Below are 461,373 nucleotides of genomic sequence, written 5' to 3'. Positions count from 1 at the left end.
CACAAAGCCGGCGCAGGCGTCTTCATACACCATATCGGGACTGATCCAGCCGGTGTGCCGCTTGGCCTCACGCAGGGCCTTGATCTGCCATTGCTGGATGCGCCTGCGGAAATGCAGCCGTTCCGCATCATTCGCAAATGGCTCCAGCGGCCAGATCCCCACCAGTGTCTGGTACAGCATGATCTCATCAATGCGGTCCGGACCGCCCCGGCCTGCCGCGTGGTTATGGGCAAACCACTCATGCACCTGCCGTTCCCATTCCCCGGGCATGGCGCTCAGCACCGCAAGGCGCGCGCGGACATCTTCCCCGCGTTTGTGGTCATGGGTCGCACCCGCCAGCAGCGCATGGGGAAACCGCGCCTGCCGCGACAGGCAACACGCGTGGAAGGCTGCGACCGGCAGGCCCAGTACTGCGGGGTCCGATCCCACTTCATTGCGCGACACCAGGCGGCCGTAACGGTAGAATGCCGTATCCTCCAGCGATTTGGCCGCCAACGGCGCGGTCAGGTGTTCAAACGCCTGCTGCGCGCGCCGCACGACGGGCGGCGGCGCCTGTTCGGGACAGGCCGACAGCAGGCGCGTGATGTCCCCCACCACCATGGCCTGATCCCCGGTCGTGGTGCGGCATGCCGCTGTCTTCGCCATATCCAGCACCATGCTGTCCGCCCCATGCTCCTGCACGGCCTCATCGCCAAAATAGGTGCGGTAAGGACGAAACTGCAGCAGCAGGCATTCCAGCACGGGCCGCAGGTCCTGTGCCGCCCATGATCCGTCCCCGTCCGGCATGCAATGCCGCAGCAGGGTGGCCAGATGGCTGAATTCCGCGGAAAAGACATGTTCCAGCAGATAGGTGCGCGCCGCCCGCACGATCTGGCCAAGGGGTCTGGCATCGGGACCGCACCCGGCCCATAGCCGGTCCAGCACCCCGGCTCCATGGGCGTCATGCAGCACGGCGGATACCTGATCCATGAAGTCATAGCCGGTGGTGCCATCAACCGGCCATGCGGTGGGGAGGCTTTCCCCCCCGATCAGGATTTTTTCAACATAGACCGCCCCACCGGGCAATGCGTCCTCTGGCCGGTCGGGTGTCAGGGCATCCAGCCGGGCGCGCAGGCGCTGGCAATAGATCGCGGGCGCGCCCAGTCCGTCGATATGGTCCACGCGCAGACCATCAACCAGTCCGCGCCGGTACAGGGAAAAAACATAGCCATGCACGGCGTCGAACACTTCTTCACGTTCGACACACAGGCTGACAAGGCCGGTAATATCAAAAAACCGCCGCCAGTTCAGACGCAACGCCCCATCACGCCACCACGCCAGTTGCCACGCCTGCCCCGCCAGCACGCCCGTCAGGCACGCGCGGCCCGACAGGTTCGTGCCATCATGCATCATGGCGATACGGGCCATGGCCACCCTGCCCGCATCAGTTGTCCCCCATTGCCGCAGCCTGCCCACCGCTGCATCCGCCTCCGGCCCCGGGCCTGCGCGCATGGCCACGGTGGTAAAGGCCGCAAGCAGTTCCCCCGGCGCATCGACACGCGCCAGAAGGGATGCATACCCAGTGGGACACAGCGGAAAGCGGTGGTCATGGTGATGGATGAAAAACAGCCCGCTGTCGTCATCATGACGCAACGCCAGCATGCCTGCTTCCAGCGCGTCATCAAACGGCCGGTCAAGGAAGGGCAGCATGACGCGCCCGTGGATATCGGGATCCGGCACGTCCCAGTCGATGTCGAACCAGTTGGCATGCGGCGATGCCCGCCCCCATGTCAGCACATCCATCCACCATGGGTTATGTCCGTCCGCCGCCATGTGGTTGGGCACGATATCGACAATCAGCCCCATGCCATGGGCATGCAGCCGTGCGGCCAGTCGCGCCAGCGCCGCCTCATCTCCCACAACAGGATCAATCCGGTCATAGCAGATCGTGTCATAGCCATGCGTGGAGCCGGGGCGTGCGGCAGATAGTGGCGAGGCATAAAGATGGCTGATGCCCAGCCGCGCAAGCTGCGGCACAAGGGCCGTCGCGCCATCCAGCGTCATGCCGCCCCGGAACTGCAGGCGGTACGTCGCCCGCACCGATGGTGCGCCATGACCGCTGTTCATGACGACCGTCCCGTCCGCAGGCGGCCGAAACGCCGGCGCGCATCCACACCGGACAGCAGGGTCGCGGTCATGCCCGGATACCGCCTGCACCAGTTGGGGTGGCCGGTCGTGGTGCCGGGCAGGTTGGGCTGTTCATTCAGGCCCAGCAGATCCTCTATCGGAATGACAGCCAGCGGGCATGCCGCGCGGCCAACGAAGCCTATGGCTTCATCCACCACCTTTACGGCACCATCGGCAGTAGCGGGTGGTTTTTCCGCAGGCGGCTTCCTGCGCGCGGCCGGGTCGGGTGGCTGCGTGCCACGTTGCCCCACCATCGCCGCCCACAGTGCGGTGCGGTCATTCTCGCGCTCGTCATTCAGGGTGACGCCATCCACGCCCGGAGCCATCTGACCCAGCTTCACGCGCCAGTCGATATCAGTTCCCTGCCACCAGCCCGCCACGGTAGGCAGGTCGTGCGTCGTTGTCATGGCAGTCGCGCCGGGTGACCACGTGCCCGGCGGTTTGAAGGCCCCCTGTGGCGTACGTTCGAAAAACAGCACGTTCATGCCCATGATACCGTGTTTCTGCGCCATGGTACGAAAGGCGGAGGTGACCGTGCCCAGATCCTCGCCAATCACGATGGCATTGGCGCGCGTCGCCTCCAGCGCCACAAGCCGCATGAGGTCACGTACCGGAAAGGACAGGTAAGCCCCTTCAGCCGATGTCCCCCCCTGCGGTATGACCCATAACCGTTCCAGCGCCATGACGTGGTCAATGCGCAGCCCGCCCCCGTGGGCCAGCCCCGCGCGCACCGTTTCGATAAAGGCGCGGTAGCCCCCCGCCTGCAGCCCGGCGGGGGAAAAGGTGGTCAGTCCCCAGTCCTGCCCCACCGGGCTGAGGGCATCGGGCGGCGCACCGATGGACGCACCCACCAGGAATTCCTGCTGCCGCGCCCAGCATTCGCTGCCGGTAGGGTCAACACCCACAGCCATATCAGCCACCAGGCCAATGCGCATGCCGGCCGCGCGCGCGGCACCGCATGCCTGTTCCATGCTTTTGGCGGCCAGCCACTGCACGAACACATGAAAGCTGACGTCATGGGCGAATTCATGGGCGAAACGCGCGACCTCCGGGCTGTCGGGGTGACGCATTGCCAGCGGCCACTGCCGCCAGTCCCCGCCGCGTCCGCCACGGGTGGTGAAATAGGCATGCAGGGTTTCAAATATGGCATGCTGCTGCAATGCCGTCCCACATGCCTTGCGGAATTGGGCCAGTTCGGCAGGGGGATTTGGCACGATCCGTTCATCATACAGCCGCCGCAGCAGTTCATAACGCCGGGCAGCGGCCTGTGGCCAGTCGATCAGGGGCGCATCCTCCAGTATCCTGACCGTATCGACATAGGCCCTGCCATTCCGCAGTCCCGCCGCCTGCACCGTCGCGGTATCAAACACCGCCAGTGGATCCGCCAGCAGGACATTGAGAAACAGACGCGTGGAAGGCGAATACGGGCTGTACTGCTCCATGCGCGCGGCAAACATGGCATGGACCGGGCTTATGGCCAGCGCATCCGCCCCCCGCGCCGCTGCAAGACGTGCAAGCGTCGCCACCGCGCCAAGATGGCCCATGCCGCCATCGCCGGGCGTGCGCAGACTGTAAACCTGCGCGCCCAGCCCCCATGGCCGGTCTGGCCCCGCCCCATCCATCCGCGTGCCAACGGTGGGACAGGTCAGCGGGGCCACCGCAAGGGTTGTGACATGCAGGCCGATGGACAGGCGGTGATACCCGCATAACCGCAATGGCGGCAGCGCGGGCCGCCCGCGTATGCGGCGCAATGGCCCCTCCACCACATCCCCGCTTTCCATCTCAAGGCGGAAATGGGTCGCCTGCGTATTGTCAGGCAGGGTCAGCGGGGTGACCTGCCCTTCCACCGTCACCACCATGGGCGGCAGGCCGCCCGTGCTGCCGGGCAGGCCATGCCCCTCCAGCACGGCCAGCAGCCGGCGCACGCTTTCGTTGGAAACACGGTGGATCTGCCCCGCCGCGTCACGCCAGCGCATGCTCAGCCCGGCATGACGGGCGCGATCGACAAGATCACGGTTATTCATCGGGCACCTCGGCAAGACAGACCATGACGGCACAGGCAGGCAGAACGTCTGAAATCCCGTCGGTTTCCAACATGGGCTGGGCATACAGGCACTGCCCCCGTGGCGCATCGGGCATAGGAACGGATGCAGACCCCAGATTGAGCGCAATGGCCAGCACCGTGCCATCCCCCATGCGCCACCGCGCCACCACCGCCTTTGGCCCGATCACCTGCGCCCCCATGGCGCGGGCGCCCGCCAGGCGGGGCACGATCCAGCGATGCCGCAGGGCCAGCAGGTCATGGATGGACGCGCCCCACGCCACATGCTCCGGCGCATCACGTTCCGCGTCGTGCAACAGCGACGCCGTAAAGGTTTCCGGCGCATTGGGGTCGGGGATGGTGTCGCGCATCGTCTCGGACGCAAAATGTGAAAACGCCGCAAATTCCTTCCGTCGCCCATCACGCACGATCCGGCCCAGACCGGGCGTATGGCTGGTGAAGAACAGGAAAGGCTGGCGTGATCCCCATTCCTCTCCCATGAACAGCATGGGGATCTGCGGGCACAGCAGCACAAGCCCGTAAGCCGCGCGTAACGCCGGTTCCGAAGCAAGGACGTTCAGCCGTTCGCCCAGTGCCCGGTTGCCGATCTGGTCATGATTCTGCAGGAAAATAATGAACCGGTCGGACGGCAGGTCGCCACTGGGGCTGCCACGCGGTTTATGGGTAACAGGCGATATTTCCCCCTGAAAGGCAAAGCCTTCCGCCAGCACGCGCGCAAGGGCGGCTATGGGGTCGGGGGTAAAATTGGCGTAATATCCTTCATCTTCCCCCGTCAGCAGGACATGCAGGGCGTTGTGGGCATCATCATTCCACTGGGCACGATAGCCCGCGCGCAGCAGGCCCGCGTCATTATTCTCGTTTTCCACGATCAGGTGGACATGTCGCCCCGGTTCGGTCCGGGTGCGGATGCGCGCGGGCAGTTCACACAGCCAGTTACGTTCGGCAATGGCCTGCACTGCATCAAACCGCAATCCGTCAAAACGGAATTCCATCAGCCAGTACAGCGCATTATCTTCAAAAAATGTCCGAACGGCTGGTTGCCGGAAATCAATGGCCGCGCCCCATGGTGTGGACAGGTCAGCACGGAAAAATGGTGCGGCATAAGACGCCAGGTAATTCCCGTCCGGCCCGAAATGGTTGTACACCACGTCCAGAAACACCATAAGCCCATGCCCATGCGCCGCATCGACCAGCGCCTTGAGATCATCTGGATGGCCATAGGCGGATTCCGGGGCATAGGGCAGCACGCCGTCATAGCCCCAGTTCCGTCCCCCCGGTATTTCCGACAGGGGCATGAGTTCGATGGCCGTTACCCCAAGGGCTGCAATACGGGGCAGTTCGCGCACCACACCAGCGTATCCGCCCAGCAGTCCGACATGCAGTTCATATATCACCGCATCATGCCATGGCCGCCCGGACCAGCGCGGATATTGCCAGTCATAGGCGCCGGGATCGATCACCACGCTCGGCCCATGCACGTCATCGGGCTGGTAGCACGACGCGGGATCTGGCACTGCAAGGTCAGGGGCGACACGATAGCGGTAGCGTGCACCGGGGCCGCAGGGAAAGACGCATTCGTACCATCCTCCCTTGCGCCGCGACATCGGGGCCGGGGCATGGCCTTCCACCTCCAGCGCGACCGTGTCGCATGACGGTGCCCACAGGCGAAAACGCGTATGCCCGCCATCAACCACCGTCGCCCCGGCGTGGCGGGGGTGCTGGAAATAGCGGTTCATGGCGTGTCCTCCGCATCTGGTGCGACTGACAGCAGCACCAGACCGTGTGCGGGCACGACAACATCGTGCGCTGCTTCATCCAGCGCCGTTTCCGGCTGTTCGGGCCGGGTGGTGTCCAGCAGCAGCGTCCATCGTCCCGCCGGTCCCGGCAGCACGGCGCGGATGTCATCACCACCGGGGTTAAGCAGCATGTAAGTTATGTCCACGCGGTCAGCTTCCGTACTGGCGCGCCGCACGCCCAGCAGGTGAAAGGCTTCCTCGCCCCACTGTTCCTGCCCCATGGGGGAACCGTCCCGGCGGAACCAGCCGATATCGGGCAGGTCGGGCAGTGGATGGTGCCGCCCGTGCATATAACGCGTGGCCCGTAGCGAGGCATGCCCCCGCCGCAGCGCCGCAAGCCGGGCCACGAACCCGATCATGACCTGCCCCGCCGGTGTTTCCGCACGGCTCCAGTCCAGCCAGCTTATATCGTTATCCTGACAGTAGGCGTTGTTGTTGCCCTCCTGCGTCTGGTTGAACTCATCACCCGCCAGCAGCATGGGCGTGCCGTGGGACAGCATGAGGGTCGCCATCATCGCGCGCTGTATGCGCCCGCGCAGGTTGATGATGCCGGGATCGTCGCTTTGCCCTTCCACGCCCCAGTTGGCGCTGTAGTTCTCGGCGTGGCCATCCTGTCCGTTTTCCTTGTTGGCCTCGTTATGCCGGCCTGCATAACTGACCACATCTTCCAGCGTGAATCCGTCATGCGTGGTCAGGATGTTGATCGAACTCCACGGCCTGCGTCCCCGCTTGTCCAGCAGGTCGCCCGACCCTGCGATACGGGCCGCCATTTCGCCCTGCTGCATCGCATCCCCCCGCCAGAACCGGCGCGTGGTATCGCGGAAACGATCATTCCATTCGGCAAAGCCGGGCGGGAAATTGCCAAACTGGTACCCACCCGGCCCCGGATCCCATGGTTCGGCAATCATCTTGCGTTTGGACAGGACAGGGTCCTGTATGATTGCATCGAAAAACCCCGATCCCGGGTCAAATCCATACGGCTCGCGCCCCAGCACCGGGGCAAGGTCGAAACGGAAGCCGTCGATATGGAATTCATTCGCCCAGTACCGCAGGGAATCCAGCACCATCTGCAATACGCGCGGGTGTGACAGGTTGAGTGTATTGCCGCACCCGGTATCGTTTATCAGGTGGCGTTCATTCCCCGGCACAAGACGGTAATAGGTGGCGTTGTCCAGCCCCCGGTAACATAGGGTCGGCCCCAGTTCGCTGCCTTCGCAGGTATGGTTGTAGACAACATCCATCACAACCTCGATCCCCGCCTTGTGCAGCCTGCGGACTGCGGCGCGCAGTTCATGCGGCGAACCGTTGGCAAGGTAGCCTGCATACGGCACGAAAAACGCCAGCGTATTGTATCCCCAGTAATTGGTCAGCCCGCGTTCCAGCAGATAGCGTTCGGGGGCGAAGCACTGGATGGGCAGCAGTTCGATGGTGGTGACGCCCAACCGGTGCAGGTGCGCGATCATTTCCGGCGCGCCAAGCGCCTGAAACGTACCGGGCTGGGGATTGCGCTCCATTTCCCGACGCATGGTCAACCCCTTTACATGGGCTTCCATGATGACGGTACGGTCCCATGGCACGCGGGGCAGGACGTCGTCCTCCCATTCATACGCGTCATTTTCCACCACGCAGCGCGGCATGTAGGGCGCGCTGTCGCGCCGGTCGAACGACAGGTCGGCACGTGGTGAATGCAGGCGATAGCCAAACTGCATGTCCGACCATGAAATCGGGCCGGTCAGGCGACGGGCATACGGGTCGATCAGCAGCTTGTGCGGATTGAACCGATGCCCGTTTACCGGGTCATATGGCCCGAAGGCGCGAAAGCCGTACAGCAGCCCCGGTTCCGCATCCGGCAGGTAGCCGTGCCAGACTTCATCGGTGTATTCAGGCAATTGGAAGCGTGCGATCTCGCGCCGGTCGCGCGGGTCAAACAGGCACAGGTCGATCCGTTGCGCATTGGCGGAAAACACCGCGAAATTGACACCCATGCCATCCCAGTGCGCGCCAAGGCGCGTAGGCGTGCCGGGCATGAGCGAGGAGGGAAAACGCGTCATGATCCATCCCCCGCCGGATGAAGGTAAAGGGCGGCCAGCGGCGGCAGTGTCAGAACGCACGAACACGGGTGGCCGTGGGCCGCGTGATCCGTCGCCATGGCGTATCCCCCGTTGCCCACCCCGCTGCCACCATATTCGGTAGCGTCGGAATTGAGGCATTCGCGCCATGCCCCGCCCACCGGCACGCCCACACGATAGTCATGGCGCACGACCGGCGTCATGTTGAGCACGACAAGGACCGGCACATGGCCGGGGGCAAAACGCAGCCATGCAAGGACCGTATTGGCCGTATCATCACCGATGACCCACGCGAATCCCGTGGGGTCGCAGTCCCGCGCATGGAGTGCAGGCAACGTGCGGTACATGTGGTTGAGGTCGGTCACGATCCGCAGCGTGCCGGACTTGAACGGATCAGTCAGGATATGCCATTCCGGCTGGCCATCATGCGACCACTCGCCTTCCTGCGCGAATTCCATACCCATGAAAACCAGCTTCTTGCCCGGATGCGCCCACATGAAGGCAAGGAACAGCCGCATGTTGGCGTGGCGCTGCCAGTTGTCTCCGGGCATGCGCGACAGCAGTGATCCCTTGCCGTGCGTGACCTCGTCATGCGACAGGCACAGGATGAACCGCTCGCTGAAGGCATAATGCAGCCCGAACAGGATTTCCGGCAGGTGATAACCCCGCCATAACGGATCACGGGCGAAGAACCGCAGGCTGTCATGCATCCAGCCCATGTTCCATTTGTATGAAAACCCCAGCCCGCCGTGTTCCACCGGCCGGGTAACGCCGGGCCACGCGGTTGATTCCTCCGCCACAGTAATGGCGTCGGGAATGGTGTCGCGCACGGCCTGGTTCAGCTGCCGCAGGAAGGCCACGGCCTCCAGGTTTTCGCGGCCGCCATGTATGTTGGGTATCCATTCCCCATCCCTGCGGCTGTAATCACGGTACAGCATGGACGCCACCGCATCGACCCGCAGCCCGTCGATATGGAAGCGTTCCAGCCACATCAGCGCACTGGCGATCAGGAAGCCGCGTACCTCATGCCGGCCAAGATTGTAGATATGGGTGTTCCAGTCCCGGTGCACCCCTTCGCGCGGGTCCTGGTGTTCATACAGTGCGCAGCCATCAAAATTGACCAGACCATGGACGTCATTTGGAAAATGGGCCGGCACCCAGTCCAGTATCACGCCAATGCCCGCGCTGTGGCAGGCATCAACAAAAGCCGCGAAATCCGCTGGCGTCCCGTGGCGTGCGGACGGTGCAAACAGCCCCAGTGGCTGGTACCCCCACGATCCGCCAAACGGGTATTCCATCACGGGCATGAGTTCCACATGCGTAAAACCCGCCTCCATCACATAAGGGATCAGTTCCGCCGCCAGTTCACGCCATGTCATGATGCGGTCTGGATCACCCTGTGGCCTGCGCCATGAGGGAACATGCAGTTCGTATATGGTGATGGGCGCATCCTCCGCCTGCCGTGCCGTGCGCTGTTCCATCCAGTCGTGGTCCCGCCATGCAAAGGGCGCGGGGGAAGCAATGACGGACGCGGTGGCGGGGGGGCGTTCGGCAAAGCGGGCGAAGGGGTCGGCCTTCTGTGGCAGGATATGGCCTTCGCGCGTCATGATCTCGAACTTGTACCGCTCACCCGGACCAAGGCCGGGAATGAACAGTTCCCATACTCCCGCCCCGTGGCGCAGGCGCATGGGGTGACGCCTGCCGTCCCAGAAATTGAAATCCCCGATGACCGAAACCCGCCGCGCATTGGGCGCCCATACGGCAAAGCGCACACCCGCCGTCCCGCCCACCACCATGGGCTGCGCACCCATGACACGGTCAAGATGTGGATGCCGCCCTTCGGAAAACAGGCGCAGGTCCGCCTCATCCACCAGCAGGCCGAAGGCGTAGGGATCGTCCGTTTCCTCCACCGCGTCGGCCCACTGGATTTTCAGGTGATAGCGCGCACTCGCGGGGATCGTGCCGATATGCAGCCCGGTTTCCCCCATGCGCCGCATGGGTCGTTCCATGACCCCCGCACGGGGACGTTCGACCACCAGGCGCACACGGGCCGCGTCATGATATAAAACGCGGATGACATCGACCTTGCCCATATTATGTCGGCCAAGGATGGAAAACGGGTCGGGGCTGCGTCCATGCACCAGGTCATCAACGCCTTTGGGAAGGGAATAGTGGGCTGCATCGTGCCTGATCCTCATGCCTTGGCCTTATATTATTGTATTTATGTAATGACGCCGTCGAACAGCTGTGGCCGTGCCCCGGTTATGGCGCGGCCAGTGGACGGGACAGGCGGGGCGGTCGCCGGGCAATGGTACGCCTGCGGCCTTCACGCAGGCTCATGCCCATATCCGCCCCACCAGGCAGGCAGATCACATTGGAGCGCGCAGGTGCGGACAGGTCCATGCCCAGCACTTCGGCAAACAGCATGACGTAATGCGCGGCCTTGTCATTCCATGACACGTCATACCCTGCGCCATTGTGCTGAAGCTGGCGCCATGCCGCCCGGTTACGACGGTAAAGGGCACGCGCGCGGTTAACGCCGGCGACAAGTGTTTCCCCATCCACAGGTGCAAACAGGAATCCCGTTGCCCCACCTCGCGCCAGTGCCGCCGGGTTGGCATCTACGATGGTATCCGCCAGTCCCCCCACCCGCGATGCAATCGGTACGGCCCCGTAACGTAGCGCCCCAAGCTGGGTCAGCCCGCAGGGTTCAAAGCGCGAAGGGATAAGCAGCGCGTCCACGGCTGCGGGCACGCGGTGGCCCAGTACCTCACTATACCCGATATGGCATGCGAACCGGCCGGGGAACCGCCGGTTCAGGGTGACAAGATCGCGTTCAATATCCCGGTCCCCTTCCCCCACTACAATGATCTGGGTATTGCCCGCCAGCAGGCGGTCCGTGACATCAGCCAGCAGATCGATGCCCTTCTGCGCAGTCAGGCGGCTGACAATGCCGACCACAAAGGCATTCGGGTCAGCCCATAGGCCGAACTGCGCCTGTAGGTCACGCTTGTTGGGCACGCGCCCGCTCATGTCCCCCACCACGTAGGGAAAATGTACCGCCGGATCGCTGGCAGGGTTCCAGATGTCGGTGTTGATTCCGTTCAGGATGCCTTCCAGCCTGTCGCCGCGATGACGCAGCAGGCCGTCCAGTCCCATACCACCCTCAGGCGTCTGGATTTCCTGCGCATAGCTGGGGGAAACGGTGGTGATCCGGTCGGAATAGTACAGCCCGGCCTTGAGGAAGCTGATCGCGCCATAGCATTCGCACCCTTCGACCGAGAACGCTTCGGGTGGCAGGCCGAACTGCGTCAGGCAGGTCGCAGGAAAACGCCCCTGAAACGCAAGGTTGTGGATGGTCTGGACCACTGGCGTGCGGGACGTTCCCATCGCGATGCTGTCATGATGCAGGTACGCCGCCACAAGCCCGGCCTGCCAGTCATGCGCCTGCACGATATCGGGACGGTACTGGTCAATGTGGCCCTGCGCGATATTGGCGGCCATGCGCGACAGGACCGCAAAACGGATGCCGTTATCAGGCCAGTCCTGCCCATCGGGGCACATATAGGGGTTGCCTGGACGGTCAAACAGGTCGGGTGCGTCCAGGATCAGCAGGTCCAGCCCCGCGACGGTTGCGGACCATAATGTGACCGCATGTCCCAGCAGGCTGTCCATATGGGCCGCCACCCGCCGTTCGCGCGCTGCCGCCATGACCGCAGGATACCCCGGCAGCAGCGTCGTGACCATGACACCATAGGGGGCAAGCGCTGCAGGCAGCGAACCTGCCACATCCCCCAGCCCCCCCGTCTTGACGAAGGGAAACATCTCTGCCGTGACGGACAGCAGCCGGATTGGGGAAAAGAAGGTGGTAACCGCACGGACCATCGGCCTGTTTCCTTGCAGGGGGAAAAACCGGTCATATTTTCTGGTTCTAGGACAGTTAACGGGGCATGGACTGCATGGTCTCACCAACACGGTTATGTGATCGTGTATCTGCGTTCCATTACTTATGAATATTTTTCAGAATTCAGGAGTATAATGAAAATGGCAATTATGTGACGGCATTCCTGAATATAGTCCGGCCATTATTATTTCACCGCGCAGGGACCGCACCTATTTCTGCCATGTGATGAATGCGGCTTCCAGCGGAATGGACGCATCGGGGTGAAAGCCCACGACCCGTGGCGTATAATCCGTGGCGGCACGCGCGGCATCCACTTCCGCACTGTAGGTCAGTTGCCCGTCCGCCACGCCCGCCACCAGTGTCATCAGAACGATGACCGGCGTCCCGGCGGTCCCATCGGCGTAAAGCTGCACCTGCACCATGTCCGGCGTAATCGATCCCAGATGTACCCCGACACTGATACGCCAGCGGTCCGCCACGCGTGCAGCCTGCAGCGCGCCAAAGCGTATTTCATGCCACCGTGCCGCCAGTGCCTGCTGCCAGCGCCCGATGGCCGCCGCTTTCGCCCCACCATCGGCCAGACGCGCGCGGTAGGCGGCAGTGGCCGGCAGGTAGAACCGCTGCGTATAGTCGCGCACTGCCCGGTTAGCCGAAAAACGCGGGGTCAGCCGGGCCATGCTTTCACGCATGACCGCAACCCATCCCTGCGCAATTCCGGCCCCGTCTCGCTGATAGAACAGGGGGACAATTTCGTTTTCCAGCAGGGTGTACAGGCAATCCGCATCATGCGCGTCACGCTGGGGACCTTCGCCATGATCCATGCCATCCCCGATGACCCAGCCGACATCCGGCGCGCCCGCTTCGGCCCACCATCCATCGGGTTCGGACACGTTCAGGCCACCGTTGACCAGTACCTTCATACCGCTGGTACCGCATGCTTCCCACGGGCGCAGGGGCGTATTGACCCACAGGTCCACCCCTTCCACCAGCCGCCGGGCGATGGACATGTCATAATCAACCAGGAACGTTACATGGCCACGCAGGTCGGGCCGCCGGATGAAATCCATCCACCGCGTAATCAAGGCCTGCCCTGCCATGTCCTGCGGATGCGCCTTGCCCGCGACCACCAGTTGCACGGGGTGGTCCGCACCGGTCAGGATGCGGGCCAGCCTGTCGGGATCATGCAGCAGCAGGTCAGGACGTTTGTAGGCAGCAAAGCGGCGTGCGAAACCGATGGTCAGGACATCCGGATCGAACCCCGGCGGCGGCATGCCGCAATCATGCTGCCCACCCGTGAAGCATGAACGCGCGCTGTGCTGTCCTGTGATGAACCCGACCAACGCCGCACGGGCCTGCGTGCGGGTATGCCACAGATCATGGGCGGGGATGGCGCGGATGCCATGCTCCACCTCATCCAGAGTGCCAAGCCAGCGGTCCTTGCCCGCGGCACTGGTCCACAATGCATCGGCGGCGGCGCTGTCCCACGTGGGTACATGCACCCCGTTGGTGACATGGGATACCGGCACCTGAACCTGTGGCCAGCGGGGGAACAGCGGGTTGAACAGGCTGCGGCTGACCTGTTCATGCAGGCGGCTGACGGCATTGACCGCGCAACTGACACGCAGCGCCAGCCAGGCCATGTTGAAGGCGGTATCAGGGGATGCGCCATCGCCCTGCCCCAGCACAAGAATCTCGGCAATGTCGGTACGCAGGTCATGCCGGGCGTAAAAGTCCAGATGCCGCCGGACCAGTTCCGGGGCGAAGCGGTCAAATCCCGCAGGCACTGCGGTATGGGTGGTAAAGACCGTGCCCGCGCGCGCAATGGTCAGGGCATGGGCAAACGGAATGCCAAGGTCTTCCATCAGGCCACATGCACGTTCAAGGGCTGCAAAGGCGGCATGGCCTTCGTTTAGATGACAGACATCGGGCCGCAGCCCCAGCACACGCAGCAGGCGCCATCCCCCGATGCCCAGCACCAGTTCCTGACGCAGGCGCAGGGTATCGTCCCCACCATAAAGCTGGGTTGTAATACAGCGGATATCAGGGGGATTATCGGGATCATTGGTATCCAGAAGGTAAAGTGCCGTCCGCCCCACCCGTGCGCGCCATGCGCGTAGCCAGACCTGCCCCGTTGCAATCCGGAACGGCACGCGCAGCCGGTCGCCATTGCCATCGCATACCGGGGAAAGCGGCAGCTGGGCGGGATCATTGATGGGATACAGGGCTTCCTGCTGCCCGGTGGCGGAAAAACCCTGCCGAAAATATCCCTGCGCATAAAGCAGTCCCACGGCCACGACCGGCACGCCAAGGTCGCTGGCGGCCTTCAGCTGGTCCCCTGCCACATTGCCCAGGCCGCCGGAATAGATGGGCAGGGCCTCATCCAGCATGTATTCCATGCTGAAATAGGCAATGGTGGGTGACGGGGTACGGGTGCAGACCTGCGTAAACCATGCCGGTTTTTTCTGGCTCCCGGCATGAGCCTGAGCCAGTTGCGCCAGCATGTCACGAAAATCCGGCGTTGCCAGCAGGCGGCGCAGGTGGCTGCGCGGCGTGTTGAGCAACACGGTCCACGCATTATGCGTATGGTCCCATATATCGGGTGCAAGCTGGCGCCACAGCCGGTCCGTGGCATGATTCCATGTCCAGTGCAGGTCCAGCGCCAGATCGATCACGGCCTGTTCATCACCGGTGCTGCATGGTGGCGTCATATCGCTCATGGCGCTACATTCCTGCTGGGATCGGGAACATGTATGGCAGACGCCCGTCATTACATGGCCTGCAGGCAACGCACCCTGAACGGGGCAGTTGCACGAAGCCTGCCACGCGGCATTGACGGTTCAATGCACATGCGCGCTTTATGGACAAAAGGCGGCGAGGCGGGATCAATCATCCTGCTGAGCTTCGCCCGTACCCGCACATGCGGAATACACCGGGCGCGACAGGCTCCATCCCCTACCCCACCGGACAGAAGGAAGAAATACCGTGACATGGGTTCCTGATATACAGCGATATGCACATGCCCCATTTCGCCGCTGCGGCCATTCGGGTATTGACCTGCCCCCCATATCACTCGGGCTATGGCATAATTTTGGTGGGGAAGATGTGTTCGAAACCGGGCGCGCGGTCATTCGCCGGGCGTTTGACCGCGGGGTCACGCATTTTGACCTGGCGAACAATTATGGCCCGCCCTACGGATCGGCCGAGGAAAATTTCGGCAGGATCCTGAAACATGACCTTGCCGCGTATCGTGATGAACTGCTCATTTCATCCAAGGCCGGATGGGATATGTGGCCCGGCCCTTACGGGGCTGGCGGGTCGCGTAAGTATATCCTTGCCTCCGCCGAACAGAGCCTGAAACGGATGGGGCTGGATTACGTGGATATTTTCTATTCACACCGTCCCACCCCCGATGTCCCGCTGGAAGAAACGGTCGGGGCGCTTGTGCAACTGGTCCGTCAGGGCAAGGCGCTGTATGTTGGCATTTCATCCTACAGCCCCGAACGCACCCGCGAAGCCGCCGGACTGCTGCGTGCCGAGGGCGTGCCGCTGCTGATCCACCAGCCGTCCTATTCCCTGCTGAACCGCTGGGTCGAGGTATCCCTGCTGGACACGCTGGCGGAACTGGGCGTGGGCTGTATTGCATTTTCTCCGCTGGCACAGGGACTGCTGACGAACAAATACCTCAATGGCGTACCGGAAGGGTCGCGTGCCATGGCGGGTTCTTCCTTCAATCCCGATATGCTGAGCGAGGAAAACCTGAACCATGTCCGCGCGCTGAACGATATCGCCGCAAAACGCGGTCAGAGCCTGGCACAGATGTCCATTGCGTGGGTGCTGCGTGACCCGCGCGTGACTTCCGCCCTGATCGGGGCACGCAATGTAGCGCAACTGGACAATTCTCTGGATGCGCTGGGCAACCTGTCCTTCAGCACGGAAGAACTTGCCCTGATCGACCAGTATGCACGTGATGGTAAAATCGACCTGTGGCGTGCGGTCAGCACGCTGTAGGGCATGCCTGTTGAAAAATAAAAGTCCGGATGCCGCATTTTTTTGAAAGGCGGCGTTTTCTGCAGCTTTTGAAAAAATCTTCCCCAGGAGCTTCTTTATAGTTCATGGGATTTATTAAACGAATGCCGATCCTTATGGACCGGCATTCGGGTCATGCGTGTTTCCGTGTTCATGACGGCATGTCAGAATTTGGGCAGCGGAATCTGCGGAAAGAACCAGCATACCATTGCGATCAGCGTGACGAAGAATACGACCATGCAACCGACAATAAAACCATGCCGTTTCTGCTCGGGCGTTGTGAAGGGCGGGGCGTGAGTGGGATCAACAGGGGCACGTCCATCCCGCGGATTTCCGTTTGATGAATACTTCATTGGAACCATCCTTTACCGGATATCCGGCTTCAACAGCATGCATTGCGGAAAGTTGCACCCGGCAGGGTAGTGCGGAATCACCATTGTGCGAAAAAAACAGCATGACATGGACACGGTGCCCCCGTCCCCTATTGCGGAAGTGACCTTGCCGCCTGCAGGTGGTTTTCAAGTGTTGGCAGGGTATTGGCTGCCCATGTCTTCAGGGCGGCGTTTTCGCCATTTTCAGCATAGCGGCGGAACAGGGACACGGCATCCTCGTGTGCTGACACCTGATCACTTCTGTACTGTAGTGCAAAATCGCGTCCATGCAGGGTCTTGAGCTTGTCCAGTTCGTCCTGATGGGTTTCATCCAATGCGGTCGGCTGCTGTATCTGCACGCTGTCACTATGGAGAAGATCCTGCAGGGCGGCGGATGTTTTCTTGTGGTCCGCGATCATTCTTGTCGCGAAATCCGTCAGGGCGGTATCATGGCTGTGCAATGCCAGTTCACTGGACTGGATTTCATACATGTCACTGATCGTCGCGATCTTGACAAAATCCTCCGTACGCGGGGCGACACCCATAAGGGAATTGATTCCCGTTTTTTCCGGTATGGACTGCGCCACGGCGGGAACGGACATGCATACAGCCAACCCCAGCATTGCCATCATGCTTTTCTTCATTGGGATTACTCCAGATATTTGAAAAACAGACCTGTTCCATGCTGCCAGGCCATCATCACAACGAACGGACGCATGACCCCTGCCCCCGTTCATCCACGATCCGGGTCAGATCGTCATGCCGGGCGCACAGGGCGGGCTGCCAACCGCATCAGCAGTTCCAGCCAGACTGACCATCTGCCCGAAAAACACGGAAGCCGTACAGGCCCCGCACGCATGTTCAGGTTTTTACGTATGCGCGGACGTTGTCATGCAGGCATCCTTCTGCCCGGCCTTCGCCGTGCGCTGCGGGTTTTCATAAAAATTACCCGGATTGTGCGTAGCGCCACCGCAAGTGCCGACAGAAGCCATGGTAATGATACTGGTGCGTTCGTGCAGGTTGATGCGATAAACCATGATCGTTCACCTTTCCCGGTTTTCGAGATTACAACCGCATATGGGATCCTTGTTTTTCCCCTTGCTCCGGTAGGTCTGTAGTGGGGAAGCAATCCTGAAGATACGCGCTGTGAACAGGTAAACGGGGCAGGATGCAGGCGGTTCCGGCCCTGCCGTACAAAATAAAAAAATAATATTCCCTTACGCATTCATGAATTATGTATCGAATTCACAATATAAAATTCACTGGCAATAACCTGTCCGCATCTTGAAATCGTTGCATACCAGTCGCATGTGAAAAAAATCATGACTGTGCGAGCGCGCGCCCGTGCAGGGTGCCATCTCATTTCCATACGATATGCCGGACCGTAAACTGCCCCCCTTACAGGAATGACGGAAGCCGTCCATGCAACATCTGTCACGCTTTGCCTTTGCCTGCGCCAGTGTCATGCTGATGCTGCTTGCGCTGCTGCTGCTGACATTCGGGATGATCGGCCTTCTGTCCGCTTTGGGCCATTCGTGGCATGCAGGCCGGAATGCCATATTACAGGCCATAAGCTATGTCGTTATTGCGGTCGCAGTGTTCGACGTGGCAAAATATTTTGTCGAAGAAGAAGTTATCCAGACAAGTGGCAAGAAAAGCCTGGGCGAAGCCCGCGCCAGCCTGACCAAGTTCATTACCACCATTATCATTGCGGTGTTCATAGAAGGACTGGTGGGTGTATTTGAAACCAATACCAGCGAACCTGCCGATATACTGTATCCTGCCAGCCTGCTGGTAGTGGCGACACTGATTGTCGTGTCCCTTGGCGTATTCCAGCGCATGAGCGTGGATGCCGAACGCGAAAAGAAAAAAGTCGGTGGAGATGAATGACCTCCACCGAACCGGATCCCGCGGCATGCGCGGGATCTGGCAGTCAGTCGCTTATTTCTTCGCCGGGGCCTGCTTCTGCCCCTGATCGGGAACGGCAGTTTCAGCAAAGTCTTCGGAAACGAATACCAGATTGTCAATAATCTGCTGCAGGGCTGCCGATGCCTCCTGAGGGTGACGGGCTTCGGTAAAGACGGTGGCACGGTTCACCGCACCCAGCGTCTGGTCCAGCGGCGTGATCGCCATGATGAAATCGGCATCTTCCGCGACAACCTGCAGCGTCTGCGCCGCCTGCTGGGTGTTGCCTGCCTTCAACTGGGTATTGGCGGTGGAAATGGCCGTCTTCTTTTCCAGTGCCAGCGTTTCGCTACCAATGACTTCACCACCAACCGGCACCCATGCCACCGGCGTCGTACCCACGACATGCCCGTTGGCTGCGGGATGCTGCGGGGCAGGCTGAAGGCTGTTTTCAGCTGCAATGAACTTGCTGTTCGCCTTACCTGCAGCGGTCAGGCGCTTTGTCGCGTCGTACAATGCGGGAATGGCAGCGTCGGTCTGGCCCCCGTCAAGGATCTGCTTCGCATTCAGGATATCAGCCATCGCGCGCTGTCCATCAGCGGACAGATGATTGAACGCACGGGTTACCTTGTATTTTTCCCAGTCCGTACGCAGCGATGCCGCATGCGCACCAAACGGTGCTGCAACCAGTCCGGTCACGACGGCCAGTGAAGTAATAAGACGCATGGTTTTCCTTTTCAGTAAACATATCAGGTCACTAATCAGCCTTGTCGCTGATTTCACCGGGTATTGTTACAAAAAATTGCTCAATGGTCCACGCTTATTCCGCGTTCCGGCGTGGTTGCCGCCCTGTCGCGGCTTATGCAATGATCGCTTCCGGACAGAACAGAGGAAACTTTCATGTTTACCCATATCGTAATCGGTTCGAACGATATTGAAGCCTCGAAAAAATTCTATGACAGCACCTTTGAAGCCCTTGATGTGCCGCCGTCAGAAATCAATGCCAAGGGCCGACTGGTTTACGCCGATCGCACCGGCCGCCTGGTCGTGACCAAACCCGTCAATGGCCAGCCCGCAACCGCAGCAAATGGCGGGACAATCGGTCTGCACGCCCGTTCGGAAGATGCGGTGCGCAAATGGCACGCGGCAGGCGTGGCCAATGGTGGCGTGACGTGTGAAAACCCGCCGGGCATCCGCCACCATGAATCCGGTGATCTGTTCCTTGCCTATCTGCGTGATCCGGCTGGCAACAAACTGTGCGCCATGTATCGCGTCCCGCCAGCATAAAGAAACGACACAGCTATTGCTGTATCAGGGGAACGATCACCGTCACGCGACGTATGTTCGTGATACCCCTGATAATACGTGCCCCTGCTTGCGCCTATGATACCGAGATGCAGGGGATACACCATGCTGCAGGCGAAGCGCATACGGATCGAACATTCCCGCACGGTGCAGATACAGGGTCATGTCACAACACGATCCAGCGTTTTGGCAGAACGACAAAACCCACGGTCTTGTCGGAGCGCCTGACGATTTTGACAATCCATTGACCGGATTGTGCAAGGTCCGCGCGCCAGGGATGGCACAGCCGCTTTCTCCGTGGCATCAGTGGAGCGATCAGGACCCGTTCCGTATCATGCAGGTCACTTGCATATTCCAGATCACCGCATCAATACTGCGCATGAGTGATTTCTCATTACAGGCCAACATGATCTCATCAGGTTGTTGCAAACCCGTGAATCGTCACCGGCTGAAATCACTCAATTCATTTTCGGCCAGGCCACAAGCAATATTTTTAATGATTTTTCTAACAATAGATGATAATATATGAACCAAACATGTAATACCTGCCAACATATATAAATAATCCATACTTTCCGGTTTTTTACAGGAGAATTTGATAGAAATATGGCCGAAAATACGACGATCTGAAGGAAAATATTTTCTTTCTGGTCAAGGCCGATTTTATATACACAATAATACTAAAATACTTATATTTTTTATTGATTTTATAATATAAAAAAAGAATTATTGATAAATTGCAGCATATAGAAAATGCGGACCAGCAATCCATTTCAACTCACAATATACTGAACATTGTCACATGCCGACGGGTCAGCTCGCGCCGTGAAACCGAAGGTACCTGAAAACCTGCTCAGGAAATATCCTGAAATCATAAAAAGTTTTTTTTGGTGAAGATTCTTCATAATATTGAAGAAAATACCGCCTTAAACAAAGATGACATCCTGAAACTTGTACTGTCCTTTAAAAAACATCCCTAAGAAAAATCCATCGGCCTGGAACCAGCAATTCAGAAAAAAACGGAATATGCCAGATTTCAGGGCACCCTTTGAGCCTGTCATCATCAAAGACAATCCGGACGCTTTCAATTTCCACGCCACCCGATGGCATGGTACACGCGGGCGGATGTGATAACCGCTGGCAGGCGGGAACCGGAGTTATGCCGCACTCTATCATGCCCCTTCTTCTGCTCTGGCTGGATGGCTTTGGATATACTACCCTGTCTTCCGGCCTGTATTCTTTGCGGAAGAATGAATAATGACGGCATATCGGCGTATCCTGCCTGTCCTGCTGATATTATTGGAGACAATAGGATGGGATCATCCCGGCAGAGCGCATGGTCTGCCTGCCCCTCCCGTCATAACCGATGCGACAGGATCAACCTGCGCGGCGTTGCATGCGCAGCCGGATGTGCGGATATCACTGCTGTTCGGCCTGAACCGTCCCCATAGCGGACGCGTTACGAAACGGGAATGGAATGCCTTCCTGCGCGATACGGTGGCACCACGCTTTCCCACCGGACTGTCCGTGTTGCGAGTAGAAGGACAATGGCAGGACCGCGAAAGCGGGCAGATCGGGCGTGAACCCGGCCGGATTGTATGGATCGTAACCTCGCCCGCCCCCGATCTGGCTGACCGCCTTGACGCCATCCGCCAGATTTACCGCACCCGTTTCCAGCAGCAGGCCGTGGGCGTGGTCATTACGGCAGGCTGTGACGCCTTCTGACAGCCCGCCGGAATAACAGGGTCAGATACCGCCGGAAATTGGCAGATTGACACCGGTCATGTAGCTGGAATCGTCACTGAACAGAAACGCCACCACACCGGGGATTTCGTTGATGTTGCCATAACGGCGCATGGGAATGCTGCTGATCATCTGCTGCGCCACTTCCTTGGGATTGGTGGAAAAATACTGGCTGCCCGCCTTTGCCTGCAGTTCTACCTGCCGGTCCCACATGAAACCCGGTCCCATGAAGGCAGGGCTTATGGCATTGACGCGGATGTTATAGGGGGCAAGGTCTTTGGCCGCGACCTCGGTCAGGCCAATGATAGCGAATTTGGATGCCCCATAGGCCGCCATGTTGGGCGGTCCCTGCACGCCCGCCATGCTGGCCGTATTGACAATCCGGCCGAATTTGCGCGCGACCATATGTGTTGAAACATGTCTGAGCACGTGGAACGCACCAACCACGTTGATCTGCATGACACGGGCGAAATCAGCCTCCGGATAATCCTGCACCGGGGCAAAGGCCCCCTGATAGCCCGCATTATTGAACAGGAAATCAATCTGACCCAGTTCCGCCACCACGGTTTCGACCGTCTGGCGGACCTGTTCGCTGTCCGTCACATCACAGGTATAGATGTTGATACGTACTTCATGTTCAAGCAGCGTGGCACGTGCCTGTTCCAGCTTGGCCGCATCAACATCCAGCAGCGCCAGATCGGCACCCTGACGGGCCAGACGGGTTGCCGTCGCAAGGCCGATATTACCGGCAGCACCCGTTACGACGGCCACTTTTCCTGAAAATGGAAGGGGAACACCAGACATATATATTTCCTTGATGACAAAAGGTCCGGATTACAGAAAGAAGACAACATACCCGTCCTGCCCCAGCGGGGGCGGATGTTGCAACGGCTTTATACGCCAGCGGGTTCAACGTGCCCCTGCTACAGGAAAATGTGAACGGAACCTGTCATGGCGTCGGCCAGCATAAAACCACATGCAATCAGGGCTGGGACTGGATCTGGCAGGTATGATCCTGCAATTCCTCCCCGGATGCACGGTCACCATGCACAAGGTCGACATGGTCATCAAGCATTACAAAACCCGGTTTTCCATCAGCCTGCCTGATACCCGCGATCACCAGTGTATGCCGCCCCATTTCCCGCGTGGGATCGGCCATGTCCCGCGCCAGCAGCGCAAAAGGCCGCACACCCGACAGGTCAGGCGCACTGAGCAGCCGGGCACGATAGGCATGGCCATACAGCGGCAGGGTGGTCCAGCCCGGACCAAGATGCGGCACCGCCTGACGCAGTGCAGCCCTGACATCGGGGCGGATGCAATCGACATGAATATGCAGCTGGTTCTGGCTGCGACCATAGACCGAATTTATGGCCAGGGACATGTCCTCCGCCGGCAGGGAATGGGACAGCCTGTGATTGACCCGCACCGTCTGCTGCCATGCATAGGCAAAGTAATCCGGCGCATCCCCACGCGTAATGGTGGGATCTTCCATACCCGTTATACGCTGCGTCGGGATCAGCAGGTACTGTCCGATCCCGACACGGTCCTTCAGCACGGCGTAACCGGCATGCGGGTCGGTTTTCTCACACGGACCAGCACCCGCATGCGGCACGCACTGCTCATGCACGATATGCCACAACACATCCGGGGAATGCGAACCGGCCACCATACGGCCACAGACCAGTCCCCCCACCAGCAGGCCCGCGACCCATAGCATCCTGTTCATGCCGCAATACCTGCCCCTCAATACGCCTGCTGACGCTCCCACCGCCTGACCAGTGGGAGCAGCAGGGCGAAGACCAGGGTGGCAAGCGCCGCAAGGCCGGTCAGGGACCGGAACAGATCACCGTAAATCCCCAGTGTCCGCGCGGCATCCATGCTGGCCGGGGCGGATGTATCGACAGCCGCCATGTTGGCGACAAGACTGCCGACATACATGGCAAACCCGATCAGCACATAATAACACCCCACCATGAAGGCACTGATGCGCGCGGGCACATAACGGGCGATTGCTGCAAGGCCAAGGCCGCTGATCATCAGTTCCCCCAGTGAAAGCGGGCCATACCCCACCAGCATCACCCATGGTGAGACAAGGGGCGATGCCGACAGGGCCACACTACCCCACCATATCAGGAACGACAGGGTCACACACCCGAAACCGATGATGAATTTGACCGCGATGCCCATGTTTATATGCCGTCGTCCCAACGCGGCATACGCAGCGACCAGCATCGGGGTGCCCGACATGATCCATAACGGATTGAAGCCCTGAAACTGCCCCGCTGAAAGCGAAAACAGATGCATGCTCCCCAGCATGAAATCCTTGCCGACATTGCGCAGGGCGAAGAGGGTGAGCGATGTCACCATCTGCTGGTAGAAAACGAAATACAGCGCTACTTCGAACGTCAGCAGATACATGATCTTCAGCCCGGGCCGCTCCGCGGCGGCCGCCCGCCTGTACACCATGACCCACGCCAGCAGGATCAGAATACCGGATACAACGACAAGTCCCCCCTGAATGGACGTGGAGGCAAAAACACGCGCAGCCAGTTCAACCGCAGCCCCCATTCCCACGACAACCGCCAGCACGCGCCATACCGGCACGGGACGGAAATCCGGGTCCGTACCGATATGGACCAGACGCGCACGGCGCAGGAAATAACAGCCCGTTCCCAGCCCAAGCCCTGCGGCGCAGGACACGAATGCTGCCCCCCAGCCGTAGGCCTGCTGCAACCAGGGGGTCAGGAACAGGGAAAAGGTCGAACCGACATTGATGGCCATGTAATAGAGCGTAAAGGCCACATCCAGCTTCTCGTCCTGCCCCCGGTATATGATGTTCACCATGTTGCACGAATTGGGCTTGAACAGGCCGTTGCCGACAACAATGACACCCATGGCCAGATAGAGGGCGCGCGCACTGCCCCCCATTTCCCCCAGCAGCAGATACCCCACGGCAAGGACAATGCCACCGGCCACCATCGTGCGCCGCGATCCCGTGACCCGGTCCCCCAGCCACCCGCCCACAACCGGCGCGGCGTAGGTCAGGGCGGAAAAGCTGCCCCACAGCATATTGGCCTGCGTATCGCGTAGACCCAGCTTCTGGACCATGTACAGCAGCAGGATCGCCTGCATGCCGTAAAAACCGAACCGTTCCCATGTTTCCATGGCCAGTACGACGCCAAACGCTGCGGAACGGTCCGTACGAGACGATATGGCGTCAGGATCATGCATCCGGACCGGCCTTAAAGGACTGTTTCAACAACAAACCATTGATAAAAAATCATAAAGACTTCCTGAATTGCCACTTTTTTCAAAAAGACTTTCTCATGATGGGCAGGACACTACACGGGAGTGATTCCAAGGGACCGTTTGAAAAATCATCTCATGACATTACCTTAAAATTGAAAGAGATTTTTTGGTGAAGCTTTTTCCAGAAGCTTAAGCGAACGCCGCCTCTCTGGAACGGAAGCGGCACCCAAAAAAATTTTATTGTTTTTGTTCAATAAGTTGTTTTGCATAAAGTCTTCAGGGCAGCACAGGCAGCCAGACGGCGGAAGGGTGAACAGGATCATGATAGATGTCCTGTGTCGCCGTCACATAATCCTGTGGACACGCCTGCAGGATATTGGGCACGAATTTCTGCGGGTTACGATCATATAGCGGGAACAGGCTGGACTGGATCTGGACCATGATCCGGTGCCCCGGCTGAAATACATGGTTGATGACCGGCAGGGTAAAACGGTAACGCTCCACCTGACCGGGAATAATGGCCGCAGGATGCGCGAAGTCATGGCGGTAGCGCCCACGGAATATGTCCATTGACACCGGCAGTTCATATCCACCCATTTCGGGACGGTCGGCAGTGGTGGGCGGGTTGACGTCAATCACCTTTACCACCCAGTCCGCATCCGACCCGGTGGTTGCGGCATACAGGTCCGCCACCGGCACGCCACTGACCCGGACAGGCGTGGTCAGGACCGGGGTTTCGTAGGTCAGGACATCGGGGCGGCTTTCAGCCGATCGCTGGTCCTGCACCAGCCATGTCTTCCACCGGTCCCCATCGGTTGCAAAGGAAAAGGGCCGGGCAAGGAATGGCACCGGATGCTGCGGGTCGGACACATAACTATCAGCTGCCTGCGCGCCCTGTCCGGGCTTATGGGTGGACAGGCCATGATCCGCCTGCACGAACAGGGGCTGGAGCGGGTGCGGGCACTGCCCGTCACAGGCCTGTGGCCAGTGATCGATATAATCCCACCGGTTCTGCCCGGTATTGTACAGGATGGCCTGCGGCAGGTGGACTGCGGGCGCGTTGGTGCGCAGGTACTGGTCAAAGAACGGACGCAGCACCTCATGGCGGAACTGTGATGCCGTATCCCCATCCCATTGCAATGGTCCCAGCGATGACCCGTCGTAATTGACCTGGCTATGCCGCCACGGTCCCATGACAATGACATTGGGAACCGTGGGGTGGGTGGCCTGCACCGACTGCCATGCGTGGATCGCCCCCCACATGTCTTCCTGATCCCACAGCCCTTCTACCCATAATGTCGGGATGGTCAGCCTGTGGCGCGCCAGAAGCTGGTCAAGGGCCTGCTGCTGCCAGAACGCATCATAGTCCGGGTGGGCCAGCATGCGTTGCCACCACGGGAACTGGTCCAGCCCCGCATCATGTGCGAACTGCTCCGCCGACCCGGCGGACAGGAAATTGCTGTAATCGTCCTGACCGACGCGCGGGATGGCATGGCCTTCGCCACGTTCGGACATCTGTTCGGTAAAATAATCAAGGCTGCCCTGACGGAACGCTCCGTAATGGTACCAGTCATCGCCCATCCAGCCATCGATCATGGGGCTTTCGGGGGCGGTGACCTTCAGCGCGGGATGCGGGTCCAGCAGGGCCATGACCACCGTAAACCCTTCGTAGGAGGAGCCGAGCATCCCCACCCGCCCATTACCCTGCGGCACATTATGGACCAGCCATTCTATGGTGTCCCATGCATCCGTCGTCTCGTCCGTGCGGGTCGGGTTCAGCGGGCCACGGGGGGGACGGGTCATGACATAGTCCCCTTCCGATCCATATTTTCCGCGAATGTCCTGAAACACGCGGATGTACCCCGCCTCGACAAAGGCATCATCGCCCTGAGGCAGGATGGAACGGATGTCAGGCGCGTCCGTAATACGGTTCAGCCGTTCGGATGCATGGTAGGGCGTGCGGGTCAGCAGCAGGGGCGCGTTTGTAGCATCACGCGGAATGACGATGACCGTGTGCAGTTTCACGCCATCGCGCATCGGGATCATGACATCGCGCTTGATATAATTGCGTGCGCTGGTGGGAAAGGCCACATGGACGGGGATATCGCTGCCGGTCTGCACGCTCAGCCCGGATGGGTTGGCCGCCTGCGAGGCGGCGGTGCCCGCGTCCCGGGATGCATGGGCCTGTCCGGCCAGCGTGCCCGACGCCATGGAGGCAAGCATGATCGCAAGGGAGGGTACATGCCGCCAGGAAAGTCGTTTCACGTCGATTCCACTCCACTACCGCCACGCGCGGTCCTGTTTGTTGCTGTTTGATAACAATAAATGAGGACCGAAACCGTTGTAAACACACACAATGACGGGAATACGTGACTGACGGCTGCCATCAGGCATTCATCAGGGCCAGCCCCTCCGCAACCGAGACGAATTCATTACCCATATCCACGCGCTCCGCACCGAAACGCCGGTTGAACAGGTCACGCACGGCAGGCACGAACGACGTGCCCCCCGTCAGGAAGACGCGGTCAATGGCCGTGGCAGGCAACGCCGCGCGTTCCAGCGCCAGCCCCACCGCATCATCGAACTGCTTCAGGTCGGGCGCGATCCAGCCCTCGAATTCAGCACGCGTGATTTCGCGGTTTATATGCACGTCACGGTGGTCGTAGCGCAGCACCGTGCGGTCCGTGGTGGACAGTTCCCGCTTTGCCGCCCCCACCGCGCGGTACAGCGCCTGCCCCTGCTGTTCATCAATGATGTTCATCAGGGCATGGAGCCTGTCGGGTTCGGACGCAGTGCGGGCCACATCCGCGATATTGCGTAGCGTCCGGGGGGTGCGCATCAGCGCCAGCCGGTGCCACCGCCCAAGGCTTGCATACCATTCGGCCGGCACCGGCAGCGGTTGCCCGCCCATGACACGATAGGTGGCATGACGGCCCAGTTCCGGCGCAATGACGTTGTCAATGATACGGTAATCGAACTGGTCCCCCGCGATGCCAACACCGGCATAGCCCAGGGGGGTGGCGCCACGCAGGTTGGCCGGGTCAAAGCGCAGGATGGAAAAGTCACTGGTGCCGCCGCCAAAATCGCCCACCAGCACGGTAGCGGGGGCATCCAGCCGACGGGCAAAATGCCAGCCAGCGGCTTCGGGCTCCAGCGCCACGTCAACATGCTGGAAGCCCGCCGCACGGAAGCTGTCACGCAGGCGCTGTTCACCAAACGCATCATCGGGCCGTTCACCCGCGAAATGCACGGGCCGGCCAACTGTTGCGGTGACATCGGCGGGGTCAATGCCAATCGTGCGCATGAGACATGTCAGGAAGCTTGAGATCAGCATTTCCAGCGTCATGACCTGCCCCATGAGCCGGGTCTGGCGGAAGGATGCCTGTGCCAGATAGGACTTCATGGACATGATCAGCCGACTGTCGGCCGGATCTTCCAGATAGGCGTCAATAGCCGCTGCCCCGATTGCCTCCTGCAGGGATGACCGTCCTGGCATCCCTTCCTCACGCCACAGGCACAGCAGTGACCGGCATGTTGCGGAAGGAGGATGATGGGGAAAGGAAAAACGCGCAGGAGTGGGCCGCCCCTGCTCATCCAGCACGACCACGACGGTGTTGGTCGTACCGAAATCTATACCGAGCCGCACGCTCCGGTTGGATCCGATCGAAGACATACCGCCTCAATAGGCATGTGTCTGCCGCATGTCCATCCACCGGGTCATGTTTTGCAGGCCCCGCCCCGATCAGGAACCGGACGGACGCCCCGTAATGAGCCAGAGCATGAGTGCCGGCAGAAAAAAATACAGCCCCGTGGCCGCCACCAGCCATGGCATGAGGAACACCACATCCGTATGCAGCACGAAACGGCATATCAGGTTCGCGATCCCCAGCATCGCAACGACGCACACGAATGCGCCCGCGTTCATCAGCAGTGTCCGGTCCCCGTTAATCTGCCGGAGTTTCTGTTCCATCATATGACCTTATCCTTTCACCACCCATGAACCATGTCCCGCACAGGAAATGCCCGCCTGCTGTACCCCAGGACCGCGCATGATGGAAGCCGGCCACGCCCGACCGGGCTGCCGCTGCCTGACACGCGCTGCCACAGCAAGCCGGAAGAAACATGGTGGAACGGTCTCCATGCTTCCTTCCCCGGGCATCATGGTGGCGGAAGGAAAGATTTTCCATTTCCATCCATATTTTTGTTGCTTATTGATAACGATAAGGTACCCCTGTCTGCCTGTGTCATATTGGCCACGAAGGAAACTGCTGCACATGACGCGTTCCTCGCCAGCCACATCCATCAGGTCCGCTGCATTGCACCGTTCCCGACATGCCCGGCGGGCTGGCAGCTTTCAGGGCCAGATTGCTGAAGTGGACCTGCGGATGCTGCGTGTATTCCGCACGGTGGCCCAGCGCGGGGGATTCGCCGCTGCAGAAATTGCCCTGGGCAAAAGCAAGTCCTCGATCAGTGTCGATATCTCCGCTCTGGAACACCGCCTGAATGTCAGGCTGTGCCAGCGTGGCCGTGACGGCTTCGCACTGACGGCGCAGGGCCGGTTGGTGCTGGACGCCATGGAACAGTTGCAGGCCAGCATCAATGCGTTCCAGCAGCGCATCAATGCAATCCGTGGCGTACTGACCGGACGTTTCTGCCTGTATGTCACCGACAATACGCAGGTTCATGGCGAAACGGCCATCGTGCGCGCCATCGAAACCTTTACGACCCGCCACAGGGGAGTTTTCATGGATGTGCGGTCCGCTTCAACCCGGGAGGTGGAATGCGCGATACTGAACGGACAGGCTGCAGCAGGTATCGCCCTCTATCCCCATGCCAGCCCGCATGACAGGAACACGGTTCTGTTTACCGAACGCCTGAACCTGTATTGCGGGGCGCGCCATCCCCTGTTCACCCTGGCGGAAACCGACATAACGCTGGATGTCCTGGCCGCGCAACAGATGATAGAAGTGTCAGATGTCGCCAGTTCGCCCGGTTGGGACAGAATTCGCACGCGCATGACCTTTTCAGCCGCGGCGGAAAATGTGGACGCGCGCGTACTGCTGATCCGGACGGGAAATTATATCGGCTTCCTGCCCGAACCATTCGCCCGGCCACTGGTTGCCGCCGGGGCGCTGCGACAGATCCTGTTTGATGACCTGCACCTGACCACCACCTTTCATTTCCTGGACCGCTCCGTCCCTGAAACGAACCTGATGGTCGAGACCTTTCGCTCCATACTCGAAAATGAATGCTGACATCGCGATGTACCCTGTCCGCATGACTGTCCCGGCGGGAGCCACGTGACCATGACGTTCTCCCGCCTGCGTACATTCTTCCTGCACTGCCTGCCTGTCATGCTGGGCCTGTTTACCCTTTCGCCATCCGGCGCCAGAGCTACCGACCAGCCCGGGTTCATGCATGACGATACACTGACAATATGCGTCAACCCCACTCTGCCGCCCATGATATTCGTTGCAGGCGCGGATGCATCGACCACGTCGGGGGTGGATATTGACCTGGCACAGGCACTGGCCCGTTACTGGCATGCCCGTTTGGTCGTGACACCAATGGATTTTGTCGGCCTGTTTCCCAGCCTGGCGGCCCAGCGCTGCGGCATGGTCATAAGCGGTATCATCAAGCTGCCGGAACGCGAGAAGAATTTCGATGCCGTTTCCTATTTCGATACGGCGCTTGCCATCGTGGCGCGGGCAGGCACGACCGCCATTTCATCCATGGCTGACCTGTCGGGCAAAACGGTCGCGATCCAGACCGGAACAAGTTACGCCGTCCGTATCGAACGCGAGAACGAACGACTGATCGCCGCCGGGCGGCCACCCATCATCATCCAGCAGTATCCGACGGAAGACCAGGTGGTGCAGCAACTCCTGATCGGACGCGTCTTCGCTTTCGCCAGCCAGGATGTGGAACTTTATTACCGGCAGAAGCAGTTGCATGGCAAAGTCAACATCATCCTGACACCGGATTATCCGGAATACCGCCACTTTGGGATCTATATCCGCCAGAACGCCGCTGACCGCGAAAAACTCGCCACCGCCATGGCGGCGCTACAGGCAGATGGCACCATCACGGCCATAAAGAAAAAATGGGCTATAAGCGATAATGGCAAAACCGCCTTTACGCAGAATGCACAGCCACCTGCGTTCCGCTGGGATACGTTCTTTGCCGCGTTACGGTCCGGTACCTTCATAAAGGGCGCATGCATTACACTCAGCATAGCCATGCTATCCCATCTGGTAGCCATCCTGATCGCCATTCCCATGGCCATTGCCCTTAACGGTTCCAATTCCATTACAAGGCAGATATTGCGTATTTATGTATCGGTCTTCCGGGGCGCGCCGACCCTGCTGCAACTTCTGTTCATATGGAATGCCCTGCCGCAGTTCCTGCCGATTTTTCGTGAGGAATGGTTTACTCCCTTCCTTGCCACCTGGCTGGCGCTGTCGATCAATGAATCCGCCTATCAGGTTGAAATCAACCGCGCGGCCCTGAGCGCCGTGGACAAAGGGCAGGAACACGCGGCAGACGCGCTGGGCATGAACCGCCGGCAGGTTTATTTCCACGTTATTTTCCCGCAGGCGCTCAGAATTGCGCTGCCGCCTACAATCAACGAATTCATTAACCTGATCAAGACAACATCCCTTGCATCGGTCATTTCATTACAGGAACTTCTGGCCGTAACGCAGGTGCAGGTTGCCCGCACTTTTGAATTTACCGAATATTATGCCGTTGCCCTGGTCTATTATCTGGCGATGGTCTTTTTCTTCCTTTTTATCCAGAAACGGGTTGAACGACGCTTTTCATGGGCAGACCGGCAGATGGCGTCCGCCAATGATACCCCCCCCCCGCAGATAGATTAACCTGTTCATGAACAAGGTTATTTAAAATATAACAAGAGTCTTCTTGAAACAACCAGTTCAGAAAAACACCATGCATCAGGGGCACTCATCTGTACAAGCCATGCATCCGGATCATACAATGATGACCAGAACCGTACCTGAAACGTATAACTTATCTACAAGGCGACATGGTAACGGAGAGAAAATATTGACGGTACAGCGCGCAAAACCATCCCACGAAAACCGTGGTGCGTGGTGCATACAGGGATCCGCTCAGTTCAGGCCGATGATGGAACAATTGTGCTTTTGCCCCGACTTCATGGGCCAGAACACTTTCTGAAACGCAAGCAGTCATCCGTTCCATGCCTGCTATCGCAGCATGCCACCTGCCTTTTCTGATATATATATATATGTTTTCTATCTATGCAGGCGCGGTTTAAAGTATTCATGATATCTTATGAAAGCAGATAGCGGCCTTCCTTCATGGTGGTCGCTTACTGCAGATCCTCTTGGCCCATGCAGAAATATCCATAATCGCGGGAGAGAATACCGGACATGAAGACACGTTTAAAATCATCCGCTCCTGCCACGGCGCATACTGTCCCACCCGCGTTTGTTACAGCGCCAGTAATGGACAGGCTGGCCGCGCGTTTTGCAAAAAGGGCGGCGCAATATGACAAAAGCGGGAATCTACCACTCCAGAACCTGGCAGACCTGCGAAAGGCTGGCCTTCTTGCCTGCGCCATTCCCACCGCATATGGCGGGGATGGCGCAGGCCTGCAGGAAATCGTGCATATTACAGATCGTATTGCACAGGCTGACCCTTCCACTGCACTGATCCTTGCCATGCATTACCTGCACACGGTGTCGTTCGCCCTGTCACCGTTATGGCAAGAACCCCTTCGTTCGGCACTCTTCAGGTCCATTGAGCAAAAAGGCGCCCTGATGAACGGCCTGCGGGTCGAACCGGAACTGGGCACACCCGCACGCGGCGGCCTGCCCGCAACCACCGTGGTCAGGAAAAACGGCGTCTATTGTCTTTCCGGTGCCAAGATTTTTTCAACAGGATCATACGCGCTGACCTGGGCACTGGTATGGGCCAGAACAGATGAGGAGAATCCGCGTGTTGGCTGGGTGCTCGTACCGATTCACCTGCCCGGCGTAAAAATTGAAAAAAGCTGGGACCATATCGGCATGCGGGCCACCGGTAGCCATACCGTCGTGTTTGATAATGTGGCGTTGCCGGAAGATCATCTCGCAGGTCTGACGGACCCAGCTTATATGCCCGATTACGCAGCACGACTTGGCGTCTGGCATGCAGTGACGGTCGGTGCGTTATATAATGGCATTGCGAAGGCCGCGCGGGCGTGGTTCACTGGATATCTTCATGACCGCGTGCCCGCCAATCTGGGCCGCCCCCTGTCTACCCTGCCCCGTTTCCAGTCACTGGTCGGGGAAATCGATGCCCTTCTGCTGACGAACAGTGCGCTTGTGGACCGTGCCGTTGAACAGGACCGGGAAGGGATTTTCGATGGCGTAAATGCTGACCTGACCAAATATATTACAACGGAAAATGCCATTACCGTCGTGGAAAAGGCCCTGGCTGCAATCGGCAATCCCGGCCTGAGCCGGCATCAGCCACTGGAACGGCATTACCGCAACGTATTGTGCGGCCGGGTTCATACCCCGCAGGGGGACAGTGTCCTGCTGCATGCGGGCCGAAAGGCCTTAGGTTAAATCAGATCACACACGGACGGGGCAGACAGGACAGCAATGGCCGCGTTTACAAACGTGGCGTTGCAGGTAACGGGGCCGGCGTTCTCCCAACGCGGACTCCGCCCGTCAGTGAATGTCATCACGCAATACCTATGGCACGTGCCACATGCCGCCCTTCATATACGACGGATCTAGACAGGTTTTTCCGGCTCAACGATCAGGCCACGCAAGACCATGCGCACACTCGGGTCACCCCACAGCTTCATGCCTTCCGCCACCGTATGGGCCGAAACCACGATCCGCGCCAGCACGGCATTGCCAACATCAATCAGCAGGGAAGCCAGCAGGGCAATATCCACATCGTCCCCGATACGCCCCATATTGCGATACCGGGTCAGTATGCGGATGTACTGCTTGTAGATCAGGGTATCCAGCCTGCGCGCCGTGCGGTAAGCGGCAGACTGGTCATCGAGCAGTTTGGCGGTCAGGATGATTTTCCATGAATCCCGGCCAAGGAAGCGTAGCGCCTGCTCGGCCAGCATGTTTTCGAACGCGATGATGCCCGCCACCGGATCATCCGGCAGCGCACGCATGAACCGGCGGCGTTCGGGAAGGGCGGCTTCCAGATGCCGAAGAATAATACTGAGGAAAATATTATTCTTTGTTTCAAAATAGTTATAGACCGTAGCCGAAGCAACAGACGCTTCCACGGCAATGGCTTCGATCTTGGTTGATTCATAGCCCTGTGTCTGGAACAGCAGTTCAGCTGCATCCAGAACTTCGGACTCTTTATGATTTCTTGAGGAGCGGGGTGGCGTGGTCAAACCGGCTGGTCCATCTGATAGCAGGCTGTGCGCACGTATCCATCACTGACTGACAGGTACGGGCGACTGCCGTAATTCTTCGTCAAGGCCATTTTCCTGCGACAAACCCCATTTATCAAGAAGTTCTTTGTAATTTCCATTCAGGACAAGTTCACGCAGGCCGCTGCGGATCTGTTCCGCCAGTTCCGTGCTGCCCTTATGGAGCCCAATTCCGAATTTCTGTGGGAAAATCAGCCCTTCCATTGCCGTAATCCGTCCCTTTTCACGTCGCGTCACATATTGGGTGACAATGCTGTCAACCATCATCGCCTGCACCCGCCCTTCATAAAGCTGGATCATGGCGTCGGAGTCATTTTCCGCGGGATAGAACCTGATGTCGTTCCCGCTGCAGTTTTCCGCGCTCCATTGCTGGATCTGCGCGGGCTGGCTGGTGGTCCTGTTGGCCGCGACGTATTTGCCGCACAGGTCGCGCTGGGTGCGGAAAATCGCCGCATCGCGCGTCGGCACGAGAAAACGCGAGCCTTCACGCAGGTAATCCACGAAGTCCACGGATTCCCGCCGCACCGCATTGTCGATCATGCCATTGAAGAACAGATCCACCCGCCCGGTCTGGACGGCAGGCAGCAGTTCTTCAAAACTGATTTCATGAAACGTCAGCGCCCAGCCATTCTGCCGGGCAAGCGCGGTGGCAAGGTCAATATCAAAGCCTTCCAGTTGCCCCGTCTCCGGGTCTCGCATGTCGAGCGGCGGATAGCTGGGATAAACACCGATCACCACCTGCCGGGGCGCTGCTGTGGCCATGACCGGCCACAGCAGCACGGGCAGAAGGGCCCGGATCACCCCAAATGCACGATCACGATACCGCAAGGGCTTTTTCCTGCTGTTCGTAATACCGTGCGATCTCCTCCCCTGTTGTAATCCATACGTCGTTGCAACTGACAGTATATTGCAGGAATTCGCGCAACAGCCGGAAGCGCATCGGCCGGCCGCTTACCTGCGGATGGAACACGGTTGTCACAAGGTCGCCCCATGCGCGGGTTTCATCAAGGTCATCGCGCCACATCGACAGCACATGCTCCTTGGGAAAGATCGAGCGCGGGCTGAAACGGTTCGCAAGCCCGTGCATCCAGTCATCGTAACTGGTGGTCTGGGGCAGTTCGATCAGGCCGGGCGATCCGTCCTTCATCACGTGCCGGTAAGGACGCACATCATCAAACCAGGAACTGGTATAGAGGAAATTACGCTCCTTCAGGCTCTGGCACAGTTCGGCCGATGCTTCCCCGATGGGCGCACGATAACCCACAGGCACCACGCCCAGCCGCCTTTTAAGCACTTCCAGCCCGTAATCCAGTTCCTCCAGCATATGATCGGCGCCGGGTTCGGGAATGAGATGATGATAGCCGTGATGCCCGATTTCATGACCATCAGCCAGCACCGCCTCGGCCATGGCGGGATGGGCTTCCACCGCCCAGCCGGTGATGAAAAACGTGGCCTTCAGCCCCATTTCCCGTAAAAGCCCGAGGATGACGGGTGTGCCCACCCGTGCCTCGAACCCGCCGAAGGACATGGTGACAAGGCGGTCGGCATGGGACGGGTCCTTGCCGGTCCAGGCACTTTCCGCATCAATATCGAACGACAGGAACATGGCGGCCCGGTTCCCTTCGGGCCAGGGGTAGCGCAGGGCGGGCGGTGCCTGGTTGGGCGGCGTCAGCGGGACGTTGCGATAGCGTTCATAGGTTGCGGACATCTTGTATGAATTCCTGTAATTTCAGTTGGTCTGTGCGCGTGCGCCCAGCGTGGAGGCCAGGAAATCAGCCGCCCGTGGGTGCGATGGCGCGGAAAAAAACTGTGCGGACGGGGCATCTTCCGCGATGACCCCGTGATCCATGAACACGACCCGGCTTGCGACCTCACGCGCAAAACCCATTTCATGGGTCACGACGATCATGCTCATGCCGGTTGCGGCAACCTGTTTCATGACCGCCAGCACGCGGCCTACGGATTCCGGGTCAAGCGCACTGGTCGGTTCGTCAAACAGCATGACCTTGGGCTTCATGGCCAAGGCCCGGGCGATGGCGACACGCTGCTGCTGGCCACCGGACAGCTGGGCCGGATAATGGTCCATCCGTTCCCCCAGTCCCACCCATTCCAGCAGGCGACAGGCCTCCCTGCGCGCTTCCGCCGGCGGGACAGACAGGACATGGAGAGGGCCTTCCATCACGTTCTGCACCGCCGTCATGTGTGAAAACAGATTGAATTTCTGAAAGACCATACCGGTCTTGAGACGCTGGCGCGCGATCTGGCGCTCCGACAGGCGGTAAAAGCGTCCGCCCTTTGCTGCAGCAATCCCCATCAGTTCGCCATCCACGACCACACTGCCGCCCTGATAACGCTCAAGCTGGGCGATGCAGCGCAGGAGCGTGGTCTTGCCCGATCCCGATCCGCCCAGCACGCACATCACATCCCCCTGGTTCAGGGTGCACGACACCCCTTTCAGAATGGATGTGCTGCCGTACGACTTGCGCAGGTTCCTGACCTCAAGGATGGGTGACGCTGGTATTGCTGCGATATCTGTGGCAGTCATCCCGACCATCCCCTGTTGATACGTTTTTCAAGAAAATACTGCACAGGCATCAGAACGGTCACAATCGTCAGATACCAGAACCCGGTCACAAGCAGCAGTTCGATCACCCGGGCATTGGCGTAATAGATGTTCTGCGCACTATGCAGTATTTCCGGATACTGGATCATGCTTGAAAGTGATGTAAGCTTGATCATGCTGATGAACTCGTTCCCCAGCGGTGGAATGACCACCCGCAGGGCCTGCGGCAGGATGACCCGGCGCAGCGCCAGCAGACGTGTCATGCCGATCATGCAGCAGGCTTCATATTGTCCCCTGTCCACACTGGTCAGACCGGAACGCATGATTTCGGTGATGTAGGCCCCCTGATTCAGCCCCAGACCAAGCAGCGCGGACAGGAACGGCGTCATAAGCTGCACTGTCTGGACCGAACCGTAACCGGGTATCCATATATGCGGGAACACCAGCGCCAGATTGAACCACAAAAGCAGTTGCAGGATGACCGGCGTCCCCCGGAACAGCCAGACATAACCGGCCGCCACCGTTTTCCAGACCGGGTTGCCTGACTGCTGCACGATGGCAAAGGTCAGGCCGATCACGATACCCAGCATCATGGCGGATATGGCCATGAGCAACGTTGCGGCCACACCCTGCATTATGGTGCGGACCATCAGGAAATGGCTTACATACTTCCACTCGATATCGGAAACGGCAAAGGCATGGATCAGCCACGCCACGAATGCCAGTACGACCACAAGCGACACGACCATATGGTAACGGCCCCGTTCTATGATCGTGCTGTGATCGTCGAGTTGTATTTCAGCAGACATGTCTCACCTGTGCGGACTATGAGGGAATGACTGTATTGGCTTCCAGGTGCCATTTTCGAAGAAGGCTCTGATACTTCCCATCCTTTTTCATCTGTTCGAAATCGGCCCTGATATTGTCAAACAGCGCGCTGTCATGTCGCATGGCAATCGCAAGACAGGCGTGGCTGATGGGGGGCAGAAACCGGCGGAACAGCGAATGGGCATTATCAAGAAAATATCCGACCGTTTCCTCCCCTTGCACGGCGGCCTGCACCCTGCCCTCACGCAGTTCCAGACGGGCCATGGCGGAATTCTCGGTCCCCACCACCGTGATGTCAGGCAGATGGGCGGCCGTACAGACACGTGCGCTCCATGCCTGCAGGATCCGGGCGAAATCGGTACCACGCGCAGCGGATACCGTCCCGCCGCACAGGTCGGTGTCCCGTGTGAACGGACTGCTGCCCGACACCAGCAACTGGGCGCCGGACTGCAGGTAATCAATGAAGCGGAGAACACCCCGCCGACCAGGCGTGTCGTTCAGACCACTGATGATGATGTCAATCCGCCCTGAACCGACATCAACCATCAACTGGGGAAAGGACGCTTCGCGTATTTCCACCGGACGCCCCATCTGCCTTCCCAGCGCATAGGCGAAATCGACATCGAAGCCCTGAAGTTCACCCGTTTCGGGCGCATGGAATTCCATGGGTGGATAAACGGGGTTGATCCCCACGACCAGAGGCGCCGGCGGCGCCCCGTATCCGGCGGTCATGGCCGACAGGGACAGCATGATGCCCCCTGCGGCAAGAACGGACATGAAGGCAGTCCATGCGGATCGGGGCAGGCGACGGCGTAAGCGCATTTATACTCCTGTCCTAATAGGAAGCGGAGATGGTACCGAAGAAGGAACGCGGCGCGCCGATGCTGAAGGACTGGTAATCACCCTGCATCGGATTTCCGTTGTCCCCCATCGTTCCGATATAGGTTGAATTGAACAGGTTATAGACGTTGAAACCAACGGACAGCGTGCTGAGCGGGCCGACACGGTCGAAGTTGTAACGCGCCCCCATTGACGCCAGCCAGTAGGACGGAACATGCAGCGTGTTCATGTAGTCAAACGGGCGGCTGGACATGTAGGATGCATCAAAATGCACTTCCGCACCGCGATAGGCATAGGCAAGCTGCGTTTTATACATGAAGGAAGGATAGTTGACGATCTTCTTCCCCCTGGTGTGATAGGTCGTGCCGCCATCGGACACATCCGATCCGTACCAGCCATGATTATAGCTGAAGCTGTTGTAGAAACTCAGCCCCTTGACCGGGCGTAGGGTCGCCCCCACGTCCACGCCGTTCATGTGGACACTGCCCACGTTGGCGACCGAATCCGTCGGGTTGACAATATTACCCGATGCGATCGTCTGCAGGCGGTTGAAGAAATCAGTATGGTAGAAGCTGACAGACGCAGACAGTTTCTTCGCCTGATAACGGTAGCCGACCATATAGGTCCAGTCGGTTTCCGGCTTGATCACCTTCTTCATTTCATTGAACGTCTGCAGGTTGGTTACACCCCAGACACTGCCCAGGCCATAACCACCATCAGCATAAGTACGCAGGTTCTTGGCAATATCGAAATAGAGTTCGCTATGCCGGTCGAGATGGTAATCAACATTGAAATGCGGCAGGAACCCGTCTGATGCATTCAGGCTGCCCTGCGCCAGTGCCGCCTCGCCCGTATTGTTCGCCACCTGTGATCCACGGGTGGTGGACGTCATGGCCTTGAACCCGACAGACGCCACCAGGTTGGGCTTGATGTAATACTGGTCCTCCACATAGCCCATGAAGGTATTGGTGTTGAAATCGAAGGCCCACATGCGATCAAACGCAGCGCCCAGATGGTTGGGATCCGGCACGCCCTGCCCCAGCAGCGGGGCTTCATACAATGTCTGGCTTATGGCGTTGCGGTAGTATTCGTACCAGATCCCGGCCTTGAGTACATTGTGCCCCATGTGCCAGTTCATACCGGACGTAAACCCGTAACGCATGAGCCAGGGACGCTTGATCTGTTCGGACAATGGCGCCCCGTTAGGCGAGGCATGGAAGGGGTTGGTGAACACCCCCATCGCCTTCTGGCCATGACCATACAGCGTCGTGTCCCATGACAGGTGGTTTGTCATGTTCAGCTTGAGTTTCGTGTACGCTAGGTAATCATTCCAGACACGCCCCACGTCATAATATGCAACGTCCTTGGGATCGTTCGTCTTGTCCTGACCCAGCGTGTATTTCCCCGCCGCCGCGTTATAGGCGTTGGTATAATTGGGATAGTAGTTATCAAGCCGGGTACCATACACCTTCAGGAAATTGAAACTGAGATCCTGATAATCAACCGGCTGCACAAGGTTGTTCCAGTCAAAGAAGAACGACAGTTCGCTGTTGTTCTTCAGCGGCTGGACAAGCTTGGCATTGACGTTCTGTTCAAACTGGTATCCCGCGCCCTTCCACTTGTCCGTGTCATTACGGACATAGGATACGTAAAACCGGGTGCCCGTCCTGTTCAGGTTGCCACTGTCAACCCGGACAAACGTATGGTACGCATTCCAGCTGCCGAAGGACTGCGAAACACGTGCCCCGGCCTTCTGCAGGGGATTGGATGAAACCATGGAGATCTGGCCGCCCAGGTTGGTCGTCCCTGGCGCGTCCACAGCACCCGCACCCTGCGAGATATCCATGCTCGCAATATTTTCCGGCGCGATCGCAGCCTGAGATTTCAGGCCGTTATAGGTAAAATATCCCTGATCGCCCAGCGGAACCCCATCAAGGGTAAAGCCCATCTGGTCCTGCACGAAGCCACGGGCGTACAGCGTGGAAGACCACGTATCCACCCCCAGCGCATCAGACGACGTGAACTGAACGCCGGGCAACTGGGCAAGCATCTTGACCGCACTCGTGCCCGGCACGAATTTGTCCATCATGGCGCGGCTGACCACTTCACTCGTACCGTGTGACTGGGTGCGGGCGGTGGACATGACACGCAACTGTTCCGGCACCTGTGGCGGTGCGGCACCCGCACCGTGCCGCACCGTGTGGGCGCCTGCCCGCGGCGCTGCCGAAACACCATGACGCTGCCCTGAATCGGGAGCGGCCCGGGAAGATTCGGTCGCCCCCTTTGCGGAATCAACGTATGGAACGCAACATACAATGAAAATCCCGAGACATCGGCTACGTCTCATTACATGCCTCCTGACGGATGATTGTAAGGTTTTTGGAATTGATTACTTTTTATTTCTGCATCTGACTGTTTTAGGCACCAGAACATGACGGACCGCACCGGGCACGCGACCACGCGAAACACCACGGGCAGATGCCTGCGCCCTGAACTGGTCTGGAAAAATCAGTCTGCAATCTGATTTCCCCATGTTCCCGGCACTCTCTCCAATAATTGGAATGATATCGAAACGATATGAACGGCACTTCATCCCGACAGTTATGATACCCACGCACTATTTATTTCTTTGTAGTAATGTTATTTCACCCTGCCGTCCGACCCTGTGGAACGTAACTCTTATGTCGGCCCACCCCGCAGCAGGAGAATTGATACTGAATCACAGGTTAGAATCCCTGCTTGAAATAACATAGAACTTTTAAGATCCCTGCTTCCGGGACATTTCTGACATACCGGATAATTAGCAACGTAAACGGAATGAATCGGCCCTGTCCAGACTTTTTGGTGTCAACTCCAAGTTTTTCTTGCGTCGGCTCCAAGGCGCTATAAGATGACATCATGACCGAAGCAGCCGTCATGTTTTTGCTGCATCCGGGATTAATTACTTACATTCAATAATATAAATGGGTCATGCGCGATATGAATGCGATCACAGAAGGCGAATGGCGTTATAACCAGCTGATCAAGCTGTTCCCCTCGGAAGCGGAACCCGCATTCGAGGATACAACACAGCAGGAAGCCGTATGGGGCCAGAAATGGGGATGTAATAACGACGTCGGGCGCCTGCGCATGGTCATGATGCACCGCCCCGGTGACGAAGTGAACATTGTTGATACGTCGAAACGTATGGAAAACAATGCTTTTGGCGATGTCGAAGCAGGCTGGTACTGGCGTGGCGATACAGGCCCGGACCTTGCGGCCATGCAGGCGCAGCACGACAGTTACGTCGCCACCCTGCGTGGGGAGGGCGTGGAGGTTGTCTATCTCGACTCCATCGCGCCGGGCCGTATGAAATCCTGCTTTACCCGGGATTCGCTTATTGCGGTAAAGGGGGGGGCCATTGTCACCCGCATGGGCCCAAAAATCCGCCGCGGTGAAGAACGCCCCGTTACCCAGACACTGGCCCGTATGGGGTGCCCGATCCTGCGGACGATTTCAGGCAATGGTGTTGCCGAAGGCGGCAGCTTTGCATGGCTGAACCCCACGACCGCAGTCATCGGGATTTCCTCGCGCACCACGGAATCCGGAGCCGACCAGATCGAGGAAGTCCTGCGTACGCAGGGTGTAGAACTACTGCGCATTCAACTGACCGGTTACAGGCTTCATATCGATGGCGTGTTTGTCATGCTCGCCCCGGACCTTGCCATCGCCAATATTGCCCTGCTGCCTTACTGGTTCCTTGAAAAGCTTGGTGAACTGGGAATTCACGTCATCGAAGTCGGTTATGAGGATGATGTATCGATCATCAACTGCCTGGCAATCGCCCCCGGCCGTGTCGTGATGCCCGAAGGCGTGTCCGAAAAAACACGCAAGGCGCTGATTGGTGCCGGGGTCGATATCATTCCGGTCAAGTATGACAAGATGATATCGGGTGGTGGCGGCCTGCACTGCTCGACCGGTCCCCTGATCCGCGATGATATCTGAGGAGAGCGGGATAATGTGGAACGACGAATTTTCCGATGCGCAGCGTTGCGCGCTCGACTGGCTGAATGAACGGCAGGCGGCATTTTCCAAAGATCACAAGACAATATGGGATTTTCAGGAACCGTCATGGCGCGAATACCGCTCCAGCCGCTGGTATGTCGAACGCCTGCGCAGCGAAGGGTTCACAGTGGAGGAAGGTACGGCCGGAATGCCGACCGCCTTCCGTGCGGAATGGCGTAACGGAGACGGTCCGGTACTGGCGGGCTACGCTGAATACGACGCGGTGCCGGGACAGTCGCAGGGAGCCGTTCCCTATCAGCAGCCGCGGAAGGGGACAAGCAGGCTGGCGGCGGGCCATACCGACCCGCATTCCGCACTGGGTATCGGTGCCCTGGCCGGTTTCCTTGCCACGAAACGGGCCATGGAAGCGCATTCCATTCCCGGCACGCTCGTCTTCTTTGGCGAACCGGCGGAAAAGATGTGCGGTTCAAAGCCGGTGCATGCCGCGCACGGCTATTATGACGGGCTGGATGCCGCCATCAGCTTCCATCCCCATTCCTTTCCCGCACTGACGAATGGATGTTTCTGGGAAACGACAAGCGCACCTTACTGGAGCCGCATCTACACATTCGAATGCCCCGATCCCGAAACATGGCAGGCGGATATTTCATCGGGTGAAATCACGCATATCCATGCCATTGCACGCGCGCCCGGCGCAATCGATGCGGTCTGCCTGATGTACACCAATTCCAAGATGATGAAGGAATCCATCCTGCCGCATACCGGTAGCTGGACCATCAACGAATTCATCCCGATTGCCGGTCAGGCCACGGCGGACAATTTTGCCCCCGGAATCGGGCAGATTCAGTATTCAATGCGCGCGCCTTCGCTGGATATGTGCCATTCGGCCTTTGAAATCCTTGACCGCAATGCCGACAGTATCGCGGCGATGACGCATTGCACCGTCAAAAAGGAATGGATCACCAAGACCCGTCCCGGTCTGCCCAACCATGTCATGGCGGAAACCACTTTCGCGAATTTCAAAAGACTGGGCGCACCACAATGGGGTGAGGACGCGGTGCGATTTGCCCAGGACGTTCACAAGACCCTCGGCCTGCCCGAGACCACAGAACCCCTGCTGCCCAACATGATGAAGCTGACATCACCACAGGAAGCCGAGGCCGCCTTCCGTGAACAGCTGCCGCCATGGCAGAAGCATTACGCGGCGGATGACTACGTGGATTATACATGGCACGCGCCAACGGTCCGCCTGTATGTCGCCCGCCCCACCCTGCACCACCCCGAAGCGCCCGGCTACCGCTATCCTGCATGGGCGCGCCACGCTATGGCCGGTTATACCGCGTGCATCGACCCGATGTGGAGCCGCGCCTCCCAGGTCATCACCACCACGCTGCTCGACCTGCTGACAAAGCCTGCGGTGCTGGAAGCGGCACAGGCCGAATTCCGTGAGCGGACCGGTGGCGGGGTGGGCGGATCACGCTGGATTGCGCCGCTGCTACCCAAAGATTTCAGGGCGCCAGTTGATTACCACTGGCCTGAATACGTGGAAACGCCCCGCGGCAGTGAATGGTCCATGGGCAATGTGCGCGATTGATCGGACGCAAAGGAGTTCAGGATCATGACCCCGGTTGACATGTCCACCCCTGGGGCCCCGACGCCACAGGATATCGCCACTGCAACGCAGCGCCTGAGGGAGGACCTGGCGCTTGCCTATCGCCTGTTCGCCCATCTGGACATGACCGATACGGTCTATACGCACCTGTCCGTGCGTCTGCCCGGGCCGGGGCACCGCTTCCTGGTCAATCCGTATGGCTATCTGTTTGAGGAGATTACGGCCAGTTCCCTTGTCGAGGTGGATGCCCGGGGCCAGCCTGCGCAGCCTACCACCATGCCGGTCAACCCCGCAGGCTTTGTCATCCATTCGGCAGTACATGGCAGGCGGCCCGATGCCGCCTGCGTCATGCACACCCATACCCTTGCCGGGATGGCGATTGCGGCCCAGCAGGGAGGGCTGCTGCCGATCAACCAGATCAGCATGGAATTCTACAATGCGGTGGCAGTGCATGAATATGAAGGGATCGCGGAAGACCGCAACCTGAGCGAGCGGGAACGTCTTGTCCGCGACCTGGGTGATCACAAGGTCATGATCCTGAAAAATCATGGCCTGCTCAGTGTCGGGCGAACCATCGCGGAAGCATTCTACTACATGTATTACCTGGAACAGGCATGCCGTATCCAGCTTGCCGCGCAATCTGGCGGCCAACCGCTTTCCATTCCTTCGCCGCAGATGCTTGCGCATGTGCGCAGCCAGTTTTCCACGGGGGCGGACAAGGGCGAGATGCTGTGGAACGCCCTGCGCCGCAAGATGCAGAGAGAACAGCCGGATTATATGACCTGACCCCCACACCGTGGTGAAGCCTGCTGGCGGAGAAAAACCTTATGTCGCTTCAGTTGATCAACAAGCCGCCCCCGTGGCCGGGCGGCGCACGCTGCGCGGTGTGCATGTGCTTTGATTTTGACGCCGAAAGCCTGCTGCACCTGTTTTACGGGGCGGATGCGGGCCGCCATGTCAGCGCCGCGTCCGAACTGCGTTTTGGCGCAACGGTTGGGGTGCCGCGCATTGTCAATATCTGGAAGCATTTCGGCATCCGGCAGACAATGTATGTGCCGGGCTGGTGTGTGGAAGAATACCCGCATGCCATATCCCTGCTGGTCGAAAACGGGCATGAGATCGGCCATCATGGCTGGCTGCATGAACGCGTCAACCAGCATTCCCCTGTTGACGAGCGCCGGATCCTTGAAAAGGGCATGCGCGCGATCGAGAAAGCAACAGGCCGGGCGCCTGCGGGCTACCGCAATCCATCGGGCGCGTTTTCCGAATACACGCTCGACCTTCTTGTTGAACATGGCTTCAGCTACGATGCGTCACTGTATGGGGATGATGTGCCATACATGCTGAAGGGCAAGGCGGGTTCACTGATCGAACTGCCTTCCACCCATGCGCTGGATGACTGGCCACAATATGTACACACCAGGGCCTTCAGGATGGCCCAGACAATCCGCGCGCCTGCAGAAGCCATGGCCGTATTCCGTGCAGAATTCGATGCGGCCTGGCAGTATGGCGGCCTGTGGTCGGCAATATGGCACCCGTTTGTATCGGGCCGGCTGTCGCGCGCGGCGGAAATTGTAAAACTGCTGGATTACATGCACGAAAAAGGCGACGTCTGGTTTGCGCCGATGGAAGATATCGCAGCCCATATCTCCACGCTGGTGGCCAGCGGCACATGGATACCGCATGAAGAGCAGATCCCGCGCTGGATCGGGGGCGTCCCCCCCCTTTCCATTCCCGTGCGCTAGAGAAAGGGGCTGGCATGAACAGGACATGGATCATGACCATTCTCCCGGCGATCATGATCGCGTATGTTCTGTTCATCCATTATTACAGAAACGGTCCGGTAGCCATTACGGGGGAAAACCCGATTGTCGTGGCCGTCAACACGGGAAATCCGCCAATGGAATTCCGTGACCCGGAAACAACGCAGCTGCAGGGATTCGATATTGATCTGGCCGCCGCGATTGGCCGGGTTTCGGCGCGACCGGTCACATGGGTTGACAGTACTTTTGAACAACTGATCCCGACCCTGCTGTCGGGGCGGGCCGACATGATCATCAGCGGCTTTTACGACATTCCCGCCCGGCACGTCCTGTTTGACTTCATTCCCTATCTTACCACCGGATCACAGTTTTATACTTCTGCCGAACATGATGACATCCATACGCTGACCGACCTGTGTGGCAGGACCGTCACGACCATTCAGGGCACCAGTTTTGCCGAACAGGCTGCACGCTGGAGCGCCAGAAACTGTGAAGCCCATGGAAAACCCGCCATAAAGGTCATGTGGGATTCAGATCTTGGCCAGCAGTTGAGCAACCTGCGTGAAGGACGTTCAAGCGCGGCCCTGCATGGGCAGGAAGTTGTCGCGTTTATTGTCGGACTGAGAGGCGGCGGCCATTTCCGTCCCATTGCCGCCCCCATCAACCAGACGAATATTGTAGCGGCCTTCAGGAAGGGGGACGTACAGAACGAAACCCTGTTTTCAGAAGCGCTGGCCCGAATACGCCAAAGTAATGATTTCATGAATCTTGCTGAAAAATGGAATCTTTCCAATAGTATAAAGCAATAACACGAAAAACCGGAACATATGACGACATGTCAGGAACGGGTGTTCCATAACCAGACACACCCGGTCCCGCAGCATCCGGAAATATAGATAACAACAGGAAAATACATGAATCAGGACATGATGCCCACGGGCGTAAACCTTGGTATTGATGGCCCATCGCTGCTGGCTGACATTGCCGAAACCGCAGCCTTTGGCGGCACGGCAAAAGGTGGCATCTGCCGTCTGGCCCTTGGCGCGGAAGACCGCCAGGTCCGCGACTGGCTGGGGACGCAGGCGGCTGCACTGGGCGGCGTGCTTACGGTTGATTCCATGGGCAACCAGTTCATCCACCTGCCTGGTTCCGATCCCGCCCTGCCCCCGCTTGTCATGGGCAGCCACCTTGATACGCAGCCGACCGGCGGAAAATATGATGGCATTTATGGTGTGCTGGCCGGCCTGTCGGCCCTGCGCGCGCTGCAGCGCAGCGGCTACCGGATGCGGCACCCGGTCGAACTGGTCAACTGGACGAACGAGGAAGGATCACGTTTCGCGCCCGCCATGATGTCATCCGGCGTATTTACCGGTGCCTTCACCCAGGCACAGGCTTACGGAACGCAGGATGCACGGGGAACAACCTTCGGACAGGCACTGGAAGAAATCGGCTACAGGGGCGCGGAACCCTGTGGCCAGCACCCAGTCCGGGCCTATTTTGAACTGCATATCGAACAGGGTCCTATCCTTAAAAAGGAAGGCATAACCATTGGCGCGGTCACCGGCGTGCAGGCCATGCGCTGGTTTGACCTGCGGTTGAGTGGTCAGGAAGCGCATGCCGGCACGACACCACGCGCCATGCGTCGCGATGCGCTGCTTGCCGCAGCCCATGTCATGATCATGATCGACGAAATCGCGCAGTCTTATGGTGCGGACACACGGGCGACCGTGGGTGTCATACAGGTGCAGCCCGGCAGTACCAATGTGGTGCCGGGCGAAGTCCAGATGTCGCTGGACCTGCGCCACCCCGATGATGACGTGATTGCCGCCGTGGAAGAGCGCATACGCACAGAAGCCGCACGGCAGGCGGAACAGCAGGGCGTTACGTTGTCAATGAAACGGATCTGGGATTCCCCGGCCGTGCATTTTGATCCCGACTGCGTGGAAATGGTGCGCAGGGCCGCCAGCCTGACGGGACAGAGCTACCGTGACATCGTATCGGGCGCGGGCCATGACGCCGCCCATATGGGGCATATCTGTCCCACTGCCATGATCTTTATCCCCTGCCGCGATGGGCTGAGCCATAATGAAGCGGAACATGCGGAAGCAGGCGACATCGTGGCCGGGGCCAATGTGCTGCTGCACGCCATCATGGCGGCCGATGCACATTTTGACCCTGCATAAATCAGGTAACCGACCATATTGCTGTAACAGTCCCCCATAAGGATGGCTGTTACAGCAACCTTATGCTTTCCCGCTGCCGGATGCCCGGCAATCAGACCCTGCCGCCATCAGAACCTGTTCAGACCGTCTCGGACGACGGGCAGGAAACCGGCAGGATCCGGGGGAAAGTGGGACAGGCAAGCGACTGACCGGGCATGAGATTGTCCCCCCTGACCGGTGGGGCGATATCGCTTTTGATTTCAACATAATGGGCATCATCACCGGCCCAGCAGGTCGAAAGCACACGCCGTGACCGGCTGGGGGCCGGATTACCGGGGGCGGCATGCAGCGTCCTGCAATGGAACACCAGACAGTCCCCCGGTTCCATCGCCCAACGCAGGATATCGTAATCCCCTGGCGTGGCGTCGATATCGGGCAGCGGGGGACGTCCATCCCGGTCGCCGCGAAATTTGCTGGTGGGGTCAAAGGGCACGGCCTCGAACAACTGGCCCCAGCGGTGCGAACCCTTCACGAATTCAAGCGATGTTTCAAGCGGCACCGTATCAAATGGCATCCAGATCGTAAGCGCCTGCGTCCCTCCCACACACCAGTAAGACTGGTCCTGGTGCCAGGGTGTACGTTTGGACGTACCGGCTTCCTTTATCAGCAGGAAGTCATGATAGAAGGTGACAGTACGGGAATGCATAAGACTGCCAGACACGGCAGCAAGCGGCCCCGTGCGCATGAATTCCTCAAAGACCGGGACACGCTGCCAGACCAGAACATCACCGAAAAACAGCCCTGCCTCACCAGAGTTTTCAAACCGGAAATGGTTAGGCCCTGCCACCCGTATCGCCGCGGGCAGGGCATCTGTCAGTCTTGCAATCCATTGTGGTGAGATCACCTGCCGCAGGCAGACGACGCCATCACGATCAAAATCCTGTCGGGTGGACGCGTTTACATATTCGGACTGGATCATACCTGTCATCACCCTCTCCAAGTATTGCGCATCCCGCCATGGGCATATGCTTCTGCCTGTCATTCCGATATCATAATATAACACCTGGGTAATGGATTCATGTTTGCGATATCCGCAAGTACACTTTTGGTTTAATCAAACCGTTTTCCCAGTCAGCCCTGCACCAGACAGACCGTGCGGGGACAGCGAAGTCGCATTCAGTCCGCAACAGGCCCTTCGTCCTCCTCATCAGGTTCCAGCGGTTCGACCAGCCCGTCCTTGTCAGGATCGATCGGTTCGTCCTCATCATGGTCCGGGCAACGTTTTTCCGGCGGGTCCAGTGGTTCTTTCTCATCGGGTTCACCGTGACCGGGATCCTGTCCGGGTTCATGGACTGGCGATGGCGGAACCGGGGACGGCCGGGTCGGCATGGCATTCCATGCATTTTCCGTTACCTGTCTGCTGAACATGGCACCTCTCCGTAAATGGTTCCCCCTGCAACGGGTGCCATGAAAACAGGTTGCCGCACTGCCGGGGATATTTTCGGAATACGGGACAGGCCGCGTGGGCCAGCAAATGACCTGACCTCCCGACCATGCCATTTGCCTGCCCGTTCACGATCCCGCGTTACGGTGCCAATGATGGCAGGCAATTGCCGCAGCGTGGCGTGGATAAGGCCGGGACAGATCCACACCGGGTTCTCCGACACGCTTACCGCACGTCGTCCAGCCTGTCGGAAAACGGGGATTTCCGTATTTTTACGGGTTATATGCAAAAATATGGCGCCTCGATATCACCAAAGAAGCTTGTGCTTATTGAAAATTACACATAAACAATCGTATCCACCATCGGTAATTCACTTAGTTTTTTGGTATAATTTGAACGTAAAACGGGCGGGAACGCATAGACAGGCGCCCTTACCCCCATACAGGACAGCATGCACTGCCTGCCCCGCAACCATCGAACCATGAAGCCCCACCATGCACCTGCCTGAATCGATCAACCTGCTTTATGTGCTGTCTGGCCTTGGGGTCGGCTTTCTTGTCGGCATGACCGGCGTAGGGGGCGGGTCGCTCATGACCCCGCTGCTCATATTGCTGTTCAAGGTGCATCCGCAATCAGCCGTGGGTACTGACCTGCTGTATGCAGCCCTGACCAAGACGGTGGGCACACTGGTACATGGCCGCAGCCAGTCGGTGGAATGGCGTGTGGTGGGACGACTGGCGCTGGGCAGCATACCGGCTACCGTGCTGACGATCGCAGCCCTCCACTGGGCGGGCAGCCCTTCGGCGCAGGTGACACATGTGATTTCCGTGGCCCTGGGCATAGCACTGCTGATTACCGCCCCCAGCGTGCTGTTCCGCCACCGGCTGCAGATACTGTCGCGGCAGAAGGCCGGAAGCGTTTCCTCCGCCATGACTGGCCATCTCACCACGCTGCTGGGCGCGGTGCTGGGGGTCATGGTCACGTTGTCTTCCGTCGGCGCAGGGGCCATTGGCATGGCAGCGCTGATCTTTCTCTATCCCTCGCTGGAAATCCGTCGGCTGGTCGGCTCCGACATCGCCCATGCCGTGCCGCTCACGGCCATTGCGGGCATGGGGCACTGGTGGATCGGGGATATTGATGTCCCGCTGCTGACCTCGCTGCTGTGCGGGTCCGTGCCGGGCATCATACTGGGCAGCCTGTGCATCGGGCTTGTTCCCGACCGGGTGCAGCGGATCATACTGGCGGCGATTCTTGTCACCGTCGGGCTGAAGGTCATCTGACGACACACGCCCCGCACGGGTACCAGCCAGCACCTTGCGCTCCCGGCGCCATCCGTTACCCTACCGCAACCATGACAGGCGGAAGGCAGGGAAATGGCATACGGAAAGCTGATGGTCATCCTGACCTGTGCAGGCTGCTGCGCGATAGACGGGGCGCAGGCAGTTCCAGTTCCAACCGCGATGGACATGCGACGGGTCTTTACCCCCCAGCCCCTGCCGGACCCGCCCAACCGCTACAATTCGGGTTCTGGCCTACCGGGACCGGATTACTGGCAGAACCGGGCAGATTACGTCATCCATGCCCATATCGACACGCCGACCCACGCCCTGTCTGGCGAAGAAACGCTGATCTATACCAACAACAGCCCCGACAGCCTTGATACGCTATGGCTGCAACTTGACCAGAACATCTATCGTCCCCATTCCCGCGCAGGCTTCGCCAACCCCGAACGCCACCCCAATACGACCGACGGCATGGAGATCGATTCAGTTGCCATCGTGCATCATGGGCATGAAACCCCGCTTCGGCCACGCATATCCGATACCCGTATGCAGCTTGCACTGCCCGGCGCGCCGTTGTCCCATGGGCAGAAGGTCCAGATCCGCATCCGCTGGCATTACATCATTCCCGGTCCATGGGGCGGCCGAACAGCGGTGACCCCCGCCAGAGATGGCGAAATATATGAAATCGCGCAGTGGTACCCCCGCATGTGCGTTTATGACAGCCATCGCGGCTGGGACACGCTGCCCTATCTGGGGCAGGAGTTCTATCTTGAATACGGCAATTTTGATTATAGCGTCACGGTGCCGTGGAATTTCACGGTTGTCGGTTCAGGCGCGCTGCTCAATCCGGCGCAGGTCCTGACCCGCACCGAACGTGCCCGTCTGGCGCAGGCAGCCCGCAGCGACCGGACCGTAATGATCCGTACAGAACACGACGTAACGGACCCCACAAGCCACGTGGCCCGCATGGGGGAAAAGACGTGGCGTTTTTACATGGAAAATACGCGTGATGTTTCCTTCGCCGCATCTCCCGCCTTTTTATGGGATGCGGCGCGCATCGACCTGCCGCCGGTACGTCCCGCCCCCGGCATGAAGCCTGTGCCCCGTCTGGCCATGTCGGTTTACCCGCGTGAAGGCATTGGCCCGCAGGCATGGGACCGGTCCACCGAATATGTCAGACATGCCATCGAATATTTTTCCCGCCAGTGGTTTTCCTACCCATGGCCCAATGCCATCAATGTGGGTGGCCACGGGGCGGGCATGGAGTATCCCGGCATTGTCTTTGACGGCTGGGAAGACCGGAACGATACGCTGTTCTGGATCACCACGCATGAACTGGGCCATGGCTGGTTTCCCATGATCGTGGGTAGTAATGAACGGCGTGATGCTTTTATGGATGAAGGGTTCAATACCTTTATTGACGCCTATGCATCGCAACATTTCAACCATGGGGAATATGCCCCCAAGCGTGACGCCGAATTCGCGCCCCTGACCGGCAGACCCGCCGATGACATCATCCCGGTGCTGAAAGATCCGCAGGCGCCTACCCTTATGACACCAGCGGAACTGGTACCGGAAAAATACCGTCATCCGGTCACGTATTTCAAAAGTGCCTATGGGCTTGTGCTGCTGCGTGAACAGATACTGGGGCCGGAGCGCTTCGATACCGCCTTCCGCCGTTATATTCAGGCATGGGCATACCATCACCCCACCCCATCGGATTTTTTCCGGTTGATGGAAAGTGAAGCGGGTGAAGATCTGGGATGGTTCTGGCGTGGCTGGTATTTTGAAAATGACTGGCCGGATTATGCCCTGTCACGCCTGTCCTATATCAATAATGACGCCCGTCAGGGCACGCAGGTCAGCATAAAGGCCAAAGGCAGGCTTATGCTGCCCGTAACGCTAAGGCTGGCCTATAGTGATGGCACGCATGCGGATCAGGTTATCCCGCCGGAAAGCTGGCACCTGGCGGACAATATTACTGTTGCCTTCCCTGGTGGCCCGACAGTCGACAGAGCCATTCTTGATCCCGAACATGTCCTGCCCGACCCGGACCGCAGCGATAACATACGCCTTATGAAATCAAGGTAACTTACGCATGGGACATGCATCACGGCACAGCATTATGCTGCCTTGGCAGACTGTTTAAAAAAGCTTTTCATAAATAAAATTTCATGAATGCTGTTTTTTAAAGGCGGCATTTACGGGAAGTTTTCTGAAAAAGCGTTATCATGAAGTTGTTCATGAGCTGCTGGCTGTTCAAGCAGTTTCCTGACAGGTCCGTCCCGACTGCGTCATGGGCCTGCAACAGCAACATTACACCATAAAAAGGTATATGTGACATATCATATCATTACAAATATATATGCTAATACAGCAATCATCCCATCCCTGCCCTACAGATGATATTCATCCAGAAGGGTCACATGCTGCATAAGGGGAAATGGCCTGACCGCATGGATAAGGCAACCGTTCCACATGACCATAACCGGCAGGGAATGCAATATTTCATCTGTCATTACATATGAGGGGTATTTTTCCTTCGCTACAAATGCAAACACCCAGCCTGTGAATAGGCTGGGTGTTTGCGATTATATAACGTATCCGTGATGCTTATGCATCGGTGCCCTTCTTGCGGCGCGCACGGGTCGTCTTACGCGCGGGCTTCGCCGGGGCTTCCGCCGCAACTTCGGGTTCCGGCTCAACCACAACTTTACGACCCAGGCCAATCTTCTGTGCAAGGGACGAACGATGCGCGGCGTAATTGGGCGCTGTCATCGGATAGTTGGCAGGCAGACCCCATTTTTCACGATACTGCTCCGGGGTCATGCCATATGCCGTCTGCAGATGACGCTTGAGCATCTTCAGCTTCTTGCCGTCTTCCAGGCAGATTACATAATCAGGAAATACTGATTTCTTGATCGGCACGGCCGGCTGCAGCGGGGCAGGTTCAACCACCTTTTCGGCGCCAAGCCCCTTCAGCGCGGTATAAACCGTTTCGATCAGGGTGGGGATCTGCTCAATGCCAACGGTATTATGATTGGTATGCGCAGCCACGATCTCTGTCGTCATGGATACCAGTTCGGTATGCGGGAGATCTTTATTATCCAATGTCTGAATCTTTCCTCTGTAGATTGCCGTCCGGGGACATATCTGCCCTATCAGTAATAATCATGCGTCTATTATGCAACCACAATAAAGCCTTTTGATGCGTATTTTTTATATCACCCCCATTACAGAGACATACGCCGCAATGCCTGCATAGGTCACATATCCGCATGCCTTCTGCGTTCCAACAGACATGATGGCGCAATAATAGCCCTGTCCATTATCGCATCCATGGATCATATGCAATTTTTTGTTTGAAAATTTGAAAAAACATCATCTCAAATTCTTAATTTACTGATTTTCGTTAATGAATTTTCACTATTTTATAAACACGTCATATAAAATACACGACCTGTTCATTGATCATATTTACCAAAAAAAACAGACACCAAACAAAATCAAATTTTACAAACAAAAAATAAACAGACCAGACCGAAGCCACAAAGTTAAGTCATTTAATTTCATTTTTATTTAGATATGAATTCTATACCAAAATTTTTTATATAAGTTTATGATATTATTTTTTCATACGGCTGATTACATGCTTATGATCAAAAAAAACGATATGCCAACAAAATATGATTTTTTGTCATTACATATTGCAGCAAATACATATGTTCATATTTTCCATGACATACGCCATGTATCCATCAGTATGATCCTGCCTGCATGGCATGAATTATATGGACTGTATCCCGTGCGTACCTGCATCATAATACATGCTGTCATTCCCTTATTGCAGAACTGAGCCATCATCCTGCTGTCATTACATCCCTTCGCGCAACACGCGTCAAAGTTGTGCATATGATACCCTGCATACCTGCACGCGCTGTCCAGATCGGTACGATATGCTGACCAGTCCCCTCCCTGATTACCAGACTGTATCAGTCAGGTCATGCAGCATATATTATATTTTAACGCCAGCATGGTGATATCGCAGGAAGAAACAGAATACAGCGGAATGGCATCATCCCGGCCTGCTTTTTTCATTCCTGTTCCATAGACAACAGGACGGTCAGCCCAGCCCATCCACCATAATATGCGGCAGTCCCCGGCTACATGTTTCCACACGGGCAACAATGTCATAGGTCTGACGCAATGTATCCGGCGTAATGACATCATGCGGGGAACCAGCCGCGATAATCTTACCGTCCCGCAGGATCACATCGTAATCCATCATGCGCACGGCAATATTCAGGTCATGCAGCACCATGACCGTCACGATGTTGCGCCGTTCCGTCTCGCGCCGCAGCACGTCCATCACGGCAAACTGATGATGCAGGTCGAGCGCGCTGAGCGGCTCATCAAGCAACAGGGCATCAGGATGCCGCCCCAAAGCCTGCGCCAGCCCCACAAGCTGACGCTGTCCGCCCGATAGTTCATCCATATACCGCATGGCCAGGTCGGCGATGCCGAATATGTCCAGCATACGCAGCGCCGCGTCGATTTCATCCCCACCCGTGATCCCGGGCAATGCGCCAGTGGCGTTCTGGGCAGCCAGCAGCGATTCCAGCACCTGCAGATGCACCGTGGCCGGCAGGGTCTGGGGCAGATACAGGCAGCGTCGCGTCCGCTGTGCCAGCGACATGCGCGAAAGCACGTCCGACCCCAGCATGACCTGACCCGTCGCCTCCCCAAGTCCCGCCAGGGCGCGCAGCAGGGTGGACTTGCCACTGCCATTGGGACCAAGCAGGGCGGATACCTTTCCTGTGGGGAACGGACCTACCGTCAGGTCATCCAGAACGGTGCGCTGACCATACCTTACGGTTACGTGTTCCGCGAACAGGCCGTTCATCATGAAAGCCCCTGCCTGCGCAGGACAATGGCAAGGAAGAACGGAATACCAACCAGCGCCGTCACGATCCCGGTCGGGATCACCACGCCAGGCATGATATTGCGCGCGGCTACCGAAGACAGCGACATGACCAGCGCACCAACAAACATGCTACCAGGCAGGTAGAAACGATGATCCTCCCCCAGCAGGCGGCGGGCGATGTGGGGTGCCACCAGCCCGACAAACCCGATCGTCCCCACGAAGGACACCGCCAGCGCCGACAGGATGCTGACCCGCAGCAACGCGCCCCGCCGCACGCGCGGCACATCCACCCCAAGACTGGCGGCGCGTTCCTCCCCCATACGCAGCACGGTCAGTTTCCAGGCCGCACGAAAGGAAAGCGGCGCCACCACCACGCAGGCCGCCGCCAGCAGTCCCAGCTTGGGCCATGTTGCCCGCGTCAGGCTGCCCATGGTCCAGAACACCAGATCCTGCAGCGCGTCCTCATTGGCAACAAACTGCAGCAGGGACACCAGGGCATGGAACGCGAACACCAGAGCGATGCCAAACAGCACAACAGTACCGGTCCCCGCATTGCGCCTGCGTGACACCATGTCCAGCAGCAGAACGGAACCAATGGCGAAGACAAAGGCATCGGCCGACACCACCCATGCATCCGGCACGCCGGGCAGACGCCATTGCAGGATAATGGCCAGTGACGCGCCAAATGCCGCCGCGGCCGAAACCCCCAGCGTAAACGGACTAGCCAGCGGATTGGCCAGCACGGTCTGCATTTCCGCGCCCGCCAGCCCGAGTGCTGCCCCCACGCATACGGCCATGAGCGCGTATGGCAGGCGGATCTGCCAGACAATGACACTCTGCCCGGCAGAAACATCATGCGGATGCAGCAAGGTGCGGATCAGCGCGTCCACCGACAGGCCGGACGGCCCAAGGCAGAAATCCAGCACGACCGATGCTACGATACATAAGGCAATGACCGCCAGAATCCCCGCACGCCGCCGCAGCAGCATGCGATAGGAACCGCGCACCTGCCGGGCATAAGCCGACAGGTCGGGGGAAATGGCGTGGGAAGCGGTTACGGGTGCATCATTATGGACGCGCATTGATCCAGAAGGTCCCTTCCTGCCTGACCGGGAGAAAGCGGTCATAAAGTTCCTTCTGCGTCGCATCGGGGTCCAGATCGGCGAACAGGTCGGGATGGAACCATTTCGCCATGACCTCGACCGCAAGGATATTGTATGGCGAGTCATAGAAGGAATGCCAGATCCCGTAATCATGCCCGGTCGTGACCGCGCGCAGGCTGGAAATGCCCGACCGCTCCGTCACGCGCAGCAGGGAAGCACGTGCGACATCGGGCGTGACCTCAGCCCCCATGCGCAGGCCCGGCCCGCTGGCCTTCGGCCCCTTGGTGCCGTCGGCTATATATATGTCCGGGTCAGCGGAAATGACCTTTTCCAGGTCAATGTCCCCGATATATCCCGGCAGCAGGGGGGCTGCGATGTTCTGGCCACCGGCCGCCGTAATGAACGCCCCCATATTACCCTTGCCCGCCGTATGGCAGCAGCTTTCGCGCATGGCGGCCAGCATTTCGATAAAGACCCGTGGCCGCTGCGCTTCCGGCAGCGACGCCACCCGGTCGGTCACATGCCTCAGATGCGACTGGTAAAAGGACAGGTATTCCGCGGCTTCGCGTTCACGATGCAGCACCCGGCCCAGTATCTGCATGGATGTGACAGTGTCATGCAGCGGATCGGCACGGAAATCGACAAAGACAACCGGTACGTGCGCGCTTTCCAGTTGCGAAACCAGTTCGCTCGCCGCCCCCGGCCCATGGCCGGACACTGTCAGGATCGCAAGGTCGGGGTGCAGGTCCAGCACGCGTTCGGGACTGACCGTATCTGCCGTGGTCTTGCCGATCAGCGCCACATTGGCCGCCTGCGGAAAGGTTGCGACGTATTGATCGTAACTCTGGGTATCCGCACCACGGAATTCACCCTGCCAGCCTACGATCCGGTCAAACAGATGCTGTTTTTCCAGTGGAGCAAGGGCATAAATCAGCCGCCCTTCCCCCAGAATGATGCGATGGACACTGGCCGGAACATCCACCTTGCGGCCGGCAAGGTCGGTCACGGTTTCAGCCCGTGCCGCAGGTTGCCCCGCAGCCAGGCCCATGACCGTCACCACCCCGCATGCCAGCAGACGCCAGTTATCCAGTATCCGTCCCATCACCTTACTCCGGCCTGTGTAATCATACCCCTGGAAAAATCATTTCTGGGGATAGGCAAAATTGAACTTCTCGGTAAACGGTTTCCAGAATCCCGGCGTACCTGTTTCCTTGTCCACATGATGCAGGAAGCCGCTCTGTTCAGGTGAGGAATAGGTCAGCACGACCGTATAGCGGCCCGGACCATCCATCTGCACGTTATCGGCATAATGCGGGCCGTCCTTGGCGGTCATGAAATGCATCGTGCCTTCAGCCTTCCACGGCGTGCCGTCCTTTGTCAGCGAATAGCCGATCGTAAGATACGGCACCCATGCCCCGTCGGGGTAACCCCATACGTTATCCGCGGTGGCGTGGACGTCGGTTTCAAGATGGATGGTGTCCGGCTTGGTATTGTCGGTCATGCCAGCAGGCATGGGGTCCACCATGATGCCCGTCAGGTAACTGGAAGCGATTTCCATGTCATGCGCCTGAACGGGTCCGCCGATGGGATATTCACGCGCCTGCGCCGCCGTTACGCCAACAGGCAGGGCCGCGATGGCCAGCGCCAGTATAGAACACTTTTTCTTCATGATGACTGTTTCCATATATCTGAACATTAGGTCATGGTTCCTGTTTTATTTTTAACTTTCAGTAATCCCGTGACCAGATTACAGATCCCCTTCCGGCTGATTTCACAAATCTGATAATGATAATTGTTATCACTGTCAACGGATGGTATGTGCTGTGCGATACACACGGAGACTACCTGCCATGATCAGCCATCCCCTCGCGTTTATGCGATTGCCCTATGCGGTCCTGATCGCAATGGACAGCCGGATGCTGCACTTCTGGCTGCAGCCGGTCCATTACCTGATCCGCATCGCGCACATCGTCAGCATGGCCATGTTTTTCGGGATGGACATGCTGTTTGACCTGGGCATCCTCAATTCACGCATGGCGACGCGACTGGCTCCCGCCGCGCAACTGATGATGCGTCCACTGCACATCACCTTTGCCATCGCTATGGTTACGGGTGTCGTGCTGTTCTTTTACGACCCGGTGCATATTGGCAGCCGGGCGTACCTGACACCCAAGCTGCTGCTGATCACGCTGGCAATGCTGAATGCCATGTGGTGCCATCGCTCTGTTTACCTGTCTGTACTGCGGGGCAATCCGGTTGTTGCACTACGTGGCCGGGTCGGAGCAAGTATTTCGCTGTGTCTGTGGACGGGTGTGATGATCATGTCGTGCCTGAATAGTGAAGGTGTACCAAAAGTTTTCCTGCGCTAATGGCAGTGTTGCAAAATATGCATGAAACCTGTGATTGACGGCTTTGCGACAAAATGTAATTGAGAGTCATTCTTATTGATACTGATTCTTAGTTGCGGCGGACAGCATGACCTTCTCCCATTCACGACACATGTTAAAGGGATCGAGCTTTTTCGTTCCCGCCCTTTCCTTCGGCGCTGTCCGACGACGCATGCGTATGGGATCATGTATCGCATGTGTCGGACTTGCCCTCCCCGCAACAGGCTTCGCACAGGTCCAGACACAGATTGAGGAAGACCGCGCCCGCCTTGGCAATTCCACCCCCCTGATCCAGCAGATCGACCCGGCCACCGTGCGCGATTCAGAACGCGCGCAGGCCGATGCGGAAGAAAAGGCCGCGGTTGCGGCTGGGGGTGACGACAAACTCGACACCAGCGGCAACCTGCTGGGCAACATGTGGGGCGCGCGGCCGTGGCTGTACAAGCATGGCATCAGCTTCGACATTCAGGAAGTCGATGAGGTCTGGGGCAATGGCACCGGCGGGTCAGCCTCGGGCAATGATGGCGCGGCCGGTTCGGGCACCGGCCCCGCCTATGACGGCGTCACCATGCCAACCCTTACCATTGATACCGAAAAGCTGTTCGGCCTGAAGGGTGGCCTGTTCAATGTCAGCGCGCTGCAGACGCGCGGGCGCTCGATCTCGCAGGATCATCTGGCCAACTTCAACCCGGTCAGCGGCTTCGAGGCCGACCGCTCCACCCGTCTGTTCGAGCTGTGGTACCAGCAGTCCTTCCTGAAGGGCAAACTGGACGTGAAGATCGGCCAGCAGGACCTTGATACCGAATTCCTGATCAGCGATTACGCCTCGCTTTACCTCAACGCCAATTTCGGCTGGCCCATGGCGCCCTCGGTCAACCTGTATGGGGGCGGGCCGTCATGGCCGCTGTCATCCCCCGCCATCCGCATCCGCTACCGCCCCAGCGAGAAGTTCACCTTCATGTTCGCGGCGGCCGACGACAACCCGCCGGGCAACCGCTACAACTCCCTGCCCATCCAGCAGGCGACCGGTTCCATCAGCGGGTACAATTCCGACCCCACCAGCCAGACCACCAATGGCGCCAATGGCACGAACTTCAACATGGGCACCGGCGCGCTGCTGATCACCGAACTGCAGTATGCGCTCAACCCACAGCCTGCCGACATGTCCAATGTGACAAAAAATCCCGGCCTGCCAGGCGTGTACAAGCTGGGCGGGTATTACGATACGGCGAAGTTTGCCGATTACCGTTACAACCAGCGTGGTGGCTCACTCGGTGCGGCCACGCTGAATGCCAGCAGCACGCAGTCCGAACTGACCCCGCGCTGGGACCGGGGCAACTGGATGGTTTATGGCATCATTGACCAGATGATCTGGCGGCCTTCGCTCAGATCCGCGCGTTCAGTCGGGGTATTCGTGCGCGCCACGGGCAATGGCGGCGACCGCAACATGATCAGCTTCGCCATCGACGCAGGCCTGAACCTGAAGGCCCCGTTCAGGGGGCGGGACAACGACACGATCGGCCTGGGCTGGGGCATTGGCCGCGCCAGTTCGGGACAGCGCCAGTTCGACCGCGACAGCAATTCCCTTGTCCAGGGGAACGAGAACCATCTTGAACTGACCTATCAGGCACAGGTCACGCCGTGGATGGTGATGCAGCCCGATTTCCAGTACGTATGGAACCCATCCGGTGGCGTGGCCGACTGGAGCGGCAACCGACGGGTGGGAAACGAAGCCATTTTTGGCCTGCACAGCAGCCTTACATTCTGAACACCGGGCCGTTTTCACGCTCTGGCACGCACTACGCCATATACACGCCCGCACCATATGCCGGATGCAGTCCGTATCCTGCATATGGTGTGGTGCTCCCTACCCCCATCAGGGGGTCATAAATATTACTTATCAAAATATCATAACAAACGATTGGACCGGCCTGTCCCGCCGCCGCCATGTTCCGCCACGGCAAAGCCCGCATGGGCAATGCGCATCCTGACCATGATGTAAAAGGCTGAATGAAATGGGGGCACAGACCGCAACTTTACCCCTGCCTGAACGCATTACCAGCGTGCTGATGCATCAAGTAAGGCGCGTTTCATGGATTTATGCGCCAACCCTGCCAGACCTGGCGTTCGCGGTACGGACATCGTTTGCCGCCATCATATCGCTATTGATTGCGATGTGGATGGAACTGGACAGCCCGCAATGGGCCCCCCTGACCGTATGGGTCGTGGCGCAGTCCTCACGCGGGGAAAGCCTGTCCAAGGCGCGCTGGCGCATTTTCGGCACCTTGGTGGGCAGTGTTGCGGCCATTACCCTGATGGCGGCCTTTCCACAGGCGCCAGGGCTGTTTTTCACCTGCCTGTCGCTATGGATCGGACTGTGCTGCGCACTGGCGACGCTGCTTGACCAGTACCGGGCGTACGGACTGGTGCTGACGGGGTTTACATCCGCCATCATCGCCACGGGGGCCATTGCACAACCCGATGATGTTTTTGCCATAAGTGTCGCGCGCAGCAGCTACATCATACTGGGTGTGCTGTGCGAAGCGGTACTGGCGGTCCTGTTCATGCCCCGTATGGTGGAACGTGCCCGCCAGCAGCTTCTCGACCGGTTGGCCGATACATTCCGCGCCACCTGCACCACCATCATCCGGCATCCCGGCGCACAGGCCGGGCCGGAACAGCAGGCCATTACCGGCACCCTGCTGAAACGGATCGTAACGTTCAGCGGACAGATCGAATTCAGCGCGCTGGAGCTGGGACCGCGCAACCATGTGGGCGACCATGCCCGGCGTGCGCTGGCGGGTATGCTGGTCATGCTGGCGCAGGCGCGTGCGCTGCAGATCCTGTATCCCCGCATGACCGCGCCGCCACGCATGGACGGCGCACCGCCCGAACAGGCACTTGCGGCATGGCTGCAGGATAATGCGCCCAGACCTGCCACCGATACGGCAGACAACCCGGAATGGCGGCCGGTGACCACGGCACTGCTGTCCGAAGCCACGCGGGTCAGTAATGAAATAACCGCCTGCACCACTGTGCCACGTGGGGACCGGTTCCGCTTCAGCCTGACATCCCGTCGCCATATGCGTGAAGCCATCAACAACGGCCTGCGCGCGGCGGCCGCAATCATGGGGGCGTGCCTTGTATGGGAAATCACTGCATGGCACCACGGCCCCGCATTCATTTCCTTCGTCGCCCTGATTTATGGCCTGATGGCAACACGCGAAAACCCGCTGGTCGCCACCACGCCGTTCCTGAAAGGGGGCCTGTGGTGCGCGGCCACGGCAGCGGTCCTTGCACTATGGGTCATTCCGGCCATTACCGCGCCGGAAATCCTGCTGATGGTCCTGCTGGTGCCCATGACGGTGGGGGGGCTTGCCGCCCGCAGGCCCCAGCTTGCGGGCTACGCGTTTTCATTCAACATGTTCCTGCCGGTGTTGATCGGACCGATCAATCAGGGACGGTTTGATGAAATCTCGTTCCTGAACAATACCATGGCGTTCCTGGCCAGTATCATTTTCGTGCTCCTGACCTACCGGCTGGTCGTGCCTTTCCGCATGGATGTGCATGTCCGCCGGACGGAGACATGGGTCAGCCTGCGCCTGCGGCACCTGGCGCGGATGGACACCCGCACGGATGCGCCCGCCTGGCTGGCCAGCTGTGCCTCCAGCCTTGTACGTATTCTGTTTCAGGCCAACGCCCTGCCCCCACCCGTACTGGGGGCCTGTGTTGCGCGACAGATCATGTCCATGACGGTGGGCATCTATATCATCCGCCTGCGTGAACTGGTCCGCGAAGGCCAGCTATCCAAACGTGCAGAACGGATCGTAACCCTGTTCCTGGCGCGATGGGACAGGGGGCAGGCCGCATCCATGACCCCGTACATACTGGCATGGACCCGCCATGAACAGGCGCGCGCCACAACCCCGCAGGCCAGGGCGCAGATGGCGGAAGTGCTGGCGTGCCTGCATATCATTACTGCCGGCCTGCATGAAAATCCGGATGTCATGGCGTAAAAGGTGACAAAATATTTCGTATCGGATATGCCCTGAATATCAGACTGACCTATATGTAAAAAAGGATGACATCCATGCGCAAGATCGCTCTTCTGGGTGCCGTTGCGGCCATCACATGCGCCACGACTGCCCATGCCGAACCCGGTGGCTGCCTGAAATACGGCGCCGTTGGTGCAGTTGGCGGGCATGTCGCAAACCACCACACGGTACTGGGTGCTGCCGCCGGTTGCGTGACGGGCATGTACAAGCGCCACGAATACCGCAAGGAAGCCAAGGCAAAGGCCGCCCTGTATGATCAGGAGCATCCTGGCGCCAAGGGCAACTATAAAGCCAAGGCAACGGCGTATGATGTCGAACATTCGACAACACCGGGCAAGATGACACCCGATACCCCGGCCGCAGGCACAGCACCGGCCGCCGCCGCGCAGTAATCACGCCTGTCACGCAGGCAGTCGGCATGTCCGCTGCCTGCGGTTGCCCATCGGTATGGAAACGGGCATCCTGCGCCCATGTCACGGTTACGTGATATTTCCTTCCCGATAACAAGGTCCAGGGTCAGACATGCGTGCAATCCTATTCCTGTTCCGCTCAACGATGGCTGTCGTTGTGCCGGGGGCTATTGCATGGTGGCTGGCCGGGCCGTTTTTCCATATCCCGGTGCTGGGCATCGGCCTGGCGGTGGAAGCCGTGGTGTTCTGGGTCTGCGGCCTTTTATATACCGAGGATTATCCCCATCACATGATGACCTTCGCCGGGATGACCGTTGTGCTGGGATTGCTGAGCATCACGGTCATGCTGCCCTTCGCCCGCCAGTTTGTCATGCTGCATGGGGTGTAATGCGGGACGCCTGCATTACAGAACATACGATAAACAAAATATTTTCTTCATTAATCTGATTTCAGGAAAACTATTATCCGCAAGTGAAGTTAATCCGGTGTGGATCTCGTGACACCACAACGTCTCCCAATCCCTAAACTCGGCGTCCCGCTTCGGCGGGGCGTCCTTTTTTTATCCGCCATGTCCTGCCGCCTCACGTCACCCTGCGTAAAGCCATGAATAGCGGGCATGACTGATAGCCTCTCCTTTCTCCCTTCATACCCCCGCCGGGGATATGTATGCGCGCGACAGTGGGATAGGCTGCCGGAAACGGGATTAATCAGGGAATACCCATGAAAAAAAGACTGCTGGCCGCGATATTCTGCCTGTCCATGCCTGCAGGGTCCGCATTTGCGACGGATGGCACGACGCCGTTCCTGGCAAACTGCAGCGTATGCCACCAGGCCAATGCACAGGGCGTGCCGGGACAGTTTCCGCCACTGGCCGGACGGGTGGACAGGATTGCCAGCACGCCGGAAGGCAGGCAGTACATCGTGGGCGTTGCGCTGAATGGCCTGATGGGGCCAATCACGGCGGGAGGTAATGCCTATAGCGGGTTCATGCCATCGTTCAAGATGCTGCCTGATGACCAGATCGCCGCCATCCTGAACCATGTGGCGGGTCTGCCGGGCGGCACGGATGCCACGATTTTCAGCGTCGATGACGTGGTTGCGGGACGGAAGAAATCCGCCACGCCCACCGGCATGGTGGAAAGGCGCAAGGCACTTGAGGCACAGCACCCGCTACCCTGATAGACCCGAAATCCAGCGACCATTATCATATGGGAAAATAATCAGATGACCACCAGCAGTCAGACCGTAACCGAATAATGAAAAAGGGGGAGCCACAGCCTGTCCCCCTTTTCTTCCCTGTCTGTCACCACATAACGTGGCACGATGGTGCCGAATACGGCATTACCGACCCGACGCGCGTACGGCCGTGACCTCGATTTCAACCAGCCAACCCGGATTGCCCAGATGGGCTACGCCAAAAGCGGAACGGACCGGCAGGTTCGGCTGCTTCGCCGTGCCAAAGAACTGGGTATAGGCCTTCATCATCCCGTTAAAATCCAGCTTACCCAGTTTCGGGTCCTCAACCATATAAACATGCATCTGGACCACATCGCCCAGACCCAGCCCCAGCTTTTTCAGTTCGCCCTGAATGGATTCCAGCGCGGCACGGGTCTGTGTCTGTGTATCGCCATAAGCTGCGGTGGTATGCGGATCGGCTTTCTTATCCTGTACCGGAGCGCCCTGACCGCTTAGATAGATTGTCGAAGCCCCGGCCGGTACCTCGATCACGGTGGAAATGGGGAAATCCTTTTCCGGGTGACGTACGATGCCATCCGCCGCATGCGCGGGCAGCGCAGTCCCCACACCGGTCATGAGCGCAAGTGCGGCAAGGATCGTTTTCATACAGGACATCAATATATCTCCTTGGGCGGTATGGCTGGCCGCTGGGGCGTTACCTCGGCCGGAGTCACGGGATCCGTATAATTATTGCCAAAATGCGTGCGGATATAGGCCACGACATTGGCAATCTGCTGGTCCGTCAGCATTTCCGAAAACCATGGCATGCCGCCATACCCGTTCATGATGACATAGATCGGATAGGCGCTGACCTGCAGCTTGGCATTACCAGCCAGCGCCGGGAACTGCGCGCCTGCCCCCACGGCCCCTTTGCCATCGGGCATGTGACAACTCTGGCAGACGTGGTGGTACACGTCTTCCCCCGTCGCCATGGGCTGGACGGCGCCTTCAAACGCGCTGGCACTATCGGCATGTGCTGTTCCAAACGGGGCCAGCAGCGGCAGGACGAGCAGGGTGGAAAGGAGTGCGATCCTGCGCATCAGCTGGCTCCCTGTGCCCGTTTATGCAGTTGGGTTACGGCATCCAGCGCAGACAGAATGGCCCCTTCCTGCCAGCACCCGACATAGGATGCGTGCTCACCCGCCAGCACGATGCGGTTATCCATCGTACACAGCGTCCTGTAATGGGTCTTGCGGGCCTGCTCGCTCCACATGGAACAGCAGCCCATTGCCCACGGCACGCGGCTCCATGCCAGGCTGACACCGTTTGAAAACTCCTTGCGGTATGTGCCGGGGTGGAGGACCTCACCTTGTGCCAGCGCCTGTTCCAGCCGGGCCTCGGGCGTCATGCCTGCAAAGTCAAAGGCAGCGGGGCCAAACATGTATCCCCCCAGCAGCACTGCCGGACCACGGGAAAAATAGCCATGGCTGGGATATGAAATCTGGCTGATCGGCTGGTCGGTATAGCTTATACCGCCGTAAATCTGGTCATCTTCTTCCCAGAAGCGGCGCCTGAACTCCATCCCCATCTTGACCGAGGATGCATAGGGCACAGCCATGATTGCGGCCTTCATCGGCGCGCTGACCTGTACATCCAGCTGTGACAGGATGGACAGCGGAATGGTGCATACGCAGTAATCAGCCTGTGCCTGCCGCACCACGCCGCCATGGTTCATATCATTATACATGACCCTTACGCCATGATCGTCCTGCTGTATGGATGTCACCTTGCAGTTCAGGGTAATCAGGTCATGCACCTGCCGGCTGAAGCCCTTTCCGATCATGTCCATGCCGCCTACGGGCTGGAACATGGTTGTCTGCATTTCAAGGCGTTCGTGGAAGGCCATCCATGTCCATAGTCCTGAGCGCATGACATCCTTGCGGGCAAACGGGTCCGACGGGACCGGTGCGCCTTCGATCCCGCCGCCCTGCGGCCGGATATAGCCACGGCGCTGGGAACTGGTATCGCCCTTGCGGTATGCCAGATCGGGGTCAAGGGCGCCCCACTGTTCCATGGCGGTGCGCAGGTGTTCGCGTTCATCCACGCCCACCACGTCATCCAGCTTGTGCTGATCGATCGCCTTGCCCAGCAATTCAGCCGTAAAACCGGTGAAGTCGCTGGAGAATTCACGGTAGCGGACCGGCTTGCCATCAAACGCGGTGGAGGAATGAAGCCATGAATTATGGTTCAGTTCCACAAACGGTTCCAGTTCCACCCCGAATTCACGGCAATAATGCAGCAGGCCCTGATGATGATAGGGAATGCGCCACGGACCAGGATTGATGTAATTGCCCGACGCGAAGCCGACCTTCTGCACAGCCCCGCCCAGTTCGGTTACCGTGTCACCGCCACGCAGGCTGATATTGCGCCCCCCGCTACGTCCCTGGAATTCCAGGACCTGCACCGCGTACCCGGCCTTGCGCAGTTCATAGGCGGACAGCATGCCGGCCAGTCCCGCACCCAGCACCAGCACGCGCGTCCCACGTTTCGCACCCGACAGGACCGGAGGAGCCGTGAAATCCGTCCCCTGCGCATGCCCCATGGCAGTCATGGCCTGATACAGTGCCGCACTACCGGCAAGCGTGCCGATCCGGGTCAGGAGTTGTCTGCGCGTGGGGGCCTTGTGCGGATGGGGGTCTGTCATCAATCAATCCCAAGCAATCAACGAAAACAATAGGCTATCTTAACAGCCTTTTCCGGCTGCACCATGTCCCGTCCGGAACAATCCCGGTTCGAAATGCAATGTGTTTATGTCATACAATACAAAGTATATTTTAAAAATATAATTTATCTTGATATTTTATATTATATTTTTTTATTTTTTATACAGTTAATATATAAATAATTAATGTTTTTTCACAACCGGAACGTTCTATCTTATTCGTTTGCCCGGGATGTGAAATATCAAATCTCTAAAGTAACGTTTGTAATTTCATGTCCCTGTTTTACAGCGCTCGGGAACCCAACCCGCATCCATGCATTGGCATGCCGTTCATGACCGGAAAAGGGTAAGCCATATTTTAATATCCTCGCCCATACCGCGGTGACATGATTTGTCATAATTCATCCATCATGAAACGGAAAAACCGGCATGGCGCACGACAACGCAAACGCCAATCCCGCCCCGCTGGGGCTTATGGGGTTTGGCATGACCACCGTTCTGCTCAACCTGCACAATGCCCAGATCGTGCCAATGGGATCGGCCATCCTGGCCATGGGGCTGGTCTTTGGCGGTATCACGCAGTTCATCGCGGGGATACTGGAATACGGCAACCGCAATACGTTCGGCATGACAGCTTTCATGGCCTATGGGGCATTCTGGATTTCGCTGGCTGTATTGCTATTCCTGCCACGCTGGGGCCTGGCGCCTGAATCCTCCCCGGCGCTGCTGGGCGGTTACATGTGGGTATGGGCGCTGTTTACGGCCGTTATGGCAGTGGGGTCGCTAGCGGCGTCACGCATGCATCAGGTCGTATTCTTCAGCCTGACGCTGCTGTTTGTCCTGCTTGGCTGTGCGGAAGTCTCCGGCCGCGCCGTGCTTGGCATTATTGCGGGGTATGAAGGGCTGATCTGTGGCCTGAGCGCGATATATCTGGCTGCCAGTGAGATTTTTGAAGCCCAGTTCGGCCACGCCATCCTGCCGGTCGGATGGCCGCGCACCCCAACCGATACCCCGCGCAGGGATGATCTTGTCGTTCATATTTCCTGAACAACGACCAGATTTTACCTGCCAGAAGCCATGCCTGCCCGCTCGCGCTCCAGCAGCCACTGTTTGCGCCCGACACCCCAGCGATACCCTGACAGGTTGCCGTCACTGCGTATGACACGATGGCAGGGTATGACCACCGCCAGCCTGTTCGCGGCACATGCCCCGGCCACGGCACGCACGGCCCCCGGCCTGCCGATCCGTGCCGCCAGTTCTGTATAGGTCGTGGTAGTCCCGCACGGGATGGCGCGCAGGGCCTGCCATACCTGCTGCTGGAACGATGTGCCCTGTATGGTCAGCTTCAGGTCAGTCGGTGCCCAGGGTGTATCAATACATGCCTGCACCGCAGCAAGGGTACGATCCGCCATTTCGCCATGCACTGGATGGATACCCGGAAAGCTGTCCAGCGCCGTATGGTGAAGGGCTTCAGGATCATCCCCCAGCATGATGGCGGCAATGCCCCCTTCCCCCATCGCAACCATCACTGCCCCGAGGGCGGACTGGCCCATGATAAATTGGGTAGCCGTAGCGGTTGGCAATTGTGATTTCATGACCGGGATATCCCCTGTGGGTGCACGACCCTATCGCATGCGCTGCCACAGATACAACAGGGATGAGATGCCTGACGCCGACCCGATCTGGCCGGTACGGGAGCCGTTCCATGCAGGGCATCCCGCAAATCATAAAGATTTTTCAGGAAACGCCGCCTTTTGAAGAAAGGCAGCGCCAAAAAGATCTTTATTTATCAATCATTTTTTCAACGGTCCTTTAACGCAGGATACCGGTATGTCCGATGGAATACCGTCCCGGCTGCGGCCAGACGGTCAGGCCATGTGGTTCCAGCCCGACAGGGATGCTGCGGGTCGCACCCGTGGTGGTGTCGATGGCGTAGACAACATCATCAAACCGACCGGACAGCCACAGCGTTTTGCCGTCATTGCTGACATTGCCCATATCGGGGCTGCCGCCACCGGGAATGGGCCAGTTGGCCACGACCCTGTCCGTTGCGAAATCAATCACGCTGACCCCGCCGGCCTTGCTGTGTGGCGCGCCATGGATCTTGTGCGACCCGCGATTGGCTACGTACATCTTTGTGCCATCACGGCTGGGATACAGACCATGCGTGCCAATGCCGGTGGGAATGAAACCCGTTTCACGGAAAGAGTCGCCATCGATCACGAACACACCATCCGCATGCATGTCCGCCACATAGAATTTATGGCCGTCCGGCGCGGTCAGGATATCCTGCGGCATGCCGCCACGCGACAGCTTCATGTACCCGATCAGCGTACGGTTGACGGTATCGACCTTGGCCAGGTAGCCGCCAAATTCACAGGTGAAAATGGCATAGCGTCCATCAATGGAAAAATCGGCGTGGTTGACACCCTTGCATTCCGGGACCGATACCGAACCCTGCATTTCCATCGTATGCGGATCACGGAAATCAAGCCGTTGACGTGCCTCGGCCACCGTAATGGCGGATTTGCCATCGGGGGTGAAATACATGTTGTACGGATCATCCACCGCCACATTGGGCAATGGTTGCGTGGTGCGCGGGTCGATGGGCGTCAGGCTGCCATTGGTCGTGCCTTCGGCATTGTTGGTGACCCACAACGTGCGCAGGTCCCATGACGGAACGACATGCTGCGGGCTTTTGCCCACCTTGAAACGCGCCACGACCTTGTACGTCTGCGGGTCGATCACATACACATTGTTCGACCGCAGGTTGGGCACGTAAATGCGCGGCGGATCCTGCGCCACCTCGGGGTTGAGGTTCCCGGCCCGGGTTTCGGTATAGATATTGGCCGGGTCCACCACAGGCGGCATTCCGGGAATGGTATCCACGGCCTGCGCAAGCGCGCTGCCACCCGGCAGCAGGAGCATGCCCAGTCCCAGAACCGGCAGCTTTTTCTTTTGTATCATAGTGTGATCCTGTTCCTTGCGGCCCCTATAGCACGCCGTGTGGCTGGTGCAATCAGTGCGGATTCTGTCCTGTTGGATCGTGTTGCATGGCCGCCACGGCCGCCGCCACCTGCATGTTGGCCCCCACCTGACCCAGCGCCGCACTGGCCTGTCGGGGGTCGCCGCCGTACACGCCCTGCGCTGCGGTGGGCAGGGGCGCTGCCCGCAGGGCCTGCGTGCGCACAAGGTCAGGGTCCAGCGCCAGCGTGAGCGACGTATCGGACAGATCGGCATGCATGCCGACCTCCGCCGCGTGGCCATGCTGGCGCAGCCAGGTGGAATAGGCACCGGGCACCACGTCATAATAATTCGCGACATACAGCACATGCGCGCCCTGCCCCTGCCAGCGCCGGTTGAGTGTATCCGCCACCGCGCGCAGGTCCTTCTGGTAGCCGCCGTGGTCGCCAATCAGCACCACGCGCCTGAACCCCTGCACCCGGAAGCTTTCCGCCGCGTCCGACAGCAATGCACGGAAGGTTGCAGGCGTAATGCTGATCGTGCCGGAAAAACGCATGTGGGACGTGCGCGGCGACGTGCCGCCTTCGGGCACATACGCCACCACGGGCGCGACAAGGGCGTGCCCGGCATCACGCGCGATGCGGCGTGCAAGGACCATGGCGCGCACGTCGTGCTTGCCTACCGCGATATAGGGGCCACTCTGTTCCGTGCCGCCGACGGGTAGGATGATGGTGGTATCGCCCGCATGGATGGCGTCACGGATTTCGGTCCATGTCAGATCCGCGAAATCAACCGTATCGGGCGTGGCCGCGCACGTGGGCGTGCTGCCATACAGCGCCAGCGCCAGCGAAAGCCCGGACAGGAAACCAGAGAACATACGCATGAACGGCAGCCACCCCACAATGACGCGTGATACACGCCGTTCCTGTGCCCTGTACACGGGCAATTGGCAACCGTCATGCAGAAGGTGAATGAAACCCCGCCCGTTCATACCCGTTGGAAAAGCCAGATCTTCCCCCCATCCCTGTTTTTTCCACATTCACCTGCACGGATATGTACGCACGCCATGGTAAAGACATCCCATAACCCCACATCCTCCACCACGCATACCGGCGCGGGTGGCGAAACCCACCAGACGGCAGGGGGCGATACCCCCGTCATGACCACCCAGCAGGGTGTCGCGGTATCGGATGACCAGAATACCCTGCGCGCGGGTGCCGGTGGACCGGCGTTGATGGAGGATTTCCATTTCCGGGAAAAAATCTTCCATTTCGACCATGAACGCATTCCCGAACGCGTGGTCCACGCTCGCGGTTATGGCGCGCATGGCTATTTCGAACTGACCGACAGCCTGAGCGATGTCTGCAAGGCCGATATTTTCGGCAATGTGGGCGAGCGCACGCCCGCCTTTGTCCGGTTTTCCACGGTCGCGGGCAACAAGGGATCAGCGGACGTGGTGCGCGACGTGCGCGGCTTTGCCGTTAAACTGTATACAAAACAGGGCAACTGGGACCTTGTGGGCAATAACATCCCCGTATTTTTCATACAGGACGCCATCAAGTTCCCTGATTTCGTCCATGCGGCCAAACAGGAACCGGATCGCGACTTTCCACAGGCACAGACGGCGCATGACAATTTCTGGGATTTCGTATCGCTGTCGCCCGAAGCCACGCACATGGTCTGCTGGGCCATGTCCGACCGCGCCATCCCCCGCTCGTTCCGCTTCATGGAAGGGTTCGGGGTGCATACTTTCCGGCTTATCAATGACGAAGGTCATTCGACCTACGTCAAATTCCACTGGAAGCCGAAGCTGGGACTGCAGTCGGTCGTGTGGAACGAGGCACTGAAGATCAACGGGGCTGACCCCGATTTCCACCGCCGCGACCTGTGGCAGGCCATAAACAGCGGTAATTTCCCGGAGTGGGAACTGGGCGTGCAGTTGTTTGACGATGACTTTGCCGACAGTTTTGACTTTGACATCCTGGATCCCACCAAGCTGATCCCCGAGGAACTGGTGCCTGTCCGTCGCGTCGGCCGCCTGGTGCTGGACCGCATGCCGGACAATTTCTTTGCCGAAACCGAGCAGGTTGCCTTCTGCACCCAGAATGTCGTGCCCGGCATCGACTTCACCAATGACCCGCTGCTGCAGGGGCGCAATTTTTCCTACCTCGATACCCAGACCAAGCGCCTTGGCGGCCCCAACTTCACGCATATCCCCATAAACGCGCCCAAATGTCCGTTCCACAATTTCCAGCAGGACGGGCACATGGCCATGCACAATCCGAAGGGCCGGGCCAATTACGAACCCAATTCGTGGTCCCAGCCCACCGGCGGCCCGCGTGAAAGCGTGAATGGCTACCGCTCTTACCCCGATACGATATCGGGCCAGAAGGTCCGCCAGCGTTCGGAAAGCTTTGCCGACCATTACAGCCAGGCCCGCCAGTTCTTCATCAGCCAGACCCCGGTGGAACAGACGCATATCCGCGATGCATTCGTATTTGAACTGAGCAAGGTGGAAACCCCCGCCATCCGTGCCCGCATGATCAGCCACCTGCTGCATGTCGATCAGGGTCTGGCCGAAGGGGTGGCGAAAGGACTGGGCCTGTCGCCCCTGCCCGCACCGGCACAGGCCGCTCGGCCTGTGGTGGAAGGACTGCAGCCGTCGCCCGCGCTGAGCATCCTGAAAAACGGACCGGACAGCTTTGCCGGTCGTAAACTGGGCATTGTCGTAACAAACGGGGTTGATGCCGCCCTGCTGGCGGCCCTACGCAACGCGGCCGAGGACGCGGGCGCCACGGTCGAACTGATCGCTCCCACCGTAGGCGGCGTGAGGGACAGCGCGGGCCATGACCTGATCGCGCAGCAGAAGATCAATGGCGGTCCATCCGTGCTGTATGATGCCGTGGCCCTGCTGCCCACGGTCGAGGGAGCCAATGTGCTGCGTCACGAAGCCACCATGCGCGACTTCATTTCCGACGCTTTCGCGCATGCCAAGTTCATCGCACATAACGACGCCGCCGAAATCGTGCTGGCGGCGGCAGGACTGCACCCCAAGGCGCGCGACAGGGGCGTGATCGCCATACACAGTGCGCAGGATGCGGCCAGTTTCATCCAGACCTGCGCAGCACTGCGGCTGTGGGAACGTGAAGGCCACGTCCACGCTGTCTGACCCCTTGCGTCCGGCTACCCCCCGCCCCCACAATAAAGGGGTAGCCGGACGGACCCAGCCCGGCGTTGCGACAGGCAGGAACCACGACCATGACCGATGCCCCGGCAGCCAACCGGCCCCATGTCTCCATCACGTACTGCACGCAGTGCAACTGGCTGCTGCGGGCGGGATGGATGGCGCAGGAACTGCTGTCCACCTTCGGGCAGGATCTGGGCAGCGTGACCCTGATCCCTGGCAGTGGCGGGCATTTTGAAATCATGGTTGATGGCCGCAGCGTGTGGGAACGCAGGCGTGATGGGGGATTTCCGGGGCCAAAGGAACTGAAGCAGCGTGTACGCGACATCATCGCCCCCGACCGGGACATGGGCCATATCGACCGTAAAAAAACCGGGCCGGATAAGCCTGCGGGCACATTGTAACGCCCCCCTGCCCACACCATAATAACGGGTATGATCACATCATACGCCCCCACCGCCATGCATGGCGCAAACACCCACGATATCCGGCAGGAGGTGGCGCGCCTGCGCAGGCTTGCAACATTGCTTGATGCGGCCTTCCGCATTCCCGGCACGAAGGCGCGCTGGGGACTGGATACGCTGATCGGGCTGCTGCCCGTGGGCGGGACGGCGATCATGCTCGTGCCCTCGCTCTACATCGTGTGGAAAAGCTGGCATCTGGGAGTGGGGCGGCCCGTGCTTGTGCGCATGACGGGCAATATCATGGTGGAAGCGGCGGCAGACCTTGTGCCGGTGCTGGGAGACGTGTTTGACACCGCATTCAAGGCCAATCTGCGCAATGTTGCCCTGCTGGAACAGCATTTCGGCCTGACCGTGCCCCGGACGCCGTGACCATGACGGGCCTGCCCGCCCTTGCGCGCATGGCCCGATATAATACACAACATGACATGATCCGTTTTTCCCCGCGCCAGATCCCCGCCCCCCATGTCCGCCACGCCTGACCATACGCTGGCGCTCGCGCTAGACCTGCTGCGGCGGGGGCAGTTCGCCCATGCCCGCGCCATTCTGGAAGACTGCCCGGCCTCCCCGCGCGTCGAAATCCTGCTGGCGCATGCCCATGCGGGATGTAACCGCGTGCAGGAAGCTGCCCGCCTGCTGTGCCGTCAGGCCGTGGCCAATCCCGGCGCGCGCCATCCAGCTTACGATATGCTGGCCCTGCTGCTGCCACATGACCGGGTGGACGAAGCCGAAGCCGTCCTGCGCGCGGTCCGCCAGCGTGCGCGGCAGGACATTCGCACGCATGACATGCTGGGGGAACTGCTGCTGCAACGCGGCCGCACGGCGGAAGCACAGGAAATTCTCGCCGACGGGCTGAGCCTGTCCCCCGCGCAACTGAGTACCGGCAACCTCATGGCCGTATGCCTGATGGAACAGGGGGAATTCGCCGCCGCGCACGACCTGTTGCATTACATCCTGAAACATCATCCCGACAGTGCCATGACACAGGCCAACCTTGCACACCTGCTGGGGGCATGGAATAGGCTGGATGCGGCGTTGCAGGCCCATTCCCGCGCACTGGCGCTGCGCCCCGATGATGCACGCCTGCGCATGAACCATGCACTGACGCTGCTGAAAAACGGCAGCATGGCCGAAGGCTGGGCTGAATATGAATGGCGACGCAGGATGCCCGGCCGCCAGCGCCTGCCCGAACAGTCTATGCTGCCTGTCCTGTCGCCGGATGCCAGCCTGCATGGCCGGTCCATCCTGATTACCCGCGAAGGGGGACTGGGGGACATGCTGATGATGCTGCGCTTCGTGCCAGTGCTGGCGGGCATGGGGGCACGGGTCAGCATACAGGCCCCCGAGACGCTGCATGGCCTGATCCGGCGCATGGGGGGGGTACGGCGCGTGTTCAGTGAACGGGTGTCCCTGCCGCCACATGACTGGCATTGCCCCTTCCTCAGCCTGCCACACGTGCTTCGTAACACAGCCGGTCATGCCGGATTGGACGTTCCCTACCTGCGCCCCAGCCCCGAACTGGTGCGGCAGTGGGCACCGTTCCTGCCCATGGGCACGGACCTGCGCGTGGGACTGGTCTGGGGTGGGGCCAGCCGACCGGATGTTCCCGCAGCCCACGCCATGGATCGCCGCCGGTCGATCCCGCTACGCAAACTGGCACCGCTGGCCGGTATGCCCGGTATAAGTCTGGTCAGTCTGCAAAAGGGCACTTATGCCCGGCAGATGCATGACATGCCTGCGGGCATGCGCCTGTATGATCCGATGGAAAGCGTGCGCGACATGGATGACACGGCAGCCCTGATCGCGGGGCTGGATGTTGTGGTGTCGGTTGATACATCGGTGGCCCACCTGGCGGGCGCCATGGGGTGTCCCGTTATCCTGCTGGACCGGTTCGACAACTGCTGGCGCTGGCTTTCGGGTCGGACGGACAGCCCGTGGTATCCGACCCTGCGCATCATACGCCAGATCCATGCCGGAAAATGGGAAGACGTGGTCCACCGGTTATGCAGCATGCTGGCCAAGCGTGATTTTCCGCCTGCACGCACGCCGGACGATGTGCATGGCCAGTCATGAATAACGCCGTGGATGCCTCTCGTATAATCTGAAGAGGCGTTGAGCCTGCAGATCATAAAAAATTTTCAGGAAACGCCGCCTTTTAATTTAAAGACGGCACCCGAATACCCTGTTTATCCTGAAAACAGCTCCTTATTCCACAACCGTAGGAAAACGCCCGGCAAAGGCGATTTCCGCCAGTGGCCTGCGGGCAGAAGGTGCTTCCCGCGCACGCAGGGATTCAGGCAGGCTGGCGGCGTCTCCCTGCCGCCCGATGACGATGGCCGCGTTCAGGGCGTAATCATCGGGCAGTTCCAGACCGGAACGTGCCTGTCTGTGGTCAAACCCGCTAATGGGATGGGCTGCCCAGCCGGCCTTGCTCAACTGGAGTTGCACCAGAACCGATGCCGCACCCGCATCGAATGAATGGGTGGGCGCGGGCACGGGTTCGGCCGCACCACCGCCTGTCACGGTATGGGACGCGATATAGACCAGCGCCGATGCATTCTGCGCCCATGCATGGTTGAACGGAATCAGCCACGACAGGAAACGTTCCCAGTCCGGAGTGTCCCTGCGGGCGTAAATGAAACGCCACGGCTGCGCGTTATAGGCGGATGGTGCCCACCGTCCGGCATCAAGGAAGGACAGCAGTTCCCCTTCTCCGATCGGGGCGGGCGTGAAGGCGCGCGGAGACCAGCGATCAAGGATCAGCCGGTCCACGGGGGTGTCGGATACGCGATCAGGGGCTTTGGTCATGTCAGGCCTGTATGGTTGAAAAGGGAAAGGATGGAAGCATGCCAGCGCTCCTAATCATCATGCACACCCAGCGCGTCCAGCAATACGCCACGCAGATGGATGAAACCCGGATCGGCATGATGTCGCGGCCGGTCAAGGGGAATGGCCAGATCGGTGCGGATACGACCATGGTGCAGCACAATGGCGCGGTCCGCCAGCAGCAGGGCTTCATCCACATCATGCGTGACCAGCAGCACCGCGCAGGCATGGCGTGCCCATAACCGCGCCACCAGCCGCTGCATCTTCAGCCGCGCCAGCGCATCAAGGGCGGCGAAAGGTTCATCCAGCATAAGGAAGGCAGGCCTGCGCACCAGCGCACGCGCCAGTGCGGCGCGCTGTGCCTCCCCACCCGACAGGGTCAGCGGCCACGCATCAACGCGGTGGCCCAGCCCGACTTCCTCCAGCACCGCAAGCGCCCGATCGCGCCGGTCAGCCCCAGCCTGCCCCAGCACGACATTTTCCCACACCCGCTTCCACGGCAGCAGGCGCCCATCCTGAAACACGACCGAAACCGCGTCAGGACGGAAAAGCGTGCCTTCATGCACCGGGTCAAGACCAGCCAGCGTACGCAGCAGGGTGGACTTGCCCGAACCACTATGGCCCAGCAACGCCACGAATTCTCCCGGCGCGATGGTCAGGTCAAGTCCGTCCAGCACCGCAGGCCCGTGCCCGAATCGCCGTGTCAGGCCATGAACGGCCACACCGCCATCACGGGGTGCTATCGCATCATGCATCCTATCCGTCATGAATACCGCGTTCATGCCGCCTGCCCCCGCCGGTGCGATGGTCGCCATGACAGGAATGTACGCTCCATCAACCTCACGATCTGGTCCGATACAAGACCCAGCAGGCCATAGATCACCAGCCCCACCATGATGATATCCGTCCGCATGAAATCCTGTGCTTCCATCATCATATGCCCGATCCCGCTTTCGGCATTCACCTGTTCCGCCACCACCAGCATGAGCCACGACATACCCACCGCGAAACGCAACCCAACCAGCAGGTCTGGCAGCGCACCGGGCAGGATGACGTCGCGTATGGTCCGCACACGCGACAGACCCAGCGTGCGGGTCATTTCCAGTAAGCGGGGATCAATCGAACGGATGCCCTTGTGCAGGTTGAGATAGATGGGAAAGGTCGCCCCCAGTGCGACAAGGGCGATCTTGGGCGTCTCCCCGATACCGAACCACAGGATGAACAGCGGCACCATGGCAAGCGCAGGCAGCGTGCGCAGGATCTGCAGCGGGGCATCGACAATATCCTCCCCCAGTCGCGACAGGCCCGACACCAGCGCAAACCCCACCCCCAGCGCCACGGCAATCAAAAGGCCGGTGGCCGCGCGGGCAAGCGAGACACCAAGGTTCGCCCCCAGCGTGCCATCGCGCAGCAGGCTCCACCCCGTCATGATCACCTGAACGGGTGATGCCACCAGCCGGGTGGAGACAATTCCCATCGAACACGTCCCCTGCCACAGCAGCACCAGAATGACCGGCGAGGCATAACGCAGCAGGCCCCGTGCCGCCACATTGCGGAACATGGCGCGCCCGGCAGGCCACGGGACGGACGCGGACGGAATGACATTGGCGGGCATACGCGCCGATCCTTCATGCAACAGGCGTGCAAAACAGCTTCACCCAATTCCCGCACTATGAAGGAAAATATGATTAACACAACTGTTTTTGTATTTATTTAAAATTATATGATATTTACGTGCTTTATAATTCAACAAAAAATATCGTTTTATATGTCTGCTCCCTTTTCCCTGACGCCGGAGAAAAGGGAGGACAGACATATGTTCAGCCCTGATAAATACGCCCCGGCGGCAGCAGTTTCCCGGGATTGAGGATGTGGTGGGGGTCCATGGTGTTCTTCAGCGCGCGCATGACGCTCAATGTGCCATCGCCATGTTCGGTTTCCAGAAATTCCAGCTTGCCCATGCCCACGCCATGTTCCCCGCTGCACGATCCCCCCAACGCCAGCGCGCGGAACACGATTTTCCGGTCCAGGTCCAGTGCGCGCGCATAACCCTGAGGCGTATGATCCGTAATGATCAGGGCATGGAAATTACCATCCCCCACATGGCCCAGCAGGGGCACGCGCAGGCCGGAACGGGCAATATCTTCGCGCACACCGGCAATCAGTTCCCCCAGACGGGAAATGGGCACGATGCAGTCGGTGGAAATGACGCGCGCGGTCGGTTCGATCGCCTTCGCTGCCCAGAATGCGTCATGCCGGGCTTTCCACAGCCGCGTGCGGTCTTCCGCCGTATCCGCCCAAGCAAAGGACAGGCCGTTATTGGACAGGGCAATCGCCTCGGTCTGGGTCACCTGTTCGGCCACCGCTGCCGGTGCGCCTGCGAATTCAAAGAACAGCGTGGTCAGCGGTTCATACCCGCTCAGACCGGAATAGCGGATGGAGGCCGCCATCTGCACGTCATCCAGCAGTTCAACGCGGCTTATGGGTATACCGCACTGGATGATTTCAATGGCCGTCTGCACGGCATCGTTCAGGTTGGCAAACTGGCAGACGGCAGCGGAAATGGTTTCAGGCCGCCCGTGCAGGCGCAACTGTACCTCGGTTATGATACCCAGCGTGCCTTCCGACCCGATGAACAGGGATGTCAGGTCATACCCGGTGGAGGACTTGCGCACGCGGCCGCCCGTACGGACGACCTCCCCCGTCGCCAGCACAACGGTCAACCCAAGAACATTTTCCTTCATCGTGCCGTATCGCACCGCTGCCGTGCCCGATGCCCGGGTGGCGCACATGCCGCCCAGCGTGGCTTCGCCGCCTGGATCGACCGGGAAGAACAGGCCCGTATCACGGATCTGCGCATTCAGGGCCTGACGGGTCAGGCCCGCCTGCACGCGGCAGTCCAGGTCCTCCGCATTGAGTTCCACGATGTCCGTCATGCCCGAAAGGTCAAGGCTTATGGCATGTTCTGCCGGGGTTACGTGTCCTTCCACCGATGTCCCGGCGCCAAAGGCCACGACAGGCACCCGGTGGGCATGACAGGCCCGCAGCACGGCTGCGACATCATCCGTCGCTTCCGCAAATACCACGGCGGCAGGCAGGCGTGCGGCATCCATGGCCTCGCCATGGCTGTGGGCTTCCAGCACGGAAGGAGACGTGCTGATCCGCACCCCCATGCCATTTTCACGCAAGGTAGCCAGCACACTGTCAAGACGCTCAGCGGGAGAAGAAAGGCAATCAGTCATTCAGGAAAACCATCCGGTCTGGAAACAGCACAATGGCATTGTCATAACACATGCGTCCGTGACCATGCCAACCGGCGCGACCGCTTCACGGGCTCCGCACGACAGGGTGGAAAAACCGCCCTGTCCACTACAACACGCGCACCCTGTATTACCATCATGAACAGATCGCTGCAGCCGATCCCGGGAACGGGGTTTCTGACGCAGAAATTTTCTACTGGACAGAAATATACTGTCATTTCCGCCCCTTGGGGCCGATATTAAAAAACTTTACAGGCTTTTGAAACGATGCCGCGCAATACAGTCAAAATTTTTTCAGTACATATTGCCGTCACCCGCAGGCAGCAAGGCGACGGCAGGTATGGTTTTCAGTCAAACGTTTTTCCACGCGGCCGTATGATCGGAAGTATATTGCCAGTTACGGCATAATACACACGTTCTGAAATATTCGTGGCATGGTCGCCAATACGCTCAAGGTTCTTGGCAATGAACAGCAGATGGGCGCATGGGCCAATATTGCGCGGGTCTTCCATCATGTAGGTTACCAGTTCACGGAACAGGGAGACATACAGTTCATCCACAGCCGTGTCCGAATGCCAGACAATACGCGCCAGTTCCGGGTCACGCTGGTCCATCGCATCAATGGTGCGCCGCAGGTTTTCCTGCACCAGACGCCCCATGCTGTGCAATCCCGTCAGCGAAATAGGACATGACAGCAGTTCGTTACGCATGGCGCGGCGCGCGATGGAAGCGGCGCAATCCCCGATACGTTCAAGATCACCCGAGATTTTCAGCGCAACCACGACCTCCCGCAGATCGCCCGCCATGGGTGCGCGCAGCGCCAGCAGGCGAATGACCAGCGCCTCGGTCTCGCGTTCCAGTTCATCAACCTGCGGATCCATTTCGGGCGCGTCCAGGGCCGCGTCCTCATCATGTTCGACCACGGCGGTAATGGCCTGCGCCACCTGCCGTTCCACCAGGCCACCCATCTTGTTCACCAGCGAACGGAGCTGTTCCAGTTCCTGTTCATAGCTCTGGACAGTATGTACGGATTCATGTGGCATTATTACTGCTTTCGCTCTCAGCCGAAGCGGCCGGTAATATAATCCTGGGTACGCTTGGCATGGGGGGCGGTGAACATCTTGTCCGCCGTGTCCACCTCCACCAGTTCGCCCATATAGAAAAACGCGACACGGTCCGCGCATCGTGCCGCCTGCTGCAGGTTATGCGTGACGATGGCGATGGAGAATTCCTGTTTCAGTTCATCCAGCAGTTCCTCGATACGCGCGGTGGAAATCGGATCGAGCGCACTCGTTGGTTCATCCAGCAGGATGACCTCGGGCCGTGTCGCAATGGTGCGCGCGATGCACAGGCGCTGCTGCTGCCCGCCCGACAGGGCGGCGGCAGAAGCATTGAGCCGGTCCTTGACCTCGTTCCACAGCGCCACGCGCCGCAGCACGCCTTCGACGCGCTGGTCCATGTCCGTGCGCGACAGGCGTTCATGCAGCCGTACGCCAAAGGCGATGTTGTCATAAATGGACATGGGAAACGGCGTGGGTTTCTGGAACACCATGCCAATGCGCGAACGCAGCACGTTCACATCCAGACCGGGGGAGAGGATATTGCGCCCGTCAAACAGTACTTCCCCCGTCGCGCGCTGACCGGGATAGAGGTCATACATGCGGTTGAGAATACGCAGCAGCGTTGATTTGCCACAGCCCGACGGCCCGATCATGCCCGTGACCTGATGGACCGGGAAATCAAGCGAGATCTCCTTCAGCGCATGATTGCTGCCGTACCAGAAATTCAGGTTGCGTATCGCCAGCGCCGGCAGGATCGTGTCGCGGCCCGTCGTGTCATCCATGATGATTTTGTTCATTGTTGTGCAGATCCGTTACGCGTTAGCCACCAGCGGGCGAGGATGTTCGTTGCAAGCACCGCGACAGTAATCAGCAATGCCCCGGTCCATGCCATCTGCACCCAGTCATCATAGGCCGAACCGGCGTACTGGTAGATCGTAACCGGCAGGCTGGCCATTGGTGCGTTGAGGTTGGTGGACCAGTTCAGATTGCCAAGGGAGGTAAAAAGCAGGGGCGCCGTCTCACCCGATATCCGTGCCAGTGCCAGCAGGATACCGGTCATGATGCCGCCACGTGCCGAACGCAGGCAGACATTCAGGATCACCCGCCAGCCCGGCGCACCCAGCGCATAGGCAGCTTCACGCATGGCACGGGGGACGAGGCGCAGCATATCCTCGGTCGTACGGACAACGATGGGAATGAACAGGACCGCCAGCGCCAGCGTGCCCGCCATGCCCGAAAAATGCCCAGCCGGTTCCACGATGATCAGGTAGATGAACAGCCCGACCAGAATGGATGGCACCGACAGCAGCATGTCGGATACGAACCGGACCAAGGATACAATCCGCCCATCCTGACTGAATTCCGAAAGATAGATCCCCGCCATCATGCCGATCGGCGTGCCGATCAGGGCGGCAAGGCCGGTCTGTTCGCAACTGCCGATAATGGCGTTCGCCAGACCGCCGCCCGTGCCGGGGGCTGCCGTGCTGTGCAGGAACGTCGGCAGCGACAGCCCCCCTGCCCCACGCGTTATCAGTGTCCATAAAATCGAGAACAGCAGGAACAGTACGACAACCGTCGCCATGTTGCACAGCAGGCTGACAAACCGTTCAACCAGCCTGCGCCGTACGGCCTGCGCACCGCCGCGCTGCCACCCACCGGCATCAGTGGATTGTGATTGGGGAGCCGACATCATGGACTTCCTCAATTTGACGTGCCGCGCTGCAGGAAGATGCGCGAACAGGCCAGGGTAATGAATGAAATGATCATAAGGATCGCCCCAAGGGCCAGCAGGGCGGACAGTTTCAGGCTGCCTGCCGAACTTTCGGGAAATTCCAGCGCGATCAGCGATGCAATGGTATTGCCTGGCGCAAACAGCGACCAGCCCATGCGGTTGCTGTTGCCAATGACGAAGGTTACGGCCATCGTCTCACCCAATGCACGCCCGGTGCCCAGCATGATGCCGCCCATGACCGCCTGCCGCGACCACGGCAGCACCACCTGGCGCATCACTTCCCACCGTGTGGCACCAAGGCCAAAGGCACTTTCCTTCAGCACGGCGGGAATGGAGACGAATACGTCCGTCATGACCGAACAGATGAAGGGTGTAATCATGATCGCAAGGATCAGCCCGCCACTCAGCAGCCCGGTGCCATAGGGCGCGCCACGGAACAGCAGGCCGATACCGGGCACGTGGCCCAGGTAATGCGTGACCACGGGTTCAATGTAATGGGCCATGAACGGCACCACGATGAAAAAACCCCACATGCCAAATATGATGGAGGGCACGGCAGCCAGAAGCTGCACGGCGGTTTCAATAAACCGCGCCAGCGCGGGGGGCGCCATTTCCACCAGCCAGAAAGCCACGCCAAATGCAAACGGCACGGCAAAGACAAGGGCGATCAGGGTCGTGACCAGAGTGCCAAAAATTGAAGTCGCGGCACCAAAATGGTTTGAAATCGGGTTCCATGCCGTGCTGGTGATGAAGCCGGGACCAAAGGCGGAAAATGCCCGCCATCCCCCACTGACCAGCACAATGACAATGCCGGCCATGACCAGCAGGATGAACCATCCGGCCAGCCGGGCGATCATGCCAAAAACCAGATCGCCAAACCGCCCGCGCGCATTCGTATCCATTGCGACACCATCGCGGGCCGTAATGGTGGATGGAAGTTCCATCATGTAATTCCTGATGTGTATGACACAACAGCAGCACTAGGCCCCCATGGCACACTGTTGCAATAATAACCTGATCTGTTTTGTATGAAGTTTTTATGACACCAGGAATTACATGAACCCCGCATGTATATTTTCACGTGTCATAGAAAGTTCATCTATTTCTGGTTGCCCGCGCATCTGAACTACTGCATAGCACCCGCATCGGGATGACGTTGATATACCATCCCCAAAAGGAAAACAGGCAGGAAGCAGCCTTATGTTTGAATCCAGCGTTATCGAAATCGATGGCATCTTTGTTGGCATCGTTTTTCACAACGGTCCCGATGAACCCTATAAATTCCGGGCCATGCATGAACGCGTAACGCAGATGGACGGGGACATCCTGCCCACGTTCGAAGCCGCCGTGGCACAGGCTCGCACCCGGTTCCGGCTGGGTCGCACCAAGGCCCCGCGCGCCATGGAAACCACGCGCCTGCGGGCCTGAAAACCCCGACCACCCTACATGGGGTGCTGGCAGCACGCCTGTAATTCAGGTCAGAATATGAATATTATATTAAAACGCTACAGTACATCTTATATTTTAATTTGTTTTTATTTATGGTGCGCATAACAGTAACTTACTGGTGTATTGTTTCATGCTCCACTTCGCGCCATATTCGGCTTTTTCCATCATAGCACTGGTCATATGCTTTGCGCTTGTCTGCATCTTTGAATTCGTAAACGGCTTCCATGATACGGCCAATGCCGTCGCGACCGTCATCTATACCAGATCACTCAAACCCCGCACCGCCGTCATCTGGTCGGGGTGCATGAATTTTGTCGGCGTGCTGCTGGGCGGGATCAGCGTGGCCTACGGGCTGGTTGAACTGCTACCTGCGGACGTCCTTTCCCCCCCCAACGGCGACCCGGCCGTGCCGATGCTGATTTCGCTGTTTGGCACGGCACTGGCATGGAACCTGTTTACATGGTGGTTCGGGATACCGAACTCCAGTTCCCACTGCGTCATTGGCGCGTTGATCGGGATCGCCATCGGGGATGCCCTGCTGCATACACGCGACCTGGGTAACAGCGTTGACTGGTCACAGATCTGGAAAATCCTGCGCGCTCTGGCCATTTCTCCCCTGCTGGGGCTGATTGGCGCGGGTGGGCTGTATTTCATTATCAAGCACCTTGTCCATGATCCCGAACTGTACCAGCCGCCGCAGGGTGACAGGCCGACACGTGGCTGGGTCCGTGGCCTGCTTATCCTGACCTGCACCGGCGTCAGCTTTTCCCACGGCAGCAATGACGGACAGAAAAGCATTGGCCTGATCATGCTGACCATTATCGGCATTCTGCCGGCAACCTTTGCCCTGGCCCCTGACAGCGCGCCGCATATTCCCCATATCGCGGAATATGCCACCAGTGCGGCACCGCTGATTGAACAGTATGACCATGACGGCCTGCGTGATGAAGCCATTGCCGCAGTGGGCCGTCTGTCCCGGACCAGGGCGGATGATGTTGTCCCCTCCGTCCTGCGGGCGGACATGTATGAAGTCGTCGCCGGCCTGAAAGCCGTGTCAGCCAATCCTGCCGCCTCGACCCACGAACGGGCACAGGCCAAGGTGCTGGGCAACCAGATGCGCCCGGTGGTGGAATACGCACCGTGGTGGGTGCGCCTGCTCAGCGCGCTGTGCCTGGGTATTGGCACCATGATCGGTTACAAGCGGATCGTGCATACGCTGGGTGAAAAGATCGGCAATACGCACCTGACGCCAGCGCAGGGAGCTTCAGCCGAACTGGTCGGCGCGGGCCTGATCGCAACCGCAGGCTATACCGGCCTGCCGGTCAGCACGACACATATCATTACTGCCGGTATCGCGGGCACCATGCTGGGGTCCGGTTCGGGTATCAATCGTGGCATGCTGGTCAAGATTGCACTGGCATGGGTATGCACCCTGCCAGTCACCATCACGATCGCAGCCGGGCTGTTCTATATCCTCAATGCCTGATCCTGCCTGACATCGGCAAAAAAGAACCGGGGCTGCATGGTATGCAGTCCCGGTTTTTTACATCAGCAACAGGAAAAAAACCTGTAATCCTTCACAACATTTCCATAAAATTTTCTGGGGCCAGTTGGGAATTACCGTGAATTGATGATTGCGGCGGCGAGATGGTTCATGGCTGCAAATGATCTGTCTGCCTTGTCGCTCCGCATGGCGATGCGCTTGAGCGCCTTGAGCCTGCAGAAGAAGTTCTCAATGAGATGGCACGCTTTGAACAGGGCCCCAACGAACGGGCGTCTGTCGAGACGGTTCGAGCGCTGGGGAATGACCACGCAGGCGCCTTGCGCGCGGATGGCATACACGATCCAGTGAACATCAAGCGCCCTGTCAGCAGGAAGCCTCCTGAAATCCGTCGGTTGGAGACGGGGCGCAACCCCGACCGTGTCGTAATGCTGGCCGGGAATGAGGGTAAAGCGGAGCAGATTACCCAGGGCATCAGTCATGGCGATGATCTTCGTTGACCATCCCGTTACACTGCGTCTGATCCCCTTTTTCCGGTCCCCCTTTTGCCCCTTGCCTGTGCCGGTGAATCCGGATCACCGTACCGTCGTACCATCGCATATTCCATATCGGTATCGCCAGAGACGGCTTCGGAAATTCGCTGAAAAACCCCGGCCTTCGTCCAGTCGCTGTAGCGCGGGTAAACCGGATTCCAGTGTCCGAAATACAGGCGGCAGGTCCCGCCATGGACTGCCCGGCCGGGCGATCCATAAGACCGCTTCGATAAAGAGGCGGTTATCCTTCCTGCTGCGTCCCCGATCCGTCTTCTTTCCAAGACACAGGGGCACCATCTTCGCCCATTGGGCATCCGTCAATACAAAGCGATCCATACAGGCTTTGAAACACATTAAGGCGTTTTGAAAAGATAATTCCCAACAGTCCCTGTAAGACAACCCGCAATCATAAGATTTTTTTGGTGAAGCCTTTTGAAAAAATCTTAAGAAAATGCCGCCTTAAAAAAGGCGGCACCCAAAAACCTTTATTATTTTATCAAAATGTTATTTCTAAACAGTTTTTATCTGTTTTGAATTAATATCTTTTTCTGCCCTCAATATTTTTGCGGCACAATCATACTGTCGGGTACAGGCTGACGAATATAATCGGGGCTGTAAACCCGCTCGGGCAGCCGTACTTCGGGCTTGCTTACATCATGATAGGGTACCTGTGACAGTAGGTGACTTATACAGTTAAGGCGCGCCTTCTTCTTGTCATCAGCCGGAACGATCCACCACGGTGCTTCGTCAATATTTGAACGTTCCAGCATGATTTCCTTGGCCAGCGTATAGGATTCCCACCGCCGCCTGCTTTCCAGATCCATGGGGCTGAGTTTCCACTGCTTCAGCGGATCTTCCATACGGGCGCGGAAACGCAGTTCCTGTTCATCATCAGAAATGGAAAACCAGTATTTGATAATCTGTATCCCGCTACGCACCAGCATGCGTTCAAATTCGGGAACAGAGCGGAAAAATTCCTCATATTCATCGTCGGTGCAGAAGTTCATGACCCGCTCGACGCCCGCACGGTTATACCAACTGCGGTCAAACAGCACGATTTCCCCCGCCGCCGGCAGATGACTGACGTAACGCTGGAAATACCACTGTGTGCGCTCCCGATCGTTAGGGGCCGGCAGTGCCGCGACACGGCATATGCGCGGGTTCAGCCGCTGGGTAATGCGCTTGATGACACCCCCTTTGCCTGCCGCGTCCCGTCCTTCACAGATCACCACAACCCTGTGCCCGGTTTCCTTGACCCAATCCTGCAGCTTGACCAGTTCCCCCTGCAGGGACAGCAGTTCACGGAAATACGCCCGTCTGAAATCAGGCGTACCATTGTCCTTGTCCGAACCAAGGCGGGCGTCATCCAGTTCAAGTTCTATTTCTTCATCAATATCGTCCAGAACTTCCTCACGCAGGCGGTTCCGTTCCCATGATGCATTGTCACTGCCGGGACGTTCGGTCATGTCGGTGGTCATCTCCATCTGGTTTCCTGATAATGAAAGGAAGGGAGAACATCAGAATTCGTCATGAATATAGGCTTCGTCTTCTTCCATCATTTCAGGTGGGATGGAAGGCTGCACCTGCCTTGCCTGCCCCCGTGTGTCTTTCCACACCAGAACAAGCGCAGGCCGCCATTCTTCATGGATGTGCGGCGACTTCGGTTCGGAATCCTGTTTCATGATGTCCATTCCTGTCCAGACGCCTATTCAGTTGATAGGCATGGAAAGGTATAGGACAGCACACGATGCATAATATGAATATTTGGTGAAATTGCTTTTTAAAAAAAGGGAATTGAAAAAAACAATAAGTAATATTTTTATATTATAATTACAGAAACAATACAAAAATCATAAAGAAGTTTTTGTTGAAATTTTCCCCAAAAGCTTCAGGAAACGCCACCTTGAAAAAAAGCGGAACCCAAAAATATTTTATTTTCAGCCTTCTGGCTATTCTTATCCCACACAGGCAATGAATAGTGCCATCGTCAGCACCGACACCACGGCGCTGAGAAACAGGGTCGATGCCGCCTCCTGCTCATCCGTCCCGAAACGCACCGCAAGGATGACTACAACCGTCCCCACCGGAATGGACAGGGCCAGCACGGCAGTACGGATCACTTCATGCGGCAGGCCCAGCATGCTCAGCAGCAACCATGACATGACGGGAATGACAATATTACGCACGGCAACAGTGACCACCACCGGCAGCGTCACTGCAACCCGCTGCAGGAACAGGACGATCCCGGATGCGAACAGCCCCACCCCGGCCGCTGCATTGCCCAGCAGTTCCCCTGACCTGAGCAACGGCCCAGGCAGATGGATACCCGATACGACCAGAAGCGTCGCGACAATCGGGGCCCAGACAATCGGTTCCCTGCACGCTGCGATGATCTGTGGCACAAGCCGGGCCTGTTCAGGCGATGCAGCATGGGTACTTTTGGCCAGCATGACCATACATACCGGCGTCTGGACCAGAACCATGGCGAACACGGCGGCCGAAATTGCTACCGACGTACTTGCATGCCCTACCAGTACCGGCAGCATGGCTGACCCGATGAAGGGCACCGACGGCGCCCCCATGGCCAATCCCTGCAGGGCGGATGCCGCCGCGTCACGCCGGAACACATAGTGCGACAGGACATACGCCACGCCGAAACTGCCGCACATGATTCCGAAAACCGACGCTGCCAGCGGCAACTGCCCCGCAAGAATGGTGCGCGGCATGCCCGCAATACCCACAAACAGATTGAGGGGAAAGGCATAGAGCATGACCATCCGGTTCAGGACGGAAACCTGCTCCCCATTGAAATCACGGTGCCATCCGGCACGGTAGCCCAACAGGAAAACCACGACGAGGGGCAACATGGCGGTAATAATGGTCGAGAGCATACAGCTTGATTACCCCGTGGCTTACGGATGGATGCAGCAGAAAAAAACAGGCATGAGTGATGAGAGGGCTCGCGACGCGGCACGAATGGCCCCGACAGTGGCACAGGCCACTGCCCATGAGGAAAAGGTACGACAACAGGTGGATAAAAACGTATATCTCATTATTTGCGAATAAGAATTATCATTATTAATGCGCTGATATATAATAATTTTTTATTTACAACCTCCCATTAAATCCAATATATCCGATCCTGCCATAATTTATCATAGCGAGTCACGCCATGCCGATCAAAGATCCCAAGGTGATCGAACACCTGAACACCCAGCTTACGAACGAGCTGACGGCCATCAATCAGTATTACCTGCACGCCCGCACACTGCGCCACTGGGGCGTTACCCTGCTGGGCAAGAAGGAATATGAAGAATCGATCGAGGAAATGCGCCACGCCGACTGGCTGATCGAGCGCATCCTGTATCTGGGTGGCCTGCCCAACGTGCAGCGCTACAACCAGATCCTGGTGGGGCAGGATGTGGAGGAAATCCTCAAATGCGACCTGAAGCTTGAAGAAAAGGCCATTGGCGACCTGCGCGAAGGCATCGCCTATTGCGAAAGCGTGCGCGATTTTGTCTCCCGCGACCTGTTCCTCAAGATCCTGGTCAACGAGGAAGAGCACGAGGACTTCCTCGACCGTCAGTTCGACCTGATCCGTCAGGTGGGGATCGAGAAATATATCCAGCTCAACTCCGCCCCTGCCCCCGATCAGGAATAAGCAGGCATCGGGCCACGTTCCGCCTCTCGGCCGGACGTGGCCTGACGTTTTTGTCCCTGTCTCCCTGCCACCACTTCTACTGCGGGCAGGCACGCGCACCGTTCAGGAACAGTTCCACCGCCTGATCGATATGGCGGCGCATGGCGTCATCCAGTCTGACCGTAATCAGGCCCAGAACAGCCTGCTGGAACGGGTACTGGATCACGGCGGCCGTCAGGTAATCCGCCGCAAACCCGATATCATCGATCTCGATTTCCCCGTTTTTCACGCCTTCATGCAGGGCGTGGCCGATCAACTGCGCCGCCCTGCGGGCGCCATGGGAATGGATATTGCGGGCAAGCGCCGGAAACTGCCGGCTTTCCGCTGAAACCACGCGGTACATCCCCACGCTGCGATCCGTCAGCAGCCAGTCCAGCAGCAACGTGCAGACTGAAACCAGCCGAGAGCGGATATTTCCGTTCGCCGGCATCAGCAATGCCAGCGCATCCAGCCGGATATCAATAGTCGTGCTGACCACGGCTTCAAACAGCAGGGGCTTGCTGCGATATCGCGCATAAAGGGTGCGTTTTGTAACGCCCGCCGCCTCCGCCACCATGTCCATGCTGGTACCCCGGAACCCAAGGTCGAAGAACAGCCGGACAGCTTCCTCCAGAATCCTTTCGGACAGCGTCGCCGCCTCCGCGACGGACGGGCGGCCCATGCGGGCAGACCTGGGGCGTTCCTTGTCTGGCATCCTGTTGCTGCCTTCCTTGTGACTCTGTGTCCGGTCCTGCATGCAGGCGACCTGTTTCCGTGGACTGTCTGCACATAACGCACACATGACATATGCCGAAACATAAAATATACCGGTAGGGATATTTTACGGGTTGCTTTCTTTTTTGAAATTAAAATACACTTATACGTATACATATTCAGGAACGTCCATGCTGGCCTTCCCCACCCGGTGGCAGAACGTGATTTTTAGTCGGGAAAGTTCAGATATCCGCCTCTGGATCAATGCATGACCCTGCATTCCCATCGAATATACACCCCAACGGCAGGATGGCCTGCGTTGACCTTGAGGAAAGTTGCATGATCGCGTCATTTCATTTTCACACGACCTGCGCCGGACAGCATGAAGGCCCGGCAGCATGAAGTGGCGTGACGCGGCGATTGGCGCGGGGGTTGCTGTAATCGTGGCGGCCGGCGGGGCCGGATGGTATGTGGTCCAGCACCGTGGTGACCTGCCTGCGGGCCTTGCGCGCGCCAACGGCCGTCTGGAACTGGCGCGCATTGACGTGGCGGTCAAGTATCCCGGCCGCATCACGGAACTGGATTTCCACGAAGGCGATACAGTCGCCAGCGGCCAGGTTCTGGCCCGCGAGGATGACACCACCGCCCGCGCGCAGCTGGATGCGGCGCGCGCGCGCCTGCGTGCGGCACAGGCCGATGTCGCACGCGCGGGGGCCGAACGCGACGCCCGCGTGTCGGCCCAGCACCTTGCACAGCTTGACCTTGACCATGCCCGCACCATGTTCCGCCAGCATCTGGTATCCGACATGGAACTGTCGCAGCACCAGACAAACCTTGATACCGCAACATCCGCGGCCGATGCGGCGGGCCGGGCCGTGGACGCCGCACAGGCCGCAGTTGACGCAGCACAGGCGCAGGTCACGGAAGCGGCCTCCAGCGCCGATGACATGACCATCCGCGCGCCCGTGGCTGGCCGGATCGAATACCGTATCGTGGAAAAGGGCGCCGTACTGCCCGGTGGCGGTCGCGTGGCTTCCCTTCTTGACCCCACGGACATGTATCTGACCATTTTCTTCCCCTCGCAGCAGGCCGGACGGCTGCGTGTGGGCGATCAGGCGCGTATCGCACTTGACGCACTGCACCAGCAGGTGATCCCGGCCACGATCTCCTTCATCTCGCCCGAAGCGCAGTTCACACCGAAATATGTCGAAACCGCCACCGAGCGTGACAAGCTTGTCTATCGTGTGAAGCTGCGCGTCTCCCCCGAAACGGCCCGACATTATGGCGACGTGCTGAAATCGGGCATGACGGGTGATGGCTACGTGCGTACCGATCCGTCCATTCGCTGGCCCGCAACACTTGATGTGGCCGATGCCCCGCAATGAGCGCCGATACCCCGCATAACCCGGCGGGCATCACCATAACGGGGGTTACCCACCGCTATGGCGCGGTCACGGCACTGGACAATGTGACGCTGGACCTGCCTGCCGGGACCACCATTGGCCTTGTCGGGCCGGATGGGGTAGGCAAATCCACCCTGCTGGGCCTGATCGCCGGGGTGCGCAAGCTGCAGTCGGGCACGGTGTCGGTATTGGGATCGGATATGGGCGACCGCCGCGCGCGTGAGGCATTCCTGCCGCGCGTCGCTTTCATGCCGCAGGGGTTGGGCCGCAACCTGTATCCCACGCTGTCGGTGTGGGAAAACATCGATTTCTTCGCCCGCCTGTTCGGTATGGATGCGCAGGCGCGTGACGCACGCATACAGCGACTGCTGGATGCCACGGGTCTGGCCCCTTTTCCCGATCGGGCCGCTGGCCACCTGTCGGGCGGCATGAAGCAGAAGGTCAGCCTGTGCTGCGCGCTGGTGCATGACCCGGACCTGCTGATCCTGGATGAACCGACCACGGGCGTCGATCCGCTGTCACGCCAGCAGTTCTGGACACTGGTGGACCAGTTGCGCAGGGAACGGCCGTCCATGTCAGTCATCGTGTCCACTGCGTATATGGATGAAGCGGAGCGGTTTGCATGGCTGGTGGCCATGGATGACGGCAAGATCCTGATCAGTGACCGGACCCATAACGTGCTGGAACGCACGCATACCACATCGCTGGAAGATGCCTACATATCGCTGCTGCCGGACACCCGGCGCCAGCAGGCCAGCGGCTTTGTCATCCCGCCCTATGCCAGTCCCGGCGGCCCCCCCGCCATCGAGGCCGAGCACCTGACCCGCCGCTTTGGCAGTTTCACGGCGGTAAGCGACGTCAGCTTCACCATCAGCCGGGGCGAAATTTTCGGCTTCCTCGGCTCCAACGGCTGCGGCAAGTCCACTACCATGAAGATGCTGACCGGCCTGCTGGACGTAACCAGCGGCACGGCAAAGCTGTTTGGCGAACAGATCACGGCAGGCGACATGAAGACCCGCATGCGCATCGGGTACATGTCGCAGGCGTTTTCGCTGTATGAAGAACTGACCGTGCGGCAGAATCTCATGCTTCAGGCACGGCTGTACCGCATGCCTGCAGACAGGGCCGCGCAATGTGTCGAACAATCGCTTGATGCGTTTGAGCTGCGCAACTGCGCCGATGTCAGCCCCGCTTCCCTGCCGCTGGGAATCCGCCAGCGCCTGCAACTGGCGGCGGCGTGCATCAACAATCCCGAAATCCTGATCCTTGACGAACCGACTTCCGGCGTGGACCCGGCCGCACGCGACATGTTCTGGCGACACCTGATCCGCCTGTCGCGTGAAGGGCATGTGACGATTTTCGTATCCACCCACTTCATGAATGAAGCAGCGCGATGCGACCGGATATCGCTCATGCACCGGGGACACGTGCTGGCGGTCGGCACGCCGGCCGAACTGGTACAGAAACGCAAGGCGCCCGGTCTGGAAGCCGCCTTCATCGCCTATCTGGAAGATGCCGAGGCGGCAACCGACGCACAGGCGCCACCCGTCAAACCCGCAACGCCCGCACATACATGGTGGCATGGCGTCAGCAAAATGCTGGCCACCCGCTTTGGCAGGCTGGGCGGCAGCTGGCTGCCACGGGCATGGGCCTTTGCCCGGCGTGAAGCGGTTGAACTGCTGCGCGACCGGCTGCGCCTGACCTTCGCGCTGATCGGGCCGCTGATCCTTCTGGTGGTGGCCGCATCCAGCATTTCGTTCGATGTGGAAGGGATCGGCTTTACCGTCAGTGACCATGACCGGACCACCATCAGTCGTGAACTGATCGACAGTTTCCGTGGCTCGGCCTATTTCCATGAACGTGCGCCCGTGGCGGACGCCAATGCGCTGGACCGCGCCATCCGCAATGGCCGTGTCCAGCTGGCGCTGGATATTCCCCCCGGTTTCGCCCGTGACATGGAAGCGGGGCACAGGCCGGAAGTTGGTGTGATAATCGATGGCGCGGTGCCATTCCTTGCAGCCAATGTGCGCGCCTATGTCACTGGCGTGCTGGGGGGATATGCGGCAACGCTGGGTCGTGAACTGCCGCAGGGGCCGACGGCCCCCATCACCATCGAGCCGCGCTTTTCCTACAATCAGGAATTCCGCAGCATCTACGCCATGACCCCCGGCGTCATCATGCTCGCGCTGATCCTGATCCCGACCATGCTGACCGCCCTGGGCGTGGTGCGGGAAAAGGAAGTGGGGTCTATCGTCAACCTCTACGCCTCCCCCGCATCGGTCGGGCAGTACCTGATGGGCAAGCAGGCGCCATATGTGGCGCTGGCGACGATCAGCTATTTCATGCTGGTGGCGGTGGCCGTGATTATCATGGGGGTGCCACTGAAGGGATCGCTGCTGGCGCTGACGGTGGGCGGTATCCTGTTCGTGCTGTCAGCCACGGGCCTGGGGCTGCTGATCTCGACCTTTGTCAGTTCACAGGTCGCGGCCATTTTCGGCACATCCATCATCTGCCTGATCCCGGCGGTCAATTTTTCCGGGCTGCTTTATCCCGCCTCCACCCTTACGGGTGTCAGCCGTATCGTGGGGCTGGGCTTTCCCGCGTCATGGTACCAGCTGATCAGTCTTGGCTGCTTTACCAAGGGGCTGGGGACCAGCAGCTTCTGGCCCATGTACATTGCACTGGCCGCCTTCGGGTCTGTCTATATGCTGGCGGCCCGTCTGCTGCTGAAAAAACAGGAAGCATGACGGCATGATGCGCTGGCTGGTCAATGTTGGTCTTCTGTGCGGCAAGGAACTGCGCAGCCTGATGCACGATCGCGTACTGCTGGGGCTGATCGTGTTCGCGTTTACCGCAGGCGTGCTGCTGGTGGCCGACGGGGTAAAGGTGGAAGTCTCCAACGCCACGATCGCCTTCATCGATGAGGACAATTCTGCCCTGTCACGCCGGATACGCGATGCGGTGCTGCCCCCCTATTTCAAGCCCCCGGTGCTGGTGGACCGCACGCAGGCCCTGCATGGCATGGATGAAGGCGATTATATTTTCGTTGTCGACATCCCGCCCCGGTTCGAGGCGGACGTGAAAGCCGGGCGCACACCCGTCATACAGTTGCGGGTGGACGCCACCGCCATGACACAGGCGGGGCTGGGAACGGAATACCTGAACGAAATCATGCTGGGGGAAGTCAACGACATGCTGCATGTGCCGGCACTGGTGGACCAGATCCCCTTTACCGCGCCCAGCCGCATCCGCTTCAACCCCAACAGTGAATCGAAGTGGTTTACCTCGGTCATGCAGATCGTGACCAACATCACCATCCTGTCCATCGTGCTGGTGGGGGCAGCGGTCATACGCGAACGCGAACATGGCACGCTGGAACACCTGCTGGTCATGCCCGTCACGGCCAGCGAGATCGCGGTAGCCAAGATTGTCACCAACGGACTGGTCATCTTCGTGGCGGCCATCGTGTCACTGTGGCTGGTGGTACATGTCTGGCTGGGGGTGCCGCTGGCGGGATCAATCATGCTGTTTGCCGCGTGTTCGCTGCTGTACCTGTTTTCGGCCACGGCGCTGGGCATCATGCTGGCGACGGTTGCCCCCACCATGCCGCAGTTTGGACTGCTGGTGGTGCCGGTCTATGCGGTGGCTTACCTGCTGTCGGGGGCCGCGACACCGGTGGAAAGCATGCCCGCTGCCATGCAGGTGGTGGTGCGCTTCCTGCCCACCACGCAGTTCGTCAACCTGTCACAGGCCATCCTGTACCGTGACGCGGGGCTGGGCGCGATCATCCAGCCACTGCTGACCGTAACCGTGACGGGAATTGTATTTCTTGTATTTGCGCTCGCGCGCTTCAGATCCATGTTGGCAAGGCAGGAATAATGAAGAACAGATTGGCACGGGTCGCCTGCATGGGGGGCGTTGCAATGGCCGTGGGGCTGGCGGGATGTTCGCCATTCCGCACGCGTGTACCGGCGTCACATGTCACGGTGCCCGGACAGTTTTCGCAAACGCCCACAACCACGCTACCGGCCACCGACCTTACACGCTGGTGGGAAGCATGGCATGACCCGGCCCTGGTGCAGGCGGTGGATACGGCCCTTGCCGCCAGCCCCGATATCCGCATCGCGCGTGACCGCGTGCTGGAGGCCCGTGCGATGCACACGGTCGCCAGATCCGCTCTGTACCCCACCGTGGGGGCGACGGGGAACATGATGGGGGGCGGCATGTACTGGCGCAATCCCAGCACCCTGCCCACCAGCAATGATCCCGGCACCGACGGGCATCTGGCAGGCATTGGCGCATCATGGGAACCCGACCTGTTCGGCGGTCGCCATGCGGATGTAAAGGCCGCGAAAGCTGGCATGAAGGCGGAAGAAGAATATTTCCACGGCGTGCAGATGGTCATTGCTGCCGACGCCGCCAATGACTACCTGCAGGCGCAGGGACTGCAACGCCAGATCGCGCTGACAGACCGCAGCATTGGCATGCTTGAACAACTGCGCCGGTATGGTCAGGCCCGTTTCACTGCCGGTCAGGCAACGGCGGCGGATGTGACGGGCGTTGACCAGAAACTGTCTGGCCTGAAGGCGCGCAGGCCGGTGCTGGTCGCACGCCTTGACCTTGTGCGCAGGCGTCTGGCCGTGCTGTCGGGACAGTTACCCGAAGGACTGCCTTCCCTTACACCGCCACCCGCCTATTACGTGCCTGCACCACCAGCGGGGCAGATGCCCGATACGGTGCTGGAACGCCGCCCCGACATCCGTGCACGACGCGATCAGGTGGATGCGGCGCTCAACCGGCTCAAAAGCGCCAAGACCGACCTGCTGCCCCGCTTCGGGCTGGAATTCTTCGGTGGGGACGGACGGCTGCGCTTTGACGGCATTCCCGGCCTGTCGGGCACGGGCGGCCTGATTGCGCTGACCACCTACCTGCCAATCTTTACCGCCAACCGCATACAGGCGCGCATACACGCGGCCAGCGCACGGCTTGATGCCGCGGTCGCGGGATATGACAACAGCATCCTGCACGCACTGGCGGAAGTTGAAGACGGTTACGAAAACCGCCTCAGCCTTGATGGACGCGATACCGACCTGACCCGCGCACAGCATCAGGCTGAACAGGTCGCCCATGACATGATGGGGCTTTACACCGGGGGGCAGCGTACCTTTGGCGATGTGCTGAGCGCACGCATGGCAGCACTTGATGCACAGGCCAGCGTGCTGGACAATCAGGACTCCCGCACATCCGCCACCATACAGCTTGCCCGCGCGCTGGGCGGTGGCTGGCAGCCGGAAAGCGTGGAAGTACACAAATGACATGAGGACGCTTCATGATCCTGTCTGGTTATGAAACGCCGTTCGGGAAGGGAACGCGGGATATGTTCCATATGGATGCGCCCCCATAATCCGTAGCAATAATGCCGATCAGATGCATCAGAACGGGGCATATCGCGTATTGTAGAGATTGCCCGATGACACCCACGGATCCTGGCATGGCATGATGATCGGCCGTCGACCTGCTGGTCTCATGCCCTGTGGGTAATGGATGACGTCCACCACATTATCGTTCACTATATACAGGACATGGGCCGTCTGCCCCTGCCCCGGCAGTATCGGGACATCAATCATATAACCGTACAGGTTGCAGCAGATGTCACCAGAACGAAGCCTGCACCGGATATAACCAGCAAACGGGTCAGCACGGCTTTTAATATCCCGCAGGTAATACGGCCTGCCCCAACAGGGCAAAAAAGACAGATACGTGCCTGCCATGCCTTGGCCTGTTATACACGACTGACGCATTTCGTGTCCTGTTCCCATACCGGGTCACAGGCGGGCACGAATATGGACGGGATATCGCATATCAGCCGATGGCCATGTCATTCGTGTCCGTGGCTCGACATGCTCTGATACTCGTGGCAGAACGCATTACCTGTCAATGTTGCCACTGTGCTGGCGACAAAGGCCCGTGCTGGGCATGAACCACCATTTTCTCGCGTCTTGAATGTTCACGATGCGCTGCTGCATGATGACCCGGACAAGAGGAGATTGAATGAAGCCCGTTGCCCCGACCATTTCCCCCAAACCGGGTTTACGTGAACGCAAGCAGGCACGCGCGCGCACCACCCTGATTGCCGAGGCAATGCGGCTGTTTTCTGCCCAGGGGTATGACCAGACCACGGTGGACGAAATTGCCGACGCGGCCGAAGTCTCACGCCGTACCCTGTTCCGTATGTTCGAGACAAAGGGCGATATCGTACTGGCATGGACACGGGGCATGACACAGACGCTGAATGATGCCCTGGCTACCTGCCCGGCCGACATGCACCCGGCGGATGCCATGATGCATGCCTTTACCTCGCTGGTACCCCGGATCGCTGCGAACCGGCAGGATACCTATGCTTTTGTCTATCTGATTGAAAAGACGCCTTCGCTGCAGACAGTCAGCTTGCAGAAATATGGCAAGTGGGAGGACTGTCTGGCGGAAGGGCTGGCGAAACGGATAACCGAACGCAAGAACCGCCGGATGGCCGCACGCCTTATGGCGCGTGGCGGGATCGCCATTTTCCGTACGGCGCTGGATGAATGGATCCGGCTGAAAGGGCGGCCCGCGCTGGTGCCGCTTTTGCAGAAAACATACGAATTGCAGGCATCACTCTGGCCCACCCATGAAGATGGCGGGCCAGAAAGCGCTGCCTGACACAGCAGGCAGCAGTAAATCTAAGCCCTGGTGCGTCAGTCCAGACGCACGGACGGACGGACAAATACATCCAGCCAGTCCACAAGGCAGGACATCAGACCACGGAACGTGCCGTAGATTTCGAACTGGTGCTGGCGATACAGCATCAGGTGAACCATCCGCGCGCTGATCCCCCGCAGCCAGCCACCGCCGAATACCTTGCCACCGGGGAATGTGCCCCAGCCATTGTAATCACCCAGCGCCACAACCGCGCCCTTGTTATGGAACGCAAATGCGGGCATCGGGCGGCCATTGATCCACGCCGGCATGTAACGGGCCAGGTGATGGGCCTGCTGGCGGGCGGCCTGCGCGGTGGGGGCGACGGGTTTTTCCGCGATGAAGGCACAATCGCCCATGGCGAAAATGCTGTCATCTTCGATCAGCTGCAGTGTCGGCCGGACTTCAAGCTGGCCGGAGCGCGACAGTTTCAGTTCACCGAATTTGCGCGTGACATCAGGTGCCTTGACCCCTGCCGCCCATACGCGCAGCGTCGCGGGAATGCGCGTGCCGTCCTTGAGCAAGAAGCCTTTTTCATCCGCGCCACTGACCATGGCTGAGGTTTTTACACTCACGCCGATCTTCTCAAGTTCCTTCTGCGCCGCGGCAGACACGGCCTCGGGGAAAGCTGGCAGGATGCGGGGACCTGCTTCAAGCAGGGTAATGTTCAGCTTGGGCGGCTTCTTGCCAAAGCTGTAGAGCGAGGCGAGATCAAGCGCCTTGTGCAGTTCGGCTGCAAGCTGCGTGCCGGTGGCGCCGCCACCCACAATGGCGATATCAAGCTGTTCGTTATTACCGAAAGCCTTGAGCAGTTCCATACGGAAACGATCGTTGAAACCGTTGGCATCCACCAGGTTGTCAATGAACAGGCAATGCTCGGCCACGCCGGGGGTGCCGAAATCATTGGCGCGGCTGCCGATCGACAGCACCAGCGCATCATATTCCAGCTTGCGCTCATCCAGGATCACCTCGCCCGTAGGCTCTACAACCGGAGCAAGGGTAATGGTCTTGGCCTTGCGGTCCATGCCCGCGATTTCGCCGGGCCAGAATTCAAAATGATGGCGACTGGCCTGCGACAGGAAGCTGATGCGGTCGTTTTCGTTGGCGGCCGTGCCCGCTGCAAAGCAGTGGAGCATCGGTTTCCACACATGGGCGAAGCTCTTGTCGACCAGCGTGATTTCCGCACGGCCCGACTTGCCGATTGAATCACCCAGCCGGGTTGCCAGCGCCAGACCGGCAACGCCGCCCCCAACAATTACGACCCGAAACTTTTGTGCCATCCTATGCCTCTTTTTTACTTCTGCCGCACAGTGTCCCGGTCCCGTGGGAAAAACCCTGTCGCATATCCTGAAATACCGAAAAACTGCCTTGTGCCGGACCCTGCGCGCATGGCCCGGGCAATATGCTGCGGCGGCCGACCCGGTAAACCAGCCCGACCGCCGCGCCATGCCTTGTGGGCTACGGGGTTTTCACCCCATCAGCTGATCAGAAGAAGCCGCGCTTCTTGTCGCTGTAGCTGACCAGCATGTTCTTGGTCTGCTGGTAGTGTTCAAGCACCATCTTGTGGGTTTCACGGCCGATGCCGGACTTCTTGTATCCGCCGAACGCCGCATGTGCGGGATAGACGTGATAGCAGTTGACCCACACGCGACCGGCTTCCAGTCCGCGACCCATACGGTAGCAGGTGTTGGCGTCACGGCTCCACACACCCGAGCCGAGGCCGAAGGGCGTGTCGTTGGCGATGGCCAGCGCTTCTTCTTCCGTCTTGAAGGTCGTCACGGCCAGAACCGGGCCAAAGATCTCTTCCTGGAAGATACGCATCTTGTTGTTGCCCTTGAACACGGTCGGCTGCACATAGCACCCGTTGTTCAGGTCACCACCAAGATCCGGACGACCGCCACCGACCAGCAGCTCGGCGCCTTCACCCTTGCCGATGTCAATGTAGGACAGGATCTTTTCCTGATGCCCGTGCGAATTCTGCGCGCCCATCATGGTGTTGGGATCAAGCGGGTTGCCCTGACGGATCGCCTTGATGCGGGGAAGCGCACGTTCGATGAACTTCTCATAGATTGATTCATGAACCAGCGCACGGCTGGGGCACGAACAGATCTGGCCCTGGTTAAGGGCGAACATCGTGAAGCCTTCGATCGCCTTGTCCAGGTAATCGTCATCATGGTCCATGATGTCGGCGAAGAAGATGTTCGGCGACTTGCCACCCAGTTCCAGGGTTGCCGGGATCAGGTGTTCGGCAGCGGCATGCGCGATCATCTTGCCGGTCGGGGTGGAACCGGTGAAGGCGATCTTTGCAATACGGTCGCTGTTGGACAGGGCGGCACCCACGTCCTTGCCAAGACCGTTGACGATGTTCAGCGTTCCGGGCGGGAACAGGTCACCGATCAGTTCCATCAGCACCAGCATGGAAGCAGGCGTGCTTTCGGCAGGCTTCATGACCACGCAGTTACCGGCGACCAGTGCGGGGGCCAGCTTCCACGAACCCATGAGCAGCGGGAAGTTCCACGGAATGATCTGGGCCACGACGCCCAGCGGCTCATGGAAATGATAGGCGATGGTGGTGGCGTCGATCTCGCTCAGCGTGCCTTCCTGGGCGCGGATGCAGCCAGCGAAGTAACGGAAATGATCGATCGCCAGCGGGATGTCGGCGGTCATGGTTTCACGGATGGGCTTGCCGTTGTCCCATGTCTCGGCCCGGGCAAGCAGGTCGAGGTTCTTTTCCATGATATCGGCTGCCTTGAGCAGGATCAGCGCGCGGTCAGCGGGGGCCATGTGCGCCCAGCCAGCCTTGGCCTTGTGCGCGGCATCAAGTGCCAGTTCCACATCGGCTGCGGTGGAAGCGGGTACTTCACACAGCACGCGGCCATCAACGGGGGAGGTATTGGTCAGGTAATGACCATCAACCGGGGCTACCCACTTGCCACCGATGTAGTTGCCATAGCGGGCTTTGAACGGGGGGGCTGCTGATATACTATCTGACGGCATGGAAATATTACTCCAGAAAATTATTTTAAATCAGGAAACACTAAAGGGAATGCGTATGGTTATTTATTAAATCCCTGCGGCCATCCTGATTTTTACACTAAACCCAAAACATAGGCATGGATCTGGTCTGGATGACTGTCCAGTTCGCACGGCGATCATTTCGTGTGAACATGATCCCCCTTCAAACCGGACCGCCTTCTGGCCACACCCCGGTAGTTGCCGGGGCACCATCTATATTCATCGATATATAGACACAGCCGCAACCGCAAGCCGAAAACAGGTAACGTAACCGTGAGGTATGCATCTGGTGCCATAAGCACCACGGTGTAAGTCGTTATATATCAGTATGTTATTACGTATACGGATGGGGAAATATTTAATTTTATGTGCTTATTGTCTGAATCGGGACATGACGCCGCATGCCGTGACAAGACACCGGGTGACACGGATCTGCCATCAGTCCGGCATGGTACGGGAAAGCGTTCCCCGCAGGCCGGTCGGTTCAATATGCCGAAGCGATTACTGACACAATTGCAATAAACCTATAACGTAATGGCATGCAGGATTACCCACATAATGGATGGATTTTATTCATAATGCGTTTAAAAATTGTTTGAAAATAAAATTCCGGGTGTCAAATTTTTCAAGAAGATAGCGTTTTCTGAAGCTTTTTTAAAAAAAGCTTCACCAGAAACCTCATTATTTACAGGCTGCCTCACCAATTCGGACACGTATCCGAAAAATGTGTCGTTATGTCAATATTTAAACAGGCTATCTGTTACTGATAACAGATCTTCAAATGCAATAAATCCGAAAAATACCGCGCAGAACACATAAAAAATATTAATACTGGAATTACCGTCACAATAATTCGCAATATATTGCTATTTGTTGATATATTATGATTTATTATCATAAATTTATTCAGAGTCCTACAATAATATTAATACGAATGCCATTTTTTATTACATAAATATGGTAAATAGTTCCAGAGATCTTCCATATCTTTCACGTATTTTACCGGCCACCATCAGAACCGGAATACAAAATTTGACTGGTAATACGTACCACTGGAACCGCCCGCCGTATTAAGGGCATGCGACGTCATGAAACGGGATGCATATTGCGTCCATGACACATGCGTATTGATCTGCCAGGCAATCGATACCTGTGGCGCCATGCCGATAAACCTGCCACGGAAATTGCCTGAAAACTTGTAATTTCCCGATGATTTGTAAATGGGGTCATTCACGCTATCACGCCAGAACAATGGATACTTGAACTGGATGCTGACAGACCTGAATGGCGTAATACGGACCAATGGCGCAAAACTGATCAGATTGGACGCTGTCATGTATGTTGTCGTGTCAAGGTAATTGGTCTGCGGATTGAAGGGCGAAATATAGGTGCCAACCGTGCCGGTCCGGTCAGTTGAATTGCCGCCCGAATACACATCTGTCTGGATCCCGGCAAATGTATTCAACGTCTTTTCTGAAAAACGGTAACCCACTGATGAATTGATGGCATAGGCACTGACATTGCGCGCGAGTGTCGTTCCGGCCGGACGGAATACGCCACCCTGCCAGATGCCGCCCACCGAAAATTCGATCGGTCCCGCCACGCCATGCCAGCGTGCGCCAAAATTATTACGTGTATTGGATCCCTTGACCGAACTGTCACCCGGCCCCGCAATCGCACCGGCCGCGCCATTCAGCTTGTAGCCGATATAAAAAGCATCAACGAAGGAATATCCCTTCTGCCCCATGAAGGTGAAGTCAGGGGGCGCCCATGTCGTGTTGAAACCATACAGTCGCGAAGCATAGTTTTCCGTATCGTGAAACATCTTGTTTTCGCTGTCATATGTCTGCACGAAATCCCAGCCATCGATACGAACGCGCTTCCACACCATGTAACCCCGGAACCCATCCCATGACAGCGGCACGTTTGGTGTCTCACGCGCGTACAGCATGTAGGATGGCGCATCGAGGAACTGCTGCCGTCCGAACATGAAGCCGCTCCTGGCGCCAAGCATGTTCCATCGCACCTCGACAAAGGCCTGTTGCGCGTCCAGACGCTTGCGATAGGTCGAACCATAACCGTAACCGCCCCAGCCGGCGGCATCCGCATTCACCAGTTGACCGAAAAAACGCAGGTGCGAACCGATATGCAGGTCCGCACCATACAGGTTGCGTACGGCAAAACGACCGGAATCATTAGGCTTCTGCGTGCCCAACTGGGGACGGGTTTCAAACCAGTTGCGCAGGCGGGTTTCCCCCGAAAAACTGATCCATACATTTCCGCTGCGGGTCAGCGGGATGTATTTCAGCACATCAAAGGGATCATTATGGTTTTTCCTGCCGCGCAGATTGCTCCAGTCCTCGGCCCACGGTGCTACACCATAAGTCCCGACCGGGCCAAACCCTGCGGATTCCCCGTTTCCCCGGTTAAATACGCCCCAGTCATACTGATGGCCATTCTTGCGGTTTTCCGCACCACTCATACGCAGGGGCTGCCCCACCGGGTTGGCATGCGGGTAAACCTGTATCGGGGGGCGTCGCCCGATACGGACAACCACGTTTTCAGGTTGCGATTGTGATGCCTGTCCTGACGGGACGCCTGTCCCTGTCGTGCTGACGGAAACGGGGGTGGCGGCATGCGCCCCCTGTCCCATGGTGACAATCCCTGCGGGCAGGCTGAGCAGCATGACCAGAACATGAAAATCGGTGGCTTTCCTGCCTCCCTGTACGGAATACGGGTCTATGCCGCCCTTGCGGATGCAACGGTAGCGAACGGTCGTGGCGGAATTCGGGAATGGCAACATTGTCACATACCACTTCGCTATATGCAGGGTGTCACGGTTTGTTAAGCACTTAATGTTTACGTATTATACCGTTAAAATAACGTCAATAACGTATTTTATCATTTCCCCTTCAAACACGTTGGAACCGCATGAAAAATCGCTAAAATATCAATTAACCAACTGTTATTTATAATAATATTTTATTTTTGAAACGAGGTGCAAAAAATTATGGGAGATGTTTTTGTCACATATAATACGATAACATTCGTATTATACCGTTCCCCATATCGGGCCAGAAACCATATGTTCCTGATGTCTTAAAAAGGATGAAAACACCTATAAACGTAGCCACCATACGTAATGCGTCATGATATCCGAATTTCGTATATTCCATTAAATTAAAGGGAATAATCCTTATATATAGCGTATCAGGATACAATCCGGTCCTGCCTGCTCCATGCTTCGTTAACGGTAGAAACAACCAGACTGTTCCCCTACGTCACAGATGCATGGTACGGGGTCTTGCGCCATAAATACGATTGCATACGTGAATTATTCCACGATACAAAATGCGTTTTTCCTGTGGCTACAGATCCATGCAGCGCCACCTGTAACCTATCTTCACACGCGTCCATTTATTGGTCGCAGGTAGCAAATATGCCATGCCTTCCTTTACCAAAAACAGGGTAGCAGAAAGAGTCTGCGACTCTGGTCCATGATGGCGTGCAGCCCACACCAGCCTACCCTGAACGTCAGGTGATATCGGACCAGACATGACCAGCGGAGAGTTTTCATATCCGGCGCCGATTATTCACTATACGATAGTGTTTTTACGCAAAATTCGATGTCACCATGACGATATTTTTTTATTTTCAATGGGTAGGCTATGATATCCCTGCCTGCTACAACGCCATCCCGGTGCCTCCGGGCGGTTAGCGGACAATCTCTCCCCAAAAAATTAACTTATTATTTCGTGATTAATATTGACTTACATGTATCATTGTATTTTCATACGTTCATCAATCTGCCGCCAGCCGGATCACGCCATGACAGCATCCATGCGTGACCGTATCAAACGCAATGCCGTTTTTCTGCTGCAAAAACAGTCGTCCGGATCAGGAATGATATGAAACCGAACCGCCCCATCACAAGAAGACGCGCCCTTTCCCTGCTGGGGGCCGCAGCCTGCCTGCCCACGATCCATACGGCCCGGGCGGCGGACGCCAGAAAGCTGCGTATCGGGATCATGGCGGGCGAGGATGAAGATCTGTGGCGCGTTATCGCCGCCAATGCCGCAAGAGAGGGGCTGGACCTCTCCGTCGTGACATTTTCAGATTACAACACCCCGGACGAAGCCCTGGCCGAGCATGAAATTGATGCCAATGCCTTCCAGCACGGCCCCTTCCTGCAGGCGCAGATCGCAGCACGCGGTTATAATATCGTCGCAGTCGGAAATACCTGGTTCTCCCCCATCGGGCTGTATTCGGCACGGTGGAAGTCGGTAGCCGACCTGCCGCAGAACGCCGTAATCGGGGTGCCGAACGACCCCAGCAACGAAGGCCGCGCGCTGCACCTGCTCGAAGCCGTGGGGTTGATCAGACTGCCTCCTTCCGCAGGCCTGCTGCCGACACCGCTGGATATCACTAACAACCCGCGTAACCTGACATTCCGTGAACTGGATGCCGGGATTGTCGGGCGCTCCCTGCCCGATCTGGATGCGGCCATCGTCAATACCAACTGGGCGCTGAAGGCGGGGATTGACCTGCAGAAACAGAAAATCGGGCAGGAATCGCTGCACGATAACCCGTACGTCAACTTCATTGCCGTCAACGCGGCCGATGCGCAGGCCCCGTGGGTGACGCCACTGGTCAATGCGGTCCACCAGCCTTCCACCAGTACTGCGATCCAGACGATTTTCCACGGTTCGGTGCTGCCAGCATGGACGTAAGTCTGGTCCAGGTCAGCAATATCAGCCGCAGTTTCGGCGGCCACCTTGCGCTGGATGACATAAGTTTCACCGTGGCGCGGGGCGAGATACTGGGCGTAATTGGCCGGTCGGGAGCTGGCAAGAGCTCCCTGCTGCGCTGCCTTGGCGCACTGGACCGACCCGATGCCGGCCATATCGTGATTGAGGGACATAACCTGACCACCCTGCCCCAGGGGCAACTGGTCAGCCTGCGGCGCAGGATCGGATTTGTCTTCCAGCATTTCAACCTGCTGGGTTCCCGCACGGTGGCGGGCAATATCAGCCTGCCGCTTGAAATAGCGGGCATGCCACGGGCGCAGCGCAGGAAGCGGATTGCGGAACTGCTCTCCCTCGTCGGGTTATCGGACCATGCCCACAAGTGGCCAGCGCAGCTGTCGGGTGGACAGAAACAGCGTGTGGGCATTGCCCGGGCACTGGCCAATGCACCCGTCCTGCTGCTGTGTGATGAAGCGACATCCGCACTTGATCCCGAAACGACAACATCCATTCTCGACCTTCTGGCCCGCATCAACCGCGAACTGGGCCTGACCATCATCATGATTACCCATGAAATGGATGTCATCCGCCGCATTGCCACCCATCTGGTCATTCTCGATCATGGGCACATGATTGAAAATGGTCCGACGCTGGACATTCTGGGTGCGGATACACAGTCCCCCGTGACACAGGCCCTGCTGTCGGAAACACAGCCGCGGGTTCCCCCCGCCATCCGCGCAAAACTGGTGGAAACACCCGGCCCCGGCGCACATGTGGTCATACGCCTGCGCATGGGGGGCACGGCGGCAGACCTGCCGCTGCTGTCCACGCTGGGACAGCGTTTCGGGGTGGACGCCATCGTGCTGGCGGGCGGCACAAACGAAATCGCCGGGCAGCCCTTTGCCGACATGATTGTGTGCCTGAGCGATTATTCAACGGAAATTCAGGATTTCCTCCATGGCTTCGACCCATCACTGAAAGTTCTCGGCTATGTCCCGGCTGATCATTGACCTGATCCTGCGCGCAACATTGGAAACGGCGCAGATGGTGCTGGCGTCGGGTCTGGTGGCCGTGATTGGCGGCCTGCCGCTGGCACTGGTTGTGGTAAGCACCCGCCGGGATGGCCTGCTGCCCTGCCCGCCAGTCGCACGCCTGCTGGGGCTGGTCATTGATATGCTGCGCGCCATTCCCTTCATCATCCTGCTGGTGCTCCTTATTCCCGTCACCCGCATGATTGCAGGCACGTCGCTGGGGACCACGGCGGCCATCGTGCCGCTATCGCTTGCGGCCATCCCGTATTTTGCCCGCATTGCCGAAGTCTCGCTACGTGAAGTGGACCCCGCACTGATTGATGCCGTGCGAACCATGGGCGGCACGCGGTGGATGATCGTCCGCCATGTTCTTATTCCCGAAGCCCTGCCCGGACTTGTAGCGGGCCTGACCGTCACCCTGATTACGCTGACCGGGGCATCGGCCATGGCCGGGGCGGTAGGCGCAGGTGGACTGGGGGATGTCGCCATCCGTTACGGCTACCAACGTTTCAATACGGAAATCATGACGCTGGTGGTACTGGTCCTGATCGTCTTTGTCGCGTTGATACAGGCCATCGGGAACCTGATTTCAAATCATCTGCGCCATACCTGACAGGGGGCCATGCCCATGCACAGCGTACGTGACCGGACCGCCACTGCCCTGATCATCATGCTGGACGTGGCGTTTCACAGCATCGCCGGCCGGCCGGTCAGCACGATTGATATCGCGGACCGCTCCGGCCTGGCCCGGCGTGGAATCGAACCCATCGTGCAATCCCTTGCCCGGTCTGGCCTGTTGCAGGGTGTGCGTGGCCCGCATGGGGGCTACCGGCTGGGCCATCCGGCAGGCGAAATCCTGCTGGCGGATATCTACCGGGCCACGATGCATGACGACGCCCCTGCCGAATGGCGCAGGGGCACACTGTTCAATACGGTTGTCCGTCCTTTTCTGGATCAGGTGGAAGGCATCCTGACCCACGAATACAGCAAGGTCACATTGCATGACTTCGTGCGGCAGGCCGAAACACGCGGCCTGCAGCGTCCACCTGCCAGTTTTTCAATATAAAACCCTGTTTAAAAAAGAAACGTTTCCGGGTGCTGCCTTTTTTCCAGAAGGCAGCATCTTCTGAAGTTTTTTAAAAAACTTACCAGAACCGTCTTATGATTTTCTGACGGTCCTCAGTCCAGGCGAACGGAAGGACGCACGAATACATCCAGCCAGTCCACAAGGCACGAAATCGTGCCGCGCACCGGCCCGTACAGTTCAAACTGATGCTGGCGATACAGCATAAGATGCACCATCCGCGCCGATAGCCCGTGCAGCCAGCCACCACCGAACACCGTGCCACCGGGGAATGTGCCCCAGCCATTGTAATCACCCAGCGCCACCACGGCCCCCTTGTTATGAAAGGTGAAGGCAGGCAGCGGCTGGCCACTCATCATCCACGCAGGCAATGCCTTGGCCAGATGATGTGCCTGCTGGCGGGCGGCCTGCGCAGTGGGGGCGACGGGTTTTTCAGCGATGAAGGCACAGTCCCCCATGGCGAAAATGTTGTCATCTTCCATGACCTGCAGCGTCGGCCTGACCTCCAGCTGGCCGGAACGGGACAGCTTCAGCCCACCGAACTGCTTCGTCACATCCGGTGCCTTCACGCCTGCGGCCCACACCCGCAGCGTTGCAGGAACGCGGCTACCATCCTTGAGGATAAAGCCGTTTTCATCCGCACCACTGACCATGGCCCCCGCGCGCACCTCGACGCCAATGGCTTCCAGCTGCTTGACCGCAGCATCCGAGACGGATTCAGGGAAAGCCGGCAGGATACGCGGCCCGGCCTCCAGCAGGGTAATGCGTAGCTTGGGCGGCTTTTCACCAAAGCTGTAAAGCGAGGCAAGATCCAGCGCCTTGTGCAGTTCGGCCGCCAACTGCGTGCCGGTGGCGCCGCCGCCGACAATGGCGATATCCAGTTCCTGATGATTAGCGAAAGCCCGCAGCAGTTCCATGCGGAAACGGTCATTGAAGCCGTTCGCATCCACCAGATTGTCGATAAACATGCAGTGTTCGGCAACACCCGGCGTACCAAAGTCATTCGCCCGGCTGCCGATCGACAGGACCACCGCGTCATAATCCAGCGTACGGGCATCCACCACCAGTTCGCCCGTCTGCGGGTCCTTGATGGGGGCCAGTGAGATGGTCCTGGCCTTGCGGTCAAGGGCCGTGATCTCACCGGGCCAGAATTCGAAATGGTGTCGGCTGGCCTGCGACATGAAGCTTATGCGGTCATTTTCATTCGCGGCCGTGCCGGCAGCAAAGCAGTGCAGCATCGGTTTCCACACATGGGCGAAGCTCTTGTCCACCAGTGTGATCTCGGCCCGTCCCGATCGTCCGACCGAATTGCCCAGTCGTGTCGCCAGCGCAAGCCCGGCCACACCACCGCCTACAATAACGATCCGAAACTTCTGTGCCATCTCGATAATGCTCCAAACCCGCTCGCACGGCGCTCTGGCCTCCACATGGAAAACCCTGATACGCCACATCCATACAAACCATGTTGGCGGGATTATAGGCAACCCACCCCACACCCGAAACATGCGCAGGGGCGAATTCGGGCACGAAAGCATGACAACCTGTTCCCCACACCGCCCATTTCCCGCTGCGGAGCGCGAAAAACCAGGATATCGACACAACCGATCAAAAGAACCCGATCTGTTGCAACTGGACGCATATTTCCTGTCTTCACCCCGGCACGGCAGACCCGAGCGGCAGGAATACCGGGCAACATCTATCCAATCCCGACGTTAGCCCGCATAACGGCAGGTGAAACAGCTATGCCAACATACTGAAATGAATGACAGGATAACAGGAGTAACCATGACCGCCACCCCAAACGGACGCATTCAGGACAAGGTCGCCCTTATTACCGGTGCGGCAAGCGGGATTGGTCGGGCGACTGCCGAACGCTTTGCGGCCGAGGGCGCGCGGCTGGCGCTGACCGATCTCAATACCGACGCGCTGGACGAACTGGTCAGTCAGTTTGAAAAAAGCGGTGTTCCCGTGATATCGGTCCCCGCCGATGTCACAAGCGAGGCGGATATCCAGCGTGTCGTCCATGAAACCATGAAGCATTTCGGCCGGATCGATATCCTTGTGGCCAATGCGGGCGTGATCCCGGAAGCCGACCTTGCCACCGCCACGGCAGACCTGTGGGACCACACCATGGCGGTGGACGCACGCGGCATGTTCCTGAGCTGCAAATACGCCGCGGCCGAAATGGTGCATGCCGGACAGGGGGCAATTGTCTGCCTGTCCTCCATTTCCGCCTTTGCGGGACAGAAAGGACAGGCGGTCTATGGACCGGCGAAGTTCGTGGCGTCAGGCATCACCAAGCACCTCGCCATCGATCTGGCGGACAAGGGCGTGCGCGTCAATGCCGTGGCACCTGGCACGATCGACACCCCGGCAGTTGCCAGAATGGATGCGGACGCCATCCGCAAGGTCGTCGAGATGCACCCGATGGGCCGCATGGGAAAGCCTGCGGAAATCGCCAGCGCCATCCTGTTTCTTGCCTCCGATGATGCATCCTTCATCACCGGCGCGGTGCTGCCGGTGGATGGCGGGTATCTGGCACAGTAATGCCACAGGCATGGCCGGCGCGGCACGTCTGGCCATGCCCATCAGGCGATATGCAGGCCCACGTCATGTTCACGCAGCAGCGCACAGATCCGGTCGGATGGCTGGCGGTCGGTAAAGAACCCATGGACATGCGACAGGTGCCCCAGCCGCCCCATGGGCCTGCGGCCAAACTTGGTCTGGTCCGCCAGCAGGTAAACACGCCGGGCATTGCGCATCATGGCCTGCGCCACGCTGATCTCATCAGCATCGAAATCCAGCAGCGTGCCATCCTCCTCTATCCCGCTTATGCCGATCACGGCGAAGTCGGTACGGTACTGTTCGATAAAGGTACTGGCGGTGGAACCGGTAATCCCACCGTCATAAAATCGCACCAGCCCGCCGGTCACGATCACCTGGAAATCCGTCTGCGCGGACAACGGGGTCGCGACATGCAGGTTATTGGTGATGACACGCAGCGCCTTGTGCCGCCGCAATGCCTTGGCAAAGGCTTCCGTCGTGGTGCCAATGCTGACAAACAGGGATGAATTGTCGGGTATCTGCCGGGCGGCAAGGTGGCCGATGGCCTCCTTGGCGCGGCGGTTGAGAACCTGACGTTCGGAATAGGCGATATTCTCGACCGACGAGGCCAGTCCCGCCCCACCATGGTGCCGCGCCACCAGCCCGCGCCGGGCCAGCAGGTTGACATCACGGCGGATGGTCTGGACCGCAACATTCAGCCTCTGGGCCAGTTCCTCGTTCGAGACGTAACCCTGGGTGCGCACCAGTGTAATGATTTCATGGTGGCGTTCTTCAGCTGACACGTTGCCTGTTACTCCACTGCGTCATCCAAAACCTAGATCGCACGCGCGACAGTACGGCCGGTGGCCCCCAGATCGGCAAAGGACTGTTCCAGCCTGGCCACGATCCCCTGTTCACCAACCCGCAGCCACTTGCGCGGGTCATACAGCTTCTTGGTCGGCTTGCCCGTGCCGGGTGCGATCTGGTGGCTGAAGGCCTCGGCATGTTCATTTACGTAGCGGCCGATGCTGCTGGCGAATGCAAACTGGATATCGGTGTCGATATTCATCTTGAATACACCATAGGATACGGCTTCGGTAATCTTGGCCTGCTCGGACCCTGAACCGCCATGAAACACCAGCGCCAGCGGCTTTTCACCCCGGCCAGTGACCTTTGCCACCGCCGCCTGCGAATTGCGCAGGATTTCCGGCCGCAGCTTGACATTGCCCGGCGCGTAGACGCCATGCACATTACCGAACGACGCAGCAATGGTCACGAATCCAAGCGGGGATAGGGCTTCATACGCCTTCAGCACATCTTCGGGCTGGGTATACAGGTGGGCATTGTCGGCGCCATCGTCGATATCATGACCCACGCCATCTTCTTCACCGCCTGTCACGCCCAGTTCGATTTCAAGGCCAATGCCCAGCGGGGCCATGCGCCGCAGGAAGGCTGCGCATTCGGTGATATTGTCTTCCAGCGGTTCCGCCGAAAGGTCGATCATGTGCGAAGAGAACAGCGGACGACCGGTTTCCTTCACCGCTTCCTCGCTCGCGTCGATCAGGCCGGAAATCCACGGCAGCAGCTTGCGGTCGGCATGATCGGTATGCAGGATCACGCACACGCCATAGGCCGCAGCCACCGTATGCACGTGGCGGGCCGCAGCCACCGCACCCAGTATGCGGGCCTGATCCGCGTCCTTCATGCCTTCACCCGCATAAAAGCGCGCGCCACCGTTTGACAGCTGGATGATGACATCCGCGCGATTGCGGGCGGCAGCTTCCAGCACGGCGTTGATGCTGTCCGTGCCCACCACGTTCACGGCTGGCAGGGCATAGCCTTCGTCCCGGCAGGTTTCCACCAGGCGGCGGTAATCAGCACCTGTCACCACACCGGGTTTCAGCCCCAGACGGTGGGAAACCGCATTCGCTGTATCGGTCATGTCGTTCCTCTATTGCCTGTTATTGTTGTTATGCAACGGATGAAATGTTCACCAGGTCTTGGTCTGGTAGTCGTGATGGCCTTCCACGAAACGAATGGTGCCAGACTTGGAACGCATAACCAGCGAATGCGTGACCGTGCGGATGCCGCTGCGGCGGATACCGCGCAGCAGCGCCCCCCCCGTCACACCAGTAGCCGAAAACAGCACATCGCCCCGCGCCATGTCTTCCAGAGCCAGCTTGCGCGACGGGTCCGCACCGGGGTTCATCTTGCGCGCGCGCTCGATCTGCCCGTCATCCTCAAACAGCAGGCGCCCCTGCATCTGCCCATTCACACAGCGCACGGCGGCGGCGGCCAGCACGCCTTCGGGCGCGCCACCCGACCCCACGTAGATATCGATTTCGCTGTCATCCAGGCATGCGGCAATGGCAGCCGCCACGTCACCGTCGCTAAGCAGCGTCACACGGGCGCCAGCAGCGCGGGTGCGCGAAATCAGTTCCTCATGACGCTCACGGTCAAGCGTACACAGCATGAGTTCGGACACATCGCACTTCTTGGCTGCGGCCAGTGCCTTCAGGTTGGCTTCGATGCTGTTGTCCAGATCCACCACGCCTTCGGGCAGATTGGGACCGACCACGATCTTGTCCATATAAATGTCAGGCGCATGCAGGAAGTTGCCGCTTTCCGCCAGGGCCACAACCGTCAGGGCGTTGGGCAGATTCTTGGCACACAGGTTGGTGCCTTCCAGCGGGTCCACGGCAATATCCATGCCGGGGCCGCCCGCGCCCACGTTTTCCCCGATGAACAGCATCGGGGCTTCATCCATCTCGCCTTCGCCAATCACCACGGTGCCGTTGATGGCAACCGTGTCGAACGCGCGACGCATGGCCTCCACCGCCGCGCCGTCAGCTTCATTCTTCAGGCCACGGCCTGTCCATGCCGACGCGGCCACGGCGGCCGCTTCCGTCACGCGGACAAGTTCAAGGGCAAGGTTGCGATCCGTAACCTGATAGGGATTATGCCGGGTGGAGGTCATGAAACACTCTTTTCCTGTCTTCTTGCTATAATTCGTAGGTTACGCAGCAATGGTGGAACTGAGCGTACGGCGCACCGCCATATGCCATCCTGCCACCATACTGTCGCGCTGTACCTTATCCATTGTGGGACGGAACAGCTGACCGCGGCTCCAGGTACCTTCAACTTCCGCAATGCTGTTCCATACCCCCGTCGCCAGTCCGGCCAGGAAGGCGGCGCCAAGGGCCGTCGTCTCGACCTGCTTGGGCCGTTCCACCGGCGTGCGCAGCATATCGGCAAGAAACTGGCAGAACCAGTCATTGACCGACATCCCGCCATCAATACGCAGTGCGCTCAGTTCCTCGCCACCGTCCTCATGCATGGCATCCATAAGGTCAAGCGTCTGGTATGCTACCGATTCCAGCGCCGCGCGGGCGATATGGGCCGCCGTCGCATCCAGCGTCAGCCCGCAGATCAGACCACGGGCGTCCGGGTCCCAGTGCGGCGCGCCAAGACCGACAAAACCCGGCACCATGTACACGCCATGGCTGTGCGGCACGCGGGTCGCCATGTCATCGGTCTGGGAAGCGTGAGTAATCAGGTTCAGCCCGTCACGCAGCCAGCGGACGGCCGCACCCGCTACGAAAATAGAGCCTTCCAGCGCGTATGTCGTCTCGGAACCAATGCGGTAGGCAATGGTGGTCAACATGCGGTTTTCGGACTGGACGGGCGTGGTCCCGGTGTTGAGCAGCGCGAAGCAGCCCGTGCCATAGGTCGCCTTGGCCGTACCGGGTTTAAAACAGACCTGGCCTACCATGGCGGCGTTCTGGTCACCCGCCATGCCCGCGACCTTCAGCGGTTCGCCAAACAGGTCGGCTTCCGTCTCACCAAAGATTTCGCTGTTGGTCCGCACTTCGGGCAGGATGGCGCGCGGCACGTTGAACAGCGCCAGCAGGTCATCATCCCATGCGCAGCTATGGATATTGAACAGCAGCGTACGTGATGCATTGGTCGTGTCGGTGGCATGCACGCGCCCACCGGTCAGCCGCCACAGCAGGAAGCTGTCGATCGTGCCGCAGGCCAGCCTGCCCTGCTCGGCCTGCGCGCGTGCCCCTGCGACGTTATCAAGGATCCACGCAATTTTCGTGGCCGAGAAATAAGGGTCCAGCAGCAGGCCGGTGCGTTCGCGTACCAGCGCCTCATGCCCCTGTTCATGCATACGCGCGCAGACGGGCGTCGTACGCCGGTCCTGCCAGACGATGGCGCGGTGAATGGGCTTTCCCGTTGCCCGGTCCCATACGACAATGGTTTCACGCTGGTTGGTAATGCCGATGCCCGCGATCGTGCCCGGGCCACCGGCCTTTTCAATGGCTTCACGCGCAGTGGACAGGACGTTGGACCAGATTTCCTCCGGGTCGTGCTCGACCCAGCCCGGATTGGGGTAATGCTGGGCAAATTCGGTACGGGCGACCGAAAGGGCGTTGATGTCACGATCGAAGACGATGCTGCGGGTCGAGGTCGTTCCCTGATCGATAGCGAGAATTCTGTTCTTCTTGTTCATTATCTTCTCCTGCCCTGACGGGCGGATGCGGTTCCGGCCGTGGACGATGTTACGCCCACGGCCTGTTTGTCACGAAACTGATTTTGCGGCGACCGGCTGGCGACCACGCAGGTAGCTGTCAAGGCGGCCTGCGTCCTCATCGGTCACATGCAGGCCCATGCGGGAACGACGCCACAGGATGTCCTCGGTCGTCTGCGCCCATTCATGTGCAATCAGGTATTCTACCTCACGCGCGGTCAGGCCACCGCCAAACTGCTCGCCCATGTCAGCCATGCTGCGCGCATCACCCACGATTTCAACCGCACGTGAACCATAGTTGCGCACCAGACGCCAGCACAGCTGTGCATCAAGGAACGGGGCCTTTGCCGCAAGGCGACTGACCGCGCCATCAAACCCGCCATCGCCCAGGTCACCGCCGGGCAGCACCTGATCCGCGGTCCAGCCCGGCGCGGACAGAACAGGCAGGAAAGGCTGCAGCTTTTCAAGCGCGTGTTCGGCCAGCTTGCGGTAAGTGGTGATCTTGCCGCCGAAGATGGACAGCATTGGCGCCTGATTGCCCTGCGTATCCACATCCAGCACGTAATCACGCGTCACGGCGGAGGCGTTCTTGGCAGCGTCATCATACAGCGGGCGCACGCCGGCGTAGCTCCACACCACGTCATCAGGCGTTACCGGCCTGGTGAAATAGCGGCTGACGCTTTCGCACAGGTAGCTGATTTCCTCGGGCGAGATCTCGACCCGGCCGGGGGCCTGCGTCCACGGTACGTCGGTAGTGCCGATCAGGGTGAATTTCTGCTCGTAGGGGATCGCGAAAACGATACGCTTGTCCGGGTTCTGCAGGATATAGGCCTGCGGCCCGTCAAACAGGCGCGGCACCACGATATGGCTGCCCTTGACCAGACGCACGTTCTTGTCGGAATCGACCTGCGCGCGCTTGCGCAGCACTTCGCTCACCCACGGGCCACCGGCATTGACCAGCACTTTTGCCCGCACGGTCGTCTGGCTGCCATCGCGCGTATTCTCGATCACCGCTTCCCACAGGCCATTCACGCGCCGTGCCTGCACCAGGCGGGTGCGGGTGCGGATATCGGCGCCATGGGCCCTGGCGTCCATGGCGTTGAGTACAACGAGGCGGCTGTCCTGCACCCACCCGTCGGAATAGGCGAAGCCACGCGCCAGCGTGCCGTTGAGCGGCTTGCCCGCCGAATTCGTGCGGAAATCAAGCGACTTGCACTTGGGCAGCGTCATGTTGGGCGCAAGGTGGTCATACAGGAACAGGCCAAGGCGCAGCATCCACGCAGGCCGTGCCTGCGGGGTATAGGGCAGTACGAAACGCATCGGCCAGATGATGTGGGGTGCTATGTGCAACAGGCGCTCACGTTCGATCAGCGCCTCGCGCACCAGCCGGAATTCATAATATTCAAGGTAGCGCAGACCACCATGGATCAGCTTGGTGCTGGCCGATGAAGTATGGTTGGCCAGGTCGTCCTGCTCGACCAGCAGGACGGACGCGCCCCGCCCCGCAGCATCGCGCGCGATGCCCGTGCCATTGATCCCACCGCCGACGACCAGCAGGTCGAGCGGACCGCCCTGTGCCGCGGGGGTGCGGAATGTTTCGTCCTTGGACGCCATGGTAGATGTTCCTCCTGATATCAATGTTCGTAAACGAACATCATGAGCGTTTCAATAGGGAAATCGCACATCTGCCATGGCATTCCATGAAATATTTTATGCATAAATATTGCCGGTTTTAGACATAAATTCGCCACCTGTTAGTATTTACCTGTGCCAGACGGTTTTTGTGCATGTGCGAAAACGCGCGGCATGACCTGTCACTCCGCCCCGCCGCTGTCTGACACACGCCAGCACGGTATGCCCCCAAATCCGCCAGGCTGGAGAGGTTTCATGAAATATGATGAAATAATCGGGAAAAAGAGAAACTTTCCCCCCGGCAATCACGTGTCCCTCTTCCCGACCCGCGTATGTTCGTTTAAGAACATGTCAGGGCAGGAAACCCGCCACAAGGCGGACAGCCCATTCCCATCGAATGATAATAAAAGAATAAAGTGGGTTAAAATGCTAAAGAACCGACAGTTTCTGGGCGAACTGATATCAGAATGCATTGCGGTCATGATCATTGTCCTGATCGGCGATTCCGTGGCTGCCATGTACACGCTGTATGATCCCAGTCCGTACAAGCTCTCCTACTGGGGGGTGTCCATTGTATGGGGGCTGGGTGTGACCATCGCAATTTACGTGACCGGTAGTGTATCGGGCACCCACGCCAACCCCGCCGTATCGGTGGCGCTGGCGCTTTACCGTGGTTTTTCGTGGCGCAAGGTGCCGGCATACTGTGCGGCACAGGTATTGGGGGGCGTACTGGGGGCCGCCCTTGTCTATACGCTGTACCAGCCGGTGATAGACCATTACAACCAGTTGCATGGCATAAGCCGCGCCGATGGCGGGGCAGCGGGGGTCTTCTTTACCCATCCGGGCGAATTCATCACGCCGCTCCATGCCTTCATGGATGAAACCATCCTGACGGCGCTGCTGGTCGGCGGTATCTTCGCGATTACCTGCGAATACAATACCGTCGCCCCGCAGGCCAATTCCAGCGCGCTGATCATCGGGCTGCTGGTGGCCAGCATCGGCGCGTGTTCGGGCTATCTGGAGGCATGGGCCATCAATCCCGCCCGTGACTTCGGGCCGCGCCTGTTCTGTTTCCTGGCCGGATGGGGCGGTTCAGCCCTGCCTTCGGCAGACAATTTCTGGTGGGTGCCGATTGCCGGCCCGCTGCTGGGCGGCGTGGTCGGCGCGGGCTGCTACCAGTTCCTGATCCGTCCGTTCATTCCACGTCACGCCAGTGCGGTCATTCCCCCAGCCCCGTAAAGCTTCCCTTCAGTCACCGGGTTATCCCGTCGGTATCACGTCCCATCTTGGGTCCGACCCACACCTGCCCTGCCGTGCATGTCCGGGCCGGACCGCGCATCCCGGATACCCGACTTGATGAAGCCTTAGATAACGCTGCCCTTAAAAAAGGCAGCACCCGGAAACTTTTATTTTTATCAATATCTAGCGCTGCACGACGGTGCGGATGGCGAAGTTGCTCTGTATCCGGGCGACGCCGGGCATGCGCGACAGCTCTTCTTTGTGGATGCGTTCATAATCGGCGGCATCACGTGCCTCGACGCGGACCAGATAATCGGCATCCCCCGTCATCAGGTAGCATTCGCGCACATCAGCGCATTCGCGCACGCGGGCTTCGAACCGGCGCAGACATTCCTCCGTCTGGCGTTCCAGCGTGATCTGTACGATCACGGTGGTCATGCCGTGAACCGAACGCTCATCCACCAGGGCGCGATAGCCCCGGATCACCCCGTCTTTTTCCAGCATCCGCACCCGCCGCAGACATGCGGAAGGGGACAGGCCAACCTTCTGTGCCAGTTCGGCATTGCTCATCCGTCCGTCATGACGAAGGTTGCGCAATATGGCGTCTGTCAGACGATCGAATGCCATGATGAATTTTCCGCTTATTTTAGTATATAATTGCGTACAGCTAATCCTTAATCGCATAAAATTGCATTAAACGACAGGACATTTTGTTTCTATCAGCGTACGATCACCCTGTCCCGCCAGCCCGATGGAGTACACGTTCCAATGCCTGACCTGCCTTCCTTCCCGCACGCTACCGGCTGGGCCGCGCCGGGTGCGGGTGCGATGCTGGAAATCGATCTGGGCGCGATCGCGGCGAATTACCGCCTGCTCAATGCCCGCACGGGCAGCAGCATCTGTGCTGCCGTGGTCAAGGCTGATGCCTATGGACTGGGTGCCCACCGGGTTGCCCCCGTGCTGGAACAGGCCGGGGCGAATACCTTTTTCGTCGCTCATCTGGAGGAAGGCGTCCGCCTGCGGCCGCATGTCGCCCCAACCACACGCATCTTTGTCCTGCATGGCCCGATGCCAGGGACCGAAGCCGAATTTACGCGCCATAACCTGCTGCCGGTGCTGAACAGCATGGAACAGATTGCCGGATGGCGCGCACATGCGGGCCAGATGGGCATGTTCCTGCCCGCTGCCCTGCAGGTTGATACCGGCATGTCCCGCTTTGGGCTGTCTGATGCGAATGTCACCATGCTGGCAGCCAACCCGGACCTGCTGGACGGTATCGAGACCCGGCTGGTGATGAGCCACCTCGCCTGCGCCGATACCCCGGCCAACCCCGCCAACGTCATGCAGCGCGACCGCCTGCGCGCCATGGCCGCCCGCCTGCCCGCGGCGCCGCTGGCTCTTTCGGCTTCATCAGGGATTTTCCTTGGGCCCGATTACCATTTCGACCTTGTCCGCCCCGGTGCGGCCCTTTACGGCCTGGCCCCCAATGAAGACGCGCCCAACCCCCTGCATCCCACCGTGCGGCTGGGCGCGCGTATCGTCCAGCGCCGCACCATCAGCGCGGGCGACGGCGTAGGCTATGGCCTGACATGGCGTGCCACGGGGCCTGCCCGCATCGCGACATTGGGTATCGGTTATGCCGACGGGTTCCTGCGCCATGGCGCGAATGGCGGGGGATGTGCGTGGCTGGGGGACTACCGGCTGCCGATCCTTGGCCGCATTTCCATGGATTCCACCACCATCGACGTAAGCGACGTGCCCGAAAGCGTGCTGGCACAGGCCACGCATGTGGACATGATCGGCCCGCGCCGCAGCGTGGATGATGTCGCCCGATCCGCTGGCACCATCGGCTATGAAGTGCTGACGGCGCTGGGTTCCCGTTTCCATCGCGCGTACCTGACACAGGCGGCGTGATGCGTTTCCACCCGCCAGAAAAGGCATCTGTGTAATGAAAATCATCGTTCTGGGTAGCGGTGTCGTCGGTGTGACATCGGCATGGTACCTTGCGCAGGCAGGGCATGAGGTCACTGTGGTGGACCGCCAGCCCGAAGCAGGCCTTGAAACCAGCTTCGCCAATGCGGGTCAGGTCTCGCCGGGCTATTCATCCCCCTGGGCTGGCCCGGGCGTACCGCTGAAGTCGGTCAAGTGGCTGCTGATGAAGTACCGCCCCTTCGTGTTCTGGCCCATGCCTGACCCGCATCTGTGGAAATGGCTGGTGCAGATGCTGGAAAACTGCACCACCGCCGCCTATGACCGCAACAAGGGCCGCATGGTGCGCATTGCGGAATACAGCCGTGATGTGATGCGCGACCTGCGCACCAGCACCGGCATCACCTATGATGACCGCCAGCAGGGCACGTTGCAGGTTTTCCGCACGCAAAAGCAGCTGGATGCCATCGCGGGTGATATTAGCGTGCTGGAGCAGTACAATGTTCCATATGAAGTCCTGACACGTGAAGGCTGCGTGAAGGCCGAGCCGGGACTGGCATCATCGGCGGACAAGATCGTGGGTGGCCTGCGCCTGCCGGGGGACGAGACGGGGGACGCGTTCATGTTCACCCAGCGCCTTGCGGCCATGGCGGCAAAAGCAGGCGTCACCTTCCATTACGACACCCGCATCCGCACCATGACGAATGATGGTGGCCATATTACCGGAATCGAGACCAGCAGAGGCCGGATGGTGGCGGATTCCTATGTCCTGTCACTGGGCAGCTATTCGCCCGCCATGGTACGCCGTCTTGGGCTGGACCTGCCGATCTATCCGGTCAAGGGATACTCGCTGACCGCTGACATCGTGAATGAAAAGCAGGCCCCGGTCTCCACCATCATGGATGAGACATTCAAGATCGGGATCACCCGCCTTGGCGAACGCATCCGCGTAGGTGGCACGGCGGAACTGGCAGGATTCAGCACAAAGCTGCGCGCCCCCCGGCGTGAAACGCTGGAACATTCGGTGACCGACCTGTTCCCCGGCGGCGGCAATATCGCAGGTGCCAGATTCTGGACCGGCCTGCGCCCGATGACGCCCGATGGCACGCCCATCATCGGTCGCACGAAGTATGATAACCTGTTCCTCAACACCGGGCATGGCACGCTGGGCTGGACCATGGCCTGCGGTTCGGGCCGGGTGCTGGCGGACATCATGTCGAACCGGATGCCCGACATCCCGTACGAGGATCTGGGCATCGTGCGCTACGGACAGTAAAGCGACTGTCTGCAAATAAAAGTTTCCGGGCGCCGTCTTTTTTTTCAAAAGGCGGTGTTCTTTGAAGCTTTTTGAAAAAAGCTTCTCCAGAACCTTCTTTATGTCTCAGGTTCTGGTTTCAGCCGCCACCGTGGCGGGGGAAAACCCGTCAGGCAGACCGCCCCCACGCTGGCGTACGACCTGATAGACCGTATTGCGCAGCCAGCGATGCACCGGGTCGCTGTCGCGCCTTGGGTGCCATGCCTGAAATGAATGCACCGGGGGCAGTTCGAACGGAAATTCGAACTCCTCAAGGTGCATCGACCTTATGGGCAGGTAATCGATGGCGATACCCGGCAGCGGCAGGATCATGTCCGTCATGCGCAGGGTTTCAACCATGGCATAATAGGTGGGCACGACCATCACCACCCGCCGTTTCAGCCCGAACCGTTCCTTCAGCACCGCATCAATCGGCCCATGCGGCCGTCCCCGGCGTGACACGCTTATATGTTCGTACCGTGCGACCGATACGGGCGTAATCCCTTCCGTCAGGATGGGATGGCCCGCACGCACCAGTGCGCGGAAGGACGTGGGAAAAATACTCTGCCGCCGTATTTCCGAACGCATGTCGTCGGACGCACCCAGATAAAGGTCAATGCGCCCTTCGCGCAGGTCGTTGCTGGGTTCCTCATCCGTTTCCGGGGCGAAGGTTATGGTGCAGCCGGGACAGTCCCTTCGCAGTGCAGCAAGGATCGCGGCACCAAAGGCCCCCACGATCAGGTCATTCGCCCGCAGGGTAAAGTGGGGGGACAGACCGGCAAGGTCGGGTGTGTCCTGTTCCTCCAGCAGGGAATCAGCGCCTTCAACCAGCGCCTGCACCCGTTCGCGGATGCCCAGCGCAAAGGTCGTGGCGACCAACCTGCGTCCCGACGCCACCAGGATGGGGTCGCCAAAGACCACACGCAGCTTGGCAAGGGTGCGGCTCATCGCGGCCTCGCTCACCTGAAGCCTGCGCGCCGCGTGGGAGACACCTTCTTCCTCGATCAGGGCCTGGAGACTGCGCAGCAGGTCGAGATCGTAGCGTTTTCTCATGACCCTGCGTGACTTCCCCACAATGAAACCGGAACGCAGCCGTCCCGATTATCCTGAAAAAACGGATTTGACCAATCCGTAAAATGAAAGTGTCACCTTACGCGATCATGGGTATTCGCGCACGCCCCCTGCGCCGATCATATGTCTGTTTTCCCATCGGGACAGATAAATGTGAACGCCGCCCACGCCGCCCCTTCCTATATCCCGCCCTTTGGCATCCGCACGGTCGTGGGGTGCCTTGGGGTGCTGCTGGCCGTGCATGTCGCCGGTTTCAATGAACACATCACGGAAATCGGCCTGCCTGATATCCGTGGGGCAATGCATATCGGCCACGACGAAGGCACGTGGTTCATCTCCATCTATGAATGTTTCAACATCGCGGCGATGGCGTTCACGCCATGGTTCTATGTCACGTTTTCCATCTACCGCTTTACCCTGTTCATGACGGCGCTGCTGGGACTGCTGGCTATTCCTGCACCCTATATGCCTGACATGACCACGCTGTGCATCCTGCGCGCGGTGCAGGGGCTGTCAGCGGGATGCCTGCCGCCCATTCTCATGACCGTCATGCTCAAATACCTGCCTGCCCCGCTGCGGGTATTCGGCATTGGCGGATACGCCATGAGTGCGACCTTCGGCCCCAACCTTGGCGGCCCGCTGGAGGCAATGTGGTTCGAGCACGTCGGCTGGCGGTGGCTGTACTGGGAAACGCTGCCGCTATGCGCGGTGGCAATACTGATGATCGGCTGGGGACTGCCGCGCGACCCGTCGCACTGGGACCGGTTCCGCAATTTCAACTGGCGCGGGTTCATGCTTGGTGTGCCGGCCATCATGTGCGTGGTGACGGTGCTGTATCAGGGTGACCGGCTGGACTGGTTCCGCTCCCCCGTCATCACGCACCTGACATTCTGGGGGGGGGCGCTGTTCATCGCCTTCCTGGCGCATGAATGGTTCCATCACAGCCCGTTCTTCCGCATCCAGTTCTGGGGTAACCGCAATATCGCCGCATCCCTGCTGACGCTGGTGGCGTCCCTCATGATCTGTGGCCTCATGACGGAAATTCCGTTCACCTACCTTGCCGACATACGCGGCTACCGGCCCATTCAGGCCGCACCGGTTGCGCTGGTGGTGGCGCTGCCGCAGCTGGTCCTGCTGCCGCTGACGGCGGCACTGTGCAATATCCGCGCGGTGGACTGCCGGTATGTGCTGGCCATTGGTCTTGTCTGCCTTGGCGTTGCGGCGTGGCTTGGCACATGGCTGACGCCGGACTGGGTACGCGACAATTTCATGGTCATCCAGATCCTGCAGATCTTCGGACAGCCGATGGTGGTGATTCCCACCCTCATGCTGGCGGCGCTGGGGCTGGGGCCTGCGGACGGGCCGATGATCTCGGGCATGGTGAACATGCTCAAGGGCATGGCCAACGCCATCGCCACCGCCTTGTTCGAAGTCATGCTGCGCCGACGTGAACAGTATCATTCCACCATGCTGCTGGACCTGCACGGCACGCATGGCACGGCACTGTCCGGCATGGGCGACCCCATTTCCGGACAGATCGCCGCCACGTCACCCGATGCCGGGCACGTGGCGCGCAACGCACTGCAGATCTTCCATACCTACGTGCATGAACAGGCCACCGTGCTGGCGCTGGCGGACATCTATCTGCTGGTCATGTGGATCTGTGCCTTTTTCCTTGTCCTGGTGGCCATCCTGCCCGGACGTATCTACCCCCCGCGTGCGCCGGTCCCCGCACCCGCCGCGCACTGAATGATCGGGTCCGAAGCAATGCCCCATAAAAAACCCATCATCCTGGCTGGCGCCACGGTTGTTGTCCTGGTCGCTGCCGCCTGGACCGCCGACCGGCTGGTATCAGGCAATGGCACCAGCGAATATACCAACGATGCCTATGTCACGGCGGATTTCACCACCGTAGCGCCGAAGGTACCCGGTCGCATCGACCGCGTGATCGCGCAGGATAACGAGGCCGTCCACCCCGGCGAGGAACTGGCCCATATCGAGGACGAAGACTATCGCGCTGCACTGGAAACCGCACAGGGCGAGCGGGAAGCAGCACAGGGTGACGTCGCGAACCTTGAATCCGAACTGGTGCGCCAGTCGGCCCTGATCGCGCAGGCGCGCGCCAGTGTCAGCGCTGATCAGGCGCAGCTTGTCTTTGCCCGGCAGAACGCACGGCGTTACCGCAACCTGTCGGCGGACGGGTCCGGCACACTGGAACAGAACCAGGACAGCGCTGCCCGCCTGCTGGAAGCGCAGGCACGCCTTGACCATGACAATGCGGCGGTTGATGCCGAAACCGATCAGGTCGGGGTCCTGCGGGCACAACTGCTGCATGCACAGGGCGCCCTGGAACAGGCACGCGGGCGGGAACATACGGCAGCGCTCAACCTGTCCTACTGCACCATTCCCGCCCCGGTTGAAGGCGTGGTGGGCGAACGTGGGGTGCGCGTGGGGGCCTATGTCCATGCGGGCACGGCCCTGCTGGCGGTGGTGCCGACACAGGCAGCCTATGTGCTGGCCAATTTTCAGGAAACGCAGTTGACCCATGTCCGCACCGGCCAGCGCGCGACAATATGGGTCGATACATTCCCCGGCCACCCGCTGCATGCCCATGTGGACAGCCTTGCACCGGCCACCGGCGTTGCTTTCGCCCCGATCCAGCCGGACAACGCCACCGGTAACTTCACCAAGGTGGTGCAGCGCATTCCCGTCAAGCTGGTGTTCGATCCCGGGCAGAATCTGGCTGCGCTGGTACGCGTCGGCATGTCGGTTGAAGCCCGTATCGACACCGTGACCGCGCCTGACGGTCCCCACGCGACGGAGGCCCGCTATGCCTGGCAGTAACGTCATGCGGACCACACGCCGCCAGCGCGCCGCACTGGCCTTCGGCATGATCGCGCTGCTGGCCACCGGGTGCACGGTTGGCCCCAACTACCACCGCAGGCCCCAGCCCGCGCCTGCGACGTGGCATGACAGCCTGCCACCCGCCGAAAGCCATGTGACCGACGCCACGATGGGCGCGCAGTGGTGGACCATTTTCAATGACGCCACCCTGACCGCACTGGAAGCACAGGTGGCACAGGACAACCTTGACCTGCAGGCCGCATCATGGCGCTTTGCCCAGAGCATGGCCGAACGCCGTATCGCCAGTGCCGCCCAGTTTCCCCATGCCGAAGCCAATGCGTCCTATGCCCGCGAACGCGCCAGCACCAATGGCGTGCTGGGCCTGCTGGGCACCATGGAACAGCAGGGTGCGGGCACGATCGCCAGCGGCACGCAGGGTTTTGGTCCCACGGCCATGCCCGGATCAGTTGGCAACCCGTCTTTCAACCTGCCCCAGTATGGCATGAACGCGGCATGGGAAGTGGACCTGTGGGGGCATGTGCGCCGTCAGGTCGAAGCCGCCACCGCCGCCATGCACGCGACCGAGGACATGCGGCGAGGGCTTATGGTCTCGCTCATGGCGGAAACGGCGCAGGACTACCTTGACCTGCGTGGGGTGCAGGCACGCATGGCCATTGTCCGGCAGAATATCGATCTTGCCAGCCACACGCTGCACCTGACCACGCGCCGCCTGAACGAAGGGGCCGCAACACGCATGGATGTGGCCGACGCAGCAGGTCAGTACGAGGAATTCCGCTCGCGCCTGCCGGTGTTGCAGGACCAGGAAGCACATCTGCTCAACGCCCTGAGCTTTCTGGTCGCCCGCGAACCCGGCGCGCTGACCCGGACCCTTGGCCATGGTGGCGACGTGCCGCCGGTTCCGCATGAAATCCCGGTAGGGCTGCCATCGCAACTGGCGGAACGCAGGCCCGATATCCGCATGGCGGAAGAACGGCTGCATGCCGCCACCGCCAGCATTGGTGTCGCCATTGCCGATTTCTTCCCGCGCGTGACCCTGTCAGGCAGCCTTGATGTGCAGGCGCTGCAGTTCAGCGGGCTGGGAAGCTGGGCATCGCGCCAGTACGGTTTTGGCCCGACCGCGACCTTTCCCATATTCGAAGGTGGGCGGCTGACGGGGCAGTTGCGCCTGCGCAAGGCGCAGCAGAAGGAAGCGGCGATCATGCTGCAGCGCACGATGCTCAAGGCATGGCAGGAAATCGATGATGCGATGGCCGACCTGTCATCGGCGCAGAACCAGCACGACCGGCTGGCCGCCGCCGTGGACCAGAACCAGATTGCCGTGCGTACCGCCCAACGCCAGTATACCGAAGGTTCGGCCGCATTCCTGAACGTGCTGGAAATGCAGGACCGGCTGCTGGATACCCAGTCGCGCCTGATCGAGGCGGATGTCGCGGTTTCGACTTCTGTCACCCATCTTTACCGTGCGCTGGGTGGTGGATGGGAAAGCCGTTATCCCCTGCCCCAGCCCCGCCGGAAAAAGGTTTGAAAACAGAAGAAGTTTCTGGTGAAGTTTTTTCCAAAAAGCTTCAAAAAATACCGCCTTTTGTAAAAGGTGGCATCCAAAAACTTCTATCAGTTTCCAGATATAACAGGAATTATTCCACTCCTGCCGCCATGGCAGTGACGCAGGCTGCAGCCGTGCGGCTGATCCCGTCAAGACAGGCCAGTACCTCCAGCAGCCTGCCATTGCCGGGATCGGCCTTTTCCATATGGGCCAGCCGCCTGCGCGTGGCCCGGACCATGGCAATGCCACGCGGACTGACCGGCCGGTAGCGCACCAGCACGCGCAACAGTTCGGTAATGATATCCGACACCGTATCGCGCCGCTGCCGCTTGATCTGGCGCAGCAGCAGGATATTCAGGCCTACGGAAGAAAACATGAGCATAAGCCGGATACCGGCGATGGCGGTGTGATCCCCCTCCTGCGTTGCATGGCGCACCATGCGCCCTATCCGGTCCACACTTGTGCCGATCCACCACTGGGGGGACGGCGGCAGGGGCACAAGGCACAGCCGCCGCAGTTCGCCACGTATATGCACGCCAAAACGCAGCCGTTCATCCCGCGCACGGAATGGCAGGACCAGCCGGAACACCAGCACGCTCAGCCCCACCGCCAGAACCGTATGGAAAGCACCATTCAGGAACGTGATTTCATCCACCCGGCTCTGGTTACCGGGCATGAGCAGGTTGGGCATGAGCAATCCGTAGGCCGCAGCAGCCCCCGCCGTGCCCCGGTTGCATTTGGCCAGGCCGCCCACAAACAGGAATATGCCCAGAACGAAGGCAAATTCCTCATAATCCGTAAGATATGGCAGGATCCACAGGTCAAGGGTGCCTGCGGCAATGGCTGACCACACCGCCCCCGACAGGAACCGGGTCGTGCCCACCACCGGGTTTTCGCGCGTGGCGAACAGGCCGCAGACCAGCGTGGTAATGGCAATGAACCCCATGCCACCGGGCCATGCGGTGCATTCATAAACGAAAGCCGCCAGCATGATGGCAGCAGCCCCCCGCAACCCATTATAGAGCGCTAGCCGGATATCGCGATGCCCCCCCAGATGGAACCGGAAACGGTCATGCACAGGCGGGCTGAAAATGGCATGGCAGTGATCCAGCGCCGTTTCCAGATCATCCATCGTGGCCGCCAGCACCCCATGGGTAATGCGGGCCGTTTCCTGCTCGCCATGCGCCGAGCGCCGTTCAAACAGGGTACGCAGGTGCTTCACCTGGGCCTGCACGGCATCCAGCGCACCGGCTTCCAGCCGACAGGTCGCCAGCCGGTCACACAGATGCAGCAGTTGCCCCCGTGTATCCGCCAGCACCCCGTCATCGGCCAGCATCGCGCGTTCCGCCCCGCCAGACAGACCGACAAGGCGGGTGACAAGGATCGAGACCTCCGCCAGCACGGCGCGGGCATGATCGCCCGCATGCACCTGTCGTCCCATTTCAATGGCCGGGAATTCAAGTCCCTGATGGACCGATACCACCATGTCCGAGAACTCACCGGCATGGACCAGCGTATCACGCTCATGCATCACGATTTCGCGCAGCAGCATCGCCAGGCGGTGCAGCACATTTTCCACCTGCGCCACCATGGTCGCCTGCGCGCGCGTGGACAGGCTGACGGTGAACAGCATGGCCATTCCCGCCTCGCACACCACACCCAGAATGATATAGGTGGCGCGTGAAATGCTGATGAAAAAGACGTTATCCGGCGCGGATGCCGCCGCCACCGCAATGATCGAACAGGTATAGCCCGACAGCACGAAAGCATAGGAACGGAAGTTCAGGCAGAACGTGGCAAGGAAGCTGCACAGCCCGATCCATATGGCCACGGCGGGAAAGAACAGCCATGACTGCTGCGGAAAAGCGGCAATGAACACCACCGCGGCAATCGCGCCAACCAGCGTACCCACGATACGCCACCGCGCCTTGGACATGCTTTCGCCACGACGCACCTGTGCCACCGACCATACGGTGGCGACTGCCCATTGCGGGCTGTCCAGTTCCATCCATAGCGCAATGGCCAGCGCCACGACGGAGGCAACGGTATTGCGCAGTGCGAACGCCACGGCCTGTGGCGTAGGACAGAACAGCCAGCGCAGCATGTCCACCCCCACAGGCCAACGCATGACCGGCCCGGGCGTGAAGCGGGAAATATTCATCTGATCCTGCCCGTCATGGCGTGGCGGACACGTTTTACTTCCCCTTACGGAAGCTGTTTGCCCATGAAAATCGTCGTAACTGCCCTAGGGAACGGAATCTGCCTTCTCATACGGGCGGTACCGTGCCGTCCAGACTGCGGCCTTCAGCGCGGCCTCGAGCGTTTCAGGCGTTGCCTGCGGGGCGACACCTTCCACCTGCCCCTGACGGATCACGGCCCGCGCCACCGCCATGGCCACGGTGCGCAGTTCAGATACGGGCGGCAGCAGGGGCACGGTCGCCTGATCATCCACCCCGGCGGCGGGCGAAAGCCCGGCCAGAGCGTGGGCTGCGGCAAGGAACATGCCATCCGTCATGCGTGTGATGCCGCCCGCCACAACCGCAAGACCAACACCGGGAAAGACATAGGAATTGTTGATCTGGTCCACCGGACGGAGGCACCCGTCATACTCCACGGGTGCGAACGGGCCGCCAGTACCGATGATCGCACGCCCGTCCGTCCATTCCAGCAGGTCCGCGGGGGTTGCCTCTATATTGGCGGTGGGGTTGGACAGGGCGAAAATGACCGGACGGACGGACTGCTGTGCCATGGGGGCCACGATGTCACGCGTAAAGGCGCCGCCCTGTCCCGATGTGCCGATCAGCATGGTGGGACGGACATTCTCCATGACCTCGGCCAGCGTGACATGGGCTGCATCGGCCACGTTCCACGTCGCCGCGATATCGGCAGGCTGCACGAAAGGATGCTGGCCTTCGGTCACACCATCCATGCCCGCGCGTACAAGGCCGTTGATATCGACCATGAAGAAACGGCGATTGGCCTCATCGGGCGTCATGCCCTCCGCCACCATCATCTGCGCCAGCAGGTCGGCAATGCCGCAACCCGCGCCGCCCGCGCCAAAAATGACGATCCGCTGCTGCGCCAACGGGGCAGCACCTGCACGGATCGCGGCCAGCAGCGCACCCGCCGTCACCCCTGCCGTGCCCTGTATATCGTCGTTATAGGTGCACATCCCGTCACGATAACGGCGCAGGATACGCAGCGCATCCGCGCCCGACAGGTCTTCCCAATGCAGGGCGATATTGGGCCAGCGCGCATTAACGGCGTCCACGAATTCCGCAATGAAGGCATCATAATCCACACCGCGCACGCGCTTGTGCCGCCAGCCAATATATTCAGGGTCTTCCAGCAGCGCCACATTATCGGTGCCAACATCCAGCAGGATGGGCAGTGCGCGCGCCGGATCCAGGCCACCGCAGGCGGTATAGAGCGACAGCTTGCCAATGGGGATGCCCATCCCATTTGCCCCCTGGTCACCAATGCCAAGGATGCTGCCGCCATCACTGGCCACGATCACGCGCACCCCGTCCCATTGCGGGTCGGACAGGATTTCGGCAATGCGGCCCCGATCCGTGTAATTCAGGAACAGGCCACGCGGGCGGGTCCAGATATGGCTGAATTCCCGACAGGCCCGACCGATTGCGGGCGTGTAGATGATGGGTAGCCATGCCTCCAGCGCCTGATCGATAATGGCGTAGAAAAGCGTTTCATTCCTGTCCTGGATTTCACGCAGCGCAATATGTCGCGAAAAATTGTCCGGCAGCGCCGCCAGTCGGGCACGGGCAAGATCGGCCTGTTCTTCCAGCGTGGCAATGCTTGCGGGCAACAGGCCATGCAATCCGAACAGGTCACGTTCACGACTGTCGAATGCATTTCCCTTGTTCAGAACTGGACAGTCCAGAAGTTCCCTGCCGGACAGCGCCGTTTTGAGAGAAGTGTGACAGGTGGACTGGACTGTATCCGACATAAGAACCCGATATTGCGATAACAGTGGAAGGATGCGCAGGATACGGATCTGCACATCTTCGTGTAGGGTATGCGACTGCACGCCAACCGTACGCCAGACGCAATCATGGGATGACATATGCCGGATGAAATCAGTGACCTGAAGTTTTTCTGCATCCTGACCGCATCGGGCAGCATTGCCGGGTGCGCACGCGCCATGGGTATGTCGCCCGCCGCCATGAGCCGCCGCCTCAGCGCCATGGAAACCCGCCTTGGCACACGTCTGGTCACACGTACGTCGCGCCATTTCGCCCTGACGGCGGAAGGCCAGCGCCTGCATGAACACGCGGTCAGGATCATGCAGGAAGTGGAAGAAGCCGAGGCCGAACTGACCGCGCGCGCCGGTATCCCGCACGGGCTGCTGCGCGTGGGCGTGCCATCTGAAATCGGGCGCAAGCTGCTGGCCGGTGTCGTGGCCGCCTTTGTCGGGCAGTATCCTGATGTCACCGTGCACCTGACCCTGTCGGATGCGGGGCTGGATGTGATTGATGACGGTCTGGACATCGCCATCCGCCCCGGCATGCCGTCGGATCAGGAAGTCATGACCACCAGCCTGATCAACAGCCGCCGCGTGGTGTGCGCATCCCCCGATTACGTCGCGCGCAGGGGATTGCCCGCCACACCGCATGACCTGCTGAAACATGACTGCATCTGCCTGATCCGCCGCCAGCGCATATTCAATGAATGGGCCTATCTGGATGGAAAGGCGCGTAAGGAAATCCACGTCACTCCCCGCCTGGCCACATCCAGCAGCGAGGTCGTGCATGACTGGGCCGTAAGTGGGCGGGGCATTGCGCTGAAGGTGCTGTGGGATATTGCCGATGACCTGAAATGCGGTCGACTTATCGAATGCCTCAGCACCTATGCGTGGGAGGACGTGACGCTGTATGCCGTCTATCCGTCACGTGCGCACCTTCCCTCCCGCACACGGTTTTTCCTTGATTTTGTCAGGCGTGAACTGCGCCAGAACTATTTCGGGACATAAGAGGACATTTCTGGTGAAGCTTTTTTCAAAAAGCTTCAGGATATTCATGTCCCTCCACCGTAATTCGCCCGGATACGTTCATCCAGATAATCCCGGGCAGTAATGGGTGCGTATTTCTTCTGCGGACCCTGAATGACCGCATCACGGTTGGCCTGACAGAAAAACGGCAGCGACAGGCGGGGGCCAAGATATTCATCATGCCGGGGCATGCGCACCCGATGCAGGGTGGATTTCAGGCGGTCGTCGCTCCAGCGCATCAGCATGTCACCAATATTGCACGTAACCGCACCCGCCAGTGGCGGTACGTCGGTCCATGCCAGTGCGCCCGCATCCTTCATATCCGCATCCCTGCCGGGGCAGACCTGCAGGCCACCCTGTCCCGGGCGTTGATGCAGCAGGGTCAGACAGTCGAAATCGGAATGGGCGCCAGCACGCCAGAAATCAAAATCCGCGCCGCGGGCATTTTCCATGCTCATGTAATGAATCAGGCGCAGGGTACTCTGGTACTGTGCTGATGCGGGATCATGATTACGGGTGAAAAAATCCGCATCAAACCCCAGCCGGATCGCGAAACACGACAGGATTTTCATCCCCAGTTCCCAGTTCTGGCGTTCGAAACGCCGCATCCGAGCCTGAAAACCGGGCAGTACGCTTTCGGCAGGCCATAGGTCATTTCCCATCTGCGGCAGGGTGATCTGGTAGGATTCCTTGTTATCCGGCGTGCCAGTGGAAGGGCGGACCTGCGCACGGTATTCCCACCCGACATTCGAACCGGGACGGCGGGCATAATGCGCCTTTTCCCCCAGCGGCAGGTCAAAGAACCGCCTGGCTGCGGCAAAGGCGGCATCCACGTCCGCAGCGTCAATGCCGTGGTTGATGACCTGAAAGAAACCGACCTGTGTTGCGGCTTCCCATAATGCATCGGCAATGGCAGGTTTGCGCCGGTCATAATCCGACAGGTCAATCTGCGGGATATCACGGGTCATACAGGTGCCCTGCCCGCCAATCATGGACTCACGATCAAGTTCGGACCGTGCGTTGCCACGTGGGGGCATGAATGAAGGGGGCATGCGGTTTTCTCCGGCCAGAAGGTTTTTCCTGCCGGGCACGCACGAGGTACGGGGCATGGCGCAGTCTTTCCGATCCGGGGCAACCGGATTGTGAAGAAAAAACGCCACCATATAAAATGCCATGCACGCCAGCGGCCCACAAATCAGGAACTGATTGGTGTGGAGCAATGCCCAGGATAAAATCCCGACCGCTTCTACTCGCCCCGGAACAACAGCATGGCGGGATATTTTCCGTCAAGCACGAAAACCACGCGGGCAGGCATTACCCCTGTGGCAGCCAGACGGTGCAGCATGTGCCCTGCCCCGGCGTGCTGGTTATGTCCAGACGGCCACCGTGGCGGTCCACGATATGCCGGACAATGGCAAGTCCCAATCCCGTCCCCTGATCCCCCCCCTTACGCCCGGCAGGCTGGGATACGCGATAGAACCGTTCGGTCAGGCGCGGCAGGTGCTGGGCCGCGATGCCCGGCCCGTTATCACGCACCGAAATCGCCAGCCCGCCGGTTTCCAGCCATTGCGCCGCAACATCAATCCGCGCCACCGCCGGTGGTGACGGGCGGCCATAACGCAGTGCGTTTTCACACAGGTTGACCAGCACCTGCAAAATCTGATCCGCATCCCCCCGCACGGTACCGGCGGGGGGAGCGTGAATGATGACCGCGGCGCGATCTTCTGCCGGTTTGCCCTGCAGTTCATCAGTCAGGCGTGCAAACAGGTCAGGCAGCACGACCTGCCCCTGCGGGCGCTGGTGTTCCAGCATCTGCACGCGCGACAGGTACAGCAACCGGTCAATCAGGCGCTGCATGCGGGCTGCCTGCCGGGCCATGATGGCAAGAAATTTCTGCCTTGCTGCGGCATCATTCGCAGCAGGCCCCTGTAATGTCTCGATAAATCCGATCAGGGCGGCAAGCGGAGTGCGCAGCTCATGGCTGGCATGGGCGACAAAATCACTGCGCGCACGATCCAGCGCATCATGCGCCGTGGCATCCAGCAGCACCACCACACAGGCCGGATGGCCATGCCACGACCCAGCCTTCACGAAAGCCTGCACCACCCGGCGGACGGGCACATCGGCCTCAATCCGGACCTCGCTCACACCGCCAGGTTGCAGTTCGGCCACAGCGCGCTGCAGGGCGGGATGGCGGATCAATGTACCCAGCCCTTCGGCAAATTCGGCCTGGGCGCGGGTTGCCGCATGCAGAAGCCGTCCCCCGCGCGACAGCACAACCAGTGCGACGGGCAGTTCATCAACCGTAATCGTATCCGCATCCCCGGTGGCGACAGGGTCCGCCAGTGCGCGAGCAGGATAATAGGGCAATCGCCGCAGGCCGCCCGCGGAAGACGCAGCCAGATGCACGCCATATCCCCCCACGGCCGCACCGATCACCAACCCCACAATCATCAGAACAAGCGCCGTCACCCCATTCTCCCATTCCCGGCCTGCGCAGGGCACGACATGGGCGATACCATGATGCCGGAGCAGCGGAAAGCAGAATGATTTTTGTAATAAAATTACAATTTGTGCGATGCAAAATTAATATAATTCCACTTAATTTGACATTTTGATAATTTTAAAATATGGATCGATCATCATAAAAATAAAAACAATGGTTGCGAAAATCATGATCCACCCGGTCCTGCGCCCCACCGCATCTGTCTGCTTTCCCGAATGCGTCGTGTACGTGCCCACGCCCTGACACGGCGCACGTACCACAGGCCTCCTTGCCGCGTTTTCACGCCCCGCCCATCCGGCCCGGCCACGAGAAAATCGACAGATGACACGACATACACACCATGCCCGTGACCAGCATGGCCACCATCCGTTCCCGCATGCATGCAGATGGCTGCTGGCGGTAAGCACCATGGCGCTGCCCGCCCACCGCATCCTGGCCCAGACCGCACCGCCTGCTGCGTCAGTGGTTCCTTCCCTCGTCACGTCCGGCGCGGTTTCCGCCATGCCTTCAACGGGGATAACGCCGGAACAGCAGATCAGCCTCAATCTGGATGTGGAGCGCCTCGGCCCGACGCCCGAGGCCATCCGCAGGCCCCCCAACACCCCCATTCCGCCCAGTGGCGTCCCGACCTACCCTTCCGCCGGACTGGCGACCATGAGTGTCGCCCCCGTCAGCAGTCCCGGCGATAACAGGGCGTTTCACAAGATCGAACTGGACGCCATCCTGACCCACCACGAAGGGCCGTCCGCCCTGCTGCCCGAATGGATCGACGCGCAGCATGACAGCGATCTGGAGGACCCGTACTACGTCCCCACCGCAGGTAGCGGCCATCTGGTCCCGCAGCTGAACCCGCTGCGTAGAAAACTGCTGGACCACGGCGTAAGCTTTGCCTTCACTTACAAGGGTGAAGCGATGGGCGTGATCAATGGCGGCGTGGAGCGTGGCATGAGCTACGTCCATGAACTGACCGCGCAGGTGAACTTCGACCTTGAAAAAATGGCGGGGATAACCGGCTGGTCGGTGCATACACTGGTGATGGAACGCGCGGGCCATGCCGTAAGCCATGACCGCGTGGGGGAATATTACGTCAACCTGCAGGAAGTCTATGGCCTGTCGGGCAATGTGGTGGCCCATCTGGTGGATTTCTATGCTGAAAAGAAGCTGCTGGACAACCATCTGGACATCACGTTTGGCCGCATGGCGCTGACCCATGTGTTTGCCACGTCACCGCTGCTGTGTTCGTTCATGGTCACGTGTTCCGCGCCCGTGGCGCTGAAGCTGGACCCCGGTTTCAGCGTGTATCCGAAGGCGACATGGGGGTCGCGCATCCGCATGCGGCCCACGCGTGATACCGCCATCCAGATCGGCGCGTATTCGGTCAGCGCCCTGACCGACAACCCCAGCGGCTGGGCCTGGGGCAGCGAGAAGGCAACGGGCCTCATGCTGCCCGTCGAGTTCACGTGGCAGCCCTTCCTGACCCGCAACCGCCTGCCTGGGCATTACGTGCTGGGCTACGCGCACGACACCACGCGCTATCCTGACCAGATCGGCATTGGCCTGTCCCCTGCCCTGCACACGGCGGCGGGGCGCCAGCGATCGGCGCCGATGGACATGTTCTGGTTCGAAGGCGACCAGATGGTCTATCGCCGGGGTGGGCGTAACCAGATGGCGGGCGGCTACCTGATGGCAGGGTATATCCATAACACCCCGCATGTGACCTCGATTTCGGATGAAGCCTATGGCGGCCTGTCCTTTGCCGGGGTTATTCCGTCGCGGGTCACGGACCGGCTGGGCATCATGTATTCATGGTACCACGTCAGCCACCGCAAGGAGGAAGGGCAGATCCTGCAGTACGAAGCCGGTTATTCGCTGGGTACTGCCGTGCGTGCGCCCCAGACGGATTCCCATATCATAGAAGCCTATTACGCCATTGACGCGATGCCGGGGATGCTGGTCCAGCCGGAATTCGAGTACATGATCCGTCCGGGGGAGACCAGACATATTCCCAATGCAGCCCTGGTCGGGCTGAAGGTCATTGCCAACCTGTAATCCATTTCAGACACATGAATGAGGAAAAAGCCCTGCATTCCCGGTGGTGCAGGGCTTTTTTCGCGTCCGGGCTGTAATTGATAATGCGAATTTGTTGCATTTAAGAGACACCAGAGCAACGAACTGTTTCCGCATTATTGCGAATAATTATCAAAATAGATATGCAGCCTCCATGCAATTAAGAGGCTGTTGCAATATGACAAACCAGACCATTCGCCAGAAACTCAGGCCTTTCTCCCTGCTCACCGCCTCCATGGCGCTGGCCTGTGCTGCCACGGGCGCGCAGGCCGCGGCACAGGATACGACATCCACTGCCCCCACCAGCAGCAGCAAACAGGCCCGAACGACCAAGACATCAGATACCGATACAACGGACCTGTACAACCATTCGTCCGATACATCCCATGACATGACCCATGTCACCGCATCCCCGATGAATGTCCTGCATGAATCCATCGGGCTGAGCCGGATGCCGCAGGACGCCATGCACACGCCACAGAACGTAAACGTGGTGCCGCAGGTGCTGATGCAGCAGCAGAACGTAAAGTCCCTTGATGAAGCACTAAAAAACGTACCCGGCATCACCGCATCGGTGGGTGAAGGCGAAGGCGGCATGGCGGGGGACCAGTTCCTGATCCGCGGGTTTGCTGCCCAGAACGATATTTATGAAAACGGCCTGCGTGACTTTGGCGTCTATACGCGCGACAGCTTCTATTACGACCATGTTTCGGTCATCAAGGGGCCGTCATCGGAAGTATTCGGTAACGGCACCACCGGTGGCGCGATCAATATCGTGACCAAGACGCCGCATCTGGGCAACAGCTACCAGGCCAGTTTTTCGGGTGGCAGCGGGTCCTATTATCGCGGCACGCTGGATGTAAACTACCAGCTGAACAGCACCACCGCCTTTCGCCTGACGGGCATGGGCAACGAAAACAATGTCGTTGGCCGTGATGATATCTATTCCCACCGCTGGGGGATCGCACCCTCCATTGCTTTCGGGCTGGGCAAGAAGGTTTCGTTCGTTCTGGAATATTTCCACCAGAACGATAACCGCATTCCCGATTATGGCGTGCCGGTCGTCTATTCATCTGCTGGCGCCATTGGTCGCCCCGTGACCGAATATGGCGTCAAGCGCACCAACTGGTATGGCACCACCTATGATCAGGATGATTCCAGCACCGACATGATCACCGGCCGCCTGACGGCCAAGGTCAACCCGATCCTGACATTATATAACGACATGCGTGGCGGCATCTTCCACCGCTATTTCTCTGCATCGCAGGAAGCATGCTCGAACTTCAGCAGTGGCGCCGTCCTGACGAACAACACGTTCAACGGCGTGTCACCTTCATCCACCTGCCAGTCCGACTTCTTTTCATCCAATCCTGGCGCCGCACAGGTGGCGCGTAACGGCGGGGTCGGTGGACCCGAACCCTACCGGCAGAGCGACTGGTCCATACAGGATGTGTTTTCCGGTGTCGCACATCTGAAGACCGGGCGGATCCGGCACGAGATCATTGGCGGCTTCGACATTGAATACGTGACCGACCACCGCCAGAACTACGCCTATGGTTCCAACCGTCCCGGCACCAGCCTGCTTGACCCCTCCCCTTACGTGCCCGGCCTGACGCTGGGGGACTGTAACCAGTATCCGAACCGGCTGGTCAATATCGGCAATGGTGTGGGCCGCAAGTGCTACAAGGACAGTTCTGCACTGGATGTAGGCTTCTTCCTGTCGGACCAGATCTGGCTGACGAACTACCTGTCGGTAAAGGCCGGTTTCCGCTGGGATAACTGGAACAGCCATTACAGCGCCACCGGCGGCAGCACCGCAACACCCGATGTGCATTACGGGCAGAACGAAACCACCATCAACCCGTCCGTCAGCATCATGTACACCCCGCGCAACAACCTGATGGTGTATTTCAACTGGTCGGAATCCACCACGCCACTGAGCATGTACGTCACCAACAGCTCCGAACCCATGAACGCCAAGAATGCAAGTGCAGCACCCGAACGCAGCAGGCTGTATGAAGTGGGCGCGAAATACAGCGCTTTCCATGACCGCATCGGCTTTACGGCTGCCCTGTTCCGTCTGGAAAAGAACAATTCGGTGCAGACCGATCCTTCCACTGGCGATATTACCGCCACCAGTGACCAGGAACGCAACCAGGGGCTTGAACTCAGCGCGTCAGGCACGCTGCTGCGCAACTGGATGTTCTATGGCACCTATGCGCTGTATGACCCCACCATCACCAAGGCTGGCTCCACGACATCCAAGCAGGGCGGGCAGATCCAGTATGTGCCCCATAACCAGGCCACGGCATGGACCAGTTATGAAATCGCCCCGCGCAAGCCGTGGAACATGACCATTGGTGGCGGCATCACGTGGCGGCAGGGTGTGTGGCTGGATCAGGCCAATACGGCGCGCGTGCCCGCCACGGTGGAATTCGACGCCATGGTCTCGCACCATTTCGCCGACCACTGGAAAGTGGCAATGAACGCCTATAACCTTGATAACCGGCTGAATTACGGCAGCCTGTTTTCAAACCGGGTAACGCCTTCCATCGGGCGGTCGTTCCTGTTCAACATCTCGGCCCAGTACTGATCCACAACGCTACACGCCCAAGGTTCCGCCATGCTACTGCACATTCCCGCCCTGCTTACGGCTGATGAACTGGCCCATTGCCGCGAAACACTGAAAAACGCGCAGTGGACCGATGGCCGCGAGACGGCGGGCGCGCAGTCGGCCAAAGCCAAGAACAACCTGCAGCTGCCCCGGGATTCGCAGGCATGTCTTGAACTGGGGCAGCTTGTGCTGCGTGCGCTGGGCCGCAACGCCCTGTTCAACAGCGCGGTGCTGCCCTACCGGGTCAGCCCGCCACTGTTCAACCGCTATGAAAACGGCATGAGCTTTGGCGCGCATGTGGATAACGCCATACGCGGCATCCTGTCGGGGGGCATCCATACGCGTATCCGCACGGATGTTTCCTCCACGCTGTTTTTTTCCGATCCGGATGAATATGACGGCGGTGAACTGACCATTCATGCCAATGGCAATGAACAGACCATAAAACTGCCTGCAGGCGACATGATCCTGTATCCCACCACCGTGCTGCACAGCGTCACCCCGGTAACGGGGGGCAGCAGACTGGCGGCCTTTTTCTGGTCCCAGTCGATGATTGCTGAAGAGAGTCGGCGGCAGATCATGTTTGACCTGGACATGCAGGTGACATCGCTGCGCGAACGGCTGGGGGATGCCGATTCTGCCGTGCTGTCGCTGACCAATATCTATCACAACATGATGCGCCAGTGGTGCGCACTTTAGCCGGTCATCCGATGCCCGACAGGAAATATTTCCGCTTTTTTGAATATTTTCCGTGCTATTTGCGTGCAACTCCTCTACAAGCTGTCTCACGGCTGGACTTTTCAGCTACGGACAAGATTTCAATTGCAGCCACGCTACGCGGCCTTCTGGCATCCCCGATATAACGAAAAGTCTCGATTCCGCGCATGTTCGCGTGGGTGCCGGTTACGCAAGGAGGCCAACACATGGCCGCAGGAACAGTTAAATGGTTCAACGCCCAGAAGGGCTTTGGATTTATCCAGCCTGATGATGGAAGCGCTGACGCTTTCGTTCACATCTCCGCAGTCGAGCAGGCTGGCCAGCAGACCCTGAACGAAGGACAGGCCGTGACCTACGACCTCGAACGGGGCCGTAATGGCAAGTCTTCCGCAGTCAATCTGAAGATTGGCTGATAATTTCGGCAGGAACTCCGGTTCCTGCCGTTTTTATTTCTACCCTGTTTTACAGCCAGACAGCATGTTCCGGCTTCTGATACTGGCGCTGGCCTGCCTGCCCTTGCATCATGCCATGGCGCAGATGCCCGGCGCGGTCCCCGGTGGCTGGAATGGCAGCGTGGCATTGCCCGCCCCATCGGGTCTGTCCATGCCATCCACACTCCCATTGGCGCATTTTGCCCCCCTGACCGGCCCCGGTCAGTCTGTCCGCATGTCCCCATACACGGGGCAGGAACATGGGCAGGCCGACAGTCGCGACATGCAGCCTGCTTCCCCCATGATTGACAATGACGCGCAGCGGGACTGGAATGCCTTCCAGCGGACTGAACGTCAGGTATTGCAGGACATGCACCACATGCCCCCGCCCTGACGGCGGGCGCGGTTTTCAGTCAACCGCAAAAATGTCGCGCATATCCATATGACTGGCAATTTCCCATACCCGCACCGTCAATGCAGTTGGCAGGGACTGGGTCAGGCGTACCAGACCAACCTCCGGCGCGCTACAGGGTCCGAGCGGGCGTACCTGCAGGCGGCAATGCCCGGTATGGGTTGGCAGGGCTACAACCGGCAATATGCTGGCCAGCCGCCCTGCCAGCAACTCGGCATACAGTACTTCCAGCGAATTCGTTTCCAGTACCACGGTGGGCGTTATCCCCGCGCCCCTGAACGCGGCGTCCACAATCTGGCGCGTCCGCATTTCGGGGCTGAGCAGGCACAAAGGCAGATCGGCCAGCGTGCTCCAGTCGCGTCGCCCCGCAGGCAGGACAAGGGGATCGGCCGCCACCAGCACGTGCTGTTCGGTAAAAAGCGGCAGGGTGTCAAAAGGGGCATCGGGCGGGAGCTGGTCCAGATAGACCAGCCCGAGGTCAAGCTGCTGCTGCCGCAGGCGGTGAATCGTATCCGCGCATGAACCAATCCGCACCTGCAGGTGCAGGCCGGGAATGGCGGTACGGAAACTTTCCAGCAACAGGGGAATGGCCTGCATCCCCGGCGGCATGGCGCCTATGGACAGCGTACCCCCCGCCACTTCCTGCGCGAAGGCCGCTTCCTGCCGCAACCCGTCCAGTGCCGCCAGCGTCTGGCGCGCCCACGCCAGCACCCGCCGCCCTTCATCCGTCAGGCCGTTGAAACGCCGGGTGCGGCGGATAATGGTAATGCCCAGCTCGGCTTCAAGCTGGCGTATCGCTGCCGACAGCGCGGGTTGCGATACGCCGCAGCTTTCCGCCGCGCGGGAGAAATGCTGATAGCGGTCAAGGGCTATCAGGTAGGTCAACTGCCGCAGAAACACGCCACATCCGTCCTGACAAAAAACGTCACACTCTTATCGGACAACAACGACATCCACCAGTGACTGTCCAGATATCCCTGCCGTGGGGAGGAAACACGGACCACCTTGCCACGGGCTACCGCATTGCCTGCATGGCTCCAATCCGGCAATCACCGGATTGACAATAATCCTTTGATAAAAATAATAAAAATCTTTGGGCGCTGCCTTTTTCCAAAAGACGGCATCTTCCGAAGCTTTTGAGAAAAAGCTTCGCCAAAAACTTTCCACGGTCTGCGCAATCTCCCGACAGCAGGCTGCCGCGATCATGCTGTTTTTGATCCAATCCGTTCATGCTAACATCCGCGCCGTATGGAATGGCGTTACCACATCCCGCCGCTTGCGGCCCTCAATGCCTTCGTGGCCTATGCGCGCACGGGTGGCATCCGTCGTGCCGCAGTTGCACTGGGGGTGGATCATGCTGTTGTCAGCCGCCACCTTCGTGACCTTGAAAACACCCTTGGCGTTGCCCTGCGCAACCGCAGCGAAGGCGGTCTGACACCTGAAGGGCATGATTACCATGCCCGCATCGCTCCCCTGCTGGACGGGTTGGCCCGCGCCACGGCGGACATACGCGGGCAGATGCCGCAGGTGACCCTGACGTGTTCACACGGCATTGCCTATCACTGGCTGTTGCCACGGCTGGCCAGTTTCCGGCAGCTATACCCCGGTGTGGAACTGATGCTACGTCCGGTTGATTCCGACTGCCGGTTTGATCCCGACCGGATCGACACCGTGCTGCATGCCGATATCCGCTACATCAACGACCATAATCCCGTCCCCATCCCGCCGCGCATACGGGCCCTGCCGGTGGCGCGGCCACCGGTTTTTCCCGTCGCAAGTCCCGCCTGCCTGCACCGCCTTGCCCATCAGTTGCGCAATGCCGCCGACCTGCTGCATGCGCCGCTGCTGATTGAGGACAACGATACGGAATGGCGGCTGTGGTTCGCGGGCCAGTCGGTCGAAGTCGCGCATGTGACCGGATGCAGCCGGTTATGGCAGGCGCATCTGGCGCTGGCGGCGGCGCGCGCGGGCGAAGGGATCGCGCTGGCCAATGCCTACCTGCTGGAAGATGACCTGCAGACCGGTCGCCTGGTCCGGGTCACCACCACGGACATCCCGCTACGTGATGTATCGCTGGGGGCCTATGTCCTGCGCGCGACGGAGCAGGCATGGCAGGCCCGGCCGATGGTGATGCTGCGCACATGGCTGGAAGCACAGCTTCATGCGGATACAGCGGAAGTGGTGACATTCAGTCACCACTAATCGCCTAAAAAGCCCCTCCCCACCCCGTTGCGAACCCGTTACGTGGAACATGACCAGAATGGCTGTACCCACAGCCCCACCATATACCCCCACAGGGATGAAAACAGGCCATGACACTGACCAACAAGGACCTTCTTGCCCGCCGCAACCACGCCGTGCCGCGCGGGGTGGCGACATCCACCCCTGTTTTCGCCGACCGGGCGGAAAATGCCGAACTGTGGGATGTGGAAGGCCGGCGCTACGTTGATTTCGCTGGTGGCATCGCCGTGCTGAACGTAGGGCACCGCCACCCGAAGGTGCTTGAGGCCGTACGTGCGCAGCTTGACCGTTTCACGCATACCGCGTTCCAGGTCTCGGCGTATGAACCGTATATCGCGCTGGCGGAAAAGCTGAACGCACTGGCCCCGTTTGAAGGCCCGGCCAAGACCATTTTCTTCTCCACAGGGGGGGAAGCGACCGAAAATGCGGTCAAGATCGCACGCGCGGCGACCGGGCGTAACGGCATCATCGCCTTTACCGGCGGGTTCCATGGCCGCACGCTGCTGGCATCGGCCATGACAGGCAAGGTCAAGCCGTACAAGGCGCCGTTCGGTACCCTGCCGGGTGAAGTCTATCACCTGCCTTTCCCTGATGGGGAAGAGGTGCAGGTGGCGGACACGCTGCGCATGCTGGACTTCCTGTTCGCCGCCGACCTGCCGGCGTCCAGCGTCGCCGCCATCATCATCGAACCCGTCCAGGGCGAAGGCGGTTTCCGCGTGGCCCCCACCGAACTGCTGGTCGCCCTGCGCCGCATCTGTGACGAACACGGCATCAAGCTGGTAGCTGACGAAGTGCAGAGCGGCTTCGCCCGCACGGGCCGCCTGTTCGGCATCGAACATTCCGGCGTGCAACCCGACCTTGTCTCGGTCGCGAAGTCCATGGGTGGCGGCCTGCCGCTTTCGGGCGTGATCGGGCGCGCGGAACTTATGGACGCGGTTGGCCCCGGCGGCCTTGGCGGTACCTATGGCGGTGCGCCGCTGGCCTGTGCCGCAGGTCTGGCCGTGCTGGACATCATCCGTGACGAAAAGCTGGTGGAACGCGCCAACACGATTGGCGAAAACCTGCGTCGCCACATCGACCGCCTGCATGCCAACAGGAAGCTGCTGCCCGTCAGCCGCGCGCGTGGACTGGGGGCGATGATCGCCTTTGATATTCTGGAAGAACACGACAAGCCAGGTGTTCGCGCGGGTGCTGCCGCGGCCATCTGCGCGCGGGCATGCGAAAAGGGACTGATCCTGCTGTCATGTGGCACGCAGGGGGCAACCATCCGTATCCTTGTGCCATTGACGGCATCGGATGCGATCATTGATGAAGGAATGAACATCATCGAACAGGTTCTGGCAGAATCCGCAGCCTGAACCCGTTTCAATCGCCCGCCTGTTCGTACCGGAGACCGAAATGACCGTACACCTTTCCAACACATCCCTGTTCCGCAAGGATGCGTTCATTAACGGCACATGGTGCCCAGCGGCGGACGGTGCGCGCCGCCCCGTACATAATCCCGCCACCGGCGCCGTCGTGGCGGAAGTGGCCGAATGCGGCGCACAGGATGTCACCCACGCCGTTGCCGCCGCCGTCACGGCACAGGCGGAATGGCGCAACCGTACCGGGGCGCAGCGGCAGGTGATCCTGACGCGCTGGCACGACCTGGTGATGGACAATGTTGATGATCTCGCCACCCTGATCGTAACCGAACAGGGCAAGCCGCGCGCGGAAGCAGCGGGGGAGATCCGTTATGCCGCAAGCTTCCTGCTGTGGTTCGCGGCCGAAGCCATGCGCGCCTATGGCGATGTCATTCCGCCGACCAACCCGGCCACCCGGCTGAGCGTCATCCGCCAGCCCGTGGGCGTATGCGCCGCGATCACGCCGTGGAATTTCCCGGCCGCCATGATCACCCGCAAGGCCGGACCCGCACTGGCCGCAGGCTGCGCGATGATCGTGAAGCCCTCGGAAGACACGCCGCTGACCGCGCTTGCGCTGGCGGAACTGGCCAAACAGGCAGGCGTACCCGCCGGCCTGCTGCAGATCCTGCCCGGTGACGGCGTGACACTGGGCAAGGCACTGTGCGCCAGCCCGGATATCCGCAAGCTGTCCTTTACGGGGTCCACGCAGGTGGGGCGTATCCTCATGGCGCAGTCGGCCACGACGCTCAAGCGCCTGTCGCTGGAACTGGGTGGCAACGCCCCCTTCATCGTATTTGACGATGCACATATCGAACAGGCGATCAAAAGCGCCATCGCCGCCAAGTACCGCAACGCCGGACAGACCTGCGTATGCGCCAACCGTATCCTGGTACAGGACGGCATTTACGACGAATTCGCCACCCGCTTTGCGCGCGTGGTGGAAAAGCTGCGGGTAGGGCCGGGCAGCGATCCTGATTCTGTCATCGGGCCACTGATCAGCGCAAAGGCGCGCGAGAAGGTGGAAGAACACGTTGATGACGCGGTCGCTCATGGCGCGACCGTCATGTGCGGCGGCGCACGCGACAATGCGGGCGAACTGTTCTACCGCCCCACCGTGCTGCGTGACGCGACCCCCGCCATGCGCATCGCCCACGAGGAAACCTTCGGCCCCGTGGCCCCGCTGTTCCGATTCCATACGGAAGCCGAGGCCATCTCCATGGCCAACGACACGGAATATGGCCTGGCCGCGTATTTCTTCACCCGCGACCATGCGCGCGCCTACCGCGTGGCCGAAGCGCTGGAATACGGCATGGTGGGTCACAACACCGGGCTGATTTCCAACGAGGTCGCCCCCTTTGGCGGCATCAAGCAGTCCGGCATGGGCCGCGAGGGATCGCGCTACGGCATGGATGAATACATGGAAATGAAGTATATCTGCACCGATATCACCGACCATTCAGCCTGATTGGCTGAAAGCGTCTTTCCCCTTCGGGCATGAAGGGGAATAACGGGCGCATTTACTTCCGCTTTCAATGGACTACGATGGCGGCATGGACGAATTCCGCTTCCTTCATGCCGCCGACCTGCATCTGGACAGCCCGCTGCTGGGGCTTACGGAAAAATCGGGCGAATATGCCCGCCTTATCGCCGATGCCTCGCGGCGTGCCTTCAATGACATGGTTGATCTGGCCATCCGGACCGAATGCCGCTTTGTCGTGCTGGCGGGGGATGTGTTTGACGGTGACCTACGCGATACGCAGTGCGGCCTGTTCTTCATCAGCGGCATGGCGCGACTGCAGCAGGCGGGCATTCGCGTTTTCATGATCCTTGGCAATCATGATGCAGAAAACCGCTTTGCCAGACACCTGCATGTAACGGACAATGTTCACCTGTTCGCCTCCAGCAAGGCCGAAACCTGCGTCATGGAGGGTCTGGGGGTTGCCGTGCATGGCCGCAGCTTTGGCCGCCGCGACGTAACCGACAATATCGCGCGCAAATACCCCGCCCCCGTTCCCGGCCTGTTCAACATCGGTATCCTGCATACCGCCTGCCAGGGGCGGGAGGGACATGAAACCTATGCCCCCTGCACGGTGGAACAGCTGGTCAACCACGGCTACCAGTACTGGGCGCTGGGCCATGTCCATACCCGCGAAATCCTGCATGAAAACCCATATGTGGTTTACGCGGGCAACCTGCAGGGACGCCATGTCCGTGAGGCCGGGCCGAAAGGCGCGTCACTGGTCACGGTGCGCGGCGGGGATGTCGCATCCGTGGAACATCAGGTGCTGGACGCCGTGCGCTGGGCCAGTGAGGTCGTGGACCTGACCCATGCCGCGACGCCCGCCGAAATGACCGGGCGCATCCGCCGCGCAGGTCAGGACCTGATCGAGCAGGCACAGGGCCGGCCAATCGCCCTGCGGCTGGAACTGGTCGGCGCAAGCCCGCTACATGCCCACCTGATACGCGATACGGATACCGTACAGCAGGAAATCGAGGTTATTTTCGCCAGCCTGTCTGACGAGATATGGCTTGAACGGCTGAAGATCCGTACCCACCCACCCACCTGCCCTGCGGTTCTGGACCACTCCACCGGCGGGCGGATCGCAGCCGACATACGGCAGATGGCAACAGCCGAGGCATTGCAGACGGACCTGTCCGATATCCTGAAGACCATACTGGAGCGCGTACCCGCTCAGGCCCGGACGGATGAAATGCGTGAAAGCATTCTCAACGACGTGCCGACACGCGCGGTCGACCTTGCCCTGTCACTGGTGAAAAACCCGGAGGGGAGCGACAATGCGCATCAATGAATTCCGCATTGTCAAATACGGCGCCCTTGCCGACCTTGACCTGAATTTCGGGGATGGATACGGGCTGCATGTCATCCATGGCCCCAATGAGGCCGGCAAGAGCACCTGCCTGTCCGCGCTGTCGGATTTCCTGTTCGGCATACCCAACCAGTCGGGTGCAGGGGCCGTCTTTGGCAATGACCAGATCCGGCTGGATGCGTGCATACGGCTGGATGACGGGCAGACATTTGACCTGAACCGCCGCAAGGGCCGCAAAAATACCCTGTCCGCCCCGGATGGAAAGGCAATATCCGACAGCATCCTGTCACACCCGCTGGGGGCGATGACGCGCGAACGCTTCGCCGCCCTGTTCGGACTGAATGACGAAACCCTGCGCTCAGGTGGTGCGGAACTGCTGAAGGCGAATGGGGATATCGGCCGCCTGATCGTGGAGGCAGGTGGCGGCCTGCGCGCGCTTGTGGAACGGCTGGAGGAAATCGACACGCGGCGTAATGCCCTGTATGCCCCCCGGCGGTCGGGCGAACGTGCGTTCTACAAGGCGCTGGATGCCTTCAACGCAGCAAAGGACAGCCTTAAGGAAGCCTCGCTGGGCCATGACGCCTATACCGAACATTGCCGCCTGCGCGACGAAGCCCGCCAGCAGAAGACCGACATAAGCCACGAACAGGACGAACTGCGCCGCCTGCAGGCCCACCATGAACGGCTGGAAAAAGCCGTGCCCCTACTGCGCGAAATCAGTCGGCTGCAGGGGGAACTGGCCGCACAGGCTGACCTTGCCACCCTGCCCGTGGGCATGGCCGCCACCATTACCACCGTGCTGGATACATTCGACAGCGCGACGACCCGCCATGATGCTGCCGTGGCACAGGCCACGCGACTGCGACAGCAGACAGCCTTACTCCCGGTGCAAGCCGCCCTTGCAACCCTGTGTGATCCCATCATGCAGGCCATTCGCCTTGGGCAGGGTGTCCACCACCACCGTGCACTGAGGGAAGCACAGGACGAAAAATGGCGCAGCATAGATGAAAGTCTGGCCAGCCTGCGCCAGCGGCTGGGCAAGGGAACGGAGGCCGATTTACGCCAGTCCATGCCAGACCGCACGGTACTGGACAGTATCCGCGCACTGGCGGATACACAGACCCGCCTGCATAACCAGCACGCCAATCTGGAACAGCAGGTCCACCAGACAGACCTTGCCATCGCGCAGAAGCAGCGCCGCGTCGACAGTCTTCGCGCGGCTGGTCACGACCTGCCACTGAATGAAGATACAACCGCCTTTGCCGCACTGCCCACGGAAAAGGCGCGGCTGGAACTGCGCGCGGCAGGCCTTGACCAGCGTCAGGCCAGCCTTGAGACACAGGTGCGGGCATTGGGGCTGGACACGGTGGACCAGCTGCGCCACCTGTCCTGTCCTACCGCCGATGGCGTGCGCAGTATCGTGGAAGGCCAGCATAAACTGCGCATTGAACGCGACCGTCTGGCCAGCACGCTGGCAGGCGAACGTGAACGTCTGACCACGTTGCAGCCCGAACTGACACGGCTGGAACAGGCTGGTAGTTCGATCACGCCGGACATGCTGGCCACCGCGCGCGACCAGCGTGATGCATTGTGGCACGAAATCCGCGCCACTTACCTGCATCCCGATCCCGACACGCCTGCCCCCACGCGCCAGATCCGTGCCGCCGCACTGGATGCCGCCATGGAACGGGCCGACAGCCTGTCGGCACAGTTGATGACACAGGCAGACCGCATTGCCCGGATCGAGGGCCTGCGACACGACATCAGCCACTGCATGGAAAAAATCACCTTCCATGATCACAATCGGGCGGAGGTGGAAAATCAGATCACCCGCCAGTGGCAGGAATTCATTGCCCCCTTCCCCACCCTGCATGCCCGTGCCGCTACAGCCGAAGCCCTGCTGGCCTTCGTGCAGCAGCGCACGCAGTTACTGACCGACGCCGAACAGATCACAGCCGAACGGGCGGCACTGGCCGAAGAACGCATCCGCCCCGATGCGGTGCATGACAGACTGCAGCGACTGGCCCGACGGCTGGGGATTGATCCGGCGCTGGACCTGCCCGCCTGCGTTGAGGCCGTCATCACCGCCGCGCGCATGCATGTCAGCGGGTATGAGGAATACAGCAGGCTGCAGCGTGAACTGGATGACCTGCTGCCGCTACAGGCACAGCTGCGCCAGCAGGGTGACGCGCTGATCGCTGCACGGCGAGCCTGGCAGCAGCAATGGGCCATCGCCATGCAGGCCATTGGCCTGGCAGCGGACGCCCTGCCTGATGTCGCACGTGACCTTGCAACCGAATGGGCTGCGGCCCCCGCGCATATCGAACGGCTGGCCGAACTGCACGATGGCCGTGCGCAGGCCCATGCAGCCGAACTTGAGCTGTCGCAGGTCATTGACAGCATGCGACAGCACCTGCCACTGACCCTGCCGCACGATGGGGTAGCAGCGGCCGAGGAACTGGATCGCCAGTGGCAGGCCGCGGAAAAGGCCCGGCATCAGCGCGAAGCCCTGCAGCCGGCACTGGCCGCGGCCAATCAGGATGTGATCGACAGCGAAGCGCGCCTTGCCCACGCCCGTACGGCCATTGATGCGCTGCTGGTCCGCACGCATACCGACAACATGGATACCCTGCGCCAGCTTGCTGCCCGACTGGATCACCGCGACCGGCTGGAGCATGACCATGCGCAGGCACGCGATACCCTGTCGCGCATGACGGACGGCCAGTCCCCCGCCGAGCTGGAACGCGCCCTGGATGGACGTGACCTGCCGGAACTGAAGGCGGAAACCGCACGGATCCATGACCGTCTGGCCGACCTGCAACGCCTGCGTGACAACGCCGTGCGCGCTGAACAGCAGCAGGATATGGCATTGCGCGCATTCGAACATAATACGGATGCCCAGCAGGCGGCTGCACAACGCGAGGCCGCCATTACCAGCCTTCACCAGATTGTGGAGGAATATGCCCGGCTGACCCTGACCCGCAAGCTGATCGCCGATGCGATTGACCGCGTGCGGGCAGCACAACAGGACCCGCTGGTCACGCGTGCTGGGCAATTCCTGTCGCTTGCAACGCTGGGGGCATTTACCGGTATCAGGACGGAGCTCGATACACAGGGTAACCCGGTCGTACATGGCGTGCGCCATGATGGCAGCACCGTGCCGGTCACGGCGATGAGTGCGGGCACACGCGATCAGCTTTTTCTGGCCTTCCGGCTGGCCAGCGTGGAAACCTACTGTAAATCAGCTGAATCCCTGCCCTTCATCGCTGATGACCTGCTGGTCCAGTTCGATGATGCCCGTAGCCTGAGCACCCTGCGGGTACTGGCTGATTTTGCCCGTACCACACAGGTGCTGCTGTTTACCCACCATGACAGCATACGCGACATGACCCGCGCCCTGCGCAGGGAAATGCGCGATGGCGATGTGCCCATAAACCTGCTGGAACTGCCCCGCGCGCCCGTTGCGGAACCTGTCATAATGACAGGGAAATGATACGGAAGCCGAAATCCGGCAGACAGTAGTCAAAAAACAACCCGTGGATCGTTAGAAAAAGGCAGTGCCTTTCGAAGCTTTTTTGGACAAAGCTTCACCAGAAAACTTCTTGATGCCTTACAGGCTTTTTTTACCAGTGCTGCGACCCCTGCATCATCTGCCTGCGCTGCTGGTCCTGCTGCTGTTCCATCTGGAAACGCTGCTGACGTAGCTGTTCGTCCTGCTGCTGGAACTGCTGGCGCATCTGCTGTTCCTGCTGCTGTCGCTGCATGCGGAACTGTTCACGCTGGCGGGCGATCTGCTCACGGCCGCCGGGCTGGTTGCCCATCTGGCGTTCCTGCTGGTCCAGCTGCATCTGCTGCTGACGGAACTGCTGCTGCATCTGTTGCATCTGCTGGTCACGCTGCATGTGCATCTGCTGTTCCTGCTGACGTATCTGCATCCGCTGCTGCCCGAACTGCTGTTGCATCTGCTGCATCTGCTGGGCACGCTGCTGCGCCTGCTGCATGTCGGGCTGGGCCTGCGCGCCCACCGCCATGATGGTGGTTCCCAGCAACAAGGCGCAAAGACAGCCGGTGCGGGTGGTGATGGTGGACGCCATTGTGGTTCTCCCCTGCATGAACGGTTTCCTTCCTACAGGATCACGGCTGGTAATCCAGCCCGATATCCATGACGCGCACGGTATGCGTCAGCCAGCCAAGGGAAATCAGATCCACCCCCGCCTGTGCCACGGCAGTGACCGTCTGCGGCGTTATCCCGCCTGAAGCTTCGGTCACGGCGCGGCCATCGACAATGCGCACGGCCTCACGCAGTACGTCGGGCGGCATGTTATCAAGCAGGAAGACATCGACACCGCCGGTCTCCAGTCCCTCACGCAACTGGGTCAGTGTATCGACCTCCAGCTCGATACGTACCAGATGTCCCGCGGCACGACGCGCGCGTTCCACCGCGGGCGTGATACCGCCAGCAAAGGCGATGTGGTTGTCCTTTATCAGGATCGCATCATCAAGGCCGAAGCGATGGTTGCTGCCTCCCCCGGCGCGGACCGCGTATTTCTGGATTGCCCGCAGACCGGGCATGGTCTTGCGCGTGCAGGTGATGCTGGCGCGATAGGGCCGCACCAGTTCCACCAGCTGCGCCGTAGCGGTCGCGATACCGCTGAGATGCGACAGGAAATTAAGCCCCACCCGCTCCCCCGACAGGATACCACGCGCGGGTCCACGCACCGTGGCAAGGCGCGTGCCACGCGTCACCGCCTGACCATCATGCACATGCGCCTCGAACACGATACGCGGGTCCATGAGCGCAAAGGACAGCCGGGCCATGTCCAGCCCGGCAATCACCCCGTCCTGTCGCGCGGCCAGCACGGCAGAAACGACGGCATCCCCGTCCACGATCACGGCGTCGGTCGTCAGGTCGCCCGCGCGGCCCAGATCCTCCAGCAGGCCCGCACGTACAAGCGGTTCCAGCATGATGTCTGGCAGGGGATGGATCATGAGGGCATTCTTTCATTCAGGATGGCGGGAGAAAACGTATCACGCATTTCCGCCAGCCGGGCATCAAGGTCCGTCAGGCTGAAGCGTGACGGCGTGGCCATGGCCCCGGCATGGGGACAGTCACTGCGGAAATGGCCACCCCGGCTTTCACCCCGCAGCAGGGCGGCAAGAAGGATCGCGGCACAGACAAGCCCGGCATCCGTATTCACAATGGGCATGATCTGTTTCAGGCCATCGCGCAGTCCGTCGCCCGACCGGATGACCCCGGCATGGCGGCTCATGATCCGCCGCAGGTGCAACGATGGTGGAGTGGGGGGCGGATCGGACGGAAAAAGCGAACCATCGGGCAAGGTTGCAGCCTGCGGCAGGCCGCCATCCAACTGCTGCCCGATCCATGTGCCGAACGCCACAGCTTCCAGCAGGGAATTGCTGGCCAGCCGGTTGGCGCCATGCAGGCCGGTACACGCGACTTCCCCCGCCGCCCACAGGCCCGTAACCCCGGTGCGCCCCATATGGTCCACCATGATGCCGCCCATATGATAATGGGCGGCGGGACGCACGGGAATCGGCTGCGTTGCGGGATCAATGCCATGGACCGCACACAGCGCGGATATGGCGGGAAAATGCTGAGAAAAGTCTGTCCCCAGCGCCGTGCGGGCATCCAGATACACGCTATGGCCACCCATCATGTGCCGCCAGACCGCGCGGGATACACTGTCGCGGGTCGCCAGTTCATCGGTAAAGCGTTCGCCGGTCTCATCGATCAGGGTGGCGCCTTCACCCCGCACGGCCTCGCTGACCAGGGACAGGCGCTGCCCTTCAGGCCCGGCGGAAAGAGCGGTCGGATGGAACTGCACGAATTCCATATTGCCCAGCACGGCACCCGCCCGCGCGGCCATGGCCAGGCCACGCCCCATGGCCCCGGCGGGATTGGTGGTATCGGCAAACAGGCCACCCACACCACCCGTGGCCAGCACGACGGCCGGGGTGGACAGCGTGACAGTCCGACCGCCAGCAACAACGACGCACCCTACGACCCCGCCATCACGTACCAGCAGGTCACGCGCATGAGCATGTTCCACCACCGTAATGTGCGAAGTCTGCCGCACGCGGGCAACCAGCGCGCGCATGATGGTGGCACCCGTCGCGTCTTCCCCCGCATGCACGATGCGCCGTCGCCCGTGGGCTGCTTCCAGTCCCAACTGCAGGCTGCCGTCGGCCTGCCTGTCCCACTGCACGCCCAGACCGGTCAGGCGTTCAACCGCAGCCGGACCTGCCTGTGTCACGTTATCAACCACCATGGCATCACACAGCCCGGCCCCTGCCGCCAGCGTATCCGCCGCATGCAGCGCGGGCGTGTCATCCGCGCCCATGGCCGCCGCCATGCCACCCTGCGCCAGCATGCTCGCGGCAAGGGGAGGACGTATTTCATCCAGCCGCCCCGGACAGACCAGCACGCATGGACGCCCGGTGGACAGCGCGGTCATGACGCCCGCCAGTCCGCCACCGATAATCAGCGGCTGTCCGGCAAGCTGGCCCAGCGGCGGAAGGAAAGTCATATCGCCAGCATGCGCTCAACGGCACGGCGGCCACGACTGGCCAGTTCCGGGTCCAGCGTGACTTCATGCGTCATGTTTTCCAGCGACTGGCGGATATTGGACAGGGTAATACGCTTCATGTGTGGACACATGTTGCAGGGCCGCACGAATTCGGTCTGGGGATACTGAACCGCGAGATTGTCGCTCATGGAACATTCGGTCACCAGCAGGATACGGCTGCCCGTATGGTCGCGCACGAAATCACCCATCATGGCGGTGGAGCCACTGAAATCGGATACCGCAACCACTTCGGGCGGGCATTCGGGATGGGCAAGGACGACAAGACCGGGATGGTCGGCGCGCATGCGTTCGATTTCCTGCGGGGTGAAGCGTTCATGCACCTCGCAATGGCCGGCCCATGTGATCATCTTGATCCCGGTCTCGGCTTCGATGTTACGGGCCAGGAATTCATCTGGGATCATGATGACGCGGTCAGTGCCAAGGCTTTCCACCACCCGCTTCGCATTGCCGGACGTGCAGCAGATATCACTTTCGGCCTTTACCTCGGCCGAGGTGTTGACATAGGTCACAACCGGCACGCCGGGATAGCGTTCGCGCAGCAGGCGCACGTCCCGCCCGGTAATGGAATCCGCCAGCGAACAGCCCGCATGCATGTCGGGGATCAGGACCGTGCTGTGCGGGTTCAGCATCTTGGCCGTTTCCGCCATGAAATGGACACCGGCCATGACGATCACATCCGCGTCCGTGTCCTGCGCCTCACGCGCCAGGGCAAGGCTGTCGCCACGGATATCGGCCACACAATGAAAGATTTCGGGCGTCTGGTAGTTATGCGCGAGGATGACGGCGTTGCGTTCACGCTTGAGCGTTTCGATCGCGCGGATATCCTCGACAAAGGTCTCCCATTCCATTTCCGGGACCAGATGCCGCACCCGGTCATACAGCCCGTCTGTTCCGCCACGCGGCGTAATCTGGTTCATGCCTGTTCTCCCTTCGGCCGTTCCTGCCGTGCCCTTTATGCTCATATTGAGTATAAGCCAAGCAGCAGGGGCCGGTGCGACAGTTGCAGAGACAAACAAGCCTCTTGTCAATCAGGTTTTTCGTGAGGTGCCTTTTTTTCCATCAGGGCTGGAACAACGGAATCTTGGTACCGACAAACTGTCGCGCCTGCCTGACCTCCCCGCAGAAACGGTACAGCCGGGCGGGGCGGCCGCCGGTATTTTCTTCAATTCCGCCTGTTTCCTCAACCAGTTGCTGCTGCATGATCAGGCGGCGGAAATTCTGTTTATGGATATGGATACCCGACAGGCTTTCCATCACGCGCTGTAATTGCAGCAGCGTAAATTCCTCCGGCATCAGTTCAAACACAACAGGCCGGTAACGTATCTTTGCACGTAACCGGGCCATGCCGGTAGCCAGTATGCGCCGGTGATCATGATGCATTGCCTGTCCCGGCACGGCATTTTCGGGTGCGCAACCCGCTTCCGCAACCAGCCCTGCCTCATACAGCAGTTCATAGCGTTGCAGCACCAGCTCGTCATTCCACACCACCATGTCGCCAATGGCGAACAGGCTGACGCATCGCTGCCACTGCCGCACGCGCACGGCCGCATTGCCCATGTCCGCCACCCACCGGCACAGCAGGCGTTCGATAATGGCCAGGCAGTCCCGGCCTTCATCCGTCTTGCAGTTTTCCCACGGGAAATAGTCATACCAGTCCCGCCAGCCCGTTTCCCCTGCGTGGCTGCGGGTCAGGGCCAGATAGGAAATGGCGATCAGCCTGCCCTGCCCCGTGGCCAACAGCCGGTCATGGTCGGCAAAGGTATATAGCTGTTCAACATGCCCGATGGGGTGACCGGTCTGGCGTTCCACCCATGCCCTGACCCCTGCCTGCAGGGAACGGTGGGTACTTTCCAGCGGCCCGGACGGCAGCAGGCGACCATGGTCGATCGTCATGACCTGTGGCACATCGTCACGCACGGCTGTCAGGACGGCAATCAGTTCGATCATCATCTGGGTTGTCATGTCGAAGACAGATGTATCATGCAACCCGCTGGTCTGGGGAGTACATTTCCCGATACCCGGCAATACGCCGCGCCGGGCGCGCATCACCATAGCATTCCATGTCATATACAGTAAATATCCCCGATCTACTGCCGCATCGGTCGGGGAAGATCATGCCCGTGAGACTTCATTCACCCGTTCCAGCTCGCCCGTCGTGAAACCGCTGTGCATCTGTTGCGCCAGCGCGTCAAACAGCGCCTGACAGGCAAAGGACTTGCGCCGCTGGGGCAGGCTGCACAGGTCCAGCCGCGCGCTGATGGCATTGGCGGGCCGGATGGGAATGGCGCATAGCAGCCCGTCCTGTATTTCCCGCCGGCAACATTCCGGGGGCAGCACCAGGGCCGCCATGCCACGCATCGCGACTTCTTTCTGCATGACCAGCGAACCCGTCACGAATGCAGGGTCAAGGCTAATGCCGCAGGCCCGCGCCGCACGGTTGAGTTCGCGGCGCACGCCGAAGGATTCATCAGGAATGGCCAGCGCATGGCATGCAAGTTCCCCGATGGTCACGTGCGGCCTGCAGGCCAGCGGATGATCCGTGCTGACGATCACGCTGTGCCTGAGCTGTATGCTGTGGCTAACAAAGGACTGGGCCGTCTCGGGGGTAAACAGGCTGACCACCAGATCGATCCCGCCATCAGTCAGGGCCTCGACCAGATCCGACGCCCTGCTTTCGAACACATGAAAGCGCAGGTTGGGATACTGTTCATGGACCGTGCAGATGGTGGGTACCAGCAGTTCAGCCACGATCGCGCCACCTGCCTGTATCCTGACCGTGCCACGTTTCAGCTGTTTCAGATCGTCGATCTGTGTGCGGGTCACCGCAATATCATTCAAAATGCGCGCCGCCTGCCCCAGCAGCAGCTGGCCTGCCTCGGTCAGGCTGATGCCGCCTGCATTGCGGTCAATCAGTTCTGAACCGAAATAATATTCAAGACTGTCGATCTGGCGGCGCAGGGCGGTAGGGGTCATGTTCAGTCGCTGGGCGGCCTGGCGCAGGGACGCTGCCTGCGCCACGATCAGGAACAGTTGCAGGGCTTTAAGCGACATACATATTCCCCATTGATACGTACCGGGCCGATGGCGTCAAACATATACGTCAGGCGGTAATATTTTAAGGAAAAAGTAGGAAGCCAGAAAAATCATGCCCTGACTGGACAAAAAGACATGAATTTACAATATCGTTTCGATTGTAGATCGTTTTGTATCCCACCCTGCGCACAAATTTGGGATATTCATGCGCGACGGGCGGCCCATATCATTATGTTCTCGAAATAATATGTCCCTTCCCCGATATTTGCCCCGTCATTACGGGGTGGAAAGGGGAATAAAGGAACCTACGCCCATGATGGACCTGACGGCACGAGAACTCCTTTCTTCCTATCGGAAAAGAACCCTTTCCCCGGTTGAATACGCCAACGCACTGATCGCGCATATCGCACGATGGGAAAGCACGCTTGGGGCGCTGTACGCCTACGAACCCGACAGGCTTGTCAGCGAAGCACGCCAGTCGGAACAGCGGTGGATGAACGGTCGCCCCTGCGGCATTCTGGATGGCGTGCCCGCAACGCTGAAGGAACTGATCGCGACCAAGGGCCTGCCCATCCCGCAGGGCAGCATCGCCAGCAAACTGGTGCCCGCAACACACGACGCCCCGCCCGCCGCCCGGCTGAAGGAAGCGGGTGCGCTGATTTTCGCGAAAACCACGGTGCCCGATTTCGCCATGCTGTCGTCGGGACTTTCGACATTCCACCCGCTGGCGCGCAATCCGTGGAACCTGGCCTGCAACCCCGGCGGTTCCAGCGCGGGTGCTGCTGCTGCGGCGGCGGCAGGTTACGGGCCGCTGCATGTCGGCACGGATATTGGTGGGTCCGTCCGGCTGCCCGCGGCATGGTGCGGACTGGTCGGGTTCAAGCCCTCACTCGGGCGCATTCCCATCGATCCCTATTACATCGGTCGCTGCGCTGGCCCCATGACCCGCACGGTGGGCGATGCGGCGCTGATGATGAACGTGCTGTCCCAGCCCGATGCACGTGACGCGACCAGCCTGCCTTATACGGATATTGACTGGGACAGCTATTACAAGGGCGTGGATGTACGCGGCCTGAAGGTCGGGCTGATGCTGGATGCCGGCTGCGGGCTGAAGCTGGATGACGAAATTCGGGTCGCGATTGAAAACGTGGCCGGTGTGTTTGCCGAAATGGGAGCCGAAATCATTCCCGTGGACCCGGTCATGACACCGGCGATGCTGTCGGGGCTGGACCAGTACTGGTCCGCACGCAGCTGGGCGGAACTGAGCCAGCTTCCCCCCGACAGGCTGGAAAAGGTGCTACCCTTCATCCGCACATGGGCGCAACGTGGGGAGAAGGTCAGCGGTGTTGCCGCCGTGGACGGGCTGGGGCAGACATTTGCCATGCGGCGCAAATGTGCTCAACTGTTTGAACACGTTGACATTGTTCTGTCGCCCACCACGCCTAACGTCAGTTTCCCCGCAGAATATCCGGGACCGACCAACGACCCGGAACGCTCCTTTGACCACATCGCCTTTACTGTCCCATGGAACATGTCCGAACAGCCCGCCATATCCATTCATTGCGGTTTTTCACAGGGCGGGATGCCAATCGGGGCGCAGATCGTAACCCCGCGCTTTGCGGACCTGCAGGCCATCCGGCTGGCAGCCCTGTATGAAACGGCACGTGGCCCCATGCCACACTGGCCGCTGCCCCCATCATGACCAGAGGAAACAGCTTCGTATTGTCGGCAACCGACCTTCCCATGATTTCTGACCAGGCGTGCGTGAAATGAAAAGATATGGAAAGATAACGACGATAGGCCGTGTCGCGGTCCTGTTTACCTGCGCCCTGCCGACCTGCCCCGATGCCTTTGCGGCATCAGTGACGACAAACGAACACAAACCCAAATCCGTACCGGGTAACCAGAAGGGCAGTGTCCAGGCAGCACTACAGCCTGAAACCATCCATGTCAGCGGTGCCAATGCCCATGCCGAACACCTGCAGCATGTCGGCGGGTCCATTGCCCATCTCAGCCGCGAGGCGCTGATACAGGCCCATGTCACCACCGTAAACGACCTGCAGAACGTCGTGCCCAACCTGCAGGTGGAAAATGCCTTTGGTGGCGGCCAGCCACAGTTTCATCTTCGTGGCATCGGTTTTTTCGATTACGGATCCAACAATACGCCTGATGTCATGACCTATGTCGATGGGGTCGCCTATCCCATCGGTGTCATGACGCAGGGGGTCATGTTCGACCTTGCAGGTGTGGATGTCGAACGTGGCCCGACCGGCTATACATCGGGGCGCAGCGTCACGGGTGGCAACATCATGATGCAGACAGCCGATCCGACCAAGACGCTGACTGCCGGCATATCCGAAGACATCGCAAACCGCGCGCGCAGCAAGACGGACCTGTTCGTATCCGGCCCGATCACCAGACGCCTGTCCTACCGTATTTCGGCCGAGACGATCCACGGCGGCGCGTATGAATATAACCGCGCGACAGGTGAACATATCGGCAATGCCGATCTTGGTGCGGTGCGCGCCAAGCTACGGTGGGAAGCCAACGACACGACCACCATAAACCTGAGTGGCCATTACGGCATCGACCGTTCGGACTCCACGCCGGGTTATCTGATCAATTCAGTGACCAGTGGTGGCTACATTCCCGCTGATAGCGACCATTACGCAACCGGCTGGGGCATGTCCCGGCAGTTTGCAAACAATCTGCACCTGAATCCCAATGCCAAACCGTTCCGCAATAACCAGAGCTGGGGTGTTGATATCAACATCCAGAAGGAATTTTCCTGGGCGCGCCTGACCTCCATCAGTGCCTACGAGGTCATGTACCGCCGTGAACTGAATGACTGGGATGCCACGCCGGCGGCAAATGCCGACGAATATTTTGACAGCAACCTGTCGATCTTCTCACAGGAACTGCGCCTTGCCTCCCACGACCGGGGGCCGATAACGTGGAATGCAGGCCTGTATTACTTCAAGGAAGACCTGCAGGATGCCATGTATTCCAATTTCCAGAATGCATTCGGCTTCAATACCGAAACGCGATACAGCCAGCCGGATCAGGGGTTTTCCGAATTCGCATCCATCACCTATCGGCCCGTTTCCCACCTGCGCATAGGCTTCGGCCTGCGGCATGAGAACGAATGGAAGGAACTGGACAACTTCTATACCCAGCGATCAACCGCACTCGTTCCCGCAACCCATTATGACCGCAAGACCGGGATGGACCAGGTTTCGGGCAAGGCATCTATCGAATATGACATCAGGCCCAATGTCATGGCCTATTTCAATATTCGCCGCGGTGTGAAGGAAGGTGGCTTTTCTGCCTATAACGTTTCAGCACCGTCGCAGCTGACACCCTTCAAGCCGGAATGGCTGATGGCCTATGAACTCGGGTTCAAGAGCACGTTCTTCAACCATCGCCTGCGTATCAATGGCGCCGCGTTCAAGTACGACTACCATGACCAGCAGGTGCAGAGCGCGATTGAAGATCATACGATCGGCGCGATCGGCAAGATCGTAAATGCACCGCGCTCCTCGCTGTGGGGGGTGGAACTTGAAGCACAGGCCGAACCGATCCGTGGCCTGCACCTGACGCAGAATTTCGGTTATGAACAGGGTCAGTATGAACAGTTCCAGGCACTGAACATCGCCGCGTCGCAGGCCACTGGCGCAAGCGGAAACGGTTACCAGACCATAAACAAGAACATGCAGGGGAAAGACATGGGGTTCCCCAAGCTGCAACTGAGTGGATCCGCCAGTTATGATATCCGCCTGCCCGGTGCGCTGCGTGGCTATATACTGACGCCCGAAGCAAATTATTCCTACCGTAGCGAGGAATATGCCGTCATCCTTGGCCCGCTGTATAACATCAAGCCCTATTTCCTGCTGAACACCAGCTTGACGTTCCGGCCAAAAAACGGAAAATGGAGTGTAACGGGTTATGTTCAGAATGCACTTAACCGCACCTATGACCTGACGCGTAATTTCTTTACAACGTCCAATTTCGGCATTGTCGGGCCGCCGCGCTTCTACGGTGCCCGTATCAGCTATACATACTGATGACATCATAAGGCCGTTACCAACAGGACAGGGTCAGACAGGCATGCACGATCAGGACAGACACGGTGACAGCACGCAGGCAGTCCCTGCCATTTCCCTTCCCGCGCTGCTTGCGGGCCTTGTCCTGCCTTTCTGCCTTGTCATCGGCGGTGGCCTGGCCCTGCAGGCACAAAGGATGGCGGTATTCGGCGTTCCCCTTGAAATAATCTGGATGTTCGCATGCTTCATCCTTGTTCCCGCATGCCTGACCATATGCTGGAACCTGCCATCACATGCACGATCTGGTACAGATACAAAGCAGGTAAGATAAGGGATGGAAGTTTCCATATTCCTGGCTGTCATTACGGCTTCGGTGCTGATCGCCGTTTATTCACGATATCGCCACGCCGCCCGCAACGCGCGCGATTTCTTCGTGGCGTCGGGCCAGTTCGGGGCAGTCCTTATTTTCTTCCTGACCATTGGTGAGACATATAGCATTGGCAGCGTGCTGGGTTTTCCTGCCGGGATATACACTCAGGGCAGCGGGTTCGGGATGTGGTTTCTGGGGTATATCCTGCTGTCCTATCCGGTGGGTTATTTCCTGAACCCGCGTATATGGGCACTGGGACAGCGGTATTCATGCATTACAGTTGCCGATATTTTCCGCGACCATTACGCCAGCCGGGCGCTTGAAATACTTGTTGTGCTGAATACGGCGTTATTTCTGCTCCCGTTCGGCGAAATGCAGTTTGCTGGCCTTATGGTCGTGGTGCGCAACCTGGGCTGGCATATACCGGGCATGATGATGACGGGACTGTCCGCGTTACTGACCCTGGCGTGGATATTACTGTCGGGCATACGGGCGCCGGCCTATGTTTCCATACTCAAGGACGTGCTGATGGTGGTGGCCATCCTGCTGGGTGGATACGCAGCCATGCATGCCATGCACTGGCCTGTCGGCGTGCCGGATTTCTCCAGTCCCGATAACGGTAGGCATGGCCTGCCGGGGGGCAATGCCTTTATCGTGTCAACAATCATTTTGCAATCGATCGGGCTGTGTATCGCGCCGCAGACGGTTGCCTTCCTGTTTACTGCAAAATCCCCCCGCACATTGCAGAAAAACCAGATTTTCATGCCACTCTACATGCTCATGTTCCCATTCCTGTTCATGATGGCACTGTATGTCCGGACATCGGGTGCAACACCTGCATCACCCAATGATGTCTTCATGGTCGCGGTCTGCACCACCCTGCCCGACTGGGCGCGGGGACTGGTGGCGGGGGGATGCGCATTATCGGCGCTGGTGATCCTGGCGGGGGTCTGTCTGGCGCTGGGACCGCTGGTTTCGCGCAACCTCATGCCCGGCCATTCGGACCGGGCGCAGAAAATCGGCGCACAGATCACAATTGCCATCTATCTTGTAATTTCGGTTATGGGGGGCGCGTCCCTGTCGGGACTGATGGTCATACTGAACAACCTGTATTATATCGGTGTTACCCAACTGGCGCCGGGTATTATTGTCGCCCTGCTTGATCGCAAGGTACCGGCCATTCCCGTTATTGCCGGACTGTTATGTGGCGACCTGGTCGGGATGGGCCTGTTTTTCCTTCATATCATGCCAGCCGGGCTGAACCCTGGCATGATCGGGCTGATCATCAATGCACTGGTTGTATGGGCTGGTATATCACGTACGCCGCGAACCGCATAAAACATCCACGATCTTCATCATGACAGACAACAACAGAACATTATTATTGAAAGGTAATGACAGTGTATAGACGCCAACTGATCAAGGCCATGCTGGCCACCGGCGGCATGGCGGTTGCCCCCCGTGCCGTTTCAGCAGCCAGTCCCATACGCATTGGCACACCAGGCAGGCTGAACCTGATGACGGATGTTGCGGGCCTGAAAATCGGGCTGGCCGATGATCCTGGGGCCTATACGGGTGTTACAGTCATCCTGCCTGACCAGCGTGCGGCCTGTGCGGTGGATGTGCGTGGTGGCGGCCCCGGCACGCGTGAGACGGATGCGCTGAGTGCGGGAAACCTTGTCCGCAGCGTTGACGCGATCGTCCTGTCCGGTGGGTCGGTTTATGGTCTGGCAACGGCGGATGGCGTAGCGAGCTGGCTGGGTGCGCAGGGGCGTGGCTTCTCGCTTATTCCCAAAAAGGGCGTTCCCCCCTCTCCCATCGTGCCCACGGCCGTGCTGTATGATCTTGCCAACGGGGGCGACAAACAGTGGGGTACCAATCCCCCCTATCGTCGGCTGGGGGAACAGGCAGTCCGCCATGCCAAGGCCGGGCCGTTTGCGCTGGGGACAGCAGGCGGCGGATATGGCGCGGGGGCAGGCAGCCTGAAGGGGGGGCTGGGTTCGGCTTCGTTCCAGACGGGCGATGGCATGACTGTTGGCGCGCTGGTCTGTGTCAACAGCCTTGGTTCGGTCGTGGTGCCGGGCACGCGCAATTTCTGGGCGGGGCCGCTGGAAATCGACAATGAATTCGGTGGGCTGGGTGCATCATCCCGTTCGGTCTATGGCGAAGACTGGGGAGAAGCCAAACTGAACCCCGGCGCGCGCGCCAATACCACCATTGCCTGTATTGCCGTGGATGTACGGCTGGATGCAGATGAACTCAAGCGCGTTGCAATGATGGCGCAGGACGGTCTTGCCCGCGCAATCCGCCCCATCCATTCACCGTTTGACGGGGATGTCGTCTTCGCTCTTTCAACCGCGCAGAAGGAAATACCCGGCCAGAACCGCGAACTGGTCATTGCCCGACTGGGGTCCGTCGCAGCGGATACCCTTGCCCGCGCGGTCGCACGTGGCGTGTATGCCGCGACCCTTCCCCATCACCGGGCAGGCAGGACATGGCATGACCTGCCTGCCTGAGGGATCATAAACTTTACCGGCCAGCCTATAGCCCAGTGGGAAAACACAGGCTGCGCCGGATAGAGTATTGCATGACACCGGAATATATAAAGAGCGTTTGCAACATTACATAAATCATAAAAATTTTTGGTAAATATTTAAAAAAGCAATATTAAAAACTTTTACTGTTTCAAATGAAAATAATTGCATCTTTATACCGCGATACGCAGGGCACGGTCAGGCATATCAATCCGTATGGGTGTAAGACCACGTGCGTCCCCGTCACTTTGCACGGGTATGTTGCATGGGATGGTGATTTCAACCTTCTGTGCCGTCAGGATCGTGACATCTTTCTGGCGTGACAGGTTCCCGCGCAGCAAGGCTATGGCATAACGAATACTGCTACCAATGCCCGCCGTGCCAAACAGGACAACCGAAAACTGCCTGTGCTCCTGCATGGACCGGGGTGTGAGGACATATTTTCCGGCATACAACGCCCCTTTTGATACGATGACCGACGCTGCAGCATGAGAAACGTCATCAACGGATACGGTCATGGTCGGAAACGTGTATTTCCATAATGAACCCAGCGTCGCCAGCACATAGGCTGCCCGACCGATCGCCTTTTTCAGCCGGGTTGACACGACATGCACCACATGTGCGTCAAAGCCAATGCCGACCATCTGCACGAACAGACATTCACCTTCGCTGGACCGCAGGCGGCCGGGCCAGATAACGGTGCATGCACCACCTGCGATATTGCGGGCATTCTGCACGTCATCAAACGGCACGCGCAGTTCCCGGGCCAGCACATTTGCCGTGCCGACGGGCAGGATGCCCAGAATGATATCGGATCCCGCCATGCCCTCGGCTACCTCAGCCACGGTCCCATCCCCTCCTGCAGCAACGATATGGGTGCAGGTCCGTTCCTGCACCGCCATGCGCGCAAGGGTTGTGGCGTGCCCCCGGTAACGGGTGGGCACAATCTGTGCCTGCAGTCCTGCCTGCTGCAACTGCCGGACAAAGCCCACGACACGCCCCATGCGACGACGCCCGGCAGCGGGATTCATGATAACAGTCACTTTTACATTCTGGTCGGGCATGGCGTGTATCTTCTGGAAAATCCTGAAATCTGTCAAAAATAAATAATATGATTCGCGTGCTTACAATTCATTCCCGAAAATATCTATACCATACCCATCCTGTCAGATAAATTTATAAAATACTATTTTCTATATTGATATTTATAAATAACAACAAATGATTATTATTATATTTTTGAATGCAACCATCCTTTCCATGTAAATGAATGTTTTGTCATATCCTATGCAAACACTGTAACCCCTTTACATACCCTGCGCGTTCCTGTCCTATGTTCGGGATGAAACTGAAACGATATCAGCATGATGAACGCCCCATGTATCGGGATGCCCGGACAGATCCCTGTCCGGTTGTGTCACAAATACCCCCAGGCCAGGGACGGGTCGTTCTGGCATGGCTGTCCTTTCGGACACGATTGCATGCGATACGGTTTACATCATTCCCCTTGCCATTCAGGAAATAACACACGGCATGTCTGACACAACGGGCACCCACCAGCCGCCTTCCCGGCCTGTTTCCACCCTAAAGCAACGCCATATCATCATGATCGCTCTGGGCGGCGCCATCGGGGCCGGACTGTTTGTGGGCAGCAGTGCCGCCATTGCCGCGGCGGGACCAGCCGCACTGCTGGCATTTGTCGCGGTGGGCCTGCTGGTCATGCTGGTCATGCGCATGCTGGGCGAAATGGTGACCGCCAGCCCCGGCAAGGGATCATTCGTGGAATATATCCGTATGGCCCACGGCAATGGAGCGGCCTTCACGACAGGGTGGCTGTACTGGTTCTTCTGGCTTGTTGCTCTGGGCAGCGAGGCCATAGCCGGGGCCATCCTGCTTCATGACTGGATCAACCTGCCGGTCTGGCTGCTGGCGACGGCGCTGATCGTGGCGCTGAACCTGATCAACCTTGCGGCGGTCCACATATTCGGGGAATGCGAATTCTGGCTTTCGCTGGTCAAGGTCATCAGCATCGTGCTGTTCATCGGGGCGGGCACGCTGTACGTCGCGCATGTCTTTGGTCCCGGCATTCCGGTCACGCAGAATGTTCTGGGACACGGGGGCATGTTTCCCCATGGCACAACGGCCATGATTTCCATCATTCCCACCGTCCTGTTCACCATGATCGGATCTGAAATCGCGACGGTGGCGGCTGGCGAGTCAGCAGAACCCGCGCGCAATGTGGCCCATGTCACACGCAGCCTGGGCACGCGCATCACGCTATTCTACAGCCTGTCCATCGCGCTGATCCTGATGATCGTGCCATGGACGGATATCGTGCCTGGTCATTCGCCCTTTGTTGCCGCCATGCAGGCCATGGGCATCCCCGGGGCTGCCACATGCATGCAGGTTGTGGTGCTGACAGCAGTGCTGTCATGCATGAATTCCAGCCTGTACATCACATCGCGCATCCTGGCAGAACTCGCCCGCCATGGTGATGCACCCGCCCTGTTGCAACGCTATGGACGGCAGCACACACCGGTCAACGCCATCATGGCCAATTCACTGGCAGGGGGTGTGGTGGCATTTTCATCCATTCTTGCACCGGGGACCGTGTTCGCCTTCCTGCTCAGTTGCAGCGGCGGCGTGATCCTGCTGGTCTATTCGCTGATTGTCACGTCCTATATGGTCTTGCGTCGGCGGGCATCCGGTACGGGGGAACAGCCATTTTTCCAGCTACCGTTTTTTCCGGCGATCAATATGGCGACGCTGGGTGGTGTGATTGTCATTTTCGTAGCCATGCTGATCAATGACACGCAGCGCATGACCGCCATGGCCAGTCTTGGCACGACCCTGTTCTTTATCGTGATCCATGCCGTGCGCGGCAAAATGCGCCCCAAAATATAATGAAATTTTTGGGTGTCACCTTTTTTAAAAGGCGACGTTTCGCGAAGCTTCTTGAAAAAAGCTTTACCAAAATCTTCTTTATGATCTGAAACAACCATCAGGCCACACGCGTCTGCGGCAGGATCTCAAACAGCGTTTCCTTCGGTCGGCAGGGACGCGCCGCCTGATCGGTCATGACTACCGGACGATTGAGCAGCACCGGATGTGCGGCAATGGCGTCCAGTATGTCCCCATCCGTCAGCGCCGGATCATCCAGCCCCAGTTCCGCATAGGGCGTACCACGCTGGCGCAGCAGGTCACGCACCGGCACCACCAGGCGGCTGGCCAGCACGTCCAGATCAGCACGGGTTGGCGGGGTTTTCAGATATTCCACGACGACCGGCTCAATCCCGGCAGCCCGAATCATGGCCAGAACGTTGCGCGACGTGCCGCAGACAGGGTTATGGTACAGGGTAACGGTCATCCACGGTTTTCCCATATGGTCAGGCAATACGCGCATATATAAACATGTCCCGCCCCCGATTGCAGCCTGTCCTGCGACACGGTGCCTGACACCGTGCATTCACGTGGAATTTCCGCTATGACTGCGCTGACAGCATGTGCGGGTAACCGGGCATGTCCTGTTAGATTGACGGGCTTTCGTCAGCGATCCCTTTTGAAGCGCATGGTTGCCATTGTGACAGATTCTTCCCCTTCCACCGCTCCCGCCGCGACAGCAGCCACGCTGCCCATCCGTGTGGCCGCACTCTATCATTTCACACCGTTCGCGGATTGTGCCACCGTGCGTGCCCAACTGCTGGATGCCTGCCATGAACTGGGCATACGCGGTATCCTGCTGGTGGCGCACGAAGGCATAAACGGCACCATTGCCGGGACGGATGAAGCGATTGACCGTATCCTTGGCATTATCCGCGCCCTGCCCGGCTGTGCTGATCTGGAAGTCAAGTTTTCCCGCGCGCCTGTTCTGCCCTTCCACCGCATGAAGGTGCGCATAAAGCGTGAAATCGTGACCATGGGGGTAGAAGGACTGGATCCGCGCCGCGATGTCGGCCATTACGTGGCGCCCGATGAATGGAATGCCCTGATTTCCGATCCCGACACCATCGTGATAGACACGCGCAATGATTATGAGGTCGCAATCGGCACCTTCCGGGGTGCCATTGACCCCGGTACGCGCACGTTCCGGGAATTCCCGCAATGGTTCCGCAGCCAGCGGCAAAACCTGCTTGAACAGGGGCGGACACCCAAGATCGCGATGTTCTGCACGGGTGGCATACGATGTGAAAAGGCGACTGCCTTCGTCCGTGCCGAAGGGGTGGAGGACGTGTTCCACCTTCAGGGCGGTATCCTGAAATATCTGGAAACCGTACCGAAGGATGAAAGCCTGTGGGACGGGGAATGTTTCGTGTTTGACCAGCGCGTCAGCGTGGGCCACGGGCTGAAACCCGGCACATTCGACATCTGCCACGCCTGTCGCACCCCCCTGAGTGAAGCAGACCGCGCCAGCCCGGACTACGTGGAAGGTGTAAGCTGCCCCCATTGCGCCGACCAGCGCACCGAAACCCAGCGAAGGCGGTATGCGGAACGGGAGCGCCAGATTCAGCTGGCCACGCAAAAGGGCATGCACCATCTGGGCCTGCCCCAGCCCGGCATGGAACATGACAACCCATCCCGTGACAAGGAAACCACCTGAACAGTCAGCCCACGAAACAGCCTGTCACCATAAGAATGTTTTTGGTGAAGCTTTTTTGAAAAAAGGCGGCACCTGAATCTTTCCTTATGACATGCGGCTTCATAGACGTTTTTTTTGAAACAGTCTTCACGATCAGGGCACTTCTTCCCTGATATCCAACAGGAAAATACTACCTGCTCATTTGATCACGTGGGAGAAGTCCACCATAACGCGACAGCGTCATCTGCATCCGGCCACGCTTATGGATCAGGCAAGCGCGAGACGTTCATGGTTGAGGGCAGTCATGTGTGGCAGATCATTGAATGTATCTTAAGATAGTTTATATCTCGCGATATGACTGACGAACAGACGCCTTTCCAATCCCCCCGGTCCGATGCCTGCAGGCAGGGCCGGGGACGGCGTGGCCGCTTTGAACGCGGGTTTGGCCGGGGCGATTTCCCGGCCGGACGCAAGCTTGGTTCGGACGAACTGCAGCTTGTCCTGCTGGCCCTGCTGGCTGAACGGCCCGCGCATGGCTATGAACTGATCCGGCAACTGGAAGAACGCTCGGACGGGTTCTATACACCCAGCCCCGGCATGATCTACCCTGCCCTGACCTATCTGGATGAAATCGGCCACGCCGCCGCCAGCCGTGAGGGCAACCGCAAGTGCTATACCCTGACGAATGCTGGCCGCACCCATCTGGACGCTCGACGTGAACAGGCGGATATCATACTGGAAACCCTGGCCCGTATCGGTGGCCGGATGGCGGAAGTGCGTGATGCCTTTGCCGGGGTTAATGGCACGGACGGGCCTGAAGCCGACGAACTGCATGAAGCCCGACATGCAATCAAGCACGCCATACGCCGCAGGCTTGGCTGCGGGGAAGGAGAAGCCCGCCGCATCGCCGCCATCCTGAACCGCGCCACGGCGGAAATACTGGGCCAGTCATGATCGGGACCACAACCCGCGCGCCGTTGAAGACGCCTTCGTGTCCTTGCTGGAGCCATTCCTGATTGAACGCCCCCCCCGATACACCAGACCAGCGTAACCCATCCGCCCCATCATGGCGGACACGCCTGAGCGCACGGTTCGGAGTGTACGGGCATGTGCCGCGCATGTTCCGCCAGATATGGAAATGCAGCCCTGCCCTGACACTGGCCAGCCTCGCACTACGACTGGTGCAGGCCATCCAGCCGCCACTGGCGCTGTATGTCGGCAAGCTGATCGTGGATGAGGTCATCCGCACCAGCACCCATGCCACTCCGTCAGGTTCCCTGCTGGACTGGATGCTGCATGGACCAGCCACCCGGCTGGAGGGCTGGATTGCACTGGAATTCGCCCTCATCATCCTGTCGGACCTGACATCCCGCGCGATCGTGCTGGTCGATGGGCTGCTGAATGAACGCTATATCAATTCCGTCAGCCTTGCCCTGATGGGACATTCCGCGACACTGGATCTGCAGCAGTTTGAATCCAGCACGCTACAGGACCTGCTGGAGCGCGCGCGCCGGCAGGCATCGGGCCGCAACAACCTGCTGGTGCAACTGTTCAACATTGCCCAGACCGCCGTAACCGCATTGACGCTTGCGATTGGCGTCGTGGCATTCGCGCCATGGATGGTGCTGGTGCTGGTCATCGCCCTCCTGCCCTCGGCTGCGGGGGAGGCGCGGTTCAATGCCGAAGGCTACCGCCTGATCCGGGCCAAGACGGCTGAACGCCGCGAAATGGAATATCTGCGCCATGTGGGCGCCAGCGCGGAACATGCCAAGGAACTCAAGCTGTTTGGGCTGGGGGATTTCCTGGTGAGCCGCTTCCGCGCTGCCGCTGCAACCGTGCTGGAACAGAACCGCAGGCTGGCCCTGCGCCGCTTTGTCTGGAGTGGGGCCTTCGCGGCCATCGGGTCGGTGGCCTATTACGGGGTCTATCTGGTCATTGTATGGGATACGGTGCGCGGGCAGTTTTCGGTGGGGGACCTGACATTCCTTTCGGGATCATTCCTGCGCCTGCACGCGCTTCTGTCCAGCCTGCTGCTGGGCATTACGCAGACCGCAAGCCAGGCGCAGTACCTCAATGATTTCTTCGCTTTTCTTGACCTCCGCCCGTCCATCATCTCGCCTGCGGCGGCCCTGCCCTTCCCGTCACCGATAAGACAGGGCATCCGGTTTGAAAACGTGGGCTTCCGTTATCCCGGTACGGACCGCTGGGCCATCCGACATCTGGACCTGACCATTGGCGCGGGCGAAACCGTGGCGCTGGTGGGGGAAAACGGGGCGGGCAAAACCACCATCGTCAAGCTGCTGACCCGTCTGTATGATCCCGACGAAGGGCAGATCACGGTGGATGGCGTGCCGCTACGCGATATGGATCTTGCGGACCTGCGCGCCCATATCGGCGTCATATTCCAGGATTTCGTCCGCTACAGCCTGACCGCGTCGGAAAATATCGCCGTGGGCCGGATCTCGGCCCTTGCGGACACGCAGCGTATTGAGGCTGCGGCGCATGAGGGACTGGCCGATGATGTCGTAGGCAAACTGCCAATGGGGTATGACCAGCCATTGGGCAAGCGCGTGGCGAACGGGCGGGAACTATCCGGTGGGGAATGGCAGAAAATCGCCATATCCCGTGCCTATATGCGCGATGCCGACCTGCTGATACTTGATGAGCCGACAGCGGCACTTGATGCGCGTGCAGAATCAGACGTGTTCGAACGTCTGCGTGCCCTGCGGCATGGCAGGGCGGCGCTGGTGATTTCACACCGTTTTTCCACCGTGCGCACGGCGGACCGGATTGTCGTGCTGGAACATGGCCATATCCTGCAGGCCGGCACACATGAACAGCTGCTGGCGCAGGGCGGACGGTACGCCGAACTGTTTGAACTTCAGGCCGCCGGATATCAATAAAGATCTGTTTTAAAAAACAAACGTTTTTGGCTGCCGAAGCTTTTTGCAAAAAGCTTCACCAAAAACTTTCCTTATGATTACAAGGAGTGGGAGGCTGGACAGCCATTCCTGCTGCCCGAAACCCACACGGGCAGGCCCGTTACCTGCCAGTCGCCCTGAAAGGGCTGACGGGATCGGGTCAGGCAAACACGCGTGGGTTAACGGCGGGGACACCTGCTGAAACCGGGCCGTTATTTTGTGGTATAGCCGCCATTGATCAGCGTGGTCTGGCCGGTCATCCACCACCCATCGGATACGAGAAAGCGGACATGTGGGGCAATATCCTCGATATCGGTCAGGCCCGTTTTGCTGAACGGTGACAGGGCGGCAGCCGATTTGTGGTAGGCCACGGCTTCCGGCGCTTCCTGTCCGTAGAAGAAGGGTGTGTCCATCGGCCCCGGCCCGATGGCGTTGACCGATATGCCACGCGCGCCATATTCCTTGGACGCGGCGCGGGTGAAGTGTTCCACTGCCGCCTTCGACCCGGCATAGGTGGAATAGAACGGGGTATAAGCCCCAAGCAGCGACGTAACGATGGTCAGCAGCTTGCCATGGTCATTGAGATGAATGCCCGCTTCCTTGATGAAGAAATACGCAACGCGCGTATTGATCGCAAACATGGAATCGAATTCAGCCTCGCTGGTGTCGGCAATCGGCTTTTTCAGCACCTTGCCCACCGTGTTGATCGCGATATCGGGGCGACCGATGGCCGCAACCGTATCAGCAAACAGCCTGGCCACCGCGCCATCGCGCGTCAGGTCGGCCTGTAATGCAACGGCGTTGACGCCTGCAGCCTTCAGGTCGGCAAGGGTCTTTTCCGCTTCGGGCCGTGTCGCGGCGCTGTTGTAATGGATGGCAATGGCCTTTGCGCCATGTGCCGCAAGGTCACGCGCGATCAGGCCGCCGAGGTTCTTCGCCCCACCCGCGATCAGGACCGTTTTACCCTTGATGCTATGATCAGCCATATGCAGCCTCCGTTCATGCTGTGCGGACATATGCCGCACTGTTCATGTCTATAAGTTATCAGTTAAAATCGGAGTATAAAGTTCCCTTTCCTGACAACACATGTCAGGAAACGCGAACAAACCCGCAGCCTGACGGTGATGATCGTGGACCGTGTCGACCTTTTCCGCATTTTTGCCCGCGTGGTGGAAACCGCCAGCTTCACCAAGGCTGCAGATACGCTCAAGATGCCGCGTTCCACGGTTTCCACCGCCGTGCAGGAACTTGAATCCCGGCTGGGCACACGACTTCTGGCCCGCACCACGCGCTCAGTTGCCCCCACGCCGGACGGAATGGCGTTTTATGACCACTGCAAGCGGCTGGTGGCGGATGTGGAGGAGGCCGAGGCCCTGTTCCGCCATGACCGTGGCAACCCGCGCGGATTGCTGCGCGTGGACATGCCCGGACGGATCGGCCGCCTGCTGGTTGCTCCGGCCCTGCCTGTATTTCTGGACCGTTACCCTGAAATCGGAATCGAACTGGGTGTTACCGACCGTGCCATCAACCTGATCGAGGACGGGATCGACTGCGTGCTGCGTGTCGGTCCCCTGTCGGATTCCGGATTGATCGCACGCCGGATGGGGGAGCTGGCCATCATCAACGTGGCCAGTCCCGCCTATCTTGCCCGCCATGGCGTGCCCCACAGCCCGGCCGACCTGCCGGAGCATGAAGCCGTGCATTACGGCTCGCCTTCCAGCGGACGGGTGGAGGCATGGGAATGGATGGAAGGCGACAGGACCCGTGCCATGGACCTGCCCGGCCGGGTCAGTGTCAACAGCGCGGAAACCCTGGTGGCCTGCTGCCTTGCGGGCCTTGGGCTGATACAGGTCCCGGCCTATGACGTGCGCCACCATATCGCGGCTGGCGAACTGGTGGAGGTCATGCCACGCTACCGGGCTGAACCCATGCCCATGACGCTGCTCTATCCCCATCGCAAGCACCTGTCGCGCCGCCTGCAGGTGTTTGCCGACTGGCTGGAAGGCATCATGGCGCAGGCGACCGGATAGGGTCAGATCAGGCCACCTTCCGCCGTCATCTGCTGCAGATCCAGTTCGTGTTCCAGCTGGTGCAGGACGGCATCGTGGATTTCACCGCTGCGGTGCAGGCGCAGCAGTTCGGCCCGACCCGCGTCAATGGTCGCCAGAAGTGCGCGGTAATGCGCATCCTTGCGCCCCTGCAGCGCCTGCTGTTCATGGCTGAAACGTTCGGCCAGTTCCGCGCGGTAGGCGTACTGTTCCAGCAGGCGGGAATGGACGATCTGCCCGTCGGGTGCAAAGGCCAGCTGCCGCATGGCATGTTCCTGTGACCTGGCGATCAGCGCGCGCGCCTGCGACACCGACAGGTGATGGCGCTGCCCGCGTGACTGCCCCCGTTCCTCCCCTGTCATGCGGATGACCCAGCCAATGGTCGTTCCCTGGCCCAGAACGGTCACCAGAATGACCACGAAGGTCGCAATCTGCATGATGTCACGGTTCGGCATTTCCGCAGGCAGCGCCAGTACGATGGCAAGGCTGACCACGCCCCGCATGCCGCACCACCCCATGATGGAGACGAAGCTGAAAAATGGCCGCCATCCCGGTCGCCTGCCACGCGGCAGGAACGCGACACGTATGCCTTCCGTCATCAACATCCAGACAAACCGCGACACCAGCACCACGGCCACGATACCTGCCACAGGGCGGAACACGTCCTGCGCCACCCATGGCGTACCCATATGGCGCAGCACGATGGCATGCAGCGAAATGCCGATCAGCACGAATACGAGAGATTCCAGCACGAACACCAGCACTTCCCATACCGCCGCCCAACGCAGGCGTTCATCAGCGCTGAACACGTCATGCTGCCGCCAGCCCAGTACCAGTCCGGCCACGACCGTAGTGATGACCCCTGAAGCCCCCACCTGCTCCCCCCCGATATAGGCCACCCATGGCAGCAGCAGCGTCATGGTGATGCTGAGGATACGGTCACGCACCCGCGCCAGAAGCCTGATCCAGACCCATGCCAGCGCACAGCCCAGCACCAGTCCACCCAACGCCAGGAAGAAAAACGTGACCGTGGCATGCACGACCCCAAAACTGCCGGTCATGACCGCAACCGTGGCAAAACGGTAGATTACAAGGCTGGCGGCATCATCCAGCAGGCTTTCGCCCTCCAGCAGCGTCGTCATCCGTTCGGGCAGGGGCACATGCTTGAGCACCGCCTTCGCCGCCACCGCATCAGGTGGCGCCACGATCGCGCCCAGGGCAGCACAGGCGGCCCATGGCATGAACGGGATCAGCCAGCGTGTCGCAACAGCCACGGCCAGCGTGGTAAACGCAACTCCACCCACCGCCAGCTGCAATATGCCCAGAAGATGCGTCCGGAATGCATGCCAGACGGAAAAATACGCCCCTGCCAGCAGAAGCGGCGGCAGAAACACGATCAGTACCAGGTCGGGATCAATCCCGATCACCGGCACGCCGGGCACCAGCGCAATGGCGATCCCCCCCAGCACCAGTGCAGCCGCAGGCGGCAGGCGCAGCTTGCGCGCCACCAGTTCCAGCCCCACGATCAGGACGATCAGCAGCAGGATGAATTCAAACCGCCCTACATTGGACATGCGCGCCATACCTGTCAGGGTGCCGGGTATTTGCCATGGCCCCTTCTGATAACGCACCAAGACAGGGTCGGTGCCCTGCGCCAATCCTGCCTGCATGCCATATCCTGTAATAAAATATGGCATGCACGGATCCTGCGCCCGGTATGGCGCGCGGCAGGTGGTCGGGCATCCTGCCTGCTGGCACGCATGCCATACACCTGGCACCCTGATCGGCCGACAGAAACGGCATGGCCTGTCTTTGCCCTATACAGTATTGCCTAAAAAAGTTCCTTATACGTTCCGAAACTTTCCAGATTTTTTATTTTTAGATCCGGATGGATATTTTTCAATATACAATAAAACGCGTGGAAATATATATGCAACGCAGGCCGGATGGGCACGTTCATGACAGGCTGGCGGCCATCCGGCCCACGCGGGGTCGCCGCCATGCCCGTACAAGCTGACATGACCCTACACCGCCCCCGTATTCCCCCGAACAGAGGAGGACAGAGGATGGGTGCATCCCAAAAACCCGCGCAGCCGGGCCAGCCCACACCACCCGACGGAACGCAACCGACAGCCGTGCCCGACACGCCGGGGCATTCCCCCCGCAACGGGACCACCATCCCCCTGGCACCCGGTCCAGCGCCGTCCCAGCTGCCCGACGGGACACCGCCGACCATACTGCGCGGATCTACGTCACCCACACCGCAGCCAAGAAAAAGCCTTTTCCGAAAATGAGCGACAGCACGGGCCGCAGCCTTTCCACAGACCCGGGCGTGCATGAAACTGGAGCAGAAAATGGACGGGACCACCACCACCTTCCCACAGCCCGACCCTGCATTCCGGTCAACACGGCATCCGTGGCTTGCGCGCCTGCTGGGCCGCACGCCCCTGCCCTCGTGGGAAGATGACTTCGCCCCGCTGAAAAGCGAGATTTTTGGCATGGAACGACTGGAAGCCCATGCCCGCAGCCTTGCCGCCGCCCAGACCATCATTCCCCATGGACGTGACCATGAACGCCGCAGGCCCCTGTCACGCCGGCTGGCGGAAAACGGGGCGTTTCTGCGCGCTGCCGACATACAGATTGCACAGGATATCCAGAACGGAAAACAGCTGACACCCGCGGCCCAGTGGCTGGCGGACAATTACGCACTGGTGGACATGCAGATACGCGAGACGGATCTGGACCTGCCTGCCGGTTATTACGCGCGCCTGCCCAAGCTGGCCAGCGGCCCGTTTGCCGGGCTGCCCAGGGTCTTTGGCGTGACATGGGCGCTGGTTGCCCATACCGACAGCAACCTGCAGCCTGAAATCCTGTATAATTACCTGCTGGCGTACCAGAGTGTGACGCCGCTTACGATCGGTGAACTCTGGGCGGTTTCCATCACGCTGCGGATCGTCCTGATTGAAAACCTGCGCCGTGTTGTTGGCGCGATCATGGATAATAACGCCAGCAGGCGGGCCGCCGACCAGCTGGCCGACCAGCTTGATGCCTACCGCAAGGGCACGCAGGCCGCCATGTCCGGCTTTCTGGCAGCCGTTGACCCGCGCATCCTCAACTGCGCGTTTACCGCGCAGCTTGCCCACCGTTCGCGTGGGCTGGACCCCGAAAAGGATCCCGCCCTTGTCTGGCTGGAACAGCGTCTGGCGGACCGGGGCACAACCATTGACAACGCGGTGCGCGATGACCTGCATGAACAGGGAGCGTTCAACGCCACCATCCGCAACATCATCACCAGCCTGCGTCTGATCGCGGGTTTTGACTGGACCGAGGCGTTTGAGCGCGTCTGCCTGATCGACCGGCTTTTTGCCGATTACGACAGTTTTACACAGGCCGATTTCGCCAGCCGGGACCTGTATCGCAAGGCCATAGAGGAACTGGCCCGTGGCAGCCAGCTGACCGAAATGGCCATAGCCGGACAGGCCGTAGCCATGGCGCGCGCGGCACAGGCCACGGGCACGGACGACCCGCGCCGCGCCGACCCGGGCTATTACCTGCTCATGGCCGGGCGGGCCGCGCTGGAAGCTGGCATCCGTTTCCGGCCCACCATGTCGCGCCGCATGGTAAGGGGCTTCTGCGCATACGGGATCGCGGCCTACAGCATTGTGGTCACGCTGCTGACCATGCTTTTCATCGCCATTCCGATATGGCTGACCTGGCAGAGCGGCATAAATCCCGCCTGGCTGCTGCCTGCGCTGGCCTTCATACCGGTGTCTGAAGCAGCGGTCGCCTGCGTCAACCGCGTGGCGCTGGAGGCGGTTCATGCCACCACCCTGCCGGGGCTGGAATTCCTGCACGGCATCCCTGCCCGCCTGCGTACCATGGTGGTTGTGCCCGCACTGCTGACGACGGAAGAAACCGTGGGCGAACTGGTGGCGCGGCTGGAGGTCCATTACCTGACCGTACGCGATGACGCGGTTCATTTCGCGCTGCTGACCGACTGGACCGACCATGACAGCGCCGATGCGCCCGATGACCAGCGGCTGCTGGCGCTGGCGCACGCGGGCATGGAACGCCTTAACCGGAAATACGGCCACGGCCCGCATGGCATGCGTTTTTACCTGCTGCACCGCAAGCGCGTGTGGTGCGAAAGCGAAGGCGTATGGATGGGGTGGGAACGCAAGCGTGGCAAGCTGCATGAACTCAACCACCTGCTGCGCGGGGCTGCGGACACGACCTTCCTGCCCCCCGCCCATCCCCTGCCTGCGGACATACGCTATGTCATCACCCTTGATGCCGATACGCGCCTGCCACTGGAAACCGTGTGCCGCCTGATTGGCAAGATGGCCCATCCCCTCAACGCACCGCTGTTCGATCCCGTATCGGGACGGGTGCATGAAGGTTACGCGATCCTGCAGCCACGGGTTACGCCATCGCTGCCCGTTGGGCACCAGAGCACGCTGTTCCAGCGCATTTTCGCCAGCGCCAGCGGCATCGACGCCTATTCCGCCGCCGTATCCGACCTGTATCAGGACATGTTTGGCGAAGGGTCATACGCAGGCAAGGGCATATATGATATCGACGCGTTTGAGGCCGCACTGGTCCGACGTGTGCCGGACTCCGCCATGCTCAGCCATGACCTGTTCGAAGGCATTTTCGCCCGTGCCGGCCTGGTGACGGATATCGAGGTGGTGGAGGAGTTCCCCACCGATTACCTTGTCGCGGCCCAACGGATGCACCGCTGGACGCGGGGCGACTGGCAGTTGCTGCCATGGATCGTATCCAGCCTGCCGCCCCGCAGCGTACCCGTACGTTCCCGGCTTTCGGGCATCGCGCGGTGGAAAATGCTGGACAACCTGCGCCGCACCCTGTGCATGCCACTGGCGCTGGCGACACTTGTGGCGGGGTGGTTCCTGCCGTTCCATGCAGCACTGATCTGGACGACCTTCATTCTGCTGGCGCTGGCGCTGCCCGCGTTCCTGCCAGTGCTGCCCGATATCGTGCCACGGCGGGAATGGATCACGCTGCGCAGCTACCTCAGCGTAATTGGCGCGAAAAGCGCAGAGGCCGCGGTGATGACCTTCCTCACCATCACCTTCCTTGCCCATCAGGCCATCATCATGACGGATGCGATCGCACGCACGCTGGTGCGTGTGATCATCACGCGCCGCCACATGCTGCAATGGGTGCCCGCAGCCCAGATCGCGGGACTGATGCGTTCGGGTCTTGCTGGATATTACGGGCGGATGATCTCCGCCCCCCTGCTGGGTGGGGGCTGCATTGCCGCCACGGTCATCTGGGCGCCATGGAGCCTGTTCATGTCCGTGCCCATCGCAATGCTGTGGGGCCTTTCGCCCGCAGTGGCAATGTGGGCCAGCCGCACGCCGGTCATTGCTGCGCGTTCGCGCCCGTCGCGCACCGATATCCGTATCCTGCGCATGACCGCGCGCCGGACGTGGCGCTTTTTTGAAACTTTTACCACGCCTGCGGACCACATGCTGCCGCCGGACAACTTTCAGGAAGATCCGGCCCCCGTGCTGGCCCGGCGCACCTCGCCCACCAATATCGGCCTGTACCTGCTGTGTTGCGCCAGTGCGCGCGATTTCGGCTGGATTGGCCTGGCCGATACCGTGGCCCGGCTGGAAGCGACCTTTGCCACGCTGGAAACCATGCCACGCTACCGCGGGCATTTCTACAACTGGTATGCCACCGACGACCTGCGTCCGCTTGATCCCGTCTATATTTCCAGTGTCGATAGCGGCAATCTGGCCGGCCACCTCATAGCATTGTCCAGCGCATGCCAGCGATGGCTGGAAAACGGGCCGGAAATCGACACATGGCGTGAAGGTGTCACGGATGCGCTGAATATCGCCATTGCCGACCTGACGTTCCATAATGGCAGGCGTGTGCTCATGACCCATACGCGGGCACAGCGGCAGCTGCTGCGACTGCTGACGGGACTGAAAAACGCCGTGCAGTCCGCTGAGGTCACCCGGTCGGAGACAGAACTGTCGGCCCTGCACCGTCAGGCCAGCACGATCATGGATCACGTGGCGACAATGTCAGGTCCCCCATCGGGCCAGGATGAAAAAGACGCCGCCGATCTGATGTTCTGGACCACCGCCCCGATGCGTACGCTGGAGAGCCACCTGCGTGACCTTGATGGGGAGCTGTACGCAACGCTGGGCGCGCGGCTGGAAGTCGTGGCGCAGAAGGCGCGACGCATGGCGCAGGACATGGATTTCGCCTTCCTGTGCAACCCGTCGCGCAAGCTGCTGTCCATCGGTTACCTTGTGGCGGAGGACACGCAGGACGCCAACTGCTACGACCTGCTGGCGTCCGAAGCGCGGCTGGCGGTGTTCTTCGCCATAGCCAAGGGCGACATGCCTGCCCATGACTGGTTCCGCCTTGGCAGGTCCATAACGCCGGTGGCCAGCGGGGCGGCGCTGGTTTCATGGTCGGGGTCGATGTTCGAGTACCTCATGCCCTCGCTGGTCATGCGGGCACCCGTGGGCAGCCTTCTGGAACAGACCAACAAGCTGATCGTGCAGCGCCAGATCGCCTATGGGCAGGACCGCGACATTCCCTGGGGCATATCGGAATCCGCCTATAACGCGCGCGACCTTGACTATACCTATCAGTATTCCAATTTCGGCATCCCCGGACTGGGGCTGAAGCGGGGGCTGGGGCTGGATACGGTGGTCGCCCCCTACGCCACCATGCTGGCCGCCATGGTTGATCCGCAGAAAGCGGTGGCCAACCTGCATACGCTGGAACGAACCGGGGCACTGGGCCGATATGGCCTGTATGAAGCGCTGGATTACACGCCCGACCGCGTTCCCGACAATAACCGCGTCGCGATCATCCGTGCCTACATGGCCCACCATCAGGGCATGTCCATCCTGGCAGTGGCCGATGCGGTCATGAATGGCATCATGCGCGCGCGTTTCCACGATGACCCGGTCATTGCCTCGGCCGAACTGCTACTGCAGGAACGCGCGCCCCGCACCGGCGCTGTCGCCCGTCCCCTGCCATCCGAAGATGATACCCAGACCCCCGTCCGCATCACGGCAACCCCTGCGGGGCGGTACGTTGACCGCGCCGACATGGGCGGCCCGGTCACGCACCTGCTGTCCAACGGTCGGTACACGGTCATGCTGACGGCGGCGGGATCGGGTTACAGCCGGTGGCAGGGACAGGCGGTCACGCGCTGGCGCGAAGATGCGACGCGGGATGAATACGGTCAGTATCTTTACATCCGCAACCGCAGGACAGGTCGCCTGTGGTCGGCTGGCCTGCAACCTACCGATACCGTCCCCGATGAATATGCCGTGGTCTTTCATGAAGACCGCGCGGAATTCGCCCGTCGTGACGGGACGGTCACCACCACGCTGGATGTACTGGTATCAGCCGAAAACGATGCGGAAGTACGACAGGTATCGGTCTTCAACGCAGGCGGCGAGACGCTGGATATCGACATCACGTCCTGTGTCGAACCGGTGCTGCTGGCGCAGAATGCCGACCTTGCACATCCCGCCTTTACCAAGCTGTTCGTGCAGACCGAATATCTTCCCCAGTCCCGCGCCCTGATCGCCACACGCCGCAGGCGCACGGCGGACGAACCGGAGATCTGGATCGCCCATCTGGCCCTGTGTGACAGTCCGATTGAGGTCGAGACAGACCGCGCCCGCTTCATCGGTCGCAGACACGACGCACGTCATCCCGCCGCCTTGGCCACGCATGCCCCCCTGTCGGGCACGACCGGGACGGTGCTGGATGCTGTCCTTGCCATCCGTGCGCGGGTATCCGTGCGTCCTGGCGCCATGGCACGCGTCACGTTCTGGACCATGGTCGCCCCCACCCGTGCAGCCCTGCTGGACCTGATCGACACACATCAGGACCACGCCGCGTTCGAACGCGCACGCACGCTGGCGTGGACGCAGGCGCAGGTGCAGTTGCGCCATCTGGACGTTCCCCCATCCATGGCGGACCTGTTCCAGCGGCTGGCCAGCCACATTCTGTTCGCCACCCCCAACCTGCGGGCAGCCCCTGCAGAAATCATGCGCGGAGCCGGGGCGCAGCCGCTGCTGTGGGAACAGGGCATTTCTGGTGACCTGCCGATTGTCGTTCTGCGGGTGCGGGAAAATTCCAGAACGGATATCGTACGTATCCTGCTGCTGGCGCATGAATATTTCCGGCTCAAGCAACTTGCGGTGGATCTTGTCATTCTTAACGAACATCCGTCGTCCTATTTGCAGGATCTGCAGGTCTCGCTTGACCAGCTTGTCCGTGCGGTCCCGCGCGCGCCGGGTGGCGCCGGTTCCGTGCGCGTGCTGCGCGCCGACCTGATTACGCCCGCCGTGCGCCATCTGATCATATCCGTGGCCCGTGTGGTGCTGGATGCGGACCACGCGCTGTCCGCACAGCTTGACCAGGGGGAAAGGCCACGGACGCGACAGTTCCCGCCTGCCCTGCCACCCGTCCCGCCGCCGCCTTCGGCATTTGACGTGCCACCGGTGCCCGAACTGGAATTTTTCAATGGCCATGGCGGCTTTGCCAGCAACGGACGGGAATATGTGATCGTGCTTGGCCCCGGCCAGACCACACCCGCGCCATGGATCAACGTGATCGCCAATGACACATTCGGCTTCCAGGTCTCGGCGGAAGGCAGTGGCTATACATGGGCTGGCAACAGCCGCGAACATCAGATCACGCCGTGGTCGAATGATCCGGTCAGTGACCACGCGGGCGAAGTCTTCTATTTCCATGACGAGGACACCGGCACCCTGTGGTGCCCGACCGCCGCCACCCGGCGTGACACCGCCGCCACCTATGTCACGCGCCACGGACGCGGCTATACGCGTCTGGACCGCGTGGCGCATGGGATAGCCAGCAGCCTGGTGCAATACGTTCCGGTATCCGACCCGGTCAAGATCACGCGCATACAGTTGCATAACCGGTCAGACCTGCCGCGCACGCTATCCGTCACCGCGTATGTGGAATGGGTGCTGGGGCCAGCGCGCAGCACGGCGGCCCCCTTTGTCATGACCGAACATGATGGAGAGACCGGCGCGCTGTTCGCCCGTAACCGCTGGAACGCCGAATACGCGGACCGTGTCGCCTTTGCCGATATCGGTGGGTACCTTACCGCCAGTTCCGGCGACCGTGCGGCCTTCATCGGCCCCAACGGCACCATGGCGCTTCCCCTGGCCTTCACCCATGCGGGGGGCGTGCAGGGGACGACGGGCGCCGGGCTGGACCCGTGCGGTGTGGTGCAGACCATGGTCACCCTGCCACCGGGCGGGCGGGCGGAAATCTTGTTCCTGCTGGGTGAAGGCACGGACGCCGACCATGCCCGCAGCCTGATAGGCCATTACCGCACCACCAGTCCGGACCATGTGCTGGAAACGGTCATGCAGCACTGGGACACGGTAACGGGGGGCATACAGGTCCAGACCCCGGACCGCACGATGGATATCATGCTCAACGGCTGGCTGCTGTACCAGTCACTGGCCAGCCGGGTGCAGGCACGGGCCGGATTTTATCAGGCCAGCGGGGCCTATGGCTTCCGTGACCAGTTGCAGGACGGTATGGCGCTTACGCTTTCCTGCCCCAAGCGCGTGCGCGCGCACCTGCTGCGGGCGGCGTCACGGCAGTTTGTCGAGGGGGATGTGCAGCACTGGTGGCTGCCCAACACGGGCGCTGGCGTGCGGACCCATATCTCCGATGACTGTGCATGGCTGGCCCATACCGTGGCGCATTATGTCGCCACGACGGGTGACACGGGCGTGCTGGATGAACTTATTCCCTTCCTGCAGGCCCCCATACTGCCCATTACCGAACATGACCGTTTCATGATCCCCGCGACCTCCGAGCAGAGCGGTACGCTGTTCGAACATTGCGCCCGCGCGCTGGACCACAGCCTTGCGGTCGGCAGCCATGGCCTGCCGCTTATGGGTACGGGCGACTGGAATGACGGCATGAACCGCGTGGGAGAACAGGGACATGGCGAGAGTGTGTGGCTGGGCTGGTTCCTGCATGACGCGCTGACCACCTTCATCCCGCTGGCACGCGCACGCGGGGACGATGCGCGCGCGCAGGCATGGCAGGACCACACCCGCGCCCTTGCCACGGCGCTGGAAGCCACATGGGATGGCGACTGGTACCTGCGTGCCTATTTCGATGACGGCACGCCGCTTGGCTCCCACACCAGCGCGGAATGCCAGATTGATGCGATTTCACAGTCATGGGCCGTGCTGTCGGGTGTCGCACTGCCCGAACGGGCGGAACATGCCATGCGGTCGACCATGGCGCATCTCGTCCGGCCCGACGAGGGGCTGGCCCTCGTCCTGACACCACCATTTGACACCATTGGTCCCGATCCGGGCTATATCCGCAGCTACCCGCCCGGCATACGCGAAAATGGCGGCCAGTACACCCATGCCGCCCTGTGGACCACGATGGCCATGGCCGTACTGGGCGACGGTGATCGCGCCCATGGTCTGTTCCATATGCTGAACCCGGTCAACCACACAGGCAAACCCGAAGATGTGGCCCGTTACAGACTGGAACCCTATGTGGTCGCGGCCGACATCTATTCGCGCCCGCCCCATGTGGGCCGGGGGGGATGGTCGTGGTACACCGGATCGGCCGGATGGATGCAGCGTGTGGGGACCGAAACCATCCTCGGCCTGCGTATCCATGGCACGCAACTGCTGATTACCCCATGTATCCCGCATGACTGGTCACGGTTCACGGCAACGGTGCGCTGGCACACCGCAACCTATCACATTACCGTAAACAACCCTGACCATGTCTGCCGGGGCATAAGCCATGTCACATGCGACGGTGCTGTACTGCCCGCGACCGGCAGGGTTGAAATGGTGGATGACGGGCAGGCCCATGATGTGGAGGTCACGCTGGGACCACAGTCCGCAACATGATGGCATGCCATTACCTGCGGCATATCCATATCCGTTAAATATTCATTCGTGAATGGATCGGGAGAAAACCAAAAAAACCATTCATTGGGCAATCCGTTAACCGGTACATGGCAGGCGCCTGCATCGCCCCACGACCTGGGCGGGGCAGGCGCGCACAAACCACCCCGACTTCCCTTGACGGAGAACAACCATGCTCCACCAATTGCGTGTTCACCCACCGGGCCTTTATCCCCTTCACGCTCCCGAAGGCCACGCCCCCCATACCCCGGATGGCAAGGCAACCAGCACCGGCCAGCCCCGCGCAGGCGAGGACGAGCCGGAATCCACCCGCGACAACGATGAGCGGATCGAGGCCACCAGTCACAAGGGCAGACATCAGGATCAGGCAGGATGTGACGAACACGCCACTGATTCCGCGGCGAAGGAAGACCATAAGCCCGGACAGCCATGAATACGCGGCAGCAGAAATACGTAAACAGCTGTTTGCTGTCCGCTGTCGCCATGCCACCCCTGTCATGTCACAGGCAGTGTACGAACGGTGCGGGCATGGAAAAAAACCGCACCATTCAGGTTTGAGGAAAATCCAGAAACCCGTCGAACCGGACCATGTATTCGTATATTGCCGCATGGGCGATTTCTTTATAAAATTTGTCCTGACGGCAGGTAATCGCCCTGTACATGCAAACAGGATGCAACCTTTCTATCCATGAATGCTTTTGTTTTCAGTCCATTTTCATTCATGAAAGAAGACGATACCATGAAAAAAACAATGCGTTTCACCCTGCTGGCGGCAGTCGTGGCCGGTATGCCGGTAATGGCCCCCGTCATGGCCATGGCGCAGACCGATACGGAAACCGTCCCTGCGCCAACAGCCAATTCCGCTGCATCCGAAGTAGGCAAGAATCCGCCTTCCGCAACCTCGCGCAGCGGCCAGCGGGTGGAACCGTCAGACAAGTTATGGAACAACCCGCGCACCGTGCAGGAACAGCCCGGCACCCAGCCGCCAACGAATAATGAAACGACCAGCCACAAACGCATGCGTGACAGCTATGGCCGCAGCAGCCATGGCGGCAACAAGACCCCTTCGCCCGCGGATAGTGGCGAACAGTAAACATTACCGAAAGCCCCCGGTCCAACCGGCAGGGAAACAGACAGGACACGTTATGTTTCCCATACGCAAGCCAGATGAGAACAGCCATGTTTACATCTTTCCCCCACACCACCAGCCAGCCGCCACTGCCGCCGCCCGGTCCGTTCCATCCGCGCGATTATCCCCCGCCGGGGCCACAGGACCCGTTCCCATTCGATTCACCGGACCAGCAGCCGCCCCCGCTTCGCAACCACGTCCACGACCGGCCGACAGGCGGGCGTTTTTATCCCCAAGGAACCATGGCCATGCAGGACAGACCTGATCCCGATAAGGAACAACCACAGACACCTGCCGAAAAGCAGGAAGATGAGGGCCGCGACGAAGCACTGGATGAAAGTTTCCCCGCAAGTGATCCCCCTTCACAGGGGCGCACGACGGGGCCAAACAAATAAGGCCGGTAACCCGGGCCATGAATTTATTTGTCATATTTACTTACACAGCCTGGACGGGATGTATTTTCAGAAATGAATACATCCCGTCCTGTTTTTTTATGAACAGGAGACTGTTTGAAAATTCATAACAAAGTTTCTGGTGAAGCTTTTTCAAAAATCTTCAGAGAACGCCGCATTTAAAAAAATGCAGTTACCAAAATTTTTATTCTTTTTTATCAATTATTTATTACATGAAGCCTCTAAGGTCGGAATGCCTCCTTCCCCAACAGCACACAGTCCTTCAGTCAGATTCAGGGGGAACATCCATCCTGACCGGTCGTTATGACGCCAACTGGTGGCAGGCGGGGCCGCAACAGAAAACATGCCCCCCGCAACCTTTTACAGCTGACGGAGAACGATCATGGCCAACCATGTGTTCAATACAGTCCGCACCCAGGATAATACGGCCGCAATGCCGGATGCCATACCCCTGCACGATACGGAAACACATGCCGATACCGACATGCAGGCCCACAGGCATGATCGGCTGGAGGGGAGAACCATCGCCATCCTTGCCACCAACGGGGTGGAGGAAGTCGAACTGACCGAACCTGTCGCGGCACTGCGCAATGCAGGGGCTCAGACCGTCCTTGTTTCCCCCACCCATGGATACATCCAGGCCATGGAGGGGGATATTCACCCCACCCACCGTTATCAGGTTGACCTGCTGGTGTCGCAGGCCCATGCGCGCAATTTTGATGGGCTGGTCCTGCCCGGCGGCACCACCAGTCCCGATCACCTCCGCATGGATGACGATGCCGTGCGGTTCGTACGCGAATTCGTTCAGGCCGATAAACCGATTGCAGCCATCTGTCACGGGCCATGGACCCTGATCAACGCCAATGGGGTACGGGGTCACCGGATCACGTCATGGCCCTCCCTTCGCGCAGACCTGACCAATGCGGGCGCGCATTGGGTGGATGAGGAAGTGGTGACCGATGGCATGCTGGTCACATCGCGCAATCCCCATGACCTGAAAGCTTTCTGTCCCGCCATCGTCGCACTGTTTGCGACGGTTCATCACCATGCCCCGCAATAGGACGAAGGGGCAAGGACATGATGGCAAACCGTACTTTTCTAAGATATTACGCGTCCACCATGCTGTGCGCCGGAGCCGTGACCCTGGGGGCTGGATTCATTGCATGGTGGCGCGGCCGCAGGGCAGATGAACCTGCATCCATGGACCCGCCATCCGCCTTGCGGCCTAAAAAACCGATTGAGGATGAACCGGTTGAAACCGATACCACCCGCCACGTTGCACGCCGGGTCATACAGTATTTTGTCGTACCTGTATGGCTGGCATCCGGGCTTACGGACTGGTGGTGCCACCGCCGGACAGATATCGAGCACACCACGGGGCTGAAGGAAACCGGCATCCATCTGCTTATGCTGGGGGAAGCAGCATTTCCGGTTCTGGCCGGGCTGTTTCTGGAAATCGACGCGCCGGTCCTGTCGTTCATGATTGCGTCATTCTTCGTGCATGAAGCGACAGCCATGTGGGATGTCAGCTATGCCGTAACCCGGCGTGAAGTCCAGCCGATGGAACAGCACGTCCATAGTTTCCTGGAGATGGTACCGCTACTGGCCGTCGCCCTGATCGCGGTCCTGCACTGGCCGCAGGTTCAGGCGCTGATGGGCCGCAAGGTCATCCGTTCCACGAAACTTCGGCTGAAACGCGTGCCGCTGGGCCTGCCCTATGCACTTGGCGCGCTGGGCATGATGGCTGCGTTCGAAGTCCTGCCCTATTGCGAGGAAGCCCTGCGTGACTGGAAGGCCAATCCCGGCCGATTGACCCCACCTGCGGGCCAGCATGCCTGATCTACACGGCGTGCATGAATAACAGACACAGTCATAGCCCGGACGGGTTTTCCCATCCGGGCTGTTTATTCTGGAACTGTTTCCGGTTACCTGCCCGTCAATGTGGAGACATTTTTGGGCAAGGCTTTTTTCAGAAAGGCGGCATCCAAAAACTTTTATTGTTTACCAATCCTACATTTGAAACGGATTCTTGCCGCTCCGCATCATTATTTAACCACAACATGGTAATGATCCAGATCCTGCGGCTATTTAGCCGTCGCAGCCCTGCGTGCGTTTGCATGTGCCCGACGATAAAGGCGCGCAACCTGCCGCGCCACGTCGTCATGCCCCTGCAGGGTATGGTTATGGAACGCCCTTACACTGTCATGCGTGGCATAGAAGCGACGCGTCTGGCGATCCGCCTCAAGGATAACGGTACCAAGGAAAGTACCGTCGATTTCGATGATACGTGATTCAAGCATTGAAAAGACTGCCCTTGCATGTCCGCGATGGGATACGGACGGTTTCCGGCAGAATTCCCGCCGGCTGTTTTATGGAATGGCCGCCCGCATAATGAGAGCGACAGGGATGGTGCGACATCGATCAGTACTGCGCATTCGCATGGCTGGCTGGATCATGGGAATCATCCTGCACGATTATTGGCGTTTCAACGGGGATCATACACGCAGGGCACTATACGTCAACACATAATAACTCACACATAGTGGAATTTATTATACATCATAAAGAATGATATTTTATGCGCCCGGAAGGAATTATTTAATTTTTAAACAATATGTTATGTATGGTCTTCATTCGGTTGGGGGCCCTGCCCAATGTTCCCGCACCTCCCCCTCCCCATCCTGTCCTTATGGCGCACACTACCATCCGGTGCGGAATGCCACCCCATAGTTACATAATTTTTTGTTATATTTTTATATGACAATTTTTATATGCACATTTTGATGGATGTGTTTTATATAATCCACAACACAAACCGGGAAACCGCTTCCATGGACACGGTCGGGAAAAAGAGCGCCCGTCCCGACAGGCCCTGCATTACGCAGACGCATCACCGTTTTTCGCCCACTCGCTTCTGCCCACCCAAGGAGACAGGCAATGGCAATTTCCCCCGGCTGGACAGCCCCGGATTTCGTGACCGAGACAAACATGGGCCTGATCCGTTTCCATACGTGGGGCCATGGGTGCTGGCGCATTGTCCTGACCCATCCGGCGGATTACACCATGCAGAGCCTGCGTGCCGGGATACGGTGGGCACGCACATGCCCGCAACCCGTGCGCCTGCTGGGTCTTTCGCCGGTGCATCCCCCGCGCCTTGCGGATGCGCAAACCCACCCGAATGCCATTGCGTTGCCTGACGTGCCGGATTTCCCGGTCATTCATGACGACATGGGTCGTATTGCTGGTCTGTGGCAGGGGGTGGCGGTAGATGTCGGGCCAGAGAACCCGGCATTGGAAGAACATGCAGCTTTCATTATTGATCCCGACAACACGGTTCGCAGCACCCTTCTCCATTCCCCTGTCACCGGGCACGACTTTGGCCAGATCATACGCGCCGCACGCGGATTTGGTATTGGCTGCGCGCGCCTCAGGCACGCCCCGCGCGCAGCATAGAAACGCGGGGACAGACCGCACGGGCCGGACGGGGCACGGCATCCAGACAACGTGCGACCGCCCACTCTATCCCAACCATCATCCCCCTTCACCCGCAATCCACCGACAGTCCATACCGAAAGCACGACGATGTCCCTGCTCCTTCGTACCCATCCGGATCAGATGCATACGGCAGTCATTCCACCCTGCGTCCCGCCTGCCCCGGAGCAGAGCGCAACGGTGGAAAATGCGCTGCTACAGGCTCTTGCCGGGCTTGCCATTGTCATCGTGCCCGGTCTGGATGGGTCGGGACCACATCACTGGCAATCACGTTGGGAACTGTTTTTACGCCAGCATGGCATTACAGTGCACCGCGTCCAGCAGAATAACTGGGCACGTCCCACCTATCAGGACTGGAAGGCGCAATTGCAACGCACGGTTCGGACCTGCCACCAGCCTGTCATTCTGGTGGCCCATAGTCTGGGTGCCGTATTGAGTGCGCGCATGGCAAGCGAACAGGGACTTGATGGCGTCGTTGCGGCATTTCTGGTCGCACCGGCGGATATTGACCACTATCACGGGCCCGATTCTGGTCGGGTTGCCGGTTTTGCCCCCCTGCCTGTCACACCACTGCCTTTTCCTGCCGTGCTTATGGCCAGTCAGGATGATGAATGGCTGTCGATGCCCCGCGCCCATGCCCTTGCCACGCAATGGCAGGCAACACTGGTCAATGCGGGCACCGTAGGTCATATCGGCAATCATGCCCATGTCGGTTTGTGGCCTGATGGTATGCTGGCGCTGGATGGTCTGGCCCGCTCCCTGCGCCTGCGCGCCACGGCTCCGACTGGGACAACGCCACATCTGTCATGATCCCTGCCCGTACATGCAGACGGGCTGGACAGAAGGTAAAGCTTTTTCAAAAATATTCGGAAAAATCAGTCTTAAAAAAAATGGCGGCCCAAAAACTTTTTTATCTCATTCATCAATGACCTGTTTTTTGGGGGAATGGTGGTGAAACAGGCATGATTTCGATCGGCACGCACCTGTTTCCGCCTCATGCACACGGCGTTCCGAAAAGCGAAAGACATAAAGCCAGCACATTTCATGAATAAGTGAATGACCTGATGGGGAATGGACTGGAAACCCTTCTGCTTTCCTGCGGTTGGGAATGAATACTGGACCGGTTCCGACCTTTTCCAAGGGGGTGGCATGAGGGCATTTTTCTATAGCAGGCCCGACACACTGGCTGCCGTTGTAAGGGCACCGCCCCACAGTCGTTACCTTGCCGGTGGAACCGGCCTGATCGACCTGATGAAAGTAGATGTCGAACGGCCCGAACATGTCATTAACATAAAGGCACTGTCACTTGATGCCATCGAACCGCTGCCCGATGGAGGGCTGCGGCTTGGGGCGCTGGCGACCAACGCCCGTACGGCCGCCCATCCGCTAGTGCGCAGCGGCTATCCCGTACTGACCTCGGCCCTCCTTGCCGGAGCCAGCGCACGTATCCGGCATGTTGCCACCAATGGCGGTAACATCAATCAGCGTACGCGGTGCCACTATTTTTATGACACGAACGCCGCATGCAACAAGCGCGCGCCCGGGACGGGATGTGCCGCACGGGGCGCGCGCAACCGGGTCCATGCCATATTGGGCACCAGCCCCGACTGCATTGCCGCCTTCCCATCCGATATGTGCGTGGTACTGGCCATGCTGGATGCCACGATCAACCTGTATGGACCGCAGGGCGCGCGGCAGGTCCATGCACGCGATTATCATCGCCTGCCGGGCAGCACTCCGTGGCTTGAAACCGTCCTGCGCCCCGGTGAACTGGTCCTGTCAATTGATCTGCCGCCGGTTTCATTCGGTCGTCATTATACCTATCTCAAGATACGTGACCTGAATTTTCTGGCGCTTGCCGTCGTTTCGGTTGCTGTAGGGCTGCAAATGGACGGGGATGTCATCCGGCATGGTCGGGTGGCATTGGGTGGTGTGGCCAGCAGGCCATGGTACGTACCGGAAATCGAAGACATGTTGCGCGGCAGACGCCCCTCACACATCCTGTTCCGTGACGTGGCGGAACGGTTGGTGCAGGGGGCTATGGTTGACCGTGACAGCACGGCCAAGAGAACCCTGGCCCCCAGGGTAATCCAGCATGCCCTGTGGCAGGCGGCAATCGCATTGCCCCAACCAGATGGCAACCTGCCTGTCTGGTCATGTGCTGACTGAATGGTCAGAAAAAAATCCCACTCCTGACGCATCAGCGCCTTGTCGCCAGCGAGGAATACGGACCATCCCATTCTGCACGCCAGAGATCATCGGGAAATATGGTCGGTCAGGCATGAATGATGTGGGGCTGGTTGACCATCGTAACCGCATTGGCTGCCATATAACGCATCACAATGCTGTCGGCCCCGGTTATGCCGTTATCACTGACATGAATTTCCGGTAGTCCCAACGTAAAGACCAGATTCCGCTCCATGCGCCAATCCGCGCGCCATCAGCAGCGTGAACTACCATGCCATCAGGCATCATACCATAGCGCAGGGGCACGGAATGGGCCTGCATTATCGTCATGGAACATCCATGCCATGATCTGCCGGGCGACAGCAGCCGGTTCCGGATCAGCAGGCATATATGTCTTACCTGCCAGCATTTTTCTTTTTTCATGGCGCCGACCCTGCGTTCCCATTAATTATATTTATGTAATTTCGTACTCATTTTTGGTAACGCGCCAGTTTTTTCAGAATGTATGTAGATTCCATGCCGAATTGATCCTGTCATCATTACTGAAGTATGCATCGTCCTCTGGTCATGCAGGACTTTCATGCCTGTTTCCCGGAATAAATAAGATATTGATACAGTAGTGTGACAATCCGCCATTGTTTTGTCGTGACGTGATATCAGGTTAAGGGAAAAGGAGTAGGGTAATGAGATATATGAAATCCCTGACGATGGCTCTGACTGTCGTGGCGCTGGCCGCTGCACCGGTTCTGCCGCCATCCACTGCGCATGCGCAACATGGTCCGGGTGGTGGCCATGGCGGTCCGGGCGGCGGCGGCCCCGGTGGTGGTCATGGCGGGCCGGGATTTGGCGGCCGTGGCGGTCCGGGAGGCGGTCCCCGTGGCGGCGGCTGGGATCGCGGTCCACGTGGCGGTGGTGGCTGGGGCGGTGGCCCGGGATGGTACGGTGGCCCGCCGCCTTACGTGTATGATGGCTATGGTTATCCCGTTTATGGCTATCCCGGTTATTACGGCTATCCATACGGTGGGTTCGTGGGTGGATGGGGATGGGGTGGCTGGTAAGCCAGCCTCCCTTTCCGCCAGCCCGTCCCCGCTCAGCGACGGCGTGACGCCAGACACAGGGCCACACACAACCCTGCGATGGACAGGCTGGCGAACCATATGAGTACGCCCGTCATCCCATCCAGCCAGGCTGACAGTGCCCATGCGACGCCAGGGGCCACAATCCGGCAAGTGACCGCGATGTGTCGTGCATGCGGGCCAAGGGGGCTGACCCCATAACGGAGAGGATGCAGCCTTACATGACATGAAAATGCCATGAGCCAGAGCAGGAAGGCGGCAGGAAAGGTCATTTTCCGTCGCTTTCCAGCCTGTGGCGGACATATAGGGCAACAGCCGCCGCAAGCATTCCAATGCCGTCTATCGCGGCATGGATGGCAGGCAGGCCATAGACCGCCCTGGGGCAGGTCAGGATATCAAGCAGGGGCAGGCCGCCCCCCAGTAACGCGATCAGGCATAACTGTGTCCTCCATGCCCCATTCATGCGCAAGCCCGATGATTGCAGGCCAGCATGTCCGGTGCACAGGATCCATGCGCCCAGAAAACAGCCAATTTCCAGACGGTCCCGTCCCGCCATGCTGGCGGGTAGCAGATGATTGCACCACAGGAATGCCAGTATGCTGATGGGCAGGCCGGTCAGTGTGGAGACAGTCAGACTTTCCCCCACACGAAATCCGATCCGGTGTCCTGACCTGCTGCGACGTTTCATCAGGAACAGGACAAGTCCGCTGGCGATGGTGGCCGTGCCGCACAAACCCGATACGAAATACAGCCAGCGCAGATCCAGGGGGGCAAAACGGGCATAATGCAGACCATGCATGACCTGCATGGTGTGAGCGACGGAGCCCGATGTTGTCGTAATACCCACCAGGCGACCATCTGGCAGGCTGAAATCGGCATGGTCACGGGTCAGGAAGGGGCCGGATGCATCACTGGCGTATATGCTCAGATGATCGGGAGAAAAAAGGATAAAGCCCGCATCACGTCCCTGCAGGTCGCGCCGTGCTGTCGCAAGAAGCGGAGCGAGCGGCGGCAAGGGTTGTGGCATGACCGTCGCGGCCTTCATGCCGGATGTAGGGGGCGCTCGCACCTTTTCAGGGGCAAACAGGCTTGTCAGCGGTGTGGCGGGCAGGATCAGGCCCGCATTGACCAGCACGCCAGTGTAAATGATCATGATCGTGAAGGGCAGCACCAGCACACCAACCAGCAGGTGGGCATCCAGCCACCCACGCAGGCGGGCGGCAGACAGACGCAGCCTTACGATATCAGGAACAAGTGCACGGATATGAATTACAATCCCCGATATGATGGTGACAAGCAGGACAACACTAATAATATTGACGATACGGGTGCCTGTTATCCCTTCCAGCAGGGTGTAGTGGAAACTGAAAAAGAAGGTCCCCCCCATCGTGGCGCGGGCCGGAATGGGCGTGCCAGTGCGAGGGTCGAACAGTGTGCCGACAAACTGCCGCCCATCATAATGCAGCACATCAAGGGTTGGCGACCGCACGGAGGGCAGGGTCAGGAAAACCGATGCCCCACGAACCTGCTGATCATGAATCAGGCTGGATGCGGCATTCAGGGCGGTATCGGTAAGGGGTGCATTGGCGGGGACCTGATTTTCCGGCTGCATCCATCGCGTGATTTCCGTGTCGAACACCGACAGGCTGCCCGTCATGAAAATGCACACGGCAAGCAGACCAGCCACAAACCCGGCCCAGCCATGTAACCACCCCATGCGAGTGCGCAGGGTTTCACGCATCAGGAAATCAGCAATCCGGCAAGGACCGCGACACATCCTGCCGCGCACACGCCCAATAGGCCCGCATATGCGCTGAAGCACAACACGATCAGTACCGGCAGGCAGGCTAACGCCATGATCTGACCAAGCTGGATGCTGGCGGTACCGCCTGGTACATGCGCAATGTCCATCATTACGAAATAGGCGACGGGATATGAAATCAGGCTGGCAAGCAAGATCCCCGCCACCCGGTTACGTGCCAGACGTATGCGGTCTTCTGTCCTGTCTGTGCTCACGACGCCCCTCCCTGACGACCCATTCCATAAATGCGACGCATTTGCATCGTGTCTATGCCATGGAAAGGCCGCCCATGCGAAGGGATCTGAAACATTTTATTTTGTGGCTATCCCCGCATGGTCATGTGGGGGGACAGACGGACCCGGGGATCAGTCTTCTACCCGTGCACCGCCATCCGCTGCCCCCAACCGCCAGTAACCGGCAGCACGGACCTGATCGCGCGGAAGACCTTTTTCGGTCAGCAGCAGATCCCGCAGATGGCGCGCAATGCCGATTTCCGCACCAATCCACGCATGGGTATCGGGCGAGGTCAGGGAAAAGGCCGCAAGGGCATCTGGCAACACCATGGAATGCCCCGCCGGAACGCCATTACGGTGCAGCCAGTGCACGGTGGCATGGGACGAAGTTTTCAGTGGACGTTCATCCCGTGCATCCGCAACTTCCACCATGACGGTGACATGTGCGGTGGACGGTAGTTCCGCAAGCCTGCGTGCAATGGCGGACAGTGCAGTTTCATCCCCCATCAGCAGGTAGGCCGCATAATCATCCGGAATGATGAATGACCCGCGAGGCCCGCCAATGCCCAGCCAGTGTCCCGGCTGGGCCTGCGCCGCCCATGTTGCGGCGGGACCATCACCATGCAGGACGAATTCAATCGTCAGTTCACCCGCATCAGGGTCAAAATGGCGTACGGTATAATCACGCATGATAACGGCCGGGTCCTGCTCCCGCGCTGGGTTGCGGCCATCTGGTCCCAGATGGGGCAGCACCGGCCTGTCACGACCCGGCAGGGGAAAAAACAGTTTTACATGGTCATCGGCAGCGGACGTAGTAAAACCTTCCAGTTCGGTCCCGCTGAAAATGATTCGCCTGATATGGGGGGAAGCCTGTTCCGTGCGGGCAATCTGCATCATGCGCAATCGCAGTGGGTGACGGATACGTGTGGGAGGGCGGGATATAACCTGCATGGGAATGTTCCTGTTTTTCCGACTGTTTTGCCGTGGATTCCGACAAGGCCGCACTTGTGGACCCGCACGCGGCCTGCGGCTTTCCCCGCCATGGCAATGTTGCCGGGTTTTCTACGCATGACCGATGCCATAACGGGCCTGACATGATTTATGGACGAGATTGAGGGCGTTCCTTCAGGCCGCCGGGCCCGGCCTGACCTGGGGACAACAGGCAGGCCATGTTTTTTTGGCACCCACGCTGAATTGGCCCGCAGGTGTCATTACCTTGCCCACTGTCTGCCAGTCAGAACAGAATGGGCCATGCAGGAATCACGATGATGACCACTGTCAGCATCACATATTATCCTGCCCACAGCCATGGCATGCGCTGACTGGTGATGGGAAAAAGCTTGCCAGATTTATGATCTCTAGACATATCTTAAGATGTAACGCAATGCCTATTTTTAAGAACCATTATCACAGGTGGATAAAACTCATGGATCTGGCCAGATGGCTGGTCGATAGCCTGTTAAAAAAATAATAAAAATCTTTGGGTGTTTTTTAAGAAACGTTTTCTGAATTTTACAAAAAACTTACAGAAGAGATCTCTATGACTGACAGGATGTTGTATGGCCCGGCTGTTCCAAACTGTCCCTTACGTATCCACTGTCTGGCCTGACGTATTCTGCCTGTTAGTCTGAACTGACCACCTCTGGCAAGGCATGGCACAGTTGTACGGACAACTCCCCTACATGGCGCGCCATATCCGGGGGGACATCCTGCACATCAAAACGGGCACCATGAAACCATGACGCCCGTTAATATGGCATTACATATTATCATACAGCGACACGACCGCATTTCAGGGCTGGCCGCCGCAATTTATGCAGGCTGCGCCTTACGGGACGCCAGATAATCCTGCGTCGTGCGGAAACCGGTTTCCTGTGCGTTGAGCAGGCTTTCAAGATGCTCACGATTATTGACCAGGCCACGGGCAAGAATATGTCCCTGCCCATCCAGCAGGAAAGCGGAAGGCAGCTTGTCCACTTCAAGGATGCGGCCAAGGTCAGGGTCGTTTATGAATCTTGCCGGGTCGATATGCTGGCTGCTGACGAAGGCCTGCTGCATCTGCGGGGTATCGTCGCCCGCAAAGACCAGATCCAGTTTTTCACGTTGGCAGAACATGCGGGCGATCGGAATCATCTTGCGCGAAATGGGACAGGTCGATGCAACGAACATGACCAGACGGCCAGCAGACGCCCCCTGTGTCAGTACGACATCGTGGCCAGGGATCAGGGTATGAAAGGCCTGATCCGGGCAACGGTCGCCCGGCTGGGGGCCGGCCGCGCCGATCAGCGCGCCGACCGGCGGGATTTCACGAAACATCTGCCGGACCTGCCGCAGCAGCTGCCACAACGTCCACGCCGCCATCAACAGGACCAGCGTGCATATGGAAGATGAAACCACAAGTATTTCCATTGATCGGCCTGCCACGCTGTACGGAAAATAGAAGACGGCTTCCGCACACATCCATGCGTGGGAAGAATTGATCTTACCGCCATCAGTCCGGCCGGTTCCAGATGGCAATCCGGCATTTTGCGCTTTTTCAGAATAAACGTGACATATCCGTTACATATGTGCATCTAAGCCATAACGTTTCTTGATCGTTCTATAATACTGGTATAACCCTTGAATGATTCCTGGATGGGATAACGATTTCATGACTCCAAGTTACAGCGGCACATGCCGTAACCTGTTTGGCCTTTTCCTGTGTGGACTGGTTGCGTCAACCGCCCTTTCCCCGACCGGTGCGGTCGGGGCCGAACCCGTTCTGCAGACGGAACAGAGCGATACCATTACCCTTCCCTCCCCCGGTCCCCACACGATCCTGGTCGAGGACGCCGTGTACGACCACAACAAGGACGGACGGGTCTATATTGTTGATGCGGACCACGGCCGGCGGCTGGGCATGGTACAGGCCGCCTACAACGCCAATGTCGCGCAGTCCCCGGACGCACAGCATTTCTATGTCGCCGAAACGACATGGGCACATGGCAACCGTGGGCAGCGCGACGACCTGCTGGTCCAGTATGACCCGCATACGCTGGCTGTCCTGTCGGATGAAAAGCTGCCCGCGCGCGCACTGGTCACCCCAAAGAAAAATGACCTGGCCATCAATGCCGATGGCAGCCGGGCCTATGTCTATGTCATGAGTCCGACCAACGGCGTGGAAGTGATCGATACGCATGCCCATACGGTCGAACAGACGGTTGAAGTGCCCGGTTGCGCACTGGTGTATCCGTGGGGCAACAGCGGGTTTTCCTCGCTGTGCGCGGATGGCACACTGGCCAACGTATCCATCGGCACGGATGGCAAGGCGTCACTGACCCATTCAGCCCCCTTCTTCGTGCCGGACCGCGATGGCGTGCTGGAACACAGCCCCGGCACGCATGACGGGCATATGTGGTTCATTACCAACAGCGGCATGGTCTACCCCGTCAAGCTGGGCACGACGGACGAAATCGGCACGCCATGGTCCCTGCAGCAGGGTGCAGGCATGCCGGTCGCATCCGACGCACGCGCGGCCTTTGATGTAGCATGGCGGCCCGGTGGCTGGCAGCTTTCCGCCCTGCATGCCAGCAGTGGCGAACTGTATGTGCTCATGCACCGGGGAACATTCTGGACCCACAAGGAAGACGGCACGGAAGTATGGGTATTCGACACGAATACGCACAAGCGCGTGCGCCGCATTCCCTTGCCTGCCGCAAGCCCGATCGTGGGCGTGACGCAGGATGAACATCCCCTGATGTTCACATCAGATGAAGCGGGCGACCTCCATATTTTCGATGCCCGTAGCGGCAGGCTGCAGCGCACCATGAAACATCTTGGCACGGATCTGATCTTCACGGTCGCGCCGGGGGAATAAGGGATGGATATGCTAGTTTTGCAAGGGGCATGCGGCCTCTGTTGCGGACTGGTCGGGGGCATGTTCCTGCTTGCGGGTCTGCCCAAGCTTGCGGATCATGACAGCTTCCTTGGGGTAATCGCGTCCTACCGTCTCGTGCCACCGTCACTTGTCACGGTGGCGGCGTGGGGGATTGCACTGGCGGAAACGCTGGCGGCGGTCGCCCTGCTATCCGGTATGGCGCCCCGTCCGGGTAGCCTGCTGTCGCTTGCGCTGATTGCCATGTTCGTACTGGCGATGGGCATAAATGTCGCCCGCGGCCGCACTGCCCTGTCATGCGGGTGCATGCCTGGCAGCGATGGCGAACACCTTTCATGGAAGCTGGTCGCCCGCACGGCGCTGTGTGCGCTGCCGGCGCTGGCACCCGTATGGATCGCCCTGCCGCAGGCCACAGTACTGCGGGTGGAAAGCATCGTGGGCGGTGTCTGCCTGTTCATGATGTGGCGGGCGACCCGTGTGCTGGCCCCCACGAATGCGGAAGGACTGTCATCATGATGACACTTCTGGTGATCTGGCAGGTGGCCCTGGCAATTGTGGCACTCGGGCTGGCAGCGGGCCTGTTCGCACTGGCCCGCCAGATCGGTATCCTGCACGAACGTCTGGCACCCATCGGCCCGCAAGCCGCGCATCAGGGGCTGGATGTTGGCCAGAGCGTTCCTCGCCTGGTCATGCGCACGCTGGCGGGTGAACCGTTTGTCATTGGCGGCCCACTGGATGCGGGTCAGCGGATGATGGTCATATTCGTGGCACCCGACTGCCCCGTATGCAAACGCGTCGTGCCGCTGGCGCGCGCGATTGCGGGTGAGCAGGGACTGGATCTGGTGCTGGTGGGGGATGGCGCGGAACCCGAACTGAAGGAAATGGCCGCCCGTCCCGACATGGCGGGGCTTACGCTGGTTACTGGCGTGGAGCTGTCACTGGTGCTGCAGGTCAACCGGTTGCCTACACTGGTCATAATCGATGACCATGCGACCATATTGGCCAAGGATATTGTCAATACGCGCCGGCAGATCGAAGCTGCCGTCCAGTCTTCTGAAGCCGGAGCCAAGAATGCCGGTAACGTCACAAAGGAAATTGCCCATGCTGCCGTCTGACAGGGCTGATAACGAACGCAACGGGTCCATAATGGATCGCCTGACGGAAAATCTTGTGCGCAGGCTGGCCGGACAGTCCTCGCGCCGCGGTGTGCTGGCCCGCCTGGGAGCCGCCATGGCGGCTGTCCCGGCATTTCCCCTGCTGCCGGTTACCCGTGCATCCGCCGCCGCTGCGGCGCCCGCAGGCAAGACGGTCAAGGCCCCCAGCCCTTTCGCCGCCCATGCACAGGCCAAGGATGACATGGCATGTGATTACTGGCGCTACTGCGCCATTGATGGCTATCTGTGCACGTCCTGCGGCGGGGGCATTCACAGCTGTCCGCCCGGCACGGCCCCTTCGCCAACTTCATGGATCGGCAGTTGCTTCAACCCGCAGGATGGACGTTCCTACCTGATCGCCTATCGCGACTGCTGTGGCCAGGATGCGTGTGATGAAGTCAACTGCCTGAACACGGATGGTGACCAGCCGTCCTACCGGCCCATGGCCAACAACGACATTATCTGGTGTTTCGGGACGGGAACATCGGAAATGTACAACTGCTCAACCGCCGCAATTATCGGAAGCACGACATGATCAAGAAAACCCTCTCCCTCCTTGCTGTTGCCTGCGGTCTCGTCGCGGGCATCCATGGCGCGCATGCGGCGGAAGACGGACAGCAGCTTTACGGGGCCAATTGCGGCCTGTGCCATCAGGCGGGCGCCACTGGTGTCCCGGGGCAGTTCCCGCCGCTGAAGGGGCGTCTGGACGTGATCGCGGCCTCCCCCGAAGGCAAGACCTATCTTTCGCACCTCGTGCTGAACGGCATGACGGGCAGCATCCAGGCGGGGGGCGCTACCTATATGGGGTACATGCCGTCGTTCCGCGCCATGACAGATGAGCAGCTGGCTGCCATTCTGACCTATGTTTCCCACCTTGGGGGCAATGCTTCGGCACCATCCTTCAGTGCTGATGAAATCCACGCAGCCCGTGATGCCACCATGCCGCCGACCGCCGTGCTTCAGGAACGCAATGCGCTTAATGACAAGAAAAAACTGCCTTGAGAAAGGCTTTGGCGCGGTCTTCATGGCCGCGTCACTGTTTCTGTCAGGAGGCGCGCCGGCACGGGCAAATCCTGCGCCTGTCCCAACACTTGACCGGACCCAGACCGCCTACCTGACCCATTGCGGGGGGTGTCATGGTATCGAAGGCATCTCCGGCCCAACCTTTGTGCCCATGCTACGTGACGCCGTCGGCACCTTTGCATGCAGCGAGGAAGGGCGCAAATACCTGGTACAGGTGCCCGGGGTTTCCATGTCGCTGATACGCGATGACCAGGAACTGGCCGATGTCATGAACTTCGTCCTGTTCCAGCTGGGTGGCAAAAGCACGCCGTCTTCGACAAAACCCTATACCACCGCCGAAATTCATGAATGGCGGCAGTCGCCCATGTCCGTCACGGATTTCATGGAACAACGCGCCCATATCCTGCAAAATGCAGTTGCAGCCTGTCAGGCCCGTAAACCGACGTGATTTTTCCCATCACGCAAGGCAGGCCCTGACATAAAAAAGGATACGGTCCATCCGGATGGCCGTATCCTTTTTTGTTTCAGCTGCTGCCCCGGCCTGCAGGCCGGGGCAGCATGGGAACATGCTACCCTATTCCGGTGTAGATCCGGCCTTTGCCTTCGCCACGTCTACCGCAGTCACCTTTGTGGAAGACCGCGCGAAATGATGCATGACGAAATTGGCGATATCTGCCACATCCTGATCGGAATATCCCCCATGGAACGCGGGCATGCTGGCGGTGCCGGTCGCCGTCTGCAATACGCTGCCATGCGTCAGGACCTGCAGCAGGTTCTGCCCGTTCGCAGCCCCCAGCGTCGTGCGCGCCCCGGCAATGGAGGCCACCGGGTTCTGTCGCCCACTGCCATCAGGCAGGTGACACCCGACGCATGCCCCTGCGTACAGCATGGCACCATGGCTGTCTGCCGGGTCGTGGGCGGCAGTCGGCTGGTCGACAACCAGCGGTGCGCCATCGGTCGATGACCGTGCGGGGATACCACGCAGGTATTCAACCATGGCATCGATATCCTGACGGGTCAGGTAACGCAGGCTATGACTGACAACATCCCCCATGTCACCCGATGCACTGCCGTGGCCATCCGCATGCCCGGTGGACAGATAGGTAGCCAGATCATCCGCGCTCCATGCGCCAATCCCGTCGGTTTTTGATGACGTGATGTTATATGCCCGCCATCCCCCCACATCGGCCCCGGCATAGGCATTGGAGGCGGATACACCCATGGTGATCGTGCGTGGCGAATGGCATTCCGCGCAGTGTCCCGGCCCTTCCACCAGATACCGGCCGCGGTTCCACGACGGGGTATGGCCGGGGTCATCAGGATGGGAAGATGTCGGCCCATTGACCAGATTCCAGAAAATCATGGCCGCACGGATCGAAAACGGGAATTTCAGGGTGTTTGCCGGCGGGCGCGCGGAACTGGTTGGCAGTGTCGCCAGATAGGCTCGGATCGCCTTGACCTCGTCCGGTGTCATATAAGCGTAATCACGGTACGGCATGGCGGGGTACAGATGCTTCCACCCTGGTGAAACCCCGTCACGGACCGCCTTGACAAACTGGTCATCCGTCCATGTGCCGATCCCGGCCTGACGATCCGCTGTGATGTTGGGGGAATAGATTACCCCCATGCCGGGAATGGCAAACGCGCGCCCCCCCGCGAATGGCGCGCCACCGGGGCGGGTATGACAGACTTCGCAGTCGGCAGCACGGGTCAGGTACTGTCCATCAGATGCGCCAGCAGCATGTGCCGGATGGATACCCGTGCTGGCCAGCAGCGTGAACAGCATGCCGGTAATACGGCCAAGGCCACGTTCAGTCATGGTCATCCCTGCTGCTCCTTCTCATGGCCAGAAGGCTGGTTAAGGGCGGAAAGTAGCGGCAGGATACGGTAACGTCGTTTCTGCACCGCCGCCATGGCATTGGCCAGCGCGGGGGCGGCGGCGGCTGTGCCTGTCTCCCCTATCCCACCGGGGGATTCCGTGCTTTCGATCAGATGGACATCAATCCGCTTCGGGGCTTCGTTCATGCGCATGACGCGCCATGTGTGGAAATTGTCCTGCTGCACACGCCCTTTTTCCAAGGTAATCTCATTATACAATGCGGCGCTGAAGCCAAAGATCAGGCCGCCTTCGATCTGTGCAATAATCTGGTCGGGATTGATGACCTGCCCGCAATCCACGGCACAGGTCACTCGCCGGATGCGGACATCGTTCAGAGCGGGCATTTCCACCTCCACAACCGTGGCCAGATACGACCCGAAGGCAAACTGCAACGCAACCCCGCGCCCGCAATTCGGCGGTAGCGGTGTGCCCCAGCCGGATTCACGGGCGGCACGCTCCAGCACCGCAAGGGCGCGCGGGTTATTGCGCACCATTTCGCGGCGATAGGCCACGGGGTCGATGTCCGCGCGCCGCGCCAGTTCATCAATGAACCCTTCAACCACGAACAGCCCACGCGTACCGCCCACCCCGCGCCACCATGCGGTAATCACGCCGGGAGGTTCACGACGGGCGAATTCAAGGCGATAGGCAGGATAGGTGTAGGGCGTGATGACGGTGCCAACCGACAGGTCATCATCATACCCGTTCGCACTCAGGCCCGAAGGCTCCCACCGCGCCACCACGGCGGGGCCGACAATGCGATGCGTCAGGCCGGTAATATAGCCACGTTCGTCCAGCCCGGCTTCCAGATGATCCAGATAGGCAGGGCGGAAACGGTCGCGGGTAATGTCTTCCTCCCGGCTCCAGATGATCTTGAGCGGATAGGAAACCTGACGCCCGAAACGGGCGGCCTGTGTCACATATTCATGTTCCAGCCTGCGCCCGAAACCACCGCCGATATACTGGCTGTGCAGCTTGATTTTATCTTTGGGCAGGCCGGTGACTTCTGCCGTGGTGTCACGCGCGCGTTCAGCCACCTGGGTGCCGGTCCATATGTCACAGCCATCGGGGCGGACGTGGATGGTGCAGTTTATCGGCTCCATCGTGGCATGGGCCAGCAGGGGCTGGCGATAGATCGCGCTGTACCGCCCATGCGCATGGGTTATGGCCTGCCGTGCATCACCGTGATGGTCCGCGAGGATGGCTGGACCGGACAGGCCACCTTCCAGCTGGCGATAGATCGCCTGCGTATCGACTGCGGCATTTGGTCCTTCGACCCATTGTACATCCAGCGTCGCCAGCCCCTTGCGCGCAGCCCAGTAATGATCGGCCACGACGCAGACCGCATCATCAATCTGCAATACGGCGACGACACCGCGTATCTTCAGCGCTGCCTGTGTATCCACATGACCGACATGCCCCCCGATCACGGGACAGGCGGCAACCGCGCCGACCTTCTGGCCAGGCACCTGCACATCGATCCCGAACGTGGCCTGTCCATCCACCTTTACCTGACTGTCCAGCCGGTGCATCGGACGGCCGATCAGGCGGAACTGGGCTGGTGTTTTCAGGGCAACGTTTTTTGGCACCGGAAGCTTCGCGGCATCTGCCGCAAGTTCACCATAGGACAGGCGCTGCCCGGCGGGGCCGGTTATATAGCCATCCAGCGCCACACATGCATCCGGGGCACAGGACCAGCGTGCGGCGGCGGCCTGCTGCAACATGGTACGCGCCGTTGCCCCCGCCTGCCGCAGTGGCATCCATTCGGTCATGGAGGAGGTGGACCCGCCGGTGATTTCGGCGCCCCCACCCGGCGGCGCCGCCTCGATCCGGACCGACTGGGGATCGATACCCAGTTCCTCGGCCATCAGCATGACAGAGGATGTATAGATCCCCTGCCCCATCTCGATATTGGGCAGGATCATCGTAATGACATTGTCACTACCGATACGGATATAGGCATTGGGAGCGAAACTGGCGGTCGCATCTTCCACCAGCATACCAGCACCACGGCTGCGCCCGGCCGGCAGGATGGCCGCCAGCACGAAGGCCCCTGCCCCACCCAGAACATGCCTGCGCCGGATCGCGGGGGGAAAAACGCGTTTCGGCGTCATGGGTTCGCCCCCTGAGCTGCGGCAACATTCCGGATTGCGGCACGGATACGCATATAGGTTCCGCACCGGCACAGGTTGCCCGACATGTCTGCCTCGATCTGTTCATCGGTGGGGTTGGGGATTTTTTTCAGCAAGGCAATCGCAGCCATGATCTGCCCGGGCTGACAGTAGCCGCACTGCACCACGTCAATATCCAGCCAGGCCTTGCGCACGGCGGCGGCAACGGGATCCGCCTGCAGCCCCTCGATTGTGGTGATGACCTTCTGCGATCCGATCAGCCCGACCGGCAGGGAACATGACCGTACGGGACTGCCATCAACATGCACGGTGCATACGCCGCATTCCGCGATACCGCAGCCGTATTTGGTCCCGGTCATGCCCAGCACGTCACGCAGCACCCATAGCAAAGGAGTATCGGGATCGACATCCACTTCAACGCTTTTGCCATTAATCTGCAATGTCAGCATGATATTCCTGTTCTGACTGGATATGGCCTGCCTGCCGCGGCCCATTCATTTCGAGTTTAATTGTATCGCGGTTCTGTAACGAGTTCAATCGGCAGGTATATTCCCAATGGAATACAGTCACCGCGCCCTGTTTTTATCGCCAGAAAGAAGTATTTCACCGAAACCATTACTATCGCATGGCCCGCATATTCGGCTACATGTTCGAAAAACGCCATCATGATGGTTTTCGCAGGCTTTCACGGACCTGTCCCCGATGACCCGCCCGGTCCCCGGGGACAGACCATCATATTATCGCGACAGACTATCCATGATCCGACCGCGTATCACAGCGGCGGCAACCCCGATACGCCAGCCAAAATGGGCGGGAATGGGCCGCACTGGTGACGTGGGCAGCAGCAGGTCCGCCGGACTGGCTCCATCTGCCCGCCGTGCGATCTCACGTCCCATCAGGGTCGCCATGGCAACCCCCCGGCCATTATAGCCGACACATGCCATGATGCCTTCCATTGGTTCATGCCAGTGAGGATAATGGTCCAGCGTAATCGCGATCTGTCCATTCCACCCGTAACGCCATGTCACATCACCCAGAAATGGCCATAGCCGTTTCGCATGCCGCTGCAGGAACGAAAATGTTTCAGGGCCGGACAGATCCAGTGAGGCGGAACGCCCGCCAATCAGCAACCGCCCTGCGCCATCAATACGATAATAGGTGACCAGTTCACCCATCTCGTACACCACTTCGCGCTGCGCAAGAATACGCGCACGCACGGCGTCAGGCAGCGGGTCGGTTGCAACAATCGCGCTATAGGCCGGGACCAGAGTACGACGCAGCCGGTTCCACAACCGACCAGTATAGCCATTGGTGGCAAATACGACCTGCCGCGCATGCACGTTGCCCGCCGGTGTCCTAACCTGCCATTTTCCCCGGTCCCGCCGTAGGGAGAGGACCGGGCTGTTCGCATGCACGACCGCACCGGCATCAATTGCTGCCCTGGCCAGTCCCCGGGTATAGGCCAGCGGATTAAGCTGGCCCCCGCGTGCGTCAATAAACCCGCCACAATAACGGTCCGTCCCGGTATGCCGCGCAATATCGGCCTGATCCAACCATGTGACAGGACCGCCACGTTCACGACATTCGTTGAACAGGCCCTGTTCATGCGCCAGTTGGCCCGATGCTGTCACCGCCCGGATCGTGCCACCACGCGCCGCATCACACACGATGCCATGCCGTTCAATCAGGTCAAAAACCAGGTCAGGGGCATTCCATGCGGCCTCGACCAGAGCACGGCCGCGCACGCCCATGTCACGCTCCACCTCGGCTGGGGTATATTTGAGACCGGGATTGACCTGCCCCCCCATTCCGTCCGGATGCGCCCCAGCCAATGGCGTTTGCCTCCAGCACCATGGCTTTATGCCCATCCTGTGCAAGGTGCAGGGCAGCCGAAAGACCTGTAATACCGCCACCAATAATCACGGTATCGGTCATCTGCGTCGATGTCAGGGCAGACGCATCCGGGCCGGGCGGCGTAATGGCCGCATACAGGCTGGAAGGAAGGGTTTTGATGGAAGATGAAACCATGGGAAATGGGTACTCCAGCATAATCCGGGCAGGCAGGCATCAGGGCATCATGACAACCGGGCGGGATCTCCACGCGGCGTTGTGCGGGCTGCATCATTCCGTTCGGCCTGACATTGTGCCGTCCGACGACGGGTCCGATATCCCAAAGACAGATATTCCACAATGAGGATCAGGCCCAGACTGATCGTACTCAGCACAATTTCCTGACGTGTATGTTCCGTTGCAAAAAACATCGTGACAAGTGCACCAAACAGACAGGCCAGCATGCCATAGGACAGAAATGGAAACCCCCACATGGGCAGTGCCATCGTCTCACCATTACGCAGACAGACGCGCCGCAGGCGGATATGGGCCAGCACGATCAGCACATAGTCAAACAGGATGAAGGTACCACTTGCACTGACCAGAAAGCTGAATACCCGCCCAGGCGCCATCATGCCGATTATCGCGATAATGACAGCAACCGCACTGCCGCACAGGATGGCGCGCGCAGGCGTGCCCTGCCCGTCCCGCTGCAGGAACATGCGCGGAGCATCATGATTTTCCGCCAGGTCGCACAGAACCCGCGAAGTAATATAGATCCCGGAATTCAGTGCGGACAGTGTGGCGATCAGCATGACTGCCGTCATCAGGGTGCGCGCAAACGGAATGCCGATATAATCCAGCGTGGCCAGAAAAGGTGAAGAACCCGGCACCACGCGCGACAGCGGAAGCAGCAGCAGGATCAACCCGATGGACATCAGATAGAAAATCATGATCCGCAGCGCCACGGTCCGTGTGGAACGGGCGACATTACCTGCCGGGTCCGTCGTATCACATGCTGCGATACTGGTTATTTCCGCCCCGGCCATGGACATCATGATACCCGGTATCACCGCAAAAAGCGCGAAGGTGCCGTGCGGCACGATACCGGCAGCAGAAAACAGGCCGGACGCCACTTTCGTATGCGACCAGAACCCGAACAGACCCGACAGGGCAAGTAGGATGAAAACAATGATGGTGATGATCTTGAGGGCGGAAAACCAGTATTCGAATTCTCCATACCCGCGCACGGAAAACAGGTTGACCACCGTCATGATAACAACTGTAAGCAGTTCAATCGCCAGATAGGGCAAGGGCACATAGGGGGCGAGAAAGGTCGCGGCTGCAATGGCCTCAAACCCCAGGACAGTGGCCCACATGATCCAGTACAACCACCCGGCAACAAACGCCACGCGCGGACCAAGGCCTCGCCGTATCTGACCAACAAACGATCCCGTCCCGGGCGCGGCAACCGTCATTTCCCCCAGCATGCGGGTAATGAACATGACCATAATGCCACACAGGAAATAGGAAAACAGTGCGCCCGCACCTGCCGTTGCAATGGCAGTTGATGATCCGACAAACAGGCTGGCCCCGATCACACCGCCAATGGAAATCATTGACACATGCCGATCCTTAAGCCGCGCAGCCTGTGATAAAGCTTCGGCGTCCCTGTTCTGGAGTGAGATCCGGCTCATATGTTTTTCCTGCCCTGACACCCCGCATTCCTTGTGGCGCAGGGATCATGAATTACAATACATGCTCCATCCCCCAACAATCCACGCCCATGCACCACACGCAGGCAGAATGCGGGGGCTGTATCCGATTGTTTTGTCTTTTCGCGGCCAGATTTTATTTATTGTCTATTTCACGCTTATCAAGCGCAAGGTCATAGGCATGGATAACCGTTGCAGCCTGCGGGCAGGCATGGATGACATCACGCACCACATCCAGCCGGTAGGATTGCAAGCTGTAGTTACGGAATGGTGCCTCTCGCAACCGTGCCACCTCGGCCGCCGTATAGGGGCGTGCGCCCGCAGGCACGCTATGCCCCCCCAGACCGAACGCCACATAGTTCATGAGATCGGCAAGATCAGCTGAAGACAGTGGGGAAAACGCAACATTGGGTAGATGGATCATGTATTCGCGCCCCTTGGGCGAACACAGGAAATACCCAGCCTGTTCCTTCAGGTCAGGCACCACATCAGAAGCCGAGACCCCCGCTATACCGTGACAGCCACCACAACCGACCAGGTAATGCGCCCGGACCTGTGACAGGACAGGCCCGTCACCACCTGGCGAATGCTCCCCACCGGCATCGGCACGTGCGCCCGGCAGAAGCGCGGCAGTGAATATGAAGAGGGTAACAACAAGCTTCCCAACAGACAAAAGCCATGGACCAGGCTGTTCCCCACGCATCTGCATAACCGTTTTCTATCTTATTCCGCCTGCCCGACGATGGCGGCAGTAGAGCAATGATACGCGGCAGAGGTGGTCCCGAAACACCAGATGATGTCATTACTGGTCTGCGGTCGATAAATCGGCATTTCACGATCTGCCGTATTGCATTCGCAATCCGATGACGTGGTACACGTGGTGCGCCCACAGCAGTCACGATAGGCAATGACATACGAACGCCCGTCATCCGGATTACGACAGGTACCGATCCATGATACCGGCGAAGGCTGCGTACCTGGCGGACAGGTATGGATACCACCGCCACAGCACCCGCACAGCACGCCATCAATGGCGCAATGCCGCCAGTAATTACACTTTGTAGGATCGGATGACTGGGCGCGACGTTCAAAATCGGACAATGTCGTGACATCCGCGGACCTGGGTACCGCATTTCCTGCCGCGGCCCTGGCGCGCTGCACCGGCAGAAGCGGAAAAACACCACCGGCGACCATAGCCGTTCCCACCCGTCCCAGCACACCACGACGCGAAGACGATGAAGCCAGCCTGCGGGTCAACTGTTCCCCTATCTGCTCCAGAAATGATGGTTTCATCCGATAGATCCCTTGAACTGTCTAGTCGCTTTGGAACATTCAAATAAAGAAGGCAGCCCTCGGGTCACGGCTGTGGCACGATGGAAATGCCACTGCTTTTTGCCTCCACCGTCTTTTCAACCTGACCGGTCGTGGCAGACAGGATGGCCATCTTCCTGGACGCTAGCATGGCATATATCTGCGGATTGGCTGTATCGGGACTGACGGTAATGCCCTTGGCCGGCGAAGGCAGGTCGATACGCTGCAACAGGTGCGGGGTCGTGACATCATAGACCCAGACTTCGGTCCCCTCCTGCTTGTGGGTCCAGTATCCCCCCACATGCATCAGGACATACAGTTTGTTGTCCGCTTCATGCCAGGCAAAAGGCTGGTCACCACCGGGGCGCCATGCCTGTTCCTGCTGTCCCGTCCCGGCTGCGGGCTGACCTGCTGCGGCCTGTAACGACCAGCTTTTGCCCATGACTGGCGTGGCCCCCAGCGTTACGGGATAAACCTGCCCGGTATAGCTTACGAACAGAGCCTTGCCGGTCTTGCGATCGACCTGGCTCTGCTCAAATACGGGATCACGGTTGGCATCGAAAAATGGTTTGCTGTGGGTAACGTTCACGCTACTGCCCGCCAGCGCCACATTGGTCAGGGATCCGTCACCGCAGACGGTTGAAAAACCATCATGCGCCCACGGAAAAACCAGCGCGCAGCCGGGGATGTCAACCGTACGGGCGGCCTTGTGTTCATGCAGGTCGACCACGGTCACGCCGGTCGCGGGACTCATGTCGAATATGAATGCCCAATGGCCATCCTGACTGAGTTCCAGATTCTGCTGCTTGAATACCGCCAGCCCGCGTGGCGGCAGTTCGATTTCATGTGTCAGGTCAAGGGTATGTGCATCATAGTCCCGCAGGAAATCTTCCCGCGTGCCATGGTCTCCCCGGCTCCACATGGTTACGGCGACGTAAATATCCTTACGATCCGGGGCTATGGCGATATTATCGACCATATCGGCAGGAAGCGTGCCCAGTATCCGTCCCCTGTCCCCGTCATACAGGCTGAAGGACTGTTCCCCGGTGGCCACCAGAACCGAATGGTCACCCATTGGGGGAAGGCTGGCCACGTCACTCTGTTCCGGCTGAAGAACGGGAGGGATGGCTTTTGCTACACCTCCCACCGATATCCCCATTCCAATAACGCTGGCCAGCAGCAGGTACCTGGGTCTGGAAAAACACGTCATCGCCCTAGCTATCCTTTCACGACAGCGAACAGGCAGCCGGGAAAGACCGACACATTCCGCATTCTTCCATTCCCCGGCCCCGCTGTAGCTTGTCAGGTCAAATATCAGTATTCAGCCTTGATCGTACCAAAGTATTCACGTACCGCACCACGTTCGATGGACTGCATATCCCCACTGGCCGGGAAACCGTTTTCGCCCATCATGGAGATGTACTTGGCGTTGAACAGGTTGTAGACCGTGAAGCTGGCGGTCACGTTATGCAGGAAGCCAACCTTGCCAAAATGATAGCTCGCCCCCAGATTTGCCAGCCAGTAAGCAGGCACATGGGTATCGTTCAGCAGCGAATACTGGCGTTTGGAATAGTAGTTGACATCCAGGTAAGCAGAAGCCTTGTGCCATGTATAGGACAGGTTCGCCTTATACATGACCGACGGATAGCCATCCATTTTCTTGCCGCGCAGGTTATGGCAACCTGTTGTGGCAGACGTCAGGCAGATCGGCACATTGGCCGCATAGGCAAAGTGGTTGTAGCTGACCGAGTTGGTGATCGCCAGTCCCTTGACAGGGGTGATCGTCAGCACCGCATCCATGCCCCACTGGCTGGCATGCTTGGAATTGATGAAGGAAGCCGACTGGTCACTGCCACCGATACCGCTCGCGGCGGAAATCAGGCGATTGTAGTTATCAGAGTGGTAGCCATCAATCCCGGCCGTCAGCAGACGTGACGAATAACGATAACCAAGCACATAGGTAAAATCGCGTTCCGGGGTCAGCGTCTTCTTCAGCTGGTTGAACTGCGACTGCGTCTGGACCATCCACGGCCCCGGTTCATTCGCGCTGGCATAGGGGGACGCACTGTAGGGACGCATGTTTTCTGCAAAATCGAAATACAGTTCATGCCCCGGCAGGAAACGCCAGTCCAGGTTTACCGCAGGCAGGAATGCCGCGGCGGATGTCATCGAACCCGTGGGACCCGGATTGGTCAGGCCGGAATAATTCCCGGTCGGATCATACGCATAATCCCCGCCCGCCGTGGTTTGCAGCATGGACTTGAAACCATAGGTCGCGGTGAAGTTGGGCAGGATGCGCCACGTATCCATGACATGATACTGGAACGTGTTGGTGCTCCACTTGTACGCCCAACCTGTTGCGAACGCCTGACCATAGGTAGTGTAGGGACCTGTCGTGCTCAGCGGCGCACCATGCCCCAGCGCAGGCTCATTGAAGTAATCAGTCAATGCAGAGCTGGAATTGTTTTCATACCATGCACCCGTATTGATGGTATGATTGCCGATCTTGTATTCGAAATAGGTATTGAAGCCCTCGCGCATTTCGCGATTCATCCACACCTGTTCGGACAGGGGCGCGCCCGTTCCCGGAGAATACGTGCCCGGCGCGCTGTATGTGGCGTTGGAAAGGTCACGATGCGCATAAAGCGTCGTCTTCCAACGCAGGTTCTTGGCCAGCTTCAGGTCGAAATTGATGCCACCGATATAATCCTGCGTGGACTGTCCGGCATCATAAAGCTGGGTATAGTTACCGCTTGTCAGTGAATTCCAGCCCGAAGGATAGTTCCCCTCGGCATAGCTGTAGGCCTGTGCATAGTTGGGATACAGCAGTTCCTGCCGCCAGCCGTACTTCTGCAACGATCCCAAAGATTTATCCAGATACCCGTAGACTTCGGCATTGTTCCAGTTAAAGAATGCGGTCATCTTGCTTTCCTCGCCAATCGGCTGGACAAGCTTCGCATTCACCTGCTGCATGAAATCAGGGCTGTCCGCGTCATATTTCTTTTCGAAATCACGCGAATACGCCACGTAGAAACGGGTTCCGGTCTTGTTCAGCTTGCCGCTGTCCACCCGGACATAGGTGCGCTTCATCGCATAGCTACCAAAGCCCTGCGAAACGGTGGCACCGGCCTTTTCCTTGGGGTCTGCAGTAAAAAACTGCATCGTCCCGCCAAGATTGGTATTGGATGGCAGGTCAACAGCCCCCGCCCCCTGCGAAACGCTGACCCGGCTGATATCATCGGATATCCACGCATTCGCAATATTCAGACCGTTGGTCGTGGTATAGGTCTGATCATTCAGCGGCACGCCATCAAGCGTCACGCCCAGCTGGTTCATGAAGAAACCGCGCATGTAAACGCTGGCGCCCCATGTATCGATACCCAGCGGATCAGTGGAACTGTAGCTGACGCCGGGCAGCTGCCCAACGGCCTTCAGCACGTTCTGGCCCGGCACCTGCTGTGCCAGTTCCTTTTTCCCGATCACGTTTTCACTGTTATGCGAAATGGCGCGACGGGTATGGCTGACCGTCAGGACTTCCGGCTTACCTGCGGTCACGCGTGCATTGCTGTTGGTGATGACGTGGACCTGCTTCGCCCCGCGCATGGATCCCCGGATCGGGTGATGCGCCGGTGTTACCGTGGAAGAGCCCGTATCGGAAGAAGATGGCACGGACTGCGCCCGTGCATAATGGTCACCGCCGAAAATCAGCGCTGATGAGGTCAGGAGTAAAGATATGTACCTTGGTCTCAGCATCCACATCCGCTCAACTCTCCCACGCATCCCGAATTTAGGTTTCGATCAATACCCATTTTCTATTCGGAACAAACAACGCTGCATAGGAACAATCTTTCTTTCCCATTACAATTTCGAAAGTGTAGCGATGTGTGTGGCCATAACGACACACCCGATAGTGGCCATATGATCATCATGGCCATACGGAACACATCAATTCAGTCAAAAAACGGAATGGGAATCAAAATACTTTTAAAATCAATATTATATTATATAAATTCAGCCGCATTACACCAAGTAGAAGATACAGAAACACCCTGCGGTATGCATGCGGAATTCCCGTCCGCATGATATGCACCACCAGGCGCGCCCTGTGTTAAACAGGCAACATATCCCCATAAAAAAAATTATTAATTTCTGGAGGCGATTGACTTACCCAATACAGCCCCACTTCCACCAAAGGACATGTTACATTATAGCAAATATATTACGATATATTTTGTATTTCATTAACCATCAATTAGTAAATTCAGAACAGAAAATACCAATTTACACTTCTATAAAACATTTATTTTTATTATTCTTATTTTTTTACTTTAAATTTTAAAATAAATAATAAAATTATATATGGACTCAATAATATCCATACTGATTGTCAGACAGGATATCAAAGAAAACAGCCGGGCTTCCTGAAACCCGGCTGTATCATATCAGGCAGGTGCGCCTGGCAGCGGCAGTTCACCAGTCAGGAACTGCGCCCGGCCCAGACCGAAGCTCCAGTGTTCATCCTGATTTTCGATCACGGAAACCATCAGGTCGGATGGCGCCAGACCACAACGGGCCTGCAGCGTTTCCGCCAGCAGCTTGTAGAACGCGGCAATCTGCTCCTTGCCACGCGGGCGGGAAACGACCTGCAACAGCACGACTTTGGGGGTGCGGGGAATATCCAGTCCCGTATCCTCGATCACCATATGGGTCGGCTCATGTTCGGATACCAACTGGTAGCGATCACGCACCGGAACCTTGAAGGATTCCAGCATGGCATCATGAGCCGCGTCCAGCAGGCCGCGCAGTTCGGCCGGATTCCGCTGGCCCTTCACAACGTGAAAATGCAATAAAGGCATGGTATTTCCTTTTTCTATCTGAAACCTGTTACTCAACCCACTTGGGTAATGAGCTTACGGAGTGTCGAAACCATATCGCGCAGCTCCTGCGCGGTAGAGATGAACGGCGGTCCGAACGACACCGTATCACCGGTGCAGCGCAGCAGCAGTCCATTACGCAGACCGGCTTCAAACAGCGCCAGTCCACGTGCACCGGGCTTGCCTTCCACCGGTTTGAAGTCAATGCCCGCCGTCAGCCCGATATTACGAATATCGGCAATGACATCCAGATCTTTCAGGCTGTGGATGGCATCCTCCAGCACGGGTTCAAGTTCACGCACGCGGGCAACCAGACCTTCCTCGCGCATGACATCCAGCACCACATGCCCGACAGCTGCCGCCATGGGATGACCGGAATAGGTGTAGCCATGACAGAATTCGATGGCATTTTCCGGGCCGGTCATGAAAGTGTTATAGATTTCGTCCGTGACGATCACGCCACCCATCGGCACGATGCCGTTGGTCACCGCCTTGGCGAAGGTGATGATATCCGGCGTCACGCCAAAACGCTGGGCACCGAAATTTTCGCCCATGCGGCCGAAACCGGTAATGACTTCATCAAAAATCAGCAGGATGCCATTGGCCGTGCAGATTTCACGCAGACGCTGCAGATAGCCGACCGGCGGCACGATCACCCCTGTTGATCCCTGTACCGGCTCAACAATGACCGCCGCGATGGTGGACGCATCATGCAGGGTCACCAGCCGGACCAGATCTTCTGCCCGATGGGTACCCCATGTCGGCTGTCCGCGTGTAAAGGCCATGTGCTGGGGTTCATAGGTATGGCGCAGGTGATCGACACCCGGCATCATGCCAGCAGCGAACATCTTGCGGTTGGACACGATGCCCCCCACCGACATGCCGCCAAAGCCCACACCGTGATACCCACGTTCACGGCCGATCATACGGAAACGGTTACCCGCCCCCTTGATCCGGTGGTAGCCCAGCGCAACCTTCAGCGCCGTATCCACGGCTTCTGATCCGGAATTGGCGAAAAAGACATGATTCATGCCCTGCGGCGCAAGATCGGCAATCCGTTCAGCCAGCGAAATGGCGCCAGGATGGGTCAGCTGGAAGCAGGGCGCAAAATCCAGCGTTTCAGCCTGCTTGCGCACCGCTTCGACAATACGCGGATGGGCATGTCCCAGCGGAGTGCACCACAGGCCCGACAGGGTATCAAATACCCTGTTGCCTTCGCTGGTGGTGTAATATGCCCCCTTGGCGCTGACCAGCGTGCGGGGTTCCATATTGGCGCGCAACAGACGGTTGGCGGTAAAAGGTTGCCAATAAACCCCTTCACGCTCATTCCGGAGAAGGTCCGCTTTTTCTGAATCCTGAGCCATGTTACAATCCTGTTACCGAAATGCGTCCCCAATCCCTGGTGCGGAGACGATTCATTCCATAAACGTAATACCCAACCGACATCCTGTATATGTACAATCAGCGCGCACGTCGTGATACTGTACTGATTGGAAACACATCCTCCATGACTTCCCCATCCCCTTTTCCCAATCCGGACCGGCGCAGCCATATGTCCCTGGTCGGCCAGATCGGGCAGGATATTGAAGAACGTATCCGTAATGGCGTGCTGCGCCGGGGGGAACGCCTGCCCTCGATCCGGCGCATGGCGCGACAGTGCGGTGTCAGCACCATTACGGTTGCCAATACCTACCTGCGTCTGGCATCTGCGGGTCTGCTGGAAAGTCGGGGCACACGGGGATATTTCGTAACAGGGCCAGCACCCGAGACGCCGCTGTTGCAGCGGTCGATTGATTCGATGTGGCTGCTCCAGCATGCGTATGAGGACGAAGCCCCGGTCATCAAGGCAGGATGTGGCTGGCTTCCGTCTGACATGCTGTTTACATCAGCGGCCCAGCGTGCACTGACGGGACTGTCCGCACAAAAACTGGCAGGCATGCTGGAATACGGCAACCCCTATGGCCATGCCGGGCTGCGGCACAACATCCGGCAGATGCTGGCGCGTCGGGATATCGGGTGTGAGGAAAGCAGCATCATCCTGACGCATGGGGCAAGCCAGGCGCTGGAACTGGCGGTACGCTGCCTTTCAACCCGGGGTGATGTGATTGTGGTGGAAGATCCGGGTTACTGTAATCTCTATCCAGCGCTACAGGCGCTGGGATTACAGATCGCCAGTATTCCACGCCTGCGTGATGGCCCTTGCACCGAACAGCTTGAACGCGTCGTACGCCGCTACCAGCCACGCCTGTTCATCACCACATCCATCCTGCATAACCCCACCGGCACATGCAGCACGGCGCAAAACATGCGCGACGTCCTGCGCATTACCCAACAGAACAACGTGACAGTGATTGAAGATGACATATTCCTTGACCTTGCCCCCAATGGCCAGCAGACGCTCTCACAACTGGGCAGCCTTAAAACCGTTATCCATATCGGCAGCTTTTCCAAGACCATCGGGCCGGGACTGCGCGTGGGCTATGTCGCATGTGACCAGGACACCGCACAGCGTATCCTGCGCCAGAAAATGGCCAGCAACCTGACCACGGCCTCCCTGAACGAAGAAATTGTCCATAAAATTGTAAGCAGCGGACTGTACCATCCCCGTCTGGCACATCTGCGTGAAAGCCTGACACGGGCACAGGCACAGGTCTGCACCCGCCTGGAACAGGTGGGAATGCAGCTTTATTTCCATCCCGCAGGCGGCATGTTCGCATGGGCACGTTTTCGGGAGGACATGGATGTGCGCGCCCTGGCCGAACATGCGCGTTCCTGTGACATCATGCTTGCGCCCGGTCACCTGTTCCGCCCGGACGAACAGCCATCGCAATGGTTCCGGTTCAACGTGGCGCATGCGGACAATCCACGTGTTTTTGTCTTTCTGGAAAATGCCCGGCTAAAATACAAAAAGTGAATACAGACTGCTGAACCAGATCAGTTCATGCCATAATCGGATAAAAAACAGACCTTTCTTTCGGTAGGCCCGACATATCATGACCGCACCGCCTGATCTTCCGTTGCATGCCTGCCCGCTTCATATGATTTTCAGAAAATTCTTACTAAAAATAAAGATTAAGATTGTATTTTCCCGCCTGAGAAAGGGAGACGGGGTCTCCCATACCTGCCATCGGCACGAATATGGGAACTGCACAATGCCATGACGACGACAGATAAAAATTATTAATTATATATGCAATCATGTAATTTTTGGTAAGATACTGATATGGTAAAATACAATTTCTCTGTTGCTGTCTGTGCCAGATGGGAGAAATCATATATCCTGGAATGGTTAACCTATTATAAATCAATAGGGTACGATCATGTTTACCTGTACTGCAATGATGATAACCCGGACGAACTCTATAGGGAAATTCTTCCATTTGTAGTCGGAAACAATAAATTCGTAACTTTTATACATTTCAAGGGGCAGGGCCTGCAACAGCAGATGTATCTGCATTTCCTGTCCAACTATCATCAGGAAACAGAATGGGTGAGTTTCCTGGATGTTGACGAATTTCTGGATATTCCGGCATTTAAAAACATTTCTGATCTGGTGCATCATTATCCAGAAGCAGACTGCATTGTATTTTACTGGATCGTTTTTGGGCATAATGGATATGAAAAAAGCCCATCAGGATCCGTTCTGGAAAATTATAAAAAAAGAGCACGTCAAATAAACCAGTTCACAAAATATATCTGCAAAACCGAATATCTTCTTGATGATAAAATATTTTCTCCAGCAGGTTTTGGCTTCTGGCACAACCCTGCCGGACATAGTTATAAGGAAATCAGAGTTGTCGATGTCCTGCATCGCACCAACTTTGACCCAAATACACTATCACCAAAAGAAATACATGCAATCCAGAAAACAGCAACCGTCCATCATTATATGATCAAGTCCCGTGAATATCTGAAACACAGGATAAATCGTGGAACGGGGGGCGCATTTTCAGGGCAGGTCATCTGGGATGAAACAGAAGCAAGCAAGAAAAATGCCCTTGAACGTTCGATGCATGAGTTCAATGAGGAAGAAGACGTATCGCTGTGTGCATACTGGGATAATTTAATAAGAAAATCTTCCGAAATTACCGTACCTCCTATTGTGAATGGCAACATTATTTCTTTAAACAGGCCCTGTAATCAAAGCAGCGTAAGCGACTGGTCCATAGGGAATGATCCCCGAACAGACGCGGGCAATGCAGTCAATGGAAATGTCAACGGAACCGTAAAATTTCATACCGATCTGGAAAACAATCCATGGTGGCAGATAGATCTTATTGATAAATATTTTATAACCGACATCGTTATTTACAATATAATCGACGCAACATCAGAAAGATGCAAAAATATCAGGATATTATATTCAGATAATGGAAAAGATTTTCATGTTGCATTTGAAAAAATGGACAATATTCCAGTTGGTAGTTTGATCACTACCCCTCTACACATATCCACATCTTTTTTTGCACGATATATTCGTATAATACTAATGGAACGTAACTTCCTACACCTTGATCAAGTTGAAATATACGGGAGTATCGTCCACGAACAAATGTAAATTTTCATATATACAAGTAATATAGATTAACCAGATAGCGTCATCTGGTACTCGGGCGGATAGCATTGCCATCCATCCAGAGGTAGCCGCACTTCAGCTTGCAGACTGCTGAAATGTGAACATAAGCTCTATGGCAATCAGTGCATGCATGGGACTGCAGAAGCAGTCCCACACAAACATCCCATGCCGGTATCGGCTCAATTCGCCTCTGCCCGGTAGGTCAGGGTGCTGTCCAATATCCAAGGATTGCCTTGATTTCCATGAAATCACGCAGTCCATATACGCTGCATTCCCGTCCGTTGCCGGATTGTCCATATCCGCCAAATGGTGCTGCAACAGTCCAGGGGGCGCCATTGATATTCACATTACCGGCCCGCAGGAAACGGGCTACATGCCGCGCATGTGACAGGTCGCCTGACTGGATATATGCTGCAAGACCATAGGGCGTGTCATTGGCGATCTGAATGGCGTGTTCTTCATTATCATAAGCCATTATGACAAGAACCGGCCCAAAGACTTCTTCCTGGGCAATGGCCATCTCAGACGTTACATGCCCGAATATGGTCGGACGCACGTAATATCCGCATGTCAGACCCTCGGGACGGCCTGGGCCGCCACATACCAGTGTGGCCCCTTCATCCATCCCTTTATGGATCAGCGTCTGGATACGATCGAACTGGAGATGGCTGACAACCGGGCCAAGATCGATTTCCGGGTCCATCGGGTCCCCCACGCGAATGGTGGCAGCCGTACGACGGGCAATGTCTAGTGCTTCCTCCATCCGGGCAGCGGGGACAAGCATGCGGGTTGGCGCATCGCAGGACTGCCCCGAATTGCTGAAACATTTACGCACACCCTGCGCCACTGCCTGTTCCAGATTGGCATCAGGCAGGATGACATTGGGGGATTTTCCACCCAGTTCCTGATGGACGCGCTTGACCGTATCCGCTGCCAGACGCGCAACCGCCGCACCAGCGCGGGTGGATCCGGTAATCGACACCATATCGACCAGCGGAGAACAGGCCATTGCCTCTCCCACTTCCGGGCCTGTGCCGTTCAGCATGTTGTACACACCCGGTGGCAGACCGGCTTCATCCAGTATTTCGGTAAAGAGCAGGGCGCTGAGGGGAGCAACTTCGCTGGGTTTGAGGATAATGGTGCAGCCCGCCGCAAGCGCTGGTGCGACCTTGCAGGCGATCTGGTTCATTGGCCAGTTCCAGGGGGTAATCAGGCCGGTAACGCCTACTGCTTCATGGACAATCAGCATATCGTCGCGCCTTTCCTCAAACGGAAAATCGCGCAGTACCTTAACCATTTCTTCCAGATGCGCCATTCCAGCCCAGGCCTGACTGTCATAGGCACGGGTCAGGGGACTGCCCATTTCCAGCGAAATGGCGCGGGCCATGTCCTTCATGCGTCTTTTGTATATCTCTACAATCCGTTCCAGCGCCGACAGGCGGGTGGCGCGATCCGTCATGGACCATGCAGGGAAAGCCGCGCGGGCCGCCTTGATCGCACGTTCCGTATCCCGGGCATTGCCCAGCGTGATCCGGGCGCAGGGCTTCTCGGTCGCAGGATTGATGACATCCATCTGCTCCTGTCCATCCGGCGTAACCCACTGCCCGTTACAATACATCTGATGAGCGTGTGCGGAAATCGCGTTATCGCCTGTCATGACTTATATTTTTCCTTCATTACTATGTGTATCAGCCGTATTGCCGGAAACTGTCGGCACAAACGGATACTGGCCTGCATCCAGCAGTTCGGTCACGGCACGATGCGCTTCCAGAAAAGCGGCGTCGGTATGGGGGCTGGCTGATGCATCCGAATTGGCTATTGCAATGCGTCCGAATAGCTGCCTGCCCACCACGCAGGGGCGGGTATCCGTCTCGGTAAACACCCATTCGGCGGGATCATACAGGCTGTTATAGGTATAGGCATAACCATGCGGCCAGCGGTTGACGGTTATGGCGGCAATATCACGGGTGGCGTCAAAGCCACCTGCACCCAGCACGCGCTGCAGCTGGTTACGGATTTCGTGTTCAAACGTCTCGAATGAAATGCCCAGCAGCATACCACGCGCGGCGCGGTACTGCTCCCGCTTTGGCAGGCCCGGCACGCTGAACGTCTTGATCATGCGGATGACGACGGGACGGTCAGGATCGGATGGCAGGGAAAGCCCGCCAAGGGCCGTGGGTTCTGCAAGCGAGACCTCATCAAAATACATTCCCGGACAACGGATTTCACTTACGCCCAGTTTTTCAAATGCCCGCCAGTTACGCAATGCCACATTCACATAAACAATCGGCCCCTTGACGCCATAAGCCAGCGCCTTCTTCTGGGTATCAGGCAGTGTTGGCACCAGATAGGGAATGAACATGTTCCAGCACGCCATGACTACCTGCCGGGCCTGTACCTGATGGTACTGCGTGGGGGAAGCTTCCCCCGCCGGGGCATACAGGACCGATACGTGCCGAGCCTGATCCGGGGCGCCGTCATGGGCAACATTCATCACCATGCTGCCCAGCCGTATCCGCACGGCAGACCCGGCGCGGTCCAGCGCGCCATAATCGAACGTGGCCGTCGCCATGTCTTCCTGCGTACGCCCCTTTGTCGCCGCAGGAATGAGGGAGGCAACCAGCAGGCGGGCAAGGGTTGCATTGCCATCGGGGAAGTGAACGCTATGCCCGCTTTCCTTCTGCCGCCCATGCTGGCCACCGGGCAGGTCGGCCAGAAGCCCCTCCGGCACGTCACCCAGCCCCAGCCCCGAAAATCCAGGCAGGCCCATTGTCCAGGCGAACAGCGCGGGCAGCGCATCCGACCCGACACAGAAAACGCCACTGCCTGCCTTGCGGAAAAACCACAGAATGGACGGGTCCACTTTTGCCCAGTTCGTGAGGTAATCCGGGTATGAAATACTGGCGAGAAATTTCTTCTTTTCCGCAACCGAGCGGCCATGCAGGTAATCCGGCTGCCGTGGCGAAAGCAGGCGCATGAGGTCTGCGCGCGCCCTGTTGCTGAGCGGGGCATGTTGCAGGGCATGGGCATTGAGACAGTTTTCCGTGCCCACGGCGCTACGCACCAGGGTATCGGCATGCCATGTTTCCTGATCGAAAAACAGGCCCGGTCCCATCCCATGGCGGGAATAGAGGGACTCGTTGGGCGCATTCTCCTTCAGATAACGATCAAGGTCGACACCGATGTCATCCAGTATCATCCGTGCCCACTGGTTGTAGCGTTCGGGGGATTCGACTTCCAGCGTGCCACCATTGAGCACCATCCGGGCGCCATCAACATTGAATTCGTTCCGCTTGGCATGACCACCGAAATCATCATGATTGTCGATGATCAGGATCTTTTTGTCCGCTCCCGCATATTTACGAAAGAAATGGGCCGCGGAAAGACCACTCAGTCCCCCACCCACGACGACAAGGTCATAGACCTCATCCGTCTTTCGGATCTTGTGGGCCGGAACGGTTCCGTCACGCAGGGCGTGTGCTGCCTCGAACGCTCCGGGGTGGCTGCCACGCATGCCGGTCCGTGCCGGCGGGGCAATGGCTGCAGCCCCTGCTGCCCGTGCCCGCCCTTCCATCGTGCCGATCGCGGTACTGACCAGCACACCATTGATAAAATCACGACGCGTAACCGCAGGCGTGGAAACCGTTGTTTTCCTTGACATCCGGAACAGGCCCCTTTGAAACAATAACGAAATAATTTCGCAAAATAATCTTAATTTACGATCATGACCATGCCTTTTCGTTCTGATTTGAAAACGGAACGTTCCGACCGGAAAACCCTCAACATGACTGGTGCAATTCTGGTTTGTTCCGGTAACGGAACGTGTTATGCGCATAGACGCAACCCACACGCATGGACCCGGAATGAGCGACAAATCTCCAGCCGACACGCCCCGGATAACACGTCGTAACGTGATACAGGGCGTGATCCTGCCAATCATGGCGAACGCCATGCCATCCGCTGCACACGCAGCCCCGCCTGCCCCGGTTTCCCCGAATAATGGGACAGCAGCATCCTGCCCACCGCTACGGACTGGCCTGCGGGGGCAGTATCCCGGCTCTTTCGAAGTTGCCCACGCGGCACGCGACGGACTGTTCGCCGGGCAGGTCACGGCAACCGACACAGGCGAACATTATGATCTGGTTGTCGTGGGGGCCGGTATATCCGGACTATCGGCGGCATTGTTCTACCAGCGCGCGATGGGACCGGATGCACGGATTCTGATTCTGGACAACCATGACGATTTTGGCGGCCATGCCAAACGGAACGCATTACAGTACAAGGGCCAGACATATCTGGGCTACGGCGGGACGATGAGTATCGAAACCCCCTTCCCTTACAGCTATACTGCAACATCCCTGCTGATGGACCTTGGAATTCGTCCGGACACCTATTCCAGTTACCTGAAAACCAGCCGCCTGAAAGGACTGGAACCGGCTGTTTTTTATGATCGGGAAAATTTCGGCAAGGATCAACTGGTTCCCGGTTATCATGAGAAAAACTGGGACAGGTTTTTCCACGACTCACCGCTGGATAATGAAACCCGGGCCGACCTTCTGCGACTGCATACGCAAACCATTAATTACCTGCCTGACCTGACGCCAGATGCCCGCCAGGCCCTGCTGCGCACGATCAGTTACGAAACATTCCTGCGTCGTTATGCCAACATGTCGGACGGGGCCATCCGTTTCTTTGCAGGCAAGGCCTTTCGTAACAATATGCGTGTGGATACCTGCCCCGCCTATGATGCGATGAAAGCGGATGCGCCCGGTTTCAACGGGATGGAGGTCACGCATGACTCACCGCATGAATCAGCTATTTTCCACTTCCCTGATGGTAATGCCACTGTTGCCCGACTGCTGGTTGGCCGATTGGTCCCGTCATTTTTTGGCACCCCGCAAACAGCAGCCAGCGTTGTCATGGCACAGGGGAATTATTCCCGGCTGGATCTGCCGGGTCCGGTCCGTATCCGCCTGAACAGCATGGTCGTGCGCGTGGAACATACAGGTGATCCGACCAGACCGAATGATAACAAACCTGTAAGGGTAGTATACCAGAAACCGGATGGTACATCCGATACACGCCACGCAGTCATGGCTGATAATGTCATCATGGCATGCTTCAACAATATCATTCCGTTTATTGTACCATCCTTACCTGAAGCACAAAAGGATGCATTGAAATACCCATCCAAGGTTCCAATGCAATACAGCAGTGTCCTGCTGCGCAATGGACAGGCCCTGCGCCGTTGCGGCACCCAGTCCATCTATGCGCCATGTTCCTACCATACCCGTCTTCTGGTGGATGAGCCGGTGGATATTGGCGGATATACGACCAATCCTTCCCCAGATCATCCGACGATGGTCCATCTGCTGCGTAATGCAAATGCCCCGGGCCACCCGCGCAAGGAACAGAACAGGCTGGGACGCCAGGAAATGCTGGCCATGACTTTCCCTGAAATCGAGGCCAAGACCCGCGACCAGCTTCAGCGCATGTTCGGCCCTCTTGGTTTCAACCATGAACAGGATATTGTCGGACTGACCGTAAACCGTTGGCCCCACGGCTATGCCTATACTTACGACACGCTGGGAGATCCGTATATGCCAGCAGCCCTGCGCCCCCATGTTATCGGAAGGCAGCCTTATGGGCGGATCGCTATTGCCAACGCGGATTCCACTGCCGCAGCCTTTACCAATACCGCAATAGATGCAGCTGAACGCGCGGTTCAGGAATGTCTCGTCAGCCGTGGATATACCTGATATTAAATAGAAAACCGAGAGACAATTCAAAAAAATAAAATTTTTAGGACACCGTTTTTTTTAGCGGCATTCTTCGAATCTTCCTAAAAAAGCTCCACCAAAAACTTTTATAATAACCTGCATGATGCTTCGAAGGCAGGCTTGTAAATAATCCCAGACAGAATATGTTCTGTCTGGGCCCCTCCATCATGAATGAATCACGTTATTATTTCAGGCTTTCACAGTTTTCCATCGCCGGCTTGCCAGAAAACCTGTCCTTGATCCATGCAATCTGCATGGCGGTAGACTGGATCATCGTCGGGTCATGATCCAGACCCGGCAGTTCAGTGAAAAACAGCGGAATGTGATTGTGACAGGCCGCCCGCGCCGTCGCCTTGACACCTTCTGGTGGTACGGTCACATCGCCCCCACCGGTAATAACCAGAAGCGGTCCCTTCAGCGGCTGGCCAGCCACTGCATCCTCATGGAACATAGACTGTACGAACTTGTTATCCAGCCACCCTTTTTTTGTAATGCTGTCAATGGACTGACCATCATACAGGGCATTGGCGACATACCAGCATCCCTGTCTGACCGCCCCATCGTAATGCGCCATGCCCGTATCATTCAGCATTGAATGCGGATCAAACTGTGGATAACGGGCCTGAAGGCCATACGCCACCATGGGGGTATAAAAACTTTCGCCCCCTTCCTCCGGCAGCGGATGAACGAAATCAGGCATATTGATCGTGCCGGAAACCGATACCGTCCCCAGATAGCCGGGATCGGCAATATCATGTTCCATTTCCCCGACACTCCATGACGCCATTCCCCCCTGGGAATGCCCATCGGCGACCCACCGGCTGCCCAAGGCAGGCACGGCCGACCGTGCGGCCGCAACCGAATAGATGACATCGTACCCCTGGGCCAGCTTGTTCATGTACTGGTGGGCACCGGACGTTCCCAGTCCATGATAATCCGTCGCGACAACAGCAAGGCCATGGGCAGGAAAATCAAAAAGCCCTTCGTTCCCGTAATACAGGTTCTTCATCAATGATGGCGCGCATTGGCGGGCGACACCACTGGTACCATGCGCCCATGCCACCACCGGCCATCCACCTGCCGGTACAGGTCCCGCTGGCACCAGCACGACAGCGGACGAGACGACATCGTGCCGCGTGGCATCCAGAGAATGATAAAGAATACGGTAGGCCTGCACACCCTGCGGCAGGATATAATCCGTCGCCCGTTCCTGACGGATCAGCGCGCCTGCATATGTGGGTGCGTTACCATTTTGCGGAGCCTGATAGAATGCTTCGTTTGCCAATGCATTCCGGGATTCCTTAAGCTGTGCCTGTTCCAGCGTACTGGCATGCGCATATGAAGCCATCCCACTCCATACCAGAACACTGCAAACAAAAAGAGTGTTTCTTGTATTTAATAACATTATATAATTCGTCCCTTTTCCTGAAAAATTTTTTGTAAATAGGCAGAAATATTGACCACAGATGGCAATCAGCCCACAGGCGTAGCCAGACCGCGCCCTGAACGGTAGAAAGGCCTGCATGTCTTATTAGTATGTTGCCTGCAAAAACCACATGTCATGGCGAATGCGACACTATCTGGCATTACCTTGGCATAACGAAGAACAGGGTAGATGAATACAGCCTGTACCCTGTCCCCCTGCCCGCGGAAATGCCGTAATTATTCCGCCTGCCCGACCAATGCTGCTGTCGAACAGTGATACACTGCCGACGATCCCCCAAAACACCAGATAATGTCATTGTTGGCCTGTGGCCGGTAAACCGGCAGTTCCCTGTCTTCTGTATTGCAATGGCAATCCGGTGACGAATTACACAATGTGCGCCCACAGCAGTCCCGATAGGCAATAACATACGACCGGTTATCAACAGGGTTACGGCAGGTACCTATCCACGATACGGGGGAAGGCTGCGTGCCAGGTGGACAGGTATGCACTCCACCGCCACAGCATCCACACAGCACACCGTCAATGGCGCAATGCCGCCAGTAATCACATTTTGTCGGATCTGCGGACTGGGCACGGCGGTCAAAATCCGAAACCGCGGCCGGTTGCGTCTGTGCCGCCTGTGCACGCTGAACGGGTAAAAGTGGCAGGGAAGACGTCACCACCGCAGCACTTCCCGCCCTGGCGATCACGCTGCGACGGGAAATTCCCTGCGCCATTTTCCGCGTCAGCTTTTCGCCCAGGCTGTCAAAAAAGGATTCAGTCATAACCAGTATTTTCCAAACCAATGGGGGACAGTATGAATTAAACGGAGATTGCCTTACGGCGGGGTGACAGTCATGGCACCTGCATCAATATGAGTATTACGCAGCACCTTCCCGGTCTGCAGGTCGATGACCATCAGATTTCCATTTTCCCCGTTGGCATACAGCAATGGTTTCTGGTCCTGACTGACCGCCACCACCTTGGCTGGCGCTGGCAGGTCGATGCGACGTACCAGACGATGTGTCTGCGTATCGAGTTCCCACACTTCGGTGCCCGCTGTCTTGTGGGTCCAGTATGCGCCTGTATGCATAAGGGCGAAAAGATGGTGATTATAGTAGGACATGGCAAACGGCTGCGTGCCGCCCGGACGCCATGCCAGTTCCTGCACCCCGGTTCCGGCAACAGGCTGGCCTGCCGCCTGCTGGATTGACCACGCAGGTTCGACAACCGGTTGCGGACCCAGATGCGCCTTTATGACCTTGCCGCTATAGGTAATGAAATAGGCATCACCCTTCGCGCGTTCCGCCAGGCTCTGTTCGTAGACCGGGTCGCCATCCGCGCTGAAAAACGGTATGGAATGGGTAACGCTGGCTTTCCCATCCGTTCCCACCGCCACATTGGTCAGTGATCCATCACCACACAGGCTGGAAAAGCCACCACTCTGCCATGGGAAGACCAGCGCGCAACCGGGAATATCCACCGTGCGGACCACCTTGAACGCGGACAGGTCAACAACCGTGACGGCGGAAGCCGGGCTGAGGTCGAATATGAACCCTAACTTCCCGTTGGCATCAACATCAAAATTCTGCTGCTTGCGTCCCACCAGTGCGCGGGGGGGCAGCGCCAGTTCGCGCACGCGTTCCAGTGTACGGGCATCGAACTGCTGCAGCATGTCATGCCGGTCCCCATGATCGACAAGCGACCATGACGTCTCGGTTATGTAAATGCTCCGCCGGTCAGGCGTGATGACATTATTGGCCAGCGGCGTTGCGGGAATCGTGCCCAGGATACGGCCGTTATCCCCATCATAAATGGTGATCGCCGTTGTCTTGGTATAGGGAAAGACCCAGTGCGCTCCCATTGCCGGAAGCTGCGCGACATCGCTCTGTTCCGCCTGCAGGGCAGGCGAAGGGTCGGCAGCCAGCGCCAGGACCGGGGAGGAAACCACGACAGCTGCGACCATGGCCGATACGCGCCGAAACCAACCTGTCATGCACTTCCTCCATCAAGATTTCTTACGATACAAATATTATTGCGATATCACAATATAATAAGCCAGCATACCCGATATTACAAATTACGGTGCAGCACGCGTCCGGACTGCCGCACAGCCGGGGCATCATGGACATCTACATCGCCGATTCCAACACATCCACCGTAGCCAGCCCCGACAACCGTGATGAACATGACCTGTCCCCCTTCCTTGTCCGCACGTCACCGGCAGAAACGTTGTCTGCCATCCCCCATCGGCGCGCAGTGCCTCCAGGACATTAAGGGCAGGCTGGCGGCCATGACGATCTGGAACGTTAGTGGCCCACACGAACTGTCACACCGGATCGGGGGAGGCTTATATTCCCGGTCACGCGGATTTTCCGCGGCGTGCCAGACGCGCCATGAAAAGACAGGGATGGGACGCCCCCTGCATGGATGGCCGCATCCCTCCTCCAGCGCTTGCGCTTGGCGATTTTATCCGTAGGTTCTGCTTCGCATGAAAGCATATAATGCCGGGTCAGGGGCAAAACGGGGGAAATCGGGTGGATGAAATTTGATCGCGTGAAGTCGTTGGACGCAATCCTGGCGACGGCAAAAAAGAAATCATTGAATCGTTCGCTTGGAGCCTTCCAACTTACGATGCTGGGGATCGGTGGGATTATTGGCACCGGCATATTCGTACTGACTTCCGAAGCCGCGCAGAAAGCGGGACCGGGCATGATGCTCAGTTTCATCCTTGCCGGTTTCATCTGCATGTGCGCGGCGATCTGTTATTCCGAACTGGCATCCATGGTTCCCACCGCGGGATCGGCCTATACCTATACCTATGCCGTGATGGGTGAACGGCTGGCGTGGATGGTGGGCTGGGCGCTGATCCTGGAATATGCCATCGGGGCCTCCGCCGTGGCATCAAGCTGGTCGGGGTACATGATCGGCCTGATCCAGAACCTGTTCCATATCGAAATCTCCCCCCTATGGGTCAACAGTCCATCCGCTGGCGGCTATATCAACCTGCCGGCAGTGGTCATTACCCTGCTGATTACCTGGCTCCTGGTCCTTGGTACGACCGAAAGCGCGCGAGCCAATGCCATTCTGGTCGGCATCAAGGTGGCCGCCCTGTCCCTGTTCGCCATCCTTGCCATTCCGGTCATGAACATCAGTCATTTCGAACCCTTCATGCCGACCGGAATGACAGGTATGGCCGGGGCGGCCGCATCCATCTTTTTTGCCTATGTCGGCTTTGACGCCGTATCAACCGCAGCCGAGGAAACACGCAACCCGCAGCGCAATGTGCCCATCGCCCTGATCGCCTCCCTGGCCTTCTGCACCATTTTTTACCTGCTGGTCTCCCTTGGGGCCATTGGCTCTCCCCTTGGGGCGCAGCCGGTTACCGGGGCTGATGGTAACATACTTGCGCCCGGCACGCTTGCGCTGGATCAGCGATGCCGCACGATTGTCGCAGCCGGCGCGCAGGATCCCCTGCCGTGCTCACACGAAGCCCTGGCGCATGTGCTGCGATCCATCGGGTGGGTCAGAATTGGCAACCTGATCGGCCTTGCGGCCACCATTGCCCTGCCCTCTGTCGTACTGATGATGATTTTCGGGCAGACGCGCATATTTTTCACCATGGCACGCGACGGCCTGCTGCCCGACAGCTTTGCCCGTGTTCACCCCCGCTATCGCACACCGCACATCGTGACGACTGTCACCGGCATTGGCACCGCCATCGGGGCCGCCTTCCTGCCCGTGGGCACATTGGCTGACTATTCCAATTCCGGCACGCTGTTTGCATTCGCCATGGTCGCCATATCCGTCCTGATCCTGCGCCGGACCGATCCCACACGCATCCGCCCGTTCCGGGCGCCTGTCATATGGCTGTTCGCGCCGCTTGCCATTCTTGGCTGTCTGTATCTTTACCTGTCACTGGACCTGATCGCGATCCTGGTCCTGCCGGTATGGGGGGCAATCGGGCTGCTCATATATTATGGATATGGCCGGTCACGCAGTTATGTGGGGCGCCGGATTGAAACATCCGACAGCATGGAACCCTGACGTCCCACAGGCTGGCCGATGCAAGGATTGAATCAAGATAGCCTGCTGATAAATAATAAAGTTTTTTGGCGCCGCCTTTTTTCCGAAAAGGCGGCGTTTTTCTGAAGCTTTTTTATAATCTGCATAATGTCGCAAAAACAGGCTTTTCAGACAGCCTGCGGGCAGAAAGCTGCCCTTTACGCCATCATGGTTGTGACAGGGTCTGGTGTGCGCGTTCGATGATAAACTGCCGGATGCTTTCAATTTCATCCGGTTTCATGGATTTTTCGAACCCATCCATGCCGAAACTGCTCAGCGCCCCTTTGCCAACAATCGCATAGAAACTGTTTTTGTCCTGAATGGCCGGGGACTTCCTTAAATCCGGCAGGACGCCATTCCATTCCACATTGGCACCATGGCAGTACTGACAATAATTCAGGTACTGCTGGCTACCCGCCAGTGCCTGCCGGGGCACGAACGATGCAGGCGGTGGGGATGAAGGAACAGGGTCATCACTGACAGTCGGCAGATGGTCCCTGCCATCAAGGGCGAATGCAAGGACACGGGAATGATTGACAGCCCCCGTTTCCTGACGTGCCAGCCCGGTGGCAAACAGGCCATACGATCCGCCCCATCCCACTTCAATGGCGACATACTGCCGACCGCCGATACGATAGCTGACGGGAGAGGCGATAATGCCGCTCTGCGCATCGAAGCTGAAAAGATCCTTCCCATCATGTGCGTCATAGGCATGGAACGTGCCGTCGGTCAGCCCCTGGAACACCAGGTCACCAGCGGTGGAAAGAACCCCGCCATTTGCCGGTCCTTTCTGCACCACTTCCCAGCGTGCTTTCTGCGCCACGGGATCCCATGCCACCAGCGATCCCCGTAGGTCCCTGACACCAGCTTTCTGTTCCTCGACGGATGGCATTTTATCATCTGGCTGAATATCCAGCCCCAGATTCCAGCCATCAGGCAGGGGCTTGAATTTACGTGCGCCCTTCAGGTGATCGGGCACCTGCTGGGTCGGCAGGTATACCAGTCCCGTGCGTGGGCTGTAGCTCATGGCGGCAATACCGTGCCCACCCATATCCCCCGGAAAGACATAGAATGGCTTGCCGGTGACGGAATACTGCGCATCCGGATTGAAGATTGGCCGCCCGGTTTTCGGATCCAGACCTTTTGCCCAGTTCACGAAAACGAAGTTTTTCCCAGAAATGAATTCACCCGTCGCGGCATCCAGAACGTAGAAAAAACCGTTTTTGGGTGCATGCACGATCACATGCCGCATCTGCCCATCAAGGGGAAGGTCAAGCGTCATGATCTGCTGGGTTGATGTATAATCCCACTGGTCTTCAGGTGTTTCCTGAAAATGCCAGACATATTCCCCCGTATCCGGCTTTACGGCGACAATGCTGTCAAGGAAGAGGTTGTCCCCCTTTCCATTGGAACGGATGCCATAACTCCATGGCGACCCGTTACCCGCCCCGAAATAGACCAGATCCGTCACAGGGTCATATACGATCGAATCCCATACGGTGCCACCACCACCCTGCCGCACCCATGCGCCTGTGGGGCTCCATGTCGGATAGGCACGGGTCATAAGAACCGTATCGGATGGCGCATGGTCAGGTCTGTTATGCGGATTGGGTACCGTAAAGAACCGCCAGTCCAGCTTGCCCGTTTCCGCGTCGAATGCCGAAATGAAGCCACGGGCACCGAATTCCGCACCACCATTCCCGATCAGCACCCTACCCTTTGCAATACGCGGTGCACCGGTAATGGTATAGGCCTGCTGCTGCCCCAGATCGGCATCTGTCGGGATCGTATTGATACTCCAGATAACCTTGCCATCCCGGGAATCCAGTGCAATCAGCCTGTTGTCAAAGGTCGCCAGATACAGCTTGCCATTCCAGTAGCCCAGGCCACGGTTCACGATGTCGCAACATCCCCTGACCCCGACCTTGCCGTCCACCTTCGGATCATAGGCCCATAGCAGACGTCCAGTCGCGGCATCCAACGCCTTGACCTTGCTCCATGCGGTGGTGGTATACATGACACCATTGATGATCAGAGGCGTTGCTTCCTGCCCCCGGCTGGTATCCAGATCATAATGCCATGCCAGATGCAGATGGCCGATGGTTTTGGCATTGATCTGCTTTAACGGGCTATATCGCTGTTCTGAATAAGTACGGCCATGGGTCAGCCAGTCATCGGGATGATCATCGGCATGAATAATGGCATCCCCTGTTGTTTCCGCGCGCACCGGAACAGCCGCACACAGGAGGATTCCCATACCCAGCAGAACATCACGCAACCGAAGACTGGAAAAATGGTCGCCCCGAATATTCTTATACCGCATTCCCATAGAGCATATTTCCTTTCCCGACCAAGCCCATTCGACTTAAATATTTCCATATCGTATCTAATATCAACAGAAACTACACGTGGTTTTTCGCATCATCAACCGGGATCCCCTGCCCACGGACAGACATTACGCCGGAAGGAATAAAATAAACCCGACATATCGTGAATGGATTTCATTCAAAATAAAAAAAGGGACAGATTGATTCCTGCCCCCTTAATACAACATATGAAACAGATTTTCTTTATTCAGTAGAAATGCGCACTGATCGTTCCGAAATACTGTCGTACTGCCCCGCGCTCCATGGAATAGGCATCGCCTGACGTGGGGTTTCCATTCTCACCCATCATGGAAATATATTTGGTGTTATTCAGGTTATACACACTGAAATCAAATGTCAGTCCCTTCAGTGGACCATAGTCCCCAAACCGGTAACGCGCCCCCAGATTGACCAGCCAGTAGGGTGCGACCCATGTATCGTTTGTATAGCTGAAATAACGTTTTGAATAGTAGTTGGCATCAAGGTGTACTTCCGCACCCTTATAGCCATAGGTAATATTCGCCTTATACATGATCTGTGGGAAGTTCACGAATTTCTTGCCGCGCGTATCCGCATAGCCCCCGGAACCGTCGGGAAAATTGCTGCCATAGGTCGAGTGGTTGTAGCTGATGCTGCTAAATGCAGAAAGCCCCTTCATCACGCCGCGTCTGAACGGCTGAATGGTAAGAGCAGCGTCTACACCATAGATCGAAACATGCCCCGTATCGACAACCGTACCGACAACGTTGCCCAACCCCTGACTACCGGGCACTTCGCCATACTGCAGGCGATGATAAGCATCGGCATGATAAGCATCGATCGAGGCAATGACGGGCCGGGAAGTATAGCGATACCCCACCAGGTAAACCCAGTCACGTTCCGGACGCAGCGTCTTCTGCAGTCCCTTGAATGTCGCCTGGTTCTGCACGGACCATGGCGAGGCACCACCCCCTTCATACGCCTGAACCTGATAGCCACGCATATTTTCGGCTACATCGAAATAGATTTCGTGACCGGGCAGGAAGCGGTAATTCACGGCAACATGCGGCAGGAACGCCGCTGCCGCGGTCAGTGAGCCGTTTGCAAGCGGATCCGTGCTGCCGGTAAAGGCCGGATCCTGCCACTGTGCGCCGCCGGATGTGGTCGTAATCATGGACCGGAAGCCCGCATGAATATCCAGGTTACGCACGGGATGATACACATCGGACAGGAAATACTGGAATGTATTCGTCGTCCACTTGAACCCGTAGGGCGACATGAAGGCCTTGCCGTAGGTATTATAGGGCCCGATTGTCAGAAGAGGTGGCGCGCCGGATGCCAGGGTCGGTTCATTATAAAAATAGTTGGACTGTTCCTGATTATTGTTTTCCAGCCAGATGCCGGATTCGATATGGTTATGCGCAATATCGTACTGGATGGCCGATGTCATGCCATAACGGACTTCGTGGGACTGCCATACCTGTTCCGAAAACGGTGCAGCGGAATCCCCGCCCATCTTGTTGACTGATGGCTGATAGGGATTGCCATAAGTCGTATACAATACTTCGCTATTGCCATAAAAAATGGTTTTCCAGCGCAGGTTATTGGTCAGGGCAAAATCAAGTGTCAGACCACCAAGATAGGAAACCTGATGCTGGCCACCATCATAAATGGTGTCATAATTCCCGGCCGCGGCCGCCGCATATGCTTTGCCAAAATCAGGATAATAATCATCCGTCCGCCAGCCGTATTTACGGATACTGGCCAGCGACATATCCGCGTAACCCCATTGCGAATTGTTGGACCAGTTCATGAATGCGGAAATATGGCTGTCCTGTCCTACGGGCTGCACCAGCTTGGCTTCCGCCTGCTGCTGCAACTGGTCACCGCCCCCTTTCCATTTATGCGTATCAGAGCGCGCATATGAAACGTAGAACTTGGTTCCCGATGAATTCAGCTTACCGCTATCAAAACGCCCAAAAGTTCGGAAGGACGCATTACTTCCGAACATCTGCGAGACCTGTCCTTCCATCCTGTCGGAAGGATCGCTACTGTGGACCTGAATCGCGCCACCCAGATTGGTATTGGACGCCACGTTTACTGCGCCACCACCCTGAGAGACAGACATGAAACCAATATTATTGGTAATGATCGCCTGACTGAGGCCAAGGCCACTGACAGTATTATACGACTGGTCATTCAGCGGGATCCCGTCCAGCGTCATGCCCAGTTCATTCCAGAAGAAGCCACGCATATAAAGGCTGCTGGACCAGGCATCCAGCCCCAGGGCATCGCCTGAACTGAAGCTGAGACCCGGCGTACGTGCGGCCAGAACCTTCAGCGGGTTCGTACCGGGCACGAACTGCTGCATGACCTTCTGTCCAACCGTCTGTTCCGATCCGTGAGAGACGGAATGAGACCTGGTGACCGAAATCTGTTCATTCCTGGGCTGGGGCATCTGTGCCGTATGGTGTGCGGCACTCCGGGTAGCCTTTCCCTTATTTGAAATGGAATCCGATTGCGCACGTATTACTGTATTCTGCTGATCAGAGCTGGCAGCATGGGCATCCCATGTCAGGGCCGTTGCCCCAAGGCATAAAGTCCAGAATGAAAACGTTTTTTTCATCTACGCGCCTCAAGTAAGAATCAATATTTTTCGATATTAATTCGAAACGTTTTATCTATGTCCACATCTTTTGTTATAGCCCCAAGGAAACATGACAAATTTACAACATACTGGTGCATTTTAACTACATTCAGGTTGAAATATTTCAAAATTTTTCTTTATTTTTGGTTTTTGAAAACGAATGTAATAATATAATTAAACGTTTGATTAAAGTAACGAATTTACATCAGGAATCATTCCCTATCACGGGCGATAGCTGGTACCGGTTATCTCGCACCTGACGAAATACGGCACGTCTGATTGCCTGATTCCCAGCATTTATGCCCAGAATAATCTATCATTTGCTTGACTATTACAATTAATCGCAAATCGCCTGATATATTATGCGTTCTCAGGATTGCAATCCTGCCTCACCTTATCCCGGCATACCTGCAACCCACCCATCAAAAGCATATGATTCAGAAAACCCTTTTCTGACCGATCAAGGGCACATGCTCCTGCAATTGGCTTTCCACAATTTGTAATGGGCTTTTCATGTCACCACAAATAAAACGAAATAACAATGTTGAATTTTTATGATATATGAAATTAAACATTATAATGACGTAAATTTGTTGAGATATCCTGAACCGGTTATTATAGATGGGTCGGAAAAATTTCCTGAGGACAAAAGACACGACGGATCGTTTCTTCCGCCCCCATATGAAGCCCGTGGAACAGCAGGGCGACGCACGCGACGCAGGGCAGCAGATACCCCCATAGCGAACGGGGTACCGGACCACATTTCAGTCCCAATACCATCCCGGCAGCACACCCGATGCATGTTCCGGTCACGATTTCGCCTATGGTATGGGCCTGCAATCGCCAGCGGGTAAATCCCATAACCACAGCAACCCCCAGCAGGGGCAGCAGCATAGCAGCCGGATAATGGATAAACCGACGACGCAGCAACATAACCAGCAGCCCGCCATACGTAATGCAGGCGGCCGCCACATGCCCGCTGGGGCTGAACACGTCCGCCTGCGTGAACCATGCATAATACAGCCCCGCGATCTTGAGCAGAAGCATCACACCCAGCGTCAGGGGGATCACCGAACACCAGACCCGCATGCCCCGCCACCATCCATGCAATCCCATGATACAGCCAACCGTCACCACTACCGGCAGAATATCGGCCTGATCGGCGAAGTCGGTGATGAAACGCATCATGGGGGAAAGGGCCACCCTGTCCTGTTTGCGTACGGCATATCACAGGCAGGACATGACCACCAGAACACTGCGTATGCGCAGGGCCATGCGCAAATGACATTGGCAATTGCGACACTGTGGATATGGTCCGTATATGCTGCCATTACGATAACGTTCGCCCCTGTGTCATAAAAACAACAATATATTCCTACATCGCACATCAATGCCTGAAACCCGGACAGCCGCCCTCAATTCATATCCATATCGTTTCAATATTTTCCATTCATATTAATGAAATTATGAAAAACTGCTTCGTATCCGGATTAGATTTCTTTCTGAATCCATCATACATGAACACTCCATATGCCTCCCACACCGCCTGTCATCATGAAAATAATTCCTCATATATTGATAAATATTTTAAATAAAAATTCCACATAAAATAATAAAATTATTGTTATTTATTTCGGAGAACATGAATCGCAAAAAACATTCACGCGAATACCCCGCATAAATTACCAAAATAAAATAGATACAATACTGCAAAAACATTTTAGAAACAATTCGATTATTTCCTCAGTCGCATAATATAAAGATTTAATAATACTGTAATTATAGTGTCATAAAATCATCACGAGACACCATGAAACCCGAAACATAGGGTGTGCCGCGTCATCCAACCACCACCAATCGGGGCCTTGTCATGAGGGATCACGCTGCATGAAAAAGAATAAGATTCTTCTTCTCACAACATGCATGAGTTCTTTGTTTTTCCATAATGCCCATGCAGCCAGCACGGCACAGAAGCAGCCTGTAACCAAGCAGACGGACCAGCGTGGCAAAGCCCCTGCAGGCAAAGCCACGGCAAACGCCAGGGCGGATTCCGTAACCGCCACCAAGGCGGAATCTATCATTGTCATGGGCGCGGGCGCCGCACGTGAAACACAGTCGCTGTCTCATCTCGCCCTGCAGGAAGTCGCCCCCGGCACCAGCCCGCTCAAGACCCTGTCCAAGCTGCCGGGCGTCATGTTCACTTCTTCCGATCCGCTGGGATCGTATGAGTGGTCGCAGCAGATCATCATCCGTGGGTTTGACCAGAGCCGCCTTGGCTTCACCATGGATGGCATCCCGCTGGGAAACCTCGCTTATGGTAACGATAACGGTCTTTCAATCGGTCGTGCGCTGCAGACGGAAAATAATGGGCCGGCAACACTGGCCCAGGGCGCGGGTGCGGTCGGTGTGGCTGCATCAAACGATCTCGGTGGCGCGCTGGAATTCACGTCCATTGACCCAAGCAAGAAATTTGGCGTTGATGTAGCGGGTACCGTGGGGTCATACGGCACATGGCGCACATTTGCCCGTATCAATTCAGGCACCCTGCCCGGTGGCGGGCGGCTGTATGTTTCCTATGACTATCAGGATGCCAACAAGTGGAAGGGCGACGGCATCCAGCAGCAGCAGCAGGCCAATGCCAAGTTCATCCAGCCGCTGGGTGACAAGGTCAAGCTCACCCTGTTCGGTGATTACAGCCAGCGCGCGGAAAATGATTATCAGGATCTCTCACTGCAGATGATCCAGACCAAGGGTTATAACGTCGATAACGTTACCAACAACTATGGACTGGCCAAGCAGATCGCCACGGCTTACCAGACCGGCAAGCCCTTCCCCGCAGGCATCGCCAATCAGGACCAGTCCTATTACAACTCCGCCGGCCTGCGTCAGGATGTGCTGGGGTATGGCAAGTTCGATTTCCATCTGACCGACCACCTGAAGGGCTTCGCCACCGTTTACGGTCATACCAATACGGGTGAAGGCATTTACGCCACGCCATATACGGCAACACCTGCATCCCTGGGTGGATCTCCACTTTCCGTCCGCACCACGGAATATGACATTCACCGCGAAGGCTTTATCGGCAGCCTGTCCTATGAGATCGCACATCATACGATTGAAGGTGGCTTCTGGTTTGAAAACAACGATTTTGAACAGGCACGTCGCTTCTATCCGCTCAGCGCGGACAAATATACAGGCAGTTCCGTCCACTGGTTCCGCAACAACCCGTTCGAAACCCAGTGGCAGAGCGCCTTCAACACCAAGACCTACCAGTTCCATATTCAGGATACATGGCAGATCACCCCGGCCCTGAAACTGAATTACGGTTTCAAGTCACTGGTTGTCGATAACCGGGGCCGCCAGCTGGAAGGCAACTACATGGGCACACCGATGGCCAATACATATGCATCGGGTTCCATTACCTCGGCCAATGGTTTCCTGCCGCAGCTTGGCGCCAACTACCGCATCAACCGCCATAACGAAATCTTTGCCGATTTCGCCCGCAACATGGCGGCCTTTGACAACTCGACCACGGGCGCCACCAGTCCGTTTGCAATGACATCCGCCGCCTATGCCGCGTCCAAGAAAACGCTGCACCCGGAAATGTCCTACAGCGAGGAAATTGGCTACCGATTCCATAACCGGCGCATCCAGGCGTCCATTACCGGTTACTACATCGAATTCGAGGACCGGCTGGCATCCATTTCACCTGTATCCAGCGGCACGAACGTTCAGGGTTACGCCAGTATCCTGACGAATGTCGGTGGCGTGACCGCCCGTGGCATTGATACGGCATTCAACTACCGCTTTGCGGATAACTGGTCGCTGTATGTGTCCTACGCATATAACCAGTCCGTCTATGATGACAACCTGACTACGGGCGGCGTGACCTACGCCACCCGCGGCAAGAGCGTGGTTGGCATGCCGCGCAACCTGGCCAACGTCCAGATCAGTTATGATGATGGCACGATCTGGGGTAATATTGGCATGCAGTATCAGGGACGCCGGACCTATACTTACACCAACGACCAGTGGATCAAGCCGAATGACATCTTCAACCTGAACGTCGGTTACCGTTTCCACAGCCATAACTGGGCACTGCGTGGTCTGGATGCGCAGATCAACGTGACCAACCTGTTCGACAAGCGCTACGTGGCAACGGTCGGCAGCACGGGCTTTGCGGTAAGCGACCCCACGGGCAGCCTGCAGACACTGCAGGCCGGTGCGCCGCGCATGGTCTTCTTCACCCTGCGCAAGCACTTTTTCTGATATCACCACGCCGGCTTTCGACCCTTCATCAGTCTATGGATGACCACCCCATGTCCGATATCCCCAACCGCCGTCAGTTCCTGAAATTCAGCGCAGCAGCCGCCGTTGGCGCGACGCTGCCTGAAAACCTGAAACGGGCACTGGCGGTCGCCCCCAACAGGGTGACCGGCACGATACAGGACGTGGAGCATGTGGTTATCCTGATGCAGGAAAACCGGTCATTCGATCACTACTTCGGCTGCCTGCAGGGCGTGCGGGGATATGGTGATCCCCGCGCTGAAAAACTGCCCGATGGCAGCAGTGTCTTTGCACAACCGGATGGGAAGGGTGGCCATATCATGCCCTTCCTGTTCAATACCGCGCATACCTCCAGCGCCTGCCTTGCCAGCCTTGACCATAGCTGGAAAGGCACACAGACGGCATGGAATGACTGGAACACATGGGTGCCGCACAAGACGCCCATGACCATGGGCCATTTCACCCGCGCGGAAATTCCCTATTATTATGCGCTGGCCGATGCCTTTACGATATGCGATGCCTATCATGCCTCCATTTTCGGACCGACCAACCCCAATCGACTGTTCCTGTTCACAGGCACGAACGGGCTGGTGGTCGGTAATGACGGATTGCAGGCCATACGGAATGTCGATGATGGCAACTGGTCCGCGGACATGGCGCATGACCGGGCTGATTTCACACCTTTCCGCTGGACCACCTATCCCGAAAAACTGCAGGCGGCTGGCATATCATGGCGCGTTTATCAGGAATATGACAATTTTGGTGACAACCCGCTGGCGTCCTTTGCACAATTTCGTAACCTTGATCCCCGGTCATGGGAATATCAGCGCGCCCGCCTGATCGTGCCGGGATCCACCGCCACCAACATGCATGATACCGAAGGCCGCTACCTTGTCGCCGCCTTTGAAGATGATGTCGCGCATGGCAGGCTGCCGCAGGTTTCATGGATCGTGCCGCCAGCCGCCCTGTCGGAACATCCCGATGCCCCGCCCGGTTACGGCGAACACCTGATCTCCCGGCTGATGGACGTTTTTGTGCGCCATCCCGATGTCTGGGCCAAAACAGTTTTTATCCTGAATTATGATGAAAATGATGGTTTCTTTGACCACGTTCCCCCGCCGGTCCCCGCACTTGACCCACGCCAAGGAACCAGCACGATCGCAACCGATGGGGAATCCTATCATACCGTCCCGGTGGGACTGGGGCCGCGCGTGCCCGCAATCGTGGTCTCACCATGGACCAAGGGCGGCTGGGTTAATTCACAGGTATTCGACCATACCTCGGTCCTGCGCTTCCTTGAGACGCGTTTTGGTGTAGAAGCTCCCAACATCACCCCATGGCGGCGCGCTGTATGCGGGGACATGACCTCCATTTTCGATTTTGCGCAGACGGACCGCCGGTGGGCCGCGCACCTGCCGCGAACGGATACCTATCTGGCGGAAACACGCCAGTCATGCATGCTGCCCAAGCCCAATATTCCCGTCCAGCAGGCTCTGCCGCAGCAGGAAACCGGCCAACGTCCAGCCCGCGCCCTGCCCTACCGGCTGCATGCGGACCTGATTGCGCCGGGTCATCTCCATATCGCGAATGAAGGCAGGCAGGGTGCGGTACTGCGTATCCGTGATGGCAGGATAACACGCCATTATACACTGGGCACCGGATCCGACATGACCATACCGGTCACAGCCCACGGCAGCCAGCCCGTGACGATCCATGGACCTAACGGTTTCTTCCGCCAGTTTCAGGGCAAGAGCCTGCCGGGCGCAACCCTGCGTTACGACCCGGCCCGTGACGTGGTTGTGCTGTCGCTGCATAACCATGGCCATGCATCCCGCACGGTCCGGATTGAAGATGCCTATACCCACACCGTCCACGAATCCGAACTGTCTCCCAATATGACAACCGACACCATATGGCCGATCGCCGCATCCGATCACTGGTATGACCTGACCGTCCACGACCCGCATCACGCGCACCGCCTGATCCAGTTGGCGGGACATATCGAAAATGGCAGGCCAAGCCGTACGGATCCCCATATGGGCCAGACCGGCGCATGAAATTCCTGACCCGTCGCACCATGCTGGCCGCTGGTATCACGGCAGGCATCAGCCCATCTTTGCCCGCATGGGCCGCTGGATGCGCCCCGGCGCTGGCACCGCTGAAATGGGCGCCCCGCACCCGCCGCATAATCGAACGCCTGATCGCCATCCATGGCAATGCCGCCGCCAGCTATAACCCGGCCCGGCGCCCTTATGCCGTATTCGACTGGGACAACACCTGTATCGCGGGCGATTGCGAGGAAAGCCTGCTGCATTACACGGCCAACCATTTTGCATTCGCGATGTCAGCCGAAACCTTTGCCCAGGCGACAGCACGCGACGTACCTGCACACACATTTACAGGCCCCTTTCGGACCGTATGTGGACAAAATATCCGCTTCAGGGACCTTCATGCCGATCTGTGCGCGGATTATGCCCTTCTGTCCGCCCGGTCCATGCCCCCGGCGCCAACAGACCCGGCGCTGCTAAGTCTGCGTTCGAAGCTTGTTTTTGCCTATGATGCCATCAACGCCACATGCAATGGAGATATAGCCTGCCGCTGGATCATCCGCTTGCTGGCCGGTCATGACGCAACCGGACTGGCGGCGTTGGCCAAGGCATCCAACTCATGGCATCTGGCGCAGGGCATGGGACAGGAAACATGGATCACGCCGCACACCCGGGCCGGACAGGCAGGCATCGTTGCACGCCCCATCCAGACCGGACTGCGCCTGACACCGGAGATCGCGAACCTGCAATCGGTGCTGCAGCAGGCGGGCATTGATGTTTATGTCTGTTCCGCATCACTGGAAGACGTCGTGGCCGTGTTCGCTACCGATCCCGATTATGGCTATGACCTGCCACGCCAGAATATTATGGGCGTACGTATGGACTGGTCCGGTGGCAGACTGGGGCTTGATGCCGCACCGCACTGGCCCGTCACCTATCGCACGGGCAAGGTACGTGCCATACGTCAGGCACTGGCAGGGGCACGCGGTTATGGACCGTTACTGGTGTGTGGGGATAGTGACGGGGATTACGCCATGCTGACCGAATTTCCCGATACCCGCCTTGGGCTGGTGGTCAACCGACTGTCTTCCGGCCCGATTGGTACCATAGCAAGCCGGGCCGCAGCACAGTTATCAGTCCCGCAGCCCCGCTTTGTCCTGCAGGGACGCGATGAGAATACCGGTGAATGGCGACCATCAGAACAGAGCATTCCCATGGGTTCCCGATTACCCGCACTGGTGGTTACGCATTCCTGAAAACATACTCCGTATGACAGGATGAAAAGGCCAAGAAGCAGCGTAAAAAGCCTGCCCGGAAAATATCAGGCAATCGATTAAGAGATTTTTGGGGTGAAGCATTTAAAAATTTCTCTCACTGCCCTGCAGGACCTGTACGCGCCAGACCAAGAACACCCACAATGGATATCCCTGCAAGAATGGAGAAAAAAACAGCTAGCGGCAGCCATTGCCCTGCATAACGGGCAGCGATGAGCGTCCCGATCAACGGCGTAAAACCGGAAATCAGCGAAGAACTGGTCTGATAGGCAATGGAAATGGCAGTATAACGAATCGCAGGCCGAAAAGCTGCCGCCATATATCCGGCCACAACGGCATAAAAGGCGGACAAGGTAACAATAGTGGCTGAGATACCCGCTGAAATCAGCCAGATATCATGCGTCCGCAAAAGCAGGAACATGGGATAGGGCAGAAAGGCACAGGCCGTTGCCGTGGTCAGCAGGAAACGCGTCTCCCCTACCCGTTCGCCAGTCCATGCCGCCAGTGGCTGGGTGACAAGTTGCAGAAAAGTGGCAATGAACAGCGCATTCAGAATGGTTTCGCGGTCAATATGTTCATAACGCGTTGCATAGCTGAGCAGGAACGTGTTCATGAAGAAAAAACCTGCCGTCCCGATGACGGCAGCAGCACCGGCATAAACAATTTTTGTCCACTCTCCCGACAGGGCACGCAGGGATGAAGGCGGTGGCGCTTGTGCATCTGCGACCTGGGCAAGGAATTCAGGGGTTTCATGCAATTGCCGTCGCAACAGGTAGCAGCCCAACGCAATACCGCCTCCCAACAGGAACGGGATACGCCATGTCCAGGCCAGAAACGTTTCCACCCCAAAGGCATTGGCCATGCGAAAGGTCAGCAATGCCAGCAGCATACCGGCCGGACTGCCAAGCTGTGCGAAGGAGGCCGCGAATGTCTTGCTGCCCGCCGTCGCATGCTCACTGGCCATAAGCACGGCGCCACCCCATTCCCCTCCGACTGATATGCCCTGCACGATACGCAGCGCCACCAGCAGGATGGGTGCCCATACCCCGATGGACGCATAACCCGGCAGCAGACCCACCCCCATGGTGGCCAGTCCCATCGCCGCCACCGTCAGGGTCAGTATCCGCCTGCGCCCCCAGCGATCCCCCAGAATGCCGAATACGGTGCCAGCCAGAGGACGGGCGATGAACCCTGCCGCCAGCGTGCCGAAAGATGCGATATCGGAAACAGTCGTTTTTTCACCGGGAAAGAATACATGACCCAGAACCAGCGCGGATGCCAGCGCATAGACGTAATAATCATAAAATTCGAGCGAAGTGCCGACAAAAGCCGACAGTGCCGCGCGGCGCGCATGACCTGGACCGTTGTTCACAAACCCTCCTGTTGACCTGTAGCCTTATCCACAGCACTCCATTCATAACGGAATCGGTTCATTCCGGCGAACACATTTTCTGAATTTATCAGCATTGCCATTTTGTATATGCGCAGGCTGCAATATAAAAATTTTTACCATATCATTATACGGTCGCAACAAAAAACCAGCATATCCTCCATCCTGAGGGACGCGTCACCACTTCAGGTATCATTAACCGACCGCAAAAGTTATATTCCGATCAGGCTACATAAATACCATTATTTATAGATATTTTTACATATAAATATTTCATATTCTGATCTGCAATTGATGATGCGCATCACATAAAGCGTTCAATCAATGCACATTATACAAAACAGGAAAATGATACGTTTTTTTACTTCAATCCAGGGGTTGGATGGTTGGTCATCATGATCATGCCATGATAGCATTATGGTCTGTCATAGACATGCAGGAAAACAAGCAGCGTGTTTCGTAAAATCCATCGCTGGATGGGACTTCTCCTTATGCTTCCACTGGTCCTGCAGGGACTGACCGGAACGCTGCTGATCGTCATTCCGCTGCTGCTGCCACAACGCCCCCATGTCACGGCTACTGATGCACAGGCCGGGGCCGAAGCCATAATTGCCGCATCCCGCCCTCGCGCCCCGGCCGGCATGATCCCGCTGCGCCTCATCCCCGCACGCTGGGCCGGCGATAGCGCCATGGTCACATATGGGCCAGCAGGAGAACGGCATCCGACCTTTGAAGTGTTCGTCAATCCCTATCATCCGTCGGTTATCAATACATATGTTGTGCCGTCCTATATCCGCTTCCTGCACAATCTTCATGCGGATCTGTTCCTGCTGCCCTACGGACAGACGGCAACAGGCATAATGGGCATCATACTAAGCGCCATGGCGTTTACAGGTCTGGTCATATGGTGGCCCCATCCCGCATTATGGAAAACGGGAAAATGGCGCAAGACCGTCATGATTGCACCCCGTGCACGTGGCCTGCGCCTGTGGCGGGAGGTGCATGTCAGTTCAGGATTCTGGTTTTCGTTCCTGCTACTTTTCATGGCACTTAGCGGATCCGTGCTGGCGTTTCCCTTCGCACGTCCCCTGTTTGGCATCAGTCGTCCCGCTGCCCATGAACACAGCCATCATGAACATGCGTCCCCAGCCTCCACCACAGGAGAACAGGGACTGGACGAATCACTGGCTGCGCTAAAAAAACAGATGCCGGAAACGATCCTGTTATCAGTGCAGTTGGGGGAACACCCGGCACAACAGTCGCTCGAAGTGATCCTGCCTGCCTATGGCCCCAACCACCCGGCTACCGTTCAATACGATGCCCCGACAGGCCGCATGCACATAACCCGCAACCCAGGACAACAACGCCGGGGAGAATGGAGCTTCCAGTGGCTGCATATGCTTCATGAAGCAAGGCTTGCTGCGCCTGCTCCCGTCGCCGTCATATGGAAAACCGCCGTGGCGGCAGGTGGACTGGTGCTTGTCGTGCTGGCGTTCTCCGGCGTGGGTATGTGGACCATACGCCGTCGGGGCGCAGCACGCCGCGAAAATGGGTCATAACGGCTAAACCCGCATTGCCGATCATAATGCCTGCGAATCATAGAAGAGTTTTCGGTATCGCTTTTTCAAAAAGCTTTAAAGAACGCCACCTTTTTTGGGGCCTGTTGAGAATTATCGTGAATTGATGATTGCGGCGGCGAGATGGTTCATGGCTGCAAATGATCTGTCTGTCCTATCGCTCCGCATGGCGATGCGCTTGAGCGCCTTGAGCTTGCAGAAGAAGTTCTCAATGAGATGGCGCGCTTTGAACAGGGCCCAATCGAACGGGCGTCTGTCGAGGCGGCTCGAGCGCTGGGGAATGACCATGCAGGCGCCTTGCGCGCGGATGGCATACACGATCCAGTGGACGTCAAACGCCCTGTCAGCAGGAATCTTCCAGAAATCTGCCGGTTGGAGACGGGGCGCAACCCCGACCGTGTCGTAATGCTGGCCGAGAATGAGGGTAAAGCGGATCAGATTGCCCAGGGCATCAGTCATGGCGATGATCTTCGTTGACCATTCCGTTACACTGCGTCTGATTGCCTGTTTTCAGGTCCCCTTTTTGCCCCCTGCCCATGGCGGTGAACCCGGATCACCGTACCATCGCATATTCCATATCGGTATCGCCAGAGACGGCTTCGAAAATTCGCTGAAAAACCCCGGCCTTCGTCCAGTCGCTGTAGCGCAGGTAAACCGGGTTCCAGTGTCCGCAATACGGTGGCAGGTCCCGCTACGGACTGCCCGTCAGGGCGATCCATAAGACCGCTTCGATAAAGAGGCGGTTATCCTTCCCGCTGCGTCCCCGATCCGTCTTCTTCCCAAGGCACAGCGGCTCCATTTTCGCCCATTGGGCATCGATCAGGATGAAGCAATTCATAAAGGTTTTGCAGCATATCAAGAGACTTGAAAAAACCAATTCCCAACAGGCCCCCATAAGCTACATAAAGAATCGTGCAAAACGCCATCGATACAAAAGGACGGATGTGGCATTTCCTGTAATGCTTTACCATACGGCGCGCCTGACGGGGCCATACCAAACAAATAGCGGGACCGAGACAGGCAGTATGAACTACCGATAACCTTGACGTTCCGCTTTTATGCTGCCCCGTCATGCAGCCTGATATCCAGAAAAACCGACCGTTTCCCACAGACCTGAATATGCTGTCATTCCTGCGGCTACAGGCGGATAAGGGACATTTAAATTCTGTTACGTGTTATAATAACTGACCTGATAGCCCCATAAAACCTGCACACAAACCAGTCCATGCGTCTGCAGGCAAAGCGGCCATAGGCAGAATGCATCGAACGGTTCAGCGGAATACCATTCCCCCGTCGATCAGCACCGATTGTCCCGTCATGTAATCTGAATCCGCACTGGCAAGCCACGCGACAAAGGCGGCGACATCATCTGGCGTTTCCGCCCGGCCAAGGGCGATACCACTGACATATTTCCGATAGGTTGCGCCAATTTCCGCACCGGTTGCTTCTGCCATGCGCCGGTCTATATCCACCCACATATCGGTCCCGACCACACCGGGACAATAGGCATTCACGGTAATGCCAAAGGGAGCAAGTTCCTTTGCCGCCGCCTGCGTCAGTCCCCTGACCGCGAATTTTGTAGCGGAATAGACCCCAAGGAAGGCATACCCTTCATGCCCGGCGATGGAACAGGCATTGATGACCTTTCCCTTACGGCCCAGCTTCCTGAATGCCTGCGCCGCAGCCTGAATACCCCATAACGTACCATTGACATTGATCTGGAAAATACGATCCATATCTTCCACACTCACATCCAGTAATGGCCTGACCTGCGCCACACCGGCGTTATTGACCATGATGTCAATGCCACCCAACTGGTCCACCGCCCGGTCAATCATGGAAAAGACCTGCTCGCGCACACTGATATCGGCAGCCAGCGTAATGACCCTGCGGTCAAGCGCCAGTATTTCCGCACGAACATCAGCCAGCCGGTCCTGATTGATATCCACCAGCGCCAGATCTGCCCCGTCACGCGCCAGACGCAGTGCAATACCACGCCCGATGCCCTGTGCGGCACCTGTAACAACAGCTACCTTGCCAACAAGAGACATGAATAGTGATCTTTCTTTTTTATTTCCACACCATGGGATATGGCAGGACACCGAAAAAACGCCCGATTCAATAAAAAGATTTAAGGAAACGTATTCTTTACCAGAACCATACCGCACACATCCATTTCAGAACGCGACATTCATGGCAGTGCTTAATACTACAGCATCCTTGAATACCGTAGTGCCACCAACATGATTGACATACTGGAAATCCGGTTTGATCGACAGGCCTTCTACTATATGGAAACCGTAATAAGCCTCATAAATCGTCTCGTGACCCTGAACACCATACGGTATGCCGAAATTTGCTCCCGGCAGGGCAAGGCCATGGGTTGCAGCCGCTTCCTGTGACAGGATGGCAGAACGGCTGAAACTGGCCCACAGGAAGGCAATACCCACACTGTCAAGCGGACGATGCCACAATGCGCCCGTATCCATAAGGACAGCCATGAAGCTATGCTTGATCTGCGAAGTCTGGCCGGATGCATAGGCATAATATCCGCCCAGTATCAGCCCGTTCATTTCGCCCGGGCCACGGCGGACCAGCATCTGGTCGGCTATGACCCATACGGATGTCTGTCCGCTTTGCCTGCGGGCAGGCTGGCCGGTCAACACCCATGGATTGCCATGGATATCTTCATACAGGTCATCATACCGCGAATTATCATACATCGCACCCAGCTTGTAATGCCCGGCCAGATGGTTATGCCCAAAGGCAGGAAGCCAGCCGATTTCCGCCTGTGTCGATAATTTACCCAGTCCATCCTGCGCCCATGACCAGCCGGAAATACCCCCATTGTAATTATGGGGCGAAACAGCAAACAGTCCCCCCATGACATAAAGTTCTTTCATTGGCATTACACGCAGGATGCCGCCGATATTACCCGAAGGCCAGCCACGCCCGCCACGCAGGAATTTGGTTGGCGCCTCGCCCCCGCACAGCCATACATTCATGAAGTTGCAGACCCATGGCGAATTCTGGAAAAACGCACCGGTCGGTATCCAGCCCACGGACAGATCCACCTTACGCGCGAACCATGCCTTTTCAAAATATGCCCAGACAAGATGGGCCAGCACATTGCCACGGCTGCCGTAAATCTGCTGTACCTGATTGCTGTTGTCACCAAACAGCCGACTGAGGTTACGGCCATGTCCATTGACCACAAGCATATGCAGCCACAGATCCTTCGTCCATGCGCGTGAATGCAGCAGCGTATCCCAGTCAACATCCAGCGTGGTCCCCACCTGCCCCGCAACAGTATAATCACGCTTTTTCCCGCCCATGACATTGCCGGCGAGATCTTCATAAACATCCAGCGCAACATACAGCCCGCGTTTCTGCAGCCAGGGCTGGATACCGCCCCAATCTCCCAGCATATGCGTGGTACCATAGGGCGGACCGAACGAAGGCGGTCCATAGGGAGCCTGAAGAAAGCCGGGGATCGTTTCATAAAAGGGTGTTGTCGGCTGTGTTTCGCCATAAGGCGTAGGGTTCGAAACCTCCGGCAGCTTTTTTGTTACTGTCTTTGTGCCGAGGATCCTGCGCAACCATGCAGGCTGTTGTGTACTTTCCACGGTGGATGTTCCGGTTGCGCCCTGATCCGCGGCACGGGCAGGCAATACACGCAACATACCCAAGGCCAGACATATGACCATCAGGGTCAGACATGTCATTCTGATATGGCGAGATGCCTTCCCGATCCTGAAGACTGCCTGAAAACAAATCGTTGATAAAAAACAATAAAGGTTTTTGAGCACTGCCTTCTTGAAAAAATCTGCCTTATGATTGCAGGACCTTTCAAAGGCTGACTTTTTAAACAGTCCCTTATCAATATAATGATAGAGAACCGATAATAAAAACCATTCATGAGGAACGCGCATGCCCTAGACCTCACGGAAATGCATGTCATGCTGTCAGGAACATGATATTCCCAGAAAACAGCACAAGACAGGTCATACCCACAGACGGATAGAACAGATATTTGCAACATGTCGCCACATCCATTATCCGGAAATCCGGGCAACAGTCATCAACAGTCCTGTTTTTGGGTATGGATTTATTATTTCTTATAGAAAATAGTTTTTATTTTTTATTCATCTTCATTGCCTTATTTTATTATATATTTTTAGGCGAATTGCATTATTTATTAAAAAATAGACAGCGGAAATTATAAAATTCATTCCATACTGTCTGAAACCCTATATTTGTTCAGATCCATGCATGCATCATACACAACTGCAGGGTAGGACCATTTCAGTTACATGGACATTCTGGTAGCTCACTTCCCTTTCCTAAAAGGCATAATATGGCCTGTGCCCGCTAACGGATATCTCCCGCTTCAGGTTGCCTGACGATGCAGGGATATTTGCACGTGTCTAATGAAGTAAAATTGGCGCGTCACCTTCCTGCCATGGGTCAAGGCGACACATGGCGCGACCAAGTAGTGGCGACGTCAGAAACGCCTGCAACCATTCCTGCAATCGTACCAGGGGAACGCTGGCAAACCAGTCCGGATCGGTTGCGGCAAACTGGCGTACAAACGGCGCGATAGCAGCATCAGTCAGACCAGGCCGGGCACCATGCAGGAAGAATCCCTCTTGCAGTATCTTATCAATATTTTCCAGAATCTTCAGCGCTTCAGCCCTGTGGCAATCGGGGTTGGACTGGTAGCGGGTCGCATATTTGTAACGGTCCAGATGATATTTGAAGGGACCGTCATTCTGCGCGATCAGATCATGCCGGATATTGAACAGCCAGTGCTGCGGGTCATGCTGTCCCAGCACCCAGCACATGATATCCAGACTTTCGTCAACAACCGTATGATCAGGCAGGACAAAAACAGGCACCGTTGCCTTGGGTGAGGCACGCAGCATGCTGGCAGGCTTGGCTGAAAGCCTGACCTCCCGGATTTCACATTCCATACCACTGGAAAGCAGGGCCAGACGCGCCCGCATGGCATAGGGACAGCGGCGAAAACTGTACAGCACGGGTCTTGCGGTCATCTCTTTCCTGTTCGGCAACCTTCTGTCCAGACTGACATGATACAAAAACACACCATAATCAGGCAAGGACACCTCCATTCCGTAACGGACCGCATGGAAAAAACTTGCATGACCGGGCCGCAACTTCCCTTTCCCTGTTGCGTATAAGCAATTGGCAGCATATTGCGGCATTCCATGCATCCAGCCGGAATACGCAAATATTGTTTGAAATTAACTGGCCGATAAAAAACAATAAAAGCTCCTGAATGTCACCTTTTTAAAAAAGACGTCGTTTCAGGAAGCTTTTTGAAAAACTTCGCCAAAAAATTTCCTTATGATCACCCGATGGCTCAAGGGCTGACTTTTCAGACAGTCTTCAGGGGATGCATGCAGACCCTTCGTGAAGCATTGACCGGTTATAATCCTTCAATGCGGACCGTAACGACACAGATCGCCTCCGTTTAAAATAAAACGAACAGAAACGGAATTACCAGTCATGGAAAACATTTCCAATATATGGCCAGTTTTCACCTATGCCGTTGTCATAGCACTGCTTCTGGCCTGCATGTTGGGACTGTCGGCTATAACCGGCACCCGGCGGGACGGCAGGGCCATGGGCCGTTCCATGTCCATGGCTTTTGAATCCGGTATTGTCCCCACGGGTTCAGCGCATCTGCGGCTGTCTGTACAGTATTATCTGGTAGCCATGTTCTTCGTCATTTTTGATGTTGAAACGGGCATCCTCCTGACATGGGCAACAGTCGTAACCGAAACGGGATGGGTCGGTTATGCTGCCGCCGTCGTCTTTACTGCCTTTCTGGCCCTTTCCCTTGCCTATCTGTGGCGTGCCGGGGCGTTGGACTGGGGTCCACGGGTCCGCCCATACCAGATACCCGATACGCGAAAGGATCACGCGGCATGAACTGGTCCCTGTCTTCCCCAAATACCGCCAGACATACGCAGGTTTCCTCCAGTTTCAGTGAAACCCTCCGCCGCAATCTGGTCATGGGCCGGTTGCAGGATTTTGTGGCATGGGGGCAGAAAAATTCCATCTGGCCGCTGAATTTCGGCCTGTCCTGCTGTTATGTGGAAATGGCGACGGCGTTCACCAGTCGTTTCGACATTGCCCGCTTCGGTTCCGAAGTGCTGCGCGCAACACCACGTGAAGCCGACCTGATTGTCATTTCCGGCACAGTATTCGTCAAGATGGCCCCGGTCATCCAGCATCTGTACAACCAGATGCTGGAACCACGATGGGTCATCTCCATGGGATCCTGCGCCAATTCCGGCGGCATGTATGACATTTACAGTGTCGTGCAGGGTGTAGACAGCTTCCTGCCGGTAGATGTGTATGTGCCCGGCTGCCCGCCCCGCCCCGAGGCGCTGCTGGAGGGGCTGCTGCTATTGCAGAAATCCATCGGTACACACCGCAGGCCCCTTAGCTGGCTGATGGGACCGCAGGGGGCGGAACCCGTGACCCCGCCCAGCCTGCGCGATGAAAAGCGCGCCCTACGCCAGAGCATGCGCGACCTGCGCACGCCCGACGGAATCTGACATCATGAGCACCACCCTCACCCCCACCCGCGAACAGAGTCTTGCGGACATAATTTCGGATCATCTTCCCAATGGTAGACTGGCCACCCAGCCAGCATGTGATGGCGTTTCCATCATCTGGATTACGCCGGACAACCTGCGCCCGGCCCTTGCAGCGCTGAAAGCGGCTACCGCATCAGCCATGCTGCTTGACCTGACGGCCATAGACGAACGTGAGCGCACACACCGCGCCGGACAACCACAGGCCGCGTTCACGGTCGTCTATCACCTGATCTCGTTGACCACCCGCACGGATGAGGTCCGGATCAAGGTACCCCTTGGCGCAACCGCCCCCGCCCTTCCCAGCATCTGTGACCTGTGGCCGGGCGCCAACTGGTATGAGCGCGAAGTATGGGACCTGTTCGGTATCCATTTCCATAACCATCCCTGCCTGCGCCGCATCCTGACCCCACCCACATGGACCGGACACCCGCTGCGCAAGGATCACCACGCCCGTGCCACCGAAATGCCGCCCTACAGCCTGACAGAAGAACAAGAAGCACGCGAACAGGACGCCCTGCGCTTTGACCCATCCGCATGGGGCATGGGGCGACATAGCGACCACAGCGATTTCATGTTCCTCAATCTCGGCCCCAATCATCCCAGCGTGCATGGGGTTTTCCGCATCATGCTGCAACTGGAAGGCGAGCGGATTGTCGATGCCGTACCCGATATCGGCTTCCACCATCGCGGCGCGGAAAAGATGGGCGAACGCCAGTCATGGCATACCTATATCCCCTATACCGACCGGGTGGATTACCTCGGCGGGGTCATGAACAATTTCCCCTATGTCATGGCGGTCGAGACACTGGCCGGGATTACCGTGCCGCCACGGGCGCAGATGATCCGCGTCATGCTGGCGGAACTGTTCCGCATTGCCAGCCACCTCGTCTTCTACGGCACCATGGCGCAGGATGTAGGGCAGCTTTCACCAGTGTTCTACATGTTTACCGACCGCGAACGCGTGTTCGGGATCATCGAGGCGATATGTGGCTTTCGCATGCACCCGGCATGGTTCCGCATCGGCGGCGTGGCCATGGACCTGCCTGACGGGTGGGAAGGACTGATCCGTGCCTTTCTCCATGACCTGCCCGGACGGCTGGATGAATACGACGCCATGGTCATGCGCAATCCGATCTTCCGTGCCCGGACGAAAGGGGTCGGGGTCTATACCACGGCGGAGGCTACTGAATGGGGCGTCACCGGGCCGGGGCTGCGCGCCACCGGTCTGGCATGGGATTACCGCAGGCATGCGCCCTATGCCTGTTATGGTCAGCTTGAATTTGACATTCCCACCGGCGCCAGTGGCGACTGTTATGATCGGGTTGCCGTGCATGTGGAAGAAATACGCCAGAGCCTGCGCATCATCCGCCAGTGCGTGGACAACATGCCCGCAGGCCCGGTCAAGGCTGACCACCCGCTGACAACCCCGCCGCCCAGGGCGCGGACGATGCATGACATCGAAACCCTGATCCACCATTTCCTTGGCGTAAGCTGGGGGCCGGTCATTCCACCGGGTGAAGCGCGGGCCAGCATCGAAGCCACGAAAGGGGTGAACACCTATACGCTTATCAGCGATGGGGGCACCACATCATACCGCACCCGTATCCGCACCCCATCCTTTGCCCACCTGCAGATGATCCCCCTGCTCAGCCGCGGCATCATGATCGCGGACCTGATCGCGATCCTGGGCAGCATTGATTTCGTCATGGCCGATGTTGACCGCTGATACATCCCTGCCCACGCCCATGCGGGCGGAAATCCTGGCGCTTGCGGCGCAGGAACTGCATCCGCGTGGCGCGGGTGTCGCAGCGCTGCGACTGGTGCAGGCCCATTTTGGATGGGTCAGCACGCCGCACCTGCGCGAAGTGGCCGAACTGCTGGACATGTCGGCGGATGATCTGGATGGCGTCGCCACCTATTTCAACCTGCTGTTCCGCAGGCCGGTCGGACGGCATGTCATCATGTTGTGTGACAGCGTTTCGTGCTGGATCATGGGGCGTGAACCGCTATGCGCCCATTTGTGCCGGAAACTGGGCATAAGGCCGGGCGAAACCACGGCAGACAACGCCATGACACTGCTGCCCACGGTATGTATCGGGCATTGTGACCATGCCCCCGCCATGCTGGTGGACAGCACGCTGCATGGCAATGTGGATGCGGCCATGCTCGACCACCTGATCGACACGCTGAGGGTCACGCCATGACATCCCCTACCGAAAGGCCCCTGACTGCCATGATCGACCCTGCCGCCGGGCCACCGGACTGTGCGGCATACGGGCGCGCGGGCGGCTGGCAGGCCGCGCGCCTGGCATTGGGCGGCCTTGCCCCGGCTGACATCATTGACATGGTGACACGCTCAAAACTGCGCGGGCGTGGGGGGGCAGGCTTCGGTACCGGGCAGAAATGGAGCTTCGTGCCGAAAGAACCCGCAATCGAACGCCGCAAATACCTGATCGCCAATGCTGACGAGATGGAACCGGGCACCTTCAAGGACCGCCTGCTGCTTGAGGGCAACCCCCTGCAGTTGGTTGAGGGCATGATCCTTGCGGCCTACGCCGTGCAGGCCGGGCACGGCATCATCTTCCTGCGCGGGGAATAATGTCCTTTGTTTTTATTGGATAATTTTCCACGTTTTTGGTCAGTGCCAGCACAATTAAGCAACGGCGAAAGGAAACTCTCCTTGTACTTTTCGCCCTACCGTGCCTATAATCACCCCGCTGCGGCACCCATCCGGTTGGTGCAGGTCACGATGCCGCAGCACCGCATTTCTAGAGGCCCTCGGGTCGCAGCGGGTGGAAGCCCCGCACAAGAACGGCAGGGCCTTAACGGGTTCCTGCCGTTTCTATTTCCGGCACCCTCTCCGCAAACAGAACAGCCGGTGCAGCCAGCGCCAGATCATCGCCGTCCACCCACGAACGGCGCGACCGGCGCGCGACCGGCACACTCGCCAGCGGCCCAGGTATCAATCATCGCCCGCACTCTCCCCCGCAATTCCTCGCGGTCGGCGATCAGGCGCGCTGCCTCGACGTGCCGAGCATCATCGTTCTGTGCAAACATAGATGCCTCGTAGCCAATCTGCCGCCCCATCTCCACGTCGGGCATGGATGACAGGGGCGCATAGGATACCGGCAAGTTAACCGTCTGTCCGCGCGTCCGGCTGGCATCGGCCCCTACCCCGAATGTGGGCGCGGTCGTGATCGCCCCCACGCTGAATTGGCCGCCCTGCGTGAACTGCCCGGATAGTTGCAGGGTCACGTCGCCCGCAATCGTGCCCACCACCGGGTCGGACCGGCCCTGACTGCACTGTGCCGCCCGAACGGCACGGACGAACAGGGCGTCCTGATCCTTTGTCCAATCGCCCGCGTGCGATACCGACACAACGCCAGCCTGCGCCAGACTGGACTGTATACCTGCCATGGCCTGCGGGATGGTAGTTGCGACGCGGGCCGGGTGGACCGCACAGCCAGACAAGCCAACGGCGCAGGCGAACAGAAAAGCTATGCGGTCGCCCCGGTTCATGCTGCTCCCCGCAAGTATGCCTCATTGGCCGCAACCAGCGCCGCCCAGTCATCACCAGCCGGATACAGGCTGCCAGGCGCATGCAATTGCCCCCACGCCAGACCGTGCGCTTCCATGATCCGTGAGCGGACCCAGCGCCATGTTGCTTTCTGCTTGCTGCCCCACGTCAACAGCGTGACAAGGTCGGTATCGTCCGTGCCCGAGTAATCCCACAGCAGTAGGCAATGACCGCCAGCGCTGCCCGGCGTCGGGTCGCCATGGTCGGCGGGACTGTCCGTATCCCACACGGGCGGCAGGTTGCCGTCCTGATCCTCCCACATATCTGCCGTGGCCAACTGCACGCCCAGATAGGCGGCAGACAGGCCTGCGGTGATGTTGCGGATCCCGTTCAGGTCGCTTGGATCGGCGCTCCCCCAGATCGGAAACAGGGTCTGGTCTGCCAGCGCATAACCATCGCGGGCGGCCGTGGTCAGTACGTCCACCTCCACACCGCCGTTATCCGTGGCAGGGTTGCCGGGAACGTAGCCGGTGGAAAGGGAATAGAAGCGTACGGCGGCGTCAGTCGTAATGCCGCTGACATCAAAACCAGCCAGTGCGCCGGTAGCGTGCAGATGATTGCCGATGCCAGCCGATGTGCAGTCTCCCAGAGCATCATTGCCCAGCATGGCCGGGTGTGGGTCGATATGGTCGCGGATAAGGCGCGGTGGGGCCTGCCGTGCGCAGAACCCGCGCATTACAGACAGATGCGGCTGGCCGGGCCGGTGTTCAGCCGGGCGGCAGCCGAGGAAGCGTTTTGTCATTTTGAGGTGTCCGTTTGGTCGGGCGCGGGTGGCCCTAGCGTGTCGTCAATCTGGCGTTCGCGTCGGGCTTTGACCCATTCAGCGATGCAAAAGGCTATCACCTGAAAGAAGGCCCCGCCGGTCAGGAACAGGCCCAGACCGGCAAGCGCGTGGGTGGTCATCCCTGCGATGCCGCAAAGACGGCGATTTCACCGATGGCAGCATCACCATTCAGCGGCGACACGGCGTGCAGGCGCGGGCCGGACATGTCGATCATGGCCTTCAACAGAGAAATCAGCGTCTCCGCCGCACCGGCTGCCGTCTTGGCCTCGGACACCACGCTGCTGGACAGGTTGGCCGCCGTGCCGGTGATGACCGCGACAATCAGCGTGTCGATCTTCTCCACGTCGGCAAGGACGCTGTCGAAGGCTGTCTTGACGCTGGCGCTGTCATAGGTGACGGATGTACTGGACCCGGCGGCGGACAGGAACGCCGCCAGCGCGGATTTCAGGGATGCAATGACCGTGTTGGCCAGCGCCAGATTGGCCGTGCCCATGGCCGACGCCACGAACGATACATTGATTGACGTGCTGGCAAAGGACAGGATGGCGGTGCCGTAATCCACGACCTCGGCAACGTTCAGGGTGATCGTGGTTGTGGTGCCGGACTTACTGGCGGAACAGCCCGGAAGGGCTGCAACGGATGCGATGGCGGCCACCGTCATCAGACCATGCCCAAGGAAGCTGCGACGGCCTTTGTTTTTGACTTCAATCCGGACGTGTTTTTTATCGCCGAACATGGCTATCTCCTTATGGCCAGATCACGGCTGGCGTGTAGGCGGACCACGTGTTTTCTGCCGTGCAGACGTAGATGCCGCTGGATGCGAAAATGATGGTGCCGGGTGTGCCAGCAGCGGTGGATGATGCGGGTGCATCCCCGATGGTGATGATCAGGTTTCCCGAGCCGTCAACTCCGGCTGCGCTTGTTCCGATCATGCGCTGCGTATCGAGGCGCGTCGGGTACATGCCGGGGTCGAACGGCCGGCCGCGCCGGATGGGGTTAGGTGTTCCCATTGGCCGCCTGCTCGGGTTTGCCCTTTTTGTTCAGGACTGGAATACCGGCCGAGGCTACGGCCTGCTTGGCAGCGGGCTTGTCCGCCAGCGGCACGCGCACGCCCGACTGTCCCGGCTTGAAGTGATTTTCAGCCCAGCCGATGTTCAGGCCGATGGTGGTCATGACCTGATAGGCCACGGCCCACTTGCTGCCAGCATGTGGCGGCGGGATCAGCGCGGATGCCGCCGAGCAGGCGAACACGAACACGGCGGCGTAAAGCGTGTACTGTTCCGGCACCTCATTGAGCAGCAGCAGGACGAAAGCCCCGATGCCGCCGAATTTCGCGGCGGTGTTCATTTGCCGTCTCCATGCAGGCCGATCCGGTAGAAGTCGTGATGGCCGATTGTCTTGATGAAAAGCCGGGGCAGCGCCCACATCGGGGCTGGACTGCCATGCCGGTAGTAACTGTCCGCGCCGTTCGTCAGGTCCACCAGCGCCCCGGCCACCAGTTGCAGGGCCAGTTCATGCGCGGTGCGGTATTGCGGGTCAGACTGGTTCAGGCTGGCTATTTTTCCGGCGTTGGGATCGCCTGGGTTCCAGCAGGAGAACTGCCAAGGCGCGCGACAGACGGATGTGATGTCGCTGCCCCACCAGCCGGGGTGAGACGCCCGGTTGCCGATCACGTTCAGGACCGCCTGCATGCCGCACAGCCCCTCTCCCCTCGCCTCGCCCCATGCGGTCATGGCTGCGGTGTCTATGGCGGTCGCGTCCAGCATCAGCCGAACATCCCGTGCCAGAGATGGCAGACGCCACGCCATGCAGCATCTCCGATCTGGCCCCAACCCAGCAGGCCGGTAATCAGGACAGCCCAGAACATCAGCCGCTTGTCACGTGCTGCTTCCTTTTCTTCGATTCGTCCCAGACGCGATGAAAGATCGTTGTCCCGATTGTCCTGCTTTTCCTGCAGGGCGCTGAACCGGTCATTCATTTCACGGCGCGTCTCGGCGGCATTGTCGTTGACCGCCTGCATCAGAAGCGCGTTCTGGTGCTTCATGTCGTCGCGCAGGTTATCCTGCACGCCTTCCACGCGGGCCACACGCTCACGCACCACGGCCACTTCCTCGACCGTGGCATATCGGGGATCGGTCATCAGTGAGATACCGCCTCACCGGATACACCAGTCCAGGCGCTGCCATTCCACAGCACCAGCACGCCAGTGCTTCCGCTGCCGATCTTGCAGTCAGAACAGAAGGAAGGAACGCCTACCTGACCCGATGCGGGCAGTGTGGCGTATGTGGTGGAAAGCGGAACGCCTATCCCCTGAGACCCCGGCGTCTGCGCGCCGAAGTCAAACAGGCCGTGATCCATGGGGGATGTGGGCACGGCATGCGCCTGCACCGTGACAAGAAGGCTGGCGGCTGCCAGAAGGTGAAAGAAGCGCATGCCGTCCCCGAAACTGAATGGTCAGGATTTCGGGGTATGGGTGGTTTGTTAGTACGGTGTGGGAACTATTAACCAGAACGTGCTAGGTGATGATAACCAACAGGAGATTTCCATGAAACGCGTAACCATCATTGCCGCCCTAATTACCGCAACTCCACTCGCTGCCCAGGCTCAGGGCTGGACAAATGGATATGAGCGCAGAGACGGTACATACGTCCAGGGATATGAGCATAGCCAGCGCGACAATACGGTGACGAACAATTACTCATTTTCTGGGAACAGCAATCCTTACACAGGGGAAACCGGACATAATCGCTACGAGCACAACACTACGTCCCCGTATTATTCCGGTCCATCCGCGTCAGGTCATTCCGGGCACAGCGAACAGTCTGGGATGTGGGCGCCGTCCAAGCAGTGGTAATCATCTTACCCTGAAATCATTATCAATATCGCCATCGTCGGCCCCCAGACCAAGCATGTATCCGATATAGCCAATAATCAGAACCATGGAGATCATACCGCAGATCGCATATGCCTTTGAGTTTTGATCTGATTTTGCACAGATGAATAGGCATATTGCCAAAGGGCCGGTAGGGAAAATCAGCGTTCTTATAAGATCATGCACAAACCATTACCCTTCTTCATACCTTAGAACTGAACACCATTCCCGCTCCCAAGCCAATACACAGTTATGCAGGTCCGCCCGTGGTAGATCCTCGCCGGCATAACTGAGGCAGGTCGCCGCGCGCTCAAGGTTTCCCTTTCTGATATTTAGCGCAGCACAGAACCTGTAAAATGCCTTGATATCTTCCGGCTTGCTGCTGATGAATTTCGTTCCCGATCTTCTCATCAGTTCGCCCCCATCGCCCGATAAGGATTCCACGTAGGCGACAGCCAGAACTTCTGCCCCTGGTTCTGCTGGATGCCCAGTTCGTAGCGTCTGAGATATCCGGGGTTCATCATTTCCTGCAGGCGGTAGAACACCAGATAATCGAGGGCGGCGCGGGTATAAAACAGGTTACCGAAGGGCAGTTCCCGCCGGGCTTCCTGCAGCAGGTTCATCTCGAAGGTCTTGCCCTTGGGGGCATCGGCACTGCCCAGCGCCATGTCGCGGCTGTTGGCGAACATCTTGAACAGGCTGCTGGCGTCCGAGAAGGTCGGACCTGCCAGCGTCTCAAGGAACGAATTTCCCATGCGGCTCTGTTCACCGAACAGGAAATCACCGTAGATCCCTGCCCCGCCGCCCTGCTGCATGGCGGCCAGAACCGTGCGCCAGTCGGCCGGGTCGCGCGGTTCCTTGCCCACGGCCATCGCCTTCAGGCTCATGGCGACGTAGCCCAGCACCGTTGTCGCCACGATCAGGTGTGCGATACCCGCCACGTCTGCGCCGTCGCGCGTGACCTCCCTGCCCCACACGCGGCGGATGTGCGTCAGTGGGAAGGACTTGAACTGCATCAGCATGCGCATGGCCTGCCCCAGAACCGGGTTCACACGGTCAGCGGCGGCGTAACTGCCCTGCATGAAGGCCTGCGTGCGCGGGTCGATCTCGGTCATGCCCTCGCGCACCTGGTCGATGATGTAGGAGGACAGCTTTGATTGCAGTTCGTTGCGGGCCTCATCATGGGTGATGGTGTCACGCAGCAGGGGTTTCAGGTCGTCTTCGGTCAGGTGATCCAGTTCAGCCGGCAGGATATGCGTGTTGCCGTCTGCCGCCTCCTTCGCCGTGCCGCGCAGGACGTTCCATTCTGCCGCGCCGATGCCATAACGCGTCAGGGACTGGCGCAGCTTGGGGTGCAGGGCGTCGAAGTCCTTGCCCGCGTTCCGGCCAAGGTTGTGGGTCAGCATGGTGCCGAACCCTTCCTTCATGGCATCGGTCCAGTATTGCAGGCCGTTCAGCCGATGGAAGAACTGCACGGTGCGACCCATCTTGCCCAGCGGGCCGTCCTCGCCATGAAAGCGGGTCATGATCGCGCCCAGCGTGCCGTCAATTCCCACGCCCATCATATGCGCGATCTGGCGCCGGTTGCGCGTGCCCTTGCTGAGCGTGCCGGGAACCACGCTTTTCAGCGCGTTCATGTAGCTTTCCAGCAGCGGGATGCCGTTATGCCGCGCCACCGAAGCCGTGACCGCGATATCGGGCAGCGAGGACAGCACCACGCCACCCAACTTGGTGATGGCCTGATAGGAGCGCAGATAGGCCCCGATGGCGGCAATGGTCTTGTTCTGCGGCGCAGCCGCCCGGCCCGTCACCACATCGACCAGCGCGCCATCCTTCAGCGTGCGCAGCCTGTCCACCGTCTTGAAGTCGTTGCGGTCTTTGGCTGTGGCGATGGCCCGATCGGCCACATGGTCGAACATGGCGCGCGGGTTGGTGCCCAGCGTACGCATGACGGCGGCGTTGCGTGCGCCGCGCTCCATGCCCTGCATCACGCTGTCCAGAACGTTGCCCTGGCCGAACTGTTCGTTATAGGCCAGCCAGTCATCGGCAGATCTGAACATCAGGCTGCGTTCCTGACTGGCGCGTTTGGCGGCATTGGCCGGCCCCTTGAACCCGGACAGCCAGTCCGATCCGTTGGCGCTTTCATGCACGCCTGATGCCAGCGCCTGCCATGTGGCGCGCAGGTAATGTTCCTCGCTGGTGTCGGCATCCAGCCGGTCAAAGGTGCGCGGGTCCAGCTTCGGCAGGATGCTGTCGCGCCATGCCCGGTAATCTTCCTCGCCACCATTGCCGCGGATCTTCCACATGTCGTGGCTCTGGCGGGTGACGTAGTGTTCCTGTTTGCCGATCCATGCTCCGGCCTCGTTCTGCATGGCGCGGACCTTTTCCTGATGGCGGTGCAGGATCTCGGCGGCCTGCCGGGCGTGTTCGTTACCCGTGGCCGCGCCCGATGCCGGGTCATCCAGCCGCCACATCTCACGCGCGATATCGCGGTCAAAGTCATGGTTGCGGCGGGTCACGGCCTTGAGCAGCCCGGCGCGGTCGAGGTCCGTCACCAGCGGCCCCATGACATCCGCAACCAGAGCGTGTGTCGTGGCCGCAACCGACAGGGCGGCCCCGCGCTGCGTGTTCTCGCGCCCGGCGATGATGCCTTCCAGCGCCTGCGCTTCCTCGCCTTCGGTCAGGCGGCCCATGATCTCGGACCGGCGGGCAAGGTTGATCTTCTGGTTGCGTTCCTCGATCAGGGAGGCGATGCGGCGTTCCATGCCAAGCTGCCGCCCGGCCTCGCGCGCGGCGTCCTGCAGCGACATGCCTTCGCTCATCAGGCGGTCCATGCGGCGCTGGGTGCTGGCAAACACCTCATGCAGTTCATCTTCGGACAGGGCGCGGCCCGCGGCGCGCGCGGCGGTCTCGAAACAGTGGCGATAGGATCCGTCAACCATTTTTCATTTTCCCGATCATGCAGCCTGCGGCGGCTTCATACGCGCGGGCATCGCCTTCGGCGCGCTGTGTCTGTTCGTGGATGTCATCCAGCGCCTTGCGGTCATCGTCCGTCATGCCTTCGGGCATGGTCGACTGGCCCCCGCCATCCGTGGTCATGCCGAGGCGGCGGTTGGCGTCATCCACGGCGGCGCGGACCTGCGCCAGTTCGTCATCTGCCGTGCCGCCTGTGACCGGCGGCGCCGCGGCTTCGGTCTGATCAACCGAGCGGCGGGAGGATGTGATGTCCGGCGTGTCTTCAAGGATCTTGCGGTGGGACGCATCGGTGAGTATGCTGGCAGCACTCTGGACCCTATCGCTCCCCACCGCTGGTGTACCAGACATTCCGCGCGCAGCGGCTTGCGAGGGGGCTTCCTGTCTGGTTGGAAGTGTGTCGGGGTGGCGATCCGACTGCCAGAGCAATTCCCTTTTCCCAAGATATTTCTTCTTGAATGGCGCGACCGTTCCGACCCGATAGCGACCGTTTTCTTCCTGCAGGTGGATAACGCCCGCGTCATGCTTGTTGCTGGCTGCGTCCTCTGCATGACGGACAAAGAAGAATGACCCGTTATTCTGGTCGCGTCGGATTTCATCAGGATGTGCCAGAATATCCCGCACGTAGCTTTCCGCATCAGGATAGCCCTGCGCCCTGATCTGCGGCGCGTGTCGGGCTTCCACATGGATACGGCCCACGCCGCCGCCTGTGCTGAAATCGTGCCAGCCTTCCTCCATCTCGATCGGCAGAGACGGGTGGCCTGTAATGCCTTCGGGGAAGGTACCAACCTGCACCGGCGCATCCAGCGGCGTGCCCGGCACGTCCTCGGCCCGGGTCGGTGGCCATGGCCGGTTGCCCATGTCCTGCGCCTGATCCTGCGCTGGTGTGGGCGCTTCCTGCCCTGCCCCTTCGGGGTCAATCGCATCCGTCAGTTCACCCACCACGTTGGGGCGGTCCTGCGCCAGGGCGGCGATAGCCTCGTTCGTCGCGACGTTGCGCGCCTCGGGCGACAGGCTTTCCATCCGGTCGGATACCGGATTGGCCATGTCATCCAGCGTGGGGGCCGTGTCCTTGGTCGGCTGGGCCTTTTCCAGTTCGCGCGCCGGGAACGCCATGTGCATGCCGCCGCCCAACAGGCCGCCAAATGCAACGTTGATCAGCGCCTGTCCCATGGTCCAGTCGTTATGCTCGTCCTGCGAGATGCCGTAATTCAGCGGTTCCAGCGCAGCCTGTCCGGCCATGCCCTGCGTGGCCCCGGCCAGCCCGCGGGCTGCCAGACGGCTATCAACACCGAACCGGCCAAGAATGGATGCCGCGCGGGCCTCCCCCATGCCCGGCACGAAGGCCGAGGCGACATTCAGCGGATCAAGGAACTGTGGCAGAAGGCCGCCGCCAATGCGGGCAGTGCCGCCCAGTATGCCGCCCGGCCCGCTGGACATGGTGGCCTGCCGGACGGCCTGCGCATGTTTCTGCTGGTACAGGTCGTTGGCCAGCGCATCCGATACCGGCGCGCTGAACTTCAGGCCCGGCGTCTGATACCGGCTGTTGGCCTGATCGGCTGTCAGGATGTTGGGGTCCAGTGCCTGCGCGCGATGGCGCACCCAGTCGGCAATACCCATAACCGGCGTATCATGGATGCCTTCCGACACGGCCGCGCCAAGGGTCTGTCCCAGCGTGGACTGCATGTTGTCCGTGCCCTGCTGCTGGATGGACGCGGCCTCGATCGGGTCGCCACTGATGAACGGCATCAGCCCAGCCCCCCTGACTGCACGGTGTTCAGTGACCCCAGATGCGGAGCGGACGTACCGCCCTTGCCATACTGGCCGGAGCGCATGCCATCGAACGTGACGGTCACCGGGCTACCGTCCTTGCGGCGCATGACGTAGGGCGTGGCCCCGTTGCGCGGCGGAATGACTAGCACCAGGCCGCTTTCATCATTGTTGGGCACCCACTGGCCACCTGAGCGCGCGGCGCTGATGCCGAAATCCTTGCGGTCCTGGTCGGTCAGGCCCGGCGCGCTGCCGGGAATGGGCGCAAGATCGGACGGCCTGAGCGATGACAGGACGCTGGCGGTGGCAGTGCGCGCGGCAGGCAGCATCCCCTTGGGAACACGCATGCTGCCGGAGATGTCGTATTTGCTGTTGATCACGCCATCAACCGCGTTGGTCAGGGCCGTGCTGCTGTCCTGCCCGTGGGCGATGTAGTAGAGCGCCAGCCGTTTGGTCGCGTCGTGCACGGTGCGATACAGCGCATCGCCGCCGCTGCTGTTGACCGTGGTGGCGCGGAAGGCGGCCAACTGGTCCTCGACCGGATCATCGCCGCCCTTGGGCAGGATGTTGCTGGCCGCCTGCCCCGCCGCCTCCTGCAACTGCGGCAGGGTGCCTGCCTGCAACGCGCGCTGGAAATCGGCGCGGGCCATGGTCTGGTCGGCCGTGTCCATGTTCGCCAGCACCTGATAATCGGGCGGCAGTTTCCCATACTGGACCAGTTCACCAAATGCCCTCGGCCACTGCTGGCCGTACTGACGGGCGACAGTATCCATGGTCTGACCGATATCTTCCTTGGCCGGATCAGCGCTGGAAATCTGCTGCGACAGCGCCTGGACCTGATCGTTCGTCAGGATGCGTGGTGTCTGGTTGGGCGCGAGGTAACGTTGCATGGCCATGCTCTGCGTAGCATAAGCCTGCTGCGCCTGCGCCACCTGCGCCGGGTCGCCCGACTGCTGCGCTGCCTGCACGGCCTGCGCCGCCTGCTGCATGGCCGGCGCGCTGGCGACATAGGTGGCGGGATCTTTCTTCATCGCCTCCATGCGCTGGGTGATGACGGCGTTGCGCATGTTCGCGACCTGAACGCGCTTCTGGTAGCTGCCGATATCCTCTCCATTGCGCATGGCGTCGGTGTCGCGCTGCATGGCGGCGGCCACCTGATCGGGCGGGGCGAAGCGCAGCGCGTTGGCTTCATCCGCGCCCTGCCGCATGATCTGCAGGCTCTGGATGGTACGCTCTGCCTGCTCGGGTTCCTGCAACTGCCGGATCTGGGCTTCAGGAATATCGTTGGTGGTGTTGCCGTGGGCGTAGGCCGAACCGAGGTCACGCAGGCTGTCGGCCAGTTGCCCGCGCTGGGTTGCGGTGGTGGCTTCCCAGATGGACTTGTCACGGCTGAGCAGCGAATAGGCGTAGGTCTTGGCCTCGTCCGCGATGGGCAGCTTCGAGATCCCAACCTCTCGTGCGTTCCAGTCCGGGGCGGTGTGAGATGGTGGATCGTTGGGAGGTTGCAGGGATGCACCAGCGCGGGATACATAATTTCGCGTTTCCACGAACGGGATGGCTGCGACGAAATCGGCATCGCTAATACCACCCGTGCGCGGGTCGCCATTCTGCTTGATCCACTTGTCCACGTTCCCTGGACCGGCATTGTAGGCCGCGCAGGCAAGTGTCTGGTTGCCGCCATACTTCTGGCATAGCTGGCTGAAATAGGCCCGTCCCAGCGCCTGATTGTAATTACCATCGGTACGGAAACGGTTTTCGTCCCAGCCAATGCCGGTCTGCTGCGCGACTTCCCGCGCCGTGTCGGGCATGAGTTGCGCCTTGCCGACTGCGCCTTTGCTGGACGTAAGGGGCGCACCCTTGGCGTCTGTCTGCTGGCCGCCGCTTTCCAGATGTATCTGGGCATCAAATGTTGCGTCTGGATCAGCCCCCTTTGGGATGGCAGTCGCCTGCACTTCCGGATTGCCGGACACTGCACGATACGCCATTTCACCCTGCTGGCGGTACAGGTGCGGCCGGTTCTGCTCGGATGCCTGTGCATAGGCCGGGGCCGACATGTGCCCCCGGTTGGCGTCAAGGATGCTCTGGGCCTTTATCGCATCGTTGTTATTGGTCGCGGACTGGGCAGCCTGTGTGAAGAACTGGTCGTTCCACTGCTGCAGCTTGGCCTGCGCGATGGGGCTGTCCATCGGCACACCCTGCAGCGCCAGCCGGGCCTGCAGCAGGTTGCGGCCCGTGTTGATCGCGCTACCGAATGCCGCCGGGTTGTCCAGGTTGGCAGCGCCCGTGTTGGCCGCATTGGTCAGGCTGTCTTTCAGCACATCATCCTGATAGGCCTGCCGCTGGCGGCCAGCATGCTCATACATCGCATTGAATGCGCCGGTCTGGAACTGCGTGCTAGCCTGCTGGAAGGCGCGGGCCTGATCGGCATTCATGCCCTGCATCAGGCTCTGACGGTAGGTGTTGATATCCTGCGTGGCCTGACCAAGACTGTCTACGGCGGCCTTGCCCTGCGTGCCGAAATAGCCTGCCGCCTCTGGCGTGCCGTCCTGCGCGTCCGGATCGCCATACTGCGCCGTGCGGACATGGGCCTGAAAGGTGTTCATGGCCGCGCTGACTGCGGTCAGGTTGTCTTCCTGCGCATGGCGCTGGGCCATCTGGCCAAGGCTTTCGGATGCCTGGTTCATCCCATCGCCTATGCGGGAGAACCCTTCGGCGATATTGCTGCCGAACGCACCGGGCTTTGCATTGGCCTCCAGGTAGCCATTGGGGATTTCGCTGGGCAATTCGCTGCCAGGCGTGAAGATCGGATCAGCCATCAGTTACCACCCGGAAATATTGACGCCGGTGCCCGCGAAAGCATTGGACATGCCGGCATCTTCACCGCCGCCCTCAAGCGCGCCGCTGTCTTTCATGTCGTCCCACTTGTCCGCGAACTGGCTGGCGCCACCGATCAGGCTTCCGGCCGCACCCATCGCACCGCCAAAGATTGCGCTGCTGGCGGCCTTTTTGTCCGCCGCCGCTTCGTTATCGAAATTGACCACCTGATTGCGGTAATCCACCGCGCGGGCGTCGGCGTTATACTGGATGCCCGCCACGTTCTGACCCGTGGTCATGGCTGTGGCGTTCTGCACATCCAGCGCGGAGCCGCTGTTCAGGGTGACGCCGTTGGCCGCCATCTGCGCGCGCTGTGCGCCAAGCTGCTGCGCGCCCTGCTGATACGCACGCTGGGCTGCGACATCGCCCTGATCCAGCGCCACATCGGCGTCCCGGCCTGCCATATTGGCGTTCTGCTGGGCAATGCGCGCTTCGTATTTGTCCTGACTGGCTTCGGATATGCCGCCGAGAATGGAGCCGACGCCACCAAGAAGGGAGCCACCGGCCCCCATCGCCGCCGATGCGACACCCATGCTATCCCCTCATTTCCGCACGGCAGAACAGCGCGCCGCCAACGCCGACAGGCTCCGGGTCATGGATGGTAAAGCCAAGCCAGCGCAGCCAGCGGATGGCCTGCGAATATTCCGCATCCACCCGGTTTGTTAGTACGGTGTGGGTGCGCCGCCATTCCTGCACCCATCGCCGGGTCTCGCGCAGGAACAGTTTGCGGTGCCGGGCAAGGTGGATGGTGCCGATCATCCACGGGCAGCCGATGGACGGGTCAAGCAACACTGGTTCGACCAGGCCGAACACGCCAAGGGGGCGGTCACCATCCAGCATGATGGCCGCCACGGCGGAGTGTGCGATGCTGTGGCGGACGGACATGGTCACGGGCAGCGGCGACGTGCGGGCGATTTCGAGCCGGTCCGCCGGGCGCAGGATGGGCGCAATCAGGTCGGCATCATCCGGCACGGCGGCGCGGATGGTGATCAATTGCCAACCTCCACATCGACGTCCAGGCCCGTCACCGTACAGGGCAGCGGGTAATTCTGGAACACGTCCACCTTGCCATACTGGTCCCAGTTGGCGGCCGGGATCACGAACTGCACATCTGACGACAGCGTGCCGGATGTGGCGGCGCTTCCGACCGGGCGCGTGCGGGCGCCATCATCGGTCGAGACCTCGATACCGGCCGTGTTGTAGAGCATGGTGTAGATCTTGCTGACGCGCTTGCGGCGGCTGAACTGCGGGGGCTGCCCAAGGTCCAGTGGCAGGGATTGCATATGCGCCGCGATCGGCAGTCCGACCGTAACCGTGCTGCCCGCCACCGGCAGGGTGACTGCGCCGTTCGTGACGGTCAGGCCAGTATACCCCTTGCCATCAATGCAGGCGGAAACCGTCTGCCCTTCCAGATGCGCCAGCCCCGATACCGCGGTGACAGCCTCACCCGTGTATTGCAGCCCGGCATCCACGAACCACGCTTTGGTAATATCGGCGTTCGCCGTGCCAAGCTGGCGCGTGTGCAGACGCTCGAGATAGGCAACCGTCTTGCCGTTGATCGTGCGCTCAACCACGAAATAGACGGTGTCCTCGACAACACCATTCTCGGTTTCTTCCGGCACGACCGTCACGGCGGTGAACGCCCCGTTGGTCGTGATGTGCTGGTGCCATGCCCATATCTGCTGCTCTTTCAGATAGGTCAGGCCCAGCAGCGTACCGTCCGATCGCACCGCCCACACGATGTTGAACGGAAACTGGGCGAACCGCCAGTCATCTATCGTGTAGCCATAGAACAGGTGGTCAGCCAGAACCGACAGGTCGTTGCCATTATAGACGGCAGCGTAATAGTCATACTGCAGGTCGCGGACATGGCTGCCCTTGCTTTCGACAAACAGCACGTCCTGGTCGATGGGCAGCGGCAGCGTGTCGGCCGCGCCTACGAACATCTGTGGCGTGACCGTTACATCCGCTGGCGTGATGGCCTTGCCCGCATCGCCCCCGCTCACCTTCCACACGCTGCCAGCCGTGAAGATGATCAGGTCCGCCATGGGCACGATATGCCTGATCTGGTTCACCTGCTGGGATGCGATGGTGGCCGTGATGGCGTCATCGTCCTTGACCGGGTTCGCTACATCCATGTTGGTGTAGTTGCCCGAGCGCGTCATCCAGATGGTCTGCGGGTCCGCCGTTGATCCACCGAATACCCGGCGCTGCTGGAAATATGACACGCAGGACGGATTGTTTCCGTCGCTGAACGGGTCTTCATGCGTAGGTGGACCGATGGCCGTATCCGGTTCGTAATCGGTATCCTGAAACGTCAGGTCTGTTGTGGACCCGATCAGACCGTACGACCCGGCATATTTGCGGTAGATGTTGTAGTAATCCGCGCCCGACACTTCGGACCAGTTGACGGTATTGTAGTTTCCGTACTGGGTGTAGTAGCCGATATTGTAGTTACTGACAGACGCAACCGCTGACACATTGCTCTCACTGCTCAGTGCTATGGAAACCGCCGTCACCACGTAATCATAGGTTGCGGACGATATGCCCGGCGTGGTGCCGGTATTTCCCGCGTTGCCTTTGGTAGCAGTCGTGCTGACGGTGCCGGGCGCATCAATGCCTGCGGCAAACGAAACTTCGGCCAGCGTCCAGTCGGTCTCCCCGCTGCGTGACAGGTTGTAGAGGGGGTAGGACGGGTGCGCGATGGTCAGCACGTCCGCCGACTGCACCCATCGGATGCCCCACACGTCCGCCACGGCATAGGGCGTGGCAACCTCATACACGCTGCCATCGCTGTTGGTCAGGTACACGCCATTGGAAATGAAGCGGATGTATTCATTACCCATTTCCAGCACGTAGGACTGCGTGTTGTTGTAGACGAACGGCACAAGACGCGGCAGGTTGGCCGCGTCCTTCACCGCACCGATGAACTGCGTTCCCGGCCGATTGCTGGCGCCGCCCTGCACATGCACGAAGAAGTTTGTCAGCTGGCACGCGCCGGTCTGCCATTTCTCCATATCCGAACGGAAGCGCAGCATGGGCGATATGATGCCCGCGGCAAATGCCGGCCGATATGCGATGGCAGGACGTGGACCACCCGGGGGCATCTGGCTTCCCTGTGACATGATACCCTCCTAAAGGGAACTGAGGGCTATTCTCTTCCACGTGCCCGCGCTGGTACAGAAATAGGCGTAGCTATCATCATTCATGACAGCTCCCTTCGTGCAGGTGGAAGATGATGTCGGAGTGTAACTGGCAGATGTGGCGATTCCCGCAAAAATCGCGTATCCGTTCGTGTCAATGGAAGCGACTTCCGTTTCGGCTGAATTATAGCCCTGGAACAGAAACCCGGATCCGTCAGAGCGCGCATATGCCTGATAGGATACCGTGGCGTCGCGGACGGAAATGCCGGTTGACCACGGAAGAAGTCCGCCGGAATAGTCATTGTGCTGAATATCGACGGCTACCGAACTGGTGGTGTTGCCCGCAGCGCCCCCACCCGTGATGAACAGTCCGCGCGAAATGCCACCATCCAGAACCTTGCCGTTGAAGTTCAGATCGATTTCGTATGCCGCACCGGAGTTGGAACTGAGGTTCAGAACGTCGTTACGCACTTCCATGCTGTAATTCGTCCCGGACGCGCCGCCCGTGCCTGTATCGGCCCCCGCATAAAGACACGACACCATGCGCTTGGTGGTGACCGTATCGCCGGTGTTGGGCCGGTTTGGCAGACACTCGACAGCATGTCCGATCAGGGCGGAACCGCTTGAGGGCAGTGTCAGGGCCGCCGGGTCAATCTCTTCCTTGGTGTTGGCGACAATCAACCACGGGTTCGTGTAAAGGGAATTCAATACGCCCGCTCCGGTGCCCGGCGTGCCAAGTGCGGCGCCGGAGAGAACATTCCCGTTGAAATTGAAGCGGCCAAGCATCTTGTTGGTAAACGTGCCGGTATTCACAACATATCCCTTGGAGGAATATGGGAAATTTACCTCAAGATTATCGGCTTCGGCGGCAGCAATTGCGTTCGTGAACGGCGCCCCATTATCGGTAGCACCGTCACCAACGGCGCCATAATCCCGTACATCAGTCACCGATAAAGCGCGGTCTGCCAGCGTGCGAGCCGTGCTGGCGCCTGTCGCCGTCACAGTGGAAGAACTGACGTTGCCCACAATGGTATCGGCATTCAGGGTGCTGGCGGTTAAACCGTCTGGCACGGTAACAAGGCCGCTTGCCAGGTCAACGGAAATGGGATTGTCCTTGTAGACGCCACTGACATATCGACCAAGAATCATGGCATCGGCATTGGCCGCGTCGCTTCCCAGTTCCCATACGATTGAACCGTTCACATTATAGAGGACGGACGCCCGGCCCGTTGATGTCGGGTTGGCGACGGAAAGGCCGGTTGCCGTGCCATTATCCTTGTCCAGTTTATCCCCTACACTGGTCAGTAAACCGGCAGCGAAATCAGAAAGCGTCTGACCGTTGATGACCAGATTGCCAGCGTTCCCGTTGACATCCATCTTGGACGCCCACCAGTCATGCCACTCCCTGGGGGACGGGATGTAATTCTGTGCCCAGTTTGGGGCAGACTGTGCATGGGACACGCCACCACCAATAAGCAGCGCCACGAACGACAGCATGACAGGCTTTTTCATTCTTCGGTTTCTCCCTCATCTGGCTGGGCACCAAGTTCGATGTTGTTGTGATATGGCCTGCGCCAGCCGACAGGACTTGCCCCGATGGTCAGGATGCCGATACGACTGTCTGGCGTGCTGGCTGGAATGTACTGGCTGTCCCGGTTGGCGATGGCTTTGGCGGGTATGCCGGAATTCGGCACGCCGTTCAGTGTATCTGCCGGGGTCAGGTGCGCCGGGATCGGGCTGTTTGCAGCGGCATCTCCGACCACGAAGCCGCCGGGGAATGTCTCGTTCACCGAGCGGATCGGCCGCCATTCATCACGCAGCGCGGGCATGCCGCGCACCCTGATCCAGTCGGGGATGTAATCGGTATTCTGCTGTTCCAGCACCTGATCAGCCTGCATGGCCTGCTGTAATGCCGTGGCTGCCATGCTGCGCATCTGGCCCGCAATCTCGCCGCTGCCCGTTACGGCAATGGCGATCTCGGCCGCCAGCGCCCATGTGAACGCCTCACGGAACTGCTGCCGCCAGTTGTCTATGGGCTGGGCATTCGAGACATATTGCACCTGCACGCTGGCGTGGTTGGTGCGGATGACGGGCCCGGTATCAGATGTGCCGGCCGTCCCCACGCCCTCGCCAAACGGCAAACAGGCGCGGAACAGCGCATGCCGTGCCTCTCGGTCCATCGGAGGATGGTGTGGCCCCGTCGCAGGCAGGACCTTGTGCACCGTCACGCAGTCGGATGGCCTCTGGAACTCGTACTGCCATTGCGGGTCCGTGCTGGCCGCACCGGTGCCGGTGGCCGTGACGCGGCAAAAGCGCCACTGATACGCCGAGAACAGCGTATCAAGGCACATCTGCCAGAACGCACCGCAGGCGGTTGCCTCAGCCGATCCATCCGTCAGTGACGTGATCGTGCTGCGCGTTCCCGCCCGCAGGAGTGCCGCGTTGCACAGGTCGATCTGCGTGGTCACAGGCCGTGCCTTACTGGCCCTGTTTGTCGATCATCGCGGCGATGAAGCGGGGATCGGACGCGCTGATGCGCTGGCCGACCTGCTTCTGGTATTCCGCCATCTTCTTTTCGGCGGCAGCGTCCAGAGGTTCCAGGTTGGAGCTGGGGTTACCATCATACTGGATGATGGCCCCCGGTTCCTCGACCTTACCGCCGATGTAGCTTTTGGTGAGAACCTTGTATTTCGCCATGGTGCGCCTCACGCCACGTAGTTGCGGGGGTACGGGACGTTCGCGGGAACATCCAGATTGATGCCAGCCATGACCGTGCCTGCATCAAGTGCTACGGACGCCGTGTAGGTCAGGCGCATGTAGCGGTAGAGCGTGTTGGAGAACGCGGGCTTGGCACGGACGAGGAAGGGCGTGCGCTGGCTCAGCGCGCCCAGATCGATGCCGGGAAATTCCTCAAGCGTGTCCCAGTCGGAGCCATCCTGCGAAATCTGCACGGCCACATCCATCGTGGGATCGGGAGGCGCTGCAACCGTGACCGTGGGCGCGGATGTGTAACCCGCGCCACCAGCCGTGACCGTGAAGCCGGTGACAACGCCGTTTTCCACGGTAGCCGTTGCCTCAGCCCCCGCACCACCACCACCGGAAATGGTAACAACGGGTGCCGAGGAATAACCCGCGCCACCGGATGCCACCGCGATGGCGGTTACGGCACCGCTGGCTTCGGTTGCGGTGCCCGTTGCGGTCGCAGTATCGGCCAGCGGCAGCGTGCCGCATTCGGCAAACACCTTGAACGGACCTGTCGGCCCGAAATCACGGTTCTGCGAGAAGTCGATAATGTTGGTCGAGGGGGTAGCAGCACCGGCCGCGAGCGCGGTCAGGTCCTGCGCGTTGCTGAACAGCAGCAGTCCATCAATGATCATCTGGGCGGTTTCCTTACTGGACCGTTTCTTCGGTGTTCAGGATCTGGTCGCAGGTGCGGATGGGGATGCCACGGAAGGCCGTGACCGGCTTGCCGTCCCATTCCAGCATCTGCAGCAGCACGTTGGTCTTGTTGAGCGCCTGCAGGTCCAGCGCCGTGCCGAGCGTGCGGTTGACGTAGATGGCCGGACGCCCCCACGAAAGCGGCTGTCCGCCGGTCGCCTGCGTTGCGGTCTGCACGTTGGTCACACCACGCGGCATGGTGGGGATCTTGTGCACGGCGGCGACCAGCATGGAAATCAGGTTGGCGGCACTGTCGCCCGTCAGGCTGTCCACATCGATGTTGGCGATGCGGACCACGAAACGCCAGTCACGCACGGTCAGGCCGCAATCCCATTTGTAGTGGGACTGATACGCCTGATACGGGTTGCCGTTGGCGTCCAGAACCGGCGCATCGGTCGTCACGTCATTGCGCTGCAGCCCGGCAATGCGCCCCTTGGGGAAAATGCCGAACGCGGTGGTCGGCCCCCAGCAGGTCAGCCACATCGACGTGTTGCTGGTGCCCCGGCCGCCTGCGTCGATCACGTTGACGGCGTTGGCCGCCTTGGTCGCATCGACCGTGCTGTAGCGCGGCGCAAGCCCGGTGAAGGCCGGAAGGTCGCTTTGCTCGGTGCCATAGAACAGCGTGCCCGCCATCTGCTGGTTCATGCCCTCGATGAAGGCCATGTCTTCGGACAGACGGAAGGCGGCCACATCGCCCTCAAGGCTCGCCAGATCCTTATCGACCAGCGAGTAGGTTTCCAGCATGCCGCAGCTATCAGTGATCTGCGCGGTCGTGCTCTTGGCGCGCGGCACACCGTAGTTGAGCATACGCCATGTCGCAGCGGGCAGGCCGGTGCGCACGGTCGTCTTATTGCCCGTGGCGAGGTTGCCCATCTTCCACAGCATGTCATCAAGGATTTCGTTGGTCTGGGACAGCAGGTTCACGATATCCGCGATCTCGCCGTCCTCGCGCCGCGCGGCCCAGTCGGCCAGCGTCAGGCAGGTGGTGCTGGAAATGGTTGCCACCGGTTATGCTCCTGCTTTTGCCGACTGGCCGTAAAGGCGCTGGGCAATGTCATCAAAACTGCTGCCACTGCGCTTTTCCGGCGCGGGCCTGCCTTTGTCGGGTGGTTCGGCCAGACCCATCGCCTTGCCGATCTGCACGAAGGCGCGGATGACGGTGGGGTTGTTGCCCGCACCCGTCTCGGCCAGCGCCTGCACAAGATCATTGCCGCCATAGGCCTTGATCACGCGATCGGCGGCGGCCTTTGCGTCCGGGTTCAGGCCGTTGCCATCGGACAGAGTGCGGTCGGACAGGACTTCCTGCCGCCACTTCATCGCCTGTTCGTGCTGCTGCTGTCCGGCCTGTTCCAACTGCTGCTGGACAAACTGCAGGCCGTGTTGCGTGATGGCGCTGAACTGCTCCTGCGTCAGGCCGGCTTCGCGCGCTGCGGCCTCGTACTGCCCCATCGCCTTTTCATCGACGCTGAACCCCTCGGGCGGCGTGAATTCGTATTTCTCCGGAACGACAGGCTTTTCAGGCGGCTTTTCCTGCTCGCCGCCTTCCTGCGCGCCCTCACCGTTTGGGGCTGCGCCTTCGGTCGCTGCTGCGCCCGCAGGCTGCTGCGTCTCGTTCGCCGTGCTGTCCGTGCCGCCGCCCATAAGGGTGTCGGTTGCGCCGCCACCAGCAGGGGTATCAGCAGGCGCAGCAGCACTTGTGGGTTCATCACTCATCCGCGTTCAGGCTCTCCATGAGGATCTTGCTCAGGATGCCTTCACCTGCGTTTGTTAGTACCGTGTGCAGCTTGATGCCGATATCACGCTGGCCTTCACGAAATGCGGTCGCCATCGGGTCACCCGGTACGAATGATCCGCCCATAAACTGCGTCTCGTTCAGGATGCGTAGCAGCACGCGTCGGCCGCGCGGGTCGGACGCCACCCATGCAAGGTCAAGCTGGTCGGTTGCGGCCCGGGCCTTGCGCCGCGTGCGCCGCTCGCGCACCTGTTCGGGATCATGCGGGTCATACATCAGCCGCCACCCCCGATGCCGGACATGATCGCCTGCAATGCGTTCTGGCCGCCCCCCACATCCGTGTCGGACAGGTTCTTGGCACCCGCCGCCATCTGCTGCGCCTGTTCGGCTGCCGCCTGCTGCTGCTGGGCGTATTCACGCTGCTGGCGCATCTGGGCCACGGCCTGCGGGTCACGCATGATCGCCTGGTTGATGCTGAGCAGGTTGCCGTAAATGTCCACGGCCTGATCCAGATCCACGTTATCCATCACGCTCTGGTCCACGCTGACCAGACCGCCGCAGAAGCGCACGAACTGCTCGATGCCCGTGGTCTCGGTCGCGCGCTGGGCCTGCGCCAGAACTGAAATGTAATTGACCTTGAGCGGCCCGGTGCCCATCTGCTGCGGGCGTGGCGGCAACAGACCGCCGCGTTCCATGATGCCCAGCGTCACGTTGATGATCGGGTTCAGCGCCTCGTTATGAAACCGCTCCAGCACTGGACCGAGGGCCAGAAGCTTCTCCTGCTGGCGCACGTTGATCTCGGCGGCTGTTGGTGGCTGTGCCTGATCCATCTGACTGACCATCAGGATCAGGTCATTCTTCAGCGTGGTGCGAATGGCTTCCTGAAACGCCCGTATGCGCTCGACCAGCGGCGCAATGTTCGGGCTGGTCTGGTACACCGGGCGCAGGCCCGCGCCATTGCCCATGGTGTTCAGGCCGGGAATGAAGTTGATGCCGTTGGGGATCAGGCTGACCAGACCGTTCTGCATGGCGGCATCGGCCTGCATCGGGGGGCGCGCAAACTTGTCCACCACTTCGGCACAGCGTAACTGGGCAAGCTGTAGCGACTTCACATCGCCCAGCGCGTCTTCTGCCGGACCGTGGCCGTACGCATCGTTGGACACGGCATGCCAGCGCGGACAGATGAACGGCTTTTCGGGATAACCCTCGACACGCAGGACCGGCACGCTCGGATTGCCGTATTCGTAATACACGCCGATATATGGAGCGCCCCGCCAGCCAATGGCACCCGGCACGCGGTCAAGGTTGGGCATGATGGCGTGCACCACGGGGATTTCCCGCGTAAGCTGGCGGCTGTCATACAGTCCCTGCACTGTGGGCGAGCAGTTCTCATACCCGAACTTGCTGACCACCTGCCGGACGTTCTGCACATACTCGCGCACCAGCGTGTCGATCTCCATCCGCGCGTTCTGCATGATGAAGTATTCGCCAGCCGTGAGCGGGTAGAACCGCACCACGTCCTCGTAATCCTGCTGGATGATGACCGCGCCCGTGCCAAACCCCGCGATTTCCTCGTAAAGCTGGGCCATGGCGTTGTAGAAATTGCCGGTGGCGAACACGCGCTGCAGCCGTTTCTGCACGATGGCCAGCCACTGCTTTACGTCCGGGTCATCGTTCAACTGGTCATTGTTGGTGGAAAGCTGGAACCAGTCCCGCGCCGGGCTGGTGATGCCCGCCATCAGGAACGCCGCCAGATCGCCCACACACTTGGTGGCCGTGCGGTCCACGATCTGCGTGCCCTTGGGCAGGCCGCGTGACCCCTGGTTGGGCAGTAGGTTATTATACCGCCCCCGCGTGGGCATGATGTACCACGTGATCTCGCGCCACGTTTCCCGCCACGATGACCGGTCCATGCGCATGAGAACGATCAGGCGGTCTACCTCATCGCGGGTTTTCTGCTCGGGACTGGTATCGTCAGACGGTGCAGCGCGCGCCATGTCAGCCACCCAGCAGCGTCTTGGGTGCGTTCGTCGCGGTCTGGCTCAGTCCGGATGATCCGGTCAGCATGGTTGACCCCATGCCGCCCGCCATCTTCGCGGCCTCGGTTGTCGAGTTCTGCAACCCCTGCACGGTATTGTTCACCGTCTGGCCTGCCATCGGTGCAGGCGTCGGGGTTACCACCTTCGGAGATTTGAAAATGCCCATGACAGCCCTGTGCGGGCCGTTTGTTAGTACCGTGTGGTGTCAGGCGTATGGGTCGTAGTCGCCCTGCACCGACGACTTGAAGCCGCCCTTTTCCAGATAGTTCGGCATGACCATCTCGATGCTGGGCAGCATCACAACCAGATAGCGTGTAGCGTCCATGAGATGGTCGTTCTTTTTGACGATCTTGCCATGGTCATCGCGCCGATAGATGCGATATTCCGCCAACCAGGACTGTAGCGTGCCGAACACCTTAAGCCGACCGGACGACATGCGGTCCAGCACTTCCATGATCCCAGCCTCTACGCCGTTCTTTGCTGGCACAAGCGTCAAGCCAAGGTCGATATAGTTCTGGAAAAGCTGCTGCCCGTCCTTCTGCCCGCGCCCACGCGATGCCGGGTCGATGGTTCCGTTCATCCACGCACCACGCGCACGGATAGCCTCGGCATGCACGGCAGGTTCGGCTTGCCCGCGGTAATGCTCGCTGTAGAGGTAGAGCGTGTCGCTGTCCCGGTCATGTGCACCCCATATCGCCGCCGTCCGGTTCCAGCCCACGTCCAGCGCGTATGCACGGGGCCAGAAGGTGGGGATATCGAAGGGCGCGCACACGATGTCACTTTCTGGCACCGGGTAGATGGCACCAGACCCAAGCTGCGGCACGCCCTTCGATCGCGCATCACGCTGATACGGTGGGAGGTCGCGCAGCAGGTCTGCCTTCTGTTCGGCGCTCAGGTGCGGCACGTCATCCCACGTGCAGGTTCCTACCCAGCGGCTCAATCTTCACTCTCCGGCATTTTCCCGTCCTCAAGGAACGACATGACCACATCAGACATGCCTTCCAGCGGTGTAAAGGTCATGATCACCATGCCATCTGTGGTCATGGTCCGGATCAAGGCCTCAGTATAGACATCCATGGGCGGCTCTTCATCGAGCCACACAAGATCCTGCTCGGTGCCCTCAAAACTGCCACGACCCTGCTGGTAAGCCTTCATGCCTAGCACGGACCATCCGCCTGACTGATGCCGGACCTGAATGGTGTCTGCCAGATCGGCCACGCCCTGTTTCCACGTCACGCTGCCAATGTCATCTCCCGGAACAAGGCCGGTGCCGCTGAACTGCTTGGACTGCCCATCGCGCGAAACGCTACCAAACAGCTTTGCCTGAATAATATCTCGCGTTGTCTCGTTGGTCTTGCCTGCCGCCCACGCACGAATGGGACGGTCAAACCGCCTGCCTTCCCACCAATGCGGATAACGCCCGGTCAGGTGAAGGGCAGTTTCATATCCGCCCATCCCTTCGGTCTTGCCAACACGGTTGGCGGCAAGCATCAGCCGCTCACGGTCTTTCAGGCCGGCACGGAAAAAGGCCATATGCTTCGGGTAAAGTTCCCGCCGCAATGGCCCATGATCCGGATAATAGGTGAACAGCTTGCGGCGCGACTGACGGTATCGCTTTTCCTCAAGAATCGCCAGCATCTCGCGCTTTTCGTCCGCGCTGAGCAGGTCAAGATTGATCGCCACCACCTGCCTGCGCCATCAGCGCCTTGAGGCGCTTATCAAGCTGGTCATCCGGAACATCCGTCATGGCAACCTCACCAGAATGCTCAAGGTTCAGTTTGTCGCCATACTGCTTGGGCAGAAGTTTGGACAGGATCCACTTGCGTGCGTCCACACGAACACGAGCGGCTGACGCACTGTCGCTGTCGCGTGCCATATCCGCAATCTCGATGATCTCATCCGCGTGTTTCTCAAGGCCACGTTCGCGCGCGCGCGCGTATCTCGCTGCAAAGCCATCGTGGTCAGTCTGGACCCAATGCCTCACCGCGCCTTGAGAGGGCATCCCTTCCAATGCACAGATTGCAGACAGACCTTCACCGTCTTCCAAACGCTCAAGGATTTCTTCGGCAATCTCTGGCTTATAAAGGCGATGCTTCGGTGCCATGACGGGTCAACCCATCCCCACACGCTTGACTGCAGCCATATGCCCAACCTTGATGATCCGCTCGCGCATCTGCCCCACATTGGTGGCAATCTGCATGAACATCGGATCGCTGCGATGCATGGCCAGTTCCGCCGCCGCTTCCTCGGCATGTCGCAGCCCGGCCACCATCTTCTCGTATGCGTCGTTCTCGCTGTTGGTAACGCTGCGCCTCATCCCTGCTTCCTCACTGAAACGTAATACCCACATTCCCGCTCATTGCGGATTTCCACGCGCCCCCGACCATCAAGACCGATCATGGAGATAACCCCGCGCAACTTGCTGATCTTCTCGCGGATCACGCGCCCCGGATCGTCCGGCTCATCATCCGGATCAGTCCAGATGGCCTGCGTTATCGCATCCTGCGATTGGATCACCCCTTCCCGCCGCATCAACTTTTCCATGATACGGAACGGCACTGGCGCCAGCAGCACTTCACCACGCGGGCCAGACAGCACATGCCGACCGATGTCGAGCGACAGCTTACCGACCCGGTATATCTCGTCCTGCGCTACTGGCATTCCAACCCTCCCAATTCAATCCGCACCGTCCGCGGAGACGGACGCCGGCCCGTTCCCTTCAGCCAGGACGTTCCACCGACATGCCAGCCACCACACACCGCGCATCCGAACACTTCCACCTTGCGACCGGCCCAGCGCATACGCTTGGCAGCGCCAACTGCATCGGTGCGGAACGTGAAGCGGACATGGCCGCCACAGTCGGTTTTGCGGTGGGTTATGGTCATTCCCCACTCCACCAAACAACCACCCAGCAAACAGCGCTGACTGGCGGTATCACGATCAGGAACAGCGCCCAGATGGCGGCGGTTTTCAGGGCGTCAATCACAGCGTCACCTGCTTCATCTTCCCGCATTTCGTGCAGCGTTGGATGTATTGGGTTCCGACCGGAAATTCGTAATCTCGTTCCATCATCTGCCACTCATCCATGACTTCCCACTCATGCCGACACATCCGCGCCCACCCGAACAGGATCAGGGCTGTGGTGGAGAGCATTGCTGCGGCGGCGATCATTCACCAATCCCCGCCCAAGGCCAGACGTGGCGTTTCAGGAAGCGGATCATGCAACAGACTCCATATTTGCCCGCACAGCGCCCTTACCATCGTCCACGGTCAAATCTCCCTCGGCAACCGTTACACCGCACTCAGCGCCAATCCTCGGCGCTCTAATCGGCATATCAGCCACGATAGCGCGCCCACCATCCCCGATATCGTAACCGGCCCGCATCTGGCAGATGGTCGCGGCCACATCCCAGTTCCGGGCTGGTGCAAGATTCGCCACGTAGTCAGCACCGCAGCGGGTGGGCCAGAAATTATTGGGTTTATCCATGCGCGATAGTACCATCCCCGAGTCGGCATTGGTACCTTTTTCTTCGCGGTTTTCAGGCATTTTGTGCATTCTCCAGCAGCGCATCTGCCGCTTCGGCCGCCACCTTCAGCACAGCAATCCGCTCAAACGTGAAATCGCGCATCTCTCCGGTCATCTTCGGCAGATCGGTCTCAAGCGCCCGGATTAGATCCCATCCGCGCAGGGTTGCGTCATTGCCGGGCATGTAAGCACCAAACTCACGAACGCGGGCTTCCTCGGCTGCGCGCGCTTCCCGTTCGCGGCGCAATTCGTCCATCTTGGCCATAACGGCCGCGCGCTCAGCTTCGGTTGGTGTCACGCGGTGCCCTTCGGGCTTCTGGTCTGCAACAGCCAGTATTGCCTTGCAGCCGTCAACCTCACGGCCAATCCGGTCCGCGATAGGACGTAGCAGCGCATACAGTTCCGCCGGTCGCGGCCAGAACGTGCCGGGCAGTCGGCCATTGACCGCGGGCTGACGGCACCACGCCTGACGCGACGTAACCGACCAGACGCCAGATGGCAGATCGCCGCAGACTTCCATCACAGCCTCGACCGCAGCACGGACGGCGTCCTCATCGGTCGGAGCGTTGGCAACCATTCCCGCCAACTTCTTCAGCCATCCCATGACCATCTGGGGCGATGCCGGGCGCATGGCGGCCAGTGCCTGTTCAAGCTGCAGACGCGCCTGACTGGCCAGCGCAGGCGAGACGTTGCACGGCAGGATAGTCATCCCCTCGCGCCGGGCATCAATCAGCGCGGCAATGGCGGGAACGGCCGGCCGGTATTCTGTGACAATGCTCGGCCGGACTTTTGCGACATGGTTCATGATCAAACTCCAGGGCAATCGGGAATGGCGTCCCATATGGCGGGACGGCCTTGCGGGCGCTGGGGAATGCGATGCGGATTGGCATGCTTGCGGGCCGCAGCGGATGCTTCAGGATCACCGTCCCATCCCATCGCATTGAGCCATGAGGCCGGATACGGGATCAGGTCGAAGCCAAGGTCGGATTTTCGGTCCGGCCACACCGCGACGTGCCGTGACAGTCCGAGCATGATTTCTGCTTGGGGGGTTCTGGTCCGGGCCTTGGTGTGCGCCTTCATGGCCGAGCCCTTATCCACCTTGCGGGGATAGGCCGCCCAGAACTCATCGAACTCCGCAGCGCGAGACCTTCCAGCCTCAGCGCTTGGCGATGAGGAAGAGCCCGAACGTAGTGAGGGTGATATATTACTGTCCCTGTCCCTGTCACCCCGCGCGTTTTCGGCTACACCTGCGTTTCTGATATGATCGTGAAACTCAGATGAAACGCGTTTCACTTCTGTTTCGTCGTTCTGTTGTTCATCGGATTGATGAGCGTCCGCGTTCTGTTTCCGGCGCATTTCACGCCACGCCTGAAGGCGCTCCTTGTCCTTCACGCGCTTCTTGCTCTTGCGCAGACGTTCCTCGTAGGCGTCGAGCGCCTCCTGGCACAGCATGGGATGGTAAAGCCGCCCATCGCTGCACAGGATGAACCCGTGCAATGCGCGCTCCTTCACGGCCTGCCACGCCTCAACATCGCGACCAAAGTCGGCCAGCGTGGCAAGAGCGCGGTCACTATTCGGCAGGCTGCCCGCAGGAAGCTGGTTCCATGCTGCCCACCACAGGCGCATACCTGCGCGAAACTCAGCGTCCGATGCCTCGGTGTAGAACTCGCTGGAGAATAGGCGATGCCCGAAAAGGGGCATGAAGTCATAACCGCGCAGATCGCAGTATTCGGGCGTTAGGGGTTCTGGTAAATCGGTCATGCCATAACCTTCCCAGCCACAGGCACCCCGTTCTCACGCAGGAACTCCAACACCTGATCCAGGGACCGGCAGACACCGACCGTGAACCCGGCAGTGCGCAGGCGCGCATGGAGCGCCCGCTGTTCACGCGAGATTGTGCCCTTGGTGGCTTTCAATTCAATGTAGAGAACGCGGCCCTGATAATGCACGGCCATGTCTGGGACGCCGGGGATGCAGCCGCGGGCCTTCCGGCGTGCGCCTTCACGCACGCCGTTTCGCCGGTTCTCGGAACTCCACGGCACAGCGTCATCCGGCAGCAGCATGGTCAGCGTGCGCCAGACGAATGTGTGCAGGGCATCTTCTTCGTGCTTGGACATCATTACATTCCAAGGGCTCTGCGATAGATGTCAAGCAGGTTCTCCTGCTCCTCAACTTCGGCTGGTTCCTGCTTGCGCAGGCGGATGATCTGACGGATCACCTTGACATCGAAACCCGCGCTCTTGGCCTCGGTCATGATGTCCTTGATGTCTCCAGACAGGGCCTTGCGTTCTTCCTCAAGGCGCTCGGTGCGCTCTATGATGGAGCGCAGGCGATCCGCCGCGATGCCGCCGGTGTTGGCTTCGTTATGGTCGTTGGGGAAGTCAGGCATGGTTCTGTCCCTTCATGGGAATGCAAACGGTGCGGGTCACATACCCCAGCGCATTAACGATGCTTTCCGACACCTCACGGCGTTCATTCAGCGTCTCGGACACGACCGACTGGGGAATACCAGTTCGCCGTGACCACGCGCTCTGTCCGCCAGCCATTTCAACAGCATCGGCAAGTATTGATCGCATTGTTGCGATAGGGCGGCCGGTAATGTTCTGGGTCATTTCCGCAATTCCTCCCTCGCAGCCTTGAGGGCACGTTCCATCTTGTCGGCCCACGTGTCCCAGTCGAACCACGACACATGCAGGCACAGCACATGACAGGACGGCGGCGGCCCGGCCTCTCGTTTCAACCAGACGAAGTGCCTGATCCTGATTTTGATCCAAGGCATTGTTCTCTCGCCTTGCGGCGCTCCTCGACGAGGGCATTCACCTCGTCAGCAATGGTGTTGCATGAGGCCATCAGTTCAATCAGCGCCTCGGCATCGGGCGCATTGGTTCCTGACAGCCAGTTCTTCGCGGCGCGCGGCGTGCGTCCTGCTGCACGCGCCAGCATTTCAGCGGCACAACGCAACGGTCTGAACTCGCGCCCTATGGCGACAAGCAGCCTATCGCGGATGCCGATGTTGGAAATCACTCCGTTCATAGAGGGCAACTTTCGGTCCGAAAAAGCCCGATCATTTCGCATGACATTTCTCCATATTCCGAACAGCGAAGAACGGAACTGGAGAAAACTTTGTTGGAGGAACCCCACGCATACGACACGAAAGTCCGGTCAATTCCACTGACCGAACCCACGATCGCACAGTCACTCCGCATGCTGGCCCGGTGCTGGGCCACGCTGCACCCGAGCGCCACCATCGAGGAACGGCAATTCCTCGCGGCGCTCGTGGCTACGGAGTTGGCGGGGCGGTGAGGCATTAGATGAAGGATGCTTCTTCGGCGGCATGCCGCGCAGCTATCATCCGATCGTGGGCGCGGATATTAGCGAAAGACAGGGCTGCCTTTGGTGGCACCTTTGGCTTCGGTCCATTGTGCTTGCCTGGCGCATTTCCCGCGCATTTACGGCACGCTGTCTGACGTCCGGAATGGAGCATATGCCCATCGACTACGCTTTCCTCCCCGCATTTGCACCGAACGGCCCACATCACGCAGCCTTTTGCGCTCGACGGCTGGCGCGCAATAACAGTACGACTGCCGAAGGTGCGGCCTATCATCTGCGCCTCAGAGTGCCGAACAGCGCGGGGGAACGCATTGCCTTCTTTCACCTGTTCGTTGATTCGTCTGTAGATTGCGCGCTCTGTGCGATTGAACTGCTCCGCCAGATCAGCAACTGCATAGCCCTTGTTCCAAAGCGAACAGACTTGCGAAACCTCCATTGTTGACCACGGCCGGCGCACGATGTTTGTTTTCTTCTTGCGCGCAAGCACATTGCGACGATTACAGGACTCGCATTCGATCCCCTTTCCAGAACGCAAGGCTTGAGTTCTTACCAATCTCAGGGTTCCGCACTTAGCGCACTGGCATCGCCATATGCTGGACCCAGATGCACAACCCAGAAATTTCACCGCGACCAGAGTCCCAAACTGCTGCCCGGATAAATCCTTGAACCGATGCATTACCGCACCCCCATGGACTGGCGACTGACCACACGCTCACCGACCCCACGTACGCTAACCGTCACGCCATATCCGACGCATGTGCGGCCATCCGGAAGGTCACCATCAATCCGCACCCGACCACAGCGGATCAGGGCATGGGCCGTGTTTTCCGATTGCGCCAGACCGAGGCGGCACAGGGCGCGCGATAGGGCGAAGGTTGTGAAGCTCATGATGGCATCTCCTCACGGGAGCCATGCACACGGCGGCATAGGTCGCACGAACAACGGGAAGTTACAGTTTCATCGCCGGAGAGAGTCGCACCCCTCTCCGGCATTTCTCCACCCTGTGCAGAGGATGAAGCCGTTGAACCAATCTCAGCCAACCATGACGCTAAAACTTCTGGGCGTACGTCGTTCAGGCGAAAACCTGAAAACAGGCTGCGCAGAATTGGCCGTATCTCTTTCTGGAAACGATGGAGAGACGCCGTGGTCAGGCACTCTGACAATACAGATCCCGGATCAAGAATTGCGTCTTCACAACACTTTCGAAGTGAAGATGCTCGCCGAGAGAGCATTGCTTCGAGTTTTGACGACATATCAGCAGTCAGCGGCTGCAAAGAACCGGCTGACAGTGGAGTGAGGATCATTCCATGATCGAGGGCCGCGCGGTGGAGCGCATCTGTCGTGCGGTCCGTCTGTGTCGGTTCGTCGTTCATCGTGCCCCCTCCCCTTCGATGACGGGACGGCCAGACACAATGACTCTGCCGCCCCGCTGTGCCACCATGCGGTTGTCTAGACCCATCATGGAGGAACCTGTGGATACCGAAGTTACTGAACTGAAAAAGGAAGTTGCGGCCCTGCGTGCTCGGGTAAAAGAGCATGAAAGTCTCATTGAGCGGATGATGGGCCTTTTTGAAGGGCAATCCGAAATTTCCGCAAAACATTCTTCCCATATTAATGGAATTATAAGCTCTGTCGAAGAAACAACCGGATTGGCTGATTTCTTAGCATGCGTAATGATGCTCGAAATTATCAGCATAAATCATCTCCTGAAGCGGCTTCCTTATTCCTCAAAAGAAGAAGTGAGGAAACTATTAGAAAAAGACCCAATGAAACCAACCAACGAGAAATATTCGAAGAATTTTGACGCTGTCCTTTCGCTACTGTTGAGTTCTTCAAAAGGAACGAACATCGAATATGCGAAAGAAATTCTCGGGCATATTCTTCCTGCTTTGAGAAACATTCATTTTGGGCATTGAGTTTCTCACTCAAGGCATCCTGCGCACGGCCCACTTCATCAATCCGATCATGCAATCGGGATGCATCGAAAGGTACGATGACACCGCGGTCTGGACGGAAGTGCGTGTCGGACCACATCTTGGGGCGGTTCATCGCACCCCCTCCCCTTCAGGCCGTACGACCGGAATATCACTTGTTTTGTTCATCGTGATTGCCTTGAAAAAATCTGACGGTGTGACGCGTCCTTTCGTTGCTGAAAGCACATCGCGCATCGCTTGCGGAGAAGGCAGTGTACTGCCCTCAATCCAGCGAAGAACCGTCGTATGTGATCGGTTAATGGAGCGAGCGAATGCGCTTGCTCTCATATCCTTTTTGGAAAGCCATTCTCTCAGTTCCATGTCAGGACTGTGCATTTTCTGCACATTGGCTGTCAAGCATATTGTGCACATTGAGGAATGGAAAATGTGCATGGAACGCAGGACTCTATTCCTATGAGCACCTTCGATAAAGCCGCACACACCTACCTTAGAGCTTGGCGCACCTATAAGGGCTTGTCACAGGAACAAGTAGGGAACATTCTGTCTGTCAAACATACGACGGTTGGTAGGTGGGAGAACGGGAAGGTGGATATATCGATGACCGATTTGCAGCGGTTGGCTGCGGTCTATCAGGCATCCGTCACCCAGTTGATGATGCCGCCAGAAAAGGCTGACATAATCCAAAAATTAGACCGGGCCATGCGAATTATAGACTCGATGGACTCTAAGGATATAGACGGCTGGCTGTCTCTTGGTGAAAAAGCTGCTGGCGTTAAGTAAAATCTGATAGTGCATTTTTTGCACATTTTTGCCTTGACTGTTTGTGCATTTAGCGCACATGATAAGCCCGTCACCAACACGGAGATGGGCAGTGAACAATCCCACGGTCGAGCAGACGGATGCTCCCGAAATATTCCAGATCAAGTCGCGCTTCACCGGCAAAGTCCAGTTTGAATGTGAGTTGTCCGCAGAGGTTGCGGACATGTCGTTCAGCATCAAGTTAGGCTTTGCGGTGAAGAAGGCGATTGAAGCCCGTGCCAATCTGGCCGGTGCCTATCTGGCCGATGCCAATCTGGCCGGTGCCAATCTGGCCGATGCCAATCTGGCCGGTGCCTATCTGGCCGGTGCCAATCTGGACGGTGCCTATCTGGCCGGTGCCTATCTGGCCGGTGCCTATCTGGCCGATGCCAATCTGGCCGATGCCAATCTGGCCGATGCCAATCTGGCCGGTGCCTATCTGGCCGGTGCCAATCTGGACGGTGCCTATCTGGCCGATGCCTATCTGGCCGGTGCCAATCTGGCCCGTGCCAATCTGGCCGATGCCAAGTGGCGAAACGACATCATCTTGAAGCGCGCACCACTACAGATTTTCAACCTATTCTATCCCGTGACTATTCTGGACATGCACATGCAGATCGGATGCGAATTGCACCTGATTTCCGAGTGGCGTGAATTCGATAATGAACGGATCGCGCGGATGAATGGTGTTGATAGCAGGCGCTTCTGGAAGAAGCATCGGGACGCGCTTTTAGCACTGGCTGATTCTGACGGTCGCGGCGTCGAAGAAAATCAGACTGATGCTGTTGAGGAAGACGGCCAGGAGGAAGCATAATGCCTCCCCTCCCCGACAACCACCTAACCCGCTTCCTCGGCATGGCCCTGCTCGGCGCCATGCTTCTGGGTGTCATGTTCTGGGCCTTCACCATCATTGCAATGCCCTGACACGCCCAGGCCACCGGGATTGCGGTCCCGGCAGTCTGGCCGAGTTGGCCGAGTATTTTTCAAGTAATGAGAGGAATTGATTATGTGCAGTAATCTTCCTGACGGTTGTTCGATGAATGACATCGATCGTCGGTTTCAGACGCAGAGCATGGCGATTGTGCGTAAGGCGCAGCGCGCTGAGAAGCTGAAGAAGGATCTCGAGAACTGCTTGCATGAAGCAAAGCAGGTGTTCTTCGGCGAAGTGTCCGACACGGTCGGTTTCCTGCCAGATTGCATCGAGGAAGTGACGGCGGAACTCGAGCGTCTGGACAAGGGCCAGTATGATCTCGAGGACGAATGGCGTGCAGCCAGCGCGCCTCAGTTGGAGGCAGCCGAATGACCTTCCCCCTGACATCCCACCAGTACGCCCGCGTCCGGGTCAACCGGCGCACCATGATGAACCATTTGGGGAGGAAGGGGCTGTGACATACGAACAGCGCCGGGCTTTGGTGAACAGCCTGAATGAGCAGTACGGCGGGAACTGGGACAGCCGCGTGCGCGACGATCTGGAAATCCCTGCGTGGCCGTTCCCTGATTACAATGCCGTGTGGCTGCCGGGTGGCCAGCGGGTGCCGTTTAGTGAGGGGCGCGTGTGATGTCCGTTCTCGCAAAGGTCATGGACCGGATCTATGTCGAGCAGGTTGCTCCGGCGATTAAGGCTTTCAATGCCTCGCGTGTCGCTTCCAAAGCGCCCGATGCTAATATGGACCAGATCGCTCTTGAACAGATCGCCATGTTGGAGTTGTGGTCGAAGGAGAGTGAGGCGCAGGCAAAGGCGCTACGGCAGGCCCTTGTCATGGAAATGGAAGAAGCTGGCGTCCTTGCTTTCGAGAGCGAGCACTTCACTGGAAGTCTGGCCGCGTCGCCCCAGACCGCGACTGTGACGGATGAAAAGGTCCTGCGCGCCACACGCCCCGACCTATTCGAACCACAGCCGGACAAGCTGAACCGCACCGAACTGACCAAGTCCCTCAAGAAGGGCGAGCAAATTGACGGAGCCACGTTGAGCAACGGCGGCGCGATGCGCCTCGTGATCCGTGGCAAGAAAGGAATTGCAGCATGAACGCAGTTGTAACCACCCAGAACGGCACTCAGGTCACTGAACGTGAACTGATGGATGTGCTCAAAAATAGCCTTTACCCGGGCGCGGCCGATGCATCTGTGATGATGGTAATGGGTTATTGCCGGGCCGCTGGTCTTGATGTGATGAAGAAGCCCGTACACATCGTCCCCATCTGGAACAAGGATACCGGGCGCATGGTCGATGTGATCATGCCTGGTATTGCCCTCTACCGCACGGAAGCTGCCCGCACGGGCGAATACGTCGGGAAGTCTGAGCCTGAGTTTGGCCCGGATAAGACCATGACCTTGGGTGGCGTGGAGGTGACGTTTCCGTCATGGTGCCGGATGACGGTGCGCCGCATTGTGCATGGCAAGATATGTGAGTTCACGGCGAAAGAGTTCTGGCTGGAAAACTATGCCACCGCCAAGCGTGACACGCAGGCACCAAACGCCATGTGGAAGAAGCGCGCATATGGGCAGCTTGCGAAATGCACTGAAGCGCAGGCGTTGCGCATGGCCTTCCCTGAACAGACCGGCGGGACCAATACCGATGATGAAATGTCTGGGAAGGACTTTTCTGGAGGGACGATAGATATCACTCCGCAGGTCCAGCAGATTAAGGAAGATACCGGGGCCAAGCAGATTGCTTTTTTTGAAGCGCGCCTATCTGGATGCAAGACCATTGAAAGCGTGGATTACCTCTGGAAAAGGTGGGAATCCACAATTGAGGAAGCCAACAAGACTGGAAAGCCCATTGATCAAAAAACTATCGACCGCGTTCAGGAAATGTTGGGCGAACGAATGGGAGAGGTTCAGAAGTCCGAACGACAGCAGGCTGAAGAACTGGCAGCAGCACCAGTTGAAGAACCGGTAGCATGATCTCCGACGCCGCCGAACCCGCCCACCTGACAGAACCAATGCCATGGATGAAGCAGGTGGAAATCCATATGGGGGTGCATCAGTCGCCCCCGCTTACCACACGCCAGAAACTGCGACTGCGTATTGCGCGAGATAATGGCGTGGAGCCTTGGGACGCCTTCATGCAGATCGTGGGGACCAACCATGTGCAGTTCTGAAGAACTGATCCACGACGCGCGGCAGGTTGATTTGGAAGAAGCGATAAAGATGACGAACGAACAGTATTACCTGATACGCCTGCCGCTGACGGATGGACAGGAAACCAACATCCGGCGTGAGTTTCTTGAGGGTCCTATTCTCGATCCTGCCCACATGTTCGCGCACTTGATGGGAATTGTCGGCACCCCCATCCAGCCGTGCGCGGATGTGGAGACAGTTGGTTTCGTCCCTGACAAATCTAACCTGTTTGTCGATAAGCGATTGCCTATGACAAACATTTATCGTTCTGCGGGCGATCCTTGGCCGGCCCCCCTCGTCCGCCGCACCGACATGGAGGCGCAGGTTGCCCGTGTGAAGGCGTCTAGTCATCTGAATGCTGAGAAAATACTGACCTGCATCATGCAGGATGTGCAAGAGTTACCAGACAGAACAAGTCCAGATGATCAACCCGATCTTTTACTTGTGACGGTGGATGAGTTGGAAGGCATCATTCGTGCTGCTCTCAATGAAGGAGCGGCGTGATGAGCGATTGGAACGGCCTGCCAGATCAGCCGGAGCGGAGTGGGTGGCATAATTTCTGGCTCGAAGGGCTGGAGCCAGACCCGGAAATATACCCTGATGCCGAAGCAGAACCGGTCGTAACCTCCTGCTACTGGGACGCCGAAACGCAATGCTGGAGCGGCTTTGATGAGGTGCCAGTTCCTGCCGAAGGCGCAGCAAAAATGGTCGATTTTGAATATATCGGACCGGTCTATAAGCGGGGTTCAGCCGCGCAGATGCGGAAGGATGAGCGGGAGCGGTGTGCCGACCTATGCGATGATTACGGATACTCACCAGCCCATCAAGTAGCGGAAGCCATCCGCGCCCTAACCGACGAGGAAGGGAAGAAGTCGTGAGAAGTCGGGAAGAACAGATTGATGATTTGGCTGGACAGATATGGATGGCCGAGACGTCAGGAAGTAAGGCGCAAAAATTGGCGCAGCATCATATCGACGAAGCCATCCAGCGCGGGCGTGAACTGGAGCGGGCGGAGATGGGGCGTGACACAGAGCGGCTGGATTGGATCGAACATCACCGCGCAACCCAGGCCGTGCATCTGGGTAGGTGTGGGTGGCATGTTCTGGCGGAAGGACGTGAGGTGGGATTCAGCGGGGATACTTTTCGGAGTGCCATCGACACCGCCATGAACGCGGAGAACGGCAATGGTTGATTATAGGTCCAAAATTGAAGCGGCTGCACGAGCGGTGGAGCAGCGCATCAGTTCTAATCCCCGTGTTTCCAGTTGGGATATTGCCGCAACCGTCCTGAACGCTACCGATACACTGGAATGGTGTACGGATATCAAGCAGGCACCCGGCCTTCGCCACACCGTTTTAGTCAAACTCAAAGATGGACGCGTGACCATGGCTAATAACGAGTTTGGTCCGGGCGAAGACGGGTGGGTCGATATCATTGGAATGCAAACAGACATCGCAGAAAGCAACATCGTGGCATGGCGCTTTTGTCCAGATTATCAGTCACCGGGATGCGAGGCATGACCGTAACCCTGACAGGCATCACAAAGCCCATGGTGCCGGGCGTCGATACTGCATCCCAGCTTCTCGCCTACTGCGCCCGCGTGTCCAGTACGGCCAACCAGATGAACCACGAGACCGGGCCTAAGCTGCTGCGGTTTCTGGTCGAGCGCAAGGAGTGGTCGCCGCTGGAAATGATCTCCCTGACTATGGAGATCGAAACCACGCGCGATATTGCGCGCCAGATCCTGCGGCACCGGTCATTCTCGTTTCAGGAGTTTTCCCAGCGTTATGCTGTGGTGGATGACTGCCCCGTGTTTCGTGAGGTGCGGCTACAGGACCGTAAGGACCGGCAGAACAGCATCGAGACGGATGACGAGGAATTGGCGCGCGGATGGGAGGATATGCAGACCCGCGTCAATATCGCGGCTGACGACGCCTATAGCTGGGCGCTAGAGAACGGAATTGCCAAAGAGGTCGCCCGAGCTGTGCTGCCCGAGGGCATGACCCCTTCACGCCTCTACATGGCCGGAACGCTGCGGTCATGGATGCACTACTGCGCGCTGCGGTGCGAGCGAAAAACCCAGAAAGAGCACCGGGAAATTGCCTTCGACGTGGCCGACATCCTGCGCGAGCAGTTCCCCGATATTGCTGACCTGATCCCGAGCCGGAAGGACGAAAATTGACCGAACAAACCCACACCCCCTACCAACGTGGCCGCCGGGCGGCTGAGCGTGGGGCGGATCGTCATTGCCCACCAGAATTAGCCGTTAACGATTCGTATGAATGGCATCGAGGATATGACAGCGTTCCAGTATTCCTTTGTGGTAGGAAGGGACTAGACAGCACCGTAAACCATCCCCGCCACTACAACGCCCATCCGTCCGGCATCGAATGCATACAGGTGGTCGAGCATATGTCGTTCAACCTTGGCAATGCCATGAAATACATCTGGCGCGCCGATGAGAAGGGCAATGCGCTGGAGGATCTGAAAAAGGCCGAGTGGTATATCAAGCGCGAGATCGCGCGGCGGGAGGCAGCATGAACGTTACCAGCCACTTTGGCTTTTTCTACAAAGGCTACCGGGTGGAATGCACCCGGAAAGAGGCGCGGATCATTCTGCAGGGCCGCGTCGTCGGGAAGTCAAAAGCCATATCGCGGGCAGCTATAGAGCAGGATGTGGAGCGCGTGATTGCGCGGCGTAGGGAGGTGGGGAATGGGTGAAGCGCTGGAACGCTGGCTCAGCCGTGAGGGTCTGGCCCGACGCATAGACGTGAAGCCCCACAACGTGGCCCGTATGGTCAAGCAGGGCAAGCTGCCACGCCCCAGCTATCACCTTGGCGAGCGCAGTCCGCGATGGGACCGACATGCAGTGGATGCCCTTATGATGAAAAGTCAGGGCATCGAGATCAAACGTGACATGGATGAGATATTAGAGCGGCATTGTGAAGAAAAAATCAGGCAGCACGCAGCGCTTCAAGGTCGTAAAAAAGCGCCTGGCAGACGGGTCAATTAAGGAATACCGGTATCCGGTGAAAAAGGTTGGTGGAGACATTCCTCACCAGCCTGCACAGGGATCTGTAAGTAGCGTCGTCAGGTCATATCGTCAAAGTATTGAATTTAGACGAACCCGAACCACAACACAGAAAATAAAACAATATTACCTTAGCGAACTTGATATTTTTAGCGATATGCCAATCCACGATATCAAGAGGCGAAATATACTGACAATACGGGATATGATTGCATCATGCAGGGGGCATGGTGCGGCTAACGGATTTTTGTCAATAGTTCGGTCGTTCTTTGGTTGGGCGATCAGTAGAGAATGGATTGAAGTAAATCCAGCAATGGGGATTAAACTCCTTCCTGCCACACCGCTGCCTACATGGACGCCGGAGATCATCCAGCAGGCAATGGAAGGCCTTAACGTGCCTTTACAGCGCGCCATAATACTCGCCCTCTTTACGGGGCAGCGCCGCAGCGATTTGTGCCGAATGAAATGGTCCGACATATCGGGGGATTTCATTCATGTGGTTCAGGGAAAAACGGGGGCTTCCTTGAAAATCCCCATTCATCCGCAGCTTTCAGTATATCTTGACCGATGGCGACATAATGGGGAGTTCATTTTGACCAGTTCCATAGGAACCCCCTGGAGACCAAATAGCATCACTTCTGCTATGAGCGTGGCGTCTGTAAAAGGTAAAATCCCACGAGGATTTAATATCCACGGACTGCGTAAAATGTCGGCAACGCTGCTGGCTGAAGCAGGATGCACCCCCCATGAGATTGCATCAATAACCGGGCACAAGACGCTTGCTATGGTTCAGCACTATACGATAGCAGCCAGTCAGGAGAAGTTGGCGAGAGATGCGATTTCACGAATTGACATCAGTTTCCTAAACTTCAAGGAAACCAAGGAATAACCTATTGTTATTTCTTAATTAAATGTTAATGCGCGGGGAATACCATCTTGCCTGCGCCCGTCTGCACCATGCAATCGGGGAAGCACGGCAACAGGGCTGGCTGGGGAAGAATATCCTTGGCTCCGGCTTCAGTTTTGACATCCATGTGCATTCCAGCGCCGGACGCTACATATGCGGCGAGGAAACCGCCCTGCTGACCGCGCTGGAGGGCCGGCGCGCCACACCGCGCAGCAAGCCGCCCTTTCCCCAGACCGGCGGCCTGTGGGGCGCGCCGAGCGTGGTGAACAATGTCGAGACGCTGTGCAACCTGCCCCATATCATCACCAACGGGCCGGAATGGTTCGCGGACCTCGGGCTGGGGGAAGATGGCGGCACCAAGATCTATGGTGTCAGCGGCCGGGTAACGAGACCGGGCGCGTGGGAACTGCCCATAGGCACGCCGCTGCGCCAGATTATCGAGGACCATGCAGGAGGCATGATTCCTGGCTACCAGTTGCGCGCCCTGTTGCCCGGCGGGGCGTCCACCGCCTTTCTTGACGGAACCGCCCTTGATGTCGCGATGGATTACGGGTCGGTTGAAAAAGCAGGCAGCAGGCTGGGGACCGGCATGGCCATCATTCTAGATGACCGGACCTGCCCCATCGGCATGATCCGCAACCTGGAACATTTCTTTGCGCAGGAATCCTGCGGGTGGTGCACCCCATGCCGTGACGGGCTGCCATGGGTGGAACGCCTGCTGGACGCGATCGAGGACGGAACCGGACAGGACGAGGACATGGACCAGCTTGGCCGTCATGCCCGCATGCTGGGGGCACCGGGCCGGACCTTCTGCGCCCACGCGCCAGGGGCGATGGCGCCACTAGCCAGCGGGCTGAAGCTTTTTGCCGCCGATTTTGCAGCCCACATCCAGCAGCATCGATGCCCGCAGCAATCGGGAGCATGACCATGACCAGCATCCGCATTGATGGACGGGACTGCCTGACCCGCACCGGCATCAACCTGCTGCAGGCCTGTCTGGAAGCGGGGGTCAACCTGCCCTATTTCTGCTGGCACCCCGAACTGGGCTCCGTTGGGGCATGCCGCCAGTGCGCCATCAAACAGTTCAGCGGGCCGGATGACACGAAGGGCCGCATCGTGATGGCCTGCATGACGCCTGTCAGCGAAAATACCATCATATCCATCGATGACCCGGAAGCCCGGGATTTTCGCGCCAGCATCATCGAATGGATGATGGTCAACCATCCCCATGACTGCCCGGTATGTGAGGAAGGCGGCGAATGCCACCTGCAGGACATGACGGTCATGACCGGGCACAATACCCGCCGCTACCGGTTCACGAAACGGACGCATCGCAATCAGGATCTGGGGCCGTTCGTAAAACACGAAATGAACCGCTGCATCGCCTGCTACCGCTGCGTGCGCTTTTACCGTGATTATGCGGGCGGGGATGATCTGGCGGCCTTTGCATCGCATGACAACGTGTATTTTGGCCGTGCGGCGGACGGTACGCTGGAAAATGCCTTCAGCGGCAACCTGGTAGAAATCTGCCCGACAGGCGTGTTTACCGACAAACCCTTTTCCACTACCTATACCCGCAAATGGGACATGCGTGGCGCACCCTCGATATGCGTGCATTGTGCTGTGGGCTGCAACACCATTGTCAATGCGCGCGAGGAAACCCTCCGCCGTGTCCTCAACCGCTACAATACCGATATCAACCGCTACGTGCTGTGCGACCGGGGACGGTTCGGGCATGGTTTTGTCAATGCGCCGACACGTATCGGCACGCCGCTGCGCACCATCGGCGGCCAGCAGGTATCCGTCCCGATAACGGATGCCCTGCAGGCCTTCGCCCGCATGGCGGCAGATGGCCCGATCGTGGGCATCGCCTCCGCCCGTGCGACACTGGAAACCTGTTTCAGCCTGTATGCGCTGGTGGGTCCCCAGCATTTCTGCACCGGCCAGACACGGCATGAACAGGAATGCGTGGAACTGGTCCATGCCCTGCTTACCCGGCATCCCGGCGCCCTTCCCACCCTGCATGAGATGGAAAGCGCCGATGCCGTACTGGTTCTGGGAGAGGACGCATGCGCCACCGCCCCCCGGCTGGGTCTGTCGCTGCGACAGTCCGTGCGTCAGGCATCTTTCCATATGGCAGACGGCGCCAAAGTACCACGCTGGATGGATGCGGCAGTGCGCACGCTGGGAGCCGAATGTCCGTCCACCCTGCATGTCCTGACACCTGCGCCAACCGATCTGGACAGCGTGGCGGCGGAAGCGTTTCGCGCCGCGCCCGATGATATCGCGCGGCTGGGCTTTGCCATCGCCCACGAAATTGATCCCGCAGCCCCACCCGTCACGGATCTGACGCCAGATGACGCGGCGCGTGCCACACGCATTGCGCATACGCTTATGGCAGCCAGAAAGCCGCTGGTCGTATCGGGCATGCAATATGGCTCCCCGGCACTGTTGCAGGCAGCCAGCAGTATTGCCGCAGCCCTTGCGCGCGCCACGCCTGAAGCGGGCCTGTCGCTGGTGCTGCCGGAATGCAACAGCATGGGGCTGGCCATGATGGGGGGGCTGTCGCTGGAAACGGTGATGGAACAGGCACGGGCGGGTGCGATTTCCACCCTGGTCATTGTGGAAAACGACCTGACCCGCCACCTGCCCCCGGCCGATGTGGCGGAACTGGTGGCGGCAGTCCCCGATATCGTCATGATCGACCACACGGCAACGCCGCTGTGCCAGCAGGCCAGCCTTGTCCTGCCGGTTGCCGCCTTCAGTGAATGCAGCGGCACGCTGGTCAGTCAGGACAGCAGGGCGCAACGATTTTTCCAGGCGGTCTTTCCCACCGCCCCCATACAGGCGGGCTGGCGGTGGTTACAGGCGCTGGCGCAGCACCTTGACCCGTCCATGCTCCATATTTCAGGCCTGACCGGGTGGCGGGATCTGGATGATGTCCTTGCCGCACTGGCGGTGGCATTTCCCCCCCTTGCTCCGGCAGTCATGGCCGCACCGGGGGCAGATTACCGCATGAATGGCCAGAAACTGCGCAGCCAGACCTACCGCGCCAGCGGACGGACCGTCATCCGTTCCTTCGTAAACGTACATGACCAGCCACCGCCCGGCAGCCCGGACACCCCGTTCAGCAGTTCAATGGAAGGTGCCTATGGTCCCGACATGCCCGCCACACTGGTTCCCGGCTATCAGGCGCCAGCATGGAATTCGGTTCAGGCGCTCAACCGTTTCCAGCATGAAATTGGTGGGGACATGCGTGGCGGGGCATCCGGTCTGCGGCTGCTGTCCCGCGCCGGGAATCAGAATGCGGATCCCCCTCCGTATGCTTACGTCAATGATATTCCCGCCCCTTACGCCGCGCGGACGGATACTGTTCTGGTGCTACCCGATACGCGCCTGTTCGGCAGCGAGGAACTGAGCATGTTCTCCCCACCCGTCATGGCGCGCGCACCCGCGCCAACGCTGGGTCTGCCTGCCGACATGGTGACATCAGGCCGCATGGTGCTGCATCTGGAAGACGGGCCACACGTTCTGCCTGTGAAACCGGTGCCAGGGCTGCCTGCGGGCATTGCGCTGTGCCCGGCGCACATGGTCGCGCGGGCGCTGCGTTTTCCCTGCATGGCCCGGCTGGACAGGGCGCCAGACGGGGGAGAAGGGTCATGACATATACGGCGCTTACGACCATCATTTTTACGCCGTTGGTCATCCTTGGTCTTGCCACCGTGCTGACATGGATCGAACGGCGTCTGCTGGGGTTGTGGCAGGACCGGCATGGTCCCAACCGCGTGGGGCCGGGCGGCATGTTCCAAGCCGTGGCGGACGGGACCAAGATCCTGTTCAAGCAGGACTGGATTCCTCCCTTTGCCGACCGGGGCGTGTTTGTCGCGGCACCTGCCATTGGCATGATGACGGTCCTGCTGTCCTTTGCCGTCATTCCCGTCACGATGGGCGCTGGCATTGCGGGGAATATGAATGTCGGGCTGCTGTTCGTCGTCGGCATGATGGGACTTGGGGTCTATGCGGTGGTGCTGGCAGGGTGGTCATCCAACAGCAAATACGCACTGCTGGGCGGCATGCGGGCAGCGGCCCAGATGATCAGCTACGAAGTCTTCATGGGGCTATCCCTGCTGGGCGTGGTCATGCTGGCGGGGTCATTCAACCTGCACGATATCGTGGCTGCACAGACGGGACTATGGTTCATCATCCCGCAATGTCTCGGTTTTGGCGTGTTCATGCTGGCTGGCATTGCAGAAACGCACCGCCTGCCCTTCGATCTGCCCGAAGGGGAAAACGAACTGGGTGCGGGGTTCCATACCGAATATTCAGGCATGAAATTCGGCATGTTCTTCATTGCCGAATATGCCGGGATCGTCCTGGTCGCAAGCCTCGTGACCACGCTCTACCTTGGTGGCTGGCGCGGGCCGTGGCTGCCCGCTGGCGTGTGGTTCGCGCTCAAGACCGGGGGCATGGTAGGGTTTTTCATCCTGCTGCGGGCAGGCCTGCCACGCCCGCGTTACGACCAGTTGATGGCGCTGGGCTGGAAGGTCCTGCTGCCGCTTTCCCTGTTCAATGTCATGGCGACCGGAACCATCCTCATGCTGCGCGCGTCTTTGTGACACGCCTGATGCAAAGGCATTTCCCATGCTTGATACCCTGCGTACCCTGTTCCTGACGGCGCTGCATGCCTTCCACCGGCGCGCGACCGTGCAGTATCCTGAACAGAAGCCCTACCTGCCGCCGCGTTATCGCGGGCGGATCATCCTGTCGCGCGATCCCGATGGGGCGGAGCGGTGCGTTGCGTGCAACCTGTGTGCCGTCGCCTGTCCGGTGGACTGCATAAGCCTGCAGAAAACCGAAGCCGATGGCCGGTGGTACCCGGAATATTTCCGGATCAATTTCTCGCGCTGTATTTTCTGCGGCTTTTGCGAGGAAGCCTGCCCCACCTATGCCATACAGCTGACGCCTGATTTTGAAATGGGCGAATATGCGCGCCCCAACCTTGTTTATGAAAAGGACGACCTGCTGATAAGCGGGACCGGGAAACATCCCGATTACAGTTTCTACAATGTCGCGGGCATTCCCATTCCCGGCAAGGATCGCGGCGCGTCCGAACGCGAACGCCCGCCGGTCGACCTCCATTCCCTGCTACCGTAACCCGTCATGCATGCCCTGGCCCTTCTTGCCGCCAGTGTGACCGTTGTGGGGGCCGTCATGGTCATTACCCGGCGCGTGGCGGTGCATGCGGTGCTGTACCTGGTGGTGACGCTGCTGTCGCTGGCGGTGATACTTGTCATGCAGGGCGCATCATTCGCGGCGATGCTGGAAGTCATCATCTATGCCGGTGCGATCATGGTGCTGTTCGTCTTTGTCATCATGATGCTCAATCTAGGGCACCCGGACAGTGCACGTGAAAAGGAATGGCTGCGTCCGCGCGCATGGTGCGGACCGGGGCTTCTGGCCGCCATAGTGTGTGCGGAACTTCTTTATTGCATGGGGACATTTTCCGGTCTTGCACGACCTTTCGCCCCCATTACGGCGCATGATGTCGGGTTAAGCCTGTTTGGCCGCTATGTACTGATGGTCGAACTGGCGTCGTTCCTGCTGCTGGCCGGTCTGGTCTCAGCCTTTCACATCGGACGCAACCGGGTGGGGGGAAACTGACATGCCTGCCTTTTCCTTCAATGACATCCTGCTGCTGGCAACGACCCTGTTTTCAGTCGGGCTGGCAGGCGTGCTGGTCCGGCGCAACATGGTGTTCATGCTGATGTCGCTGGACATCATGCTCAATGCGGCAGCCCTTGTGTTCGTGGGGGCGGGCGAACGCTGGCATGATGCGACGGGACAGGTGATGTTTGTGCTGATTCTGGCTCTTGCCGCCGTGGAAACGGCAGTCGGGCTTGCCATCATCCTGTGTCTGCATGCCCACGGACGCCCCACACTGGATGCCGACACCGGCAACCTTTTGCGAGGATGGAACCATGGGTGAAATCCTTCTCCCCCTTCTCATCCTCTGCCCGCTTGCGGCATCCATGATCGTGTCTGTATCGGCCGGCCGCATGGGAGCGTGTGCCATCGGGACGGTTGCCTGCACCGGGGTAGGGATATCCGCCGTCATCAGCATCATCCTGTCCATCACGCTCCTGTCCGGGCCACCAGCGGGAGTATTGCAGGTAACGCTGTGGCCTTGGATGCATATTGCGGGATTTTCAGCGGATATCGCCTTCATGCTGGACCGGGTTTCCATGGTCATGATCCTTGTCGTCACGATCGTGGGGCTGCTGATCCATGTCTATGCCGCAGGCTACATGCGCGATGATCCGGGGATCGCACGCTTTTTTAGCTGCATGACGCTGTTTGTGGCGGCCATGCTGGTGCTGGTGCTGGCGTCCGACCTGCTGTGCCTGTTTATCGGGTGGGAAGGCGTGGGGTTGTGTTCCTACCTGCTGATCGGGTTCTGGTATGACGACCCGGCCAATACCGCTGCCGCGCGCAAGGCTTTCTACATGACCCGCATGGGGGATGTGGCATTGCTGTGTGGCCTGCTGCTGCTGGCCACGGCTACAGGTTCCCTGCGCATCGGGGCCGTACTGGCGACGGTCACGAATGGGCAGCTGGCTCCGTCCGGTGTCAATTTGGCGGCCCTTTTCATACTGGTGGGGGCACTTGCCAAATCGGCGCAGATCCCGTTCCAGACATGGCTGCCAGACGCCATGGCCGGTCCGACGCCGACCTCCGCCCTTATCCATGCGGCCACCATGGTAACTGCAGGCATCTACCTGATCGCGCGACTGCATGACCTGTTTGCCATGGCAACCCCCATCATGGCGCTTACGGCCATACTTGGAACGCTGACGCTGCTTATGGGGGCCTGCACGGCCCTGGTGCAGTCCGACCTCAAGCGTATCCTTGCATGGTCCACGATCAGCCAGCTTGGTTACATGTTTCTCGCCCTTGGGTGTGGAGTATGGCAGGCGGCGCTGTTTCACCTGATGACCCATGCCTTTTTCAAGGCGCTGCTTTTCCTTACCGCTGGCGCCGTGATCATGCGCACTGGTCATGAACAGGATATTTTCCGCCTTGGTGGCCTGCGCCACGCCATGCCTGGACTGAGTGCAGCCTTTGCCGTGGGCGCATCCGCACTGGCTGGCCTGCCACTGGTGACGGCGGGATTCTACAGCAAGGAAATGATCCTGTCGGGTGTATGGCACGTCCATTTTGGCCTGACGCGGGAATGGACCCTGAACGGGCATCCGTTATGGGGGATTGCCCTGCTGGGGGCCTTCCTGACCGCGCTGTATATTTTCCGCTGCGTTTTCATCGTCTTTTGCGGCAAACAGGGAACTTCGGCCACGGGCCGGACGTCACGCCTGATGAGCATTCCGCTGGGTTGCCTGTGCTTCCTCTCCCTATGCGGCGGAGTCATTGAAATGCCCGATACGCTTCCCCCCCTTCACCTGTTCAGCACCCTTCTCGACCCGAAAACGCCATTATCACATGCAAATGAACCGATCTGGCTTGTGCTGGCGGGAGCACTTGCCCCCCTTGCCGGGCTTGGGGTTGCATGGGTGCTGTGGGGACGTGCTACGCCCGTCATGCATGAAATGCCCGGACAGGCAGCCATCATCCGCCTTGCCCGTACCGGCTGGGGCATGGATGCGCTGTATGACCGTGTATTCGTGCAGCCCTTCCGCCTGCTGACGTGGCTGACACACCATGATGTTCTTGCTCATGCCATCACTGCGACAGGGCGGCTGACGCAGGCCGTCAGTGGCCGGATTTTCCAGGCGCGGACAGGTTTTCTGGACATTCTTGCCATATGGGGAAACCGGGGGACCGGATGGATGGCATACCTGCTGGGTCAATTGGATAATGGCCGTGTGCGGTGGTATGCGGCATGGATTGCGGGTGGGCTGTGCGCGGGTCTGGCCATGGCGGTGCTGTCATGAACCCCCTGCCCGCCCTTGTGCTGCTGCCTGTCGTGGGCGGCGGACTGGCATGGCTGGCCGAGCACATCCAGCCCCATACCACCACCCCCGCGCGCGATGCATCATGGTGGGTGGTACTCGGTATCCTGACTGTGGAAACGCTGCTGCTTGTGATGGTCACATTCCACCATCCTGCCCATGCGGGGCCGTGGCTTGGACATTTTTCCGTGCCATGGATCCCGGCCATGGGTATTGCGATCAGGCTGGACATGGATGGTCTTTCACTGTCGCTGATCTGGCTTTCGCTTATCCTGTGCTTCCTGTGCGTGTTTCTTGCCACCCGTCAGGTCACGGTCAATGCTGGTGCATTCCATTTTCTTTTTCTTGCGACCCTTACGGGCATTATCGGCACGTTCCTGGCCACTGACCTGTTTCTGTTCTTCTTTTTCTGGGAACTGATGCTGGTGCCGATGTTCGTGCTGATTGCCGCATGGGGGCATGAGGACAGGCAGCGTGCCGCCATGAAGTTTTTCATGTTCACGCAGGGCAGCGGCCTGCTCATGCTGCTGTCCATCCTTGGTCTGGTCATTGCGCATTATCAGGAAAGCGGCGAACTGACGTTTGATTACTTCACGCTGGCCCACACACCATTATCCCCTGCCGTGTCCATGCTGCTTATGCTGGGGTTCTTCATCGCCTTTGCCGTCAAGCTGCCTGTCGTGCCGGTCCATGTCTGGCTACCGGATGCCCACACGCAGGCCCCTACGGCGGCCAGCGTGCTGCTGGCGGGTATTCTGCTCAAGACCGGGGGGTATGGCATGATCCGGTTCAATGTCATGCTGTTCCCCGATGCGGCCAGCCATTTCGCACCCATCGCCATGGGGCTTGGCGTCGCGGGGATCCTGTACGGGGCGTGGCTGTCGTGCGCACAGGATGATGTCAAGCGGCTGATTGCCTATAGCAGCATCAGTCATATGGGTTTCGTACTGCTTGGCATCTTTACCGGTTCCCGCATGGGGATGCAGGGGGCGATCATACAGATGCTGGCCCATGGGCTGAGCACGGCAGCCCTGTTCCTAATCGCAGGCGCCATTCAGGACCGGCTGCATACACGGGACATGTACCGTATTGGCGGGCTGTGGACGGCAATGCCACGCCTGTCCACCGCGGGGCTGTTCTTTGCCGTGGCCTCACTCGGCATGCCGGGACTGGGTAACTTCGCGGGCGAATTCCTTGTCCTGCTGGCGACATGGCATGTCAGCCCCACTACTGCGACACTGACGACGGCCGGACTGGTTCTGTCCGCGATCTACGCGCTGCGGATGGTCAACCGCATATTCCTGGCGGCTTCCCGGCCCGACCAGCACCCCATACAGGACTTTCCGGTCCGGCAGATGGCAGTTTTCGCCTGCATCATGGTCTTTCTGGTCGTGCTGGGCCTTTATCCGCAGCCTTTCATGATGTTTTCCGCGCCATCCCCCCTGTCCGTTACAGCCGTGACCAGCCGGGAGGGCGCCACACCATGATCGGGCATGATATCTTCCTGCCGACTCCGCTGCTGGTCATATCTTCCGGCATCATGATCATGCTGGCCGCAATGGTATGGCGCCGTTCGGTGGGACGCAGCTTTGCGTATGGACTGGTGACACTGCTGCTGTCCCTTGCCGTTGTGGGGCACCATACGGGCAGAATGTCGGGGAATGGCGACAGCCTGTTCATTCAGGATCGCTGGACGACCTATACCGCCATCCTGATCATATTTTCCACCATGTGTATCCTGTTCATGTCATGGCGGGATGTGGCGCATGACGGGACCACACTGATGGATGAATATCCGCTGCTGTTCATGCTGGGCACGCTTGGCGCGCTGGCTATGGTATTCAGCGCGAATTACATGCCTTTTTTCCTGGGGCTGGAAATACTGGGCATTTCCATCATGGGACTTGTGACCTTTCGCCACCGCCCTGTCATGCTGGGGTATGAAGCCGCGATGAAATACCTGGTCCTGTCCGGAGCATCTTCCGCCATTCTTCTGTTTGGTATCGGCCTCGCCTATGGTGTTACGGGATCCCTGCGGTTCATGCCGCCCATCGCAACCGGAGAAGTTCCCGCCGCATTGCCGGTTGCCGCCACGGTCATGGTTCTTGTCGGCATGTTCTTCAAGCTTTCCGCAGTCCCCTTCCATATGTGGCTGCTGGATGTAATGGAAGGCGCGCCCATTCCGGTGGCGGCGTTTCTGGCCGTAGTTTCAAAAATCGCGATATTTTCTTCACTTGTCCGTTATTTCGGAACAGGGGCGCAGCCTCCGTTCCTTAATGATATCCTGTCTGTCGTCATTATCCTGACCATTATGGTGGGTAACCTGCTTGCCCTGCGTCAGGCCAGCCTCACACGCCTTCTGGCATGTTCATCCATTGCGCATGTGGGGTATCTGCTGATTGCGTTCCTTTGTCCCGGTCATCTGCAATCGGGGGCCATAACCGTCTACCTTGCGGCCTATACCGCCAGTACACTGGGTGTATTTGCGACCATGACCGCCTTTGTGGTCCCGGATGGGCCGGATGGCACGGTTATTGCACAATGGAGGGGACTGTTTTTCCGCCGCCCGTTCCTGGCGACAGCCATGTCGCTCATGCTGTTTTCACTTGCGGGCATTCCGCCGGGCATCGGTTTTTTTGCGAAATTCGAGGTCGCGGCAACCGGCGTTGAACACCAGCGTGACATACTGCTGTGTGTACTCGTAATCGGCAGCATTATCGGGCTGTATTATTACCTGAACATTATCCGTGTCATGATGGCGGCGCCATCGTCACCCTCCAGCACCCTGAACCGGCATGCCCGCCCGGAACTGACGGCGCTTGTCATCGTTCTGACCATAATCGTGGTGATCGGGGGGCTTTTTCCTGCCCGTGCCATCCATCCGTTGCTTCCTGCCGCCACTGTCCCACCCGAAACGCGGGATGGAATAAGGCATTGACGGGACTATTTTCGATTATCCTGAACATGGAAAGGATTGTCCCATGTCCTCTCGTGTCTTTCACATTCTGGCGCAGAAAGGCCGCACGGTCATTACCGTCAGGGCAGATGACCCCATCCTGGACGTCGCCACCGCGCTGGCGCGACATAATATTGGTGGCGCACCCGTTCTTGGCCCTGATGAGCAGCTGGTTGGCCTTGTATCAGAAAAGATGATTGTCCATGCCTTATCCCAACATGGCGCGGATATAGCGGCCCTGACCGCAAAGGACATCATGACAAAGGATATGCCGACCGCAACCCCTGATGACAGTATTTATGATATTGCCTGCCGCATGACGTATTCCCGCAACCGGCATGTACCCGTTCTGGAAAACGGAAAACTGGCGGGACTGGTCAGTATCGGGGATATTGTCAAGCTGCGCGCCGAAAATGCCGAACAAGAAGCGCAGGAGCTGCAGGATTACGTAACGGGCAGCGACCATGCTGCCGTCCAGTCCCCCAATGACACACCGCCCATGCAATGCGGGGAAAAGGAAAGCTGACCTGCATGTCGCCACAGACGATATGTCCTCATATCTTTGCTGCGACCGGGACTGACAGCCTCATGCAACAGATTTCGCGATCATGTATGCTTCCACCAATGTGGAATAATCTGATGCGCTCCCCTTTCCGCCTCGACTCAAAAAAAGTGTCCTGTTTTTATGGCCCATGGTTTATATGATGACAACGATATCAAGGGTCTATCTCCGCTGTCGTTGTCGGGCCATATGAGCCGGTGCCCGGTCCGCGAGGCGGACGCGCCACGGATTTGTGCAGGCTGTCTATCGGATTAGCCGTTAAGGCACTTTCTTCTATCACAACGTGCTGTCAGATGAATAATCTGTCCGGAAAATAGTAAAACCATTCATTCCGATCTCTGAAAAATACGTAACAGAATTTACTGTATAAAATTCTTCCTAACAATGATCATCCTGATATTTTTTAAGAAAATCAAAAAGATATGGATTATTACAATGCGCGACATTAAAGCGCATCCATGGAGAAGGTTCATAATTCGGCCGGAACAGATAACCGGGCGCAAGAAGAATATCTTCCTCCGCTGCGGACTGCGCCAGCGCCTGCATGTTAATCCCCTCCCTGTCAAACCGTGCCCAGACAAACATACCACCAGGTGGCCGAAAATATAGCCGCATACCAGTATTGGTCAGCGCACGGCCAACGCTGGCCTGCATGCGTTCCAGACGTTCCTTCAGGCGTGTCAGATGATGACGATATTTCCCGTCCTTGATGATACTATGAATAACATATTCATTAATACCGGACGTTGTCAGACTGCTGGCCATTTTCTGGCGCAGGATAACCTGTGCCAATTCGGGGTGCGATGCGGTAAACCCGACCCTTACGCCCGGCGCGATCGTTTTTGAAAAACTGCCGACCTGTATCACACGCCGCATCTGGTCCAGATAGGCCAGGTTGGTTGTAATATCTGTTGTCAGACTGGAAAATATATCATCCTCGACAATAAGAAAATTGTATTTTTCTGCCAGATTCAAAATATGAAAAGCATTTGCCGGCGAACAGCTGGTCCCGGTTGGATTATGAAGAATTGTATTGGTAATGAACAACCGTGGTTGATGTAGCCGCGCAAGATATTCAAGGCGTTCAATATCCGGCCCTTCAAATGTACGCGGCACCCCGACCACATTCAGATCCAGCCCCTGCAATGCGGGATTCAGATTACAATAACCCGGATCGTCCACCAGTACGGTATCCTGCTTGTGGGTAAAGGCCCGCACGGACAGTTCCAGCGCCTGACTGGCCCCGTGCGTCAGGATAATCCCGGCATCGCATGTCCGTATCTTGCGCTGTGCCAGCATGAGCTGGATGCTGTGTCGCAGCGGCGTGTAGCCGTACGGGTTGCCATATTCAAAAATGGAAGACGGCGGCTTGCGCCCCAATGAAACAAGGGCCTGCTTGATCGCATCCACAAACAGGTAACTTTCGGGCAGCCAGCCACAACCGGCCTTGATAATGGGCGCTTTGTCCTCATACGCACTTTGTAGCAGCCACCGTGAATCCACCGACCTGTCCACCAGCGTGGCCGTGGTAATCAGTGTCCGGTTGAGGGTATTGTTATGGGTTACGAAATAGCCCCTCGCCCGTCGCGCTTCCAGCAACCCTTCCGCAACGAGCTTGTTATAGGCATTGGAAACCGTAAGCGTACTGACCCCGCACTGTTCTGCCAGTTGCCGCACCGAAGGCAACCGTTGACCTGTCTGCAACTTCATGCCCAGAATCAGATCGCGGACACCGGAAACAATTTGGTTGACCAGTGGAACTGTACTTGAATTGTCTATATTAATATTCATAATGATATATGAAAATCTGATATGCAGGTCAAATTTTTCATATATACTTGCCCCTTTTGCCTGATCAATGCATATATCGTCAGTTACCACCTTCTTCAGGCCAGCATATTAAACTGTATATATGAATTGATCCGAATTGGCAACAAAATGACAGGCGATGCCTGACAATGTGTTATCCATCAAACAGGATGACAATGAATGCAAACCGGATCCCGCTTATCAACCAAGCAGCACGGGCATTTCGTCGTATGCGCGATGGCGGGTAAGGATTGAAGAGGTTGCTACGGCCCGGCATGCGGCGTGGATCATGCCGGGCATGTTGTGCCTTCGATTTGTGGTCCAGCAGAAAGCGCCGAGATAATCGGATGTATGCTGCGGGGCGATGGCCTTGTGCGTTGCCTTGAGGGCCGTGCTCAGATTGGCGATGGCGGTATTGAGGCCGTGGAACGGCGCGGTGCGCTGTCGGGAGGGGCGTCTGCTGCCGCTGACAGTGACCACATGGGATCGCACAGATGTGCCGAAAGCCAGAAAAGCCTTCAGGCCATCGGTATGAACCCTGACGGTTGCCGTCAGGCAGGTATCGGCGAATGCCCGCACCGCCCTGCTGGTGAAGCCAGCCACCATCCTCATGGCGACATGGCCCATACGGCCGTCTTCATATCGCTCGGTCGCGGCGATCATTCTGGTCTTGCCTCCCGGACCCGAGCCCTGGTTGCGCTCGCCGCCCAGATAGACATCATCTGCCTCGACCACGACCGGGGCACCGTCCGGACCAGAACCACCGAGAAGATAGCGGGTTTCCCGTTCGGTCATGGCGCGACGCAGGCGTTTGGCGAGATACCACGCCGTCGGATAGCTCACGCCCAGCCGACGGCCCAGTTCGATAGCCGAGACGCCCTGTTTGGTGCTGGTCATGATATGCATGGCCCGGAACCAGGTCGTGAGGGGAAGTTTTGTCCCGTTCATCACCGTGCCGGCCGTGACCGACCAGCGACGGTTGCAGCATGTGCATCCCACCCGGCGACCACAAAGGTAATTGCGATCGTGGCCGCAGGACGGGCAGGCCATCAATGCCTCCCGACGCGCCATCATCAACGCCTCGATACAGGCTTCTTCCGTGCTGTAGAGACGCTCGAACTCAACGTCTGTCAGACCTTTCATGACCTTCAACATCACCAGAACTCCAGCCACTCAAGTTCATATGGGATGTCAAAACACGCCCGGTAAGGCCGTGCTGTCTTGTTGATACGCGGGAAACCGGATCATCGCGACAAAGGGCCTGTCGCATCGTGTCGCGATATCCCTGAACGAAGGCTGCCGGTTGAAGATTTTCCTGCCAGATTTTGTTCCACAACCACACAGATGGCGTGAATTTGCGTAATCAGCGCATAACAGGACCATCCAACAGCTTCCCTGCAGCCTTCTTTTCACAAACATCCGTAATATTGCGCACGGATATTAAAACTTTTTATATATGATATGTTTTTATTTATTAATTAAAATAATTAAACTGCTGAACTTTTGAAAATTATTTATCGTTTTCGTCAGGTTTTAAAAATAGGCAGCTATCTGCAACCTTACCATCAATATGGTCGTCAGATTGTTGCCCACCGTGATCAAGGTCCTATCAATCCGCGAACAGACGCCCAGTCAATCAGCCTTTGAAAGACTGCGGCGTCTATGCCTTTTGCCAGTCTCTGACGCCTCCAGGCCGGAGGATGGAACAGATCATCCCCACCAGATCAGCCCATCGACAGTCCCTACATCATGGAAATTCATTATCCCTGATGACACGATGCATTCCATCAAGGTTATAGCAGAAGGTCACTTAGCCAAGGCGTCCAGAATCCTTCCCCGCAGCACTGCCCCCGCAACCCCCAGGCGCCAGCCAAAATGCGCAGGAATAGGCCGCAAGGGAGAAACCGGCAGCAGGATTTCCTCAGCGGGCACCCCACTGATCCGACGTGCGATTTCACGTCCCATCAGGGTAGCCATCGCCACCCCGCGGCCATTATACCCGACACAGGCCATGATCCCCTCGATCGGTTCATGCCAGTGGGGATAATGGTCAAGGGTAATGGCAATCTGCCCATTCCATCCATACCGCCATGCAGTCCCCTTCAGAAATGGCCACAGGGTACAGGCATGCTTCTGTAGAAACGGAAATGTCGCGGGGCCTGACAGATCGCGGGACGCGGACCGCCCACCAATAAGCAGACGCCCTGCGCCATCAATGCGGTAATATGTTACCAGCTCGCCCATTTCATACACGACTTCACGTTCAGCAAGAATGCGCTTTACAAAGGGGACAGGCAGCGGATCTGTCGCGATAATGGCGCTGTAAGCGGGGACAAGGGTGCGACGCAGGCGGTTCCACAACCGTCCTGTATACCCATTGGTGGCAAAGACGACATGTCTGGCGTTTACGCTGCCATGGGGTGTCCTGACCAGCCATTTTCCGTTTGCACGACGCAGGGATATGACGGGCGAATTGGCATGGACAATCGCACCATTATCGATCGCAGCCTGCGCAAGCCCACGCGTATAGGCCAGTGGGTTGACCTGTCCTCCACGCGCATCAATAAAACCACCACAGTAACGGCTGGTCCCCGTGTGGGTGGCGATGTCCGCACGATCCAGCCATGTTACTGGCCCACCACGGTCACGGCATTCATTGAATAGTTTCTGTTCATGGGGAAGTTGCCCTTCCGCCGTAGATGCACGGATCGTGCCACCACGTGCCGCATCGCATTTGATGCCGTATTTCTCGATCAGGTTAAATACAACATCAGGAGCCTCCCAGGCCGCATCGGCCAGCGCGGCCCCATGGGGACCAAGGTCACGCTCGACCTCGGACGGCAGGGTCTTGAGACCGGGATTAACCTGTCCACCATTACGGCCCGATGCGCCCCAGCCAATTTCGTTGGCTTCCAGCACCATGACCTCAGCCCCTGCCCGGGCAAGGTGCAGCGCCGCCGACAGGCCGGTAAAGCCTGCGCCAATCAGCACGGTTTCACATATGTGCTCCCCCTGCAATGCGGTCGTGACCGGCCCGGACGGGCTGACAGCGGCATACAGGCTGGAGGGAAGGGATTTATATGAAACGGAAGCCATGACTACGTGTACTCCACCATGAACCCTGAACGATCGGGTTCAGATTGTCACGAAAGACGTGATGTATCGGACGTCCCCACTGGAACGGTTGCCTTGCGCCCTGCCCGGGCCATCTGCGCGTGTCCGTTGCGACGCCAGCGCCCGAAAGAGAAGTTTTCGATCACGATGATGATGCCAAGACTGATCGTACTCATTACGATTTCCTGACGCGTATGTTCAGTCGCGAAGAACATGGTGCCCAGTGTGGCCAGCAACGCACCCAATGTTGCATATGACAGGAATGGAAACCCCCACATGGGAAGCGCAGGCGACTCCCCCTTTGCCATACTGGCGCGACGCAGGCGGATATGCGCCACGACAATCAGTACGTAGTCAAACAGGATGAAAGTGCCACTCGCGCTGACCAGAAAACCGAATACCCGCCCCGGCGCCATCATGCCCACCACCGCCACGATAACAGCGACCCCGCAGCCACACAGGATGGCCCGCACGGGGGTGCCTTTTGTGTCGCGCTGAAGAAAGACACCTGGCGCGTCACCGTTTTCCGCCAGTTCACACAGAATACGCGATGTTATGTATATGCCTGAATTAAGGGCCGACAATGTTGCGATCAACATGACGGCCGTCATCATTGCCGAGGCAAACGGCACGCCGATATATTCCAGCGTCGCCAGAAACGGCGAATATCCCGGCACGACACGCGATAACGGAAGCAGAAAGATAATAAGCCCGATGGATGCAAGATAGAAAATCATGATCCGCAGCACCACCGTCCGGGTGGACCGGGCCACGTTACCCGCCGGGTCGCTACTGTCGCATGCGGCGATCGTCGTTATTTCCGACCCCGCCATGGAAAGCATGATACCGGGAATGACCGCCAGCAGCGTAAACAGGCCGTGCGGTATCAACCCTGCGGCGGAAAACAGCGCCCCGCCCGGGCTGGCTGCGCCTTTCATGCCAAAAAGGACGGAAACGCCAATCAGGATAAAAACGACGATCGTGGTAATCTTGAGAACCGAGAACCAGTACTCGAACTCCCCATACCCCCTTACGGAAAACAGGTTGACCCCTGTCATGATTCCGATCACCAGCAATTCGATGACAAGATAGGGAAGCGGCAGATAGGGACTGAGAAAACTGGCAGCGGCAATCGCCTCCAGTCCCAGCAGGGTGGCCCACATGATCCAGTAGATCCACCCAGCGATAAAACCGACCCGCAGTCCCAATCCCCGGCGAATCTGCCCGACAAATGAACCGGTACCTGGGGAAGCAACAGTCATCTCCCCCAGCATCCGCGTCACGCACATGACCAGCAGGCCGCAGAGAAAATATGAAAACAGCACCCCCGCCCCAGCCGTGGAGATGGCCGTAGCCGACCCCACGAACAGGCTGGCTCCGATCACCCCCCCGATTGAAATCATGGAAACGTGCCGGTCCTTGAGCACCGCGTTCTCCGGAGCCGTCTTAACCTTTGGCGAAGGCGGTGAAAGGCTGTTCATACGTTCTTACCCCATTCCCATCAGGTGATCCCGGCCCCGGTCCGGCGCTTAGAAATGTGCGCTGATCGTTCCGAAATACTGTCGTGGCGCACCGCGTTCGACGGAATACAGATCGCCAGACATCGGGTTGCCGTTTTCGCCCATCATAGAGATATATTTCGTATTCGTAAGGTTATATACGCTGAAATCAAGGGTCAGGTTTTTCAGGGGGCCGTAATCTCCGAAACGGTAACGTGCCCCCATCGTAACCAGCCAGTAACCCGGCACGGATGTATCATTGGTATAGCTGTAATAACGACGGGAATAATAATTGGCGTCAATATGCGCTTCCGCCCGATGGAATGCATATGTCAGGTTGGATTTATACATAAACTTTGGATAGTTCACGATATTCTTTTTATTCACATCATAAGTATGACCAGCCGATTCAAGATTACTACCATAAGTAGCATGATTGTAGCTGATGCTGTTGAACATCGACAGGCCCTTCATCACCCCGCTCTGGAACGGATGCAATGTCAGCGTGGCGTCAACACCATACATGGAAATATCAGTCTGCTGTACCGACAGGACCGGGTTGTTCAGCGTGCCGGCATTCACTTCCAGCAGGCGATGGTTATCGTTGACATGGTATGCATCAACCGAGAAATTGGCGTATTTGTCGTTAAAGCGATAACCGACAAGATAGACCCAGTCCCGTTCCGCAGGTGTCGAACCCTGCAGTTTACGGAAGGTCGCCTGATCCTGCACCGCCCACAGCGACGCCTGCCCTGCCGACCCCCAGGACTGAACACCATAGCCACGCATGTTCTCGGCCACGTCAAAATACAGTTCATGACCGGGCAGGAAACGCCAGTTCACGCTTACATGGGGCAAGAAGGCCGCCGCTGCCGTCATGCTGCCATTCGCCAGCGCGGATGCACCAGTAAAGGCAGAGTCATTATACTGCGCCCCTCCCGATGTCGTGGTGATCATGGACTTGAAACCGGCATGGATATCCAGGTTGTGCAACACATGATACGTATCGGACATGAAATACTGGAATGTATCCGTAGTCCACTTGAAATCATACGGGCTGAGGAAGGCGCGGCCATAGGTATTGTACGGACCGATCGTCTTGAGTGGTGCAAGGCCACTGGACAGGGACGGTTCGTTATAGAAAAACTGACCCATTTCCTGATTGTTGTTTTCCAGCCAGATACCCGTCTGGAACGTATTATGCGCAATATTATATTTGATGGATGACGTCATGCCATAGCGCACCTGGTGGGACTGCCAGACCTGCTCGGACAGGGGGGCAGCCTCTGTCGCGCCCGGCAATACCTGCGATGACTGCCCGGGATCGGCATAGGTGGAATAAAGCACCTGACTGTTACCGTAGAACAGGGTTTTCCAGCGCAGGTTCTTGGTCATCGCCATGTCGAATGTCAGACCACCAAGGTAGTCGACCTGATGCTGGCCGCCATCATACAGCTGTGCATCGCCCCCATATTTCTGGGCCTGTTTATAGGCAGCGCCATAATTGGGGTATAGGTAATCGTCACTCCACCCACCGTTCTTGATTTCAGTAAGCGACTGATCGACATACCCCCACTGGGAGTTGTTTGCCCAGCTCATGAAACCGGAAATGCTGCTGTCTTTTCCTACTGGCTGCACCAGCTTCGCTTCTGCCTGCTGCTGCAACTGGTCACCATACCCCCTCCATTTATGCGTATCGGAGCGGGCATAGGCGATATACATCTTGGTTCCGGTGCTGTTCATGGCACCCGTATCAAATCGCCCGTAAGTACGGAAAGAAGCGTTACTGCCGAACATCTGCGAGACGTCACCACCCATCTTGTCAGACGGATTGGCACTGCTGACCTGAATGGCCCCCCCAAGGTTGGTGGTGGACATGGTGTCAACCGAACCACCACCCTGTGATACGGACATACCACTGATATTGTTGGTAATAATGGCCTGAGACAGGTTAAGGCCGTTCAGCGTCGCATAGGACTGGTCATTTAGCGGAATGCCGTCCAGCGTCATGCCGATGTTATTCCAGTAGAACCCACGCATGTACAGGCTGCTCGACCATGCATCCAGTCCCAGCGCATCGCTGGAGCTGAAGCTCAGCCCCGGCGTGCGCGCCGCCAGTATTTTCATGGGGTTCGTCCCCGCCACGAACTGCTGCATGACCTTCTGGCCCATGCGCTGTTCCGTGCCATGCGAGACATTACGGCGTGCACTGACGGAAAGGGATTCAACAGGACGCGCCCCCTCCGCATGCCTGGCTGCCGTATGGCCCTTGATCGCTGGATTATGACCTTGATCCGTACGCGTCAGATCCGCCCCCCACGCCAGCTGACAGTCAAGTGCCGTCGCTGCAAGAAGGAGACCACACAAGGGCAATTTTCTGACCATTCCTGCCATTTCCGTCCCAAAAAATGATTCCACCGCAATAAGGCTTCAGTCAGCCGGGAGCAGACCCACGAATATTGCGTATCCAGATCATTCCGAATAAGCATCATATCGTATATAGACAGTTTAGGTCCAGATATCTGATCGTGTACATATGCAGCCAGCATAACAGTACACGTATCCAGCATTGATCCACTGGCACTGATACAGGAGTAGAAATGGCGGTATATCGCCATTATATGGTCGTCATGAACCTGTCCTGACGCATAAAGTTCTCTTGTCGGACTGTATCCCGATAGAGCCACATCCATCTTGTATTACACAGATTGACCGACCAGTTAGGGATAACCTCTCATGCCCCGCATTCTGATTGTCATCGGCCTGCTCCTTCTTCTTGCAGGCCTGTGCTGGCCCCTGCTTTCGCGCCTGCCGCTTGGCAGGCTACCGGGAGACATCCTGATACAGAGGCAGAATTTTACTGTTTACATCCCCATTACGACCTGCGTGCTTGCAAGTATCATATTTTCATTTGTTCTGTGGATTATCAGGCGCTAGGCTCAGGACGCGTAGCCAGAACATAACGGTTGCAGCGAGACAGATGGCCGAGAAGAATACGGTTGGGCATCTGTCTTGGCGTGTTGCGACACGCCGCCTGTCCTTAAGCCTTCCAGGCATGATCTCGATGCGGTTGCGGCGTTTGTATTTCTGCCTGTCGCATTTGACAGGTTTTCCACGGGATCTCCGTCCTGGAATGCAGGGCCTGATCTCCTTTTTTTCCAGTGCATCCCTGAACCAGTCAGCGTGATAGCCCTGGTCGCCCGACATTCATTGTGCTGCAGGAGACTGTCCAGCAGGGCAGCGGCACCGGTATAATCACTGATCTGTCCCGCTGTCAGGACGAACGTCCATTTTTGTCAGTAACCGCCCGGATCCCCTTTTCCAGCAGCAGGCTCGAAGCCGTGCGGTGTGCCTTGAGATACGTCGCATCAATCATAACCGTCCGGGGCTCTGCTTTTTCGATAGACAGACCATCCATCATTCGAATGAAGATCCCCATGGCGCCCCAGCGGTTCCAGCGGTTCTAGAGCGTCTTGTGTGGGCCGTATTCCCGGGGCGCATCACGCCAGCGCAGACCATTTCGGTTCACGAAAATGATCCCGCTCAGCATTCGGCGGTCATCAACCCGAGGGCGGCCATGGCTCTTGGGAAAGAACGGCCGCAGATGCTCCATCTGTTCGTCCGTCAGCAAAAACAGGTCGTTCATCTCCAGTCTCCTAGCAGAGCCTGAATCAAAATCTCACACAAAAATCAATGGGTCCTGAGCCTAACCCCGCCGGAGCATTTTCAGCAGCAAGTCTGACAGTTACGACCGCCTGCAAGTCTGTTTCTGTGTTTCATAATTTATGATATATTTTCAGATATATCTTAATATGCTCTGCCCCAGCCAGACACAGGCGGAAAAGCCATTCCAGAACCGAACCGGCACGCAGGCCCAAGTTGGCGTGTGTCCCTTGTCCGACGGCAGCACGAAAACAGGAGGCCGTAGCGAGCGCCCCTGTTTTTTCCAATGAATCATCGACGCAATCCATGGCCAGAAACCTCCTGACCGATATCTGCGGGCATTTTTTTAAAACCCAGCGTACCCACCATTACGAAGACCGCCGTTATGAGAAAAGCGATGTGAAGTTCCTGCAGGCTGACCGTGGCATGGCCATATACGCTTTCCAGAGCAGTCAGACAGAACGCCGTAATGGCAACCCCTGCGGTCGAACCGGTCTGCCCCAGAATAGACATGACGCTGGCGGCCCTGCCACGTTCATCCTGATCCACATCAGCAAACGCGACAGTAGACAGGCTTGTCAGTTGCAGGGATCGGGTCATACCGGCGAAGGCAAGCGACAGGCCAAGCAGGATGGCGGGCGTATCTGGCGTCAGGAATACAAAGGGCAACAGGGAAGCGCACACAAGGAAACCATTCAAGAACAAAACTTTACGGAAACCAGCCCACTGGATGATGGCCGATGTAGCCGGTTTGATACCCAGATTTGCGCAAAAATAGGCCAGCAGCCACGTGCCCGTACGCGCAGGCGAAAAACCAAAGCCAAGCTGGAAAAACAGCGGCAGCAGGAACGGTGCCGACGAAAATACGGCGCGAAATATCAGCCCCGGATATAGCGCGGCATAACGCAGGCTGGCCCGCTTCAGCGGCGCAAGGGAAAGAATGGGCGTGGGATGCCGCCCCAGATGATGGATTGCGGCACCCCCCGTCACCGCACCGATCCCCAGCAGCCCAAGGGCCACAAACCGCTCCGTACCGACTTCAGCCGAGCGCTGGAGCCCGGACAGAAGGCATGTCAGGCTGAAGGCGCATAGCCCGAACCCCCGGACATCCAGCCGGGGCGCCCCTTCTGGCGGTTCCGCAGGCACAACACGCAGCACGCAGAATACGGCGATCAGGCCCACTGGCAGGTTGAGCCAGAAATTCCACCGCCATCCCACGGTCTGGGTCAGGTAACCGCCAAGCACAGGCCCGATGATGGGCGCGCTGAGTGCAGGCCAGACCGTAACCGACTGTGCTTTCAGCAGGTCACTTTTGGGCGTGTAGCGCAGGATGATGGACATGCCGACCGGCATCATGACGGCCCCGGCCAGTCCCTGCCCGATACGTGCGCATACAAACGCGTCCAGTCCATGCGCGATGCCACACAGGAAGGACGAGAACGTGAAAAGCAGCATGGCCACCCACATCACGCGCTTTTCGCCGTATTTCATGGCCAGCCAGGCGGAAACTGGCGAAATGGCGGCAGATGCCAGCATATAGGCCGTAACCCCCAGCGAGAGATCCAGCGTTTTCACTCCAAAGGATCGGGCCATGGCCGGAAGGGAAGTATTGATGATGGCCCCATCCAGATTCTGCATGAACGTCGCCATGGCCATGATAAAGGCGAGAAGTGGTGAATACCGCACAACCGTGGCACCCGTGCCAACCGTTTGCGTCCGGCGATGCTGTGTGGTTGAAATGGGCATGCAGGCTGGTTTCCAATGAATGACGTCTGTCTGTCACAATATCTGCCGGCATGCATATGTATGCGGCACCCCATGTCACGGGATCATGGTCCGGCATGCGACAGCGCGTGCAACAGGGTGCGTTCACTGGCAGCCCATGGCAAGGTGACAACCACCCACCTGCATGGTTTTTTGTCAATCCTGACATAAATGCCTGTCGCCCGTTCTCTTTGCTACGCGATGCGGCGGGAGTGGATATAGTCCCTGTCAGCAAACAGATCTGTATGGATTGACGCGGAGCACGGGATTGGTAGCGGGATATTCAGACAATGATCGCCCGGACAGGCACGGTTGCGACGGCATCCCGGCGCACAGGGGACATCATTCCGTCCTCATTGTGGAAGACGACATGGATATCCGCAGCCTGCTGGCACGTTTCCTGTCACACAGGGGCTATCATGTTGCATCCGCCATGACGGCGGCCGAAGTTCTGGCGATCATTGCACAGCGACCACCTGATATTGTCCTGCTTGACCTTATGCTGCCGCAGGAAAGTGGTCATGACATCTGCCGCCTGATCCGTGACAGAAGCCGTGCCCCGATCATCATGGTTACGGCACTGGCTGATGTCCGGGAACGGATCGCGGGTCTTGACCTGGGGGCGGACGACTACATCAGCAAGCCTTTTGACCTGGAAGAACTTGCGGCCCGCATGCGGGCGGTCATGCGTCGCCCGCCCATCCCGACCGGTCATGCCGCGCGCAGACCCGGTTACGGTTACAGATTTGGAAACTGGATCTTCACACCGGAAAAACGCGCCCTTTACAGCACGGAAGGCGTGCGCATGACGTTGACCGGTGCCGAAACCGACCTTCTCCTGCTATTCTGGAATCATGCCGGGATGTTGCTGGGTCGGGAGCAGATTATAGAACTGCTCTATAATGCCCCGGGCGCGGTCGAGGAGCGTACCATCGACCTGCTTGTCAGCCGCCTGCGCCGTAAACTGGCCCATGGTGGCCGCCAGCTTGAAATGCTCCGGACCGTCCGGGGGGATGGTTATGTTTTCGACCCGGGCATGACCGATCCCAATGGGGAAATGCCACAGCAATGACGGACCGTTTTTCCCTGCTTCCCCGCACGGTTTACGGGCAGATGGTCGCGATCGTCATTTCCAGCATGCTGGTCACCATTTTTGTCGTCGCTTTCCTTGTCGTCGCTCTGCGCCCGACCGTGCCGCCGCTGCCTGAAGGGCCATGGCCAAACGCGCTGGCGATCGAGACCGCGATTGACGCCCTGCGCGCAAGCCCACCCGAAACGCGTGAAGCCATTGCACGCGGCATGTCCATGCCGGACGCACGGTTCCAGACCACAGGCCCCTTCCCCTGCGCGCGGATCCCGACCGAGCATTTTTCGGTCCTGTTGCGGCGCATCCTCAAGGCACAGCCGGACAACCGGAGCGCTGTCATAACCGAATCAACCTGTGCTGCCGATTCAAGCGGCATGACCTCCACTCATGTCGACATGCCACGCGAAGGTATCTTCATTACCGCCCATAACGGGATCAATCACCACCTGCCGCAACTCATGCGCACGACGCTGCCGCTGATCGTGTCGTTCCTGTCGCTGCTGGTCATAATGGGCACCCTGTCACTATGGAGCCTGTGGCGCATCAACCGCCCGCTGAAGGTACTGGCAAACAAGGCGGACACCTTTGGCCACGAGATCACCCCCGAACCACTGACCGAACAGGGACCTGTGGAACTGCGTCGCGTCGCCCGGGCGTTCAACCGCATGCAGGCCCGGATCGCGGCCGCCACCGAAGAGCGCACCCGCATGCTAATGGCGATCGGCCACGACCTGCGCACGCCGCTGACCCGACTGTCCATGCGGATCGAAATGGGCGGCCCCGATGCAACTCCCGCCGCCCTGCGCAACGATTTATGGCTCATGAACCGGATGCTGAACGGGGCGCTGTCGTTCCTGAAGGGCCAGGGCGACACGGAACCGGCGGAACGGGTTGATATCGGTGCGCTGGTGGAAAGCGTGTGCGCGGAATTCGAAGCCATTGGCCGGAATGTGATCTATCAGGGTGATCTGGGCCTGACCTGCCTGTGCCAGCCCGTTGCCGTGGCCCGCATGGTCAATAACCTGATCGACAATGCCTGCAAATTTGGCAGTCAGGTGCAGGTTGACACAAGACGAAATGGCAACGTGGCCATTATCGAGGTCGCGGATAACGGTCCGGGCATCCCGCCCGAAATGCACGATATCGTGCTGCTTCCCTTTGCCCGGCTGGACCCGGCCCGCAGCACGGATGGCGGGCTGGGGCTGGGTCTGTCGATCATTCACGATATCGTACAACGCCATCAGGGTACGCTGACCTTTCACCACAACCAGCCATCCGGCCTGCGTGTGCGCATCGCCCTGCCCCTTGACCCGCACGGGGCGCAACGCAGTCACCCTGACGCCCATGCCGTCCATTAAATGACCCGCCAGAAAAGATGGATACCCGAAGAATGCACCGGATCCGTAACGTCCAAAAGACAGGGGAAGCCTTCATGAACCGTCGGAATATGTTGAAGATGCTGGGGGCGACACTCCTGCTGCCCGCAGGTGCCATGGCGGCTCCCCGCCCGAAGGGCGTGATGCTGATGAACCGCATCGGGCCATCAGCATCACAGCTTTACCTTGCCAACGCGGACGGGAGTGATGAACGGCCATTCCTGCCGGGAAATGGCCTTGATTACCATGCGTCTTTTGCCCCGGATGGACAGTCCGTCCTCTTTACATCGGAACGTAACGGGTTGGGACAGGCAGACATCTTCCGCGCCCGTCTGGACGGAACCGACGTTATGCCCCTGATCCGCCATCCATCAGTGGACGATACGGGCGTCCTGTCACCCGATGGCACGCGCCTGGCCTTCGTTTCCACGCGCGATGGATACCGTGCGAATATCTGGGTCATGGACCTTCGCACGGGCAGGGTACGTAACCTGACCGGAGCGGCCCGCGTGCAGGGCGATCGGCAGGGACCAGACTGTTTCTTCCGCCCCGCATGGTCGCCCGATGGCAGGTGGCTGGCGTTTTCGTCCGACCGCAACACCCAATGGCGCGGCCATGACAATGGCCGGGGCTGGGAACACACGCAGGAACTCAGCATCTACATAATCGGTGTGGATGGCCGGGGTTTCCGCCGTATCGCCACCCGCCCCGATTACTGCCTTGGCTCCCCCAAATGGTCACCGGATGGCCGACGGGTGGTGTTTTATGAAATGCTGACCGAAAGCACATGGGGTGCCAGGCGACCCGAAGGGGTCGCATCCGTAGTTTCCCAGATCGTGTCCGTCGATATCACCAGTGGGGAACGGGTCCAGCACACGTCCGGCCCGGGCCTGAAGGTCTTTCCCCAGTTCGTGACGGCGGAAATCATCGGGTATCATCGCAAGGGCGGCCCGGATGAGGGACTGGCCTACACTACTGGCATCGCCAGCGTGCACCGGACGCTGCGTTCCCCCGCATGGTCACCCGATGGCCGGACAGTCATCTATGAAAAGGTCAGTTTCCGCCCCTTTACCCAGAACCGGCAGCTTTACAGCTGGGACCCGCAGCGGGATTACCGGCATACGGATGTCTTTCCCGGCCTGTCATGTGATGGCAGGCTGGTGCTGACGGAAAAGGCGCTCAATTCCTCCATCGCCACCATGAACCCGGACGGATCTGACCGGAAACGGATATTTGATGTCTCCCGCACGGCCCTCAACCCGACACAGGTGGGCCACGGCATGGCCGGGGCGTTTGCCCCCGCATGGTCGCCCGACGGGCAATGGATTGCCTTCGGGCTGGGCCAGTGGTTCCAGGCACGGCGCACGGGCAAGGCAACGGTCATGCGCATGCGCCGCGACGGCAGCGCGGTCGAACCCCTGACCGACGGCACCATACATTCCGGTTTTCCCAGCTATTCCGCTGATGGCAGGCAGATTGTGTATCGGGTATGGGGCGAAAACAACATGGGCCTGCGCATACTGGACCTGCAGACCCGGCAGACACGCGTGCTGACCACCGCATACGACAACCTGCCCGGCTGGTCGCCCGATGGTAGCCGGATCGTGTTCACGCGCCGGGTGGATGACGAAAATTATGATATTTTCACCATCCGCCCCGACGGAACCGGACTGAAACGACTGACCACCAGTGGCGCCAATGACGGCCATGCCGTGTGGACGGCCGACGGGCGGATCATGTGGTCAAGTGGCATGTATGGCTTCCGTGATGAAGCCGCCCTGTATGACAATACATTCCAGCCTTACGGTCAGATCTTCATCATGAATGCCGATGGTAGCCACAAGCGGATACTGACGGACAGCCTGTGGGAGGATTCCATGCCCCTTTATGTCCCGGCATAACGTCCCCGGCCCCGCCATATACCATAAGGATCCGGCAGTGCATGCTTCCTTTTGGCCCGGTACTGCGGGATTGCGGCCTGAGGCAACAGACCGCAGTCCGTTACCCCAAGCATACAGCCACACAGGCCATATTCGTGGATTTACTGCATGGGGGCAGCCTGTTCCGTTCTGTTCTGATCCCCCGTTACCGGTTCCGGTCCTGTCGATGACTGGCCTGAAGGATATTGTTCATGTTTTTTATGGGTTTTCATATGCTGCCGTTCCGACGTTCCTGTGCCTGACCCATTCTGGTCATGCACAGGCGGAGTGGTAGTGACCGGTTTCCCGGGAGATGAGCGGGGCGTTGCAAACTGTGCATGCGCCGTCAGGGGGAAACTGCAGATCATTACAGCCAGATACAACCACTTCATGTTTGTAGAACAGGACATGAGGACCTCCCGATGATGGAGAACAGGCACCATCACCTGTCACACATTGCTTTGGCCACAAGTCAACGGATACACAGGGAAGATGGTTCCTTTGCAGACACATCCCCTGATGGTGTTGTCACTGGTCCGTACGGCCTGCATCAAACCGTCGCCGTCATTTCAATGAACAGGGTGATGCCTGCAGGGGAGCGCATACGTCATATATTCAGAAACCCTGCGCATCGTCCGGCGACATGGAGCAGCCGGGACGATGTCATGCATGGAGATTGTGACAGAAACAGGCCGCCCGGCCCGGCCGACGGCTGCAATCCCTGCCATGCAGGATCTACCCGATAACAACGCCGTTGCACGTTGCCATGGCAACCGCAGAGTTTCCTGACCCTGACTGCCCTGACTGCCCTGACTGCCCTGACTGCCCTGACTGGAGAAAGCACACATGACCGATGTATCAAGACGTAACTTCATGACGGTCGGGGCGGCTTTCGCCGGTGCAGTCTCCGCCATGGGGACCGGTGTTCACGCGGCCCGTGCCGCAGGGGGCGGAAATGGCTTCATGGCGGCATCTGCAGGCGGGCCGGATGGCCCCGACGGTCCCGGCCCCCACAGACACAGGGCGCCGGGCCTGCAGGGCATCTGCGCATTATGTGAAGTCACGGGCGGCGGACAGAAGGTTTACGGCATTGCAGTAGAATACGATGCCGCGATCGATCCTGCCAGCCTGGCACACGATACATACACCACGTCCGTCTTTCCCGCGGCCCAAGGTTTTTTTGCGGGAATGCCGCAGGAACCTGACAAGAACGATACCACGGCGGCCCCGAAGCGGCGCCCTGTCGCGGCCATATACACCAATGACGAACCGGCGCTCCGTCCCGACAGGAAGAATGTCACCGGCAGGTATGTCATCACGGAGTTCGGGCATGACCCGGACCTGAGCCTGCCTACAACCGACAGCGACAGGGTCGCGCTGACACAGGACCGCAATGTCCGGACAACGGGCGGCGCTATCTACACTGCCAGCAAAACCGTATGGAGCAACACGGGACAACGCGGGAACAGTGTTGTCATTCGTGGTGTCGATGCGTGGGAACAGCATCACTGGTGGTGGGATGACACGCGTTCGGCCTGGCTTGAATACAGCATCTACCTGCCGAAGTCATTTCTGGAAAAAGGTGGGGAAAACAGGGCCTATCCCCTCGTCCTTGCCATAACCCATTCCGGAACCAGTCCGGATGGCACCTGTGCCCAGACGCTGACGGAACAGTGCATTGCCAGTATCTGGAGCCTGCCAGAAGAACAGGACCGGCATGAATGTGTCGTCATCACCCCGCGCTATGAACGCACGACGATGAACGATTACTGGGAACATACGTCCGATGTCGAGAATACCTACAGGCTTGTCGCATCCCTTCTCGGCAACACATGGAACTATGGCAATCCCAATCTGGATGACCGGCGCGACAAGGTCCTGAAGATTGATCCCAGACGGGTTTATTGCACCGGTTGGTCCATGGGGGCCATGACATCGCTGTGGCTGATGGCAAAACATCCGCAGACCTTTGCGGCAGGACTGATTATCGCGGGGCAGCAGCGGCCCGGAGACCTTGTCCCCCTTGCCGGTCAGAAAGTCCTGATCATTACCGGGTCGGAGGATGACAAGGCCACGCCGTGGAATGAAAAATGCGTACCGATCTGGGAACAGGCAGGCGGCAGGGTCGTCCGGCCAGCCGAACGCCTTGATCCCGCCCTCATATTCCCGCTCGACAGCCAGCAGAAACTGACCGATCAGGTCAATGGCTATCTTGCCCCCGACGCCAATATCACCTTCCTGACCTTTGAAGGCGTCGATCACATGGGATCCGCACGAAAATTCTTTTATATCAAGGCAGCACGGGACTGGCTGTTCAGGCAGGTAAAAGCGTGAACATATGTATCGGCGGCATTGCGGGTTCAAAACTGTTACGGAGTTCCATACGCCAGCGAGGATAATATCGGGCCATACCTGAATTTCATGGTCTGACAGCATGAATCTGACACGATCGCATAGGCCATCCGTCGCCCGTTCCGTCTGCCAGTGCAGTTACAATGGACGGCTGCTCACAACCGCTCCAACGTCGATACGCCCTTGATGGCCGGAATATGCATACATGCGTAAGAGATCCTGTAACCAAGGGATCGCGCCCTGCCCGGCCCCACCATGACAGCTATGCGGCAACCATCCATGCGCCACCGATATTCTGAAGGGAAGCCCTCTATACCATGCGGACAGAAATGATACGGTGGACTGTATGAATGATATTAATGACCATCTGCCTGAGTCGACAGCGGTGCAGGCTACTGGCCCACAGCAGCAGCCTGCCCCGTTACAGGCCACCACCCCGCAGTGGCGGCCGCTGCTGCATTATACGCCCCGACGCAACTGGATGAATGACCCCAATGGCCCGTTTTTCCACAAGGGGGTCTATCACCTTTTCTACCAGTACAATCCTGTAGCTCCGGAATGGGGCAATATGTCGTGGGGGCATGCGACCAGCACGGATCTGCTGCATTGGCATGAACAGGATGTGGCCCTGCCGTTCAGTGCGACAAAAGACATCTTTTCCGGAACGGTCGTCGTGGACACCCACAATACGTCCGGGCTTGGCACGCCTGATAACCCGCCGCTGGTTGCATTGTACACCAGCGTTTTCAAGCAAGGCGCGCCCAGGGCGCCCGGTGTGCAGGCCCAGTCCCTTGCCTACAGTCTTGATGATGGCCGGACATGGAAACCCTGCCAGAAGGATCCTGTCCTGACGTTATCACCTGACTCACTCCATTTTCGTGACCCTGGCGTTTTCTGGTACGCACCCGGTGGATACTGGGTCATGGCAACAGTCGTTGCAAATGCACCGGTCGTGAAGCTGTACAAATCATCAAACCTGACAGACTGGACGTTCCTGAGCGATTTCGGGCCTGCAGGTTTTGTCCGGTCGGGCATGTTATGGGAAATGCCGTCACTGTTTCCCCTGCCACTGGATGGAAATCCGGCACAGCAGAAATGGGTGCTGATGCTGGGGGTCAATCCATGGGGCATCGCAGGCGGGTCGGGCAGTCTCTATTTTGTCGGCTCCTTCGATGGCACGACATTCCGGCCGGAAGGACTGCCGCCCAAGGGTTCAGACCCTGCGGCCCATGACTGGCTCGATCACGGGGCGGACCATTATGCCGCCATCCCGTTTGCGGGCCTGCCTGAAAACACACCGCTCACCATCGGCTGGATGGGCAACTGGGATTATGCAGCGCAGGTACCGACATCTCCATGGAAAGGCCAGATGACCCTGCCCATGGATATGGCCCTTCGGACAATTGATGGCCGCCCGCAGCTGTGCCTGGAACCTGACAGGCATTACATGGCACTGGTCGCTGCCCGGCCGGCGCTGTCTTTCGATGGACTGCAGCTTTCCTCCGGACGGCATCTGTTGCCCGACCGTGCGCGTGGTCAGGTTATGGATATCGACATGAGCATGCATATGCACGGCGCGGATCGTGCCGGAATATTCGTACGGGCGACGGCCGATGGCCGCATTGGCACCAGCATTGCGTATGACATGAAAAAGCATGTGCTGGTCATCGACCGGTCACATTCGGGTCTGACTGACTTCTCACCCAAATTCAGTCAGGAACATATCGTCAATATGCCTGCACCCACAGGGGAGGTTTCATTGCATGTCATTGTTGACCGCAACTCGGTGGAAGTTCTGTCACGCAATGGTTCGGTTGTCATAACGGATCTTGTCTTTCCGCCTGCCGATGCCGACCGCATCATCGCTTTTTCCGAAAATGGCATGACCGAATTCTGGCATATGAAAATAACGCTTCTGGACCGCGATCAGGAATAGAACCTGTCCTGTCCCGCAGTTGCCCACAGGGTGTACGGACATCCATCAATGCTGGACAGGACCAGTCAATGCCAGTCCGGTTTCCCGATCGTCCGAAATCGCGGATGACAGGTCATCCAGCCTGACCGGCTGTGAATTCAGGAGAATGGAAAAAGCATGGTGGACCTGACGCGCATCAGTTGCCGACGCACCGTGGCCCGGACCATGACCGGGCTACTGTTTCTGGCCACCGCGATGACCTGCGGCATCACCGGCAGCCATGCAGGGTCCGTGTCCCATTCCCTGGACCAGATCCAGACCGTTGTCGTAATCTTTGCCGAAAACCGCTCCTTTGATAACCTGTACAACGGTTTCCCGGGTGCCGACACGTTTGCGGGCAAACCCCTGTCCCTATTTGCCCAGCGTGACCGGGATGGATCAATACTGCGTGAACTTCCCCCCGTATGGGGTGGTCTGACGGGCCGGGGCGTACCTGAACCGGTTACACAGGCGATGAGCGCCCATCTGCCCAACCAGCCATTCCGTGTCGATGACCCGCAGGGGTTCAACCGTCCCCTCAGCACGCTTACACATGACCTGTGGCACCGGTATTACCAGAACCAGATGCAGATCAACGGCGGTCGTAACGACATGTTTGTTGCATGGGGCGATTCCGGGGCCATGCCCATGAGTTACTGGGATGGCACGCAAATGGAGATGTGGCAGGTCGCGCGCCGATATACCCTTGCCGATCATTTCTTCATGGGGGCATTTGGTGGCTCGTTCCTTAATCACCAGTGGCTGGCCTGTGCCTGCGCCCCGTCTTACCCCCATGCGGATACAAGCCCCGCCCATCCGGTCATTTCCATAGCTGACCCGTCGGGCAGGTCCCTGTCTGTCGCACCCAATTCCCCCCGTTCCGCACTGGATGGCATTCCGAAATTCGTGCGCGATGGCAACCTGACGCCAGATTTCCATGCCGTCAATACGATGCAGCCCCCTTACCAGCCCAGCGAAAACGCCCCGGCGGCGGGACAGGATGCACGTTTTGCCGATCCCATGCAGGCCACCACCCTGCCACCCCAGACGATCCCCACCATGGGTGACCGCCTGAGCGCGAAAGGCATCACATGGGCGTGGTACGCCAGCGCATGGCAGGATGTGCTGGCCCATGGAAACCACTATCCCACGCCCGATTTCCAGTATCACCACCAGCCGTATAACTATTTCCGCAATTATGCCCCCGGTACACAGGCGCGGCAGGCGCACCTGCGCGATGGCGGCCTGGCGGGCGTACGGTTCATTGACGATATCGACCACGGCACGCTGCCGCAGGTCAGTTTCTACAAACCGCAGGGCAACCTGAACGAACATTCCGGCTATGCTGATATCCAGTCCGGGGATCATCACATTGCCGATCTGATCGCCCATCTGGAAAAAAGCCCGCAATGGCCGCATATGCTGGTGGTCGTAACATATGATGAAAATGGCGGGCTGTGGGACCATGTCGCACCGCCCGCAGGCGACCGCTGGGGACCGGGATCACGCATTCCCGCCATCATCATCTCCCCTTACGCACGACGGGGCTATGTGGATCACACGGTACAGGATACGACGTCCATCCTGAAATTCCTGACCGAACGCTTTCACCTGCGCGCTCTCAAGGGTCTTATCGATCGTGAACATGCCATACAGGCCAGCACAGGTCAGCCATTGGGCGACCTGACCAGCGCCCTGCTACTGACACAGGGGCAACAATAAGCTACCTGCCAATCGCTCCCTTCCCGCATGACCGGCTGTCCACCCTGCGGGGACAGCCGGGGCTGACGCAGATATGCATGTTAAAAAACGAAAGTTTTTTGGGTGCAGCCTTTTTGAAAAAGTCTGTATTTCTGAATGCTGGTTGAAAAAAAGCTTCACCAGAAAACTTCCTGATAATTTGCACGATGTTTCACAGACAGGCTTGTCAACCGATCACCTCTTAATCGCCATGTCCCCCATGGGGCGGACATATCCATCCGTCAGGGTTCCAAGAAACGCGACAACGGCATCGATCTCATCGTCGGATAAAGCAGGCTGGTTACCGGGCCGGGGACCAAAGGGTGGATCCATGTTGATATTGGGATGAAAACGCACGGGCAGGTCATCATAGATCCGCACCCTGCCATCCGGCCCGGTTGGGTACCACATCTGTGGCCGGACATCGCGCAACACATAAAAGGCGACGGCCTGCCGCAGGGAATGGATCACGCCGTTATGGAAAAAGACATGTCGCGTCGCCACATTGCGCAACGATGGCGTGCGGAACAGTCCGCAATATTCCGGGTGATCAGACAGATCGGTCCGGTCCGGTCCACATAGCCCCAGGTCGAAATAGGCCGGATTTGCATTCAGGCCGATTGCATAATTACGTGGCACTCCAAGGGCTATCAGCCCATAATCCGTAAACTGGGGCGGCGTACCGTCATGCCCGGTCTGGCTGACATGACATGATGCACAGTTACCCTTATCCACCCGTTCAAACAGGTCCCGCCCCCATGCTTCCTGCGGGGAAAGCCGCGCCCGACCTGCCAGCACCGCATCATATTTGCTGGTATAGGGATAAAAAAGCCCGGGTTCCTGCTGATAGGTGGCCAGGGCTTCCACAATCAGGCCAAACCGGTCATCCGCAGGGATAAGGGCCAGCGCATCCAGACGCGGACCGTAGCCTGCGGCCAGTGCCCGCCGCAGGACAGCCCTCCGGCTGGTATTCGCCATTTCATAGGGCGAAAGCAGCGGGATTTCCCCCTGCCCCCGCGCTGTATCCACCCTGCCATCCCATGTCAGCCCCCCGGTGGGACCATTATCCGGACTTTCGTCGGCTTCATCTTCTGAATCAAAGAAATGTTCGGCAAACTGGGGCACATCCTGCAGATACATAAGCGATGGCACCGCCCGGTGCCCCTGCCGGTGCATGTCCGGGCCACCGTACTGAACCGGCAGGTTATTGGCTGGCGCAAAGGCATGGGCATCATCATGGCAGGAAGAACAGGCCATATGTCCCGATGCCGATAATCGGGCGTCATGAAACAGGTCACGACCGAGCACGCCAAGTGCCTGCGCACGGCTACGGGCCTGAACACGTGACAGCGGTTTCCCCTGCGTCACCTGTGCCGGAGCCGCCATCACCATCATCAGGGCGAAAATGACATACATGCCGCGTAGGGCAATCCTGAACAACTGGGAAACCATGGTGTTCATTTTTCATGCAGATAGATGTGAAATGACCTTACGGCTTGACGCGATCCCATACAATGTTACGTTAAATTAACAACATAGCCAGAAAACCGTTACCAAAACCTGTCTCCCTGCTTCCTGAAGGCGGCTTCATGCATATCCGTGGATGTATTGGTATCATACTTCTGGTGTGCACGGGCATCCTCTTCTCGGCTGATCGCAGGCAGATCAGGCCGCGTATCATCCTTGCCTGCCTTGGGCTTCAGATCGCCATAGGGTTTACTGTCCTGCGCATACCGGCCGGGCGGGCGCTACTGCGCACGGTATCGGACATGGTGACACGCCTGCTGACATACGGAGACGAAGGCGGACGATTCCTGTTTGGCGCGCTGGTCGGGCCGCAGATGAATACGATCTTTCCGGGGGAAGGCTATGTCTTTGCCTTCCAGGTACTGCCATCACTGGTTTATGTCAGCGCCCTGATCGCCATCCTGTACCATTGCGGCATCATGCAGGTCTTCGCACGTGTATCCGGACGCGGGGTACAATGGCTTGCCGGGACATCGCCCGTTGAATCGTTTGGCGCCATCATCACCATCTTTGTCGGGCAAAGCGAACTGCCGGTCGCCCTGGGTCCCTACCTTGCCACCATGGGCGGGACGGAACTGTTCAGCGTGCTGTGCAGTGGTACGGCATCCGTGTCAGGCGCAACGCTGGTCGGATATGTCGGGCTGGGTATTCCGGCGCATTACCTTGTCGCGGCATCCTTCATGGCCATACCCGGTGGGCTGCTTTTTGCCAAGCTGCTTGAACCACGCCCCCCCGGCGCACCCGCCATCCCGCTTTCCACCGGTAATACCGCCTATCACAGTGCTTTTTTTGAAGCCGTCATGGAAGGTGCGCTGAATGGCACGCGCACCGCCATATCAGTCGCCGCCATGCTGGTTGCCTGTATCGGGCTGATCGCGCTGGTCAATGGGATATTGCAGGGGATTGGCGGGACGGTCGGGTGCCCTGCCCTGTCGCTGGAATACCTTATGGGGCTGCTGTTCGCCCCGGTCGCATGGCTGCTTGGCGTGCCAGTAGCCGAATGTGGTACCGTTGGGTCGGTGCTGGGGCTGAAAATGGTGGTCAACGAATTCGTGGCCTATCTTCATCTTGGGCCCGACATACGGGGCGGTGTGCTATCGCCCCGGGCTGCCGCGATTGCGTCATTCGCACTATGTGGCTTTGCCAACCTGAGTTCCATCGGCCTGCTGGTAGCGGCATTCGGCAGCCAGTGCCCTGACCGACGCGAAGAAGTCGCCCGCAGGAGCGCCCGCGCCGTACTGGCAGGCGTGCTATCCAACCTGCTGAGTGCGGCGATAGCTGGTATCATCATCCAGTAATGCCCAACCGCAGATAAGGAATGAAACCCAAGTGGATGTGCAAAAGATCATAATCGACACGGATCCGGGTCAGGATGACGCCATTGCCATCATGATGGCGCTGGCGTCCCCGGATCTGGAAGTCCTTGGGCTATCCACCGTGGCGGGCAACGTACCGGTCAGCCAGACCGCCACGAACGCCTGCAAGATCCTGGAACTGGCGGAACGACCAGATATTCCTGTCCACGCCGGATGCGCCACCCCCCTGCGCCGCACGCCCATCACGGCCGAACACGTGCATGGACGGACTGGCATGGATGGACCGGACCTGCCACAACCGACGCGGCCCCCACAGGCCGGACACGCCGTGGATTTCCTGATTGATACAATCAGGGCCCATCCTGCGGGCAGTATAACCGTAGTCACCCTTGGCCCCATGACCAACCTTGCCGTAGCCCTGATCAAGGCGCCTGACATCGCGCCACGCATCCGGCAGGTTGTCTCCATGGGCGGGGCCTATTCCGAATGTGGGAACATCACCCCCAATGCCGAGTTCAATATATTTGCCGATCCCGATGCGGCGGATATTGTATTGCGCAGGCAGATACCACTGACGCTGGTCCCGCTGGATATCACACATCAATTCCTGATCAGCGCGTCACGTCTGGCCAGCCTGCGTGCGCTGCCCGGACGCTGTGCGCAGGCCGCGGTCAGCATGCTGGGATTTTCCGAACGGTTTGACCTTGAAAAATATGGATGGGATGGCGCCCCCCTGCATGATCCCTGCACCATCGGCTGGCTGCTGGCACCGGACCTGTTTGCAGGCCGCATGGTCAATGTTTCAGTCGAGGTGGACAGCCCCCTCATGCAGGGGGCCACGGCCGTGGACTGGTGGCAAGTGACAGACCGTCCGCACAATGCTCTTTTCCTGCGTGAAGTAGACAGTGCGGCATTATGGAAGGTGGTACTGGCACGGTTAAGCCGCCTGCCCTGATATAGTCACGGGCATGTAACCGGGTAAAACCCGCATGCCCGCATATCCGGTTACAACGTTTTCCTAGGGCCTGTTAGGCCTTGACGTAGTCTACTGTAGCAGCGATGAGGATGACGGAAAGAAAGGACGCGGCTGTCTTTTCGTATCGGGTCGCGACAGCCCGCCACTCCTTGAGCCTTGCCCACAGGTTTTCGACCAGATGCCGGTGTCTGTAAGCCCATTTGGGACAGGCGACTTCCGGATCATTCTTCCTTGGCGGGATGACAGGACGAGATCCCCGGTTCCAGAGATATTCACGGAATTTATGCGAGGCATACCCACGGTCACAGACGACATAGGTCGGTGGGTACGGCAGATCGTCGAGCAAGGAATAAGCGGATGGCAGTTCATGTGCCTGTCCGGGCGACAGTGTGAAGGACAGCGCCCTGCCATGTCCATCCGCGGCTACGCAGACCTTGGTGCCAAAGCCTCCACGTGAGCGGCCAAGCGCCTCACGATCCCTGAGGCATCCTCTGTATCCCCCTTTTTGGCGGCCCCGGCCGCCATGTGATGGGCACGGATCGTCGTGCCATCGAGAAAAACCATGCCGAGGGCCTGATCTTTGCCTTTGACCTTTTCAAAGAGGCGCTGCCACACCCCAAGCTTCGACCAGCGAATGAACAACTGTGCGGCAATCCACCAGGGACCAAACTCAGATGGCAGAGCGCGCCATTTTGCACCGTTCTGATGGCGCCAGAAAATCGCGGATATCGTCCGTCGAAGGTTCTTCGGCGGGGTCTTGCCCTTCGGGCGGACTGCCTCGATCAAAGGCTCCCAGACGGACCATGCGGTATCGGAAAAGACAGACTGCATCATGCTCATCATAAACAGCTATGCAGTCCGTTCTGTCATTCAAGGCCTAACAGGCCCTAATCTTCATACTGAATCCGGCACAAACAGATACCTTTATTATTCTATTATCTATCATAATTTGCGAATTTATCCCGCTCTATTCTGGATATTGGGAACGAAATATAATCCAGCATATCCCGGTTAAAGAACACAGTCCGACGATAACCTTCATACGGCAGCATAATCATGATCGGTTCATCGTCGCCATTTCCACCGTAAGGATAATGCACATCGACAGGAGGCTCGATACATTCGAACAGGTTGTAATCAGTATAAGTAATTTCCCGCCGCCTGTCTGTCGAGAACTGGATCGTCACCGTGTGTGCCAAGGCCATAATCTCATCGGTTTGTGCTGCTCTGGCAACATTTTCAACCGCGACGTTCCGAGGTTTAATTAATCCCTTGGCCACCAGTTCATCGAATTGTCCATCTGTAATCACGATCCGGTCCCGAACCTGCCTGATATCTTTCTGGGCTACAGTCGAATATTGAATTATCTTCGGGAGGATACTGGTTCTGCAGGGCCTCAACGATAGCCCAGTCACTGCTGTCAGGCACCTGGATTGGCGTTGCCTGTTTGTAGTCATTATGACCCGACCCATAGGTATCATGTACCTCACTGGAACAATAAAACTGAGAAATCGCTTTTTTCAATAGTTACGACACGATTAGCCAGATCCTTTATGGCAATGAAATTCTTTTTTACTCTGCAATTCACTATAGGCCTGCACATACACAGCTTCTGAAATTAAAAGCAGCAATGTCATACCGCCACCGCAGAAATGTATTGCGCATTCACCTTAATATTGCAGATCCGGTGACGATTTATTATCATAAAGCGCTACAATTTTTGGCGGATGTCGACCAAGAAATTCCAGTTTGGAGACCTTGAAATGCCTTGCCAGCTTGAAAAGCTGAGGTTTCGGAACTTCTGTCGTGCCCGTTTCCCAGGACTGATATGCTGGCTGTGTTCACACCTGCTGCGCGGGCGGTATGGGCCTGTGTTTCGCCACTTTCGTTCCTTAAATGTTCAGTCTGTTGGTCGTCAATTCGACTATCCATTCTTGTGAAGATGCCTGTCTCGACCGAATCTTTCAGTAAAACAACCAAAACATTAAATAATATTTAAAGATTTACACAAGTAATATTCAGAAACGACCAGTCTATGTCCATTCAACCGTACGACTTAAAAGCAACGATACCCTACTGACAGACCGGCCAGGAAAACCAAGGAATTCAACAAAGGCCCGGTTATGACACGACTGGATCAGGCACCCCGTTTCCACCTGATCCAGCCGGTCTTCAGATATTTATTCAGGGATCGGACTGCTCTGCGGTGTTACCGGCTGGCCCACCATGACTGCCGTCGTGAACGCAGCTGAATCCGGCAGGGATGCATTGACGGTCTGGTCATGGTTCAGTCCCTTGTAGACATGCGCCTGTACAATTGTCCCCGCAGCGCAGGCCGCTTTGACAAGACCCAACTGCAACGGCGGCGGCACATCGCGGTCCAGTTCGCCTATTCCCATGAACAGTGGCTGGGGCAGCTTCATGGTCGGATACTTCATTGCCATCAGGGCTGGCGCAAGCGTCTTTAAAAAATCCGGCTTCAGGGAGTTGCTAAAATTCAGCCCATCCGTCTTCACCTTATCCGTCAGTTCATGCACACATAGACCCGCAGCAGCCTGATAGGCGGGCATCGCTTTCGGGGTAAAAGTGTCTTCCGGTCGGAAACCGGCATCATAGCCCGCAAGACCCTGTGCAAGATACAGGGCATAGACCATGACAGGATTGTAGCCGCCCTTTGCCTGATCCAGCGCGGTCATCTGCTGTAGCAGTTCAGGCGTGATATAAGGCGCACCCGTGGCCACCGTGCCCCGGATATCCAGTTCGGGCGCATAAGCGGGCGCAAACGCCGCCGACGCAAAGGCCGCGCCGCCGCCCTGCGACTGCCCGACAATCATGATCCTGTTCTGCAGTCCCGGAATGCCAGCAAGTGCCGCGCGCACGCCATCCAGAAGGCTGTAGGCCTCTACACGGGTATCGAGATAGGCATGCGTGCCAGGCGTGCCCAGTCCCTGATAATCGGTACCGACCACGGCAAAGCCACGTTTCATCCATTCAGACAGATAGTGACGGTTGCGTTCGGTCCACGGATTGTTGGACGGCGCGCAATGGTCGGCCACCCCCACCGTACCATGGGCCCAGGCAACGATCGGCCAGCCCCCTGCCGGCGGCTTACCCGCAGGCAGGATGACTTCCGCCGTTACGGGAACAAGGCCCCTGCCTGTCACGCCATTCGTTGACAGGTAGGTGATCCGCACGGACCGCCCGGCGTCAGGCAGACTGAAAGACGGTGCCAGTGGTTCAGATGCACTCAGCGTGCCAGGTCTGATCTGGGCAGGGGCGGCATGGGCACCGACCGCCAGGGCAGAGCAACATATACCTGCAAGCAGACCTGCGACTGTAAGGCTGGAACGACGAAAGAGCATGATAAATCCTTTTGCGGTGCGATCTTTCCTTGACCGGCCCTGAAAGTCAAACTTATCAATGACAAGATTCCTCCATGGACCTGTTGTCAAGGATGATGGCGGGCAGGCCGATCATGGAAGTGCAGGTAATGGAACCTCGGAAAGTCCGGAAAAATTACCATCATGGGGATCTGCGGGCCGAGCTCCTCCGTTCGGCCCGTACCCTGCTTGAACAGCAGGGAATCTCCGTCCTTGGCCTGCGCGCCATCACGCGCCATGCTGGAGTCTCCTCGGCTGCTGCCGCGCCGCATTTCGGAAACCTGACGGGCCTGCTGAGCGCGCTTGCGACGACAGGCTATGAAGAACTTGCAGCAGCCCTCGAACCCGTTCTTGAAAAAGGTGCCCATGCAGCCGGTCTGGTCTATGTGCGCTTTGCCATTAACAATCCTGGCCTGTTTACCCTGATGTTCCGAAGTGATGTGATTGACCGGAAAGACCCGATCCTTGCCGCAGCCTCGACCCGGACGTCACTGATGCTTACCCTTCTGATCGATAATCTGAAAGATCACCCGCCACAGCGGACACGTACCGGAACACGTGCGGCCCATTGGGGAAAGGTGCATGGTCTGGCTGTTCTGGCCATTGATGGCTTTCTGGATGTCTTGCTATCCAGTCAGGGAGAATACATGTCGCTTGAAGACCTTCTTGATGACGCCCTGCGATAACGGGTGGAACTGGGAAGCTGTGCTTCAACTCAAAGAAAATCCCAGAATGCAGGCAGTCCCTGCGCAAGTGCGTGGCACGCCATGCCGGGTAACCTGCCATCCTGCCCCATAGCCCATCGACAGCGTAATGCTGGATGGAAGCCGGTGGTTTCGCAGCATTGGCATCCGAACAAAACCAATGGCAGCCATTTCGGACAGCCCAATGGGGGCACCCGGCCAGGGCCGGTGGCCAGATATGACGGGTTCAAACGCGAACCGGGGTCAAAGCGACATATGGCCGCAGGCATGCAGGGCCACCTGCTGGCTCCGCATGTCAGTCCGTCGGAATGATCGCATGAGGCGGACGTCTTTCCGCCGCCATATCCCTTTCAATTACTCGCGGTTATATCCTGCAATACGTCGAAACCCTCGAATACCGGTGGACCAATTGTCAGGACCGTGCCCCTGCCTGCCTGTGCATGGGCCTGCCGGAACTGTTCCGACTGCGTCCATGCGCCAAATGCAGCATGGGACACCCATACGGTGTGCGATGCGTAAAGAACGTGATCCTCATGTGCCGGTCCACGCAGGAACTGGAAACTGACGAAGCCGGGTACGGTCCTGAGCAGCACGTCGCGGGCCAGCCAGCGTTGTTCGAATTCCTTTACGCAGTCGGGTTTTACCCGGAAGCGGTTCATGGCGATGTACATATGTCTGTTTCCTCGTTAATATTATCATGGGGAAGAATGAAAGGTCTGGCCGTTCTTGCGTGGAAGTGGACACAGTTTTTCCCAAGCCCGAAAATGGCGCAGGCCAGATCCTGCGTCAGGACGGATTCAGGCGGCCCCTGCGCATGGACCATACCCTGCGCCACCACCACCAGGCGGTCGGCACAGGCAGCGGCCCAGTTCAGGTCATGCAATACGACAACAACACCCCCGCCCCGGGCTGCATGCTGGCGTGCCAGTTGCAGGACGAGCACCTGATGGGCAGGATCCTGCGCTGAAATCGGCTCATCAAGCAGGAGAAAACCGGGGGCCGCCCCCCTGACCCGGGCCGCTTCCAGTTGCATCAGGACACGGGCGAGATGGGCACGCTGGCGTTCACCGCCAGACAGGGTCATCATCTGCCGTTCGGCCAGCCGCTCCAGCCCGACCTCGCGCACCAGCATGTTGGCCAGGGCAGCCTGCTGCTCCATGCCCAGCCCATTGGCCGATATCCCGCCCCCCATCATGACCATCTGGCGCACCAGAAACTGGCCTGCGGCCTCACTGTCCTGCGTCAGCATTGCACGCTGCGTGGCGAGATGACGGTGAGACATGGCTGCAAGCGGTCTGCCATCCAGCACCACCTGCCCACCTGTGGGCGCGGACAGCCCGCAGGCAAGGCGCAGCAGGGAACTCTTGCCCGCGCCATTGGGACCGATAACGGCCGTGACCTGTCCCCTGCCAAATGACAGGGTGATGTCACGCAGGATTTCGTGCCCTCCCTGTCGCCATGTTACGTGTCGTAATTCCAGTGTCATCACGAAACACCCGTGCGGTGACTACGTGCCAGCAGCCAGACAAAAGCCGGTGTGCCCAGCAGCGCCGTCACGATACCAACCGGTATCTCTGCCGGGCTGGCCAGCGTGCGGGCCATGGTATCAGCCCCCGTCAGCAGCGTTGCGCCAAGGATGGCGCTGGCGGGCAGCACGACCCGATGGTCAGGCCCCACCATAAGCCGTACCAGATGTGGTACGACTACCCCAACGAAACCAATCGCCCCCACCAGAGATACGGTCGGGCCGGTGGCGCAGGCCACAGCCAGCATCGACAGGCTTTTGATCCGTTCAACCGGATACCCCATCAACTGTGCATTATGCTCGTTAAGCAGCATGACATTCAACGGTGTGGCAAGATGGATTGCAAGGCCACCGGCAACCAGCAGGAAAGGCACCAGCAGGCCAACACCGCTCCACGTCGCGCCTGAAAAGCTGCCCATTGTCCAGAATGTCAGGTCACGCAGGGCTGTATCGTCCGCCCGGAAAATCAGGATACCGGTCAGCGCGCCGGAAAACGCACCAAAGGCCACACCCGCCAGCAGCATGGCGGTAATTGACGTAACACCGCCGCGCGTGGCGAAAAAATAGAGAAGCCCCATACCCGCGAAACTGCCCGCAATGCCCGCGCATGGGATCGCCCACATGCCAAGCCCCGTTACCCATTGCCATGCTCCCCCCAGAACAATGACGCAGGCCGTCGCCAGCGCCGCGGCAGACGAAACCCCTGCCAGCCCGGGATCAGCCAGCGGATTGCGAAACAGCCCCTGCATGATCGTACCGGCAACCGCCAGCGCCGCCCCGGTCAGGCAGGCCATGGCAATACGGGGGCCCCGGATGCCCCACAGCACCAGATGTGCCGCCTGTCCCTGCGCCCCGGTAGCATAATGCCATAGATCACGCAGGTGAACCGTGGTCGCCCCGGTATCAAGCGCAAGAAGCATGGTCAGCACCAGCATGGCTGGCAGAGCGCACAGAAGCCAGAACGCGCGAAAGCCCCTTTCCCTCATGCGGGCATGCCAATGCCCTGAAGGCGATGAGCCAGTTCCAGCGCCGCGTCAGGTGTACGCGGGCCAAAGCCCAGCAGACGCTCCCCCTCCATGCCGATGATTGCATGGCTTTTGCCTGCTGGCGTCAGCCGGAAGCCAGCATTGCCAAGCAGAGCCGTCCGGACCTGTGGCGCATCCTGTTCCATGGTCAGCACGGCATCCGGGCGCAGGTCGATCAGGGCTTCCTGGTCGAGTATCCTGTACCCCCCGAACGTTGCAGGATTGGCACCACCCGCCAGACGGATCACGGCATCCGCCGCAGTATTCGTACCTGCTACCATCGGGCGATTATTGTTCATGCGCATGATAAACAGCACCCGTCTGGTAACCGGATGCGCCGCGCGCCACTGCGCCAGCATATCGAAACGCTGCGCTATGTCCGCGCACAGCTGCGCACCTGCCGTTTTTGCATCCATCAGGTCTGCCAGAAAGCGCGTACGGGCCAATATGGCCTCTTCGGACGGTGTGGCGTCGACAAACACCACCGGTACGGCAGATGCCATCAACTGATCCAGAACCGGTGGCGGTCCGCTATCGTTCATGGCCAGGATCAGGTCAGGCTGAAGCGAAAGAATCCCTTCGGCAGACAGGGCGCGCATGTAGCCTACAGATTTTTTTTCATGCAAGGCCCGTTCGGGCCATGTTGCGGTCATATCGACCGCGATGATGCGCCGGTCCATACCCAGCGCATATAATGTTTCCGTGATGGTGCCGCCAATACTTGCAATACGCCTTGCCGGACCGACCTTTACGCGCCGCCCCCGGCAATCCGTGATCATGTCGCCTTCACACCCCCGACCCGGGCGTGGTGCGATCAGCATGGCGCCGGCAAGCAGGCTGACAAACATCCGGCGTCCCATATCCATCCGGTTGAAGCCCACAGGATTATCGGTCATCAGAACTCGATCCTTGCGGTTACCTTGAAGGAGCGGCCGGGCTGCGTGTAATACCGCTCCGAAAGGGAACTGGACGACTGACCATAGGGCAGCGAGGCGGCGTTGTAATAAGCCTTGTCAAAGATGTTGTACATACCCGCCTGTATGCGTAGTGGACGGTAGAATGTGGGGCTGTACCAGCCTGTCAGGTCAAAAATGACGTAACCGGGCGTTTTCCACTGGTTCTGTAATGATCCCGTGGTCGTCAGGTATTTGGCGTCATCACGTGAGGTGGCGAATGTGCCCGACAGGTCGGTGCCCCAGTTATCCCTCTTGTAGCCAAAGCCGATGATCCCGCGGAAGGGTGCGACCGAACTGAGATGGAAGTTCATGTCGGTATCGCGCCCATCGGAATAGGCAAACGAACCCCATGCGTGCCAGTGCCGGTCAAACGCCCAGTTGACACTTGCCTCCACGCCATAGATGCGCACATGCGCCAGGTTGGTGTAGCCATAACACAGGTAATACCCCGTGCAGCCACTGACCCCTTCCATATCGATGAAATTGTTGTAGTGGTTATCATAGAACGAAATATTGGCCCCGCGTTCGGAGTTGCCGTATTTCATGCCCACTTCCCATCCCCTGCTGCTTTCAGGCTTGAGATTGGGATTGCCGGTGACCTGATAGAACGGTGGCGTGCTGTAGTTCAGGTATTCTTCCGTGGCCGATGGCGCGCGGTAGGCTTCGGAATACTGTCCATACAGGGTCAGGTCATGGGCCACACGGGCTTCCACCAGCACCTTGGGTGAGAAGTGCGAGCCATGGGCACCGTGTGGCAGGCCGCCATAGCCCGCATTCGCCATGTAGGATGTAGTATTGTGCGGGTCACGCTGGAAGTAATCGAAACGGAAGCCCGGCGTGATATGGAACCACTCATTGCGACCGATGCCAATGCGGTCCTGAACGATGGCACCCATATCCGTGCCATGGACCTTCGGCATGTCGGAGAAATTGTCGTGCAGGTAGGGGCTGGAGACCGCCTGCTGCCCGGTCTGGGTCTGGTAGGTATCCGTCAGGAAGACTTCGCCGCCATAGGTGATCTTGTGGTGCAGCGGGCCGGTAAAGATGTTGTTTGTCGCTGACCCGGTAACACCATAGGACTGCACGGGCAGGCTCAGATGTTCATGGGTATAGGTCGAGGCGTTGGCGGAATCCCGGTTGGTGATGTCGGTATCGGTCTTTATGCTCTGCCAGTAGGCTAGGAAATGCGCCTCGCTGAACAGGGCCGTCGGGCTATCGGCCTGATAGTCGTAATTGGCTGATACGCGGGAGCGCTGGTTTTCGCTGCGGGTGTAGTAGCGGTCGGTTGCCGTGGTTTCGGAAGTTTTGGTTTCCTCGTTATAATTGCGGTCATACCATTCCCCCGTCAGGCCGATCCTGTGGCCGCCGGCAAAATAATGCCGGACCTTGCCCAGAAAATTGCCGACCTGATAGGAAGCAGGATCTTTCATTGTCCGGGTCCGGCCATAGCCGCCTATGTCACCACGGTTGCCGGTTTCGCTGCCATTCTGGTAGCCACCCTGCAACAGGAACACAGTGTTCTTGTAACGCGCCGCAAAAGCCTGATTGAGCAGTGCGGCCTCGCTTGCGCCATTATAGGTCAGCTTGGTCAGGCCGCCGAAATTCCTGCCTGGCTTGAGAATGTCCTCCGGGTCCAGCGTGCGCAGGGCAATCACGCCGCCCAGTGACCCGGTGCCGAAAAAGCTGGAATCCGCACTTTTGACAACATCAATCGCGCCAAGTGAATTGAAATCGAAATCACTCACGCCCCCCTGCGCGGTATTGAAACTTCCAGCATAGGCGCCATCGTTCGCCCATGGCATGCGCACGCCGTCAATCGTCGTCAGGATCCGGTTCTGGTCCAGACCACGGATATTGATGCTGGAATTTCCATTACTGTAATTTACAGCGGCATCCACACGCCGCGAGTAATCTTCCAGACTGTCAATCTGCCGGTCCCGGAAGGTTTTGTAGGTTGTGGTGGTGGTCAGGACCGCCGGTTTGCCCACTTCGCTATGATCCTTGTCCGGATCAAATTTCATCAGGTCGATGATGTCTGTCGTGCCCTGCACCTTTACAGGCGAAAGCTTGATGGGGGCCGCTGGTGACAGGGAAACCTGCGCCAGGGACGGAGACTGTTTTGCGGCTATGGCTGCAGATGTTGCCGTATCCGTTGCCGACGGTGTGGCAAAGGCAGGCGGAAACCAGGCACAGGCCAGGACTGTGGTGGCAAGCATGTGACGGCGACGTGGCTGCCGTCGTCGGAATAAAAGCTTTATCATCATTCACCGTCGATAATGAGAATCATTATCATGACGATAAGCGCACAAATCTCATCGTGGCAAGGATTTTATTGCGCCTGATTCTTAGTTGCATTAATAAGGGAATAGTGGTTTCCAGCAGAAGATGCCTGCCTGACGCAAGCATCCAGCCAATGTCCCCCAAGTATAAAATTGTAACAGGAGAAAAATCATGACTTCGTTAAGCGACAGGAACATTCACACACCCCTGTCAGGCTATCTGCGCGAGGCAACACAGCAGGAGCACGACGCGGTTAATCATGCCGTCATGTCAGGCGGGATGTTTACGGATGCCACGGGCTATCGGGCTTTTGTTCTGCTACAGTACCTGTTCCACCGCGATATCAGCCCGTTATATGACAACCAGGATCTGGCGCACATCGTGCCGGACCTGGCTGCAAGAAACAGATTCAGGCAGGTCTCGGCTGACATGGCGGATCTGGGTGTCGCCCTGCCAGCTTCAGGCGCGCCACCTGGCATAACGGACCCCTCTACCGCCATTGGATGGCTGTATGTGGCGGAAGGATCAAAACTCGGCGCCAATTTTTTGATCAAACTTGCTGGAAAAATGGGATTTAACGAAAATTCCGGCGCCCGGCACCTGGCACCGGACCCGATGGGACGTGGCCCTTCATGGGCCGCGTTCCGCAAGGCAATGGATAACGCACAGCTTGATCCGGAACGCTGCGTTCAGGGCGCACGGGACAGCTATGCCCGCGTAAAGAGCTATATTCCGGTGTTGAAACACCCGGCAGACACCGTTCCATCTGGCCCTGCGCACCACGGAACGCACGCACATCACACCGATGCGTCAGGCGGAAGTGGCCGGACAGTAAAGTGGTATTGAATACTGCCGGAGCTACCCCCGCCGATATCAGTGATAACCGGCGCATGCCGCGCAACTGCCCACGCTGCCATATGATCAGTTCTGGTGAAGGTAGAATTCAACCGGAACGGTCAGCGTAATGGTCTCCCCCGCCACACTGTCAGGCGGGACAGGTAGCGGCTGGGCGCGGCTGGGCAGCGCCACGGCTTCCTGATCCAGCATGGGATGACCGGAACTGCTGGCCAGCATGACCGAGACGACGTGCCCCCTGCGGTCCATGGAAAAGGTCACGGTGGGCACGCCTTCCTGCTGGCGGCTCATCGCGGCCGAGGGGTAGCGCCTGAACTTTTCCAGCCGCGCCAGCAACGCGCCCTGCCACGTAGCCGGATCATGTGCGGCATGGACCGGAGAAGCCCCCGGCGCAGGTGCCTCCAGCGTCGGGGTGGATGATGCTTCGGTGGACGGGGGGGAAGTAGTAACGTCAGCCGGCGGCGTCCTGTCCGGCACCGGTTTTTTCTGTAGTAGGGCCGACTTTGTCATCTTTTTATATATTTTGCGCTTTTCTTCCCTGGGCACGGGAACCGGCGGATCTGGCTTGGGCGCGGGGGGCGCCATGATCTCTGGCGGCGGGTCCGGTTGGGAATCGGGCATGGACAGCGTCTGTCTGGGGCCGGGGGGCACATCCGTGAGCGGAACCGGGGATGAGACCGGTTCAGGGGCCATGTCAATGGCGATGGCGATGGCTGCAGGCGGCGGTTCCGACACCACCACGGGCGGGGACGGCTGGCGCATGACCCACGTCACCGCGCCACCGGTCACAGCCATTACCACAAGGAACGACAGTCCCCAGCGGATGGCATCCACCCGCCGGGCCAGTCGTTTCTGGCTGTATCGCCATTGCGTAAACGACGCTACGGTAGGATCACCAGCCGGGGGCATTGTGCCAGCCGCATAACTCATGACACATCTCCTGCCGCGCTGCCTGTCATGGGGCGCTGACTATATCTGATGGCACCATAGCAGCCGCAGGGGCATGACCTTCTTCCCGCCCCTGCAGGTTGACCAGTGCGACCTTGAGATAACCGGCAGCGCGCAGTCTATCCATCACCCCCATCAATGTGCCGTAATCCACCGTCCTGTCGGCGCGCAGGAAAACGCGCTCGTTCTTATTACCCCTGCTGGCGGTTTCCAGTGCGGCTGCAAGCCCATCCATCGTAATGTCATCCTCGCCAAGAGCGAGGTTATGATCGGCTTTTACGGTCAGGAATACCGGGGCATCCGGGCGTGGCGTCGGCTTTTCGGTCGAAGACGGCAGGTCCACCGGAACGTTGACCGTGGTCAACGGAGCCGTAACCATGAAAATGACCAGCAGCACCAGCATCACATCGATGAACGGCGTGACGTTGATCTCACTGGCTTCATGCGGACTTTCATCTGCGTGGCGGATATGAATGGCCATGAATGCGTCCTCTATTCCGCCGCTGCAAGGGCATCGTGCCGCTGTTGGGCAAGGCGCACGATATTGTCCTGTCCCATGCGCATCTGCGTCCGGCCCAGATCGCGTGAGACCAGACGCATGACCAATGCCGTCAGGTCCGCCACCTGTGCGCGGCATGATGCCGTCTGACGGGCAAGGTGGTTGTAGATCACCACCGCCGGAATGGCCGCGACCAGACCAAGGGCAGTCGCCAGCAGGGCTTCGGCAATGCCAGGGGCTACTACGGCAAGGCTCGTCGCCCTGCTCGCCGCGATGCCGGTAAAGGACGTCATGATGCCCCAGACCGTGCCGAACAGGCCAATGAATGGCGATGTTGCGCCGATGGTGGCCAGAACCCCGGTACCACGCACGAGGCGACGCCCTTCGGCCGCTTCCAGCCGTTCGAGGTGGAGTACGATGCGTTCCTTCAGCCCCTCACCATCATCCGGGATGTCGGCGGAACGTCTGCGCTCGGTTTCTGCCGCCATGACCAGTGTATGGGCGATGGATGCGTTCTCACGGGTCCATTCCTCGCCCAGATCCAGCGTATTGGCCTCTTCCAGCGCTTTTTCAGCCTTGCTGAGTTTGTGCCGCACACGCAGCAGTTCAGCCGACTTGGCGATGAAGATGGTCCATGTCAGCAGCGAAGCTGCCGCCAGCAGGATCATTACGCAGCGGACGACGGGACCAGCGTTGAGGAACATCCCCCATGGGGAAAACGAAATCGGGGTCATGAGTGACCTCCTTCAGCAGGCAGGTTGCCACGCCATGCCCATGGAAAGCTGGCGATCGGCACGATAAGGAAAAAGGAACGGAGCCCCCGAAACAGGCCCAGCCGAATGTCCTGCTGGTCTACCGATACTGACAGATGGCCGAAGGCAGTCATCATGTCCGGCACGATCAGGACAGGGTGCCCCCGCCTTCGCTACCCGCACGTCCATTCTGGTATCGGGCATGCCCGATGGCAGAACCTGATACAGCGGGTCGTCATCTCTGAAGAACGTGTCGAATATCTGCCTGGAAAACAGCATCGGCAATCCGGTTTATGCACATGGCCAGAAGACAGGAAGTGCAGATAAGGCTGGTTCATTGATCGACGATGGACCAGCGGTGAAGGATATGGGGGGTCATGTGACCTGATGAATTAATAATGCGCGTGAGAATGAATCGCAAATTAATTTTGCATAGGCCCCAGCCCGTTCCTTTGCGCTGCATCCCTGAATGCCCTGAAAAGGAAATCTTGTGGGGCACCATGCCCCTGCAGTGCAGGCTTTCCACGAAAATCCGTTGCGGATCAGATATACAATCGCGCTTATGACGCGATAATCATCAGCCGTATCTGGTGTTCAGTCAGTAAAAAACACTTCACTTACAGCCCTGTTCTGTCACGACTGCCTGTAAGTCATCAATCAGACCCCGATGCCATAAACCAGCATGCCCGAAACCTTGCCTGACAAAGCAGTCGAACAACCAGTTCAACCCCTTTGCCTTCGTTATCAGACCAGTCCTGCCGCAATGAACAACCGTGCATGACGCACCGATCAGACAGTTGCCCGTCCTGCCGCCCCCTGCATCCATCCATTCCCCGCATCCAAGGATTCTCACAGTGACAGGTTACGGCGTGGATCATCTCCGCGCCGCTTTCCGGCCCGCGTGACAGGCAGGGGACAGGCCATGGGAAAAAGACGATCAGCCGCCGTAGAAGACTTTCTCGCCCAGATCCTTCATGTGCAGGACGGCTTCATCGGGGCGGCCTGCGATTTCGTGGTTGATGTGCACGTTCGTGACTTCGGCCACAAAAGTATGATGGTCGCCCAGTTCCACGACATGACGCACCTTCAGTTCGACTGCCGCCGGGACGCTGGTCAGGATGGGAGCGCCATTCGCGGCCCAGCGAACATCCTGTCCGCCCAGCTTGCCATTGGCGTATTCGGCAGGCTTGAAGAATGCAAAGGCCAGACCACCCTGCCCCTTGCCCAGAATGTTCAGCACCAGATCGCCGCTTTTTCGCGCGGTGGCATAAACAGCGGAATCCGTCTTGATGCCAAGTGCCAGAAGCGGTGGGGCAAAGCTGGTCTGGGTTACCCAGTTGATCGTGGCGGACGCGATGGCGGTTTCTTTCGTTCCAGCCGTCAGCACATAGAGACCGTAAGGGATCATCCGCAGCGCGGTTTTCCTGGCCTGTTCATCCATGATGCTTTTTCCTTTGCAGTGTTGGCGTCCAAGAATGACGCGGCGGAACGGCATATGTCCAGAAGGCGGTCGGGAATGGCTGACCATCATTATGGTGTATTGCCCCAGATGGCTGCGGCTGCCGACCATGTCCGCCATGGACCCTTTTGTGGAAGATGCACGGATGGCTTAGAATAAGGAGGGCAGGCATGGTCCAGCATTGCGCGGAACGTGGCATTGAACGGCCAGCAGGAAATATCTGTAATATCATGATCAAATCAGGGTATGTTTGCACCGGTCAGGTTGTCATGGTCAGGGCACCTGGGCACGGCTGTTCTGTGAGAATGCTGCGAATTCTGCCCTCAATCTGCCGGACAGTCCCCGTTCAGGGATGGCCTGAGTGATGTCATATCCGACGCCATGCCGGTTATTGACCGGCTTTTCCTGACACAGTTTTGGAATGGGGCCCGATGCGGGACAACTGGCAACAGATATCGTGATGGGACGGAAAGTGGTCATGGATGCTGCCCTGTTCCGTTTCCCCTGTTTTGCAGATGGCAAATCAATCCGCCTGATCGACGGATTTTGAAAAAAAGGGAAAACCATCGCAGGCCGCCTGTCCCCGCGTTGACGCGGTGCGGCATCCCCCGTAAAAGTCCGCGTCCCAGACCCGCGAAGCCCAAACCGGCGTAGCCTTTGATCTAGCGCCGGAGGCGCCGCCTTACCATGTCTATGACTTTTGCCGATCTTTCCCTGACGCCGCTCCTGCTCAATGCATTGGCTGAGGAAGGGTACACCAACCCTACCCCCATTCAGGCCCGGTCGATCCCATTGCTGCTGGAAGGCCGCGACCTGCTGGGCATGGCCCAGACCGGCACGGGCAAGACCGCCGCTTTTGCACTGCCCCTGCTGCACCGTCTTGCCGCAACACCGCGCCCGGCCCCCACAGGGGGCGCCCGCGTGCTGGTGCTGGCCCCCACGCGCGAACTGGTTTCGCAAATCGCCGATGGTTTCGAAAGCTTCGGTCGCCAGATGCAGCCCAGCGTGACAACGATTTTTGGCGGTGTCAGCCAGTTTCACCAGATTAATGCGCTCCGGGCTGGCGTGGACATCATCGTGGCCACGCCGGGACGGTTGCTGGATCTGATCGATCAGGGCCTGTGCGATCTGTCACAGCTTGAGGCATTAGTGCTGGACGAAGCCGACCAGATGCTCGATATGGGTTTTGCCAAGCCGATCGAACGTATTGTCGCGGCACTGCCGGAAGATCGGCACACATTGCTGTTTTCGGCAACGATGCCGAAATCCATCACCACACTGGCCGAGCGCCTGCTGCGCGATCCGGCAAAGGTCGAGATTACCCCACCCTCGACCACCGTTGACCGGATCGAGCAGTCGGTCATGTTTGTCGATGCAGCCGACAAGAAGGCAGCCCTGCTGGAACTGCTACGGACGCCAGGGATGGGTCAGGCCGTGGTCTTTACCCTGCAGAAGAATATTGCCAACGAAGTCTGTGCCTTTATCACCGCGGCAGGCATCACGGCGGAAGCCCTGCACGGCAACAGGTCGCAGGGCCAGCGCGAACGTGCGCTGGATGCCTTCCGCTCTGGCGCGGCGCAGGTTCTGGTGGCGACGGATATCGCAGCACGTGGCATTGACGTCGATACGGTGACGCATGTTTTCAACCACGACCTGCCCAGCCTGCCGGAAAGCTATGTTCACCGCATAGGCCGCACCGGTCGTGCTGGCCGCACCGGTTTCGCCATAACACTGTGCGATGCCGAACAGCGTGCCTGGCTACGTGATGTGGAGCGCGAAATCGGCCGTACCCTGACCGTGCAGGCCGACCACCCATGGCATTCGGAAGCGGCACGGAATTCGACCATGCGTGCCCCCGTACTGGGTGGTGGGCCGGTCAAGCAGGTCAAACCGCAGAAAAAGCGTGAGCGGAAAGTCTGGACCGAGGAAGAAAAGAACGCGGCCCGGGCCGCCGCCAGAGCTGCTGCAGAAACAGCCTGATCCCACAGCACAGGCGAATGTGTTCCTGAAGGGTTGGCCTGTCCCACAGCGTCCGCCCGGTTCCTGCAATACTGCCGTGACAAATATCCCGTGAAATGCCGGAAGGCTGCATTGAACGCGCATCCTGGCAGGTATTGCACCCGGATCATCGATCTGCATCCGCGCATCAGATAATGCATGCCGGTCTGGCTGATCCTTCGGTCAGCCTGCCACACAGGCCCGGAAACCGCACGACGTTCGGCCGCAGGGATACCCCCTGCGCCACCCGTCAGGACTCCTGACGGGTGCCGGTCTGATTGCCGAAGTTTGTATAGAACGTCCCGGATCGAAGCGCGCTTTCAATCTGTTCAAGTGTGGTTCCTGCCGTTTCAGGCACATATTTCCACACAAACACAAAGGCTGCCACGTTTATGAAACCGAACAGCCAGAAGGTACCTGTCGTGCCCAGCGCCTCAACCAGCGATAACGTGACAAGGGAGACGATCGTGTCGGACACCCACACCGTCGCACTTGCCATCCCCATCGCCTTGCTACGGACAAACAGGGGAAAGACTTCGGCAGCGATCAGCCACACGGCCACGGATAGAGAGCCGAAATTAAAGAAGATATAGCCCAGAAGGGACACGACCATAAGGATCAGCCGCACCCCCGCGAGCGGTGCGGAACTGAGGAATACAGCCCCCAGCACAAACAGGGACAGGGCCGCCACCGGCAGCATGTACAGCATCATGCGCCGACGGCCGATGCGGTCTATCAACGCAATCCCCATTGCGGTTGTGATTGTGGACGTAACACCGACCGAAACCGATGTCAGCAATGCTGCCGAATGACCAAGCCCGGCCTGCGACAGGATGATGGGCGCGTAATAGACAATGACATTGGGGCCGGATAGCTGCGAGAAAGCCGCAATCCCAAGTGCTGCGACAAGAGCAGGCCGTATCCAGCGCTGTTTCAGACTGAACCTGCTGGCCCCGGCGGCTTCCCCCGCATCGACTGTCAGGACGTCCTCCAGTTCCTGCCGCACGATATCCTTATGCCCGCGTAGTCTATACAGGATCGAGACGGCACGGCGTTCATGTTCATGATGCAGCAGCCAGCGTGGACTTTCGGGCAGGAAGAACATGCCAAGGGCAAGCAGAATGGCCGGAATGGCGCCAAGCATGAACATCGCGCGCCATGACCCGGCACCGCCGGACAGTTCGTATCCCACGAAAAACGCCAGAAGCAGGCCCAGTGAAAACACAAGCTGGAACAGCGACACCAGCCCCCCACGTCGGGATGCCGGGGCCAGTTCGGCCACATAGACCGGCACGATCTGCGTAGTAGCGCCAATCGCTACCCCCAGCCATAGGCGCGCGAAAATCAGGGTGCCGACATTGGGGGCAAGCCCGCACCCCAGCGATGCCGCGATGAATATGCCGGCAGCCACCATGATGGCGGGCCGACGTCCCCATCGGTCCGATACGGGACCGCTCAGCAGCGCGCCAAAAATCGCCCCGATGTTCAGGGCTGCCGCCACCCACTCCTGCCCCGCCGTAGACAGTGAAAATGTCTGTGTCACAAAAATCAGGGCGGAAGCGATGATCCCGGTATCATACCCGAACAGCAGGCCACCCACCGCGGCAACCGCGGCGGCAATGGACACATACCGGCGTGCGGAAAGGGTCTGGTCCCCATGATGCACCATGGCCGCAAGGGCGGACAGGGCGCGTTCATGGGTGTGGTAACGGGATAGGTCCTGAATGTTCGGTGTAGTGGGCATCCCGGCATTTCCTTTCCCTTGTGGCCAAGAAGAACCGTTGGTCAGCCCGCATCGGACGCGCCAAAAATATCGCGCAGGGTCTGCGTCATCACGCCTGCATCAAGCGTTTTTCCAAGCCATAGCTCCACACCGATCACGCCCTGATTGACCAGCATGCCCAGACCATCAAGCGGCGTGCAGCCGCGTTCGCGGGCTTCACGCAGGAACCGTGTCATGGGGGGATTGGGAATGACATCTGCCACGATCTGGCCCTTTACCAGCGTGTCGAGGTCAATTTCAGGCATGGCCAGAGCATCACCAAGGCCAACCGATGTAGCGTTGATGACAATGTCCGTGCCGTCGGGAATGCGGGCCTTTCCCGACCATGGGCAACCGGTTGCGTCACTTCCGGTATTGTCGCGCACCAGGGCCGCAATGGTTTCGGCTTTTGCCGCGTCACGGTTGACCACCGTTATGCAGGCAGCGCCAGCCAGGCCCAGCTCCACAGCAATGGCGCGCGCTGCCCCGCCGGCGCCAAGCATGAAAACCTTCTTGCCCGCCGGATCAACCACATCCCTGAGGGAGGCAAGAAAACCCTTGCCATCGGTATTGTTGCCAACCAGCCTGCCATCACGGATGGCGACACAGTTCACCGCGCCAATAATCCGCGCGGCTTCTGCCAGTTCATCCAGATGGTCGATAACCGCCACCTTATGCGGCAGGGAGCAGTTGAAACCTGCCCATTCCATGGCAACCGCCCCCTTTACAGCCGCTGCCAGATGCGTGGCCTTGACGTCACAATTGATATAGCGCGCATCGATTCCGGCATGGCGGTATGCCGCCTCGATCATGGCAACGGTCGGATTATCGGCGCAGGGCGTGGAAAACGAACCGGTAAGAATGCTGCGGAAATTCTGGTTGCTCATACGGCGTTCCTGACGGATGAAGGATCGGGTTGCATAGCTATGCAAAACAAGACGCTTTTCCCCGTGGGTGCAAGCCCTAATTCAGTCAATCGGTGATGGCTGTGCTACCGCGTTCGATCAACTGCGCGTCAACAACATGGGTGCGTGAAAGGGGCGTGCCTTTTGCCACAAGGGCTTCATCCAGCAGTTCCATGGCGCGCGTGACCATCAGTTCCGTATGCTGATCGAAAGATGTCAGGTCATAGCTACGCCATGCGGCCTGCGGAATGTTATCATATCCCAAAATGATGACATCGTGCGGGCAGCGCAGGCCCATACGTTCGCGCAGGGCATCAATCGCGCCACAGGCCATCATGTCGTTACTGGAAAAAATACCGTTCGGCTGGATGCCCTGTCTGTGCAGGCTGGTGATGGCGTCGTACCCGCTGCCGTATGTATCATCACCCTGTAATCGGGTCAGTGCGGTCGCGGGAATACCTGCTTCACCCAGCCCCCGGCAGAACCCTTCGCCACGCGCGCGGGAGGCTGCATTCTTGGCAGGACCTGCCAGCCAGACCGGGCGCGCCACACCCCATGCCGCCATAAGGCGCGCGGCAATGACCCCTGCCCCGTGATTGTTGGAATTGACCGTTGATATCCACGGCCCCACCAGTGACGAGTTGAAGCAGACAACCGGGATCTGAAGTTGGGACAATGCCCGGGCCACCGTTTTAGACCCGATCGCAAGCGATGTGACGACGGCATCGATCCGGTAACTCAGCAACTGGTCCAGCGCGCTATCAAGGGTCAGGGCGTCATCCACATGCATGAGCAGCACCTGCAGGCCGCTTGAACGCAATGCGGTCGCCAGGCGTTCAAGCGCCGTGGCATAGAACGGGTTTTCCAGTCCACCAATCACCACGCCCACCATGTATGACCGACCCGATAGCATGATGGCCGGAATACGGTTGGGCCGGTAACCAAGGCTGGCTGCTGCGGCCAGCACCTTCTGCTTGGTGCGCGATGAAATGCTGGCATCGGGAGAAAACGCACGCGATACAGCCGATTGGGATACGCCGGCCAGTCGGGCGACATCAATGGACGTAACGGCACGAATGGTGGCTCACTCCCGCATATCATGTTTCATGACAGGTCTACCCCATGCGTATCTGTAACGCCATGCTGACAGCAGGGCCCATGACCGTAATTGCCATATCCTGCACGATATCCGTAGTCGACATACAGTCAAAGCATCGGGATTGCACCACATGGGCGCCGCGCCCCCGGATCCGGTCATTCGTGGGCGATGCCCTGCCATTTGCCGACCATCCGTTCAGGCACGCAATCGAATGGTCAATCACGCAACAAGGGACGGACCGCATGGCATCTATCCAATCGTGCGGCTGCGTCCGGCCAATGTCGCAAAAACTGCAGCCAGCATGCTCGATCCCATCAGTAGCCACAATGGAGCGATCCAGCCACCTGTTGCATCATGAAGCAGACCGACCAGCAATGGTCCAGTCGCTGCGCCCGAATACCCGATGAACTGCGCCATCCCCGACAAGGCAGCCGCCTGATGATGGTCACGCGTACGAAGGCCAAACAGGGAGAGGCTTGTAACCATGGCAATACCCGCCCCGAAACCGGCACAGGTGAGCCATAACAGTGAAAGATCGGGCATGAACGCCAGCCCTCCCGTACCGATCAGCAGCAGGAGCCCGCAACTGAATCCCAGTAATTTCTGATCGCTCAACCGCCGGATGACAGGGGCGCTGCCCAGGTTGGTCGCAACGGCCACCACCTGAAAAACAAGCAGCATGAAACCGGCGGAAGACAGGGATATTCCCCGACTGGCCGCATATGATGCAAACCAGTCCACCAGCGAATAGAACACAAGGGAATGAAAAGCGAAGAAAAGAGATACCTGCCAGCCAACCGGATGACGCCACGGTGAAACAAAGGCGCTGCCACCGGTAATGGCTGAAGACACGTAATGCTGCCGGACGCGGAACTGCGGCATCCATACAAAAAGCGCCACAAGTGCAGGCAACGCCCAGATTCCGATCGCACCCTGCCAGCCCAGACCAGACATATGCGCAACGGGTTCGGCCAGCCCGGCCGAAAGACCGGCCATGGCCGCCATGGCGGCAGCATAAAGACCGACAAGACCTGCGGCATGCGTTGGAAAATCACGCTTCACCAGGCCGGGCAGCAGGACATTAGCAAAAGCGATACCGGAACTGAGGACTATGGTACCGAGCCACAAAGCCCCCGGCATCGCTATGGAGCGGATGACCGTGCCAAGCGCGATGCCAAGTAACGCCATGCCAAGAATTCGCTCAAGACCGTGTCGCCGTCCCACGATCGGAGCCACGGGTGAAAGCAGGGCAAAGATCAGCAACGGCAGGGAATTCAGCAGTCCCGCAGTCGTATCATTGAAACCAAGATCATGCTGGATGGCGGGTAGTACCGGCCCCAGACCTGTAATGGGCGCACGAAGATTGGCACCGATAAGGACAATACCGAAATAAAGCCCGGAACGCCCCACGGCAGGAAAACCGGTAGATGAATCTGGGTTCTGCACGTTAACATCCTGCATGTGCCGTCCCTGCCAATTATGGCAGATAACAACAGAAATGCGTTGGTTGACGTTAACGCTTACGCGGGACGCACGGCATATGCTTTCCCGTCTGGCATTGGCCCATACGCGTCCTTCAACGTGGCGTCAACCTGCCTGATTGCAACCAGCCCGTCATTGACGGCGTGCCAGTGGGACCGGCTGGTCATATACGCCAGCCCCTGTTGGTGTCCCGGTTTTCCAAACAGACAAAAGATATCAGTGCCAGAAAAGCTCGGTATCGCGGAAAACTTTCCATGCAGATGCAAGGGAGCGAAGCGCATGGCGCTGACGTTTATCATTCCAGCGCGCAAATATGCCCACAACCGGTGCGATCTCCAGATGCGTTTCGCCAAGTGTGCCGATCAAAGTCGCAGCAACAGTCGCGTCATTGATCTCCCCCAGATGCCGCAGCAGCTTCTTACATCGCTTCACGTAGGTTTTCACGGCATGGGCAGGATAAAGAGCAGAGAAATAATTGACGCCATAGCGCAGTTTCTTGAGCGATTTGCGCAGGGCATGCCGTTCTTGTGGTGAAAGTTCGCGGATATGCTTTCCCCTGCCCTTTACCCTGCGCGCCAGGCGATCAAGCCGCTTTGGCACAATATGGGATAGGGAAACCGCCTGACCGTCTTTCCCACCGGGAAAAGCAGTCTCTTCAATCCAGGCGGCAAGGGAAAGTATCAGCGTTGTCAGGGCTGGTGTTTCCAGTTCCCGACGAAGCTGTTGATGGGCAGCCGTTCTTTTTTCCTGGGCCACATCAGTCAGCATGCGGATCAGATCGCCCTCGTCATGCGTCGCGAAGGCTGCGGGCAGTGTTTGCAGACACAATACATCCCAGTCACGTGCTTCACCCAGTTCACGCCCGATGCGCCGCAATTCAGACTGAAACAGATTCAGAACAGAACGATCCTGATCCTTATACGCGATCATCTGAAGCATGGTGCGTAACTGACGGATGGCTACCCGCATCTGATGTATACCTTCGGGATCGCCAGCCTCGGCTGCGGGCTGATTATTGATCAACGTATTCAGGCCAGACCGGATCAGGATGCTGAAACCGTCAGCAATCGTCATTTTCCCGCTCAGCAGGGGCCGACCGTTCCGCACGGAGACTGCTGGTGCACCGGTCAGAAGACGATAGCCGCGTTCAGCTTTTGTAAGGACGCCAAGCCGCAGGGGAACAACAGCCTGCAACACCAGCGCCAGATCGTAAAGAACCCTTACCGGACCATCCCTGATCTCCAGTTCCAGTTCCCGCACCATGTCGCACGCACTACCGGCCCGAACGCAGCCTTCATCAATGGCGGCCTCCACCAATGCTCTCTCGTGCCGGAATATATGCGTAGTGCGGTGCACATCCGATACCCATACGGGCAGCAGTTTTTCCTGCAAGGCGGTTATCTGCGGTCCGAAAGGGGTCTCTGACAGCACAGACAGGTCAGGCCGATCTGATTTGATGACCCATTCCCACTCCCTGCGATCCAACGCCAGTTGATTTCCTTCTCCAGTTGCTTTCAGGGTCTGGATGCGCTGCCTGCCTGCACGTCTGATACGTAGCGACAGCCCGGACTGCCTTAACAACAGATCCGGACTGTCATAATAGGTTGTGACAAGATGCTTCTTACAACCCTTCTCCCCATTTATTGCAGCAAAATGCCGGTCAAGCAGGGCATGGGCCTGATCCGTGAAAAGCAGCTTCAGTTCGGTTTCCCGCGGAGGGATCATATCCTTTCCAGACATTTTTCTTTCATACGATCCATCACAAGATCGTTCCCTCTGGTTCAGGTTCTTTTCGCAAGATAAGAACGCCCGTCCCGCACTCAGGCAACACTATAGTGGCGTTTTTTTAACAAAAGTGACGCATGTAAAAATCCCCGCGAACATGTGCATATGGGCCTTCGCGCGAACAGGGACGCTCTGCCTCCGTTCGGCCAGCAGATTATTTACAATGCGATATCTTAACCATCTTCTGCTGACCAGACGGCGCAGGATACCACAAAAGACGTAGGAATGGGGGCCGGATATGACATTCCTGGCCATATATATTTATTAATATATCTACCTAAACCAGATATCACATTTCCCGTTAAAAGGGACAGGAGGCAGGTTTATCCGGAGGATCGAATCTTGATGTCGCACGCTTCAGCCATTTGTTACGCAAATCATGGGCCGCGGACAGCGTATCGCTCTTATGCCGGGCTGACATCAGACTCTGTTTGTTCTTTCCCATTACGTGCTCACACACGCTGGCATGCGCTTCGTACAGTTCCGATATGATACTGACCAGTCCACTTCTGTCATCCGCACCAATACGTTGATTTACTTTTTTAAATTCGATCAGCATCACGGCATGGTCTTCAAGGAAAAGCCCGCTAAAGGATGGTGACATCTGCGACATGTGTGGCCGAACAACAGAAATATAATCCGCAGGCAGCATATCTCCTGCAAATTCCATGGCAAACCGGGATGCCACCAGAACGTACTGCAGATCACGTGCAAGGGTATTTACTTTTTTTAGATCAGGTTCACTGGAAATGTTTCGGCAACATAGAAGAATACCCTGGATCAGGATAAAAAAAATCTGATGCCCGATTTTCCATCGGTTAAGAATGAGAGGCGGAGATATATTATTTCTTTCCGAACCAGGTCCCAACTGGGATGATGCAGTGCTGATCCGTTGAAATATATCATGATATGGTTGTTCCATATCATGATCATGGTATGACAGAACCCATTTTAGAACTGTGAACATTCCATCAATAATACTACGTGACTGATCGGTATTGTATAACCATTCAACCTGTTTGATGCCAAGGAATGCAGACATTACAATAATGCACGATGCGCCCAGCATATCGATGGGACTGACATCCATGTTAACACGCGCAATACCAAAATACCTGTCAAACATACCATGGTCGGCTTTGCGCTGGGCATCAGGCACTTTGTATTCATTCAGGTCCAGCGCATAGGGCCCATACACCATATCAGCAGCACGGTGCGGGCAGGTATCCATTACTGCCCCAGCAGCATATCGGGACAGACTGTTTACGTATTGCACAAGACAGGGACCAAATTCACGGTCCACCCATATATTTCCATGCAAAAGATTCCTGGGCATGGGAAGAAAGATATGCTCATGCTTCACGGGCTTCATCCTTTATTTTATTATGTCGCGCATTACTTTTTTCATCAAACGGAATAAAATTATTGATATTTTACCTTATTATATAAGATGCAACCGGACAAAACGGATCAGGTTATAAATGAACGGATCACGCATGATGTCATAATGATCGGCATCGAATACTTCCGTAACGGTTTTCCCTTTCAGAACCCGTGCCCAGCCATATGGCGCACACCGCAGGATGGTCGTGCGAAGGTGCAACAGCCCATTGGTCAGCCGTGACCGGGGACGGCAGATCGCAATAATCGTACGGCCATTATAAATACGCGGGGTCCAGTCGGCTTCTGCCCGGACAAGGGCTACCGCCATTTCACGATAGGCCACAGGTATCCACTCCGGCAGGTCCCGCTGCCGGATACAGTTACGGGCTTTCTGGTATCCTGATTTCACGAATGTATGGGCAGCGCGCCTGTAACGACGTAACCAGTTTCGAACATCTACCGCGATATGCTGCGTCCGTGGATCAATCAATATCAACGTTACCATGCAGCCACTATTTTCCAGTGTACAGGCAATATCTATCGCTGGAATTGCCCCGGCGGAATATGCCGCCAGTATATATGGACCAACCGGCTGCAGTTTCCGCATTTCAGTTACATAAGCGGATGTCAGTTTGGCCAGAACGGGCCGTTTGATCAGTTCAGCCTCCAGCGGGACCGCTGACAGCCCATAAATCGGACGGTCATCCTGGAAATGCCGGGCAAAGGTAAGAAAGCTGAGGGGGCGACCGAAAACATCAGGAAGGCAGAATATGGGCGTTCTATCCCCACCCGCCTGCAGCACCGTAATATGGCCCGGAACCTTCTCCTGTCGTTGCACGATGGGGGCAAGGGCCTGAGCGTTGCGTCCATGGTACAGCAACGAAGCTGGAATGACATGCCCCAGCAGTTCCTCCAGCCGTATGGCAGCCAGAGGTGGTCCCCATTTTTCAGACAGGGCGATAAGCTATAATCCGACCTGAGAGAGGGCAGGTTTTATGGGTAAGGTTACGCGCAAGAGGTATGGGGCGGAGTTCAAAACACGGGTTGCCCTGGAAGCGATCCGTGGGGAACTGACGCTGGCGGAACTGGCGTCGAAACATGGTGTGCATCAGACGATGATCGCCCAGTGGAAACGGCAGGCGATCGAGGGGATGGCGGCGACCTTCTCCGGGAAGCCGGTGGCCGAGCCCCCGGTCAGCCCTGCTGATGTGGAGAAACTGCACGCGAAGATAGGCGAGCTTCTCGTGGAACGGGATTTTTTACGCGATGCCTCTGCTCGGTTGGGCGTGATCAGAGGCGGCAGATGATTGACCCACAGCGACCGCGCCTTTCCATTGTCCGGCAATGCCTGCTGCTGCATCTGAACCGGTCTGGCGTCTACTATCGGCCAGTGCCACAGAGCGAGGCCAATCTGGCGTTGATGCGGCTGATCGACGCCCAGTTCCTGGAAACGCCATATTATGGCTCACGGCAGATGACATGGTATCTGCGCCGCCTGGGATATGAAGTCGGCCGCAAGCGGGTCCGGCGGCTCATGGCGATCATGGGCCTGCGGGCGGTCTACCAGAAGCCGCGCACGAGTGTGCCTCATCCGGAGCATCGGAAATATCCGTATCTGCTGCGGGATCTGGTCATTGAGCGGCCTAACCAGGTCTGGTGTTCCGATATCACGTATATCCCCATGAAACGGGGATTTCTCTATCTCGTGGCGATCATGGACTGGTTCACGCGCAAGGTGCTGTCCTGGCGTCTGTCGAACACGATGGATGCGGAGTTCTGCATCGAGGCGCTACAGGATGCCCTCACGCGCTATGGCGCTCCGGAAATTTTCAATACTGACCAAGGGTCGCAGTTCACGACGCCCCGTTTCACCGGGCTCCTGGAAGAGCGTCAGATCCGCATCAGCATGGACGGGCGCGGGCGATGGCTGGACAACGTGTTCATCGAGCGTCTGTGGCGGTCGCTGAAATACGAATGCGTCTATTTGCATGCGTTCGAGACCGGATCGGAGCTACGGGCCGGGCTTGCCGGATGGATCACCCATTATAACGGGCAGCGTCCGCACTCGGCACTGGCTGGACGCACGCCCGATGAGGCGTATCATGACGTGTCGACGCCATCTGGTCCGGGGTTAACCCCGGACCAGATGGCCAACAGCAACGCCGTCAGAATGGCGGCATAACAACAACCGGGTATAGCTTATCAAGCCCACAAAACTGTCCGAACGGACGGGTCCACCTCTGCCTGCTCAGCCAGAAGGGAATCTCCGCCATGATCAAAAAAATCGTCGTACTGAGTCAGGAAGGGCTGCCGAAGAATATCGCGGAATACGCCGACAACCACTTCTTCCACCGGACGCAGGACGTTACCGGAACTTACGATATCCTGCATTTCATCCACCTCCATTGCGGTCAGTGCTGCACGGTCGATTTTCCCCACTGGGCTTAATGGCAGATGATCCAGAACCGTCAGCCGTGTGGGCAGCATGTAATCAGGCAACATCGTGCGCAGCGCGCGTCGTACCTGCGCCAGTGTCATGGACTGATCCGACACGACAAAGGCTGCAAGATGTTCAGTTCTTTCTTCTCGTTCGACCGCAATGACCGCAGCCGCATGAACATCCGGAATACGCGCCAGCGCGGATTCCACTTCATCCAGTTCAATACGATATCCACGAAATTTTATCAGCCGTCCGCATCGTCCCACGAACAACAGATTGCCATCTTCCATTTCCCGCACAAGATCGCCAGTACGGTACATCCTTCCTTCCGGCACGAATGGATCAGACACAAAACGTTCAGCCGTCAGTCCGGGCTGGTTCAGATATTCAATGGCAAGTAATGGGCCGCCGATGAATAGTTCTCCCATTTCGCCGCGCGTGACCGGTTTCCCGTCCTGATCCATTACATATAATCGTGCATCAGCTATGGCCTTGCCAATGGGCGGATCAACACGAATATCGCGTGGCACATGAGCAATTGTAGTACAGATGGTTGCTTCGGTCGGACCGTAATGATTCCTGACCGCCCGAACGGATGATTTTGCATAAATCTCCCGTGCCAGTATCGCCGTCAGCTTTTCACCGCCAACGCTGATGACACGAACGGAATCAGGAATACGGCGTGCCTGAGCCAGCAAAGCAAAAGCTGAAGGAACACCATTCAGCCATGTGGGCATTTCAGTTGGTGCAAAGGGTTCAAGAAGATCACGCTTCAGCAGAACGGTGCCACCAACACTGAGGGGCAGGAATATTTCCAGTATTGAAGGATCAAAACAGATTGAGGTTGTTGCCGCACCACATGCCAGATCTTCAGGCCTGAATGTTTCCGCCAGACTTTCAATAACCGCGCTTGCAGTATGGCGCAGCACGACCCCTTTTGGACGACCTGTTGATCCTGATGTATAGAAAATACAGGCCAGATCTATGTTGTTTGCGCTTTCATCCAGGGGCGTTGTACTCCATGCATTGATCATTCCCGCCTCGACATCCAGTGCCAGACGCCATCCAGAAAAATCTGGAGTAACAAATAGCCTGGATTGCGTAACCAGAAGCGGAGGAACACAGTCTGCAAGCATCATTGCAATGCGTTCGGCAGGATAGGCAGGATCAAGGGGAATGTATGCCCCACCGGCTTTCATAACGGCCAGAATGGTTATGATTAATTCAGGTGAACGTTCCAGACATATCGCCACCAATGTCCCGGCACGGACACCACGACCACGTAAATGTCGGGCCAACTGATTGGACCGCTCTTCCAGATCCCGGTAACACAATACCTGATCATTATGCACAAGTGCGGTACAATCAGGACGAATACTGACCTGCCTGACAAATAAATGATGAATTCTCTGTAATGTCTGTTGCTGAAACTCTTTATCAATTACAGCCAGACTGGAGGCTTTGATATGAGATGGCATGGCGCATAAGACTCCATGGAAGAATTCGTGGACCGAATTTCCTTTACAAACCAGGAACATGATATATGTTTCTGCACAGTATCAATTATTCTTTTATAATCGATTGGCGCATCATGGCGCCATGGATAGATATGCGTGTATTTTGTAAAAATTCTTCATATATATTATCGAATTATTTTTGAAAAAAATTGATATATGAAATATATATTTGTATTTTATTTTATAATAATATATACTCACCCGTACTATATGCAGAATATATTGTCGAATAAACAATTCCTGCGCAGAAAAATTTACACCATGATCTGTCTGGATATGAATTCCCCTATACGCTGCATCCCGTTTTATAAAAAAGAATGGCATGGTACGATTTCCCACTCAAAAGAGAGTATGAGTTTTCTTCGGTAGAATCACGGAAAATGAAAAGCCTTGCAAAAAACGCTGACATTTTCATTCGGTTTCCGGAGCAATTCAAAATGTTTCAAATTTCATGGACGCACTTTCCACAATTCATGCCAACCATTAAGTATTACCATCAACAAAAAAAATCATGTTAGTGAAATAAATATGTAATAAAATTTTTTAGAACTTCATTAGGAAGATGACTCATTCATCATGAAAGCAGATAATATTCATCATCTTTATTGGTAATTTGTCGTGAAATTTCTTACTACAATATTATCAGAACGTGCACATCATCCCGTTAAATTCTTTGGCTTACATAACGAATGGCACCATCGTGGACAGTGAACCAGAACGCATGCAACATGTCAGGGCCTGTTAGGCCGTGATATAGCCTGCTGTAGCCGCAGTGAGGATGACGGAGTGCCGCACGTGGATGACCGGCGGGTTCTGAGCAGGATTGTTTATGTCATCCAAAACGGGTTTCAGTGGAAAGATGCTCCGAATGGGTACGGCCCTCACAAGACCTGATACAACTGGTTCATCCGGTGGAGCCGTCTGGGTGTCTTTGACAGGCTGGTCGTTCGACGCGTCTGATGATCGATATCCTCCTAACGCGGTTCTTTTCTGCACCAGGATGGGTGCATGAACGATGCCAGTCCTGCATCAATTCATGCAAAGTTTAATTGTGACTTGTTTCTACCCGCTGCGTTAGCTTCGGCACGGGACCAGACGCGGTCATAAACAGCCGGTATGACCCGGCCTGACCATTATTACCGCAGCGCCCCCCTTAATTAAGGGAGAAAACAAGGTGATCATGACAAGAGGGCCAACTACAAGCCCCGTCGCTACGCATCTGTCAGTCGCCACTGGCGACATCGCGCACCATACACCACGCAGTGCCATATACTGCAGCCTCTGCTTACTTCTTTTCACTATCACAACGATCGATTATGGGAATTATGTAATATTCGGGATTACAGATTGACGCTGGCTGCCATATGGCCTTTGTAAAGGCGCTACCTGCTACCGATCAGAATATCAATGCCACACAATGGCCCTTTATAATCATGGGCCTTGCGCTGCCGAACACACCAAAAGAATACAAACAGGCCAGTACCATCAATATTTTGTATTTCTTCTGAAAAATACCGTAAAATATGCCGATCCCATATACAGTGGCAATCGCGACATTGTTGGCTGCAGACCGATCGGAGGCAGTGGGGCACGATTTACAACTACCGGAACTGGAGCGTAAGAAACGGGGCAAAGAGAATGTTGTCCAACCTATCCCTCCCCTTGCACCTGGCGGACTACGCCGGATACTGGCATACGTGGCAAAACAGTATGTTCGGGTTGTCCTACCTACAATGACAATAAAAACAAGGCGCAGCTAAATGAATTACAAAAGGCCAACGGTCGATATTGTTAGTATCGGGCTGGGCTGGTCCTGTCCCGTGATGACGGCGAAACTGACACGCGCGGGGCTAAAAGCTGTTGCGATCGAACGGAATACATGGTGCGACACCCTCACCAGCTTTCCAACCATTCGTGACCCCGATAAACTCGGTTATTCCGTAAGTAAGGATATCCTGAATACCCCGGAAACGGAAACTTACGTCTTACATAACAAGAATATGCAGACCATACCCATGCGCAATTACCGCAGCAAGACGCTGAACAACAACGTCGGTGGGCGGTCACCATGCCCCCGAACAGTCTGCTCAATATCGTCCTACGGAACACCGGAGGCTCAATGACGGCCGCCAACCTTACCGGGGCAGCGATATCGACCTTTGCCTGGAAGCCTTACGATGACCAGATTGCGGACACCCTGACCAATATCTGCAACAGCATGAACAACGCAGCCCCTGCGGTCATGCCTGCCAATATCAGTAGGCCCGGCAAGGCCACCGGAGCCGAGCGGTCGCTCCGGCGCTGACTATGCTGTCCCTCTTTCCTGTCCAATTCCGGGCACAAGGGGAAAGAAATACCATCGACTATTCTTTTCTGTGCTGAGAAACAGCCAGAACAGGTACCGTTCCTTACCCATCATATATCAGATCAGGAAGACCTCTCATGCTTGGAATTGGAGTTCTGGGCTGCGGCCGTATTGGCGCCATGCATGCCGCCAATATTGCAGCCCACCCCAGGGCACATGTCGCGGCAGTATATGATATCAACCCTGCTGCGGCGCAGGCGGTATCCGACGAAACCGGCGCACCCGTAATGGCATCCGCAGCCGAGGTGTTTACCTCGCCCGACGTGGATGCGGTGTTGATCGCAACCGCAACCGATACCCATGCCGACCTGCTGGAACAGGCAATCGCGGCGGGCAAGCCCGTGCTATGTGAAAAACCGATTGACCTCAGTCTTGCGCGGGTGGATCGTTGTGCCGCAGCCATCGCGCATACGACCCTGCCGGTCCAGATCGGGTTCGTGCGACGGTTTGACCCCGGCCATAGGGCAGTATTCGAAGCCGTTCGTGACGGCACGATCGGGGAACTGCATCAGCTTATCATCACCTCACGCGATCCTGGTTTCCCGCCGGAAGCCTATCTGGAAAAGTCAGGTGGGATCCTGCGGGACATGACGATCCATGATTTTGACATGGCCCGCTACATTCTGGGTCAGGAACCCACCAGGGTATTTGCCGTGGGATCGCGTCTGATCGCGCCGAACCTTATGAACGCGCTGGATGACGAGGACACCATCACGGTCGTGATGACCACGACTTCGGGCAAACAGGCGATCCTTATCAATTCACGTGAGGCGACATATGGCTATGACCAGCGGGTCGAAGCCTTTGGCAGTCTGGGCATGGCAGTTTCCGAAAACCGTCGCCCCCATCATATGGTGCTGTCTGGCAGCACGTTCACCGACCACGCGGCGCCCCTGCTGAACTTTTTCATCGAGCGCTACCGTGAGGCGTTCGATGCGGAGATTGATGCCTTTGTCGATGCTGTGGAAAATGGCAGCCCCGTTGGTGTTAGCTACAATGACGGCAGACAGGCGCTGGTCCTTGCCGAAGCCGCGCTGAAATCGCTGCAGGACGGACGCATCGTCGATGTAAGTGAAATAGGATAACAATATTCAGGCCATGCGGCCGGGACTGCATGGCCAATTCTGCCTGTATCCGCATTTTCAGTCGATGAGGAACGTCTAGGCTCAGAACTCATAGCCAGAACATGACGGTTGCTGCGAGGCAGATGGCAGAGAAGAAGACAGTTGGACATCTATCGTAGCGTGTTACGACACGCCGCCAGTCCTTGAGACGTCCAAACATGATCTCGATCCGGTTTCGGCGTTTGTATTTTTTCTTGTCGTATGGGACGGGTTTGCTGCCGGATTTCCTGCCAGAAATGGAGGGCTTTATTCCCTTCTCTTCCAGGGCATCCCGAAATCAGTCGGCGTCATACCCACGATCGGTCAGCATCCACTGTGCGACGGGAAGGCTATCGAGAAGGGCTGCGGCTCCCGTGTAATCGCTCACAGGCCCTGCCGTCATGAAGAAGCTGAGCGGTGTGCCTTGAAGTACGTCACATCAATCATAATGGTCTGGGGCTCTGCTTTTTCAGCAGACAGGCCATCCATCATCCGCATAAAAACACCCATTTCACCCCAGCGCTTCCAGCGACTGTAGAACGTCTTGTGCGGCCCATATTCCCGGGGCGCATCGCGCCAGCGCAAGCCGTTCCGATTGACAAAAATGATGCCGCTCGTCTGTCAGCCAATATAGATCACTCATCTTCAGCCTCCTCGCAGAGCCTGAATCAGATTTCCTCTCTCACATCAATGGGTCCTGAGCCTAAACTGTTCTGCTCCCTATCCATGCACCATGGGAGCATGATACTACCCCCATGGTGCGGACAGGATACCAGTCAGTGAACTGGCCTGCCCCCGCCAAGCTCACCAGTTAGAAACTGGGCGCGTCCATTGCCAAAGGACCAGTGGGCATCTTCATTTTCGACAACAGATATCATGACATCAGACGGGGCAATCCCGCATTCCTGTTCCAGCCGTTCAGTCAGCAGGCGGTAGAATTCGGCCGTCTTGTCAGCACCGCGGGGGCGGCTGAACATCTGCACGACCACTACCTTGTCCGTGCGCGGGATATCAAGTCCCGTATCCTCCACAATCATGCGCGACGGCTTGTATTCCGATACAAGCTGGTAACGGTCACGACGCGGCACGGCGAATGCTTCCAGCATGGCTTCATGGGCAGCGTCGAGAAGGGTTCGGATTTCAGCATCCGTACGCCCTTCCAGCAGGTGAAAATGTAAAAGCGGCATCAATTTTCTCCTTGTGAATGAAAGGAAACAGGCGCGCCGTCCTGACCGACGCAACCTGTCCCCGCAAACGGGCATGCGGCAGGATCTGCCATACTCCCCCTTTTCCCCGACAGGTTCATTTCCGGCCGACCATATCCGTCAGCCCATCTGTCGGGACCGTTGGCGCGCTGGCCGCGCGTCGGCGCTTTGGGGCCAGCATGACGCTTTCGATCTTCTCCAGCGCGATGCCTTTCGTTTCCGGCACATACCGTTCAACGAACCACCACGAGAAAAGTGTAAAGAGCGCAAAGAGCCACATCGGCAGCGCGCCATGGAACATCGCGTCAAGCCTGTGGTTCTGCGCCATCATCGGGAAAAGCTGGCTGACAATGAAGTTCATCACCCAGTTGGCCGATACCGCGATGCTCATGCCTACGCCACGGATCCGGTTGGGAAAGATCTCGGCGATCAACACCCATGTCAGCGGTCCCCATGACAGGCCGAACAGCAGCATGTAAATCAGCATGCCCACCAGCGCGGAATACCCATGCGTCTGTGTATAAAGCGCCCAGGAGGTGGCCAGTAGCCCGATAATCATGCCGATCGAACCGAACCGGAACAGCGGCAGCCGGCCCTTGTGGTCGATAATCCAGCTTCCCAGCACCGCGCCCGATACGGATGCCACCCCGATCCATATGGTCTGGAACAGGGCGTTCTGCACGCTGCCACTGACCGAACCCAGCACCAGAGGTGCATAGTACATCATGCTGTTCACGCCCGTAAGCTGCTGCAGCATGGCGACCATGGCCCCCACGAAGATGATCCACCTTGCCCCCTTTGAGGCGACCGCCCGACCCAGATCGGATGTCTCGATCTTGTGTTCAAGCGATTCCTTGATTTCCGTCAGGACCGATCGGGCATGATGTTCATTGGAAATGCGGGTCAGGGTCCGCATCGCATCGTCATCACGGCCACGCAGGACATGCCAGCGCGGGGATTCCGGCATGAAGAAAATCGCGATGCAGAATACGATGCACGGAATGACTTCCGATCCAAGCATCCACCGCCAGCCCACGTTCATAAGCCATGCCTCGCTGGCGCTGCGGGCGATCAGGTAGTTGACGATAAAAACCATCAACTGGCCACCCACAATGGCGAACTGTTCCATGTACAACGCCCGTCCGCGCATGTCTTTTGGCGATACTTCGGACATGTACATGGGTGAAATCGAGGACGCCACACCCACCGCGACCCCGCCGATGAAGCGATAGACCACGAAGGATGTAAAACCAGTCGCCAGCGCCGCCCCGATCGCCGATCCGGTAAACAGTGCGGCGGACACGGCCAGAGTGGGGCGGCGACCAAAGCGGTCCGCCAGCCAGCCAGAAACCCCGGCCCCCAGGATACAGCCAAGCAGCACGTTGGAGACCGCCCAGCCGATTTCCGCCGGTGAAAGGTGGAAATAGGACTGCAACGATCCAACCGCGCCCGAAATCACCGCCGTATCATAACCGAACAGAATGCCACCCAACGCCGCAATTGCGCATATTCGCAGCACGTAAACCACATCATGCCTGTCCGATTGGACAAACATGATATTCTTTATGGGTTCTTTCATCATTACCACTCCAACAGTCATTTGTTCTTGCTGTTCTGTTCAGGTAGAGTGACGCAGGAATACATCCTGCGCCGTTCAATGAATCCAGTCGCAAAGTATGCGGCGCGGTGGCGGCCTTCGCCCGGAAACCACGCCTGCGGGCCTGTCCTTATCCCTGTCTGACGCACGGACCGCGCCCTGTAACGTGCTGGCTGCGGCCACCATGGCTCCATCCGGACCGGATGCAGAAAAAGTTTCATGGCTTTTCCAGAAGCAGAAAGTCACGAAACCAGAGTGAAAACGAAATAAAAAAAGATGGGACAGACATTGAATAATGCATTCAACGCCTGTCTCCATTCATGGTTTTTGAACAATTATTTATTTATGAAAAAATGGATCAGTCCCGCAGGTATCGACATTATATTACTGAACAAGACCGAACGTACGCTACGGGCGCCAAAATACGTTTATTCATGCTGTGTTTCGAATATGTCGGAAGGTGCCATCTGCTCCTTTACTTTGCCCCCTGCCCGCCATCCCTGTACAATTTCATAGGAATGCGTATGAATTTCGATAATGGTACCGCACGGATCACGGCAGTACACCATCCTGTAAATCCCGGATGGAGGGCGATCATCCCATATCTCTGAAATCTGCGCGCCTCCTGTTTCAACAATCCGGTTGATCAGCCCTTCTATATCCGGGTCCGTTATGCATATGTGAAAGGGACCGGGCTGATCGAAACGGATATCGGTCGTGCCGGACAGGGAACCGGGCAGAACCGGCTGAAACAGTTCAATGCCCACACCCCCGCCCGTTGAAAGATGCGCAATGCGCACATGCTGACAGCGTTCTCCCAGCGCATCCTGAAACTGCGCCAGTGCCGGTGGGCTGGCAACCAGATCGAACGGACCACTGAACAGCCGATAGCCCAGAACCTCCCCATACCATGAAATGGCACGGTCGATATCCGGCACGCTGATACCGATATGATTGAGGGGCCGGGGACAGGTCGTGAATATCATGATTTCTGTCCTTGCATAAATTCAAGACCGCATGGTTACGGGTTACGAAACGGCCTGTGGCATCAGGCCAATCAGGTCGCTTTCCTGTGGTTCCTCTACCGGGGGCAGAATGACGATCTGGTCTTCATGTATCCCCTGTCGCGCGGCAAGCTGCGGCAGGGACTGGGGGCGACCGGTACGCAGGGCGGCCTCCACCGCGACCAGGACACGGACATCACGCAACCCGTCTTCACCATCGGGTTCCGGGTCGCGGTCATTCAGGATACATTCCGAGAAATAGAAGGTTTCCCCCCCAAACTGCTCGACAGGGCCGTGGACATGTCTGTCTTCCTTTCCGTCAATCAGCGTGGTGTAGGTAATGGCGACAGACGGACCAAAGGTATAGCAAGGCCCAACCTTGACGCTGCCCATGCTGCCGAACAGGGTCAGACCTTCAACCGGTGCGCAGGCATAACTGACCATGAAATCGGCAATCCGGCCATCAGCAAACCGCAGCACGACCGAAACCGTATCGTCAAAATTGAAGCTCCGGCCCGGTGTGCTCGTGCCAACGGCCGTGACCTCCACTGGTTCGGCCCCGAACATATGGCGGACCGCATTGATCGGGTAATTGCCAAGGTCCGGTACGGGGCCTGACCAGTACCCACCATGGGCACGATGGTTTGACTGCGGCACATCCTGCCCGAATACCGAACTGAACCCGACAAGGGTGCCGAAATCCCCATTGCGGCAGCGTGAAACCAGTTCCACCGTTCCCGGCTCACAATGCAGGCGGTAGGCGATCATAAGCCTGCCGCCCCCCCTGCGCTGGGCCTGCAGGATCGCTTCGCAATCCTCCACACTGGTCGCCATGGGTTTTTCAAGCAGAAGATGCAATCCCGCTTCCAGCACCGGCACCGCATACTGCCGATGCAGCCCGTTCGGCGTCGCCAGATAGACCGCGTCAATATCCCCCGACGCCAGAAGATCCGGCAGTTCATCATAATGCCAGACCCGGACACCGTAGCGGGTCTCAAGGGCTTTCGCCTTTTTCATGTCGCCGGTCACAAGGGCTGCCAGGGTGGAATTGGCAGCCCGCTCGATACCGGGAATAAAGGATTGCTGGGAAATCTGCCCGCACCCGATCACGGCGTAGCGGATCTTCCTGTCATGTGTCGACGCGTTCATGGGAATTCCTCCATGAAATGATGGGACGTGTGGGCGTCACGCCTGCTCGTGCTGCCGATATTCCTGCCGGTGCAACGCCCTGTCCGTCGGTACATCTCGCCAGGCAGCGGCCCGGCTTGAGGCATGAATGGCTTCCACCAGTGTCTGGATGCGCAGACCCGCGCGGAAATTGAACGGTTCGGGCTGATTGCCAGCCAGTGCTTCCAGATATCGTGCGACTTCTATCGCCTTAAGGTCATTGAATCCCAACTGATGACCCGGCGCCACGCAGAACAGTCCGTAGGGCGCGTGATCAGGCCCGGCTTCAATACGGCGGAACCCCTTGCGTCCCCGCGCATCAGCACTCGAGAAGAAATGCAGTTCATTAAACCGCTGCTGGGTAAAGGCCAGCGCGCCCTTCGTGCCATATATCTCGAAATCATGCTGCATGGTCCGCCCGGTCGCGATCCAGTTTCCTTCGACCGAACCCGTCGCCCCGTTTTCGAACCGCAGGAAGGCGCGCCCTATATCGTCCACCTGCACCGCACGGGTTCCGCCTTTCCCGTCCGGTCGCGATCCGATCACTGTAACGCAGTCCCCCATGACCTGTGTAATCGCGCCTGCCGCCGGTCCCATCAGGTATTCGGCAGTAGCCAGCGCGTGGCTGCCAATATCGGCCAGCGCCCCGCCACCCGCGGGGTCAAGGCGGAACGTGAAGGGCGATGTGGCGTCCGCCATGTAATCTTCCGCATGCAGGCCACGATACCCGCGAATTTCACCCAGTTCACCCGCCGCGATCATGTCACGCGCCAGCGCGAACATGGGGTTGCACAGGTAATTAAAGCCAACCTGTGTTTTCACCCCCCTTGCCTCTGCCGCTTCGGCCATTTCACGCGCATCCGCGGCAAGAGGGGCCAAGGGTTTTTCGCAGTAGACATGCTTCCCTTCCGTTATTGCCGCAAGTGCCATTTCCTTATGCAGGGCATTAGGGGCAGTAATGTTGATCACGTCTATGTCGGGATCGGTCACAAGGGCCCGCCAGTCACCCGTCGAGCGGGCAAACCCCAGCGCTCCGGCCGCTCTGGCGGCAGCTTCTTCCGAAATATCGGCCAGACAGACCAGTTCCGGCTGAAAGGGCAGGTCGAATACCTTTGATGCAGTTGAATAGCCAAAGGCATGGGTCCGGCCCATGAATCCGCTGCCAATCAGGCCAATACGCAGCTTACGTTTGGTCATTTGACGAATTCCCTGTTCACGATAAGGGTGGGATCAAGTGTGCCAGCAAAGAAATCCAGAACATTCCGTACGCAATGGATCGCCATACGCTCCGCCGCCTGTGCGGTCAGTCCGGCGATGTGGGGCGTCAGGATGACCTGATCCAGCCCGATTAACGGATTGTGGACGGATGGTGGTTCGGGATCGAACACATCCAGCCCCGCAGCTGCGATACGCCCGTTAAGGATGGCCGCAGCCAGCGCGGCTTCGTCCACGATGCCACCACGCGCGGTATTGACGATGATCGCCCCTGACCTGACGCGCCGCAGTTCAGCTTCACCAACAAGCGGCCGGTCGCCCTTGGGCACATTGACCGAGATGATATCAGCCCATTCCAGCCCGTCATGCAGGTCCGCTACTTCCCTGACCGGACCGGCGGGCCATTTTCCCCGGGTGGACAGATAGGGATCATAGGCCCTGATTTCCATGCCAAAGCCTGCGGCCATGGTGGCAAGATGCCGCCCGGTGCGGCCATAGCCCAGTATCAGAAGCCGCCTGCCCCCCACTTCGCCCGCCATGAGCCTGTTACGCCAGTCCCACTGGCCCTGCCGCACGGCCTGATCCGCGCGGACCAGATATTTGGCACAGGCAAGTATCAGGGTCATTGCATGTTCAGCGACGGAAACCGAATTGACGTCGCCCACGATACACAGGGTGATGTCGCGCCTGTCCAGCGCGGGCAGGTCAATGCCGTCATAACCCACACCATGCCGGGAGACGACCCTGAGCCGTGACGCCCTTTCCACCGTCGCTGCGGACAGGGGCTGGGTGCGCAGGATCAGGCCATCGACATCGGCCATGAACGGGGCATAGCTTTCCTCCGATATCTCCTCCACATAATCATAAGTCACGCCGGGAGTACGGTCGAGCAGCGCAAGACCCGCCGAATGCAGGCGCCCTGCGACCAGTATATGGGGCATCAGTAGCCTCCTCCCCCTTGCAGCACCGTCACGCCATCACGGCTGACAAGCTTGCGAAACTGCGCAACACTGGCCCCGGCAGCAGCAGCCAGCAGGCGGGAATCTCCCGATACGGTGGTCATGTTGAACCCCCACCCGATGGCACGCGCGGCGTAATCCGGCGTGCCGCAATGCAGGGCGACGCGAATGCCACTGTCCTGACAGGCCGCGATGATCTCGTGCAGCCTGTCGATCATTTCCGGTTCCTCCCGATCGAAGCCGGGAGCCAGACGTCCACCCGCAAGGCTGAGCGTCAGATCCGCAGGCCCGACATAAATACCGTCAAGTCCCGGGGTTGCGGCAATTTCGGTCAGGTTATCCATGCCCTGCTGCGTCTCGATCATGGCAAAGGCCAGGATTTCGTCATTGGCCTGGCTGGCATAATTGCTGCCTGCCGCGAATGAGACGCGCGTCGGACCAAAACTGCGTTGCCCATAGGGTGGATAGCGCATGTAGCTTACGAATTCGGCTGCCTGCGCCGCCGTATTCACCATGGGACAGATCACGCCGTATGCCCCGGCGTCTAGCATTTTCATGATGACGCCGGGTTCGAGCCACGGCACCCGGACCATGGGCACGACGCCGGATGCACGCATGGCCTGCATCATGGGCAGCACGCTGGAGTAATCAAGCGCACCATGCTGCACATCTATTGTGACTGAATCATAACCCTGGGCCGCCATGATTTCGGCCGTGAAGGGATTGCCGATGGAACACCAGCCATTGAGCGTGGGTTTCCCCTGGGCCCATAGCTGTTTGAGGCGATTGGGGATCATGTCAGAATACCACCTGTGCCAGTTTTACATCCAGATAATCAAGAATGCCCTCGCTGCCCCCTTCCCGGCCCATGCCGGAGAAATTGGTGCCCCCAAAAGGGGCCTCGGCTGCCGCAAGAGCCGTGGAATTGATTCCGACCATGCCCGCCTTCAGCTCCGCCACCGTGCGGCGCGCCCGTACGGGCGAACGGGTAAAGGCATAGGCGGCCAACCCCATGTCGGACGCATTGGCGCGGGTCAGGACTTCGTCATCACTTGAAAAACGGGTAATCGCGGCAATCGGCCCGAAGTTTTCATCCACCATCACGCGCATGTCATCCGTTACTTCGGTCAGAACCGTCGGTTCATAGAAATAACCATTATTGAACCCCGCGGGCCGCTGGCCACCGGTATTCACCTTTGCGCCACCAGCCACGGCATCGGCAACAATGGCCTCCATTTCCGCCAGGCGGTGCCCGTTGATGAGCGGGCCCATGTCCACGCCATCATCCAGTCCGTCCCCCAGCCTGATCGCCTTCGCGCGGGTAACAAACCCCTTCACAAACGCATCATGCAGGCGGTCGTGGATGAAAAAACGGTCAGGCGCCACGCAGACCTGGCCGGTATTGGCGAATTTCGCCTGTGCTGCGGTATTCAGGGCCATATCCAGATCGGCGTCATCATAGACGATCAGCGGTGCATTCCCGCCCAGTTCCATCGACACCTTTTTCATTGTATCCGCTGCATCACGGATCATCTGCTGCCCGATGCGCGTGGAACCGGTCAGTGAAACCTTGCGCACAAGCCTGGACGCCATGATCGGCCGATAGGTTGCATCCGTAGACCCCACGACCAGATTGACCGTACCCGGCGGCAGGTTTCCCGCCCGACAACAGTCAACCATGACCATCGCGGTACCCGGTGTCTGGGAAGACGGCCGGGCAATGACCGGGCAGCCCGCCGCCAGCGCGGGCGCTATCTTGCGCGCCAGAAGGGACGCGGGAAAGTTCCATGCCGTAAACGCCGCGACAACGCCGACCGGTTCATGACTGACCTCGAAACGGCCAGACGGCACGCGACTTTCTATAATACGCCCATAAATACGGCGGGCTTCTTCCGCATACCACCGGAACTGGTCAATGCTCAGCCCCCATTCCCGACGCGACTGCGCCAGCGGCTTGCCAGTTTCGCTGGAAATCATCCGGGCTGCTTCCTCCGTGCGCCGGATCATTTCATTGGCAATAGCATGCAGGGCTTCAGCGCGATCATGGGCGGGCGTGGTGGACCATCGCGCCAGCGCCATATGTGCCGCGTCAATGGCAGCCTGCGTATCCACCACGCCAGCACCGGGCACTTCGCCAAGTGGACTTTCTGATACCGGGCTTATGACCGGTTCGGTTTTTCCTTCCGACGCCTGACGCCATTCGCCATCAATAAACAACCCGAAATTCGTGTACATTATTGGGCCCTCATTATTTTTGTGACACGACATACGGCGACTGACCTGATCGCCTCTGCGGTGGAAGCAGGCGGAACGTCATGCACGCCCGCAGGTAAAACTGCCCATCAGTCCCGTTCTGGCCCTGCCGCCCAACACATATCCGTCAGCATTGACGGCACCAGAACCATCTTTTCCATGCATCCGACAAAAAACGGGCATCCGTCCCATCAACGCAGCCATGGGAATATTGTGAACCGCCCCGGCATTGCGGCGTTCACCACCGGCAAGCCAGCAATCCGCCTGCGTCTGTTGGACGGCTTTCCCAGTCATCGGGCCGGATCAGCAAGCTCCTCTCTTCCTTTTTTACATTTGCAATTAATGTTGCGTATTTATTGTGTTGTCAATGTATATTGCAATTAGATATGGTGACCGCAACCCGCCAAGGGAGGAAACAGAAATGACACAGGCGACAATCCGCCTCACTACAGCCCAGGCCATCGTGCAATGGCTGGTTAATCAGTTCACCGAAATCGACGGTCAGCGCGTCCCGCTTTTTCCTGGTGTCTTTGGCATTTTTGGCCATGGCAATGTCAGTTGCCTGTCCGAGGCACTCGAAGCCGTGCAGGATAGACTCCCCACATGGCGCGGACAGAATGAACAATCCATGGCCTTGGCCGCCACGGGCTTCGCCAAGGCCCGGCGACGACGGCAGGTCATGATCGCCGCGTCCTCCATCGGGCCGGGCGCGCTGAATATGGTGACAGCCGCCGGCACCGCGCATGCGAATCGTCTGCCTTTACTTCTGCTGGCTGGCGATACATTCGCAACCCGCCTGCCCGATCCGGTCCTGCAGCAGGTTGAACATTTCAATAATCCCACAATAACGGTCAATGATGCGTTCCGGCCCGTGACCCGCTACTGGGACCGGATCATGCACCCGGCGCAGATCCTTCCATCCCTGCCGCAGGCCACGGCAACAATGCTTGATCCGGGTGATTGTGGACCGGCCTTTATTTCCCTGCCGCAGGATATTCAGGAAATCGCCTTTGATTATCCTGTCACCTTCTTTGAAGAAAAAGTATGGGCCATTTCCCGTCCCCGGCCGGACCGTCGCAGGCTGGCGCAGGCGGTGGACCTGCTGAAAACGGCCAGGAAACCACTCCTGATCGTAGGCGGCGGCGTGCGGTATTCACTGGCGGAAGACGCGGTTGCCGCATTTGCAATAAAACGTGGCATCCCGATTGTGGAAACGATCGCGGGCAAGGGCAGCGTCACGCATTATCATGAAGCGCATGCGGGGCCGATCGGCATTATCGGTTCCACCTCGGCCAATGCACTGGCGGGGGATGCGGATGTCATCGTGGCGATCGGTACGCGACTGCAGGATTTCACGACCGGATCATGGACCGTATTCAGCCAGACGGCACGGTTCATTTCCATTAACACGGCCCGGTTTGACGCGGTCAAGCATCGTGCGCTGGCGGTTGTAGGCGACGCGCTGGAAACCATAACCGAATTCGACGCGCTGCTGGGGGACTGGAAGGCGGACCCACAACGCATGCAGCGCGCACGGCATCTGTTTGGTGAATGGGATGACCTGCTGACGAAACTGCAGGCGCCCACCAACGCGCCCGTGCCGACATATGCACAGGTTGTGCACGCGGTGAATGATGCGGCAGGGGAAAATGATACCATCATTACCGCAGCTGGTGGCCTGCCCGGCGAAGTGTGCAAGGGCTGGCGGGTCAAGGCCCCCAATAGCTTTGACCTTGAATTCGGCTTTTCGTGCATGGGGTACGAGATCGCAGCAGGCTGGGGCCATGCCATGGCCAGTAGCGGGCCGGGTGGAACCGGTGGCACGCCCATCGTCATGATTGGTGACGGCACCTACATGATGATGAACTCCGACATCTATTCCACCGTGCTGACAGGCCATAAGATGATCGTTGTGGTCTGTGACAACGGTGGCTTCGCGGTCATCAACCGCCTGCAGCAGGCCAAGGGCGTGCCCGGTTTCAACAACCTGCTTGTTGACTGCCACGTGCAGAATCCCAGCCACCCCCTGCATGTCGATTTTGTAAAACATGCCGAATCCATGGGCGCGCTGGCACGCAAGTGCGACAGCATGGCCGAACTGTCTGCGGCCCTGGAATGGGCCAGGACCACGGACCGGACCACCATCCTTTCCATCACCACGGACGCCCACGCCTGGACCCCAGGCGATGCGGAATGGGATGTAGGTGTCCCGGAAGTCTCCACCCGCGAATCCGTGCGGGCGGCAAGAAAACAACAAGAAGAAATCCGCGCGAAACAGCGTGTGGGAGTGTAATGACCATGAAGGCAAAACTGGGTATCGCACCGATCGCATGGTGGAATGACGACCTTGCGGAACTGTCCGATGATGTCAGTCTTGAGGAATGCCTGCGCCAGGCCAGTGAGGCAGGCTTTACCGGCATGGAAACGGGACGCCGCTTTCCCATGGACATGAACGAACTGGGACCGACCCTGAAACGCTATGGCATTTCAGTGTGTGGGGGGTGGTTTTCCGGACTGCTGCTGGATGGAGACATGGAAGCGGAGAAAGACCGCATCCGCGCCCAGATGGATTTTTTCATTGCCGCTGGTGCGCCATGCATCGTTTACGGTGAAACCGCCCGTTCGATCCAGGGGATACGGTCCGCCCCGCTGACGACCAAACCGCGCCTTTCGGAAGAGGACATACGCACCTATGGTCGCAGGATGACGGTCTTTGCCGAATGGTGCGCCGATGAAGGCATGCCCCTTGCCTATCACCACCATATGGCCGCCCCGATCGAGACCGAGACCGAGCTTGACCTGCTGATGAAACATTCGGGCAAAGCGCTGCACCTGCTGTTTGATACCGGACACATGTATTTCGCGGGTGGCGATCTGCTGCGCGTAATCGACAGGCACCATACCCGCATCAGCCACGTGCATACCAAGGATGTACGCAACGCCGTGATCGATCGCCTTGACCGCAGCAGCGAAAGTTTCCTTGACGCGGTCGTAAAGGGTGCCTTTACCGTACCGGGTGATGGTTCGATCGATTTCCTGCCTGTTATCGAACGCCTTGCGTCCTATGGGTATGAAGGCTGGTTTGTTGTCGAGGCCGAGCAGGACCCGACCGTCAACCCACCGCTGGAAATGGCCCGTAAGGGACACGCCGCCCTTATGCAGCTTATGGCGCAGGCGGAATACAGGGTCGCGTCATGAACCGGATGGATGACAGGGTATGCGTGGTCACAGGGGCCACGCAGGGACTTGGGGCGGCTATCGCGCGCCGCCTGGCCGCAGCAGGTGCGGCAGGTATCGCCATTACGGGACGAAGCGAGGCCCGTGGAACGGCCGTGGCGCAGGAGATTTCGGACAGTTTCGGCGTGCCCGTATTCTTCATCCGCGCCGATCTTGTATCCGTCGCAGACTGCAGGGCGGTCATCGCCCGGACGCATCACCGTTTTGGCCGTCTGGATGTGCTGGTGAATTCCGGCGCGCTGACGCAGCGGGGCACCATACTGGATACGGATCCCGACCTGTTTGACCGCATTTTCGCAACCAACGTCCGTGGGCCATATTTCCTGATGCAGGAAGCAATCCGGCACATGATCCATGATGGAACCGAAGGGGCAATCTGCAATATCGGTTCCATCTCGGCGCTGTCGGGCCAGCCATTCATTAGCGCCTACTGCGCGTCAAAGGGGGCACTGGCCACGCTGACTGCCAATACGGCCTTTTCCGTCATGGCCAACCGGATCCGCGTCAACCAGCTTAATATCGGCTGGATGGCGTCGGACAAGGAACGCGAAATCCAGGCAGCCGAGACGAATGATCCTGACTGGATGGAAAAAGCCGCCGCCGGGCTTCCTTTCGGGCGACTTGTCGCACCGGAGGAAGTGGCCCGTGCCGTAAACTTCCTCGTTTCTGACGATGCCGGTCTCATGACAGGCGCAATCGTGAATTTCGATCAGTCCGTCTGGGGCGCAACCGCACGTGGCATGCCCGTTCCGGACGGGCCGATGCGCTGGCCCGTCTGATCCACCCAGCCCCGGTTCCATCGCAGCATCCGTTATTTTTGTGTAACGACGGGGATCCGGGGCTTGCGGGATTCATTTTGCAGGCGTGATGCAAGAGCTACGATCAGTCCCTGTGTCAGACACATGGGCGCCGCCAGAGAGCGCGAAAACGTATATTCATGCTCTGGCACAGAAAACAGCACGTCTGCATTGCGTGCCAGGGGCGAAAGGGTGCTGTCACTGATCGCCACTACCGGTATGTTCCGGGTCGCGGTTTCTTCCATAATATTGACGACTTCACTGGCGTAGAAGCGGAATGAAACAGCAAACAGCATGTCCGTTGGCTGGATCGCCCGGGCCATGTGGGTTGCAAGACCGCCCGCCGCATCCAGCAGGACCGCGCGTTTACCAAGCATTGTCAGCATGTAGCGCAACAGTTCAACCACCGGCGCGGAACGTAGCTGACCGATCAGGTAAATCGTATCGGCCCGGTCCATAAGGTCAACTGCCTGCGCAATCTGTTCTGCAGTCACATTGGCCAGCAATTCCTGTAACGATGAGATATCACGCATGATCAGGTCATGCATGAATCCCATTTCGCTCCGGTCCTCACGCGTATCAAGTTCTTCCTCCAGTGCCCTGACACGGGCGCTGAACCCCAGGGCTGCCGTGGACAGGCGACGGCGGAATACGGCCTGAAGGTCCTTGAACCCCTGATACCCGAGGGACTGCGCGAACCGGACGCAGCCTGACGCATGCACGCCGCATTTCTCGGCAGCCACATGGACAGAATCAACAGCGACATCATTCGGATTCTGTGTGATATACAGGGCAATCTTCTGGTAGGAATTGCTCAACCGGGCATATCGGTCATGGATGACGCGGATCAGTTCCTCATATGTGACCGGAGGAGAATGTGGGATCTCTGCCTGTTTTTTTTTCGATACCTTCATTACTTCCTGACTATCGATTCTGGACAACATGCCCCGGGCCGATGGCGCCCGCGCCACGTTAACATCATGATCGCAACGCCTTTCCTACCGGCGGAGACGGCGTAATACCATAATATTTTCTGGCTACTTGACCATATGCCGCTTTCCATAACGATGCCGGTCATAAGGCAACCGCTTTTTTCGGGATTTCGTTGAAGGAATATAGGCTGCACTCCCGCATGCAGCAAGAGCATTGAAAACAGGCACTACCGTAGGTGTTTCGTCCCAGGGCTTGATGATGCATTATTTTCCCGCGAGTAGAAGGAATCTCTATGGGACAGATGCATCATGGCAGCGTACCGACCGGGCCTGCTTTTCACGTATTTCGGCCTGAATCGGTTTTCCTATGACCTGCCGGCGCAACATACTGCCTTTTGGCGGCATGGGTCATCAGTTCATCACAGGCGGCTTTCGGCCATGCAAATTCAGCTCCGCCATGACCTGAGGCTCAGCCGTTCGAGGGTCCGACGCTCCACGTTTTCCTCAAGGAAAGCGTACAATCTTCCCTTCCGCGCAGCAATTCCGGGAAGATGCTGTCTTTCACGGTGATGGTCGAAGGATGTCTGCCCCGACCGGATCACCTTGCATAATATCTGTCACGATATCCCAAGGTTCCGGCGGATCGCCTTTCCTTCGATAAAACGCGTGCGCCGGATCTTTTTCTGTTGTCTTTACAACAAGCATCCCAAACCGGCCTTCCATTCACTATGAAGGCCATCGTGACCTCCGTTCTTCAGAAAGGGAGCATTTTTGAGTGCCTGATCCCTTTCCGGAGGGGGACACTCATGCCGTTTAACATCCATTCCGCGTCATGCAGGTCATCGCAGCGATACCGTGCTCAGGTGACTTAAATCCAGGGGGCATCATGATTTCACCAGGTGATCACAAACCCGTTAATCATAACTGACTGAAATCAATCAATTCATTTTCAGTCAGCCCCCAGAGAACAGGTTTACGATACAACATGAGCAGGCGTTTTACCTGCAAGGCAATCCATGATCTGATGGACGCACATCATCGCCATCCGCACCAAAGCGTCTTCGGTCGTTGCCCCGATATGTGGTGTCAGAACAAGTGACGGAGCTGACAGTGCTGGCTCATCAGGTGCAGGGGGTTCGTGTGGCAGGACATCAAGCGCAGCGGCCTGCAACTCTCCCGCAACCAGTAGATCCCGCAGGGCCTGCGTATCAATTGCGCTACCCCGGCTTGTGTTCACGATAAGGCTGCTGGGATTCAATAATGAAAGATGGTGACGGTCCAGCAATGGTCGCCCGGATGCATCACCGGGACGATGCAGTGACAGCACATCGGCCTGTCGCAGAAGATCGCCAATATCCTCAACACGCTCGGCTCCATGGGCTGCAAAAACATCTTCCGGAACGCTGGGGGACCACGCCATGACCTTCATACCCAGTCCCGCCCCTGCAATCTGCGCCACATGCCGTGCAATGGCCCCAAACCCGACCAGTGCCAGCGTCCTGCCATGCAGCTCGATCCCGGGACCTTCATAACGGAAACCCCAGTTTCCCTGCCGGACGGCTGTATCGGCGGCACATATCCTGCGGGCCGCCGCCAGCATGAGGGCAATTGTCATCTCGGCTACAGACCGGCTGTTGGCATTGACGGCCCGCGTAACGGGAATACCGCGCCGGGCAGCAGCAGCAACTGCAATCCGGTTCGTACCCGATCCGTGACAGGCAATAATGCGCAGGCAGGGGGCCGCGGCAATGGCGTCGGCGCTGAAGCCCAGATCACGGGTAATGACTGCCTCCGCATCCCCGACCTCTGCAATCACCGCCTCCATGGTTGGCTGACTGGCGAAGCGTGTCTGGAATCCCTGTTCGTGCATGAACCGGACGGCCCTAAGGTGAATGGGTTGCGTTATGAAACAGGTCGCCATTGGTCCAATCCGCATTACACGTAAAAAAGGAAGCGGATGCCAACAGGGCAGACAGCCGGTTCCCTGAACCCGTTCCCTGCCGCCTGCCTATCTGGCAACCACTAAAATAACAGGTGCAATTCAGCCCCGTGATGCGCGCTGGCGCAATAGATGTTCCAGCACCTGCACGCCATTCAGGAAATCCGGGAATTCCATGCTTTCGTCCGGGTTATGGCTGCCATTGGCATTCCGCACAAACAACATTTCGGTCGGAATTCCCTGCCCCGCAAATGTCGCCGCATCATGTCCGGCCCCGCTTGGCATCGAAATGGCAGGAATATCCAGGGCGCAGGCGATCTTCTTCGCGTCGGCCTGCAGTACGGCATCCATGATCGCCGGCGTGCTGCGCGTACGCGGACCAAGATCAACCGTCACATTGTATTCTGCTTCTGCCCGGCGCGCCTGTTCAATGACCAGCGCGTTCATGCGTTCGAGCAGGTTTTCATCACGCGAACGGATGTCAATGACCAGTTCCAGCCTGCCGGGAACGGCGGCAAAGTTGGCCTGTGCCGGATCGGTCTGGCACACGCCGAAGGTCAGGGTCATCTCTTCCCCCTCTGCTTCGACCTGTTTCCATGCCGTTTCCAACGCCATCATCATGCTTGCGCCCGCCATTACCGCGTCGGAGCGGAACCGCCGCGGCGTGGCGCCGGAATGGGCGTACTGCCCGTGAATGACAACGGAACGATAGCGCGTGCTGCCACAGATACCCGTCACGATCCCGACCGGCACATCGGCTTCGATCAGCACCGGCCCCTGTTCGATATGCAGTTCGACAAAACAGTCGATCCGCGCGGGCTGCAGCACTGTCGCCCTGCCACACAGGTCCGGCTGCGCGCCACAGGCCAGCATGTGGTCACGCAGGCTGACGCCATCATCACTGCGTGGGGTCGCCAGTGCCGTGGCGTCAAGCAGGCCGAAGGCCGTCCGGCTTCCCAGGTAGGACAGGGGAAACCACACGCTTTCTTCCGCGCGGGTCACAATCAAAGTGGCATCGCGTTCGGGCTGATACCCCGCCCGTGCCCATGCGCATAGTACAAGCAGCCCCGCTACGGCACCGGCCGCACCATCAAAGTTGCCACCACAGGGAACCGTATCCGCATGGGAGCCGGTCATGACAACCGGCAGGTCACGGTTACGACCCGGCAGGGTGACAAACAGGTTGGCGGCCCAGTCCCTGCGGACCTCCAGGCCATGTTCCCTAGCTACGGTTTCAAACACGCCATGAGCAAGGTTTTCACCCTCGCTGTAGGACGGGCGCGTCATGCCCCGACCGTCAAAACCGATTTCATGCAGCCTGTCGAACACACTGCGCCCCAGATCGGGATCCAGCACAGGAACGACAGTGGCGGACACGGGAGAACTGGCCATTGTAGATCCTTACTGCTTGGTGAAAAGCTGCGTCATATCGGCGAATGCCTTGAATTCCAGCGCATTGCCCGCCGGGTCACAGAAAAACATCGTCGCCTGTTCCCCCGGCAGCCCGACAAAGCGGATGGTCGGTTCCATGCCGAAGGAAACGCCATGGGCACGCACACGCTCGGCCAGTATTTTCCAGTCATCCATGTCCAACACGACACCGAAATGCGGAATGGGCACATTATGGCCGTCAACCGCGCCCTTGCCCTCGTTACGATGGCAGGCATCGGGGATCAGATGTGTCACGATCTGATGTCCATACAGATCAAAATCGATCCATGTATCCGTGCTGCGCCCTTCCGGGCAGCCCAGAACGGTTCCATAGAATTTCCGTGCTGCAGCAAGATCATCGACGGGGAAGGCAAGATGGAAGGGATTAACCATGAATACACCATAAAATTACATGTAACGTATTCATATCACGCGACTTTTACACGAAATAACATGAATATATGACTTCATACGAAAGGAAATGTTTTCTATCTTCCCAATAGTGGAAAGCAGAGTTTTAACCCTGCTCCAGCACCAGCTTCCCGCCTTCGCTGCGGAATGTCGTCCCGTACGGGCGGCACAGTTCCGCGAAGCGTTCAAGGATTTCCTGACCTTCCCTGCCCTGCGCCAGAAACGGCAGCCCACGACGATGCGCGGACTTGCCCAGTCCTAGCGATACTGGATGGATTTCCATGGATGACAGCCTGCCATCCCCATCGAATTCACATACAGGCAACAGCGTCTCCCAGAAGCGGCGGTCGGCGGGGAAGCCCTTCGTATCGTTCTGCGTGCGGGTCTTGTACACCTGATGCGGCGTTACGTCGGTGCTGACCTTATAAAAGGTATAGGAATCTTCAGGCAGCATATCGACCAGTTCATTCTGACCAATAAAGTTGCCAAGGCTGTAGAAGATCGGCTTGCCCTTGTACATCTCCATGCCCTTGAGCAGATGCTGACCGTGGCAGACCACGATATCCGCCCCCTGATCAATCACATCATGGGCGAAGGTTTCAAGGAATGCACCGGGCTTTTCCCAACTGATATTGCCATTTTCGTCGTAACCGACTTCATGCGTGTGAACGCTGACAATCACTACATCGGACACGACCCGTGCCTCCCGCACCCAGCGCCCGATTTCTTCCAGGTCGCGCGGACTGGGCGTGGTCAGGATACGCGTGTCCGGACCTTCGACAAAACGGGTACCATCAAGTGTCAGCGTGCCTTCGGGCGCGGGATAGCCAAAGCCGAGCCTGATCTGCTCTTCCTTGATCTTTTCCAGCCCCAGACCGGTCGAGATGCTGCGCAGCATCTTCAGTTCTTCCGACCGGACCTGATAGGTCGTGGTGAAATGCAGCGGATTAAGGCCGGGCCGCCCCTGCATGCTGCGGGTCTGGTCCGCCGCTTCCTGCCCGCGGGCAAAGGTGGAACAGCACGACAGCATGCCAACCGTACCGTTAGGATGGCTGTAATAGGCGGGGCGACGCGCTTCTTCCAGCGTCAGGCCCACGCCAGCATAAAGGATCTCGCGCAGGTTCAGTTCCGAAATCGCCCGGCGCAGACCCGAAATGCTGTAATCAAGGCAGTGATTGGTCGCCGCGGCAAACAGGTCGAAGCCTGCAACCTGCAGTTCATCCAGAATCCATGGATGTGCACTGAAATGCGACCCGCCATGATCCAGCGCCGGATCACCCTGATAATCGCTGGGCATGATTTCCAGATTGGTGAATGACGCATCACAGTCACGGATCATGTCGAACAGCTTCATGCAGACCGGGTCCACATCCGTGTTCAACCGCCGCAGTACAATGCTGTCGCCAGTCAGGCAGACTTTCATTTTCTATTTCTTTCAGCTGATGATTACAGAATTTCGGCAGGTATTTCAGACACGGCACGCGTGCCGGTGATGGTTCGCGTGACCGACCACAGGATGGCGGCACCCACGGCCACCGTGCCCCCCATACACACCATGCCGGCAGACATGGTGCCCGTAAGTGATGTCAGCTTGCCGACAACCATGGGACTGACAAAACCGCCCCATAGTCCGATGGCATTGATCAGGGCGAACCCGCCAGTGGCGGCACTGCCCTGGAACACGTTGGCGGCCAGCGCCCAGAATACGACGTATGAGGCGTAGATCCCCGCCGTCGCCCCCGCCAGCACGACCATCTGCAGGGCAAATACATCCGGTATGACCGTGGTCAGAAGAAAGCAGCCAGCAGCCAGCAGCGCCGGGGCATAACAGTGAAAGCTGCGTTCCTTTTTGCGGTCCGACCGCGCGCTCCAGTACGCCATGGAGGCAACCGAGACGGCATAGGGAAAGGAAGAATACAGCCCGACTGCAAGCGGTGAGCTTACGCCCGCTTCATGGATAAGGGAGGGCATCCAGAAATTCAGCATGTACATACCGGCCATCAGCGCGAAAAAACCCAGTGACAGCATGTAAATCGCCGGATCGCGCACAACAGCGGAAAATGTGCCGTGACGCACGTTCTCACGCACGCTCCATCCCTCGATTATCGTGCGTTCGCGTGGTGAAAGCCATTTTGCATCCTGCGGCGTGGAAGGCAGGACAAATACGATGATGAAACCAAGCAGAACGGATGGCAGCCCTTCCATCACGAACATCCACCGCCAGCCCGCAAGACCGCCCACCTGATCAAAATGCGTCAGCAGCCAGCCCGATACCGGACCGATCATGATCCCGGCGAGTGGTAGCGAAAGCTGGTGCCAGAAAATGACGCCCGACATCCGTTCAGCCGGATACCAGCGCGCCAGGTAATAGGTGCAGGTGGGTGCGAAACCGGCCTCGAACACGCCTAGCAGGAAACGCAGGATATAGAAGCTCTGCCGGTCATGGATGAAACCGGTCGCAGCCGATGTCAGCCCCCACAGGACCATGATGCGGGCGAATGTTTTCGGTGCACCGACTTTCGATGCCAGCAGGCTGATCGGTATTTCGAACAGGACCAGACCGATAAAGAAGATACCCGCGGCAAAACCGAACTGTGCTGCCGTCAACCCGACATCCTGCGAAATATGGGCCCGCGCGAACCCCAGATTGGTGCGATCTATGCTGTCCATCAGATAGATCACGATAATCCATGACATGATGCGCCAGTTCAGGCGGTGATACAGTCTTGTCTGGATATCTTTCATTGGCCCCATCCCATTTTCCCGGCCTGCGGTCCCCCGATCATGTGGGAACCGCAGATGGCTTCAGGTCATTACGTGGTGGTCAGAAGTTGTAGGCGAAGCGGCCACCGACAAACCGGGGCTGCCCGGAAATACCCATGTTGACCGTTGTCGCAAGCGTCCGGCTGACGATGTAGTCACGGTTGAGGATATTGGTGGCGTAAGCCGTGACCGACCACGGCCCCTTGACCGGACGGAAGGTTACACTGCCGTTCATCAGGAAATAGGACGGCAGCAGGTAACCGCCGGTGCCGCGCGGCACGGTATCCTGCGCGCCACGGTATGAATAATCACCTTCCATGCGGATGACGTATTTGCGGAATACGGGTCGTGTCTCGTACGAAATGGTCCCGTTCAGCGTCAGCTTGGGAATACCCATGTCGGCACCATTATAGCTGTCGTTAAACGCCTTCCATTCATTATGCGCGGCTTTGTATGCACTGACTGCCTGCACGTTCAGCACCTGAAAATCATCATATGTGCCGCGCTGATAGCCCACATTCTGCGTCAGTGTCAGACCACGGATCGGATTGGCGCTGATGGACAGCTCCGTGCCAAAAATGTGCGAACGCGGCACATTTACATACGAGCCAACAGTGCCCCAGTTGGGAACCAGAATATACGAGAAGTACTGCTGGTCATGATAGGAATCCCAGAACGCGGCGCCGTTGATACGCAGGCGATGGTTGAAGAATTCGCTTTTGAACCCGACTTCATACGCCATTAGCCATTCCGGCTTGAAGCCTGCTGCCTGCTGTTCCGTCAGGGTGGTGTTGGCGGTAAAGCCCCCTGGCTTCACCCCACGGCGGATATCGGCATACAGCATCACGTTGGGCTGAACCTGATAGTTGATCCCGACCTTGCCCGAAAACTGGTTCGTCATGGTGCCATGATTGGAAAATGTCTGGGTATAGGTCTTGGCCAATGTTGTGGGGTTGTAACGATAGACGGCATCATTGATGAACTGCCGGTCATCGGTCTGGTGTTCCAGGCCGAAGGTCAGGCGGATCTTATGCGTCAGGCTATAGCTCAGGTTGACGAACTGCGCGAAATCCTGCTGCGGCTGTTCATGGGCACTGTTCTGGAAATAATCCTTGCCGGGACGGTCAGTATAATCGAACCAGTTTTCACCCGATGCGCGCACACGGTTGTAATACATGCCGGCGACCCAGTGCAGACGGTCATTGAGCACATTACCCGACAGGCGGATTTCCTGTGAAAAGACATTCATGCTGCCCGTCAGGTAACTATCCCCCGAACGGTAGGCTTCGGCATCACGATCGATATATTCATGCCGCTGCTGCTGCTGGAACGACGATACCGTGGTCAGGTGGCTCCACCCCAGGTCACGGTCAAAATCAATATTGATACCCCACTGCACATCATTGTACGACGGTTTACTTTTGGGGGAAATGCCCAGCAGTTTCGCGTATTGCGGGTTCAGGTTCCAGCCGGTGGCATAGATGTCGCGGTCACGCGGCAGGATGTTGCTGTTATCCCCCAGAATGAAACCCGCATCCGCCTCGGACGAATCCTGTGACCAGTTGCCCGTTATCTTGACATTCGTCTTGTCATCCGGCTGCCAGGCCAGTTTGGCGCGCAGGGCGCCCTCGTTTGCGCGGCCCAGCGATTCCCCGTTTTCACGGTTGTAGCGGAATGCACCGCCCTGCAGCATCTGCCCCGCTATACGGAACTGCAGGCGTCTGGTGATCGGGGCAGAAACATAGAAATTGGTCTTGCTGCGGGCATAGCTGGCAATGTCTTCCGACACGCCATAATGCAGGGTCTTGGTCGGGTCGTTGGTGGTGATCCGCACTTCACCACCGGTATCAGCCAGTCCGTGCTCAAACCCCACCGGGCCCGGTTCGACACCAATGGATGCCACATCGAACATCTGCCCTGAGCTCATGGACGTAATGGTATAGGGCACACCGTCAAAATAGGTCATGACGGATGACATGTTGTTCTGCGTGTAATCCTGCATGCCAATGCCACGCAGATAATAATCCGGAACGTTGGAACCGCCTTCGGTCTGGATGGTCAGGTTCGGGACAAGGTTCTGGATATCCTGAACGGTAGTGACATGATGCGTGACCAGTTCCTCCGCCGTCAGGTTGGTGATATTGCCTGCCTTGTGCTGGTCCGCACCAAAAGCGAACGCGCGACGTCCACGGGTGACCTTGATGACTTCAGGCGCAGCATGGGTCTGCACCGATACCGGGGATGCAGCATGCGATGCCACCGGCGCCTTGCCATGCCCAGCACCCTTTACATCATCTGCCAGGGCCGCTTCGGCCGGCACACATCCGGTATAGACGGACAACATAAGGAAGCTGCGAAACGCATGCTTCATAACCGATTTCTGTCGCTTCTGCTGGATCGCAAACATCGTGAACTCCTGTTCCATACCACCGACCAGGGCGACCAGATCGGAACACTCATGTTGCGTATTCAGAACATATTCCCTTCAAAACAAACAGGCGTTACTTCTTGGTTCAAAAGATATTAAAACTATGCAATAACTTTTTTGTCCCGAACATAAATGGCTAAAAACTGCGGATTTATGATGATTTTCTCCTTATCCATATCAGAAAGACCACCATAAAAAGCATTTTGTTGTAACCAATATCGTATATGATCGCATAGTCGGAACGGGATTTGACATTATTATACCGTAACGTTTTGGCTGCCGCAGCAGCCATCCCTTCCCTTCCTACGGACTGGTTCATGGCAATGCGTAATCTCGAAGACATCAGCTTATATGTGGATGCTGCCGCACAGGCCGCCATCACGTTGAGCGACGCCGTGTGGGACACACCGGAATTGTGTTACGAGGAAACACATTCATGCGCGCTACATACCGCGATGTTGCATGAACAGGGTTTTGCCGTCACCCCGCACCTGGTCGGCATCGCCACAGCAGTCATGGGTGAAAGCGGGCATGACGGCCCGGTCATTGCATTCCTGGGGGAATATGACGCCCTGCCCGGCCTTGCCGCGCAGGCTGGCGTCTGCCATCCCATCGCGACGGGTGATGCCAACGGCCATGCATGCGGGCATAACCTTCTGGGTGCGGCATCACTTCTGGCTGCAACCGCCATCCGACGCTGGCTTGCGGCAAACGGACTGCCGGGACGGGTACGTTATTATGGTTGCCCGGCGGAAGAAGGCGGAGCGGGCAAAGGTTTCATGGTCCGTGCCCGTGCGTTTGACGGAGTGGATGCTGCCATTTCATGGCATCCGACTGCTTTTTGTGGGGTATTGCCGCCCACGTCGCTGGCCAATATGCGACTGGATTTCACCTTTACCGGACGATCTGCCCATGCAGCGGCCAGCCCACATCTGGGACGTTCTGCGCTGGATGCGGTGGAACTGATGAACGTGGGCGTCAACTATCTGCGCGAACATATGCTACCGACATCGCGCATTCATTATGCCTATATCAATGCTGGTGGCGTCGCCCCTAATGTGGTCCAGTCCGAAGCCGTGGTGCGCTATTCCATTCGCACGGAAGAACTGGCTGACCTGTTCCCTCTGGTCGAACGTGTGCGACAGGTAGCACAGGGTGCCGCGCTGATGACGGGCACGACTGTCAATAGCCAGGTCACCGGCGGGGTTGCCAACCTGCTCGCCTGCCCACCGTTGGAACAGATCATGCAGGACAGTTTCGAACAGCTTGGCCCCCCCGACTTTGATGCACGGGAACAGGCTTTTGCCCGACAGATTCAGGCAACCCTGCCACCTGATGACGTGACTGCCGCTTTTGGGCAGATCGGTCAGAAACCACGCGACATCGCCTTGACCGATTTTATTCTGCCACCGGCCAGTACGTTCACCCTGGGTTCAACGGATGTGGGGGATGTCAGTTGGACCGTTCCGACCGTTCAGGCGCTGGGTGCTACATGCGCCATCGGTACCCCACTGCATTCATGGCAGATGACGGCACAGGGCAAATCGGCCATGGCACATCGTGGCATGATCCATGTCGCCAAAGCAATGGCAATGACCGCGTCCCGCCTGTTCCTGTCGCCTCAGATGCTGGAGCGTGCCCGCATGGATCACGCGCGCCGTCTTGGTGAATGCCCCTATGTCAGCCCGATTCCTGACGATGCCCACCCACCAGCCCAGGCACGAGTCAGGAACTGACACCTGTTCTGGAAAACAGTTCAAATCGCCCGCCTCCGCGGAAAAAAAGGGACTTCCTATGGACACGCGTTTTCTGGAAAGCTTTATCGCCATTGTGGAACGGGGTTCCATAGCTGATGCAGCCCGTCATCTTGGCCTGACGCCCGCAGCCGTTGCACAACGTATCAAGGCACTGGAAGACGAGATCAGACAACCGCTTCTGGTACGCGCCGGACGCAGCGTGACGCCGACGGCCGCGGGACTGGGTATTATTGAAAAAAGCCGCCTGCTGATCCGTGGGGTGGAAGATCTGAAGGCACTGGCCACGCATAATGAGTTTGCGGGCGAACTGAAACTTGGTGCAATCTCCACAGCCCTGACCGGCATCCTGCCCTTCATGCTGCGGAAGTTCCTATTCGATTATCCAAAAATTGATCTGCATGTAACACCAGGCCAGTCAACAAAACTGTATCATGAAGTGGTTGAAGGACAACTGGATGGCGCGATCATTGTCGAGCCACCGTTTGCCATTCCCAAGGCATGCGGCTGGAAGCGCATCCTGTCAGAACCAATGGTCGTACTGGTTTCCGAAGACTGCACCGAAATGGACCCCATAAAAATCCTGAAGAAAAACATGTTCCTTCGTTATGACCGTAACCAGTGGGGTGGTCGGATAGCAGATGCCTATCTGCGTGAAACCCGGATTTTTCCAACACGGCAACTGGAACTGGATTCACTCGAGGCCATAGCCCTGATGGTTAGTCAGAAAGTGGGCGTCTCCCTTGTTCCTGACTGGCTGAAGCCGTGGCCGGAGGGGCTCAGAATCCGTAAGATCCCGTTACCCGATACGCTGCTGCAACGTCACATTGGTGTATTGTGGCTGCATGCTTCTTCACATGCGAACCTGCTGCGGCAGATGGTCCCGCTCCTGCAGCCCCAACAACTTTAAGAATATGCAGCACCTTATTGTTTCAGACCATTTCTGTTTGATACGCATTCAAAAAACCTGTCATTGACCTGCAATAGACCATTTCCTCTTTCTTTGGCTTTCAACATCAGGATTAAAGTCACTTCCCATGGACACGCGCTTCCTCGAAAGTTTCCTGATTGTGGTTGAACAAGGGTCAATTGCGGCTGCAGCGCGACAGTTAGGCCTGACACCAGCAACAGTGGCGCAGCGCATTCATACGCTGGAACAGGAAATTGGCTGCAATCTGGTACAGCGCGACGGCCGCAGCGTTCAGCCAACCGAAAACGGGCTGGCCATTCTGGAACAAAGCAGCGCCATCATTACCAGCGTGCAGGATCTATGTGCAATTGCAACCAGCACGACCCCAACCGGAAAATTGAATCTGGGTGCGATATCCAGTGCTGCAAACGGACTTCTTCCACCATACCTGAAACTGTTTTTTGAATCTTTCCCTGGTATTGAACTACGCATTACGCCGGGTTCGTCCTCTACCCTTTATAACGCAGTGATGGATGGCTTTATTGATGCTGCATTTATTGTAGAACCACCGTTTGATATTCCGGGTACCTGTATATGGCAGACACTGCGTTCCGAACCACTAGTCGTCATTACATCGGGAAACATCAAGGAAACCGATCCACACGAAATCCTGCGTAATTATCCTTTGATCCGCTATGACCGAAATCAGTGGGGAGGCCGGTTGGCGCATGAATATTTACGACGTAACGGTATCTGGCCACATGAGCGTCTGGAACTGGACTCCCTTGATGCCATCTCTGTTATCGTCAATCAGGGCACAGGCGTATCGCTTGTGCCAGACTGGGCGCTACCGTGGCCTGACGGAGTACACCTGAAAAAGATTGCATTACCGGCACCTGCCCCCTGTCGTAAAATTGGGTTTCTATTCCAACGTAATACATCCCGACGAAGACTGATCAACAATCTGCTGGAAATTCTGCTTACGCCGCAAACCACCACATAAAGTAAAAGTGCTTCCCGCTTATTAGGTTCTGTTGACAAAAGACGGTAGCCACAATTTTACGGCTGCGAGGTTAAGAAAGGCGAGGAACGATTTTCTTGTCTTGTCATAGCGTGGGCGATACGTCGGAACTGCTTCAGTTTGTTGAACATCCGCTCGATACGGTTGCGATCCCGATAACGACGGAAGTCGCAGGGAATATCCTCTGTGCGATTTGAACGCGGCGGGATAACAGGAAGAATGCCTCGAAAAAGCAGGTTCTCCCGTATCCTGTCACTATCATACCCCTTGTCGGCCAGAAATCGGCGCGGTGCCACGACCGGCAGGTCCATCAGGACATCAGCGCCGGAATAATCAGAACTTTCACCGCCCGTCAGGTCGAAGCCGAGAGGGCGGCCCTGACCGTCAGCGCGGGCGTGGATCCTGCTCGTAAAGCCGCCGCGGCTTCGACCAGAACCTTCCTTGTGTGTCCCCCTTTTGCGCCAGCCGCCTGGCTGTGAGCCCGAACGACCGTGCTGTCGATCATGTGCTGCCAGTCATCGGTCAGACCGAGTTCAACCAGCGTTTCCAGCAGAGCGTCCCAGACGCCCTGTTCTGCTCATCGACGGAACCGCACATAGACCGAGTTCCATTTTCCGTAGCGCTCATGCATGTCCCGCCATGGGCAACCGACACGCAGGACATAAAGCATTCCATTGAGAAACAGACGGTTATCCTGTGCCGGTCGTGACCAGCGGCCACGTTCAGGCGGCAGCAGGCCGCCAATGATCGTCCATTCCTCGTCCGTCAGGTCGCCACGCATCCACAGGTCTCCGCAAAGACCAGCGTTGAATCACGTCCAGGCCAGTCTGAAAAGACCTTTTGTCAACAGAACCTAACACTACAGTTGCATTTTGTGTTGAGTTCTGAATCTATGGGTAACCATGATTCAGGATATGATGAGTGGCGGTACGTCTGTTGAAGAGACGCTGGAATTATGGGCGCGCTCGCTTCGGTCCGCCAAGGATCGGATGGCGCCGCTGTTCACGCAAAAACGTGTCGTAGATTCGGCCTGTGCTTTTCTTGATGTTTTGATTGGCAATGAACCACGCAAGACGGGATGGATGCGAGCGGAAGCCGCAGGAGATCCTGGTCCATGGCGGCAGCAGGCGCTTCTGGGACGCGGGCACTGGGATGCCGATGCCCTTCGTGACGTCGTCAGGGATTATGTGATTGAGCATCTGGGCACTGAAGAGGGCGTGCTGGTCATTGATGAGACCGGTTTTCTGAAGAAGGGTCAGGCGTCCTGCGGTGTGGGGCGGCAGTATACGGGATCTGCCGGCAAGATCACGAACTGCCAGATTGGTGTGTTTGGCGCTTATGTTTCGGAACGGGGGCATGCCTTTATTGACCGCGCCCTGTATCTCCCGAAAGACTGGACATCAAAGCCTGAGCGTCTGAAGCGGGCCCACGTTCCCGATGACGTGGTGTTTGCAACCAAACCGGCGTTAGCCTCGATGATGATTGAGCGAAGTATTGAGGCCGGTGTGCCGTTCCGCTGGGTTGCAGCAGACAGCGTGTATGGCGTGGGCGACGTAGAACGCACGCTTCGCCGGGCAGGAATTGGATATGTGCTTGGGGTCAAGGGCAATCACTGGTTCGGATCATGGGCAACGGAACCGCTGATTGCCGGAGAGGCGAAAGATATTGCAGCAGGACTGCCAGACCAGGCCTGGCGTCGTCTGTCAGCGGGGCACGGCACAAAAGGTGAGCGACTTTATGACTGGGCGTATCTTCCGCTGTAAGCATCCGGTAGAAGCCGCCTTGTAGACTGATAGGACCGGATATCTCTTCTGTGCATGGACGATTTTATCGAGAATGAACACGAGACAGTCGCAGCGAATGTCGCAGCGACTGCCCGGAAAAACCATGCAGCAATCGAGATTGTGGGGGAACGCCGCCGGGCCTATACGCCCGCTTTTCGCTCCCGGGTTGTAAAAGCCTCTTTTGAAAGCGGCTTTCCCGTTCGTGAAGTGGCCCGCCAGCATGGGATCCATGTCAGTCTTCTCTATCGCTGGCGGCAGGAATGCCGTCGGCGCAGCAGACGGCCTGAAGAGGGACCCCTTGTGCCTGTCAGACTGGCAGAACCGGTTGCGCAGGAAGGTCAGGCGCCAGGCCAGATGGAAATTACATTCCGCGATGGCAGCATCCTGCGTTTTGGTCACGATGTTCCACCCGAGAGGGTTGAACGCCTGATTATGCTGCTGCGGCCATGATCCCGGTTCCTTCCGGTGTCCAGGTCTGGCTGGCAACGGGTGCGACCGACATGCGGCTCGGCATGCCGGGTCTGGCCCTGAAGGTTCAGGAGGCCCTGGGGCGCAATCCCCATGCGGGGGACCTGTTTGCCTTCCGGGGGCGGCGCGGAGATCTGCTGAAAGTGCTCTGGCACGATGGACTGGGCATGTCGCTCTACGCCAAACGGCTGGAGAAAGGCCGCTTCATCTGGCCATCGCCCGCAGAGGGCGTTGTTGCGCTATCACCCGCGCAACTGGGTTACCTGCTTGAAGGCATCGATTGGCGGCATCCGCAACGGACATGGCGGCCTGATGTCGTGGGCTAGCGCAGAATTGAGGGATGGGCAGGTGAATTCCAGTACCCCACCACCAGATAATATGGCTCTCTTGGGGCATGGAGGATGTGCGCGGAAAAATCGGTGACCTGCAGGCCGCTCTCGCGGCATCTGAGGCTGCCCGTCGGGCGGCCGAAGCCATGGTGACCCATCTGAGGCTGATCATCGCGAAGATGCGGCACGACCGTTATGGCGCCTCGTCGGAACGTGGGAAACGGCTGCTTGACCAGCTTGAACTCGAGCTGGAGGATCTGGAAACGGGCATGGCCGAGGATGACCCGGCCAATGGACCCGGCACAGCGATCCCGGTCACTGATCCCAGCCCACAACGCCATGCCGGACGCAGACCCCTTCCGTCAGACCTGCCGCGCGAGCGCGTTGTCATTCCTGCCCCCACGCAGTGTCCCTGCTGTGGTTCGGCAAGACTGACGAAACTGGGCGAGAGCATCACGGAAACCCTTGAGGTCATTCCGCGCCAGTTCAGGGTTATCCAGACAGTGCGCGAGAAGTTCAGCTGTCGGGACTGCGAGACCATCACCCAGCCGCCAGCCCCATTCCATCCCCTTGTCCGCGGACGGGCGGGACCGCACCTTCTGGCCTCTGTCCTGGTCGGGAAGTTTGCGGACCACCAGCCCCTGAACCGGCAGGCGGCAGCCTTTGCCCGTGAAGGAATTGCGTTGGATACGTCCACCCTGGCTGACTGGGTCGGGGCCTGCACCGCAACACTGGCACCGCTGACGGCACTGATCAAAGAGCATGTCCTTGCTGGAGAACGGGTACATGCCGATGATACCACCGTACCGGTTCTGGCCAGCAGTCGTACCGTGACCGGGCGGTTATGGACCTATGTGCGCGATGACCGCCCCTTTGGTGGCCCGGCGCCTCCTGCTGCCTGGTTCGGCTACTCCCGCGATCGCAGGGGCGAGCATCCCACCACTCATCTCGATGGCTGGAGTGGCATCGTGCAGGCCGATGCCTACGCCGGCTACAATGCCCTGGCAAAGCCGGGACGGCAGCCTGCGCCCGTCACGCTGGCGGGCTGCTGGGCGCATGCCCGACGCGGCCTGTTCCGGCTGGCCGAACTGGGCAGGGCACCTCTTGCCGTGGAAGCCGTAAGGCGGATCGACTGCCTGTTCGAGGTGGAACGGACCATCAATGGTGTCGTGCCACAGCAGCGTGCTGCCCTGCGGCAGCAGTTCAGCGCGCCTATCGTTGAAAACCTGATGCAATGGATGCGTGACAGCTGCAGCCGCATGTCCGGAAAATCACCCGTCGCGCAGGCCATGGCCTACATCCTCAGACGACCGGATACCTTCACGGCGTTCCTCCATGATGGCCGGATCTGCCTGACCAATAATGCGGCAGAACGGAGCCTGCGTGGCATCGCCGTAGGACGCAAGGCCTGGCTGTTCGCGGGTTCAGACCGCGGCGGCAGGAGAGTGGCTGCCATGTATTCCCTGATCGTCACTGCGAAACTCAATGATGTCGATCCCCACGCCTGGCTGGCTGATGTCATCGGACGGATCAACGATATTCCCCTCTCCCGGCTCCCCGACCTGCTTCCCTGGAACTGGAAAAACACCCGTCACGCCAATCATACACAGGCGGCCTGACGCATGCCTGCGGTCCTCGTCGGATGCTTACCTTCCGCTTGCTGATCTGGATGCTGAAGAATTTGACTGCCCTATAGCCGGACCATGGACACGTGGCCTGTTGATCCGCCGAAACATCGCTGACGGGGACCTTGCCTATTTTACGACCTGGAGCCCGAAAGGGACAACCACGCAGGAACTGGTGAACGTTGAAGGGACGCGCTGGAGGATCGAAGAAGGGTTCGAGACGGCCAAAAACGAATTTGGTCTTGATCATAACGAGACCCGCTCCTGGCATGGTTGGCATCGGCATGTCTCTCTGGTCATGCTGGCCTATGCCGTCATGGCCAGTGTCCGTTACCAGGCAAACTCACTGAAACCGAAAAAAACACAACTCAGAACACGACAGTCCTTGTCCGCTGGTCCATTCAGGAGATCAGGCGCCTCGTCGTAAAACTTGCACAACGCAGACTACCCGTCTCTCACATCCTCAGATGGTCCGTCTTTCGACGAACGCATCAGGCCAGTGCTATCCGCGCTCACTCACGACACAAAATGCAACTGTAGTGCTAATGATTATGGAGAGGATCCGTGGCTCATCGCCGTGCGAACGGCAAAAAATTTAGGGGCTGGCATAGGTAAGCATTGTTTGCGACGGTTCACGCGGGCAGTTTAACCCATTGAGTGAGGATTTTCAGGAGTTTTGCAGGTGAGCGGATGTTGAAGCGCCACTCGCACTCGGCCAGGAAGAGATGGAAGTCTTTACGTGGTATTCCATTGTATCGCCGCAAATGCCGCTTCGCCTGGCTCCAGAAATTCTCGATGCCGTTGATATGGTTTGTGCCCAGAGCAGGATGCCTGCTGTGATCAAGACGTTCGTGATGGAATTCCGAGACATCCAGCCTGTCGTAAGCGTGCCAGGAATCGCTGTAAACGATTGAATCCGGCTGCACTTTCTTTCGAATGATCGACATCAGCGTCTGTTGTCCGGCATTGGGGATCATGACGGCATGGACACGGCCATGCCGTTTCAGCAGGCCGAAGACGGCCACTTTCCCGGCAGCGCCCCGACCTCGTTTTCCTTTGCGATGCCCACCGAAATAGCTCTCATCGACTTCGATTTCACCCGAGATCGGCGCCTCATGAGCAATCTGTTCTGCGATAATCTCTCGTAATTTTCGGTAATACAGGGTTGCTGTATTACGATTGACGCCTACAAGTTCGGCGGCGCTCCGGGCGGGCGTGCCCGCAACGAAGTGCTCCAGAAGGCGTTTTTGGATGCTGACAGGCAGCCGACTGCGACGACGTGCTTTCATGTGACATATCAATCCTTTATTCGCTTACCTATGCCAGCCCCTAATTTTATCTGGGAATCGAACGGTATATTACCAAACATCGAAGAACACACAAAACGGAAGCTTGATGTTCTCAAGAATTATTTAGATGTGTATTTTGAGACGGTAGTCCGAAATCCGGCACTGGACCAGCTTAATATCACACTTGTGGATGGCTTCAGTGGTGGTGGCGCTTACATCGATGGCGCAGAAACACGACCAGGTAGCCTACTTGTTCTCCTAAAATCTATCGAAGCAGCCGTTGGTAAGTTAAACGAAGGACGTACAAAGCCACTCGAGATCAACGCTCGATTTATATTCGTGGATGACGAACGTGAACACGTCGAAGCATTGCGACGCGAATTACGACGTAGCGGATATTCAGACGACGAGAGGTGGTCCCCATTTTTCGGACAGGGCGATAAGCTATCATCTGGCCTGAACGAGGACGGGTTTTATGGGTAAGGTTACGCGGAAACGGTATGCGGCAGAGTTCAAGTCACGGGTTGCGCTGGAGGCGATCCGTGGGGAACTGACGCTGGCGGAACTGGCTTCGAAACATGGCGTGCATCAGACGATGATCGCCCAATGGAAACGGCAGGCGATCGAGGGCATGGCAAGCCTTTTTTCTGGTAAGTCAGTAACGGAACCTTCAGTCAGCCTTGCTGATGTAGAGAAACTGCACGCCAAGATCGGCCAGTTGCTGGTGGAACGGGATTTTTTGCGGGATGCCTCTGCTCGGTTGGGCGTGATCAGAGGCGGCAGATGATTGACCCGAAGAGAGCATGCCTGCCGATCATCCGGCAGTGCACGCTGCTACAACTCAACCGGTCGGGCGTTTACTATCGGCCTGTGCCACAGAGCGAGGCCAATCTGGAGCTGATGCGGCTGATCGACGCCCAGTTCCTGGAAACGCCCTATTATGGCTCACGGCAGATGACATGGCATCTGCGCCGCCTGGGACATGAAGTGGGCCGCAAGCGGGTCCGGCGGATCATGGCGATCATGGGCCTGCGGGCGATCTACCAGAAGCCGCGCACGACCGTGCCTCATCCGGAGCATCGGAAATATCCATATCTGCTGCGGGATCTGGTCATCAATCGGCCTGACCAGGTCTGGTGTTCCGATATCACATATATTCCCATGAAACGGGGATTTCTCTATCTCGTGGCGATCATGGACTGGTTCACGCGCAAGGTCCTGTCCTGGCGTCTATCGAACACGATGGACGTGGAGTTCTGTATCGAGGCGCTCCGGGATGCGCTGATGCGCTACGGCACCCCGGAAATTTTCAATACTGACCAAGGGTCACAATTCACGACGCCCCGTTTTACCGGGCTCCTGGAAGAGCGTCAGATCCGCATCAGCATGGATGGGCGCGGTCGCTGGCTGGACAACGTGTTTATCGAGCGTCTGTGGCGGTCGCTGAAATATGAATGCGTCTACCTGCACGCGTTCGAGACCGGATCAGAGCTGAGGGCCGGGCTTGGCAGATGGATCGCCCATTATAACGAAAGGCGTCCGCATATGGCGCTGGCTGGACGTACGCCCGATGAGGCGTATCATGACGTGCCGACATCATCTGGTCCGGGGTTAACCCCGGACCAGATGGCCAACAGCAACGCTGTCAGAAGGGCGGCATAACGACAACCGGGTATAGCTTATCAAGCCCGCAAAACTGTCCGAACGGACGGGACCACCTCAACGATCCCCGCATAACTATCCTCAACGGAACCTTCGTTGAGCACTTACCTGCGATTATTCATCAGATTAAGCTGACACAACGAAAAGGTCGGTCAATCTTTTTTTTGGATCAATTCGGATACTCAGACGTACCGATGTCTGCAATCCGCACCATTTTCACTACCCTCGATCGAGCCGAGGTAGTGTTGAACTTTGCGATTGATAGTCTTTTAAATTATCTTCAGGAAGCATCAGCCGGACTTCAACTGTACCAACAATTTGGAATTGATGATCGCTTCATATCGGACTGGCAGCAACGCAAAGACGAACATATGGGGCGCGCGATAACACAACGCGCATTGATGGCGCATATCCACATGAACAGCGGAGCAAAGTTCTTTACCCCGTTTATGCTGTGGTCACGCACGGACAATCGCTGGATGATGCTCGCCCATCTTTCACAGCATCAGGCGGCACGGGATAAAATGCTCAATGTACACTGGCAGAAGCAAAATAGTTTTACTCATATAGGGCAAGGGGGTCTGTTTTCTCTTGGTTATGACACACGACTTATCGAAAGTTGTGATTCTCTCTTCAGCTTCTCAGAGATCGATAAAACGGCACTCAACAGAGAATTAGTGAACGCACTACCGTCAGAAGTACATCGCATTATGAATGACGGACAACTAGAAGTCTCCCGTTTACTAGCCGAGATCGGAAACCGTACCGCTGGCACTAACAATGATATATTTCATGTTTTAGCTGAACTGACACAGACACGTGAATTAGAAGTATTATCTAAAAAAGAAAAACTAAAGCGGCCAGTATAACGTATTGCAATTAGCGACCGATTGGTGAATCCAAGTAAAACTACTCTGTTATTCCCATACAAATGGTAGTTAATCCAAATAAATAACATAAATAAGTATTTTTCTACAAACAACGTCACATTTTTATATATTTGATATTAAATTCACATGCAAATTCGTGGAATAATTACCAGCATTGAGGAGGCTTGTCCAGTCCTAACCTCGCTGAGCGGCTCGATCGACACGGTGTTAGACATGAGCCTGTTTATCTGCACTTGGGGGAAACAGCACTGTCGGATCATTCACGATTTTTCCTCTCGTGCCGCCGTCATACGCCAGTATTTGTACGGCGCGCCTGTATCCGGGACTACCCATAACTACGATTCCGTACGCTTGAGCACGAGCGGGTACGACTTCCCATATTGCGTATTTCCATTGAAATAACAGTCATCTGTCCGGATCGTGTGTCTGTTTCCCTTGCCATGCGGTCGGAAGAGAGCGACGATGACGGACAGACCCATCCAATCCATTGCCCCGGCGTATCGGCCGCCCGAGTCCGAATTACGGCTTGTCATGCGACCTAATGCCCCCGACCCGCGCCTGATTGCGCTGGTCCGCCTCATGGCCCGTCGTGCGGCACGGGACTGGTTCCGGTCGCAGCAACAGGAGCAGCGTCGCCGCTCCAAACCGTAAAAGGGAAGACCCACCATGAAGGTCGCGCTCTACGCCCGCTATTCCTCCGACAACCAGCGCGACGCCTCGATCGCCGACCAGCTTCGGGTCTGCCGCACCCACGCGGAAAAGCAGGGCTGGAGCATCGTCGAGGAGTATACCGATCACGCTATCTCGGGTGCCTCACTGATGCGGCCCGGCATCCAGGCGCTGATCGCGGATGCACAGCGCGGACGGTTCCAGATCGTGCTGGCCGAGGCGATGGATCGCCTCTCCCGTGACCAGGAAGATATCGCTGGCGTCTTCAAGCGCATGAACTATGCCGGCGTGCGGCTTGTCACCCTCTCCGAGGGCGAGGTGTCCCACCTTCACGTCGGCCTTAAGGGCACGATGAACGCCCTGTTCCTGAAAGATCTGGCCGAGAAGACGCATCGCGGCCTGCGGGGGCGCGTGGAACTGAGCAAGTCCGGCGGCGGTAACGCCTATGGCTATGACGTGGTGCGCAAACTCGACGCCAGCGGCGAGCCGATCCGGGGAGACCGGACCATCAACCCGCAAGAGGCGGATGTGGTCCGTCGCATCTTCCGCGACTTCGCGGCCGGGCTGGGACCGCGCACGATTGCCTTCCGCCTCAACGACGAGGGCATCTCCGCACCGGGCAGCGGAGCCTGGGGGTTCTCGACCATCACCGGCAACCGGGCGCGTGGTACCGGTATCCTCAACAACGAGATGTATGTGGGCAGGCTGGTGTGGAACCGGCAGCGCTTCATCAAGGACCCCGATACCGGCAAGCGCCAGGCCCGCCTCAACCCGGACTCCGAATGGGTAATCCAGGAGGTGCCGGAGTTACGAATCGTCGACCAGGAACTATGGGACGCGGTCAAGGCGCGGCAGGCCAGCGTCAGCGCCAGCCGGGACACACGCGATACCTCATCGCCCGATCATTTCCGCGAGAAACGTCGTCCCCGCTATCTCTTCTCCGGCCTGAGCAAATGCGGCTGCTGCGGTGGCCGGCTATTCCATGATCTCCGGAGCACTGCTCGACTGCTCGACGGCGCGCAACAAGGGCACCTGCCACAACCGGACCAATATGCGTCGCGTGGAACTGGAGCGGCGCGTGCTCGACGCTCTGCGTCACCATCTCATGGATCCGGAGCTGTTCGCCGAGTTCTGCACCGCATTCACCACCGAGATAAACCGGTTGCGCATGGAGGCATCGGCCGACATCGGCGCAGCGGAATCAGAACTGAAGCGGGTCGAACGCGATATCCAGCGGCTGATGGATCTCTACCTCTCGGAAGCCATCTCGATCGAGACGGTCAAGGAGCGCGGATCGAAGCTCGAAGCTCGCAAGGCGGAACTGACAGAGTTCCTCGCGACAGCCGAGGCATCCCCGCCCCTGCTCCATCCCCAGATGGCGGAATTCTACCACCGGCAACTCGCGCGCCTGCACGACATGCTGCATTCCGAGCTGGACGAGAAACGCCAGGAGGCGGCTGAGGTGATCCGCTCGCTGATCGACCGGATTTTTCCAACGGCGATCATCCTGACGCCATCCGACAAGGGGCTACAGATCGACGTGCGGGGCGATCTGGCTGGCATTCTGACGATGGCGTCGGGTAGCGGACAAACAAAAACCCCAGCCCGTTTCCGGACTGGGGTTCGTGATGCGTTCGCATCGCAAGTTCAGATGGTTGCGGGGGCTGGCAATGGCCTTTGTCATAAGGGCGGAATATTCCGCCTTTGCGCCGGTCCCGCCTCGGATGCTCTGGGCCGCGCTCCCGTTCGCCAGATCGAGGATCGCCACCAGTTCGCCGCGTAGGCTGGCGTGAACCTCGCCCCGGTTCGGGCCGGGCGTCAGTACAACGCCGCCAATCAGGGCACGAAGGGCCTGCGCCACCTCCCTGCCCCCTTCCGGGTCGTTCACAGCCTCGACCAGTCGCGCGGCCCTGGCGCGGTAGAGTTCTGACACGTTGGGGTTCACATCGGGCAGGTCCGCCGGGGCTTCTGTCATGCGGGCGGAAATCTCCGCCTTCTGGCGTTCAGGCTCCTGCATCCGCGCCTTCATGACGGGCTGATACATTCCGTCCTCGATCGCCGTGATGATGCCCCGTATTGAGCGGTCGATCCTGTCCAGCGCCTTGCGGTCCGCCTGCACCTGCACCCGCCGCGCCTGGTTCAGCCGGTTGTTCTCCTCGTGGTAGGCTTTGACCGCCTTCGCCACGGCATCGGGCGACGCCATGCGCTCCGTCAAGCCAGACAGGACACGCGCTTCGATCACGTCCTTGCGGATGGTGCGATTATTGGCGCACAGCATCCCGCGATGATGGTTCGGCAGCCGAACCGGCTGTTGACGATGATCCCCACCTTGCCGCCACAACACCCGCAGGTCATCAGCCCGGACAGCAACGAGGCGGGCCGCTTCCCGGCATGGATACGGCGTGCATGTGCCTTGCCGTCATCATTGACGGCCTCACGCGCCGCCATCGTCCGGGCGATCTTTTCCTGCTGGATTTTCACGCCCTGCCACAGATCATCGGGGACGATGCGCAGGTGCGGGACTTCGGTCCTGATCCACTGACCCTCGGGATTGACGCGCGACACCCGTTTGCCGGTGTTGGGGTCTTTGATGTAGCGCAGCCGGTTCCAGACCAGCACGCCCGCGTAAAGCTCGTTATTGATGATCCCCGTGCCGCGTGAAGCATGGCCCCGAATGGTCGTCCCGCCCCATGACCGGCCCAGCGGTCCCGCGATACCGTCCGCGTTCAGATCGCGGGCGATGCTCTTCGATTCCTTGCCGGAGGCGAACTCGCGGAAGATGCGGCGGACGATTTCGGCCTCGGGTTCGTTGATGGAGCGTTCCCCGGTCACAGGGTCGCCATTGGCGTCCAGCCGCTTCACCACGTCATAGCCGTAGCAGAGGCCACCGCCGGAACGCCCCTTCTCGACACGACCGCGAAGCCCGCGATGGGTTTTCATGGCCAGGTCTTTGAGGAACAGGGCGTTCATCGTGCCCTTGAGACCGACATGCAGTTCCGAGATTTCCCCTTCGGCCAGGGTGATGATCCGCACCCCGGAAAACCGCAGATGCTTGAACAGCGTCGCCACGTCGGCCTGATCGCGCGAGATGCGGTCCAGCGCCTCGGCCAGCAGCACGTCGAATGCGCCATTCCGGGCGTCTTCAAGCACAGCCTGAATGCCGGGCCGCAGGATCATGCTGGCCCCGGAAATGGCGGCGTCCCGACAGGTCTGCACGACGGGCCAGCCCTCGCGGACAGCCATTTCATCGCAAAGCCGCAACTGGTCCTCTATGGAGGCCGCACTCTGGTTATCGGACGAATAGCGGGCATAAAGAGCTACGCGGGTCATTCACTCTTCCCTTTCCGGCCTGTCCTTCCCACCCGGACGAAGACCGGGAAGAGGAAGGTTGTCGGTGGCGGCCCGTCCGTGTTTCCGGCGGGCGAACTCTTCGCGGGCGATCTGGCGGCCCAGTGCTGCCGCCAGGGCAAATACCAGTGCGTCAGCCCGCGCCTTGGCGTCAGGATCGACCGGCCCGTTATCGTTGGCCGGGACAATGCCGCCGGGTTCCGTCTGCGTCATGGTTGCGCCCTTTCCTCGCTGGAAAGAACAAACCTCAATGACGCAGACACTGTAGCGCAAGCACTCCTGAAACAGACAGAAAAACCGCGCGGCCAGAGAGTAAAATTGCCGGTTCAGTCGTACGTATGCTTCTTACACGAAAAAACCATGCAAAACTGCCTGCCTCATCTTCGTCAAAAAAATCAAAATATGCTCTGGAGTGTTGCCATGAAATTTCGTGGCTCCCCATAATAGTTATAATAATAAATATTCCCGAGGCGCTGATAATAGCGGGTATTTGAAATGTTGTTGATGTTGACAGCGACATTCAGCTTTGGATTGAACTGGTACCCAACCTGAGCATTGGCCACGACATAAGCTCCCTGCCTGACAGTTCGTGTCGTGCCAAAAGTACTGCTTTGTGCAGTCAGACCGCCACCCACACTCCATACATTTTTTGTTTGCTCCGCAGGAGCAAAACGGTAATGGCTCCAGAGCTTGAAAAGATGCTTCGGGGAATTGGGAGCATAAGCCAGCCCTTCCAGAGCGGCATTACTGTCTTTGAGAATGACGTTGTCGTTGTAGGTATAGCTGGCATTGATATCCCAACCGGGAAGGATACGGCCGATCATTTCCACTTCAGCCCCCTGACTGCGGACCTTGCCTGCCGCGCGATAACAGTCACTGGTTCCATTCCGTCCACAGGTAGGCGCCAGATCCCCGTCAACCATGGCCTTGTTGCGTTCGATGACCCGATAGCCAGCCAGCGTCACGTTCAGGTTATGATGGAAGAAGTCGCCTTTCAGGCCGCCTTCGATCTGCTGCCCCAAATCCGGCTTCAGGCGTCCTGTCGGAGTGTAACCTGACTGCGGCGTAAATGTATCCGTGAAACTTACGTAAGCAGAAATATTGGGTATGATATTCCATACCAATCCCAGATAGGGAGTTGGGACCGCGTTATTCTTTAGACTGATAACATATGGCGTATTGGTGGAAATGTTCTTGTATTTATATTCATAAAAGCTGATCCGCCCCCCCATAAGAAGATGCAGGGATTTCAGCAGTTCAATCCGCAGGGAGCCATATACACCTTCCTGCCGTGTGGGCTCCCGATACATCGTGGTGATATCAGGCTGAATCGTGCTTGAAATAACAGGCGAAAAGATATCCAGTCCCGCCAATCCCGTATTCACACGTGAGTTCTGCGACGCGCCTCCATCTGTCAGCACGTCAGAATCATAATTCCCACCGATCACCAGATCATGCTTGCGGTTGAAGGCATGGATCGGTCCTGTGAAATACAAATCCACACCGTCATACTGATCGTGAATAAGCGAATTCGCGACAACAAAATTTGCTGTTTTCTGCGCGGTAACCACACTGTTGATGTAGGTATAGTGCATGCTCGTATCGGTCACACGGTGCCGACCGGTCAGACGGGCGCGCCAGCCCCCACCAAAACGATGTTCCAGTTCCCCACCCAACTCATACATGGGCGACGTTGTATGCCCCCAATCTGCCCCGACGAAACTATCACGACTCAAATGCAGATCACTGCCGTCTGCCGCTCGAGGGAGCCCCATAAAGCGGGTGGTGTCATTTTTCTGTCCCGTTGCGCTCATGGACAGGGTCGTGTGGTCGGTAATGTGAACATCAATGTCTGCATAGGCGGTCCAGCGGCGATCATGCGCGTTCTGATAAAAGAAGTTGCGATCCGTCCCTGCGACGACAAAACGTCCGGTCACCCGTTTTGAAGCTGTCAACGGTCCGGTAATGTCCGCGTCAGCATGAAAATTATCCCATGAACCGCCGCTAAACGATCCGTGTGCCCTGAAATGGTCCAGCGGGCGTTTGCGAACAAAGTTAACACTTCCTCCCGGTGGAGATGAGCCCTGAAAAGTTCCATTAGGTCCACGCAGCACCTCTAGACGGTCGTAAATGGCAAGATCAAACTGCTGGGCCATTTGCAATCCACCCGAAGATGGCACCCCATCAAACTGGGGGGTTAATGTGTAGCCACGAGCCGCAATCCCAGCCGTACCATCGCCGTACAAATTGACATTGACGCCTGGTACCTGTTTGAGCGCGTCATCCACGGTGTTGAGATTCTGATCGCGCATCTGCTGTCGGCTGAGAACGGAAACGGATTGCGGAATCTCATTCAGGCGCATGAGCATTTTACCCATGGAAACGGCCTTGACGACATAACTGCCGGTACCATCGGTCGTCGCGTTTTTCTTCCCTTCTCCCCAGACGACCAGACTTTCCACACTGCTGGGCATGTCGCTTTCAGACGATATTTTCTGATCCCGATGACGGGTCTTGTTATCATATGCATGTTTATGACGGTCTTTAGACTGATGATGCTGTGCAGCTTTCGTGTCATCCGCCTCAGCGGCAAGAGCCGTCGTGACTGGAAACCCCGCCCCTACAGTCCATAGAAGGAAACTACAGCGGTATAACTTTTGTATTGCTCCACCAGATTTCACCTGTGCCCGTTCGGTCATCATCGCATCAGCAAGCCCAATTATGTTAATGAGAATCGTTCTCATATCACAGGCGCGTGATGTTGGGAAGAATTATTAATTTTTTGAATGAAACGCAGCGGTATTCATAAGAAATCTATGTGAAAAAATGGGAGAGTGGCCGCTATTTTCTCGCTGTCCTATCTGACCCGCTCCCGCGTCCGATGGACGGCCTACGGCGCTCCCGCGCTGCGCTCGCCTGGAGCCAGAAACAGCAGCGGAACCGGGCCAATCCGCATGGCTCAAGGCGCGAGAAGCAAAGGGCGAGGCCAACGACCCCGCGCACTCGATCCGTACTCTCGGGCAATGCCGGGAATCCGCCTGTCCGATCACTCGTTCAGCGACCACAATCGGATCGCACCCGCAAAAATTGGCAGGAAATCGCCGCCGGCCGGTGCGTAGGGTGTGCCTTCCCTTTCGTGGCCCGATGCGAAGCATCGGGGCAACTTTCCAGTCGGGAAAACGGTCCGGTGGAAGATGAACGAAACGCGGCCTGACCGACTGGTCATCGTCACGCGCCCGGCGAGAAAAAGCAATGTCCCGTTTACCGGTTCGCAACGAGAAAAGCTCGTTCTCCCGTCCCGCTCGGCATCGGTCTAGCCATCGCGCGCAGTGTCGGTCAAGGGCGGTCGCCAGACCGGCGCAACGCGCGAACCCTTGACGGACGCGAGCACGCTGGCAGGCTTCCCGAACAGCGGGAGCATGATCGCCATCACCGACGGTCCAACGCTCGTTTTCACCGCCGATGTCGTGCCCGCCGAGGCATCGGACCAGACGTTAAGTGACACGAACTTTCCCGCAACCGAAAGACGCAATCAGCGTGGATCGGGAACAGGCCGGGCGCACACTGACCGATTGGTCAGTGACGTGATGACGGCACGTTCCCGGCAGGGATTTTGCGCGCCGATCGTCACGCGAAACGCCATTCGGGAGTCCGTTTTTCTGCATCCGGCAAACGCGAAAACGAACGTGAAATTCATCCGGTTTTTATCCCCCGGATGCAGTCCGACGCCCTCTTTTTCGGCCCGCAATCCGGTAGATTTCCGGTCAAAACGTGGAATGGCGTATTTCGTGGCACCCTATGCTGCTCTATGCTATCGTATCGCGGGGATTCCGGAGTATTTTCATGTATTCGATCATGACCGGAAAGAATAAAAAGAGGAAGGCAAGATAAAACGGCCTGCCACGTCGGGCGACGAAGCACGGTCGCGCCTTGTCTTCTGATGTGCATGTCGGGTCGGTCGTGTGCAGGGTTTTCAGTTCAGGCGCGATTTCCTGCCATTCCGCCTGCACAGTGGGGATTTTGGGGCAGAATCTCTCCTTTGGCCTCAGCCTTCCAGCAGCAGTTTGAGATAGCCGCCCTCAACCAGGGCAATCCCTTCATCACGCCAGTCCTTGGCAGTCCTGCGCCATGTATGGTCACGCCATTCGTCCAGAGGCATGGTCAGGGCGCGAGGATCAAGCAGCACGGCGGCAATCCGACGTTCATCGGCACCTGCCCGATACAGGTCATAGGCATGCAGGCGGCGGATCAGAGTCAGGGAGCGAACCGGCGTGATGGAAGGAGACATACGGGAGGGTAGTCTGAAACCGAGATGATGGGACACGAAGCGGCCAGCCTCGTCACAGCGGCTTCGGTAATGGGGGTCTATCGGAATAACCACGGCGGGCGGCTTTGCAGCAGCGGGATCATCCAGCAGGAAGGAGAATGTCCCGAAGCTACCGGTCACGGTGATGGAACGTCCCGCGTCATCCTCGCTGTCAAAAAGCACACGGCCCATCGCTTCGAAATCCAGAGAGCGCAGGTCAGTGAAACCGTGTGGCGCATCCGTCAGGCTGATGATCCGGGTGGTGTCTTGCCTGCGCCAGATCAAGGGTTTTCGGGTTATGGGGATGTCGGGATCATGGACAAAACTGCAACCTCCATCGATCACGGAACGCCGCCCACAGGAGCGAGGGACTGGCGCTGGCCCCGGCCCGGAGCAGAATATCGCGATAATCGCTGATATAGCGGGACCAGCGTCGCATGAAGGCCCCGGGCAAGGGCGGAGGCCGGAAGGGTTCTGAGAATGGCCAGATCGGCCTCGGAATGCCGGATGTCGGATGGCATGGGAGACAGTCCTCTCGGCTGGGAAGCCACCGACCGGGCAAGACAAAACACACCGCGCCCGTCAGGCAGCCCCACTTGTCTGGTTACATTGAGTTCTCACGCAGTGCGGCGTGACCTTATGGAAATTGCAGCGACGCCCCACGCATGTTGCGCAGTATTACCCACCGACTTTGACATGGGTTACCCCGCGCATATTGCCGGGGGACAGTCCACGTTTCTTGCAGCGAGGTTGCCCCCCGACTTTTACATTGACATGATAGGTAAAGTGCTGAATTTAATGGGGAAAAGGCGCTGTAGTTTGGGATGATGAAAGTTCACCAGTTATACGTCAGGTTTCCATATACTCTCCGCCCCTGACCGACGTAACAGTCGTAGTCCGAGCACTGTGTTACGTAATACTTGTTTGTGAGGTTGGAAATTGCCAACTGTGCTTTCAGTCCTTTAAGATGTGGAATGGATGCCCCGAAATCGTAATGAGCACCGATGTCAAACAGAAAATATGCGGGCGCTTTGAACGATTCTACGTTATCGGTGTATCTAAATCCTACATAGCGCATACCTCCATTCACACCAAAACCTTTTAGGCTGTTTCCCGGGAGCGAATAGTCCAGAAATACTGAAAACATGTTACGCGGCACGTAAGGAACGAACCTGCCTTGCTCAGAAAAAGAATTTGACGAATACGCACCTGTGTAAGGATTATATCTTTGCGATTCTTCGTTGTTTTTTGTGTAACGAATATCTACGTAACTATAAGACGCGATTGCCCTCAAGTCTTTGGTAATATTGGCGTTCGCCGAAACTTCAAAGCCTTGAGAACGAACTTGCCCTGCGTCGAGACTATAATTTACGTGGACAGGATCTTGCTCCAGATAATGATCTTCATCGATACGAAAAGCTGAAGCTGTCAACAGAATATCCTTGTTAGGAACCTTATATTTTAGACCAACTTCCAGTTGTTTCCCAGTCAATGGTGCGAACGGCTGTCCTTGATAGTTTGTTGAAGTCTGAGGAACGAAGGATGTTGAATAACTAAAATAAGGAGTTAATCCAAAAGCGAAATTATAAAGAATACCCGCCCTCCAGGTAAAAGCGCTCGCTGGTTGTGGTGCCGTATTTCCTGGGGTCTCTGTTGTAATATTTTGTCCATTGGTATTGTCGTAGGTGTGGCTCAAAGCGTGTCCATTATAGTTGATCCAATCTTGCCTATCCCCCAACAGGATTGATAAGCGCTTCTACTTGATCTGATCTTGAAAATATATACCCTCTTGAAAATAATCATACCGCGATGTGCCGAAGTATCCTTTACAGCCAGCTGAGGCAGAGGTGCTAAAACAAGGGGTGTAGCTTGCTCCTGGGTTGTATATATTTACAATAAAATCCCCCCTCGTCGTTTGGTCGCTCTGGTAATACCAATTATAATGATAGGATCTAAAATCAGAACCAACAACCCATGTATGTTGTAATGGTCCCGTCTGAAATTTTCCGTATACTCTGGTATCAAGAGCGGTAGTTTTGAAGGTCTCTTTAGCCCATTCTGGCGCCTGATATACTTCTTCGGAGTTTACGGAACCATCGTAGTATGAATCTTTATCATTCATGCTACTTTGCTCGTATCTAAATGTCTGGCTGAAATTTATATACTTATTAAAATTATGCTGAAACTGGTATTCAAACATTGCAGTCGTATCTGCTTGCGTGTTCCAGTTAGTGGCGCCAAGGAAATTGCTTCGCGGAATTCGACGATATCCGTCCGTAATTAATGACCCTTTCAAAGTATAGTCATTAGATTCACTAATGCCCGTTCCTGGCGTATACATATACATTCCTAAAAGGGTCAAAGATGTCTTATGATCGATATCCCACGTTATAGAAGGCAATACACCAACCCTGTGGTAATCGACATGGTCAGTTTGTGTCCCTTGGGTTACGCCAATCGCAGCGACACGATATCGTAGATTGCCAGATTTGGTCAGTTTATCACTGAAATCAACCGTAGACTCATATCGTCCCCAATTACCAAAACCGACAGAAACTTGATGCAAAGGCGTGTCAGTTGGCTTCTTGAGGCTCATGGCAAGCATTCCGCCCGGTGTCGTCTGGCCGTACATCACCGACGCTGGACCATTGATGGCCTCAATACGCTCCAAGAAAGCCGTTTCGCCTGCACTTTGCGAGTTGCTTAAAAGACCATCGACAAACTGGTTTGTAGAGAAGCCTCTTTGATAAAACGATATACTGTCCGCTGCTGCATTACCGTTATTGAAAGTGCCAGAAGCGCCAGCATAAAGGCCCGCTGTGTATTTCAGCGCGTCCATGACTGTTTGTGCGCCTTGGTCGAGCATCTGCTGTTTAGTTACAACGTAAATCGAACTCGGGATTTCAGTTATTGGTGTGTCTGTTTTTGTCCCAGACATGGTGGTCGTGGCAACATACCCAACGCCGGGACCAGTTGGATCTTGCCGCGCAACAGTTCCTCCCACGCGCACCGGACCGAGGGTTATATTGGCTGAGGCTTTTGCAAGGACGACAGCCCCCTTCCCTGATTGACGAAACGTCACCCCCGTCCCTGACAGAAGCCTTGACAGAGCAGTCATCGCATCGAAATCGCCAGAAATGCCGGGGGATATGATCCCCGCATCAATCGAGGCCGTATAAACCACCTGTATCCCGGTTCGGCGCGAAAATGCCTGCAATGCAGCGGAGAGTGGCTGGCGCGGAATATCGAGATGGATCGAAGGAATGGCGGCTTGTCCTTGCTGAGCAAAAGCGGGTGAGCCGCCCAGTGCGGAAAGCGACGTTCCCAGCGCCAGCATCATCGAGATGCCAAGGCGACGCCCGGTTGGAAGAACATGCGACAACGAAAAACCCTCCAAGAATGCGGCTCTCAAAACTGCAATTGCGAGGCGTTCTTACCTCTTGCACTCCTAAGACGCTTCTCGTGGGCCGCTTCCAAACCCCTACGGTACGTTTTTTTAGTTTTTTCTACGCACGATGACGATGCTGCCCGGCAAACGATAGATATCTATGGACGTTCCAGACGCCAAAGCAGCCAGCGCATCGTCAGGCCTGCGTGCGTCCACCAGAGCCGTGACGGGAGGAAGGTCGTCGATATTGCCGATAATGAACGTCCTGCCGTCACGATATCTGGCAATCGTCTGGACTGCCGCTCGAACAGATACGGAAGTCAGCATAAGCTGACCATCCCGCCATGAGGCTACAGAATTAGGCGCAATGTCAGCCCCCCGTGAAACATGATCGCCACGCCACACGGCGCGCTGCCCAGCAGTCAGAATAACGGAAGAGCCGTTATCCCGAGAGGAAACGCGTACTGAACCGCTTTGCACGGAAGTTTCGACGCTTTCATCCGTCAAGCGCCGATCGATTTCGAATGCCGTTCCGATATCTTCGGCTACACTCCCCGCCGCCTCTACCCGGAACGGACGCTCTGCGTCATGCCTGACGTCGAACCAGGCACGCCCACGCAATAATGCGACAGTACGCGCCCCATGCTCATAATGCACGGCAATGGCTGAATCCGCATCAAGGACAACATGTGAACCATCAGACAAAACCACCTCCTCAATATGGTTCGTCGTCCAGTCGTCGGCGCGCAGACGCATGGTGATGTCGGGCACAACCAGCAGAAGCGCAACACAGGCAGCAATGGCAGACACAGAAGCGACAACGGCCTTGCGTCGCCGCTGTTTCATTCGCGTTGCCTGAATGGAAATAGCAGTACTTGGAGCCAGATCATCCGCAATCAGGTTCAGGCTGCGCCATAGTTTTAGTTCATGTTGAAAAACTTCATGGTGCTTTTTATCCGCCACCCATTGCTTGTAGGAAGCCATCTCCTGTTCGGAAATATCGCCCGAAGCAAGACGCGCAATCCAATGGCGGGCCGCCTCTGTCGTCTCACGGTCATAGGATGCGTTGAAATCGGTCATGCCTGCTTTCAGAGCCGTTGATTATCTGTCCGGCAAGAATAGAGACGTTTCTCGAACCCGTATCCCTCACCCCTCTTGCAGAAAATATCAGCCGTCCCGCGCATCGCCAAGCTGAGCTATAGCGCGCTTCAGATGCTTATCGGCGGTCGTACGTGATACGCCCATCGTTCTGGCGACATCGCCCATCGGCATCCCTTTGATACGATTAAGCCAGAAGATGGTACGGGTCGGTTCAGTCAGATTTTTGGCGGCGGCAATGACGCGCTCAAGCTCCTCTCGCGCAAGAAATGCTTTTTCGGCGTCCAGCGTATTGGTTTCGTCCCCATAGAGGATTGACCGCGCTTCATCCTGCAAACGCTGGACGCGTGCATCTACACGGCCCTGATCTATTGCGAGATTAGACGCGAGGCGAAACAGATACGCTTTGCCGTTATGGATCGGAGGATTTTCTGCGACTCTCTGAATACGAATCCAGAGGGTTTGGAGTAAATCGTCAGGCGCGACGTTGGTGCCCATCTTCTGAAAGAGACGTCCCAGAGCATTACGCTCCGACACGAAAGCCTTGTTCAGTATGGATACGTTGTTCGACATCCCACGCGTGATTCCCCTGACTGGTCAGTCAGTTCCGATCATTGATACACTGGGCCTTAATTGCGACCCATTATCATTTTCGTAGCGAACAACGTCAATCCAAGCAAGGGGAACAGAAGCAGACCACGGAGCAGTTAAGCAGCAACAATCCCCATCTACCAGAGGCAGACGAGTGAACAATCACACGTCGATGATGAGCGAGTTATGATGGAAGTGGTTGCGGGGGCACGCAACCCCCGATACCAACAGCAGCTCTTATTCTCTATCTAGCTACATTTTCCCCTATCTCAAATTATCTCCTCGCAGAAATCTGAAAAGTTTGATCAATTCAGTCTATAAAGCTGAATTCAGTCATTGGCCCAGTCCATCAAAATATATAGTATAAAATTCTTATACTTATAATATACGTCGCTCCCATTTCCAGAACCGAAGAATAAAAATCATTAATGTGATTTAGTAATAGCATTCACCTCATTAGTATATTTTTAATGTCTACAAGGAGAATAGACATTTCTTTTTGAATTTTTATACCACTATTTTCAAGGATATAATTTTTATCGATGTTTTTAGTTTCCTCCGAAATGAATGGGTTAGCAATTCTTTTCTTACAAAACCAAATATTCTCTGATATTGTAAAAAGTCTGTGAAATTTTTCATAGATTTCTTCATCAAAAAATATCTGATATTTATATATAGAATTAATAAGCTTTTCAGAACGAACTCTTATTATTTCTATATTACTTTCAGTTTGAATATTAAACAATGATAAAGCTTTATTTTTAGAATTTTTTACTATATTTTTTTGGTCCTCATTCAATTTTAAAAAATCAAGATACGAATTTAACTTTGCTTCATCAAGATCATCGATAGGTTGCAATACCAGAGGCTCAAGGAGGATTTTATTTATATCCTCAAAAGCATTTCTAAGGTCCAACCAACACTCAGCCAGACCTTCATATTCTTTTTGGTTAAACCTTATTTTTCTATCTAAAGATCTTCCGGTAATTGTTTTAAATTCTTCGGTAACACGAGTGACTTCCCCAGTTAATTTTGCAAACTCTTGATTTTCTTCTCGCTTTAAAGAACTTACGATCCTTGTTAATTCCTCTTGAATGGGTCTTTTATAATCTTCCACTGACGTAAATACTTGTTCTTGTATAAGCCCTCGCAACTTTTCGTTTCTGTCGTTCTCTCCTCTCTTCAGAAGACTTTTAAAAATTTCTTTCGAAATAAATGGACTTGCCAAAATAGCGATAAACATAAGGCATAAAATTAATTCCATTTATTTCAACTCCTACATTAATGGTCAATTATAACTCACACTCCTCTATCCATTATATAGATAAAAGTCGAGGCGGAATAGGCAGTTTTACGTGACGTGCCCCCCGGAAATGTAGCCATTAAAACGTAGAGTCTGATCGAGAAGGGTACGGACGGATGAAGCGCAGTCGTTTTACGGAAGAGCAGATCATAGGGATACTGAAGGAACAAGAAGCCGGGATGAAGGTCTCTGATCTTTGCTGCAAACACGGGATCAGTGACGCGACGTTCTACGGCGTGTCGTCAGTTAAGCAGGATGATGATTGAGGCGAACTGCACGGCTGCGAGGAAGGTCGATTTCAGTTTATCGTAGCGGGTTGCGATAGCGCGAAACTGCTTGAGTTTATTGAAGAACCTCTCAACAAGGTTCCGTTCGCGGTAGAGAGAAAAATCGGTTTTCCGTCGTGTCGTTCTGTTGCGTTCTGGCGGGATGACCGGGGTAATCCCGCGCTGTATCAGCCGATCGATCAACCTGTCCGCGTCATACGCCCTGTCAGCAAGGAAAGCATCCGGGTCGATGTTTTCCAGAAGTGGTTCCGCCTGGGTGATATCGGCATCCTGTCCCGGTGTGATGCCGAGTTCCACCGGATTGCCCAGAGCGTCGCAGATGGCATGGATCTTTGTAGTCAGCCCGCCTCGTGATCGTCCGATGGCCTGATCCGTGCCCCTTTTCTGAGAGCTCCGGCACTATGCTGATGCGCCCGGACAATTGTGCTGTCGATCATCATGTATTCGTTGTCATGATCAGCGGCCAGATAACGAAATACCCGTTCGATGACGCCGCTTTCACACCAGCGGCGCAGACGCCGGTGCACGTTTTTCCAGTCCCCGAAACGGGCAGGAAGGTCGCGCCATGGAATACCCGCGTGATAGCGATACAGCACCGCCTCCAAGAACAGACGGTTGTCCGCCGCAGTGCCGCCGACATAGCCTTCTCAACCGGGAAGAAAATCCTTTATCCGCTCCTACTGGTCATCGCGTAAACCATAGCGCCGCATCTGTCTGTCTCCCCCAAAAAACGGGAAAACAGTCAGCACACGCAGACACAAAGTACAACCCTCACCTGCCACACTCAGGGCTTAACTGACGACACGCCGTAAGTTAGGAGCGCGATTCCGCGTTTCAGGCCAAAGACTTAACTGGGGTTCGTGCGCCTGAAATCCCGATAGTGATGCGCCCGAAGTCCCGATAGTCCCTGCGCCCGAAATCCCGTGTCCATCCACACCGTCATCCACAGGCACTGTGGATAAGTTTAGGGGGCGAATATGCAGCAGTTTCCGCTGCCTCTCGTGGCGGATCGCGAGGCGATAACCGGGGAGCGACTGACGGGCGGCGATACGCCGAAGGTCGAGCGCGAAATCGGAGACACGCGCCAGGCTGCCGGATTTTTCATGGAGGTGCGCGATCTCAAACAGCCAGCCCTGCGGCTGGTGCCCGGCATGTTTGCGGGCGACACGGTAGAGCCAGCGCTCGATACCGCCGGTCAGACGGAAATAGGCCGGGTCAATTGTCAGGACCAGTGACCGGTCGATGACGCCGCGATAGAACCAGTCTGGCAGAACGCACTCCATGCCCTCGACACGACCGTCGCGGGTGGTCCGTTCCTCCCATTCGTTGATCCAGGAGAACTGGTGATGACGCCAATGCTCGCCGTTGCGGATGGTGGTGCGGATCACGGTCGATTGCAGGCGGGTGAACGCCGCCTTGAGCAAGCGGTAGTCCCGTGCGCCCGTGGCTCGGCCCACAGCCGTCAGAAGCCGGTACGGGGTGAAGCGCAGGAAACGGGATGTCCGGAGGCCGGCATTCTCGGCCTCGACAATCTGGCTGGCGGCCCAGATCAGCACATCGGCATCCCAGATGGTCGCCATACCGTGCTCGGCCAGGCCGTGAATCTCGCCCCTCTGGCCGCCGGCCTCGTAGAGGATCGGGGCGATCCGCTTTGCCTTGGAGAGCGAAAAGAACGGCCGCTCCATCAGGTCGCGCTGGTCGCGGGGACTGGCATCGCCACCCGCGATCACGAAGGGGGCGAGGCGAAGCCGCTCACTCTCCCGCCCCCGCTGGCCGTGCTGCGGCATGACGCCAGCCATTCAGAGGGTCGCCTTTTCGGCCGGGGTCAGTGGGCGGGCCGGAAACACGCGGCAGGGTGTCTCGTCCGTCGTGGACCTACGGATACCGTTCTCGGCCCATCCCTGAAGATCTGGGAGGGCATAGACGATACGACCACCGATCTTCCGATAGGTCGGGCCGGTGCCGTAGGTCCGGTGTTTTTCCAGCGTGCGGATGGAAATGCCGAGGAATCGCGCCGCATCGGGCGTGCGCAGGAAACGGGGCGGCAGCCCCGTCTTGGGATCAAGCATGATCGGACCTCCGGTTGGGTTCGGCGGCTGTCGGTGACGACAGCGGGCCATGGCGAACCGTGGCGGGATCTGCCGACGTATTTCGGACATTGGAACTCGGTTTACTCGCGCTACAGTGACTGGATGAAAGCCGGTGTTTTCAAACGGCTTTTTGACGCTGTCTCTGACGATGCCGATATGGAATACGCGATGATTGACGGTACGGTAATTCGGGTTCATCGCCACGGCCAGGGCGCAAAAGGGGGACCCGGAATCAGGCGATAGGACGCAGTGTGACGGGGTGGTCGACCAAGATCATCGCCATGACCGACGCCCTGGGCAATCTGGTCCGCTTCACGCTTATCCCCGGCCAGCATTACGACACGGTCGGGGTTGCCCCCCTTCTCGAACCGGCGGATTTCAAGGGGATTCTCGCTGACAAAGCGTTTGACGTCCACTGGATCGTGGACGCCATACGCGCGCAAGGGGCCTGTGTGGTCATTCCCCAGCGCAAAAACCGCCTCGACAGACGCCCGTTCGATGGGGTCCTGTTCAAAGCACGCCATCTCATTGAGAACTTCTTCTGCAAGCTCAAGGAGTTCAAGCGCATCGCCATGCGCAGCGACAAGACTGACAGATCATTCGAAGCCATGATCTATCTCGTTGGCGCAATCATCAATTCAAGATAATTCCCAACAGGCCCCAAATGAAATACTTTTTTATTATTTGTGATTTTCTGTTGAACGGCTGCACAATCTCGCTCTCAAATCAGATAAAAAGATAAGAACTTAAAAATTAGCGTTTTCGATCGAGACCGTGTCAGAAGGACAAGATCTATGCTCGCGTTCCAGAGAAAATAATGATAATTTCAATAGACGGATACTAATGTAAGATGAGGAAACAAACTTGAAGGAAGAGGAAATGATAAAATACAAATACGAAAAATCCGATTTTTCAGATTTAGAAAAATCAGTTGTTAACGTAATAAAACACTCACCCATGGGTAACAAACTGGAAAGCGTTTATATAGATTCAAGCGAATATGGGGATGATGGAGAATTTATTAGAGTCGTAATTCATGCGAGAGATTTACATGAAATATCAGAAGAGGAATTAGATGATATAACTCGAACAATAGAAGAAGATATATCGAAATATGATGACAGATTTGCAAGTGTGAGGTTCTCTAATTAGTCATGTCTGCATTTTCAAATGATTTACTTCGAGCTTCTGCTCGCCTTTATTCTAGAAAAAAAGGACAGAAAGGCCCTCTTAAATCTGCCTATATAAGACGAAGTATTTCAACAACCTACTATGCCTTATTTCATTTTATACTCGATGAATCTGCATCGCAGATTATTGGAACCAGCCATCGATTTCTACAAAGACGACGTTTGTTTATTAGAACACTTTCTCATACGGGTCTTACAACGGCATTTTCAAAACTAAAAGGAAATACGATTGACAAATCAGTAGAAGACTTGTTCCGCTTGCATGGAACGCCTGCGGGCTCTGTTACAACACCAATTTTTGTTAAAAACCTCGCAACAGCATACCTAGACGCGAAAGCAAAACGAGAAGACGCCGATTATAATTTAAGCGCGTCACTTAGTGAAACAGATGCCAGACAACTTCGTCGTCGTGTAAAAAAAGCCTTGAAAGACTGGGAGGCAGCCAATAGCCAGGCTGATCGAGATGCCAAAAGCGCTGTCTCACTTTTAGTATCTCTAAAAGGCAGACTAAGAGATTAACTGCAATTTTCAGAGTTAATCCTTTTTTGGAAAAATCCTTCCTAGCTGTGCGGCCAACGCGAACTATGAGCCCTCCTTCTCCCCTCAACGCTCAGACAGCCGTATCGGATAGCGCAACAGATCACGATAACCTCCCCGAACATAATACCGACCATCGGCAACAAGCCGACGGACCTGGTTTTTACGAGGATCATTTTCCCAATCGGCCTTCCTGCCTTCGAACCGGAGCAAAACCTCGGCGAGCTTGCGATAACTCGCGCCAGCCGCCCGACCATCAAACGCCCTGAGCATCAGGATATGCCGGTCCCGCGTCTGCTGCGGGAGATCATGCGCCAACCTGCCCATAGACCGGCCGACCAGCGCGCGCCATAAACGCAGCACGGCCTCCGCGCGAAGTTCCAGCAGCTTATCAAGCGGCAGGATCACGACATAGGTGGCAGGTCCGCCTGCCGGACGTGTCGGAAGCCAGAACTGATTTGACGACGCGCCAGACCGCCAAAAGCCATGCCACGCATCATTTTCATCCAGCCGCGCAACGAGGTTCGATAATTCTGCGAGGTTGATCGGCATGACGGCCGGATCATTCGTGTCCATGAGCGCCGCACGCAGTTCGATCACGTCAGGCGAGAGTTCTGGTGCCCAGAAGACAGGCGTGCGACCCGCAGGCTGCGCCGGATCGACAGGGAAATCGCAAACCCCATCGTTCAGAGAAAGCTTTCGTGCCTTTTGGCTTCCGAGTTGGAAGCGTTTTCATCTGCTAGAACGCGCGACGGTATTCGTCGTCACGTCGAAGATATTCCCAGGCCATGCCGGCGGCAGCTATGTCTTTTGCGTGTTCGTAAGCGGCCGGCGACTGCCAATCTGATATCGGCATCGCATTACCCTTCCTCTTGCGCCTGCTTCTGGCAGCAGGAACATCAGGATGCGCAATGGAAAGGTTTTGTGCAGACTGCATTTGGAGATATGTCGATCTCGTAACGAGATCGTACGACGTTATGGCGTTTGTCCGAGCCTGCCAGAATGGTCCGCGAGCCGGGCACCCGCCCGGCGAGCAGCGCTTATTTTCCGTCTTCCCGCGCCGATCTGCGAAGTCGGGTCGGCGCAAATTTGTGCGGACAGACAGGCCAAGAAAACGGGCACCGCAGAACCGAATTGTCCGCCCTGCGGTGTTCACTCCCTATGCCGCTAATTTCTTCGCCGCGTGCCAGGCCAGGCGCCGGGTTGCCGTTGCCGCATGATCCGTATCCAGTTCCATTCCCAGCCAATTGCGGCCAAGATGCTGCGCCGCCACCAGCGACGAACCCGAACCCGCGAACGGGTCCAGCACTAGGCCACTCACTGGGCAGAAGGCTTCCACCAGGGGAAGCAAGGCCGCCACCGGCTTTTGCGTCGGGTGCAGTTTATTGCCCGAATAGGCATATCGAGCACGTCGGGGATAGGTTTTGCCGGGGGCGTTACATTCCCCTTGGCCAGAAGATAGGCGCTTTCGTGTTCATACCGGAGAAACCGGGAAGAGGACGAATAGGACTTGCGAAAGACGATATGCCCGACCATGCGAAACCCGGCCGCCTTCCATGCTTCGGCAAACAGGTCGATCTTGTTCCACCCGTAAAAACTGACGGCAAGACCACCCCATTTCAGAAGGCGGTGCATCTGATTGACCGCCGGACGGAGCCAGCGTGCATTATCGTCGTTGCGGACCTTCCGCCCGTCCCTGCCCCGATAGTTCACCAGGTAAGGTGGATCGGTCAGAATAAAATCCACCGAATTGCGTGGCATTGCCCGCATCAGTTCCACGCTGTCGCCGTTCAGGATAGTGTTGCGGAAATCGGTCGCCGTGTTGGTGTTGCCGGTCATAGTCTTTGCCCTTTGTTCCGCGAGGAACAGCCCCCGCTGTTCCTCTGCCTCGCGGCGAGCAGCGGGGTAGCAACGGCAAGGGCGACCGATGGGGAGGGGTATCACCCGGTCTGCACGAAGCGCAGCGCAGGAAGATCGGGGACACCCCATCGAGCGGCGTCAGCGCGCTGACGCGCACCCTTGCTGGCGCGAGGGCGGAGCCATTAGCCTGTTTTTACCTTGAGAGCCGCCCCAGCAGCTTCGGAAATGGCAGCCATGATTTGAGGCCTGGCCATCTTTTCGGGAATTTCGAGCAGCGGGATACCCGCCTTCTGCAAAGCCAGACGCTTCACCGCCATGCGGTCATCAGCATCGCCGGACAGGTCGTGGCCTGTGCCGTTATATTCAATCACCAATACTCGCAGCCCATAGCGATCGATCAGCAGGAAATCGACACGCTTGCCGCTATAGGAACTGAAAGCCTGCTTCTGGCGCGGATCTTCCGGATCGTAAGTCGTTCTGATGAACCCACCCATCGAAACCTCGAAAGCGAAACGCCAGTCGGGCTGATACGTCTTGATCCACTCGTCAAGCGCGTAGAGCACCTGCACAGCCTCCTTATTGACGGGACGGACGGCCCGCAGACTGCACTGACTGATGAAATGTAGCTGATTTTGCGTGTTGGACAGATCGTTGTCCTGAAAATACTGCCGCCGACGCTCCGCGTCCTTCTTCTGGTCGGCAGCCTGTGCTTCCAGCGTAGAAATTCGGCGACGCAAAGACGAAAGCTCGGTATCGCGTCCAGCGATCTGACGATCCAGACTCTGAAGCCGCGCGTTCCTCTCAGCAATCTGCTGCCCTGCCTGCGCCAGATCGGCCGTTGCGCGTCGCCCCCGGATGTAGAATCCAATGGCATATCCGATCGCCAGAAGAATGAGCATTTTTTCCACGACCGATAAGCCTCCCTTTACTGCGCGATCACCGCCGATTACCGCATGGGCTGTCGCACGGTCTTCTCAAATCCCCTTGCTCCTGTCCTTCATCGGTCCTGTCGCCCCATGACCGGGAAGGTGGACAGGATGGCACGCAAACCCGACAGGATCAGGATCGAGGTGTTCGGTCCCGCCAGTGAGGCGGAACCAACCGAAGAGACGTTCCGCGCGTCCGATGACACCATCCGCTTGCTCGCCCGCCTGCTCGGCCGGCAGATGGCCCGCGAGCAGTTCGAGCGTGCCCGCGCTCTGGAGCGGAAACAGGCCCGGCAGAACCGATCCGGCCCCATGCGGTAGCCTCCCTCCCCGGCTGCGCGTTCCCCGGCGAACGACCCTTCGTCGGGTAGTCGTGCATTTTTCTTGTGACCATTATGGTCCCGTGATATAAGGTCAGTCAATGAGGATCATCGCCCGCCGCACGCTGAGAGAGTTCGTCGACAGTCTGGCGGGCCAGAAGGACCAGCCGGCCGTCAAGGCGGCGCTGGACGCCTGGTTCACCGAAGTCGGCAGGGCCGCCTGGACGAGCACCGCCGATGTGAAGCGGCTCTATGCCACGGCCAGCATCGTCAGCGCCGCGCGAATCGTCTTCAACATAAAGGGCAACGCCTATCGCCTGGTCGTGGCGGTCGATTTCGAGAAAAGCATCGTCTGGATCAAATGGATCGGCACGCACAAGGCGTATGACAGGATCGACGTGACGGAGGTGGAACATGACGGCTGATCTGAAACCCATCCGCAACGAAGCGGATTATGACGCAGCACTCGAGGAGGTCGGCCGGCTGTGGGGTGCCAAAAGCGGCACGCCAGACGGCGACAAGCTCGACGTGCTGGCGACCCTGATCGACGCCTATGAGGCGAAGCACCATCCGATCGACCCGCCAGATCCGGTCGAGGCGATCCGCTTCCGCATGGAGCAACAGGGCCTCACCCGCAAGGATCTGGAGCCGATGATCGGTCCACGCAACCGGGTGGCGGACGTGCTGAACCGCAAGCGGGGCCTGTCGATCGACATGATCCGCCAGTTGCATGACGGCCTCGGCATCTCGGCCGAGGTGCTGATCCGGCCCAGCCGGATGGACCAGGTCGCCTGATAGGAAATACCTCCATGACCCGCGTCGCCCTGTATGCCCGCTACTCGTCCGACAACCAGCGTGAGGCGTCGATCGACGATCAGTTCCGCATTTGCCGGGAACACGCCAAACGCGAGAAGTGGAAGGTCATTGGTGCTTATAAGGATGCGGGTATCTCCGGCGCCAGCATGATTCTGCGTCCCGGCATCCAGACCCTGTTGCAGGACGCGCAGGCCGGACGGTTCGACATCGTGCTTGCCGAAGCGCTGGACCGTATCTCGCGCGACCAGGCTGACGTCGCCACCCTGTTCAAGCACCTGAAATTCGCCGGCGTGCCGATCGTCACCCTCGCCGAAGGTGAAATCAGCGAACTGCATGTCGGTCTCAAGGGCACGATGAACGCCCTGTTCTTGAAAGACCTGGCGGCGAAGACCCATCGTGGCCTGCGCGGTCGGGTCGAGGACGGCAAATCCGGCGGCGGTCTCTGCTACGGCTATCGCGTCGTCCGGCAGTTCGACGCAAAGGGCGAACAGATCCGGGGCGATCGCGAGATCGACGCGCATCAGGCGGACACCATCCGCCGCATCTTCCGGGACTTCGCCGCCGGCATCGGCCCGCGTGCCATTGCCAAGGCCCTGAACGATCAGGGCATCGCCGGCCCTGAGGGCAAGCTGTGGAGCGACACCACCATCCGGGGCCATGTGAAGCGTGGTACCGGCATCATCAACAACGAATTATACATTGGCCGGCTGGTCTGGAACCGCCAGCGTTACGTCAAAGACCCGTCCACCGGCAAGCGCGTCTCGCGCCTCAATCCAGAATCAGAATGGGTTATTACAGACGTGTCCAATCTGCGGATCGTCGATGATGCTCTCTGGCAGGCGACCAAGGCCCGCCAGAGCGTCATCGCCGAGAAATACGTCAACGTCACCGAGGCCGTGCGAGCGCATCACAAGCGCAACCGGCTCAACGGCACGCGCCGCCCGAAATCCCTGCTGTCGGGTCTGCTGTTCTGCGGTCAGTGCGGTGGTCCCTACACGCTGCGTGGCTCCGACCGTTTCGCCTGCTCGTCCCATGTCACCAATGGCTCCTGCACCAACAGCCGCACTATCCCCCGTCCTGATCTGGAACGCCGCGTGCTCTCCGGCCTCAAGGACCGGATGATGGCCCCCGAGATCGCGGCCGAGGCGATGCGCGCCTATGCCGAGGAGACCAACCGCCGCAACCGCGAGCGGCGGTCCAACGCCGATGTCTGGCAGGTCGAACAGGTGAAGGTCGAAAAGCAGATCCGGGGCATCATCGAAGCCATCAAGGAAGGCATGTTCCATCCCAGCATGAAAGCAGAGATGGATACGCTCGAAGCCCGCAAAGCCGAACTGGCGTCGCTACTCTCCGGCGTTCCCGATGACGTGCCTGACCTGCTGCCGAGCGCATCGGCGATCTACGCGCGCAAGGTCTGCCGCCTGACCGACGCCCTCAACCGCCCCGAGGAACGGCTTGAAGCGGCTGAGGCGCTGCGGGCGCTGATCGAGAAGGTCGTGCTCACTCCCGGCCCGAACCGGGGCGAGATCGACATGATGCTGTATGGGGAACTGGGCACGATCCTGAACTGGATCGAGCGGCAAGCCATTGGAAAGGCTGAAAAAAGAAACATTCCCGGAGCTTTGCTCACGGGAGTGTCGGTATCGGTGGTTGCGGGGGAAGGCAACCAACGATACTTGCGATTGGTGGACCGTGAGATACCCCGCCTCGCCGCATGACAGAACAATCATGCCAGCGCGCGTGGGCTTATCCAACCAGAATCCTTATTATAGGGAAGGTGCGCTGCTTGCCCAAATCCTCGAAATGGTGACGGGGTTCAAAAAGGACGAGCCTGATCTCATCGAAAGAAAGTGACCCGCGGATTCCGATATCGGGTAAGTCCTCTGATGCCACATCGCTGACGGCACTACGCCGTCATGCCCCGGACTACCTCGGCCAATATCCCGACACCCAGCCTGATCTGGCGGTCGTCCAGCGCTGCATATCCCATGACCAGCCCCGCACAGGCCGGGGCGTCTTCCGACCGCGCAGGATCATAAAGCGGCGACACCGGATAGAGGCCGATCCCCTTCTGACGGCCGCGCGCAACCAGTTCGGCTTCCACTGTCGCGGGCAGGTCGCGCAGCCAGACCACGACATGCAGCCCGGCATCCGCGCCCTCGATTGCGATCTGCGCGCCAAAAGCCTGTTCCAGAGCATCCAGCAGGCAGCGGCGACGTTCGCCGTTACGCCTGCGAACACGCCGGATGTGCCGTTCATACAGCCCGCTTTCCAGAAGCGATGCGAGGGCGTCCTGTTCAACCGTTGGCGTATGCCGGTCCGCAAGCTGCTTGGCAGCGGTAAAAACCCGCTTCAGACCGGACGGCACGATAAGATAGCCAATGCGCAGGGACGGCGAGAGGGTTTTGGAAACCGTCCCGGCATAGATGACGCGGCCTGTTTCGCTCCCAAGGCCATACAAAGGCGGCACGGGCTTGATGTCGTAGCGATACTCGCCGTCGTAATCGTCTTCCACCACATAAGCTCCAGTCGCTCTGGCCCATGCAAGCAACTGCTGGCGTCGGGAAACCGGCATGACGCCGCCGAGGGGAAACTGGTGGGAAGGCGTCACGTAGGCCAGACGGGCGTTCGTGTGGGCCAGAAGGCCCGTATCAAGGCCGTCTTCGCGGGCGGAAACGGAAACCGGCACCGCCCCGGTCGCGGCGAATGCCTGCCGGGCCATCTGGTAGCAGGGATTTTCCACGACAAACCTGTCCGCAGGATCAAGCAGGATGCGCGCGCACAGATCGAGGCCCTGTTGCGAGCCGCTGACGATGATGATCTGTTCCGCGTCGCAGCGGATGCCGCGCGCACGCCACAGATAGGCTTGCAGCGCCGTGCGCAGCCGTAGCGATCCTTCCGAACGGCCATAGGTCAGCCGGTCTGGCCGATGCGACGCGGCGGCCGAGAGCGCGCGCTTCCACAGCAGGGTCGGGAAATCCGCCGTGGACAGGTCGCCATAGCGGAAGTCGATGACCGGCTCCCGGTCGACTGATGTGGGAGCGGCCCTGTCCGCCAGCATTTTCATCCGTTCGCCATAGGCGGAAAGCCGATGCCGGGACCGGGGACGTACGCTTCCCGCACCTTCAGCCGGAATGGGCAGAAACGGTGCAACCCGCGTTGGCGCGCCCTGACGGCTCTCAAGGAAGCCCTCGGCCAGAAGCTGCTCGTAGGCCGATGTCACGGTCGAACGCGCCACCCCCAGCTCGGTCGCAAGCGCGCGAGTAGAAGGCATGGCCGCACCGGGCTGATACAGCCCCTCCCCGATCTGCGCCTTCAGCGCCTCGTAGATCCGCCGCCCGCCCAGCCGCCTTGTGCGGGATGGCTTCGGATCGGCATCGTCAGACTGGACTGTCATTATTTATCGGAACTGGACGTTAAGAATGGTCCAGTCTCGCGCTACTTTTTGGAAAAGCCAAGGAGTAATCCATGTACGTTCCATCCGCTTTCCGGGAAGACAACCCTGATACGCTGCGTGCGATCATTCGCAACGCCCGTCTGGCGCAGTTTGTCACCGCGACGGCCACGGGGCCGATCGCAACACCGCTGCCGATGTTTCTTGACCCGGATAAGGGCGAGCACGGGGTGCTTTACGGGCATCTCGCCAGGCCCAACCCTCAATGGCAGGAGCCCGTGCTCGGCGAGGCACTGGCGATCTTCATGGGCGCGGACGCCTATGTCAGCGCTGGCTCGTATCCCTCAAAGCAGGTCAACCACAAGGTCGTCCCGACCTGGGATTACGAAGCCGTACAGGCATTCGGTCCGGTGGAGTTCTTCAGCGATACGAGCCACCTGCTCGATGTCGTCACGCGCCTGACGGACCGGCACGAAGCACACCAGAAGACGCCGTGGCATGTCACGGATGCGCCGGATTCCTTCATTCAGGGGCAGCTCAAGGGCATCGTCGGGCTGCGCCTGCCGATCACCCGACTGGTGGGCAAGCGCAAGATGAGCCAGAACCGCTCGGCCGAGGATCGGGCGGGCGTCGCCCGTGGGCTGGCGGAAAGCAGCGATCCGCTGGATCGTGCAGTTGCCGGCATGATTCCGCTGGATGGCAAATAAGACATCGCTTCCTGTTCTTGACATATCGTTCCAGAACGCCGATATGTCAGGGCATGGCAAGACCCAAGGCATTTGACCGGGATGCGGCCCTGGCCGCAGCAACGAAGACCTTCGCGACCTACGGGTATGAAGGAACGTCGACCGCATTACTCGTCAAAAGCATGGGGATCGGCCGTCAGAGCCTGTACGACACTTTCGGGGACAAGCATGCGCTGTATCTTGAAGCGCTGCAGCACTACTGCTTCGACAGTGTAGGACAGCTCGCGGCGACACTCCAGTCGGCCGGTTCCCCTCTGGCCGGAATTGAAGCCGCCCTGCTGGGCTTCGCGGCCCGCATTCAGGATGACACCATGTGTCTTGGCGTAGGCTCAATATGCGAATTTGGCCGACGCGACCGGGAAGTGGCCACCATTGGCAAATCATCGGCCGCGAGCCTGCAGAACATTTTTGCCGCAACGATCCAGCGCGGCAAGGATCTTGGCGAAATCCCGACGGAGATTGATCCGAAGGACGCCGCACGGTTCATCAACGCGACGTTCATCGGCTTGAAAGTCATGGCACGCGGGGGCGCGACACGCGACGACCTGCGCGCCACCGCCCAGATGGCCCTACGCTGTCTTGCCTAGGGGAAAGCCCCCTTTTTTTGTTCTTTATTTGACTGTTCGTTCCATAAAACTGAACGAACAGTCAGCAGATCGACCAGGAGTTTCCACCAATGAGCCTTTCGCTGACCGGAAAAGTTGCTTTTGTTACGGGCGGATCGCGCGGAATCGGTGCTGCCATTGTCCGTCGCCTCGCGGCAGATGGCGCGGCCGTAGCCTTCACCTATGCCGCCTCGGCCGATGAAGCCAACAGGGTTGCATTCGAAGTTGTAGCAAGCGGGGGCAAGGCCCTCGCCATCAGGGCGGACAACACCAGTGCCGATGAAATCAGGGCTGCCGTGTCGCGCACGGTCGCGGAACTGGGCGGCCTCGACATTCTGGTGAACAACGCCGGCATCGTGCTCGGTGGACCGGTGGACGAGTTCGCGCTCGACACCTTCGACAGGATGTTCGCCGTCAATGTGCGCGGCACCTTCGTCGCGATTCAGGCAGCCGTCCCGCACATGAAGGAAGGCGGACGGATCATCAACAACAGCAGCGTGGTCGCGCATTACACCGCCTTCCCCGGCTCCTTCGCCTACGCGATGACCAAGGGCGCCGTCAGCTCCATGACGCGCGCCATTGCCCGCGATCTCGGGCCGCGCGGAATCACGATCAACGCGATCGAGCCCGGCCCGACCGAAACCGACAACATCAGGAACGACGCGATGCGTGACATGCTGCGTCCCCGCATGGCGCTCGGCCGCCTGGGGTCGGATGCGGAAGTCGCGAGCTTCGTGGCCTATCTCGCCAGCCCTGAATCCAGCTTCATCACGGGCTCCCTGCTGACGATCGACGGCGGTTACTCCGCCTGATCCCGGCCGACCGGAACCATTCCCAGCAAAGGACAGTCCAGATGTCAGATGCAGGAGAAACAGTCCGGCAGTTCGTCGCGTCCTTTGAGCAGAGGGATGCGGACCTGCTCGGGACATTCTTTGACGACGCCATTGTGTTTTCCAACCACGGCGACCCCGAAGTGCGCGGCAAAGAGAACGTCGTGCAGATCTGGAAGCGGGTCTTCGAGACGTTCGCGCAGGTGCGTTTCGAGACGATCCATCAGGCCGTCAACGGCGCGATCGTGCTGGCCGAACAGATCCATCACCTGGCCCTGCCCGATCGTGAAGCCGCTGCCATCCCCAACATGGCGACCTATGAGGTCCGCAATGGCCGGATCGTGCTCTGGCATGATTACAGCGACGGCCAGTCCGCCCGCGCGGCCCTGAACGCCACGAAGCCGCTTGCGGCGTCGCAGTCGTGACCTGACTCATATCCCTTTTGACTAATCATTCCAAGGAAGACTGACATGCACGCTATCGTCATGCGCGAACCCGGTGGCCCCGACGTTCTCGAACTGGTCGAAAGGCCCGCCCCGGTGCCGGGTCCCGGCGAGGTTCTGGTCGATGTGGCCGCAGCCGGCGTAAACTTCATGGATACCGGCGTCCGGCGCGGAATGTTCTGGACGGAAGCCGATCCGAAGATCCTCGGCGTCGAGGGCGCGGGCCGCGTCCTGTCCGTTGGCGAAGGTGTCGAGGATTTCCGGCCGGGCGAGCGCGTGGCCTGGGTCTATTCTCCCGGAAGCTATGCCAGTCGCGCCATCGTTTCGGCGGCGGCCCTTGTGCCCGTTCCCGATGCGATTGACGACCGGACAGCCGCATCCGTCATGATGCAGGGCCTGACGGCCAGCCATTTCGCGACGGATTTCTACCCCGTCCAGCCGGGCGAGTTTGCCCTCGTCCACGCGGCAGCGGGCGGGCTTGGCCTGCTGCTGACGCAGATCATCAAGATCCGGGGCGGCAAGGTCATCGGCCGGGTGTCCGCGCAGGAGAAGGTTGAGATCGCGCGTCAGGCCGGTGCCGATCATGTCATCGTGGAGGCTGGCGGCCATTTCGCCGAAGAAGTCGTGCGCCTGGCCGACGGCGAAGGCGTGCATGTCGCCTATGACGGCACAGGTCCCGTGACGTGGAAGGCATCGCTCGATGCCCTGCGCCGGTCCGGCACGCTGTGCTGGTTCGGTCCGGTGCTTGGCGGCCCCGGCCCGATCGAGATCACCAGCATCCCGAAGAGCATCAAGATCGGCTACGCGGTTTTCATGGACCACGTTCATACGCCGGATCTGCTCCGTGCCCATTCGGCGCAGCTCTTCAACTGGATCACTGAAGGCAGGCTGAAGGTCCACATTGGCGGCACCTACCCGCTGGCCGACGCCGCCCGCGCCCATGCCGACATGGAAAGCCGCAAGACGACCGGAAAGCTCCTGCTGATCCCGTAAAAAGTGGAGAAGCCGGGATTATTCAGGGATGCGGAGTAGAGCGCTCCTGATCAGTTCCGGCCCCTCCTCGTCTGTCGCCACGAAAAACTTGGGAAAATGGTGTTTAAACTTCGTTGAAACGAAAAGATTATCCTACTCGTAGCGGGGTAACATCTTCCTTATCTCCCGCACCTTTTTTGGGAAAAGGCGTATGATAATCGATGGCCTTTTGCCGAGGGTCGCATAAGAAGGCTGCGTCCGAAAATCATGCTCGCCACGGTGACGAATGTCCTGCAGATCGGCCAATCATCACAGCACGGTAGATATCTGGCCCGACTATAAGAATGGGCCAGAATTCGCCCGTCAACGTTGGCTTGACGAAAATGTCTCTGAGGGACGTAATGTTTTGAATAAAGGCGTCTGCTGTCTGTCTGCCAAATTTATCCGGTGGACAGAGCCTCACACACGATCCTGCATGATCAGATGATAAAGGACCGAAGTTCCATCACGTCGCGTTTGGGTACGGTCCCGAACCTGCGGACATAGTCCCGACTGAACTGCGACGGGCTTTCGTAACCAACTTCAAACGCCGCGTGCGAGACGTTGACGTCCTCTGATACCATCAGGCGGCGCGCCTCAAGCAGTCGCAACTGTTTTTGATACTGGAGCGGCGTCATGGACGTCAGTGTCTTGAAATGCTGATGGAAGGACGAGAGGCTCATGCGTGCAACGGCGGCAAGATGCTCAATCCTTACCGGCTTCGTAAAGTTGGCGCGCAGCAGATGAATGGCCTCTGCAACCCGTTGCATGTGACTGTCGGGCAGGACGAGTTTACAGACCTCGCCCGCATGAGGCCCTGTTAACAGCCAGAAACAGATTTCCCGCATGATCGCAGGCCAGAGGATCGGGGGCGCCGCAGGATTATCGAGCAGTCGTACAAGTCGTCGGATGCAATCCGCCAGATCTTCAGACAGGTCGGCGACGAAGACCCCGATACCCTGATCATTCGACGGAACAGGCGGCTGAGCGAGTTCCGACATGACCTCACGCAGGATACCTGCGTCCAGATCCAGGGTGATGCCGATATAGGGACACTCAGGGCTTGCTTCCGTCACGCGGCCAAGAGCGGGTATTTCGATGCTGACCAGCAGGAACGCCATCGCCCCATACTCGAAAATGGCATCGCCAAACTCTACCGCCTTCGCACCCTGAAGGGTGATGCAGAGCGACGGTTTGTAGACCATGCCACTCGGCGGCGTCTTTTCGCTCAGTCTGATGATATTCAGACCGTCGAACGACGTCGTGCAAAGCCCATTCGCGCCACAACCCTGCGCGTCCAGATAGCAGGTTACAGCTCTGGCGAGAGATGAAGACATGCCTTGCTCCGGCCAAAATTCCAACGGCTCCAATCTACACACTGCGCATGGCCTGAGCCAGACCATTGCAGGATCGGGCAAGAAATTTGGCAGTTCGGGCATTCGTCCTCCCGACAGGCACAGCTAAATATCGAGCATCTGCCGAGACCAATGGCGAGCGTCATCGGACTATCGACCATCACTTCCCAAAGAGAATTTGTTGCTTTTACAGGAACCGAATATGAGAAAATGGACGACATCAGACATTCCAGACATACATGGCCGTTCATTCGTCGTGACCGGGACTGGCGGCCTTGGGTTTGAGGATGCGCTGGCGCTCGCACATGCTGGCGCAACGGTCATTCTCGCCGGACGAAATCCAGCCAAGGGCTCGGACGCCGTCGCACGGATAAAAAGAGAGGCCCCCAAGGCAGCCATCAGCTTTGAGGCTCTTGATCTGGCTGATCTTGCGTCAATTGCCGCGTTTGGCGAACGTCTGCGTAGCCAACACGACCATCTCGACGTGCTTATCAACAATGCTGGCGTGATGATGCCCCCCACACGCAAAGTGACCTCAGATGGTTTCGAACTGCAGTTCGGAACCAATTATCTTGGACATTTCGCCCTCACCGCGCATCTGCTGCCCCTGCTTCGCAAGGGGAACCATCCGCGCGTTGTAACACTCTCCAGCATTGCAGCGCGTGACGGTCGGATCACGTTTGATGATCTGCAGACAACACGTAATTATAAGCCCATGACGGTTTACAGCGAGTCCAAGCTGGCTTGCCTGATGTTTGCGTTAGAACTTCAGCGTCGCAGCGAAGCGGGAAACTGGGGGATCACCAGCATCGCAGCCCATCCCGGCATTTCGCGTACCGATCTGCTTCCGAACGGGGCTGGGGCTTCGAGCATATTGGGCCTTGCGCGGCGGATATTGTGGTTTCTCTTCCAGCCAGCCGCCCAGGGCGCACTCCCGACACTTTTCGCCGCGACGTCATCGGAGGCAAAAGGCGGCTGCTATTATGGCCCCGATAAACTGAACGAGACGCGGGGGTATCCCACCGCCGCCAAAATACCTCCCGCCGCACTCGACCGGCAGGCTGCTGCCCGCCTGTGGGATATCTCCGAACAGCTTACCCATGTGCAATTCGGGTAATCAGGGCCACCACAATCGGCAAACACACTGGAGACGTTGACGATTGCGCCTCCTGCCCATGGCCAAGATCGCGGGGGATTTCATATTTGAGTCCGTAGAACAGGTTGCTGAAGTCAATACCGTTCGTACGGTTCCAGGTTGCGCCGGTATCGGAGGCACGCGGCCCGCTTGATGGACGTCAGGCGTAGTAAGCCGGCTGTTCGAGATCGGCGAGCAGTGAAGGGCCTGTGGGGTTCCAGCCGAGAAGCGCACGCGTTCGCGCACTGGAAGCCGCCATGTTCCCGCCCGCCATGGTGGCGAACCAGCCAAAATGCTCCCGTTCTCTCGGCTCGGCCGGCAAGCCGAGCCGACGACCAATGATGCTGGCAATGTCCCTGAACGGTACGGCTTCATCGGCGACCGCATGATAGACGGCCTCAGTCACGCCCTGTTCGAGCGCAAGCCGATAAACTTTTGTCGCGTCCAGTCGATAGACGCCGGACCATTTGTTCTGGCCGTCATCGATATAGGCTGACACCCCCTTTTCGCGCGCCAGGCGAATGGCGATCGGAATGAACCCGTGATCGCCGATGCCGTGTACTGACGGCGCGAGCCGCACCGTGGCAACACGGACACCGCGTTCCTTCAGCGCCCACGCGGCCACCTCAGATCTGCGCGGAGAGGCCGGATCAGGCAGATCCGCCTCCGTTGCGCCGGCAGGCAGGCCCGACAGACCGGACGTGACAAGTAGCGGGTGCTTCGATCCTTCCAGCGCACTGCCCAACGCCTCAATCACACGCTGATCCTGCGCCGCACTTTCGGGGAATTTCGAGAAATCATGGTTGAACGCCGTATGAATGACCGCATCCGCTTCCGAGGCGGCGTTTTTCAGTGCGTCCAGATCATCGAGCGTGGCGCGTAAGACCGTCGCACCGGATGCGGCCAGGCGAGCCGCCTTTTCATCATTCCGGGCCAGACCGGTCACCTGATGCCCGGCACCGATCAGGTCCTGAACCACGGCGGAACCGACCCAGCCGGTGGCCCCTGTTACGAAGACATGCATGGTTCCGTCCTCTTCAGATATTGGAATTATGTTCAGCCAAGCCTTACGGACAGTTCGACATCCCCGGCGAACGGTACGGAGAGATACCCGGCGGCAGGAGAGCGAACGCGCGCCAGATACGCAGGGCTGTGATCGGCATTATCCGCGACGATCAGCGCGCCGGTCTGCAGCCTGTCCTCCAGAAGATCAAGAATATCAGGATAGAGCGGCTTGGCGCCGTCAAGCAGTACGAGATCGATGCTCTCGGGGAGACCGGTCGCCAGCGTCTGCAGGGCGTCGCCCTCGCGGAACTCCACAAGATCGGCCAGACCCGCTTCTTCAAGATGATGCCGGGCGCGGGCAATCTTGGAGGATTCAAACTCGGTGGTAATCAGCCTGCCACCGCCATTGTCGCGCAGCGCGGCGGCGAGATGGATGGTGGAGAGACCGAAGGACGTTCCGAACTCAACAATGCCTTTCGCCCAGTTGGCGCGTGCCAGCATGTAAAGCAGCGTACCCGTCTCACGCGAAACAGGGAGCCACAGGTCTTTTGCGAGACCATAGAATTTCCGATAGTCGGTCCGATTTCCGGCAAGGCGCTGCAATTCCTCACGGGGCAATTCCGAGACGGCAGGGCTTGTTGCGGCGTCTGCCTCAGCAAACAGGCGATCCAGTAAAGACGCAACAAGCGCGCTGGTCAGCGTCGAGGTCTTTTCGAGGGTCACGGGGGCGGTCATGGGGTGATCTCCGCACTAGGTTTCGCGCTTTCCGTGCGCCCCACAAAAATACGACGAATCCGTCACCTCCACTATTCGCATTGCGCCGCCCACAGAACGGCTTTGAAATACTCAGTGTTTTTCATCAGAAATATTGGGAGCGCACCGCCGGGCTCATCGAGCGGGTTCGCATTTCCCACATGGGAGGCAGAGCAGTTACCGTTCTCGGTCAGCCTGTGCCGTGACTGTCCGAACCGCATAGTCGGCCGAGATCTTCACAAGCCAGGCGCAGAACATGTCGGCCATGGCGTCCGCATAGGCATCGATTTCCGCGATTGTCCGGGCAGTCCCGGAAAATTCCTTGCCGACCGCGCTGAAGGTCATCGTGATCAGATCAGCCGCCAGTTCACGCGTTCGGTCGGGCGCGTCCGGGAGAATCTCCTGCATGAAACGCAGCATGATCCGGTCGCCGGATTCCCGTGCTTCAGAGGCCTCGGGCGCATCCCGATAAAGAGGAGCCGCATCGCCCAGCGCCACGCGAACAGCCGCCTCTTCGCATTCGGACTGTATGAAGGCATGAGTCACCGCGCGCAAACGCTCCAGGGGCGGATGACGCTCATCTTCAAGGATATCGCGCAGCATTCCTGTCGTTCGCCGCCATTCGTCGGCCTGGAGCCGGAACAGGATCGCTGCCTTGTTGGGAAAATACTGATATAGTGAACCAACGCTTACGCCCGCCTTCTCGGCAACGCGCGCTGTCGTAAAGCGGGTGGCACCTTCCTCCGCCAGCACCAGTGTTGCGGCTTCCAGAATGGTTGCCACAAGCCCGGCGGAGCGGGTTTGCTTGGGCTGTTTTCGGGCCGAAATTCGAGGCTTGGGACGATCGGTCATGCCACTCCGTAAAACGCGAACAAGCAATGTGACGAATTAATCGTGTTTCCAGTCCCGCGCAAGCAGAGCCAGTCGGCCAACTCCCTGCATCAGACCGCAGGAAAACCTGGTTCCAGCCAGTAGCGTCTCTACTCGTCCCAACTAGACGCTCGCGTTACCGACATACTCCCACACAACTGGTCGATCCGGGCGGCCAGGTCCAATCTGGGCAAGACCCGTCCCTGACCGGACGTGTGTCAAACGCTGGCGAGAGCGTAATGGCCGCGACAAGCAGGGAGACAGGAGAACCGCCCGAGCCTTGCTCACATGTCATCAGGTGCGTGCTTTCCATATGGCGGTCCAGCGCCACCTGTGATCTCCAGCTTTCCAAAAAATATTATACCGTTTTCCAGCCAAGGCACACATACAAACCTGAAAGCGGCCCACGTCTTTGCTCCAGCCTCCGGCTTTACGGCCAGAACGCAGTCTGGCAAAAAGAGAGCGCCGAAAAAGACGTATGTCGGTTTGGTAAGCCCGACGCCCTGAACATGGTTCTGATCATGCTCTCCTGCCAGAGCAGATCCCGCGGCCGGATCACATGGTTCAGACGCCATGATGTGACGGCTGTCGCGCGTCCTGTCCTCAAGGGGAACAGGATGGATCACCCGTTCACAGGTCCGCCTGCAACGCATGATACAGGGCTTTTCGGATGAAGCTGAACCATATCAACCTCTGCACCAGCAATGTGCTGGCACTGTCTTCCCTGCTTGAAAAACACTTCGGGTTTGTTCTTGAAGAAACACGCGGACAGCACGCTTTTGCCCAGCTTACGGGCACGGATGGCATGACGCTGATCCTGATGGACATGAGCAAAACACCCCAGCCCTACCCGCGCAATTTCCATATCGGGTTCATTCTCGATGATCCGCAGGAGGTGCGTGCCCGACATGCCAGTTTGTGCGTCGACGGCTATCTGCCGGGACCGGTGGAAGTCATGACGCGTGGGCGTGACCGCTGGACCCTGTTCTATCACCCCGCAGGTGACGACCTGCTGATCGAGGTCAGTGCACAGGAACCGGCGTGACTATCGCGCCTGTCGCCTGCCTCACGCCACCCGGCATCTGACGCCGGGTGGCAAACTGTTCCGGTTACTTCGTGTCTTCTACGGCAAGCTTTCCGTCCCGGACGCCATACTGCTTCTGATTATCCGGTCCGATCAGCGACGAGGCATGGCTTGCAAACGTCACGGGCAGGGAGACGGGTGACTTTACGGGACGGTAATTCCCTGCATCATTCACATCCCCTGCCCCGACATACTGCGCAATGTAGGGATAGGGATAAACCGGGCGGCTGGCGATCGCTGCCGCATCCGGCCGGGCGTAAGGCTGGTTGGGCATGGGGGCCATGTGGATCTGGCCACCAGCCGGCGGCTTGCCGTGCCCTCCGGGCGGCGGTCCCATCGGCCCATCACCCTGGGCTGTCTTTTCCGTACGAATAGCGTTGGGCGCAATGCCAGATTCCGTCCAAGCCATGAGCGGGGACAGAAAATCGACCTGCGGGAAGCCCTCACCGTTTCCACAATGTCCCACACCGGGCAGCAGATAGAATTTCAGGAAACTGTCAGTCTGCTCCACGCCCATTTCCCGCTGCACGCCCTGATAATACGCGATGGTGTTCAGGGGCGAGATCGACTGGTCTGCCAGCCCGTGCCACAAGATAAGGCGACCGCCACGCTTGTGAAACGGGTGGAGGTTCGTGTTCTCGGCATTATACAGCGGCGCCAGTTCGGTCATGTGGGCGAAGGATGTGTCATCAAAGTGGAAGCGGGCCAGATCAGCCGCTTTTTCATCCACCTCAGGCGGAATGACGTAAGCAATGGCGGAGGCCGCAATGCCCTGGCTCATGGACTCAGCTCGTGCTGTGGCTGGCAGCGCCCATTGCAGTTCCGATCCCGGCAATGGACCACCGATGATGTAGGGATGCCCTTCCCCGTCCGTAGCCCCCTTGTAAAGCCGTAGCGCCGCCTGCGTTTCATCCGTTGTCAGACAATGCGATGTGTCTCTCTGGCCTGCCGGGCACTGAACCCATGCGGGGTCGAAACTGCAGGCGCGAGGGTCTTCAAGAATACCGTCCCTTACACCCGATAGCGTATCGCAATGGCGGATGACGGCGTCATGCAGAACACCAACGCGGCTTTGCAGCAGGATATTGGTGCCATCGGCACGCTGCTTCCCGCGCACGTTCCACGCATGGTAAAAGGAGTTCTGCACGGTAAACAGCGCAGCCGGAGCCCCTGCGGAAATCCCGTCAAAATCCTCGGGGTAGCGCTGCGCCTCCATCAGGGCTTCACGCCCGCCATCGGAACATCCTACAAAGTAGGAATATTTCGGGGCCTGGCCGTAGAAGGCCGCCGTCAGGGCCTTGGCCGCCAGAGCGGTGACATGGTTGGCGCGATAGGCGAAATCGATACGTTTTTGCGGGTTCCTGCCAAATTCGCCTTGTGCCAGCCCCATCATGGAACCGGTATGCCCCATATCGTCACCCACCATGACAAATTCGCCATTCAGCGCCGGGACGCACGCCCCTGCATTGCTGACGCCTACATGGGTCATCCCGCACAGACCACCGCAACCACCGAGCAGGAAACGCTGGGTCCAGTGCTCCATGGGCAGATCGACTTCAAAGGAAATGGTTGGCGCGATCTGGCCCGTGACCTTGCAGAATTTACCCTTTGGGGTCTGGAGCAGGGTAGCCTTCTGACCGTGAACCTCGGCCCCGACGGCATGTGTCAGATCGACATTGCCCAGCGCTTCACATGACAGGATGGGTCTTACCACCGGCAGACTGACAATATCTGCGGCTTGTGCCAGGTTCGAGAGCACAGAGATGAGGCAGATCCCCGGTCCCACAATCCACAAAAAGGCGGTCAGCTTTAGAAGTATTCTTTTCATCGCAGGTAAGATGCCCCGTTCAGTCAATCGTTCGATGCGGTTCATTAACCGGATTCACGCGATGGCGCGTCGAACAGAATGTATGGATTTGTAATAAAGCTAACTATTCAGAACACTTGGCAACCCGTTATTCCCCCCATTCTTCCTTGTAGCCAAATCCGTTCCTGTTATCGGTTGCCTTGATGTAAAGCGGCGTAAACGCCCAGTAGACAGGCTGAAGATGGGCTGGAATAGAAAACCGGGCCATATAAAGATTTGCTGCCAGTTCCCGGTCCTCAATGCCCAGCCTCCGCACAGGCCCCTCCATCTGCAATCCACGCAGGAGAGGAATGGAGCTGTCCTGACCACTGACTGTTGCTACCCCTCGCCCTGCCTGCCCCAGCAGAATGCCGTGGCGGGTCGAAGGGTCTGTCACAAACAGCAGGCGTGCGCGTGGTAGGTCAAAAACATAGAATATAGGCGCTGCCCAGTGCTGATGCCCGGCGCAAACCGCCAGAGACATGACATGGAATTCTGCTACCAGGGCATCAATCCGGGGGGTAAATATGGTCATGGTCCGACAAACCTTAGCCATATGGTGGTCATGGGCATGGCCAGCACCAGTGCGGGCAGCATGTTACCAACCGGGAATTTGACAATGCCGCATATCCGGAAGCCAGTTGCCAGCATCAGCACACCCCCTACGGCTGCAAAATTGTCATTCATTAACGGGGTTGTCAGCGGGGCAAGATAAGTCGCACCTGTCGCAAGGGCCAGCAGGATGGAGGGATCTCCCGTCATACCTTCATGGATGGCACCAGATATGCCAGTTCCGCTTGCGCAGAAGAGAACGGTAAGGGCAACGAAACGTTCGAGAAATACCTCTGGCATCAGATCTGCAGGCATAGGCACAAAGCGTCCCATCAAGCGGTTCCCCCATGTGGAAACCGCGCCCAGATGAGTCTCCAAAGCGCAACTTTCCCCTATGATGACACCAAGCAGCAGGGATAAGACCATTACGGCAACGGCATGGCCATGGACAATCAGCGAAACACCCATTCCCATGGATGCCAGACCAAACATCATAGGCAGACCATCTTTCAGGCGTTGTGGAATATGCCCGCTCAGGGCCGCGCCGAGAATTCCGCCTGCCAGCACTACGCCGGCATCTGTATATGAGCCGATCAGCATGGCTGTTTTCCTATTTTTCCGCTGAGACGGCAGACAGTGTTTCGCCCCAGCGGGGCATGTCAGGCACTTCCACACCCAGCAGGGACAGGGCGCGCGCGGCACTATGGCGGATAATATCGGCACTTGTGCGCGGCGCCGCGTAAATGGTGGGAACCGGCGGGAAAATGATACCGCCATATTCGGTCACGGCCAGCATGTTACGCAGATGACCCAGATGAAGTTGCGCCTCACGCGTCATCAGCACCAGACGCCGCCTTTCCTTGAGCGCGACATCGGCCGCGCGCGTGACAAGATTACCCGTCACTCCCGATGCAATTGCACCAAGCATATGCATGGAGCACGGGGCGATAATCATGCCTTCGGTACGAAAAGACCCACTTGAAATGGGCGCGCCTAGCGCGCCTGGTGAGTGGATATGGGTGGCAAGGGCGTACACGTCCTCAGCCGACAGATCTGTTTCATGCTCACGCGTCAGTTGCGCACCACGGGACATGACGAGATGCGTCTCGATCTCCGCTTCCCGTAATAGACGCAAGACATCAACTCCATACTGGAAGCCCGATGCCCCCGTAATACCGACGACAATCCGTTTTCGGGTCATTGAAAGCTCCCGTTCTGAAGATGTTTCCTGATGACGGCAGAAGTACAGAGCCTGTCTGCCTGCGCGGGATGACGGATCGGCAGACAGGTTCCTGCGGGATTACATGCCCGCTTTGGGAAAGATCGAAGGTGCGAACGGATGCGGATCGACTTCGCGGAACTGCGCACGCACAAAATGCTCTTTCAGTTTCCATGGATAGGTGCAGTCAAAGATCGTCTTACACGACACGCCTTTTGCAGGGATTGAGGGATCGTAATCCGGCACCTGCGAGGGATCGAGCACATGGCCCGTCACCCCGGGCAGAAACATGGTATCCACATTGCCCTGATACCGGGTCTGCATGGCCCAGAGCACATCGTTACTATCGAACAGATCGACATCATCATCCACGATGATGACGTTCTTGAGTTCGCGATAAACTGCCAGCGCAATCAGCGCGGCCTGACGCGCCTTACCCGCATCGCCCGCACTACGCTGGCAGACCTGAAGGATCGCCAGCAGCTTTCCTCCACCCGCGCTATGCGCATAAACATTTTTCACAAACCCCGGCAGCGCCTTGTCACAGGCGTTGAAAATACTGGCTTCTGTTGGAATGCCTGCCAGATTCACATGCTCTTCACCCGACCCGACCAATGTCTGCAAAATAGCGTTCTTCCGCATGGTCACGGCTTTGACCTTGATCACCGGCAGGGCTGGATTGGCAGGACCGTTATAACCGGGAAATTCGGGCATCGCATGGCCCGTATTGGTGTTGACATCCTCCCGTATCCGACGTCCCGGCAGGATCTCGCCTTCACTCACGATTTCGGCCCGGGCGATGGAACGTTCTTTCACCGTCACAGCATCTATGAGTTCAACCGCTCTACCACGCAGCCCGCCAGCTACGGTCAGTTCATCAAAGCCCAGAGGTGTGGTGGGGGCCTTGAAACACGCCCCGATCGGGATGGCAGGGTCCAGTCCCATATTGATGGTGATAGGCAGCACCTCGCCCCGCTCTTCCGCCTTGGCACGAAAAAGACAGAGAGTTCATCGCGCCCCTGCACGCACAGACGATGGATGGTCACGTCTGTATGGCCGTTATCCGGATCACTACCCAGTAGCAGGCCGAGGCAGAAATAGGGACCAGCATCCTGTTCCGTATTGGTTGGGGCCGGGAGAAGCTTACGCAGGTCAAAGTGCGGGTCATCAGCCCGAAAGACCTGTTCCTGACAGGGAGCGGACTGTCCCTTGAGGACGACCGGAGCAATCCCGTTAAGGACCGCCTCGCCCATCCGCCGCCCAAGCTCTTCGGGTCTGCTGTCAAGCAGTAAGGCCACGCGCTCACGTTTTGCCATAAGGCCAACCAGTACCCGTGCATCGGGGTAGCCTTTCACATTCTCGAACATCATCGCCGGACCGGTTCTGGTCGGACGCATGACGGTACCCCCAGCCCCGACACGTTTATAAACACCCGCCAGTTCGGAGCGGGGGTCGATCTCATGGTCTGTTGAAATCAGTTCATCTGGGGACTGCTCAAGTCTAACCAGAGCGGAGCGTAGGTCGATGACCGGTGGGTTGGCTGTGTGATCCGTCCTGTCCATGACATTGTCCTTCCTGTCGCAAAAGGAAGGCTATCCGGCCACCATTATATGTTCCATATTCACCATGCGGCATTATTGATAAGTCAAATATTATGGATGAACATCTAACGTCTGTTTCTCTACGCCGGCTGGCTGTCTTTCTCACTGTGTGCGAAACCCTCCACGTCGCTCGTGCGGCTGAAAAGCTCGACATCGCACAGCTCGCGCTCAGCCAGCAGATCAAGGCTCTGGAAGAGGCTCTTGGTGCCCAGTTGTTCCATCGTCGCAAGCGGGGCATTGACCTGACCAGTGCTGGCCATGCCTGCCGGGAGGCGGCACAGCACCTCCTAAAGAGCCATCACAACCTGATCGACGGGGTGCGAAGCATTGCCCGTGGTGAGATGGGCCAGCTTGTTCTGGGTCATGTCGGATCGGCCCTGGCGGGACGGATTTTCCCCGACCATCTACAGAGAATGAAACAGCACTTCCCTGAGGTGCAGATCACGTTGGCTGAAAAATCCATCTCGGATCTTGTCACTGCTGTCACAAAAAAGGACATCGATGTTGCTTTGGTACGAGATCTTGAAACTGTTCCTTCCATCTGCAGCACACGACGATACATAACGGAAAAGCTATTTGTTCTACTTCCGGAAAACCATCCCCTTGCATCCCGAACCGACCTTTCCATACGGGCAATCCATGCCACTCCCCTGATTGGTTTTCAGGATCCGGACGAAGTCGGCATCGCACGTATTGTGCAACAAATAGCCGAAAAAAACGGCCTCTCCTTTGAGCCATCATGGAAAGTTACCAATATCGGCAGCATTTTCGGAATGGTTCACGCAGGTTTTGGCCTGTCAATCGTTGCCGAGAGTGTGACAGCACTTCTGCCTGCCGGTCTGAGCGCCCTCCCCCTGAGTGAACCTGACGCAGAATCAACCCTGTTTCTATTGTGGAACAGAGAGCAGATCTCGCCAGCATTACAGAAGTTCATCGAGCTTTCCTGAAATACCTCCATAATCTGTGAACCGGACATCGCTAAATTAGATCACTCGAATCACCTCATTACTGAAAAGCATAAATAACCAGTCATCTTCATCTCGTTCAGCGCACGCCTCCGACATCCCTGACGAAAGCATCGGCCTGTCCCTTCACCCAGTAGCCGGATGCCTTGATCCATGGGGCCGGAATCCTGCGCTCATCCAGAAGATACTGACGCACAGCCTTCGCCACGCGGGCCTCAGCGCCGACCCAGACAAAAGTACGGTCCGGAATTTCCAGATTTTTCAGAACAGCAAGAATACCCGCAGCGTCATCCGCCTGATCCATGGAGCGATAAACCCAGTGGGCAGCATGGCGCGCGACCGTGGCGAAGACCTGCTCATCTTCTGGTCCCGGCACAGCCACGAGCGTTGTGACAGGCGTGTCGGCTGGCAGTTCCTCCACGCGACGCCCGATCGCGGGTAACGCCGTTTCATCGCCAATCAGAAGCCACTGGTCAATCGGTCCGGCAATGATCTGCGATCCACGTGGACCGCCGATTTCCAGCCGATCTCCCGGTCTGGCGGCCCTTGCCCACGCAGCCGCTGGTCCACCATGATGATTGACGAAATCCAGAAGCAGCGTACCGTTCTGCGGGTCATAGCGGCGCGGCGTGTAATCACGGCGGGTTGGTGTGCCGTCCAGACCGGGAATGAAGATCTTGATGTGATCATCCGGCGCTGGACTGGTGAAACCGGCCAGTTCGGGTCCGCCCAGCGTGATGCGGATCATGTGCGGAGTCAGGCGCTCAATGGCGCGGACCTCAAGACTGCGTCTGACAAGTTCGTGCCTTACACGTCGGATCTCGGGACCATCACCCCGATTTAAAAAGGACTGGAAGAGTTTCATGACTGTGTATCCTTGTCGTGCCGACAGACCGGTGACTGTGGATACACAGACGCACAGGCTGCCAGCATTTTGCTGTCAGTTTCTGTGCGTTGTTTCACGTTAACGCATACGAAAGTACGATCAGCGAAGACCGCACTAGCTGTGTAGATCAAAGCCTTCGGAGGCAGAGTCTGTCAACGGGTTTCTCAGTATCCTCCTGTTATCCTCCTATTCCAAATGCCTGACCACAGCATCTTCAGATCGGACAGACGCCACTGGCACATTGAAGATGCGCCCAGTCCACCACTTCGCGCACCTCGTCATCCTGAATCATGGCGGTGATGGCAGCGAATTTGCCTGCCGACACTTCCTCTTCCGGCAGGTATTCATAACCAAGACCGGAATCCGGGCGGCTCGGCAGCACGGCGCAGCAGCGCACATGCGGCTGGTTGGCAGCCACCATGGCGCGGAAACTGTCCAGACTATGCCGGTCGGTATAGACCTTGAGCGTGTAAGACACCTGATTGCCCTGCTCCGCCCCGATCCAGTATTTCTCCAGCAGTTCCAGCCAGCGATACTGCTCCTCCGGCGAGGCTTCGGGTGCTGTCACCACACGCTCGCCCATGCCGAGACGCTGGATAAGCGGCACGGTCGGAAAGCCCACAATACTCATGCCCGGAAAGCTGCGCAGCGAACGCACGGGGTAGCCCTTGCGCTCATAGGTGGGCAGCAGCGGATCGGTCCCTGCCTCCCATGTGCCGTCCTCGCGTCGCACGCCCTTGAACTGCACCCAGCGAAGATACTGCCGCCGTGCGGGCAGATGCGCACCTTCAGTCAGACCGAACAGCTTGGATGTGGTGCCCGCGGGCTTGACGGTTGTGACCGTAACCGGTCGGGCGGTGCCGGTCTCGTGCGCATAGGCATCTGCCTCGCTTTTGGCGATGGTGGAGAGTTCCCGCACCGCGTTCCAGAAGGGAGCAGCACGTTCCTCATCCAGCAGGTCACGGAAGTCGAGACCAAAGCGCACCCATGCCCACTCATGCAGGCCGGTCGGGCCGATGCCGATACGGTTGGTCCGCCGCACCTCCTCGCCATACAACGCGTCCATGCGGTTGGCACGCAGCAGGAAGCGCACGCCCAGCCGTACGGAGTCCCGCACGCGGGCATCCCATATTGCCGCCGTCTCAGTCGGCACCTGACCGGGCGTCACATCCTCCGGCGCCACGGGGCAGGCCAGCAGCGGAGCGAAATCACCAATCACACAATAACCACCCGTGACGTGCAGCGTGATCTCGCCACACGGGTTGGTCGTGACCGGGAAATGCGCGGAGGTGGCCCGCTGCGCCAGATCCGCCAGCAGGGCCGCCCCCTCGCTGGCCTGATAACGATGCGAGCGGAAATCCCGCCCATCCGCATGCACCTGTTTGAACCGTGCGCTGCCGGTTCGATTATCTTCCAGCCGGTCACCGTTGATAAAACCGGGCTCGCCATTGATCCACGCGCACCGCGTGGCCTCGGCAAACACCGTGCGGGCATGGTCGGCCAACGAGCCGGTCTTTGCCGGATCGTTCACGTAATCCCAGAATTCGGCGTCCACCATGACGGAGTGGTTGGCGGTCCATAACCCGCCTTCTTCCTTGGCGCGAATGAAGCGCAGCACATCCGCATCCCGCCATGATTTGGTCGCCATGCGTGCGGCCCGACGGGCACCCCCAACCTGCACCTCGACGGACAGATAATGATCCACCCGTAGCGCCTGTTCCCATAGCGGCATGTCGCCTGCGCGCGCGGCCTCAATCACATGCTCTCGCACATTGAGCAGCCCGCGCAGCAACGAGACCGGTCCCGAAGCTGGCCGCCCCTGCATGCCTGCAATTGGACTGCCCGCGCAGCGGATGGCGCTGAAATCCAGCACCAGCGTGCAGCTGCGTTCGCCACGGAAGGCCATCGCCTCAATGGTCTCGACCGCCTTGCCCCATCCTTCTCGGCTATCCTCAATCATATGGATGAGATCATCGCCTTCGGGAGCACGGGCGAGCACAGTTCTTTCCAGAAAGGCACGGACCTGTGCCTCCGTCTCCGCATCGAAGGCTTCCAGCGCCGTGCCCCAGGGCAGGATCTGCATCTCAAGGCCGAACCGCAACAGGCTGGCGCGATCATGCGGGTAGTCCGGATGGTCAGGCGACAGGACGAATTTCAGATCCGGGGCCTGCCCCCAGTCCACCACGCAGAGTTCGTCGTCATAGGCTCGCCCGACGCCGGAGCCATTGAGCAGCAGGTAGAATTTCGCAAAAGAGCAGATGGCCGTCGCGCAGTTGGTGAACATCTCCATGTTGCGGTCTGGCTGCGTGCTGTCGCCATGCTGCAGATGGCGGCCCGATGTGAGCAGCGCCCCTGTGGCGATGGCGTTACGAAGCTGCATGATCTCCGCATCACCGACCGTAGCCAGCAGCCCGGCATTGCCTGCGGCCACACGATCAGCCACGCGCCCAAAATCTTCGCGGTCGGAAGGCCGGAACACGGTCCGACGACCGACCGCCTCTCCCATACCGCGATCCAGTGGACGTGCGGGGACCGGACGGGTTCCGAAAGCCTCTTCAAACGGATTGCGAACAGCTTCGCGTCCGCCCTGCCCGCCCGTAAACAGCGAAAAATCTCCGTCCATGCACCGGCTCCATCGTTCGGGCGAGCGTGGTCCCATCTTCGGTGCCATTTCGCTCATGTTGTGGTTGCGATGGGACAATGGCACCAGATGTTGTGTTTTGCACGAACAAAATAGCGGGCCGCACTTTTCTGATCGCTGTCACCCGCAGTTTTCCTTGATATGCGATCTGATTTTTTTGGTTCCTGCTGGACAGCCTGCCAGGAGAATCATGTCGGTCGCTTCGAACACCAGTAGCCGCGACGTCATCGCCGCCGGGAAGGTCTGTGAAAATACTCACGCACACGTGAAATCAGCCGTATCTACGCGTGAATTCGCTCCCATTTGCATCCTATGTGCATCCTGCGGTGTATTCCGGGCACAAAAAAACCGCCGTGTGAGGGCGGGTTTTTTATGTCTGATCAAGGACTTATGCTTGGTTTCGTGGATAGGATTTGAACCTATGACCTTCAGGTTATGAGTTCCAGTCTAATACTGGCACAATTACCGCACAGAGCCGATTTCTCTACGATAAATAGCGGTTTTTCTTAGGTTTATACTCGACCCCTGCTACACTCTCCCACGACTGGAATCGCCTGATTTCACTCCCAAATGATTCCTATTTGATTCCAGTGATTCCAACCCGGGGAGGATGTCCCATGGTCAAGATCACGAAACGTTCCGTCGAGGCTGCCGCCAGGACCGGCAAGGAGTATTTCCTCTGGGATGACGAGCTTCGAGGCTTCGGTCTGAGGGTCCATCCCTCGGGTCGGAAAATCTACCTCGCCTAGTTCCGCACGGGCGGGCGCATCCGCCGGGTCAATATCGGCCCGCATGGCCCGATCACACCGGATCAGGCCCGCACCGAGGCCATGAAGCATCTGTCCGATGTGCGGCTGGGCAGCGATCCCGGCGCACAGCGCGACCACCTGCGCTCCGCCGCGACCATGAAGGAATTCGGCAAACGGTTCCTCGACGAGCATGTCGCCTCGCACTGCAAACCCTCGACCCAGTACGAATATGGCCGCTGCGTGGACCTGTTCATCACCCCAAAGCTGGGAACGCTCAAGATCATCGACGTGACCCGCGCCGATGTCGTCGAACTGCACCAGGGATTGAAAGAGACACCCTATCAGGCTAATCGAGTGCTGGGCGTGCTGTCGATCATGTTCACCCTGGCCGACACATGGGGCGTGCGGACAGACGGGATCAATCCATGCTGGAAGGTCAAACGATATAAGGAAGTGAAGCGGGAGCGTTACCTGACACCCGATGAACTGGCACGGCTGGGCAAGGTGCTGCGCGAGGCGGACGGTGAGCCGGAAGCCGCAACCTGCATCCGCCTGCTGCTGCTCACCGGTTGCCGCCTTGGGGAAATCCAGATGCTGAAATGGAAGTTTGTGGACGCCCGCACGGGCGTCCTGCGTCTGCCGGATTCCAAGACCGGAGCCAAAATCGTGCCCGTCGGCAAGGCGGCGCTGGACGTGCTGGCGGGCATCCCCCGGATTGACGGCAACCCCTATGTCATAACCGGGAAAGTGGACGGTCAGTATCTGACCGATATCCAGAAACCGTGGCGGCGGCTGCGCGCGCGGGCCGGGCTGGATACGCTACGCATCCATGACCTGCGCCATTCCTTCGCATCGGACGCGCTCCAGCTTGGCGCGGACCTGACCATGATAGGGCGGCTACTGGGGCATACCCAGGTGCAGACCACCGCGCGGTATACTCACCTTAAAACCGATCCCATTAGAGAGACTGCCAATGCCGTAGCAAGTGCTATCTCTTTTTCTTTAGAGAAGGGAATTTGATCAAATGAAAATTTATATTGTTAGCTATCTCTATTATTTGAAATAATGTTCTTTACGGAATATCGAATTTGACCTTCAAAAAAGGCTCGTCGTCGTTTTACTGCAAATCTTGCAGCCTCCTGTGCCGCGACTTGCATAGGTGAACGTGGATCATTTGGGTCAACTCCCGTCATAATCATTCTAGAACTATCAATTTTATCACTTTCCATTGAATCTGTTCTTATTCTCTTTGCCACATGCACCAAGGGTACGTGCCCATCATAGCTTGAACCATCCATCATTAACGCCCCCAGCATAGGCAAGTACAAATTACCATCAACTTCAACCGGCATATTCACGCCCTGCTTACGAATTTTCAGAAGGTCTTCTTCCGTAAGACTTGAATTCCCATATCCAATACTACGAACCATGCCAGAATCAGGCCAATTTTTGACAATTATCTCAATTAGATGTCGCTCTATCTTCCAATCACGACCGTGGCTAAATATATCTATTATATATGCCGAATGAGAAATTTGACAAAAATAAATAAAAACAAGTACAGAACCACCTTGTATATGAAGATGATATATATTCCATTTGTTTCTTATTAAATCCATCATTTTCTTATAAGAGTTCCAATCACCTCTTTTTTCACCCTTTTTAAAAGCTTTCTTTGCTCCTGCCATCGGAGACACATAAGACGATAGGTCTTTCCCCATTTGGATGGCAGTTATCAGTGGCATAGCGAATTCAAGTGCAGGAGACCCTTGAAGATGCGCGGCAACCAACACAGAATATTGCCCAAAAATCCGAGGTGTCCTTAAGTATAAATCCCTTACACATATATCAATATTTTTATCCATGGAATTTTATGCCTTATTTATAGTTGCATCATTAAAAATGCCACGTTTGTGATGTTCATAGCCTATCTGATGGCGCGTTTTTCACTCTAGTCAGTCGACATCCCGAACAATTCCACATTCCATTATTACTTTTCGCCTCTTTCATCACGAACAGTGCGTCTCCTGCCGATCCGGATTTAACACCCAATTCCCATACTCTTCCATACGCCTGCCCACGCCTTTGGGGTGGAGAAATTCGCGCACGTCATATCCTCCACTCCCAGACAACATTTTTCCCGTCAGCCTCCCCTTACCGGCACCGCTTCACCCCCGAAGCGGACCGCATCGACAAGGGAGGTTTCCATGACCACGAGACCCGAACCAAAGCCGGAACAGTCCCCGGCCCCGGCAACACAGACGCCCCCGCGCGCCCTGACCGCACCGGCCCGTATCCAGCGCCCCTATCTGCGCAGTGGCGAAGCCGCTGATCTGATCGGTGTATCCATCCGCACCCTGGAAAAATACCGCTGCATTGGCGACGGGCCACCGTTCCTGAAGATCGGCACCCGTGTCCTCTACTCCCGACAGGATGTCGAGGACTGGCTGCAACGTCACCGCTGCAACAGCACCTCCGATGAAAACTTTGTCGCCGCACTCCGTAACCGGGCGTCATGGAGGAACAGGTCATGACCGACATGGACGCCTCCGACGACGCCCTGTTCGGCCTGACCACGGTGGAACTGACCTTCATCCAGAAGCGCGTCGAACACTGGCTGCGTTTTGGTCAGCCGGTCTCAGACAAGGTGCTGGACAAACGCCGCCGTCTGGTCGCCTTCACGCCGGGCAGCGTATTCGGCTTCATCCGGTGGACCGCCAACGATTACGGGACCGTTGTCTCCTGCTTCGACATCGTGCGCGTGGTAGAACCGGGGGCCGCCTTCCAGACCGTACCTTTCGTACGCCCTGGCGGCGAATTGCTGCTCGATGTGTCCGGCTGGCCCAAGGTCCGGCGCGTGCTGGAAGAAATCGACGCCATTGAGGAACTGGGGCTGCACCCCGCCGACATCTGTCCCGATCACTGGCGCGCCCTCAATGGGCGCATCGCCACCAATGTAGCCTCCCGTCCCTATACGCGCGCCATGCACAAGGCATGGCTGGCGCGCAGGAGACTCGCATCATGACCCGGCGCACCTGGTTCTTCGGCACGTATTTCATCGTACTGGCGGTTGGCGCGTCCGCCGCTGTGCATGTTGCGCCCCGGCTGTTGTGGAACGAGACGGCCAGCGTCCCGGTCGGGCTGTATCGGGTGCGTCCTGGCAGCGCGCTGCACATCGGGGATATCGCCGCGATCCGGTTGCCCGATCGACTGGCGCTGCTGCTGGCAAAGCGGGGCTATCTGCCGTTCGGCGTGCCCTTGCTGAAACCCGTCGCGGCATTGCCGGGGCAAGACGTGTGCAGGGTAAAAAACACCATCAGCATCGACGGCGCACATGCTGGCGACGCGCTCGACAGCGATCATCGTGGACGCCCGTTGCCCGTCTGGCAGGGCTGTCATCGTCTCTCGCCCGGCGAGATTTTTGTCATGAACCCGGCGGAACCGCGCAGCCTCGACGGGCGGTATTTCGGTCCGCTCCCAGCAAGCACTGTGATCGGGCGCGCGGTCCCGCTTTGGCTTCCGTCCCCTCATATCAATGGAGACCGGCCATGATCCATCTTGGCACGTTCACGCATACGACCAACGGATTTTTCGGGCAGATCACCACCTTCCTGATGGCCGACGATCTCTCCATCGTTCCGAACGAAAACCGCACATCCGAAAACGCTCCCGATTATCGCGTCCTGCGTGGTCTGGAGGATGATGCCGCGCAGGTTGGCTGCGCCTAGGTGCGACAGAACGAGCGCTTCGGTCTGTGGCTTGCCGTGCTGATCGACGACCCGCTGTTCGTCTCTCCGTTGGGTGCCCGGCTGATGCCCGACCGCGACGGTTCCGACAGTTTCCGGCTGATCTGGAACCGTCCCGATCCGCGTTATGCATCACGTTAAAAAAGCGCTCGGTCTGCTGGTGGTCTGCGGTGGGATGGCAATGCCCGTGCAGACTGCCAGCGCCGCGCCGTTCGATGCCTATGTCAACGAGGCGGCCACGCGGGCGAGCATCCCGCCCGCTTGGATCACGGCGGTGATGCGCGCCGAGAGTCAGGGTGATGCTTCTGCGGTATCACCCAGGGGCGCTATGGGCCTCATGCAGATCATGCCCGACACATGGCGGGAACTGCGCGCGGCGTTGAATCTTGGAGCCGATCCATACGATCCGCACGACAATATCGTCGCAGGTGCGGCGTATCTTCGCCGGTTGCATGACCGCTACGGCGATGCGGGTTTTCTGGCCGCCTATAATGCCGGGCCGGGGCGGTATGAGCAGTTTCTGACAGCAGGGAAAACGCTGCCCGACGAGACGAAAAAATACGTTTCCAGAGTCATCCGCCTGCTGCTTGGAGAGTCGATTGGCAGCGCGATTTCTGATGCGAGTTTTGTCAATCAATCGCACGCCGAAATGCCATCTGGAAATCGGCTTTTTGTCGGTCCGTTTGCATCCCAAACCGTCATCCAGAACGCGCCCGAGGTGATGCCCGTTTCTGATCACGTGATGCGATTTGTGGCCCCGCCTCATGGCCTGTTCGTCTCCGTTTCGCAAAGGAGCCCGCCGTGACAGGGGATTTACGGCATGAGAGGGGAAAACTGTCGTCCCATCGGAAGCATTTCGGGAATGTGCCGGGTGTTGGGCAGATCGGGAAACATGAAGAATTAAGAGGGCAAGATAAAACGGCCTGCCACGTCGGGCGACAAAGCGCAGGCGCGCCTTGCCTTCCTGTGTGCAGGTTGGGTCGGTCGTGTGCAGGGTTTTGGATTATGTCCTGCTCTCCTGCGGGGTTTTCCTGCACAGGAAGGTTCTGATGGCCCGTGACGAGGATTTCCGGGTCCGTCCGGGCCGCATTCGAAGCAAGGGAAGCAGTGCCCGGTCCCGGAGCTTTCTGGCGCAGGTGCTCCATGCTTCCCGCCGCGCGGGCGGAGGCAGTAGCGGCAGCCCCGGAAAGGGAGAAGGCAGCGGTCCGCGCTCCGGCCCCTCGACCTTCGGGCGGGGCCATTCCCGGTTTGGCAGAAGCCGCCTGTTCGACGCCCATCGCCGCGTCACGGTGAAGGCCCGCGTGGTACGACAGACCGGGCGCGGCGCGCGTCCCGGATCGCTGGCCGATCACCTCGCCTATCTGCGCCGGGATGGTGTCACCCGCGACGGCGAGAAAGCGCATCTGTTCGGGCCGGATGGTCAGGAGATGGATGCACAGGGTTTTGCTGCCCGTTGCCGGGACGACCGGCATCATTTCCGCTTCATCATCTCGCCCGAGGACGCGCCGGAGATGACGGACCTCGACGGTTTTACCCGCGACCTCGTGCAACAGATGGAAGCCGATCTCGGCACGCGGCTGGACTGGGCCGCCGTGTCGCACTGGAACACCGACAATCCGCATGTCCATCTGATCGTGCGCGGTGTGGACCAGGCCGGGGCTGATCTGGTGATCGCCCGCGACTATATCAGCCACGGGCTGCGCTCGCGGGCGGAGGATCTGGTGTCGCTGGAGCTTGGCCCACGCGCCGAACACGAGATTGAGGCTGCGCTGCGCCAGGATGTCACGGCGGAACGCTGGACACGCCTTGATGCCGAATTGCAGCATCATGCCGATGATCTGGGCATCGTGGACCTGCGGGCTGACGCCGGGGCCACTCATTACCTCGGGCAAAATGCGACGCATCGCGCCCTTCTCACCGGCAGGGCGCAGACACTGGAACGCATGGGACTGGCCCCATCAGCAGGACCGGGACGCTGGTCGCTCACGCCCGGCATGGAAGACACGCTGCGCGAGATGGGCGCGCGAGGGGACATTATCAAAACCATGCACCGCGCCATGACGGAACGAAGCCGGGATCGGGCGATGTCCCCCGGCGATTACGTGATCTCCGGGCGTGATCAGCCCATCGCCTTGACGGGGCGGTTGCTGGAGCGCGGGTTGCACAATGAACTGACAGGCGAAGCCTATGCCGTAATCGACGCCACGGACGGGCATGTGCATCATGTCCGCTTCCCCGGCGTCGAAGCCTTCCGCGACGCCCCGCCCGATGGCGGCATCGTTGAGGTGCGGACCGTCACCGGCAAGAACAGCGGCAAGGACTATCTGGTGCTGTCCGCGCGTTCCGATCTGGACCTTGCCGCCCAGGTCAAAGCGCCGGGTGCCACATGGCTGGATCATCGACTTGTGAAGCGCCAGCCCATGGACCTCGCCCGCACAGGTTTCGGGGCCGAGGTGCGGCAGGCCATGCAGGAGCGCACCCGCCATCTCACGGATCGCGGGCTGGCGTCATTCCAACAGGATGGGTCCGTCCGCTACCAACGCAACCTCCTGACGACATTACGTCAGCAGGAACTCGATCTGGTGGGCGCGAAACTCGCGAAGGAAAGCGGGCTGACCTATGAGCGCAGCATTTCAGGCAACTTTGTCACCGGCCAGTATGTGAAACGCCTCAGCCTGTCCTCGGGGCGCTTCGCCATGATCGACAATGGCCTCGGCTTCCAGCTTGTGCCCTGGGCGCCGTCTCTGGAGAAGCAGCACGACCGCTATGTCGATGGGGTCGCCCGCGATGACGGGGGAGTCGACTGGCGACATGAGCGCAAACGCGATCTCGGGATCAGCATGTAAACCACGTTGCCCGTTCCTTTTACGTCATGGCTCGCCCCGATACGACAAACCCGATTTCGATCTTGTTTCTGAAAAAATCGTTCGGTCACATCATGACTTTTCATGGAGGATTTCCATGCGTGACCGCCTGAACGTCTCCCTGCCCGTCGCCATGATCTCGCAGATCGGTGACCTTGCCACACGCCGGAAGGTGACGCGCTCCGCCGTGGTGGAGGCCGCGGTCGCCTCGCTCCTGTCACCCGACAGCGCGGAGAAAACCGAAGCGGCCCTGACACGGCGGCTGGACCGGCTGACACGTCAGATGCAGCGGCAGGAGCGTGACCTGATGATCGCGCTGGAAACGCATGCCCTGTTCATCCGCTTCTGGCTGGGCCAGATGCCGTCCCTGCCAGCCGAGGCGCAGGCCGCCGCTAATGCGCTGGGACAGGAACGGTTTGCGCGGTTTCTGGACACGCTGGGGCGACGGCTGTCTCAGGGGCGGTCTTTCCGGGATGACATCCCGCTCGATATTCCCGCCATGCGTCAGCGCCCCTCTGACAGGGCCGATGCTGCGTCACCCAAAGCATAGCGCTCGTCCCCGTGGGTGACATCACCCCTCAAGCAGCAGTTTGAGATAGCCGCCCTCAACCAGGGCGAGGCCTTCATCGCGCCAGTCCTTGGCAGTCCTGCGCCATGTATGATCGCGCCATTCGTTCCAGGACATGGTCAGAGCGCGGGGATCAAGCAGCACGGCGGCAATGCGACGTTCATCGGCACCGGCCCGATGCAGGGACCGAAACGGCGTTATCATCGGAGGAACACGGGCAGGCAGTCTGAAACCCAGATGATGGGCCACGAAACGCCCGGCCTCATACCAGCGACTTCGGTAATGCGGGTCGATCGGGATCACGACCGCAGGCCGCTTTGCGGCGGCCGGATCATCCAGCAGGAAGAAAAATGTCCCGAAGGAACCGGTCACGGTGACGGAGCGCCCCACGTCGTCCTCGCTGTCGAACAGGATGCGGCCCATAGCCTCGAAATCCAGCGACCGGAGATTGGTAAAACCCCGAGGGGCATCCGTCAGGCTGATGATCCTTGTTGTATCTTCCATGCGCCAGATCACGGGTTTTCGGGTTATAGGGATGTCAGGATCATGGACAAAAACGTAACCTCCATCGGTCCCGGAACGCCGCCCACAGAAGCGAGGGGTTGGTGCTGGCCCCGGCCCGCTGCAAAATATCATGATAATCGCTGACATAGCGGGACCAGCGCCGCATGAAGGCCCCGGCAAGGGCGGAGGCCGGGAGGGTTCTGAGGATGGCCAGATCGGCCTCGGAATGCCAGATGTCCAGTGGCATGGGGATGGTCCTCTCGGCTGGAAAGCCGCCGACCGGGTGCGACAAAACACACCGCACCTGTCAGGTGGCTCCGCGTTTCTGGTTACATTGAGTTCTCACGCCTTGCGGCATGACCTTATGAAAATTGCAGGGACACTCCACGCATGTTGCGCCTTGTTATCCAACGAGTTTGGCATGGAGACGAAAGGTAAGGTAATGGAGAACAAATTCTTTAGTTCAGTGCAGTGAATTTTCACCAATTATAGGTCAAATTTCCATATACCTTTCGACCCTCTCCCAGATTACAGACACCGCTCGCACATCCCGCGACATAGTATTTATTTGTTAAATTAGAAATAGTAATTTGTGCTTTTAATCCATTCAAACTTCTAAAACGTTTTCCAAAATCATAGTGAGCACCAATATCAAACAAAAAATATGCAGGGACTTTGTATGATTCAATATTGTCTCCGTATGTAAACCCAACGTATCTCATACCCCAGTTAATACCAAAACCTTGCACTATATTAGATGGAACAGCATAGTCTGCAAAAATGGAAAACATATTGCGGGGAATACGTGGGACAGCTTTTCCTTCCTCAGCTCGCTCTATGATTGGGCTACATGCCTTACCTGATGAAGGACAAAATGCGTTATCTGTAAGATTCGATTTTCCAAATCTGGTATCCGTATAACTATAAGATGCAATCAAACGAAGGTCTTTTGTGATATTTGCATTAGCCGAGACTTCGAAACCACGGGATCTAACGGTTCCTGCATCCTTCTCGCTGTCATGGACCAAATCTTCGATCAAATAATGATTCTCCGTAATATCAAATGCCGCTGCCGTGATCAGAATATCTTTATAAGGGACTTTATATTTTAGACCGGCCTCAAGCTGCTTTCCTGTTAAAGGTGAAAAGGGATGACCGAGATAGTCCGTAGATGTTTGAGGAACAAACGATGTTGAATAACTAAAGTATGGAGCAAGTCCAAAATTAAAATTGTAAATTATACCCCCCCTCCACGTGAATGCTGACTGTGGCTGAGGCGCTTTTTTATCAGAAGATTGGGTTACATTGCCAGTACCGTCACTCGTGTACGTGGTATCATGATAATGAAAGTTAACCCAATCTTGGCGTCCTCCTAGGAGGACGGATAGGCCTTTCCATTTAATTTGATCTTGAAAATAAATACCTTCTTGAAAAAAATCATAAGGTGCTACGGTATCTGTTCCGGCACATTTCCCTGACCGAATGCTAAAGCAAGGTATATAATTAGATTGTGGATTATAAACATTTATGGAAATAGGAACATCACTCTGCTGGTCAAAAGCAGAATCTGTGTTGTAGCTATAATCTCGAAAATCATTTCCAACAACCCATGTGTTTTTAACCTTTCCAATTTTAAATGAACCACTAAACCTTGTATCAAATTGTATAGTATTTAGTGATTGCTTCGATATTTCGGGACGAATTTTTATTGTGTCTGCATCTACTGCTGACCCGAAATACGAATATTGTGTCTTTGCGTTAGAATGATCCCAACGAAACGTCTGATCAAAATTAAGGAATTTGTTGAAGCTGTGGTGGAACTGTGATTCCAACATGGCATCTGTTTTGCTGTATGAGTTAAAATCGGGCAGACCTAGAAATGTGCTACGTGAAATCCGAGGAATATCAGAACTTGTAATTAACGTACCGCGAATTGGTCGCGCATTATCTACCCCGTTATTTGGAGTGTACTTATACATTCCGACAAGCGTCCATGAAGTATTTTTATCAATATCCCACGTTAAAGAAGGCAGAATCCCTAAACGTTGATATTGAACATGATTTGTCTGGATACCTTGAGTTACTCCTATACCTGCCACTCGGAATCGAACTGTTCCTGACTTATTCACTTTATCACTATAGTCGAAAGTTCCTTCGTAACGCCCCCAATTGCCGAAACCCACAGAAATTTCATGAAGAGGCGTTTCTGTGGGTTTCTTTAAAGTGATACCTATCATGCCGCCCGGTGTCGTTTGTCCATACATAACTGATGCTGGTCCGTTAACAGCTTCAATTCGCTCCACAAATGCAGTCTCTCCAGATGCCCCTGAGGCCCCATGAGACCATCGATAAATTGTGTAGTGCTAAAACCACGTTGTTTAATGGAACTTTGACCATCACTCGCCGAACCTGTATCGTGAGTGCCATAGCTTTCTGCATATATACCGGGCACATAACGCAGAGCTTGGGCAATTGTTTGTGGCTGTTGATCGACTATTAACTTCTTAGTCACTACATGAATTGAATTTGGTATCTCCATAATAGATGTGTTTGTTTTGGTCGCAGACATCGTATTTTCTGCAACATATCCAACGCCCGGACCAGTAGGATCTTGATGTGCAACGGAGCCGCCGACACGGACCGGACCAAGGGTAATGTTGACTGATGCTTTCACAAGCGTCACAATATTTCCTGAAAAACGATAGGTCAGACCTGTGCCCGCAAGCAACTGCACCAGTGCCTGCTGCGCAGTAATGCGCCCGGCTACACCGGGAGACGATAGTCCCTGAATCACAGGCGTCTCAACCGAAACCTGCTTTCCAGACTGCGCTCCGAAAGACGTTAGCGCCTTCGCAAGAGATCCCGCAGGAATAGAAAAGCTTTTTGATTGATCGGCAGTCATCGCAGATGAAACCACCATTTGAGCAAAAGCGCCTGGTGCTCCGGCAACAGAAGCCAGTGCCGAGCTTGTCATCAGAATTGCAGCTATAATTTTTCGGTCAGCACCGACACTCACGTTCCGTCGCAACGGCATTGTTTCCCTTACTGTGCTTTACGTAGCAGGGGACGTGTCGTTAATGCGACTGCATTGCAGTTTCATCCCCTACTTGAGCGACGGGTGCCGAGAAAAATTTTTCCCTCTTTTTTATGATCGGATGCGAAAAAATTAGAAATCGGAGATAATGACAAACCAAGGCGTCATACGCCTTACGGCTACGCCCTCATGGGCTTGCGCCAAGGCGTGCAGGGCTCCGAGTGGGTTATTCAGGTCATAAACCCCTGTAACCCGCCGTGCAGCGAAGTCTGAACTGGCAAGCACAATCATCCCTTTGAAGTAGGGACGAAGTTTTTCCACCACATCAGCCACCGGCTGATCATTAGCGATCAACTGCCCATGTCTCCATGAGGCGATTTCGGTCCCGTCAACATTCGTACGATGGAAACCGCCCTTCCAGCCTACGTGGATCGCCTGTCCCGCCTGCAAATGCTCTGAAACCCCAAAAGACGGAGAAGCGTCTACCTGCACAGCCCCCTGCGCAACCGCAACATCCGTACTATCCGCCCCGAAGCCGACTTCAAACGCAGTGCCAATATCTATCGTGCGGACACTATGAGCATCCACGGCAAACGGGCGCGTTGCGTCATGTGTCACTTCAAAAAAAGCACGACCTTTCAAAAGACGAATATACCGTTGTGACCCTTTATAATCCACGGCAATAGCACTCTGAGGAGCTAGCTCTACGTCTGTACCATCTGCGAGCCGGATCGACTGTTGTTGGGCCGTGCCTGTGGTATAATCAGCTTGCCACCAAAGAAAAGCGCTCGGAGCTATCAGTAGGACGAGACAGGCGGCGAGCGCCATCCCTGCACCAACTACCGGAACCATTCGCCTCGATAGGATGCGCTGCGATGGCAGAGGAGCCACCTCGTCCGCTACGTCTCGCGCTTCAAATACACGGATGGCAGCACCTTCATTCGCCGCTGCGGGACCAATCAGATCATAGGCTTGTGCAGTCTCGGTCCAGGCTTTTCTATTGGCTGGGTGAGCGAAAAGCCATTCAGCGAAACGGGTGCGAAGATCGGGATCATCAGGCTCATCTTCCAAAAAGATAAGCCAGTCAGTTGCTTCCCTTATTGCCCGTTCGTCTTCGCTCTCTATCCCTGCCGTCATCCCTCTCCCGATACTCAAGCATCATGTTGGCCGTCACATGTCCGAACATGGACGAAGTCAGTCCCTACTTCATAAACGAAGCAGCGTAGATTTTTTTCTATAATGATTTACTGGAACGACTTCAGGCGTCTCCGGCAATGGGCAACGCCTTCGGCGATCAGAGTATGGGCACGTGTTACAGAGATTCCCAACCGTGCGGCCACCTCCCTGGTCTTCAATCCTTCAAGACGGTGCAATTCCACGGCTATTCTTGTGCGCTCTGGGAGTTCTGCAAGAGCATCCCGCACAATGGCCAGTTGCTGGCGATGCAGAATCTCGACTTCCGGAACAGCCCGCTCATCTGGTTGAAGATGAGTTGTCTCGCTTCCATTGTCAGAGATCACATAACGGCTACGGCTGATATGTGCCCGTCTGCCATCAAGAGCAATATTTCGGACAATGCGAAAGAGATAGCGTAACGGTTCACGAACAAAATTCGGATCAGCCTGAGAGACAGTCGAGAAACGAACCCACGCTTCCTGAACGATATCCTCGCTTTGCGTCGTAGTCCCCGTGACAGTGGTCGCATAGTCGACCAGCCGTTTACGGTTCTGCACGAACAGGCTCAGATTGTCCTTCTCGCTGTCCAAAGGTGCGCTGTCCACTTCATCACGCGGTCATACGAATCCGCTTCACCACATTAAGAACCATTCTTATTTGGTAGCTGCGTGAGGACGGATTGGAAGGCAAGGAGAAGGTTCGCGGATCGGCCCTGCGCTGGGCGGCTTGGGCCGATTCCTTCCCTTACCCGCCCTCTTCTGGCGCGCCTCGCGCGCAGCGTTGCTACGCGAGATTTCTCCGCCGTTTGATTCCTATATGATTCTAGTTGGTGTGTTAGAACGCAGAAAGCCCGCTCTATGAGCGGGCTAACTACTTGATTTTGTTTGGTAATTTTGGTTGCGGGGATAGGATTTGAACCTATGACCTTCAGGTTATGAGCCTGACGAGCTACCGGGCTGCTCCACCCCGCGGTGGTGAGGGGTGACTGGAAGACCTGGCGGCGACCGACTTTCCCGTGCCTTAAGGCACAGTATCATGGGCGCTGGGGTGTTTCACGGCCGAGTTCGGGATGGGATCGGGTGGATCATTCCCCGCCATGGCCACCAGGTCATCCAGTCATCCCTGGTTAGGGGCTGAGAGGATGTGATGGGTTGGTGCTTTTTGTAAGTATTGAAGAGTGGATGACTGCTGTGCATGTGTGTTGCCACTGTTGTGGCGATGGAATGAGCCTGTTGGGCGATTAGGACCAGTTAGCTGCACGCATTACTGCGCTTCCACACCTGGCCTATTGACGTGATGGTCTATCACGGCCCTCGGGGAGACCTTGTTTTGAGGTGGGTTTCCCGCTTAGATGCTTTCAGCGGTTATCCCGTCCACACTTAGCTACCCGGCTGTGCCGCTGGCGCGACAACCGGTGCACCAGAGGTATGTTCATCCCGGTCCTCTCGTACTAGGGACAAATCCTCTCAAGTCTCCAACACCCACGGCAGATAGGGACCGAACTGTCTCACGACGTTCTAAACCCAGCTCACGTACCACTTTAATCGGCGAACAGCCGAACCCTTGGGACCTGCTCCAGCCCCAGGATGTGATGAGCCGACATCGAGGTGCCAAACCTCCCCGTCGATGTGGACTCTTGGGGGAGATCAGCCTGTTATCCCTAGAGTACCTTTTATCCGTTGAGCGATGGCCCTTCCACGCGGGACCACCGGATCACTATGGCCGACTTTCGTCTCTGATCGAGCTGTCACTCTCACAGTCAGGCGGGCTTATGCCATTGCACTCGACAGCCGGTTTCCGACCGGCCTGAGCCCACCATCGCGCGCCTCCGTTACACTTTGGGAGGCGACCGCCCCAGTCAAACTGCCCACCATGCAGGGTCCCGGACCTGGCTAACAGGCCTCGGTTAGACATCAGAAACAGTCAGGGTGGTATTTCAAGGATGGCTCCACCGGAACTGGCGCCCCGGTTTCAAAGCCTCCCACCTATCCTACACAGAATGTCTCTGATGCCACTGCAAAGCTGCAGTAAAGGTTCATAGGGTCTTTCCGTCTGACCGCGGGTACCCCGCATCTTCACGGGGAATTCAATTTCGCTGAGCCGATGCTGGAGACAGCGGGGAAGTCGTTACGCCATTCGTGCAGGTCGGAACTTACCCGACAAGGAATTTCGCTACCTTAGGACCGTTATAGTTACGGCCGCCGTTTACCGGGGCTTCAATTCGGTGCTTGCACACCTCCTCTTAACCTTCCGGCACCGGGCAGGCGTCAGGCCGTATACGTCGTCTCTCGACTTCGCACAGCCCTGTGTTTTTACTAAACAGTCGCTACCCCCTGGTCTGTGCCACCCGCCAATGGTTGCCCACTGACGGGTCTTGCTTATCCCGAAGTTACGCAAGTAATTTGCCTAGTTCCTTCAGCATCGTTCTCTCAAGCGCCTTGGTATTCTCTACCAGTCCACCTGTGTCGGTTTCGGGTACGGTCTATATGCCAGAGCTATTTCCTGGAATACTCCAAAAGCCGGATCAATCCGATAAGACCCGACAACATATTGTATTCGTCACTTCTGGCAGGCCCGGGAATATTTGCCCGGTTTCCATCGACTACGGCTTTCGCCCTCGCCTTAGGGGCCGGCTCACCCTGCGCGGATTAACCTTGCGCAGGAACCCTTGGACTTTCGGCGACAGTGTTTCTCGCACTGTTTGTCGCTACTCATGTCAGCATTCGCACTTCCGATATCTCCAGAGAGGGTCACCCCGTCTCCTTCACAGACCTACGGAACGCTCCGCTACCGCGCATACATAGTATGCACCCACAGCTTCGGCACGTGGCTTGAGCCCCGTTACATTTTCGGCGCAGGGTTTCTATTAGACCAGTGAGCTATTACGCTTTCTTTAAAGGATGGCTGCTTCTAAGCCAACCTCCTGGTTGTTTTGGAATCCCCACATCCTTTCCCACTTAGCCACGATTTGGGGGCCTTAGCTGGTGGTCTGGGCTGTTTCCCTCTCGACAATGGACCTTAGCACCCACTGTCTGTCTGCCTGGCTCATACTTCCGGGTATTCGGAGTTTGGTTAGGTTTGGTAAGGCTTTGGGCCCCCCTAGCCCATCCAGTGCTCTACCCCCCGGGGTAATACCAGACGGTCTACCTCAATAGATTTCGCGGAGAACCAGCTATTTCCGAGTTTGATTGGCCTTTCACCCCTAGCCACAGCTCATCCCCGACTTTTTCAACAGGCGTGGGTTCGGCCCTCCAGTGCGTGTTACCGCACCTTCAGCCTGGCCATGGCTAGATCACTCGGTTTCGGGTCTTCTGCCAGCAACTCGTCGCCCTATTCAGACTCGCTTTCGCTGCGCCTACACCTATCGGCTTAAGCTTGCTGCAAACAGAAACTCGCTGACCCATTATACAAAAGGTACGCCGTCACCCCATAAGAGGCTCCGACTGCTTGTAGGCATTCGGTTTCAGGTCTCTTTCACTCCCCTCGTCGGGGTGCTTTTCACCTTTCCCTCACGGTACTTGTT

Annotated in this window: 397 protein-coding genes, 1 tRNA gene, 2 rRNA genes and 18 pseudogenes (2 of these 418 cut by a window edge); 180 read left to right on the top strand and 238 right to left on the bottom strand. The window is 58.1% G+C overall.

Annotated features, from left to right (window positions below):
- The 7 genes from treY to glgP form a co-directional block, all read right to left on the bottom strand.
- Positions 1 to 2,106, bottom strand: partial view of a malto-oligosyltrehalose synthase gene (gene treY / locus ACE2AA_RS02400; RefSeq protein ID WP_395370979.1) — the 5' portion only. The gene continues 639 nt to the left of window position 1, outside the view; the window shows 2,106 of its 2,745 coding nt (coding positions 1-2,106); it begins with the start codon at positions 2,104 to 2,106; its stop codon lies off the left edge, out of view.
- Positions 2,103 to 4,190 (bottom strand): 4-alpha-glucanotransferase, encoded by a 2,088-nt coding sequence (malQ, locus tag ACE2AA_RS02395; protein ID WP_395370977.1) that lies wholly within the window; start codon positions 4,188 to 4,190, stop codon positions 2,103 to 2,105. The genes treY and malQ overlap by 4 nt, the downstream gene beginning before the upstream one ends.
- Complete coding sequence (gene treZ / locus ACE2AA_RS02390; protein WP_395370976.1) at positions 4,183 to 5,964, bottom strand: malto-oligosyltrehalose trehalohydrolase; 1,782 nt, start codon at positions 5,962 to 5,964, stop codon at positions 4,183 to 4,185. Before treZ ends, malQ begins: the two co-directional genes overlap by 8 nt.
- Positions 5,961 to 8,075, bottom strand: coding sequence for a glycogen debranching protein GlgX (glgX, locus tag ACE2AA_RS02385; RefSeq protein WP_395370974.1), 2,115 nt, complete (start codon positions 8,073 to 8,075; stop codon positions 5,961 to 5,963). The genes treZ and glgX overlap by 4 nt, the downstream gene beginning before the upstream one ends.
- On the bottom strand, positions 8,072 to 10,291 hold the full coding sequence (gene glgB, locus ACE2AA_RS02380) for a 1,4-alpha-glucan branching protein GlgB (RefSeq protein WP_395370973.1): 2,220 nt from the start codon (positions 10,289 to 10,291) through the stop codon (positions 8,072 to 8,074). Before glgB ends, glgX begins: the two co-directional genes overlap by 4 nt.
- A gap of 64 nt (positions 10,292 to 10,355) precedes the next feature.
- Complete coding sequence (gene glgA / locus ACE2AA_RS02375) at positions 10,356 to 11,978, bottom strand: glycogen synthase GlgA (RefSeq protein WP_395370971.1); 1,623 nt, start codon at positions 11,976 to 11,978, stop codon at positions 10,356 to 10,358.
- A 228-nt stretch (positions 11,979 to 12,206) separates the two neighbouring features.
- The gene (glgP, locus tag ACE2AA_RS02370; protein WP_395370970.1) at positions 12,207 to 14,714 is read right to left on the bottom strand and encodes an alpha-glucan family phosphorylase; all 2,508 of its coding nucleotides are present in this window, start codon (positions 14,712 to 14,714) and stop codon (positions 12,207 to 12,209) included.
- Positions 14,715 to 14,979: 265 nt separating this feature from the next.
- On the opposite strand from glgP, the gene mgrA reads away from it, so the two are divergent.
- Entirely contained in the window at positions 14,980 to 16,005 is a 1,026-nt protein-coding gene (gene mgrA, locus ACE2AA_RS02365) for an L-glyceraldehyde 3-phosphate reductase (protein ID WP_141259704.1), read from the top strand.
- 182 nt (positions 16,006 to 16,187) lie between these two features.
- On the opposite strand, the gene ACE2AA_RS02360 is transcribed toward mgrA, so the two are convergent.
- The 3 genes from ACE2AA_RS02360 to ACE2AA_RS02350 all read right to left on the bottom strand — a co-directional run bounded on the left by ACE2AA_RS02360 (position 16,188) and on the right by ACE2AA_RS02350 (position 17,431).
- A complete protein-coding gene (locus ACE2AA_RS02360) occupies positions 16,188 to 16,376 on the bottom strand; it encodes a hypothetical protein (protein ID WP_141298870.1) in 189 nt (62 codons plus the stop codon).
- Positions 16,377 to 16,504: 128 nt separating this feature from the next.
- Positions 16,505 to 17,038, bottom strand: coding sequence for a DUF4142 domain-containing protein (locus ACE2AA_RS02355; RefSeq protein ID WP_395370968.1), 534 nt, complete (start codon positions 17,036 to 17,038; stop codon positions 16,505 to 16,507).
- 225 nt (positions 17,039 to 17,263) lie between these two features.
- Complete coding sequence (locus ACE2AA_RS02350; RefSeq protein WP_154670657.1) at positions 17,264 to 17,431, bottom strand: general stress protein; 168 nt, start codon at positions 17,429 to 17,431, stop codon at positions 17,264 to 17,266.
- A gap of 385 nt (positions 17,432 to 17,816) precedes the next feature.
- On the opposite strand from ACE2AA_RS02350, the gene ACE2AA_RS02345 reads away from it, so the two are divergent.
- The gene (locus tag ACE2AA_RS02345) at positions 17,817 to 18,284 is read left to right on the top strand and encodes a hypothetical protein (protein ID WP_141259701.1); all 468 of its coding nucleotides are present in this window, start codon (positions 17,817 to 17,819) and stop codon (positions 18,282 to 18,284) included.
- Positions 18,285 to 18,335: 51 nt separating this feature from the next.
- On the opposite strand, the gene ACE2AA_RS02340 is transcribed toward ACE2AA_RS02345, so the two are convergent.
- Positions 18,336 to 19,025: a YfdX family protein gene (locus ACE2AA_RS02340; RefSeq protein WP_395370965.1), complete on the bottom strand. Its 690-nt coding sequence runs from the start codon at positions 19,023 to 19,025 to the stop codon at positions 18,336 to 18,338.
- A gap of 174 nt (positions 19,026 to 19,199) precedes the next feature.
- Between ACE2AA_RS02340 and ACE2AA_RS02335 the strand changes: the two genes are divergently transcribed.
- Complete coding sequence (locus ACE2AA_RS02335; protein WP_141259699.1) at positions 19,200 to 19,586, top strand: VOC family protein; 387 nt, start codon at positions 19,200 to 19,202, stop codon at positions 19,584 to 19,586.
- Between the two features lie 244 nt (positions 19,587 to 19,830).
- On the opposite strand, the pseudogene ACE2AA_RS02330 reads toward ACE2AA_RS02335, so the two are convergent.
- Positions 19,831 to 19,962 (bottom strand): annotated as a pseudogene (locus ACE2AA_RS02330) (IS5/IS1182 family transposase); the annotation flags it as partial.
- 899 nt (positions 19,963 to 20,861) lie between these two features.
- Between ACE2AA_RS02330 and ACE2AA_RS02325 the strand changes: the two are divergent.
- The gene (locus ACE2AA_RS02325; RefSeq protein WP_395370964.1) at positions 20,862 to 21,329 is read left to right on the top strand and encodes a DUF3574 domain-containing protein; all 468 of its coding nucleotides are present in this window, start codon (positions 20,862 to 20,864) and stop codon (positions 21,327 to 21,329) included.
- A 21-nt stretch (positions 21,330 to 21,350) separates the two neighbouring features.
- Here ACE2AA_RS02325 and ACE2AA_RS02320 read toward each other — a convergent pair whose 3' ends face one another.
- From ACE2AA_RS02320 to ACE2AA_RS02295, 6 genes are all read right to left on the bottom strand, one after another.
- Positions 21,351 to 22,151, bottom strand: coding sequence for an SDR family NAD(P)-dependent oxidoreductase (locus ACE2AA_RS02320; protein WP_395370962.1), 801 nt, complete (start codon positions 22,149 to 22,151; stop codon positions 21,351 to 21,353).
- A gap of 178 nt (positions 22,152 to 22,329) precedes the next feature.
- A complete protein-coding gene (locus tag ACE2AA_RS02315; RefSeq protein ID WP_395370961.1) occupies positions 22,330 to 23,073 on the bottom strand; it encodes a CDP-diacylglycerol diphosphatase in 744 nt (247 codons plus the stop codon).
- Between the two features lie 17 nt (positions 23,074 to 23,090).
- Positions 23,091 to 24,578, bottom strand: a complete 1,488-nt coding sequence (locus tag ACE2AA_RS02310) for a peptide MFS transporter (RefSeq protein ID WP_395370960.1) — start codon at positions 24,576 to 24,578, stop codon at positions 23,091 to 23,093.
- Between the two features lie 294 nt (positions 24,579 to 24,872).
- Entirely contained in the window at positions 24,873 to 26,861 is a 1,989-nt protein-coding gene (locus ACE2AA_RS02305) for a CocE/NonD family hydrolase (protein WP_395370958.1), read from the bottom strand.
- A gap of 121 nt (positions 26,862 to 26,982) precedes the next feature.
- On the bottom strand, positions 26,983 to 28,269 hold the full coding sequence (locus tag ACE2AA_RS02300; protein ID WP_141259632.1) for an Hsp70 family protein: 1,287 nt from the start codon (positions 28,267 to 28,269) through the stop codon (positions 26,983 to 26,985).
- Between the two features lie 69 nt (positions 28,270 to 28,338).
- Positions 28,339 to 28,569: a hypothetical protein gene (locus ACE2AA_RS02295; protein WP_141259631.1), complete on the bottom strand. Its 231-nt coding sequence runs from the start codon at positions 28,567 to 28,569 to the stop codon at positions 28,339 to 28,341.
- Between the two features lie 301 nt (positions 28,570 to 28,870).
- On the opposite strand from ACE2AA_RS02295, the gene ACE2AA_RS02290 reads away from it, so the two are divergent.
- The 3 genes from ACE2AA_RS02290 (at position 28,871) to ACE2AA_RS02280 (ending at position 33,190) form a co-directional block, all read left to right on the top strand.
- Complete coding sequence (locus ACE2AA_RS02290) at positions 28,871 to 29,851, top strand: LysR family transcriptional regulator (protein ID WP_395370957.1); 981 nt, start codon at positions 28,871 to 28,873, stop codon at positions 29,849 to 29,851.
- Positions 29,852 to 29,950: 99 nt separating this feature from the next.
- The gene (locus ACE2AA_RS02285; protein ID WP_395372081.1) at positions 29,951 to 31,474 is read left to right on the top strand and encodes an ABC transporter substrate-binding protein/permease; all 1,524 of its coding nucleotides are present in this window, start codon (positions 29,951 to 29,953) and stop codon (positions 31,472 to 31,474) included.
- A 534-nt stretch (positions 31,475 to 32,008) separates the two neighbouring features.
- A complete protein-coding gene (locus ACE2AA_RS02280) occupies positions 32,009 to 33,190 on the top strand; it encodes an acyl-CoA dehydrogenase family protein (protein WP_395370956.1) in 1,182 nt (393 codons plus the stop codon).
- Between the two features lie 170 nt (positions 33,191 to 33,360).
- Here ACE2AA_RS02280 and ACE2AA_RS02275 read toward each other — a convergent pair whose 3' ends face one another.
- Genes ACE2AA_RS02275 through ACE2AA_RS02245 form a run of 7 tightly spaced genes read right to left on the bottom strand, consistent with a single transcriptional unit; the run spans position 33,361 to position 40,460 of the window.
- Entirely contained in the window at positions 33,361 to 33,993 is a 633-nt protein-coding gene (locus tag ACE2AA_RS02275) for a TetR/AcrR family transcriptional regulator (RefSeq protein WP_141259629.1), read from the bottom strand.
- A gap of 42 nt (positions 33,994 to 34,035) precedes the next feature.
- Positions 34,036 to 34,833: a transporter substrate-binding domain-containing protein gene (locus ACE2AA_RS02270; protein ID WP_395370955.1), complete on the bottom strand. Its 798-nt coding sequence runs from the start codon at positions 34,831 to 34,833 to the stop codon at positions 34,036 to 34,038.
- Positions 34,834 to 34,846: 13 nt separating this feature from the next.
- Complete coding sequence (locus ACE2AA_RS02265; RefSeq protein ID WP_395370954.1) at positions 34,847 to 35,740, bottom strand: polysaccharide deacetylase; 894 nt, start codon at positions 35,738 to 35,740, stop codon at positions 34,847 to 34,849.
- A gap of 21 nt (positions 35,741 to 35,761) precedes the next feature.
- The gene (locus tag ACE2AA_RS02260) at positions 35,762 to 36,577 is read right to left on the bottom strand and encodes an amino acid ABC transporter ATP-binding protein (protein ID WP_141259626.1); all 816 of its coding nucleotides are present in this window, start codon (positions 36,575 to 36,577) and stop codon (positions 35,762 to 35,764) included.
- Entirely contained in the window at positions 36,574 to 37,404 is an 831-nt protein-coding gene (locus ACE2AA_RS02255; protein ID WP_395370953.1) for an amino acid ABC transporter permease, read from the bottom strand. The genes ACE2AA_RS02260 and ACE2AA_RS02255 overlap by 4 nt, the downstream gene beginning before the upstream one ends.
- Before the next feature lie 16 nt (positions 37,405 to 37,420).
- Positions 37,421 to 38,200: an ABC transporter substrate-binding protein gene (locus tag ACE2AA_RS02250; protein WP_395370952.1), complete on the bottom strand. Its 780-nt coding sequence runs from the start codon at positions 38,198 to 38,200 to the stop codon at positions 37,421 to 37,423.
- A gap of 58 nt (positions 38,201 to 38,258) precedes the next feature.
- A complete protein-coding gene (locus ACE2AA_RS02245) occupies positions 38,259 to 40,460 on the bottom strand; it encodes a TonB-dependent receptor (RefSeq protein WP_162515706.1) in 2,202 nt (733 codons plus the stop codon).
- A 782-nt stretch (positions 40,461 to 41,242) separates the two neighbouring features.
- Between ACE2AA_RS02245 and ACE2AA_RS02240 the strand changes: the two genes are divergently transcribed.
- The 6 genes from ACE2AA_RS02240 to ACE2AA_RS02215 all read left to right on the top strand — a co-directional run bounded on the left by ACE2AA_RS02240 (position 41,243) and on the right by ACE2AA_RS02215 (position 47,826).
- Positions 41,243 to 42,247 carry a dimethylarginine dimethylaminohydrolase family protein gene (locus ACE2AA_RS02240; RefSeq protein WP_141259622.1) on the top strand — a complete coding sequence of 335 codons (1,005 nt, stop codon included), beginning with the start codon at positions 41,243 to 41,245 and terminating at the stop codon, positions 42,245 to 42,247.
- Between the two features lie 13 nt (positions 42,248 to 42,260).
- Entirely contained in the window at positions 42,261 to 43,862 is a 1,602-nt protein-coding gene (locus tag ACE2AA_RS02235; protein WP_395370950.1) for an amidohydrolase, read from the top strand.
- 39 nt (positions 43,863 to 43,901) lie between these two features.
- Positions 43,902 to 44,666, top strand: coding sequence for a class II aldolase/adducin family protein (locus tag ACE2AA_RS02230; RefSeq protein WP_141299080.1), 765 nt, complete (start codon positions 43,902 to 43,904; stop codon positions 44,664 to 44,666).
- A 41-nt stretch (positions 44,667 to 44,707) separates the two neighbouring features.
- Positions 44,708 to 45,625 (top strand): polysaccharide deacetylase, encoded by a 918-nt coding sequence (locus ACE2AA_RS02225; protein ID WP_395370948.1) that lies wholly within the window; start codon positions 44,708 to 44,710, stop codon positions 45,623 to 45,625.
- A gap of 32 nt (positions 45,626 to 45,657) precedes the next feature.
- Positions 45,658 to 46,452, top strand: coding sequence for a transporter substrate-binding domain-containing protein (locus tag ACE2AA_RS02220; RefSeq protein WP_395370946.1), 795 nt, complete (start codon positions 45,658 to 45,660; stop codon positions 46,450 to 46,452).
- A 105-nt stretch (positions 46,453 to 46,557) separates the two neighbouring features.
- On the top strand, positions 46,558 to 47,826 hold the full coding sequence (locus ACE2AA_RS02215) for a M20 family metallo-hydrolase (RefSeq protein ID WP_395370944.1): 1,269 nt from the start codon (positions 46,558 to 46,560) through the stop codon (positions 47,824 to 47,826).
- A 118-nt stretch (positions 47,827 to 47,944) separates the two neighbouring features.
- Here ACE2AA_RS02215 and ACE2AA_RS02210 read toward each other — a convergent pair whose 3' ends face one another.
- Both ACE2AA_RS02210 and ACE2AA_RS02205 read right to left on the bottom strand, forming a co-directional pair.
- Positions 47,945 to 48,793, bottom strand: coding sequence for a phytanoyl-CoA dioxygenase family protein (locus ACE2AA_RS02210; RefSeq protein ID WP_395370942.1), 849 nt, complete (start codon positions 48,791 to 48,793; stop codon positions 47,945 to 47,947).
- A gap of 188 nt (positions 48,794 to 48,981) precedes the next feature.
- The gene (locus ACE2AA_RS02205; RefSeq protein WP_395370941.1) at positions 48,982 to 49,233 is read right to left on the bottom strand and encodes a hypothetical protein; all 252 of its coding nucleotides are present in this window, start codon (positions 49,231 to 49,233) and stop codon (positions 48,982 to 48,984) included.
- A gap of 510 nt (positions 49,234 to 49,743) precedes the next feature.
- Here ACE2AA_RS02205 and ACE2AA_RS02200 point away from each other — a divergent pair.
- Together ACE2AA_RS02200 and ACE2AA_RS02195 are read left to right on the top strand one after the other, a co-directional pair.
- Positions 49,744 to 50,529 (top strand): sulfite exporter TauE/SafE family protein, encoded by a 786-nt coding sequence (locus tag ACE2AA_RS02200; RefSeq protein WP_141259615.1) that lies wholly within the window; start codon positions 49,744 to 49,746, stop codon positions 50,527 to 50,529.
- 93 nt (positions 50,530 to 50,622) lie between these two features.
- Positions 50,623 to 52,623 carry a M1 family metallopeptidase gene (locus ACE2AA_RS02195; protein ID WP_395370939.1) on the top strand — a complete coding sequence of 667 codons (2,001 nt, stop codon included), beginning with the start codon at positions 50,623 to 50,625 and terminating at the stop codon, positions 52,621 to 52,623.
- A gap of 522 nt (positions 52,624 to 53,145) precedes the next feature.
- Here ACE2AA_RS02195 and ACE2AA_RS02190 read toward each other — a convergent pair.
- The 5 genes from ACE2AA_RS02190 to ACE2AA_RS02170 form a co-directional block, all read right to left on the bottom strand.
- Positions 53,146 to 53,643 (bottom strand): MucR family transcriptional regulator, encoded by a 498-nt coding sequence (locus ACE2AA_RS02190; protein WP_141259613.1) that lies wholly within the window; start codon positions 53,641 to 53,643, stop codon positions 53,146 to 53,148.
- A 1,012-nt stretch (positions 53,644 to 54,655) separates the two neighbouring features.
- The gene (locus ACE2AA_RS02185) at positions 54,656 to 55,438 is read right to left on the bottom strand and encodes an ABC transporter ATP-binding protein (protein WP_395370937.1); all 783 of its coding nucleotides are present in this window, start codon (positions 55,436 to 55,438) and stop codon (positions 54,656 to 54,658) included.
- On the bottom strand, positions 55,435 to 56,538 hold the full coding sequence (locus ACE2AA_RS02180; RefSeq protein WP_395370936.1) for a FecCD family ABC transporter permease: 1,104 nt from the start codon (positions 56,536 to 56,538) through the stop codon (positions 55,435 to 55,437). The genes ACE2AA_RS02185 and ACE2AA_RS02180 overlap by 4 nt, the downstream gene beginning before the upstream one ends.
- Positions 56,525 to 57,661, bottom strand: coding sequence for an ABC transporter substrate-binding protein (locus ACE2AA_RS02175; protein WP_141259611.1), 1,137 nt, complete (start codon positions 57,659 to 57,661; stop codon positions 56,525 to 56,527). Before ACE2AA_RS02175 ends, ACE2AA_RS02180 begins: the two co-directional genes overlap by 14 nt.
- 39 nt (positions 57,662 to 57,700) lie before the next feature.
- Positions 57,701 to 58,243: an iron transporter gene (locus ACE2AA_RS02170; RefSeq protein WP_019087332.1), complete on the bottom strand. Its 543-nt coding sequence runs from the start codon at positions 58,241 to 58,243 to the stop codon at positions 57,701 to 57,703.
- Between the two features lie 166 nt (positions 58,244 to 58,409).
- Here ACE2AA_RS02170 and ACE2AA_RS02165 point away from each other — a divergent pair, with 166 nt between their 5' ends.
- From ACE2AA_RS02165 to ACE2AA_RS02140, 6 genes are all read left to right on the top strand, one after another.
- Positions 58,410 to 58,928 carry a hypothetical protein gene (locus ACE2AA_RS02165; RefSeq protein ID WP_141259610.1) on the top strand — a complete coding sequence of 173 codons (519 nt, stop codon included), beginning with the start codon at positions 58,410 to 58,412 and terminating at the stop codon, positions 58,926 to 58,928.
- 196 nt (positions 58,929 to 59,124) lie between these two features.
- On the top strand, positions 59,125 to 60,714 hold the full coding sequence (locus ACE2AA_RS02160; protein WP_395372079.1) for a carbohydrate porin: 1,590 nt from the start codon (positions 59,125 to 59,127) through the stop codon (positions 60,712 to 60,714).
- 247 nt (positions 60,715 to 60,961) lie between these two features.
- The gene (locus tag ACE2AA_RS02155; protein ID WP_395370935.1) at positions 60,962 to 62,962 is read left to right on the top strand and encodes an FUSC family protein; all 2,001 of its coding nucleotides are present in this window, start codon (positions 60,962 to 60,964) and stop codon (positions 62,960 to 62,962) included.
- A gap of 74 nt (positions 62,963 to 63,036) precedes the next feature.
- Positions 63,037 to 63,393 carry a hypothetical protein gene (locus tag ACE2AA_RS02150; RefSeq protein ID WP_395370933.1) on the top strand — a complete coding sequence of 119 codons (357 nt, stop codon included), beginning with the start codon at positions 63,037 to 63,039 and terminating at the stop codon, positions 63,391 to 63,393.
- A gap of 130 nt (positions 63,394 to 63,523) precedes the next feature.
- Entirely contained in the window at positions 63,524 to 63,799 is a 276-nt protein-coding gene (locus tag ACE2AA_RS02145) for a hypothetical protein (protein WP_141259600.1), read from the top strand.
- A gap of 332 nt (positions 63,800 to 64,131) precedes the next feature.
- The gene (locus ACE2AA_RS02140; protein WP_141259599.1) at positions 64,132 to 64,590 is read left to right on the top strand and encodes a cytochrome c; all 459 of its coding nucleotides are present in this window, start codon (positions 64,132 to 64,134) and stop codon (positions 64,588 to 64,590) included.
- Positions 64,591 to 64,752: 162 nt separating this feature from the next.
- Here ACE2AA_RS02140 and ACE2AA_RS02135 read toward each other — a convergent pair whose 3' ends face one another.
- From ACE2AA_RS02135 to ACE2AA_RS02125, 3 genes are read right to left on the bottom strand one after another with little or no spacing between them, the layout of a single operon-like run.
- Positions 64,753 to 65,262: a RidA family protein gene (locus ACE2AA_RS02135; RefSeq protein ID WP_395370930.1), complete on the bottom strand. Its 510-nt coding sequence runs from the start codon at positions 65,260 to 65,262 to the stop codon at positions 64,753 to 64,755.
- Positions 65,262 to 65,687, bottom strand: a complete 426-nt coding sequence (locus tag ACE2AA_RS02130) for a cytochrome c (protein WP_141259597.1) — start codon at positions 65,685 to 65,687, stop codon at positions 65,262 to 65,264. Before ACE2AA_RS02130 ends, ACE2AA_RS02135 begins: the two co-directional genes overlap by 1 nt.
- The gene (locus ACE2AA_RS02125) at positions 65,687 to 67,291 is read right to left on the bottom strand and encodes a flavin monoamine oxidase family protein (RefSeq protein WP_395370928.1); all 1,605 of its coding nucleotides are present in this window, start codon (positions 67,289 to 67,291) and stop codon (positions 65,687 to 65,689) included. Before ACE2AA_RS02125 ends, ACE2AA_RS02130 begins: the two co-directional genes overlap by 1 nt.
- Positions 67,292 to 67,738: 447 nt before the next feature.
- Here ACE2AA_RS02125 and ACE2AA_RS02120 point away from each other — a divergent pair, with 447 nt between their 5' ends.
- Positions 67,739 to 68,356, top strand: coding sequence for an acetate uptake transporter (locus tag ACE2AA_RS02120; RefSeq protein ID WP_395370927.1), 618 nt, complete (start codon positions 67,739 to 67,741; stop codon positions 68,354 to 68,356).
- Between the two features lie 14 nt (positions 68,357 to 68,370).
- Here ACE2AA_RS02120 and ACE2AA_RS02115 read toward each other — a convergent pair whose 3' ends face one another.
- From ACE2AA_RS02115 to ACE2AA_RS02105, 3 genes are all read right to left on the bottom strand, one after another.
- Positions 68,371 to 68,904, bottom strand: coding sequence for a methylated-DNA--[protein]-cysteine S-methyltransferase (locus ACE2AA_RS02115; RefSeq protein ID WP_395370924.1), 534 nt, complete (start codon positions 68,902 to 68,904; stop codon positions 68,371 to 68,373).
- A 217-nt stretch (positions 68,905 to 69,121) separates the two neighbouring features.
- A complete protein-coding gene (locus tag ACE2AA_RS02110; protein ID WP_141259593.1) occupies positions 69,122 to 70,276 on the bottom strand; it encodes a YncE family protein in 1,155 nt (384 codons plus the stop codon).
- A 52-nt stretch (positions 70,277 to 70,328) separates the two neighbouring features.
- The gene (locus tag ACE2AA_RS02105; RefSeq protein WP_141299701.1) at positions 70,329 to 71,156 is read right to left on the bottom strand and encodes a creatininase family protein; all 828 of its coding nucleotides are present in this window, start codon (positions 71,154 to 71,156) and stop codon (positions 70,329 to 70,331) included.
- 183 nt (positions 71,157 to 71,339) lie between these two features.
- Here ACE2AA_RS02105 and ACE2AA_RS02100 point away from each other — a divergent pair, with 183 nt between their 5' ends.
- The 4 genes from ACE2AA_RS02100 to ACE2AA_RS02085 all read left to right on the top strand — a co-directional run bounded on the left by ACE2AA_RS02100 (position 71,340) and on the right by ACE2AA_RS02085 (position 75,991).
- Positions 71,340 to 73,442: a catalase gene (locus ACE2AA_RS02100; protein WP_141299698.1), complete on the top strand. Its 2,103-nt coding sequence runs from the start codon at positions 71,340 to 71,342 to the stop codon at positions 73,440 to 73,442.
- Positions 73,443 to 73,531: 89 nt separating this feature from the next.
- Positions 73,532 to 73,861, top strand: coding sequence for a SelT/SelW/SelH family protein (locus tag ACE2AA_RS02095; RefSeq protein WP_141259591.1), 330 nt, complete (start codon positions 73,532 to 73,534; stop codon positions 73,859 to 73,861).
- Positions 73,862 to 73,891: 30 nt separating this feature from the next.
- Positions 73,892 to 74,290 carry a DUF4112 domain-containing protein gene (locus tag ACE2AA_RS02090; protein ID WP_141259590.1) on the top strand — a complete coding sequence of 133 codons (399 nt, stop codon included), beginning with the start codon at positions 73,892 to 73,894 and terminating at the stop codon, positions 74,288 to 74,290.
- Between the two features lie 93 nt (positions 74,291 to 74,383).
- On the top strand, positions 74,384 to 75,991 hold the full coding sequence (locus tag ACE2AA_RS02085) for a tetratricopeptide repeat protein (protein WP_141259589.1): 1,608 nt from the start codon (positions 74,384 to 74,386) through the stop codon (positions 75,989 to 75,991).
- A gap of 132 nt (positions 75,992 to 76,123) precedes the next feature.
- On the opposite strand, the gene ACE2AA_RS02080 is transcribed toward ACE2AA_RS02085, so the two are convergent.
- The 8 genes from ACE2AA_RS02080 to pstC form a co-directional block, all read right to left on the bottom strand.
- A complete protein-coding gene (locus ACE2AA_RS02080; RefSeq protein ID WP_141299689.1) occupies positions 76,124 to 76,726 on the bottom strand; it encodes a nitroreductase family protein in 603 nt (200 codons plus the stop codon).
- Between the two features lie 50 nt (positions 76,727 to 76,776).
- Positions 76,777 to 77,526, bottom strand: coding sequence for an ABC transporter ATP-binding protein (locus tag ACE2AA_RS02075; protein WP_395372078.1), 750 nt, complete (start codon positions 77,524 to 77,526; stop codon positions 76,777 to 76,779).
- Entirely contained in the window at positions 77,523 to 78,305 is a 783-nt protein-coding gene (locus ACE2AA_RS02070; RefSeq protein ID WP_395372076.1) for an ABC transporter permease, read from the bottom strand. The genes ACE2AA_RS02075 and ACE2AA_RS02070 overlap by 4 nt, the downstream gene beginning before the upstream one ends.
- 259 nt (positions 78,306 to 78,564) lie before the next feature.
- Entirely contained in the window at positions 78,565 to 79,986 is a 1,422-nt protein-coding gene (locus tag ACE2AA_RS02065; protein WP_395370921.1) for an FAD-binding oxidoreductase, read from the bottom strand.
- 365 nt (positions 79,987 to 80,351) lie between these two features.
- A complete protein-coding gene (phoU, locus tag ACE2AA_RS02060) occupies positions 80,352 to 81,047 on the bottom strand; it encodes a phosphate signaling complex protein PhoU (protein WP_162851910.1) in 696 nt (231 codons plus the stop codon).
- A gap of 17 nt (positions 81,048 to 81,064) precedes the next feature.
- Entirely contained in the window at positions 81,065 to 81,862 is a 798-nt protein-coding gene (gene pstB / locus ACE2AA_RS02055; protein WP_141299683.1) for a phosphate ABC transporter ATP-binding protein PstB, read from the bottom strand.
- Positions 81,859 to 82,758: a phosphate ABC transporter permease PstA gene (gene pstA, locus ACE2AA_RS02050; RefSeq protein ID WP_141259584.1), complete on the bottom strand. Its 900-nt coding sequence runs from the start codon at positions 82,756 to 82,758 to the stop codon at positions 81,859 to 81,861. Before pstA ends, pstB begins: the two co-directional genes overlap by 4 nt.
- 8 nt (positions 82,759 to 82,766) lie before the next feature.
- A complete protein-coding gene (gene pstC, locus ACE2AA_RS02045; RefSeq protein ID WP_141259583.1) occupies positions 82,767 to 83,744 on the bottom strand; it encodes a phosphate ABC transporter permease subunit PstC in 978 nt (325 codons plus the stop codon).
- Between the two features lie 253 nt (positions 83,745 to 83,997).
- Between pstC and ACE2AA_RS02040 the strand changes: the two genes are divergently transcribed.
- Both ACE2AA_RS02040 and ACE2AA_RS02035 read left to right on the top strand, forming a co-directional pair.
- Positions 83,998 to 84,225, top strand: a complete 228-nt coding sequence (locus ACE2AA_RS02040; RefSeq protein WP_141259582.1) for a hypothetical protein — start codon at positions 83,998 to 84,000, stop codon at positions 84,223 to 84,225.
- A 151-nt stretch (positions 84,226 to 84,376) separates the two neighbouring features.
- Positions 84,377 to 85,732, top strand: a complete 1,356-nt coding sequence (locus tag ACE2AA_RS02035) for an inorganic phosphate transporter (protein ID WP_141259581.1) — start codon at positions 84,377 to 84,379, stop codon at positions 85,730 to 85,732.
- A 131-nt stretch (positions 85,733 to 85,863) separates the two neighbouring features.
- Here the strand turns inward: ACE2AA_RS02035 and ACE2AA_RS02030 are convergent.
- The 4 genes and pseudogenes from ACE2AA_RS02030 to ACE2AA_RS02015 form a co-directional block, all read right to left on the bottom strand.
- Positions 85,864 to 86,616: pseudogene (locus ACE2AA_RS02030) on the bottom strand (IS5 family transposase).
- Between the two features lie 218 nt (positions 86,617 to 86,834).
- Positions 86,835 to 87,758, bottom strand: coding sequence for a polyphosphate kinase 2 (gene ppk2, locus ACE2AA_RS02025; RefSeq protein ID WP_141259606.1), 924 nt, complete (start codon positions 87,756 to 87,758; stop codon positions 86,835 to 86,837).
- A 39-nt stretch (positions 87,759 to 87,797) separates the two neighbouring features.
- Positions 87,798 to 87,962, bottom strand: a complete 165-nt coding sequence (locus tag ACE2AA_RS02020) for a hypothetical protein (RefSeq protein WP_162515704.1) — start codon at positions 87,960 to 87,962, stop codon at positions 87,798 to 87,800.
- Positions 87,963 to 88,235: 273 nt separating this feature from the next.
- Entirely contained in the window at positions 88,236 to 89,171 is a 936-nt protein-coding gene (locus ACE2AA_RS02015; RefSeq protein ID WP_395370918.1) for an AEC family transporter, read from the bottom strand.
- A 281-nt stretch (positions 89,172 to 89,452) separates the two neighbouring features.
- Here ACE2AA_RS02015 and bfr point away from each other — a divergent pair, with 281 nt between their 5' ends.
- Positions 89,453 to 89,941: a bacterioferritin gene (gene bfr, locus ACE2AA_RS02010; RefSeq protein ID WP_141259578.1), complete on the top strand. Its 489-nt coding sequence runs from the start codon at positions 89,453 to 89,455 to the stop codon at positions 89,939 to 89,941.
- A gap of 76 nt (positions 89,942 to 90,017) precedes the next feature.
- On the opposite strand, the gene ACE2AA_RS02005 is transcribed toward bfr, so the two are convergent.
- Positions 90,018 to 90,674 carry a TetR/AcrR family transcriptional regulator gene (locus ACE2AA_RS02005; RefSeq protein ID WP_395370917.1) on the bottom strand — a complete coding sequence of 219 codons (657 nt, stop codon included), beginning with the start codon at positions 90,672 to 90,674 and terminating at the stop codon, positions 90,018 to 90,020.
- A 397-nt stretch (positions 90,675 to 91,071) separates the two neighbouring features.
- Here ACE2AA_RS02005 and ACE2AA_RS02000 point away from each other — a divergent pair, with 397 nt between their 5' ends.
- From ACE2AA_RS02000 to ACE2AA_RS01980, 5 genes are all read left to right on the top strand, one after another.
- Entirely contained in the window at positions 91,072 to 92,058 is a 987-nt protein-coding gene (locus ACE2AA_RS02000) for an HlyD family secretion protein (RefSeq protein ID WP_395370915.1), read from the top strand.
- Positions 92,055 to 94,823, top strand: a complete 2,769-nt coding sequence (rbbA, locus tag ACE2AA_RS01995) for a ribosome-associated ATPase/putative transporter RbbA (protein WP_395370913.1) — start codon at positions 92,055 to 92,057, stop codon at positions 94,821 to 94,823. Before ACE2AA_RS02000 ends, rbbA begins: the two co-directional genes overlap by 4 nt.
- Positions 94,824 to 94,827: 4 nt before the next feature.
- Positions 94,828 to 95,955: an ABC transporter permease gene (locus ACE2AA_RS01990; RefSeq protein WP_141299671.1), complete on the top strand. Its 1,128-nt coding sequence runs from the start codon at positions 94,828 to 94,830 to the stop codon at positions 95,953 to 95,955.
- Complete coding sequence (locus ACE2AA_RS01985) at positions 95,955 to 97,391, top strand: TolC family protein (RefSeq protein ID WP_162853791.1); 1,437 nt, start codon at positions 95,955 to 95,957, stop codon at positions 97,389 to 97,391. Before ACE2AA_RS01990 ends, ACE2AA_RS01985 begins: the two co-directional genes overlap by 1 nt.
- Before the next feature lie 736 nt (positions 97,392 to 98,127).
- Positions 98,128 to 98,775, top strand: coding sequence for a TetR/AcrR family transcriptional regulator (locus tag ACE2AA_RS01980; protein ID WP_141259574.1), 648 nt, complete (start codon positions 98,128 to 98,130; stop codon positions 98,773 to 98,775).
- A gap of 35 nt (positions 98,776 to 98,810) precedes the next feature.
- On the opposite strand, the gene ACE2AA_RS01975 is transcribed toward ACE2AA_RS01980, so the two are convergent.
- The 3 genes from ACE2AA_RS01975 to ACE2AA_RS01965 form a co-directional block, all read right to left on the bottom strand.
- The gene (locus tag ACE2AA_RS01975; protein ID WP_141259573.1) at positions 98,811 to 100,091 is read right to left on the bottom strand and encodes an NAD(P)/FAD-dependent oxidoreductase; all 1,281 of its coding nucleotides are present in this window, start codon (positions 100,089 to 100,091) and stop codon (positions 98,811 to 98,813) included.
- Between the two features lie 205 nt (positions 100,092 to 100,296).
- The gene (locus ACE2AA_RS01970) at positions 100,297 to 101,808 is read right to left on the bottom strand and encodes an aldehyde dehydrogenase family protein (RefSeq protein WP_141259572.1); all 1,512 of its coding nucleotides are present in this window, start codon (positions 101,806 to 101,808) and stop codon (positions 100,297 to 100,299) included.
- 1,030 nt (positions 101,809 to 102,838) lie between these two features.
- Positions 102,839 to 104,629, bottom strand: a complete 1,791-nt coding sequence (locus tag ACE2AA_RS01965) for an alginate export family protein (protein WP_395370909.1) — start codon at positions 104,627 to 104,629, stop codon at positions 102,839 to 102,841.
- 1,105 nt (positions 104,630 to 105,734) lie between these two features.
- Between ACE2AA_RS01965 and ACE2AA_RS01960 the strand changes: the two genes are divergently transcribed.
- From ACE2AA_RS01960 to ACE2AA_RS01945, 4 genes are read left to right on the top strand one after another with little or no spacing between them, the layout of a single operon-like run.
- Positions 105,735 to 106,556 (top strand): MetQ/NlpA family ABC transporter substrate-binding protein, encoded by an 822-nt coding sequence (locus tag ACE2AA_RS01960; RefSeq protein ID WP_395370907.1) that lies wholly within the window; start codon positions 105,735 to 105,737, stop codon positions 106,554 to 106,556.
- Positions 106,547 to 107,581: a methionine ABC transporter ATP-binding protein gene (locus ACE2AA_RS01955; protein ID WP_395370906.1), complete on the top strand. Its 1,035-nt coding sequence runs from the start codon at positions 106,547 to 106,549 to the stop codon at positions 107,579 to 107,581. The genes ACE2AA_RS01960 and ACE2AA_RS01955 overlap by 10 nt, the downstream gene beginning before the upstream one ends.
- Positions 107,562 to 108,215 (top strand): methionine ABC transporter permease, encoded by a 654-nt coding sequence (locus ACE2AA_RS01950; RefSeq protein ID WP_141259569.1) that lies wholly within the window; start codon positions 107,562 to 107,564, stop codon positions 108,213 to 108,215. The genes ACE2AA_RS01955 and ACE2AA_RS01950 overlap by 20 nt, the downstream gene beginning before the upstream one ends.
- A gap of 15 nt (positions 108,216 to 108,230) precedes the next feature.
- Positions 108,231 to 108,668 carry an Rrf2 family transcriptional regulator gene (locus ACE2AA_RS01945; RefSeq protein WP_193558322.1) on the top strand — a complete coding sequence of 146 codons (438 nt, stop codon included), beginning with the start codon at positions 108,231 to 108,233 and terminating at the stop codon, positions 108,666 to 108,668.
- A 113-nt stretch (positions 108,669 to 108,781) separates the two neighbouring features.
- On the opposite strand, the gene ACE2AA_RS01940 is transcribed toward ACE2AA_RS01945, so the two are convergent.
- The gene (locus ACE2AA_RS01940; protein ID WP_141259567.1) at positions 108,782 to 110,068 is read right to left on the bottom strand and encodes an NAD(P)/FAD-dependent oxidoreductase; all 1,287 of its coding nucleotides are present in this window, start codon (positions 110,066 to 110,068) and stop codon (positions 108,782 to 108,784) included.
- 403 nt (positions 110,069 to 110,471) lie between these two features.
- Here ACE2AA_RS01940 and ACE2AA_RS01935 point away from each other — a divergent pair, with 403 nt between their 5' ends.
- Positions 110,472 to 111,233 (top strand): SDR family NAD(P)-dependent oxidoreductase, encoded by a 762-nt coding sequence (locus ACE2AA_RS01935; RefSeq protein ID WP_141259566.1) that lies wholly within the window; start codon positions 110,472 to 110,474, stop codon positions 111,231 to 111,233.
- Positions 111,234 to 111,274: 41 nt separating this feature from the next.
- On the opposite strand, the gene ACE2AA_RS01930 is transcribed toward ACE2AA_RS01935, so the two are convergent.
- The 5 genes from ACE2AA_RS01930 to glpD all read right to left on the bottom strand — a co-directional run bounded on the left by ACE2AA_RS01930 (position 111,275) and on the right by glpD (position 117,378).
- A complete protein-coding gene (locus ACE2AA_RS01930; protein ID WP_141259565.1) occupies positions 111,275 to 112,033 on the bottom strand; it encodes a DeoR/GlpR family DNA-binding transcription regulator in 759 nt (252 codons plus the stop codon).
- 32 nt (positions 112,034 to 112,065) lie between these two features.
- Entirely contained in the window at positions 112,066 to 113,172 is a 1,107-nt protein-coding gene (gene fbaA / locus ACE2AA_RS01925) for a class II fructose-bisphosphate aldolase (protein ID WP_141259564.1), read from the bottom strand.
- A gap of 48 nt (positions 113,173 to 113,220) precedes the next feature.
- Complete coding sequence (glpX, locus tag ACE2AA_RS01920) at positions 113,221 to 114,207, bottom strand: class II fructose-bisphosphatase (protein WP_141259563.1); 987 nt, start codon at positions 114,205 to 114,207, stop codon at positions 113,221 to 113,223.
- A gap of 39 nt (positions 114,208 to 114,246) precedes the next feature.
- The gene (glpK, locus tag ACE2AA_RS01915; protein WP_395370903.1) at positions 114,247 to 115,746 is read right to left on the bottom strand and encodes a glycerol kinase GlpK; all 1,500 of its coding nucleotides are present in this window, start codon (positions 115,744 to 115,746) and stop codon (positions 114,247 to 114,249) included.
- Between the two features lie 69 nt (positions 115,747 to 115,815).
- Positions 115,816 to 117,378 carry a glycerol-3-phosphate dehydrogenase gene (glpD, locus tag ACE2AA_RS01910; protein ID WP_141259561.1) on the bottom strand — a complete coding sequence of 521 codons (1,563 nt, stop codon included), beginning with the start codon at positions 117,376 to 117,378 and terminating at the stop codon, positions 115,816 to 115,818.
- Positions 117,379 to 117,822: 444 nt separating this feature from the next.
- Here glpD and ACE2AA_RS01905 point away from each other — a divergent pair, with 444 nt between their 5' ends.
- On the top strand, positions 117,823 to 118,635 hold the full coding sequence (locus ACE2AA_RS01905) for an MIP/aquaporin family protein (protein WP_141299655.1): 813 nt from the start codon (positions 117,823 to 117,825) through the stop codon (positions 118,633 to 118,635).
- A gap of 183 nt (positions 118,636 to 118,818) precedes the next feature.
- Here the strand turns inward: ACE2AA_RS01905 and ACE2AA_RS01900 are convergent, their stop codons facing one another.
- Positions 118,819 to 119,262 carry an Lrp/AsnC family transcriptional regulator gene (locus tag ACE2AA_RS01900; RefSeq protein WP_019086029.1) on the bottom strand — a complete coding sequence of 148 codons (444 nt, stop codon included), beginning with the start codon at positions 119,260 to 119,262 and terminating at the stop codon, positions 118,819 to 118,821.
- A gap of 141 nt (positions 119,263 to 119,403) precedes the next feature.
- Between ACE2AA_RS01900 and alr the strand changes: the two genes are divergently transcribed.
- Positions 119,404 to 120,549, top strand: a complete 1,146-nt coding sequence (alr, locus tag ACE2AA_RS01895) for an alanine racemase (protein WP_395370902.1) — start codon at positions 119,404 to 119,406, stop codon at positions 120,547 to 120,549.
- Between the two features lie 34 nt (positions 120,550 to 120,583).
- On the top strand, positions 120,584 to 121,840 hold the full coding sequence (locus ACE2AA_RS01890; protein WP_395370901.1) for a D-amino acid dehydrogenase: 1,257 nt from the start codon (positions 120,584 to 120,586) through the stop codon (positions 121,838 to 121,840).
- A gap of 105 nt (positions 121,841 to 121,945) precedes the next feature.
- Here the strand turns inward: ACE2AA_RS01890 and ACE2AA_RS01885 are convergent, their stop codons facing one another.
- Positions 121,946 to 122,911 (bottom strand): LysR family transcriptional regulator, encoded by a 966-nt coding sequence (locus tag ACE2AA_RS01885; RefSeq protein ID WP_141299649.1) that lies wholly within the window; start codon positions 122,909 to 122,911, stop codon positions 121,946 to 121,948.
- 171 nt (positions 122,912 to 123,082) lie between these two features.
- Between ACE2AA_RS01885 and ACE2AA_RS01880 the strand changes: the two genes are divergently transcribed.
- Genes ACE2AA_RS01880 through ACE2AA_RS01870 form a run of 3 tightly spaced genes read left to right on the top strand, consistent with a single transcriptional unit; the run spans position 123,083 to position 127,319 of the window.
- The gene (locus tag ACE2AA_RS01880; RefSeq protein ID WP_141259551.1) at positions 123,083 to 124,678 is read left to right on the top strand and encodes an MFS transporter; all 1,596 of its coding nucleotides are present in this window, start codon (positions 123,083 to 123,085) and stop codon (positions 124,676 to 124,678) included.
- An 18-nt stretch (positions 124,679 to 124,696) separates the two neighbouring features.
- Positions 124,697 to 125,773: an HlyD family secretion protein gene (locus ACE2AA_RS01875; protein ID WP_141259550.1), complete on the top strand. Its 1,077-nt coding sequence runs from the start codon at positions 124,697 to 124,699 to the stop codon at positions 125,771 to 125,773.
- Positions 125,760 to 127,319 (top strand): efflux transporter outer membrane subunit, encoded by a 1,560-nt coding sequence (locus tag ACE2AA_RS01870; protein ID WP_395370899.1) that lies wholly within the window; start codon positions 125,760 to 125,762, stop codon positions 127,317 to 127,319. The genes ACE2AA_RS01875 and ACE2AA_RS01870 overlap by 14 nt, the downstream gene beginning before the upstream one ends.
- Positions 127,320 to 127,428: 109 nt before the next feature.
- On the opposite strand, the gene ACE2AA_RS01865 is transcribed toward ACE2AA_RS01870, so the two are convergent.
- Positions 127,429 to 129,498, bottom strand: coding sequence for an FUSC family protein (locus ACE2AA_RS01865; RefSeq protein WP_395370898.1), 2,070 nt, complete (start codon positions 129,496 to 129,498; stop codon positions 127,429 to 127,431).
- Positions 129,499 to 129,582: 84 nt separating this feature from the next.
- Positions 129,583 to 131,304, bottom strand: a complete 1,722-nt coding sequence (locus ACE2AA_RS01860) for an NAD-dependent malic enzyme (RefSeq protein ID WP_395370896.1) — start codon at positions 131,302 to 131,304, stop codon at positions 129,583 to 129,585.
- A gap of 117 nt (positions 131,305 to 131,421) precedes the next feature.
- On the opposite strand from ACE2AA_RS01860, the gene ACE2AA_RS01855 reads away from it, so the two are divergent.
- Positions 131,422 to 132,327, top strand: a complete 906-nt coding sequence (locus tag ACE2AA_RS01855) for a LysR family transcriptional regulator (RefSeq protein ID WP_141259547.1) — start codon at positions 131,422 to 131,424, stop codon at positions 132,325 to 132,327.
- A 44-nt stretch (positions 132,328 to 132,371) separates the two neighbouring features.
- Here ACE2AA_RS01855 and ACE2AA_RS01850 read toward each other — a convergent pair whose 3' ends face one another.
- Entirely contained in the window at positions 132,372 to 133,397 is a 1,026-nt protein-coding gene (locus ACE2AA_RS01850; RefSeq protein ID WP_395372074.1) for an isopenicillin N synthase family dioxygenase, read from the bottom strand.
- 262 nt (positions 133,398 to 133,659) lie between these two features.
- Positions 133,660 to 134,850, bottom strand: a complete 1,191-nt coding sequence (locus tag ACE2AA_RS01845; protein ID WP_141299638.1) for an ATP-binding protein — start codon at positions 134,848 to 134,850, stop codon at positions 133,660 to 133,662.
- A gap of 322 nt (positions 134,851 to 135,172) precedes the next feature.
- Between ACE2AA_RS01845 and ACE2AA_RS01840 the strand changes: the two genes are divergently transcribed.
- The 5 genes from ACE2AA_RS01840 to ACE2AA_RS01820 all read left to right on the top strand — a co-directional run bounded on the left by ACE2AA_RS01840 (position 135,173) and on the right by ACE2AA_RS01820 (position 141,074).
- Complete coding sequence (locus ACE2AA_RS01840; RefSeq protein WP_395370893.1) at positions 135,173 to 136,900, top strand: carbohydrate porin; 1,728 nt, start codon at positions 135,173 to 135,175, stop codon at positions 136,898 to 136,900.
- A gap of 196 nt (positions 136,901 to 137,096) precedes the next feature.
- Positions 137,097 to 139,511 carry a TonB-dependent siderophore receptor gene (locus ACE2AA_RS01835; RefSeq protein WP_141299636.1) on the top strand — a complete coding sequence of 805 codons (2,415 nt, stop codon included), beginning with the start codon at positions 137,097 to 137,099 and terminating at the stop codon, positions 139,509 to 139,511.
- A gap of 30 nt (positions 139,512 to 139,541) precedes the next feature.
- Positions 139,542 to 140,231 carry a Fe2+-dependent dioxygenase gene (locus tag ACE2AA_RS01830; RefSeq protein WP_141259543.1) on the top strand — a complete coding sequence of 230 codons (690 nt, stop codon included), beginning with the start codon at positions 139,542 to 139,544 and terminating at the stop codon, positions 140,229 to 140,231.
- Between the two features lie 224 nt (positions 140,232 to 140,455).
- On the top strand, positions 140,456 to 140,662 hold the full coding sequence (locus ACE2AA_RS01825; protein WP_007398099.1) for a cold-shock protein: 207 nt from the start codon (positions 140,456 to 140,458) through the stop codon (positions 140,660 to 140,662).
- Positions 140,663 to 140,726: 64 nt separating this feature from the next.
- On the top strand, positions 140,727 to 141,074 hold the full coding sequence (locus tag ACE2AA_RS01820) for a hypothetical protein (RefSeq protein ID WP_395370891.1): 348 nt from the start codon (positions 140,727 to 140,729) through the stop codon (positions 141,072 to 141,074).
- A 15-nt stretch (positions 141,075 to 141,089) separates the two neighbouring features.
- Here ACE2AA_RS01820 and ACE2AA_RS01815 read toward each other — a convergent pair whose 3' ends face one another.
- Together ACE2AA_RS01815 and ACE2AA_RS01810 are read right to left on the bottom strand one after the other, a co-directional pair.
- Complete coding sequence (locus ACE2AA_RS01815) at positions 141,090 to 141,992, bottom strand: LysR family transcriptional regulator (RefSeq protein WP_162851908.1); 903 nt, start codon at positions 141,990 to 141,992, stop codon at positions 141,090 to 141,092.
- Between the two features lie 33 nt (positions 141,993 to 142,025).
- Positions 142,026 to 142,298, bottom strand: coding sequence for a hypothetical protein (locus ACE2AA_RS01810; RefSeq protein ID WP_141299617.1), 273 nt, complete (start codon positions 142,296 to 142,298; stop codon positions 142,026 to 142,028).
- 42 nt (positions 142,299 to 142,340) lie between these two features.
- On the opposite strand from ACE2AA_RS01810, the gene ACE2AA_RS01805 reads away from it, so the two are divergent.
- The 5 genes from ACE2AA_RS01805 to ACE2AA_RS01785 all read left to right on the top strand — a co-directional run bounded on the left by ACE2AA_RS01805 (position 142,341) and on the right by ACE2AA_RS01785 (position 151,057).
- Complete coding sequence (locus ACE2AA_RS01805; RefSeq protein ID WP_395370890.1) at positions 142,341 to 143,294, top strand: LysR substrate-binding domain-containing protein; 954 nt, start codon at positions 142,341 to 142,343, stop codon at positions 143,292 to 143,294.
- Between the two features lie 110 nt (positions 143,295 to 143,404).
- Positions 143,405 to 144,691: a 4-aminobutyrate--2-oxoglutarate transaminase gene (gene gabT, locus ACE2AA_RS01800; protein WP_395370888.1), complete on the top strand. Its 1,287-nt coding sequence runs from the start codon at positions 143,405 to 143,407 to the stop codon at positions 144,689 to 144,691.
- A 40-nt stretch (positions 144,692 to 144,731) separates the two neighbouring features.
- Positions 144,732 to 146,201, top strand: coding sequence for an NAD-dependent succinate-semialdehyde dehydrogenase (locus tag ACE2AA_RS01795; RefSeq protein ID WP_395370886.1), 1,470 nt, complete (start codon positions 144,732 to 144,734; stop codon positions 146,199 to 146,201).
- Positions 146,202 to 146,286: 85 nt separating this feature from the next.
- Positions 146,287 to 147,546, top strand: coding sequence for an exonuclease SbcCD subunit D (locus ACE2AA_RS01790; RefSeq protein WP_395370885.1), 1,260 nt, complete (start codon positions 146,287 to 146,289; stop codon positions 147,544 to 147,546).
- A complete protein-coding gene (locus tag ACE2AA_RS01785) occupies positions 147,533 to 151,057 on the top strand; it encodes an AAA family ATPase (RefSeq protein ID WP_395370883.1) in 3,525 nt (1,174 codons plus the stop codon). Before ACE2AA_RS01790 ends, ACE2AA_RS01785 begins: the two co-directional genes overlap by 14 nt.
- Positions 151,058 to 151,187: 130 nt before the next feature.
- Here ACE2AA_RS01785 and ACE2AA_RS01780 read toward each other — a convergent pair whose 3' ends face one another.
- The 6 genes from ACE2AA_RS01780 to ACE2AA_RS01755 all read right to left on the bottom strand — a co-directional run bounded on the left by ACE2AA_RS01780 (position 151,188) and on the right by ACE2AA_RS01755 (position 157,223).
- The gene (locus ACE2AA_RS01780; protein WP_227002296.1) at positions 151,188 to 151,676 is read right to left on the bottom strand and encodes a hypothetical protein; all 489 of its coding nucleotides are present in this window, start codon (positions 151,674 to 151,676) and stop codon (positions 151,188 to 151,190) included.
- A gap of 22 nt (positions 151,677 to 151,698) precedes the next feature.
- Positions 151,699 to 152,553 (bottom strand): carboxylating nicotinate-nucleotide diphosphorylase, encoded by an 855-nt coding sequence (nadC, locus tag ACE2AA_RS01775; protein WP_141299600.1) that lies wholly within the window; start codon positions 152,551 to 152,553, stop codon positions 151,699 to 151,701.
- A complete protein-coding gene (locus tag ACE2AA_RS01770) occupies positions 152,550 to 154,112 on the bottom strand; it encodes an L-aspartate oxidase (RefSeq protein ID WP_395370881.1) in 1,563 nt (520 codons plus the stop codon). Before ACE2AA_RS01770 ends, nadC begins: the two co-directional genes overlap by 4 nt.
- A complete protein-coding gene (gene nadA, locus ACE2AA_RS01765; RefSeq protein ID WP_395370880.1) occupies positions 154,109 to 155,089 on the bottom strand; it encodes a quinolinate synthase NadA in 981 nt (326 codons plus the stop codon). Before nadA ends, ACE2AA_RS01770 begins: the two co-directional genes overlap by 4 nt.
- A gap of 142 nt (positions 155,090 to 155,231) precedes the next feature.
- Positions 155,232 to 156,122, bottom strand: coding sequence for an NrtR DNA-binding winged helix domain-containing protein (locus ACE2AA_RS01760; protein ID WP_141259553.1), 891 nt, complete (start codon positions 156,120 to 156,122; stop codon positions 155,232 to 155,234).
- A gap of 162 nt (positions 156,123 to 156,284) precedes the next feature.
- Positions 156,285 to 157,223 carry a LysR family transcriptional regulator gene (locus tag ACE2AA_RS01755; protein ID WP_141259532.1) on the bottom strand — a complete coding sequence of 313 codons (939 nt, stop codon included), beginning with the start codon at positions 157,221 to 157,223 and terminating at the stop codon, positions 156,285 to 156,287.
- Between the two features lie 295 nt (positions 157,224 to 157,518).
- Here ACE2AA_RS01755 and ACE2AA_RS01750 point away from each other — a divergent pair, with 295 nt between their 5' ends.
- From ACE2AA_RS01750 to ACE2AA_RS01735, 4 genes are all read left to right on the top strand, one after another.
- On the top strand, positions 157,519 to 158,907 hold the full coding sequence (locus ACE2AA_RS01750; protein WP_141259531.1) for an amidase: 1,389 nt from the start codon (positions 157,519 to 157,521) through the stop codon (positions 158,905 to 158,907).
- Between the two features lie 67 nt (positions 158,908 to 158,974).
- Positions 158,975 to 161,269, top strand: coding sequence for a TonB-dependent receptor (locus ACE2AA_RS01745; RefSeq protein WP_141299591.1), 2,295 nt, complete (start codon positions 158,975 to 158,977; stop codon positions 161,267 to 161,269).
- Between the two features lie 313 nt (positions 161,270 to 161,582).
- On the top strand, positions 161,583 to 162,956 hold the full coding sequence (locus tag ACE2AA_RS01740; RefSeq protein ID WP_141299588.1) for a sodium:solute symporter: 1,374 nt from the start codon (positions 161,583 to 161,585) through the stop codon (positions 162,954 to 162,956).
- A 56-nt stretch (positions 162,957 to 163,012) separates the two neighbouring features.
- Complete coding sequence (locus tag ACE2AA_RS01735; RefSeq protein WP_141259527.1) at positions 163,013 to 164,134, top strand: P1 family peptidase; 1,122 nt, start codon at positions 163,013 to 163,015, stop codon at positions 164,132 to 164,134.
- Positions 164,135 to 164,325: 191 nt separating this feature from the next.
- Here ACE2AA_RS01735 and ACE2AA_RS01730 read toward each other — a convergent pair whose 3' ends face one another.
- Positions 164,326 to 165,216: a diacylglycerol/lipid kinase family protein gene (locus tag ACE2AA_RS01730; protein WP_395370876.1), complete on the bottom strand. Its 891-nt coding sequence runs from the start codon at positions 165,214 to 165,216 to the stop codon at positions 164,326 to 164,328.
- Between the two features lie 469 nt (positions 165,217 to 165,685).
- Here ACE2AA_RS01730 and ACE2AA_RS01725 point away from each other — a divergent pair, with 469 nt between their 5' ends.
- Positions 165,686 to 167,056, top strand: coding sequence for an amino acid permease (locus ACE2AA_RS01725; protein ID WP_395370874.1), 1,371 nt, complete (start codon positions 165,686 to 165,688; stop codon positions 167,054 to 167,056).
- A 97-nt stretch (positions 167,057 to 167,153) separates the two neighbouring features.
- Here the strand turns inward: ACE2AA_RS01725 and arsC are convergent, their stop codons facing one another.
- Entirely contained in the window at positions 167,154 to 167,519 is a 366-nt protein-coding gene (gene arsC, locus ACE2AA_RS01720) for an arsenate reductase (glutaredoxin) (RefSeq protein WP_141299579.1), read from the bottom strand.
- 201 nt (positions 167,520 to 167,720) lie between these two features.
- Here arsC and ACE2AA_RS01715 point away from each other — a divergent pair, with 201 nt between their 5' ends.
- The 3 genes from ACE2AA_RS01715 to ACE2AA_RS01705 all read left to right on the top strand — a co-directional run bounded on the left by ACE2AA_RS01715 (position 167,721) and on the right by ACE2AA_RS01705 (position 171,631).
- Positions 167,721 to 168,749 carry a rhodanese-related sulfurtransferase gene (locus tag ACE2AA_RS01715; protein ID WP_193558320.1) on the top strand — a complete coding sequence of 343 codons (1,029 nt, stop codon included), beginning with the start codon at positions 167,721 to 167,723 and terminating at the stop codon, positions 168,747 to 168,749.
- Positions 168,750 to 169,082: 333 nt separating this feature from the next.
- Positions 169,083 to 169,682: a PadR family transcriptional regulator gene (locus ACE2AA_RS01710; protein ID WP_395370872.1), complete on the top strand. Its 600-nt coding sequence runs from the start codon at positions 169,083 to 169,085 to the stop codon at positions 169,680 to 169,682.
- A 62-nt stretch (positions 169,683 to 169,744) separates the two neighbouring features.
- A complete protein-coding gene (locus ACE2AA_RS01705) occupies positions 169,745 to 171,631 on the top strand; it encodes an ABC transporter ATP-binding protein (protein ID WP_395370870.1) in 1,887 nt (628 codons plus the stop codon).
- 230 nt (positions 171,632 to 171,861) lie between these two features.
- On the opposite strand, the gene ACE2AA_RS01700 is transcribed toward ACE2AA_RS01705, so the two are convergent.
- On the bottom strand, positions 171,862 to 172,635 hold the full coding sequence (locus ACE2AA_RS01700) for an SDR family oxidoreductase (RefSeq protein ID WP_141259518.1): 774 nt from the start codon (positions 172,633 to 172,635) through the stop codon (positions 171,862 to 171,864).
- Between the two features lie 144 nt (positions 172,636 to 172,779).
- Between ACE2AA_RS01700 and ACE2AA_RS01695 the strand changes: the two genes are divergently transcribed.
- A complete protein-coding gene (locus ACE2AA_RS01695; protein WP_162851907.1) occupies positions 172,780 to 173,679 on the top strand; it encodes a LysR family transcriptional regulator in 900 nt (299 codons plus the stop codon).
- A gap of 2 nt (positions 173,680 to 173,681) precedes the next feature.
- On the opposite strand, the gene ACE2AA_RS01690 is transcribed toward ACE2AA_RS01695, so the two are convergent.
- Entirely contained in the window at positions 173,682 to 175,271 is a 1,590-nt protein-coding gene (locus tag ACE2AA_RS01690; RefSeq protein ID WP_408887412.1) for a cation:proton antiporter, read from the bottom strand.
- A 762-nt stretch (positions 175,272 to 176,033) separates the two neighbouring features.
- Here ACE2AA_RS01690 and ACE2AA_RS01685 point away from each other — a divergent pair.
- The 6 genes from ACE2AA_RS01685 to ACE2AA_RS01660 all read left to right on the top strand — a co-directional run bounded on the left by ACE2AA_RS01685 (position 176,034) and on the right by ACE2AA_RS01660 (position 188,036).
- Positions 176,034 to 184,637, top strand: a complete 8,604-nt coding sequence (locus ACE2AA_RS01685) for a GH36-type glycosyl hydrolase domain-containing protein (RefSeq protein ID WP_395370866.1) — start codon at positions 176,034 to 176,036, stop codon at positions 184,635 to 184,637.
- A gap of 190 nt (positions 184,638 to 184,827) precedes the next feature.
- A complete protein-coding gene (locus ACE2AA_RS01680; protein ID WP_395370865.1) occupies positions 184,828 to 185,088 on the top strand; it encodes a hypothetical protein in 261 nt (86 codons plus the stop codon).
- Between the two features lie 306 nt (positions 185,089 to 185,394).
- Positions 185,395 to 185,748, top strand: a complete 354-nt coding sequence (locus tag ACE2AA_RS01675; RefSeq protein ID WP_395370863.1) for a hypothetical protein — start codon at positions 185,395 to 185,397, stop codon at positions 185,746 to 185,748.
- A gap of 86 nt (positions 185,749 to 185,834) precedes the next feature.
- Positions 185,835 to 186,179 (top strand): hypothetical protein, encoded by a 345-nt coding sequence (locus ACE2AA_RS01670; protein WP_141259514.1) that lies wholly within the window; start codon positions 185,835 to 185,837, stop codon positions 186,177 to 186,179.
- 400 nt (positions 186,180 to 186,579) lie between these two features.
- A complete protein-coding gene (locus ACE2AA_RS01665) occupies positions 186,580 to 187,257 on the top strand; it encodes a type 1 glutamine amidotransferase domain-containing protein (RefSeq protein WP_395370862.1) in 678 nt (225 codons plus the stop codon).
- 17 nt (positions 187,258 to 187,274) lie between these two features.
- The gene (locus ACE2AA_RS01660) at positions 187,275 to 188,036 is read left to right on the top strand and encodes a hypothetical protein (RefSeq protein ID WP_141259512.1); all 762 of its coding nucleotides are present in this window, start codon (positions 187,275 to 187,277) and stop codon (positions 188,034 to 188,036) included.
- 245 nt (positions 188,037 to 188,281) lie between these two features.
- Here the strand turns inward: ACE2AA_RS01660 and ACE2AA_RS01655 are convergent, their stop codons facing one another.
- Complete coding sequence (locus ACE2AA_RS01655; protein WP_141259511.1) at positions 188,282 to 188,497, bottom strand: hypothetical protein; 216 nt, start codon at positions 188,495 to 188,497, stop codon at positions 188,282 to 188,284.
- Between the two features lie 637 nt (positions 188,498 to 189,134).
- Between ACE2AA_RS01655 and ACE2AA_RS01650 the strand changes: the two genes are divergently transcribed.
- From ACE2AA_RS01650 to ACE2AA_RS01640, 3 genes are all read left to right on the top strand, one after another.
- Complete coding sequence (locus ACE2AA_RS01650) at positions 189,135 to 189,650, top strand: peroxidase (protein ID WP_395370860.1); 516 nt, start codon at positions 189,135 to 189,137, stop codon at positions 189,648 to 189,650.
- Positions 189,651 to 189,779: 129 nt separating this feature from the next.
- Positions 189,780 to 190,499: an RBBP9/YdeN family alpha/beta hydrolase gene (locus tag ACE2AA_RS01645; RefSeq protein WP_395370859.1), complete on the top strand. Its 720-nt coding sequence runs from the start codon at positions 189,780 to 189,782 to the stop codon at positions 190,497 to 190,499.
- Positions 190,500 to 190,838: 339 nt separating this feature from the next.
- The gene (locus ACE2AA_RS01640; protein WP_395370858.1) at positions 190,839 to 191,858 is read left to right on the top strand and encodes an FAD binding domain-containing protein; all 1,020 of its coding nucleotides are present in this window, start codon (positions 190,839 to 190,841) and stop codon (positions 191,856 to 191,858) included.
- Between the two features lie 106 nt (positions 191,859 to 191,964).
- Here ACE2AA_RS01640 and ACE2AA_RS01635 read toward each other — a convergent pair whose 3' ends face one another.
- Entirely contained in the window at positions 191,965 to 192,111 is a 147-nt protein-coding gene (locus tag ACE2AA_RS01635; RefSeq protein ID WP_395370857.1) for a hypothetical protein, read from the bottom strand.
- Positions 192,112 to 192,559: 448 nt separating this feature from the next.
- Here ACE2AA_RS01635 and ACE2AA_RS01630 point away from each other — a divergent pair, with 448 nt between their 5' ends.
- Positions 192,560 to 192,934, top strand: a complete 375-nt coding sequence (locus tag ACE2AA_RS01630; RefSeq protein WP_193557611.1) for a hypothetical protein — start codon at positions 192,560 to 192,562, stop codon at positions 192,932 to 192,934.
- 32 nt (positions 192,935 to 192,966) lie between these two features.
- Here the strand turns inward: ACE2AA_RS01630 and ACE2AA_RS01625 are convergent, their stop codons facing one another.
- The 5 genes from ACE2AA_RS01625 to ACE2AA_RS01605 form a co-directional block, all read right to left on the bottom strand.
- Positions 192,967 to 193,224: a hypothetical protein gene (locus ACE2AA_RS01625; protein WP_395370855.1), complete on the bottom strand. Its 258-nt coding sequence runs from the start codon at positions 193,222 to 193,224 to the stop codon at positions 192,967 to 192,969.
- Positions 193,221 to 194,693: a PepSY-associated TM helix domain-containing protein gene (locus tag ACE2AA_RS01620; protein ID WP_395370853.1), complete on the bottom strand. Its 1,473-nt coding sequence runs from the start codon at positions 194,691 to 194,693 to the stop codon at positions 193,221 to 193,223. The genes ACE2AA_RS01625 and ACE2AA_RS01620 overlap by 4 nt, the downstream gene beginning before the upstream one ends.
- Positions 194,693 to 194,968, bottom strand: a complete 276-nt coding sequence (locus tag ACE2AA_RS01615) for a hypothetical protein (RefSeq protein WP_141299549.1) — start codon at positions 194,966 to 194,968, stop codon at positions 194,693 to 194,695. The genes ACE2AA_RS01620 and ACE2AA_RS01615 overlap by 1 nt, the downstream gene beginning before the upstream one ends.
- A 150-nt stretch (positions 194,969 to 195,118) precedes the next feature.
- Positions 195,119 to 195,937: a siderophore-interacting protein gene (locus tag ACE2AA_RS01610; RefSeq protein WP_141299546.1), complete on the bottom strand. Its 819-nt coding sequence runs from the start codon at positions 195,935 to 195,937 to the stop codon at positions 195,119 to 195,121.
- A gap of 861 nt (positions 195,938 to 196,798) precedes the next feature.
- Positions 196,799 to 197,395: a methylamine utilization protein MauD gene (locus ACE2AA_RS01605; protein WP_395370851.1), complete on the bottom strand. Its 597-nt coding sequence runs from the start codon at positions 197,393 to 197,395 to the stop codon at positions 196,799 to 196,801.
- A 241-nt stretch (positions 197,396 to 197,636) separates the two neighbouring features.
- Between ACE2AA_RS01605 and ACE2AA_RS01600 the strand changes: the two genes are divergently transcribed.
- From ACE2AA_RS01600 to ACE2AA_RS01575, 6 genes are read left to right on the top strand one after another with little or no spacing between them, the layout of a single operon-like run.
- A complete protein-coding gene (locus ACE2AA_RS01600) occupies positions 197,637 to 198,842 on the top strand; it encodes an amine dehydrogenase large subunit (RefSeq protein ID WP_227002317.1) in 1,206 nt (401 codons plus the stop codon).
- Between the two features lie 3 nt (positions 198,843 to 198,845).
- On the top strand, positions 198,846 to 199,376 hold the full coding sequence (locus ACE2AA_RS01595) for a MauE/DoxX family redox-associated membrane protein (RefSeq protein ID WP_370685906.1): 531 nt from the start codon (positions 198,846 to 198,848) through the stop codon (positions 199,374 to 199,376).
- Complete coding sequence (locus ACE2AA_RS01590) at positions 199,373 to 199,975, top strand: alkyl hydroperoxide reductase (protein WP_141259681.1); 603 nt, start codon at positions 199,373 to 199,375, stop codon at positions 199,973 to 199,975. The genes ACE2AA_RS01595 and ACE2AA_RS01590 overlap by 4 nt, the downstream gene beginning before the upstream one ends.
- A complete protein-coding gene (gene mauA, locus ACE2AA_RS01585) occupies positions 199,962 to 200,549 on the top strand; it encodes a methylamine dehydrogenase (amicyanin) small subunit (RefSeq protein ID WP_141259680.1) in 588 nt (195 codons plus the stop codon). The genes ACE2AA_RS01590 and mauA (ACE2AA_RS01585) overlap by 14 nt, the downstream gene beginning before the upstream one ends.
- Positions 200,546 to 201,016, top strand: coding sequence for a cytochrome c (locus ACE2AA_RS01580; protein ID WP_141259679.1), 471 nt, complete (start codon positions 200,546 to 200,548; stop codon positions 201,014 to 201,016). The genes mauA (ACE2AA_RS01585) and ACE2AA_RS01580 overlap by 4 nt, the downstream gene beginning before the upstream one ends.
- Positions 200,994 to 201,485: a c-type cytochrome gene (locus ACE2AA_RS01575; RefSeq protein ID WP_395370848.1), complete on the top strand. Its 492-nt coding sequence runs from the start codon at positions 200,994 to 200,996 to the stop codon at positions 201,483 to 201,485. The genes ACE2AA_RS01580 and ACE2AA_RS01575 overlap by 23 nt, the downstream gene beginning before the upstream one ends.
- Before the next feature lie 126 nt (positions 201,486 to 201,611).
- Here the strand turns inward: ACE2AA_RS01575 and ACE2AA_RS01570 are convergent, their stop codons facing one another.
- The 12 genes from ACE2AA_RS01570 to ACE2AA_RS01515 all read right to left on the bottom strand — a co-directional run bounded on the left by ACE2AA_RS01570 (position 201,612) and on the right by ACE2AA_RS01515 (position 216,142).
- Positions 201,612 to 202,862 (bottom strand): c-type cytochrome, encoded by a 1,251-nt coding sequence (locus ACE2AA_RS01570; protein ID WP_141259677.1) that lies wholly within the window; start codon positions 202,860 to 202,862, stop codon positions 201,612 to 201,614.
- Positions 202,859 to 205,030 (bottom strand): molybdopterin cofactor-binding domain-containing protein, encoded by a 2,172-nt coding sequence (locus tag ACE2AA_RS01565; protein WP_395370846.1) that lies wholly within the window; start codon positions 205,028 to 205,030, stop codon positions 202,859 to 202,861. The genes ACE2AA_RS01570 and ACE2AA_RS01565 overlap by 4 nt, the downstream gene beginning before the upstream one ends.
- The gene (locus tag ACE2AA_RS01560) at positions 205,027 to 205,497 is read right to left on the bottom strand and encodes a (2Fe-2S)-binding protein (RefSeq protein WP_395370845.1); all 471 of its coding nucleotides are present in this window, start codon (positions 205,495 to 205,497) and stop codon (positions 205,027 to 205,029) included. The genes ACE2AA_RS01565 and ACE2AA_RS01560 overlap by 4 nt, the downstream gene beginning before the upstream one ends.
- Positions 205,498 to 205,785: 288 nt before the next feature.
- A complete protein-coding gene (locus ACE2AA_RS01555; protein WP_395370843.1) occupies positions 205,786 to 206,880 on the bottom strand; it encodes an NAD(P)/FAD-dependent oxidoreductase in 1,095 nt (364 codons plus the stop codon).
- Positions 206,801 to 207,076, bottom strand: a complete 276-nt coding sequence (locus ACE2AA_RS01550; protein ID WP_395370842.1) for an NAD(P)/FAD-dependent oxidoreductase — start codon at positions 207,074 to 207,076, stop codon at positions 206,801 to 206,803. The genes ACE2AA_RS01555 and ACE2AA_RS01550 overlap by 80 nt, the downstream gene beginning before the upstream one ends.
- Before the next feature lie 47 nt (positions 207,077 to 207,123).
- A complete protein-coding gene (locus tag ACE2AA_RS01545) occupies positions 207,124 to 208,497 on the bottom strand; it encodes an amino acid permease (protein WP_264371831.1) in 1,374 nt (457 codons plus the stop codon).
- Positions 208,498 to 208,729: 232 nt separating this feature from the next.
- Positions 208,730 to 209,266: a c-type cytochrome gene (locus tag ACE2AA_RS01540; protein ID WP_395370840.1), complete on the bottom strand. Its 537-nt coding sequence runs from the start codon at positions 209,264 to 209,266 to the stop codon at positions 208,730 to 208,732.
- 50 nt (positions 209,267 to 209,316) lie between these two features.
- Positions 209,317 to 209,886 (bottom strand): methylamine dehydrogenase (amicyanin) small subunit, encoded by a 570-nt coding sequence (gene mauA, locus ACE2AA_RS01535; RefSeq protein ID WP_141259671.1) that lies wholly within the window; start codon positions 209,884 to 209,886, stop codon positions 209,317 to 209,319.
- A 64-nt stretch (positions 209,887 to 209,950) separates the two neighbouring features.
- Positions 209,951 to 210,997 (bottom strand): amine dehydrogenase large subunit, encoded by a 1,047-nt coding sequence (locus tag ACE2AA_RS01530; protein WP_227000701.1) that lies wholly within the window; start codon positions 210,995 to 210,997, stop codon positions 209,951 to 209,953.
- A 221-nt stretch (positions 210,998 to 211,218) separates the two neighbouring features.
- The gene (locus ACE2AA_RS01525) at positions 211,219 to 213,573 is read right to left on the bottom strand and encodes a TonB-dependent receptor (protein WP_227000699.1); all 2,355 of its coding nucleotides are present in this window, start codon (positions 213,571 to 213,573) and stop codon (positions 211,219 to 211,221) included.
- Positions 213,574 to 214,346: 773 nt separating this feature from the next.
- Positions 214,347 to 214,760, bottom strand: coding sequence for a tautomerase family protein (locus ACE2AA_RS01520; protein WP_141259669.1), 414 nt, complete (start codon positions 214,758 to 214,760; stop codon positions 214,347 to 214,349).
- A gap of 32 nt (positions 214,761 to 214,792) precedes the next feature.
- Positions 214,793 to 216,142, bottom strand: coding sequence for an aspartate aminotransferase family protein (locus ACE2AA_RS01515; protein ID WP_141259668.1), 1,350 nt, complete (start codon positions 216,140 to 216,142; stop codon positions 214,793 to 214,795).
- A gap of 143 nt (positions 216,143 to 216,285) precedes the next feature.
- Between ACE2AA_RS01515 and ACE2AA_RS01510 the strand changes: the two genes are divergently transcribed.
- Complete coding sequence (locus ACE2AA_RS01510) at positions 216,286 to 217,692, top strand: PLP-dependent aminotransferase family protein (protein ID WP_141299527.1); 1,407 nt, start codon at positions 216,286 to 216,288, stop codon at positions 217,690 to 217,692.
- 309 nt (positions 217,693 to 218,001) lie between these two features.
- On the top strand, positions 218,002 to 219,336 hold the full coding sequence (locus tag ACE2AA_RS01505; protein ID WP_395370838.1) for a glycosyltransferase family 2 protein: 1,335 nt from the start codon (positions 218,002 to 218,004) through the stop codon (positions 219,334 to 219,336).
- 220 nt (positions 219,337 to 219,556) lie between these two features.
- Here the strand turns inward: ACE2AA_RS01505 and ACE2AA_RS01500 are convergent, their stop codons facing one another.
- Both ACE2AA_RS01500 and ACE2AA_RS01495 read right to left on the bottom strand, forming a co-directional pair.
- A complete protein-coding gene (locus ACE2AA_RS01500; RefSeq protein ID WP_395370836.1) occupies positions 219,557 to 221,011 on the bottom strand; it encodes an aldehyde dehydrogenase family protein in 1,455 nt (484 codons plus the stop codon).
- Between the two features lie 3 nt (positions 221,012 to 221,014).
- Positions 221,015 to 223,015 (bottom strand): NAD(P)-binding protein, encoded by a 2,001-nt coding sequence (locus ACE2AA_RS01495; RefSeq protein WP_395370834.1) that lies wholly within the window; start codon positions 223,013 to 223,015, stop codon positions 221,015 to 221,017.
- Between the two features lie 202 nt (positions 223,016 to 223,217).
- On the opposite strand from ACE2AA_RS01495, the gene ACE2AA_RS01490 reads away from it, so the two are divergent.
- Positions 223,218 to 225,113, top strand: coding sequence for an NAD(P)-binding protein (locus ACE2AA_RS01490; protein WP_395370832.1), 1,896 nt, complete (start codon positions 223,218 to 223,220; stop codon positions 225,111 to 225,113).
- Between the two features lie 205 nt (positions 225,114 to 225,318).
- Here ACE2AA_RS01490 and ACE2AA_RS01485 read toward each other — a convergent pair whose 3' ends face one another.
- The 3 genes from ACE2AA_RS01485 to ACE2AA_RS01475 all read right to left on the bottom strand — a co-directional run bounded on the left by ACE2AA_RS01485 (position 225,319) and on the right by ACE2AA_RS01475 (position 228,556).
- On the bottom strand, positions 225,319 to 226,482 hold the full coding sequence (locus tag ACE2AA_RS01485; RefSeq protein WP_395370830.1) for a lipase family protein: 1,164 nt from the start codon (positions 226,480 to 226,482) through the stop codon (positions 225,319 to 225,321).
- 314 nt (positions 226,483 to 226,796) lie between these two features.
- Positions 226,797 to 227,345, bottom strand: coding sequence for a methylamine dehydrogenase light chain (locus ACE2AA_RS01480; RefSeq protein ID WP_141259663.1), 549 nt, complete (start codon positions 227,343 to 227,345; stop codon positions 226,797 to 226,799).
- 53 nt (positions 227,346 to 227,398) lie between these two features.
- Entirely contained in the window at positions 227,399 to 228,556 is a 1,158-nt protein-coding gene (locus ACE2AA_RS01475; RefSeq protein ID WP_395370829.1) for an amine dehydrogenase large subunit, read from the bottom strand.
- A 545-nt stretch (positions 228,557 to 229,101) separates the two neighbouring features.
- On the opposite strand from ACE2AA_RS01475, the gene ACE2AA_RS01470 reads away from it, so the two are divergent.
- Positions 229,102 to 230,607: an amino acid permease gene (locus tag ACE2AA_RS01470; protein ID WP_395370828.1), complete on the top strand. Its 1,506-nt coding sequence runs from the start codon at positions 229,102 to 229,104 to the stop codon at positions 230,605 to 230,607.
- 184 nt (positions 230,608 to 230,791) lie between these two features.
- Here the strand turns inward: ACE2AA_RS01470 and ACE2AA_RS01465 are convergent, their stop codons facing one another.
- From ACE2AA_RS01465 to ACE2AA_RS01455, 3 genes are all read right to left on the bottom strand, one after another.
- Positions 230,792 to 232,882, bottom strand: coding sequence for a PQQ-dependent dehydrogenase, methanol/ethanol family (locus ACE2AA_RS01465; RefSeq protein ID WP_395370826.1), 2,091 nt, complete (start codon positions 232,880 to 232,882; stop codon positions 230,792 to 230,794).
- Between the two features lie 317 nt (positions 232,883 to 233,199).
- Positions 233,200 to 235,428, bottom strand: coding sequence for a TonB-dependent receptor (locus ACE2AA_RS01460; protein ID WP_227000690.1), 2,229 nt, complete (start codon positions 235,426 to 235,428; stop codon positions 233,200 to 233,202).
- A gap of 804 nt (positions 235,429 to 236,232) precedes the next feature.
- Positions 236,233 to 236,805, bottom strand: coding sequence for a phosphatase PAP2 family protein (locus ACE2AA_RS01455; protein WP_141299513.1), 573 nt, complete (start codon positions 236,803 to 236,805; stop codon positions 236,233 to 236,235).
- A gap of 735 nt (positions 236,806 to 237,540) precedes the next feature.
- On the opposite strand from ACE2AA_RS01455, the gene ACE2AA_RS01450 reads away from it, so the two are divergent.
- The 3 genes from ACE2AA_RS01450 to ACE2AA_RS01440 are packed head-to-tail and all read left to right on the top strand — an operon-like array spanning position 237,541 to position 243,208.
- A complete protein-coding gene (locus ACE2AA_RS01450; protein WP_395370824.1) occupies positions 237,541 to 239,886 on the top strand; it encodes a TonB-dependent receptor in 2,346 nt (781 codons plus the stop codon).
- A 50-nt stretch (positions 239,887 to 239,936) separates the two neighbouring features.
- Positions 239,937 to 241,961: a phosphocholine-specific phospholipase C gene (locus ACE2AA_RS01445; RefSeq protein WP_395370822.1), complete on the top strand. Its 2,025-nt coding sequence runs from the start codon at positions 239,937 to 239,939 to the stop codon at positions 241,959 to 241,961.
- On the top strand, positions 241,958 to 243,208 hold the full coding sequence (locus ACE2AA_RS01440) for a haloacid dehalogenase-like hydrolase (RefSeq protein ID WP_395370821.1): 1,251 nt from the start codon (positions 241,958 to 241,960) through the stop codon (positions 243,206 to 243,208). Before ACE2AA_RS01445 ends, ACE2AA_RS01440 begins: the two co-directional genes overlap by 4 nt.
- 115 nt (positions 243,209 to 243,323) lie before the next feature.
- Here ACE2AA_RS01440 and ACE2AA_RS01435 read toward each other — a convergent pair whose 3' ends face one another.
- A complete protein-coding gene (locus tag ACE2AA_RS01435; RefSeq protein WP_395370819.1) occupies positions 243,324 to 244,598 on the bottom strand; it encodes an MFS transporter in 1,275 nt (424 codons plus the stop codon).
- 470 nt (positions 244,599 to 245,068) lie between these two features.
- On the opposite strand from ACE2AA_RS01435, the gene ACE2AA_RS01430 reads away from it, so the two are divergent.
- Entirely contained in the window at positions 245,069 to 246,175 is a 1,107-nt protein-coding gene (locus tag ACE2AA_RS01430; protein ID WP_395370818.1) for a PepSY-associated TM helix domain-containing protein, read from the top strand.
- Between the two features lie 111 nt (positions 246,176 to 246,286).
- On the opposite strand, the pseudogene ACE2AA_RS01425 reads toward ACE2AA_RS01430, so the two are convergent.
- The 4 genes and pseudogenes from ACE2AA_RS01425 to ACE2AA_RS01410 form a co-directional block, all read right to left on the bottom strand.
- Positions 246,287 to 247,031, bottom strand: a pseudogene (locus ACE2AA_RS01425) (IS5 family transposase).
- Positions 247,032 to 247,464: 433 nt separating this feature from the next.
- A complete protein-coding gene (locus tag ACE2AA_RS01420; protein WP_395370817.1) occupies positions 247,465 to 248,244 on the bottom strand; it encodes an acetoin reductase in 780 nt (259 codons plus the stop codon).
- Positions 248,245 to 248,370: 126 nt separating this feature from the next.
- Positions 248,371 to 249,819, bottom strand: a complete 1,449-nt coding sequence (locus tag ACE2AA_RS01415; protein WP_227000688.1) for a carbohydrate porin — start codon at positions 249,817 to 249,819, stop codon at positions 248,371 to 248,373.
- Between the two features lie 801 nt (positions 249,820 to 250,620).
- Entirely contained in the window at positions 250,621 to 251,247 is a 627-nt protein-coding gene (locus ACE2AA_RS01410) for a glutathione S-transferase (RefSeq protein ID WP_395370815.1), read from the bottom strand.
- Positions 251,248 to 251,722: 475 nt separating this feature from the next.
- On the opposite strand from ACE2AA_RS01410, the gene ACE2AA_RS01405 reads away from it, so the two are divergent.
- The 5 genes and pseudogenes from ACE2AA_RS01405 to ACE2AA_RS01385 form a co-directional block, all read left to right on the top strand.
- Positions 251,723 to 252,148: an NADH-quinone oxidoreductase subunit A gene (locus tag ACE2AA_RS01405; RefSeq protein ID WP_141259652.1), complete on the top strand. Its 426-nt coding sequence runs from the start codon at positions 251,723 to 251,725 to the stop codon at positions 252,146 to 252,148.
- Positions 252,145 to 252,780 (top strand): NuoB/complex I 20 kDa subunit family protein, encoded by a 636-nt coding sequence (locus ACE2AA_RS01400; RefSeq protein ID WP_395370814.1) that lies wholly within the window; start codon positions 252,145 to 252,147, stop codon positions 252,778 to 252,780. The genes ACE2AA_RS01405 and ACE2AA_RS01400 overlap by 4 nt, the downstream gene beginning before the upstream one ends.
- A 4-nt stretch (positions 252,781 to 252,784) precedes the next feature.
- Complete coding sequence (gene nuoC / locus ACE2AA_RS01395; protein ID WP_395370813.1) at positions 252,785 to 254,548, top strand: NADH-quinone oxidoreductase subunit C/D; 1,764 nt, start codon at positions 252,785 to 252,787, stop codon at positions 254,546 to 254,548.
- The gene (gene nuoE / locus ACE2AA_RS01390) at positions 254,535 to 255,026 is read left to right on the top strand and encodes an NADH-quinone oxidoreductase subunit NuoE (protein ID WP_141259649.1); all 492 of its coding nucleotides are present in this window, start codon (positions 254,535 to 254,537) and stop codon (positions 255,024 to 255,026) included. The genes nuoC and nuoE overlap by 14 nt, the downstream gene beginning before the upstream one ends.
- Positions 255,023 to 255,418 (top strand): annotated as a pseudogene (locus tag ACE2AA_RS01385) (NADH-quinone oxidoreductase subunit F); the annotation flags it as partial. The gene nuoE and the pseudogene ACE2AA_RS01385, both read left to right, overlap by 4 nt.
- Positions 255,419 to 255,717: 299 nt before the next feature.
- Here the strand turns inward: ACE2AA_RS01385 and ACE2AA_RS01380 are convergent.
- From ACE2AA_RS01380 to ACE2AA_RS01180, 41 genes are all read right to left on the bottom strand, one after another.
- Positions 255,718 to 256,341, bottom strand: a complete 624-nt coding sequence (locus tag ACE2AA_RS01380; RefSeq protein WP_395370811.1) for a hypothetical protein — start codon at positions 256,339 to 256,341, stop codon at positions 255,718 to 255,720.
- Complete coding sequence (locus tag ACE2AA_RS01375; RefSeq protein WP_395370809.1) at positions 256,338 to 257,141, bottom strand: hypothetical protein; 804 nt, start codon at positions 257,139 to 257,141, stop codon at positions 256,338 to 256,340. The genes ACE2AA_RS01380 and ACE2AA_RS01375 overlap by 4 nt, the downstream gene beginning before the upstream one ends.
- Entirely contained in the window at positions 257,138 to 257,302 is a 165-nt protein-coding gene (locus ACE2AA_RS01370) for a hypothetical protein (RefSeq protein WP_395370807.1), read from the bottom strand. Before ACE2AA_RS01370 ends, ACE2AA_RS01375 begins: the two co-directional genes overlap by 4 nt.
- The gene (locus ACE2AA_RS01365) at positions 257,299 to 257,919 is read right to left on the bottom strand and encodes a hypothetical protein (RefSeq protein ID WP_395370806.1); all 621 of its coding nucleotides are present in this window, start codon (positions 257,917 to 257,919) and stop codon (positions 257,299 to 257,301) included. The genes ACE2AA_RS01370 and ACE2AA_RS01365 overlap by 4 nt, the downstream gene beginning before the upstream one ends.
- Positions 257,920 to 257,929: 10 nt before the next feature.
- Positions 257,930 to 258,193: a hypothetical protein gene (locus ACE2AA_RS01360; protein WP_395370804.1), complete on the bottom strand. Its 264-nt coding sequence runs from the start codon at positions 258,191 to 258,193 to the stop codon at positions 257,930 to 257,932.
- Positions 258,180 to 258,530 carry a hypothetical protein gene (locus tag ACE2AA_RS01355; RefSeq protein ID WP_395370802.1) on the bottom strand — a complete coding sequence of 117 codons (351 nt, stop codon included), beginning with the start codon at positions 258,528 to 258,530 and terminating at the stop codon, positions 258,180 to 258,182. Before ACE2AA_RS01355 ends, ACE2AA_RS01360 begins: the two co-directional genes overlap by 14 nt.
- Positions 258,527 to 258,949: a cell wall hydrolase gene (locus ACE2AA_RS01350; protein ID WP_395370800.1), complete on the bottom strand. Its 423-nt coding sequence runs from the start codon at positions 258,947 to 258,949 to the stop codon at positions 258,527 to 258,529. Before ACE2AA_RS01350 ends, ACE2AA_RS01355 begins: the two co-directional genes overlap by 4 nt.
- Positions 258,949 to 259,323, bottom strand: coding sequence for a hypothetical protein (locus tag ACE2AA_RS01345; protein WP_395370799.1), 375 nt, complete (start codon positions 259,321 to 259,323; stop codon positions 258,949 to 258,951). Before ACE2AA_RS01345 ends, ACE2AA_RS01350 begins: the two co-directional genes overlap by 1 nt.
- Positions 259,323 to 259,616: a hypothetical protein gene (locus tag ACE2AA_RS01340; RefSeq protein ID WP_395370797.1), complete on the bottom strand. Its 294-nt coding sequence runs from the start codon at positions 259,614 to 259,616 to the stop codon at positions 259,323 to 259,325. The genes ACE2AA_RS01345 and ACE2AA_RS01340 overlap by 1 nt, the downstream gene beginning before the upstream one ends.
- Before the next feature lie 849 nt (positions 259,617 to 260,465).
- A complete protein-coding gene (locus ACE2AA_RS01335) occupies positions 260,466 to 262,997 on the bottom strand; it encodes a hypothetical protein (RefSeq protein ID WP_395370795.1) in 2,532 nt (843 codons plus the stop codon).
- Positions 262,990 to 264,777, bottom strand: a complete 1,788-nt coding sequence (locus ACE2AA_RS01330; protein ID WP_395370794.1) for a hypothetical protein — start codon at positions 264,775 to 264,777, stop codon at positions 262,990 to 262,992. The genes ACE2AA_RS01335 and ACE2AA_RS01330 overlap by 8 nt, the downstream gene beginning before the upstream one ends.
- Positions 264,777 to 267,614 (bottom strand): transglycosylase SLT domain-containing protein, encoded by a 2,838-nt coding sequence (locus tag ACE2AA_RS01325; RefSeq protein WP_395370792.1) that lies wholly within the window; start codon positions 267,612 to 267,614, stop codon positions 264,777 to 264,779. The genes ACE2AA_RS01330 and ACE2AA_RS01325 overlap by 1 nt, the downstream gene beginning before the upstream one ends.
- Positions 267,615 to 267,617: 3 nt before the next feature.
- Complete coding sequence (locus ACE2AA_RS01320; RefSeq protein ID WP_395370790.1) at positions 267,618 to 268,205, bottom strand: hypothetical protein; 588 nt, start codon at positions 268,203 to 268,205, stop codon at positions 267,618 to 267,620.
- 1 nt (position 268,206) lies between these two features.
- Positions 268,207 to 268,665, bottom strand: a complete 459-nt coding sequence (locus ACE2AA_RS01315) for a hypothetical protein (protein ID WP_395370789.1) — start codon at positions 268,663 to 268,665, stop codon at positions 268,207 to 268,209.
- A complete protein-coding gene (locus ACE2AA_RS01310) occupies positions 268,662 to 270,797 on the bottom strand; it encodes a hypothetical protein (RefSeq protein ID WP_395370787.1) in 2,136 nt (711 codons plus the stop codon). The genes ACE2AA_RS01315 and ACE2AA_RS01310 overlap by 4 nt, the downstream gene beginning before the upstream one ends.
- A 9-nt stretch (positions 270,798 to 270,806) precedes the next feature.
- A complete protein-coding gene (locus ACE2AA_RS01305; protein WP_395370785.1) occupies positions 270,807 to 272,327 on the bottom strand; it encodes a hypothetical protein in 1,521 nt (506 codons plus the stop codon).
- Positions 272,324 to 273,283, bottom strand: coding sequence for a hypothetical protein (locus tag ACE2AA_RS01300; protein ID WP_395370784.1), 960 nt, complete (start codon positions 273,281 to 273,283; stop codon positions 272,324 to 272,326). The genes ACE2AA_RS01305 and ACE2AA_RS01300 overlap by 4 nt, the downstream gene beginning before the upstream one ends.
- 10 nt (positions 273,284 to 273,293) lie before the next feature.
- Positions 273,294 to 273,512, bottom strand: a complete 219-nt coding sequence (locus tag ACE2AA_RS01295; RefSeq protein WP_395370782.1) for a hypothetical protein — start codon at positions 273,510 to 273,512, stop codon at positions 273,294 to 273,296.
- A gap of 8 nt (positions 273,513 to 273,520) precedes the next feature.
- Complete coding sequence (locus tag ACE2AA_RS01290) at positions 273,521 to 274,192, bottom strand: hypothetical protein (RefSeq protein ID WP_395370781.1); 672 nt, start codon at positions 274,190 to 274,192, stop codon at positions 273,521 to 273,523.
- Positions 274,193 to 274,205: 13 nt separating this feature from the next.
- Positions 274,206 to 275,258: a major capsid protein gene (locus ACE2AA_RS01285; RefSeq protein WP_395370779.1), complete on the bottom strand. Its 1,053-nt coding sequence runs from the start codon at positions 275,256 to 275,258 to the stop codon at positions 274,206 to 274,208.
- A 3-nt stretch (positions 275,259 to 275,261) separates the two neighbouring features.
- On the bottom strand, positions 275,262 to 275,966 hold the full coding sequence (locus ACE2AA_RS01280; RefSeq protein ID WP_395370777.1) for a hypothetical protein: 705 nt from the start codon (positions 275,964 to 275,966) through the stop codon (positions 275,262 to 275,264).
- Positions 275,959 to 276,261, bottom strand: coding sequence for a hypothetical protein (locus ACE2AA_RS01275; protein WP_154220886.1), 303 nt, complete (start codon positions 276,259 to 276,261; stop codon positions 275,959 to 275,961). Before ACE2AA_RS01275 ends, ACE2AA_RS01280 begins: the two co-directional genes overlap by 8 nt.
- Positions 276,261 to 277,982: a portal protein gene (locus ACE2AA_RS01270; protein WP_395370774.1), complete on the bottom strand. Its 1,722-nt coding sequence runs from the start codon at positions 277,980 to 277,982 to the stop codon at positions 276,261 to 276,263. Before ACE2AA_RS01270 ends, ACE2AA_RS01275 begins: the two co-directional genes overlap by 1 nt.
- Before the next feature lies 1 nt (position 277,983).
- On the bottom strand, positions 277,984 to 278,190 hold the full coding sequence (locus ACE2AA_RS01265; RefSeq protein ID WP_395370773.1) for a hypothetical protein: 207 nt from the start codon (positions 278,188 to 278,190) through the stop codon (positions 277,984 to 277,986).
- A gap of 39 nt (positions 278,191 to 278,229) precedes the next feature.
- Positions 278,230 to 278,964, bottom strand: a complete 735-nt coding sequence (locus tag ACE2AA_RS01260) for a hypothetical protein (RefSeq protein ID WP_395370771.1) — start codon at positions 278,962 to 278,964, stop codon at positions 278,230 to 278,232.
- Entirely contained in the window at positions 278,961 to 279,710 is a 750-nt protein-coding gene (locus ACE2AA_RS01255; protein ID WP_395370769.1) for a terminase large subunit domain-containing protein, read from the bottom strand. The genes ACE2AA_RS01260 and ACE2AA_RS01255 overlap by 4 nt, the downstream gene beginning before the upstream one ends.
- The gene (locus ACE2AA_RS01250) at positions 279,691 to 280,128 is read right to left on the bottom strand and encodes a hypothetical protein (protein ID WP_395370767.1); all 438 of its coding nucleotides are present in this window, start codon (positions 280,126 to 280,128) and stop codon (positions 279,691 to 279,693) included. Before ACE2AA_RS01250 ends, ACE2AA_RS01255 begins: the two co-directional genes overlap by 20 nt.
- Before the next feature lie 6 nt (positions 280,129 to 280,134).
- Positions 280,135 to 280,341: a hypothetical protein gene (locus ACE2AA_RS01245; RefSeq protein WP_395370765.1), complete on the bottom strand. Its 207-nt coding sequence runs from the start codon at positions 280,339 to 280,341 to the stop codon at positions 280,135 to 280,137.
- A complete protein-coding gene (locus tag ACE2AA_RS01240; protein ID WP_395370764.1) occupies positions 280,338 to 280,685 on the bottom strand; it encodes a winged helix-turn-helix domain-containing protein in 348 nt (115 codons plus the stop codon). Before ACE2AA_RS01240 ends, ACE2AA_RS01245 begins: the two co-directional genes overlap by 4 nt.
- On the bottom strand, positions 280,676 to 280,909 hold the full coding sequence (locus ACE2AA_RS01235; RefSeq protein WP_395370762.1) for a hypothetical protein: 234 nt from the start codon (positions 280,907 to 280,909) through the stop codon (positions 280,676 to 280,678). The genes ACE2AA_RS01240 and ACE2AA_RS01235 overlap by 10 nt, the downstream gene beginning before the upstream one ends.
- Positions 280,910 to 281,006: 97 nt before the next feature.
- Positions 281,007 to 281,195, bottom strand: coding sequence for a hypothetical protein (locus ACE2AA_RS01230; RefSeq protein ID WP_395370760.1), 189 nt, complete (start codon positions 281,193 to 281,195; stop codon positions 281,007 to 281,009).
- A 46-nt stretch (positions 281,196 to 281,241) separates the two neighbouring features.
- Positions 281,242 to 281,571, bottom strand: coding sequence for a hypothetical protein (locus ACE2AA_RS01225; protein WP_395370758.1), 330 nt, complete (start codon positions 281,569 to 281,571; stop codon positions 281,242 to 281,244).
- Positions 281,564 to 282,355 carry a hypothetical protein gene (locus ACE2AA_RS01220; protein ID WP_395370756.1) on the bottom strand — a complete coding sequence of 264 codons (792 nt, stop codon included), beginning with the start codon at positions 282,353 to 282,355 and terminating at the stop codon, positions 281,564 to 281,566. The genes ACE2AA_RS01225 and ACE2AA_RS01220 overlap by 8 nt, the downstream gene beginning before the upstream one ends.
- Before the next feature lie 2 nt (positions 282,356 to 282,357).
- Positions 282,358 to 283,311, bottom strand: a complete 954-nt coding sequence (locus tag ACE2AA_RS01215) for a hypothetical protein (protein WP_395370754.1) — start codon at positions 283,309 to 283,311, stop codon at positions 282,358 to 282,360.
- On the bottom strand, positions 283,308 to 283,670 hold the full coding sequence (locus ACE2AA_RS01210; RefSeq protein ID WP_395370752.1) for a VRR-NUC domain-containing protein: 363 nt from the start codon (positions 283,668 to 283,670) through the stop codon (positions 283,308 to 283,310). Before ACE2AA_RS01210 ends, ACE2AA_RS01215 begins: the two co-directional genes overlap by 4 nt.
- Positions 283,670 to 283,939: a DUF2312 domain-containing protein gene (locus ACE2AA_RS01205; protein ID WP_395370751.1), complete on the bottom strand. Its 270-nt coding sequence runs from the start codon at positions 283,937 to 283,939 to the stop codon at positions 283,670 to 283,672. Before ACE2AA_RS01205 ends, ACE2AA_RS01210 begins: the two co-directional genes overlap by 1 nt.
- Complete coding sequence (locus ACE2AA_RS01200; RefSeq protein WP_395370749.1) at positions 283,932 to 284,162, bottom strand: hypothetical protein; 231 nt, start codon at positions 284,160 to 284,162, stop codon at positions 283,932 to 283,934. The genes ACE2AA_RS01205 and ACE2AA_RS01200 overlap by 8 nt, the downstream gene beginning before the upstream one ends.
- Positions 284,163 to 284,286: 124 nt before the next feature.
- Complete coding sequence (locus ACE2AA_RS01195) at positions 284,287 to 284,625, bottom strand: hypothetical protein (RefSeq protein WP_395370748.1); 339 nt, start codon at positions 284,623 to 284,625, stop codon at positions 284,287 to 284,289.
- 232 nt (positions 284,626 to 284,857) lie between these two features.
- Complete coding sequence (locus ACE2AA_RS01190; RefSeq protein WP_395370746.1) at positions 284,858 to 285,415, bottom strand: hypothetical protein; 558 nt, start codon at positions 285,413 to 285,415, stop codon at positions 284,858 to 284,860.
- A 140-nt stretch (positions 285,416 to 285,555) separates the two neighbouring features.
- On the bottom strand, positions 285,556 to 285,768 hold the full coding sequence (locus ACE2AA_RS01185; protein ID WP_395370744.1) for a hypothetical protein: 213 nt from the start codon (positions 285,766 to 285,768) through the stop codon (positions 285,556 to 285,558).
- Positions 285,765 to 286,253, bottom strand: a complete 489-nt coding sequence (locus ACE2AA_RS01180; protein ID WP_395370742.1) for a hypothetical protein — start codon at positions 286,251 to 286,253, stop codon at positions 285,765 to 285,767. Before ACE2AA_RS01180 ends, ACE2AA_RS01185 begins: the two co-directional genes overlap by 4 nt.
- 99 nt (positions 286,254 to 286,352) lie before the next feature.
- Between ACE2AA_RS01180 and ACE2AA_RS01175 the strand changes: the two genes are divergently transcribed.
- The 27 genes and pseudogenes from ACE2AA_RS01175 to ACE2AA_RS01045 all read left to right on the top strand — a co-directional run bounded on the left by ACE2AA_RS01175 (position 286,353) and on the right by ACE2AA_RS01045 (position 306,115).
- Positions 286,353 to 286,796, top strand: coding sequence for a hypothetical protein (locus ACE2AA_RS01175; protein WP_395370740.1), 444 nt, complete (start codon positions 286,353 to 286,355; stop codon positions 286,794 to 286,796).
- Positions 286,797 to 287,267: 471 nt separating this feature from the next.
- The gene (locus tag ACE2AA_RS01170; RefSeq protein WP_395370738.1) at positions 287,268 to 287,594 is read left to right on the top strand and encodes a helix-turn-helix domain-containing protein; all 327 of its coding nucleotides are present in this window, start codon (positions 287,268 to 287,270) and stop codon (positions 287,592 to 287,594) included.
- Positions 287,595 to 287,685: 91 nt separating this feature from the next.
- Positions 287,686 to 288,426, top strand: a complete 741-nt coding sequence (locus ACE2AA_RS01165) for a pentapeptide repeat-containing protein (protein WP_395370736.1) — start codon at positions 287,686 to 287,688, stop codon at positions 288,424 to 288,426.
- A 222-nt stretch (positions 288,427 to 288,648) separates the two neighbouring features.
- Entirely contained in the window at positions 288,649 to 288,915 is a 267-nt protein-coding gene (locus ACE2AA_RS01160; protein ID WP_395370734.1) for a hypothetical protein, read from the top strand.
- Positions 288,916 to 288,997: 82 nt separating this feature from the next.
- The gene (locus tag ACE2AA_RS01155) at positions 288,998 to 289,171 is read left to right on the top strand and encodes a hypothetical protein (RefSeq protein WP_395370733.1); all 174 of its coding nucleotides are present in this window, start codon (positions 288,998 to 289,000) and stop codon (positions 289,169 to 289,171) included.
- Positions 289,171 to 289,638 carry a siphovirus Gp157 family protein gene (locus ACE2AA_RS01150; RefSeq protein ID WP_395370731.1) on the top strand — a complete coding sequence of 156 codons (468 nt, stop codon included), beginning with the start codon at positions 289,171 to 289,173 and terminating at the stop codon, positions 289,636 to 289,638. The genes ACE2AA_RS01155 and ACE2AA_RS01150 overlap by 1 nt, the downstream gene beginning before the upstream one ends.
- Entirely contained in the window at positions 289,635 to 290,516 is an 882-nt protein-coding gene (gene bet, locus ACE2AA_RS01145; RefSeq protein WP_395370729.1) for a phage recombination protein Bet, read from the top strand. The genes ACE2AA_RS01150 and bet overlap by 4 nt, the downstream gene beginning before the upstream one ends.
- Positions 290,513 to 290,713 (top strand): hypothetical protein, encoded by a 201-nt coding sequence (locus ACE2AA_RS01140; RefSeq protein WP_395370727.1) that lies wholly within the window; start codon positions 290,513 to 290,515, stop codon positions 290,711 to 290,713. The genes bet and ACE2AA_RS01140 overlap by 4 nt, the downstream gene beginning before the upstream one ends.
- The gene (locus ACE2AA_RS01135; protein WP_395370726.1) at positions 290,700 to 291,236 is read left to right on the top strand and encodes a hypothetical protein; all 537 of its coding nucleotides are present in this window, start codon (positions 290,700 to 290,702) and stop codon (positions 291,234 to 291,236) included. Before ACE2AA_RS01140 ends, ACE2AA_RS01135 begins: the two co-directional genes overlap by 14 nt.
- Complete coding sequence (locus tag ACE2AA_RS01130) at positions 291,236 to 291,610, top strand: hypothetical protein (RefSeq protein ID WP_395370724.1); 375 nt, start codon at positions 291,236 to 291,238, stop codon at positions 291,608 to 291,610. The genes ACE2AA_RS01135 and ACE2AA_RS01130 overlap by 1 nt, the downstream gene beginning before the upstream one ends.
- A 77-nt stretch (positions 291,611 to 291,687) precedes the next feature.
- Positions 291,688 to 291,924 (top strand): hypothetical protein, encoded by a 237-nt coding sequence (locus ACE2AA_RS01125; RefSeq protein ID WP_395370722.1) that lies wholly within the window; start codon positions 291,688 to 291,690, stop codon positions 291,922 to 291,924.
- The gene (locus tag ACE2AA_RS01120; RefSeq protein ID WP_395370721.1) at positions 291,917 to 292,252 is read left to right on the top strand and encodes a hypothetical protein; all 336 of its coding nucleotides are present in this window, start codon (positions 291,917 to 291,919) and stop codon (positions 292,250 to 292,252) included. Before ACE2AA_RS01125 ends, ACE2AA_RS01120 begins: the two co-directional genes overlap by 8 nt.
- Positions 292,249 to 292,914, top strand: a complete 666-nt coding sequence (thyX, locus tag ACE2AA_RS01115; RefSeq protein WP_395370720.1) for an FAD-dependent thymidylate synthase — start codon at positions 292,249 to 292,251, stop codon at positions 292,912 to 292,914. The genes ACE2AA_RS01120 and thyX overlap by 4 nt, the downstream gene beginning before the upstream one ends.
- Positions 292,911 to 293,273, top strand: a complete 363-nt coding sequence (locus ACE2AA_RS01110; protein ID WP_395370719.1) for a DUF3310 domain-containing protein — start codon at positions 292,911 to 292,913, stop codon at positions 293,271 to 293,273. Before thyX ends, ACE2AA_RS01110 begins: the two co-directional genes overlap by 4 nt.
- The gene (locus ACE2AA_RS01105) at positions 293,270 to 293,452 is read left to right on the top strand and encodes a hypothetical protein (protein ID WP_395370718.1); all 183 of its coding nucleotides are present in this window, start codon (positions 293,270 to 293,272) and stop codon (positions 293,450 to 293,452) included. The genes ACE2AA_RS01110 and ACE2AA_RS01105 overlap by 4 nt, the downstream gene beginning before the upstream one ends.
- The gene (locus ACE2AA_RS01100) at positions 293,445 to 293,744 is read left to right on the top strand and encodes a helix-turn-helix transcriptional regulator (protein ID WP_395370717.1); all 300 of its coding nucleotides are present in this window, start codon (positions 293,445 to 293,447) and stop codon (positions 293,742 to 293,744) included. Before ACE2AA_RS01105 ends, ACE2AA_RS01100 begins: the two co-directional genes overlap by 8 nt.
- Before the next feature lie 16 nt (positions 293,745 to 293,760).
- Positions 293,761 to 294,651 carry a tyrosine-type recombinase/integrase gene (locus ACE2AA_RS01095; protein WP_395370715.1) on the top strand — a complete coding sequence of 297 codons (891 nt, stop codon included), beginning with the start codon at positions 293,761 to 293,763 and terminating at the stop codon, positions 294,649 to 294,651.
- A gap of 22 nt (positions 294,652 to 294,673) precedes the next feature.
- Positions 294,674 to 295,594 (top strand): annotated as a pseudogene (locus ACE2AA_RS01090) (NADH-quinone oxidoreductase subunit F); the annotation flags it as partial.
- A gap of 2 nt (positions 295,595 to 295,596) precedes the next feature.
- Positions 295,597 to 298,332 (top strand): NADH-quinone oxidoreductase subunit NuoG, encoded by a 2,736-nt coding sequence (gene nuoG / locus ACE2AA_RS01085; RefSeq protein ID WP_395370714.1) that lies wholly within the window; start codon positions 295,597 to 295,599, stop codon positions 298,330 to 298,332.
- Complete coding sequence (gene nuoH, locus ACE2AA_RS01080) at positions 298,329 to 299,285, top strand: NADH-quinone oxidoreductase subunit NuoH (protein ID WP_395370712.1); 957 nt, start codon at positions 298,329 to 298,331, stop codon at positions 299,283 to 299,285. Before nuoG ends, nuoH begins: the two co-directional genes overlap by 4 nt.
- A 25-nt stretch (positions 299,286 to 299,310) precedes the next feature.
- The gene (nuoI, locus tag ACE2AA_RS01075) at positions 299,311 to 299,823 is read left to right on the top strand and encodes an NADH-quinone oxidoreductase subunit NuoI (RefSeq protein WP_141262453.1); all 513 of its coding nucleotides are present in this window, start codon (positions 299,311 to 299,313) and stop codon (positions 299,821 to 299,823) included.
- 6 nt (positions 299,824 to 299,829) lie between these two features.
- On the top strand, positions 299,830 to 300,330 hold the full coding sequence (gene nuoJ, locus ACE2AA_RS01070) for an NADH-quinone oxidoreductase subunit J (protein ID WP_395370710.1): 501 nt from the start codon (positions 299,830 to 299,832) through the stop codon (positions 300,328 to 300,330).
- Between the two features lies 1 nt (position 300,331).
- Complete coding sequence (nuoK, locus tag ACE2AA_RS01065; protein WP_395370709.1) at positions 300,332 to 300,655, top strand: NADH-quinone oxidoreductase subunit NuoK; 324 nt, start codon at positions 300,332 to 300,334, stop codon at positions 300,653 to 300,655.
- Positions 300,648 to 302,615: an NADH-quinone oxidoreductase subunit L gene (gene nuoL / locus ACE2AA_RS01060; RefSeq protein WP_395370707.1), complete on the top strand. Its 1,968-nt coding sequence runs from the start codon at positions 300,648 to 300,650 to the stop codon at positions 302,613 to 302,615. The genes nuoK and nuoL overlap by 8 nt, the downstream gene beginning before the upstream one ends.
- Complete coding sequence (locus ACE2AA_RS01055) at positions 302,612 to 304,120, top strand: NuoM family protein (RefSeq protein WP_141262449.1); 1,509 nt, start codon at positions 302,612 to 302,614, stop codon at positions 304,118 to 304,120. The genes nuoL and ACE2AA_RS01055 overlap by 4 nt, the downstream gene beginning before the upstream one ends.
- On the top strand, positions 304,117 to 305,571 hold the full coding sequence (locus ACE2AA_RS01050) for an NADH-quinone oxidoreductase subunit N (protein ID WP_395370706.1): 1,455 nt from the start codon (positions 304,117 to 304,119) through the stop codon (positions 305,569 to 305,571). Before ACE2AA_RS01055 ends, ACE2AA_RS01050 begins: the two co-directional genes overlap by 4 nt.
- Before the next feature lie 43 nt (positions 305,572 to 305,614).
- On the top strand, positions 305,615 to 306,115 hold the full coding sequence (locus ACE2AA_RS01045) for a CBS domain-containing protein (RefSeq protein WP_395370705.1): 501 nt from the start codon (positions 305,615 to 305,617) through the stop codon (positions 306,113 to 306,115).
- Positions 306,116 to 306,529: 414 nt separating this feature from the next.
- On the opposite strand, the gene ACE2AA_RS01040 is transcribed toward ACE2AA_RS01045, so the two are convergent.
- The 5 genes from ACE2AA_RS01040 to ACE2AA_RS01020 all read right to left on the bottom strand — a co-directional run bounded on the left by ACE2AA_RS01040 (position 306,530) and on the right by ACE2AA_RS01020 (position 314,940).
- Positions 306,530 to 308,032 carry a PLP-dependent aminotransferase family protein gene (locus ACE2AA_RS01040; protein WP_395370704.1) on the bottom strand — a complete coding sequence of 501 codons (1,503 nt, stop codon included), beginning with the start codon at positions 308,030 to 308,032 and terminating at the stop codon, positions 306,530 to 306,532.
- Between the two features lie 129 nt (positions 308,033 to 308,161).
- Positions 308,162 to 309,103 carry an IS1595 family transposase gene (locus ACE2AA_RS01035; protein WP_395370702.1) on the bottom strand — a complete coding sequence of 314 codons (942 nt, stop codon included), beginning with the start codon at positions 309,101 to 309,103 and terminating at the stop codon, positions 308,162 to 308,164.
- Between the two features lie 663 nt (positions 309,104 to 309,766).
- Complete coding sequence (locus ACE2AA_RS01030; protein WP_395370701.1) at positions 309,767 to 311,056, bottom strand: NAD(P)/FAD-dependent oxidoreductase; 1,290 nt, start codon at positions 311,054 to 311,056, stop codon at positions 309,767 to 309,769.
- Between the two features lie 47 nt (positions 311,057 to 311,103).
- Positions 311,104 to 312,555 carry an amino acid permease gene (locus ACE2AA_RS01025; RefSeq protein ID WP_395370700.1) on the bottom strand — a complete coding sequence of 484 codons (1,452 nt, stop codon included), beginning with the start codon at positions 312,553 to 312,555 and terminating at the stop codon, positions 311,104 to 311,106.
- 48 nt (positions 312,556 to 312,603) lie between these two features.
- Complete coding sequence (locus ACE2AA_RS01020; protein WP_395370699.1) at positions 312,604 to 314,940, bottom strand: TonB-dependent receptor; 2,337 nt, start codon at positions 314,938 to 314,940, stop codon at positions 312,604 to 312,606.
- A 369-nt stretch (positions 314,941 to 315,309) separates the two neighbouring features.
- Here ACE2AA_RS01020 and ACE2AA_RS01015 point away from each other — a divergent pair, with 369 nt between their 5' ends.
- Positions 315,310 to 315,510, top strand: coding sequence for a DUF2905 domain-containing protein (locus ACE2AA_RS01015; RefSeq protein WP_141262442.1), 201 nt, complete (start codon positions 315,310 to 315,312; stop codon positions 315,508 to 315,510).
- Here ACE2AA_RS01015 and ACE2AA_RS01010 read toward each other — a convergent pair.
- A pseudogene (locus tag ACE2AA_RS01010) lies at positions 315,481 to 316,219 on the bottom strand (IS5 family transposase). The gene ACE2AA_RS01015 and the pseudogene ACE2AA_RS01010 sit on opposite strands and share 30 nt — an antisense overlap.
- A gap of 308 nt (positions 316,220 to 316,527) precedes the next feature.
- Entirely contained in the window at positions 316,528 to 317,982 is a 1,455-nt protein-coding gene (locus tag ACE2AA_RS01005; RefSeq protein ID WP_395370697.1) for an MFS transporter, read from the bottom strand.
- 388 nt (positions 317,983 to 318,370) lie between these two features.
- On the opposite strand from ACE2AA_RS01005, the gene ACE2AA_RS01000 reads away from it, so the two are divergent.
- The 6 genes from ACE2AA_RS01000 to ACE2AA_RS00975 all read left to right on the top strand — a co-directional run bounded on the left by ACE2AA_RS01000 (position 318,371) and on the right by ACE2AA_RS00975 (position 328,410).
- Positions 318,371 to 319,072: a response regulator transcription factor gene (locus ACE2AA_RS01000; RefSeq protein WP_395370695.1), complete on the top strand. Its 702-nt coding sequence runs from the start codon at positions 318,371 to 318,373 to the stop codon at positions 319,070 to 319,072.
- Positions 319,069 to 320,445 carry an ATP-binding protein gene (locus ACE2AA_RS00995; protein WP_395370694.1) on the top strand — a complete coding sequence of 459 codons (1,377 nt, stop codon included), beginning with the start codon at positions 319,069 to 319,071 and terminating at the stop codon, positions 320,443 to 320,445. Before ACE2AA_RS01000 ends, ACE2AA_RS00995 begins: the two co-directional genes overlap by 4 nt.
- Before the next feature lie 74 nt (positions 320,446 to 320,519).
- On the top strand, positions 320,520 to 322,364 hold the full coding sequence (locus ACE2AA_RS00990; RefSeq protein WP_395370693.1) for a hypothetical protein: 1,845 nt from the start codon (positions 320,520 to 320,522) through the stop codon (positions 322,362 to 322,364).
- 864 nt (positions 322,365 to 323,228) lie between these two features.
- A complete protein-coding gene (locus tag ACE2AA_RS00985) occupies positions 323,229 to 324,716 on the top strand; it encodes a prolyl oligopeptidase family serine peptidase (RefSeq protein WP_395370692.1) in 1,488 nt (495 codons plus the stop codon).
- Positions 324,717 to 325,080: 364 nt separating this feature from the next.
- Complete coding sequence (locus ACE2AA_RS00980) at positions 325,081 to 326,670, top strand: glycoside hydrolase family 32 protein (protein ID WP_395370691.1); 1,590 nt, start codon at positions 325,081 to 325,083, stop codon at positions 326,668 to 326,670.
- A gap of 234 nt (positions 326,671 to 326,904) precedes the next feature.
- Positions 326,905 to 328,410, top strand: coding sequence for an acid phosphatase (locus ACE2AA_RS00975; protein WP_395372071.1), 1,506 nt, complete (start codon positions 326,905 to 326,907; stop codon positions 328,408 to 328,410).
- 213 nt (positions 328,411 to 328,623) lie between these two features.
- Here the strand turns inward: ACE2AA_RS00975 and ACE2AA_RS00970 are convergent, their stop codons facing one another.
- Complete coding sequence (locus ACE2AA_RS00970; protein WP_395370690.1) at positions 328,624 to 329,889, bottom strand: cytochrome-c peroxidase; 1,266 nt, start codon at positions 329,887 to 329,889, stop codon at positions 328,624 to 328,626.
- A 128-nt stretch (positions 329,890 to 330,017) separates the two neighbouring features.
- Between ACE2AA_RS00970 and ACE2AA_RS00965 the strand changes: the two genes are divergently transcribed.
- Together ACE2AA_RS00965 and ACE2AA_RS00960 are read left to right on the top strand one after the other, a co-directional pair.
- A complete protein-coding gene (locus ACE2AA_RS00965; RefSeq protein WP_395370689.1) occupies positions 330,018 to 331,253 on the top strand; it encodes a NupC/NupG family nucleoside CNT transporter in 1,236 nt (411 codons plus the stop codon).
- 31 nt (positions 331,254 to 331,284) lie between these two features.
- Positions 331,285 to 332,226 carry a nucleoside hydrolase gene (locus tag ACE2AA_RS00960; RefSeq protein ID WP_395370687.1) on the top strand — a complete coding sequence of 314 codons (942 nt, stop codon included), beginning with the start codon at positions 331,285 to 331,287 and terminating at the stop codon, positions 332,224 to 332,226.
- A 73-nt stretch (positions 332,227 to 332,299) separates the two neighbouring features.
- Here the strand turns inward: ACE2AA_RS00960 and ACE2AA_RS00955 are convergent.
- The 3 genes from ACE2AA_RS00955 to ACE2AA_RS00945 form a co-directional block, all read right to left on the bottom strand.
- A protein-coding gene (locus tag ACE2AA_RS00955) for an IS5 family transposase (protein WP_395372069.1) occupies positions 332,300 to 333,078 on the bottom strand; the annotation gives its coding sequence in 2 pieces (ribosomal slippage) (positions 332,300 to 332,737 and positions 332,740 to 333,078; 777 coding nt in all).
- 104 nt (positions 333,079 to 333,182) lie between these two features.
- Entirely contained in the window at positions 333,183 to 333,557 is a 375-nt protein-coding gene (locus ACE2AA_RS00950) for a hypothetical protein (RefSeq protein ID WP_395370686.1), read from the bottom strand.
- A gap of 870 nt (positions 333,558 to 334,427) precedes the next feature.
- A complete protein-coding gene (locus tag ACE2AA_RS00945) occupies positions 334,428 to 335,609 on the bottom strand; it encodes an alpha/beta hydrolase family protein (protein WP_395370685.1) in 1,182 nt (393 codons plus the stop codon).
- 128 nt (positions 335,610 to 335,737) lie between these two features.
- On the opposite strand from ACE2AA_RS00945, the gene ACE2AA_RS00940 reads away from it, so the two are divergent.
- Positions 335,738 to 336,313 (top strand): TetR/AcrR family transcriptional regulator, encoded by a 576-nt coding sequence (locus ACE2AA_RS00940; RefSeq protein ID WP_395372067.1) that lies wholly within the window; start codon positions 335,738 to 335,740, stop codon positions 336,311 to 336,313.
- A 368-nt stretch (positions 336,314 to 336,681) separates the two neighbouring features.
- Here the strand turns inward: ACE2AA_RS00940 and ACE2AA_RS00935 are convergent, their stop codons facing one another.
- Genes ACE2AA_RS00935 through ACE2AA_RS00915 form a run of 5 tightly spaced genes read right to left on the bottom strand, consistent with a single transcriptional unit; the run spans position 336,682 to position 342,053 of the window.
- The gene (locus ACE2AA_RS00935) at positions 336,682 to 337,002 is read right to left on the bottom strand and encodes an antibiotic biosynthesis monooxygenase (protein WP_141260057.1); all 321 of its coding nucleotides are present in this window, start codon (positions 337,000 to 337,002) and stop codon (positions 336,682 to 336,684) included.
- Positions 336,987 to 337,817: an ATP-binding cassette domain-containing protein gene (locus tag ACE2AA_RS00930; RefSeq protein ID WP_395370684.1), complete on the bottom strand. Its 831-nt coding sequence runs from the start codon at positions 337,815 to 337,817 to the stop codon at positions 336,987 to 336,989. The genes ACE2AA_RS00935 and ACE2AA_RS00930 overlap by 16 nt, the downstream gene beginning before the upstream one ends.
- Positions 337,817 to 338,842 carry a FecCD family ABC transporter permease gene (locus tag ACE2AA_RS00925; protein ID WP_395370683.1) on the bottom strand — a complete coding sequence of 342 codons (1,026 nt, stop codon included), beginning with the start codon at positions 338,840 to 338,842 and terminating at the stop codon, positions 337,817 to 337,819. Before ACE2AA_RS00925 ends, ACE2AA_RS00930 begins: the two co-directional genes overlap by 1 nt.
- Positions 338,839 to 339,777: a hemin ABC transporter substrate-binding protein gene (locus ACE2AA_RS00920; RefSeq protein ID WP_395370682.1), complete on the bottom strand. Its 939-nt coding sequence runs from the start codon at positions 339,775 to 339,777 to the stop codon at positions 338,839 to 338,841. The genes ACE2AA_RS00925 and ACE2AA_RS00920 overlap by 4 nt, the downstream gene beginning before the upstream one ends.
- Entirely contained in the window at positions 339,777 to 342,053 is a 2,277-nt protein-coding gene (locus tag ACE2AA_RS00915; protein WP_395370681.1) for a TonB-dependent hemoglobin/transferrin/lactoferrin family receptor, read from the bottom strand. The genes ACE2AA_RS00920 and ACE2AA_RS00915 overlap by 1 nt, the downstream gene beginning before the upstream one ends.
- 235 nt (positions 342,054 to 342,288) lie before the next feature.
- On the opposite strand from ACE2AA_RS00915, the gene ACE2AA_RS00910 reads away from it, so the two are divergent.
- Entirely contained in the window at positions 342,289 to 342,963 is a 675-nt protein-coding gene (locus ACE2AA_RS00910; RefSeq protein WP_395370680.1) for a biliverdin-producing heme oxygenase, read from the top strand.
- Between the two features lie 75 nt (positions 342,964 to 343,038).
- Here the strand turns inward: ACE2AA_RS00910 and ACE2AA_RS00905 are convergent, their stop codons facing one another.
- The 4 genes from ACE2AA_RS00905 to ACE2AA_RS00890 form a co-directional block, all read right to left on the bottom strand.
- The gene (locus ACE2AA_RS00905) at positions 343,039 to 343,902 is read right to left on the bottom strand and encodes an energy transducer TonB (RefSeq protein WP_395370679.1); all 864 of its coding nucleotides are present in this window, start codon (positions 343,900 to 343,902) and stop codon (positions 343,039 to 343,041) included.
- A 25-nt stretch (positions 343,903 to 343,927) separates the two neighbouring features.
- Positions 343,928 to 344,401, bottom strand: coding sequence for a TonB system transport protein ExbD (exbD, locus tag ACE2AA_RS00900; protein WP_141260052.1), 474 nt, complete (start codon positions 344,399 to 344,401; stop codon positions 343,928 to 343,930).
- Positions 344,402 to 344,412: 11 nt separating this feature from the next.
- Positions 344,413 to 345,153, bottom strand: coding sequence for a tonB-system energizer ExbB (gene exbB, locus ACE2AA_RS00895; protein WP_141298711.1), 741 nt, complete (start codon positions 345,151 to 345,153; stop codon positions 344,413 to 344,415).
- Between the two features lie 955 nt (positions 345,154 to 346,108).
- Complete coding sequence (locus ACE2AA_RS00890; protein WP_141260050.1) at positions 346,109 to 346,612, bottom strand: flavin reductase family protein; 504 nt, start codon at positions 346,610 to 346,612, stop codon at positions 346,109 to 346,111.
- Positions 346,613 to 347,317: 705 nt separating this feature from the next.
- On the opposite strand from ACE2AA_RS00890, the gene ACE2AA_RS00885 reads away from it, so the two are divergent.
- Positions 347,318 to 348,610: a DEAD/DEAH box helicase gene (locus ACE2AA_RS00885; RefSeq protein WP_141260049.1), complete on the top strand. Its 1,293-nt coding sequence runs from the start codon at positions 347,318 to 347,320 to the stop codon at positions 348,608 to 348,610.
- Between the two features lie 268 nt (positions 348,611 to 348,878).
- Here the strand turns inward: ACE2AA_RS00885 and ACE2AA_RS00880 are convergent, their stop codons facing one another.
- The 8 genes from ACE2AA_RS00880 to ACE2AA_RS00845 form a co-directional block, all read right to left on the bottom strand.
- The gene (locus ACE2AA_RS00880) at positions 348,879 to 350,372 is read right to left on the bottom strand and encodes a sugar porter family MFS transporter (protein ID WP_395370676.1); all 1,494 of its coding nucleotides are present in this window, start codon (positions 350,370 to 350,372) and stop codon (positions 348,879 to 348,881) included.
- Positions 350,373 to 350,413: 41 nt separating this feature from the next.
- A complete protein-coding gene (gene aroE / locus ACE2AA_RS00875; protein ID WP_141298718.1) occupies positions 350,414 to 351,277 on the bottom strand; it encodes a shikimate dehydrogenase in 864 nt (287 codons plus the stop codon).
- 85 nt (positions 351,278 to 351,362) lie between these two features.
- Positions 351,363 to 352,340 (bottom strand): LacI family DNA-binding transcriptional regulator, encoded by a 978-nt coding sequence (locus ACE2AA_RS00870; RefSeq protein ID WP_227002372.1) that lies wholly within the window; start codon positions 352,338 to 352,340, stop codon positions 351,363 to 351,365.
- Positions 352,341 to 352,643: 303 nt separating this feature from the next.
- On the bottom strand, positions 352,644 to 353,840 hold the full coding sequence (locus ACE2AA_RS00865) for an MFS transporter (RefSeq protein WP_395370675.1): 1,197 nt from the start codon (positions 353,838 to 353,840) through the stop codon (positions 352,644 to 352,646).
- Between the two features lie 74 nt (positions 353,841 to 353,914).
- Entirely contained in the window at positions 353,915 to 354,043 is a 129-nt protein-coding gene (locus tag ACE2AA_RS00860; protein WP_264371837.1) for a hypothetical protein, read from the bottom strand.
- A 49-nt stretch (positions 354,044 to 354,092) separates the two neighbouring features.
- Complete coding sequence (locus ACE2AA_RS00855; protein ID WP_395370673.1) at positions 354,093 to 355,601, bottom strand: CHAD domain-containing protein; 1,509 nt, start codon at positions 355,599 to 355,601, stop codon at positions 354,093 to 354,095.
- Positions 355,602 to 355,962: 361 nt separating this feature from the next.
- The gene (locus ACE2AA_RS00850; RefSeq protein WP_395370672.1) at positions 355,963 to 357,024 is read right to left on the bottom strand and encodes a hypothetical protein; all 1,062 of its coding nucleotides are present in this window, start codon (positions 357,022 to 357,024) and stop codon (positions 355,963 to 355,965) included.
- A 78-nt stretch (positions 357,025 to 357,102) separates the two neighbouring features.
- The gene (locus tag ACE2AA_RS00845) at positions 357,103 to 357,846 is read right to left on the bottom strand and encodes a thioesterase domain-containing protein (RefSeq protein ID WP_395372065.1); all 744 of its coding nucleotides are present in this window, start codon (positions 357,844 to 357,846) and stop codon (positions 357,103 to 357,105) included.
- Positions 357,847 to 358,039: 193 nt separating this feature from the next.
- Between ACE2AA_RS00845 and ACE2AA_RS00840 the strand changes: the two genes are divergently transcribed.
- Positions 358,040 to 359,226, top strand: a protein-coding gene (locus ACE2AA_RS00840; protein ID WP_102325733.1) for an IS3 family transposase whose coding sequence is annotated in 2 segments (ribosomal slippage) — positions 358,040 to 358,298 and positions 358,298 to 359,226 — 1,188 coding nt in all. Because the reading frame shifts where the segments join, the coding sequence is not laid out codon by codon here.
- Between the two features lie 20 nt (positions 359,227 to 359,246).
- On the opposite strand, the gene ACE2AA_RS00835 is transcribed toward ACE2AA_RS00840, so the two are convergent.
- On the bottom strand, positions 359,247 to 360,962 hold the full coding sequence (locus tag ACE2AA_RS00835; protein WP_395370670.1) for an amino acid adenylation domain-containing protein: 1,716 nt from the start codon (positions 360,960 to 360,962) through the stop codon (positions 359,247 to 359,249).
- Positions 360,963 to 361,784: 822 nt separating this feature from the next.
- Between ACE2AA_RS00835 and ACE2AA_RS00830 the strand changes: the two are divergent.
- The 4 genes and pseudogenes from ACE2AA_RS00830 to iolG form a co-directional block, all read left to right on the top strand.
- Positions 361,785 to 361,892 (top strand): annotated as a pseudogene (locus ACE2AA_RS00830) (transposase); the annotation flags it as partial.
- Positions 361,893 to 362,761: 869 nt separating this feature from the next.
- Positions 362,762 to 363,124: a hypothetical protein gene (locus ACE2AA_RS00825; RefSeq protein WP_395370668.1), complete on the top strand. Its 363-nt coding sequence runs from the start codon at positions 362,762 to 362,764 to the stop codon at positions 363,122 to 363,124.
- Complete coding sequence (locus tag ACE2AA_RS00820) at positions 363,121 to 363,306, top strand: hypothetical protein (RefSeq protein WP_395370667.1); 186 nt, start codon at positions 363,121 to 363,123, stop codon at positions 363,304 to 363,306. Before ACE2AA_RS00825 ends, ACE2AA_RS00820 begins: the two co-directional genes overlap by 4 nt.
- A gap of 137 nt (positions 363,307 to 363,443) precedes the next feature.
- Complete coding sequence (gene iolG / locus ACE2AA_RS00815) at positions 363,444 to 364,451, top strand: inositol 2-dehydrogenase (protein WP_141298732.1); 1,008 nt, start codon at positions 363,444 to 363,446, stop codon at positions 364,449 to 364,451.
- 88 nt (positions 364,452 to 364,539) lie between these two features.
- Here the strand turns inward: iolG and ACE2AA_RS00810 are convergent.
- From ACE2AA_RS00810 to ACE2AA_RS00770, 9 genes and pseudogenes are all read right to left on the bottom strand, one after another.
- Positions 364,540 to 365,084, bottom strand: a pseudogene (locus ACE2AA_RS00810) (transposase); the annotation flags it as partial.
- A 161-nt stretch (positions 365,085 to 365,245) separates the two neighbouring features.
- Entirely contained in the window at positions 365,246 to 365,656 is a 411-nt protein-coding gene (locus ACE2AA_RS00805; RefSeq protein WP_141298733.1) for a tautomerase family protein, read from the bottom strand.
- A 115-nt stretch (positions 365,657 to 365,771) separates the two neighbouring features.
- Positions 365,772 to 367,253, bottom strand: coding sequence for a sugar porter family MFS transporter (locus ACE2AA_RS00800; protein ID WP_395372064.1), 1,482 nt, complete (start codon positions 367,251 to 367,253; stop codon positions 365,772 to 365,774).
- Positions 367,254 to 367,699: 446 nt separating this feature from the next.
- On the bottom strand, positions 367,700 to 368,257 hold the full coding sequence (locus tag ACE2AA_RS00795; protein ID WP_395370663.1) for a VOC family protein: 558 nt from the start codon (positions 368,255 to 368,257) through the stop codon (positions 367,700 to 367,702).
- 42 nt (positions 368,258 to 368,299) lie between these two features.
- Entirely contained in the window at positions 368,300 to 369,424 is a 1,125-nt protein-coding gene (locus tag ACE2AA_RS00790; RefSeq protein ID WP_395370661.1) for a Gfo/Idh/MocA family protein, read from the bottom strand.
- A gap of 36 nt (positions 369,425 to 369,460) precedes the next feature.
- On the bottom strand, positions 369,461 to 370,639 hold the full coding sequence (locus tag ACE2AA_RS00785) for a Gfo/Idh/MocA family protein (protein ID WP_141262397.1): 1,179 nt from the start codon (positions 370,637 to 370,639) through the stop codon (positions 369,461 to 369,463).
- Entirely contained in the window at positions 370,636 to 371,598 is a 963-nt protein-coding gene (locus ACE2AA_RS00780; protein WP_395370659.1) for a hydroxyacid dehydrogenase, read from the bottom strand. Before ACE2AA_RS00780 ends, ACE2AA_RS00785 begins: the two co-directional genes overlap by 4 nt.
- The gene (locus ACE2AA_RS00775; RefSeq protein WP_395370657.1) at positions 371,598 to 372,413 is read right to left on the bottom strand and encodes an HpcH/HpaI aldolase/citrate lyase family protein; all 816 of its coding nucleotides are present in this window, start codon (positions 372,411 to 372,413) and stop codon (positions 371,598 to 371,600) included. Before ACE2AA_RS00775 ends, ACE2AA_RS00780 begins: the two co-directional genes overlap by 1 nt.
- Position 372,414: 1 nt before the next feature.
- Positions 372,415 to 373,851, bottom strand: a complete 1,437-nt coding sequence (locus tag ACE2AA_RS00770) for an NAD-dependent succinate-semialdehyde dehydrogenase (RefSeq protein ID WP_141298741.1) — start codon at positions 373,849 to 373,851, stop codon at positions 372,415 to 372,417.
- A 439-nt stretch (positions 373,852 to 374,290) separates the two neighbouring features.
- Here ACE2AA_RS00770 and iolD point away from each other — a divergent pair, with 439 nt between their 5' ends.
- Genes iolD through ACE2AA_RS00755 form a run of 3 tightly spaced genes read left to right on the top strand, consistent with a single transcriptional unit; the run spans position 374,291 to position 377,885 of the window.
- A complete protein-coding gene (gene iolD, locus ACE2AA_RS00765) occupies positions 374,291 to 376,162 on the top strand; it encodes a 3D-(3,5/4)-trihydroxycyclohexane-1,2-dione acylhydrolase (decyclizing) (RefSeq protein ID WP_395370656.1) in 1,872 nt (623 codons plus the stop codon).
- Positions 376,163 to 376,167: 5 nt separating this feature from the next.
- On the top strand, positions 376,168 to 377,067 hold the full coding sequence (iolE, locus tag ACE2AA_RS00760; RefSeq protein ID WP_141262402.1) for a myo-inosose-2 dehydratase: 900 nt from the start codon (positions 376,168 to 376,170) through the stop codon (positions 377,065 to 377,067).
- Positions 377,064 to 377,885 carry an SDR family oxidoreductase gene (locus ACE2AA_RS00755; RefSeq protein ID WP_395370655.1) on the top strand — a complete coding sequence of 274 codons (822 nt, stop codon included), beginning with the start codon at positions 377,064 to 377,066 and terminating at the stop codon, positions 377,883 to 377,885. The genes iolE and ACE2AA_RS00755 overlap by 4 nt, the downstream gene beginning before the upstream one ends.
- Positions 377,886 to 377,917: 32 nt before the next feature.
- On the opposite strand, the gene ACE2AA_RS00750 is transcribed toward ACE2AA_RS00755, so the two are convergent.
- From ACE2AA_RS00750 to ACE2AA_RS00720, 7 genes are all read right to left on the bottom strand, one after another.
- A complete protein-coding gene (locus tag ACE2AA_RS00750) occupies positions 377,918 to 378,817 on the bottom strand; it encodes a MurR/RpiR family transcriptional regulator (protein WP_141262404.1) in 900 nt (299 codons plus the stop codon).
- A gap of 991 nt (positions 378,818 to 379,808) precedes the next feature.
- Positions 379,809 to 380,756 (bottom strand): NAD(P)-dependent oxidoreductase, encoded by a 948-nt coding sequence (locus ACE2AA_RS00745; RefSeq protein WP_141262405.1) that lies wholly within the window; start codon positions 380,754 to 380,756, stop codon positions 379,809 to 379,811.
- A gap of 120 nt (positions 380,757 to 380,876) precedes the next feature.
- Positions 380,877 to 382,166: a Zn-dependent hydrolase gene (locus ACE2AA_RS00740; protein WP_141262406.1), complete on the bottom strand. Its 1,290-nt coding sequence runs from the start codon at positions 382,164 to 382,166 to the stop codon at positions 380,877 to 380,879.
- Positions 382,167 to 382,175: 9 nt separating this feature from the next.
- A complete protein-coding gene (locus ACE2AA_RS00735) occupies positions 382,176 to 382,598 on the bottom strand; it encodes a VOC family protein (protein ID WP_141262407.1) in 423 nt (140 codons plus the stop codon).
- Positions 382,599 to 382,722: 124 nt separating this feature from the next.
- Complete coding sequence (locus ACE2AA_RS00730; protein ID WP_141262408.1) at positions 382,723 to 384,039, bottom strand: CapA family protein; 1,317 nt, start codon at positions 384,037 to 384,039, stop codon at positions 382,723 to 382,725.
- A 23-nt stretch (positions 384,040 to 384,062) separates the two neighbouring features.
- Positions 384,063 to 385,361 (bottom strand): MFS transporter, encoded by a 1,299-nt coding sequence (locus tag ACE2AA_RS00725; protein WP_395370652.1) that lies wholly within the window; start codon positions 385,359 to 385,361, stop codon positions 384,063 to 384,065.
- A 79-nt stretch (positions 385,362 to 385,440) separates the two neighbouring features.
- Entirely contained in the window at positions 385,441 to 387,750 is a 2,310-nt protein-coding gene (locus ACE2AA_RS00720) for a TonB-dependent receptor (RefSeq protein WP_395370651.1), read from the bottom strand.
- A gap of 374 nt (positions 387,751 to 388,124) precedes the next feature.
- Between ACE2AA_RS00720 and ACE2AA_RS00715 the strand changes: the two genes are divergently transcribed.
- From ACE2AA_RS00715 to ACE2AA_RS00705, 3 genes are all read left to right on the top strand, one after another.
- Entirely contained in the window at positions 388,125 to 389,543 is a 1,419-nt protein-coding gene (locus tag ACE2AA_RS00715) for an amidohydrolase (RefSeq protein WP_408887411.1), read from the top strand.
- 58 nt (positions 389,544 to 389,601) lie between these two features.
- The gene (locus ACE2AA_RS00710; protein ID WP_141262413.1) at positions 389,602 to 390,471 is read left to right on the top strand and encodes a LysR family transcriptional regulator; all 870 of its coding nucleotides are present in this window, start codon (positions 389,602 to 389,604) and stop codon (positions 390,469 to 390,471) included.
- Between the two features lie 127 nt (positions 390,472 to 390,598).
- Entirely contained in the window at positions 390,599 to 391,474 is an 876-nt protein-coding gene (locus tag ACE2AA_RS00705) for a LysR family transcriptional regulator (RefSeq protein ID WP_141298758.1), read from the top strand.
- 21 nt (positions 391,475 to 391,495) lie between these two features.
- Here the strand turns inward: ACE2AA_RS00705 and ACE2AA_RS00700 are convergent.
- Positions 391,496 to 392,273: pseudogene (locus tag ACE2AA_RS00700) on the bottom strand (IS5 family transposase).
- Between the two features lie 121 nt (positions 392,274 to 392,394).
- Between ACE2AA_RS00700 and ACE2AA_RS00695 the strand changes: the two are divergent.
- From ACE2AA_RS00695 to ACE2AA_RS00675, 5 genes and pseudogenes are all read left to right on the top strand, one after another.
- Positions 392,395 to 393,252: pseudogene (locus ACE2AA_RS00695) on the top strand (IS701-like element IS1452 family transposase); the annotation flags it as partial.
- 57 nt (positions 393,253 to 393,309) lie between these two features.
- Positions 393,310 to 393,726: an IS66-like element accessory protein TnpA gene (gene tnpA, locus ACE2AA_RS00690; protein WP_010512275.1), complete on the top strand. Its 417-nt coding sequence runs from the start codon at positions 393,310 to 393,312 to the stop codon at positions 393,724 to 393,726.
- Positions 393,723 to 394,070: an IS66 family insertion sequence element accessory protein TnpB gene (tnpB, locus tag ACE2AA_RS00685; RefSeq protein WP_395370650.1), complete on the top strand. Its 348-nt coding sequence runs from the start codon at positions 393,723 to 393,725 to the stop codon at positions 394,068 to 394,070. Before tnpA ends, tnpB begins: the two co-directional genes overlap by 4 nt.
- A 68-nt stretch (positions 394,071 to 394,138) precedes the next feature.
- Complete coding sequence (gene tnpC / locus ACE2AA_RS00680; RefSeq protein ID WP_395370649.1) at positions 394,139 to 395,692, top strand: IS66 family transposase; 1,554 nt, start codon at positions 394,139 to 394,141, stop codon at positions 395,690 to 395,692.
- A gap of 25 nt (positions 395,693 to 395,717) precedes the next feature.
- Positions 395,718 to 396,125 (top strand): annotated as a pseudogene (locus ACE2AA_RS00675) (transposase); the annotation flags it as partial.
- A gap of 205 nt (positions 396,126 to 396,330) precedes the next feature.
- On the opposite strand, the gene ACE2AA_RS00670 reads toward ACE2AA_RS00675, so the two are convergent.
- Positions 396,331 to 396,987 (bottom strand): IS1595 family transposase, encoded by a 657-nt coding sequence (locus ACE2AA_RS00670; RefSeq protein WP_395370648.1) that lies wholly within the window; start codon positions 396,985 to 396,987, stop codon positions 396,331 to 396,333.
- Here ACE2AA_RS00670 and tcmP (ACE2AA_RS00665) point away from each other — a divergent pair, their 5' ends adjacent.
- From tcmP (ACE2AA_RS00665) to ACE2AA_RS00645, 5 genes and pseudogenes are all read left to right on the top strand, one after another.
- Entirely contained in the window at positions 396,988 to 397,470 is a 483-nt protein-coding gene (gene tcmP / locus ACE2AA_RS00665) for a three-Cys-motif partner protein TcmP (RefSeq protein WP_395370646.1), read from the top strand.
- Positions 397,463 to 398,649, top strand: a protein-coding gene (locus ACE2AA_RS00660; RefSeq protein WP_395370645.1) for an IS3 family transposase whose coding sequence is annotated in 2 segments (ribosomal slippage) — positions 397,463 to 397,733 and positions 397,733 to 398,649 — 1,188 coding nt in all. Because the reading frame shifts where the segments join, the coding sequence is not laid out codon by codon here. The genes tcmP (ACE2AA_RS00665) and ACE2AA_RS00660 overlap by 8 nt, the downstream gene beginning before the upstream one ends.
- Positions 398,583 to 399,518, top strand: a complete 936-nt coding sequence (gene tcmP, locus ACE2AA_RS00655) for a three-Cys-motif partner protein TcmP (protein WP_395372061.1) — start codon at positions 398,583 to 398,585, stop codon at positions 399,516 to 399,518. Before ACE2AA_RS00660 ends, tcmP (ACE2AA_RS00655) begins: the two co-directional genes overlap by 67 nt.
- Positions 399,519 to 400,001: 483 nt before the next feature.
- The gene (locus ACE2AA_RS00650) at positions 400,002 to 400,190 is read left to right on the top strand and encodes a hypothetical protein (RefSeq protein WP_395370644.1); all 189 of its coding nucleotides are present in this window, start codon (positions 400,002 to 400,004) and stop codon (positions 400,188 to 400,190) included.
- A gap of 15 nt (positions 400,191 to 400,205) precedes the next feature.
- Positions 400,206 to 401,991 (top strand): annotated as a pseudogene (locus ACE2AA_RS00645) (recombinase family protein).
- Between the two features lie 455 nt (positions 401,992 to 402,446).
- Here ACE2AA_RS00645 and ACE2AA_RS00640 read toward each other — a convergent pair.
- From ACE2AA_RS00640 to ACE2AA_RS00630, 3 genes are all read right to left on the bottom strand, one after another.
- Complete coding sequence (locus ACE2AA_RS00640) at positions 402,447 to 403,538, bottom strand: recombinase family protein (protein ID WP_395370642.1); 1,092 nt, start codon at positions 403,536 to 403,538, stop codon at positions 402,447 to 402,449.
- Positions 403,539 to 403,769: a hypothetical protein gene (locus tag ACE2AA_RS00635; RefSeq protein ID WP_395370640.1), complete on the bottom strand. Its 231-nt coding sequence runs from the start codon at positions 403,767 to 403,769 to the stop codon at positions 403,539 to 403,541.
- A 182-nt stretch (positions 403,770 to 403,951) separates the two neighbouring features.
- Positions 403,952 to 406,300, bottom strand: a complete 2,349-nt coding sequence (locus ACE2AA_RS00630; RefSeq protein ID WP_395370638.1) for a TonB-dependent siderophore receptor — start codon at positions 406,298 to 406,300, stop codon at positions 403,952 to 403,954.
- A 675-nt stretch (positions 406,301 to 406,975) separates the two neighbouring features.
- Between ACE2AA_RS00630 and ACE2AA_RS00625 the strand changes: the two genes are divergently transcribed.
- Positions 406,976 to 407,428, top strand: a complete 453-nt coding sequence (locus tag ACE2AA_RS00625; RefSeq protein WP_395370637.1) for a hypothetical protein — start codon at positions 406,976 to 406,978, stop codon at positions 407,426 to 407,428.
- A gap of 173 nt (positions 407,429 to 407,601) precedes the next feature.
- On the opposite strand, the gene ACE2AA_RS00620 is transcribed toward ACE2AA_RS00625, so the two are convergent.
- The 7 genes from ACE2AA_RS00620 to ACE2AA_RS00590 form a co-directional block, all read right to left on the bottom strand.
- Positions 407,602 to 408,147, bottom strand: a complete 546-nt coding sequence (locus ACE2AA_RS00620) for a DNA -binding domain-containing protein (protein ID WP_395370636.1) — start codon at positions 408,145 to 408,147, stop codon at positions 407,602 to 407,604.
- Positions 408,148 to 408,175: 28 nt separating this feature from the next.
- Positions 408,176 to 408,301, bottom strand: coding sequence for a transcriptional regulator domain-containing protein (locus ACE2AA_RS00615; protein WP_395370634.1), 126 nt, complete (start codon positions 408,299 to 408,301; stop codon positions 408,176 to 408,178).
- A 396-nt stretch (positions 408,302 to 408,697) separates the two neighbouring features.
- Positions 408,698 to 409,603 carry a TonB-dependent siderophore receptor gene (locus tag ACE2AA_RS00610; protein WP_395372060.1) on the bottom strand — a complete coding sequence of 302 codons (906 nt, stop codon included), beginning with the start codon at positions 409,601 to 409,603 and terminating at the stop codon, positions 408,698 to 408,700.
- A gap of 15 nt (positions 409,604 to 409,618) precedes the next feature.
- Positions 409,619 to 411,244 (bottom strand): TonB-dependent siderophore receptor, encoded by a 1,626-nt coding sequence (locus ACE2AA_RS00605; protein WP_395370632.1) that lies wholly within the window; start codon positions 411,242 to 411,244, stop codon positions 409,619 to 409,621.
- 114 nt (positions 411,245 to 411,358) lie between these two features.
- On the bottom strand, positions 411,359 to 412,330 hold the full coding sequence (locus tag ACE2AA_RS00600; RefSeq protein WP_395370631.1) for a FecR family protein: 972 nt from the start codon (positions 412,328 to 412,330) through the stop codon (positions 411,359 to 411,361).
- An 87-nt stretch (positions 412,331 to 412,417) separates the two neighbouring features.
- Complete coding sequence (locus ACE2AA_RS00595) at positions 412,418 to 412,921, bottom strand: RNA polymerase sigma factor (RefSeq protein ID WP_395370630.1); 504 nt, start codon at positions 412,919 to 412,921, stop codon at positions 412,418 to 412,420.
- A 466-nt stretch (positions 412,922 to 413,387) separates the two neighbouring features.
- Positions 413,388 to 414,203, bottom strand: a complete 816-nt coding sequence (locus ACE2AA_RS00590) for a hypothetical protein (protein WP_395370629.1) — start codon at positions 414,201 to 414,203, stop codon at positions 413,388 to 413,390.
- Positions 414,204 to 414,358: 155 nt separating this feature from the next.
- Here ACE2AA_RS00590 and ACE2AA_RS00585 point away from each other — a divergent pair.
- A pseudogene (locus tag ACE2AA_RS00585) lies at positions 414,359 to 414,475 on the top strand (transposase); the annotation flags it as partial.
- 9 nt (positions 414,476 to 414,484) lie between these two features.
- On the opposite strand, the pseudogene ACE2AA_RS00580 reads toward ACE2AA_RS00585, so the two are convergent.
- The 3 genes and pseudogenes from ACE2AA_RS00580 to ACE2AA_RS00570 form a co-directional block, all read right to left on the bottom strand.
- A pseudogene (locus ACE2AA_RS00580) lies at positions 414,485 to 415,200 on the bottom strand (IS5 family transposase).
- 120 nt (positions 415,201 to 415,320) lie between these two features.
- Complete coding sequence (locus ACE2AA_RS00575) at positions 415,321 to 416,328, bottom strand: replication initiator protein A (RefSeq protein WP_395370627.1); 1,008 nt, start codon at positions 416,326 to 416,328, stop codon at positions 415,321 to 415,323.
- On the bottom strand, positions 416,329 to 416,598 hold the full coding sequence (locus tag ACE2AA_RS00570) for a helix-turn-helix transcriptional regulator (protein WP_395370625.1): 270 nt from the start codon (positions 416,596 to 416,598) through the stop codon (positions 416,329 to 416,331). It abuts the gene before it with no gap.
- Here ACE2AA_RS00570 and ACE2AA_RS00565 point away from each other — a divergent pair.
- The 4 genes from ACE2AA_RS00565 (at position 416,503) to ACE2AA_RS00550 (ending at position 418,328) form a co-directional block, all read left to right on the top strand.
- Positions 416,503 to 416,862, top strand: a complete 360-nt coding sequence (locus ACE2AA_RS00565; RefSeq protein WP_395370623.1) for a transposase — start codon at positions 416,503 to 416,505, stop codon at positions 416,860 to 416,862. The genes ACE2AA_RS00570 and ACE2AA_RS00565 overlap by 96 nt on opposite strands.
- 8 nt (positions 416,863 to 416,870) lie before the next feature.
- The gene (locus ACE2AA_RS00560) at positions 416,871 to 417,266 is read left to right on the top strand and encodes a transposase (RefSeq protein ID WP_395370622.1); all 396 of its coding nucleotides are present in this window, start codon (positions 416,871 to 416,873) and stop codon (positions 417,264 to 417,266) included.
- A gap of 217 nt (positions 417,267 to 417,483) precedes the next feature.
- Positions 417,484 to 417,771: a hypothetical protein gene (locus tag ACE2AA_RS00555; protein ID WP_395370620.1), complete on the top strand. Its 288-nt coding sequence runs from the start codon at positions 417,484 to 417,486 to the stop codon at positions 417,769 to 417,771.
- Positions 417,772 to 417,773: 2 nt separating this feature from the next.
- Complete coding sequence (locus tag ACE2AA_RS00550) at positions 417,774 to 418,328, top strand: hypothetical protein (protein WP_395370619.1); 555 nt, start codon at positions 417,774 to 417,776, stop codon at positions 418,326 to 418,328.
- Positions 418,329 to 418,412: 84 nt separating this feature from the next.
- Here ACE2AA_RS00550 and ACE2AA_RS00545 read toward each other — a convergent pair whose 3' ends face one another.
- The 4 genes and pseudogenes from ACE2AA_RS00545 to ACE2AA_RS00530 all read right to left on the bottom strand — a co-directional run bounded on the left by ACE2AA_RS00545 (position 418,413) and on the right by ACE2AA_RS00530 (position 421,105).
- Positions 418,413 to 418,946 carry a DUF2285 domain-containing protein gene (locus ACE2AA_RS00545; RefSeq protein WP_395370616.1) on the bottom strand — a complete coding sequence of 178 codons (534 nt, stop codon included), beginning with the start codon at positions 418,944 to 418,946 and terminating at the stop codon, positions 418,413 to 418,415.
- 139 nt (positions 418,947 to 419,085) lie between these two features.
- Complete coding sequence (locus tag ACE2AA_RS00540; protein WP_395370615.1) at positions 419,086 to 419,202, bottom strand: transcriptional regulator domain-containing protein; 117 nt, start codon at positions 419,200 to 419,202, stop codon at positions 419,086 to 419,088.
- A gap of 303 nt (positions 419,203 to 419,505) precedes the next feature.
- Positions 419,506 to 420,185: pseudogene (locus ACE2AA_RS00535) on the bottom strand (DNA methyltransferase).
- 203 nt (positions 420,186 to 420,388) lie between these two features.
- Positions 420,389 to 421,105: a DUF2726 domain-containing protein gene (locus tag ACE2AA_RS00530; protein ID WP_395372058.1), complete on the bottom strand. Its 717-nt coding sequence runs from the start codon at positions 421,103 to 421,105 to the stop codon at positions 420,389 to 420,391.
- A gap of 117 nt (positions 421,106 to 421,222) precedes the next feature.
- Here ACE2AA_RS00530 and ACE2AA_RS00525 point away from each other — a divergent pair, with 117 nt between their 5' ends.
- The 4 genes from ACE2AA_RS00525 to ACE2AA_RS00510 all read left to right on the top strand — a co-directional run bounded on the left by ACE2AA_RS00525 (position 421,223) and on the right by ACE2AA_RS00510 (position 423,986).
- Positions 421,223 to 421,453, top strand: a complete 231-nt coding sequence (locus ACE2AA_RS00525; RefSeq protein ID WP_395370613.1) for a hypothetical protein — start codon at positions 421,223 to 421,225, stop codon at positions 421,451 to 421,453.
- Between the two features lie 100 nt (positions 421,454 to 421,553).
- Positions 421,554 to 421,877: a type II toxin-antitoxin system HigB family toxin gene (locus ACE2AA_RS00520; protein ID WP_395370611.1), complete on the top strand. Its 324-nt coding sequence runs from the start codon at positions 421,554 to 421,556 to the stop codon at positions 421,875 to 421,877.
- Positions 421,867 to 422,247: a type II toxin-antitoxin system HigA family antitoxin gene (locus tag ACE2AA_RS00515; RefSeq protein WP_395370609.1), complete on the top strand. Its 381-nt coding sequence runs from the start codon at positions 421,867 to 421,869 to the stop codon at positions 422,245 to 422,247. Before ACE2AA_RS00520 ends, ACE2AA_RS00515 begins: the two co-directional genes overlap by 11 nt.
- A 14-nt stretch (positions 422,248 to 422,261) precedes the next feature.
- On the top strand, positions 422,262 to 423,986 hold the full coding sequence (locus ACE2AA_RS00510; RefSeq protein ID WP_395370606.1) for a recombinase family protein: 1,725 nt from the start codon (positions 422,262 to 422,264) through the stop codon (positions 423,984 to 423,986).
- Between the two features lie 188 nt (positions 423,987 to 424,174).
- On the opposite strand, the gene ACE2AA_RS00505 is transcribed toward ACE2AA_RS00510, so the two are convergent.
- The gene (locus ACE2AA_RS00505) at positions 424,175 to 425,665 is read right to left on the bottom strand and encodes a PLP-dependent aminotransferase family protein (protein ID WP_395370604.1); all 1,491 of its coding nucleotides are present in this window, start codon (positions 425,663 to 425,665) and stop codon (positions 424,175 to 424,177) included.
- A gap of 71 nt (positions 425,666 to 425,736) precedes the next feature.
- Between ACE2AA_RS00505 and ACE2AA_RS00500 the strand changes: the two genes are divergently transcribed.
- From ACE2AA_RS00500 to ACE2AA_RS00480, 5 genes are all read left to right on the top strand, one after another.
- A complete protein-coding gene (locus tag ACE2AA_RS00500; RefSeq protein WP_395370602.1) occupies positions 425,737 to 426,369 on the top strand; it encodes an FMN-binding negative transcriptional regulator in 633 nt (210 codons plus the stop codon).
- Between the two features lie 53 nt (positions 426,370 to 426,422).
- A complete protein-coding gene (locus ACE2AA_RS00495; RefSeq protein WP_395370601.1) occupies positions 426,423 to 426,995 on the top strand; it encodes a TetR/AcrR family transcriptional regulator in 573 nt (190 codons plus the stop codon).
- A gap of 89 nt (positions 426,996 to 427,084) precedes the next feature.
- Positions 427,085 to 427,825: an SDR family NAD(P)-dependent oxidoreductase gene (locus ACE2AA_RS00490; protein ID WP_395370599.1), complete on the top strand. Its 741-nt coding sequence runs from the start codon at positions 427,085 to 427,087 to the stop codon at positions 427,823 to 427,825.
- Positions 427,826 to 427,866: 41 nt separating this feature from the next.
- Entirely contained in the window at positions 427,867 to 428,268 is a 402-nt protein-coding gene (locus tag ACE2AA_RS00485) for a nuclear transport factor 2 family protein (RefSeq protein WP_395370598.1), read from the top strand.
- A gap of 45 nt (positions 428,269 to 428,313) precedes the next feature.
- Positions 428,314 to 429,279 carry a quinone oxidoreductase family protein gene (locus tag ACE2AA_RS00480; protein ID WP_395370596.1) on the top strand — a complete coding sequence of 322 codons (966 nt, stop codon included), beginning with the start codon at positions 428,314 to 428,316 and terminating at the stop codon, positions 429,277 to 429,279.
- Between the two features lie 458 nt (positions 429,280 to 429,737).
- On the opposite strand, the gene ACE2AA_RS00475 is transcribed toward ACE2AA_RS00480, so the two are convergent.
- On the bottom strand, positions 429,738 to 430,634 hold the full coding sequence (locus ACE2AA_RS00475; protein WP_395370595.1) for an AraC family transcriptional regulator N-terminal domain-containing protein: 897 nt from the start codon (positions 430,632 to 430,634) through the stop codon (positions 429,738 to 429,740).
- A gap of 220 nt (positions 430,635 to 430,854) precedes the next feature.
- On the opposite strand from ACE2AA_RS00475, the gene ACE2AA_RS00470 reads away from it, so the two are divergent.
- A complete protein-coding gene (locus ACE2AA_RS00470; protein ID WP_395370593.1) occupies positions 430,855 to 431,769 on the top strand; it encodes an SDR family oxidoreductase in 915 nt (304 codons plus the stop codon).
- A gap of 178 nt (positions 431,770 to 431,947) precedes the next feature.
- Here the strand turns inward: ACE2AA_RS00470 and ACE2AA_RS00465 are convergent, their stop codons facing one another.
- From ACE2AA_RS00465 to ACE2AA_RS00455, 3 genes are all read right to left on the bottom strand, one after another.
- Positions 431,948 to 432,811: an SDR family oxidoreductase gene (locus ACE2AA_RS00465; protein WP_395370591.1), complete on the bottom strand. Its 864-nt coding sequence runs from the start codon at positions 432,809 to 432,811 to the stop codon at positions 431,948 to 431,950.
- A 32-nt stretch (positions 432,812 to 432,843) separates the two neighbouring features.
- Positions 432,844 to 433,527: an O-methyltransferase gene (locus ACE2AA_RS00460; RefSeq protein WP_395370589.1), complete on the bottom strand. Its 684-nt coding sequence runs from the start codon at positions 433,525 to 433,527 to the stop codon at positions 432,844 to 432,846.
- Between the two features lie 195 nt (positions 433,528 to 433,722).
- A complete protein-coding gene (locus ACE2AA_RS00455; RefSeq protein WP_395370588.1) occupies positions 433,723 to 434,397 on the bottom strand; it encodes a TetR family transcriptional regulator in 675 nt (224 codons plus the stop codon).
- Between the two features lie 688 nt (positions 434,398 to 435,085).
- On the opposite strand from ACE2AA_RS00455, the gene ACE2AA_RS00450 reads away from it, so the two are divergent.
- A complete protein-coding gene (locus ACE2AA_RS00450; RefSeq protein ID WP_395370586.1) occupies positions 435,086 to 435,460 on the top strand; it encodes a VOC family protein in 375 nt (124 codons plus the stop codon).
- 64 nt (positions 435,461 to 435,524) lie between these two features.
- Here the strand turns inward: ACE2AA_RS00450 and ACE2AA_RS00445 are convergent, their stop codons facing one another.
- The 6 genes and pseudogenes from ACE2AA_RS00445 to ACE2AA_RS00420 all read right to left on the bottom strand — a co-directional run.
- Complete coding sequence (locus tag ACE2AA_RS00445) at positions 435,525 to 437,213, bottom strand: tannase/feruloyl esterase family alpha/beta hydrolase (RefSeq protein WP_395370585.1); 1,689 nt, start codon at positions 437,211 to 437,213, stop codon at positions 435,525 to 435,527.
- Positions 437,214 to 437,454: 241 nt separating this feature from the next.
- Positions 437,455 to 437,880, bottom strand: coding sequence for a hypothetical protein (locus tag ACE2AA_RS00440; RefSeq protein ID WP_395370583.1), 426 nt, complete (start codon positions 437,878 to 437,880; stop codon positions 437,455 to 437,457).
- On the bottom strand, positions 437,877 to 438,497 hold the full coding sequence (locus ACE2AA_RS00435) for a DUF554 domain-containing protein (protein ID WP_395370581.1): 621 nt from the start codon (positions 438,495 to 438,497) through the stop codon (positions 437,877 to 437,879). The genes ACE2AA_RS00440 and ACE2AA_RS00435 overlap by 4 nt, the downstream gene beginning before the upstream one ends.
- Before the next feature lie 10 nt (positions 438,498 to 438,507).
- Entirely contained in the window at positions 438,508 to 439,098 is a 591-nt protein-coding gene (locus tag ACE2AA_RS00430; protein WP_395370580.1) for a UbiX family flavin prenyltransferase, read from the bottom strand.
- Positions 439,099 to 439,197: 99 nt separating this feature from the next.
- A pseudogene (locus ACE2AA_RS00425) lies at positions 439,198 to 440,369 on the bottom strand (UbiD family decarboxylase).
- A 48-nt stretch (positions 440,370 to 440,417) separates the two neighbouring features.
- Positions 440,418 to 440,678, bottom strand: a pseudogene (locus tag ACE2AA_RS00420) (UbiD family decarboxylase); the annotation flags it as partial.
- 92 nt (positions 440,679 to 440,770) lie between these two features.
- Here ACE2AA_RS00420 and ACE2AA_RS00415 point away from each other — a divergent pair.
- A complete protein-coding gene (locus ACE2AA_RS00415) occupies positions 440,771 to 441,664 on the top strand; it encodes a LysR substrate-binding domain-containing protein (RefSeq protein ID WP_395370578.1) in 894 nt (297 codons plus the stop codon).
- 97 nt (positions 441,665 to 441,761) lie between these two features.
- On the opposite strand, the gene ACE2AA_RS00410 is transcribed toward ACE2AA_RS00415, so the two are convergent.
- Positions 441,762 to 442,547 carry a siderophore-interacting protein gene (locus ACE2AA_RS00410; protein WP_395370577.1) on the bottom strand — a complete coding sequence of 262 codons (786 nt, stop codon included), beginning with the start codon at positions 442,545 to 442,547 and terminating at the stop codon, positions 441,762 to 441,764.
- Positions 442,548 to 442,782: 235 nt separating this feature from the next.
- Positions 442,783 to 445,191, bottom strand: a complete 2,409-nt coding sequence (locus ACE2AA_RS00405) for a recombinase (RefSeq protein WP_395370576.1) — start codon at positions 445,189 to 445,191, stop codon at positions 442,783 to 442,785.
- A gap of 848 nt (positions 445,192 to 446,039) precedes the next feature.
- Here ACE2AA_RS00405 and ACE2AA_RS00400 point away from each other — a divergent pair.
- Positions 446,040 to 446,978: a tyrosine-type recombinase/integrase gene (locus ACE2AA_RS00400; RefSeq protein WP_395370574.1), complete on the top strand. Its 939-nt coding sequence runs from the start codon at positions 446,040 to 446,042 to the stop codon at positions 446,976 to 446,978.
- A gap of 20 nt (positions 446,979 to 446,998) precedes the next feature.
- Here the strand turns inward: ACE2AA_RS00400 and ACE2AA_RS00395 are convergent, their stop codons facing one another.
- Entirely contained in the window at positions 446,999 to 447,823 is an 825-nt protein-coding gene (locus tag ACE2AA_RS00395; RefSeq protein WP_395370573.1) for a hypothetical protein, read from the bottom strand.
- A gap of 342 nt (positions 447,824 to 448,165) precedes the next feature.
- Between ACE2AA_RS00395 and ACE2AA_RS00390 the strand changes: the two genes are divergently transcribed.
- The 7 genes and pseudogenes from ACE2AA_RS00390 to ACE2AA_RS00360 all read left to right on the top strand — a co-directional run bounded on the left by ACE2AA_RS00390 (position 448,166) and on the right by ACE2AA_RS00360 (position 453,118).
- Complete coding sequence (locus ACE2AA_RS00390; protein ID WP_395370572.1) at positions 448,166 to 448,492, top strand: helix-turn-helix domain-containing protein; 327 nt, start codon at positions 448,166 to 448,168, stop codon at positions 448,490 to 448,492.
- 5 nt (positions 448,493 to 448,497) lie between these two features.
- A complete protein-coding gene (locus ACE2AA_RS00385) occupies positions 448,498 to 448,983 on the top strand; it encodes a DUF2840 domain-containing protein (RefSeq protein ID WP_395372057.1) in 486 nt (161 codons plus the stop codon).
- A complete protein-coding gene (locus tag ACE2AA_RS00380; protein ID WP_395370570.1) occupies positions 448,980 to 449,510 on the top strand; it encodes a S26 family signal peptidase in 531 nt (176 codons plus the stop codon). Before ACE2AA_RS00385 ends, ACE2AA_RS00380 begins: the two co-directional genes overlap by 4 nt.
- Positions 449,507 to 449,845 (top strand): annotated as a pseudogene (locus ACE2AA_RS00375) (DUF736 domain-containing protein). The gene ACE2AA_RS00380 and the pseudogene ACE2AA_RS00375 overlap by 4 nt, the downstream one beginning before the upstream one ends.
- Positions 449,832 to 450,509 carry a lytic transglycosylase domain-containing protein gene (locus tag ACE2AA_RS00370; RefSeq protein ID WP_395369798.1) on the top strand — a complete coding sequence of 226 codons (678 nt, stop codon included), beginning with the start codon at positions 449,832 to 449,834 and terminating at the stop codon, positions 450,507 to 450,509. The pseudogene ACE2AA_RS00375 and the gene ACE2AA_RS00370 overlap by 14 nt, the downstream one beginning before the upstream one ends.
- A 244-nt stretch (positions 450,510 to 450,753) precedes the next feature.
- On the top strand, positions 450,754 to 452,550 hold the full coding sequence (locus tag ACE2AA_RS00365) for a relaxase/mobilization nuclease domain-containing protein (RefSeq protein ID WP_395369799.1): 1,797 nt from the start codon (positions 450,754 to 450,756) through the stop codon (positions 452,548 to 452,550).
- A gap of 115 nt (positions 452,551 to 452,665) precedes the next feature.
- Complete coding sequence (locus tag ACE2AA_RS00360) at positions 452,666 to 453,118, top strand: CopG family transcriptional regulator (protein WP_395369801.1); 453 nt, start codon at positions 452,666 to 452,668, stop codon at positions 453,116 to 453,118.
- A 21-nt stretch (positions 453,119 to 453,139) separates the two neighbouring features.
- On the opposite strand, the gene ACE2AA_RS00355 is transcribed toward ACE2AA_RS00360, so the two are convergent.
- The 9 genes from ACE2AA_RS00355 to ACE2AA_RS00315 all read right to left on the bottom strand — a co-directional run.
- Positions 453,140 to 453,640: a DNA -binding domain-containing protein gene (locus ACE2AA_RS00355; RefSeq protein WP_395369803.1), complete on the bottom strand. Its 501-nt coding sequence runs from the start codon at positions 453,638 to 453,640 to the stop codon at positions 453,140 to 453,142.
- A 40-nt stretch (positions 453,641 to 453,680) separates the two neighbouring features.
- On the bottom strand, positions 453,681 to 453,887 hold the full coding sequence (locus ACE2AA_RS00350) for a transcriptional regulator domain-containing protein (RefSeq protein WP_395369804.1): 207 nt from the start codon (positions 453,885 to 453,887) through the stop codon (positions 453,681 to 453,683).
- A gap of 232 nt (positions 453,888 to 454,119) precedes the next feature.
- Complete coding sequence (locus ACE2AA_RS00345) at positions 454,120 to 455,943, bottom strand: TonB-dependent siderophore receptor (protein ID WP_395370569.1); 1,824 nt, start codon at positions 455,941 to 455,943, stop codon at positions 454,120 to 454,122.
- Positions 455,874 to 456,656 carry a secretin and TonB N-terminal domain-containing protein gene (locus ACE2AA_RS00340; protein ID WP_395370567.1) on the bottom strand — a complete coding sequence of 261 codons (783 nt, stop codon included), beginning with the start codon at positions 456,654 to 456,656 and terminating at the stop codon, positions 455,874 to 455,876. The genes ACE2AA_RS00345 and ACE2AA_RS00340 overlap by 70 nt, the downstream gene beginning before the upstream one ends.
- Positions 456,657 to 456,806: 150 nt before the next feature.
- Positions 456,807 to 457,811 carry a FecR family protein gene (locus tag ACE2AA_RS00335; protein WP_395370565.1) on the bottom strand — a complete coding sequence of 335 codons (1,005 nt, stop codon included), beginning with the start codon at positions 457,809 to 457,811 and terminating at the stop codon, positions 456,807 to 456,809.
- A gap of 107 nt (positions 457,812 to 457,918) precedes the next feature.
- Entirely contained in the window at positions 457,919 to 458,440 is a 522-nt protein-coding gene (locus ACE2AA_RS00330; RefSeq protein WP_395370564.1) for a sigma-70 family RNA polymerase sigma factor, read from the bottom strand.
- A gap of 304 nt (positions 458,441 to 458,744) precedes the next feature.
- Positions 458,745 to 458,821: transfer RNA gene (locus ACE2AA_RS00325), tRNA-Met, on the bottom strand.
- A 21-nt stretch (positions 458,822 to 458,842) separates the two neighbouring features.
- A 5S ribosomal RNA gene (gene rrf / locus ACE2AA_RS00320) occupies positions 458,843 to 458,958 on the bottom strand.
- 111 nt (positions 458,959 to 459,069) lie between these two features.
- Positions 459,070 to 461,373, bottom strand: a 23S ribosomal RNA gene (locus ACE2AA_RS00315); it runs 437 nt beyond the window's last position.

The sequence above is a fragment of the Komagataeibacter diospyri genome (genome assembly GCF_043995075.1).
In the GTDB taxonomy this organism is placed as follows: domain Bacteria; phylum Pseudomonadota; class Alphaproteobacteria; order Acetobacterales; family Acetobacteraceae; genus Komagataeibacter; species Komagataeibacter diospyri.
This window is presented reverse-complemented; position numbering and strand designations above follow the sequence as displayed.

What these genes read in the sequence shown, in the direction of transcription:
- malQ (WP_395370977.1), bottom strand. Translation starts at nt 4,190, where the DNA reads ATGAATAACCGTGATCTTGTCGATCGCGCCCGTCATGCCGGGCTGAGC.
- treZ (WP_395370976.1), bottom strand. Translation starts at nt 5,964, where the DNA reads ATGAACCGCTATTTCCAGCACCCCCGCCACGCCGGGGCGACGGTGGTT.
- glgX (WP_395370974.1), bottom strand. Translation starts at nt 8,075, where the DNA reads ATGACGCGTTTTCCCTCCTCGCTCATGCCCGGCACGCCTACGCGCCTT.
- glgB (WP_395370973.1), bottom strand. Translation starts at nt 10,291, where the DNA reads ATGAGGATCAGGCACGATGCAGCCCACTATTCCCTTCCCAAAGGCGTT.
- glgA (WP_395370971.1), bottom strand. Translation starts at nt 11,978, where the DNA reads ATGGTCCGTGCGGTTACCACCTTCTTTTCCCCAATCCGGCTGCTGTCC.
- glgP (WP_395370970.1), bottom strand. Translation starts at nt 14,714, where the DNA reads ATGAGCGATATGACGCCACCATGCAGCACCGGTGATGAACAGGCCGTG.
- ACE2AA_RS02360 (WP_141298870.1), bottom strand. Translation starts at nt 16,376, where the DNA reads ATGAAGTATTCATCAAACGGAAATCCGCGGGATGGACGTGCCCCTGTT.
- ACE2AA_RS02355 (WP_395370968.1), bottom strand. Translation starts at nt 17,038, where the DNA reads ATGAAGAAAAGCATGATGGCAATGCTGGGGTTGGCTGTATGCATGTCC.
- ACE2AA_RS02350 (WP_154670657.1), bottom strand. Translation starts at nt 17,431, where the DNA reads ATGGTTTATCGCATCAACCTGCACGAACGCACCAGTATCATTACCATG.
- ACE2AA_RS02345 (WP_141259701.1), top strand. Translation starts at nt 17,817, where the DNA reads ATGCAACATCTGTCACGCTTTGCCTTTGCCTGCGCCAGTGTCATGCTG.
- ACE2AA_RS02340 (WP_395370965.1), bottom strand. Translation starts at nt 19,025, where the DNA reads ATGCGTCTTATTACTTCACTGGCCGTCGTGACCGGACTGGTTGCAGCA.
- ACE2AA_RS02335 (WP_141259699.1), top strand. Translation starts at nt 19,200, where the DNA reads ATGTTTACCCATATCGTAATCGGTTCGAACGATATTGAAGCCTCGAAA.
- ACE2AA_RS02325 (WP_395370964.1), top strand. Translation starts at nt 20,862, where the DNA reads ATGACGGCATATCGGCGTATCCTGCCTGTCCTGCTGATATTATTGGAG.
- ACE2AA_RS02320 (WP_395370962.1), bottom strand. Translation starts at nt 22,151, where the DNA reads ATGTCTGGTGTTCCCCTTCCATTTTCAGGAAAAGTGGCCGTCGTAACG.
- ACE2AA_RS02315 (WP_395370961.1), bottom strand. Translation starts at nt 23,073, where the DNA reads ATGAACAGGATGCTATGGGTCGCGGGCCTGCTGGTGGGGGGACTGGTC.
- ACE2AA_RS02310 (WP_395370960.1), bottom strand. Translation starts at nt 24,578, where the DNA reads ATGCATGATCCTGACGCCATATCGTCTCGTACGGACCGTTCCGCAGCG.
- ACE2AA_RS02300 (WP_141259632.1), bottom strand. Translation starts at nt 28,269, where the DNA reads ATGTCTTCGATCGGATCCAACCGGAGCGTGCGGCTCGGTATAGATTTC.
- ACE2AA_RS02295 (WP_141259631.1), bottom strand. Translation starts at nt 28,569, where the DNA reads ATGATGGAACAGAAACTCCGGCAGATTAACGGGGACCGGACACTGCTG.
- ACE2AA_RS02290 (WP_395370957.1), top strand. Translation starts at nt 28,871, where the DNA reads ATGACGCGTTCCTCGCCAGCCACATCCATCAGGTCCGCTGCATTGCAC.
- ACE2AA_RS02285 (WP_395372081.1), top strand. Translation starts at nt 29,951, where the DNA reads ATGCTGGGCCTGTTTACCCTTTCGCCATCCGGCGCCAGAGCTACCGAC.
- ACE2AA_RS02280 (WP_395370956.1), top strand. Translation starts at nt 32,009, where the DNA reads ATGAAGACACGTTTAAAATCATCCGCTCCTGCCACGGCGCATACTGTC.
- ACE2AA_RS02265 (WP_395370954.1), bottom strand. Translation starts at nt 35,740, where the DNA reads ATGTCCGCAACCTATGAACGCTATCGCAACGTCCCGCTGACGCCGCCC.
- ACE2AA_RS02260 (WP_141259626.1), bottom strand. Translation starts at nt 36,577, where the DNA reads ATGACTGCCACAGATATCGCAGCAATACCAGCGTCACCCATCCTTGAG.
- ACE2AA_RS02255 (WP_395370953.1), bottom strand. Translation starts at nt 37,404, where the DNA reads ATGTCTGCTGAAATACAACTCGACGATCACAGCACGATCATAGAACGG.
- ACE2AA_RS02250 (WP_395370952.1), bottom strand. Translation starts at nt 38,200, where the DNA reads ATGTCCGTTCTTGCCGCAGGGGGCATCATGCTGTCCCTGTCGGCCATG.
- ACE2AA_RS02240 (WP_141259622.1), top strand. Translation starts at nt 41,243, where the DNA reads ATGAATGCGATCACAGAAGGCGAATGGCGTTATAACCAGCTGATCAAG.
- ACE2AA_RS02235 (WP_395370950.1), top strand. Translation starts at nt 42,261, where the DNA reads ATGTGGAACGACGAATTTTCCGATGCGCAGCGTTGCGCGCTCGACTGG.
- ACE2AA_RS02230 (WP_141299080.1), top strand. Translation starts at nt 43,902, where the DNA reads ATGTCCACCCCTGGGGCCCCGACGCCACAGGATATCGCCACTGCAACG.
- ACE2AA_RS02225 (WP_395370948.1), top strand. Translation starts at nt 44,708, where the DNA reads ATGTCGCTTCAGTTGATCAACAAGCCGCCCCCGTGGCCGGGCGGCGCA.
- ACE2AA_RS02220 (WP_395370946.1), top strand. Translation starts at nt 45,658, where the DNA reads ATGACCATTCTCCCGGCGATCATGATCGCGTATGTTCTGTTCATCCAT.
- ACE2AA_RS02215 (WP_395370944.1), top strand. Translation starts at nt 46,558, where the DNA reads ATGAATCAGGACATGATGCCCACGGGCGTAAACCTTGGTATTGATGGC.
- ACE2AA_RS02210 (WP_395370942.1), bottom strand. Translation starts at nt 48,793, where the DNA reads ATGACAGGTATGATCCAGTCCGAATATGTAAACGCGTCCACCCGACAG.
- ACE2AA_RS02205 (WP_395370941.1), bottom strand. Translation starts at nt 49,233, where the DNA reads ATGTTCAGCAGACAGGTAACGGAAAATGCATGGAATGCCATGCCGACC.
- ACE2AA_RS02200 (WP_141259615.1), top strand. Translation starts at nt 49,744, where the DNA reads ATGCACCTGCCTGAATCGATCAACCTGCTTTATGTGCTGTCTGGCCTT.
- ACE2AA_RS02195 (WP_395370939.1), top strand. Translation starts at nt 50,623, where the DNA reads ATGGCATACGGAAAGCTGATGGTCATCCTGACCTGTGCAGGCTGCTGC.
- ACE2AA_RS02185 (WP_395370937.1), bottom strand. Translation starts at nt 55,438, where the DNA reads ATGATGAACGGCCTGTTCGCGGAACACGTAACCGTAAGGTATGGTCAG.
- ACE2AA_RS02180 (WP_395370936.1), bottom strand. Translation starts at nt 56,538, where the DNA reads ATGCGCGTCCATAATGATGCACCCGTAACCGCTTCCCACGCCATTTCC.
- ACE2AA_RS02175 (WP_141259611.1), bottom strand. Translation starts at nt 57,661, where the DNA reads ATGGGACGGATACTGGATAACTGGCGTCTGCTGGCATGCGGGGTGGTG.
- ACE2AA_RS02170 (WP_019087332.1), bottom strand. Translation starts at nt 58,243, where the DNA reads ATGGAAACAGTCATCATGAAGAAAAAGTGTTCTATACTGGCGCTGGCC.
- ACE2AA_RS02165 (WP_141259610.1), top strand. Translation starts at nt 58,410, where the DNA reads ATGATCAGCCATCCCCTCGCGTTTATGCGATTGCCCTATGCGGTCCTG.
- ACE2AA_RS02160 (WP_395372079.1), top strand. Translation starts at nt 59,125, where the DNA reads ATGGGATCATGTATCGCATGTGTCGGACTTGCCCTCCCCGCAACAGGC.
- ACE2AA_RS02155 (WP_395370935.1), top strand. Translation starts at nt 60,962, where the DNA reads ATGGGGGCACAGACCGCAACTTTACCCCTGCCTGAACGCATTACCAGC.
- ACE2AA_RS02150 (WP_395370933.1), top strand. Translation starts at nt 63,037, where the DNA reads ATGCGCAAGATCGCTCTTCTGGGTGCCGTTGCGGCCATCACATGCGCC.
- ACE2AA_RS02145 (WP_141259600.1), top strand. Translation starts at nt 63,524, where the DNA reads ATGCGTGCAATCCTATTCCTGTTCCGCTCAACGATGGCTGTCGTTGTG.
- ACE2AA_RS02140 (WP_141259599.1), top strand. Translation starts at nt 64,132, where the DNA reads ATGAAAAAAAGACTGCTGGCCGCGATATTCTGCCTGTCCATGCCTGCA.
- ACE2AA_RS02135 (WP_395370930.1), bottom strand. Translation starts at nt 65,262, where the DNA reads ATGTCCTGTATGAAAACGATCCTTGCCGCACTTGCGCTCATGACCGGT.
- ACE2AA_RS02130 (WP_141259597.1), bottom strand. Translation starts at nt 65,687, where the DNA reads ATGCGCAGGATCGCACTCCTTTCCACCCTGCTCGTCCTGCCGCTGCTG.
- ACE2AA_RS02125 (WP_395370928.1), bottom strand. Translation starts at nt 67,291, where the DNA reads ATGACAGACCCCCATCCGCACAAGGCCCCCACGCGCAGACAACTCCTG.
- ACE2AA_RS02120 (WP_395370927.1), top strand. Translation starts at nt 67,739, where the DNA reads ATGGCGCACGACAACGCAAACGCCAATCCCGCCCCGCTGGGGCTTATG.
- ACE2AA_RS02115 (WP_395370924.1), bottom strand. Translation starts at nt 68,904, where the DNA reads ATGAAATCACAATTGCCAACCGCTACGGCTACCCAATTTATCATGGGC.
- ACE2AA_RS02110 (WP_141259593.1), bottom strand. Translation starts at nt 70,276, where the DNA reads ATGATACAAAAGAAAAAGCTGCCGGTTCTGGGACTGGGCATGCTCCTG.
- ACE2AA_RS02105 (WP_141299701.1), bottom strand. Translation starts at nt 71,156, where the DNA reads ATGCGTATGTTCTCTGGTTTCCTGTCCGGGCTTTCGCTGGCGCTGGCG.
- ACE2AA_RS02100 (WP_141299698.1), top strand. Translation starts at nt 71,340, where the DNA reads ATGGTAAAGACATCCCATAACCCCACATCCTCCACCACGCATACCGGC.
- ACE2AA_RS02095 (WP_141259591.1), top strand. Translation starts at nt 73,532, where the DNA reads ATGACCGATGCCCCGGCAGCCAACCGGCCCCATGTCTCCATCACGTAC.
- ACE2AA_RS02090 (WP_141259590.1), top strand. Translation starts at nt 73,892, where the DNA reads ATGATCACATCATACGCCCCCACCGCCATGCATGGCGCAAACACCCAC.
- ACE2AA_RS02085 (WP_141259589.1), top strand. Translation starts at nt 74,384, where the DNA reads ATGTCCGCCACGCCTGACCATACGCTGGCGCTCGCGCTAGACCTGCTG.
- ACE2AA_RS02080 (WP_141299689.1), bottom strand. Translation starts at nt 76,726, where the DNA reads ATGACCAAAGCCCCTGATCGCGTATCCGACACCCCCGTGGACCGGCTG.
- ACE2AA_RS02075 (WP_395372078.1), bottom strand. Translation starts at nt 77,526, where the DNA reads ATGAACGCGGTATTCATGACGGATAGGATGCATGATGCGATAGCACCC.
- ACE2AA_RS02070 (WP_395372076.1), bottom strand. Translation starts at nt 78,305, where the DNA reads ATGTTCCGCAATGTGGCGGCACGGGGCCTGCTGCGTTATGCCTCGCCG.
- ACE2AA_RS02065 (WP_395370921.1), bottom strand. Translation starts at nt 79,986, where the DNA reads ATGACTGATTGCCTTTCTTCTCCCGCTGAGCGTCTTGACAGTGTGCTG.
- phoU (WP_162851910.1), bottom strand. Translation starts at nt 81,047, where the DNA reads ATGCCACATGAATCCGTACATACTGTCCAGAGCTATGAACAGGAACTG.
- pstB (WP_141299683.1), bottom strand. Translation starts at nt 81,862, where the DNA reads ATGAACAAAATCATCATGGATGACACGACGGGCCGCGACACGATCCTG.
- pstA (WP_141259584.1), bottom strand. Translation starts at nt 82,758, where the DNA reads ATGATGTCGGCTCCCCAATCACAATCCACTGATGCCGGTGGGTGGCAG.
- pstC (WP_141259583.1), bottom strand. Translation starts at nt 83,744, where the DNA reads ATGATGGAACTTCCATCCACCATTACGGCCCGCGATGGTGTCGCAATG.
- ACE2AA_RS02040 (WP_141259582.1), top strand. Translation starts at nt 83,998, where the DNA reads ATGTTTGAATCCAGCGTTATCGAAATCGATGGCATCTTTGTTGGCATC.
- ACE2AA_RS02035 (WP_141259581.1), top strand. Translation starts at nt 84,377, where the DNA reads ATGCTCCACTTCGCGCCATATTCGGCTTTTTCCATCATAGCACTGGTC.
- ppk2 (WP_141259606.1), bottom strand. Translation starts at nt 87,758, where the DNA reads ATGACCACCGACATGACCGAACGTCCCGGCAGTGACAATGCATCATGG.
- ACE2AA_RS02020 (WP_162515704.1), bottom strand. Translation starts at nt 87,962, where the DNA reads ATGAAACAGGATTCCGAACCGAAGTCGCCGCACATCCATGAAGAATGG.
- ACE2AA_RS02015 (WP_395370918.1), bottom strand. Translation starts at nt 89,171, where the DNA reads ATGCTCTCGACCATTATTACCGCCATGTTGCCCCTCGTCGTGGTTTTC.
- bfr (WP_141259578.1), top strand. Translation starts at nt 89,453, where the DNA reads ATGCCGATCAAAGATCCCAAGGTGATCGAACACCTGAACACCCAGCTT.
- ACE2AA_RS02005 (WP_395370917.1), bottom strand. Translation starts at nt 90,674, where the DNA reads ATGCCAGACAAGGAACGCCCCAGGTCTGCCCGCATGGGCCGCCCGTCC.
- ACE2AA_RS02000 (WP_395370915.1), top strand. Translation starts at nt 91,072, where the DNA reads ATGAAGTGGCGTGACGCGGCGATTGGCGCGGGGGTTGCTGTAATCGTG.
- rbbA (WP_395370913.1), top strand. Translation starts at nt 92,055, where the DNA reads ATGAGCGCCGATACCCCGCATAACCCGGCGGGCATCACCATAACGGGG.
- ACE2AA_RS01990 (WP_141299671.1), top strand. Translation starts at nt 94,828, where the DNA reads ATGATGCGCTGGCTGGTCAATGTTGGTCTTCTGTGCGGCAAGGAACTG.
- ACE2AA_RS01985 (WP_162853791.1), top strand. Translation starts at nt 95,955, where the DNA reads ATGAAGAACAGATTGGCACGGGTCGCCTGCATGGGGGGCGTTGCAATG.
- ACE2AA_RS01980 (WP_141259574.1), top strand. Translation starts at nt 98,128, where the DNA reads ATGAAGCCCGTTGCCCCGACCATTTCCCCCAAACCGGGTTTACGTGAA.
- ACE2AA_RS01975 (WP_141259573.1), bottom strand. Translation starts at nt 100,091, where the DNA reads ATGGCACAAAAGTTTCGGGTCGTAATTGTTGGGGGCGGCGTTGCCGGT.
- ACE2AA_RS01970 (WP_141259572.1), bottom strand. Translation starts at nt 101,808, where the DNA reads ATGCCGTCAGATAGTATATCAGCAGCCCCCCCGTTCAAAGCCCGCTAT.
- ACE2AA_RS01965 (WP_395370909.1), bottom strand. Translation starts at nt 104,629, where the DNA reads ATGTTGCCATTCCCGAATTCCGCCACGACCGTTCGCTACCGTTGCATC.
- ACE2AA_RS01960 (WP_395370907.1), top strand. Translation starts at nt 105,735, where the DNA reads ATGAAACCGAACCGCCCCATCACAAGAAGACGCGCCCTTTCCCTGCTG.
- ACE2AA_RS01955 (WP_395370906.1), top strand. Translation starts at nt 106,547, where the DNA reads ATGGACGTAAGTCTGGTCCAGGTCAGCAATATCAGCCGCAGTTTCGGC.
- ACE2AA_RS01950 (WP_141259569.1), top strand. Translation starts at nt 107,562, where the DNA reads ATGTCCCGGCTGATCATTGACCTGATCCTGCGCGCAACATTGGAAACG.
- ACE2AA_RS01945 (WP_193558322.1), top strand. Translation starts at nt 108,231, where the DNA reads ATGCACAGCGTACGTGACCGGACCGCCACTGCCCTGATCATCATGCTG.
- ACE2AA_RS01940 (WP_141259567.1), bottom strand. Translation starts at nt 110,068, where the DNA reads ATGGCACAGAAGTTTCGGATCGTTATTGTAGGCGGTGGTGTGGCCGGG.
- ACE2AA_RS01935 (WP_141259566.1), top strand. Translation starts at nt 110,472, where the DNA reads ATGACCGCCACCCCAAACGGACGCATTCAGGACAAGGTCGCCCTTATT.
- fbaA (WP_141259564.1), bottom strand. Translation starts at nt 113,172, where the DNA reads ATGACCGATACAGCGAATGCGGTTTCCCACCGTCTGGGGCTGAAACCC.
- glpX (WP_141259563.1), bottom strand. Translation starts at nt 114,207, where the DNA reads ATGACCTCCACCCGGCATAATCCCTATCAGGTTACGGATCGCAACCTT.
- glpK (WP_395370903.1), bottom strand. Translation starts at nt 115,746, where the DNA reads ATGAACAAGAAGAACAGAATTCTCGCTATCGATCAGGGAACGACCTCG.
- glpD (WP_141259561.1), bottom strand. Translation starts at nt 117,378, where the DNA reads ATGGCGTCCAAGGACGAAACATTCCGCACCCCCGCGGCACAGGGCGGT.
- ACE2AA_RS01905 (WP_141299655.1), top strand. Translation starts at nt 117,823, where the DNA reads ATGCTAAAGAACCGACAGTTTCTGGGCGAACTGATATCAGAATGCATT.
- ACE2AA_RS01900 (WP_019086029.1), bottom strand. Translation starts at nt 119,262, where the DNA reads ATGGCATTCGATCGTCTGACAGACGCCATATTGCGCAACCTTCGTCAT.
- alr (WP_395370902.1), top strand. Translation starts at nt 119,404, where the DNA reads ATGCCTGACCTGCCTTCCTTCCCGCACGCTACCGGCTGGGCCGCGCCG.
- ACE2AA_RS01890 (WP_395370901.1), top strand. Translation starts at nt 120,584, where the DNA reads ATGAAAATCATCGTTCTGGGTAGCGGTGTCGTCGGTGTGACATCGGCA.
- ACE2AA_RS01885 (WP_141299649.1), bottom strand. Translation starts at nt 122,911, where the DNA reads ATGAGAAAACGCTACGATCTCGACCTGCTGCGCAGTCTCCAGGCCCTG.
- ACE2AA_RS01875 (WP_141259550.1), top strand. Translation starts at nt 124,697, where the DNA reads ATGCCCCATAAAAAACCCATCATCCTGGCTGGCGCCACGGTTGTTGTC.
- ACE2AA_RS01870 (WP_395370899.1), top strand. Translation starts at nt 125,760, where the DNA reads ATGCCTGGCAGTAACGTCATGCGGACCACACGCCGCCAGCGCGCCGCA.
- ACE2AA_RS01865 (WP_395370898.1), bottom strand. Translation starts at nt 129,498, where the DNA reads ATGAATATTTCCCGCTTCACGCCCGGGCCGGTCATGCGTTGGCCTGTG.
- ACE2AA_RS01860 (WP_395370896.1), bottom strand. Translation starts at nt 131,304, where the DNA reads ATGTCGGATACAGTCCAGTCCACCTGTCACACTTCTCTCAAAACGGCG.
- ACE2AA_RS01855 (WP_141259547.1), top strand. Translation starts at nt 131,422, where the DNA reads ATGCCGGATGAAATCAGTGACCTGAAGTTTTTCTGCATCCTGACCGCA.
- ACE2AA_RS01850 (WP_395372074.1), bottom strand. Translation starts at nt 133,397, where the DNA reads ATGCCCCCTTCATTCATGCCCCCACGTGGCAACGCACGGTCCGAACTT.
- ACE2AA_RS01840 (WP_395370893.1), top strand. Translation starts at nt 135,173, where the DNA reads ATGACACGACATACACACCATGCCCGTGACCAGCATGGCCACCATCCG.
- ACE2AA_RS01835 (WP_141299636.1), top strand. Translation starts at nt 137,097, where the DNA reads ATGACAAACCAGACCATTCGCCAGAAACTCAGGCCTTTCTCCCTGCTC.
- ACE2AA_RS01830 (WP_141259543.1), top strand. Translation starts at nt 139,542, where the DNA reads ATGCTACTGCACATTCCCGCCCTGCTTACGGCTGATGAACTGGCCCAT.
- ACE2AA_RS01825 (WP_007398099.1), top strand. Translation starts at nt 140,456, where the DNA reads ATGGCCGCAGGAACAGTTAAATGGTTCAACGCCCAGAAGGGCTTTGGA.
- ACE2AA_RS01820 (WP_395370891.1), top strand. Translation starts at nt 140,727, where the DNA reads ATGTTCCGGCTTCTGATACTGGCGCTGGCCTGCCTGCCCTTGCATCAT.
- ACE2AA_RS01810 (WP_141299617.1), bottom strand. Translation starts at nt 142,298, where the DNA reads ATGATCGCGGCAGCCTGCTGTCGGGAGATTGCGCAGACCGTGGAAAGT.
- ACE2AA_RS01805 (WP_395370890.1), top strand. Translation starts at nt 142,341, where the DNA reads ATGGAATGGCGTTACCACATCCCGCCGCTTGCGGCCCTCAATGCCTTC.
- gabT (WP_395370888.1), top strand. Translation starts at nt 143,405, where the DNA reads ATGACACTGACCAACAAGGACCTTCTTGCCCGCCGCAACCACGCCGTG.
- ACE2AA_RS01795 (WP_395370886.1), top strand. Translation starts at nt 144,732, where the DNA reads ATGACCGTACACCTTTCCAACACATCCCTGTTCCGCAAGGATGCGTTC.
- ACE2AA_RS01790 (WP_395370885.1), top strand. Translation starts at nt 146,287, where the DNA reads ATGGACGAATTCCGCTTCCTTCATGCCGCCGACCTGCATCTGGACAGC.
- ACE2AA_RS01785 (WP_395370883.1), top strand. Translation starts at nt 147,533, where the DNA reads ATGCGCATCAATGAATTCCGCATTGTCAAATACGGCGCCCTTGCCGAC.
- ACE2AA_RS01780 (WP_227002296.1), bottom strand. Translation starts at nt 151,676, where the DNA reads ATGCAGGGGAGAACCACAATGGCGTCCACCATCACCACCCGCACCGGC.
- nadC (WP_141299600.1), bottom strand. Translation starts at nt 152,553, where the DNA reads ATGATCCATCCCCTGCCAGACATCATGCTGGAACCGCTTGTACGTGCG.
- ACE2AA_RS01770 (WP_395370881.1), bottom strand. Translation starts at nt 154,112, where the DNA reads ATGACTTTCCTTCCGCCGCTGGGCCAGCTTGCCGGACAGCCGCTGATT.
- nadA (WP_395370880.1), bottom strand. Translation starts at nt 155,089, where the DNA reads ATGAACCAGATTACGCCGCGTGGCGGAACAGACGGGCTGTATGACCGG.
- ACE2AA_RS01760 (WP_141259553.1), bottom strand. Translation starts at nt 156,122, where the DNA reads ATGATGATCGAACTGATTGCCGTCCTGACAGCCGTGCGTGACGATGTG.
- ACE2AA_RS01755 (WP_141259532.1), bottom strand. Translation starts at nt 157,223, where the DNA reads ATGTCGCTTAAAGCCCTGCAACTGTTCCTGATCGTGGCGCAGGCAGCG.
- ACE2AA_RS01750 (WP_141259531.1), top strand. Translation starts at nt 157,519, where the DNA reads ATGATGGACCTGACGGCACGAGAACTCCTTTCTTCCTATCGGAAAAGA.
- ACE2AA_RS01745 (WP_141299591.1), top strand. Translation starts at nt 158,975, where the DNA reads ATGAAAAGATATGGAAAGATAACGACGATAGGCCGTGTCGCGGTCCTG.
- ACE2AA_RS01740 (WP_141299588.1), top strand. Translation starts at nt 161,583, where the DNA reads ATGGAAGTTTCCATATTCCTGGCTGTCATTACGGCTTCGGTGCTGATC.
- ACE2AA_RS01735 (WP_141259527.1), top strand. Translation starts at nt 163,013, where the DNA reads ATGACAGTGTATAGACGCCAACTGATCAAGGCCATGCTGGCCACCGGC.
- ACE2AA_RS01730 (WP_395370876.1), bottom strand. Translation starts at nt 165,216, where the DNA reads ATGCCCGACCAGAATGTAAAAGTGACTGTTATCATGAATCCCGCTGCC.
- ACE2AA_RS01725 (WP_395370874.1), top strand. Translation starts at nt 165,686, where the DNA reads ATGTCTGACACAACGGGCACCCACCAGCCGCCTTCCCGGCCTGTTTCC.
- arsC (WP_141299579.1), bottom strand. Translation starts at nt 167,519, where the DNA reads ATGACCGTTACCCTGTACCATAACCCTGTCTGCGGCACGTCGCGCAAC.
- ACE2AA_RS01715 (WP_193558320.1), top strand. Translation starts at nt 167,721, where the DNA reads ATGGTTGCCATTGTGACAGATTCTTCCCCTTCCACCGCTCCCGCCGCG.
- ACE2AA_RS01710 (WP_395370872.1), top strand. Translation starts at nt 169,083, where the DNA reads ATGACTGACGAACAGACGCCTTTCCAATCCCCCCGGTCCGATGCCTGC.
- ACE2AA_RS01700 (WP_141259518.1), bottom strand. Translation starts at nt 172,635, where the DNA reads ATGGCTGATCATAGCATCAAGGGTAAAACGGTCCTGATCGCGGGTGGG.
- ACE2AA_RS01690 (WP_408887412.1), bottom strand. Translation starts at nt 175,271, where the DNA reads ATGTCCAATGTAGGGCGGTTTGAATTCATCCTGCTGCTGATCGTCCTG.
- ACE2AA_RS01685 (WP_395370866.1), top strand. Translation starts at nt 176,034, where the DNA reads ATGAAACTGGAGCAGAAAATGGACGGGACCACCACCACCTTCCCACAG.
- ACE2AA_RS01680 (WP_395370865.1), top strand. Translation starts at nt 184,828, where the DNA reads ATGCTCCACCAATTGCGTGTTCACCCACCGGGCCTTTATCCCCTTCAC.
- ACE2AA_RS01675 (WP_395370863.1), top strand. Translation starts at nt 185,395, where the DNA reads ATGAAAAAAACAATGCGTTTCACCCTGCTGGCGGCAGTCGTGGCCGGT.
- ACE2AA_RS01670 (WP_141259514.1), top strand. Translation starts at nt 185,835, where the DNA reads ATGTTTACATCTTTCCCCCACACCACCAGCCAGCCGCCACTGCCGCCG.
- ACE2AA_RS01665 (WP_395370862.1), top strand. Translation starts at nt 186,580, where the DNA reads ATGGCCAACCATGTGTTCAATACAGTCCGCACCCAGGATAATACGGCC.
- ACE2AA_RS01660 (WP_141259512.1), top strand. Translation starts at nt 187,275, where the DNA reads ATGATGGCAAACCGTACTTTTCTAAGATATTACGCGTCCACCATGCTG.
- ACE2AA_RS01655 (WP_141259511.1), bottom strand. Translation starts at nt 188,497, where the DNA reads ATGCTTGAATCACGTATCATCGAAATCGACGGTACTTTCCTTGGTACC.
- ACE2AA_RS01650 (WP_395370860.1), top strand. Translation starts at nt 189,135, where the DNA reads ATGGCAATTTCCCCCGGCTGGACAGCCCCGGATTTCGTGACCGAGACA.
- ACE2AA_RS01645 (WP_395370859.1), top strand. Translation starts at nt 189,780, where the DNA reads ATGTCCCTGCTCCTTCGTACCCATCCGGATCAGATGCATACGGCAGTC.
- ACE2AA_RS01640 (WP_395370858.1), top strand. Translation starts at nt 190,839, where the DNA reads ATGAGGGCATTTTTCTATAGCAGGCCCGACACACTGGCTGCCGTTGTA.
- ACE2AA_RS01635 (WP_395370857.1), bottom strand. Translation starts at nt 192,111, where the DNA reads ATGGAGCGGAATCTGGTCTTTACGTTGGGACTACCGGAAATTCATGTC.
- ACE2AA_RS01630 (WP_193557611.1), top strand. Translation starts at nt 192,560, where the DNA reads ATGAGATATATGAAATCCCTGACGATGGCTCTGACTGTCGTGGCGCTG.
- ACE2AA_RS01625 (WP_395370855.1), bottom strand. Translation starts at nt 193,224, where the DNA reads ATGACCTTTCCTGCCGCCTTCCTGCTCTGGCTCATGGCATTTTCATGT.
- ACE2AA_RS01620 (WP_395370853.1), bottom strand. Translation starts at nt 194,693, where the DNA reads ATGCGTGAAACCCTGCGCACTCGCATGGGGTGGTTACATGGCTGGGCC.
- ACE2AA_RS01610 (WP_141299546.1), bottom strand. Translation starts at nt 195,937, where the DNA reads ATGCAGGTTATATCCCGCCCTCCCACACGTATCCGTCACCCACTGCGA.
- ACE2AA_RS01605 (WP_395370851.1), bottom strand. Translation starts at nt 197,395, where the DNA reads ATGGAAATACTTGTGGTTTCATCTTCCATATGCACGCTGGTCCTGTTG.
- ACE2AA_RS01600 (WP_227002317.1), top strand. Translation starts at nt 197,637, where the DNA reads ATGACTCCAAGTTACAGCGGCACATGCCGTAACCTGTTTGGCCTTTTC.
- ACE2AA_RS01595 (WP_370685906.1), top strand. Translation starts at nt 198,846, where the DNA reads ATGGATATGCTAGTTTTGCAAGGGGCATGCGGCCTCTGTTGCGGACTG.
- ACE2AA_RS01590 (WP_141259681.1), top strand. Translation starts at nt 199,373, where the DNA reads ATGATGACACTTCTGGTGATCTGGCAGGTGGCCCTGGCAATTGTGGCA.
- mauA (WP_141259680.1), top strand. Translation starts at nt 199,962, where the DNA reads ATGCTGCCGTCTGACAGGGCTGATAACGAACGCAACGGGTCCATAATG.
- ACE2AA_RS01580 (WP_141259679.1), top strand. Translation starts at nt 200,546, where the DNA reads ATGATCAAGAAAACCCTCTCCCTCCTTGCTGTTGCCTGCGGTCTCGTC.
- ACE2AA_RS01575 (WP_395370848.1), top strand. Translation starts at nt 200,994, where the DNA reads ATGACAAGAAAAAACTGCCTTGAGAAAGGCTTTGGCGCGGTCTTCATG.
- ACE2AA_RS01570 (WP_141259677.1), bottom strand. Translation starts at nt 202,862, where the DNA reads ATGACCATGACTGAACGTGGCCTTGGCCGTATTACCGGCATGCTGTTC.
- ACE2AA_RS01565 (WP_395370846.1), bottom strand. Translation starts at nt 205,030, where the DNA reads ATGACGCCGAAACGCGTTTTTCCCCCCGCGATCCGGCGCAGGCATGTT.
- ACE2AA_RS01560 (WP_395370845.1), bottom strand. Translation starts at nt 205,497, where the DNA reads ATGCTGACATTGCAGATTAATGGCAAAAGCGTTGAAGTGGATGTCGAT.
- ACE2AA_RS01550 (WP_395370842.1), bottom strand. Translation starts at nt 207,076, where the DNA reads ATGGTTTCATCTTCCATCAAAACCCTTCCTTCCAGCCTGTATGCGGCC.
- ACE2AA_RS01545 (WP_264371831.1), bottom strand. Translation starts at nt 208,497, where the DNA reads ATGATTTCCATTGGCGGTGTGATCGGGGCCAGCCTGTTTGTCGGATCA.
- mauA (WP_141259671.1), bottom strand. Translation starts at nt 209,886, where the DNA reads ATGAAACCATCATTTCTGGAGCAGATAGGGGAACAGTTGACCCGCAGG.
- ACE2AA_RS01520 (WP_141259669.1), bottom strand. Translation starts at nt 214,760, where the DNA reads ATGCCTTTATTGCATTTTCACGTTGTGAAGGGCCAGCGGAATCCGGCC.
- ACE2AA_RS01515 (WP_141259668.1), bottom strand. Translation starts at nt 216,142, where the DNA reads ATGGCTCAGGATTCAGAAAAAGCGGACCTTCTCCGGAATGAGCGTGAA.
- ACE2AA_RS01510 (WP_141299527.1), top strand. Translation starts at nt 216,286, where the DNA reads ATGACTTCCCCATCCCCTTTTCCCAATCCGGACCGGCGCAGCCATATG.
- ACE2AA_RS01505 (WP_395370838.1), top strand. Translation starts at nt 218,002, where the DNA reads ATGGTAAAATACAATTTCTCTGTTGCTGTCTGTGCCAGATGGGAGAAA.
- ACE2AA_RS01500 (WP_395370836.1), bottom strand. Translation starts at nt 221,011, where the DNA reads ATGACAGGCGATAACGCGATTTCCGCACACGCTCATCAGATGTATTGT.
- ACE2AA_RS01495 (WP_395370834.1), bottom strand. Translation starts at nt 223,015, where the DNA reads ATGTCAAGGAAAACAACGGTTTCCACGCCTGCGGTTACGCGTCGTGAT.
- ACE2AA_RS01490 (WP_395370832.1), top strand. Translation starts at nt 223,218, where the DNA reads ATGAGCGACAAATCTCCAGCCGACACGCCCCGGATAACACGTCGTAAC.
- ACE2AA_RS01485 (WP_395370830.1), bottom strand. Translation starts at nt 226,482, where the DNA reads ATGGCTTCATATGCGCATGCCAGTACGCTGGAACAGGCACAGCTTAAG.
- ACE2AA_RS01480 (WP_141259663.1), bottom strand. Translation starts at nt 227,345, where the DNA reads ATGACTGAATCCTTTTTTGACAGCCTGGGCGAAAAGCTGACGCGGAAA.
- ACE2AA_RS01475 (WP_395370829.1), bottom strand. Translation starts at nt 228,556, where the DNA reads ATGACAGGTTGGTTTCGGCGCGTATCGGCCATGGTCGCAGCTGTCGTG.
- ACE2AA_RS01470 (WP_395370828.1), top strand. Translation starts at nt 229,102, where the DNA reads ATGAAATTTGATCGCGTGAAGTCGTTGGACGCAATCCTGGCGACGGCA.
- ACE2AA_RS01465 (WP_395370826.1), bottom strand. Translation starts at nt 232,882, where the DNA reads ATGGGAATCCTCCTGTGTGCGGCTGTTCCGGTGCGCGCGGAAACAACA.
- ACE2AA_RS01460 (WP_227000690.1), bottom strand. Translation starts at nt 235,428, where the DNA reads ATGCCCCAGCCCAGGAATGAACAGATTTCGGTCACCAGGTCTCATTCC.
- ACE2AA_RS01455 (WP_141299513.1), bottom strand. Translation starts at nt 236,805, where the DNA reads ATGATGCGTTTCATCACCGACTTCGCCGATCAGGCCGATATTCTGCCG.
- ACE2AA_RS01450 (WP_395370824.1), top strand. Translation starts at nt 237,541, where the DNA reads ATGAGTTCTTTGTTTTTCCATAATGCCCATGCAGCCAGCACGGCACAG.
- ACE2AA_RS01445 (WP_395370822.1), top strand. Translation starts at nt 239,937, where the DNA reads ATGTCCGATATCCCCAACCGCCGTCAGTTCCTGAAATTCAGCGCAGCA.
- ACE2AA_RS01440 (WP_395370821.1), top strand. Translation starts at nt 241,958, where the DNA reads ATGAAATTCCTGACCCGTCGCACCATGCTGGCCGCTGGTATCACGGCA.
- ACE2AA_RS01420 (WP_395370817.1), bottom strand. Translation starts at nt 248,244, where the DNA reads ATGTCTCTTGTTGGCAAGGTAGCTGTTGTTACAGGTGCCGCACAGGGC.
- ACE2AA_RS01410 (WP_395370815.1), bottom strand. Translation starts at nt 251,247, where the DNA reads ATGACCGCAAGACCCGTGCTGTACAGTTTTCGCCGCTGTCCCTATGCC.
- ACE2AA_RS01405 (WP_141259652.1), top strand. Translation starts at nt 251,723, where the DNA reads ATGGAAAACATTTCCAATATATGGCCAGTTTTCACCTATGCCGTTGTC.
- ACE2AA_RS01400 (WP_395370814.1), top strand. Translation starts at nt 252,145, where the DNA reads ATGAACTGGTCCCTGTCTTCCCCAAATACCGCCAGACATACGCAGGTT.
- nuoC (WP_395370813.1), top strand. Translation starts at nt 252,785, where the DNA reads ATGAGCACCACCCTCACCCCCACCCGCGAACAGAGTCTTGCGGACATA.
- nuoE (WP_141259649.1), top strand. Translation starts at nt 254,535, where the DNA reads ATGTTGACCGCTGATACATCCCTGCCCACGCCCATGCGGGCGGAAATC.
- ACE2AA_RS01380 (WP_395370811.1), bottom strand. Translation starts at nt 256,341, where the DNA reads ATGAACCGGGGCGACCGCATAGCTTTTCTGTTCGCCTGCGCCGTTGGC.
- ACE2AA_RS01375 (WP_395370809.1), bottom strand. Translation starts at nt 257,141, where the DNA reads ATGACAAAACGCTTCCTCGGCTGCCGCCCGGCTGAACACCGGCCCGGC.
- ACE2AA_RS01370 (WP_395370807.1), bottom strand. Translation starts at nt 257,302, where the DNA reads ATGACCACCCACGCGCTTGCCGGTCTGGGCCTGTTCCTGACCGGCGGG.
- ACE2AA_RS01365 (WP_395370806.1), bottom strand. Translation starts at nt 257,919, where the DNA reads ATGTTCGGCGATAAAAAACACGTCCGGATTGAAGTCAAAAACAAAGGC.
- ACE2AA_RS01360 (WP_395370804.1), bottom strand. Translation starts at nt 258,193, where the DNA reads ATGGGAACACCTAACCCCATCCGGCGCGGCCGGCCGTTCGACCCCGGC.
- ACE2AA_RS01355 (WP_395370802.1), bottom strand. Translation starts at nt 258,530, where the DNA reads ATGAACACCGCCGCGAAATTCGGCGGCATCGGGGCTTTCGTCCTGCTG.
- ACE2AA_RS01350 (WP_395370800.1), bottom strand. Translation starts at nt 258,949, where the DNA reads ATGCTGGACGCGACCGCCATAGACACCGCAGCCATGACCGCATGGGGC.
- ACE2AA_RS01345 (WP_395370799.1), bottom strand. Translation starts at nt 259,323, where the DNA reads ATGACCGATCCCCGATATGCCACGGTCGAGGAAGTGGCCGTGGTGCGT.
- ACE2AA_RS01340 (WP_395370797.1), bottom strand. Translation starts at nt 259,616, where the DNA reads ATGCGCTTCTTTCACCTTCTGGCAGCCGCCAGCCTTCTTGTCACGGTG.
- ACE2AA_RS01335 (WP_395370795.1), bottom strand. Translation starts at nt 262,997, where the DNA reads ATGGTTGACGGATCCTATCGCCACTGTTTCGAGACCGCCGCGCGCGCC.
- ACE2AA_RS01330 (WP_395370794.1), bottom strand. Translation starts at nt 264,777, where the DNA reads ATGCCGTTCATCAGTGGCGACCCGATCGAGGCCGCGTCCATCCAGCAG.
- ACE2AA_RS01325 (WP_395370792.1), bottom strand. Translation starts at nt 267,614, where the DNA reads ATGGCTGATCCGATCTTCACGCCTGGCAGCGAATTGCCCAGCGAAATC.
- ACE2AA_RS01320 (WP_395370790.1), bottom strand. Translation starts at nt 268,205, where the DNA reads ATGGGTGTCGCATCGGCGGCGATGGGGGCCGGTGGCTCCCTTCTTGGT.
- ACE2AA_RS01310 (WP_395370787.1), bottom strand. Translation starts at nt 270,797, where the DNA reads ATGTCACAGGGAAGCCAGATGCCCCCGGGTGGTCCACGTCCTGCCATC.
- ACE2AA_RS01305 (WP_395370785.1), bottom strand. Translation starts at nt 272,327, where the DNA reads ATGAAAAAGCCTGTCATGCTGTCGTTCGTGGCGCTGCTTATTGGTGGT.
- ACE2AA_RS01295 (WP_395370782.1), bottom strand. Translation starts at nt 273,512, where the DNA reads ATGGCGAAATACAAGGTTCTCACCAAAAGCTACATCGGCGGTAAGGTC.
- ACE2AA_RS01290 (WP_395370781.1), bottom strand. Translation starts at nt 274,192, where the DNA reads ATGATCATTGATGGACTGCTGCTGTTCAGCAACGCGCAGGACCTGACC.
- ACE2AA_RS01280 (WP_395370777.1), bottom strand. Translation starts at nt 275,966, where the DNA reads ATGAGTGATGAACCCACAAGTGCTGCTGCGCCTGCTGATACCCCTGCT.
- ACE2AA_RS01275 (WP_154220886.1), bottom strand. Translation starts at nt 276,261, where the DNA reads ATGTATGACCCGCATGATCCCGAACAGGTGCGCGAGCGGCGCACGCGG.
- ACE2AA_RS01270 (WP_395370774.1), bottom strand. Translation starts at nt 277,982, where the DNA reads ATGGCGCGCGCTGCACCGTCTGACGATACCAGTCCCGAGCAGAAAACC.
- ACE2AA_RS01265 (WP_395370773.1), bottom strand. Translation starts at nt 278,190, where the DNA reads ATGGGCATTTTCAAATCTCCGAAGGTGGTAACCCCGACGCCTGCACCG.
- ACE2AA_RS01250 (WP_395370767.1), bottom strand. Translation starts at nt 280,128, where the DNA reads ATGGCACCGAAGCATCGCCTTTATAAGCCAGAGATTGCCGAAGAAATC.
- ACE2AA_RS01245 (WP_395370765.1), bottom strand. Translation starts at nt 280,341, where the DNA reads ATGAGGCGCAGCGTTACCAACAGCGAGAACGACGCATACGAGAAGATG.
- ACE2AA_RS01240 (WP_395370764.1), bottom strand. Translation starts at nt 280,685, where the DNA reads ATGCCAGTAGCGCAGGACGAGATATACCGGGTCGGTAAGCTGTCGCTC.
- ACE2AA_RS01235 (WP_395370762.1), bottom strand. Translation starts at nt 280,909, where the DNA reads ATGACCATAACCCACCGCAAAACCGACTGTGGCGGCCATGTCCGCTTC.
- ACE2AA_RS01230 (WP_395370760.1), bottom strand. Translation starts at nt 281,195, where the DNA reads ATGATCGCCGCCGCAGCAATGCTCTCCACCACAGCCCTGATCCTGTTC.
- ACE2AA_RS01225 (WP_395370758.1), bottom strand. Translation starts at nt 281,571, where the DNA reads ATGCCTGAAAACCGCGAAGAAAAAGGTACCAATGCCGACTCGGGGATG.
- ACE2AA_RS01220 (WP_395370756.1), bottom strand. Translation starts at nt 282,355, where the DNA reads ATGAACCATGTCGCAAAAGTCCGGCCGAGCATTGTCACAGAATACCGG.
- ACE2AA_RS01215 (WP_395370754.1), bottom strand. Translation starts at nt 283,311, where the DNA reads ATGACCGATTTACCAGAACCCCTAACGCCCGAATACTGCGATCTGCGC.
- ACE2AA_RS01210 (WP_395370752.1), bottom strand. Translation starts at nt 283,670, where the DNA reads ATGATGTCCAAGCACGAAGAAGATGCCCTGCACACATTCGTCTGGCGC.
- ACE2AA_RS01205 (WP_395370751.1), bottom strand. Translation starts at nt 283,939, where the DNA reads ATGCCTGACTTCCCCAACGACCATAACGAAGCCAACACCGGCGGCATC.
- ACE2AA_RS01200 (WP_395370749.1), bottom strand. Translation starts at nt 284,162, where the DNA reads ATGACCCAGAACATTACCGGCCGCCCTATCGCAACAATGCGATCAATA.
- ACE2AA_RS01195 (WP_395370748.1), bottom strand. Translation starts at nt 284,625, where the DNA reads ATGCGAAATGATCGGGCTTTTTCGGACCGAAAGTTGCCCTCTATGAAC.
- ACE2AA_RS01185 (WP_395370744.1), bottom strand. Translation starts at nt 285,768, where the DNA reads ATGAGCTTCACAACCTTCGCCCTATCGCGCGCCCTGTGCCGCCTCGGT.
- ACE2AA_RS01180 (WP_395370742.1), bottom strand. Translation starts at nt 286,253, where the DNA reads ATGAACGACGAACCGACACAGACGGACCGCACGACAGATGCGCTCCAC.
- ACE2AA_RS01170 (WP_395370738.1), top strand. Translation starts at nt 287,268, where the DNA reads ATGAGCACCTTCGATAAAGCCGCACACACCTACCTTAGAGCTTGGCGC.
- ACE2AA_RS01160 (WP_395370734.1), top strand. Translation starts at nt 288,649, where the DNA reads ATGAATGACATCGATCGTCGGTTTCAGACGCAGAGCATGGCGATTGTG.
- ACE2AA_RS01150 (WP_395370731.1), top strand. Translation starts at nt 289,171, where the DNA reads ATGTCCGTTCTCGCAAAGGTCATGGACCGGATCTATGTCGAGCAGGTT.
- bet (WP_395370729.1), top strand. Translation starts at nt 289,635, where the DNA reads ATGAACGCAGTTGTAACCACCCAGAACGGCACTCAGGTCACTGAACGT.
- ACE2AA_RS01140 (WP_395370727.1), top strand. Translation starts at nt 290,513, where the DNA reads ATGATCTCCGACGCCGCCGAACCCGCCCACCTGACAGAACCAATGCCA.
- ACE2AA_RS01135 (WP_395370726.1), top strand. Translation starts at nt 290,700, where the DNA reads ATGTGCAGTTCTGAAGAACTGATCCACGACGCGCGGCAGGTTGATTTG.
- ACE2AA_RS01130 (WP_395370724.1), top strand. Translation starts at nt 291,236, where the DNA reads ATGAGCGATTGGAACGGCCTGCCAGATCAGCCGGAGCGGAGTGGGTGG.
- ACE2AA_RS01120 (WP_395370721.1), top strand. Translation starts at nt 291,917, where the DNA reads ATGGTTGATTATAGGTCCAAAATTGAAGCGGCTGCACGAGCGGTGGAG.
- thyX (WP_395370720.1), top strand. Translation starts at nt 292,249, where the DNA reads ATGACCGTAACCCTGACAGGCATCACAAAGCCCATGGTGCCGGGCGTC.
- ACE2AA_RS01105 (WP_395370718.1), top strand. Translation starts at nt 293,270, where the DNA reads ATGAACGTTACCAGCCACTTTGGCTTTTTCTACAAAGGCTACCGGGTG.
- ACE2AA_RS01100 (WP_395370717.1), top strand. Translation starts at nt 293,445, where the DNA reads ATGGGTGAAGCGCTGGAACGCTGGCTCAGCCGTGAGGGTCTGGCCCGA.
- nuoG (WP_395370714.1), top strand. Translation starts at nt 295,597, where the DNA reads ATGACCAGCATCCGCATTGATGGACGGGACTGCCTGACCCGCACCGGC.
- nuoH (WP_395370712.1), top strand. Translation starts at nt 298,329, where the DNA reads ATGACATATACGGCGCTTACGACCATCATTTTTACGCCGTTGGTCATC.
- nuoI (WP_141262453.1), top strand. Translation starts at nt 299,311, where the DNA reads ATGCTTGATACCCTGCGTACCCTGTTCCTGACGGCGCTGCATGCCTTC.
- nuoJ (WP_395370710.1), top strand. Translation starts at nt 299,830, where the DNA reads ATGCATGCCCTGGCCCTTCTTGCCGCCAGTGTGACCGTTGTGGGGGCC.
- nuoK (WP_395370709.1), top strand. Translation starts at nt 300,332, where the DNA reads ATGCCTGCCTTTTCCTTCAATGACATCCTGCTGCTGGCAACGACCCTG.
- nuoL (WP_395370707.1), top strand. Translation starts at nt 300,648, where the DNA reads ATGGGTGAAATCCTTCTCCCCCTTCTCATCCTCTGCCCGCTTGCGGCA.
- ACE2AA_RS01055 (WP_141262449.1), top strand. Translation starts at nt 302,612, where the DNA reads ATGAACCCCCTGCCCGCCCTTGTGCTGCTGCCTGTCGTGGGCGGCGGA.
- ACE2AA_RS01050 (WP_395370706.1), top strand. Translation starts at nt 304,117, where the DNA reads ATGATCGGGCATGATATCTTCCTGCCGACTCCGCTGCTGGTCATATCT.
- ACE2AA_RS01045 (WP_395370705.1), top strand. Translation starts at nt 305,615, where the DNA reads ATGTCCTCTCGTGTCTTTCACATTCTGGCGCAGAAAGGCCGCACGGTC.
- ACE2AA_RS01035 (WP_395370702.1), bottom strand. Translation starts at nt 309,103, where the DNA reads ATGAAAGGTCTGACAGACGTTGAGTTCGAGCGTCTCTACAGCACGGAA.
- ACE2AA_RS01030 (WP_395370701.1), bottom strand. Translation starts at nt 311,056, where the DNA reads ATGGCTTCCGTTTCATATAAATCCCTTCCCTCCAGCCTGTATGCCGCT.
- ACE2AA_RS01025 (WP_395370700.1), bottom strand. Translation starts at nt 312,555, where the DNA reads ATGAACAGCCTTTCACCGCCTTCGCCAAAGGTTAAGACGGCTCCGGAG.
- ACE2AA_RS01015 (WP_141262442.1), top strand. Translation starts at nt 315,310, where the DNA reads ATGCCCCGCATTCTGATTGTCATCGGCCTGCTCCTTCTTCTTGCAGGC.
- ACE2AA_RS01005 (WP_395370697.1), bottom strand. Translation starts at nt 317,982, where the DNA reads ATGCCCATTTCAACCACACAGCATCGCCGGACGCAAACGGTTGGCACG.
- ACE2AA_RS01000 (WP_395370695.1), top strand. Translation starts at nt 318,371, where the DNA reads ATGGATATCCGCAGCCTGCTGGCACGTTTCCTGTCACACAGGGGCTAT.
- ACE2AA_RS00995 (WP_395370694.1), top strand. Translation starts at nt 319,069, where the DNA reads ATGACGGACCGTTTTTCCCTGCTTCCCCGCACGGTTTACGGGCAGATG.
- ACE2AA_RS00990 (WP_395370693.1), top strand. Translation starts at nt 320,520, where the DNA reads ATGAACCGTCGGAATATGTTGAAGATGCTGGGGGCGACACTCCTGCTG.
- ACE2AA_RS00985 (WP_395370692.1), top strand. Translation starts at nt 323,229, where the DNA reads ATGACCGATGTATCAAGACGTAACTTCATGACGGTCGGGGCGGCTTTC.
- ACE2AA_RS00980 (WP_395370691.1), top strand. Translation starts at nt 325,081, where the DNA reads ATGAATGATATTAATGACCATCTGCCTGAGTCGACAGCGGTGCAGGCT.
- ACE2AA_RS00975 (WP_395372071.1), top strand. Translation starts at nt 326,905, where the DNA reads ATGACCTGCGGCATCACCGGCAGCCATGCAGGGTCCGTGTCCCATTCC.
- ACE2AA_RS00970 (WP_395370690.1), bottom strand. Translation starts at nt 329,889, where the DNA reads ATGAACACCATGGTTTCCCAGTTGTTCAGGATTGCCCTACGCGGCATG.
- ACE2AA_RS00965 (WP_395370689.1), top strand. Translation starts at nt 330,018, where the DNA reads ATGCATATCCGTGGATGTATTGGTATCATACTTCTGGTGTGCACGGGC.
- ACE2AA_RS00945 (WP_395370685.1), bottom strand. Translation starts at nt 335,609, where the DNA reads ATGCTCTTTCGTCGTTCCAGCCTTACAGTCGCAGGTCTGCTTGCAGGT.
- ACE2AA_RS00940 (WP_395372067.1), top strand. Translation starts at nt 335,738, where the DNA reads ATGGAACCTCGGAAAGTCCGGAAAAATTACCATCATGGGGATCTGCGG.
- ACE2AA_RS00935 (WP_141260057.1), bottom strand. Translation starts at nt 337,002, where the DNA reads ATGTACATCGCCATGAACCGCTTCCGGGTAAAACCCGACTGCGTAAAG.
- ACE2AA_RS00930 (WP_395370684.1), bottom strand. Translation starts at nt 337,817, where the DNA reads ATGACACTGGAATTACGACACGTAACATGGCGACAGGGAGGGCACGAA.
- ACE2AA_RS00925 (WP_395370683.1), bottom strand. Translation starts at nt 338,842, where the DNA reads ATGAGGGAAAGGGGCTTTCGCGCGTTCTGGCTTCTGTGCGCTCTGCCA.
- ACE2AA_RS00920 (WP_395370682.1), bottom strand. Translation starts at nt 339,777, where the DNA reads ATGACCGATAATCCTGTGGGCTTCAACCGGATGGATATGGGACGCCGG.
- ACE2AA_RS00915 (WP_395370681.1), bottom strand. Translation starts at nt 342,053, where the DNA reads ATGCTTGCCACCACAGTCCTGGCCTGTGCCTGGTTTCCGCCTGCCTTT.
- ACE2AA_RS00910 (WP_395370680.1), top strand. Translation starts at nt 342,289, where the DNA reads ATGACTTCGTTAAGCGACAGGAACATTCACACACCCCTGTCAGGCTAT.
- ACE2AA_RS00905 (WP_395370679.1), bottom strand. Translation starts at nt 343,902, where the DNA reads ATGAGTTATGCGGCTGGCACAATGCCCCCGGCTGGTGATCCTACCGTA.
- exbD (WP_141260052.1), bottom strand. Translation starts at nt 344,401, where the DNA reads ATGGCCATTCATATCCGCCACGCAGATGAAAGTCCGCATGAAGCCAGT.
- exbB (WP_141298711.1), bottom strand. Translation starts at nt 345,153, where the DNA reads ATGACCCCGATTTCGTTTTCCCCATGGGGGATGTTCCTCAACGCTGGT.
- ACE2AA_RS00890 (WP_141260050.1), bottom strand. Translation starts at nt 346,612, where the DNA reads ATGGATGAACAGGCCAGGAAAACCGCGCTGCGGATGATCCCTTACGGT.
- ACE2AA_RS00885 (WP_141260049.1), top strand. Translation starts at nt 347,318, where the DNA reads ATGTCTATGACTTTTGCCGATCTTTCCCTGACGCCGCTCCTGCTCAAT.
- ACE2AA_RS00880 (WP_395370676.1), bottom strand. Translation starts at nt 350,372, where the DNA reads ATGCCCACTACACCGAACATTCAGGACCTATCCCGTTACCACACCCAT.
- aroE (WP_141298718.1), bottom strand. Translation starts at nt 351,277, where the DNA reads ATGAGCAACCAGAATTTCCGCAGCATTCTTACCGGTTCGTTTTCCACG.
- ACE2AA_RS00860 (WP_264371837.1), bottom strand. Translation starts at nt 354,043, where the DNA reads ATGACCAGCCGGTCCCACTGGCACGCCGTCAATGACGGGCTGGTTGCA.
- ACE2AA_RS00855 (WP_395370673.1), bottom strand. Translation starts at nt 355,601, where the DNA reads ATGATCCCTCCGCGGGAAACCGAACTGAAGCTGCTTTTCACGGATCAG.
- ACE2AA_RS00835 (WP_395370670.1), bottom strand. Translation starts at nt 360,962, where the DNA reads ATGCCATCTCATATCAAAGCCTCCAGTCTGGCTGTAATTGATAAAGAG.
- ACE2AA_RS00825 (WP_395370668.1), top strand. Translation starts at nt 362,762, where the DNA reads ATGAATTACAAAAGGCCAACGGTCGATATTGTTAGTATCGGGCTGGGC.
- ACE2AA_RS00820 (WP_395370667.1), top strand. Translation starts at nt 363,121, where the DNA reads ATGACGGCCGCCAACCTTACCGGGGCAGCGATATCGACCTTTGCCTGG.
- iolG (WP_141298732.1), top strand. Translation starts at nt 363,444, where the DNA reads ATGCTTGGAATTGGAGTTCTGGGCTGCGGCCGTATTGGCGCCATGCAT.
- ACE2AA_RS00805 (WP_141298733.1), bottom strand. Translation starts at nt 365,656, where the DNA reads ATGCCGCTTTTACATTTTCACCTGCTGGAAGGGCGTACGGATGCTGAA.
- ACE2AA_RS00800 (WP_395372064.1), bottom strand. Translation starts at nt 367,253, where the DNA reads ATGAAAGAACCCATAAAGAATATCATGTTTGTCCAATCGGACAGGCAT.
- ACE2AA_RS00795 (WP_395370663.1), bottom strand. Translation starts at nt 368,257, where the DNA reads ATGATATTCACGACCTGTCCCCGGCCCCTCAATCATATCGGTATCAGC.
- ACE2AA_RS00790 (WP_395370661.1), bottom strand. Translation starts at nt 369,424, where the DNA reads ATGAACGCGTCGACACATGACAGGAAGATCCGCTACGCCGTGATCGGG.
- ACE2AA_RS00785 (WP_141262397.1), bottom strand. Translation starts at nt 370,639, where the DNA reads ATGACCAAACGTAAGCTGCGTATTGGCCTGATTGGCAGCGGATTCATG.
- ACE2AA_RS00780 (WP_395370659.1), bottom strand. Translation starts at nt 371,598, where the DNA reads ATGCCCCATATACTGGTCGCAGGGCGCCTGCATTCGGCGGGTCTTGCG.
- ACE2AA_RS00775 (WP_395370657.1), bottom strand. Translation starts at nt 372,413, where the DNA reads ATGATCCCCAATCGCCTCAAACAGCTATGGGCCCAGGGGAAACCCACG.
- ACE2AA_RS00770 (WP_141298741.1), bottom strand. Translation starts at nt 373,851, where the DNA reads ATGTACACGAATTTCGGGTTGTTTATTGATGGCGAATGGCGTCAGGCG.
- iolD (WP_395370656.1), top strand. Translation starts at nt 374,291, where the DNA reads ATGACACAGGCGACAATCCGCCTCACTACAGCCCAGGCCATCGTGCAA.
- iolE (WP_141262402.1), top strand. Translation starts at nt 376,168, where the DNA reads ATGAAGGCAAAACTGGGTATCGCACCGATCGCATGGTGGAATGACGAC.
- ACE2AA_RS00755 (WP_395370655.1), top strand. Translation starts at nt 377,064, where the DNA reads ATGAACCGGATGGATGACAGGGTATGCGTGGTCACAGGGGCCACGCAG.
- ACE2AA_RS00750 (WP_141262404.1), bottom strand. Translation starts at nt 378,817, where the DNA reads ATGAAGGTATCGAAAAAAAAACAGGCAGAGATCCCACATTCTCCTCCG.
- ACE2AA_RS00745 (WP_141262405.1), bottom strand. Translation starts at nt 380,756, where the DNA reads ATGGCGACCTGTTTCATAACGCAACCCATTCACCTTAGGGCCGTCCGG.
- ACE2AA_RS00740 (WP_141262406.1), bottom strand. Translation starts at nt 382,166, where the DNA reads ATGGCCAGTTCTCCCGTGTCCGCCACTGTCGTTCCTGTGCTGGATCCC.
- ACE2AA_RS00735 (WP_141262407.1), bottom strand. Translation starts at nt 382,598, where the DNA reads ATGGTTAATCCCTTCCATCTTGCCTTCCCCGTCGATGATCTTGCTGCA.
- ACE2AA_RS00730 (WP_141262408.1), bottom strand. Translation starts at nt 384,039, where the DNA reads ATGAAAGTCTGCCTGACTGGCGACAGCATTGTACTGCGGCGGTTGAAC.
- ACE2AA_RS00725 (WP_395370652.1), bottom strand. Translation starts at nt 385,361, where the DNA reads ATGAAAGATATCCAGACAAGACTGTATCACCGCCTGAACTGGCGCATC.
- ACE2AA_RS00720 (WP_395370651.1), bottom strand. Translation starts at nt 387,750, where the DNA reads ATGAAGCATGCGTTTCGCAGCTTCCTTATGTTGTCCGTCTATACCGGA.
- ACE2AA_RS00715 (WP_408887411.1), top strand. Translation starts at nt 388,125, where the DNA reads ATGGCAATGCGTAATCTCGAAGACATCAGCTTATATGTGGATGCTGCC.
- ACE2AA_RS00710 (WP_141262413.1), top strand. Translation starts at nt 389,602, where the DNA reads ATGGACACGCGTTTTCTGGAAAGCTTTATCGCCATTGTGGAACGGGGT.
- ACE2AA_RS00705 (WP_141298758.1), top strand. Translation starts at nt 390,599, where the DNA reads ATGGACACGCGCTTCCTCGAAAGTTTCCTGATTGTGGTTGAACAAGGG.
- tnpA (WP_010512275.1), top strand. Translation starts at nt 393,310, where the DNA reads ATGGACGATTTTATCGAGAATGAACACGAGACAGTCGCAGCGAATGTC.
- tnpB (WP_395370650.1), top strand. Translation starts at nt 393,723, where the DNA reads ATGATCCCGGTTCCTTCCGGTGTCCAGGTCTGGCTGGCAACGGGTGCG.
- tnpC (WP_395370649.1), top strand. Translation starts at nt 394,139, where the DNA reads ATGGAGGATGTGCGCGGAAAAATCGGTGACCTGCAGGCCGCTCTCGCG.
- ACE2AA_RS00670 (WP_395370648.1), bottom strand. Translation starts at nt 396,987, where the DNA reads ATGAAAGCACGTCGTCGCAGTCGGCTGCCTGTCAGCATCCAAAAACGC.
- ACE2AA_RS00650 (WP_395370644.1), top strand. Translation starts at nt 400,002, where the DNA reads ATGACGGACAGACCCATCCAATCCATTGCCCCGGCGTATCGGCCGCCC.
- ACE2AA_RS00640 (WP_395370642.1), bottom strand. Translation starts at nt 403,538, where the DNA reads ATGACCCGCGTAGCTCTTTATGCCCGCTATTCGTCCGATAACCAGAGT.
- ACE2AA_RS00635 (WP_395370640.1), bottom strand. Translation starts at nt 403,769, where the DNA reads ATGACGCAGACGGAACCCGGCGGCATTGTCCCGGCCAACGATAACGGG.
- ACE2AA_RS00630 (WP_395370638.1), bottom strand. Translation starts at nt 406,300, where the DNA reads ATGAGAACGATTCTCATTAACATAATTGGGCTTGCTGATGCGATGATG.
- ACE2AA_RS00625 (WP_395370637.1), top strand. Translation starts at nt 406,976, where the DNA reads ATGATCGCCATCACCGACGGTCCAACGCTCGTTTTCACCGCCGATGTC.
- ACE2AA_RS00615 (WP_395370634.1), bottom strand. Translation starts at nt 408,301, where the DNA reads ATGCGACGCTGGTCCCGCTATATCAGCGATTATCGCGATATTCTGCTC.
- ACE2AA_RS00600 (WP_395370631.1), bottom strand. Translation starts at nt 412,330, where the DNA reads ATGACCGATTTCAACGCATCCTATGACCGTGAGACGACAGAGGCGGCC.
- ACE2AA_RS00595 (WP_395370630.1), bottom strand. Translation starts at nt 412,921, where the DNA reads ATGTCGAACAACGTATCCATACTGAACAAGGCTTTCGTGTCGGAGCGT.
- ACE2AA_RS00590 (WP_395370629.1), bottom strand. Translation starts at nt 414,203, where the DNA reads ATGGAATTAATTTTATGCCTTATGTTTATCGCTATTTTGGCAAGTCCA.
- ACE2AA_RS00575 (WP_395370627.1), bottom strand. Translation starts at nt 416,328, where the DNA reads ATGGCTGGCGTCATGCCGCAGCACGGCCAGCGGGGGCGGGAGAGTGAG.
- ACE2AA_RS00570 (WP_395370625.1), bottom strand. Translation starts at nt 416,598, where the DNA reads ATGCTTGATCCCAAGACGGGGCTGCCGCCCCGTTTCCTGCGCACGCCC.
- ACE2AA_RS00550 (WP_395370619.1), top strand. Translation starts at nt 417,774, where the DNA reads ATGTCTGCATTTTCAAATGATTTACTTCGAGCTTCTGCTCGCCTTTAT.
- ACE2AA_RS00540 (WP_395370615.1), bottom strand. Translation starts at nt 419,202, where the DNA reads ATGCCGATATCAGATTGGCAGTCGCCGGCCGCTTACGAACACGCAAAA.
- ACE2AA_RS00530 (WP_395372058.1), bottom strand. Translation starts at nt 421,105, where the DNA reads ATGCTCATTCTTCTGGCGATCGGATATGCCATTGGATTCTACATCCGG.
- ACE2AA_RS00525 (WP_395370613.1), top strand. Translation starts at nt 421,223, where the DNA reads ATGACCGGGAAGGTGGACAGGATGGCACGCAAACCCGACAGGATCAGG.
- ACE2AA_RS00520 (WP_395370611.1), top strand. Translation starts at nt 421,554, where the DNA reads ATGAGGATCATCGCCCGCCGCACGCTGAGAGAGTTCGTCGACAGTCTG.
- ACE2AA_RS00515 (WP_395370609.1), top strand. Translation starts at nt 421,867, where the DNA reads ATGACGGCTGATCTGAAACCCATCCGCAACGAAGCGGATTATGACGCA.
- ACE2AA_RS00510 (WP_395370606.1), top strand. Translation starts at nt 422,262, where the DNA reads ATGACCCGCGTCGCCCTGTATGCCCGCTACTCGTCCGACAACCAGCGT.
- ACE2AA_RS00505 (WP_395370604.1), bottom strand. Translation starts at nt 425,665, where the DNA reads ATGACAGTCCAGTCTGACGATGCCGATCCGAAGCCATCCCGCACAAGG.
- ACE2AA_RS00500 (WP_395370602.1), top strand. Translation starts at nt 425,737, where the DNA reads ATGTACGTTCCATCCGCTTTCCGGGAAGACAACCCTGATACGCTGCGT.
- ACE2AA_RS00495 (WP_395370601.1), top strand. Translation starts at nt 426,423, where the DNA reads ATGGCAAGACCCAAGGCATTTGACCGGGATGCGGCCCTGGCCGCAGCA.
- ACE2AA_RS00490 (WP_395370599.1), top strand. Translation starts at nt 427,085, where the DNA reads ATGAGCCTTTCGCTGACCGGAAAAGTTGCTTTTGTTACGGGCGGATCG.
- ACE2AA_RS00485 (WP_395370598.1), top strand. Translation starts at nt 427,867, where the DNA reads ATGTCAGATGCAGGAGAAACAGTCCGGCAGTTCGTCGCGTCCTTTGAG.
- ACE2AA_RS00480 (WP_395370596.1), top strand. Translation starts at nt 428,314, where the DNA reads ATGCACGCTATCGTCATGCGCGAACCCGGTGGCCCCGACGTTCTCGAA.
- ACE2AA_RS00475 (WP_395370595.1), bottom strand. Translation starts at nt 430,634, where the DNA reads ATGTCTTCATCTCTCGCCAGAGCTGTAACCTGCTATCTGGACGCGCAG.
- ACE2AA_RS00470 (WP_395370593.1), top strand. Translation starts at nt 430,855, where the DNA reads ATGAGAAAATGGACGACATCAGACATTCCAGACATACATGGCCGTTCA.
- ACE2AA_RS00465 (WP_395370591.1), bottom strand. Translation starts at nt 432,811, where the DNA reads ATGCATGTCTTCGTAACAGGGGCCACCGGCTGGGTCGGTTCCGCCGTG.
- ACE2AA_RS00460 (WP_395370589.1), bottom strand. Translation starts at nt 433,527, where the DNA reads ATGACCGCCCCCGTGACCCTCGAAAAGACCTCGACGCTGACCAGCGCG.
- ACE2AA_RS00455 (WP_395370588.1), bottom strand. Translation starts at nt 434,397, where the DNA reads ATGACCGATCGTCCCAAGCCTCGAATTTCGGCCCGAAAACAGCCCAAG.
- ACE2AA_RS00450 (WP_395370586.1), top strand. Translation starts at nt 435,086, where the DNA reads ATGAAGCTGAACCATATCAACCTCTGCACCAGCAATGTGCTGGCACTG.
- ACE2AA_RS00440 (WP_395370583.1), bottom strand. Translation starts at nt 437,880, where the DNA reads ATGACCATATTTACCCCCCGGATTGATGCCCTGGTAGCAGAATTCCAT.
- ACE2AA_RS00435 (WP_395370581.1), bottom strand. Translation starts at nt 438,497, where the DNA reads ATGCTGATCGGCTCATATACAGATGCCGGCGTAGTGCTGGCAGGCGGA.
- ACE2AA_RS00430 (WP_395370580.1), bottom strand. Translation starts at nt 439,098, where the DNA reads ATGACCCGAAAACGGATTGTCGTCGGTATTACGGGGGCATCGGGCTTC.
- ACE2AA_RS00415 (WP_395370578.1), top strand. Translation starts at nt 440,771, where the DNA reads ATGGATGAACATCTAACGTCTGTTTCTCTACGCCGGCTGGCTGTCTTT.
- ACE2AA_RS00410 (WP_395370577.1), bottom strand. Translation starts at nt 442,547, where the DNA reads ATGAAACTCTTCCAGTCCTTTTTAAATCGGGGTGATGGTCCCGAGATC.
- ACE2AA_RS00405 (WP_395370576.1), bottom strand. Translation starts at nt 445,191, where the DNA reads ATGGACGGAGATTTTTCGCTGTTTACGGGCGGGCAGGGCGGACGCGAA.
- ACE2AA_RS00400 (WP_395370574.1), top strand. Translation starts at nt 446,040, where the DNA reads ATGAAGCATCTGTCCGATGTGCGGCTGGGCAGCGATCCCGGCGCACAG.
- ACE2AA_RS00395 (WP_395370573.1), bottom strand. Translation starts at nt 447,823, where the DNA reads ATGGATAAAAATATTGATATATGTGTAAGGGATTTATACTTAAGGACA.
- ACE2AA_RS00390 (WP_395370572.1), top strand. Translation starts at nt 448,166, where the DNA reads ATGACCACGAGACCCGAACCAAAGCCGGAACAGTCCCCGGCCCCGGCA.
- ACE2AA_RS00385 (WP_395372057.1), top strand. Translation starts at nt 448,498, where the DNA reads ATGGACGCCTCCGACGACGCCCTGTTCGGCCTGACCACGGTGGAACTG.
- ACE2AA_RS00380 (WP_395370570.1), top strand. Translation starts at nt 448,980, where the DNA reads ATGACCCGGCGCACCTGGTTCTTCGGCACGTATTTCATCGTACTGGCG.
- ACE2AA_RS00370 (WP_395369798.1), top strand. Translation starts at nt 449,832, where the DNA reads ATGCATCACGTTAAAAAAGCGCTCGGTCTGCTGGTGGTCTGCGGTGGG.
- ACE2AA_RS00365 (WP_395369799.1), top strand. Translation starts at nt 450,754, where the DNA reads ATGGCCCGTGACGAGGATTTCCGGGTCCGTCCGGGCCGCATTCGAAGC.
- ACE2AA_RS00360 (WP_395369801.1), top strand. Translation starts at nt 452,666, where the DNA reads ATGCGTGACCGCCTGAACGTCTCCCTGCCCGTCGCCATGATCTCGCAG.
- ACE2AA_RS00355 (WP_395369803.1), bottom strand. Translation starts at nt 453,640, where the DNA reads ATGGAAGATACAACAAGGATCATCAGCCTGACGGATGCCCCTCGGGGT.
- ACE2AA_RS00350 (WP_395369804.1), bottom strand. Translation starts at nt 453,887, where the DNA reads ATGCCACTGGACATCTGGCATTCCGAGGCCGATCTGGCCATCCTCAGA.
- ACE2AA_RS00335 (WP_395370565.1), bottom strand. Translation starts at nt 457,811, where the DNA reads ATGACGGCAGGGATAGAGAGCGAAGACGAACGGGCAATAAGGGAAGCA.